Here is a 453,250-nt window from a genome sequence, read left to right as displayed (position 1 = left end):
ATCACCAGGCGCACGGGTGCGTCGGCCTCCGCGCCCCCGTCGGCCCGTGCGGAGGCGCCCGGCAGCAGGGCGAGCGCGGCCAGGAGCGCGAGCAGCAGCACCCGGAGGGCTCGGACGACGGGCAGGGAGGCGGAACGGGCGGGGGAGGCGGGCACGACCCGATGCTACGGGGCGGTCCTCGACACCGGCCGTGACGTGCACGGGGCCTCCACGTCCTCCGCCTATCGTGTCCTCATGCCCTCACCCCAGCCCCCGTACGAGCAGGTCCGCCGCGAGATCGTCGAGCAGGTGCGCGGCGGCGAGCTCAGGCCCGGCGACCGGCTCCCCGCCATCCGGGCGCATGCCGCGGACCTCGGGCTCGCCGCCGGCACCGTCGCCCGCGCCTACAAGATGCTCGAGGAGGCGCAGATCATCGTCACCCGCCGCGGCGCGGGCACGACGATCGCCCCCGGCGCCGTGGAGAGCGCCCGACGGGAGGCCGAGACCGCCGAGCGCGAGGACGGCGGACCCGTCGACGCGGCGCTGCTCTCCCTGTTCGCCGGACCCGTCGCCGAGGCCCGCACCCGCGGCGCCCGCGACGTCGAGATCCTCGCGACCGTGCGGGCGGTGCTCGCGGGGGAGAGCGCGGGCGGGAGCCGATGAACGCGCAGGACGGTCCGGAGCCGGGTCTGGTGTGAGGATCCGCCTCGAGCGCCTGGGCCCGGGGCATGCCGAGGAGATCCTCACCGGCCAGGACGAGGCGCTGGCCAGGGAGATCATCGGCCGCCCCTGGGACCGGGAGCGCCTCGAGGAGTTCCTCGCCCGCTGCGCGCGCTGGCGCGAGGACGGTCCGGTGGTCGAGTTCGCCGCGCTCGAGGAGGGCAGCGGCCGGCTGCTCGGCGGGGGAGGGCTGAACCGCCTCGCGCCAGGACTCGGACCGGGCCAGGTGGCGCTGACCTACTGGCTGTTCGCAGAGGCCCGGGGAAGCGGTCTCGGCGCGCCTCTGGCGGCGGCACTGGCCGACCGGGCGCGGGACCTGCCTGCAAGGCGCGGGACGGCGACGTCCGAGGCCGTGCTCCTGATCGCCCCGGACAACACCGCCTCGCAGACCGTCGCCCGCACTCTCGGCGCCCGGCCGACGGGCGCGCTCGTCCCGCACCCCGCGGACGGCACCCGTCGGGCGCTGCGCTGGGTGCTGGATCTGCGGGAGAGCTGACCTCGGTCAGCGCTTCGACCTCTCCTCCACATCCCGCTTGCTTCCACATCTCCCGTCGGTCCGTGGCGGTCGGGCGCTTCGAATGTCAGGGTGGGTCCGTAGGGTGATGACCAGCTGGAACACCCAGCACGGCGGCATCGATGACGAGTCCACGAGGAGGTGGGGGCGATGACCACGACGGACCACCGCACCGTGCCGTCTCCCGCCTCTGCGCGGTCCTCGCGCAGCTCGTCGGCCGGACCGTCGGCCTCCCGCGCTCCCGCCTCACGTGGCCCTGTGCCGCGCACCGCGACGGCCCCTCCCCGTGCCCGCGTGCGGGCACGGGCACGGCTCACCGAGGACACCCTCCTGCGCCGCGGCGGCGTCGAGACCGGCGCCGACGCTCGCACCATTGCGCGCCTGCTCGAGGAGGAGCGAGAGGACTCCAGGCGCCACGCGCGCCGGCTCGCCGACCTCGCCCCCTTCTGGATCGACCACGAGGACCTCGACCTCGACGACGACCGCGAGGAGCGCAGCCTCGCCGTCGCGATCGCGACCCGCACCACCACCGCGATCGCCTCCTATCGGATCGCGGACGCGCACACCGCCGTGACCGAGATGCTCGCGACCTTCGAACGACTCGCCGCCGGGGACATGCCCGTCGAATGGCACACGCGCATGCTGAAGGCGGTCCGCGACCTCACCGCCGTCCAGCGCGCCCAGGTCGACGAGATCGTCGCCTCCTGGGATCTCGCCTCCGTGCCTGCGGACCGCTTCCGTGACGAGCTGCGCCAGCTGCGCTCCTGGTTCGACCGCGAGATGAGCGCCCCGCGGCCCGAGTCGCTGCGCGACGTGTCCCTCGAGAACTCCCTGCACGACGACGGCACCGCCTGCCTGCGCATCACCGGCCCGATCCCCAAGATCCTCGACCTCGCCCGGCGCCTCGACCGCTCTGCGAAGACCGTCCAGGCCCGGCAGCGCCGCGCCCTCGAACAGGGCGAGCCGATCCCCTTCGACCTCGACGGGGACGTGGCCCGCGACGGAAAGGCCATGAGCCAGGCGGCGCTGCGCTATGCGACCCTCCTGCGCACCGAGCTCGACACCGACGGGGTCGAGATCCCCGCGCCGCGGCACCGCGTAAACGTCGTCGTCCCCGTGCTCACCCTGATGGGTCTCAGCGACACTCCGGCCCTGTACGACGGGATCCACCCGCTGCCCGCGCAGATGGCCCGCGACCTCGCCGCCGCCGAGCCCGTCTGGCACCGCGTCCTCGCCGACCCCGCGGACGGCGGATTCCTCCCGCTGCCCGCCGAGCGCTACCGCCCCTCCGCCGAGCAGGTGGAGCATCTGCGGCTCCTGCACCCGCGCTGCGCCGCCCCCTGCTGCACGCACACCACCACCGACGACGCCGAGAACGACCACATCGAGGAGTTCGACCACGCCGATCCCGCCCGCGGCGGACCGACCAGCCTCCACAACCTCCACCGCCTCGACTGGAGGCACCACGATCTGAAGACCGCCGGGCGCATCGATCCCGTGCGCGAGCCCGACGGCGCCACCACCTGGACGGTCGGCTCCCCGGCCCTGATCACCACCCGCGTCGCACCCCGTGGTGACCTCGCCGCGCCCTACCACGCGAAGGCGCTCATGGAGTCGTGGGAGGAGTTCTGCTGGCACCGGGACCTCGACCAGATGCAGGCGATCGGCGAGATCGACCGGATCCTGCAGGAATGGGGACCGGCGGACCCCCTGCACGACCCACCGCGCGACCCCGAGGACGAGAGCAGGCAGCGCTGGGAACAGGACCCGCCCTTCTGAGCCCGTACGATCATCCGATGCCCATGGACATCGAGCTCGTGCCACCGACCCTCGCCCTGCGCGACGAGGTCTCGGACTGCCTCGCCGACTTCGCCGGGACTGCCGTGGACGGATCCGGCATCACCGACCCCTCCCGCACGCCGCGGACCGACGACGAGCTCAGCGAGTTCATCGCCCGGCGCCTGGCGGAGGAGGACCCCTCCACGGAGCTCGCCGACGGCTGGGTCCACTGCACGAGCCGCTGGATCCGAGAGCCCGGAACCGGGCAGGTGCTCGGCTTCCTCGCCGTCCGCCACCAGCTCACGCCCTTCCTCCTCGAGGTGGGAGGACACATCGGCTACTCCGTCCGCCCCGGTGCTCGCCGCAGGGGCGTCGCCACCGCCGCCCTCGCGCAGGGTCTGGAGATCGCGGCCGCGCTCGGCATCGACCCTGTGCTGGTCACCTGCGACACCGACAACACCGCCTCGCGCCGCACCATCGAGGGCGCGGGCGGCTCCCTCGAGGACATCCGCGACGGGAAGCGCCGCTACTGGATCGGCGACGGTGAACGGCCCGTGCGGCGCTGACACAAGCCGCGGCGCGCTCGGGGCGCCGAGTACCCTTCCCCCATGCGGTACGGATTCCTCGGTCCCGAGACGACCTTCACCCACCAGGCACTCCTCCAGGCGCTCACGGAGATCCCCGAGGAGTTCCGGGCCACGGAGCCCGAGCTGGTGCCCTTCGCCTCGGTCGCCACCGCCACCACCGACCTAATCGCCGGGGACATCGACGCGCTCATGGCCCCGATCGAGAACTCCGTCGAGGGCGGCGTCTCCGGGACCCTCGACGTGCTCGCCGCGACCGACTCCATCACGATCGTCGCCGAGCAGACCGTGCAGATCACCTTCGTGCTCGCCGCGCGCGAGCAGACCGCGCTCGAGCAGCTGACCACCGTCTCCTCCCACCCGCACGCCCAGGCGCAGGTGCAGGGATGGCTGCGCAGCAAGGTGCCCGGCGCGAACATCGCCGCCGCCTCCTCGACCGCCGCCGCGGCCCGCGACCTGGCGAGCATGAGCGAGGACGAGGCCTGGGGCCGCGCCGCGGTCTGCTCGCCGCTGGCCGCGGCACACTTCGGCCTCACCGTCCTCGCCGAGGGGATCGAGGACCACGCCGGCGCGATCACCCGCTTCGTGCTCGTCACCCGCGAGGGCCGGATCCCCGCCCGCACCGGCTCGGACAAGACGACCGTCGTGATCCAGCTGCCGCACAACCGCTCCGGCGCCCTGCTCGAGGCGCTCGAGATCCTCGGCTCCAACGGCGTGAACATGTCCCGCATCGAGTCCCGGCCCGTCGGCGACTTCCTGGGCCGGTACTCCTTCTCCCTCGACCTCGAGGGGCACATCGAGGACCGGCGGGTCTCCGCGGCGCTGCGCTCCCTGCACCGGCTCTGCCCGGTGGTGCACTACCTCGGCTCCTACCCGCGGGTCGACGGCGAGCAGCCCGAGGTGCGCGAGGACTTCGCCGACGGCGCCTACGACGAGGCGCACGACTGGCTCGAGCGCCTCACCGGCATGATCACCCCCGCCGATCCGACCACGGAGATCTGAGATGGCCCCGAAGGCACCCGTCACCGTCACCGGCACCGCCCAGGTGCGCGCGATCGACGAGCGGCTGATCCTGCCGCTGCCCGAGGAGGCGAGCGCGCAGCTGCCCTCCCGCGGGCAGGTCGCCGTGCACGCCTCCCTCGACGGACACGAGCGCGACCTGGTCGTCGAGCCCGACGGGCGCAAGGGGCACTGGATCGACCTCGACGCGGAGATCGTCGGCGCTCTCGGCGCGAGCGAGGGCAGCACCGTCGAGTTCACCCTCACCACCACGAAGGACTGGCCAGAGCCGGAGGTCCCCGCCGACCTCGCCGCCGCGCTCGATGACGCCGACGACCTCGCCGAGACCTGGCCGTCGCTCACCCCGATGGCGCGCTGGGAGTGGGTGCGCTGGATCGGTGCGACCCGCAGCGAGAGCACCCGCGCGAAGAGGGTCGACGTCTCCATCGACAAGCTCCGCAACGGCTCGCGCCGCCCCTGCTGCTTCGACCTCTCCTCCTGCACCGACCCGGAGCTCGCCCGCAGCGGCAAGCTGCGGGAGTGAGCGGAACGGTGGCAGTGCTGCAGCGCCGCAGTTCGCGACGTGATCTCGCGGCCGTCGCCGTCTTCTCGGGGGTCGGCCTGGTCCTCGGCGGCTGTGGGCTCCTGCCCGGGCGCCGTCGGGAGATCGAGGTGGCCGCGAGCAGCGGTCTCACCGATGCCGTCATCGCGGTCGGCGAGGACCATGAGCCGCGTGACGTCGCCTCGGCCACTGAGGAGGAATTCGACTGGGACCGCTTCGCGGTCTACACGATCGGCACGCCCGCGACGACGATCAACGAAGAGTCGGGGGTGACCGTCGAGACCGGCGAGCGCTACTCCACGCAGGAGGTCCTCTTCGTCTTCCATCGGGACGGCACCGCCGTGCGGGGCGCGCCCTCGGGTTTCGAGTTCCTGGCGCACGGAGCAGGGGCCTGGTGGGGTCCGCGCACGCGGCTCGTGTGGGATCCGGAGCAGGGCACGCGGCTAGAGGACCCCGACGCCTGAGAAAGTGACGCTGACGGGGACGGTGCCGTTCCCAGGATCTCGCCGGCCGCTCTCAGCCTCAGCCGCCGCGCTGCCACATCTCGACGGTGTGCTCGCCAGGTGTCAGGGAGCCGTTCTCCTCGATCCGGTGGCGGGAGTCCCCGGGCGGGAGGCTGCCCACGCGGAACCCGATCCGCGAGTCGATCCGGTTGGTGCCCTCGAGCACGAGGCGCCCGCCCAGGGTGAGGTCCACCGCGTGGTCGAGCCCCTGCCCGAAGGAGCAGTCCCGGACCACGACCTGCCCGTCGGACGGGCGGGACCCCGCGACCCACACGCCGACCACCGGCTCGCCGCCGTCGTTGGTGCCCTCCGCGGGGGCGGGGGAGAAGGTGCACCGGTCGAAGACGATCTTGCGTGGGTTGAACAGCGCCGCGGCGTCGAAGGAGTAGGTCTGCTGGATCCGCACGCCGGCGAGGATCTCCGACCTCGGGGTGCCGACGCGGGTGCCGTGCGCGCGGAAGTCGCAGCGGGTGAAGACGACGTCGTCCCCGCGATGGACCACGCGGGGGACGAGCCCCTCGTCGCCGTCGTGAAGCCGGAGCGGAAGGCGCAGTTCTCGAGCACCGCTCGCCCTCCGTCCCCGCACTCGATGTCGGTGGGGCGCGTGTGCGGGCCGTCCTCGACGATCGCGTCGCGGATCTCGAAGTCGCCGTGGAAGCGTCCGTTGGAGAGCGTGTCGAGCTCGATGTCGATGTGCGCACCGGTGAACTCGCCCGAGCCGCGGTAGCCGTCCACGCGCACGCGGTTGTCGCCGCCGGTGATGGTGAGGCCGCCGCGGAAGCAGTCCACGCCGCGCAGGTCCGTGATCGTCGCGTCCGTCGCCGTCCACAGGTGGATGCCGTCGGAGACCGAGTTCTGCACCGTGACCCCGCTGATCCGCACCACCTGGCGGTACGGGCCGTCCCTCTGCCCGTTGAGGAAGATCAGGGAGGACTGCTCCTGCTCGTAGCCGCGGAACGCGCCCTGCTCGTGGATCGCGCCGTCGACGGTGAGGTCGCGCAGCACGATCGCGCTCGCGTGCTCCTCGGCGGTCCGGGCGGGGCGGTGCTGCGTGGTGAGGGTGCGCACGCCCTGGGGATGGTGCGGCGGGCGGAGGATCCGCGCGCCGTTGCCCTCCAGGGTCAGGCCGTGCTGGATGTCGACGCTGGAGACGACATAGACGGCGCCCTCGCGGAGCTCGACGGTGCCGGAGCCCGCGTCGCGCACCGCGTCGATCGCGGCCTGCAGCGCGTCGGTGTCGTCCGTCCGGCCGTCGCCGACGGCGCCGAACTCCTCGGGTGACCAGGGGGTGCCGTGTGCGGCGTCGGCTCCGGCGGCGGGACGGTCGACGGGATCGGTGGGGGCTGCGGGGGTCTCGGCCCTGCTGCTCCCGGCGGCGGCGAGCACCGCGGCGAAGCCGCCGGTGAGAGCGGCGGAGCCGAGCAGCCGGCGACGGGAGGGGCGCACCGGACGAGTCGAACGGGGGAGGCGGGGGGTCTCGTTGCCCATGGGGCGAGCCTCGCCGCGCCACCGAGGTAATCGAAGACCTCCGGGACCCTTACCCGCTGGTCACGGCCGGGAAGGCTCCGTGCTCTCCGGGACTCGCAGCCGCAGCACGCCGGGATCGACGGTCGCGATCAGGTGCGTCGCCTCGATGTCGGTGTCCCCATCTAGCTGGACCGGCTGCGCCTTCGCGGTCGTCACCCGGATGCCGGTGGTCAGGTAGCGCTCCATCGTGGAGAGCTTCGGTCCCACCTTCGGGACCAGCTTCGGGTTGATCACCTGGGTGGCGACCTGGCTGAAGCCCGCCGCGCCGCGCCAGCCGGCGACGACCACCTCGAGGCGGCCGTTGTCGATCGTCGCATCCGGCATCAGCACGAAGCCGCCGGGCAGCTTGCCGACGTTGCCCAGCAGCACGGTGCGGGCCTTGTGGGCGTGGCGGGTGCGGTCGGGCAGCTCGACGACGACGTCGACCGAGCGGCCGAGGATCGTGCGGACCCCGCCGAAGACGTAGGCGACCCAGCCGATGCGCTTCTTCATCCGCGGGTCGGTGTAGCCGATCATCTCGGCGTCGGCGCCGAAGCCCGCGATCACCAGGAAGATCTGCTTCGGCGCGGACTGCGCCGCCGCGGGGGAGTCCCCATAGCGCAGCCAGCCGACGTCGACCTGGTGGTCGGTTCCGGTCAGCGCCGCGACCATCGCCGCGGCCGGGTCCTCCAGGGGGATGTCGACGTTGCGGGCCAGGAGGTTGCCGGTGCCGGAGGGGATGATGCCCATGCGCGTCTCGGTGCCGGCGAGCACGGAGGCGACCATCCGTACGGTCCCGTCTCCGCCCGCGGCCATGACCAGGTCCGCGCCGTCGGCGACCGCCCGCTCCGTCTGCCCGCGCCCCGGGTCGTCGATCGTGGTCTCGTAGAACTCGACCTCCGCGCCCTCGACCCGCTCGACGACCTCGGAGATCCGTCGGCGGAAGTCGTCGGTGCCCTCGAACTTCGAGGGGTTCAGGACCACGGCGATGCGGCGCAGGCGGTCGGCGGCCTCCGCGTCCTCGCCGTCGTCCGGATTCTCGTGCGCCTCCGCCCGGGCTGCGCTCTCGGACTTCAGCGCGGAGAGCTCGCGGCGGTGCCGGCCGAGGCGTCGCAGCATCACGACCAGCAGGACGACGGCGATGATCGTGGTGACCACCGAGGCGATGCTCAGCAGCAGCAGGGTCAGATCCATGTGCCCACAGTAGCGGCGCGGCCACGCCGCGATAGGCCCGCGCACGCAGGTACCCTGGACCAATGATCGATCTGCGGCTCCTGCGAGACAATCCCGACGTCGTCCGAGCGGCCCAGCGGGCCCGGAGGCGCGACGCCTCCACCGTCGATGCGGTGCTCGAGGCCGACTCCCGCTGGCGCGAGGCCACCTCCGCCTTCGAGTCGGCGCGCGCCGAGCAGAAGGCCTTCGGCAAGAAAGTCTCGCAGGCCACCGGCGAGGAGAAGCAGGCGCTGCTGGCCGAGGTCAAGCAGCTCGCCGCCGACGTGAAGCGGCTCGAGGCCGAGTCCGGCGAGGCGCTCGCCGTCCGCGATGCGGCCCTGCGCGAGATCCCGAACCTCGCCGAGGGCGCACCCGAGGGCCTCGAGGAGGACTTCGTGCTCCGAGAGACCGTCGGCGAGACCCCGAGCTTCGACTTCGAGATCAAGGACCACCTCGAGATCGCCGAGGGCCTGAAGGCGATCGACATGGCCCGCGGCGCGAAGGTCTCCGGCGCCCGCTTCTACTTCCTGCGCGGCGTGGGCGCGCAGCTCGAGCTCGCGATCCTGAACTCCGCGATCGACCAGGCCACGAAGGCCGGGTTCACCCCGATGATCACGCCCACCCTGGTGCTGCCCGAGGCGATGGAGGGCACCGGCTTCCTCGGCGAGCACGCCGACGAGGTGTACCACCTCGACAAGGGCGACGACCTCTATCTCGTCGGAACCTCCGAGGTGGCGCTGGCGGGCTACCACAAGGACGAGATCCTCGACCTCTCCGACGGTCCGATCCGCTACGCCGGCTGGAGCGCCTGCTACCGCCGCGAGGCCGGCAGCTACGGCAAGGACACCCGCGGCATCATCCGCGTGCACCAGTTCCACAAGGTCGAGATGTTCTCCTACTGCCGCATCGAGGACTCCTACGAGGAGCACGAGCGGCTGCTGGACTGGGAGCGGGAGATGATGACGCGGATCGACGTGCCCTACCGCATCATCGACACCGCCGCCGGCGACCTCGGCACCTCCGCCGCCCGCAAGTACGACTGCGAGGCGTGGATGCCCAGCCAGGACACCTACCGCGAGCTGACCTCCACCTCGAACACCACCCAGTTCCAGGCGCGACGGCTGAACATCCGCGAGCGCACCGAGGACGGCCTGCGCCCCGTCGCCACCCTCAACGGCACCCTCGGCACCACCCGCTTCATCGCCGCGATCCTCGAGAACCACCAGCAGGCCGACGGCTCCGTCGTCGTGCCCGAGGGGCTGCGGCCCTATCTCGGCGGGCGCGAGGTCTTCGAGATCGCGGGCGGCGCTGCCTGAGATGCCCTTCCCCCGCCCCCTCCAGCGACTGCGCGCGGCTCTTCGTCACCGTCGGTTCACCCGTTCGTCGGCGGCCGATGGCACACTGCCGCGCATGAGCGCCTCCACCACGACCACCGACCGGATCGCCGCGCGGGAGCGCCTGGCCGAGCACCTCGACCGGCTCGACGGGAAGGCGCTGCTGATCGGCCTCGACGTCGACGGCACCCTCGTCGACCACGACGGGCGGATGACCCCCGAGATGCGGGACGCGCTGCGCGGCGCCGCGAGCACGCACACCGTCGTCATCGCCACCGGCCGCTCCCTCGGCGCGACCCTCCCGATCGTCGAGGCCGCCGGGATCACGCGCGGCTACGCGGTCTGCTCCAACGGCGCGGTCACCGTCGAGATGGACCCCGAGGCCGAGGGCGGGCACCACATCGTCGACACCCGCTCCTTCCAGCCCGGCCACGCCCTGCGCACCCTGCGCGAGGTCGCCCCCGACGCGCACTACGCGGTCGAGACGGCCGACGGCGGCTTCCACTCGACCACCGGCTTCCAGGACGCGAGCTTCGGCGTCGAGGCGACCGAGACCGCGCTCGAGGACCTGATGGAGCTCGAGGCGGTGCGCGTGGTCGTCCACGTCCCCGACCTCTCCCCGCAGGAGTTCTCGAAGGTCATCGCCGAGTCCGGGGTGCACGGCGTCGAGTACTCGATCGGGTGGACCGCCTGGCTGGACATGGCCGCGCCCGGCATCTCCAAGGCCAGCGCCCTCGAGGTGATCCGCGACCGGCTCGGCATCGAGCGGCGCGCGACCGTCGCCGTCGGCGACGGCTTCAACGACACCGAGATGCTCGCCTGGGCCGAGGTCGGGGTCGCGATGGGGCAGGCGCCGCAGGGCGTGAAGGACGTCGCGGACGTGGTCACCGACTCGATCTACGAGGATGGGACCGTGCTGGTGCTCGAGGGCGTGCTCGGCTGACCCCTCCTGACGTCACCTCGTCATGAGCCACGCCAGCAGGTAGCTGTGGGTGTTCCCGTCGTCCAGGTGCTCGTCGGCCAGGTCCCGCGCCGCCTCGAGCGCCGCGTCCCGCTCCTCGTCCCCGCCGAGCGCGGAGTACATGAGCAGCCAGTCCCCGTACTGCTGATCGAACCCGCCCGACGCCGTGCCCTCGGCGACGTTCCGCCGCACCCGCTCCGGGTCGTCGGCCAGGTGGTCCGAGCTCGGCGACAGGGGCAGCACCAGGATCGCGAGCGCCGCCGCGGGCTCCGCGGAGAACCACGTGGCATAGTCGCGCTTGCCGCCGAACTGCAGCGGCAGCACCTGATGCGCGAAGCCGTCGTAGACCGGGTCCGCGGCATCGAAGTCGGTCCAGTAGGTGCGCGCCGCGAGGGCCTCATGGGCCAGCAGCCAGGCCGCCAGCTCCTCGAGCTCGGCGTTCCCGCGTGCCCGCGCCCACAGCTGCAGACCCGCCCAGGCGGTGGTCGCCTCCGAGCTGGACTCCTGGTTGTTGCCGTCGGCGAAGGGGGAGGTGCCCGACGCCCACGAATGCGAGGCGTAGGCGTCGAACACCCGCCGCACCGGCAGCATGTCCGTCGCCGCGTCGCTCGCGATGTCGGCGGCGAGGGCGTCGATCACCGGTGCGACCTCCTCCGCGAGCTCCGGATCGTCCGCGGCGAGGGTGCCCGCGGCATACAGGAAGTAGCCGTAGTGGAAGTGGTGGTCGTTGAACTCCTCGGAGCCGAACGACGGGGTCAGACCCACGACTCCCCGGTTCGTGGCGTCGTACGCGAAGCAGAAGGCGTCGCGCTCCGCCGCCGCACCCACCTCCGTCCAGCGGCGCAGCTGGGTGAGGACCCGCTCGCGGAGGACGGCGGCGGGCCCCTCGGCCCCGACCTGCTCCGCGATCGCGAGGAGCTGCGCGTCGCGGTGCAGGGCCTTCCCGCCGAAGTAGGTGTCGGCCGGGTAGTCGAGCAGGGCGGGGACGTCGAGCGCGACCTGTGCGGCGAGCTCCTCGCGCTGCGCATCGTCCAGGCCCGAGAGATCCAGTGCCGCACGGGCCTCGCGCCGCGGCGCGGACCAGGTGAGCTCGGTCGCCTCGCGAAGCACGAGGGTGCCGTAGACGCTCGGGTACGTGCCGAGCACGTCGCCGGCCGACGGGTCCGCGCCGTGGTGCGGCATCGCGGCGATGGCCGTCGGCCCGTTCCCGGCGGTGGTGTAGGTGAGGGTCGTCGTGGCCGCGTCCTCGGTGAGGGAGCGGGCGAGCGCGGTGCTCTCCACCGGCACGGCGAGGAGGGCGAGGTGTGCGGCGTCGGCGCCCTCCGGGAGGGCGAGGAAGGTCGCCGTGCCGCCGGAGGCGACGTGGCATCGAGCGCCGTCGAGCGTCCCGTCCTCGAGGGTGAGGGCGTAGGTGTGGGGGCCGACGGCGAGGGTGGGCGGGTCCTCGCCCACGAAGGGAGCCGAGAGGGTGAGCTCCAGGTTCGCGCTCGCGCGCAGGGCGACGCAGGGCCAGCCCTCGGCGATCGTGACGGTCGCGAGAGCGCCGCCCGACCCGTCGCGCAGGGTCATGGTCACCGAAGCCTCGTCGTAGGCCGTGACCAGCGCGGACTCCGCCCCGTCGACCGCGACCCCGAGCTCCGGGGCATTGCCGCCCATGAGCGTCCGCTCCGAGGTGACCACGGCGGGCAGGCCGAGGGTGAACCCGCCGTCCACGAGCGCGAAGGACAGCGGCAGCGGGTGCACCGGCTGGGGCTCCTCGCCGAAGACGAGGCCGGAGAACCACCGGTTCGTCGGCGGGACCAGACCCTCGCCGAGGCGCACAGCACGCAGGTCCGCGGGCTCGGGGAGCGGGGGCAGCGCGGTCATCGACGCGTCGACCTCCTCAGCGGTGAAGGCGGGGCTGCCCGGCGCGGAGGCCGCGCCGCGGTCCGTGCATCCTGTCATTCCCGCGGCCAGCAGCCCGAGTGGCAGACCGGCCAGCAGCGTGCGGCGCGCGGGCCTCATCGCAGACCCACGCTGCGCAGGAAGTCCATCAGCGCATCGGTCGGGCCGGCGAGAACGCCGTCGTCGGTGAGCTCGACCCGCACCGACACCGGCGCGCCGTCGGTCGCGATGAGGTCCAGGTCCTCGCCCTCGAGCTCCTCACTCGTGATCAGCGCTCGGCTGACCGCCTTGCCGTTCTCGGTGACGACCGAGGCGGAGACGACGTCGCCGATCACGGTGCGGTCGTCCGGCAGGAGGATCTCGGCGCGCGCGCCCTCCTCGAGCCGTCCGTAGTCCCGGGAGGTGAGCAGGAACTGCGCCTCCACCGCGCGGGGGCTGGAGCGCACGATCGTCGCCACCGGCGCCCCGGCGCCCAGGTAGTTGCCGGGGGTCGCGGAGAGCTCGGTGACCCGGCCGTCGGCGGTGGCGCGGTAGACGATCACCCCGGTCACCGGGTCGATGTCCATCGCGTCGTTCGAACTGGCGGCCAGGCCGTGCACCGCGTCCTGCTGCAGCTCGACGCTGGTCATCGTGAACAGCACGTCCCCGGCGGAGACCTCGTCCCCGAGGGCCACGGCCATGTCGATCACGACCCCGGGGGCCACCGCCGCGATCGCGTAGCGGGGCTGGACGATCGCGGCGCTCACGGAGGCGCTCTGGCGCTGGCGCTGGTTGAACACGAGGCTCAGCCCCGCGGCGAGGGCGAGGACGAGCAGGACGGAGGTCAGCAGGCGGAGGCGGGCGATCCAGGTCATGACGTGGTCCTCATCAGTCGGGTGCGGGAGTGACGGGCCGCGACGGCGTCCGCCGGGGTGGACAGCGGGATCGGGGCGGCGAGCGCCGCGGAGGTCGCGAGCGCCTTCGCGCGGTCGGCATGGGCGGCGAGGGAGCCGGTGCGGGCCGCGCGGATCTCGCCGAGCGCGACGACCACGAGGATCAGCAGCACCGCGGAGTTCACCGCGCACCAGAGCGTCGCGATCGAGGGCCGGCCAAGCATCGTGTCGCGCCAGATCCCGACCGCGGTGGTGCACAGGAGGAACACGAGCATGCACACCTGCGGGCCCATCACCGTGAAGGGGGAGACCTGCTTCTGCGCGCCCGTCACCGACCACGCCTGGTCACGGCCGGTCACGGCGTTCACCAGCGCCTTCGTGTAGATCGGGAAGGAGCATGCGGCGAGGGTCAGCACCTCCCAGCGGAAGGAGCCGAGCGTGAAGAAGGCCAGCACGATCTGCAGCACGTAGAAGCCGCCGTAGAACACCACCCAGGTGCCCCAGCCCACGTCCATCGACACCGGGCGCAGGTCGAAGAACACCTCGAGCGCCGGGACCATCAGCAGCACACCCGGCACGATGCCGGTGAGGTAGTGGGTGGCGGTGATGAAGTACATCAGCCGCTGGTCCAGGCTCAGGCGCCGCCGCGGGCTCAGCGGATTGGCCTGCAGCAGGATCTCGAACCCGCCGGTCGCCCAGCGCAGCTGCTGCTTCGAGTACGCGACGATCGTGTCGGGCGCGTCGCCGATCGCGAGGGTCGTGGGCAGGAAGATCGAGCGCCAGCCGCGCTCGTGGAGCGTCAGGGAGGTCCACACGTCCTCGGACTTCGAGTCCGTGACCATCCCGCCGATGTCGTCGATCGCCCGCCGACGGAAGACCACGTTGGTGCCTACGCAGAACGCGGCGTTGAAGTGGTTCCGGCCCGGCTGGATGAACCGGTAGAACATCGCCTGCATGTACCCCGCGCCGCGGGAGATGACGTTGTGGAGGTTGCCGTAGGTCTGCGGGGTCTGCACGAAGGCGACCGTCTCGTTGGTGAAGAAGGGCAGCGTCTCCTCGAGCAGGCCGGGCAGGGGCACGAAGTCTGCATCGAGGACTACGAAGAACTCGCTCTTGGCGAGGGTGAGGGCGTGGTTGACGTTCCCTGCCTTCGCGCCGCCGCTGCTGAGGCGGCGCACGTACCGGCAGCCGATCTGCGCCGCGAGTGCCCGCACCTCGTCGCTGCGCCCGTCGTCGAGGATCCACACCTCGTGACGGCCGCGGATCGCCATCGCGGCGGTCGCGGTGCGGCGGATGACCTCGAGCGGTTCGCCGTACACGGTGATCAGCACGTCCACGTCGACCCGCCGCCCATTCAGTTGCAGGGGCCAGCGGGAGGGGTCCCCGCGCTGGGGGAGGGAGGACAGCCGCGAGAGCGAGTACAGCTCGTCCCGTGCCCGCCAGTACTCGTGGTCGCGCACGTCCCGGGTGCCGGCGAGCACGGTCCACATGGCGCACAGCGCATGGAGCACGAGGATCGCCTCGGACACGATGACCAGCAGCCAGGGGATCAGGTCGCCGCGGTGCGAGGGCTGGAGGAGGAACACCCCGTAGGCGAGGCATCCGGCCGTCGCCAGCAGCGTCAGCAGGATCATCACGGGGGAGAACCTGTCGGTGGCCGCGGCGCGGCGGCTCACCGGGGTGAAGCGGTCGACGGAGGCGAGATCGTGGGCGGAACGGGGCATGGGAGCTCCTCGGCCGGCGGGCGATCGGGCCTTGCGAGGCCGCGATGCCCGATCCGGACCGAGGTCCGTCCCGCATGATGGGTGGGTGCGGCCAGACTCCGCGAACGGGGCGAATCGGACAAGTCCGATTCGCCCCGTTCACCGTTCCGTGACCTTTCCCTGGATCACGCCTTCCGGCGGCGTCCCCGGCGGTTTTCGCCCGACGGGGGAGCGACCTCGAGGATCACCTTGCCCAGGTGGCCTCCGGTGCGGAGGATCTCGTGGGCGCGAGCGGCCTCGGCCAACGGGAGCCGCTCGTGGATCGGGATCTGCAGCTCCCCGGACGCCAGCAGCGGCCAAGCCAGGTAGCGGGTCGCCTCGAGGATCGCAGCCTTGTTCTCCACCGGGCGCGAGCGCAGGGTCGAGCCGATCACGCGGGCGCGCTTGGCCATCAGCTGCCCGATCGGCAGCTCGCCGCTCGCACCGCCGAGCGTCCCGATGATCACCAGGCGACCGCCCTCGTTGAGCATCGCGACGTTGTCGGCCAGCGCCGAGCCGCCGACGACGTCGAGGATCACGTCCGCGCCGCCCGCCTCACGCACCGCGGCGGGCAGGTCGATGATCCGGCGGTTCCACGCCTGCTCGGCGCCGAGCTGGGCGACGATCGGCAGTGCGTCGTCGCTGCCGACGGTGGTGAGCACCCGGGCGTCCATGGCCTTCGCGAGCTGGATGGCGACCGTGCCGATGCCGCCCGTGCCGCCGTGGACCAGGACTGTCTCGCCCTCGCGCATCCCCGCCTCGAGCACCAGGTTCGACACGACCGTCGCGGCGGCCTCGACCACCCCGGCCGCGTCGATCAGGCCCATGCCCTCCGGAGCCGGGAGCAGCTGCGCCTTGGGGACCGCGACGACCTCGGCGTAGCCGCCGCCGGCGAGCAGGGCGACGACCTCCTCGCCGGTGTCCCGTCGGCGGCCGGAGACCTCGAGGCCCGGCAGCTCGGAGGCGCCGGGCGGCGGCGGGTACTTCCCTGCGGCCTGCGCCAGGTCGGCGCGGTTCACGCCCGCGGCGACGACGTCGACCAGCACCTCGCCGGGGCCGGGCGTGGGTTCGGGCAGCTCGGCGAGCTCGAGCTCGCCGGGGCCGACGATGGTGATCGCGCGCATGGTCCTCTTCTCGGTCGTCGGGTTCTCCGTGTCCGGGCTCGCCGTCATCGTCCCACCTCGACGACGGTGCGGCCGCGGACCTGCCCGGCCAGCACCTGCTGCGCGGCGGGGATCGCGTCGGCGAGGCCGATGGTGGCCGTCATCGAGTCCAGCAGGGCCAGGTCGAGCTCGCTCGCCAGCGCCGCCCAGGCCCGCTCGCGCAGCGGCAGCGGGCACTCGACGGAGTTGATGCCGGCGAGGGTGACGCCGCGCAGGATGAACGGCAGCACCGTCGTGGGCAGGTCCGGTCCCTGCGCGAGGCCGAAGGCGGCGACCGTGCCTCCCCATGCGGTCTGCGCGAGGACGTTCGCGAGGGTCGTCGAACCGACCCCGTCGACCGCGGCGGCGAAGCGCTGCGACTGCAGGGGACGACCCGGCTCCTCCGACAGCTCGCGGCGGTCCACGACCTCGGCGGCGCCGAGGGAGCGCAGGTACTCGCCGTGCTCCTCGACGCGCCCCGTCGAGGCGATCACGCGGTGGCCACGACCGGCGAGCAGCGCGATCGCGACCGAGCCGGCGCCGCCGGAGGCGCCGGTGACCAGCACGTCCCCGTCGGCCGGGGTGAGGCCTGCGTCCTCGAGGCGCAGCACGGCGAGCATCGCGGTGAAGCCGGCGGTTCCGATCGCGGCGGCGCGCTGCGCGGTGAGGGCTGCGGGGAGGTGGACGAGCGCGTCCGGGCGCACGCGGGCGCGGGTCGCGAAGCCGCCGTGGAGGGACTCGCCGATCCCGTCGCCGTTCAGGACCACGGCATCGCCGGGGGAGAAGCGCTCGTTGCCGGACTCCGACACCGTGCCGACCAGGTCGATGCCCGGGATGAGCGGGTGGGCGCGGGCGATGCCCTTGCCGGCCAGGGCCATCGCGTCCTTGTAGTTCAGCGAGGAGAACTCCACGTCGAGCGCCACCTCGCCGGTCAGCAGGGACTCGTCGGCGTCCTCCAGGAGGCGCGGGGAGGCGCCCTCGGACTCGATCAGGATCGCGCGCATCAGGGCTCCTCCGTCGGTGGGGGCGGGTGGGGCCAGCCTAGCGCCGGCGGCCCCGGCGGCGACGGTAGACTCGTGCGGGTGCCTTCGGGCACCGGGAGGGTTGTCAGAGCGGCCGAATGAGATGGTCTTGAAAACCATTGTGCAGTGACCCTGTACCGCGGGTTCGAATCCCGCACCCTCCGCTGATCTGCACTGCAATGTTCATCCGGGCACCATCGGAGGGGGAGCGTGGCCGAGGTCGGGTATCGCGCCGTCAGGAGCTGGTGGGTCCGGGCCGCGCTGGGCGTCGTCCTCCTACCGGTCTCCCTCGTCGTGCTGGGCAGCGGCGTCATGCTGCTCACCACGGAGTCCGTCGCCGGGGTGCTCGGGTTTCTGCTGTGCCTGTCCCTCGTGCTCTTCATCGGCCTGGTCTGGTTCGTGGGCACCAGGATCCAGTTCCTCGTCGACGACGAGGGGATCACGATCGTCCACTACGTGCGCACCCATCGGATCCCGTGGGAGCAGGTCGCCGTGATCGAGCAGAGCAGCTCCTACTGGACCACGGGCGCCGCGGTCGTCGTGCTGCGCGAGCCCGCCGGCCGACGGATCACCGCGCTCGCGACCACGGATCGCATGATGCTGTACCGCGGGGAGAACCCGTTCGACACCGTCCGAGCCGGGAATGCACCGCGCTACCCCACCCTCGCCGCCATCGAGGCGCACCGCCGCTGGATCGCCGCGGCGAACGCGCGGATGCAGGGTCGACAGGACCCGCGGGCCCTGCACTGACCTGCACGCTCAGCGGTCCGTCGGCTCCACGCGGCGCTCGCCGGCGCGGACCGGGACCGGCAGGTGGTTGCCCTCCGGCGGGCGGGGGCAGGTCGCCGAGGTGCTGAAGGCCGAGGGGAAGTTCAGCGCCCGGTTCAGGTCCACCTCGATGCGGTCCCCGTCGATCCGCGCCTCCACCTGACGCCAGTCCGCGCTCTCCGTGCCGGAGGTCTCGTCGGTGAACACGAGGGTCGAACGGCCGGTCACGACGAGCTCGATTTCGCGCCCGTCGATCGTGAGGCGCGCGACGCCGGGAGAGGGGATCTCCGAGGTGAGCCAGGGGAGGACCGAACCGACCGTGACCTCCGCCGGACGCGGTACGAAGGTGCCGGTCAGCACCGCGTCCGGGTCGTGGTCGAAGGTCGGCACGCCCTCGAAGGCGGTGCGGCGCGGGGCCGACGGGTCCAGCAGGCGCAGCCCGATCCGGTCGCCGCGGCGGATCACGTCGATCTGCACGTCCTCGCCGAAGCGGGCCAGGCGCACGTCGGCGGCCGCGCCGACGGTGACACGAGTGTGCTCGCCATGGTGCTCGACGAGCGCCTCGGGGGCGTCCGCCAGCAGCTCGAGCGCCTCGCCCTCCCACTCCGCCTCGAGCACGTCGCCCTCGCGCCGCCAGGTGCCGGGCACGCCCTCGATCTCGCGCGCCCCGTCGGCCGGGTCGATCCAGTGCATCCCCACCTGGGAGAGGATCCCGTGCGGCTCGGCGAGGCCGCGGTCGCGACGGTCGCGGAAGGCGAGGAAGTCCTCGGGGGCGGATGCGGTCATGGGAGCCTCCTGCAGGTCTCGGACGGGACGCTCGCAGTCTGCTCCCTCTTGCCCCGCGCGTCGAGGGCTCGCGTCATGCGCGGTCATCCGCCGACGCCGTCGACCTCCGCGGACTCCCCGCAGTCGCCTGGCTCCCCGCGCTGAGCCGGTCCTCTCTCCGCCGCGTAGCATGTGCGCCAACCAGGAGCATCCGGCCGGATCGAGGAGATGACGACGATGGCGCAGTACACAGGTGTGGCAGTGAGCCCCGGACGGGTGATCGGCACCATCCGGACGATGGCCCCGCCGGTCGCAGAGCCCGCGGCGGACGCGACGCTCCCCGAGGGCGCCGATGCGCAGGCCGAGTCCGGGCGGATCCCCGCCGCGGCCGCCGCCGTGCAGGCCACCCTCGTCCGCCTCGCCGAGCGCGCGAACGGCGACGGGAAGAAGATCCTCGAGGCGACCGCGCAGATGGCCGCCGACCCCTCCCTCACGCAGACCGCCCAGGGCCTCGTCCTCTCCGGCGGGAAGACGCCCGAGCGAGCCGTGTGGGAGGCCGGCGACCAGGTCGCCTCCATGCTCGAGAACCTCGGCGGGTACATGGCCGAGCGCGCCACCGACGTGCGCGACGTCCGCGCCCGCATCGTCGCCGAGCTGCGCGGCGAGCAGGCCCCCGGCATCCCCGAGGTCGACGAGCCGTTCGTGCTCACCGCCATCGACCTCGCCCCCGCCGACACCGCCACCCTCGACCCCACGCGGGTGCTCGCCCTGGTCACCTCCGACGGCGGCCCCCAGTCGCACACCGCGATCCTCGCCCGCCAGCTGGGCCTGCCCGCGATCGTCGCCGCGAAGGGGATCCACGAGTTCCCCGACGGCACCGAGGTGTTCATCGACGCCGGCTTCGGCACCATCACCGACGAGGTCACCGAGGAGCACCAGCGCCTCTCCGAGGCGTGGGCCGAGCTGCAGCGCAACCCCCTGACCTACGACGGCGGGGGAGGGGTCCTCGTCGACGGGACCCGCGTGCAGCTGCTGGCCAACATCGGCGGCGCGAAGGACGCCGAGAAGGCGGCCGCCGCGCACGCCGACGGCGTGGGCCTCTTCCGCACCGAGTTCCTCTTCCTGGACCGCGAGGACGAGCCCGGCGTGGAGGAGCAGACCGCCGCGTACTCGGAGACCTTCGCGCACTTCCCGGGCAAGAAGGTCGTGGTGCGCACGATCGACGCGGGCGCCGACAAGCCCCTGCCCTTCCTCACCGACGCCGACGAGCCCAACCCCGCCCTCGGCGTGCGCGCCTATCGCACCTCCTGGGAGAAGCGCTCGGTGCTGACCAACCAGCTCGACGCGATCGCCGCCGCCGCGAAGAGCACCGAGGCGAAGCCCTGGGTGATGGCGCCGATGATCGCGACCGTCGACGAGACCGAGGACTTCGTGGGCCTGTGCCGCGAGCGCGGCCTCGAACCGGCCGGGATCATGGTCGAGACCCCCTCGGCCGCGATCACCGCCGACCGCCACCTCGCCGAGTCCGACTTCGCCTCGATCGGCACCAACGACCTCACCCAGTACACGATGGCCGCCGACCGCCAGCTCGGCTCCCTCGCGCACCTGAACTCGCCCTGGCAGCCCGCCGTGCTCGCCCTGGTGAAGGCCACCTGCGACGGCGCCCGCGCGGCCGGCGGCGACCCCGAGGCGTTCGGGGAGAGCGCGAACAAGCCCGTCGGCGTGTGCGGCGAGGCGGCGGGCGACCCCGGACTCGCGGTGGTGCTCGTCGGCCTCGGCGTGAACTCGCTGTCGATGACCCCGCGCTCCCTGCCCGCGGTCGCGAAGGTGCTCTCGACCGTCACCCTCGAGCAGGCCAAGGACCTCGCCGCGAAGGCGCTCGCGGCCCGCACCTCCGAGGACGCGGTGAGCCTGGTCCGCGCGAACCTGCCGATCCTGGGCGAGCTGGGGCTGTGAGAGGCTGACCGGCCCGGACGCGGGAAGGGCGCCCCACCGTGACGGTGGGGCGCCCTTCTGCATCGGGCGAGGCTCTCGCTCACTCCTCGGCGTCGAGGTCCTTCTCGAGCAGGTCCGCGAGGGCGTTGACCGACTCCTCGGCTCCCTCGCCCTCGGCGCGGAGGGTCACCTCGTCGCCGTGACCGGCGCCGAGGGTCATGAGCATCAGCATGCTCGAGGCCTGCACGGCGCTGCCGCCGGCCTTCTCGATGGTGACGGTGGCCGGCTGCTGCGCAGCGGCCTGGGCGAAGATGCCGGCGGGGCGGGCGTGGAGCCCGGAGGCGCTGGCGATCGTGACGGTGCGCTCTGCCATGGTGGATGCCTTTCGATCGGGTGGTCCCGCGGCCGCGGGCCGCGGGCGAGAAGTCGGGGACGGCTCGGGCGGGGTGCTCAGTCCGTGTGACGCGAATATACCGGGGACGCGATCCGCTCGCGCACCTCGGCGTACAGGGGGTGGGACGGCTCGAGCCCGGTGATCTCCGCGGTGGCGGCGTCCGGATCGGCGGAGGCGAGGATCTCCTGCAGGCGATCGACCTCCTCGTCGCCCTCAGGGGTGAACACGAGCGCGGCGGAGAGGGAGTTCAGCAGCGCCTCGTGGCCGAGCCCGCGCTCGGCGAGCTCCGCGGCCGGGCCGATGATGCGGTCCTGGCGGGAGAGCTTGCGCAGCGGGGAGCGGCCGACGCGCTCGACCGGGTCCGGCAGGGCCTCGTTCGCGAAGCGGCCGAGCACCTTCGAGCGGTAGGCAGCCATCTCCTCCTCGGCGAAGCCGTGCTTGGCGACCAGCAGCGAGGAGGTCTCCTCCAGCACGGCCCCGACCTGCTCGGCGACCTCCGGGTCCGCGATGGACTCGGCGATGGTGGCGTGGCCGGTGCGGGCGCCGTGCCAGGCCGTGGTGGCGTGGCCCGTGTTCACCGTGAACAGCTTCCGCTCGATGTACGGGCCGAGGCTGTCCACCCAGGTGATGCCCGGGACGTGCGGCTCGGTGCCCTCGAAGGGGCCGCGCTCGACGGCCCACTCGTGGAAGTCCTCGACCGTGACGTCGAGGCCCGCGCCCTCGGCCTGGACCGGGACGATCCGATCCACGGCGGTGTTCGCGAACAGCGCCTTCTCGTCGAGGTCCTCGCCCTGGTAGGCGGCGCGCACCTCGGCCTCCAGCAGATCGGTCGCGTTGATCGCGTTCTCGCAGGCGAGGACCGCGATGCGGGGAGCGCCCGCGGGGCGCGCCGCGATGCCGGCGGCGATGTTCGGGGCCACGAACCTCAGGATCCGGGCGCCGACGGCGGTGGTGACCATGTCCGCCGAGGCGATCTCCTCGGCCAGGCCCTCCGGGTCCTCGCTCGAGTTGATCGCCCGGAAGCCGTCGACCACCGTCGAGGTCGGGTCCTGGCCGACGGTCCGGACCGTGTACGAGTCCGCCGCCTGCAGCGACTCGACCAGCGGCGCGGCGACGTCGGAGAACACCACCTCGAAGCCGGCCTCGTGCAGCAGCAGGCCCACGAAGCCGCGGCCGATGTTCCCTGCGCCGAAGTGCACTGCCTTCATGGTGCTCACTCCTTCTCGTCCCCGAGGATCTCGAGGATCTCGTCGGTGGTGGTGGCGTCCTCGAGACGCTTGACCTGGGCGGGGTCGGAGAAGGTCATGGCGACCTTCTGCAGCAGCGTGAGGTGTTCGTTGCCGACCCCGGCGATGCCGATCACGAAAGTGGTCGGGTTGCCGTTCCAGTCGATGCCGTTCGGGTAGCGCACGAAGGACATCGCCGAGCGGGTGATCGAGGACTTCGCCTCGTTCGTGCCGTGCGGGATCGCCAGGCCGTTGCCCATGAAGGTGGATACCGTCGCCTCGCGGTCGTGCATCGCCCGCACATAGCCCTCGTCCACCGCGCCGGCGGCGACCAGCAGGGCACCGGCCTCGTCGATGCCGGAGGCGGAGTCGGTGGCGGTGCCGTCCAGGACGATGCTGGAGGGGGCGAGGATCTGCGGGGCGGAGTCGGTGGAGTCCTCCGCGGCGGCCTCCGTCCCTGCCGTGCCCTCTGCTTCCGCCGGCTGCTCGTCCTCCGGGCGCGGGGCCGCGTGGCGGCCGCGAGGAGCGTCGTCGGCCGACGGGGCGGCTGCCGCCGCGCCTGCACCTGCGCCCGTCGTCGCTGCGGCCTCCGCGCTCGTGTCGTCGGCGTCGTCGGGCGCATTGCGCTGCCCGACCAGCTCGACGACTTCGTCGTAGCGGGGCGAGTTCATGAACTGGTCGACGCTGACGTGGACCGCCGAGCCGGTGCGCTGGCGGGCGCGATCGGTGAGCTCCTTCTGGGTCACCACCACGTCCCACTCGTCGTTCAGGCTCGAGATGGCCTTGTTCGTGACCTCGACGTCGTCGAAGCCGGCCGCGCGCACCTTCTTGCGCAGCACGGTCGCGCCCATGGCGGAGGAGCCCATGCCCGCATCGCAGGCGAAGACTATCTTCCGGATCGGGCCGGTGTGGCCGGAGGCGTCGGCCGCGGCGGCCGCACCCGCGCCCGCGGCGCCCGCCGCGCCGGTGAGGGCGCCCGCGACGGAGGACTTCTTGCCCTTCATCTGCTCCATCTTCGCCGTCGCCGAGGCGATGTCGCCGTCGTCCTGCTTGCCGATCTTCAGGAACAGCGCGGCGAGCAGGAAGCTGACGGTCGCCGCGCCCAGGACGGCAAGGGCGATGCCGAGATAGGAGTCGCGGGCGGCCACGCCGAAGATGGCGATGATCGAGCCCGGCGCCGCGGCGGAGATCAGGCCGGTGCCGAAGGCGACGTTGATCGCGACACCGGTCATGCCGCCGCCGATCGCGGCGAGGATGAGGATCGGCTTCATGAGCACGTAGGGGAAGTAGATCTCGTGGATGCCGCCGAAGAACTGGATGATCGCGGCGCCCGGGGCGGAGGCCCTCGCGGCCCCTCGGCCGAAGACGGTGTAGGCAAGCAGGATGCCGACGCCGGGGCCGGGGTTCGACTCGAGCAGGAAGAGGACGGACTTGCCGTCGGTCGCGGCCTGCGAGATGCCCAGCGGCGTGAGCACGCCGTGGTTGATGGCGTTGTTGAGGAAGAAGACCTTCGCGGGCTCGATGAGGAGCGAGACCAGCGGCAGCAGACCCGCGTTCACGAGTCCGGCCACGCCGCTGGCCAGCAGGGACATCAGGCCGTTCACCAGCGGCGCGAGTCCGAAGAAGCCCGCCACCAGCAGGGCGAAGCCGACGATGCCGGCGGAGAACATGTTCACGAGCATCTCGAAGCCGGCGGGGATGTGGTCCTGCCACAGCCGGTCGAGCTTCTTCATGATCCAGGCCGCGAGCGGCGCCATGATCATCGCGCCGATGAACATGTGCACCTGGGGGAGCGCCTCGAAGGCTGACTCCGCATTGCCGGCGGCGAGCCACTTCCCGAGCTCGGCGGCGTTCTCCTGGTCGATCAGCCAGTCCGAGCCGGCGATGACGCCCATCGTCGCGATCACGCCGACCACCGCGCCGCGCGCCTCGTAGACCATCCGGCCGCCCGTGTTCGCGATGAGCAGCGGCAGCAGGTAGTGGATCATCGGGCCGACGGCCGCGGCGAGCGGCTCGTTCGGGGTCCACCCCTCAGGGATGAAGAACGCGGTGAGGATGCCCCACGCGATCAGGGCCGGGATGTTCGGCATCACCATGTTCGACAGTGATGTGCCGACCTTCTGCAGGGCCACTCGCGGGCCGGCCCCGCTCTTGGTCTCGGTCGTGGTGGTCATGAGCCATCCTCGCGGGGGTGCGGGACCACGGGGCTGGTCCTCGGTGGGCGACGGCGCGGGCCGGGCGGCTCGCTGCGGCCGGTCGGGGCCGTGCCCTCTCGAGGAACCGTGGGCCTGCTCCGTCGGCGTGCCCCGCAGTCTAGACCCGGACCGAGCTCGGACGGCGGTCGCCGGTCCTGCGTCGTGCGAGGTGAGCGGGGATCAGACCGCGTCGGCCGCCTCGTCGTCCTCGGTCGTGACGGCACGGGTCGCCCGCCAGCGCCGGTACGACACTACGGTCAGGACGAGCACCACGACCCAGGAGGCCACCACGACGGCGCCGTGGAACACGTCCGGGGAGGCGAGGAAGGCGCCGATCGCAATGAGGGAGACCTGGCCGGGCAGCGCCGAGAGCGCTGTGGCCAGCAGGAACTCGCGGCTCGGGATGCCGAGCGCGCCGCTGCCGTAGTTCACCGGCCAGTAGGGGATCCCGGGCATCAGCCGCAGTGTGCACACCGCGTAGAAGCCGCCGCCCTCGAGGCGCTCCTCGACGACCTCACGGTGCGAGCCGAGCGCCCGCATCACCGTCTCGCGGCCCAGCGCCCGGGCGAGCCAGTACGCGCCGAGGCAGCCGGCCGTCACCCCGATCATCGACAGGAGCGTGCCGGGACCCAGGCCGAACAGCATCCCGCCGGCGACCGCCATGATCGTCACCGGGATCGGGGTCAGCGCCACCAGGGCGTAGAGGGCGATGAAGGCCAGCGGTGCCCAGGCGCCGAAGTCGTCGATGTCCGCGCGCAGCTCGTCCAGCGAGGGCAGGCGCACGTTCAGCGCGAGCCACACCATCGCCAGCGACGCTGCGACGAGCGCGACGTTGCGCGCGATGGAACCCCAGGGCGTGCTGTCCCGCTTCGCCCCGGGGCTCGTGCGCTCGGAGGTGCTCAGAGGGCGCCCTGCGACTCCGTCCCCGCGGGGATCGGGGTCATGCGGGTGACGGTCGCGGGGCCCTCGATGAGGTCCGCGATGTCCGCGCGGAGGATCTTCACCTGGTCACTGTCGCCGTGGACGTCGAGGTCCTCAGCCGTCGTCCACTTCTCGATCATGGTCACGGTGCCGTCCTCGGCGTCGTGGATCGCGTAGAGCTCGCAGCCCTTCTCGGTGTGGACGGCCTCGATGCCGCGGCGCATGGCCTCCGCGAGCTCCTTCTGCTTGCCGGGCTTGGGCTGGAACACGGCGGTGACGACGACGGTCATGGGAACTCCTCGGGATGCAGGAACACTGATCGGCCCCCATGGTGCCGTGCTCGGCTGAACCGTTCCACCACGTCCCACGCGGTCACTCAGCCGTGCTCCTCGGCGGACGGTGTCCGCGAGGCGCAGCCCTCGAGTGCAGGCGTGGCGCTCCTCCCGGTCACAGCGCGGCCTCACGCGGACTTCTTCGAAGCGCCTGATCTCTTGGCGGTACCGGACTTCTTGGTGCTGCCGGCTTTCTTGCTGCCGGACTTCTTGGTGCTGCCGGCTTTCTTGCTGCCGGACTTCTTGGCGCCGCCGGATTTCTTGCTGCTCGACTTCTTGCTGCCCGACTTCTTGGTGCCGCCCGACTTCTCTCCGTCGTCGCCGGCTCCTGTGTCGCCGCCGCGGCGCCTCCGCACGCTTCGCTCGAGGGCGTCCATGAGGCTGATGACCTTGCCGCCCTCCTCCGAGTCCTCCCCGGAGCTCTGTTTCCCGAAGGTCGCGTCGGTGTCGACCGTGTCGCCTTCCTCCAGCTTCGCCTCGAGCAGTCGACGCAGCTCCGCCTGGTACTCGTCGGTGAACTGCTCGGGATGGAAGTCGTCGCTGAACTGCTCGACCAGCGCGGCGGACATCTCCATCTCCTTCGCGGAGACCTTCGACCTCGAGGGCCCGAAGTCGACGTCCTTGAGATCGGTCGGCCAGCGCAGGGTCTGCAGGGCCAGCAGCTCCTCGTGCACCCGGAGCACGCCCAGGCGCGTCTTCGTCCGCAGCGTGAAGGTGACGATCGCGGTGCGCTCGGTCTCCTCGAGGGTCCTCCGCAGCAGCACGTAGGCCTTCGAGGAGCGGCCGACGGGCTCGAGGAAGTACGAGGTGCCCAGCAGGATCGGGTCCACCTGGTCCGAGGGCACGAACTGGACCACGTCGATCTCGTCGTTCTCCTCCGCCGGGAGGGCATCGAGCTCCTCGTCGGAGAGCACGACCGTCTTGTCGCCGTCCTCGTAGGCCTTGTCGATGTGCTCGTAGTCGATCTCCCGCCCGCACACCTCGCAGCGCCGCTCGTAGCGGATCCGCCCGTGGTCGTCGTCGTGCACCTGGTGGAAGGAGATGTCGTGCGAACGTGTCGCCCCGTAGAGCTTCACCGGCACGTTCACGAGTCCGAAGGTGATCTCACCGCTCCATATCGCGCGCATGCCCCATGACACCACGGGGTGCGGCGCGCCGCCAGGAACGATCGGTCGGCGCCGCGGCCCGGCGCGTGACGGATCCGGTGATCGGGGGCACAGTGGGGACATGGCCACTCGAGAGCAGCAGGTGGAGATCGACGGGCGCCGGCTGAGGCTGTCGAACCTCGACAAGGTCCTCTACCCGGCCACGGGCACCACCAAGGGCGAGGTGATCGACTACTACCACCGCATCGCCCCGGTGATGGTCCCGCAGGCGATGCGTCGCCCGGCGACGCGCAAGCGCTGGGTGGACGGGGTGGGCACCGCCGAGTCGCCGGGCAAGGTGTTCTTCCGCAAGGACCTCGAGGACCACGCCCCCGACTGGATCCCGCGCGCCGACATCGAGCACAGCGACGGCGTCTCCACCTACCCGCTCGTGGACGAGGCCGCCGTCCTCGTGTGGCTCGCGCAGCTCGCCGCGCTCGAGGTCCACACCCCTCAGTGGCGGTTCGACGCCGATCTCGAGCCCGCACGCCCCGATCGGATGGTCCTGGACCTCGACCCCGGCGAGGGGGCCGGGCTGGCGGAGTGCGCCCGTGCGGCGGCCTGGTGCCGCGAGATCCTCACCGACATGGGGCTCGAGAGCTATCCGGTGACCTCCGGCTCCAAGGGGATCCACCTCTACGCGCCGCTGGACGGCAGCGCGAGCTCCGAGGAGGTCGACCAGGTCGTCCACGAGCTCGCCCGCGCGCTCGAGACCGACCATCCCGAGGACGTGATCAGCACCCAGACCCGTTCGAAGCGCGCCGGCAAGGTCCTCGTGGACTGGTCGCAGAACAACGGCAAGAAGACCACCGTCTGCCCCTACTCCCTCCGAGGACGCCTGCGGCCCACCGTCGCCACCCCGCGCACGTGGGAGGAGATCGAGGACCCCGCGCTCGCACACCTCGAGATGGCCGAGGTGCTCGAGCGGGTCGAGGGCGGGATCGACCCCCTCGCGCCCCTCGGGCTGGACGAGGAGGGCGGCGCCGCGTCGGCCGGGCAGGCCCGCGACCGGCTCGAGGTGTACCGCTCGAAGCGGGACCCCGAGCGCACGCCCGAGCCCGTCCCCGCCCCCGACGTCGGCAGCGCCGCCGCGCAGGAGGCGCTCGAGGATGCGGAGCCGATGTTCGTCGTCCAGGAGCATCACGCGAGCCGTCTGCACTGGGACTTCCGCCTCCAGCACGAGGGGGTGCTCGTCTCCTGGGCGGTGCCCAAGGGGCCGCCGCTCGAGACGGGCGTCAACCGCCTGGCCGTGCAGACCGAGGACCACCCGCTCGAGTACGGCACCTTCGAGGGCACCATCCCGAAGGACGAGTACGGCGGCGGCGGCGTCACCCTCTGGGACACCGGCACGATCGAGATCGAGAAGTGGCGCGAGGGGCGCGAGGTGATCGTGGTCTGCCACGGACGACCCGACGGCGGGCTCGGCGGCGTGCCCCGACGCTTCGCCCTCCTCCACACCGGCGGCATGGGCGGATCGCGCCGCTCCGAGGCGGCGCAGACGAAGGCCGAGGCGAACTGGCTGCTGCACCTGATGAAGGACCAGCCCGAGGCCGACGGCGCAGAGGGGCCAGGTCCCGCCCCCACGGGGACCTCGGAGGACGTCGAGATGGGCGAGCCGATCGCGCCGATGCTCGCCACCCTCGGGAGTCGGGAGGACATCCGCGAGGAGGACGAGTGGGCCTTCGAGATGAAGTGGGACGGGGTGCGTGTCATCGCGACCGTCCTGGGAGACCGGGTCCGTCTGACCAGTCGCGGCGGCAAGGACCTCACCATCACGTTCCCCGAGCTGGCCGAGCTCGTCGACGCCGTGGCGCCGCCCCTGCGGGAGGCGGGGGAGACCGTGCTCGACGGGGAGATCGTGGCCCTGGACGGCCGTGACCGGCCCTCCTTCTCCCGCCTCCAGCAGCGGCTCGGCCTCACCCGGGAGCGCGACGTCGAGCGGGCCCGGAAGGACGTCGAGGTCCACGTGATGCTCTTCGACCTGCTCGTGCAGGGAGGCGACTCGCTGCTGCGCACCCCCTACCGGCAGCGGCGCGACCGGCTGTTCGAGGCGGTGCACGCCACCGACCACGTCCAGCTGCCGCACGCCGACCACGGCGACGTGGACCAGGCGATCGCCCTGTCGAAGGAGCTCCAGCTCGAGGGGGTGATGGCGAAGACGGAGAGCGGCGTCTACCGGCCGGGCAAGCGCACCCGCACCTGGATCAAGCTCAAGAACGCCCGTCACCAGGAGGTCGTGGTGATCGGGTGGCGCCACGGCAAGGGGGAGCGTTCCGGGACGATCGGTTCCCTCCTGGTCGCCGTCCCCGACCCGAGCGGGGATCTGCACTACGCCGGCCGCGTGGGCACCGGGTTCTCCACTCGCGATCTCGAGGAGATCGCGGGCCGGCTCCGCTCCCGCTCCCGGAAGACCCCGCCGGTCGACGACGTCCCCTCCGCGGACCGGCGCGATGCGGAATGGGTCCGCGCCGACCTGGTGGGGGAGGTGCAGCATGCCGAACGCACCGACGACGGCCGGCTGCGCCATCCCGTGTGGCGCGGATGGCGCCCGGACAAGCGGGCCGAGCAGGTGCGGTGGGAGACATGAGGGGGGAGCCCGGGCCCATGGCGGGGTCTCCTGGATCACACCCGGGCCCCCGCAGCCCCGCCGATGACGTAGTCTTAGCGTGCACGGCGCAGGATGCCTCCCTCGGGGGCGACCGACGACGGTCGCGCATCACCGACGAGACAGGGACTCCATCACCTCCTCCGCACTGCCCACGAACTCCTCTCCGCACCATCCCCGGTCGCTCGCAGTCCCCGCCGAGCGCTCCGCCCCCTCCCCGCTGCGAGCCGATGCCGACACCCTCGTCGCCGCGCTCGCCGGAGGGGCACCCACGGCCTCCGGGCCCCAGAACGGCCGCATCGGCGACGTCACGTCGTCGGCCGCGGCTCAGGCGGCCCCCGTGGCCGCCCCCGCAACCCGCCGCGACGACCACACCGGTCGCCGTGCTCCCGGGATGCTCCCATCCGCGACGGCGCCGCCGTCACGGATCTACGGGTCACGGACCGTGACTCACGACAACGAAGGAAATACCGCCATGGCTACTGGCATCGTCAACTGGTTCAACTCCGACAAGGGCTACGGCTTCATCGCCCCCGAGGACGGCTCCGCTGATGTGTTCGCGCACTTCTCCGCGATCGTCGGCACCGGCCGTCGTGACCTCGAGGAGAACCAGCGCGTGGAGTTCGACGTCGAGCAGGGCCCCAAGGGCCTGCAGGCGACGAACATCCGCGCTCTCTGAGCTTTCGCACCACCTCGACGCCCGTCGTCCCGGCACCTGCCGGGGCGGCGGGCGTCGTCGTTCCCGGGGGAGACCCGCGGCGCCCGCTCCGTCGCGTGCCTTCTGCTGGGTGGACCTAAGCAACGGTGCGGTCGCGGCGTCGCCATCACCCCCGCGAACCTCGCCGTGCTCAAGAACGGCCGCGCCCCCGCTGTGCGCTTCACGACCCTCGAGTCGCTGTGCGAGGCGCTCGACTGCCAGGTCGGGGACCTGCTGGGGTGGGAGCCGGAGGAAGAGGTCGACGGGGGCTGAGCGCCCGCGTCCGCGGCGCGGTCACCAGCGGAGCAGGTGCTCTCCGGGGCCGAGCTCCTGCGGCGCCGCCGTGCCCGGCTCCTGCGGGAGCACGACCGTCGCGCGAGTGCCGTCCGGAACTGTGAGGGCGAGGGTGCGGGCCTCGCGGTCGAGGTCCAGGGCGATCTCGCCGGCGTCCGTCGCGCGGGTCATCGCGATGCGGCCGACGGGGACGTCCGGGTCCGGGGCGACGACGAACTCCTCCCAGCCCTCCGGGCCCCGGCGCAGCCCGGCCACATGCTCGTGGAGCCAGGTCACGGGCGTGCCCATGAAGTAGTGGGAGTGCGAGCGCGGCTCCTCCCACATCTCCGCGAAGGTCGAGTTCCCGGCCTCGAGCCAGGCCCGCCAGCCGGGCGCTGTCGGATTCGAGAGCACCCGCCACGCGAGCGCGGCGTGGCCGTGCGCGGAGAGGACCGGGAGCAGGAAGCGGACCCCGAGGTGGCCGCAGTCGTGGTGGTCGCCGCGGGCGGTGAGGTCGGCGACGAGGTGATCGACGACGGCGCCGCTGCGCTCGGGCGGCACGATCCCGAAGGCCAGCGGGAGGATGTTCGAGGTCTGGCGGTACGTGGGCGTGCCCGGCGCGGCGGAGGTGCCGGGGTCGCGGTAGAGGCTGCGATCCGTGTCGAGGAAGACGATGTTCACCGCCTGCTCGAGGGCGGCGGCGTCGGCGCGGAGCGTGTCCGGGGCGGGGAGGTCCGGTGCGAGCGGCTCGCCGGCCGATGTCGCGCGCTCGAGCGCATGGGCCAGGCGGCGCAGGGCGTGGGCCACCAGGAGCGTGCCCGACAGACGCCTGTCCTCCGGGGCGGGGCCCGGGCTGCCGGGGGAGAGGTAATCGCCGAGCACCGAGGAGATCAGTCCGTCCTCGTCCTGTCGGTCCAGCTCATGGGCGAGATACCGGGCGGCGGCCCGAGCGTGCCGTGCGACCGGGTCCGTCTCCCCGTACTCGCACACCATCTCGTCCAGCAGCACCGGCAGCAGGCACGTCCACTCCGGGGCGGGGGAGAGCTCCTCGTAGCCCCAGCCGGGGCTCGGGGAGATCACCGCGAGGGAGCCGTCGGCCCGCTGGCCGTCCACCTGGTCCTCCAGCCACTTGCGCAGCATCCGGCGCATGTCGAAGCCTGTCGTCATCGCCGCGAGCGACGTCAGCGCGTCACCCGTCCAGCCGTTCTTCTCCTGGCTCGGGGTGTCGGTGGGGACGTGGTGCATGTTGTTCAGCAGCGAGGCGCGCATCGCGCGATCCATCGCCTCGACGTGCGCGTCCGAGCTGGTCAGCGTGCTCGCGGGGCTCAGGTCGGCATGGGCGGGGATCCCGGTGACCTGCACGCGCGCGAGGTCCCCGGGCGATGCCTCGAGCTCGACGTAGCGGAAGCCCTTGTAGGAATGGCGGGGCGCGAAGGAGCGGGCGCACCCGGGCTCCAGGCGGAGGCGGTCCTCCTGGAAGCGGTCCGTGTGCACGTGCTCGTTGCGCGCGTCGACCCGGCCGTCCTCCCGCAGCTTCTCCGCGTGGCGGGCCACGAGCAGCAGCGGCGGGTCGTCGGCCGGGACGTCCGCGCGCAGCTCGACGCGGCACCAGCCGGCGATCACCCGCCCCATGTCCAGCACGGTGCGGGTGGGCGAGGAGGAGACGACTTCGGGCGTGATCTCCTCCTGCTCCCGGATCGGCTCCTGGACCTGTCGGACCATCAGCGGCTCGGGGACCTCGCGGCCGTGGCCGCCCCGTCGGGCGCCGCGCCGGGAGGACGCCGCCAGCACCGGCGCCCAGTCCGAGTCGTCGTAGCCGGGGAGCAGCCAGGCCTCCGGGTCCTCGGCCGGGGCGAAGGTCTCGCCCTCGTACATCGAGTCGAAGGCCACCGGGCCCGGCCGGGTGCGCCAGTCCGGGCCGGTGGCGACCGCGCGGGAGGAGCCGTCGGCCAGATGCATCCGCAGATGCGCCCAGGCCCGCACCGGGCCCCGCCAGGGCGCCAGGTGCCAGCGCCACACGTTCGGGGTGGTCATCGCATGGAAGCCACGTCCCAGCTCGATGCCCAGCACGTTCTCGCCTCGGTGCAGCAGCGCGCCCACCTCGAGCTCCCGCACCTGGATGCGAGCGCGGGGATCGGTGAGGCCGGGGTCCAGGCGTGCATCGTCCACCTCGGCGCCGTTGAGCGCGGCACGGAAGGTGCCGAGGCCCGTCACCAGCAGGCGGGCCGAGACCGGCGGGGCGGCCAGCTCGAAGGAGAGCCGCAGCAGCGGGTTCTGCGGGTCCTCGCCGGGGGCGGTGATCCAGGAGGCCAGCGCGGGATCGATGCGGTGATCGCGGGGGGACATGCGGTGCCACCTGCTCCTGGAGTCCTCGACGACGGGTCCCGCCAGTCTTCCACGCTCCCAGCCGCCTCCGGGGCACCGGTGCCACCATGGCCCGATGGACATCGGCGAGATCCTCGACGCGATCGGAGGGCGCCTCGCGCCCGGACCCGTCCCCGACGACGGGCCCTGGATCCTGCTCGCCCTGGCCGTCGCGGCGCTCGTCGTGGTGGTGCCGCCGCTGTGGCGGCTGCTCCGCCCCGGCGTGACGATCGTGCACGAGCTCGGCCACGCCGCCGTCGGGATCCTCATGGGCCGGCGCTTCACCGGCTTCGTCGTCTCCGCCGACATGTCCGGCCACGCCGTGACCGTCGGCCCCCGCCGCGGGATCGGTCGGATCCTCTCGACCTGGGCCGGCTATCCCGCACCCGCGGTCGTCGGCGCGCTGCTGGTGCAGATCGCGCTGCACGGCTGGGCGCGCACCGCCCTGTTCGCGGCGCTCGTCGTGCTGGTGGTGTCCCTCGTGTTCACGCGCTCCGGGCACACCGTCCTCGCCGTGCTCGCCAGCGCCGCCGGGATCGGCGCGCTGTGGTGGTGGGGCAGCCCCGCGCTCACCGCGCTGCTCACCCTCGCCGCCGGGGTGTTCCTGCTGCTGGGGGCCTGGCGCCACCTCGGCTCCGTGCTCCGCCGGGGCGGCCGGCAGGACGACCCCGGCCAGCTCGCCCAGCTCACCCCGATCCCCGCCGCGCTGTGGAACCTCAGCTTCGCGCTCGTGATCGCGCTGGGCAGCTGGTGGGCGGGGGCGACCCTGGTGGATCTGCTGCGCTGAGGTCCGCCGAGAGGAACCTCGCCCAGGAGCGCGGCCGACGCGATGGCGCGCGCAGGCGGCGAGGGTGAGAATCGGGGAGCACCCGTGGCGCGGAGGTGAGGAGCATGGACTGGACGAGCTGGATCGGCCTGCTGGACGCCCAGGACTCGTGGATCGCCCGCGAGATCGTGCAGCGGGGCGTCGCGGTGGTGTACGTCCTCGCCTTCCTCTCGACCCTCCACCAGTTCCCCGTGCTGCTGGGGGAGAAAGGGCTCCTTCCCGTCCCTGACTTCCTCGAGCGGGCGGGCAGGCGCGCCGGGCCCACGCTCTTCCGCCACGTCCCCTACAGCGATGCCCTGCTGCGCGGCATGTGCCTGGTCGGGATGCTGCTCGGGCTCGCCGTCGTGCTCGGACTGCCGCAGCAGGGACCCGCCTGGACCATGCTCGCGGTGTTCGGGGCGATGTGGGCGATGTACCTGTCGATCGTCTCGGTGGGGCAGACCTTCTACGGCTACGGCTGGGAGTCGATGCTGCTGGAGTGCGGCGCGCTCGTGGGACTGCTCGGCTCGCACGCCGTCCCGCCGCCGCAGCTGATGATGCTGTTCCTCCTCTGGCTGCTGATCCGCCTGGAGTTCGGGGCCGGGATGATCAAGATGCGCGGGGACCGCTCCTGGCGGGACCTCACCGCGATGGACCACCACCACGAGACCCAGCCGATGCCCGGCCCGCTCAGCCGCACCGCCCACCTCATGCCCCGCTGGTGGCACCGGGCCGAGGTGCTCGGCAGCCACGCAGTGCAGCTCGGGATCATCTGGCTCGTGCTCGCCCCGCAGCCGGTCGCGTCCTTCGCCGCCTGCGCGGTGATCGCCACCCAGCTGTTCCTCGTCGTGACCGGGAACTACGCCTGGCTGAACTGGCTGACGATCCTCGTGGCCTGCGCCGCGATCTCCGACGGGTCCTGGCGCTGGCTGCTCGGGGGCCCGTTCCCGGGGTGGAGCTGGTTCGGGGTGCCGCTGAAGGCCGACGGCGGCGGCGCGGGCGCGGACGTGTCCTCGCCGCTGTGGTGGACGGTGCTGGTCGCCGCCGCGTTCGTCGGACTCGCCGTGCTCTCCAGGAAGCCGCTCGCGAACCTGTTCTCCTCGCACCAGCTGATGAACGCGAGCTTCGACCGCTTCCACCTCGTGAACGCCTACGGCGCCTTCGGCTCCATGACCGAGCGGCGGTACGAGGTGCTCATCGAGGGGACGGAGGACGCCGCGGGGCACCACGCCGACGAGGAGACCTGGCGGGCCTTCGAGTTCCGCGGCAAGCCCGGCGACCTGCGCCGCCTGCCCCGGCAGGTCGCGCCCTATCACCTGCGGCTCGACTGGCAGATGTGGTTCCTCGCGCTGCGGCCCGGCGCAGAGCCGTGGTTCGTGGCGCTGCTCGAGCGGCTCGCCGACGGGGATCCCGGCGTGCGCCGCCTGCTCGCCCGTGACCCCTTCGACGGCCGGGCGCCGACGGCGCTGCGCGTGCGGTACAGCCTCTACCGCTTCGCCCGCCGCGAGGAGCGGAGCGGCGGCGGCGCACGATGGGTCGCGACGGACCTCGGGGTGATCGCGCGGCGGTGAGTGCGTACCCTGAGACCTCGCCGTAGCTTTCCAGCCCCCGAGGAGTCCCATGTCCGCGATCGCCGTCCCGGCTCGCCGTCCCGTCCTGGCCGACGCCCTGGCCCCGCACCGCAGCCTGCTGCGCGATGCCCTGCTCGTCGTCGCCGGTGTCGCGGTCGTCGCGGTCCTCGCTCAGGTCACGATCCCGCTGCCGCTCGTGCCGATCACCGGGCAGACGCTCGGCGTGATCCTCGTCGGCGCGGCGCTGGGCTCCCGCCGCGGGGCGATCTCGCTGGCGACCTACATGGTCGTCGGCCTCGCCGGCGCGCCCGTCTTCGCCGAGTTCTCCGGCGGGCCGGCCACCCTGCTCTCGCCGAGCTTCGGCTTCGTGATCGGCTTCGTGCCTGCCGCCTTCGTCGCCGGCTGGTTCGCCGAGCGGGCCTGGGACCGCCGCCCCGTGCTCGCCATGATCGGCTTCGTCGCCGCGAGCGTCGTGCCCTTCCTCGTCGGCGTGCCGTACCTCGCGATGATCCTCAACGCCGTGCTCGGCGCGGGCGCCGACCTCGGCGCCGTGCTCGCCGCGGGTCTGTGGCCGTTCATCCCTGGCGGCCTGGTCAAGGCCGCGCTCGCCGCGTTGCTGATCCCCGCCGCGTGGAAGGGCGTGCGCGCCCTCGACGAGCGCCGCTGAACCCCGCAGCCCCGACGAGCCCCGCCGCCGACGCCTTCCCGTCGGCCGCGGGGCTCCGTCATACTCCTGCCATGAGCGCACTCGATACCCCCATCGGCGCCGTCCCCGGCGTCGGCACCCCCGCCGCCCGCGCCCTCGCCGAGCAGGGGATCACCACCGTCGACCAGCTCGTCGAGCGTGACTGGGCGGAGCTCGCCCGGCTGCACGGCGTGGGCCCCGCCTCCGGCAGGCGGCTGCAGGCCCTGCTGCTCGAGCACGGCGAGGGGATGGCGAACCCGCCCGCGCCGGACCGCCGCCGCGCCACCGTCACCCAGGGCGCGACCGGGAAGAGCGCGAAGGACATCACGACCCACGCCACCTCGACGGACCCGGCCGACTACGTCGACGGCCTTGAGGGCAGGCGCCGCGAGGAGGGAGCGCGGCTGCTGGAGCTCTTCGGCCGCGCCACCGGCGAGCAGGCCACGATGTGGGGTCCGAGCATGATCGGCTACGGCGAGGTGCACTACCGCTACGCCACCGGCCGGGAGGGCGACACCTTCCAGCTCGGCTTCAGTCCTCGCAAGGCCGACCTCGCCCTCTACGGCATCCAGGGCTTCCCCCGCTCCGACGAGCTGCTCGAGAAGCTCGGCAAGCACCGCCGCGGGGTGGGCTGCGTGTGGGTGAAGAAGCTGCCGGACATCGACGAGTCGGTGCTCGAGGAGCTCGTCGCCCATGCCTGGCAGAGCGGGCCCGGCACCGCGTGCTGAGCCCGCAACCCTCGGATCGGCCGACGAACAGCGAGAGCAGCAGGACCATCCCGGGGCCCACCGGCGGGGATCGCCAGCTTCATGAACGGCATCCTCGCCTGGTGCGCCACCGCGATGATCAACGGGCCAGCACGATGAAGGCGACCTCGTAGAACATCGCCCGGCCGAGCCGGTCGATCAGGGTGAAGACGATCTGGTCGGCCGCGACCCTCCGGGCGCCGGGCGGGGTGGGGGCGAGGTGAGGCTCGGCTCAGGCATCGGGAGAGGGGTCGTCCTCAGCCCGCCTTGGGCCTACGATTCGAGCGGCCGCGACCGCGCGGCCGCGGGATACCGACCGGAGAGCGGGGGCAGCCATGGGCCTGACGGCGCGCGAGCGTCGACGTGCGGAGCGGCATCCGCTCGTCGGCCGACGCTCCAAGGCAGGATTCGTGATCCTCGGCGTCGGGGCGGCGATGGTCATCGCCCATGCCGCGGGCTTCAAGCTGCTCATGCACCTCGAGGGCGACGAGCACTCCTGGCCGAGCGCGATCTACTGGACCATCACCACGATGTCCACGCTCGGCTACGGCGACATCACCTTCGACGACGACGCGGGGCGCCTGTTCTCCCTCTGGGTGCTGCTCAGCGGCGTGGTCTACATGCTCGTGCTGCTGCCCTTCTTCGTGATCCAGTACCTGGTCACGCCGTGGCTGGACCATCGCCGCGCCACCCGCACCCCGCGCAAGGTCGCCCCGGGGGTCAGCGACCACGTGCTGCTGGTCGGCTCCGACGCCGTCACCCAGGCCTTCGCCGCCCGTGCCGAGCGCTCCGGCATCCCCGCCGTGATGCTGCTGGAGGACGCCGTGAAGGCGGGAGAGCTGCACGACCAGGGCCGGCAGGTCGTCGTCGGCCCCCTCGACTCCGCGTTCACCTACCGCAACGCGGGTGCGGCGCGAGCGCGGCTGGTGATCTCCACCCTCTCCGACCACGCCAACACCAACGTCGCCTTCACGGTGCGCCAGGCCGCCGCCGCCGTGCCCGTGGCCGTGACTGCCTCGAAGCCCGCCTCGGTGGACGTGCTGAACCTCGCCGGCGCCGACCACGTGCTCGAGCTCGGGCAGGTCCTCGGCCGCGAGATGGCCTCCCGCGTGCTCGGCTCCACCGGCCGCGTCCACGCGATCGGCACCATCGGCGACACGATCATCGCCGAGGCCGCGGCGCGCGGCACCGAGCTGGTGGGGAAGTTCCTCGGCGAGGCCGTCGAGATGCAGCGCTCCCGGGTGCGGATCCTCGCCGTGCTGCGCAAGGGTCGGCTGCGCGCGATGACCCCGGACCTGCGGATCACCGACGGGACCGTGCTGGTCCTGGCGGGCACCGCCGAGGACCTCGCCCAGTACGACCGCCGGTTCCAGTGCGGCGAGGTCTCCGAGGAGCAGCCGGTCGTGATCCTGGGTGGCGGGCGCGTGGGCCGCGCCGCCTCCCGGGCGCTCAGCGACGGGGGCGTCCCGAACACGATCGTCGAGATCGCACCGGGCCGGGTCGAGAACTCCTATTCGGTGCTCGAGGGGACCGCGAGCTACGCCGTGGTCCACGGGGACGCCGCCGACCAGCGGATCCTGCGCCGCGCCGGCCTCGAGCACGCCTCCGCCGTGCTGGTCACCCCGCGCGACGACGACCTGAACGTCTACCTCACCCTGTTCTGCCGGCGCCTGCGGCCCGAGCTTCAGATCGTCTCCCGCGCCACCTACGAGCGCAACGTCGCCACCCTCTACCGCGCCGGGGCCGACGGGGTGCTCTCCTACGCCACCATCGGCGCCACCGACCTGTGGAACCACGCCGGCTTCAGCCACCGCGTGCTGCTGGCCGAGGGCAACGAGCTGTTCCTCGCCCCCTGCCCGGCCTCCCTCATGCGCCGCCCCCTCCGGGACGACGAGGTGCACCGCCGCACCGGCTGCGACATCGTCGCGGTGCTCGAGGCGGACGGCACCCTCGGCTACGACGTCGAGTCGATCCCTGCCTCCTCCGAGGTGCAGCTGCTCCTGCTCGGGGACCGCCACGCCGAGCGGCGCTTCCGCGAGACCTATCTGGGCCGCCGCCTGCGCCGTCGCTAGGCTGGACGTCCTGCCCCGCCCCTGACCCGTTTCGGAGGATCATGTCGCCCGCCCCCGTGAAGCTCGCCGTCGGCGATGCCGCCCCCGCCCTCGACCTGCCCACCGCAGGCGGCGGCAGGATCACCCTCGAGGACCTCCGCGGCGCGCCGGCGCTGCTGTGGTTCTACCCCGCCGCGAACACCTCGCTGTGCACCAAGCAGGCCTGCGACCTGCGCGACAACCACCGAATGTTCCTCGACGCCGGCTACCGCGTCATCGGGATCTCGCCCGATCCGGTCCCCGAGCTCGACCGCTTCGTCGCCGAACAGGACCTGCCCTACACCCTCGCCTCGGACGAGTCCCACGAGGTGATGACCGCCTACGGCGCCTGGGGCGAGAAGAACATGTACGGGAAGATCGTCCAGGGCACGATCCGCTCGACCTTCGCGATCGACGAGGCGGGCGTCCTCACCTTCGTGAAGTACCGCGTCGGCACCCCGAAGCACATCGCGCTGCTGCAGGAGAAGCTCGGCCTCTGAGCCGCGGGCGGCCGGGGAGAGGTGTGACGCGAACCGCTCCGCCTCGCTTTGGCGCACCCCGCTCGCTCCCGTATGCTGGCTCGGCGTGCCGCGACACCGCGGCGCCAGGAGACGTGGCAGAGCGGCCGAATGCGCTCCCCTGCTAAGGGAGTAGGCGACTACAATCGCCTCGGAGGTTCAAATCCTCTCGTCTCCGCCGAAAAGGCCCCTCACCAGCGATGATCTCGCCGGGAGGGGCCCTTCTCGTGTCCGTCCCTCACAGGGCCGGCGATTCGCCCTCCAGGGTGGTCCACTCCGGCCCGTCGGACTCCAGCAGGTCCGGGTCGCGCACCAGGTCCTGCTCCTCCACGTCCCCGCGCAGCCGTGCCGCGAGCGCCCGCAGCGACTCGCGCAGGAGCTTGCGCGCGGTGGAGGCGTCGCCCGCCTCGAGCGCGGCGACGAGCTGCTCATGGGTGTCGGTGAGGTCCGCGCGCACGCCGTAGCCGCGCGGATCGGAGAAGGTGCCCATGCGGGTGAGGATCACGATCGTGTTCATCGCCGTGACCAGGAACCGGTTGCGGGAGATCTCCGCGAGGCGCTGATGGAGGTCGAGGTCGGCGTTGCCCGCCTCGATCACCTCGCCCGCCGCGAGCGCGCGACGGGTCCGCTCCACGCACTCCCGCAGCGGGAACAGCAGCGCCGGGATCTGCTCCTCGTCGCCGTCGGCGCGCAGCGCGGCCACGTGCTCGGCGACGTTGGTCGCCGCCTGCATCTCGATGCCGAGGCGGTAGTCGATGAAGTCCGACAGGGTGCCTGCGTCCATCGTCGTCACGAACAGGCCGCGGCCCGGGATCTGCGTGAGCAGCCCGTCGCGCACCAGGCGCTGGCACGCCTCGCGCAGCGAGGAGCGGGAGATGCCCATCTGCTTGGAGACCTGGACCTCGGGGATGGTGTCCCCGGGGCGGAGGTCGCCGACGAAGATGGCGTTGCGCAGCTCGAGCTCGGCCTGGTCGATGATCGAAGGACGACGGATCGGCTGCATCATCGGCAGCCGGACGGAGTCCTGACGAGGGGGCATGGGTCCTCCTGTGACGGTGCGCCGCCGGTGGGCGTGCGAGGACACCATCATCCGTTCCCTCCCCGCCCCGGCGCACGCGCAGAGGGAGTCATCGCTGTCACAGTCACGGGCGTCGCGGAAGGATCACGACCCCATCACAAAAGAGCCGCAGGTCGTGGACGACTGTCGACCCACCGGTACGGTGACCAGGAATCCGATATCCAGAGATCCGATTGTCCGACACGACGAGCGTGCACGGCAAGGATCTCCCGGCGAGAGGGAAACCATGCAGATGGGCCGCACGACGCACCGCAGCACGCACGACCGACGAACCTTCTTCCGCGGCACGGGCCTGGTGCTCTCCGCCGCGGCCCTGGGCGGCGGGCTCGCCGCCTGCAGCCGCACCAGCACCGGCGGCGGCGGCGAGTCCGGCAGCGACGGCGGCGGTGGTGGGGACCTGCTCAGCCGTCTGCAGGAGGCCGGCACCATCACCGTCGGCTTCGCCGGCGAGGCGCCCTACAGCTTCGAGGAGGGCGGCGAGGTCATCGGCGCGACCGTCGCCCTGCACCGCGAGATCTTCGGCGAGCTCGGCATCGACACCGTCGAGGGCAAGCTCACCGACTGGGGCTCCCTCATCCCCGGCCTGAACGCCGGCCAGTTCGACGCGGTCAGCGCCGGGATGTCGATCCTGCCCGACCGCTGCGCGCAGGCCGCCTTCAGCGAGCCCGAGTTCCAGTACACGACCGCGCTGATGGTCCCCGTGGGCAACCCCGAGGGTCTCGAGACCATGGACTCCTTCGTGGACTCGGGCCTGACCGTCGCGACGATGGCCGGGGCGGTCGAGTCCGACTACGTCGCCGCCCTCGAGCTCGACGCCATCGAGGTGGGCGGCCCGCAGGACGGCGTGGACGCGCTGAAGTCCGGCAACGCCGACGCCTTCGCCCTGACCGCCATCTCCCTGAACTACCTCGCGGACAACACCGTCGACGACGTCGAGGTCACCGAGAGCTTCGTGCAGGAGATCGACGGCGTGAAGCAGGTCGGCGCCGGCGGCACCGTGTTCCGTCAGGAGGACACCTCGCTGCTGGACGCCTACAACGAGAAGCTCGCCGAGATCATCGCCGATCCCGAGCGGTACCTCTCCATCGTCGGCGAGTTCGGCTTCGGCGAGCAGGAGCTGCCGCCCGAAGAGATGACCGCCGAGATCCTCTGCTCGGGCGATCTCTCCTCCCTGCAGTGAGCCTCGCACCCTTCCACGACGCCCCGGCGCGTGAGGCGAGGTGCCGATGGACGGCGTGATCGGCTTCTTCCAGGACCTCGGGCCGAACCTGCAGATCCTGTTCGACCGCTCGCCGCAGATTCTGCAGGGCCTGCAGATCACGGTGCTCGCGACGATCCTCGGCGGCCTGCTCGCGCTGCTGATCTCGTTCGTGTTCGGCATCGCGCAGGTCGTGAAGTTCTCCGCGGTGCGCGTGCTCGCGCGCATCTTCGTGGAGTTCTTCCGCGGCACCTCGCTCGTGGTCCAGCTGTTCTGGCTCGCGTTCGTGCTGCCGCAGCTGCCCTATCCCTTCGGCTTCCAGCTCGAGCCGCTGCTCATCGGCGTGCTCGCGCTGGGGCTGAACTACGGCGCCTACGGCGCCGAGGTGGTGCGCGGATCGATCGGATCGGTGCCCAAGGGGCAGTACGAGGCGATCAGCGCGCTGAGCCTCAGCCCCGCCCGTGGCATGTTCCGGATCGTGATTCCGCAGGCGTGGGCGCTCATGCTGCCCTCCCTGTCCAACCTCTGGATCCAGCTGCTCAAGGGCAGCGCGATCGTCGGCACCGTCTCGCTGTACGACCTCTTCTTCCAGGTCGAGCAGGTCCGTGACCGGACCGGCACCTGGTTCGCCTATCTCTTCGCGCTGCTGGCCTACTACCTGATCGCCTGGGTCATCGTGATCATCATGAACGGCCTGGAGATCCGAGCGAAGCACAAGATCGGACGCGGCCCCGCCCTCAGCTCCTCCTGGCGCGCGCTCTTCCAGGCGCCCGGAGCGAACACCAAGGAAGGAGCCGTGGCATGAACCCGTCCACGTCCTGGTGGGACTGGAGCCACGCCGCTGCCGTCCTGCCCTCGCTCCTCCTCGAGGGCCTGAAGATCACGCTGATCGCGACAGTGCTCGGCACCCTCATCGCGCTCGTGCTCGGCCTGGCCGTCGCGATCATCCGCCGCACCGCCCCCACCGCGATCGCCACGCCCTTCACCTGGGTGGTGGAGTTCATCAGGATGACGCCGCTGGTGGTCCAGCTCGTGTTCGCGAACCTCGTGCTCTCGCAGTACATCGACTCGACCCTCGCCATCGGCATCTGGGTGCTCGGCATCCACTACACGACCTACATGGCCGAGGTGTACCGCGCCGGCATCGACTCGGTGCCGACGGGCCAGTGGGAGGCGGCCACCGCGCTGTCCCTGCCGCGACTGCGCACCTGGCGGGCGATCGTGGTGCCGCAGGCGATCCGCAACACCCTGCCGGCGCTCGGCAACTATGCGATCTCGATGTTCAAGGAGACCCCGTTCTTCGTGGTCATCTACATCCCCGAGCTGGTGCGGGTCGCGCAGAACTACGGCTCGACCTACTTCCGCTACACCGAGGCGATCACGCTCGCGGGCCTGATCTTCCTGGCCGCCAGCTATCCCACCTCCCTCCTGATCCGGAAACTGGAGAAGAAGCTTGCCTGAGAACACTGCCCCGCCCGATCCCGGGACCGCGCCCCACATCGAGTTCCGCGACGTCGTCAAGCGGTTCGGCGACAACACCGTCCTGCAGGGCCTGGACTTCACCGTCTCCCGCGGGGAGCGGGTCACCCTCATCGGGCCCTCCGGCTCCGGCAAGACCACGATCCTGCGCCTGGTGATGACCCTCGAGGAGCTCACCGACGGATACATCCGCGTCGGCGGCGTGCCGCTGCAGTACGAGGAGCAGGGCGGGAAGCGGGTGCGGATCCCGGACAAGCGCCGGCGCCGCACCACCACGGACATCGGGATGGTGTTCCAGCACTTCAACCTGTTCCCGAACATGACCGTGCTGGAGAACATCGTCGAGGCGCCGATCCACGTCAAGGGACTCTCCCGCGCCGACGCGGTCTCGAAGGCCGAGGGGCTGCTGGCGAAGGTCGGGATGCAGGAGAAGCGGGACATGAAGCCCTCCCAGCTCTCCGGCGGCCAGCAGCAGCGCGTCGCGATCGCCCGCGCCCTCGCGATGGACCCCGAGATCCTGCTGCTGGACGAGGTGACCTCGGCGCTGGACCCCGAGCTGGTGGGGGAGGTGCTCGCAGTGCTGAAGGACATCGCCGCGGAGACCGACATCTCGATGCTCATCGTCACCCACGAGATGCAGTTCGCCCGCGACGTCTCCGACCGCGTGATGATGTTCGACCAGGGCTCGATCGTGGAGGAGGGGCCACCGGAGAAGATCTTCTCCGACCCCGCGCATCAGCGCACCCGCGACTTCCTCCGCGCGGTGCTCTGAGCGGGTGCGGCCGACGGGATCCAGCGTCCGTCGGCCGCCCCCTCTGCGACCGACGCGCCCGCCCGCGTGCTGTCCGCCCAGTGAGGACCGGGACGGCTCCGCTGCGAGCGCCTGTAGTCTGTGCCCGTTCGTTCCGCGCCGACGCGGTCGCCCTGAGCGCGCCTTCGGCGCGTCGGCAGGCGGCCGTCCGTCGGCGTGCCGACCCCAGGAGGCCCTGTGCCACATTCCGACGCCATCGCCGTCCCGACTCTGACGAGCGAGTTCCCCGTCGTCGGCGACGACCCCCATATCGACGCCCCGCTGCGGGCGACGGTCCGCCGCCTCTCGACACTGCTCGGCCGCACCCTGGCCGACCAGCACGGTCAGGAGATGCTCGACCTCGTCGAGCAGGTCCGCAAGCTGACGAAGGAGGCGAAGTCCGCCGACTCCGAGGCCAGCGCCCAGGACGTCCAGGCCCGCCTCGCCTCCCTGCCCATCGAGCAGGCGACCGCGCTGACCCGCGCCTTCACCCAGTACTTCCTGCTGGCGAACGCCGCCGAGCAGGTCTACCGCGTCCGCGCCCTCGACGAGCGGCCCTCGAGCGAGTCGTGGGTGCCGCGCACCGTGCGCGCCGTCCACGAGGAGCTCGGCGCCGAGGGCCTGCAGAAGGCCGTCGACTCCCTCGACGTGCGCCTGGTGTTCACCGCGCACCCCACCGAGGCCTCGCGACGCGCCGTGCTGACCAAGCTGCGCCGCATCTCCGACCTCCTCGCCGAGGAGACCGAGGAGGACACCCCCGAGCGCCGCCGCCAGGACCGCGACCTCGCCGAGCTGATCGAGACGCTCTGGCAGACCGACGAGCTGCGCCGCTCCCGTCCCACCCCGCAGGACGAGGCCCGCAACGCCCTCTACTACCTGCGCCAGATCTTCCGCCAGACCATGCCGGAGATGCTCGACGACCTGCGCGAGGAGCTGCGCGCCCACGGCGCCGACCTGCACGACGGCCAGGTGCCGCTGCGCTTCGGCTCCTGGATCGGCGGCGACCGCGACGGCAACCCCTTCGTGACCGCCGAGGTCACCCGCGACGTGCTGAAGCTCCAGGCCGAGGCCGCGATCGACGTGTCCCTGGAGATCATCTCGGACCTGATCCTCGAGCTCTCGGTCTCCTCCGAGCTGACCGGGGACGACGAGGAGCTGCGCGCCAGCCTCGCCGAGGACCTCTCCCACGACTCCGAGGTCGACAGCACCCAGCAGTCGCTCTACGACCAGGAGCCCTACCGGCTCAAGCTCGGCGCGATGCGCTCCAAGCTCAGCGCCACCCGCGAGCGGATCCGCTCCGGCGAGGCGCACGTCCACGGCGCCGACTACGGCGACACCCAGGAGCTGCAGGACGACTTCCAGGTCCTGCGCGCGGCGCTGCGCCGCCACGGCGGCCGCCGCGCCGCTGACGGGGCGCTCGCCATCGCCCAGCAGGTGCTGGCCGCCTCCGGCCTGAACCTCGCCGCCCTCGACGTGCGCGAGCACTCCGAGAAGCACCACGAGGTCGTCGCGCGGCTCTTCGACCGCGTCGGCGAGCTGGACCGCCCCTACACCGAGCTCGACCGCGCCGAGCGCACCACCGTGCTCTCCCGCGAGCTCGGCAGCCGCCGTCCCCTGGTCGGCTCCGCGATCACCGAGGACGAGTCGATCCTCGACGACGCGACGCGCACCACCTACGGGGTGTTCCGCGAGATCCGCGATGCGCACCGCCTGTACGGCACCTCCGTCATCGAGACCTACATCATCTCGATGACCCACGGCGCCGACGACGTGCTCGCCGCCGCGCTGCTCGCCCGCGAGGCCGGGCTGCTCGACCTCACCGGTCGCGAGGAGAAGCGCGCCGACCTGGGCTTCGTGCCGCTGCTGGAGGAGGTCTCCGAGCTGCGCCACGCCGGCGAGATCCTCGACCAGCTGCTCTCGGACCCCTCCTACCGGGAGATCGTGCGCCTGCGCGGCGACCGCCAGGAGGTCATGCTCGGATACTCCGACGGCAACAAGGACGCCGGAGTCATCACCAGCCAGTGGGAGATCCACCAGGCCCAGCGCGCCCTGCGCGACACCGCGGCCCGGCACGGCGTCACCCTGCGCCTCTTCCACGGCCGCGGCGGCTCCGTCGGCCGCGGCGGCGGCCCGACCTACGACGCGATCCTCGCCCAGCCCTACGGGGTGCTCGAGGGCGAGATCAAGTTCACCGAGCAGGGCGAGGTCATCTCCGACAAGTACATGCTCCCCTCCCTCGCCCGGGAGAACCTGGACCTGTCGCTCGCCGCGGTGCTCGAGGGCTCGGCCCTGCACACCGCCCCGCGCACCCCGGAGAAGACCCTCGAGCACTTCGGCGAGGTGATGCAGCACGTCTCCGACGCGGCCTTCACCCGCTACCGCACCCTGGTCGACGACCAGAACCTGCCCGAGTACTTCGTCTCCTCCACCCCCGTGGAGCAGCTCGGCGATCTGAACATCGGCTCGCGCCCCTCCAAGCGCACCACCTCCGACAAGGGCCTGGACGGCCTGCGGGCGATCCCGTGGGTGTTCGGCTGGACCCAGTCGCGCCAGATCGTGCCCGGCTGGTTCGGCGCCGGCTCCGGCCTGAAGGCCGCCCGGGAGGCCGGCCTCGAGCCGGACCTGCACGAGATGTACCGCTCCTGGCACTTCTTCCGCACCGTCATCAGCAACGTCGAGATGACGCTGGCGAAGACGGACATGCAGATCGCGGCGCACTACGTGCACTCGCTGGTGCCGGAGAACCTCTGGTACCTCTTCGACCGCATCCGCGAGGAGTACGAGCTCGCGGTCTCGGAGATCGAGCGTCTCACCGGCGTGCTGAACCTGCTGGACAACCAGCCGATCCTCAAGCGGACCCTCGCCGTGCGCGACCGCTACCTGGATCCGATCTCCTACATGCAGGTCGCGATGCTGCAGCGGGTCCGCGCGGCGAAGGAGCGGGGCGAGGAGCTCTCGCCCGAGCTGCAGCGCGCGCTGCTGACCACCATCAACGGCGTCGCCGCGGGGCTGAAGAACACCGGCTGAGCCGGCAGCACGTCACCCCCTGGGCCGCGTCATCGCAGCGGCCGACGGGGCCGAGCAGGGCAGACGCCCCGCCCGGCCCCGTCGTCAGGTCGGCCGGGTCCCCGCCTCGGTCGGGTGGGGCGGGGCTTGTCTGCCGTCGGACGGTCGTGGCCTCGAACCGAAAGGCGTATTTCGACCGGTATGGGGGAGCCATACCGGTCGAAATACGCCTTTGGGTGTGCGGTGTGCGGTGCGCAGGCCGCCGTACCGGCCGGGTGCTCGCGATGGGTGCTTCGTCCTCCGGGGGTCGGGCGCCGGGCTCAGGCGGAGGGGCGGACGGCCCGTCCGTCGGCGTGCAGCGGACGCTCCATGACGTCCATCCCCAGGCCGCCGACCTTCAGCCTCGCGGGGTCTCCCGGGAAGGGGACGGCCTGGCCGGTGGGCACGAAGCCGTGGCGCTCGTACCAGCTGTGCAGCTCGGGGCGCGACTGGAGCACCTGGATCATCAGCACGTCCACCCCGTCGGCCGCGAGAGAGGCCGCCTGCGCCTCCAGGAGGCGTCCGCCGAGCCCCGCGCCCTGTGCGGCGGGGTCGACCGCGAACAGCCCGAGCTCGGCCCGGACCGCTCCGTGCTCGTCGGGCGCCTCGCGGCGGGTGTAGCAGCAGCCGAGCACGCGCTCGGCGGCGCCCGCCTCGTCGTCGCTCGCGCCGTCGCCGTCACCCATGCCGCTCCCGCCGGTCGCGACCAGCAGCGTCACCGCGGGGTCGGCGAGCATCGCGCGGACCTCCGCGGCGTCGGTGCGGTGGCCGTCCACGAGGTGCGACTCCGTGGTCCAGCCTCCCTGGCCGCGGTACGCGGCCTGGACGAGCTCCACGATCCGGGGGACGTCCGTGTCGGCTGCGGGTCGCAGAGAGATCATCGGGACATCCTCCCATGTCGCTGGAGGGCGGCGAGCAGGCCGTGGCCGTTCGGGGCAGCGAGGGCGAGCGGGCCCCGGCCACCGGGGCTGGAGCCGACCAGAGGGCGCAGGGTGCCGTGGGCGAGGAGCTGCTCGGGCTCGGTGAGCTGGCGGATCAGGATCGACTCGACGAGCTCCGGGTGCCGTTCGGCGAAGGCTGCATAGAGCGAGGGGTCGTGCTGGCCGTCGTCGCCCACGAGGATCCAGCGGACGTCCGGATACGCGGCGGCGAGGCGCTCGAGCGAGCGCGTCTTGTGCTCGGGGCCGGAGCGGAAGAAGCCGGTGTGGGTGGGTCCCCAGTCCGTCAGCAGCAGCGGCCCGTCCGGATAGCCGTTGCGGTAGAGGAATCGCTTGAGCACGGGGAACACGTTCCACGCGCCCGTGGACAGGTAGAACACCGGCATGTGCGGGTGCTCCCGCGCCAGGCGCTGGTACAGCATCGGCATCCCGGGGACGACCTGGCGGGAGGACTGGTGGACCACGAAGGCGTTCCAGAAGGCCAGCAGGGGGCGGGGTAGCCAGGTGACCATCACGGTGTCGTCGATGTCGCTGACCATGCCCACGCGCGCCTCGGGCGGGACGATCGTGACGTCGGCCGTGACCTCGTTGCCGGGGACCGTCCACAGCACCGCCTGGTGCACGCCGGGGCTCAGGGACACCTCGAGGGTCGCGTCGACGATGCCGGAGCGGTCCGCCCGCACCGTGAACTCCTCGCCGCCGAGGCGGATGTGGACGGTGCGGTGCGGCGCGACCTGGCTGGTGAAGTTCCGCCAGCCGCGCACCGCGACGGTCCGCATGTCGTGGACGGGCTGGTCGTGGAAGTCCGCGGAGGTGCGGGGGGAGGCGTAGAGGACCTTCGCCAGGACCCGTGCCTGCGTCTCCGAGCCGTAGCCGTGGAAGGGCTGCAGGCGCAGGTCCCAGCGCAGACGGCGCAGGGTGCTGCCGACGAGGCGGTTCTTCACGTCCTCCGCGCGCGCCGCCCAGTGGGGACGATCGGCCCCCGCCCCGGCGGCGTCGTGACGCAGCGCGGACCGGGCGGAGGAGAGGGGCGCGGGGATGCGCACGGGCCTCAGAGGCCGCGGGTCATCTTCAGCCAGGCGCCGTCGGGATCGTCCTCGACGATCTGCCAGCGCTCGCCGCTGTCGGAGAAGCCGAGGCTCTCGTAGAGGGCGCGGGCGCCGGTGTTCTCGGGGCCGACGTAGAGGGTGACCGTGTCGGCGCCGTCCTCGCGGGCCCACTCGAACACGGCCTCCGCGAGGCGACCGGCAATGCCGGAGTGGCGCGATCCCGGGGTGACCCACATGGCCTGCAGCTCCCGCTCGTTGGCGGGGGAGTCGTCCTCCTGGCGGACGGCGACGACCGCGACCGGCTGATCACCTTCGACCGCGAGGAACCAGGCGGCGTCCGAGACGCGCTGCTCCCAGACGGAGTCCTCGTAAGTGGACTCCTTCTCCCAGCTCTGCCCGAAGGCGCTGGGGTCCGTGCTGAGCGAACGGAGTCGGATCTCCCGCACGAGCGACCAGTCCTCGTCGTGGGCGCGGATGATTTCGGCCATCGGTGTCCTCCTGAGCCGTGGTGGCGTGGTCACGGGCGTGATGCCCTGGCGATCATGCTCTCGTGCTGACCCGAGAACCGCATGCACTCCGCCTCACAGTGTACGGCGATCGGCGGTTCCACGCTCCCAGCGCCTGGAGGTTGACACAATGGGGGGATGAAGCCGCTCCGACTCCTCACCGTGTGCACCGGCAACGTCTGCCGCTCCCCGGCCGCTGCGGTGGTGCTGCGCCGCGCCCTCGAGCTCGAGGGCCTCGACTCCGAGGTCGAGGTCGGCTCGGCCGGGACCAGCTGGGAGGTCGAGGGGATGCCGATGGACGACCGGATCGAGCTCTCGCTGGAGCGCGCCGGCTATCCGCGTCCCTTCGAGCACACCGCCCGCACCATCCACCTCACCGAGCTGATGGCCTGGGATCTCGTGCTGGCGATGACGCCCGAGCACGCCCAGACGATGCGTCGCATGGCCGATCAGGCCCCCGAGGGGGCGACGCCGCCGCTGATCACGATGTGGCGCGCCTTCGAACCGGGGGCGGAGGGGCGCGCGGAGACCGAGCTCGTGGTCGAGGACCCCTGGTACGAGGGGCAGGCGGCCTTCGACCGCACCGTGAAGGACATGGAGCGCGCCGTGCCGGGGATCCTGGAGCACGTGCGCGAGCTGCTCGCCCAGCGCTGAGCGGTGGACCCGCCCGCCGGCGCGAGCGTCTGCACGGTGGCGGGACGACGGCTCGGCGTCGGGGCCGACGGGTCAGCGGCGGTGATTGCTGCGGCGCGAGTGCCACGTCGCGCCGACGAAGCCGGCCGTGGTGAGGAAGCCGATCGCGAGCGCGGCGATCAGGACCTGGCGCATCTGGCCGAAGGCCGTGTTCGAATCGTCGGAGATCGCGTTGAACAGGCGCACCACCGGGCCGCCGTCCCCGGAGGACGTGGGCTGCGCGGCCTGCGGCGCTGGAGTGCTGGGCTCCGCGGTGCCGACCCCGGCGACCTCGGTCTCCTCGGTGGTGCTCGACTCGGCGGTCGTCTCGGGCTCCTGGACCGGGGTCTCGGAGGGAGTCTCCGGGGTCGGCTCGGGGGCCGGCTCCGTGGTGGGCTCGGGGTCCTCGCTCGGCGGGGGAGCGGGGAGCGGCTGTGCGCGTCGCTCGGGCTCGGGGGCCGGCTGCGCGGGCGTCGACGGCTCGGACATCTCCGGGGTGGCCGAGGGGCTCGCGGTCGGAGTGGCGCCGTCGTCCGGCGCGGGCGTGGTCTTCTCCTCGTCGGTCGTCTCGCCGCTGCCTCCGCCGGTGGTGTCACCGCCGGTCGGCGTCTCGCTCGGGGTGGGGGACTCCTCCTCGGTGGAGCCCTCCGACTCCTCGCCCTCGGACTGGGTGGGGCAGTTGCAGGGGCAGTCCGTGGCGCCGCCCTCGGCATCGGGGCTCGCGGCCGGGCTCTGGGGCTTCTGGGTCGTGGTCGCCGCGCGCTGCTGCGCGATCAGGCGGGGGACGAGAGCGCCCTTCACATCGCGCGCGGGCTCCTCTGTGAAGGCGTCTCCCTCGGCGTTGTCGCCGGCGCCGCCGTCGCAGGTGGCGTCGTCGTCGGGGTCGGTCACCGTCTCGGTGGAGCCATCCGTGGGTTCCCCGTCGGGGTCATCCGTGCGCTTCGTGGTGGAGTCGCCCGTGCCCTCGGTGTTCGTCGGCGTCCCGGGCTCCGTCGCCGTGGGGGCCTCGGACTCCGTCGCCGTCGGCGTCCCGGGGTCCGTCGTCGTGGTCTTGTCGCCCTCCGTGGTGGGGGCGGTGGGGGTCGTGGGGTCCTCGACCGGGGGATCCTCCGAGACCTCGGGATCCTCGGGCGGCTGCTCGGGCTCCTCGGGGACCCCGTCGGTGCCCGAGGGATCGTCCTCCTCGGACTCCGGATCGTCCTCGGCGGGGGTCGAGCTGTCCTCGTCCTGCTCGGAGGGCTCCTCGTCCTCGGCGGCGTCGTCGTCCGTGCGCGCTTCCGAGGGGGTGGTGAGGGTGGTGGTGGCCTCGGGCGTGATCGTCCCGTCCACGGTGGCCGTCGTGGGCTCGTCGTCCGCGGGGGCGACGTCCGTGCTCTCGGCGGCGTCGCCGGTCCCGTCGGCGAGAGCGTTGGTGGTGGCGAAGGGGAGAGCGGTCAGGGCGAGGGCGGCAGAGGCCGCGCAGACGCGTGTCCGCAGTCGCATGTCCTGCCCCCTCTCCGTCGTTCTCTCCGCGCGCGAGCGCTGCGGTCGGTGTGCTTACCGGCGGGTCCGACGGAGCACACTACCCTACTGATCCTTTACCTACCCATCCCATGGTTCACGGGCTCTTTGGGGCGCGCAAGGGGCGTGTGGAAGGCGCCACCGCTGGGTGACATACCTCAAATTGGGGAGCGCTTGACCATTCCTTTGCCGTGTGGGGGCCGCGGTCGTTGCTGAAACGTTACGGACCTGCAGGTCAGCGCCGGGTGTTCGAAAGCCTCAGTGCGCGTCGACGGACGGCGCGAGAGCGTCGCGCCGTCCGCCGACAGCATCGAGCGGTGGAGGGGGCGGAGCCGAGGATCAGGAAGTGGAGGAACGGTCGGCCAGAAGCGGTGCGGTCGCGGCGACCGCACCGGGGACGGGGGCGGACAGCCGCTCCCGCGGCGTCGCGCGGACCGTCCGCTCCACCCCTGCGCTCGGTCCGCCCCTGCGCTCAGTCCGCGAGCGCCCCGTCCACGAGCTCCTTCGCGGCCTGCTGCACCTCGGCGAGGTGCTCCTCGCCCTTGAAGGACTCCGCGTAGATCTTGTAGATGTCCTCGGTGCCCGAGGGGCGCGCCGCGAACCAGGCGGACTCGGTGGACACCTTCAGCCCGCCGATCGCACCGCCGGAGGGGGTCTCCGTGATCGCCGAGACGATCGGCTCGCCCGCGAGCTCCGTCGCGGTCACCTGTGCGGGGCTGAGCGCCTTGAGCTTCGCCTTGGCCTCGCGGTCCGCCGGGGCGTCGGTGCGGGAGTAGGCGCTGCTGCCGAACCTCTCCATGAGCTCCGCGTGCAGGGTGCTGGGGGAGCGCCCGGTCACCGCGAGGATCTCCGAGGCCAGCAGCGCGAGGATGATGCCGTCCTTGTCGGTGGTCCACACCGAGCCGTCGCGGCGCAGGAACGAGGCGCCCGCGCTCTCCTCGCCGCCGAAGCCGACCGAGGAGTCGATCAGGCCCGGCACGAACCACTTGAATCCCACCGGCACCTCGAACAGCTCCCGGCCGAGGTCTGCCACGACACGGTCGATGAGGCTCGAGGAGACCACCGTCTTGCCGACCTTCGCGCCCGCCGGCCAGTCCGGGCGGTGCCCGAACAGGTAGGTGATGGCCGTGGCCAGGTAGTGGTTGGGGTTCATCAGGCCGCCGTCCGGGGTGACGATCCCGTGGCGGTCCGCATCCGCGTCGTTGCCGGTGGCGATGTCGTACTCGTCGCGCTTCTCCAGCAGCGACGCCATCGCCCACGGGCTCGAGCAGTCCATGCGGATCTTGCCGTCGCGGTCCAGGGTCATGAAGGACCACTGCGGGTCGACCGCGGGGTTGACGACGGTGAGGTCGAGGTCGTGCATCTCGCCGATCTCGGCCCAGTAGTCCACCGCCGCGCCGCCCAGCGGATCCGCGCCGATGCGCACGCCCGCCCGGCGGATCGCCTCGATGTCGACGACGCTCGGGAGGTCCTGCACATAGGTGCGCAGGTAGTCGTAGCGAGCCGCGTCCTGCAGGGCCTTCTGCCGTCCGTGCCGGCGCACGCCCTTGAGCCCGTCGCGCAGCAGCTCGTTCGCGCGGTCGGCGATCCACGAGGTCGCCTCGGTGTCCGCGGGGCCGCCGTGGGGCGGGTTGTACTTGAAGCCGCCGTCGCGCGGCGGGTTGTGGCTCGGGGTGACGACGATGCCGTCGGCCCGGCCGGGATCGTTCGCCGCCCGGCCCCGGTTGTGGACCAGGATCGCGTGCGAGACCGCCGGGGTGGGGGTGTAGCCGTCGAGCGCGTCGACCTGGGCCGCCACGTCGTTGCCCGCGAGGACCTCGAGCGCCGTGTCGAAGGCGGGGCGCGAGAGGGCGTGGGTGTCCCGGCCGATGAACAGCGGGCCGCGGATGCCCTGCGCCGCCCGGTACTCGGCGATCGCCTGCGTGGTCGCGGCGATGTGGTCCTCGTTGAACGCGACGTCCAGCGAGGAGCCGCGGTGCCCGGAGGTGCCGAAGGAGACCGCCTGGTCGGGATCCGCGGGATCCGGGTGGAGGTCGTAGTAGGAGTCGAGGAGCGCGTCGACGTCGACGAGGTCCTCCTGCTGTGCCTTCTGGCCTGCACGGGGGTGCATGATCACCACTCCATCCTCGGTAGCTGGGGCTGATCGCCACTCTAGGTCCTTCGAGGGCACCTCAGCACAGGAGCGCCGGGAGTGAGACGGGGGCGGGCCGGCAGGACCTCAGGCGCGGCGGGAGCGGACCAGCAGCACGATCCCCACGATCGTCAGCACCAGGCCTACCAGACCCGCGACCACGCCGATGATCGGACCGATGACCAGCGGGGCCATCATCCCGAACAGGCTGTAGGGGCCCAGATGGGCGGGAGCGTCGGTGCCCGTGCAGGAGATCGTGGCGGTGGTGTCCTGGAGGGAGGCGACCCCGAGCACCTGCACGTACTCCTCGCCGTTGCCGAAGGTGGTCGCGGTCGAGCTCGGCACCGTGGTGACCGCCCCGGGGTCGGAGCCCTCCGCGGTGCACTCGGCCGTGGCGGCGTCCGCCGCGGGCACGTAGACGATGACCATCTCGTTGGCGGACAGCTCGAGCGTCGCCGAGCTCGCCTCCATCGGCGTCGGCCCCTCGGACGCATCGCCGACGAGCGATCCGAGCGACCACACGATCCCGACGATCGTGGCGGCCGGGGCGATGACCAGCAGGAGCACCAGGCCGATCACGAGCGGCAGCACGCCGCGCCGGCGCCCGGACGGGCCGGTCCGCCCGGGACCGGAGGCCGAGGGGCCGGAGGTGTGCGACGCGGCGAGGGCGCTGGGAGGCAGCGGACCCGTCTGGGGACCGTCGGCGAAGGAGGTCCCGTACGAGGCCTGGCCGTACCCCTGCTGCGGGGCCTGGCCGTAGGGGTCGTGGATCGGGGCGCCCGGCTGCGGGTCCGCGCCCGGGGCGGGCGTCGTCGGCCCCGGCAGCCCGAAGCTCGGACGCTTCCTCGGGGCGGGCGTGGTGGACTCACCGTCGGACATCGGCTCCCTCTCGGATCGGCTCCGCCCAGGATAGTGGTCCCGCCTGCACGCGGTCCGGGCGGCTCCTCCGCTCAGAGGTCGGGCAGCTCGAGCACGACCCCGAGCAGGGCGGCCCCGACGACCGCGCAGGCCAGCGGGGTCACCAGCCAGATCAGGAGGATCTCCCGCGCGACCGACCAGCGCACGGTGCGCCGGCCCCGGGCGACGCCGGCGCCGACCACGCTCGAGGCCAGCGCCTGGCTGGTCGAGACCGGGGACTCGAGCCCGAACACGCCCAGCGACATCGTCAGCGCCGCGGAGGACTCCGCCGCCAGGCCCTGCGCCGCGGTGAGGTCCGTGAGCCGGCGGCCCAGGGTGCGGATGATCCGGTGCCCGCCCATCAGGGTGCCGGCGCCGACGGCGACCGCGACCGTGCTCATGAGCACCATGGTCGTGGTCCCGGACAGGTCTGTCCCGGCGCTGCCCAGCGCGATCACGACCACCGCGAGCGGGAGGCGGGCGTCGTTCAGTCCGTGACCCGCCGCGACCGTGCTCGCCGAGAAGGTCTGCGCGAACCGGATGTGGCCGGGTCCGAGCAGCTCGGACCGGGCCAGGCGCAGGATCAGCTGCATCAGCAGGTACGCGACCGTCGCCGAGATGAACGGGCCCACGACGGAGACCGCGAGCATCAGCCCCAGGCGGTCCCAGGCGGCCGAGGTGCCGATCACGAGGGAGACGCCGAAGGAGGTGCCGAAGAAGGCGTGCCAGGTCGAGGCAGGCAGCCCCATCCACCAGGTCAGCAGGTCCCAGAGGAAGGTGCCGAGCATGAGCACCAGCAGCGCGGCGCCCAGTGTGTCCGGGCGGGCGGCGAGCTGCTCGACGATCGGGCCGAGGCCCAGCAGGCGCACAGCCCACGGCACGGTCATCACCAGCAGCGCCATCCCCAGCAGCGCGCCGAGGGTGTTGAGGAGCGCCGCCGCCCACAGCGCCGCGGAGGCCTTCAGCGCACGGGTCGTGATGGTGGTCGAGATCGCGTTGGAGGCGTCGTGGAATCCGTTCATGTAGGCCACGATCAGCGCCAGGGCCACCACCAGCGCGAGCAGCAGCGGCGTCACTCAGGCGTCCTTGATCCGCAGCAGGTCCGCGATCCGCGCCGCCCGCTCGTGCAGCGCGATCGTGTGGCGGATCGACTCGGAGACGTCGTGCAGGGGGAGCAGCTCCTGGGTGGAGCCGCCGCGCTTGTACAGCGCGCCGAGGGCCTGCCGCACCAGGCGATCGCCCTGACGCTTGAGCTTGCGGATCTGGACGTAGTAGTCGCCGAGGTCCTGGGTGTCGTTGAGCTTCCAGGACGCGGCGACGGTGAGCTCCGCGGCGCGCTCGATCCCCTTGGCCGCATCCAGCAGCGGGGTGGGCAGCGTCCCCACCCGGGAGACGACCAGCAGCTCGCCGGTGTGCTCCATCGCGTCGACCACGTCGGCGAGCGTGAGCGAGAAGTCGTAGAGCAGCTCCGCCTCGTAGGGGGTGATCAGCGAGTGCGCGAGACGCTGGGCGATGCGGCGGCACAGCTCCTCGGCGACCGTGGACTGCTCGTGCAGCGTCGGCGCGATGCGGGTGCGCTCGCGATAGCCGTTCCCCAGCAGCTTCGAATGGGTGTCGGCCGCCTGGACGAGCAGCTCCGCGAGCTCGGAGAGGAGATCGCTGAGGGGGCGCTCCGTGCGCGTGGGGAACAGTCGGGAGAAGAACTGCACCACCTCGCGTCGCCTCCTCGCGCCGTGGGCGCCTGAACGCCTCGCGATCCGTGCGGTCGGACGCGGGCTCCTGCTCGTGATGCTGAGGCGCCGGACCGGGATGCGCCTGTCGGCGCGAAGGCCGCTCGAAGCGGCAGATGTTGGAGCCCGGGGCAACCGCGGCCCGGCGCTCGCCCATCGTAGAGCACGGGCCCCGAGACGGTGCAAGCACCGGCCCCGGGGAGTATGGCGAGGACCTCAGTCCGTGCAGATCACAGCGCCCGACGGGCACCGGCCGACGGGGTGGCGGCCGCGTCTCGGGGCGTCAGTCGAGGCGTCCCTCCTCCGCGTGCCGGCCCGCCTCCGTGAGCTCCTCGCCGGTGCGCAGCAGCCGTTCCGCCTGCCGGGTCCGCTCCTCCCCGGGATCCTCGTCCGCCAGGTGCGCCGTGCCGTGGGCGAGCAGCGTCGCGACCGCCCCGGCGCGCCGCAGGGCGAGGCCGAGATCGCCGGTGAACGCGCCGCGCAGGATGTCGTCCATCGTCTCCTGCACCTGGGTCACCTCCGGCGGCTCCGCGAAGCCCGTGAGATAGCGCAGCCCGGGGACGGTGCGGGAGCCGGCCCGGTAGCGTCGGGCGACCTCGTCGCCGCTGCGCTGCACCCAGGTGTGCAGCACGTACAGCCGCCACAGCGCCCCGGGCAGGGTCGAGGCGGGCGCGGCCGACCACAGCGCCGCCAGCTCCGTCAGCCCGTCGTCGGCCGCGAGCGCGACGACCCGCCGCACCACCTCCGGGTCGGAGCTGTGGAACACGCCGTCCAGCAGCGCCCGGGCCGAGTCGTGCGCGAGATCCATCGAGGTCGCGGGATCCGGCTCCCCGGGGATCGACGCGGCGACCGAGGGATACATCGAGGCGGGACGGCGGAATCGAGGGGCGGAGGAGTCGTGCGAGGACATGCCCCGCACCCTACGCTGGGTGCCATGACCATCCCTCGCCGGCTCGGCCCCGAGACCGGGCCGCGCACCGCACTGCCCGACTACTCCCGCAGCAGCGCGACCGTCGAGCGGATGGTCGCCGCGCTCGATCCGTCCCGCACGGGCCGCGACCGGGGACGGGTGCGGGCGCTGCTGCCCGCGCACGCCACGCGGGACACCGCCGCGCGCGCCGTCGTCGCGGCCGCGCTGCTGGGCACGGCACTGGTGAGCGTGCTGGGCACGGTGCTGCTGCTGGGCACGGTGCCGGACGGCCGCTCCCCGGGGCTCGGACTGCTGGTGGTCGTCGGGGCGCTGGGCGCGCTCGCGCTGCTGCTGGGGCTGCTGGGGGTCCGCTTCGGGATCGTGGCGCTGGGCACGGCGCGAGCCCGGGTCGAGATCTCCGCGGACGGGCTGCGGGTGGTCGGCCCGGTGCGGCACCGCGACGTGGCCTGGGAGCGGATCGCGGCGATCGAGTCCCGCGTGGTGCATCCGGTGCACTGGCTCACCGCCGCGCTGCGCCTCGAGGACGGCAGCAGGATCGTGATGCCCGCCTTCGACCGTCCCGTGTGGACCTACACTCGGCCCTCCGGGCAGGACATCCGCGCGCTGCGCACGGAGCTGCACCGGCGCCGACAGGCGGGCCCCGGGCGGCGCTGAGAGGCCAGGGCGCCGGACACGACAGCGACTGACGACGGAGGATGCCGTGGAAGCTCTGATGATGACCCTGGGCTCGGGCTGGGTCAGCGGGATCAGGCCGTACTTCATGATCTTCCTGCTGGGCCTGAGCGGTCGGCTCTTCTCCCTCGAGCAGGTCCCCGAGGTGCTGCAGCGCACCGACCTGCTGGTGATCACCGGGATCCTGCTGCTGGTGGACCTCGCGGCGGACAAGATCGCCTTCCTCGACTCCTTCTGGGACCAGCTGCACACCGTGGTGCGGCCGATCGCGGGCGGCGCCATCGGCTTCCTGCTCGGCGGGGAGACGGACACGACCTCCGCAATCGTGATGGCGGTGCTGGGCGCGGCCGCGGCCTTCGGGTCCCACGCCGCGAAGACCACGACCCGGGCCGCGGTCAACGTCTCCCCGGAGCCGGTCTCGAACGTCCTGGTCTCCACCGGGGAGGATGTCGCCGCGGTCGTGATGGGGCTGCTCGCGATCGTGTTCCCGGCGGTCGCCGCGCTGCTCGCACTGGTGCTGCTGGGCCTCGGGATCTGGGCGATCGTGCGTATCCATCGCGCCTACCGGGACCTGCGCGCCCGGCTGCGGGAGGCCCGGGCCCGACGCGCGGACGGGACCCACGGACCGGCCTGAGACCGGTCCGGGACCGGCCGGCGGACGTCGCCGACGACGTCGTGGCCCGCGTTCAGGCGGCGGGCGCCGCGCTCGTGCCGTCCTCCCACAGCGCCCGCGCGACCTCGGGCAGCTGCGCGGCCGTGACCTCTGAGACCGTCAGCACGCCCTGATCGTCCAGCGGCAGGTGGCCGAGGCGCCAGGAGCCGTCGGCCTCGACGTGCACCATCAGCGGCACCGGATCGGAGGGGGAGGAGATCTCGGTGCGGCGCAGCGAGACGGTGCGCTCGGCGCCGTCCTCGAGGAAGGCCAGGACGATGTCGGAGACCGAGGCGGGCACGTGCGCGGCGTCGGGCAGGGCCGAGACCACGAAGGAGTCCAGCTCGTCCTGGGTGAGCATGAGGATCGCGTCGTTCGCCTTGATGATGAAGGCCATCCTCATCGCCTCGCCCTCGGCCAGCGCGATCCCGAGCCAGCGGTCCGCCGCCGTCAGGGCGCCGGCGATGACCTGGCCCTCCTCGCCCAGCAGCCACTGGCCGTCCGCGGAGCGCTCCACCTTCCCGCGGGCGCGCAGCCCCGAGGTGACCGCGGCGGTGACGAACTCGCGCGCCTGCTCCGGGGCGCTGCGCAGCCCGATCTGCTCGCGCGTGATCCGCGCGTTCTCGGTGTCGCGCAGGCCGAGCATGAAGTCGATCTCGTAGGCGGTGTAGATCGTGACCTCGGGACGGTCGGTGCCGGCGCTCGCGGACTCGCTCATCGGTGTTCCTCTCGGGCGTCGTGGAGCCGGCCGCCTCCTGCGGCGGCCGGGTGCAGCTGTCGACGAAAGCATCGCAGATCGGGCCGGGAGGGTGCGACCTGCCCCCGCAGCTAGACTCGCGGGATGCACGGGGAGCAGCGCGAGTACGCGGAGCACGTCGCGGGGCACGTCACGGCGGTGCCCGACCTCGGCGGCACCAGCGCCCGGGCCGTGTACCGGGACCTGCTGCGCTTCGGCCCCCGCTCCCGCCGCGATCTCACCGAGCGCCTCGGCCTGTCCGCGCCGACGGTCACGCGCGTGACCCGCGATCTGCTCGAGGCCGGCCACCTCCACCCCCTGGACACCGTGGCGCTCGCCAAGGGTCGCCCCCAGCAGCCGCTGGACATCGAGGAGAACCACGGTCCCCGGTTCATCGGGGTCAAGGTCACGGCCGACGAGGTCCACGCCGTGGTCACCACCGCGCGCGGCAACGCTCTCGAGGAGCTCGTGATGCCGCTGCCGGACACCTCCGCCGAGGCGGTCGCGGAGACGGTGGTGGACCCGGTCCGCGCCCTCGCCGGCGCGCATCCGCACGTGGCCGGGGTGGGCGTCAGCATCGGCGGCCGCGTCGCCGACCGGCGCCGCGTGGACTCCTCCTGGATCCTCGGCTGGGAGCACCCCGTCGACCTCGCCGACCGGCTCGAGGCGCGCCTCGCCCTGCCGGTCACCGTCGACAACGACATCGCCGCCATGATCCACGGCCTGAACTGGTTCGGGATCGGCCGCGCCTATCGCACCTTCGCGGTCCTCACGATCGGGGTCGGCGTCGCGATCGGCACCGTCGTCGAGGGGCGGCTGCTGCAGGGCCGCTCCCATCTCGCCGGGCTCACCGGCCGCCTGCCCGTCGCCGCACGGGAGGACGGCGCCCCCGAGCCCTTCTGGCGCTCGGCGCGGACCGCCGCGGTGGTCGAGGCGGCGCGGGAGGCCGGGGTGCTGGGGGAGGGCGAGGGCGTCGAGCGCCTGCGGGCCCTGCTCGCGGCCGGCGACCCCGCCGCCCGCGCCCTCAGCGCGGACCTCGCCCGCACCCTCGCGCGCGCCGCCGCCGCCGTGGTCGCCGTCGTCGACCCCGAGGCGATCGTGCTCGGCGGGGAGACGATCGACCTGGTGCTCGCGGCCGACGGGGAGTTCGAGCGGACCCTGCGCGCCTCGCTCCCCATCGCGCAGCAGGACCTCGTCCTGCGAGAGCTCGGCGGGGACTTCGACCAGTGGGCGCGCGGCGCCGCGGTCATCGCGATCCAGGAGTTCGTCGGCGGCGAGGTCTGAGCGACCCCGCCGCCGACGCCCCGGCTCCCGGGCGTCGGAGCCCGGGCATGGACGTCACGTGGATGCAGCCGTCACTGGAACAGCGCGTTGACCCGCTCGTTGTAGGCCGCGAAGTCTGCGCCGTCGATCCGCCGCATCCAGCACTGGTCGAAGGCCGGCTGCATGATCGACATGATCGCGGCGGAGTTCTCCACCAGCGGGTACCGGCCGGTCTCGCCTTCGGCGACCCGGTCCGTGAACGGGGTGACGTCCAGGCCCCGCTCCGCATAGGCCGAGATCGCGGTCTCCGTGCCCACGTCGGTCGCGGGGAAGAACGGGGCGCGCTCGCCGATGATCCGCTGCGCCTCGTCGGAGGCGAGGAAGGCGATCAGCCGCGCCGCCTCCTCCTTGTTCTCCGACTGCGCGGCGATCGAGTCGCCCAGGCCGTTGAACATCGATATCGGGGTGCCGATCGGCCCCGTCGGCAGCGGGGCGATCCCGAGGTCGACGCCTTCGAGGTTCGCCCAGGTCGTGATCATCCACGACCCGGCCAGGCCCAGCGCCGCCTTCCCGGACTGCACCTGGGTCTGGACGGGGCTGGAGTCGCCGAACATGCCGAAGGGCGGGAAGAAGCCCTTGTCCACGAGCCCGAAGTACCAGTCGATCGTCGCCGCGAAGCGGTCGTCGTCGTAGTGGAAGGTCGTGCCCCAGGTGTCGGCGTCGGTGAAGGTCCAGCCGGTCGAGAAGGCGAAGGCCGACCAGGTGGACTGGCCGACGTAGTCGATGCCGGCGTCGGCGCCCATGCCGTAGCGCGCGATCCGCGTCGGGTCGAAGCCCTCCTCGTCGCCGCGCACGCCGTTCTCGTCGATCGTGAGCCGGGCGAGCAGGCGCTCGAAGGAGCCGCCGTCCTCGGGGTTCCAGTCCAGGTTCGCGAGGTCGTCCTCGGTCAGCCCCTCCTCCTCGAGCATCCCCTTGTCGTACATCACCGCGATGGTGTCGTAGTCCTTCGGGACGCCGTAGCGCTTCCCGTCCTGCCCGGTCCACAGCTCCTGCAGGCCGTCCTGGAAGCGGTCGGCGGTGACGTCGGCCAGCGGTGCGAGATCGTCCAGCGGTGCGATCACGCCGAGGCTGACGAACTCCGGGAAGCGCGCCAGGTGGTCGGCGAAGGCGTCGGGGCCGGCACCCGCGACGAAGCCTGCGGTGAGCTTCGTCCAGTAGTCGTCCCAGCCGAGCTGGGTGATCCGCACGAAGACGTCGGGGTTCTGGGCCATGAACGCATCGATCGCGGCGGAGTAGGCGGGCAGCTGGTTCGCGTCCCACAACCAGTAGTCGATCTCGGTGGCGCCGGGCGGGGCGGCGCTCGTCCCGCAGGAGCTGAGCGCGACGGTGCCCGCGGCGCCTGCGGCGAGCGCCGCCGTGCCCGTGAGGAGCCGGCGACGGCTTAGCCCTCGCGGAGGGGCGCCGGCGGGGGAGTCGGAGGGCGGGAGGGGAAGGCGGTTCTGTGTCATCTCGGGCACCTCACTTGATCCCGCTGAAGCCGATGGAGTTCACGATCTTCTTCGCGAACAGGGCGAAGAGGATCAGCATGGGCGCGGCCGCGACGAGGGTCGCCGCCATCAGCCCGGACCAGTCCGGGCCCGTGCCCGGGGCCTGGGCGCGGAAGACGCCGAGCGCGACGGTGAGCACGCGGGACTGGTCGGTGTAGGAGACCATCAGCGACCAGAAGTACTCGTTCCAGGCCGTCATGTAGGTCAGCAGCGCCAGCGTCGCCAGCGGCGCCGAGGAGATCGGCAGGATGAGCGTGAAGAACACCCTCGCCTTGCTCGCCCCGTCGATCAGCGCGGCCTCCTCGACCTCGCGCGAGATGTTGTTGAAGAACTGGCGCAGGAAGAAGATCGCGAAGCTCGAGATGAACAGGGTGGGGAGCATGATCCCCAGCAGCGTGTCCACCAGGCCCAGGTTCTTGATCAGGATGAAGTTGGGCAGCAGGGTGAAGATCTGCGGGATCATCAGCGAGCCCAGGAAGATCAGGAACACGGTGTCCCGGCCGCGCCAGCGCAGGCGCGAGAAGGCGTAGGCGGCCATCGCGCAGGAGAAGGTCTGGACCACGGTGATCGTGGTCGCGACGATCACCGAGTTCAGCAGGTAGCGCCAGAAGTTGATCGAGGCGCCGGAGCCGCCCTGCGAGATCGCGGTCTCGACGTCCTGCAGGCCGAAGACGCGCTCGAAGCCGCCCGTGTTCAGGCCCACGGGCAGGAGGCTGCCCGGGTCGGTGGCCAGGGCGTTGTTGCTGGACAGCGCCGTGCGCAGCATCCAGTAGAAGGGGAACAGGGTGATCAGCAGGAAGATCACCATCACGGCCCAGGCCGCGATCCTCCCCCAGGGGATGCTGCGGCGGTGCCGGGGCGCGGGGCGGTCGGCGTCGGTGCGCGGCGCGCTGTCGGGCCGCTGCGTGGTCGTGGTCATCGCACTGTCCTCTCAGTCCAGGTCCGACTGGCCGGCACGGCTCATCCAGTACTGCGCGAAGGTGATCACCATGAGGATCACCAGCAGCGCGACGGACAGCGCCGAGGCGTAGCCGAACTCGTACTGGGCGAAGGCGTTCTCGTAGATGTACATCTGCAGCACCTTGGAGGCGTCGGCGGGACCGCCCTGGGTGGTGACCGAGATGGTGTCGAACACCTGGAAGGAGCCGATGATCGTCATGATCAGCACCAGCGCCAGGATCGGGCGCAGCAGCGGCAGGGTGATGCGGCGGAACATCGCGATCTCCCCGGCGCCCTCGGTGCGCGCGGCCTCGTAGAGGTGGGCGGGGATCGACTGCAGGCCCGCGAAGAGCAGCAGCGCCGTGTAGCCCATGTGCCGCCACACGTTCACCAGTGCGACCGTCGGGATCACCCAGGTCTCGCTCGCCCAGAAGGCGATCGGGTCGAAGCCGATCCACTGCAGGAGGATGTTGAAGATGCCCAGCTGGGTGTCCAGGATCCACAGGAACACGATCGCGGCGACCACGTTCGAGACCAGATAGGGCGCCAGCACCAGCGAGCGCAGCACGGTGGACTGGGTCAGGCGCTGCATGAGCACCGCGATGACGAGCGCGACGACCGTCTGCACGCCGATGTTGATGAGGACGTACAGCACCGTCACCTTCAGCGAGTTCCAGAAGACGGGGTCGGCCAGGAGCCGGCGATAGTTCTCGAGCCCGACCCAGGTGGGCGGGGTGAGGGTCGTGTACTCCGTGAAGGAGTAGTACAGGCCGGTCAGCAGCGGCCAGACGAGGAACACCAGCAGGCCGACCGAGGCGGGCGCGATGAACAGCAGCGCGAGCTTCGTGTCGTCCTTCCGGCGGCGCCTCGTCGGGGCCGACCGCGTCGACGTCGTCGCGGTGGACATGGGTGCCTTCTTCCGTGGTGGTGGGGGTCGGGTCAGCGGGATGCGTCGGCGGCGCTCTCGCGGGTCAGGGACAGCAGCAGGCCCTGCTCGGGGTCGAGCAGGGGAGCGGCGAGGCCGGCGACGGCCAGCGCCGCGCCGGGCAGCACCGCCCCGTCCGCCTCGAGCACGCGGGAGAGCCAGGGCGGGGGCGTGAGATGCGAGGGCGGGCCGCTGGGCAGCAGGGCGCGCACCCGGTAGGCGGCGGCGGGATCCAGGCCCGGCAGCACCAGGCGCGGGTGCTGGGCGGTGTCGGCGCGGCCGACGGCGCTCAGCGCGAACAGCGCCTCGTCCCGCTCGGAGGAGACCACGCCCTGCAGCCACAGGGGGCTCTCGCCGCGGTCGGCGCGCACGAGATCGCCCGTGAACAGCAGCTCGCGGCGCTCCTTGTAGAGCGTGATCCAGGCGGTGAGCTCGGCGAGCTCCTCCTCGCTCGCGGCGGCGAGGTCCCACTCGATGCCGAGGTGGCCCATCAGCGCCGAGTGGGCGCGGAAGCCGAGGGTGTGCAGGCGCCCGGTGGTGTGGGAGCGGCCGGAGGCGATGTGGCTGCCCATGAGCTCCAGCGGGATCAGCTGCGAGGTCCAGCGGTGCATCTGCTGGCGCTCGAGCGGGTCGATGCAGTCCGAGACCCACACCCGGTCGGTGTGCTCGAGCACGCCGAGGTCCACACGCGCCCCGCCCGAGGCGCAGGCCTCGATCTCCAGGCCCGGGTGGGCCGCGCGCAGCTCGTCCATGAGGCGGTAGGCGGCGCGGGTCTGGTCGTGCACGGCGGCCCGGCCCGTGGCGCGGGTCGCGGACTCCAGCAGGTCCCGGTTCTGGTCCCACTTGATGTAGCCGATCTCGTGGGCGCCGAGCAGGGCGAGCATCTGGTCGCGCACGTGCGCGTACGCCTCGGGGATCGACAGGTTCAGCACCTGCTGGTTCCGCGAGCGCAGCGGCATCCGCTCGGGGGAGGGGGCCATGATCCACTCGGGATGCGCGCGGGCGACGTCGGAGTCCTCGCTCACCATCTCCGGCTCGAACCAGAGCCCGAACTCCATGCCGTGCGCCCGCACGTGGTCGACCAGGGGGCCGAGCCCGTCCGGCCACACCTCGGGCGAGACGACCCAGTCGCCGAGGCCGGAGGTGTCGTCCCGGCGGGAGCCGAACCACCCGTCGTCCAGGACGAAGCGCTCGACCCCGAGCGCGGCGGCGCGGTCGGCGAGGTCGGCGAGGCGCTCCAGGTCATGGTCGAAGTAGACCGCCTCCCACACGTTCAGGGTGACGGGGCGGCGGGCGTCGACGTGATGGGGGCGTGAGCGGAGGTGGCGGTGGAAGCGGGCGGCGACCTGGTCGAGGCCGTCGCCGTAGGAGGCGTACAGCCACGGGCTCTCGTACGTCCCGCCCTGCTCGAGGGCGACCTCGCCGGGCAGCAGCAGCTCGCCGCCGCCGAGCAGGCGCTGGTCGGAGCTCGTGCGCTCGGCGAGGTGGCGGTGATTGCCGGAGAAGGCGGTGTGCACCGCCCACACCTCGCCCTCGCGGAAGCCGAATCCGGGCCGGCCGGCGTGGAGCAGATGCGCGGAGTCCGCTCCGGTGCGGCCGCGTCGGTTCTCCCGCAGATGGGTGCCGACGGTGAAGGCGCGGCGCTGCGGGGTGCGCTCCTTCGTCCAGCGACCCGCGAAGTCCAGCAGCTCGTCGGCCGTGGCGGGGACGGGGAGGGAGAGGGAGAGCTCGTCGAGGCGGTAGGGGCCGGTGCCGGTGTTCGTCAGGCGGGCGCGCAGGCGCAGCAGGCCCGTGGGCAGCAGATCGGCCTCGAGCAGGACCGCGAGGCCCTCTTCCGGGTCCTCGAGGTCGATCTCGACGTGCGCCGCGCCGGTCTCGGCGTGCGCGTCGGCCGGCGGCGTCCCGTCGATCCGCAGGCCGCGGGTGATCAGGCGCGGGGTCCAGCCGGAGCCGTCCGGGCGGGAGCCGGCCAGGCCCGGGCGGCCGAGCCAGCCGTCGGAGACCTGGGGGAGGAGGCCGACGCGCACCGGGACGTCCACGAGGTTCTGCGGGACCGGCGGGACCGTCGCCTCGCACAGCGCATCCATGCCCTCGGGCCCGAGGGCGCCGAGAGCACGACCCCAGTGCGCGATCGCGGGGACGCGCCCGTCGGTGACGTCCAGCAGCACGGAGACCCCGCTCGCGGCGAGGTGGACGCGGTGAGCGGCCCCGGGGCGGGGCACGGTCACGTCGCGGTCGGGTGCGGCGGGCTGCGGGGACATCGACGACCTCCGGTCTGCGGCTCTGTGTGCTGTCGCGGACGGTCGCCGAGCGGCGGCGCGACAGCGCGACGGATTAACTATAACCATGAAAGTAATGTCCGTCGAGAGGTCGCCCACCGCCCGGGCCGACGGGGCCGGGCGGCCCCGCAGAGGTCGGCGGCGCCCGGCTATGGTGGAGAGCCGTGCGCGCCCACGCGCGCTCCGCCCGCACCGTCGGACGCCGTCCTCGAACTCCGCGGGAGCATGATGCCCTCCACCACCACGGCCGCCGGGCCGCGCCGACTCGACCGCGTGCTCGACCTCGTCGAGCGGGCCGGCAACCGGCTCCCGCACCCGCTGGTGCTCTTCGCGGGGCTCTTCCTGGTCACGGCCCTGCTCACCACGCTCCTCGCGGCCGCCGGCGCCGAGGTGCAGGTGCCCGGCGAGGAGGAGCCGCAGCCGGTGCGCTCCTTCTTCAGCGGCGAGGGGCTGACCTGGTTCACCACCACGCTGGGGGAGAACTACATCGGCTTCCCGCCGCTGGTGAACGTGCTGCCGATCGTGCTCGCCGTCGGCATCGCCGAGGGGTCCGGGCTGCTCAGCGCCGCGATCCGGCGCCTGTTCGGCTCCGCCCCGCGCTGGCTGCTGCCGTACGTGGTCGCGCTCGTCGGCGTCAACGGCAACCTCATGTCCGACACCTCCTTCGTGGTGATCCCGCCGCTGGCCGCCCTCGTCTTCGCCGCCGCGGGCCGGCACCCGCTGGCCGGCATGATCGGGGGCTTCGCCGCCGTCGGCGCCTCCTTCTCCACCGCGATGATCCCCTCGCCGATCGACGCGAACTTCTCCGGCATCACCGCCTCGGTGATGGAGTCGCTGCCCGCCTCGCTCGGCGCGGCCCCGGTCACCGTGGTCTCGAACTACTGGATCAACCTCGCCTCCTCCCTCGTGCTGGTCGTGGCCTGCGGCTTCCTGATCGACCGGGTGCTCGAGCCGCGGCTGGAGCGCGCCGGCGTGCCCCGCACCCTCGCCCTCGAGGACGACGGCGCCGCCGCGGGCTCCGAGGCGAGCGCCGACGGCTCGATCAGCCCGCTGGAGCGGCGGGGGCTGCGCTGGGCGGCGGCCTCGCTGGTCGCGGTCGTCGTGCTGATCGCCGCGCTCGCGACGGTGCCCGGCTCGCCGTGGCAGAAGGAGGGCGGGGGACTGCTGCCCGACTCGCCCTTCATGGGATCGATCGTGTTCTACCTGGTGGTCGCCTTCTCCGTCACCGGCATCGTCTACGGGGCGATCGCCGGCACGGTCCGCTCCGGGGCCGATGTCGCCGCCCTCATGGGCCAGGGCCTGCGCTCGATGACCGGCTTCCTCGTGGTCGCCTTCGCCCTCGCCCAGTTCCTGGCCCTGTTCTCCTGGAGCGGGATCGGCACCTATCTCGCGGTGCACGGCGCCGCGCTGCTGGAGCACGCCGACCTCGGCGGCCTCCCCGTGGTGCTCGGCTTCGTGGTGCTGTGCGCGCTGACGAACCTGCTGATCACCTCCGGCACCTCGATGTGGGGGCTGATGGCGGTGGTGTTCGTGCCGATGCTCGCCCTCAGTGGACTGGAGCCCGCCTTCGTGCAGGCCGCCTTCCGCATCGGCGACTCCTCCACCCAGATCATCACGCCGCTGAGCCCCTATCTCATCGTGCTGCTGGGGATGGTGCGCCGCTACGAGCCCGGCGCCGGCCTCGGCACCCTCGTCGCGCGCCTGCTGCCCTTCACGCTCGTGTTCCTCACGGCCTGGACCGCGGTGCTGCTGGTGTTCTGGGGCCTGGACCTCCCCGTCGGTCCGGGCAACGGCATCCGCCTGGGCTGAGCGGCGGTGCGAGACGGCTCGGCGTCGCCGCGCCTGCGGCGATACCCTGTCGCCCACCCCAGAGAAGGCCAGGAGCCCCGCATGATCTTCACCCAGTCCTCCAAGCTGCGCGACGTCTGCTACGAGATCCGCGGGCCGGTCCCCGCAGAGGCCGCCCGCATGGAGGCAGAGGGCCACAAGATCCTCAAGCTCAACATCGGCAACCCCGCCCCCTTCGGCTTCGAGGCGCCCGACGAGATCCTCGTGGACATGATCCGGACCCTGCCCACCGCGCAGGGGTACTCGGACTCCAAGGGCATCGTCTCCGCCCGTCGCGCGGTCGCGCAGTACTACCAGACCAAGGGCATGCCCGGCATGGGGCTGGACGACATCTACCTCGGCAACGGCGTCTCCGAGCTGATCCAGATGACCTGCCAGGCCCTCGTGGACGACGGCGACGAGGTGCTCGTCCCCGCCCCGGACTACCCGCTGTGGACCGCCTCGATCGCGCTCGCGGGCGGACGCGCCGTCCACTACCGCTGCGACGAGGAGCAGCAGTGGTGGCCCGACGTCTCCGACATCGCCGACAAGGTCACCCCGCGCACCAAGGCGATCGTGGTCATCAACCCCAACAATCCCACCGGTGCGGTCTATCCCGAGCATGTGCTGCGGGAGATCGTCGAGGTCGCCCGCAAGCACGGGCTGATGATCCTGGCCGACGAGATCTACGACAAGATCCTCTACGACGACGCGGTCCACATCCACATCGCGAAGCTCGCCCCGGACCTGCTGACCATCACCTTCAACGGGCTGTCCAAGGCGTACCGGGTGGCGGGCTTCCGCGCCGGCTGGATGGCGCTGTACGGGCCGAAGGAGCATGCGGACAGCTTCATCGAGGGCCTCGACGTGCTCTCGAACATGCGCCTGTGCCCGAACGTCCCCGCCCAGCACGTGGTCGCCACGGCGCTGGGCGGCTACCAGAGCGTGAACGAGCTGCTGCTGCCCGGCGGCCGCCTGCGCGAGCAGCGGGACGTCGCCTACGAGGGCCTCAGCGCGATCGACGGCGTGAGCGTCGTGAAGGCCTCGGGGGCGCTGTACATGTTCCCGCGCATCGACCGCGAGATGTACCGCCTCGAGGACGACGAGCAGTTCGCCTACGACCTGCTGCGCTCCAAGAAGCTGCTGGTCAACCACGGCACTGGCTTCAACTATCCCGAGCCCGACCACCTGCGCCTGGTGACCCTCCCGCAGGCCGACGTGCTCGCCGACGCCGTGGACCGCATCGCCGACCACCTCGCCTCGATCCGCCGCTGAGGGCGCCCGGGCGCCCGGGCGCCCCGCGGACGGGGAGGGTCAGAGCAGCAGGCCGATCGCCGTCGCGAGCACGGCCAGCAGCGGGAGCGCGCCCTGCTTCACGGCGGCGGCGCGGTGCGCCGGGGAGCTCAGCAGCAGCACGGTCGCGGCGGCGAGCATCGACCCGGTCCCGGCCAGCAGCAGGGTCGCCCCCACGATCGTCGTGCCCACGAGGGCGAGCACCGCGCCGAGCGCCGCGAGCACGGCGAGGAACAGGTTGTAGAAGCCCTGGTTGAAAGCCAGCTCGCGGGTTGCGGCGACCTCGTGCGGACTCTGCTCGCCGAACACCTTCTGCGCCTGCGTCCCGCCCCAGGCGAGGGACTCCAGACGGAAGATGACCACGTGGAGAGCGGCTGCGGCGAGGGCCAGGATCGAGCCGAGGGTGAGCATCGCGACCTCCGAGGTCTCTTGGAATGATCGTTCCACTATAGTGGGTCGTGCCCGGTGCCGACAGCCCGGGCGAGGAACGTCGACGAGCAGGCAGCGAGCAGGAGGGGTCATGGGACGACAGTCCGCCTTCGTGCGGGAGGACGCCGTGCGCTCCGCCCGCGACGTGTTCTGGAGCGAAGGGTACGAGGGTGCCTCCATGGCGAGCCTCCAGCGGGCCACCGGACTGAACCCCAGCAGCATCTACCACGCCTTCGGCTCCAAGCGCGGTCTGTTCGACGCCGCGATCGAGGACTATCTCGAGCGCGTCGTCCGCCCCGGGCTCGCCCCGCTGCGCGCGCCCGAGGTCGCTCCCGATGCTCTCGAGCGCTACTTCCTCGCGGCCCGCGCGCTGTTCGCGGACCCGTCCGGCCGCACCCTCCCCGACGGATGCCTGCTGGTGAACACCGCCTGTTCCGGGCTCGCCCGGGACGACGGGATCGCCGAGGCCGTGCGCGCCTATCGCGCCGAGCTGCTCGCCGCCTTCACCCGCGGCGCGCAGGCCCGGCGCCCCGACCAGTCGCCGCAGGAGCGCGCGCAGCTCGTCGAGACCTGCGTCGCGCTGCTGATCAGCGCGCTGGTCATGACCCGTGTGGACCGGGATGCGGCCACCGCCGCGCTCGACTCCGCCCTCACCGCAATCCAGCATCAGGAGCACACACACCCATGAAGCCCCTCTACACCACCGAAGCCCTGGCCACCGGCGGCGGCCGTGACGGCCACGTCGATGTCGCCGAGTCGGATCTCGCCTTCGACCTCGCCGTCCCGACCGCCATGGGCGGCACTGGCGCCGGCGCCAACCCCGAGCAGCTCTTCGCCGCCGGGTACTCCGCCTGCTTCCACTCCGCCCTGCAGGCCGTCGCCCGGCAGCAGAAGGTCGCGATCGACGGCTCGAGCGTCGGCGCCCGCGTCACCATCGGCTCCGAGGAGTCCGGCGGCTTCTCGCTCGCCGTCGAGCTCGAGGTGGTCATCCCGGAGCTCGACCACGACACCGCCCAGGCGCTGGCCGACGCCGCGCACCAGGTGTGCCCGTACTCGAACGCCACCCGGGGCAACATCCCGGTGGTCGTCACCGTCACCGATGACTGATTGATCCGCGTCCTGCTTGAAGGCATCGGGCAGGTGCGAGGAGCCCCGGCGGGATCGCTCCCGCCGGGGCTCCTCGTCCTGCGGCATCCTTCTCAGGGGCGCAGCAGCACCTTGCCCTGTCGGCCGTCGGTCAGCGTGGCCGCCACGGCGTCGACGACCTCGCCCAGCGGGAAGGTGGCCGCGACCGGCAGCGTGACCTCGCCGGAGAGCAGCCCGGAGAAGATCTCCCCGATGAGCCGGCGCCGCACCTCCGGCGCCATCTCCGCCGAGACCCGGGAGCCCCAGAAGCCCTCGACCTTCAGGTCGCGGAAGATGATCGGACCCGAGGGGAGCGCCATGGTTGAGCCGCCCATCGCCCCGAAGACCACCAGTCGACCGCCGTCCCCGAGCAGGGAGAGCACCTGGCCCGCGGCCTCGCCGCCTACGGAGTCCAGCCCCGCCGCGACGCGCGCCTCGCCGATCAGGGCGCGCGCCTGCTCCTGCCAGTCGTCCCGGTCGGTGGGGACGACGTCGCCGATGCCCTGTGCGGCGAGCTCCTCGACCCCGCTGCCGCGCCGCACCAGGCTGATGACGCGGATCCCGCGCAGTCGTGCGAACTGCGCGACGAGGCGGCCGACGGCCCCGGTCGCGGCGTTCTGCACGAGCACCTCGCCGGGCGCGAGGTCGAGGTGCTCGAGCAGGGAGACGGCGCTGAAGGGCATGGCCACGAGCTGGGCGGCGGCCTCGTCCGGCAGCTCGGCGGGCAGCGGGATCAGCGAGGAGGCGGGGGCGGTGAACAGCTCCGCCCAGGCTCCGGTGATCCCGGTCGCCGCGACGCGGTCGCCGACGGCGAGGCCCTCGACGCCCTCGCCGAGCGCCTCCACCACCGCGACGGCCTCGCTGCCGGCGCCCGAGGGCAGCGCGGGTCGGACGCCGTAGGAGCCGCGGATCGTCCACAGGTCGTGGTGGTGGATCGGGCTCAGCGACATCCTCAGCAGCGCCTCGCCGGCGGCCGGGGCGGGGGCGTCGACCTCGGCGGTGCGCAGGACGTCGGCGGGATCGCCGAAGCGGTCGTAGGTGACGGTGAGCATGGGATCGCCTCTCGATTGTGGAACAGTCATTCCACTATAGCGGCGGGACGCCTCCCTGCACCGTGCGCGGGCCGTGCTGTTCCGGGTCTCACAGCCTCGGACGCGACGGCGCCGGGGGATGCAGAAGGGCCGGGGGCCGGGACCGGTGCTCCGGTCCGGCCCCCGGCCCTGCGGCGGGGTGCCTGCTGCTCGTGCGCGGCTCAGGCGTGCGTGGGCTGCGGCGCGCCCTCGCGGGAGACGCGCACCATCTCCTCGCGCTCGACGACCTTGATGCGGGCACGGGGCTCGCCGTCGGCGTCCACCGCGGCGGCGCCGAGGCTCTTCTCGTGCTCGTCCAGCGCCATCCAGCCGTCCCAGGTCGTGTACTGCACGCCCCGGTCCTCGAGCAGGCGCAGGATCGCGTCGTCGTCCCGCTCGGGGGCGGGGGAGAGGCGACCGGCCTCGATGTCCTCGAGCAGGCAGGTGATGGTCTCGATCGCGTCGGACTTCGTCGCGCCGATCAGGCCGACGGGGCCGCGCTTGATCCAGCCGTTGGTGTAGGCGCCGGGGATGACGGAGCCGTCGGCCTCGGTGACGCGGCCGGCCTGGTTGAGGATGACGCCGCGGCGGGCGTCGTAGGGCACGCCCGGCAGCTCGGAGCCGTGGTAGCCGACGGCCCGGTAGACGGCGCCGAGGTCGTAGTCGACCATCTCGCCGGTGCCCACGAGCTCGCCGGCCTCGTCCAGGCGGGTCCGCTCGAAGCGCATGCCGGTGACCTGGCCGTCCTCGCCGAGCACCTCGACGGGGCGGTGCCAGAAGTGCATGTGGAGACGGCGCTGGACCGGCCCGCCCTCGCGGTCCGTCGGCTCCTCGCCGGCGGCCTCGCGGCGCTGCTGCTCCTCGAGCCAGCCGACGAAGGTCTGCACGACCTGGTCGGTGCGCTTGTCGGCCTTGATGGCCTCCCACTGCGCCTCGGTGATCTGCTCGAGATCGCGGGGATCCATCACGACCTGGAGGCCCTTGGGGTGGGCGAGCTCGCGCGCCTCGAGTGGCGAGAACTTCGTCTGCGCGGGGCCGCGGCGGCCGAAGACGTGCACGTCCGTCGTGCGCGCGGCCTGCAGGCCCTCGTGCACGTTCGCCGGGATCTCGGTGCGCAGCAGCTCGTCGGCGCTCTTGGAGAGCACGCGGGCGACGTCGAGGGCGACGTTGCCGTTGCCGATCACGGCCACGGACTCCGCGTCGAGCTCCCAGGTGCGGGGGTAGTCGGGGTTCCCGTCGTACCAGGCCACGAAGTCGGCCGCGCCGTGGGAGCCCTCGAGCTCGATGCCGGGGATCCGGAGGTCCGCGTCCTTGAGCGCGCCGGTCGCGTAGATCACCGCGTCGTAGTGGGTGCGGAGGTCCTCGGCAGTGAGGTCGGTGCCGAACTCGACGTCGCCGAGGAAGCGGATGTCACCGCGGCCGAGAATCCGATGAAGGGCGGTGATGATGCCCTTGATGCGCGGATGATCGGGGGCGACGCCGTAGCGGATCAGGCCGAACGGGGCGGGGAAGCGGTCGAACAGGTCGATGCTGACCTCGAGCTCGCCGCTCTTGACCGGGGCGGAGCGCAGCAGGGTCTCTGCGGCGTACACACCGGCGGGGCCGGAGCCGATGACGGCCAGGCGGAAGGGCTGCTGGGAGGAGGACATCACACCTCGGTCTCGTGGCGCCGTGGCGCCGGGTCGTAATGATTTCCGCACCACTCTATACGCGGAATTCGTCATCACCCCGGTCACTGTGAGCCGCTCGACGCCACGCCCGGCGGCTCCTGAGATCGCGGGGGAGCCGCCGGGCGGGTCTCAGCTCTTCGCGAGGTCCTCGGCGCCGCGGCGGTGGATCGACCAGAAGTACGCACCGACCAGCACCGCGCCGCCGACGATGTTGCCCAGCAGCACGGGGATGAGGTTGTCCCAGATCGCGGCGCCGACCGTGATCGAGGAGTAGTCCCCGAGCGATCTCCCGGCCTCGGTCAGCGCCTCGCCCTCCCAGAAGCCGGCACCGGCGCCGTACTTGACCAGCAGGCCCATGGGGAGCATGAACATGTTCGCGACCGAGTGCTCGAAGCCGGTGGCGACGAACAGCGCGATGGGGCCGGCGACGGCGAGGACCTTGTCGGCGACGGTCTTGCCGGCCGTCGCCGCCCACACGGCCAGGCACACGGCGAAGTTCGCGAGCACGCCCAGGAAGAACGCCTGGTGCCAGTCGTGGGAGACCTTCGCCTGGGTGGTATCCAGCACCACCATCCCCCAGGCGGAGCCGTTGGTGGCGTGCGTGCCGGCGAGGAAGATCAGCAGCGCGACGGTGAGCGAGCCGATCAGGTTGCCGCCCGCGGAGACGCCCCAGTGACGCAGCATCTGCCCGGTCGTGATCCGGCGGGACAGGCGCGGCATGGAGGTCATCGTGGTGCCGGTGAACAGGTCGGAGCCGCTGATCACCACGAGGCCCAGGCCGACGGAGAAGACGACGCCGCCGATCAGCTTCGCGATCCCGACCGGCCACTCGCCCATGCCCTGCTGCGAGGTCACCATGAACACGAAGCCGAGCGCGATGAAGGCGCCGCCGCTGAGGGACGCGAGGAACATCTTCCCCAGCGGCGCCGTCGCCTTCGCGAACATCGCGTCCTCGAGCGCCTTGGTGAGGGGCTTCGGAGCGGTCGCGGCGGTGGACGGTGCGGGCGCCGGCGCGGCGGTGCGGGATCCGGGGGCGGGGCTGGTCATCGGAGGAGGTCCTTCTCTGGGGGCAGGGGACGTCCCGGCGCGGTCGGGGGACGGAGGTCTGAGGGGTCGGCCGCCGTGCCGCGCGGTGCGGCACGAGGGGAGCCGGGCGGGTTCCCCTTCGGTGACCAGCAGTCAGGGTACGCCCGGTCCGGCGCGGCGGAGGGGACCTGCGTCAGTCTGCGGACTCGGTCCCCGCCGTCTCGGGCACGACGCCGACGGCGACCCTCAGGGTGCTGCTGGCACCGGGCGGGCCGACGACGATGCCCTTCAGCGGCGGCACGTCCGCGTAGTCCCGGCCCCAGGCCGTGGTGACGAAGCGCTGGTCCACGAAGGTGCGGTTGGTGGGGTCGATGTCGACCCATCCCGTGCCGGGCACGAGCACGCTCAGCCAGGCGTGCGAGGCGGCCGAGCCGATCATCTCCCCGGCCGGCTCGGTGCCCAGCGCCCCGCCGGCAGACGGGGCGGTGCGCAGGTAGCCGGAGACGTACCGGGCGGCGAGCCCCGCCTCCCGCACCGCGGCGACCCCCACGTGGGAGAAGTCCTGGCAGACGCCGTGCCGGGCCCCCAGCACCTCTTCGAGGGTGGAGGTGACCGTGGTGGCCGCGGAGTCGTAGGTGAACTCGGTGTGGATCAGCGCGGTCAGCTCAGCGAGGCACTCGCCGACGGCGCGTCCCGGCCGGAACACCTCGGCGCTGATCTCCCGGGCGGCGGTCCCTCCCGGGACCCGTGGGGAGGGGTGGACGAAGTCCAGGCTCGCCCCGGGCATCGGCGCGCCCCAGTGCTCGGGGGTGCACTGCTCCCAGGGGCGGGACATCGGCTCGAGCCCGTAGCGGCGCTCGGCGACGGAGACCCGGGCGTGGGAGTGCACGTCGAGCTGCTCGTGCGGGGCGTCGACCAGGAGGTAGGTCGAGGAGTTCCCGTAGAAGTCGGTGTGCGCGGTGAGGCGGGCGGGTGCCGGATCGACGACCACCTCGTGCGAGAGCACACGCTGGTGCGGGGTGGCGCGCGGCTCGACGTGGGCGCGGCCGTAGTTGCGGGTGACCGGCTTCGCGTAGCGGTAGGAGGTGAGGTGGTGGACCCGGTAGTGCACCGGGTCCAGGGCGGGGGCGTCCTCCTGGCGCAGCGGGATCAGCGGCCGCGCGCCGTGAGGGGTCGCGCCGTCCTGTCCGGACCGGGTCTCGTGTGCGTTCTCAGACATCGTCGACCCCCCATCGCGAGGTGGATTCCGAGGCGCGGAAGAAGCGGTCCTCGAGGGCGGTGGCGAGGGAGCGCAGGGACTCCGTCGCCGCGTCGATCTCCGCCGGCAGCGCGGTGGGCGCGTCCTCGCCGGCCGGCGCGCCCGGCAGCGGGCGCAGCAGCTCGTGGGGCGCCCAGGCGGCGAGGCGGGTGCGCAGCGCCGACATCGGTGCGCGCAGCTCGGGGGAGGGCGCGGTCTCGGGCAGCCGGTCCAGGGCCTGGCCGAGCCGGTCCAGCTGGAAGGCGAGCGAGCGCGGCAGCGTGGTGTCGCTGAGCAGCAGCTCGACCAGCAGCTCCGGCTGCACGGCGGCGTGGAAGGAGCGGCGGTAGGAGGCGCCGGACTCGGTGATCAGCGCGACCGCGTTCGCGATCCGCTCCTCCGCGGCGCGGCCGCGGCGATGGCCGAGGGCGGCGCGCAGCAGCGCCAGCAGGCTCATCGTCCGCTCGATCTTGCGGCCGATCTCGGTGAGGTCCCAGCCGAGGTCTCGGGGCATCGCGTCGGCGACCGCGCCGGAGAGGGTCAGGCAGCCGTCGACGATGTCGGTGAGCCACTGCTCCAGCGGGCGCGGGTCCACGCTCCCGCCGCGCACCTGGAGCCGCATCCGCGTGATCACCGGCCACACGTCGTCGGAGAGGAGGTCGCGCAGGGTGCGGGTGGTGTGGGCGAGCGCCGCGGCGGATTGCGCGAGGGAGCCGGGCCGGCCGACGTCCCCCAGCAGGCTCTCGATCTCCAGCCGCACCGCCTCGGCGTCGCGGAGGTCCAGGTCGAGGAAGCCGGGATAGGTGGTGGTCACCTCGGTCACCGCCCGCAGCAGCACCGTGCGGGCGGTGCGGGCGCTGCGGCTGTGCTCGGCGTCGAGGTCGTTGGAGGTGTCCAGCACGGTGCGCAGCAGGCGGGCGGTGGAGTCGACGCGCTCGAGATAGCGGCCGAACCAGAACAGGTCCGAGCCGACCGAGCGGGTCATCGTCGGGTAGGCGGAGACGCTCGCGCGCCGCGACGCCGGCTCGACGGCCGGGCGGCCGGTCGGCTCCTCGTCGGGGACCGCGGACGTGTCGGGGACGGCAACCCACACGTCCTTGAGCGTCTCGGGGCCCTCGTCGGCCGTGCGCGCGATCCCGCCGGGCAGCACCTCGAAGCCGTCCTCGGTCCCCATCACCAGCAGGCTCAGCGTCACGGGGCGTCCCGTGAGCTCCTCGCCGCCCGACGGGCCCAGGGAGGGCCACAGTGCAGGGGCGACCTCGGCGGGTGCGGGCCGCAGCTGCAGGTCCTCGTGCAGCATCTGCCGGCACAGGTCGGGCAGCGCCGCGCGCAGGGCCGGGTTCTCGAGCAGGCCCGCGCCCAGCGGGTTCAGGATCTCCACGTCGCCGCAGCGCGCCGCCTCGACCAGGCCCGTCACCCCGCCCAGCGGCGTCGGTCCGAGGTCCAGGGGGTCCAGCAGCGGCGAGGGGACCAGCCGCAGCACCGCGTCGACCGGCTCGCCCGGGGCGGAGGCCAGGCCCGACAGGCGCAGGGTCACGGCGCCCGCACCGGCGCGCAGGTCCCCGACCGACACCGTCGGCGCGCCCAGCAGGTTCGCCAGCCAGCTGTGGTCGAAGGCGTCCAGCGGCTCCTCCGCGTCGTCGAGGAGCACGACGGGGCGCCCGGCGCGCCCGTCGGCCCGGGTGCGCTGATGGAAGGACGTGCGCAGCGTGTCGAAGAAGGGGTGGAGACGGCGCATCTCCGTGCTGCGGTACAGCGACGGCGCGCTGCGGGAGAGCACCCGCCGCAGCTCGAGGGTGAGACCCGCGCCGCGGGGGACGTCCACCGCGTCCTCGTGCACCACCCAGGCGCCCTCGGCAGTGCGGGAGACGGTGGTGCTGACGGCGAAGAGGTGATGGGCGCCGCGGGCGGGGATCCCCACCGCCGGGCGCAGGTAGGCGAGGTCCGCGAGCAGCTCGGCCGCCGGTGCGACCTCGGTGTCGAGCACGGTGCGCGGTCCGTACAGGTCCGCGTACAGGACGTCCAGCAGCCGCACCCGCTGCACGAGCCCCGCCGACAGCTCCGCCCAGGACTCCGCGTCCAGCACGACGGGCACCGGATCGAGGGCGGGGGACGGGGCGGAAACGTCGGCCGCGAACATCGTCGCGGCGCTCGCCGCCGCCCGCCGTCGACCCGTGGGGCCGAGGGCGGTGAGCTCCTCGGCCAGGGCCTGCGGATGCGTGATGGTCACCGGGACATCGTAGACACGCGGCCCGGACATGCGGTGAGGGCGGGGCCGAGCGGTCGGCCCCGCCGGGTCGCCGCGGGCACGCTCAGGAGGCGGCGACCACCGGCGCGCCCTCGGAGGGCTGGACGACGACGAAGCCCGGGCCGTGGAAACCCAGCTGGAAGGACTCCCCGGAGCCGCGACCGATCAGCGAGCCCATCTTGAAGTCGTTCTTGATCTGCGGCTGGAGGTTCGCGGACCAGCACACCGCGGCCTGCGGATCCACGAAGGTGGGCTGCTGGGAGCAGTCCAGCAGCATCGGCGGCCCGTCGGAGGTGACCGCGACCATCCCCTGCCCCTGCAGGAACAGGTTGAACAGGCCGCCGGCCATGAAGCCCGCCCCGCCCAGCGAGCGGATGTCCCACTGGATCGAGGAGTCGAAGGCGAGCATGTTGCGGGTGTTGAGGGTCAGCGCGTCGCCCTCCAGCTGGAGCAGGAAGATCTCGTTGTTCTGGCGGGCGAAGAAGATCTCGCCCTGGCCGCGGGTGCGCATCATGTTCCCGCCCTCGCCGGTGGCCATCTTCTTCAGCAGCTTCATGCCGCCGCCGGAGCCCTGGTAGGAGAAGTCCATCTGCCCTTGGTAGGCGACCATCGCACCCGCCGCGGAGATGATCTCCGGGGCCTGCGGGTTCAGCGCGCACCGCAGCATCTTGGAGGACTGCAGCGCCCATCGGTCGTTGGTCTGGCGCTCCTGGTTGGAGGCGTCGAACAGGTTCGAGCGCATGGCCCCTCATCTCGTCGGTCGACCGGCATCGGTCGATGGATTCCCTGCGACGCCCACCGCGCCGCGGTGGGATCGTCTCACGTCCGGGGCCGCGTGGGGACCCTGTGGGGGTGCGGTGAAGCCGCCGCTCGCCTGTGCAGGGCCTCGTAGCATGGGACCCATGTCCGACTCGCGCACGCCCCGACGACCTCCGGCCGCCAGCGATCCGCGGCTGGAGGCGCTCGCCGAGGACTCCGGCTACGAGGTGCTGGGGCGGATCGGCGCGGGCGGGATGGGCATCGTCTATCGCGCGCACGACGCCGACGGGAACGACGTCGCGATCAAGATGCTGCGCCACGAGATCGCCGACGACCCCCGTGCGAGGGAGCGGCTGGCCCGCGAGGTCGCCGCCCAGCAGCGGGTGCGCAATGACAACATCGTGCGGATCCTGGACGCGGAGCTCGAGTCCTCCGACGCCTTCGTGGTCACCGAGTTCGTGCCCGGGCCGACGCTCGAGGACGCGGTGCGCGCGCACGGCGGCCTGCACCCAGAGGCGGTGCGCGAGGTGGGCCTGGTGCTGGGGGAGACGCTGCGGGTCATCCACGAGGCGGGCGTGATCCACCGCGATCTCAAGCCCAGCAACGTGCTGCTGCGCGGCGCGACCGAGGGGGACCTCTCGGGCTTCGACCCCGACGGGGACGGCCTGGACCCCGTGATCATCGACTTCGGCATCGCGATCGCCGCGGAGGAGTCGCGGCTGACCTCGACCGGCCTGGTGATGGGCACAGCCGCCTATCTCGACCCGGAGGTGGTGCGCACCGACCGCACCGTCGAGGCGGGGGACTGGTGGTCCTGGGCGGCGATGCTCGCCTTCGCCGCGACCGGGCGGGAGCCCTTCGGCACCGGACGGGCGGACCTCGTGTTCCTGCGCGCGGAGCGCGGGGAGATCGACATCGACGGCGTGCCCACCGAGCTCGGCGGCTGGCTGCGCTCGGCCCTGTGCGCCGAGCCCGCCGAGCGCGCGACGCCCGAGGAGCTGCTGGCGCGCCTCGCCGAGCTCGACCTGGACCGCTATGACGACCCCGGCGACACCGAGGCGTTCGAGGCCGGTCCGCGCACCGCGGTGCTGCCCGTCCTCGGGGCGGACGGAGCCCCCGCGGCCGGCGCCGCGACCCCGACGGACGAGGTGGAGGGGACGGGCGCCGAGGGCGCGACCGAGGCCCTGCCGGCCGGCGACGCCGCGACCGAGGCGCTGCCCCGCGTCGCGGACGCGGGCGAGCAGCCCACGGAGGCCCTGCCCCGCTATGCGACCCCGGGCGATCCGCCCACCGAGGTGATCCCGATGACGGGCACGCCCACCCGGGCGCTGCCCGTGGTGCCGCCGTCGGCCGGGCCCGTCGGAGCGGCGGGCCCGTACGGCGCCGCGCCGCAGGACGCCTCGCCCTACGGCGCGGCCGCGTCGCCGCAGCGGACGGCCCCGCAGCAGCACTCGCAGCCGTACCCGCAGCCGGCGCCGACGCAGCGGCCCGCGCACGGCGGCGGGCAGACCGCGCCCCAGCAGCTCGCCCCGCAGCACGGGGTGCCTCCGCAGCAGCTCGCCCCCCAGCAGATGGCGCCTCACCCGATGGCACCGCAGCAGATGGCGCCCGGGCAGGGCATGTGGGCGGCGCCGCCGGCCCCGCCCCGTCGGCCGCTGCTGGTGTGGACCGGGCACCTGCTGATCGTCGCCCTCGCCGCGCTCGCCCCCTACATCTCGCTCGGCGTCCTGCTCCTGCTCGGCGCGCTCGCCCGCACCTGGGAGCGCAGCCAACGCTCCGTGACCGCGCAGCGGATGCGCGGCGCGACCGGCTCCGGGCCGACCTGGGCGGCAGGGCTCGCCAGCCCCTTCCGCTTCCTGCTGGGACTGCTCGAGATCGCGCTGCAGGCACTGTTCCCGCTGGTCCTCGGCCTGCTCGTGGGCCTGGCCCTCGACGCCGCCTGGACGCTGCTGCAGGGCTCGCCCCTGCCCGACGGGGTCGCCTTCGCGACCGCCATGGCGATCACCCTGCTGATCACCTGGGTGGGGATCGGCAGCCGCACCACCCGCGACGGCGCCCACCGGATGCTCGACGCGGCCGCGCCCGACATGCTGTGGGGCGCGATCGTGCTGGTGCTGCTCCTGCTGCTGCTCGGCGCGGTGGTCTTCGCGCTCGTGGCCCGGGAGGGGATGGTGGACTACCTCCCCTTCCCGCAGGGGCCGCGGCTGGACGACATCGCGCTGTGGAGACGGTGACGACGGCACTCCTGCACCGGGGCGCGGGTGCTCACCGCGCGGGCGCGGGTGAGGTCGCTCATCCCGTCCGGCCCCGTCCAGGCGGCCACGGTTAAACTCTGCACGACCCACCATCGACCGCTGCCCCAGCCCGGGGCGAGGAGATCACATGGCCGCGTCCGGTCCGTCCCAGTCGGCGCAGGAGCGCCGCGAAGCACAGCGCGAGGCCCTGCGCACGCAGCGCCAGGCAGAGCTCAAGCGTCAGCGCACCGTCCGCACCATCGTGATCGCGGCGGTCACCGTCGTCGCGCTCGTGCTGGTCGCCGCCGCCGGTCTGTTCATCTACCGCCAGGCGCAGCCGGCAGGTCCCGTCGCGACCCCCGAGGGCGTCGCCGAGGACCAGCCCTATCTCCCGATCGGCGCCCCCGAGGACTCGGGCAAGCCGGTGCTCGAGATCCACCTCGACTTCATGTGCCCCGTCTGCGGCCAGTTCGAGGAGATCAACGGCGCGGACCTCCAGCAGATCGTCGAGAACGAGGAGGCGACCGTGCACCTCGTGCCGCGCCGCTTCCTGGACACCCAGTCCACCACCGGTGACTACTCCTCCCGCGCCGCGAACGCTCTCGCCTGCGTCTGGGAGGACGACCCCGACAACGCCATCGGCTTCCAGCAGCTGATGTTCGCCAACCAGCCCGCCGAGGGCAGCGCGGGCCTGACCGACGAGCAGATCTGGGGCTACGCCCAGGAGGCCGGCGCCTCCGACGAGGTCCAGTCCTGCATGAGCTCGAAGACCTACCAGCCGTGGGTACGCCAGGTCGTGGACCCCTACGGCGAGGAGACCGGCGGCGGCACCCCGTACGTCGAGATCGACGGCGAGAACTTCGGCTCGGACAAGTGGTCCCAGCCCGGCCAGCTGCGCGAGGCCGTGCTCGCCGCGGGCGGCGAGTCCGCCTCCGACGGCGGCGAAGGCTGAGCCGCAGGCCGCCCCGAGGCCCACGGGCCTCTACACTCTCAGGGGACCGGCCGCGCCGCGGTCGGTCCCCTCTCGCTGGAGTGGCGCAACGGTAGCGCACCTGTCTTGTAAACAGGTGGTTGCGGGTTCGATTCCCGTCTCCAGCTCTCGCCCCGGTCCCCGCAGGACCGTGCGGCAGCCACGCAGGAAAGAGCCCCTCGCCGGATCGCTCCGGCGAGGGGCTCGTGCGTGCGGGGCGGGCCCGGTGGGTCAGAACGTCTCGTAGGACACCTTGTTCACCGTGAAGCCCTTGCCGGTCATGACGTTCCAGCAGGTCATCCCGTCGAAGCGGCTCGTGCACGCCACGTCGCCGCGCTTGGCGCTGCGGTCGTACTCGAGGGTGGGCGCGGAGTCGCTGAGGAAGGACGAGCCGCAGGCCCGCTCGGCGTCCTCGCCCGCGACGGTGATCGAGAACGGTCCGTTCTCGCAGTCCTCGAGGCCTGCCTCGGAGAAGTCCCGCTCCGCGAGGGAGCAGGAGACGGAGTCCTCCTCGAGATGGCAGCTGATGTTCCCGGTGGGGGAGCGCAGCTCGGACATCTCCTCGGCGCCCTCGGGAGCGGGGGAGACGGGATCCTCGGTGGTCTCCTCGGTCGTCTCCTCCGCGGTGGTCTCCTCCGGAGCGGCCTCGGCGCTGGTCGTCGAGCTGTCGCGCTGGTACTGCTCCTCGTCGGGGGCGAACAGGGCGCGGGCGCCCAGTCCGATCACGAGCAGCAGGATCAGGGCGAGCACGAGGCAGCCGCCGCAGGCGATCAGGGCCCGCTTCCGGCTGCCGTCGTCGGAATCGTCCTCGTCCTGGGGCGGTCGGCCGACGGGTGGCGGGGCCGAGGCGGGGCCCTGCGACGCCGGACCCGGGGACGCAGGGGCCTGCTCCCCGTAGGGGTACTGCTGCTGTCCGGAGGGGCCCTGAGCGGCGGTCGGATGCTGCGCGGCGGAGGCGGCGGCGCCCGTGGCGGCGGCGGACGCGGCGACGGCCGGCATCTGCCGGGTCGGCGGACCGGCCTGCGGGGCGGGCGAGGCCTGCGATGCCGGAGAGGTCTGCGAGGTCGGGGACGTCTGCGAGGCGGGGGCGGCGCCGAGCGGGACCACGGAGGCCTTCGGCGACAGCCGCACCGAGGAGGTGCCCTCGGTCGGGCCCTGCGCGGAGGGCGACGGCTGCGCGTCAGGCGCCGGCCCGCCCACGGGGGCCTGCTGCGCGGGCGGGGCAGGGGGCGGCGTCGTGCCGGGGCGCTCGTCGGCGGAGGAGTCGGCTCCCGCGGCTCCCGCACCCGCGGCGCCGGCCGCGGCGGCGCCGGTCGCTCCGGCGGCGGTCCCCCAGACGAGCGCCTCGGGGACCTCGTCCCAGGCGGAAGCCTCGTCGTCGAGCCCGGGCTGTGACGCCGACGCGGGCCGCTCCTCGGGAGACTGCGACTCCTGCGCGGCGGTCTGCTCGGGGTTCGCGGGCTCCGGCTCCTCGTCGGGGACCACCTGATGCAGCTGGGTGGGCTCGCCCTCGTCGAGGTCGTCGTCCTCGTCGGGCTGCAGGGTGCCGGCCTCGTAGGCCTGCTTCGCCCACTGGTTCGTGGCCAGGATCCACTGGCGCGCGACCTCGGGGGCCGAGGGGTTCATGACGATCAGCCGATGCAGCTGGGGGTGCTTCTCGGTGAGCTCGAGGAGGCGTTCCGGACTCGTGCCCGGATCGGCCGCCTCCTCCGCCGTCGAACGGTGCTCTGCCACCGTGCTCTCCCTTCCTTACGGGGTCACGGCAGGGCGCTCGCGGCTCGCGGGGGCGGCCTGCCGATCCATGAGAATGGCACATCGGCGCGCTCCGAGGCAGTGCGAGGCGGCCCCTCGCAGCGGTGACCCGCAGGTCATCGGGGCCTCGCGGCCCGCCCGTCGGGCCACCCGGGATGCGGGATGACCTGCGTCGACCTCCTCGTCCCGAAGCCTCTCACCTCGCCCGCGGACGATGTGACGGGCGTCTCGTGCGCCGTGACGCAGTTGACGCCCCGTCGGCGCGGGCGGGTTCAGTCCGCGGCGATCACCGGCAGCGCGGTGGTGGTCGTCATCGGCTCGCCGTGGGCGTCCAACGGACGCACCTTCAGCCAGTAGACGCCGTGCCCGCCGAGGGTGAGGGTGAGGGAACCGGCCTTGTCCACCGCCGGGAACTCGTGCCCGCCGAAGAGGTCCCGGACGGTGCGCCGGTCCATCCCGGTCATCTCGAGCCTCGCGGTGACCGGCTGGGAGGACAGGTTGAACACGCACAGCAGCGTCTCGGCGTGCCACTCCGCGTCCTCGCCGTGCTCGGCGCCGTCGTAGGTGCGGGTGAAGGCGAGCACCCGCTCGGAGTCCGCCGGGATGTTCCGGTACGCGCCGAGCCCGAAGGCGTCGTGCTCCTTGCGCACCGCGAGCATCCACCGCACGAAGTGCAGCAGGGAGCCGGAGTGGGCCATGTGCGCCTCGACGTTGGTGGTCGAGTAGTGGTAGACGAGCGACTGGATCACCGGCAGGTAGAGCTTGCCCGGGTCGGTGATCTCGCTGAACCCGGCGTTGCGGTCCGGGGTCCACTGCATCGGGGTGCGCACCGCGTCGCGGTCCTCGAGCCAGATGTTGTCGCCCATCGCGATCTCGTCCCCGTAGTAGAGGAACGGGGAGCCGGGCAGGGACAGCAGCAGGGCGTGGATCAGCTCGAGCTCGGAGCGGGAGTTGTCCAGCAGCGGCGCCAGGCGCCGACGGATGCCGACGTTCGCACGCATGCGCGTATCGGGCGCGTACCAGCCGAGCATCGCCGAGCGGTCCTCGCCGGAGACCATCTCGAGGGTCAGCTCGTCGTGGTTGCGCAGGAAGGTGCCCCACTGGGCGCCGGCGGGGATCTCGGGGGTGTCCTCAAGGATGTCGATGATGTGCCGGGCGCTGCCCTCGCGCAGCGCGTAGAACAGCCGCGGCATCACCGGGAAGTGGAAGCACATGTGGCACTCGGGCCGTTCAGGGGTGCCGAAGTACTCCACCACGTCGGCCGGCCACTGGTTCGCCTCGGCGATGATCACGCGGCCCGGCCAGCTCTCGTCCACGAACTCCCGCAGCTCGGCGAGGAACTCGTGGGTGGCCGGCAGGTTCTCCCCGTCGGTGCCCTCCTCCTCGAAGAGGTACGGGATCGCGTCGGCGCGGAACCCGTCGATGCCCTTGTCCAGCCAGAAGCGCACCACCTCGAACATCGCCTCGCGCACCGCGGGGTTCTCGAAATTCAGGTCCGGCTGGTGGGAGAAGAAGCGGTGCCAGAAGAACTGCCGGCGCACCGGGTCGAAGGACCAGTTGCTCTCCTCGGTGTCCACGAAGATGATGCGCGCGTCCTGGTACTTCTCGTCCGTGTCGGACCAGACGTAGAAGTCCCCGTACGGGTCCTCGGGGTCGGAGCGGGACTCGAGGAACCAGGGGTGCTTGTCGGAGGTGTGGTTCATCGGCAGGTCGATGATCACGCGGATCCCGCGCCGGTGCGCTTCGGAGACCAGCCGCTCGAAGTCGGTGATCGAGCCGAACTCCGGCAGCACCTGCTCGTAGTCGGAGATGTCGTAGCCGCCGTCCCGCAGCGGGGAGGCGAAGAAGGGCGGCAGCCACAGGCAGTCGATGCCGAGCCACTGCAGGTAGTCCAGGCGCTCGATGAGCCCGGTGAAGTCCCCGGTCCCGTCGCCGTTGCCGTCGGCGAAGGCGCGCACCAGCACCTCGTAGAACACGGCCTTGCGGTACCAGTGCGGGTCGTAGTCGACCCCTGGGCCCTGCGGGGAGAACTGGGCGGGGTTCAGGGGCATCGGGACCTCCACGGCGGCTGGGACGGCGGACGCGATGCCCCCACAGTAGTGTCCGGCGCGGTCGTGCGAGGCCCTGGGAGGCCGACGGACCGGGCGGTCTCCTCCCGCCCCGTCGGGCGCGAGGCCGCGGGGCCCGCCCCCGCGGCGGGACCGGCGCGCTCTCGGACCGGATCCGGTCCCAGCCCGACCTCAGTCCCGGATCCGCCAGTCCACGGGTCCGGCGCCCTGCGCCTCGAGCAGCGCGTTCACCTGCGAGAAGGGACGGGAGCCGAAGAAGCCGCGAGAGGCCGACAGGGGGCTCGGGTGCGGGCTCGCCACATGCGGAACCTCGCCCAGCAGCGGGATCAGCGACTGCGCGTCGCGGCCCCAGAGGATCGCCGCGAGCGGCCCGCCGCGGGCCACCAGGGCGCGGATGGCGTGCTCGGTGATCTCCTCCCAGCCGCGACGTCGGTGGGAGGCCGGGGCGCCGGGCGCAACGGTGAGGACCCGGTTCAGCAGCAGCACCCCCTGGGCCTGCCAGGAGGAGAGGTCGCCGTGCGCGGCGGGGGCGATGCCGAGATCGCTCTCGAGCTCCTTGTAGATGTTGGTCAGGGAGCGGGGGAGCGGGCACACGTGCCGCTCCACCGCGAAGGACAGACCGATCGGGTGACCCGGCGTGGGATACGGGTCCTGGCCGACGATCAGCACCCGCACCTCGGACATCGGCCGGGCGAAGGCGCGCAGCACCGCCTCGCCGGCGGGCAGGTAGCCGCGGCCCGCGCGGACCTCCTCACGCAGGAAGCCGCCGATCTCGTGGAGGCGGTTCTCGACGGGACGGAGGGCCTCGGCCCAGTCGGGGGCGATGATCTCGGTCAGGGGGGCAGCCATGGAGGCAGTCAACCATCCGCGCGCGGCGCCGTCGGGGCGCGTCGGCCCCTCCCGGCGAGGCATCCCTCACGACCTGCGCAGGGCGGCGGCGTGGCAGCCCGGGGGAGCGGTCGCAGGTGCGTAGCCTCGGTCCATGCCCTCCGCCTCCGACGAGCCCGCCCGCGCCGACGCGCGCCCCTCCGACGCCCCGTCGTCGGAGCGCATGTCGTCGGAGCGCACGGCGTCCGAGCGCGTGCCGTCCGAGGTCGCGCTGCCGGGGCCGCAGGGGGCGCTCACCGAGCGGGACCGGCGGATCCTCGCGCTCGAGGGGCGCACCTTCCGCTACGTCGGCGCGAAGGAGCGGGCGATCCGCGAGGAGATCGGCCTGTCGAAGGTCGCCTACTACGTGCGGCTGAACGCCCTGCTCGACGAGCCGGCGGCGCTGCGCGCGGCCCCCGCCGTCGTCAACCGGCTCCGCGCCCGGCGCACCTCCGAGGACGGCGGCGCCTCCCTCGGCGGCGACCATCGCGTGGCCTGAGCCATCCGTCTCCGGGGCGTGTGCTCCACCCCCGATCCGGGTCGACCATGTTAAATGGGTCCGTGGCTGATTCCCAGTATCCCTACCCGCCGGACCGATTCGACGACGAGGCGGACGCCGTCACCTTCCACGGCGCCCACCGCGCCGAGCTCCCCTTCTGGCGGGAGAACCTGCTGTACATCATCATCATCGGCGCGGCCGTGGTGCTGCTGGTGGTGCTGCTCTTCGTGATCGGCGGCATGGGCGGCGACGACGACGGCGCCGAGGGCCCGGCCTCCGCGTCGGAGAGCGCCTCGAGCGAGGCCGCCCCCGAGGAGAGCCCCTCGGAGGAGCCCGCCCCGGAGCCCGACCTCTCCGTGCCCGTCCAGGTGATCAACGCCGGCAGCATCAACGGCCTCGCCGGCACCTGGCAGGAGGAGCTCCAGGGCGAGGGCTGGGAGGACGTCAGCGTCGCCACCGCCGACAGCCCCCAGCAGGAGCCCGTCGTGTTCTACCGCGACGAGGCAGATGCGGACACCGCCCAGGCGCTCGCCGAGCAGGTCGGCGCCGGCGAGGCCCGCCAGAGCGACGAGTACGACTCGCCCCTGACCTTCATCGCGGTCACCGAGCCCGGTGACGGCGGCGACGAGGGCGACGGCGGCGACGGCGACCAGGGTGGTCAGGGCGGCGAGGGCGGCGAGGGCTGACCCCTCCCCGCACGCCCCTGCGGCCCCGCGACGCGCCGCTCCTCCTGAGGGAGGGGCGGCGCGTCCGCGTGTGCGGGCCGTGGGGCGGGACGGGGCGTGCCCGTCGGCGCCGTCCGGCGAGCCCGTCGGCGCCGTTCGGCGAGACGGCCCCCGGGCGACGTCCGGCCCGGCCGACGGGGCCGTGTCCGCTCCTCGCGGAGAGTTAGCACTCTCAGGGGCAGAGTGCTTATGATGATCTGGCACTCGGTGCACGGGAGTGACAGCCCCGCGCATATAGCCTCCGCGCACCGGGACCTGAACATTCCGGCCCCGTGAGGGCGTCGGCGCCGTGGGACATGAACACGGAGTCGGCTCCCGTCCGTCGCGGGCACTGGGCCGGGTGGACATCACAGACACGGGAGAGATTCCACAATGGCCAAGCTCATCTCTTACGACGAGGAGGCCCGGCGCGGCCTCGAGCGGGGAATGAACCAGCTCGCCGACGCCGTCAAGGTCACCCTCGGCCCCAAGGGTCGCAACGTCGTGCTCGAGAAGTCCTGGGGCGCCCCCACCATCACCAACGACGGCGTGTCGATCGCCAAGGAGATCGAGCTCGACGATCCCTACGAGAAGATCGGCGCCGAGCTGGTGAAGGAGGTCGCCAAGAAGACCGACGACATCGCCGGCGACGGCACCACCACCGCCACCGTCCTCGCCCAGGCCCTGGTCAAGGAGGGCCTGCGCAACGTCGCCGCGGGCGCCAACCCGATCGCGCTCAAGCGCGGCATCGACCAGGCCGTGGCCGCGGTCTCCGAGACCCTGCTCAAGCAGGCCAAGGAGATCGAGACCAAGGAGCAGATCGCCTCCACCGCCGCCATTTCCGCGGCCGACCCGGCCATCGGCGAGCTCATCGCCGAGGCCCTCGACAAGGTCGGCAAGGAGGGCGTGATCACGGTCGAGGAGTCCAACACCATGGGCCTCGAGCTGGAGCTCACCGAGGGCATGCGCTTCGACAAGGGCTTCATCTCGCCGTACTTCGTCACCGACGCCGAGCGCCAGGAGACCGTGCTCGAGGATCCCTACATCCTCCTGCTCTCCTCCAAGGTGTCCTCCGTCAAGGACCTGCTGCCGCTGCTGGAGAAGGTCATCCAGGCCGGCAAGCCGCTGGCGATCATCGCCGAGGACGTCGAGGGCGAGGCCCTCGCGGTGCTCGTGGTGAACAAGCTCAAGGGCTCCTTCAAGTCCGTGGCCGTCAAGGCCCCCGGCTTCGGCGACCGCCGCAAGGCGATGCTGGAGGACATGGCCATCCTCACCGGTGGCCAGGTCATCGCCGAGGAGGTCGGCCTCAAGCTGGAGACCGCCGGTCTCGAGCAGCTCGGCCAGGCGCGCAAGATCGTCGTCACCAAGGACGAGACCACCATCGTCGAGGGCACCGGCGACGCCGACCGCATCGCCGGCCGCGTCTCCCAGATCCGCGCCGAGATCGAGAACTCCGACTCGGACTACGACCGCGAGAAGCTCCAGGAGCGCCTCGCGAAGCTGGCCGGCGGCGTGGCCGTCATCAAGGCCGGCGCCGCGACCGAGGTCGAGCTCAAGGAGCGCAAGCACCGCATCGAGGATGCCGTGCGCAACGCCAAGGCCGCCGTGGACGAGGGCGTCGTCGCCGGTGGCGGCGTCGCGCTGCTGCAGGCCGGTGCCGACACCTTCGGCAAGCTCGCCCTCGAGGGCGACGAGGCCACCGGTGCCAACATCGTCAAGGTCGCCATCGAGGCCCCGCTCAAGCAGATCGCAGTCAACGCCGGTCTCGAGGGCGGCGTCGTGGCCGAGAAGGTCAAGAACCTGCCCGTCGGCCAGGGCCTGAACGCCGCGTCCGGCGAGTACGAGGACCTGGTCTCGGCCGGGATCATCGACCCCGTCAAGGTGACCCGCTCCGCGCTGCAGAACGCGGCGTCCATCGCGGGCCTGTTCCTCACCACCGAGGCCGTCGTGGCCGACAAGCCGGAGCCCGAGGCCCCGGCCGCCGGCGGCGACATGGGCGGCATGGGGGGCATGGGCGGCATGATGTGATCTCCTGATCACCTGCCGCTCCACCCGAGTGCTCGACGAGCCCCGATCCTCTGACGAGGGTCGGGGCTCGTCGCTGTCCGTGGAGGCGGGAATGGGCAGTACTCCCCATGGTCGCGGCGGGCACCGGCGCCTATGGTCGGGTGCGGGGGAGACATCGACGTCACACGGAGGGGAACCATGTTCCACGGAGCAGACACCGGCCAGCTGCAGGACTTCGCGCAGCGGCTGGGAGAGAGCTCGGGACGCACGTCGGAGCTGCTCGACGAGGCGACCACCTGGAGGCTGAGCCGTTCGAAACCCGCAGGGCTGGAACTGGAGCGGTATCTCCTCATCGACGACGGCGACCCCGCCACCGTATGGGTGGCAACGTGTCCTGCTCTCGATGCCGTGGCAGGGAACGGGTGGAGCGCGTGAGCGCCCCGGTGCCGCGACGAGGAGTCCTCGCCGCGGCGGGAACGGGACTGCTGCTGTCGCTCCTCGGATGCGTCGACGATGCCGAGGACCCGGCGCCGTCGACGACGGTGCCGGACGGTATGCCGACCACGGCGGTCGGCGTCCTCGAGAGCGCGGACCTCGCCCCGCCGCCCGAGGGTGCGCAGGTGCAGCTGGTCGAGAGCACCACGATCTCGGAGTTCGAGGCCTGGGCCGTCGAGGCGACGTTCGAGGCGCCCGCCGCCGAGCTCGAGCGCTGGATGCTCGACAGCTACGGCGACCCCGACGGGATCGGTCGGGCCTGGGTGACGCCGCAGAAGGTGAAGGACGCCATGGACATCGAGGACGTGCCGGACACCTGGCGGATCGAGGAGACGTCGATACAGGGGACCGCCTTCGAGCGCATGGTGCTCGTCGACGACGCGGACCCGCGGACCGTCCGGGTACGTCTCAGCGAGGTCCGCTGATCGTCTCCACCGGAGCGCCGGAGGACGATTCCGCTCTGTGCACGAACGAGCGGCCGCGCAGCGCGTCACGTCCGTGCTCGTGGAGCTCTCCGTCCTCGCCTTCGCGCTGCTGGGCCTGGTCTGGGGCGGGATCCGCGGCATGTCGATCTCCTTCGACCAGGCGATCCCGGGCCTGCCGGTGACCGTGGGGCAGATGTATCTGGCCCTGCCGATCGCGGGCGTGCTCATCGCCCTGTCCCCCTCGAGGACCTCGTGCGTGCCGCGCGCGGCGACGACATGCTCGCCGGTGACGACGCCCCCTCGTGGAAGGGTCGGGCGGCGGGGTCCTCGCCGTCCGGGCCCTCCCTCACGGGCCTCGCGGTCGGGGTCTCGCAGTCCGGGTCCGCCGCCGGCCTGGTCGTCCTCGAGGGTCAGCCTGCGCACTGCCGGCCCGGGCGTGGTCGGCCGGTGGCGCAGGGCGTGCCACTACGGCATATATGCCGTAGTGGCACGCCCTGCGCCATGACCTGACCATGCCCGGGCCGCGAGAGGGCGGGGACGGGCTGCGTGGGGGTGGCGCAGCGCCCCGAGGGGGTGGGGAACAGCCCCGAGGGGGTGGGGTAGGGCCGCGAGGGGTAGGAGAGGAGCACGAGGAGGTGCGGCGGAGCCGGCGAGGACGCGCCGGCCGGCCCGGGGCCGGTCAGACGAGGAAGATCGGGATCGCACCCGGATGACGGGCGTGCACGATCGCGAGGAAGACGACCACGTCGAACAGCAGGTGCACGATCAGCACGTACAGCAGCGAGCCGGTGCGGGCGAACAGCCAGCCCTGCAGCAGCGCGAAGGGCACGGTGAGCAGCGGCCCCCAGGCCTGGTAGCCGAGCTCCCACAGGAACGACACGAAGATCGTCGCCTGCAGCAGGTTCGCGGTCCACACCCCGAAGTGACGGCGCAGCAGCGCGAAGCAGGTGCAGATGAAGAACAGCTCGTCCCAGGTGCCCACGAAGTTCACGCCCGCGAAGAAGCGGGCCACCTCCCCGCCGTCGGCCAGGTGCGGCCAGTTGCGGTAGACGCCCGAGGTGATGAAGTAGAACGGAAGGATCAGCCAGCCCAGGAAGGGCACGGCCACGATGTAGCCCTTCTCGAGGCGGGTCCACGGCTCGCCCGTGCGCAGCGGGAACCGGATCGCGCGCCGGCGCAGCAGCAGACGGTCCACCGCCGCCGGCACCAGCACCGCCAGCAGCAGCACGGCGCCGATGGTGAGGAAGCGGTCCCAGTCCACCGAGGCGACGACCGAGGTGGTCGAGACGATGGTGATCCCGATCCCGATCAGCGCGAGGTCCTTCGCGAGCTCCCGGGAGACGAGCACTGCGCCGAGCAGGCTGAGGGCCAGCAGCAGGTGACCCCAGCCGGCCAGCTGCAGGGCGAACAGCAGGAACGCGGAGGCGGAGACCCCGACCGCCGGCAGCAGCGCGAGGCGCGAGGCGGGGGAGAGCTCCGCGGGATCCGCGGGGGCGGCGGCCGACGGCGTCGTCATGTCCTCAGCATGGCAGGAGCGGCCCCGCGACGGTACACGCCCTGCCGCGTCGGGCCGCGCCCGTCGTGCGCGAGGATGGAGCGATGGCACCCACCGACGCGCAGCCGCCCGCCCTCTCGCTCCTCACCCAGAACATCCGGTACCACGACGAGAGCACCCTCCCCGGTCAGGCCGACCACTGGCCCGAGCGGGCCCCGGTGCTCGCCCGGCTCCTCGGCGAGGCCGACGCGGACGTCGTCGGCCTGCAGGAGGTGCTCGCCTCGCAGATCCCCGTGATCGACGAGACGCTCGCCGCCACCCACCTGCGCCTCGGCATCGGCCGTGAAGGAGGCGGACGCGGGGAGCACAACCTCCTGCTGCTGCGCCGGGACCGGTTCGAGGTGCTGGACTGGGACCAGCTGTGGCTCTCCGGGGAGCCCGACCGGATCGGGTCGACGGGTTGGGACGCGATGTGCCCCCGGATCGCCGTGTGGGCACGGGTGCGGGACCGGGAGAGCGGCGGCGAGCTGGTCGCCGCGGTGACGCACCTGGACCACGAGGGACACGAGGCGAGGGCGACAGGCGCGGGACTGCTCGCCCAGCACCTGCGCGAAGCGGCCGACGGCGTTCCCGTGGTGCTGCTGGGCGACTTCAACGCCGCAGGCGGCGACAGCATCCCGTGGCGGGTGCTGCGCGACGCCGGCTTCGAGGACGCCCACGACGTCGCCTCCGCGCAGGTGGGGGAGGACATCGGCACCTTCCCCGACTACGGCACCCCGGAGACGGGCGGGATCCGGATCGACTGGATCCTCGTCCGTGACCTCGTCGTCGAGGAGTACGCGGCCCGGGTTCCGCTGCACGAGGGCCGCGCGGCGAGCGACCACGCGACGGTCACCGCGCGGGTGCGGCCGACGGGGCGCTGACGCGACGCCCGTCCCGCCTCACATGTCGCGGGCCGAGGTGAGCAGCTGCGATCCGCCCGCGCACACGGCGGTGAGCTCGAGCAGGTCGCCCGCGTCGGAGACGTCCGGTCCCTTCTCCTGGGCGAGCGCGGGCGACACGTCGACCCAGCCGCCCGGGCAGTCCTGGACCTCGCCCTCGAGGGTGGGGACGAGCGCGTCGAGCACCTCGTCCTCGGTGACCGGCTCGGGGGCGTCCGCCCCGCCGTGGTCGGAGGCGCCGGCCGCCGCCGTGGCGGAGACGAGCTCGTCGACCTGCGCGGGCTCCAGCTCGATCGCCGCCTGCCACCAGTAGTCGTCCTGCGCCGGGAACGGCACCCTCTCGTACGGGTCGGTGAACCGGCCCTCGGCGATCGTCACCGCTCCCACGGTCTCGAGCACGGGGAAGTGCTCCTCGACGAGCTCGGGGGAGTGCAGGACGAGATCGGGCTGGTAGTACCGCTCGGACGCTTCGTCCCGCATCCAGTCGGGCTCGTCCCGGTCGGTGTCGCCGCCCATCGGGCCGCAGCCGCCGAGCAGCAGCGCGGCGAGGAGCGCGCCGGTCAGCGCCCGGGCGGTCGCGCGCTGGGCGGTGCCTCGCGGCGAGGCCCGGCGTGCCCGTGCGCTGCGGCCCGCCGGATCGTGCGTCGGTCTCTCGTCGTCCATGGCTCCCCCTTCGTCCCCGGCGCCTTGTCTACCAGGTGCCGGGACCCGGGGCGGCAGGGCAGGGGCCGGGGAGCGGCGGTCTCAGAGCCCCCAGGCCTCGGCGAGCAGCTCGAGGCTCTTCAGCCGGTCCGCGGGGTCGTAGTGGTAGGCGGTGAGGATCAGCTCGTCGGCCTTCGTCGCCGCGACGATCTCCTCGAGCTGGGAGACGACGGTGGCGGGGGAGCCGACGGCCTTGATCGACAGGGTCTGGTCCACCTTCTGCAGGAGGTGCTCCGGGGCGACCTCGGTGATGTCCCGCGGGGGCTGGATCTTCTGCCGCTGCCCGGTGACGACGCCGAGGAACATCTGCTGCAGGGTCGTGAACTGGCGCTGCGCCTCCTCGTCGGTCTCGGCGACCACGAGGTTCACGCCCACCATCGTGTGGGGCTGCTCGATCTGCGCGGAGGCGGCGTCGGGGTCGAAGTGGGCGCGGTAGGTCTCCAGCGCATGCAGGTACTGGAAGGGCGCGAAGTGGGAGGCGACCGAGAAGGGCATGCCCAGCTGCGCCGCCAGGCGCGCACCGTTCGCCGTCGAGCCGAGGATCCACATCGGCACCTCGGTGCCGCGGGCGACCTCCGCGGTGATCGGCAGTCCACCGGAGGCGGGCACCTCACGGGACCAGTCCCGCATCTGCTCGACCGCGGCGATGAAGGCGCCGGGCTCGGCGGAGGTGCGGGCCAGCAGCTGCGCGGTGAGCTGGTCGGTGCCGGGCGCGCGGCCGAGGCCGAGATCGATCCGGTCGCCGTGGAACTGCACGAGGGTGCCGAACTGCTCGATCACCGCCAGCGGCGAGTGGTTCGGGAGCATGATCCCGCCGGAGCCGACGCGGATCCGCTGCGTCATCGAGGCGGCGCGGTCGATCAGCAGCGAGGTCGCCGAGGAGGCGAGGGAGTCGGTGTTGTGGTGCTCGGCGAACCAGTACCGCTCGTAGCCGAGCCGGTCTGCGGCCTGCGCGCCCTCCATCGAGGCGGCGATGGCGTCGCGGGTGCTCTGGCCGTCGGAGATGGAGACGAGATCGAGGATCGACAGGGGCACGTGAGGAGCGTTCATACTGCTCAGGCTATCGACGCGGGCGTGGGGCGGGGAGGGCGCAGGGTGAGAGGTTCTCGACCCCGTCGGCGGGAAGCTTCCGCACCCCGGATGCGTTCCCGGCGACATGAGGATCTCCCTGCTCGACCGCTCCCGCACGCGCGCCGGCCGCGACGAACAGGCCGCCCTCGCCGACAGCGTCCAGCGGGCAGTCGCCGCCGAGCAGCTCGGATACCACCGCTTCTGGGTCGCCGAGCACCACACCGTGCCGGGCATCGCCAGCGGCGCCCCGGCCGTGCTGCTCGCCGCGATCGGGCAGCGCACCGCGCGGATCCGGCTCGGCTCCGGCGGGGTGATGCTGCCGAACCACCGCCCCCTCGTCGTCGCCGAGCAGTTCCTGATGCTCGAGGCGCTCACGCCGGGACGCATCGACCTCGGGCTCGGCCGCTCCCTCGGCTTCACCGCCCCGGTCCGCGAGGCGCTGGGACGCACCGAGGCGAGCACGGAGGACTTCGCGGCGGAGGTGGGGCAGGTGCGCGACCTGCTCGAGGGCACCGCGCCGCTCACCGCCCGGCCCGTCGCGACGGAGCCCCCGCCGATGCACCTGCTCGCCACCGGTGCCGGGCTCGGCATCGCCGCCCGGCTCGGCCTCGGCGTGGTGCTCGGCGGGCCCGTCCTGCGTGCCGACGACGTGGGCGAGCGCGTCGCCGCCTACCGGCGCGAGTTCCGCCCGCACCGCGGCAGCGTCCCGCACGTGATGGTCTCGATGGACCTGCTGGTGGCCGACACCGACGCCGAGGCCCGCGAGCTCGCGCTCCCCGAGGTGTGGGCGATGGTCCGCTCCCGGGAGACCGGCGCGTTCCCTCCACTGGAGGACCCGGCCCGCATTCGGGCACAGGGGCTCTCCTCGCGCGAGCGCGACCGGGTGGAGAAGGGGCTCGGTAAGGCCTGGGCGGGCAGCCCCGCGAGCCTGCGGCCTCGGGTGGAGCGGGTGCTCGAGGCGACCGGGGCCGACGAGCTCCTCGCCGCGGGCGCCACCTTCGACCGCGCCGCGCTCGCCGGCTCCGATGCACGGGTCATGCGGCTGCTGGGCTGAGGTGCGTCGGCCCCGACCGCCGACCCTGTCCGTCTCCGCCGCTCAGCCGACGTCGAGCCCGGTGCTCAGCGCGATGTTCCCGGCGATCATCGCCGCGAGCACCACGAGGCCGATGACCGGCACCGCGCGCAGTCGCAGCGGTTCGGCGCCCACCTCGCGCACCCAGCGGGAGAAGAGGTGCGCCATCGGCGCGAAGACGAAGGTGGCGGTGCCAGCCGCGAGGATCGCGATCTGCTCGCCCGCTCCCATCTCCGCCCCACTGAGCACGAGATACAGCAGAGCCAGCAGCACCGAGGCGATCATCCCCCACAGCCAGGGGAACAGCGTCACGGCGTTGCGCCTCACGGGGTCCTCGCCCGCGAAGCGCGCCATGTGCGGGGCGAAGGCCCAGGCATTGGCGAACATGCCGCCGACGCCCACGCCCAGCAGCGCGAACTGCGCGACCACCGGCAGGCCCATCAGCTGCGCCGCCATGCCGGTGTCCCCGGCACCGAACGGAGTCAAGCACAGGTAGGTCACGCCCTCCTGCACGGACACGAAGGCGAACCAGACCCAGACCAGGTGGGCGAGGTCCCCGCGCTGCCGCAACGGGGTCCACCGCTGCAGCAGGATGCCGGTGACGAGGCTGAACGCCGGCCCGGCGAGCAGGGCCACGACCTCCGCGGTGACGGTGAGATCGCCGTGGTGGAGGACGCCGAAGGGGTACAGGGTCCCGCCGTGTCCGAACACGAGGCCGGTGACGAGATGGACGAGCTCGTGCAGAAGGATCATCAGCGCGCTCGCGATCAGCGCGGCGACGAGGCTGTTGACGAGGAGCGAGCGGGCGGAGGGGAGGGGGATGGAATCTCTGTCGGCGAGAGCCATTCCCAGATCGTGGCACCTCGCGCGCGGCGCGGGGGCGATTCGCCCGATTCCATGACAGCTGTCATGACTCTGGCGCCCCGCCTCGACCCCTCGTAAAATACCTACTGAAGGTACATGTCGAAGGGAGAGGGCGCCATGGCGACCACGTTCACGAGCCGGGAGTTCAACCGCGACGTCTCGGCGGCGAAGCGCGCAGCCGAGAACGGACCGGTGACCATCACCGACCACGGTCGGCGCTCGCACGTGCTCCTGACGGCCGAGGAGTTCGATCGGCTGAGCGGCGCCCGCGAGCGCCTCGGGGATCGACTCTGGGCACGGGGAACGGAGGGCATCTACCTCGACCTGCCGCCGAGGCGCGTCGAGGTGCCTCGGGAGGACGACCTGTGAGATACCTGCTGGACACGAACGTCCTCAGCGACGCTCGTGCGCGACGGTCCCCGGCTCTGATGGCCTGGCTGCAGGAGCAGGTGATCGCCGACCTCCATCTGAGCGCCGTCACCCTGCTGGAGCTGGAGCGCGGAGTCCGCCGGAAGGAACGCGTCGATCCCGCAGGAGCCGGGCCGCTGCGACGATGGCTCGATGAGGACGTGCGGGCGTCCTTCGCCGGGCGGGTGCTGCCCGTCGACGACGAGGTCGCGGTCGCGGCGGCGGCTCTGCACGTCCCCGACCCGATGCCCGAGATGGACGCCCTGATCGCGGCGACAGCTCTCGTCCACGGGCTCACCCTCGTCACACGGAACATCAAGGACTTCGCCAGTGTGCCGGTCGCCCTCTTCGACCCGTGGACCGAGTGAGCGCCAGTCGATGCATGGCGGTCACCGCCGCCCGTGCAGCGCCTTCCGGAAGCACACGCTGATCCCGTCGGCCGGGTCGTAGGGCGCGAACACGTCGATCCGCTCCCAGCCCTCGCGCTCGTAGAGCGCGATCGCCTCGGGCTGGCGGTTGCCGGTCTGGAGGAACAGCTCGTCCGAGCCGCGGTCCCGGGCCGCGTCCTCGAGCCGGGCCAGGATCCGGCTCGCGAGGCCCAGCCTCCGATGGTCCGCGTCGACGACCAGGCGCTTGACCTCCCAGCGGTCCGGCAGGCGGCGCAGCGTCCCGGTCGCGGCGGGCTTCCCGTCCACGAGCGCGAGCACCACCACGGCCACGTCCTCGGCGCTCGGCGGGGCCGGGCGAGGGGAGCCCTGGCGCAGGGCCGCGTAGCGGGGCGAGAGCTCGACGTCCATCGACTCCCGCAGCGCTGCGCCGCGCGGGTCGTCCCAGTCGGTGTCGGCCCAGGTCAGGATCCGACCGCCCGGCAGGACGGCGAGGGAGGAGGCGGTGGTGGTCATGCGCTGGCCCCCACGTCCTGGCGGGCGGGGATCGAGGCGATGAGCCGGCGCGTGTACTCCTCGCGCGGGGCGGCGAAGACCTCTTCGACGATCCCGGACTCGACCACCTCGCCGCGGCGGAGCACGGTGAGGGTGTCGGCGAACTGCCGCACCACGCCGAGGTCGTGCGAGATGAACAGGTAGGTCAGGCCCAGGTCCCGCTGCAGCGTGGCGAGCACCTCGAGGATCGAGGCCTGCACCGTCACGTCCAGGGCGCTGGTCGGCTCGTCGAGCACGAGCACCTCGGGACGCAGCGCGAGGGCGCGGGCGATTGCGACCCGCTGCCGCTGCCCGCCCGAGAGCGCCCCCGGACGCCGGCTGCGCAGCGCCTCGGGCAGGCGCACCGCCTCGAGCGCCCATGCCGTCCGCTCCGCCCGGTCGGCGCGGTCGCCGACCTTGTAGTGCTCGAGCGGCTCGCGCACGATCCGCTCGACGGTGAAGCGCGGGTCCAGCGAGGTGAAGGGGTTCTGGTGGACGAGCTGCAGGTCGCGCCGCAGCGCAGGCAGCCCGACGGGATCGGCGGGGTCGACGGGACGGCCGCCGACGGAGAGGGCGCCGGCATCCAGCGTCTCGAGCCCCAGCAGCGCCCGGGCCGCGGTGGACTTCCCCGAGCCGGACTCGCCGACCAGCGCGTGGGTGCGGCCGCGGGGGATCGCGAAGGAGACGTCCGCGAGGGCGCGCACCTCCCGGTCGCGGGTGCGGAAGGTGCGGGAGATGCGGCCTGCCTCGACGTGCGCGACGCCGGCCGGGTGGCGCGCGTCCCGCTCGGCGCGCAGCGGGGCGAAGCGGTCCGGGTTCAGCCCCGGCACGTCGGCCTGCAGCGCGCGGGTGTACTCCGCGCGGGGAGCGGTGAACACGTTCGCGGTGGGGCCGGCCTCCTGCACCTCGCCCTGCTGCAGCACCACCACCTCGTCGGCGCGGGAGGCGGCGAGGGCGAGGTCGTGGGTGATCAGCAGGATCCCGATCCCGAGCTCGGCCCGCAGCGTATCCAGCAGGTCGAGGATCTGCTTCTGGACCGTGACGTCGAGGGCGCTGGTGGGCTCGTCGGCGATCAGGAGCCGCGGGCCGGGCAGGATCGCGAGCGCGATCAGCACCCGCTGCAGCTGCCCGCCGGAGAGCTGATGGGGGAAGGAGTCGAGGATCCGTCCCGGCTCGGGCAGGCCCACCCGCTCGAGCGCCGCGTGCACGAGCGCCTCGCGCTCCTCGCTGCGACGGGCGCCGGGCACGAGCGCCGCCGCCTCGAGGGCCTGGGCCCGGATCGTGCGCACCGGGTTCAGGGAGGAGCCCGGGTCCTGCGGCACGAAGCCCAACACCCTCCCGCGCAGCGGCAGGAACTCCCGCTCGCGCAGGCCCGTCACCTCGCGGCCCTCGATCCGGATCGACCCGTCCACGCGGGCGCGGCGAGTGCCGAGCAGGCGCAGCACGGCCCGCGCGATCGTGGACTTGCCCGAGCCGGACTCGCCGATCAGGGCGAGGGCACGGCCCGCGCCGACGGCGAAGGAGACCCCGTGGACCACCTCGGCGGGGCCGTAGGCGACGCGCAGGTCCTCGACCTGCAGCAGCGGCGGGGCAGGAGCGGCGGTGTCGGCGGCCGCCGCGGTGGCGGCGGAGGCCTCGGCGGCGGAGGCGTCGGCGGTGGATGCGGCAGTGGAGTTCATCGGTTCCTCCCGAGGTCGAGCCAGCTGGACAGGCGGCTCACGGACAGCACGACGACGGCGATGACGAGGCCCGGGGCGATCACGAGCCACGGGGCGTGCAGGAGGTGCTCGCGGCCGTCGGAGACGAGCAGGCCCCAGTCGGAGGCGGGAGGCGGATCGCCGTAGCCGAGGAAGGCGAGCCCGGCGATCACCAGGATCGCGATGCCGAACTGGAGCACCGCGAGCGAGAGCACGGGGCGCACCGCGTTCGGGAGCACATGGCGCAGCAGGACGTATCCGGCCGAGGCGCCGCTGAGGCGGGCCGCCTCGATGAACACGCTGGTGCGCACCCGCAGCACCTCCGAGCGCATCAGCCGCGCGAACACCGCCACCGCCGAGACGCCGGTCGCGATCGCCGCATTGCGGGTGTCGTAGCCGAGCGCGGTCACGATCACCACCGCGAGCAGGAAGCCCGGGATCGCCAGGAGCACCTCGACCACGCGGCCGATCACCGCGTCGACCCAGCCGCCCAGGTACCCGCCCAGCAGGCCCAGCAGCCCGCCGGCGAGCACGCCGATCGCGACCGCGATCAGGGCGCTGGTCATCGAGGAGGCGGAGCCGTGGACGATGCGGGTGAGCAGGTCCCGGCCCAGGTGGTCGGTGCCCAGCCAGTACTCGGCGCCGGGCGCGGTGAACTTGTCGTCCGGCACGCCTACGGCGGGATCGTGCCCCGTGACCAGGCCCGGGGCCAGCGACCACAGGAGCACGACGGCGAGCACGGCGAGGCTCGCCAGCACGCTCTCGGGCGGGAGACGACGGGAGAGGGCACGGGCCGGGGCCGTCGTGGCGGCGACGGGACCGCCGGCGACCGGGCCGGGGGCGGCATCCAGGACGCTCATCGCAGATCCTCCTTCCCGCGCAGGCGCGGGTCCAGCAGCGGATAGAGCAGGTCGATCACGAGGTTCACCACCACGAACACCAGCGCGGAGAGCACCACGGCCGCGAGCAGCACCGGCACGTCCTGCGCGGCGACCGCCTTCTGCACCAGCGTGCCCACGCCGGAGCGGCCGAAGATCGCCTCGGTGATCAGGGAGCCGCCGAGCACCTCGCCGAGCACCAGCCCGATGATCGTCACCGTCGGCAGCAGGGAGGGGCGCAGCAGGTGCCGCACCACCACCTCCGCCGGGCGCAGGCCGCGCGCGAGGGCGACCTCGGCGTAGTCCTGACCGGCCGCCTCGTCCAGCGCCGTGATGAACACCTGCGCGATCTGCGCGGAGACCGGGATCGCGAGGGTCAGGGCGGCGGCGAGGGTGGAGCCGGGGCTGTGCGGCTCGACGAGGCTGAACAGCCCCAGCGTCACCGCGAGCACCTGGATCAGCACCAGGCCGATGAGGAAGTTCGGGGTGGACAGGAACACCGAGGGCAGGGCGCGCACGAGCGCGTTCGCCGGGCCCTCGGGCAACAGGCGCGAGGCCAGGCCCAGCACCGCGGCGATGAGCACGGCGAGCGCGAGCGCGGTCGCGGCCAGCGCCAGGGTCGAGGGGATCGCGGCGCCGAGCATCGCGGTGACCGGCTGCGCGGTCGACAGCGAGGTGCCCAGGTCGCCCGTCAGCGCATGGCCCAGCGAGACGAGGAGCTGGACCAGCACGGGCCGGTCCAGGCCGTGGAAGGCGCGGATCTGCGCCTTCTCCGCCTCGCTGTACCCGGCCTGGGGGTCGTCCAGCTGCGCGGAGATCGGATCGCCCGGGATCGCGGCGAGGACCGCGAACACGAGCACGTAGGCGAGCACCACCACGATCAGCGCCTGCCCTGTGCGACGCAGCGCGAAGGACGCGTAGCGGCGGGCGGTGCGCGCGGCGGCCGACGGGGCCGCGGGGGCGAGGCCCGACGTCGGACCGCCTGGGGCGGTGGGGGTCGCGCCGGGGGACAGAGCGGTCATGGCTTCTCCTTGGTCGCGGCGTGGTAGGAGGGGATCGCGACCGCGTTGAAGGTGATGCCGCGGAGGTCGGGGGACTGGACGTAGATGCGCTGCACGTTCTGCTCGAGCGGGATGAAGTACGCCTGCTCGAGCACGTGGCGGGAGAGCTCCTCGACCAGCGGCGCCCGCTCCTCGCGGGTCGCAGCGCCCGCGACCTCGTCCCGCAGCCGCACCAGCTCCGCATCGGAGGAGCCGGTCTGGAACCAGTCCTCGCCCTCGTCGGTGATCACCCCGGCGACCGTGCCGACATCCACGAAGCTGCGCGTCACCTCGTTCACGCCCTGCTCGGGGTTGTTGGTGACCCGTTCGGTCCAGGTGGGGATGTCGAGCTTCTGGGTGGCCACCCGGATCCCGAGACGTCCCAGGTGCTGGGAGATCAGCTCCGCCTCGGGGACGGAGCCGGTGAGATACGGGGTCGGGTTGATGGTGAAGCCCAGCTCGACCCCGTCCTTCTCCCGGAAGCCGTCCTCGTTCCGGCCGGTCCAACCCGCCTCGTCGAGGAGGCGCGCGGCGAGCCCGGGATCGTAGGAGAACAGCTCGGTGAGATCGGTGGTCTCCGGCACCCCGGCCTGCAGCCAGCTGGTCGCCGGCTCCCAGGCGTCGGTGAACACGGTGCGGAGGATCTCGGCGCGGTCGATGCCGCGGGTGACGGCCTGCCGCACCCGCACGTCGTCGAAGGGCGCGACCTGCGTGCGCAGGCTGTAGCCGTGCACGAAGCCCAGGTAGCGGGGCACCTCGATCACGAAGCCGGCCTCGGTGAAGGCATCCAGCACCTGCGGGTTCACGTTGTAGGAGAGATCGGTCTGGCCGGCCCTGGCGGCGGAGGCGCGCAGGGTGTCGTCGGGCAGGACGGTGAAGGTGATCGCGGCGAGCTGCGCCGGCCCGCTCGCACCGAGAGCCTCCGGAGCCCAGTCGTAGTCCTCGCGCCGCACCAGGCGCACGCGCTGCCGCGGCTCCCAGCTCTCCAGCACGAAGGGTCCAGAGCCGATCTGGCGGGCCAGGTCGGCCTGCTCCTCGAGGGAGAGGGCGAGGGAGGAGGGGGCCATCAGCTGGCAGCCGTGATAGCCGAGGGTGGGCAGGAAGGACAGCGTCGGCGCGGTGAAGGTGACCCGCACGGTCAGCGGATCCAGCGCCTCGGCGCCCTCGTAGGTGCCGCCGGGGAACAGGCCCACCCGTGCCAGGCCCTCGTCGGGGCGGCCGACGGCCCAGGCCTCGAGGTTCGCGAGCACCGCCTCGGCGTCCAGCGGGGTGCCGTCGGAGAAGGTGACGCCGCCCCGCAGGTGCAGCACGTACTCGGTCGCCTCCTCGTTCTGCTCCCAGTGCGTCGCGATCCAGGGGGTGACGGCTCCCTCGGGATCGGTGTGGACGAGCTTGTCGGTCAGCTGCTGCCACACGTTCGCCTCGTAGCTGGAGATCGCGCTCTTGGAGGGGACCCAGCCGCCGTCGAGGTTCGAGATGAGGAAGGAGAGCTCGAGGTCGTCTCCCGCGCCGCCGCTGCCGCCCGCGTCGGCGAGGGCGCCGTCCAGGGCGCAGCCGGCCAGGGGCAGCGCGGCGAGGCCGAGCGCACCGGCGCCGAGGCCCTGGAGCAGACGGCGGCGGCTCGGCCCGTCGGGGCGTGCGGTGATCGCGCGCCCGTCGATCGCGGCCCCGTCCTCCGGCGGTCCGACGGGTCCCGGCGCGGGGCGGCGGGCGCTCATCGTCGGGCCTCGGGGGCGGTCAGAGCGGCGATCAGGCGCTCGGCGCCGTCGGTCAGCGCGGCCTCGTCGAGGTGGCTGATGCCCACGCGCAGGCGGCCGTGGTCCTCGTCGTCCCCGGCGAGGAAGAAGTACCGCCCCAGCGCCATGTCGGTGCCGAAGCGCTCCCGGGCCAGGCGCTGCGCCGCGGCGAGGTCGATCCCGCCGTCCAGCACCCGCGCCCACAGGAAGATCCCGCCGGTGCGCTGCTCGATGCGCACGCCGCCGGGCACACCGGTCTCGAGCAGGTGCGCGAGGAGGTCGGCGCGGAGGGCGTAGCGGGTGCGGGCGCGGTCCGCGATCGCGTCGAGGCCGCCGTCGAGCCCCTCGCGTCCCCCGGCGCCGACGACCCGCTCGACCACCGACTGCACCAGCACGGAGGAGTGCTGGTCCTGGTTGGCGCGCAGGCGGGTCACGGGGCCGACGAGCCAGCTCGGCAGCACCAGATAGCCCAGGCGCAGCCCGGGCCCGAGGATCTTCGAGAAGGTGCGCACGCGCACCACGAGCTCCGAGTCGGTCGGATAGTCCTCGGGCACCTGGACGCCGGGGAAGGCGAGGCCCGCGTAGGCGTTGTCGGAGACGATCACGAAGCCGTAGTGCTCGGCGAGGGCGGTCAGCCGCTCGCGCTGCAGAGCCGGGGTGATCAGGCCGGTCGGGTTGTGGAAGTCGGGCACCGTGTAGAGCAGCTTCGGCCGCGCCCCGGCCTCGAGCCGGTCCTCGAGGGCGTCCAGGTCCAGCCCCTCCCCGGTGAGCGGCAGGGGCAGCACCTCGACCTCGTGGTGCTGGAGGTCCCGGAAGATCAGCGGATAGGTCGGGTCCTCCACCACGATCCGGTCGCCGCGGTCCAGCAGCGCGTCGAACAGGAGGGAGAGGCCGTGGAAGGCGCCGTTGGTGAGCAGCACCCGGGAGGCGTCCACGCCCTCACGGCGCGCGATCCACTCCCGCAGCGGCGCGATGCCCGCCGGGGTGCTGTACTGCAGCGCGCCGACGAGCGCGGCGGGATCGGAGGTGAGGTCCTCGGCCGCGCGGTGCAGCGCCTCCAGCGGGAGGTCCCCGGCACTCGGCGCGCCGCCGAGGAGGGAGACGGCGCCGGGCAGGGGAGAGGCGGCGGGGCCGAAGCCGCGGGCGAGGTCCTCGCGTGCGCCGAGTCGGGAGAGCAGCCCCGCGGAGAGGCTCTCCGGGGTCAGGGCGGCGGGGTCGAGGGCGGTCGTGCTCATCACAGGGCCTTCCCGGGGTTGAGGAGCTGATGGGGGTCGAAGGCGGTCTTCAGGCGGTGCTGGAGGTCGCGGGAGGCGGGGGAGAGCTCGAGGTCGAGCCAGCCGCGCTTCGCGGTGCCGATGCCGTGCTCCCCGCTGACGGTGCCGCCGAGCGCGAGCGCGGTGCGGACCAGCTCGTCGGCCGCTGCCAGCAGCGGGGCGGGCAGCTGGCCGGGCGCGTGGTCCTCGGAGTGGGGGAGGGCGAGGGAGGGGTGGAGGTTCCCGTCGCCGGCATGGGCGATCGCGGAGGTCTCCACGCCGTGGCGCCGGCCGATGCCGGGCAGCGCCTCGAACATCTCGCCGAGGCGGGACTTCGGCACCGCGACGTCCTCGCCGAGGCGGTGCCCGCCTGCGCCGGAGCCGCGGCCGGAGCGGCGCAGCTCCCACAGGTGCTCCGCCTCGGCCTCGTCCTCGATCTCGCGCACGGTGCTGCCGGCCGCGGTGAGCGCGGCGGCGAGGTCCGCGAGCTGCTCGTCGATGCCGTAGCCGTCGAGCTCGATCAGCAGGATCGTGCTCTCGCCGCGGGCGAGCTCAGAGCCGGTGTGCGCGTCGATGTCGGCGAGGGTGGGGCCGTCCATCAGCTCGGTCGCGGCGGGCCGGACGGGGCTGCGGGAGATCGCGTTCACGCCCTCGGCCGCGGCGCCCGCCGAGTCGAAGCGCGCCAGGACGGTGCGTCGTGCGACGGGCAGCGGGCGGATCCGCACGGTCGCGGCCGTGATGACGGCGAGGGTGCCCTCGGAGCCGATCAGCAGCTGGGTGAGGTCGAGGCCGGTGACGCCCTTGATCGAGCGATGCCCGGTGCGCAGCAGCGTGCCGTCGGCGAGGACCGCCTCGAGGCCGAGCACGGACTCGCGAGTGACCCCGTACTTCGCGCAGTGCAGCCCGCCCGCGTTGGTCGCGATGTTCCCGCCGATCGTGGACAGCCGCGCGCTCGCGGGATCGGGGGCATAGAAGACGCCGTGCGGGGCGAGGGCGGCGGAGAGGTCGGCGGTGATCACCCCGGCCTCGACCACCGCGACCTCGTCGAGCAGGTCGATCTCGCGGATCCGGGTGAGCCGCTCCAGGCCCAGCACGATCGCGCCGGTGCTCGGGGCGGCACCGCCGGAGAGGCCGGAGCCGGCGCCGCGCGGAACGACGGGGGTACCCGTCTCGTGGGCCAGGCGAAGCACCTCCTGCACTCCGGCGGTGTCCGCCGGCAGGACCAGGAGGAAGGCGGTGCCGTCCGGGGCCTGCACCGCCGTGTCGCCGGCGTAGCGCGGCGCGGGGTCCTCGATCACGGCCTCCTCCCCGAGCAGGGGGCGCAGGCGCGCGGCGAGCTCGGCGAGGCGCTCGGCGGGGCGGGCGTCGGTGAGGGGGCTGGCGAGGCTGGTCACGGGGCGGGACTCCAGGTGGGCCGGGCGGTGGTCGTGGCCCAGGGTGCGCCCTCGCGCGCCATAAGTGCAAGTGCTGACCGTCATAAGTCGTCACGGTGGGTGATCTGCGGCATCCCGAGGGGTGCTTCCGCCCTCTCCGCGCCGGACAGCTCTGCGTCGGCCCCCTCCGTGCCCGTCCCCACCGCGTCCGCCCTCTCCGCACCCGGACGCGACGAGGCCCCGCCGATCGCAGAGCGGCGAGGCCTCGTCGACAGGATCTCTCGAGGTCCTGGTCAGCGCCCGGGCGGGCGGAACCCGGCCTGTGCGTACTGCGCGCGCACGCGCTCGTTGTGTCCGGAGGCGGCCAGGCACCCCCAGACGATGCTCGTGATCCATGCGGCGATCCCGATCAGCGGCACCAGGGTGAACAGGACCGCCCCGAACCCGAGGGTGAGCACCGAGAGCACGCCGATCAGGATCGAGGCCAGCAGGATCGCGCCGAGCGTGATGCCGAGCAGGATCAGCGCCCCCGGCACGGTCGCGTAGAACATACCGAGCACCCCGAAGAAGAAGGTCAGCACGAAGGCGACCCCCACGCTCTTCTCGGCGGGCATCACGACCACCGGCGGCGGTCCGTAGGCGCCCTGCGCCGGGACCCACGGCTGCACCGCGCCGTGCGGGACGGCCCTGTCCGTCGGCCCGCCGTGCGCGCCCCCTGGCGCGCCGGTCGCGAACGGGTCGTACTCCCGTCCCTGCGGTGCGAGGCCGCGCGGCGGCACCGTCGTCCCCTCGATCACGGGCCCGTGCCCGTCGTGCCCCGGATGCGTCATCGGAGTCCCCCCTCGGTCGACTCCGCTCATCGTACGGGCGGGATCGGACACCTGTCCGGGGCCGACGAGGATGTGGACGGGGTCAGCCCTGCGCGTCCGCGTCGTCCCGGGGCGGGCGCAGCGCGGCCTCGTCCTCGCCGTGGATCGGGACGTGCGCCTCGGGGATGTCCTCGTAGCTCGCAGGATCGGAGATCGGCTCGAGATGGGTGAGCACGTGCAGGGTCGGCATGACGCCCATCAGCTCGTGCTCGAGTCCCTCGATGTAGTCGTGGCCGCGCTTGACCGTCCAGTCGTCGGGCACGAGCACGTGCACGTTCATGTACTTCTCCTGCCCCGCCTCGCGGGTCTGCAGGCCGTGGAAGGTGACGGTCCCGTCGGTGCGGCGGCGCAGGATCTCGGTGATCACCTCGTGCTCCTCGTCCGGCAGCGCCTTGTCCAGCAGGCCGGAGACGGACTCGGTGATCAGGCCGATGCCGGTGACGATGATGTTCACGCCGACCGCGAAGGCGACGAGCGCATCCAGTCGCTCCCAGCCGGTCAGCACCACCAGCGCCACGCCCACCAGTACGCCCGCGCTCGTGACCACGTCGGTCATCAGGTGCTTGCCGTCGGCGCGAAGGGTGATCGAGTCGTGCTTCCTCCCCGCGCGCAGCAGCACGAGCGCCACGCCGCCGTTGACCAGCGAGGCGATCACGGAGATCGCGAGGCCCCAGCCGACGTTCTCGAGGGGCCGCGGGTTCAGGAAGCGCTCGACCGCGGTGACCAGGATGACGCCGGCGGCGGCGAAGATCATCACGCCCTCGACCGCGGCGGAGAAGTACTCCGCCTTCGCGCGGCCGTAGAGGAAGCGCTCGGTGGCCGGGCGGAACGCGACGCGCAGCGCGATCAGCGCGACGACCGCGGCGACGAGGTTGACCACCGACTCCGCCGCGTCGGAGAGCAGGCCGACGGAGCCGGTCATCACCCAGGCGCCGGCCTTGAGGGTGATCGTGACGATCGCCGCGGCGATCGAGAGCCAGGCGAACTTCGTCAGGTCCACCTTCTGGCGGACGGGACGGGAGGAGGTCTCGGTGCTGCTCACGGATGGTCCTTGCGGGGAGGGTCGGGGGCGAGGGAGCCGTCGGGGGCGATGTGCTCGAAGATCTGCTCGACGAGCTGGACCACGTGCGGGTCCTCGACGGTGTAGTAGCTGTGGCGGCCCTCGCGGGTCGCCGAGACGATGCCGGTCAGGCGCAGCTTGCGCAGGTGCTGGCTGGTGGTGGGCAGGCTCAGGCCCACCCGCTCCGCGAGCTCGCCCACGTCGTAGCGGCCCGTGCTCATCAGCTGCACGAGGTGGAGGCGGGCGGGGCTGGCCAGCATCGAGAAGGTGTCCGCGGCCGCGGCGAGCTGCGGCTCGGTGGGCGCGCGGTCCTCCGGGGGCGTCGTCATGCCCGCCATCCTCCCTAACGTTTCGTCATTCGTGCAACTGACGAAATGGACGATGTGGCGCGCCCGACGGGGAGTGTGCCCTGAGCGGCGGCGGCGCGTCATACTGTGAGGCCCCCGTCACAGCGACGTCGACGAAGGAGTCTCCGCATGTACAACCTCTCCGTGGTGCTCGAGGACAGCGCCCGCACCGCCCCCGACCGTCCCGCCCTGGTGCTGGGCGAGACCTCCCTGACCTACGCCGAGGTCGACGCCGCCGCCTGCCGCGTCGCGCATCTCCTGGTCGAACTCGGGGTCGAGCCGGGGGACCGGGTGGCGCTGAGCTGCCCCAACCTGCCGCAGTTCCCGATCGTCTACTTCGGGATCCTCAAGGCCGGCGCGGTGGTCGTCCCGCTGAACGTGCTGAACAAGCCCCGCGAGATCACCTACTACCTCGACGACACCGACGCCGCGGTCGCCTTCTGCTTCGAGGGCACCGAGGAGCTGCCCATCGGCCGCCACGTGGTCGAGGGCGCCGCGGCCGCGGCGCGTCCGCCGCAGATCGTGCTGATCACCGCGGACCCGTCGGCCGAGAGCCCCTACGAGGGGGTGCCCACCCTCGCCGGCGCCGTCGCCGAGCGGCCCGGGACCTTCCCCACCGTGCAGCGCGCCGAGACCGACACCGCCGTGGTCCTCTACACCTCGGGCACCACCGGGCGGCCCAAGGGCGCCGAGCTCAGTCACTCCAACCAGCTCATGAACGCCCTGACCTGCAACCGGCTGTTCGACTCGCGGCCGGGGGAGGACACCCACCTGGTCGTCCTGCCGCTGTTCCACACCTTCGGGGCGACGGTGAACATGAACGCCGGCTTCTCGATGGGGGCGACGCTGGTGATGCTGCCCCGCTTCGAGCCGCAGCAGGCCCTCGAGCTGCTGCTGCGCCACCGTGTGAGCGTCTTCGCGGGCGTGCCCACCATGTGGTGGGCGCTGCTTCGCCTGCTCACCGGCGGCGCCGCGGCCGAGGGGCTCTCCGAGCACCTCCGCCTGGGCATCTCCGGCGGCGCCCCGCTGCCCGTCGAGATCCTGCGCGGCGTGAAGGAGCACCTCGGGATCTCGATCATGGAGGGCTACGGGCTGTCCGAGACCTCCCCGGTCGCCTCCTTCTCCCGCCGCGAGCGCCCGCGCCCCGGATCGATCGGCCTGCCGGTGTGGGGCGTGGAGATGGACCTGATCGACCCCGCCGACCCCGACTGGGCCCGCGTGAGCGAGGTCGACGAGATCGGGGAGATCATCGTGCGCGGCCACAACGTCATGACCGGCTACCTGGGCCGCCCCGAGGAGACCGCCGCGGTGCTGCGGGACGGCTGGTTCCGCACCGGCGATCTCGGACGCCGCGATGCGGAGGGCTTCTACTGGGTCGTCGACCGCTCCAAGGACATGATCGTGCGCGGCGGCTACAACGTGTACCCGCGCGAGGTGGAGGAGGTGCTGCTGACCCACGAGCAGATCTCCCTCGCCGCCGTGGTGGGCGTCCCGCACGAGCGGCTGGGGGAGGAGGTGGTCGCGCACCTCATCCTCGTCGACGGTGCGACCGCCACCGCCGAGGAGCTGAAGGCCTGGGCGAAGGAGCAGATGGCGGACTACAAGTACCCGCGCGAGATCGTCCTCGCCGAGTCCCTGCCGATGACCTCCACCGGGAAGATCCTCAAGCGCGAGCTGCGCTGACGCCGCCGGCGTCGGATCAGGCGGCGCCGGATCGGGCGGCGTCCGATCGAGCGGCGTCGCGCCCGGCCCACATGAGCCCGCCCGCAGGGACCGGTGTCCTGGTCGCCGCGGGCGGGCTCGGGTCGTGCAGCGGAGGGCCTCAGTCCACGTAGCGGGTGGGCTCCTCGTCGACCGGGAGGCCGGCCTGCGCATAGGCGCGGAACCCGCCGACCAGGTCGGTGGCCCGGTGGAAGCCGAGGTCGCGCAGGTCGCGGGCGGCGAGCGAGGAGTAGTACCCCTCGTTGCACAGCACGATCACGGGGTCGTCGTGGCCCGGCCCGCCGTCCATGCGGTGCGCGGAGGAGGGGTCCAGCCGCCACTCGAGCACGAGGCGCTCGACCACGGTCGCCCCGGGGACGTGCCCCTCGGGCTCGCGCGTCACGGCCGAGCGGATGTCGATCACGTGCGCCCCGGCCGCCTGCGCGGCGGCGAGGTCGGCGGGTTCGACACGGTCCACGCCCCGTCGCGCGGCGGCGAGGACCTCGTCGATCCCGTGGCCGGCGGGCGCCTCGGCGCGCCGACGGCCGTGGGCGGCCGACGGCTCCGTCATCGGCGCCGCCCGGAGGAGAAGGCCGCGAGGCCGCCGCCGACGGTGTTCCCGCTGCCGGAGCCCTCGGAGCTGGTCGAGTAGGTGGTGGGGGCCGGACGGCCCTGACGGCGCCCGCCGCCGGAGCCCTGACCCTGACCGCCGCGGCGCCCGCCGCCCTGGGCGCCGGAGCGGCCCTGGCCGCCCGAACGTCCCTGGCCGCCGGAGCGGCCGGAGCCGCCCTCGCCGCCGCGGCCGCCCTGGCCGCGACCGGCCTGCTGGCCCTCGCCGCGCCCGCGGCCGGCGCCCTGGCCATCGCGTCCGGACTGCCCGCGGCTGCCCTGACCGCGGCCGCCGCCCTGACCGCCGCGACCGCGACCGCCCTGGCCGCCGCCGCGACGCTCGCCCGCCATGCGGCGCTCGTCCAGCGGCTCCTCCGGCTGGCGCGGCTCATGGGTCGCCACGCGCTCGCCGGGGGCGAGCTCGGTGAGGACGGGGCTGGTCGAGACGACCTGCTGGTGGTAGGTGGGGGTGATCCCGGCCTTGCGCATCAGATCGTTCACGTCGCGCTTCTGGTCCGGGGTCTGCACGGTGATGACCGTGCCGGACTCGCCGGCGCGCGCGGTGCGGCCCGAGCGGTGCAGGTAGGCCTTGTGCTCGACGGGCGGGTCGGCGTGGACCACGAGCGCGACCTCGTCCACGTGGATGCCGCGCGCGGCGATGTCGGTGCAGACCATCGTCGTCGCGGTGCCGGAGCCGAAGGCCTCGAGGTTCCGGGTGCGGGCGTTCTGCGAGAGGTTTCCGTGCAGGTCCACCGCGTCCACGCCGCGGGCGGAGAGCTTGCGGGCGAGGTTCTTCGCGCCGTACTTGGTGCGGGTGAACATGATGGTGCGGCCGGGGGCGGCCGCGAGGTCGCGCAGCACGTCGAAGCGCGTCTCCTTGTCGACCTCGAGCACGTGGTGCTCCATCGTGCCCACGGGGCTCGTCGCGGGGTCCGCGGAGTGCGTGACCGGGTCGTGGAGGAACTCCTTGACCAGCTTGTTCACGCCGGAGTCGAGGGTCGCGGAGAACAGCATGCGCTGGCCGCGGCGCGGGGTCGCCTCGAGGATTCGGCGCACCATGGGCAGGAAGCCCATGTCGGCCATGTGATCGGCCTCGTCGATCACGGTGATCTCGATGGCGCCGAGATCGGCGTGGCCCTGGCCCATCAGGTCCAGGAGCCGTCCGGGGCAGGCGATGAGCACGTCGACGCCGCCCGCGAGGGCGTTCACCTGCGGGTTCTGGCCGACGCCGCCGAAGACGACGGCGCTGCGCAGACCGGCGGCCTTCTCCAGCGGCTTCAGCGAGTCGGCGATCTGCGAGGCGAGCTCGCGGGTGGGGGCGAGCACGAGCGAGCGCGGCCGACGGGCGGTGCGGCGCTTCGGGGTCTCCAGCAGGCGCGCCACCAGCGGCAGCAGGAAGGCATAGGTCTTGCCCGAGCCGGTGCGGCCCCGGCCCAGCACGTCGCGCCCGGACAGGGAGTCCGGCAGGGTCGCGGCCTGGATGGGAGTGGGAGAGGTGATCCCCAGCGGCGCGAGGGCGGCGGTGAGGGAGGCGGGCACGCCGAGGCGTGCGAAGTCAGGGGTGGTCACGAAGGGTGATCCGTTCTCTGTGCGTTGCACCCCGCACGTCGTCGTCACGTCGGGACCGCTCGAGGCGGTCCTCTCCGGCCGACGCTGTCGCCGTCTGCGGGGCCTGCCGCTCCTCGTGCCCGACGTCGTGCGTCGAGGGGTGCGGAGCTGCCCGGACGGGACCTGTGCCGCGGCGGGAGGACGGCACTCCCGCCGACCTTACGCGGCGGTCACCTCGTAGGCGACGTGCGGCACTCCGCATGTGAGATACCACCGTGTCCTCCCGCAGCGGCCTGCGTCCCCGCCGGCCGACCGCCCCGGATTTCCAACGTTGCACATTCTGAGGTGTTGGGGTTGACTGACCCCTGACAGATCACCGCCGATCACGCGCCAGGAGCCCCTGCGATGACCCCTCCGACCCCCGCACTGCCCGAGGCGCTCGCCGCGCTGTTCACGCGAGCCGACGAGCTCGCGGCCCAGCTGGACGCCCCGCTCTCCGCCGCACCCGACGTGCCCCGCCCCGAGCACCCGCGCCCCCAGCTGCAGCGCCCCACCTGGCTGAACCTCAACGGAACCTGGCAGTTCGAGATCGACCGCGGCGACACGGGCCGGGAGCGCGGCCTGCTGGGCCGCGCGCTCGAGGACGAGATCACGGTGCCCTTCGCGCCCGAGACCCCGGTCTCCGGGATCGGCGACCGCGACTTCCTCGAGGCCGTCTGGTACCGCCGCACCCTCACCATCCCCGCGGACTGGGAGGGCCTGCGCCCGATCCTCCGCTTCGAGGCGGTGGACCAGGACGCGACCGTCTGGGCGAACGGCGTCGAGGTCGCACGCCACCGCGGCGGCTTCACCCCCTTCTCCGCCGACCTCTCCCAGGTTCCCGGCCTCGGCGCCGGCGACGAGGTGAGCATCGTGGTCCGCGCCCGCGACCCGCACGATGCGCCCCAGGCCCGCGGCAAGCAGTCCACCTGGTTCCGCCCCACCCACGCCAACTACCACCGCACCACCGGCATCTGGCAGAGCGTCTGGCTCGAGGGCGTGCCGGCCGACGAGATCCGCTCCCTGCGGATCATCCCCTCGCTCGCCGCCGCCTCCTTCGCGATCGACGTGCCGCTCTCGCGCAGCACCCCCGGCACCTCGCTCGAGGTCATCGCCTCCGTGCCCGGCGGGGAGGAGGTCGCGCGCACGAGCGTCCGCGCCGACCTCGACCTCGCCCCGCACCTGGCGCTGACGATCCCCGAGGAGCACGTGCGCGTGTGGGGCGCCGGCGCGCCCGAGCTCTACGCCCTGCAGGTGCGGCTGCTGGACGCCGACGGCGCCGTGCTCGACGAGGTCCGCTCCTACGCCGGCCTGCGCTCGACCTCCCTGAACGCCCACGAGTACCGCCTGAACGGCGAGAAGGTCTTCCAGCGCCTGGTCCTGGACCAGGGCTACTGGGAGGACTCGTTCATGACCGCCCCGTCGGACGACGCCTTCACCACCGACATCCGCCTCGCGATGGAGGCCGGCTTCAACGGCGCCCGTCTCCACCAGAAGGTCTTCGACCAGCGCATGCTCTTCTGGGCGGACCTGCACGGCTATCTCACCTGGGGCGAGTTCGGGGACTGGGGCGTCTCGGGTCTCGGCCCGCTGGGCGACAACCAGCAGCCCACCGCCTCCTTCATCGGGCAGTGGATCGAGGCGGTCGCCCGCGACATCAACCACCCCTCGATCATCGGCTGGTGCCCGCTGAACGAGACCCACCAGATCCTCCACGACCGCTTCACGCAGCTCGACGTCGTCACCCAGGCGATGTACGACGCGACCAAGCTCGCCGACCCCTCCCGCCCCGTGCTCGACGCCTCCGGCTACTCCCACCGGGTGCGCGGCGCCGACGTCTACGACTCCCACTCCTACGAGCAGGACCCCGAGCGGTTCCGCGCCGAGCAGGCCGGGCTCGCCGAGGGCCGCCCCTTCGCCAACCGCCGCGACCTGGCCCCGGACGAGTACCCCTTCGCCGACGGCGAGTTCTCCCTGCCCTTCGCCGGCCAGCCCTACTTCGTCTCGGAGTACGGCGGCATCTGGTGGAACGAGCAGGAGGCGAAGGAGGCCGCCGAAGCGGCGCGCGCCGGGAACAACGCCGCCGAGTCCTGGGGATACGGACAGCGGATCACCAGCGAGGAGGAGCTCTATGCCCGCTTCGAGGGGCTCACCCGCGTGCTGCTCGAGGACCCGCTGATGTTCGGCTACTGCTACACGCAGATGACCGACGTGTTCCAGGAGAAGAACGGCGTGGTCGACTTCGCCCGCGGCCGCAAGCTCGACCTCGCCCGGCTCCGCGCGGTCCAGGAGCAGCCCGCGGCGTACGAGACCGAGGGCTGAGCCTCCGGGCGCACTCCCGCCCCGTCGGCGTCGGTGCCGGAGAGATCCGTGGCGCCGACGGCGGCGCGCCCGAGGTGCTGGGGCCGACGGTCGAGGTGCTGGCCGAGCTCGCCGTGAGCGGTCCGGCTCTCGAGGTCGCGGTCGGCATCGGCGGCGTCGCGACCCGGCTCTACGAGGCCGTCGGCTTCCATCGCGCCCACGTCTACGCGACCTACGAGAAGCCGGTGGGCTGAGCTGGAGTCCGCGGGGCCGTGCTCCGCGACGCACGGGGAGCGGACAGCGGATCGCGCAGCGGACCGCGAGCGATCGTTGGCCGAAGCGGGGAACGTCGCCGGGCTGTGGAACGATTGCGTCCATGACGATCACCGCTGCGGCCGACGGCTCCGCCCTCGGCAATCCCGGACCCGCAGGCTGGGCCTGGTACATCGACGAGGACACCTGGCGTGCGGGCGGCTGGCCCCACGGCACCAACAACATGGGCGAGCTGAAGGCCGTCCTGGACCTCCTCGAGGCGACAGCCGTGGACGCGGACCAGCACCTGCACATCCTGTGCGACAGCCAGTACGTCATCAACTCCATCACCAAGTGGATGCCGGGATGGAAGCGCAAGGGCTGGCGGAAGAAGGACGGCAAGCCCGTCATGAACGTCGAGCTGCTGAAGGACATCGACCGCGCGCTCGCCGGGCGCAGCGTCGAGTTCGAGTGGGTCAAGGGCCACGCCGGCCACGCGATGAACGAGGCGGCGGACAAGCGCGCCAACGCCGCCGCGACCGCGTTCTCCAAGAAGCAGGACCCGCAGGTCGGGCCCGGGTACCGGGGGAGTGGCCCCGCGCAGGGCGGCTCCTCTCCCGCGCCGTCGGCCGGCTCCTCGTCGACGGGCTCCCCGTCGGCCGCGCCGTCCTTCTCGCAGACCGGCGCGGCCGACGATCCGGATGACCTCTTCAGCCTCTTCGACACCGTCGATCCCGCCCCCGCGGCCTCCTGCTCCACCGCGGTCGAGGACACGGTCCTCGTCGCCGACGCCCCCGGCACCAGCGACTTCGAGCAGGTCATCACCCGTGAGCAGGCGCTGCTCACCGACGCGCTGCGCGCCGACGCCCCGAGCGCGGCCGAGCTGCTGCACCCCGCCTTCACCGAGATCGGCGCGAGCGGGCGCAGCTACGACCGCGACGAGATCCTCTCCGCCCTCGCCCCGCTCGTGGACGTGCAGGCCGAGGAGTTCCTCGCCGACGAGATCGCGCCAGGCGCGATCCTCCTGCGCTATGTCACCACCGGCCAGGACGGCACCGTCCGCCGCAGCTCGGTGTGGGTGAAAGAGCGGGGCCGTTGGCTGCTGCGCCACCACCAGGGCACCCCGGAGGGCGCCGGAGGACGGTGACCGTCTCCGTCCCGCTCGACGCCCGTGCGGGCGGTCCCGACCTCGCGCGCGGGATCGCCCTGCTCGGCATCGCGCTGGCGAACCTGGTGGGCTGGCTGCACGGCTCCGCCTGGACGGCGCTGCTGAAGCAGCAGGACGCGAGCGCCGCGGACCGCGTCGTGGACGTGCTGCTCGCCCTGCTCGTCGACAACCGCGGCTTCCCGCTGTTCGCCCTGCTGTTCGGGTACGGGATCGGGATCCTCCGCCGCCGCTCCCTCGAGCGCGGGGAGCGCACGGGACGGTTCCTCCGGCGCATGCTGCGCCGTTTCGCCGTGCTGCTGGCGATCGGCCTCGCCCACGCGATCCTGCTGTTCAGCGGGGACATCCTGGTCGGTTACGCGGTGATCGGGATGCTCTGCGCGCTGCTGATGACCCGGGGACGGGTGGTGCTCGCCGCCGCGGCGATCGTGACGCTGCCGGCGCTCGGCGTGTGGGGATGGGTGGACGGCACGGTCGGGCTCGGCGGCGGCACCGGCTATGCGGCCGCCTCCGCACCGGACTACCTGGCCGGCGTCGGGATCCGAGCGCCTGACGCCCTGCACGGCCTCCTGCTCGCCCCGATCGAGGAGATCGGCCTGCTCTCCCCGATGGCGCTCGGTGCGCTCATGGCCCGCGGCGCCCTGCTCGAGGACGTCCCCGCGCATCGCCGACGGCTCGGCCGGCTCGCCCGGTGGGGCCTCGCGATCGGCCTGGTCGGCGCGGTGCCGCTCACCGCCGTGCTGGTCCTGGACCCCGCCCATGCCCGGCTCGACGTCGAGGTCGTGCTGGGCATCCTCGGCGTGCTCCACCAGGTCAGCGGCCTCGCCGGGGCCGTCGGCCTCGCCGCCGGGGCCGCGCTGCTGGCCGCGCGGTGGGGCCCGCGCCCCGCGGCGCGCGCACCGGGCGCCGACGGCGGCCTCGCGTCCGCGGCGGCCACGGCCACACCCACGGACACACCAACGGCCACTGCCGCGGCCCCGCCACCGGCCGGGGCCCGCGACCCAGCCGGGGCCCGCGACCCCCTCGGCGCGGCGGTGCGCGCCGTCGAGGCGCTCGGTGCGGTCTCGCTCAGTGCGTATCTCGCCCAGTCGGTCCTGTGCCTGCTCCTGTTCCCGCCGTACACCCTCGACCTCGGCGCGCAGCTCGGCAGCGCGGGCGCCGCGGCGCTCGTGCTCGCCGGCTGGCTCCTCATGCTCCCGCCCGCCGTGCTGCTGCGCCGGAGCGGACGACGCGGCCCGATGGAGCACGTGCTGCGTGCTCTGGCAGGATCGAGCACACCCCGCACACCCCGCACACCCCGCACCGCCGACGCCCACCGAGCCCGCGGAGGAACCCGATGACCGTCTTCGCCGACACCCCGCGCTGGCCCCGTCACGGCACCGTGTGGGGCCATCTCGTCTCGGACCGCTCCCTCGAGGAGCTGCACGAGGCCGCCGCCCGTGCCGGACTGCCCCCGCGCGCCTTCGACCTCGACCACTACGACTGGCCCGCCTCCGCCCGCGAGGACCTCGAGGCCGCCGGGGTGAGCTTCGTCGGCGACCGCGAGCTGACCCGGATCCTGCTGCGCTCGGGGCTGCGGGTGAAGCTCTCCGAGCGCCCCGCCGCCCGGGCCCGACGCAGCGCCGCCCACGCCGCCGAGCTGGGCCTCGACCCCGTGCCGCGCGACCTGATCGTCGGACTCGTCGGCCACGTGGACCCCCTGCCCGCGGAGCCCGGCTCCTTCCGCCTCACCCGCGACCTGCCGCACGGGGACGTACGGGTCGAGGCGCACGATGCGCAGGGCCGACGCCGCGCCGAGGCGCTGCTGGCACGGCTCGACGCGCTCGCCCGTGAGGCCGGGGAGCCCGGCTTCGTCGGCCAGGCGATGGACGGCCCGCCGACGGACTGAGCGACGACGGGTCCGACCACGGGACGAACCGGCCGGGCCCGCCGACAGGATGAACCGGACGGGCCCGCCGACACCGCTCCCCGCCCGCGATGTGCCCCGGACGACGGGACGGGCCCCTCACCGCGGTGAGGAGCCCGTCCGCATCAGGCGGCGTGCAGTACGAGGTCAGCCTTCGGCGCCGTGGCCCTTGCCGTTGTTCCAGTCCCGGCTGCGCCGGCCGTCCTCGGCGAAGCGGCCCTTGCGACGGTTCTCCTCGTCGCGACGGCCCTTGCCGCGGCCGTTGTCGCGACCCTTGCCCTTGCCCTTGCCCTTGCCCTTGCCGTTGTCGCTGCCCTTGCCGCGGTCGGCCTGGCCACGGCCCTTGCCGTTGCCCTTGCCGTTCCCGTTGCCGGCACCGCCGCCCGAGCCCGCCTCCTCGTCGTCCGCGTCGTCGAGGACGTCGAGGTAGACCTGGACCACGGCGGGACGCGGCACGGCGACCAGGTCGCCCTTCAGCCCGCCGCCGGGAGCGAAGTCCGGGAAGTAGGAGGTGTGGGCGCCCCACTCGCCGCCCTCGCCCGGGTGCTGGACCGCGACGAAGACCGAGTCGTCGAGGTCGTGGATGACCGGGCCGCAGGTCTCGGCGTCGGCGGGGACGGCCAGGAACTGCTCGACCCTGCCGCGGTCCTCGCCCTCGAGGGTGACCTTGTGGAGAGCGTCGGAGTAGCCGATCTTGCCCGGCTGGCCGTCGGTGGAGATCCACAGCGTGCCCTTCGAGTCGAAGGCCAGGTTGTCCGGGCAGGAGATCGGGGACACCTGGTCCTTCGGGAAGCCCGAGAAGTAGGCGGTCTCAGAGGTGGAGGGATCGCCGGCCAGCAGCAGGATCGACCAGTTGAAGCGGGTCGAGGTGTGGTCGTCGCGCTTCTCGGTGATCTCGATGACGTGGCCGTCGCGGTTGCCGCCGTCGGGCACGGCGACGGGGTTGGCCTCGTCGACGTAGTCGGGGGAGCGCTTGGAGTTGTTGGTCAGCGCCACGTAGATCTTGCCGCTGGTGGGGCTGGGCTCGACGTCCTCGGGGCGGTCCATCTTGGTCGCGCCGACGGTGTCGGCCGCGAGACGGGTGTTGACCAGGACCTCCTCGATGGTGAAGCCGGGGACCAGGGAGCGGTTGTTGCGCACCAGCGGGACCCAGGTGCCCGCGCCGTCGAAGGCGCCGTCGGAGGGCACGTCGCCGGAGCCGTCGATCTCGCCGGCGGGGGAGTTGCCCTCGAAGCGCGCGACGTAGAGCGTGCCCTCGCTGAGCAGCTTCATGTTGTTCGCCTTGTCGCCCTCGCGGTACACGCGACGGGAGACGAACTTGTAGATGTAGTCGTCGGTCTGGTCGTCGCCGGAGTAGACGACGGCGTGGCCGGTGCGGGCGATGTGCACGGTGCCGGCCTCGTGCTTGAAGCGGCCCAGCGCCGTGTGCTTGACCGGGGTCGAGGTCGGGTCGTCGGGGTCGATCTCGACGATCCAGCCGAAGCGGTTGGCCTCGTTCTCGTAGCCCTCGTTGTTGAGGTTGAAACGGGGGTGGACTAGGTCCCAGCGGCGCGAGGTGGGGCCGGGGGAGATGCCCACGCGCTCCTGCTCCTCGACGCCCGCGGTGCCCACGAAGTACTGGTCGAAGTTCTCCTCGCCCGAGAGGACGGTGCCCCACGGGGTGGTGCCGCCGGCGCAGTTGTTCAGGGTGCCGAGCACGGTCATGCCCTCGGGGTCCTCGACGGTCTTCAGCAGGTCCGAGCCCGCGGCGGGGCCGTCCACGGTGAAGGGGGTGAAGCCGGTGATGCGCCGGTTGCGGCGGCCGCCGACGACGTAGGACCAGGGCTCGCCCGCGCCGGTGCGCTCGAGGTCCACGATCGACAGGCCGTGGGCGGCGATCGCGGTGCCCACGACGTCCTCGGGGTTCGAGGCGATGTACTCCGGGGAGAACATGATGTTCTCGTTGGTGTACTCGTGGTTGTTGACGAGATAGCCGGTGGTGCCCTCCTCGTCGTCGACGATGACGTTGAGGTAGTCGGAGTTGTAGCCGAACTGCTTCTCCTGCGACTCGCGGGTCTGGTTCTCGAGGTCGAACTCGGGGGAGTCCTCGAACAGCGGGTCGCCCCAGCGGATGATCGGGGTCCAGTCGTAGCCGCGGGGCACCGTCATGTCGTCGACGACGCGGGGCACCGGGTCGATGGCCTGGAAGGTGAGGGTCCCGTCGCCCTGGGGGTGGGCGCCGTGGTCGGCCCGCGCCGCCGGGGCGCCGGCCACGTTCGCGCCGACGACCACCGCGGCGGCCAGACCGCCGCCCGCGCCGAGCGCGACGCGGCGCGAGATCGCGGCGTCGGCGATGTCGCGGAAGTGCGAGTTGTCCGAGGTGTTGGGGACCGGGTGCGAGCAGGCGCTGCCGCACTTGAGCTCGCAGGTGATGGCGAGGCGGTTGCCACGGGTGTGGCCGAGCATGGGGAGATGACGCTTGAGCATGGGGGCTCCTCAGGTCGTGAGCGGGTGTCCGCGAGTGGGTGGAGCTCGCGACCCCTACACCATGGACGGCGAGGTGGAGCACGACATGGGGTCCCGGTGAAGCCGCGATGAACAGTCGATGGGCGACGAATGTCCGATTTGCGACATGGTGGTGTTGCGTAAATGTGCACGTCAGAGCGTCGTCGCAGGGAGCGGCGGGGAATGCGCGGATCAGTCCTGCGCGGGCGGGACGGACGGGCTCGCGGGGGAGGAGGAGCTCGTCAGCGCCCGCAGCTGGTCCGGCTCCACCTGCTGCTCGGGGTCGAGGTCCGTGCCCTGCAGCTCGATCCAGAAGGTCGCCCCGCCCCCGGGCGTCGGCTGCACGCCGATCGCGCCGCGATGCTGCTGGACGATGGTCGCCGCGATCGACAGGCCCAGGCCCGCGCCGCCGCCCTGGCTCGCCGAGCGGACCCGGGAGGAGTCGGTGCGGTAGAACCGCTCGAACACCTTCTCCCGCTGGTCGTCGTCGATGCCCTCGCCGTGGTCGCGCACCTCGATCCGGACCCGGCCGTCCTCGAGGCGGCCCACCGCGAACTCGACCGGCGATCCCTTGGGGGTGTGGCGGTTCGCGTTGCCCACCAGGTTCAGGATCACCTGTCGCAGCGAGGCCTCGTCGCCCAGCACCCCGAACGGGACGTGCGGCTGCACCGACAGCGGCGTCCCCTGCAGGGAGACGACCATGACCTGTCGGTCCGGGTCCAGGGCGCGCAGGTCCTGGGCGGCGTCGAAGAGGGCGTCGGTGAGGTCCAGCGGCTCGAGGTCGAGGTCGGGGCGCTCGTCGAGCCGCGCCAGGCGCAGCAGGTTCTCCACGAGGGAGCCCATGCGCCTCGCCTCGTCCTCGATCCGACGCATCGCGGAGGCGGTGTCCTCGTCGGTGCGCAGGGCCCCCATCCGGTACAGCTCCCCGAAGCCTCGGATCGCTGCCAGCGGCGTGCGCAGCTCATGGGAGGCGTCGCCCACGAAGCGGCGCATCCTCGCCTCCGAGGCGGTGGCCTTCTCCTCCGAGGCGGACTGCGCGGCGAAGGCCTGCTCGATCCGCACCAGCATCTCGTTCAGCGACAGCGCGAGGTCGTGCACCTCGAGGCTCGTGTCCGTCACGGGCACGCGCTGGGAGAGGTCGCCCCCGGCGATCTGGGAGGCGGTGGCCTCCACGTCCCGCAGCGGCTCGAGCGCCCGATGGGTGACATAGCCTCCCGCGCCCATCCCGACCAGCACCACGAGGGTGCCCACCAGCACGATGATCAGCGCCATCTCGTGCATGGTGCGGTCCACCGAGGTCAGTGGCAGGGCCACGTACACGCTGCCCTTGTCCGGCCCGGAGTTGACCATCGCGATGACCCGCCAGCGGTTCTCGGCGGAGTCCAGCACCGTGAAGGGGCGCCCGCCGCGCTGCAGGATCTGCTCGTCGGTGAGGTCCGGGAACTGCACCGAGACCTTCCCGGGCCCGTAGTGGAAGACCTCCTGCTCGATCGGCCGTCCCTGCTCGTCGCGGATCTCGACCGCGTACTCCACGGGGATGTACGTGCTCGAGGTGACGGCGTCGTCGTCCCCGGCGAGCTCGTGCTGCGCCAGGGAGAGCATCTCGCTGATCGAGGACTGCAGGTTGTTGTCGACCGACTGGATCAGGGTGCGGTTCAGCAGGAACAGCGACAGGCTCCCGGTCACGACCACGCCGAGCACCAGCAGCAGCGAGATCAGCGCGACGATCCGGGTCCACAGGGACATCGGGCGCTCGGTGCGCAGGCTCGGCAGGGCCACGGGGTGGTGCTCCTCGGGTCGGGCGTCGGGGTCAGGCGCCCTCGGCGGCGCGCAGCACGTAGCCGATGCCGCGCTTGGTGTGGATCATCGGCTCGCCCACCACGTCGATCTTGCGACGCAGGTAGGAGATGTAGGACTCGACGATGCCCACCTCGCCGGACCAGTCGTAGTCCCAGACGTGGTCGAGGATCTGGGTCTTGGAGACCACGCGGCCCGCGTTCAGCATGAGATAGCGCAGGAGCTTGAACTCGGTGGGGGACAGCTCGATGTTCACGTCCCCGCGGTGGACCTCGTGGGAGTCCTCGTCCAGGCGCAGGTCGCCGACGACGAGGGCGCTGTCCACGGCCGTCTCCGAGCCGCCGTGGGTGCGGCGCAGCACGGCCCGGATCCGGGCGACGACCTCCTCGAGGCTGAAGGGCTTGGTGACGTAGTCGTCGCCGCCGACGGTGAGGCCGGCGACCTTGTCCTGCGTCTCGTCCTTCGCGGTGAGGAAGAGGATCGGGTACTGCTCGCCGCGGTCGCGCAGGCGGCGCGTGACGGTGAAGCCGTCCATGTCCGGGAGCATCACGTCCAGGACCACGAGGTCCGGCTGGTGCTCGGTCGCCTCCCGGATCGCCTCGTTGCCGGTGGAGGCGGTGAACACCTCGAAGCCTGCGAAGCGCAGGGAGGTGGCCAGGAGGTCGCGGATGTTGGGCTCGTCGTCGACGACCAGGAGGCGTGCCTCGTAGTCGTTCTCCTCGCTCGCAGCAGTCATGGCTCTACCGTCCTCCCTCTGCTTGGGAGATGGCTGGACGTCTCCTGGGCGACCTCAGCGCAGGGTGCGCTGGACCTTCTCCTGCTGCTTGCGCAGCTTGCGGATCGTCCAGCCCATCTGGATCATGCGCACCGAGCCGACCAGCGCCATGACCAGCGCACCTGCGATCGCTGCGAGCAGCATCGCGACGCCGAGGGGGAGGTCGAACTCCGCCCCGAAGTACTGGAAGCGGGCCGAGACATTGTTCTGGATCACGAAGATCAGCAGCAGCACCAGCACGATCGCGCCGAGGATCAGCGCGATCCAGGTCGTCGCGGTCTTGCCGCCGGAGGAGGTCGGGACGTCGGCGGGCTCCTCGGCGGCGGGGCGCTCGGCGGCACGGCGACCGGTCGGGGCGGTGGCGGCGGTGTCCTCGTGACGCGGTGCGGGGGCGTCGGGGGCGGCGTCCGGTCGCGGGGCGTCGGCGCGCGGGGCGTCGCCGGGGCCGGGGGTGCGGGTGGGATCGTCGGGTGCGGTCATGTCGATCTCCTGGGGACGGCCGACGGGGCGGCGGGGAAGCGCCGACAGGGCCGGCGGGGATGTCGTGCGTGCCCACTGTAACGACGTCGCGTCCCCTCGCCGTGGAGCCGGGCCGACGGATGTGCGGCCCGGGACGGCTCAGCCCGCGTCGAGCGCCCCGTCGAGCTGCTCGGCGTCCACGATCGAGTAGGCGTAGCCCTGCTCGGCGAGGAACCGCTGACGGTGCGCGGCGAAGTCCTGGTCCTGGGTGTCGCGCATGACGACGGTGTAGAAGTGCGCGGAGCGCCCGTCGGCCTTGGGGCGCAGCAGGCGGCCGAGGCGCTGGGCCTCCTCCTGGCGGGACCCGAAGGCACCGCTGACCTGGATCGCGACCGAGGCCTCGGGCAGGTCGACCGAGAAGTTCGCGACCTTCGAGACGACCAGGCGGTCGATCCGGCCCTCGCGGAAGTCGGCGAACAGTTGCTGGCGACGCTTGACGGGGGTCTGCCCGGTCAGCAGCTCTGCGCCGAGGTGCTCGGCGATCTCCTCGAGCTGGTCGAGGTACTGGCCGATCACCAGCAGCGGCTCCCCGAAATGGGCGCGCGCGATCCGCTCGACCACCGGCACCTTCGCGCCGTGCGCGGCGCCGAGGCGGGGCCGGTCGGAGGCCTCCGCCATCGCGTAGGCCATGCGATCCGAGGCGGGCAGGGTCACCCGCACCTCGGTGCAGAGGGCCGGGGCGATGTAGCCCTGCGCCTCGATGTCCTTCCACGGCGCGTCGTAGCGCTTCGGCCCGATCAGCGAGAAGACCTCGCCCTCGCGGCCGTCCTCGCGCACGAGCGTCGCGGTCAGACCCAGACGGCGCCGGGCCTGCAGGTCCGCGGTCATCCGGAACACGGGCGCGGGCAGCAGGTGCACCTCGTCATAGAGGATCAGCCCCCAGTCGCGGGCGCTCATCAGCTCCAGGTGCGGGTGGACGCCCTTCCGCTTCATGGTGAGGACCTGGTACGTGGCGATCGTGACCGGGCGGATCTCCTTCGTCGTGCCGGAGTACTCGCCGATCTCGTCCTCGGTGAGGGTGGTGCGGGCCAGCAGCTCGTCCCGCCACTGGCGGGCGGAGACGGTGTTGGTCACCAGGATCAGCGTGGTGCGCTGCATCGCGGCCATCGCCCCGGCGCCGACGAGGGTCTTGCCCGCGCCGCAGGGGAGGACCACCACGCCCGAACCGCCGTGGCGGAAGCCGTCCACCGCCTCGGTCTGGTACGGGCGCAGCTGCCAGCCGTCCTCCGCCAGCGCGATCGGGTGCGCCTCCCCGTCGACGTAGCCGGCGAGGTCCTCGGCGGGCCAGCCGAGCTTCAGCAGCGCCTGCTTGAGCGCGCCCCGCTCGGAGGGATGGACCCTGACCGTGGTGTCGTCGACGCGCTCGCCGAGCATGCCCTGGACCCGCTTGGCGCGGGTGACCTCCTCGAGCACCGCGCGGTCCAGCCCGTGCAGCACGAGCCCGTGCTGCGGGTCGGAGAGCAGCTGCAGGCGCCCGTAGCGGTCCATGGTGTCCGCCACGTCGATCAGCAGCGAGTGGGGGACCGGGTAGCGGGAGTGGTCCACGAGCGCCGCGACGACGGTCTCCGCGTCGTAGCCGGCGGCGCGCGCGTTCCACAGCCCGAGGTCGGTGATGCGGTAGGTGTGCACGTGCTCGGGCGCCCGCTCGAGCTCGGCGAAGGCCGCGATCGCGATCCGGGCGGCCTGCGCCGAGGGATGGTCGACCTCGAGCAGGAGGGACTTGTCGCTCTGGACGATGAGGGGGCCGTCGGTCATCGGATCAGGCTACGTCCCGTCCGGGCCGGGGAGGGGGCGACGTGAGGGGCGCCTCCCCGGGCCGGCACGTGCACGAGCCCGCGCTCCCAGGACGGGGCGCGGGCTCGGATGCGGGGTGCGGCGGGGCCGGGATCAGGCGGGCAGGGACGGCGTGCGCCCGTTGACCCTCTCGTAGAGCCCGATCTGGAGCAGGACGGTGAAGGGGATGACCGCGATGAAGCCGACGACCAGCGTCCCGCCGATCGAGGAGGCCACCATCGTGATCAGGAAGCCGACGATCGTGACGCCGAGGTTCGACGTGGCCGTCGAGACCGACTCCCGCAGCGCCTGGCCGGGGGACGCTCCGCGCAGCGCCGCGGGGATCGCGTAGAACAGCAGCACGGCGGCGATGATGCCGGGGAGGTAGAGGAGCACCGAGCCGATCATCACGATCACGAGCACGAGCACGGCGGTGGTGACCACCCGGCCGGGGCCGATCAGGCCCTGGCGGAAGCTCGGACGCTCGCCACCGGCGAGGATCCCGCCGGCCTGCGCGGCACCGGCCTGCCACAGCGCTCCGACCACTCCGGTGACCAGCACCAGCACGAAGCACAGCGCGAAGATCACGATCATCTGGCCGAAGGAGGGGTCGCCGCCCGCCGACGAGGACGTCTCGACCATCGCGATCGAGAGGAAGAGCGTGAGGGCGAAGCCGACGCCGAGCACCACGACCATGGCCACGGCGTAGAGCGCGCCGACGCCCAGCAGCGCGGCCGCGCCGCGCAGCAGGCCCGTGCCCGCGAAGCGCAGACCCGCCCCGAGGTCGGCGCCGAGGTCGGTGCCCGGGGTCGGGCCGGGAGCGCCGGCGGTGCCCTGCGGTACAGCGCCCGGAGCGCCGGGGGCGGACTGCGGATCGAACGGGGAATGAGTCATCGGGTGGCTCGCTCTCGAGGTGTGTCCGGGCGTGCGGGAGAGCGTCCTCCCGCTTTCCCCGGAGCGACGGTACCGTGTCGGCGGCCACCCTCGTGCGGCAAGCGCTGGCACACGGGAACGTCTCGGGCCGGAATTCCCTAGGATGGACCGCGATGGGTCGGGCCCGCGATGCCCGCCGACGCCTTCGGCGCCGCGGTTCGGCCCGGCTCGACAGTCACTCGATCTGAGGAGATCCCATGGCCAGCTTTGCTCCGTCCCCTGCCGATGTCGCGGACATCGGCGTCACCGGTATGGCGGTGATGGGCTCGAACCTCGCCCGCAACTTCGCCCGCAACGGCTTCAAGGTCGCCATCCACAACCGCTCCGTCGGCAAGACCGAGACGGTCATGGACAACTACGCCTCCGAGGGCGAGTTCTACCCGTCGGAGTCCATGGCTGACTTCGTCGCCTCCCTGCAGAAGCCGCGCGTGGCGATCATCATGGTCAAGGCCGGCAAGCCCACCGACGCCGTGATCGACGAGCTCGCCTCCCTCATGGAGGAGGGCGACATCATCGTCGACGCGGGCAACGCCCTGTTCGGCGACACCCGCCGTCGTGAGGCCGCGCTGCGCGAGAAGGGCCTGCACTTCGTCGGCTCCGGCGTCTCCGGCGGTGAGGAGGGCGCCCTGAACGGCCCCTCGATCATGCCCGGCGGCACCAAGGAGTCCTACGACCGCCTCGGCCCGATGTTCGAGAAGATCTCCGCGCACGTGGACGGCGTCCCCTGCTGCACCCACGTCGGCGCCGACGGCGCGGGCCACTTCGTGAAGATGGTCCACAACGGCATCGAGTACGCGGACATGCAGGTCATCTCCGAGGCCTACGACATGATGTCCAAGGCGCTCGGCATGGGCGCCTCCGAGATCGGCGACGTCTTCGCCGAGTGGAACAAGGGCGATCTGGAGTCCTTCCTCATCGAGATCACCGCCGAGGTGCTCCACCACACCGACCAGACCTCGGGCAAGCCCTTCGTCGACGTCATCCTCGACCGCGCCGCCCAGAAGGGCACCGGCGCCTGGACCGTGCAGACCGCGCTGGACCTCGGCGTCCCGGTCACCGGCATCGCCGAGGCGACCTTCGCCCGCTCCACCTCCGGCTCGACCCCGCAGCGCGAGGCCGCCCGCGGCGTGCTGAAGGCCGAGGCGCAGACCCTCGAGATCGCCGACAAGGCGCAGTTCATCGACGACCTCCAGAAGGCGCTGTACGCGGCGAAGCTCGTCTCCTACTCGCAGGGCTTCGACGAGATCGCGGCCGGCGCGAAGGAGTACGGCTGGGACATCGACCTCGGCGCGATGGCGCGGATCTGGCGCGGCGGCTGCATCATCCGCGCCCGCTTCCTCAACCGCATCACCGAGGCCTACGAGCGCGACGCGAACCTGCCGCTGCTCCTGGCCGATGCGTACTTCACCGAGGAGATCGCCAAGTGCATCCCGGCCTGGCGCCGTATCGTCGCCTTCGCGGCGGCCTCCGGCTACCCGGTCCCGGTCTTCTCCTCGACCCTGTCCTACTACGACGCGGTGCGCGCCGAGCGCCTCCCGGCCGCCCTGGTCCAGGCCCAGCGCGACTACTTCGGCGCCCACACCTACCAGCGCGTGGACACCGAGGGCACCTTCCACGTCGAGTGGACCCAGGACCGTCGCGAGACCAATCAGGACTGATCGACGTACTGCGAGGTACGAGCGGTAGGAGATCAGTCGGACTGATGCAGGACTGATCGACGTACTGCGAGGTACGAGCGGTAGGAGATCAGTCGGACTGATGCAGGACTGATCGACTGGCGGCGACATCGCCGCTGATCCACGAAGGCCCCGGACCGAACGGTCCGGGGCCTTCTTCGTGAAGCAGATTTGCTCAGTAGTCCATGCCCGAGCTCGCGACCGAGACGATGAAGATGACGTAGATGACGATGAAGATGATCGCCAGAACCCAGCAGATCGCGAAGACGATCCAGGCCCACTTCGTGAACTTGCGGGCGGTCTCCGGCTCCTGATCGGCCTTGAGATAGCCGAGCAGGCCCAGCACGCCGGGCAGGACGCCGCCGCAGACGAAGCCGACGATCATGGCGATCAGCGCGTTCTTCTTGATCTTCTCGCTCGCGGCGTTAGGGACGGGTGCGGTCATGGGAAACCCCTCTTTCCTGATGATCATGCCCCGAGACGGATGCGCCCGGGCCCCAGGGAGGCGCTGAGGTCGCCCCGTGCCTGGCGAGCCGAATAGTACCCCGATGCAGGAGGTGCTCCGCCATGGGGAGTGCTCCCCATGGACCGATCCGTGACCTGCACCGGCGCAGGGCCGCGTTCAGTCGAGCGTCACCCGGTGCACGAGCACCGTGAACTCCTCCTGGCTGCCGGACTCGCGGGCCCGCAGCCGTCCGCCCTCGAGGGAGAGCGGGAGGGCCTGCTTGACGACCACGCCGCCCTGCCCGTCGACGATGCCGAGCGGGATCGCGGCGGACCGGGCGATCGCGTCCAGCAGCCGGTCGGTGACGCTGAGGTCGGTGCCGCCCTCCTCAGCGTCGCGGATCCGTGCGACCGCCTCCGCGACGGGGATCCGCAGCTCCGGTCCCTCGACGGTCACGAGATCGGGATCGACGGGCCCTGGGCGCAGCGAGTGCGACAGCTCTTCGGACACCGGCCTCCCGTCGGGGCCGACGGCCTGCGGCGACAGCCCGGCCTGACGGGCGATCTGCAGGGCGAAGCCCGGATCCGAGAGGGTCACGGCGACGGTCGGCGCGAGACGGTGCAGCCCCAGCGGCACCGCCTCGGAGGCGGCCTGCAGCAGGTCCAGCACCTCGGGCTCGGCGGTGAGGACGGTCGAGGCGCGGGAGACCTGCACCCGGCCGTGCCGTCGCTGCTCGTCGCGCAGGAGGTAGGTCAGGGCCTGCGGGACGGGGGAGCGGGAGACGTCCTCGAGCAGGGCGAGCAGCGCCTCGGCGTCGCGGCCGTCGCCGAGGGCCCGCCGCACCGTGGCGGCGCTGAAGCGGAGCGTGAGCGCGCCGCCGCGGGAGATCACCTCGGTCCAGTCCAGCAGCGGGAGCAGGCGCTCGGCGGGGCGGCCCGGGATCACGGCGGTGAGGTCCGCGTCCAGCAGCACCTCCTCGACGGGGGCGGGGGCGACCTCCTCCAGCGCCGCGGCGAGGCGGGCGTCGGCGGTGGTGATGTCCTCGTCGAGGGCCGGGACCAGGGCCTGGCCGAGCACGGTGAGGCTGCCGCCGTCGAGCACGCCGAGTGCCCGGCCCTCGACGAGCAGCGCCGAGGTCTCCTCCCGCAGCACCTCGGAGGGCACCAGCGGGAACGCCCAGGCGAGCGCCGCGACGAGCGAGTCCTCGGTCGCGTCCACGCCCGGGCTCGTGCGCAGCAGGCGCAGCAGGCTGCCGCGCCGGGTGCGCACGCCGTCGCGTCGGGTGAGGTCCGACAGCAGCGAGCGGCCCGTCCCCGAGGGGTCGGGGGTGCCGACCACGGCGGCGAGGTGGTGCCCGCGCGCCCAGGCGAGCACGAGCTCGGCCCAGCGCTGGGACGGGGGCAGCATCCGGTGCACGTCCCAGTCGCGGGTGGGATGCCACTCCTGGCCGTCGTGCCCGATGAGCCCGGCCTGCCAGGCGCTCTGCAGCACGGTCGCGTGAGCCAGCAGCGGGGCGCCGGCGCGCTCGGCGAGACGGCGCAGGTCCCGCTGGGGGAGCCCGCCGCGCTTGAGCACCCCGGGCGGGTCCTCGTCGAAGCCGCGCACGGTGCCCAGCAGGCGCAGCGCCTCGAAGGCCCGCTCGACGGCCTGCGCGGTGCGGGAGCCGGGGATCCGCTCGGTGACCTCCGGGCCCTCGGGCCCGGGGCGCTGAGCGGTGTGGCTGCGGCGCACCCTCCCGTCGCGCAGGGCGAGGTGCACGGAGCGGGGGATGTGCAGGCTCTCCCCGTCGGGCTCGACGATCCCGGCCTGGCGCAGCGCGGCGGCGAGCTTCCCGCTGCCGGTGACGGCGCTGGGCCCCCAGGCGAGGGCGTCGAGGGCCGGGCCGAGTCGGTCGCGGGCCGCCTCGACGCGGCGCGCGGCCTCCTCGGCGTCGGGATCGGCGGCGGTCGCCGCGGCCAGCCCGGCCGGGGCGCGCAGGCCGTCGCGCAGCGGCCGCAGCAGGTGCAGCTCGTCCTCGCCCCACACGATCGCGAGGGTGATCAGCCGCTCGAGGGACGGGGCGATCGTCGCCGGGTCGGAGGAGACCGCGGCGGCGAGCGCGGCGGGGGAGGAGCCGTCCTCGAGCACGGCGAGCGCCTCGACGAGATGCAGCTCGGGCAGGGTGAGCGAGTCCAGCGCGCGGCGCGCGGAGGTGCTGCCCCCGGCGCGCGCGGCCAGCGGGCCGATCCCCCGGGGCAGAGGCGAGGCGAGATCCGGTCGGGCGACGAGCAGGGCCTCGAGGCGGTCGTCGCCGAACCGTCGCAGGGAGTCCGCGAGGGACCGGATCACAGCGGTCATGATGCATTCCAGCATAGGGTGACGCCGCCGCCGGTCGCACCACCGCGAGCGCCGGCGCGTGCACGCCCCCATAGCCCAATCGGCAGAGGCGGCCGCCTTAAAAGCGGCACAGTGCGGGTTCGAGTCCCGCTGGGGGCACCGGATGCCCGCGTGCCGGGCACGCCCGGGATCGGCCACAATGGAGGCCATGACCGCCTCCTCCGCCGACCCCCAGCTCATCGCCCGCCTCGACGAGGTGCTCGGGCGGATCGACGCCGCCGCGGCCCGTGCCGGGCGCGACGGCGCGGAGATCACGCTGCTGCTGGCCACCAAGACCCGCACCCCCGCCCAGATCGCGGAGATGATCGAGCTGCTGCGCGAGCGCGGCCGACGGATCGCGGTGGGGGAGAACCGGGCCCAGGAGATCGCCAAGCACGAGGACCCGCTCCTCGCGGGCAACGGCGTGCCCCGACACTTCATCGGCCGGCTCCAGACGAACAAGGCCCGCGACGTGATCGCCTTCGCCGAGCTCGTGCACAGCGTGGACCGGGACGACATCGCCGACGCCCTCGAGCGCCGGGCCGAGCTCGCGGACCTCCGCCGCGACGTGCTGGTGCAGGTCAACACATCCGGCGAGGAGTCCAAGGGCGGCTACGGCCCGAGCCTCGAGGCGCTCGCGCCGATCGTGGAGCGCCTGCGCGGCAGCGAGCGCCTGCGCCCCGTCGGCCTGATGACCATCGGGGCGAACACGAGCGACGAGGCAGCGGTGCGCGCCTCACTGCGCTCCCTGCGCGAGCTGCGGGACGCGCTGCGCGAGCAGCTCGGGATCCCCGAGCTCACCGAGCTGTCGATGGGGATGAGCGGCGACCTCGAGATCGCCGTCGAGGAGGGCGCGACGATCGTGCGCGTCGGCTCGGCGCTCTTCGGCCCCCGGGACTGACCCGGCTCCGGCGAGCGGCGTTCCGGCGATCGACCCGACCTCTCGGGCCGACGTCTCCCTCCGGGCCGGCCCGCCGCGTCACTCGGGGCCGACGAGCACCTGCGGCAGACCGTACTCGTGCTCGAGCACCTCGCAGGCCGCGCCCACGGCGATCAGGTCCGTGCCCCGGGTGGAGAGCATCACCTCGACGTGCACCCACGGCTCGTCGCTGAGCCCGGCGGTCAGCGCCTCGCGGATCGCGTCCATCGACGCCTCGTGCTGCTCGTGGACGGTCCGCCCGCCGAGCACCACGCGGTCCACGTCCACCAGGCGCACCAGGTTCACCACCACCTCGGCGAGGATGCGCGCGGCGAGCTCGTCCTCCCCTCGCTCGAGCGCGGCCCGGTGCTCCCTCTGCGCGCAGCCGCGGCGGCCGCAGGGGCAGGGGATCCCGTCCATCCGCACCACGGTGTGCCCGATCTCGCCGGCGTGGGAGTGGGCGCCGCGCACGATCTGGTCGTCCAGGCACAGCGCCGCCCCGAGCCCGTCCTCGACCAGCAGCAGCGCGGCGTTGCGGAGCAGCCCGGGCTGGGACCAGGCCTCGCCCACCAGCGCCGCACGGGAGTCGTGGTCCAGCAGCACCGGCATGCCGAGCTCCGCGGCGAGCAGGCGGCGGATCGGCGCGCCCCGCCAGGGATCGGGGTCGGAGGTGCCGCGATAGACGCCCTCCTCGCCGTCGACCGGGCCGGGCATCCCCACGCCGACGCCGAGCAGGATCCCCGGGCCGACGTCCTGCAGCGCGCGGGTTTCGTCGGCGAGGGTGGCCACCAGCTCGGGCACCGGCTGGAGGCGGCCGATCTCGAGCTCGCGGCGCTCGAGGATCTCCCCGGTGAGGTCGACCACGACGGAGTGGAGCCGCGAGCGGGTCAGGTGCAGCCCGATCGCACGGCGTGAGCCGGGGACGATCTCGTACAGGGTCGTGGGCTTGCCGGGGCCCGAGGTCACGGTGCCGGCCTCCTCGACGAGGCCGCGCTCCATCAGCCGCGCCAGGATCTTCGAGATCGCCTGCGGGGTCACCTGCAGCTCCTGGGCGAGGCCGGAGCGGGAGACCGGGTCGCCGCGGCGCGCGACGGCGAGGACGGCGGCGTCGTGCGCGCCCGCCATGCGGTCCAGCGGGGTGGTCGGTCTCACCCGGCCATCCTCGCACGCCACGACGCTGTGACCGGCGGGTAACGCGCAAGGGAGGGGTGCCGCGACCCGTTGTGATCCAACAGATCCCCGCCGCCCCCTTGACCTAACGCAACAGCGTTTGCTTATTCTGTGCGTCGGGTCGATGGAGCCCGTCCCCGCCCGCCCGCTCCCGACAGCCGAGGTCCCCTCATGACCCTCACCCTCACCCGCGCCCCCCGCCCTGCGTCCACCGAGCTCACCCCTGCTCGCCGCCGCCTCGCCCTCCTCGCGATCGCGCTCGGCGGCTTCGGCATCGGCGGCTCCGAGTTCGTCTCCATGGGCCTGCTGCCCGGCATCGCCCACGGCCTGCTGCCCGAGATGATGGCCGCCGACCCCGAGGGCGGCATCGCCCGCGCCGGCATCGCGATCACCGCCTACGCGCTCGGCGTCGTCGTCGGCGCCCCCGCCCTGGCGCTCCTCTCGGTGCGCTGGAGCCGCACCACGATGATCATGCTGCTCGCGATCGCGCTCGCCGTCGGCACCCTGCTCTCCGGCGTGATGCCGACCTTCGAGCTCACCGTGCTCGCCCGCTTCGTCGCCGGCATCCCGCACGGCGCCTACTTCGGCGTCGCCTCGCTGCTGGCCGCCTCCCTGATGGGCCCCGGCAGCCAGGGCAAGGGCACTGCGCTCGCCCTGTCCGGGCTGACCGTCGCGAACCTGATCGGCGTCCCGATTCTCACCGCCGTCGGCCAGGCGGCCGGCTGGCGCGTGGTCTACCTGCTGCTGGCCGGTGTGTTCGTCGCGACCCTCGCAGCCCTCTACCTGACCGTCCCGCACCAGGAGAAGGCGATCGGCCGCCGCATGGTCGACGAGCTCGTGGCCCTCAAGCGCCTCCAGCTGTGGATCGTCATCGGCATCGCCGCGGTCGGCTTCTCCGGCGCCTTCGCCGTGTTCAGCTACGTCGCCGACATCACCACCCAGGTCACCGGCGCCCCCGAGAGCTCCGTGCCGTGGGTGCTCGCCGCCGCGGGCCTCGGCATGACGATCGGCAACGTCGTGGGCGGCGTGACCACCGACCGCTCCCTCAAGGGCACCCTGCTGATCGGCTTCCCGCTCTACATCACCGCGCTCGTGGTGCTCTTCGCCGTCGCCCACACCTCGCTGACCGCGCTGATCATCGCGTTCTTCGCGGCGAACCTCGTGAACTCCTCGCTGAGCCCCGCGATGCAGACCTGGATGATCCGCATCGCGCACCGCTCCGAGCTGCTGGGCGCCTCGATGAACCAGGCCGCGTTCAACGTCGCCAACGCCCTCGGCGCGACCCTCGGCGGCGCCGTGATCGCCGCGGGCTTCGGCTACGAGGCGCCGATGGTCGTCGCGATCGTGCTGGCGAGCACCGGCTTCGCCATGGTCGTCACCACGCTGATCGCGCTGAAGGTCCGCTCGCGCCGCACCCTGCAGGTGCTCAGCGAGCACGAGGAGACCATCACCGGCTCGATCCCCGTCGTCCCCGCCGGCGTCTGAGCGCGGCGGGCGTCCCGCCGGCGCCCGACCCCGCCGGACTCCCGCCGCGAGGGCCCGCGACCATCACGGTCGCGGGCCCTCGTGCATCCTCGGGGCCGACGGCCGCCGCGTGCGCCGTGTGCGCCGGACCGCCGGGTCGGCCCCGCAGCCTGCCGTGGGTCCGAGGCGCGGCTCGGCGGGAACGGGTCCCACGTACCTGCCCATAAAACGATCTTGGGCGTAACATCGGCTCCACTTGGGCTTCACAGTCGTTCATCCCACCTGGCCGCCGGGGAGGCGGCGACCTAGTGTGACCGCATCCCCGACGTCCCCCGATGAGGAGCTGCCGTGCACATCCAGACCGCCGCCGTGCACACCCTGCGCGATTTCGAGCACGGAGCGGTCGTCCCGCCGGTGCACCTGGCCTCGACCTTCGAGCTCGACCCCGCCACCGAGGACGGCGCCTACGCCTACCAGCGCGGGGCGAACCCCACCCGCGCCCAGCTCGAACAGGTCCTCGCAGCGCTGGACGGCGCCCGCCACGGCTTCGCCTTCGCCTCCGGCATGGCCGCGACCGCCGCCTCGCTGTCCACCCTCGAGGTCGGCGACGAGGTGATCCTCCCCGCGAGCGTCTACGGGGGCACCTATCGCCTGGTCGACCTCGTGCTGCCGGGACGGGGCATCACCGGCCGCTTCGTCGCGGACCTCGCCGAGCTCACCGACGAGGACTTCACCCCCGCCACGCGCGCCGTCTTCGTCGAGACCCCCGCGAACCCGACCCTGCGCATCACCGACCTGCGCCGCATCGTCGAGCTCGCCCACCGCCACGACGCCCTCGTGATCGTGGACAACACCTTCATGACGCCCGTGCTGCAGAAGCCGCTCGCGCTCGGCGTCGACATCGTCGTGCAGTCCGCCACGAAGTACCTCGCCGGCCACTCCGACCTCCTCGCCGGGGCCGTCACCACCGACGACGACGGGCTCGCCGACGCGCTCCGCCTCGCCCAGAAGGCCCAGGGCGGGGTGCTCGGCCCGCAGGACTCCTTCCGCCTGATCCAGTCGATCAAGACCCTCCCGCTGCGCCTGGAGCGCCAGCAGGCGAACGCCGAGGCGATCGTGGAGCATCTTCGCGGTCACGAGCGCATCGCCCGGGTCTGGTACCCCGGCTCGCACAGCGAGGAGGAGGCGCGCCTGCACGACGCCCAGGCCACGGGCCGCGGTGCCGTGCTCTCCTTCGAGCTCGCCGACGGTCTGGACCGCGTCGCCTTCCTGCGCGCCCTGCGCTACCCGGCCTACGCGGTGAGCCTCGGCGGCGTCGAGTCGCTGATCTGCCGCCCCGCCACCATGACCCACGAGGCGATGACCCCCGAGGCCCAGGCCGCGGCGGGCATCAGCACCGAGATGCTGCGCCTGAGCGTCGGCATCGAGGACCTCGCCGATCTCCTCGAGGACCTCGACCAGGCCCTCGCCGCCGCTGGCTGACCGCCCCCGACCGCTCCCCACCGCAGAGGACATCACCATGAGCTCCGCTCCGCGCCCCACCCGTCGTCTGGCCCTCGCCCTCGGCGGCACCTCCGTGCTCGCCGTCCTGGCGGCCTGCAGCTCCGAAGGAGGCTCCGGCGCCTCCGACGGCGGCGGCAACGGCGAGGACGTCCTCGCCCGGATCCAGGAGAGCGGCACCGTGCGCATCGGGCTCGAGGGCACGTACCGCCCCTATGCCTTCCACGACGGCTCCGGCGAGCTGGTCGGCTTCGAGAAGGAGATCGCCGATCGCATCGCCGAGGGGCTCGGGGCGACGCCCGAGTACGTCGAGACCGAATGGGACTCCCTCATCGCGGGGCTCGACGTGGACCGCTACGACCTCGTGGTCAACAACGTCGGCATCACCCCCGAGCGCGAGGAGGTCTACGCCTTCTCCGAGCCCTACGCCCGCTCGATCGGCCGGGTCGCCGTGCCCGCGGACTCCGAGGTGCAGACCCTCGCCGAGCTCGACGGCGCGCGCAGCGCCCAGACCGCGACCAGCAACTGGGCCGCCCAGATGGAGGATCTCGGCGCCGAGATCGTGCCGGTCCAGGGCTTCGCCGAGGCGATCGAGCTGGTGCTCCAGGGGCGGGCCGACGCGACCGCGAACGACCTGATCTCCTTCCAGACGTACCAGGAGGAGCATCCGGAGGCGACCTTCCGCCTCCTGGACGAGGAGCTGCCCGACGAGACGACCGTCGGCGTCATCATGCAGCAGGGGCAGGAGCCGCTGCTGACCGAGGTGAACGCGATCCTCGAGGAGATGAAGCAGGACGGCTCGCTCACCGCCATCTACGAGGAGTGGGTGGGCCAGGACATCACCCCGGAGGGCTGAGGCGCCGTGCCCCGCTTCCTCGAGCTGTGGATCGAGTCCCTCCCGCGGCTGCTCGCCGCGCTGGTCCAGGTCACGATCCCGCTGTCCCTGCTGTCCTTCGCGATCGCGCTGGTGATCGCGGTGCTGGTCGCGCTCGCGCGCCTGTACTCCCCGGCGCCGCTGAAGGCCGTGGCCTGGGCGTACGTGCAGGTGTTCCGCGGCACCCCGCTGGTGGTGCAGCTGTTCATCGTCTACTTCGGGCTCCCGGGCATCGGCATCGAGCTCGCCGCCTTCCCCGCGGCCGTGATCACGCTCGCGCTGAACACCGGCGCCTACGCCTCGGAGGCCGTGCGCGCCTCGATCCTCTCCATCCCGCGCGGCCAGTTCGAGGCGGCCAGGTCCCTGAACCTCTCGCGCGCGGCGACCTTCCGCCGGGTCGTGGCCCCGCAGGCGATGCGGATCGTGCTCCCGCCGCTCGCGAACGACTTCATCGACCTGGTCAAGGGAACCAGCCTGGTCTTCGCGATCACGCTCATCGACCTGTTCCAGGTGGGTCGGCAGATCGCGGCGACCACCTACGAGCCGCTGATCATGTACACCCTGGTGGCCCTGATCTACCTCGTCGTGGTGTCGCTGCTGAGCCTCGGGCAGAACCAGCTCGAGAGGAAGGTGTCCGCCCATGTCCGCGCCTGAGAACGCTCCCGACGCCCGGCCGCCGCTGAGCGTGGCCGGCCTGCGCAAGACCTTCGGGGAGCTCGTCGCCCTCGAGGGGGTCTCGCTGGAGATCGAGCGCGGCACCACGACAGTGCTGCTGGGCCCCTCGGGCTCGGGCAAGTCCACCCTGCTGCGCTGCCTGAACCTGCTCGAGCAGCCCGATGCGGGGACCCTCGACCTGGGCGACGGCCCGATCGACGTGGGCGGCAGGCTCCCGGCCCGGACCGTCCGGCAGATCCGCTCCCGCTCGACGATGGTCTTCCAGCAGTTCAACCTCTTCCCGCACCTGACCGCCCTCGGGAACGTCACCCTCGCCCCGATCGAGAACCTGGGCCTGGACCGGGCGGAGGCCGAGACGCGCGGGCGCGAGCTGCTGGGGAAGGTGGGTCTCGCCGACAAGGCGGAGGCCTATCCCGACCGCCTCTCCGGCGGCCAGCAGCAGCGCGTCGCGATCGCCCGGGCGCTGGCCATGGACCCCGACGTGCTGCTGTTCGACGAGCCGACCTCCGCGCTGGACCCCGAGCTGGCCGCCGAGGTGGTCGCGGTGCTCTCCGACCTCGCCGCCGAGCACCGCACCCTCGTGGTGGTCACCCACTCCCTCGCCTTCGCCCGACGGGTCGCGGACCGGGTGGTGTTCCTCGAGGACGGGCGGATCCTCCAGGACGGCGGCCCGGAGGAGTTCTTCTCCAGCACCGACGAGCGCCTGCGCCGCTTCCGCGAGGTCATCAGCTCCGTCTGAGGCGGCGGGGCCCGGCCTGCACGAGAAGCGCCGGCACTGGCGAGGAGCGGCGCGGCGGCGGCCCCGAGCGCGGGTCACGCTTCGCTCACGGCGCAGAGCGCGCCCAGGTGGATCTCGGGAACGCCCGTTAGGCTGGGCGGGTCGGTCCGGTGGACCCTGTGGAGCTCCGCCGTCGACCCCCGATCATTCCCACGTGAGGAGTCACATGGCACGCCACAACATCGTGTTCGGCCGTGACCAGGCAGTGCAGCAGGGCGGCAGCGCGTACAGCGGCCCCCGCTTCGGCCAGGGCGCACAGACCGGACCCGCTTCCGACACCCAGTGGTCCTCCGGCTTCGGCCAGCAGGGCGGCGACCAGCTCGAGGCGATGTACGCCCGCCCGGCCGCCACCGGTCACGACACCGGTCGCATGACCATGCGCGATGCGCTCAACGCCATCAGCGCGACCCTCGGCGTGATCATCGTGGTCGGCTTCGCCGTCGCGATGATGCCGCTCGCCCTCGGCCTCGTCGCCGGCGACCAGGGGGTCCAGGCGGGTCTCGTGCTCACCGGCGTCGCGACCCTCGTCGGCCTGATCGGTGGACTCGTCCTGTCGCTGGTCAACATCTTCAAGAAGCAGCCCTCGCCGATCCTGGTGCTCGCCTACGCGGCCTTCGAGGGCCTGTTCCTCGGCGGGCTCAGCGGGACGATGGAGTTCATCTACCCCGGCATCGCGATGCAGGCCGTGGTCGGCACCCTCGCGGTGGCCGCCACCGTGCTGGTCCTCTTCCGGGTCGGCATCCTGCGCACCTCCCCCCGCCTGAACAAGATCTTCATGGTCGCGATGGTCGCGTACCTGCTGTTCGGGCTCGTGAACATCGGCTACCTGCTGCTCTCCGGGCAGAGCCTGCGCGACGGCGTGCTCGGCCTCGTCATCGGCGGCCTCGCCGTCGTCATGGCCTCCTACTCGCTGGTGATGGACTTCGAAGACGTCCAGCGCTCCGTCGAGGCGGGCACGCCGCGGAAGTACGCCTGGCGCCTCGGCTTCGGCATCGCCGTGACGATGGTGTGGCTGTACGTCGAGGTGCTGCGGATCCTGATGATCCTGCGCGGCAACGACTGACGTCACCGCGCGGCGCCGCCGGCGTCGCACTCCGTATGCTGAACGGCGGGTCCCCTCGGGGGCCCGCCGTTCCGCCTTCCGGGGACCCGACGATGCAGGAGGAGACCGCCGATGGGACTGTGGCAGTGGGTGCTCGACAACTGGGCCCTGGTGTGGACCTATCTCTACGTCGGCATCGATGTCGTCCTGCGGCTGATCAGCCTCGTCATCGTCCCCCGGAACCGTCGGCCCGGCTCGGCGCTCGCCTGGCTGCTGGCGATCATGGTGCTGCCGATCGTCGGCTTCCCGCTGTTCCTGCTGCTGGGCCGCTCCCAGCTCCCGAAGCGCCGGCTCGCGAAGCAGAAGGCCGTGAACCGGCTGCTGCGGGTGCGGGCCCACGAGATCCCCGACAGCGAGCTCGACGAGGACGCGCCCAGCTGGCTGCAGTCCGCCGTGCAGCTCAACCGCGAGCTCGGCGCCTTCCCGCTGACCGGAAAGAACTCGGCTGAGCTCGAGATCGACTACGACACCTCGATCGCGCGGATGGCGGAGGACATCCGCACCGCGCGCGAGAGCGTCCACGTGCTCTTCTACATCATGGGCCTCGACGAGGTCACCGAGGACTTCTTCGAGGCGCTCGCGGAGCGGGCCGACGCCGGCGTGACCGTGCGGGTGCTGTACGACCACTGGGGCGCGGTCAGCCACCGCGCCGTGTACCGCGCGATGCGGCAGAAGCTCGACGCCCACGGCATCCAGCACGCCCCGATGATGCCGATCCGCCTGTTCCGCGACGGCGCCTTCCAGCGCCCGGACCTGCGCAACCACCGCAAGATGGTCATCGTCGACGGCGAGATCGGCTGGATGGGCAGCCAGAACCTCATCGCCGCCCACTACGACAAGCCCGCGAACATCCGCCGCGGTCTGCACTGGCAGGAGACGATGGCCCGCTTCCGCGGCCCGATCGTCTCGGAGCTGAACCTGCTGTTCGCCTCCGACTGGTACTACGAATCCGACGAGATGCTCGACGAGCAGACGCTGGTGAGGCCCTCCCCGGACACCTCCGGCACCTACGAGTGCCAGCTCGTGCCCAGCGGCCCCGGCTTCGTCGCGGAGAACAACCTGCTGCTGTTCAACCAGCTGTTCTACTCGGCGGCCCGGCGCATCGTCGCGGTCTCGCCCTATTTCGTGCCCGACGAGTCGATGCTCTCGGCCCTCATCACCGCCGCGCGGCGCGGGGTCGAGGTGGAGCTGTTCGTCTCCGAGATCGGCGACCAGTTCCTGGTCTTCCACGCCCAGCGCTCCTACTACTCGACGCTGCTGGACGCGGGGGTGAAGATCTGGCTCTACCGCGCCCCGACGATCCTGCACGCCAAGCACGTCACGATCGACGACTCGGTCAGCGTGATCGGCTCCTCCAACATGGACATGCGCTCGTTCCTGCTGCAGATGGAGTGCTCGCTGATGGTGGGCGGCACCGACTTCATGGAGAAGATGCGCGAGGTCGAGCACACCTACCGCTCCCGCAGCCGGCAGCTGACGCGCGAGGAGTGGGAGTCCCGGCCCCGCACCATGCAGGTCATCGACAACCTCTGCCGCCTCGCCTCCTCCGTGGTGTGAGGGAGGGCCCTGACCGAGCGGCGGGCCCGATGCGAAGGGGCGGCGGGCCCGCGGGCAGGGGAGGAGCTCAGGCGACGCCGGTGAGGGACTCCAGGGCCTCGGCGGCGGCCTCCTCGTGCTCGGCGACGCCGACCGCGGTCTCGAGCATGAACACGCTCGGACCCTGCGGGGTGTCCAGCACGATGACCGTCAGGCTGGTCGCTGAGGTCTTCTCCATCGGGGCCTTCGCGAAGTTCACGGTCGCGGTGGTGCGATAGCCGGGAAGGCCCGCGATCGTCACCGGTTCGGTGACCTGGTCGTCGAGCGTGCGCCCCTCGGTGTCGCCCCAGATCGACGCGGCGAAGTAGCACGCGACGATCTTCTCGGAGACGACCTCGTTGCCCGGGTACTCGATGCCGGGCTGCCACTCGACGGCGCCGACGAACATCCCCGAGTACCAGCCGTCCTCGACCTGCGCGTAGGCGCCCTGGGCGTCGTTCACGTACGCGACGCCGCGGGGCGTCTGCCGCTGGTCGTAGACCGCGGGCGGGATGAACTGCAGGCCCCCGCCGCGCAGCTTCCCGGAGGGGTTGTCGCCGGCGCGCTCCATGGTCTCCGGCTGCCAGCAGCGCTCCTCCTCGACCTCGCCCGTCGGGGTCGCCGACGCGCTCGCCGAGGCGCTCGACGGGTCCGTCGCGGGCGTGGTCCCGCCGGAGGAGGGATCGCTGCCGTCCCCGCGGAGCACGAGATAGCCGATCGTCCCGCCGACGATCAGCAGGAACACCGCGGCGAAGGCGATCCCGCCGATCAGCAGCGGCGTCGCCCGGCCTCCGCCCCCGCCGGGGGTGGAGGGCTGGGTGGAGGTGAACTGCGGTCCGGTGTGCACGGCTGCTCCTGCAGGGGTATCGGGACGCGGTAGGTCACTCGACGACGTCGAGGCTCGCGATGATGTCCTCGAGGTTCTGGACATGCTCGGGCTGGTCGGCGGCGACGTCGCTGGCCAGGGCGCTGGGGCCGTTCGGCGTCTCCACGACGATCGACGTGACGATCGAGGCGCTCGAGGTGTCCAGCACCTCGGGGTCCTCGAAGTGATAGGTGGCCTGGACGATCCAGGCGGCGGTGCCGTCCACCGTCATCACCTCGGAGCGGTAGTCGGTCACCTCCGGGTGCTCGCCGAAGTGCGAGACGACCCCGGAGGTGGTCGCGTAGCACTGGAAGATCGCGACGGCCGCGGCCTCGAGACCGGGGTAGCCGCCCTCGTCCTCGGGGAAGGTGACCCGGCCGAGGTTCACGACGCTGTACCAGCTGCCCTCGACCCGTCGGCCGTCGGCCGCGAGCTCGGTGAGATAGGGCAGGGAGTGGACGGCCCAGCCGTCGCCCCAGCCCTCGGGGCTCGTGTACTCCAGCCCGCCGCCGCGCACCTTGCCGGCGCCGGAGGGCTGCGGCGGGGTGGTGTTCTGCGGGACCGTGCACTCGGTGGTGGGGGCCTGGGTGAAGATCGGCGGGGGAGGGGCGATGTCCGGGTCCTCGGGATCGGGAACGTACTCGGACTGGCCCTCGGCGCTGCGGGGCCCGGTCGAATAGGCCGACGGGTCCGGATCCTCGAGCACGGAGCGGAAGACGGTCTGGGAGAGGATCAGCGCCAGCACGAGCAGGATGACGACCGAGCCGCCGATCACGGCGATCATCGTCAGCCGGGTGCGGTGGCGGGCGCGCTCGCTCGGCTCGCCGAGGGTCGCCGGCCCGTGGTCCTCGCCGAAGTCGGGGAGTCCCGTCGGGGAGGACGAGGAGGCGAAGTCGGGCAGGGGGGCGCTCTCGGGCACACCCTCGCCGTGCGGCTCCTGCGTCATCGGCACCTCCCCTGTCCCGGGCCCTGTCCCCGGTCGCCTCCCGGCGGGGTCCCCGTGACCCCCGTCCGGGGGAGATTGTCCCACGACCGGGCGCGTCCGCCGGGCATCCGGGCCGCCGCGTCCCGGCAGGGGGATGCCAGGGACGGTTGGTACTCTCCGCTCACGGGTCACCCGGGACCCGGTCCACTCGTCGGATGGAGATCGCATGCGCCCGCCCCTCGTCCTGTCCATCGCCGGATCGGAGTCCGACGGCGCCGCCGGCGTCCAGGCGGACCTGAAGACCTTCACGGCGCTGGGCTCCTACGGTGCGAGCGCCGTGACGATGGTGGTCTCCGCGTCCCCGCAGGGCGTGCGCGGGGTGCACCCGCTGCCGCCCGAGGTGGTGCGCTCCCAGATCGACGCGGTCTCCGAGGAGCTGCTGCTGGACGCGACGAAGATCGGCTCGCTGGGCAGCGCCGCCGTGGTCGCCGAGGTCGTGGCCGCGCTGCGCGCCCATCGTGAGCGCTTCGGGACCGTGGTGCTGGACCCGGTGATGATCAGCGCCGACGGCACGGTGCTGATCTCGGCGGAGGGCGCCGCGGCGATCGAGCACGAGCTGCTCCCGCTCGTGGACGTGCTGGTGCTGACCATGAGGGAGTCCGCGCAGCTGCTGCGCCGGGCGGTGGCGACCTCGATCGAGGAGATGCGCGAGCACGCGCTCGCGCTCGTCGCGAAGGGGCCCCGGTCCGTCCTGATCACGGGCGGCTCGCTCCCGGGCGACGAGGTCGTGGACGTGCTGGTCCATCCCGGCGGCACGGATCTGCTGCGGGCGCAGCGGATCGAGGGCCGGGCGCTGCGCGGAGCGGGCACGACCCTGTCGGCCGCGCTGACGGCCCAGCTCGCACGGATCGCCGAGTTCGACCGGGCGGGGGAGCTGCAGGAGATCGGCGAGTCGGGCACGGACGACGACATGCCCACGATCGTCGCCTCGGCGCGCGAGTTCGTGGCGAGCGCGACCGAGAACGCGCAGGACTGGCGCCTCTCCCGCACCGCCGGCGGCCACGGCCCGGTGAACCACCTCATCACCCTCGGCAAGGACTGAGCGACGTACTGGCGAGGGACGAGCAGGTAGGAGTTCGGTCGAGAGGAGAGGGACTGAGCGACGTACTGGTGAGGGACGAGCCGGTAGGAGCTCGGTCGAGGGGGCAAGGACTGAGCGACGTACTGGCGAGGGACGAGCCGGTAGGAGCTCGGTCGAGAGGGCAGGGACTGAGCGACGTACTGGCGAGGGACGAGCCGGTAGGAGCTCGGTCGAGGGGGAGGGACTGAGCCGGGCAGAGAGCCCGGCCCGCCGCCGTCCCCGCCGGTCCCCGCTCGCTGACATCCCTGCACCGTCGGGACATGGTCGACTGCTGGCGTGTGGCGTGCCGCTACGCCTATATAGGCGTACTGGTACGCCATGCGCCATCTCCCGACCGGAGCCACCGGCGCCGGCCGGGCCGCTCGGAAGCGCGGGCCCGCCTCCTGGTGCCGCGCGCGGTCAGAGCAGCCCCAGCGCCTCCTTCAGCGCGAGCATCCGGCCGGCGGACTCCCGCACCCGCTGCTCCTGCTCCTCGCCACGCCCGGCCCACTCCTCGATCGCGTCGACGAGCTCGCCGGTCAGTGACGGGTCGGCGGTGAGCACCGCGTCGCCGCCCGCCTCGAGCAGCCGGGTCGCGCGCTCGGCGACGGGGACGTCGGCGACGGCCTGCGCGGCGCCGATGTCGTCGGTGACCACGAGTCCCTCGAAGTCGAGTCCGCCGCGCAGCAGGTCCTGGATCGCGGCGGCGGAGAACATCGCCGGGACGTCCGGCTCGATCCGCGGGTAGATCGCGGAGGACATCATCACCAGCTGCGCGCCGGCGTCGATCCCGGCGCGGAAGGACTCGAGGAACGGGTCCTCGGGCCCGGTGGTCGCATCCTCGATCCCCTCGGCGGAGAAGTCCGTGTTCTGCTCCACGCGGCCCAGGCCCGGGAAGTGCTTCAGGGTCGCGCCGATGCCCTGGTCGGACAGCGCCTCGACCGCAGCGGTCACGCAGTCGGCGACCTGGGCGGGATCGGTGCCGAAGCCGCGGTCCAGCCCGCCGACGGGCTCATTCGCATCGCCGAGCTCCGGGTCGACGACGTCGGCGACGGGGGAGAGGGCCACGTGCAGCCCTCGCGCGGAGAGGTCCTCGCCGATGCTCGTGTACGCGTCTGCGACCGCCCGCGGGCCCTCGGCGCCGAGGGTCTCGGTCGAGGCCGTCTCCCGTGCCGCGTCGCCGCGCAGCATCCGCACCTGGCCGCCCTCCTGGTCCACGGCCAGCAGCGGCGGCAGCTCGGGGCGGGCGAGCGCGAGGGCGGAGTCGACGACGGCGTCGACCTGTTCGGCGCTCTCCCACACCTGCAGCAGGAAGATCCCTCCGGCGTGGTGCTCCTCGAACGTCGCGGGCGGGATCTCGGAGCCGGCGGCGATGCCGACGAGGACCAGCTGCCCGGCGATCTCGCGCGGCGAGAGCCCCTCGAGCAGCTGCTCGGCGGCGCTCGGCGGGGCGGTCGTCGTCGGCTCCTCGCCGTCGGACGGGTCGCCGTCGGACGGGGCGGTGCCGCCGTCACCGCCGTCGGAGGGGGACGCGCCCCCGCCGTCGCTGCCCGGGGAGGCGGGGTCCTCCTCAGGGGCCGTGCAGGCGGCGAGAGCGGCCGCGGGGGCGAGGGCGAGCAGGTGACGACGTCGCATCCCGCCAGTGTTCCATGCACGCAGCGGGCCCGTCGGACCGGGTCCCCGGGCCCGGCGCTCGCCGTATCGTGTCCTCCATGAGCGACCAGATCCTCCCGCAGGACCATCCGCACGCCGCGCGGCTCGAGAACGGCACCGGCACCTCGCTGGCCGAGTGGACGGACCGGCTCGACGCGGCCGGCGGGCGCGACCTCGACCACACCGCGATCGCACGGATGCTGGTGCAGCGGTGGGAGGTCGAGGAGTGGTGGGCGCAGGGCGTCACCGTCGCCTACGAGCAGATGATCGGGCGCCGCGTGGTGGGGCAGAGCTGCGACGGGGACTTCTCCGCCTCCGCCTCCCGCACCGTGCCCGGCACGCCGACGCAGGTGCGCGACCGCTGGGACGCGTTCATGGCCGAGGCCCGCCGCGACGGCCTCGGTCTCGAGGAGCCCTCGCTCAGCGACACCGCGACGTGGCGCTACTGGCGCGCGGCCGTCGCCGACGGCAGCCGCGTCTCGGTGAACATCACCGCGAAGGACGAGGGCCGCAGCACCCTCGGCATCGAGCACAAGGGCCTGGAGACGGCCGACGCGCGGACCGCCTGGAAGGACGCCTGGAAGGGCGTGCTCGGCGAGTTCACCGCCCTCCCCGCCACCACGAGCACCGGGCAGGGCGACCGGTGACGGACCCCGCCCCCACGACCGACCGGACCACGACCACGGAGATCCCCACGATGACCGACAGCACCGACCAGGCCGAGCACACCGCGCAGCTCCCCGCCCCCGACGGCAGCACCGACCCGCACGCCTGGCTGGAGGACGTCACCGGCGAGGAGGCGCTGGACTGGGTGCGCGAGCGCAACTCACGCGCCGAGTCCGCGCTGGAGAGCGTCCAGGACCCCGCCGATCCCGACGGCGCCCCGCTCGCGGAGACCCTGCAGGGGCAGATCCGGGAGATCCTCGACGCGAAGGACCGCATCCCCGGCGTCGTCAAGCGCGGCGAGCACCTCTACAACGTCTGGACCGATGCCGAGCACGAGCGCGGGCTGTGGCGACGCACCACGATGGAGTCCTACCGCACGGACGAGCCCGAGTGGGAGATCCTGCTGGACGTCGACGCGCTGAACGAGGCCGAGGGCGAGGACTGGGTGTGGCACGGCGCGCGCCTGCTCCGCCCCGCGGGCCTGGCCGACGGGGAGCCCTACCGCCGCGCCCTGGTAGCGCTCTCCCACGGCGGCTCCGACGCGGACGTCACGCGCGAGTTCGACCTCGAGACCCTCTCCTTCGTCCCCGAGTCCGAGGGCGGCTTCGTGCGCCCCGAGGCCAAGGGCTCGCTGTCCTGGATCGACGAGGACACCGTCTGGGCCTGCACCGACTTCGGCGAGGACACCATGACCAGCTCCGGCTATGCCCGTCAGGCCCGGATCTGGCGGCGCGGCACGCCGCTCGCCGACGCGGAGCTCGTCCACGAGATCCCCGCCTCGGACATGGCGGTCTTCGCCGCGCACGACCACACCCCCGGCTGGGAGCGGGACTGGATCGTCGAGGCGCACGCCTTCTACGACCAGACCGTGCACGTCGTGGACCGCTCCGAGGACCCGCCGGAGCTGACGACCGTCGAGGTGCCCCGCGACCTCGAGGCGACCGCCCACCGCGACCTGGGCATCTTCAGCCCGCGCAGCGACTGGCAGGTGGGGGAGGACGTCTACCCGGCCGGCTCCCTCGTCGTCGGCGACTTCGCCCGCTTCCAGGCGGGCGAGCCCGAGCTGCACATGCTCTTCGAGCCCACTGCCTCCACCTCCCTCGCGGACATGACCATCACCCGCACCGCCGTGGTCCTCTCCATCCTCGAGGACGTCGTGCACCGCCTCGAGGTCCACACCCGCGACGAGCACGGGGAGTGGGTGCGCCGAGATCTGTACCCCGAGCTGCGCGGCTCGATCGGCGTCTCCGCGGTCGACGCCGACGAGAGCGACGAGATCTGGGTGACCGTCACCGACTTCATCGAGCCGACCGCGCTGCTGCTCGGGGACCTCGCCGAGGTCGCCGGCGGCGGCGAGCCGACGGACCTCGAGCCGGTGAAGTCCGCCCCGGCCCGCTTCGACGCCGAGGGGCTCGAGGTCACCCAGCACTTCGCCACCAGCGACGACGGCACGCGGATCCCGTACTTCGAGATCTCGCAGAGTCGGGGAGACCGGGCAGCGAACTCTCCGCGTCCCACCCTGCTCTACGGCTACGGCGGCTTCGAGATCTCCCTGACCCCGTCCTACCTCGGCGCGATCGGGAAGACCTGGCTCGAGCGGGGCGGCACCTACGTGCTCGCGAACATCCGCGGCGGCGGCGAGTACGGCCCCGCCTGGCACCAGGCGGCGCTGAAGGAGGAGCGCCACCGCGCCTACGAGGACTTCTCGTCGGTCGCGAAGGACCTCGTCGAGCGGGGCGTCACCGACCGTGACCACCTCGCGGTGCGCGGCGGCTCCAACGGCGGCCTGCTCACCGGGAACATGCTCACCCAGTACCCGGAGCTGTTCGGCGCGGTGATCATCCAGGTGCCGCTGCTGGACATGAAGCGCTACAGCCACCTGCTGGCCGGAGCGTCGTGGATGGCGGAGTACGGCGACCCCGACACCGAGGACTGGGAGTTCGTGCGGACCTTCAGCCCGTACCACCTGCTCTCCGAGGAGCGGGCCGCGGACTACCCGCCCACCTTCGTGCTCACCTCCACCCGCGACGACCGCGTCCATCCCGGCCACGCCCGGAAGTTCACCGCGGCGCTCGAGTCGCTCGGCGCCGACGTGCGCTCCTGGGAGAACATCGAGGGCGGGCACGGCGGCGCGGCGAACAACGAGCAGGCGGCGCGGATGAACGCGCTGCTGTACACCTTCCTGTGGGACACGATCGGCAGTGCGACGGGCAGCGGTGCGACGGGCGGCGACGCATGAGAAGCCCCGTGCCCCGTCGGACGCGATGAGAGGACGGCGATGAGCGAGGAGCCCCGCACCTCCCGGACCCCCACGTCCGGGCTGCCGGCCCTGCCCCTGCCCCGGCGGATCGCGCCCTGGGCGCGGCCGGTCGAGATCATCGAGCGCGCCACCCAGGACGAGCTGCTGCAGATCCGCAACGATCTCATGACCGTCTACCGCGAGGTGGAGGGGGAGGGGCCGGAGCTGTTCCCGCTGCGCTACGCCCGCGCGACCCCGCGCCGTCCCCGCCGGGTGCGGGGAGCGGACGGGAGCCCCCCGCCCGAGTCCCTCAGCCCCGAGGTGCCGGTCCTGATCCTGCCCGACGGTCCGGCACGGGCCTCGGTGCTGCCCTATGACGTGCTGCGCCGCAGCCTCGCCGCGCGCGGGGTGGACGTGCTGATGATGGAGCACCGCGGCGTCGGCTTCTCCCGGCTGGACGCCGTCGGGGAGGACCTGCCCGCCCGGGCGATCACGCTGCGGGAGGTGGTGCGGGACGTGCTCGCCGTGCTCGACCACGCCGGCGTCGAGCGGGCGGCGTTCGTCGGCACCGGCTACGGCGCCCAGCTCGCCCAGATCCTCGCGATCCTGCACCCGGAGCGGGTGCACTCCCTGGTGCTGGACTCCCCGCGCAGCGCCGCGACCGACGAGCTGGTCGCCCAGCGACGTCTGCGCGAGCTGTACTGGGACGGCGGCGAGGCGACCACCTCGTCCACCGCCGCCGTGCTGCGCCGCCTCGCCGCGGAGGGGAAGGTGGAGGCCTCCCGCGCCGGCCCCGTCGTGCTCGCCGTCCACGAGCACGGAGGACCGGCCGCGGTGCGCGATCTCGTGGACCTGCTCGCCGTCGGTCGCGGCTCCCTGACCTGGTCCAGCGTGCGGAAGGTGCTGAACCGGGCCTGGCTCGAGTCGACCCCGTTCGTGGTCGAGCACGACCTCGTGGCCCGTCTCGTGCACACGGAGCTCGGGTACGGGGCGTACGCCGACGGGGGACCGCTGGACCCGCTGCTGCTCACGGGCGAGGAGCGCCGGGCCGTGCCGCCCTTCGCGCGCGAGCCGATCGACCTGCACGCCCTCGCCCCCGCGATCACCGCCCCGACCCTGGTGATCTCGGGGAGCCAGGACCTGGTCAGCCCGACGCGGGTCGCCCGGGAGGTCGCCGGGCGGATCCCCGGCGCGCAGCTGCTGGAGATCCGCGGCGCGGGCCACTCGATGCTCGACACCCGCAGCCGCATCCTCCAGATCGCGGCGCGCTGGAGCGCGTGCGGGGTCGCGCACCGGCTGCCCGAGCACGCCGCGGAGCTCGCGGCGCTGCCGGTCTCCGCGACCGACCGGGCCCTCTCGCGGGGCCTGCAGATCGCGCTGGCGGCGGAGCGGCACTCGCCGTGGCGGCTCCGGCTCGAGTCCGCGCGGGCGGAGCGGGAGCGGCACCTGCTGGAGCGGGCGCAGGCGACCTCCCGAGGCCAGCGGGGCCGACGCACCGGCACCGTCCGTGAGGACCCGATCTGACGAGCACCGCCGGCCCGGCCTGACGAGACCTGACCACCCTGCCTTCCGGTGCGCGGCTCAGGCCCGGCAGGCCACCGTGAAGCCGCCCTCGTCGAACACCGCCCGGTACTCGGCGCCCCACCGCTGCTGTGCCCAGACCGCGAGGTCATCGGGCGGCATCGAGTTCCAGGAGAACGCGTACCAGTCCCCGAGCACGCAGTCGGGGACGCGGTCGTTCGGGCCGTGCAGCCACTGCACGTCGTGGTCGGGCACGGCCTGGGCGAGGAGCGTGATGTCCGCCGCGAGGACCGCGTCGTCGGGCACCGCCTCGAGCGCGGCCTGCGCGGGCTCGGCCCGCCACGTCGGCTCCCACTGCTGCGGGCGCAGCACGTCCAGCACGGGCATCTGGGGGCCGAGCACCAGCGTGACCGCGGCGCACAGCGCGACGGCGGCGGTCCGCACCGGCCTGGGCGGCAGCGGCGCGTCGCGGCGCAGCCAGGCCGTGGCCCACCCGGTGCGGCGGTCGCCGAGGGCGTCCAGTAGGGCCGCGAGCGCGATCGGCATGAGCACCGCGTTGTAGTGCCAGTACCAGTCCCAGTAGAACTCGACCGTCCCGGTGAAGCGCCACGCGAGGGTCGGCGCCATCAGCCAGATCAGCGGCGAGCGGGCGCCGATCCCGCCGGCGAGCGCGAGGAGCATCAGCACGGTCAGCCACTTCACCGGCGGCCAGACCACCTCCAGCGGCGAGCCGAGGTTGTCGGTGTAGTCGTACTGCCCGGCAGTGTTCAGCGCCGGGAGGATCACGAAGGTGGCCAGCACGAACCATGCCGCGCCCCAGGAGGCGAGCAGCGCGCCGAGCGGGCGGTGCTGCCGGCCCCGCAGCGCGATCACGAGTCCGAGCATCGCGACGGTCAGCCCCAGATCCTCTTTGACCAGCACCAGCGGCGCCGCCCACAGCGCCGCGGCGAGCACCTTCTCCCGCAGCAGCGCGGTCAGGGAGAAGGCCAGCAGGGGCACGGCGAGCGCGATCTCGTGGAACTGCACCGCCGCCGCGGACTGCAGCCCGAAGGAGAAGACGTAGGCGGCGCCCGCGACCGTGCCGAGGCCCCCTCCGAGCCGGTCGATCGCGAGACGGGTCAGCGGGATCGCGGAGATCCCGAACAGCAGCGCCTGGGTCCACAGCAGCGCCTCGCCGCTGGGCCAGATCCACCACACCGGGGCCAGCAGCGCGAGCAGCGGATGGAAGTGGTCGCCCAGCAGGTTCACCGCATCGCCCTTGATCGGCACGATCGGGGCGCGCAGCTCCCCGTAGGCGCGGAGGAGCTGGGTGAAGATCCCCAGGTCCCAGGACTGCGCGACGAGGTTGCGGAACTGCTGGCTGCCCAGCAGGCCGTAGGCGAGGGTGCCGGCGAGCGCGAGCAGCGCGGGCACCAGGAGGCGCAGGCGCGTCGGCTCGGCGGGCACGGGAGCGGGGCGCGCCGGGCGGGAGATCTCGGGTGCCTGGCTCACAGAGGAGAGGGTAGTCGCCGCGGACCGCACGTCGATCCCGCCCCGCGGGGCTCTAGACTCCGAGCATGATCTCGCTGACCAGGGCACGGATGCTCCGAGTCGCCGCCGGTGCCGGCGCCGTCGGGGCGCTGTCGCTCGTCGAGCCGCGCCGGCTGGGTCCGCTCGCGCACGGCGCCTACCGGGTGGGCGTCGCCGCGGCGACCGCCGCGCTCGTCGCGGACTCCTCCCGCTACGACCTGCCGGTGCTGGACCCGGTGCGCGACGGCGTCGTCGCCGGCGGCGTGACGATGGGGCTGATGGACGTGGTCGAGAGCTTCGACGCCCGGATGGTCGACGCCCTGCGCCGGCTCGGGATGACCCGGCCCCGCCTCGCGCTCGCGGCGCTGGGCGCGGCAGGCACCGCGGCCGTGATCGCACTGCCCCACCTGGGGGACCCCGATCGCAGCTGGTCCCTGCACGAGGAGACCTTCGGCGAGCCCGCCGGGGTGCCGTTGCCCTCCGAGGCGCGGGCCCTGATCGAGGCGCTCCTGGCCGATGCCCCGGACGCCCCGGCCCCGCCGGGCGCGGAGGCGCTGCGAGAGCAGCTCGAGACCGCACGGGTCCTCGACACCGGCGGGGTGGGCGCGGACCTGCAGCTCGTGGTGGAGGACCCGCGGCGCCTCGCGGTGCCGCGCCAGCAGCAGTGGCCGGTGCGCGGCGAGTTCCTCCGCGGCGGGATCCGCTACGAGCTCGAGCTCCAGATCGACGGGGGCCGGCTCGGGATGCTCTCGGTGATGGTCCCCGACGAGGAGCCCCGGCTCGAGCACGCCCTCTCCCAGCTCGCCTCCCCGGCCTTCGTGCTGCCCGATCCGGACCGGATCGCGCTGCGCCGGGAGACCGAGGCGCCCTGAGCCGGGAGATCGGTCCGCCCCGGCGTCGGCGGACGGGCCGCCCTGAGCCGTACCCCCTGAACGACCTCGCGGCCGCCGCCGGCGCGGATCCGTGACCTGATCGGGACCCTCCCTCCCGCAATCCGGTCGTTCGCCTCCCGGTGAGGGGGATCACATGGTGAAATGGTGAGCGGCGGTGCGCACCGGACATCCCCGGGGCGATCCTTCGCGCGCGCACCGTCCTCCCTCTCTCCTCGAAGGACGGCGCCGATGCCTCTGCCCAGACCAGATCTTCCCAGACCCCGCGGCCTGCTCGCGGCCTCCGCCGGCACGGCGCTCGTCGCCGGCATGCTGGTGAGCGCCCCCGCGCTCGCCGACGGCGAGACCCCCGAGAAGCTCGCCACTGCCGCCGAGCTCGGCGTCGAGGTCCCCACGGCCGACGAGCTCCGCGCCGCGGGGGAGACCACCGTCCCCGGCCGCTGGCTGGTCGAGGTCGAGGGGCAGCCCACGCTCCGCGGCGGCTCGAAGGCGTCGGCGACCGCCGCGCAGGAGACCGTGGCCGAGCGCGCCGAGGACGCCGCGATCCCGCTCGAGGTCCAGGAGAGCTTCACCACCGGCTGGAACGGCATGTCCGTCGAGATGGACGACGCCGATGCGCAGAAGCTCAGCGAGGTCGAGGGCGTGCGGGCCGTGTACCCCGTGCTCGAGGTCGCCGCCCCCGAGCCGGCCGACGCGACGCCCTCGGACGTCTACGGCAACGCGATGACCGGCGTGGACCAGGTCCAGCAGGTCGACGGCCTCAGCGGCGAGGGAGTCACCGTCGCGGTGATCGACTCCGGCATCGACTACAACCATCCCGATCTCGGCGGCTCCGGCGTGGACGACGAGACGAAGGACTTCCCGAACGACCGCGTCGTCGGCGGCTACGACCTCGTCGGCGACGCCTACGACTCCCGCACCGGTGAGGCCCCCGTCCCCGACGAGTTCCCCGACGACTGCGGCGGCCACGGCTCCCACGTCGCCGGCATCATCGGCGCCGACGGCGAGGTCGTCGGCGTGGCCCCGAAGGTCGACCTGCTCTCCTACCGCGTGTTCGGCTGCGAGGGCTCCAGCGACACCGAGGTGATCCTCGAGGCGATGGAGCGGGCGATGGACGACGGCGCGGACGTGGTCAACATGTCCCTCGGCGCCTCCTTCATGACCTGGCAGGACTATCCGACCGCGCAGATGGTCGAGACGCTCGTCGACGACGACGTCACCGTGGTCATCTCCGCGGGCAACGAGGGGGCCGCGGGCCTGTTCTCGAGCGGCGCCCCGGGCGTGGCCGAGAGCGCGATCACCGTCGCCTCCGTCGACAACACCCACCGCTCCGCACCCTTCGCGACCGCGGGCGGGGCCGACCGGCACTACTCGGCCGCGACCGGCTCGCCGCAGCCGCCGACCTCGGGCGAGCTCGCCCTCGTCGCCGCCGGCGCTCCCGGCACCCCCGCCGCCCAGGCCTGCGATCCGGCGTCCGTGCCCGCCGCCGAGCCGGGCCAGGCCCTGCTCGTCGAGCGCGGCACCTGCGCGTTCCGCGAGAAGGCCGTCGCCGGCGAGCAGGCCGGCTACGACGCCGTGATCCTGTACGACAACGCGCCCGGCGCCCTGAACCCGACGGTCGAGGGCGATCCCGCGCTCACCGTCCCGGTCGTGATGCTCTCCCAGGCCGACGGCCTGGCCCTGCAGGAGGCGCTCGCGGCCGGCCCGGTCACCTGGGCCTGGCAGTCCGGTTCCACCACGGTCGAGAACGGAACCGGCGGTCTCGTCTCCGACTTCTCCTCCTACGGCCTGACCGCCGACCTCGACCTCAAGCCCGACGTCGCCGCGCCCGGCGGCTCGATCTGGTCGACGCTGCCGCTCGAGAGCGGCGGCCACGGCTCCATGTCCGGCACGTCGATGGCGGCGCCGCATGTCGCCGGCGCGGCCGCGCTGCTGCTGGAGGCGACGCCCGACCTCGCCCCCGCGGACGTGAAGACCGCGATGATGAACACCGCCGACCAGCTCACCTGGTCGCTGCTGCCGGAGCAGGGCTATCTCGAGCCCGTCCACCGTCAGGGCGCGGGCATGCTGAACATGGTCGCCGCGGTGCACGCGACCTCGTCCGTCACGACCCCGACGATCTCCCTCGGCGAGGGCGAGGCCGGGCCGAAGGACGTCACCCTGACTGTCACCAACGACTCCGACGCCGAGAAGGTGTACGACGTCGGCTTCGAGAGCGGCGTCGCGACCGCGATCCCGACCAGCAACCCCGAGTTCTACACGGCCGAGGCGACCACCGGCACCTCCGCTGAGCAGGTGACCGTGCCCGCGCACGGCAGTGCGGAGGTCACCGTGACCCTCGGCGAGGACTTCGGGATGGACGGCCTCATCTACGGCGGCTGGATCACCCTGACCGGCGCCGATGACGACCTCGTGGTGCCCTTCGCCGGCCTCTCCGGCGACTACCAGGCCCTCACCGTCCTGGACGACCAGGGGATGGGCCTGCCCGGCCTCGGCGTCAGCGACGGCGCCGGCAGCGTGCTGCTGGATCCCGAGGGCGGCCACACCTACACGATGGCCGACGGCGACGTGCCCTACCTCGCCTACGCCTTCGCGCTGCCGGCCGAGAGGCTCGAGATCTCGGCCTACGAGGTGCGGGCAAACGGGAAGCTCAAGGTCGTCAACCCCTCCGTGGGCACGATCGACGCGACCGATCACCTGGGCCGTTCCCCCGAGCCCGAGCTGTTCGCCTGGGACGGCACCTTCTCGATGAAGAACCAGAAGTCCCGCAGCGTGAAGGACGGCGACTACGTCCTGGAGATGAAGGTCCTCAAGCCCCTCGGCGATCCGGAGAACCCGGAGCACTGGGAGACCTGGACCTCGCCGCAGTTCACGATCGACTACGCGAACCCGCGTCAGCCCGGGGCCCGCTGAGCCCGGCGAGACGCCACCTGAGGACGGGGCGGCGGCACCTCGATGGTGCCGCCGCCCCGTCCTCGTCGTCGCCTTTCGCCGCGACCGTCGAGAGCGCGCCGCGGCGACGACCTGGCCGTACCGGAACTCGTGGACGAGACCCAGCATGTCGCCGTGCAGCTCGAGCTCCGCCCCGTCGGCGCGGGTCCCGTGCAGGGCGGCCACGGTTCCACGACCGCACGGTCGTGATCCCGTCCCGCGCTACGGTGGGGCCATGACCGACGCCGACGACGCCCCGCAGCTCGCGGGGCTGGACATCTTCCTGCCGTCCCCGCCGCCCGACGCGGAGCGGCAGGAAGCCTTCCTCGATGAGGCCGCGGCGCTCGCCCTGGACGGCCAGCCGATCACGGTGTACCTGCAGGACGAGGACGCCTGGGCCTTCGAGGAGTGCGAGCCCGTCCGCGCGCTGATGGAGTCCGCGGGGGAGGCGGTGCTGCCGGTGACCCTGCTGGGCCTGGACATCGTGGTCAGCGGCACCTACCCGACCACCTCGCAGATGCAGCGTTTCGCGCGGGCAGGCGCGACGGAGCGGGCGAAGCCCTCGGCCGCCGCCGCGGCCTGCGGCCGGGGCGGTGCGGCCCCGCTCCCGCGCGAGGCCGGCGGCTTCGCGGCGCAGCTGATGGGCGCCGCGCCCTCCGCACCCCGGCCGACGGGCGGTCCCGACATCGGCGGGCGGCGCAACCTCATGGGCGGCGACACCGGGGACGGCCTGCCCGGGCGCTGACGGCGCGGTCGGCCCTCGTCGGGCCGGCAACGCGTCGCCGTCGACCTCCGCGGCCCGTCGGCTCGCCGGGTTCTCGCCTCAGAGCGAGCAGGCGACCCCGTTGAACCCGTGGTTGCAGTAGCCGGTGGGATTCTTCGCGAGGTACTGCTGGTGCTCGGGTTCTGCGGTGTAGTAGACGCCGTTTCCGGCCTCGGCCAGCGGCGCGAGCTCGGTGGTGATCGTGCCGCGACCGGCGGAGTCCAGCGCCTCCTGGTAGCGGGTGGCGGAGTCGCGCACGATCTCGCCCTGCGCGTCCGTGGTCCAGTACACGGCGCTGCGGTACTCGGTGCCCACGTCGTTGCCCTGGCGGTTCGCGGTGGTCGGATCGTGCTGCTGCCAGAACTCGGTCAGCAGCGCTCGCAGGGTGTCCTCGCCGCCGGTGTAGATCACGCGCACGGCCTCGGCGTGGCCGGTCCGGGCGGAGAACACCTCTTCATAGGTGGGGTGCGGCGTGTGCCCGCCCGCGTAGCCGGCCGAGGTGGTGTGCACGCCAGGGATCTGCCAGGCGATCCGCTCGATGCCCCAGAAGCAGCCGCCGGCGAGGATCAGCTCCTCGGCGTCCTCGGGCCAGGGGTGCGGGTCACGGGGAGCGTCGGGCCCGAGCATGTCGGTGCCGAGCACGAGGTGTTCGCGCGCGAGCGGGTAGGGGTAGGCGTCGCGGCCGGGCAGGGCGTCCTCCGGCGCGACCATGTCCTTCTTGTGCGCGTACAGGAGATCCATCATCTGCCACATGCTCAGCACGGTAGCCCCGGTCGGCACCGAGCGGGAAGGGCGAGCGACGCCGGTCACGCCGGTTCCGCCGAGGGCGTGACAGTGGGCAGGCGACGGGGTGTTTCGCCCTCCAGTCTCACGGCTGTCCACATTCAGGCGGCGTCGATGGAGTGTTGAGGGAACTCCCCGGTAGGGTCGCAGTGACCTGCTGCACACCTGGAAGGCTTCCGCATGTCCAGACGACTCCTGGCCACCGTGGCCGCCGCCGCCCTGACTGCCGGACTCGCCGCGTGCGGAGAGGGTGAGAGCGGCACCGTGACCACACCGCCGCCGTCGATCGACACCGGCCAGGACGACGGCGCAAGCGACGCCGGCGGCGAGGAGCCGAGCGACGCAGGCGGCGCCGACGACGCGGGCAGCGGTGACGGATCGGCCGAGGCGGCGCCCGACATCCCCGCCCCCGACCCCGCAGACTTCCCCGGCATGGACGAGCAGACTCCCGAGGGGGCGGAGCAGGCGTTCAAATACTTCTGGGCTGTGGCGATGAGCGGTTACCAGGGGGCCGACGCAGCGGAACTGTCGCGGATGAGCGACCCGAACTGCGGGAACTGCACCGAGCTCCTCTCCGAGATCGACGACCTCCAGGAGAAGGAAGATGTGTGGTCGCGCGTCGACATCTCGGATGTCGCCCTCGGCTCCGAAGAGGGAACAGGCGGGTACGACGTGATCGTGGACTACGTGTTCATCCTCCCCGCGCACGAGGAACCCGGGGCGGGGGATCAGGACGGAGCGAGCGTGGAGGAGAGCGAGTTCGCGACATCCGGCGGTCTCGTCTGGGACGGCGGCTCGTGGAAGGTCGTCGACTTCAGCGCCGGACCCCGGGAGAGCGACTCTCAATGATGGTCACGCAAGGGCGAGCGCTCACGATCTTCGCCGCCTTGCTGCTCAGTCTTGTGGCGATCACGCCTGCCACTGCAGTTCCAAGATTCGACGCGGAGGACGATGCGCTCAACGGACGACACCAGAGCGACACGGAGAGCTCGGACGAACCCGCCTCGACGCCTGCGTCGGACGATTCGCCCGAGAAGCCAGGAGCAGGGAGCGGCTCGGACGCTGAAGAGCCTCCGCCCGTCTACGTCACCTCCCGCGAGCTCGGGGTCGACAGCAAGTACACGTGCTCGGATCTCCACGGCGAGGAGGACTACGGCGGGGGAGTCGCCTGCGGCATCAGCAATCTCGCGTGCAGCGTCGCCGATACCCTCGCCGACGAAGGCGATGGCTACCTGGCCTCCGAGCAGGTGCGGATCGACAACCGATCGGGCCGGAGCAGCGAGGAGCTGCTTGGCTTCGACTGCCAACAACGCGGCAGCGCTGCGGCCGGAGGGGAGGGCGGTGCCGCACCCGAGGTCATCACCGTGACCCGTGAGGACTTCGCGTCCATGCCGGTGATGCCGCTGGTCGCTTCCGCAGGCCCCCCTGAGGGATGGCTGCCGGCTCATATGGTCAACGTCCTGTACGCCGAGTCCGAGCCGCAGACGATGGACATGACGCTGCTCGACACCCCGGTGCAGGTGCGTGCCACGCCGGTGCTGTACGACTGGGACCTCGGCGACGGGAACACGATCTCGACCACGGATCCGGGCGAGCCCTACCCGTCGGAGGCGGTGTCCTCCACCTACCGCTACGAGGGCTGGTACGACGTCACCCTCACCACGACGTTCAGCGGCCAGTTCTCCGTCGCCGGCGGGCCCTGGCAGGACATCGACGGCACGATCGAGGTCGCCTCCGAGCCGATACCGATCTACTCGAAGTCCCTCGAGTCGCGCCTGGTGAACCCCGACGTCCCCGTCGACGAGGACGAGGACCCCTGGGTGCCCGAGCGGACCGCGGAGACGGAGGGCCGACAGGACCCCGACGCCACGCATCGAGAGGTCTGAACGACGCCGTCCCGTTCTGTCGATCCTCGCTTCCTCCACATGCCCTGCCGGTCCACATCTACGCACCGACGCTGGCACGTCGTCGACGGGGCGACGAGGCTGGGCTCATCAGGTCGCATCGTTCTCGGAGCCGCCGCGACCACCGCAGAGCGAGGGGAGGGGAGCCATGCCGGAGTCCGCACTGGACTGGGCCGATCAGCTGTCCCATCTTCTCGACCGTGCCCCGTCGGCCGAGGCCCTCGCCGCGCAGGACGACGCCGCACTGATCGACCTGATCGCCGCGACGGAGCGTGCCAAAGGACGGCTCGCCGCCGCACAGGCCCGGGCCGAGGCCGCCTTCTGGGACTCGCAGATCCGCGAGCAGCAGAGACAGGGGACGCCCAGGGGACAGCTGGGCCGCGGCATCGCCGACCAGGTCGCCCTCGCCCGTCGCATCACCCCGAAGCAGGCGTCCGACGAGGTTGCTCTGCACCGGGTGCTGCTCGGATCCCTGCCGCGCACCAGCGAGCTGCTCGAGGCGGGCGAGATCAGCGAGTACGCCGCCCGCAGGATCGCCGAGAACGTGCTGGTGCTCGAGGAGGAGGACCGGACGCGCGTCGATGTCGACCTCGCCGACCAGCTGCCATCGGTCACCGCGCGCCGGGCCGGGGACCTCGCCCGTGCCCGGGCACAGGAGCTCGACGCCGGCGCGGCGGTGCGCCGGCACCAGCGCGCGGTCGCCGACCGACGGGTCTCGCTCCAGCCGGCCGTCGACGGCATGTCGATCCTCCGCGCCACGCTCCCCGTGAAGGACGGCGTCGCGGTGCTGAAAGTGCTGACCGAGGCGGCGCGATCGGCGAAGACCGCCGGGGATCCGCGCACCAAGGGCCAGATCATGGCCGACACCCTCACAGCCCGTTCCTGCGGGCTCGAGAGCCCCGACGACATCCCCGTCGAGATCCAGCTGCTCATGACCGACATGACCCTCCTCGCCGACGAAGAGGCGACGGCATGGATCGAGGGCCATCCGCTCCCCGGAAGAGTCGCCCGCGACCTCGCGCTCGGCGTGCCGACGCTCCCGCCCCCAGCACACGTGGCCGCAGATGCTCCCGCACCCCCGCCGGAGATCAGCAGCGCGGCGCGATGGATCCGTCGCCTCTACGCCGACGCCAAGGTCGGAGACCTGACCGAGGTCGACGGCAGACGGCGCCTCTTCCGTGGGCAGGTCCGCCGATTCATCCTGCTGCGCGATCAGCGCTGCCGCACGCCGTGGTGCGATGCGCCGATCCACGACATCGACCACGCCCATCGCTTCGCCGACGGCGGCAGCACCGACGCGGACAACGGCATCGGCCACTGCCAGCGCTTCAACCTCGTCAAGGAGATGCCGGGATGGGAGTCGACGGTCGACCCGGCGAGCGACGACCGACCGCACCGCCTCACGATCAGGACCCCCACCGGGCACATCTATCAGTCCACCTCCCCGCTGCTGAGGCATCTCCTGGTCGGGGAGGACGGGGCCCGCGCTGAGATCCTCTCGGACGAACCCGTCGACCTCGACGGCGCCTCGGATCCCTCTCGTCGGTCGAGCCCGACCACCGTGGACGACGACGACAGGCCGTCGGATCCCGAGGGCCTGCCGGAAGCGCGCACCGGCTGATCAGCACGGGTCGACATGCGTCGGCCCGCACCGCGGCCCGGCCCCCTGACCTCAGCGCCCTCGCGGCATCACGGCGATCCACAGCACGACGACGGCGAGCGCGGCGACCACCAGGGCCCACGGCCCGAGCTGCACCTGCGCGAGAAGCACGACGAGCACCCCGCCCACCAGCGTCAGCACGAGCACCCCGGTGAGCGCCCGCAGCGCGAGGCGCAGAGCGTCGCGGTCGAGGGCCCCGTGCGCGGGCATGACGGCCGCGAGCGCGAAGGCGGCATGACCCGCGAGCAGCAGCAGACCTGTCGACCCGGCGAGCACGACGTCCAGATCGGCCCGCACCGCCAGCGCGATCACCACCGCCGTCGGCGCCAGCATCCCGAGGTCCGTGTCGGGATCGAGCCACTGGGCGGCGAGGGCCGTGAGACAGACGAGCCCCACCAGCACGACACCCAGGTGCATCGCCGCGAGTCCCGGGCCGGCCAGGGCGAGCGCCGCCGCGGCGACCGTCGCCGCGGTGCCGGTGCCGCGCAGCGCCCACTGCACGGGACTGATCCCGCGCAGCGCGAGCAGGGCGTCGGCGATCGGGTCGAGCAGGGACGTCAGCCGCATCAGGACCTCCTCCGTCGCGGTGCGCCGCGCGCGGCGGACAGGGACAGGAGCACCGGGGCCAGCGAGGCGGGTCCCTCCCACGCGGTGACCGGGACGCCCGCCTCCCGCAGCTCGCGCACCGTCCGCTCCCGCTCGAGCCTCCGCAGCGCCCACGCCTCGGGCCAGAAGCGCTCGGAGACCCGGCCGTCGAGCCGCAGCGGCCGCCCGCGCAGCACGGAGGTGTCCCCGACGCTCGGCGGGAGCGTGTCCACGACGATCACGTCCGCGCCGTGGGCGACGAGCTCTCCGATCCTGGTGATCACCTCGGGGCGGAGCAGGGGCGAGCACACCACCGTCAGCGTGCCGGTCCGCACTGCGGGCAGGCGGGGGAGGGGGCGGAGCGCGCCCGGGTCCCGGGCCGCGCGGGACAGCGCATCGGTGAGCACCCGCAGCTGACGGGGGCCGGAGCCGGGCGGCACCGCGCCTATCAGCCGTCCGATGTCGAGCAGCGCGACCCGGTCGCCGACGCCGAGATAGTGGCGCGCCACGGCGGTCGTGGCTCGGATCGTCATGTCCAGGCTGGTGGGCGCGTCCTCGCCGGCCCAGGGGGCGGGGGAGACGTCCGCGGTGGTGTCGGTGACGACGAGGACCTCGGTGTCCTGCTCGGTGAAGGTCGCATTGGTGTGCAGCTGCCCGGTGCGGCTGGTGACCCGCCAGTTGATCCGGTGCAGTCGGTCCCCGGGCCGGAAGGCGCGCACCTCCGACAGCGCGGTGCCGTCGCCGCGGCGCCGGGAGAGGTGCGCGCCGCTCACCCCGATCGGGGTGGGGACGTCCACAGGGGCATCGAGCACCACGGAGGAGGGGACCACCTGGAGCGAGACCGGGGGCAGGTCTACCTGCGCCCGGAAGGCGCCGAGCGGATCCGCGACCAGCACGTGCACCGGCCCCACCTCGATCCGGCCCCAGCGCCGGGCGCCGATGCGCAGCGCCGCCCCGCCGTCGCCGGTGAGGGAGCCGTGGCGCGGGGCGAGATCCGCATGCGGCGGCCTCGGGACGTTCGCCGTGGTCAGCAGGCCCGGGCCTGCGGTCACCGTGGCGCGCGCCGCACCGTCCTCGTCGATCCGCCGACGGTTCAGGTGCAGGGACGGGGCGGGGTAGGAGCGCTCCTCGCCGCGTGCCGTGCGGCGGGCGACGGCCAGCAGAGACCAGGCCAGCAGTGGCAGCCCGGCGAGGACCAGCGCAGGCTCTCCGCGCAGCAGCGCCAGGGCCAGGGCGAGCACGCCCACCGCGGAGGCGCGGACGAGCGCGGCGGTGGGACGGGGGCGGAGCGAGGGTGCGGGCGGCTGCGTGCGACCCGGCGTGCCCGTGGTCCCTGCTGTTCTCTGAGCACCCGCCGCACCGGAGGTCGTCCTCGCCGTCCTTGTCCCCGGCTCTCCCGAGTCTCCTGTCGCTCCTTCGGTCCCCGGTGCCCCCGAGGCCCTTTCCGCTGCGCCGTCTCCCGCGGCCGGTCTCATGACGGGGACCGGGCCGGCTGCGGGAAGGCGACCGGCACCGGCACCTGCTCGAGGACCGCGTCGACGACGCCCGCGCCGGTCGCGTTCTGCAGCCACAGCTCGGGCCGGACGGTCACGCGATGGTCAAGCGCCGGATGCGCGAGCTCCTTGACGTCCTCCGGCACCACGTAGCTGCGGCCGCGGATCACCGCCAGGGCACGGGCGCAGGTGATCAGGGCGAGGGTGCCGCGCGGCGAGGCGCCGACCAGGGCGTTCTGGTGGCGCCTCGTCGCGGCGACGAGGTCCACGGCATAGCGGCCCACGGCGTCCTCGACGTGCACCTCCTCGACCGCCGCCTGCAGGGCGAGCAGCTGCTCCGCGTCGAGCACCTGCGCGACCGTCTGCTCCTCGCGCTGGCGGTTGATCCGTCGGGAGACCACCTCCCATTCCTGCTCGGCGCTCGGATAGCCGAAGGACAGCCGCAGCAGGAAGCGGTCCAGCTGCGCCTCGGGCAGCGGATAGGTGCCCTCGTGCTCGATGGGGTTGGCGGTGGCGAGCACATGGAAGGGGACGGGCAGCGGCCGGGTCGTGCCCTCGACGGAGACCTGTCGCTCCTGCATCGCCTCGAGCAGCGCCGACTGGGTCTTCGGCGGGGTGCGGTTGATCTCGTCGGCCAGCAGCAGACCGGTGAACACGGGGCCGGGACGGAACACGAACTCGCCGGTGCGCTGGTCGAACACCTCGGCGCCGGTGAGATCGGCGGGCAGCAGGTCGGGGGTGAACTGGGCGCGGGCGAAGGGCAGGCCGAGCGCCTGGGCGAAGGAGCGGGCGGCGAGGGTCTTGCCCAGCCCGGGCAGGTCCTCGAGGAGGACGTGGCCGCCGGCGAGGAGTCCGGTGAGCACCAGCTCGAGGGACTGCCGCTTGCCGACGACGGCCGTCTCGACGGCGTCGAGCACGCGCCGTGCGGCGTCGGTCGCGGCGGTGGTGCTGAGCGCGGTGGTGCTGAGGGCGGGGGTGGTGGTCATCGGGGCCTCTCCTCGCGCAGGGCGAGCTCGTCGAGATAGCGGTGCAGGGCTCTGCGGTCGATCGGCGGGAAGGGCTGCTGGGAGCCCTCCGCGGCGCGGGCGGCGCGGAGGAGCTCGGAGAGCTCCGGGCCGAGCGGCGGGGCGTCCGGGTCGCGAGCCCGTTCGTCGGCGATGTCGGCCAGGACCAGGGCGAGGGCGCGGCCGGTCATGCGGCGGTGCGGCTGCGCGCCGTGGATCAGGTCCTCCAGCCGTCGCACCCGCACGTCCTGGGCATGGGGGAGGGCGTAGTCGGCGTCGAGGTCGAGGCGCGGGGCTCGCGAGGGCTCGGCCCGGTCGGCGCCGACGTGGAGGAACCACCAGGCGGCCCCTGCGAGGAGGCCCAGCGCGATCGGCAGCGGCAGCGGGAGCACGAGGCCCATCAGCGCGAGGGCGAGGGTGAGCAGGACCGCGGCCGCCGTGGTCACGACGGTCCGCCACATCAGACCCAGGAGGGTGTTCATGCGCCTGCGCTCCCGTCGTCGCGGGGACGGGCGCCGGACATGCGCGCCGCCGCCGTGGCCTCGAGCCCCGCCGTGAGGCGGTCCAGGCTCGTCATCGCGACCACGCGGTCCTCCTCCGTGAGCGGCTCCGGATCGAACAGCGCCCGACGGTAGAGGGCGGCGAGGTCGTCGAGGGGGGCGCGGTCCAGGTCGAGCGCGGCCAGCACCTCCACGACGAACTCGAAGGTGGTGCGGGAGGGGTGCCGGGTGACGCCCGCCGCGGCGAGGGAGCGCTCCAACGCGGTCCACGCCGCGATCACCGCGTCCTGCGCGTCGACCAGACGGGCGAGCGGGTCCCGGGCCTCGGCGAGCGCGGTCCGGGCCTGCGCGGCGGTGAGCTCGTCCTCGGAGGCGGCGGTCGCCGGGGCCGGAGCGGGTCGGGCCAGCGCCCTCATCCGCACCGCGAGCCACACCGCGAGGACCGCGAGCACCAGGCCGAGGAGGGAGAGCAGGACGAGCAGCGGGGCGGCGCCGAGCTCGGTCCGGGGCGGCCGGTCCGGGGCTTCCGGGGTGCTCCAGCCGGGGTCCGAGGGGACCTCGGCGGTCGGGGCGCTGGAGGGCCGCTCACGCTCCGTCGTGCTAGCGACGGTCGTGATCGGTGCACGCTCGGCGGCGGCGCCGAGGGCGACCGCGCCGAGTCCTCCCAGCGCGGCGAGGAGCAGCAGCAGGGCGATGACGCGACGCTGCGTCCCCCGGGCGGTGCTCACGGCCGATCGGGCTCCTCGCCGGGCGGTGCGGCGTGCGGGGAGGCGACCACGACGGACTGCTCCCCGTCGATGCGGGTGAGGATCAGCGTGGCGCGCTCGACGCCGAAGCGGCGGGGCCGCAGCTTGCGACGCAGCTCGTCGGGCTCGACCGCGGTGCCGCGCTTCTTGATCTCGAGCACCCCGAGCCGGTGCTCGCGCAGGTAGGAGGTGAGGCGCTTGAGGCCGAAGGGCATCACATCCCGCACCGCGTAGCCCTTCGCGAAGGGGGTGGTGACGCGGCGCTCGGAGGTCAGGTACGCGATCGTGGGATCCAGGGTGCGGCCGCCGATCCGGGCGGCGAGCTCCCCGATCAGCCCGGCGCGGATCACGGCGCCGTCGGGCTCGTAGAGGTGGTCGGCGAGCGGGCCGACGGCGGGGTCGCCGGCGGAGTCCGCGCCGCGGTCCAGGCGGTGCGCGCCGTCGCGGCCGATCAGCACGGCGGAGGAGGCGATGCCCTCCCGGGCGAGCGGTCCGCACCAGGCGGTCGCCTCGAGCACCTGTCCGTGGAAGGACAGCCACTGCACCTCGACGTCGTCCGGCAGGGCGTCGCGGTCGATGCCGGGGCCGAGCTTTGCGCCGAGCGGGCCGGCGGCGCCGTCGCGGCCGAGGCGCCGGGCGAGGTCGAGCACGGCCGAGAGCGGCGGCTCGTACTCCTCGGGGTCGTGGAGGCGGCGGGAGCCGCCGCGGGCGGGGGCGCGCCGGGCGGGGTCCAGCCAGATCCCCTCGGTGTCGCGGGGGTCGTGGCCCTCCGCCCGGCCCAGGCGCGCGCTCGCGTTCGGGAAGGGGCGCAGGTTCACAGTGGCGACGGCGACGGTGACCGGATCGCGGTCCACCGCCTGGACCTCCAGGCCCAGCGCGGCCATCGCCATCGAGTCCCCGCCGATGCCGCAGCCGAGATCGGCGACGGAGGCGACTCCCGCGCGCTGGAAGCGCTCGGCGTGCAGCGCGGCGACCGGCAGGCGCGTGGCCTGCTCGAGGCCGTGCGGGGTGAACAGCATGGTGCTCGCGAACTCCCCGAACTTCTCCGCGGCGCGGGCGCGCAGACGGGACTGGGTGAGCACCGCGGAGACGAGCTCGGGGGAGTGGCCTGCCTCTCGCAGGCGGGTCGAGACCCGCAGCGCCTCCTTCTCCTCGTAGGGCGGAAGGGCGTTCAGCAGCGCCCACCCGGAGGGCTGCAGCACGGGCTCGATCCCGCGCATCGCGGCAGCGGCGTCATCGGAGGTGGGGGCGACCATCGTGCCAGCGTACCGCCCATGCCGCGGCGCCGACCATCGCGGCACGGGCCGTCGCTCAGGCGCGCACGTCCAGGACCAGCTTGCCGCGGGTGTGGCCCTCCTCGAGCCGGCGGTGCGCCTCGGCGATCTGCGCCAGTGGCAGCACCTCGGAGACCTCCAGCGGATAGCGGCCTGAGCGGATGCCCTGCGCGAGGCGATCCAGCCGGTCCCGTCCCGGCACGATCGACGGCACCCGCGCCTCGATACCGCGCTCGAGGGCAGGGGAGAGGTCGGCGAGGCTGGGCAGGGCGACGATGCGGCCGCCGTCGGCGAGCTGGTCCAGGCTCGGCAGGAAGGTCGAGTGGTAGTGGGTGTCCAGCACGACGTCGACGCCGCGCCCGTCGGTGAGGCGCTGGACCTCCTCGCCCCAGTCGCTCGTGTCGTAGGGGATCGGGGTCGCGCCCAGCTCCCGGATCCGCTCGGCGTTCGCGGCGCGCCCGGTGGCGAGCACCTGGGAGGCCCCGGCCTCGAGCGCCATCGGGATCAGCAGCTGGCCCACGCCGCCGGTGCCGCCGTGGATCAGCACCGTCTCGTGCTCGGCGATCCGGGCGGTGTCCTGCACGACGGCGATCGCGGTGAGGCCGACGAGCGCCAGCCCGGCCCAGCGGGGCAGGTCCTCCTCGGCGGTCTCGCCGGGGATCGGGGCGAGGTCGTCGGCCGAGATCGCGATGACCTCGGCGGCGACGCCGCGGGAGTCGCTCGGGCCGCGCATGCCGAACACGCGCGTGCCGACGGTGAGGCCGCGCGAGCCGAGCTCCGCCTCGTCCAGGCCGGAGCCCGCGCCGATCACGGTGCCGGCCATCTCACGGCCGGTCCCCGCGGGCAGCGCGAGGTCCTTCGCCCGTCCCGAGGAGCCGTCGCGGATCTTGTAGTCCAGCGGGTTCAGCCCCACGAAGCCGACCTGGACGAGGACCTCCTCGGGGCCCGGCTCGGGCACCGGGGCGTCGTGGTGGAGGGTCAGGACCTCGGGGCCCCCGAAGCTGTCGTATCGGATCTCGCGCATGCACTCCATGATGCACCTGCCGCTCTGCTCGTGGCCATGGCTGTGGACGGGGGCGGCGACGAAGCGGGCCGGCAGCGGCGATCAGCCCGCGGGGAGCCGGCGACGGTCCCGTCCGCCGCGGCCGGCCATGGGGGATCATGGAGCCTCGCCCGCGGCGACATCGGCCCGCCGCGACCTGCGCCTCGACCCGCCGCTGAAGGAGGACCATGAGCGTCGAGAGACTCTCGCCCTGGCAGTGGCGCGAGGAGATCCTCACCGCGGTCACGCCGCCGCGCTCCGTCGACACCGTCCCGCTCGAGCAGGCCCGCGGCCGGGTCCTCGCCGCCGCGGTGCGCAGCCCGGAGCAGGTCCCGGCGCTGCCGATCGCGGCGATGGACGGCTTCGCCGTGCGACGCGCGGACCTCACCGTTCCCGGCACCACCGTGCTCCCGGTCGCGGCCGAGCTGCCGGCCCGCCCCGGCGAGGTCCCCGACCTGCCCCCGGGCAGCGCCGCCCGGATCATGACCGGCGCCCCCGTGCCCCGCGGCGCCGACGCCGTCGTCGAGGTGGAAGCGACCGACACCGACCCCTTCGGCCCCGTCCCCGACACCGTCGCCCTCGCCCTCGAGAGCCTTCCCGTCCCCGGCCGGCACGTGCGCGGGCCGGGCGAGGAGATCCCGCTGGACGCGACGCTGGCCCTGGCCGGGGACCGCGTCGGCGCGGGCCTCGTCGGCCTCGCCCGGACGCTCGGGATCGACGCCCTCGCGGTGCTCCGCCCGCTGCGCGTCGCCGTGGTGGTCACGGGCGACGAGCTCACCGCGGACAGCTCCTCCGACCGACTCGGCGCGGACCCCCTGCCGGGTGCGGTGCGCGAGTCCAACGGGACGATGCTCGCCGCCGCCCTCGCCGCCGACGGCGCGCACGCGCTCCCGCCCCGGCACAGCGGCGACGACCCGGCTGACCTGCGGGAGACGCTCGACGTCGCGGCCCGGGAGGCCGACCTCGTGCTCACCACCGGCGGGATCGGCCACGGCGCCTACGACGTGGTGAAGCTGCTGCTCGGCGAGCGAGGAGCGGGGACCTCCCGCTTCGCGCACCTCGCCCTGCGTCCCGGCGGTCCCCAGGGCCACGGCACGCTGCCCGGCGGCGTCCCCGTCGTGCACCTGCCGGGCACTCCCGTCGGCGCGCTGGTGGGCTACCACCTGTTCGTGCGCCCGCTGCTGGACCGTGACGGCGCCGCGCCCCGACGGATGCTGCTGCGCGGGGAGGGGGACGGGCCCCGGCGCGGTCCCGCCGGCACCGTGCACGCCATGCCCGGGCGCCGGGAGGTCGTTGCCGATGGCCGGGAGGTCGTGCGCCTCGTGCCGGGTCGGCGGCTCGCCCCCTACGGACGGGCGGACGCGATGGTGCTCCTGGAATCGGCGAGGCCCGACGGTGGCGCGGCGCCGGGGAGCGGCGAGCTCGCCGGTGCGCCGGAGCGGAGCGTGCTCGTCCTGGCGCTGTGACGCTCCTGCGTCCCTCAGCGACGCGAGGTGCCGGACTTCTCCAGCTGGCTCCGTCGAGCGTCCTGGGACCGCCGCGCCTGCTCGCGTCGGGCGTGGCGGCGTCGGACGATGTCGCGAGTCCAGGAGGCCATCATCGAGATCGCCGCCCCGAGGGCGAGACCGAGGGACAGAGCGGCGAGCCAGGGGCTGTAGAGGAGCCCGGCGCCGAGGGCCAGGGCGAGGGCGCCGAGCCCGATGGGCCACGCGCCGACTCCCCGATGTCCGAGCAGATCGCTCAGCGCGATCGCGGCGACGATGCCGAGCGCGAGCACGAGCAGGTGCAGAAAGGTCACGATTCGAGCATAGCTTCGCCGTACCCCCGTACCCGTGGGTCAGTTTCGTCAAGCCGCGTCCATCGCAGGCGTTATGGTGTGCCGTGCCTGCCGAGAGACCTGGGCCACAACCGGGTCCCGGTTGTGCACGGCCGCCGGGTCGCCTCGACGTGACCGAGCGTGGTGCCGCCTCAGTGGGACGGGGCCCGCCCATGGCGAGCCCGCGACGACGAGACGGATGACGCAGGGAAGGGACCCGACGGATGATCAACAGCGTGTCGAGGGGGAAGCGTGATTAGGTTCGTCTCCCTCAGAGTGCTGACCTACGTGATCCTGGCGTTCGTCGCCACGAGCTTCGCGTACCTCCTGTCCGCCTCGCTCATGCATCCCGAAGAGGTGCTGTACCCGCCGATCGCGACGGAGCCGGTCCCGGCGGCGACCGCCCAGCACTACCTCGACGTGCGCAACGTCAACCCCGACACCCCGCTGTTCGAGCGGTACGCCAACTGGCTCGGCGGCCTCATCCGCGGTGACCTCGGCGTGACAACCGGCACGAACAAGTCGATGGTCCCGGTGCTCGACGAGCTGAAGACCCGGATTCCGATCAGCCTGCGCCTGGTCGTCCTCGGCACCGCGATCGGCACCGTGCTCGGCATCGTCCTGGGGATGCTCGCCGCGGTGCGCCGCGACTCGGTCGGCGACCGCCTCTCGACGCTGCTCGCCTTCTTCATCCTCTCCCTGCCCACGCCGGTGATCATCCTGATCGTCCAGCAGGCCAACCAGGGGATCATGGACCTCTCCGGCTGGGGGCTGCCGGCGATCAACCCGATCAACCCGCTGCTCGAACCGGGCTCCTGGGAGTCCTTCAAGTACCAGGCCAAGGCCCTGGTCATGCCCACGATCGTGCTGGCCGTCACCGCCGCCGCCTCCTACTCGCGGTACATGAAGGTGACGACCCTGGACGTGCTGGGCAGCGACTACCTCCGCACCGCTCGGGCCAAGGGCCTCACCCGCGGACGGGCGATGAACCGCCACGGCCTGCGGATGGCGCTGATCCCCATGGGCCAGTACTTCGCCTTCGCCGTCGGCGGGGCGTTCTCCGGCTCGCTGTTCGTCGAGCTGATGTTCAACTGGCAGGGCATCGGCCGCTTCGCGATCTCCGCCATCCAGATGGCCGACGTCAACGGCACCGCCGGCGTGGTCCTCTACACGGCGATCCTGACCCTGCTCTCCGCCACCTTCGCAGACATCCTGCAGGGTGCGCTCGACCCGAGGATCCGGTGACACGATGACGAACCCCAACGACATCCGCGGCACCGACGACGCCTCCGCGCTGCGCCGGGCCACCGATCCCGAGGCGAACCCCGTCATCGGCTCGGCCGTCGACGACCCCGACCTGCGCGACACCGAGGTCGACGAGAGCGGACCGGCGATCGAGTCGCTCAGCCGCGGCGAGCTGCTGCGGCGACGGTTCCTGCGCAACCCGAGCGCATGGATCGGCATGATCATCTTCGCGGCGCTCGTGCTCATGGCGATCATCGGCCCGATGGTCTACCAGTACGGCCCCTTCGAGCGGGACCTGCGCAACGCCCTGACCGGCCCGAGCCCGTACCACTGGTTCGGCGTGAACGAGAACGGGCTGGACATCTTCGCCCGGACGATGCAGGGCCTGCGCATCTCGCTGGTCATCGGCATCGGCACCGCGATCCTGACGACCTTCCTCGCTCTCCTCGTCGGCATCGTCGCCGGGTACGTCAGCCACAAGGGGAAGTCGGGCGCGTTCGTCGACGGTGCCCTGGTGAACCTCATCAACCTGTTCCTGGTGATCCCCTCGATCCTGCTGCTGATGCTGTTCAGCCCCGCGCTGCAGCAGGCGAGCTGGCTGTGGATGATCCCGCTGCTGGCGGGCTTCGCCTGGATGCTCACCGCCCGTGTGCTGCGCGCGATGACCCAGCAGCTGGTGCGCACCGAGTACGTCGAGGCGGCCCGGTTCATGGGCGTGAACCCGATCGTCACCATGACGCGGCACATCATCCCGAACATCGCCAGCTGGATCATCATCGACACCACGCTCGGCGTGAGCGCAGCGATCCTCGGCGAGACCGGACTGTCGTTCATCGGATTCGGCATCCAGTACCCGCAGGTGTCCCTCGGCACCGTCCTGCAGGACTACAACATCTCCGCGCCCTACACCTGGATCCCGCCGGCGGCGGTGCTGGCCGCCCTGGTCATCTCCATCAACCTGATGGGCGAAGCGCTGCGCGACGCCCTCGACCCGACCAGCGGCTCCAGCCGGATCTGAGGAAGAAAGAATGTCCGAACCGATCCTTTCCGTGCGGGACCTGAGCGTCTCCTTCCCCTCCGAGTACGGGACCGTCCACGCCGTCCAGGACCTCAGCTACGAGGTGCACAAGGGCGAGGCCCTCGCCATCGTCGGCGAGTCCGGCTCCGGCAAGTCCGTCAGCTCCCTGGCCGTGATGGGCCTGCTGCCGCGCACGGCCACCATCAGCGGCGAGATCGAGATGCTCGGCCACAGGATGTTCGAGCTGAACGACAAGCAGCTCTCGCGCCTGCGCGGCAACACGATCTCCATGGTCTTCCAGGACCCGCTCTCGGCGCTCACCCCGGTGTACCGGGTGGGGGACCAGATCTCCGAGGTGGTGCGGATCCACCATCCGGAGGTCTCCAAGGTCCGGGCCCGTCAGCGGGCTGAGGAGCTGCTGGACGCGGTGGGCATCCCCGAGCCCGGCCGTCGGGCGAGCCAGTACCCCCACGAGTTCTCCGGCGGCATGCGCCAGCGCGCGATGATCGCGATGGCGATCGCGAACGAGCCCGAGCTGATCATCGCCGACGAGCCCACCACGGCGCTCGACGTGACGATCCAGGCGCAGGTGATGGACCTGCTGAAGTCCGCGCAGGAGCTCATCGGCGCCGCGACGGTGCTGATCACCCATGACATGGGCGTGGTCGCGGGCTTCGCCGACCGGGTCCTGGTCATGAAGGAGTCGCGGATGGTCGAGCTCGGCACCGTCGACGAGATCTTCTACAGCCCCCGCGAGAAGTACACGCAGGACCTGCTGGCCGCCGTCCCGCGGGTCGACGCCGGCGAGGCGGGCACCTCCCGCAGCGTCGCCGGCTCCGCGATGCAGAAGATCGCCGACCTCGGCGAGGACCGGCCGCCGCGCGAGGAGCTGCCGACGGTGCTCGAGGTCGAGGACCTGGCGAAGGTCTTCCCGATCACCAAGGGCGCGATCGTGCGGCGGAAGATCGGCGAGCAGCGCGCCGTGGACGGCATCTCCTTCGACATCCGCGAGGGGGAGTGCCTGGCGCTGGTCGGCGAGTCCGGCAGCGGGAAGACCACCACGCTGATGGAGATCATGCAGCTGCGCACCCCGCAGGAGGGGACCATCCGCATCGGCGGGAAGGAGACCGGTGCCCTGACCCGCAAGGAGCGGTCGACGCTGCGCTCCGACATCACGGTGGTCTTCCAGGACCCGATGGCCTCCCTCGACCCCAGGATGCCGATCGCGGACATCATCAAGGAGCCGATGCGCGTCCAGGGGTACAGCAAGCAGCGCATGGACGAGCGGGTGGACTGGCTGCTGAAGATGGTGGGCCTGCTGCCCGAGCACGCCGCCCGCTTCCCCACCGAGTTCTCCGGCGGCCAGCGCCAGCGCGTCGGCGTGGCCCGCGCGCTCGCCTGCGACCCGAAGCTGATCATCCTCGACGAGCCCACCTCGGCGCTGGACGTGACCGTCCAGGCCGGCGTGCTCGCGATGCTCGCCGACCTCCGGGCACGGCTCGGGGTGAGCTTCCTGTTCGTCTCGCACGACCTCTCCGTGGTCCGCCACATCTCCGACCGCATCGCCGTGATGCAGAAGGGGAGGATCGTCGAGCTGGGCGACACCGAGGAGGTCTTCACGAACCCGCAGCATCCCTACAGCAAGGAGCTGCTCTCCGCGGTGCCGATCCCGGACCCCGAGGTGGCTCGCTCGCGGCGGCGCGAGGCCATCGACCGCAAGGCCTTCGAAGGAACTTTCGGCGGCTTCCTCGCGGACCGGGAGGACTCCCAGTGACCCTTCCCTGACCAGGGAGGACGCTCGAGACGACGGGCGGCGCGCACAGTGCGCCGCCCGTCGTCGGCGCGCCGGGAGAGGGGCCGTGCCGGGTCGGTCGCGGACAGATGCCCTGCATGTTGCGAACGGGTAACAAGGGCGTTCCTGGTCCGCGTCGGGGACTCGCCGGTGACAGACTGCTCACACCGGCGAGAAGGGCGAGACCACGGTGGTCAACGCCGACCACATCTGCCGGGACAGTGCATCCAGCGGGCTCGATGATCTCGAGGACCGTGAGCGAAGGAGATTCATATGCGTGTGACGCGGCGTTCCATCCTGGGGGCGACGGCTCTGACCGTCTCGATGACCGCGCTGGCGGCGTGCAGCCAGGACCCGGGGACCGGCGGCAGCGGCGGCGCCTCCGACGGCGGCGGCGAGGGCGAGCAGATCGCCTCCGACCAGAACGACATCAACCCCAAGGAGCGCGAGGAGATCGGCGAGGGCGGCGTCCTCCGCCTGGCCAACAATGCGTTCCCCGCGAACTGGAACACGTTCCACTCCGATGGCAACGAAGCCAACACCACGGACATGATGAACACGATGTACCCGGTCCTGTACCAGTACAGCGCCGCGGGCGAGGTGACCGCCAACCCGCACTACGCCAAGCGCATCGAGCTCACCTCCGAGGACCCTCAGGTCATGGAGATCGAGCTCAACGAGGGCATGACCTGGTCCGACGGCACCCCGATCGACTTCAAGTCGATCGAGAACGTCTTCAAGGTCATGGACGGCTCCCAGGAGGAGTACGCGATCGCGTCCTCGGTTGGTTACGACCAGGTCGAGAAGGTCGAGCAGGGTGACAGCGATCTGATCGCGGTCGTCACGTTCAAGGAGAAGTACGCGGACTGGATCGGCCTCGCCGCCGTCATGCCGGACTCGCTCGCCGAGTCCGCCGAGGCGTTCAACACCGGCTGGCAGGCCGAGCCCCTCGTGACCGCCGGGCCGTTCAAGATCGGCAAGATCGACGCGGCCAACAAGACCGTCCTCGTCGAGCCCGACGAGAACTGGTGGGGCGACAAGCCGTTCCTCGAGCAGGTCCTCTTCACCACCATCGAGGACCCGGCTGCGACCGCGACCAGCTTCCAGAACGGCCAGCTGGACGTCATCGAGACCACCGTCCCGGCGACGTACTCGGTGGTCGAGCCGCTGATCGGCAACGGTGCGGTGCTGCGCCAGGCCGCGGGCCCGAACTGGACCCACATCACCCTCAACGGCGCCGAGGGCCGGCCGCTCGCCGATCAGGCCGTGCGCCAGGCGATGTTCCGTGCGATCAACCGCGAGGACGTCTTCCTCTCGGTCAATTCGACGATGCCCTACCCGGAGAACACCGAGCCGCTGAACAACCACCTCCTGATGACCAACCAGGAGGGGTACCAGGACAACTCCGGCGACCTCGGGACCTATGACCCCGAGGCCGCGAAGAAGCTGCTCGAGGACGCGGGCTACACCCTGGAGGGCGAGGGCCAGGAGACGGTCGCCTCCAAGGACGGCACGCCGATCGAGATCACCTACGTCTACAACGACGGCTCGAAGACCAACGAGGCCGTGGTCCCGGTGGTCCAGGAGCAGCTCAAGGCCGTGGGCATCACCATGAAGGTGCAGAAGGTGCCGCCGACGGACCTCTTCTCGAAGTACGTCATCCCCGGCGAGTTCGACCTCACCCTCTTCGGCTGGGTCGGCAACCCGTTCCTCTCCTCCGGCGACTCCATCTGGAAGTCCGAGGGCGAGCAGAACTTCGGCAAGATCGGCGATCCGGACACGGACAAGCTCATCGACCAGGCCGCCGTCGAGACCGATCACGCCGCGCGCCTCGAGCTGATCAACCAGATCGACGCGAACCTGTGGGAGCTCGCCGGGACGATCCCGCTGTGGCAGTCCTACGACTTCTTCGTCCAGAACGAGGACCTCGCGAACTACGGCGCGTGGGGCTTCCAGAGCAAGGACTGGACCAAGATCGGCTACGTGACGGGCTCCGCCAAGCTCGAGGGCTGAGCTGACGCGCCCTGAGGACGGGGCCCCGGGCGGAGACGCCCGGGGCCTCGTCCCCGTTCGCGGGCCGGGCCCGACCGAACCGGTGGGGAACGGACCTCGTGGGCCGAGCCCGGAGCGTGGACCCCCGGTCTCGTGGCGGCGCGCCCGGCACCCGCGGGACCGAGGTCGTGCCTCGTCGCGAAGCGTGGGGGAGACTGGGCCCATGAGCTCCACCGACCTGCCCGTTCCCGTCCCGCCCCGGATCCTGGAACGCGCCGTGCCGGCGGACCGGCCCGCGGCGCAGCGGCACGATCTCGGCCGGTACCTGCGCCAGATGCGACTGCCGCAGCTGGGCGAGACCGGGCAGCGCCGCCTCGCCGGGGCGCGGGTCGCGGTGATCGGTGCGGGCGGGCTCGGCGCCCCGGCCCTGACCTATCTCGCGGCGGCGGGGGTCGGCGAGATCACCCTGTTCGACCCCGACACCGTCGACGCGACGAACCTGCACCGGCAGGTGCTGTTCGCCGAGGCGGATCTCGGCCGGCCGAAGGCCGTCGCCGCCGCCGAGCACCTGCATGCGCAGTCGCCGCAGGTCTCGGTGCGCGCCGTGGTCGAGGCGCTCACGCCGACCAATGCCCTCGAGCTACTCGCGGGCCACGACCTCGTCCTGGACGGGACCGACAACTTCCCCACCCGCTATCTCGCCTCCGACGCCTGCGAGATCCTCGACCTGCCGCTGGTGTGGGGCTCGATCCTCGCCTTCTCCGGACAGGTCAGCGTGTTCTGGGGCGCGGGCGGGCGCGGCGTCACCTATCGCGACGTCCACCCCGTCCCGCCGCGGCCCGGCGAGGTGCCCAGCTGCGCGGAGGCCGGGGTGCTCGGGATGCTCTGCGGCGTGATCGGCTCGACCATGGCGATGGAGGCGGTGAAGGTGCTCGCCGGGATGGGCGACGTGCTCTTCGGTCGACTCGCCCTCTACGACGCGCTGCGCGCCCGCTGGGACGAGCTGCCGCTGGTCCGGGGCCCGCAGCGGCTGCCGGTCACGGAGATCGAGGACGTGATGCTCACCTGCGGGCTGCCGGGGCCGACGGGCCCCGCCCGCGACGAGGTCACCGCCGAGGAGCTGCCCGCCCTGCTCGCGGCCGGGACGCGGGTGATCGACATCCGCGAGGAGCGGGAGCTGGCCGAGGGCGGCATGGTCGCCGGCGCCGAGCACCTCCCGATGGGGGAGCTGCTCCGACGTGCGGGCGGCAGTGCGGCGTCGGACGGGAACGGAGCCGCGGGCTCGGAGCGCGACGGCGCGGTGCCAGCAGCGGCGGTACCTGCAGACGCGGGGCTGTCGGGCGCGGTGCTGTACTGCGCGGCGGGCGCACGCTCGGCGAGCACGCAGAGGGCGCTCGCCGAGGGGGGTATCCGGGTGCGCTCGCTCACGGGCGGCTTCGACGGGCTGGCCGGCAGCGAGGTCGAGATCCAGCGGCTCTGACACGGCCCGGCAGGGCGCGACCCCTGCCGCCGGGCAGGACCCGGGCTCAGCTCTCGGGAAGTACCCGGGCTCGACCGTCGGGCAGCGTGCGGGCTCAGCCGCCGGCGAACGGCGGGAGCACGTCCACGCGGGTGCCGGGGCCGAGGGCACGGCCGTGATCGGTGCAGGCTACGCCGTCGACCAGGAGGCTCGACCGGCCGATCACCCGGGTCGCCTCCGGGGAGGCGCCGGCGGTGAGGGCCTGGACGAGCTCGCCCACGGTGCGGGCGCGCACGGTCGCCTCGTCGGCCCCGAACTCGGCGGCCGCGCCCGCGAACAGGCGCACGGCGATCTCGGGCGCGGCGATCTCGGTGGCACGGGTGTCGGTCATCGGGTCCTCCTCATCCGCCGATCGCGCTCATCGGGCGCTCCGGCTGCACGAAATCGGCCCGGTCCATGCCGTGGCCGGCCTTCTTGCCCCACTGGGCGGCTCGCCAGATGTCGGCGATCGCCTCGTCGTCCGCTCCCGAGCGGAGCGCCGTGCGCAGGTCGGTCTCCTCGCGGGAGAACAGGCAGGTGCGCACGCGGCCCTCGGCGGTCAGGCGGGTGCGGCGGCAGTCGGCGCAGAAGGGGCGGGTCACCGAGGCGATGATCCCCACCCGGCCCCGGTGCAGGCCGGTGGCGCGGTCGGCGACCTCGTACAGCTCGGCGGGCGCGCCGTCGCGCGGCTCGGCGACGGGGGCGAGCGCGTAGCGGGGCGCGAGCATCTCGTGCACGTCCCCGGCGGTGATCATCGTGGAGCGCTCCCAGCGGTGGTCCGCGTCCAGCGGCATCTGCTCGATCACGCGCAGCTGCAGGTCCCGCTCGAGGCACCAGTCCAGCAGGTCGGGCAGTTCGTGGTCGTTGACCCCGGGCATCAGCACGGCGTTGACCTTGATCGGGTCCAGGCCCGCCGCGCGAGCCCCGTCGATCCCCGCGAGCACACGGTGCAGCAGAGGCCTGCGGGTGAGGCGCTCGAAGGTCTCCGAGACCACCGAGTCGAGCGAGACGTTGATCCGGTCGAGCCCCGCTTCCCGCAGCCGCTCCGCGCGATGGTCCAGGCCGATCGCGTTGGTGGTCAGGGAGATGTCGGGGCGGCGCTCGAGGGAGGCGACCCCGGCGATGATCTCCTCGAGATCGGGCCGGGTCAGCGGCTCCCCGCCGGTGAAGCGCACCTGCTCGATGCCGAGCCGCTCCACCCCGATGCGCACCAGGCGCACGATCTCCTCGACCGAGAGCAGCTGGTCCTTCTTGAGGAACACCATCCCCGACTCGGGCATGCAGTAGGTGCAGCGCAGGTTGCAGAAGTCCGTCAGCGACAGGCGCAGGTCCGTGGCCTCGCGTCCGAAGCGGTCCGCGAGCGCCGGGGTGTCCGGTCGGTCGGTGGTGTCCGGGAGCGCGCCAGCCGCCTCGTCGGTGCGGCGCGGCACCGGGATGCCGAGGGAGACCCGTCGAGACGACATGCGCGCACCTCCTGCTCAGCGGCCCGGCAGCTCCGGGGTCCCTCCAGGATAGGACGGCTCGGCGGGACGGGGGCGGGACTTCAGGGTGGGACCGGGCACGGACTCGACACGGACCGGGCGCTGGCGAGAGCTCCGCGCGCACGGGCCGGTCGGGCAGCGTCGGTCGCGAGCGCCATACTGGAGGGGACGAGGACGGGCCGATGAGGCACAGGAGAAGGAGGTCCGAGCGATGACCCGTGCGCAGCGCAGCCCGCTGGCGGACCACGTGGCCGACGCCGTCGCACTGCTCGCCGCCGTGCGGGCGACCGAGCCGGTCGCGTTGGACGGCAGGGCCGTCGGCCGCGTCGCCGCCCGGCCGCTGCGCTCGCACGTGGACGTGCCCGGCGTGGACAACTCGCAGATGGACGGCTTCGCCCTCGCGTCGGCCGATCTCGCGGGCCCCGGTGCCGCGGTGACGCTCCCGCTCGGGCCGACGATCGCTGCCGGCGATGCGCCGGGCCGGCTCGGGCCCGGGCAGGCGCGGCCGATCATGACCGGCGCGCCGCTCCCGGACGGGGCGGACCTCGTGGTCCCGGTCGAGGAGAGCGCCCAGGGGCGCTTCGACTCCGACGGCGAGGGTGCCGAGGGAGGCGGCGCGGGGGGCGAGGGAGCGCACGCCGCGCACGGCACGGACCCGGCGACCGTGACGCTCACACCGGCCGATGCCGCACCGGGCCGCTTCGTGCGCCGCCGCGGCTCCGACACCCATCGCGGGGACACCGTGCTGCGTGAGGGCCAGATGCTCACCCCCGCGCGGATCGCGCACCTCGCCGCCTGCGGCCTGAGCGAGGTCGAGGTGGGTGCGCCGGTGCGGGTCGTGGTGCTCTCGACCGGTTCCGAGGTGCGCGGCCCCTCGGGCGCGGAGCCCGCCCCCGGCACCCTCCATGACGCGAACGGACCCGGACTCGCCGCCGCGCTCACCGAGGCGGGCGCCGAGGTGGTCCACCGCGGCTCCGTGCCCGACGACGCGACGCTGCTGCTGGAGCGACTGCGCGACGAGGTCCTCGCGCACGACGCCGACCTGATCGTCACCAGCGGCGGCGTGAGCATGGGCGCCTTCGAGGTGGTGCGCCACGCCGCCGCGCTGCTCGGGACGACCCTCGCCTTCCCCACCCTCGCGATGCAGCCCGGCGGCCCCCAGGGCATCGGCACCCTCGAGGTGGACGGGCGGCGCGTGCCCTGGCTCGCCTTCCCCGGCAACCCCGTCTCCGCGCTGCTGAGCTGCGAGCTGATCGCCCGCCCCGCCCTCGGCGCCCCGCCGCGCCGACGGCTGCGCCTGCCCGTCCGCCTCGACGCCGAGGAGTCCTCGCCCGAGCACCTGGAGCAGTACCGTCGAGCGCGGGTCCTGCCCTCGGGCGCCGTGCGGCTGGTCGGCGGCGCGTCCTCGCACCTGATCGGCGGGTACGCCGCGGCCGATGCGCTCGCGATCGTCCCCGTCGGCGCCGCCGTCGTGCGCGACGGAGACCTGCTCGAGACCCTGCTGATCCCCGGAGGAGACTCATGACCACCGCCCCCGACCCTGTCGGCCGGTCGACCGACGCGGGCGAGCTCTCGCACGTGCGGGCCGACGGCACCGCCCACATGGTCGACGTGACCGCCAAGCAGGTCACCTCCCGCGAGGCGACCGCCCGCGCCGTCCTCGTCACCCGCGAGGACGTGGTGGCCCGGATCGCGAGCGGCGACCTGCCCAAGGGTGAGGCGCTCGCCACCGCGCGCCTGGCCGGGATCATGGGCGCCAAGCGCACCGCCGAACTGATCCCTCTGTGCCATCCGCTGCCGCTGACCGGCATCGAAGTCGACCTCGCCCCGCGCGGCGACCGCGTCGAGATCACCGCGACCGTGCGCACCAAGGGCGTCACCGGTGTGGAGATGGAGGCGCTGACCGCGGCGAGCACCGCCGCGCTGACCCTCTACGACATGATCAAGGCCGTGGACCACCTCGCCGCGATCGAGGAGATCCGGGTGCTCGCGAAGTCCGGCGGCAAGAGCGGGGACTGGCGCCGCGAGGAACCGCGACGACCGCGCGCGACAGGCGATGACCGCACATGACGAGCGATCGCTGCGCGCCACGAGCGATGACGCAGGAGGAGGAACGATGAGGCAGATGCCCGCCCAGCGCACCGATGAGGACTGCACGGTGCGCGAGGACTCGGACGCGCCGCCGCTCCTGCACGGCAGCGCCCGGATCATCATCGCCTCGACCCGCGCGGCCGACGGCACCTACGAGGACCGCACCGGCCCGCGGCTCGAGCGATGGCTGTGCGGGCGGGGCCTGGCACCCGTCGAGAAGCAGGTCGTGGCCGACGGCCCCGAGGTGGGCCGCGCGCTCGCCGCGGCGATCTCCGACGGCGTCGACGTGGTCATCACCTCCGGCGGCACCGGCATCAGCCCCACCGACGTCACCCCCGAGCAGACCGCGCCGCTGATCGAGCGGGAGATGCCCGGGATCCTCGAGGCCGTGCGCCGCCGGGGCGAGTCGGCGAAGGCCACCGCCCTGCTCAGCCGCGGCATCGCCGGGATGGCGGGACGGAGCTTCGTGGTGAACCTGCCGGGCTCCCGCGGCGGCGTGAAGGACGGCATCGCCGTGATCGACCCGCTGCTGGACCACCTGCTCGAGCAGCGCGACGGAGGGGACCACGGGCCGGAGGGCGGGGCGAGGGCCGATGGGTCCGACGACTCGGCCCGCGCCGCCATGACCACGGCGGCGATGAGCGAGTCCGACCCGATCGCGGAGGCGACGGACCCGGCGACCCCGTCGGACCCGGCCGACCCGACCCGCGGGACGACCACCTTCCCGGCGGACGGCACCGACGAGCGCGGCGACGCCCAGGCCCAGGGGCTGCGGATCGCGGGAGACCCCGCGATGGGGGAGGCTCCGCAGCGGGTGCGGCATGCCGCGGTCGGCACCGAGGAGATCACCGTGGCCGCCATGGCGGCAGCCGTCGCCGACCCGCGCTGCGGCGCCGTGGTCACCTTCGACGGCGTGGTGCGCGACCACGACGGCGGGCGCGGCGTGGACCGGCTCGAGTACACCTCCCATCCCTCGGCCCCTGCCGTGATCGCCGAGGTCGCCTCCGAGATCGCGGAGCGCTACCCGGACGCTCTCGTCGCGGTCGCCCATCGGGTCGGGCCCCTCGCCATCGGGGACTCCGCCCTCGTGTGCGCGATCGCGGCCCCGCACCGCAAGCAGGCCTTCGTCGCCTGCGACGAGCTCGTGGACACCGTCAAGCAGCGCGTCCCGATCTGGAAGCACCAGGTCTTCGACGACGGCGCGAGCGAATGGGTGGGTGCGCTGGGCTGAACCCGGTCGACTCCGACACCTGCGCGACACCTGCGGCCGCTACCGTTCCCGGCATGCGCATCCTGCACCTGACCGACACGCACCTCTACGGCGACCGGGACGCCCGCCACTACGACCGGATCGACACCACCGCCGCCCTGCGCGGGCTCCTGTCCCGCCTGGAGGGCCTTGCGGACATCGACGCCGTGGTCCACACCGGCGACGCCTCCGAGGACGGCACCGCCGAGAGCTACCGCCTGCTCCACGAGATCCTCGACCCCTTCGCCGCCGCTTTCGACGCGCCGCTCGCGATCGTCATGGGCAACCACGACGTCTCCGCCGTCTACGGCGAGGCGGTCGCCCCGGGCGAGCGGATCGCGCCGAGCCAGGACCGGGTCGTGCCGCTCGCCGGAGGGGCCCGTGCGGTCGTGCTCGACTCGAGCGTCCCCGGCGCCGGCTACGGCCACCTCGATCCCGAGCAGCTGGACTGGCTGCGTGGCCTCCTCGCCGAGCCCGCTCCAGGCGGGACCGTGCTCGCCATCCACCACCCGCCGCTCGTCGCGGCGACCCCGCTGCTGCGCGGCCTCGACCTCGACGGGCTCGACGAGCTCGCCGCCGTGCTCGACGGCTCCGACGTGCGGATCGTGCTCTCGGGCCACTATCACCACGAGATGACCGGCGAGATCGCCGGGATCCCGGTGCACGTCGCCCCCGGCATCACCAACGTGGTCGACCCCGTCGGGGCGGGCGCGGCCGAGCAGTCGCTCGCCCTGTCCGGCGTGAGCCTGGTGGAGCTGGGGGAGGGGGCGCCGCACGTGGTCACCTCGGTGTTCCCGAACGCCGGCGACACCCTCGCCGATGTGGAGCGCCCGGTCTACCGCTTCGCCCCCGAGCAGGTCGCACAGATCCTCGAGGCCGCCGGGCGCTGATCCGCGGCCCGGACATGCACGACGCCCCTGCAGGCACTGCCTGCAGGGGCGTCGTCGGCGGCGGCGCAGGGCGCGCGCCTGAGGAGATCAGTAGCCGAAGCCGTAGGGTCGGATGCCCTGGGAGCCGTGACGGGCGACGGAGGCGGTGGCATCGGCGCGATGGTCGCGGTGCGTGCCCGTCTCGACGATGTCCTGCGCGAGCTGGTCGTCGCGGCGACGGAGGGCGGAGCGGAGGGTGCGGATGAAGGCCATGGAGGATCTCCTCGGGTTCGGAGGGGTGTGAGCGTTGCGGACGGGCCCTGGATCGCAGGTGCGCCGTCGGTCTCGACATCCCCAGTCCTATCGCGCGCGGGGGCGTGGCGTCACGCCTTCGGGGACGACAAGTTATCGGGTTCACAAGAAGGGTGTGACCTGGGCATCCCTCGAGCCGCTCGGGGTGAGGGGGGTGACGAGAAAGCCGTGGCCTTCGAGCTCGGACCCTCGAGGCCGACCCCGAGGGGTTCGCGCAGCCCCAGGAGCGGAGCAGCCGAAGGAGCGGAGTTGGAGACGCGGCAGTCGGCTCGTCGTCAGCTCCATCGCCGCGCTCCCCGGGATCGCGGTGCCGGCGGAGCCGGGGAAGGTCGTGTGCGAGCGCGGCTCTCTCCTGGCGCGTGGCCTGCAGCGACGCGCGCAGCGCGACGCATCGAGCCGACACCCGGCCCAGATTTAGCACTCGCCTTGCGTGAGTGCCAGCCCTCGTCCTACAGTGGGCGCCGTTGGCAGTCGACGGCCGAGAGTGCCAGAAGCTGCTACGAGGGACCCGCCCCGGTCGGCACCGCGACGACGATCGGACCCGGGACCCGACCCCGAACTCATACAGAGTCAGTCTCTTCATGAAGGAGTGAGCCGCATGTCGGTCTCCATCAAGCCCCTCGAGGACCGCGTCGTCGTCAAGCCGCTCGAGGCGGAGCAGACCACCGCCTCCGGCCTGGTCATCCCTGACACCGCGAAGGAGAAGCCCCAGGAGGGCGAGGTCGTCGCCGTCGGCGCCGGTCGCTTCGACGACAAGGGCGAGCGTGTCCCCATGGACGTCAAGGTCGGCGACAAGGTCGTCTTCTCCAAGTACGGCGGCACCGAGCTCAAGTACGGCAACGAGGAGTTCCTGGTCCTCGGCGCGCGCGACATCCTCGCGATCATCGAGGCCTGATCCATGGCCAAGGAGATCCTGTACAACGAGGACGCGCGCCGCGCGCTCGAGCGGGGCGTGGACAAGCTCGCCAACACCGTCAAGGTGACGCTCGGGCCCAAGGGCCGCAACGTCGTCCTCGACAAGAAGTGGGGCGCCCCCACCATCACGAACGACGGCGTGACCATCGCCCGTGAGATCGAGCTCGAGGATCCCTACGAGAACCTCGGCGCTCAGCTCACGAAGGAGGTCGCGACCAAGACCAATGACGTGGCCGGCGACGGCACCACCACCGCCACCGTCCTCGCCCAGGCCATCGTGCACGAGGGTCTGCGCAACGTCGCCTCCGGCGCGGCGCCCGCCGCCCTCAAGCGCGGCATCGAGAAGGCCGTCGAGGCGCTCTCCGAGAAGCTCGGGGAGATCTCGACCCCGGTCGACGGCAAGGCCCAGATCGCGTCGGTCGCCTCGGTCTCCAGCCAGGACCGCGAGATCGGCGACCTGCTCGCCGAGGCCTTCGACAAGGTCGGCAAGGACGGCGTCATCACGGTGGAGGAGTCCTCCACCACCGCGATGGAGCTCGACTTCACCGAGGGCATGCAGTTCGACAAGGGCTTCATCTCCCCGCACTTCGTCACCGATGCGGACCGCCAGGAGGTCGTCCTCGAGGACGCGCAGGTGCTGCTGCACCAGGGCAAGATCTCGGCCGTGGCCGACATCCTCCCGCTGCTCGAGAAGGTGGTGGAGAGCGGTAAGCCGCTGTTCATCATCGCCGAGGACGTCGACGGCGAGGCCCTGTCCACGCTGGTCGTCAACAAGATCCGCGGCGCCTTCAAGGGAGCGGCCGTCAAGGCTCCCGCTTTCGGCGACCGCCGCAAGGCCATGCTCCAGGACATCGCCGTGCTCACCGGCGCCCAGGTCGTCACCTCCGACCTCGGCCTGGATCTCAAGACCGTCGACACCGACGTGCTCGGCCACGCCGGCCGCGTCGTCGTCACCAAGGATTCGACCACCATCGTGGGCGGGGCCGGCGACGACCAGGCCGTGGCCGATCGCGTCGCGCAGATCCGTGCGGAGATCGAGAACACCGACTCCGACTGGGATCGCGAGAAGCTCCAGGAGCGCCTCGCGAAGCTGGCCGGCGGCGTGTCCGTGATCAAGGTCGGGGCTCACACCGAGGTGGAGCTCAAGGAGAAGAAGATGCGCATCGAGGACGCGGTCTCCGCGACCCGCGCTGCCATCGAGGAGGGCATCGTCGCCGGCGGCGGCTCCGCCATCGTGCAGGCGTCCTCCGTCCTGGTCGACGACCTCGGCCTGACCGGCGACGAGGCCGTGGGCGTGCGCGCCGTGGCCCGTGCGGTCGTCGAGCCGCTGCGCTGGATCTCCGAGAACGCGGGCCTCGAGGGCTACGTCGTCGTGGAGAAGGTCAAGGAGGCGCAGGTCGGCACCGGCCTGAACGCCGCGACCGGCGAGTACGTCGACCTGGTCTCCGCCGGCATCATCGACCCGGTCAAGGTCACTCGTTCCGCCCTGCGGAACGCGGCCTCGATCGCGGGCCTGGTGCTGACCACCGAGACGCTGGTCATCGAGAAGAAGGACGAGGACGAGGAGGCCTGATCCTCCGAGTCGACGACCGGCATCCGCCGATCGCGTCCGACCCGACGGGGCGGGCGGTACGGGGAGACCCGCGCCGCCCGCCCCGTCGTCGTGCGCGCGGGGCCACACACTTCGGCCGGCCCGCGCCCGAGGAGACCGATCTGCCCGCGACAGGCGCGAGGAGCGCGAGGGGGACCCGGCCGCACGGCCCTCCCATGACGTGCCCGTCGGCCCTGGTCCCACCAGGGCCGACGGACACGTCCGTTCCTCGGGTCAATCCCCTCGCCGGTCCTGTGCGAGTCCTAAGATGAGCGGACCCGGCCGGGATGCGCCGGGACCGTCCTGGGAACGAGAGTCGGAGGAGCAGTGGTGACGAGCACGCCGGACACGCTGCCCCCGGCCGCCGGAGGGGACCTCCCCACGCGGACCTACGGGCCGCCCGCCGCCGTGGTGATCGGGGCGCTGATCATCGGCCTCGTTTTCGCGGTCGTGCTCGAGTTCCTCGTGATCATCAGCTTCGTCGGGCAGCGGCTCTGGCGCCATCCGGAGCTCATGCACGATGCCCTGTTCACCCTCCCGCTGGTGCTGTGGGTGCTGGTCGCCGTCGTCTCGAGCGTGATGACCCTGCGGGTGGTGACGCTGTGGCTGCAGCTGGACGAGGACGGCTTCGAGCTGCGCAGCCTCTTCCGGCCCACGCACAGGGCCCGCTGGGACGAGGTCGGCTCCGTGATCGCGGTGCGGGACATCGCCCGCGACTCCGGTTCCGCGGAGGCGCTCGACCCACCGGAGACCGCCTACGACGGCGTCTACGTGCTGGATCATCACGGCCGACGGCTCCTCGCCGTCTCGAGCCGCTTCTTCGGCGAGAGAGCGCAGCGGATGGCGCTGCAGCGGGCACGCGAGGCGGGGATCCGCATCGAGCACATCGATGCGATCACCCCCGCCGAGCTGAGGCGCGAGGCCCCGCAGGCGCTGACCTTCGTGGACCGCCACCCCACGCTGCTGCTGCTCGCGCTGCTGGCGTTCTACATCGGGCACAACGTGCTGACCTTCGCCGTGTGGGGGCTGTGACGCCGCAGGGCCCGACGTCGACCGGGCGGTCGGCGGCCGGCTTGCCGAAGGAGGGCCCGTCGGGCGGGGCGCCGTCGGGCGCAGGGCCGACGGGCGGGGCGCGGACGGGCGGGCCGGGGGAGGGGCGCGGGCCCGGCCGCGCCGCCCGCCGCCGCGCCCGCCGGCTCCCGCCCCCGCTGCCGCAGCGGGACGGTCTGGACGCGGTGCGCTGGCTCGTGCCGAGGGACGCTCCCGTCGGACCGGCGGCCTCGATGCTCCTCGCACGTTTCCCCGCCCTTGCGGACCCGGCCGCCACGCCGCTGGCCGAGCGCTTCGCCGCCGGGGAGGTGGTCGACGCCCGCGGGCGCGCGTGGGCGGCCGACGATGCCGTCGGCGCCGGCGACGAGCTGTGGTTCCACCGCGAGCTGCGCCCGGAGGAGGTGCCGGCCGAGCCGCTGCCGATCCTCTTCCGCGACGAGCACCTTCTGGTGATCGACAAGCCCCATGACGTGGCGACCATGCCACGCGGGGCCCATGTGCTCGCCAGCGCCCTGGTCCGCCTGCGCCGCGACACGGGGATCGAGCAGCTGGTGCCGCTGCACCGCCTGGACCGTCGCACCGCCGGGGTGCTCGCCTTCGGGGTGCGTCCCGAGGAGCGCAGCGCCTATCAGCAGCTCTTCGCGAGGCGAGAGGTCGACAAGCGCTACGCGGCGCTCGTCCTGCCCGGGCCCGGGTGCACGCTGCCGCGGACCGTCGGGGAGCGCGCCGAGCTCGCGGACCGGATGGAGAAGCGCCGTGGGGAGCTCACCGCGAGGATCGTGCCCGGCGCGCCGAACGCGCACACCGAGCTCGAGGTGCTCACCGCACGCGGCCCGGGAGCGGACGGCACCGGAGAGGCCGGCACGACGGAGGACGGGCCTTCGGGGGCCGGCTCTGCGGAGAGCCGCGCGCTGCTGCTGGGGCTGCGCCCCCGCACCGGACGCACCCATCAGCTGCGCCTCCAGCTCTCCTCCCGCGGCGCCCCGATCGCCGGCGAGGACCTCTACCCCGAGCCCTGCCCGGAGCCGGCCGGGCCGCTCCGGCTGCTGGCCCGCTCGCTCGCCTTCACCGATCCGGTGACCGGGCAGGCGAGGGAGTTCCGCAGCGGGCGTCGGCTCGCCGCCCTCGAGTGAGGAGGAGTGCGGACCGACGAGAGCGCCGTGCTGATCAGCTGTTCGCGCCCTGGGGCTTGAGAGTGACCTCGGTCAGCTCGAGGGTCTTCGAGATGCTCTCCGGCTCCCCGTCGGTGTGTTCGCGCATGTAGTTCGTGATCTCGTCCTGCACCGGCACGGCCTTCACGTCGACGGTCGCCGCGATCGTGATCTCCTCCGCATCGGCAGGGACGTCGAGCGCAAGGCTCGCGACCGTCCCGAGGTTCTCGAAGTCGCCGTCGGCGCGCGGGGCGAGGTCAATGCTCTTGGGGTCCACCGCGACCTCCTCGCCATCGGCCGTCACCGAGAGCGAGGCCAGCGAATACGTCTTGTCGTGGTAGGGGACGGTGTCGCCGTCGTTCGCGAACTGGATGTCGGACTCGAAGGAGAGGTCCATGAACATGCGGTCCTTGCCGTCGGCCGCCCACCCCTCGCTCTCGCTCCAGGAGGTGGTGCCGCCGTCGAGGCGGAACCTGTACGAGGCCGACTCGCCCTTGCTCTCGTCGCCGATCAGCTCGCGCTCAGGTGCGTTGACCGGCTCGAACTGTCGGGCGGAGAACGGCCTGCCGCCGACGAGCTCGCCGGTCGCGAGCTCGTACTCCTGGGTGTTGCCGTCGTAGTCCACGGCGATCACGGCGTCGGAGCCGTCTCCCTCGACCGCGATCGCGCTGGTCTCCTCCGGCACGTCGATCTCCTCGCCGCCGACTGTCAGCACCGCCTTGCTGGTGGGCGAGGTGGGCACGCCCTGGTGACCCTGGCGGGAGACGCCCACCGTGATCAGGGAACCGCCCTCGGGTGCGCCGACGGGGTCGGTGGCCGGCCCGACCTGGGGCACCACCCCGAGGGTCGTGATCGAGTACGTCGCATCGACCGTGACCAGCTCGTACGGCTCCTCAGCGGCTTCGATCTCCTCGATCTCGAGCGGGATCGCCTGCCCCATCTCCGCGGGCGGAGCCGACGGCGGCTCGACCTGCTGCTCCAGATCCGCCTCGGTGCCCTCGGCATCGACCGGGACCGAGTTCGGGTTCGCGGTGCCGAGGTCCCAGGCAGGCTCCTCGTCGAGCACCAGTCGCACGGAGTCGTCCTTGGTCTGCATCGCCGAGAGCGGTGCGACCACCCACTGGGTGGCCTCCGCCCCCATGAAGGCCATCGGGCCGCAGAGGAGCTCCTCGCCCACCAGCTCGTCGTCGGCGACCTGGAGATAGCAGCCCGCATCCTCGGGGATCGCCACCTCGACGCCCTCGGAGGTCATCGCGGAGCGCCAGGTCTCGGTCATCGTCGCGAGCGACTCCTCGACCTCGTGCAGCGGCTTGCCCTGGAACCGCCAGTCGGAGGTCGGTCCGGAGCATCCCGAGACCACGAGCACTGCGGCCAGCGCCCCGATCACAGCGGTCCGACCACGGGCGGTGCGCGCGCGTGCGCTCATACGGCATTCCCCCTCGGCGCGCTCGCCACGGGCCCCTCCCGCCCGGCGCGCTCGCTGTGAAGACAGTAGCCCAGAACACATCGGCCGGTGATGGCTGTCCACAACCGCGGCAAGACGGGTACAGCCAGGGGACGGCGCATGAGGGCCGAGCGGGGGCGGACCGGGTGCGCTCTGCGGGACCGTACGCTGGTCATCGTGAGCACGACCCCGCCCGCGGACCCCGCCGCGACCGTCCCCGCCCCGCGGCGCACCCGCACCGGCGAGGTGCTCGTCGGCCCCTCGGTCCGCGGCCGCTACCTGCCCGGCGCGCTGATCGGGCTGCCGCTGGTCTCCCTGCTGCTGAGCCCCTTCGCCGGCGCGGGATTCCAGCAGTGGCGGATCTCCCGGCTCCGGGACGGGCACGACGGGCTGCTCGAGCAGCTGCTCACCCCGGCCTGGACCCAGCTGCTGCTGGGCGCCCTCGCCCTCTGGGCCCTGTTCGCGCTGTGGGCGCTGGTGCCGCTGCTGCTGACCCGCACCGTCGTGCTCCTGGACGAGCAGGCGCGCACTCTGCGCCTGCGCAAGGGGCTGCGCACCCGTGACCGGGCCGCGCTCGGCGAGGTCGAGTACGCGGTGGGGGAGGCGGTGCGCGGCAGCCTCGGGCTGATCGGCGTGCGCGCGCCGGAGCAGCAGGAGGTGCGGCAGTGGGTCGTGCCGGAGATCGGCTGGGACGCCGCCTCCTTCGACGGGCTGCGCGTCCTGCAGGCCGCGGCGGGATTCCGTCCGGCGCCGCCGCGCGAGGTGCTCGTGCGCGAGGAGCGGCGCGGCCGCGTCGAGGCGGCGCATCGTGAGCTCGCCGCCCGCCTCGGCATGCCCTGGCGGGAGGAGTACGCGCACGACGAGGACGCCTTCCAGGCCGAGTTCGACCGGGTGCGCCGGGTGCTCGGCGGGCGGGAGGGGCCCCGGGACGGCGATCCGCGCCCCTGAGACGGCCGCACCCCGGCGGCCTCCTTGCGGAGGCGGCCGGGGCGCGTATGCGACGGCGGGCTGTGGAGCCGTGCGTCGCGGGAGCCGGGGGCTCAGAACATCGCACGCAGCACCAGCACGACCGCCGCGCCGATGCCCGCGGCGGCGGGCAGGGTGATGATCCAGGCGAGGAAGATCGGCCGCATGAGCCGCCAGTTCGCGGCGTGGTTGACGATGCCGACGCCGAGCACCGCGCCGATCAGGATGTGCGTGGAGGAGACGGGCAGGCCCAGCACCGAGGCGAGGAGCACGATCGTCGCCGCCGCCAGCTCCGCGGCGAAGCCGGAGGAGGGGTGCATCGCGGTCAGGCCGGTGCCGACGGTGTGGATCACCTTGCGGCCCACGAACCACAGCCCCGAGACCAGCGCGATGCCGAAGGCGATCAGGGCGGCGGTGGGCACCGCGGCCTCTGCGCCGATCTGCCCGGTCTTCAGCACGTCGAGGACCGCCACGAAGGGGCCGATCGCGTTGGCGATGTCGTTGGCGCCATGGGAGAAGGCGAAGGCGCAGGCGGTGAACACCTGCATCCAGCTGAACATGATGAAGGTGGCGCGCGAGATCGACTGCTTCTTCAGGGCGCGCGCGAAGATCGTCGTCGCCATCCACACCCCGAGCGCGAGCATGACCAGCATCAGCACGCCGCCGCCGACGGAGATGTTCAGCCCCACGTTGTCCAGGCCCTTGAACACCAGCATCGCGGCCAGCAGCATCGCGGCGCCGGCGGCCAGCGGCGGGACCCGCTTCTCCAGGGCGTGGTAGGCGGCCTTGCGCTCCACCTTGCGGGCCGCCTTGCGCTCCTTCTTGGTGAGGTTCGCGGAGGCCTCGATGAGCTCGGCGCCGGGGCCGCCCGGGGTGAGGTCCAGCGCCGCGGACTCGGCGAAGGCGGACTGCTGCAGCTCGGTCATGCGCTCGGAGGCGGGCACGTGACGCTGCCACGACTCGTCCGCGTCGTCTTCCTCATCGTCGTCATCGTCGTCCTCCGCGTCGTCGTAGCCGCGGGACCCGAGCGCGATCGCGCGAGCGGCGGGGGCGAGGATCCGGCGCTTGATCGCCCCGAACAGGAGGAAGGAGGCGATGCCGCCCAGCAGCGGGGAGAGGATCCAGGACACGGCGATCTTCCCGATCTCGCCCCACTGCACCATGGCGAAGCCGCCGGTGCCCGTGACCAGGCCCGTGGTCACCGCCGCGCCGACGATGCCGCCGATGATCGCGTGCGTGGTGGAGACCGGCCAGCCCATCCTGGTCGCCAGCAGCAGCCACACCGCGGCGCCCAGCAGGGCCGACATCATGATCAGCGCGAAGGCGAGCGGGTCGATCGCCATCCCGCCGAGGTCCACGATGCCGCTGCGCACGGTCTCGGTGACGGAGCCGCCGGCGAGCACGGCGCCGGAGACCTCGAAGACCGCCGCGACGACGAGGGCCTGCTTCATGGTCAGGGTGCCGGCGCCGACGCTCGTGCCGAAGGAGTTCGCGACGTCGTTGCCGCCGATGTTGAACGCCATGAACAGCCCGAACGCGATCGCGAGGATCAGCAGGAAGGCGTTGACGTCGGTGCCGGTGTGGGTGAAGGCCCAGATCGTGAACGCGACCACGGTCGCGAGGGTCATCAGCCCGGCACCGACGTGCCAGTTGCGGTCGGGACCGAGGAAGCCCTGGGTCACTGGGGCGTCGGTCGAGTCCTGGGCGGAGGTGCGTGCCATCGTCGCGTTCCCGGGGTGAGGAGGGGCGGGGGGAGGGGCGCGGGAGCCGGACGGCCCTCGCGCGCCGCGGCCACTCTAGGCCCAGAAGTGTCCTCGTGGTGACATCGGGGTGAACTCCCGGGGTGGGGCCGGGTCGCGGACGTGGCCGTTCCCACGTCGGACGGCCTGCCCGCCCCGGTTCTCCGGGACGTAGCATTTCTGCATGACGAGCGCGGATCCCTTCGGTTTCATCGGCCTGACCTACGACGACGTCCTGCTGCTTCCCGGGGAGACCGACGTGATCCCCTCCGAAGCGGACACCTCCTCCCGGCTCACCAGGGAGATCACCCTCAAGCTCCCCCTTGCCAGCGCCGCGATGGACACCGTGACCGAGTCGCGGATGGCGATCGCGATGGCCCGCCACGGCGGCATCGGCATCCTCCACCGCAACCTCTCCATCGAGGACCAGGCCCACCAGGTCGACCTCGTCAAGCGCACCCAGACCGGCCGCATCACGAACCCCGTCACGATCGGCCCCGAGGCGACCCTTGAGGACTTCGACGCCCTGTGCGGCCAGTTCCGGGTCTCCGGCCTCCCCGTCGTCGACCAGGGCCAGCGCCTGCTGGGCATCTGCACCAACCGCGACCTGCGCTTCATCCCCGTCGCCGAGTGGTCCACCACCCGCGTCGCCGACGTGATGACCACCGAGCTGTTCACCGCCCCGGAGGACGTCACCCCCGAGCAGGCCACCGCCCTGCTGCGCAGAAACAAGCGCGAGCGCCTCCCGCTGATCGACGCCGAGGGCCGCCTGACCGGGCTGATCACCGTGAAGGACTTCGTGAAGTCCGAGCAGTTCCCCGACGCCTCCAAGGACAGCCAGGGCCGCCTCCTCGTGGGCGCGGGCGTCGGCTTCTTCGGCGATTCCCTCGAGCGCGCCGGCCAGCTGCGCGACGCCGGCGCCGACGTGCTCGTCGTCGACACCGCCAACGGCCACGCCCGCCTGGCGCTGGAGATGATCCGCACCCTGAAGAACGACCCCTGCTTCGCCGACGTCCAGATCATCGGCGGCAACGTCGCCACCCGCGAGGGCGCACAGGCGCTCGTCGACGCAGGTGCCGACGCTGTCAAGGTCGGCGTGGGCCCCGGCTCCATCTGCACCACCCGCGTGGTCGCCGGCGTCGGCGTCCCGCAGGTCACCGCGATCCACGAGGCCGCCAAGGCCTGCGGCCCCGCGGGCGTGCCGCTGATCGGCGACGGCGGCCTGCAGTACTCCGGCGACATCGCCAAGGCGCTCGTCGCCGGCGCCGACACCGTCATGGTCGGCTCCCTGCTGGCCGGCACCGAGGAGTCCCCGGGCGAGGTCGTGCTCGTCGGCGGCAAGCAGTACAAGGCCTACCGCGGCATGGGCTCGCTCGGCGCGATGTCCTCGCGCGGCAAGAAGTCCTTCTCCAAGGACCGCTACTTCCAGGCCGACGTCCCCAGCGACGACAAGATCGTCCCCGAGGGCATCGAGGGCCGCGTCTCCTACAAGGGGCAGCTCGGCTCCGTCGTCCACCAGCTCATCGGCGGGCTGCACCAGTCGATGTTCTACGTCGGCGCGAACACCGTTCCGGAGCTGAAGGAGCGCGGGAAGTTCGTGCGCATCACCGCGGCGGGGCTCAAGGAGTCCCACCCCCACGACATGGCCGCGATCATGGAGGCCCCGAACTACTCCTCGCGCTGAGCGAGGCCGCCGGGCTCGTCGCGCCGACGTCATCGGGCACCCGGCGGTGCTGCGCTCCGTCGGCCGACGGCCCGGTCACTCCTGCGTGATGGTGGTGTCCCCCTGCGTGCTGGTGGCGTCGGCCGTCGGGTCCGTGCCGTGCTCGTAGCCGATCAGCCACAGCACCCCGTAGCGGTCGCGGACCTGGCCGTCGGAAGCGCCCCAGTCGCGCCGCTGCAGCGGGTCGACCACGTCGCCTCCCTCGGCGAGCGCCGCGAACCAGGTGCGCAGCGTGGTGGGCTCGGCCGCGCCGAGCAGCGCGACCATGAGCCCGCGGGCGGAGAACGGCTCGTCGTGCTCGCCCGCGTCGGAGACGTACAGGTCCACCGCACCGCTCAGCGTGCCGTGGGCGACCGCGGAGCCGGGGCCGTCGGTCCGACCGAACTCGGCATAGGTCGCGGTCGAGGTCTCCCCGCCGAAGACCCCCTGGTAGAACTCGAGCGCCTCGGCGGCGGTGCCGGGCAGGTGCAGGTACAGGGCGGGAGCGGTCATCGGGTCTCCTCGAGGTCGGGAAGCGGGGCGTGCCCCGTGATCATTCCTCCCCACGGCCCTCACGTCCACAGCGCTCGCCGTGCGGGACGGACCACGGGCGCCGGGCTCTAGTCTTGAGGGCATGAGCACCCCCTCCTGGATCGACGCCCCGCTGCTGGGCTTCGACACCGAGACCACCGGCACGAACGTCGAGCGGGACCGGATCGTCACGGTCGCGCTCGTGCACTCCGTCGGCCCCGGCCGCGAGAACGAGACCGTCGCGACCTGGCTGATCGACCCGGGGGTGGAGATCCCCGAGCCCGCCCAGCGCGTGCACGGGATCAGCACCGAGCACGCCCGCGAGCACGGCATGCAGCCCGCCGAGGCGCTCGACGAGGTCGCGGGCATGATCGTCGAGGCGCTCGGGAAGGACGTGCCGCTGGTCGCCTTCAACATCGGCTTCGACCTGGCGATCCTCGAGAACGAGCTGACCCGCCTGGGCCTGCCCACGCTCGTCCAGCGGCTCGGCCACGACATCGCGCCCGTGATCGACGGGCTCGTCATCGACCGCGGCGTGGACCGCTACCGCAAGGGCAAGCGCACCCTCACCGACGTCCTCGCCCACTACGGCCTCGAGCAGGACGGCCGCCTCCACACCGCCGACGTCGACGTCTCCGCCACCCTGGACGTGGTCCGCGCGATCGCCGCGAAGTACCCGCAGGTCGCCTCCTCCCCCCTCGCGGAGCTCCACCGCGAGCAGGTGGGCTGGCATGGGCGCTGGGCCGAGGGCATGAACGAGTGGCTCACGAAGAAGGGCAGGACCCCGGACGTGAACACCGCCTGGCCGCTGTGACGATCCGGGGGCGGCGTCCCACCCCGACGGCCGGCCCGCCGCGGTCCCCGGGATCGGTAGACTCCCCGGTGTGATGAGCGAGATCGAGATCGGCCGCAACAAGCGGGGACGCCGCAGCTACAGCTTCGACGACGTGGCGGTGGTCCCCTCCCGACGCACCCGGGACCCGGAGGACGTCTCCACCGCCTGGCAGGTGGACGCCTACCACTTCGACATCCCGATCTTCGCCGCCCCGATGGACTCCCTGATGTCCCCCGAGACCGCGATCGCGCTCGGCGAGCACGGCGGACTCGGCGTGCTGGATCTCGAGGGGCTGTGGACCCGCTACGAGGACCCCTCCGCGCAGTTCGATCGGATCGCCGCCGCCTCCGAGGAGGGCGTGGTCGAGGTGATGCGCAGAGTCTACGAGGAGCCGATCAAGCCCGAGCTGATCCGCGACCGCATCCAGCAGCTGCGCGACGCGGGCGTGACCGCGGCCGGCTCCCTCTCCCCGCAGCGCACCCAGGAGCACTGGAAGACGGTCGTCGACGCGGGCGTGGACCTCTTCTTCATCCGCGGCACCACCGTCTCCGCCGAGCACGTCTCCACCGGCCGTGAGCCGCTGAACCTCAAGCGGTTCATCTACGAGCTCGACGTCCCCGTCATCGTCGGCGGCTGCGCGACCTACACCGCGGCCCTGCACCTGATGCGCACCGGCGCCGCGGGCGTGCTCGTCGGCTTCGGCGGCGGCGCCTCGCAGACCACCCGCGAGACCCTCGGCATCCAGGTCCCGCTCGCCAGCGCCGTCGCCGACGTCGCCGCCGCCCGACGCGACTACATGGACGAGTCCGGCGGCCGCTACGTGCACGTCATCGCCGATGGCGGCCTGGGCCGCAGCGGCGACCTGGTCAAGGCGATCGCCTGCGGCGCCGACGGCCTGATGGTCGGTGCGGCCCTGGCCCGCGCCGAGGAGGCGCCCGGTCGCGGCCACCATTGGGGCAGCGAGGCGCACCACCCCACGCTCACCCGCGGCCACCGCGTCCCCGTGGGGACCGTCGCCCCGCTCGAGCAGATCCTCTTCGGCCCGTCGATCTCCGCCGACGGCACCACCAACCTCGTCGGCGCGCTGCGCCACGCGATGGCGACCACCGGCTATCTCGACCTCAAGGAGTTCCAGCGGGTCGAGGTCGTCACCACCGTCTGAGACGACGACGGGGATGACAGCTCCCGCGGCGAGGAGGGGTCGCCGGCCGCTCATCGTGCTCTGCCTCGGGCTCCTCGGCGTCGCCGTCGTGATGCTGCTGCTGTACGGGCCGTTCCACGGTGCGGACTACGAGGCACCGGGCTGGTACCTGCACCGGTTCCTCGCCTCCCTGATGAGCAGCGGCGCGCAGGCCTCCGGCCTCGACATGCTCCATCGGCTCGCCTCCTGGGCGAGGTACGACTTCGTGCCGCTGCTGATCGTGGTGCTCGTGCTGATCATGGCCGTGCTGCCCGCCGCCGTCGCGCTCGGCCGACGGCCCCGGCACGACGATGCCGCCGGTGCCGGGCGTCTGCAGGACGATTCGCGCGCGGACGACACCCGGGCGACGCGCCCCGGCACGACGGACTCCCGGACGGGCCGCGCGCGTGACGGCGGTGCCCGGGGCCGGAGGCCGCGCACCGGGATGCGAGACCGTGACCGGCTCGGCTCCCTCGTCTTCTCCGACGACGGCAGCATCGGCGCGGCCGGTGCTGCGCCGGGGGAGGGCTCGAGCTCGGGATCGCCGAGCTGCGAGGCCTCGCGGACGAGGCCGGACTGCCCTGGCACACCCGCTACGAGACCGAGGGCGGGGCGCGGGGCTTCCTCGAGATCCTGCGCGCACGCCGGGACGGGCCGACGAAGGTCCGCCGGGCGGCGGGGACCGCGGCGGCGGCCGCGACGGCGACGGCAGCGACGGTGACCGAGGTGGGGGAGTCCGCGCCCGTCGAGCGCTCCGACGCGGTGCCTTCCGATCCCGAGGCGTCCGCCCCTGTCGGCGGGGAGGCGACGGTCTCCTCGGATCCGGCAGCATCCGATCACGCGCTGCGGAGCCCCGGCGACATCGGCTCGGTCTACACCCCCACCACCCTGTACAGCTCCGGACAGGGTGGTGAGGACGCGTCGGACGACCTCTCCGATGATGACGGCGACCGGGAGGAGGGGCGATGAGCGACGAGGAGATGACCGAGGAGGACAAGCGCCTCGAGGCGAAGCTGCGGCGCTCCTACTACCTGTTCGCGGCCGCGTTCTTCCTCGCGCTGTGGATCCTCACCTCCCAGGACCACTGGGCGCTGCGGCCGGGCCTGCTGGGGTTCTCGATCCGCTGGGTGGTCGACCTCGGCTCCGGTCTGATCCCGCTCACCCTCGCCCTGGGGCTCGTGGTCCAGGTGCCCCTGCTCCTGCTGCGTCGGCCCCGCCGCGCGGACGCGACGGAGGCGACGCGGAGCAGGAAGGGGCGTGCTCGCTCCCGCGCCCGTGACGGCGAGGGAGCGGGGCGGTCCGAGGGCTCCGAGCGCATCGCCTCCGCGAGGGATCTCCCGGGTGCGGTGCACGACGGGGAGGCCGACAGGGAGCGGGAGCGTCTGCGGATCCCCGGCGGGACATTCCGCGAGCTCGGCGCGCAGCACCGCTGGGAGATGGCGGAGGCGCTCCACATCACCTGGCGCGACGAGTTCGTCCACGACCATCAGGGCTGGGCCGTCGCCTGCCTCGAGGCCGCGCAGCGACGCGCCACGGACCCCCTCGGCTGAGCGGCGAGGAGGCACACCTGCGACGGCCTGCCGCGCCGTTGCGCGACGCGAGCTCCTCGCGTCGGGATCCCTGCGAGATCTCGAGCTGCAGGCTCCTCGGCGCAGGAGCTCAGGCGGAGCGCACCAGCGCGATGATCCCCCAGATCGTCATCACCAGCGCGATGAGGCCGAGCACCACGGGCAGGAGCACGCCGATCCCGAGGCTCACCAGGATGCCTCCCATCCCCGCGTCCCAGAGGGCGATGGCCTCGGCGCCCGTGCAGGTCACGCTCACCTCCTGATCGCCGTAGACCTGCACGTCGTAGAGGTCGTAATAGGGCTCGCCGTCCACGCTCCCCACTGAGACGTCCTGGGCCTCCGACGGCGAGACGGAGATGTCCGCGCCCTCGATCTCGCAGCTCGTCGTGCCGTGGTCGTCCGCAGGCGCGGCGATCGTGTACATCGACCAGGAGGAGGCCTGGAAGGTGTCCCCGGAGGGGTCCAGCGGCGTCATCTCGGTGTTCCCGGCGATGACCATCGCACTGCCGATGAGCGCTGCGACGATCGGCATCACGACGAGCCCGACGGCGTTGGCGACGAGCCCGAGCGCGCCGAAGACAGTGCGCTTCACCCCACGACGGCGACGGCGCGGGGCCGGGTCGTAGCTGTGGGCAGGGCCGTAGGCAGGCGGATAGGTCATCGGTTCCCCCTCAGGACGCATGGATGCGAAGCACAGGATATTCAGCGAAGCGGCTGACCGGCGCCCTCCGACCGGGGCGGCTCGTCGCGCTCGACGAGAGCGCCATCGTGCGAGTGAGCCCTGTCGCGCGGCGGCGGCGCCTGGCACACTGGGCCTGCTCCGCAGCGATGCGGACCGACGGTGGTGGACGGACGAGGGGGAGCGACGATGGAGGGATTCTTCGTCCTGATGCTGGTGGTCGTCGGGGTCTTCGCCGCGGCCATCAAGCACCTGAACGCGAAGGACGAGGAGCCCGGCGACGACTCCTGGATCGGGACCGCTCGCCGGGAGCCCCGCTCGTCCGTCACACGGACCCGGACCGTGCGCCGCGTACAGCGGACTCGCACGGACTCGCCGGACACCGGTGCTGCGGCGAAGGACGGGCCGGCCGGGCGATCCCGACCGCCGCGCCCGGAGGAACCGGCCCGCGCCGTGGGCCTCGCCGCGACGGCCTCGGCGCTCGCCGCGGCCGCCGCGACACGGAGCGCGACCGGGGCGGACGGTCCCGATGCCGCCCGGACCGTGACTCCCGATGCCGTCCCGCCCGACGCCGCACGGACGGACCCGGCGCCGACGAGCGCCGCCGCCTCGGGTGCCGCTGGGACCGATGCTGCGCCGACCGGTGCTGCTCCGACCACTGCTGCGCCGAGGAATTCTGAGGCATCAGGCGCTGCGTCGACGGAGGCCGCGCCGTCGGACGAGCGTGCCGTCGGCTCGCTGTACACCCCGACCTCGTCGTCCTACAGCGTCTACACGCCGACCTCCGTCTACGAGAGCGGGACCAGCGTGCTGGACGAGGACGAGGCCCCGGACGCCGACGCGAGCTCCTGAGCGCGTGCGAGCGCGAGGCGGTGCTCCGCCGGGTCGACCTCGCCGCCCGCTCGACCTGCTCAGCGCTTCGAGCGCGCGACCTCCAGCGCCTGCTGCGCGATCGCGAGCTCCTCGTCGGTCGGGACGATCAGCACCGTCACCGGCGAGTCATCGGCCGAGATGACCCGGACGCCCTTGGCACGCTCGGCGTTGCGGGCGGGGTCCAGGCGGATCCCGAAGCCCTCGAGCCCGGAGAGCACCCGCTCGCGCACCTCCGGCACGTTCTCGCCGATCCCGGCGGTGAACGCGATCGCGTCGAGGCCGCCGAGCACGAAGGCGTAGGAGCCGACGTACTTGCGCAGCCGGTGCACGTACACCTGCATCGCCAGCTCCGCGCCCCGGTCCCCGTCGCGGATCGCGGCGGTGATGTCTCTGAAGTCGCTCATCCCGCACAGCCCCTGCATGCCGGAGCGCTTGTTCAGCAGGGTGTCGATCTCGTCGATGCCCATCCCTGCGCTGCGGGAGAGATGGGCATACACGGCCGGGTCGATGTCCCCGGTGCGGGTGCCCATCACGAGGCCTTCGAGCGGGGTGAGCCCCATGGAGGTGTCCATCGGCTCGCCGCCGCGCACCGCCGAGGCGGAGGCGCCGTTGCCGAGGTGGAGCACGATCTGGCGCAGCGCGGAGGTGTCCTTCCCCTGCGCGGCGAAGTACGCGGTGACCTGCTCGGAGACGTAGCGGTGGCTGGTGCCGTGGGCACCGTAGCGGCGGATCCGGTACTCGTCGGCGACCTGCTTGTTCAGCGCATAGGTGCGCGCCGCCTCCGGCAGGGAGGTGAAGAAGGCGGTGTCGAACACGGCCACATGCGGGATCGCGGGGAACAGCTTGCGGGCCGCGTCGATCCCGTCGACCGCCGCGGGGTTGTGCAGCGGCGCGAGCGCGCCGAGGTCCGCGATCTGGTCCCGCACCCAGGAGTCGATGAGCTTCGGGGCCGAGAAGCGCGCCCCGCCCTGCACCACGCGGTGGCCGACCGCGACCACGTTCGCCTCCTCGAGGGAGAGCCCCGCCTGCTCGAACAGCCGCATGACCACCTCCATGGCCACGACGTGGTTCGGCACCTCTCCCGAGAACGGCTGGGTGACCGAGCCCGTCTCCAGCCGCGCGACGCCGTCGTCCAGGCCGATCCGCTCGACGATCCCGGAGGCGAACACCTCCTCCGCGATCGGGTCCAGCAGCTGGAACTTCAGCGAGGAGGAGCCCGAGTTCAGCACGAGCACCGTCGCGGCGTCCGGGATCGTCCGGGGATGCTCGGCGCTGTCGGAGGAGGCGTGGGCGGAGGTGGTCATGCCTTCTCCTTCGTCGGCTCCGTCGAGGCGTTCTCCGCGTCGGCCGCCTGGGCCTGGATCGCGGTGATCACGACGGTGTTGATGATGTCGTCCACGAGCGCTCCGCGGGAGAGGTCGTTGACCGGCTTGTTCAGGCCCTGCAGGACGGGGCCGATCGCGATCGCGCCGGCCGAGCGCTGCACGGCCTTGTAGGTGTTGTTGCCGGTGTTGAGGTCGGGGAAGACGAACACCGTCGCTCGGCCCGCGACCGAGGAGTCCGGCAGCTTGGTCTTGGCGACCGAGGCGTCCACCGCGGCGTCGTACTGGATCGGACCCTCCACGTCGAGCGACGCGTCGGCGGAGCGCACCAGCTCGGTCGCCTCGCGCACCTTGTCCACGTCGGCGCCGCTGCCCGAGGTGCCGGTGGAGTAGGAGAGCATCGCGATCCGCGGGTCCACGCCGAACTGCGCGGCGGTGGTCGCGGACTGCACCGCGATGTCCGCGAGCTGCTCGGCGGTGGGGTCGGGGTTCACGGCGCAGTCGCCGTAGACCAGCACCCGGTCCTCGAGCGCCATCAGGAACACCGAGGAGACGATCTTCGCGCCGGGCCTGGTCTTGATGATCTCGAAGGACGGGCGGATCGTGTGGGCGGTGGAGTGGACCGCGCCGGAGACCATCCCGTCGGCCTCGCCCATCTGCACCATCATCGTGCCGAAGTAGGAGACGTCCTGGACCGTCGAGCGGGCCTGCTCGAGGGTCACGCCCTTCTTGGCGCGCAGCCGCGCGTACTCCTCTGCGTAGCGCTCGACGTGCTCCGGGTCGTGCGGGGAGACCACGCGCGCCTCGGAGATGTCGTGGCCGAGCTGGGAGGCCTTGGCGCGGATCGTGTTCTCCTCGCCGAGCAGCACCAGGTCCGCGACGCCGCGGGCGAGGATCGACTCCGCCGCGGCGAGGATCCGCTCGTCCTCGCCCTCGGGCAGGACGATCGTCTTCTTCTCCCCGCGGGCGCGGGCCAGCAGCTCGAACTCGAACATCATCGGGGTGACCACCTCGCTGCGGGTCACCTCCAGGGCGGAGAGCAGCTCCTCGGTGGGCAGGTGCTCGGCGACCGCGCGGCGCGCCGCGTCGAGCTTCTGCGCGCTCGCGGCGCTGAGCCGGCCGCGGGAGCGGGCGATCCGCACCGCTGTGTCGAAGGTGGACAGCTCCGAGGTGATGATCGGCAGGTCCTGCTGCACGCCGGAGATGAGGCGGTCGACCTCCTCGGGCACCTCGTAGCCGCCCGTGAGCACGATCGAGGAGAGCGCGGGGAAGGTGCCCGACTGCTGCGCCATGACGAGTCCGGGGAGCAGGTCGTAGCGGTCGCCGGGGGCGATCACGGTGCAGTTCTCGGTGAGACGGGTGAGCACGTTGGGCAGGCTCATCGCCGCGATGACCGTGCCCACGGAGACGCGCTCGAGCCACTCGGGATTGCCCATCAGCAGCGAGCCGTCCACCGCGTGCTTCAGCTCCTGCACCGTCGGCGCCAGGATCACCGGGTTCTCCGGGATCGCGGAGACCAGCGCGCCGGGCACCTTCGCCGAGACGGCCTCGCGCACGGCGTCGAGGGACGCGGCCTCGGCGCGGTTGACGATGACGGCCAGCGGCATCGCATGGTGACCGCCGAACTCGCCGACGGCGACCGCCGCGAGCGCCCCGATCTGGTCCGGGCTGCGGTCCAGCCCCGAGAGCACCACCACCACCGGCGCGCCCATGTTGGCGGCGACCTCGGCGTTGAAGGCGAGCTCGGTGGGGTTGGCGAGGTCGTCGTAGTCCGAGCCGAGCACGACCAGCACGCTGTAGCGCTCGGCGAGCTCGCGATGGCGGGCGAGGATCCGCTCGTGCGCGGCATCCGGATCGGACAGCACCAGCTGGTGGTCCACCCCGATCGCGTCCTCGTAGGCCTGGTCGACGGCGGGATGGCGGATGAGCAGGTCCACCGCGTAGTCGCGCGTGGACGTCGAGCGCACGACGGGGCGGAACACCCCGACGCGATCGGATCGGGAGGCGAGGGCTTCGAGCAGACCGAAAGCCACCATCGACTTGCCGGTCATCCCCTCCGGGCTGGCGATATAGACACTCTGCGACACGACCCCAGCATAGGCGCGCGGCCCTCCCGTGGCACGGGGCCGGGAGTCCCGGCCGGGAGCCGTCGGCTCGGGTACGGGGAGCGGCCGCAGGTGGGGCGGCCCGGCCCCGGGCGAGATGGGTTCCCGACGTGATCGAGGTCCCTCTCCAGGTCCCGTCCGGGCACCGGCTCGTACCATGGTGGCCATGCTCCGCGTCGCCCTCCGCCCCCGATTCCTCGGGCTGCTCGCCCTGATGATCGTGGCGACGATCGTGTGCGGTCTCCTCGCCGGATGGCAGTGGGACCGCGCCCACCGCGCGCTGACCGACAAGGCCGACGGCCCTCAGCAGATCGGCGACATCCGCGAGGTGGTCGGCGTAGGCGACGCCGTCACCAACGAGATCGTCGGCGACATCGTCGCGGTCGACGGACGCTTCGCCGCCGGCGAGCAGGTCCTCGTCCCCGGCCGCCGGATCGAGGGGCAGGACGCCGTGATCGTGGTGACCGCCTTCCTCGTCGAGCTCGAGGACGGCACCGAGGCCCGCCTGCCCGTGGCCCGCGGCTGGCTGCCCGCCGAGGACGTGACCGGCGAGGACGGCGCACTCGATCCCGCCCTCGCCCCCGCCGCGCCCGAGGGGGAGGTCAGCCTCTTCGGACGCCTCGAGGCGAGCGAGTCCGCCTCCGGCGGCGTCGTCGACGGGGTGGCGCGGGAGATCGCGACCCCGCTGCTGGTCAACGAGTGGGGCTCGCCCATGTACGCCGGCTATCTCTCACTCGACGAGGCCGAGGCCCCGCTCACGGCGCTGCCCGCGGCGGAGTCCCAGTTCTCCCGCGGCCTGGACTGGCAGAACATCGGCTACTCCTTCCAGTGGGTGGCGTTCGGCGTGTTCTTCCTGTACCTGTGGTGGCGCTCGGTGCGCACCGCCTATCGCGACGAGCTCGACGACCGTCGCGAGGAGGTCGAGAGGCTGCTCGCCGAGGCCTCCGACGACGGGCCGCGCACCGGGCCGTCGGCCGGTCCCGACCAGAACTCCGGTGCGGCCCCCGCCGACCGGGCCGCCGCCGATCAGGCCGACGGCGCAGTACCCGCCGCCGGACTCGCCCCCTCGGGCTTCGCCCCGAGCTCCCGCCCCGCCCTCCAGCAGAACCCCGACAAGGACGTGTGACCGTGCCCGCAGAACGCCCCCTCGACGAAGTCGCCGCCAGGACCTCCTTCGCCCGCTTCCGCGTGGCCTCCATCGTGGAGGGCATCGCGCTGCTGGTGCTCGTGGGCATCATGACCATGCGCTATGTCGTCTTCGGCGGCGACGCCTGGTTCACCTCGACCTCCCCGTTCTGGGAGCAGGTCTCCTCGGTGTGGTCCCCGATCCACGGCCTGATCTACATGGTCTACGTGGTGCTCGGCTTCGACCTGTGGATGAAGATGCGCTGGGGCCTGCCGCGGATGCTGCTGCTGATGTTCTTCGGCGTCGTCCCGGTGCTGTCCTTCTTCGGCGAGCGCTGGACCCATCAGCGCGTCGAGACCGATCTCGCGCAGCGCCCCACGATCCAGGACCAGGAGCGGGTCTGACCGCCGGGTGACCGGGCCCTTCCCGACCGGCCCTCCCGACCGGGGCGGCGGTGCCGGGCCCGTGCCCGAGGAGCGGGCCCGGCGTGAGCAGGCTCGCCCTCGGGGGAGCCGGACCGCGGCGCCCCGGGGCCCGGGCGCGACGTAGACTCGCGCCTGTGACCGACACCGACCAGCGCCCCGTCCTCGTCGTCGACTTCGGCGCCCAGTACGCACAGCTCATCGCTCGTCGCGTGCGCGAGGCCCGGGTCTACTCCGAGATCGTCCCGCACTCGATGGCCGTCGAGAAGATGCTCGCGAAGGATCCCCGCGCGATCATCCTCTCCGGCGGGCCGAGCTCCGTCTACGCCGAGGGCGCACCCCGCCTGGACCCGGCCCTGCTCGAGGCCGGCGTGCCGGTGCTCGGGCTCTGCTACGGCTTCCAGTCGATGGCCGCGGCGGCCGGCGGCACCGTCTCCCCGACGGGCGTGCGCGAGTACGGCGCGACCCGCCTCGAGGCCCTCGACGCCTCCTCCGAGCTGCTCGCCGGCCAGGACGTCGACCAGAACGTGTGGATGAGCCACGGCGACTCCGTCACCGCGGCGCCCGAGGGCTTCGAGGTCGTCGCGACCTCCTCCGCCAGCCCCGTCGCCGCCTTCGAGAACCGCGAGAAGCGGCTCTACGGCGTGCAGTGGCACCCCGAGGTGGGCCACTCCGACCGCGGCCAGGAGGTGCTGGAGAACTTCCTCCACCGCGGCGCGGGCATCGAGCCGTCCTGGACCACCGGCAACGTCATCGAGGAGCAGGTCGAGCGGATCCGCGCCCAGGTGGGCGAGGGCACCGCGATCTGCGGACTCTCCGGCGGCGTGGACTCCGCCGTCGCCGCGGCGCTCGTGCAGCGCGCCATCGGCGACCGCCTCACCTGCGTGTACGTGAACCACGGCCTGATGCGCCAGGACGAGTCCGAGCAGATCGAGAAGGCCTTCGGCGCCTCCACCGGCGGGGCGAAGCTCGTCATGGTCGACGCCGAGGAGCAGTTCCTCACCGCGCTCGCCGGCGTCACCGACCCCGAGACCAAGCGCAAGATCATCGGGCGCGAGTTCATCCGCACCTTCGAGAAGGCCCAGGCGGAGATCCTGCGCGAGCAGGGCGTCGTCGAGGGCGAGGGCGACTCGGCCCACGCCGAGGCCAAGGCATTCCTGGTCCAGGGCACGCTCTACCCCGACGTCGTCGAGTCCGGCGGCGGCGAGGGCGCGGCGAACATCAAGAGCCACCACAACGTGGGCGGCCTGCCCGAGGACCTCTCCTTCGAGCTGGTCGAGCCGCTGCGCACCCTGTTCAAGGACGAGGTGCGCGCCGTCGGCACCGAGCTGGGCCTGCCCGACGAAATCGTCTGGCGCCAGCCCTTCCCGGGCCCCGGCCTCGGCATCCGCATCATCGGCGAGGTCACCAAGGAGCGCCTGGACATCCTGCGCGCGGCCGACGCGATCGCTCGCGCCGAGCTGACCGCCGCGGGCCTGGACCGCACCATCTGGCAGTGCCCCGTCGTGCTCCTGGCCGACGTGCGCTCGGTGGGCGTCCAGGGCGACGGCCGCACCTACGGCCACCCCGTCGTGCTGCGCCCCGTCACCAGCGACGACGCGATGACCGCGGACTGGGCCAAGGTGCCCTACGACGTGCTCTCGCGCATCTCGACCCGCATCACCAACGAGGTCTCCGAGATCAACCGCGTCACCCTCGACATCACCTCGAAGCCCCCGGGCACGATCGAGTGGGAGTGAGCCCCCGCTGATCCGACGCGGTCGCGGCCGCGCGGAGAGGGGGGAGCGACGACGGCGGGGGACTCCGGACCGGATCCTCCGCCGTCGTCGTCCCGCCGTCGGGCCCTCGACGCACGTTCCCGACCGATCGGCCGTTCCCGACCGACCGGCGGGGAGGAGCCTTGCCGCGACGGGCGGCGAAGGGTTACGTTCCCCGGACGTCGCTGAGCGGTCGTCCTCCGTCGGCCCCGCGACATCCCCGAGCGAGGAGGACGGACCGATGGCCGAGGCCGGGACCGACACGATCACGACGCAGGTGCCCTCGAGGCTGGACCGCCTGCCCTGGTCCCGCTTCCACTGGCGCGTAGTGATCGGGCTCGGCAGCGTGTGGATCCTCGACGGCCTCGAGGTCACGATGGTCGGCAACGTGGCCGCCCGGCTCACCGAGGACGGCAGCGGCCTGGACATCTCCGCCGCCCAGATCGGCGTCGCGGGTGCCATCTACATCGTCGGCGCCTGCCTCGGTGCGCTCTTCTTCGGCCAGCTCACCGACCGGCTGGGCCGCAAGAAGCTCTTCCTGTGGACGCTCGTGCTCTACCTCGTGGCCACCGTGGCGACGGCCTTCTCCTTCTCCCCCTGGTACTTCTTCCTCTGCCGCTTCCTGACCGGCGCCGGGATCGGCGGCGAGTACGCGGCCATCAACTCCGCGATCGACGAGCTGATCCCCGCGAGGGTGCGTGGGCGGGTCGACCTGATCATCAACGGCTCCTACTGGCTGGGCTCGGCCGCGGGCTCCGCGCTGTCGCTGGTGCTGCTCAGCACGGTGCTGCTGCCCATCGACCTGGGATGGCGACTGGCCTTCGGCTTCGGCGCGGTCCTCGGCATCTGCGTGCTGATCGTGCGGCGCCACGTGCCGGAGAGCCCCCGCTGGCTGTTCATCCACGGCCGCGAGGAGGAGGCCGAACGGATCGTGCGCGGGATCGAGGAGGGCATCGAGGAGGAACGGGGCGAGAAGCTGCCCGCGGCGGAGGGCTCGCTCACGATCCGTCAGCGCAGGGCGATCCCGTTCCGGGAGATCGCCGCGGTCGCGTTCCGCAAGTATCCGCGGCGTTCGATCCTGTGCCTGGCGCTGTTCGTCGGACAGGCGTTCCTCTACAACGGCATCACCTTCAACCTCGGCGTTCTGCTCTCGTCCTTCTACGACGTGGGCGCGTCGCTCGCCCCGCTCTTCATCATCTTCTGGGCGCTGTCGAACTTCGCCGGGCCGGTGATCCTGGGACACTTCTTCGACAGCGTCGGCCGCAAACCGATGATCACCCTCGCCTATCTCGGCAGCGCCGTGGTGACCCTGCCCCTGGCGTGGGTGTTCCTCAGCCAGACCGGCGGGCTCACCGCCTTCATGATCCTGCTGGTGATCACGTTCTTCCTGGCCTCCTCCGGCGCCAGCGCCGCCTATCTGACGGTGAGCGAGATCTTCCCGATGGAGACGCGAGCGCTCGCGATCGCCTTCTTCTACGCGCTCGGGACCGCGGCCGGCGGCATCGCCGGCCCGCTGCTGTTCGGAAGCCTCATCGAGACGGGGGAGCGGATTCCGGTGGCCATCGGCTTCCTGATCGCCGCGGCGGTGATGTCCCTCGGCGGCGTCGCCGAGCTGGTGTTCGGCGTCCGCGCCGAGGGGCAGGAGCTCGAGGACCTCGCCACCCCGCTCACCGCGCAGGAGGGCGACGGCCCCGGCGACGGCGACGGCGAGCGCGGCGGAGCAGGGACGGGTGATCGAGCATGACGCCCGTAGGGTGCCTGGTGTTCGGCCACCGGCCTGCCTTCCGCGCCGAAGGTCGCACGATGCGCTGGGAGTGCGAGCGGGGCTGCGGAGAAGGCGGAGGCGCGAAGAGCTACGACACCGCAGCCGAGGCGGAGCGCTTCGCCGCGGCCTTCGACCGGCGCGGTGACGCCCGCCTCGGTGAGCGCGCCCCGCTGCTGGGCATGTTCCCGCTGCGGCTCTGGCGATGGATGCGCGGGCGCGGCGGGCCCAGCGCCTGACCGGCGCCGTGCTGCCCGGTGCGCCGGCGGGTCACGCCGAGGGCGGCGGCTCCAGCAAACGCGAGGGATGCGAGGGCGCGGTCGCATGCCAGGAGTGGGTCCGCTCGAAGGTCTCCCATCCCATCGAGGCATAGATCCGGTCCGCGCCGGTGGGGGAGTCCTCGTCCACCTCGAGGTCGACGAACGTCCGCCCGCGCTCGGCGGCGTCGCGCAGCGCGGCCCGCAGCAGGGACTTCGCGATCCCGTGCCCGCGGGCGCTGCGGTGCACCCCGAGGTATTCCAGATACGTGCCCTCGCCGCGGGTCGCGGTGGCCTTGATCGGGGCGGCGACGAGACCACCCGCCGGCAGCCATCGGCCCTCGCGCTCGATCTCCGCGATCCACCAGTGGTCCCAGTCGGCCTCGTACGGAGCCTCGATCAGGCGCTGGACGAACTCGGCGAAGGACTCGCGGTAGGACCCCCAGTGGTCGGCGAACGACTCCTCGAGCATCCGGTGCACGGTGCGGACGTCCTGGGCGACCGGCAGGCCGAACTCGTGACGGTGCACGCGCCGGACCCGGGTGCCCTCGCGCGGGGTGGGCAGTGAGGTCGCCTCCTCGGGGGAGACGGGGCGGCGCATGTGCAGCCAGGAGCGGACCATCTCGTAGCCTGCCGCCTCGAGCAGCTGGGAGCGGTCGGTGTCCAGCGCGTTCGCGTCGGTGGTGAGCTTGGTGGCCTCCACGCCCCGGGCGCGGGCGAAGGAGCCGCCCACCTCGACCGCCCAGTCCAGCAGCGAGGCGGCGAGCTCTTCCCGCGCGGGGGCGTCGGCGGCGATGACGAACTGGACGTTCGTGCGCCCGCTCGCGCGGTCCTCGAGCGCGATCCACGCCAGAGGCGGCAGCTCGAGGGTGGGGGAGCCGTCGGCGCCGGCGGGCACGACGACGACCTGCCGCCGGGCCCACGACTTCAGCCCCACCATCCGCGAGCGCAGTCCTGCCTCGTCGACCGCGGCCTCGGGGTCGTAGCGGCGCATCGCGGCCGTGAGCAGCGCGGTCACGGGGGCCACGTCCGAGGCGAGCGGCAGTCGCGTGGCGAGTCGGCCCTCGAGGGCGGCCGGCAGTGTGGGTGCGAAGTGATCGACGAGCAGCATCCGCCCATCTTTTCACGCGGGGACGGGAGGGGTCCGGGCATCGGGGCGCTGATGCTGGGGGGACTGCCGCTGCGTCCAGCCGCAGCCCCGGCCTCGCCGCGCCGTGCGGGGAGCAGGCCGCCGGCATGCCGGTCCGGGAACGCCGAGAGCACCGATCCGCCCGGTCCGGGCGGGGAATCGGTGCTCTCGGCGGGTGCCGCGATGCGTCGTCGCGCGGGGCGGCGACGGCGTGGGTCAGCGGGCGGTGGGCTCCGCACCGTCCTGCCCGTCGGCGTCGGGATCGACCGTGCGGGTCTCGCCGGTGACGGTCACGGACTCGGCCGCACCCACCGCGGCGAGCGCCCCGGTGGTGGTGGGGACGAGCTGTTCGTCGGAGGCCGCGGCCAGGTCCTCTGCGCTCTCGACGGTCTCGCGCAGGGGCACGTGCTTGATGAACAGCGAGAGCACCAGCGCGAGGACCGCGAAGGGCACCGCGGTGAGGAACACGTCGTGCATCGCATCGCTCAGCCCGCCGCGCACCGGGTCCACGAGGAACTCGGGCAGCTTCGCGAGGGCGGTGGGGTCCAGCACCGCGTTCTCGAGGGTGCTGGTGTCGACCTCGCCGCCCGTGCTCTGCAGCGCGGCGAGCTGCTCGGGCGGCAGGGCCGCGATCTTCTCGGGGATCGCGGTGGACATCGAGGCGGTCATCACGGTGCCGAGCACGGCGGTGCCCACCGTCGAGCCGATGTTGCGGAAGAACTGGATCGCGGCGGTCGCGGTGCCGAGCTCGCGGCGGGAGACGGCGTTCTGCACGACCAGCGTGTAGACCTGCATCGACAGGCCGAGCCCCAGGCCGATGACGATCATCGCGAGGGTCAGGTGCCACTGCGAGTCCCCGTAGGAGAGGTTCGCCAGCAGCAGGTAGCCCGCGACCATCACCACGCCGCCCAGGATGAGGAAGGGGCGGTAGCGGCCGGTGCGCGAGATCAGCAGGCCCACGAGGATCGAGGTGAGGATCATCGCGAGCGACTGCGGCACGAGGATCATGCCGGAGTTCGTCGCGGAGACGCCCATGACGCCCTGCGCGTAGACCGGGATGTAGATGATCGCGCCGAACATCGCCACCGCGATCGCGAAGGAGGCCGCGACCGACAGCGCAACGATCGGGCGAAGCAGCAGGTGCAGGGGCAGCAGCGGCTCCTCGACCCGGGTCTCGATCACCACGAACGCGATGAGGAACAGCGCGGCGACCGCGTACATCCCCAGGATCACGGGGGAGGTCCACTCGTAGTCGCCGCCGCCCCAGGTGGTGGCCAGCAGCGCGAGCACGAGCCCGGGGGTGAGGGTGAGGATGCCCCAGTAGTCGACCCTGCCGTGCTGCTGGGCCTTCTCCAGGTGGAGGAAGCGCAGGATGAAGGCGAAGGCGACCACACCGATCGGGAGGGTCAGGAAGAAGGCCCAGCGCCATCCCAGGTGGTCGGTGATCGCACCGCCGATCAGCGGGCCGGCGACCGAGGTGACGCCGAAGACGGCACCCATGATTCCCTGGTACTTCCCGCGCTGACGGGGCGGGATGATGTCGCCGATGATCGTCTGGCTCAGCGGCATCAGGGTGCCCATGCCCAGGCCCTGCACGGCACGGGCGAAGACCAGGAACCAGAAGCCCTGGGCGAGGCCGGCGAGCACGGAGCCGATCATGAACACGGCGAGACCGCCGAGGTAGAACCAGCGGCGACCGTAGAGGTCGGAGAGCTTGCCGACGACGGGGACCGCGACGGCGGAGACGAGCATCGCGGCGGTCGCGATCCAGTTGTAGTGCTCCACGCCGCCGAGCTCGGCGACGATGCGCGGCATGGCGGGGCCGACGACGGTCTGGGAGAGGGAGGCGACGAACATGCCGAGCATGAGCCCGACGAAGACGAGCGTGCCCTGGCGGTCGAGGCCGGTGAAGGCGGCGGGCTCCGCAGCGGCCGGCTGCGGTGCCCGGGTGGTGGATGCAGTCATGAGGTCCTCGGGAGTGAGCGGTGGGGGAGGCGGCCGCAGCACCCCGTCGGGCTGTGCCTCGGCAACACTACAGAACTGTTGCATTGACTGCACTATTGCATCGAGTGCAGATTTTGTGATGTGTCGGACCTAGGATGGCGGCGTGACTTCCGCGCAGACGACCGATGACCATGACCCCGCGGGCTCGGAGGAGCTCGGCCTGCGGGAGCTGAAGAAGCGCCAGACCCGCATGGCGATGCACCGCGCCGCCCTCGAGCTGGTGGTCGAGCACGGGCTCTCGGCGGTCACGGCGCAGATGATCGCCGAGCGCGCCGGCGTCTCCACCCGCACCTTCTTCAACCACTGGGTGACCAAGGAGTCCGCGATCCTCGGGATCAACGGCGGGGAGGGTGCACAGGCGATCGCCTCGTTGCGGGAGAAGCTCCTGGTCATGCCGGCGCGTGAGGCGATGCGCTCGATGATGCGCGAAGCGATTGCGAACGTCCCCGTCGACCGCGGTCTGCGCGAGCTGAAGAAGCAGGTCATGGAGCAGGAGCCGAGCCTGCACCTGGTCTCCAGTGGAAACCTCCAGGCGATGCAGACCGAGCTGGTCGAGGAGCTCGCCGAGGCGCTCGAGGGCGAGTTCGCCCGCGATCATGCGGTGATCCTGGTGCAGGTGAGCTTCGCCCTGACCCGCAGCGCGTTCGCGATCTCCATGCGGCGCGGCATCGACCCGGTCCGCGCCTTCGACCAGGTGCTCACTCTCTACGACGGGTCGGGCACCGAGATCTGAGCCGGAGGCCGCGCGAGCCCGGGCTGAGGTGGGCAGGGCTCAGCGGAGAATGCGGCCGAGTCCGCCGGTCCAGCCGCGCCCGTCCTCGAGGCGCTCGGCGACCCCGCGCTCGAGGCGCGAGGTGCGGGGGAGCGAGGCGAGGTCGACCGGGGGCCGACGGCCGAATACGAAGAAGAGCGCCCCGTCGTCCATCCGGGAGCGCTCGAGCATCTCCCAGCGCGCGGCGAAGCGGGCGAGGTTCGAGCCCTCTCCCGTGATCTCGGCGAGCTGGTCGCTCAGCAGCCACGAGTCGCACACGAACTCATGGCCGAACGCGGGCTCCTCCGCGTCGCGCTCCGCGCCGAGCTCGGGGTAGTGCTCCGTGAAGTACGCGGTCGCCGCCGGGAAGGAGGCGTCGACCTCCGCGGGATCCAGCGGGCCGCGCGCCGGGATGTGGGTGCCGAGCACCCAGCGGCGGGGGTCGCCTGCCGACGGCGCAGGGCCTGCGGCCGCAGCGACCGGGCCGTCCGCCGGTCCGCCCGGCCCGTCGGCCGCGGGAGCCGATCCGTCGGCCGACGGCGTCGAGCCGGAGCCCGCGAGCAGAGCGACCCTCTGGCGGTGCAGATCGAACTGGAGACGCCCGAGGTGCACGAGCCGTCCCGCCCAGTTCATGCTCACCCAGTTCAGCTGGTGGAGGCCCAGGCGCCCCGTGCCGGCGCGGTGGACCCGCATCTGCTGGCCGAGGTCGGCGAGCACCTCCCAGGACTGCTCGGGGGTGAGGCCGCGGGCGGCGTGCCAGGCGCGCACCGTCGAGGTCGAGACCAGCAGCGCGAGGATCGCGACCAGGCCCTCCCCGGGGGCGAGGTGCTGCTGAAGGGCGTCGTGGCGGTCCTTCTCGGCGGCGAGGTCGACCTCGGGCACCTCGAGCCCGGCGGCGGCGCGCAGACGGTTCGCTGTCGCAGTCACCTCGGCGAGCACCTCCTCGTCGGCCGCGGCGGCGTCGAGCAGGGCGAGCAGGTCGGAGGCGTCCTGGTCGGTGATCCCGAGATTCTCGAGCAGGGCGGTGCGGGAGGGGGCGGTGAGCATGACGCGCACGTCCGCGGCGGCGAGCTCGTCCTCGGCGCGGATCTCGGCCGGCGGGGGTGGCTTCATGTGATCACGGTAACGGGTGAGCCCCATCCTCCCGCTACGATCGGTGCGTCCCGACCACGAGCGTGCCGGTGCGCCGGCGAGGAGGCCACGATGACCAGCCCGCAGCAGGATCCCGCCGCGCCCGAGACGCAGGACGCCCCGGCCGCGCCGCCCGCGAGCTCGGCGGAGGCCGAGGCGATCCGCACCGCCTACGGCTTCGAGGGTGCGCGCATCCACCTCGGCGCGATGCTCGACGGGGAGGAGCCCGACCCGAGCGTGCCGGTGAATCTCGCGGTCTCGATGCTGAACCGCCACGGCCTGATCGCCGGCGCCACCGGCACCGGCAAGACCCGCACCCTCCAGGTCATCGCCGAGCAGGCCGCCCACGCCGGCGCCGCCGTGTTCGTCGCCGACATGAAGGGCGATCTCTCCGGCATCGCCGTGCCCGGCACCGCCTCCGACAAGCTCACCGCGCGCGCCGCGGCCCGCGGCCAGGAGTGGGTCTCCCGCGCGGCGCCCACGGAGTTCCTCACCCTCGGCGGGCAGGGCGAGGGCGTCCCGATCCGCACCACCGTCAGCGACTTCGGGCCGGTGCTGATGGCGAAGGTGCTCGAGCTGAACCCCACCCAGGAGTCCTCGCTCGGGCTGATCTTCCACTACGCGGACTCCCAGGGCCTGGCGCTGCTGGACCTCAAGGACCTGCGCGCCCTGATCCAGTTCCTCACCTCCGATGAGGGCAAGGACGAGCTCAAGGGCATCGGCGGGATCTCGAGCGCGACCGCGGGCGTGATCCTGCGCAGCCTCACCGCCTTCGAGGCCTCCGGCGCGGACGTCTTCTTCGGCGAGCCCGCCTTCGACACCCAGCAGCTGCTGCGCACGAAGGACGGCGCGGGCATGATCTCCTGCCTCGAGCTGCCCGGGGTCGCCTCCCGCCCGGCGCTGTTCTCCACCTTCATGATGTGGATGCTGGCCGAGCTGTACCAGGAGCTGCCCGAGGTGGGCGATGCCGAGGTGCCCAAGCTGGTGTTCTTCTTCGACGAGGCGCACCTGCTGTTCAAGGACGCCTCCAAGGCGTTCCTGGACCAGGTGGTCCAGACTGTGCGCCTGATCCGCTCCAAGGGCGTGGGCATCTTCTTCGTCACCCAGACCCCGAAGGACATCCCCGGCGACGTCCTCGCCCAGCTCGGCAACCGGGTCCAGCACGCGCTGCGCGCCTTCACCCCGGACGACGCGAAGGCGCTCAAGGCCACCGCGAAGACCTTCCCCACCTCCGAGCACGACCTCGAGGAGGTCATCCCCGCGCTCGGCACCGGTGAGGCGATCGTGACCGTGATGAGTGAGGACGGCGCCCCGACGCCGGTCGCGATCACCGCGGTGCGCGCGCCGGAGAGCTCGATGGAGCCCGCCGGCGAGCAGGTCATCAAGGAGTCCGCCGCGGCCTCTGCGCTGATGGACGAGTACGGCGAGGCGGTGGACAACGAGTCCGCCTACGAGATCCTCCAGAAGCGCGCCGCGGCCGACGCCGAGGCCGAGGACGCCGCGGCCGCGGAGAAGGAGGCCGCAGGGAAGGGCTCCGCGAAGGACGCCGAGCCGGCCGCGAAGAAGCCCGCGAAGAAAGACGAGGGGCTCATGGGCAACCCCGCCGTGAAGTCCTTCCTCCGTTCCGCCGGGACGGTGCTCGGCCGCGAGATCAGCCGCTCCCTGTTCGGGACCCGCAAGCGCCGCTGAGAGAGCGACCTCGCCGGACCCCAGGGAAGACGCGGAAGTAGTTGCACTCCGCGCTGCACCTGTACATGCGCGAGCGAGGAGTCATCCCTTCTCCAGCGCCTGGTATTCCATGGCCATGTCCAAGAACGCAGGATTGCACTCGGCCAGTGCCATGACCTGAGATCTCCAGGTTGATCGGAGGGGCGCTCCGAAATACGCCAGCTCGGGGAGATCGGCGGCGGGGGAGAGATCAGCACTGTCGATCGTCGCTCCCGGCAGATGGAACCAGTGCAGGTGCCTCAAGGGCCGGACCCACTCGAGGTCGGGGATGTGCAGGAGTCTGTCTGTCCCGATGCCTGTGCCGAGCGTGAGATACCTCAGCGCGGTGAGATCGCCGAGTTCTGAGAAATCGGCGAGCCGGAAGGCGTTGGAAAGGTCCACTTCGACGAGATCGGGCAGCAGTCGCAGTGGCGCCAAAGTAGTGACCCGAGTGGCGCCACCCAGGTGGAGCGCCTCGATGAGGTGCAGGTCGGAGAGCGGGCCGAGGTCCTCGTACGGTCCCCACTTCACCGCGAGATAACGCAGATCGGGCAGACCAGAGACCGCGTCCAGGAGTCTCTGGGGGACTCGGGAGCAGAGATAGAGATGAGTGATCGGGGCGTCTCCCGCGGACAGCAGGTCGATCCATCCGTCGAGGATCCGTCGCTTCTGTGCCGCCGTTCGTTCCTCGTCGTCCTCGAGCTGGGTGGCCGAGAGGGCGATCCACGCCTGCCCCGAGTACGACGCCGGATCCCACAGCTCGGTGAAACGATCGAGATGCCGCAGCGGTGGTCGGGAGTCGTCGGTTACGTGGGGAGTGAACATGGATCTCCTCGAGGGCGTGGTGTTCACGCCCATGATGCATGCTCAGTCCTCGAAGAGCGTACTGCGGAAAAGAAGCGGCGCCCCCACCCGGAGGTGAGGGGCGCCGCTCGCGACGGGCGAGGTCAGATCACTTCTTGCCCTGGTTGGCGACGGCCTCGGCGGCGGCCTTCGCGGCGACCGGATCGAGATAGCGGCCGCCCTTCTCGACGGGCTGGAAGTCCTCGTCGAGCTCGTAGACCAGCGGCTGGCCGGTGGGGATGTTGAGACCCGAGATCTCCTCGTCGGAGATACCGTCGAGGTACTTCACCAGCGCGCGCAGCGAGTTGCCGTGGGCGGCGATCAGCACCGTCTTCCCCTCGACGAGGTCGGGCTTGATGCCCTCCTCCCAGTAGGGGAGGAAGCGCTCGACGACGTCCTTGAGGCACTCGGACTTCGGCAGCTGATCGCCGAGGTCGGCGTACTGCGGGTCCTGGTCCTGGGAGAACTCGGTGCCGAACTCGATCTCGGGCGGCGGCGTGTCGTAGGAGCGGCGCCAGGCCATGAACTTCTCCTCGCCGTACTTCTCGCGGATCTCCGACTTGTTCATGCCCTGCAGCGCGCCGTAGTGGCGCTCGTTCAGGCGCCAGTCGCGCTTGACGGGGATCCAGTGGCGGTCGGCCGCGTCCAGGGAGAGGTTCGCGGTCATGATGGCGCGACGCTGCAGCGAGGTGTGCACGACATCGGGGAGGATGCCGGCCTCCTTCATGAGGTCGCCGCCCTCCGTGGCCTCCTGGCGTCCCTTCTCGGTGAGGGGGACGTCCACCCAGCCGGTGAACAGGTTCTTCGCGTTCCAGTCGCTCTCGCCGTGGCGGAGCAGCACGAGTGTGTAGGTCATGGGCCCAGCCTACGCGGGCCGAGGCCGGCCGTGCATTCGGTGGCCATCGGTGGCCACTGGGCGGACATCGGACCGGTGCTCGCGCCTCGGGCCGCCGGCGCCCACGACCGGCCTCCTGGATATGGTCGGGCCATGACCGCAGTGACCTCCCGTGATCTCACCTCCGTGCCCGTCGTGCTGCTGGACCTGGACGGCACCGTCGTCGAGTCGGCGCCCGGCATCCTCGCCGCCCTCGAGCACGCCTTCGCCGCCTGCGGCGAGGAGCATCCCGGTGCGGAGCGCCTGCAGTCCTTCATCGGGCCGCCGCTGGTGGACTCCTTCCGCTCCGAGCTGGGGCTGGACGCCGAGCGGGCCGAGGCGCTGCGCCTGGCCTACACCGACCACTACCTCGCCGAGGGATACACGTTCAGCGTCCCCTACGCCGGGATGGCGGACCTCATCTCCGGGCTGCGGGCCGACGGCCGCACCGTCGCGATCGCGACCAACAAGCCCGAGACCACCGCGCGCAGGGTGCTGGAGCACCAGGGCCTCACCGCGGACCTCGACCTGATCGGCGGCACCGATCTCGCCGTGGGCCGCACCCACAAGGCGCAGGTGATCGCCAGCGTCCTCGAGCGGCTCGGCGTCTCCGCGGCCGACGGGGCCGTGATGGTGGGGGACCGGCTGCATGACGCGGAAGGTGCCGCCGTGCACGGCCTCGACGCGGTGCTGGTGGGCTGGGGCTACGGCGGGGACGCCGAGCGCGCCGCCGACCTGCCCTACGCCGCGACGGTCCCCGAGCTCCACCGGATGCTGCGCGGCTGATCCTCCAGCCGAGGCTCCGGGTGCTCAGGCCTCGAGCAGGATCGTCACCGGCCCGTCGTTCGTCAGCCCCACCCGCATGTGGGCGCCGAAGCGGCCCGTCGCGACCGTGATCCCGCGCTCACGCAGCGCGTCGACCACCTGCTGCACGAGCGACTCGGCGACCGGGGCCGGGGCGGCGCCGTTCCAGGACGGACGGCGCCCCTTGCGCACGTCGGCGTAGAGGGTGAACTGCGAGATCACGAGCACCTGCGCGCCCGTGTCCTGGACCGAGCGCTCGCCGTCCAGGATCCGCAGCTCGGCGATCTTCCGGGCGATCGTGGCGACCTGCTCGGGGCCGTCCTCATGGGTGACGCCGACGAGCGCGACGAGGCCCTCGCCGGTGATCTCTCCGACCACCTCGCCCTCGACCTCGACCCGGGCACCGTCGACTCTCTGGAGCACTGCACGCATGCCCCGATCGTGGCACAGGTGCGGGCTTCGCCGACGCGGGGTCAGCGGGGAGGGATCGAGGAGATCCTCCGCTCCTGCGTGGGGGAGTCGTCCTCGGGATGCTGATCGACCGGCTCGGACGGGCGGTTCGTCGGGGGAGCGGACTGCTGCGACGCAGCCTGCGGGGGAGCGGACTGCTGCGGCGCCGACTGCTGGGCCGGTGCGTCGAACTGCTGCGGCGGCGCGGAGCGGTCAGGGGCGCCGTGCTGCTGCGGCGGGGCGACGTACTGCGGCGCGGCCGACTGCGGCGGGGGTGCCGAATGCTGAGCCGGTGCCGACTGGTGCGGGGCGGACTGCGGCGGCGCCGACTGGTGCGCCGGCGCCGAGTGCTGCGGTGCCGACGGGTGCTGGGCCGACTGGTGGGGCGCCGACTGCGAAGGTGCCGAGCGCTGCGGCGGAGCGGACTGCTGCACCGCCGAGGAGCCCGACGGGGGTGCGATCCCGGGACCGTTCGGCACGTGCACGCCCTGGGCGGGGACCTGCCGCACGCCCGTCGGCCCCTGTGTCGGATGGGACTGCGCGGCGTGCTGCACGCCCGCGGCCGGACCCGGCTGCTGGGCGGCGGGCCGGCCGGGGGCGGGTGTCACGGGGTGCGCCGCCGCGGCCCGGTCGATCCGCTGCCGCTCCGCGTGCCGTGCGGCGGCGACCCACTCCTCGGCCACGCGCACGATCGCCTCGGTCGCGGCCTCCCAGGCCGCCTCCTGCTGACGGTGCGGTCCGGTCGCAAGCGAGAGCACGACCCCGGCGGAGCGCAGTGCGAGCTCCACCGGATCGACCCGCTCCTGGAAGGTCTCGTGCCAGGTGCGGATCGCGTCCTCGACCCGCTGCTGCATGCCGCGGTCGATGCGCCCGGCGTTGCCGTAGTCGGCCAGGACGCTGAGATGGGCGAGCAGGCAGGCGAGGTCGTCGGCGCGGCGACCCGGGCCGACGGTGTCGATGTCGAGCAGGCCCACGACCCTGCCGTCCTGGACGAACACCTGCGCCTCGTAGAAGTCGCCGTGGACGACGTCGTGCGGTCGCATGTCGATCCGCTGCTCGATCGCGGCCAGGCCCTCGCGGATCTCCCGCACCAGAGCGTCCAGGCGCGGCCCGAGAGCGGGCACGGCGGAGGCGACGATCCCCGCGTAGAACTCGACCGAGTCGGTCCACGGCGGCCGCAGCGACAGGCCGTACATGGAGGCGGGCAGGCGGTCCAGCAGCGCGACCAGGTCCTCGGCGCGGCAGGAGTCCACACCCTCGTCGATCACCGCGCGGGCGAGCGGCCGGCCCGGCAGCTCCGCGAGCACGACGAGGCCCTGATGGTGCGCGATGACCTCGGGCACCGGCACCCCGGCGGAGAGCAGGCGCTGATGGCGCTCCACGATCTCGCCGCTGCGGTGCGGCTGCATGACCTTGAGATACACGGCCGCGGCGCCCTGGGAGGCGCGCAGCACGGCGCGCCGGCCGGGACGGTAGGAGACGACGTCGATCGCGATCGGCTCGGACGGGTCCGGACCGAGGGAGACGCCCAGGTCGTGCAGGGTGCGGCCGACGATGTCGGGATAGCAGACCTGCGGGAGCATCGGCAGCCACGGATCGTGGGGGTAGCGCCACACGCGCACGTTGATGTCCCCGTCGGTCATCACCAGGGTCTGCTCGGCGACGTAGAGGTTCTTCTCGCGCTCCCCGATGTGGGCGCTCGCGCCGAACAGCTCCTCCCGGGCCGGGGCCTGGGGGCCGTCCAGCTCGGGCCAGGAGACCTGGGTGCGGTACAGGGCCTTGGTGCTGCGGCCGGGGCGGTGGTCGACGTGGTCGAGCTGCCAGCTGTGCAGCACCCCGCCCGAGTTGCCGACGGCCGAGCGGAGCAGCCCACCGGCTCCGGGCCCGGTGAGCAGCTCGGAGCCGTCCTGCGTGTGTGACATGGGCGATTCACTCTGTTCTGTGGTCATCGGGCGGCTGCGCCTACGATGCTTGCATGGCTGATCGTACCGATAACCTCACCAGCGGGAATCTCCTGGGCATCCCGGAGACCCGACTCCCCGACGACTTCGTCGACGTCCAGGTCGCCGAGGAGCTCGTCGAGGGCGAGCCGCGCGAGGTCGTCGCCCGGCATCTGGACTCCCCTCTGGCCTGGGCCACCCTCGCCGAGGACGCGCTGAGCGACGGCGACGAGATCACCGCCTACGCCTGCGCCCGCACCGGCTACCACCGGGGCCTCGACGCGCTGCGCCGCAACGGCTGGCGCGGCCAGGGCCCGATCCCCGCCTCCCACGCCCCCAACCGCGGCGTGCTGCGGGCGCTGGCGCTGCTGGGAGAGGTCTCCCGCCGTCTCGGCGACCAGCCCGAGGCCGACCGCATCACCGACTTCCTGCGCGAGGCGGACCCGAGCCTGCTCGACTGAGCCGCACGGGCGGCACCGCCCGACTGCCCGGGCGGTCCGCCCCTTCGGCCGCCCGGGCCGCCGCGCATCGAGCCGGCGGGAGCGGTGCGGGTCGTCACCCGACGAGCGGGCACCCGGGCGGTGCTTGGTAGGATCCTCGCGGTCGTCCGACCGCACCCCGCACCCTCGTCCCAGGAGTCGCCATGCCCGCCGTCGTGATCGTCGGAGCCCAGTGGGGCGACGAGGGGAAGGGCAAGGCCACCGACCTGCTCGGAGAGCGCGTCGACTACGTCGTCAAGCCCAACGGAGGCAACAACGCCGGCCACACCGTGGTCGTCGACGGCGAGAAGTTCGAGCTCAAGCTCCTTCCCGCCGGAATTCTCTCCCCGCAGGTCACCCCCGTGATCGGCAACGGCGTCGTGGTGAACCTCGAGGCGCTGTTCGAGGAGATCGGGATGCTCGAGTCGCGCGGCGTGGACACCACCCGTCTGCGCATCAGCGCCAACGCCCACATCGTCGCGCCCTATCACCAGACCCTCGACAAGGTCACCGAGCGCTTCCTCGGCAAGCGCGCGATCGGCACCACCGGGCGCGGCATCGGCCCCGCCTACATCGACAAGGTGGGCCGTCTCGGCATCCGTGTGCAGGATCTCTACGACGCCTCGATCCTGCGCCAGAAGGTCGAGGGCGCGCTGCGTCAGAAGAACGAGCTGCTGGTCAAGCTCTACAACCGCCGCGCCGTCGAGGTCGACGAGATCGTCGAGGGCCTGCTCTCCTACGCGGAGCGCCTGCGCCCCATGGTCGTGGACACCACGCTGCTGCTGGGCGATGCGCTGGACCGCGGTGAGGTCGTGCTGATGGAGGGCGGCCAGGCCACCTTCCTCGACGTCGACCACGGCACCTACCCCTTCGTCACCAGCTCCAACCCCACCGCGGGCGGCGCCGTGACGGGCACCGGCGTGGGCCCCACCCGCATCGACCGGGTGATCGGGATCGTCAAGGCGTATACCACCCGCGTGGGCGCCGGACCGTTCCCCACCGAGCTCGAGGACAAGTGGGGCGAGTACCTCCAGAAGACCGGCGGCGAGGTGGGTGTGAACACCGGCCGCCCCCGCCGCTGCGGCTGGTACGACGCGCTGATGATCCGCCACGCGGTGCGCATCAACGGCTTCACCGACATCGTGCTCACCAAGCTCGACGTCCTCACCGGCATCGACGAGGTCCCGATCTGCACCGGCTACGACGTGGACGGCGTGATCCACCGCGAGATGCCGATGACCCAGACCGAGTTCCACCACGCCGTGCCGGTCTACGAGACGCTGCCCGGCTGGACCGAGGACCTCTCCGAGGCGCGCACCTTCGAGGAGCTGCCCGAGAACGCGCAGGCCTACGTGCGACGTCTCGAGGAGCTCGCCGGCTGCCGCATCAGCGCCATCGGCGTGGGCCCGGACCGCGCCGACACCATCGCCGTCCACGACCTCCTGCCGGAGACGACGGCCTGACGTGGTGACCCGCCGTACCGACCCCGAGGCCGGCCGCGCCGCGCTCGCGGCCTGGGCGACGGACCCCGCGGCCGCGCGCCGCCCCGTGCTCGCCCCCGCCGTGCGGCACACCCTGGAGCTCTTCGCCGAGGAGCATCCCGGCGGTGCCGTGGAGCTGCGGGTCCCGCCCTACGCCGCGGTCCAGGCCATCGCCGGCACCCGCCACACCCGCGGCACCCCGCCCGCCGTGGTCGAGACCGACGCCGCGACCTGGCTCTCGCTCATCACCGGCGAGCTGACCTGGGCCGACGCCGTCGCGGACGGCCGGGTCACCGCCTCGGGCGAGCGCAGCGACCTCTCCGAGCTGCTGCCCCTGCCCGGCCCGCGACGCACGGTCCGCACCGCCCGCGTCACCGGCGCGCGGCCCGCCGACGGCGAGGCGCCGAACGTCGACGGGTCGGCCCCGGACCGTGGCGAGCCGACCGCCGAGGGGACGCGATGAGCCCCGCCGTCGAGATCGCCGTGGAGGACCTCGCCGGCCTCGAGGTCGCAGCGCTCGCCGGCGCCGACCGGATCGAGCTGTGCCAGGACCTCGACCTCGGCGGCACCACCCCCGCGCCCGAGCTCGTCGAGCAGGCCGTGCGCCGCGCCCGCGAGCTCGTCGCCGCCCGGGACGCGAAGCCCCACCTCGACGTCCACGTGCTGATCCGCCCCCGCGCGAGCAGCGCGGACTTCCTCGGCAGGCCGGCCGAGTTCGCGGCCGACGCCGACGCGATCGAGCGGATGGCGGACCAGGCGGCCGCCGTCGTCGACGCCGGCGCCGCAGGCGTCGTGCTCGGGGTGCTCACCGAAGCCGGCGAGCTCGACCTCCCCGCCCTCGAGGCCGTGCGCGACAGCGCCCTCCTCGCCGCCCAGCGCGCCGGCCGCGGACTGACCCTCACCCTGCACCGCGCCGTCGACGCGATGCCCTCGCGCGAGGCCCGCGTCGCCGCCGTCCAGGCCGCGATCGGCCTCGGGATCCACCGAGTTCTCAGCTCGGGAGGGCAGGCTCGGGCCCTCGACGGCGCCGACGACCTCTCCGCGATGGTCGACGCCGCCGAGGACCTCGTCGAGATCTGCGCCGGGGGAGGGGTCCGCCCCGCCGACGTCGTGGACCTCGTCCGTCGCTCCGGCGTCGGCTCCGTGCACCTCTCCGCCCGTCGGCGGCCCGGTGCGCCCGTCGAGCCCGACGCCCCCGAGACCCTGACCGACCCGGCGATCGTCGCCGCGGCGGTCGATGCCGCAGGAGAGCTGTGAACACCGTGAACACCACCGAGAACCCCCAGACCCGTTCCGAGGACGAGGATCGCGAGCACCTGACGGGCCGCACGGACGCCGCGGAGGGTGCCGTCGACGCGACCCCCGACGCTGACCTGACCGACGCCGACGCCTCGGCGACGAGCCGCGCACGGGCCGAGGACGAGACGTCGGTCGCGACGACGGGGGCCGACGGGACGCCGGCCGAGGCGGACGGGACAGCGGACGGGGCCGGGGAGGCCGGGAGTCCGCGTACCGCGCTCTACGTCCGCCGCCGGCGCGCCCCCGCTCTCGGGTTCTGGGTCCTGCTGTCCTTCCTGGTGCCCGGGGTCCTGGCCCTGCTGAGCGTGCCGCTGTTCGGCTTCGGCGACCTCCGCGGTGTCGTGAACTTCGTGCTGCTGGCCATGGTCGTGATCGGGCTCCCGCTCGCCGCGATCGCCTCGTTCGTCGACGCGCGCCGCCACCGTCGCGAGGACCGCCGCCGCGGCTGAGCGCCCGCATCCTCTGGCCGAGTGCACGCGCCCCGCGGTCGAGCGCACGCCTCCCGCACCGGGGATCGCGTCGGCGGGCGGGTGCCGCGCCCTGCCTGCCGCGCCCTGCCTGGCGCGCCCTGCCCGCGAGACGGACCGCACGGCGGGGGCAGGACCTCGCTGTGGCATCATGGACCGGTGGCACGCGGCGACGGAAAACTCTCCCATGACCTGCTCCCCGGGGAGAAGGGCCCGCAGGACGCCTGCGGGGTCTTCGGCGTCTTCGCCCCCGGCGAGGACGTCTCGAAGCTGACCTACTACGGGCTGTACGCGCTGCAGCACCGCGGCCAGGAGTCCGCGGGCATCGCGACCTCCGACGGCTCGCAGATCCTGGTCTACAAGGACATGGGACTGGTCTCCCAGGTCTTCGACGAGGCCTCCCTCGGCACCCTCCAGGGGCACATCGCGATCGGGCACACCCGCTACGCGACCACTGGCGGCTCCGTCTGGTCCAACGCCCAGCCCACCCTCGGCCCCCGGCACGAGGGCACCGTGGCGCTCGCCCACAACGGCAACCTCGTCAACACCGAGGAGCTGCTCGAGCTGATCCACGAGCGGCAGGGCACGCCCCGCACCGGCGAGCTCGCCCGCGGCAACACCACCGACACCGCCCTGGTCACCGCACTGCTGAACTCCGAGGGCACCCTCGCCGACTCGCTGCGCGACGTCATGCCGCGCCTGCGCGGCGCCTACTGCTTCACCCTGATGGACGAGACCGCGCTGTACGCGGCGCGGGACCCGCAGGGCATCCGCCCGCTGGTGCTGGGCCGGCTCGAGCGCGGCTGGGTCATCGCCTCGGAGACCGCGGCGCTGGACATCTGCGGCGCGAGCTTCGTGCGCGAGGTCGCCCCCGGCGAGATGGTCATCGTCGACGAACAGGGCCTGCACAGCGAGCAGGTCGTCCCCGCGGAGCCCAAGGGCTGCGTGTTCGAGTACGTCTACCTCGCCCGTCCCGACACCCGGATCGCCGGGCGCAGTGTGAACGAGTCCCGCGCAGAGATGGGCCGCCAGCTCGCCCGCGAGCACCCCGTCGAGGCCGACCTGGTCATCCCCACCCCCGAGTCCGGTACCCCCGCCGCGATCGGCTACGCCCAGGAGTCCGGGATCCCCTACGGGCAGGGCATGGTCAAGAACGCCTACGTGGGCCGCACCTTCATCCAGCCCTCCCAGACCATCCGCCAGCTCGGCATCCGCCTGAAGCTCAACCCGCTGCGCGAGGTGATCCAGGGCAAGCGGCTCGTGGTCATCGACGACTCCATCGTGCGCGGCAACACCCAGCGCGCCGTGGTGCGGATGCTGCGCGAGGCCGGCGCCGCCGAGGTCCATGTGCGGATCTCCTCGCCGCCGGTGCGCTGGCCCTGCTTCTACGGCATCGACTTCGCCTCCCGGGCCGAGCTCATCGCCAACGGCCTGGGCATCGAGGAGATCGCCCGCTCGCTCGGCGCGGACTCCCTCGGCTTCATCTCCGAGGAGGGGATGATCGCCGCCACCGGCCAGCCCGAGGAGCGGCTGTGCACCGCCTGCTTCTCCGGGAAGTACCCGGTCGCCCTGCCGGAGCCCGTCGCCCGGGCACAGGGCATCCTCCAGGCTCGCCCCGGCGAGCCGGCCGCCGTCGGGAAGGACGCATGAACACCACCCCCCGCCCCGCCTCGGGCGATGCGATCACCTACGCCTCCGCCGGTGTCGACACCGCTGCGGGCGACCGTGCCGTCGAGCTGATGAAGGAGGCCGTCGCGGCGACGCACGGCCCCGACGTCCTCGGCGGGATCGGCGCCTTCGCCGGGCTGGTCGACGTCTCCGCGCTGAAGGACTACCGCCGCCCGCTGCTCGCCTCCTCGACCGACGGCGTCGGCACGAAGATCGCGATCGCGCGCGCCCTCGACGTGCACGACACGATCGGCCAGGACCTGGTCGGCATGGTCGTCGACGACATCGTCGTGGTCGGCGCCGCCCCGCTGGCGATGACCGACTACATCGCCTGCGGCGCCGTGGTGCCCGAGCGGATCGCCGACATCGTGCGCGGCATCGCCGAGGGATGCCGCCTCGCGGGCTGCGCCCTCGTCGGCGGCGAGACCGCCGAGCACCCGGGCCTGATGTCCCCCGAGGACTACGACGTCGCGGGCGCCGCGGTCGGCGTGGTCGAGGCCGACGACCTGCTGGGCCCCGACCGGGTGCGCCAGGGCGACGTCGTGATCGGCATGGACGCCTCCGGCCTGCACTCCAACGGGTACTCCCTGGTCCGCGCCGTGGTCTCCGCCGCCGGGCTCACCCTCGAGCAGCGCGTCGAGGACTTCGGCCGCACCCTGGGGGAGGAGCTCCTGGAGCCCACCCGCATCTACACCGCGGACCTCCTGGCCGTGCTGCGCGATGCCCGCACCGCCGGCGCCGTCCACGCCCTCAGCCATGTCACCGGCGGCGGGCTCGCCGCGAATCTCGCCCGGGTCATGCCGCACGGCCTCGCGGCCCGCGTGGACCGCGCCCTCTGGGAGCCGGCCCCCGTGTTCTCCCGCGTCGCCGGGTGGGGCTCCGTCCCGCAGCTCGACCTCGAGGGCACGCTGAACATGGGCATCGGCATGGTCGCCCTGGTCGCGCAGGAGCAGGCCGACCAGGTCCTGGCCGTGCTCGCCGAACGCGGTCTCGGCGCCCGCGCGATCGGCGAGGTCGTGGCCGAGGAGTCCCTGCCCGAGCCCGGCCATGCGCTCGAGCACGTCGTCGCCGGCGCCAAGGGCGTCGAGGGCGGCGCGGTCATGCTCGCCGGCCAGCACCCCGGCTGGGCCTGAGCGGCCACCCCGCACACAGCAGGAGGGCCGACCCATCGGGTCGGCCCTCCTGCGGTGTCACGGTGCTCCGCGGAGCCTGCCGCGCGCTGCTCAGCGGCGATGTGCGGACGGGGCGTCCTCGTCGGCCCAGTCCTCGGCGTCCTCGCCCCAGTCGTCTCCGTCGGCGGAGGAGGTCTCGCTCCGCTGAGACTGCAGCTCCCGCTGCAGCGCCGAGAGATCCGTCGGCGGGCTGTAGTACTTGAGGTCCCGTGCCACCTTGGTGTGCTTGGCTTTCTGTCGGCCGCGACCCATGGATCTGACCCCCTGTGCGTCGGGTGCCGGGTGTGCTCGACGACCCGGAGGATGGCATTAGTTTCGGATGCCCAGAGTACATGGTCGCTCCGGCCGACGGCGAACCGCGACCCTCCGGACGTGCCCGACGTCCCTTCCGTGGCACCCGGTGCGGCGGGCGGAGCACTGCCCGGCGAAGGAATTGGGCGTTTCGCGGCCCGCCTTTTACCGGCTCACACACCTTACCGGGTAGTCTTGTGTCGGTACTCGAGTGCAGTGGGGACCCCCGTCCCGTCTCGAGCCGTCTCCCCCAGCGAAAGGTCTCCTCCTCGATGAACGCTTCCACGGATCAGCACCCCGGTGGAGTGCCCGACGGGGACGACGCCGCTGAGCTGATGACGCCCGCGGAGGTCGCGAGCATGTTCCATGTCGACCCCAAGACCGTCACGCGCTGGGCCCAGGCGGGCAAGCTCACCTACATGCGCACCCTCGGCGGTCACCGCCGCTACCGCCGCGGCGAGGTCGTCGAGCTGCTGCGGGAGAGCTCCAAGGACGTGTGAGCACCGACCCGGTGCTCGGAGCGGGCTACACGCTCCACCGGATCGACCTCGGCAGCGACGACGAGGGACCGCTGCGGGCGAGCCTCATCCATCGCGAGCCCGTCCCGGGCGACGCTCCCCGCGCCGATCGGACCCCGCCCGTGCTGCTCATGCACGGCTGGTCGGACTACGTCTTCGACCGGGACCTGATGGACCACCTCGGCGCCCGCGGCCACGACGTCTGGGGCCTGGACCTGCGCAAGTACGGCCGCAGCATCCTGCCCGGTCAGACGCCCACCGAGATCGACCACCTCAGCCGATACGACGAGGAGATCGGCGCCTCGCTGCGCCGCATCGGCCGCAGCACGCCCCCGGTGATCCTCGCCCACTCCGCGGGAGGACTCGTCGCGACGCTCTACGCGCTGCGCCATCCGGGCGTGGTCCGGGGCCTCGCCCTGAACTCGCCGTGGCTCGAGATGCACCTCGGACCGGGCACGCGGAGGCTGCTCGAGCGCCCGGTGCACCTGCTGGCCCGCCGGCTGAGGAGCAGGCCCATCCTTCCCGTCGGTGACGACGCCTACGCCCGCGCCACCCACCGTGACCTGGGCGGGGACTACGACTACGACCTCGAGCTGAAGCCTCCCGGGGGCCACCGCTTCCCCGCCAGCACCCTCAAGGCGATGCTCGACGGGCACCGGCGCCTGGCCGCCGCCGGCCCGCTCGCCGCACCGGCGCTGGTCATGCACTCCGACCGCACCGCGATCACCTCGAGGCGGGGCGAGCGCCCCCTCCACGCGGACACCGTCCTGGACGTGCGCTCCCTCGCCGCGGCCGCGCGACGGCTCGGCCCCCGGGTGCGGGTCGTGCCCGTCACCGGGGCGCGTCACGACGTCTTCCTCTCCGATCCGCCGGTGCGGGCGACGGCGATCGAGATCCTCGACGACTGGCTGGCCACGGATCTGCTCGCAGCGCCTACGATGACCAGGACAGGCCGCACCGCGGGACCCGACGCCTCCGAGACCGGGGCCTCGTGACCCCCGAGACCTCGTGACAAGGAGTAGCGCGATGACCGCGGACACCCATGGCCTCAGAGCCCTCGCCGATGCCCAGCGCCGTGGAGCGGATCGGCTCACCCTCCTGCGCCTGCGCCTGGCGAACACGCTGGCCGAGGTCGGTCGCGCCGAGGCGCCCGAGGTCCGGGGGATCGGGGAGCGGGTCCACGAGCGCTGGATCCGCGAGGAGCATCCGGAGCTGGGACGCCTGGCCACGGGCCTGCGCGCGGCCGCGAGGCAACTCGATCAGGAGGCGGTCCGGGCGGAGCGGCTCAGCGGCCGCCGCATGGGTGGCTACACCGGCGCCGGCTTCCTGGGACGCGGCAGGGAAGCGAGCCGTCACGTGCACGAGGTCGCCGCTGTCGTCGCCGCCGAGCCCGCCTTCGTCGGCACCGAGCACGGGGCGAGCATCGGCGGCTTCCCGCTGCAGCCGAGCGTCCAGGAGGGGTTCCTCGCGCATCCCTCCTCCGCCCTCGGCATCGAGACCCCCGACTTCGACGAGGACGACGAGGGCTGAGCCGCGGCGCGGGCCGGTCCTGGACCCGGTCGGTGCTGGCACGACGCCCGCGCGGCCGCCGCGGGACGCGTCAGCGCCGCGCGGGGGTCCGCGTGAGCGCCGCGGGCACCGCGACCGCCCCGGCCAGCAGCGGCACCACCAGCATCGCGACCAGCAGCAGGAGCATCGCCGCGGCGGCATCGGCCGAGCCCACCCCGAGGCCGACCAGCGCCGCCCCGCTGACGGTCTCGGAGATCCCCGCCCCGCCCGGCGTCAGCGGCACCAGCGCGAGCACCCTCCCCAGCGCGAAGACGGCGAGGACGAACAGCGCGGGCACCTCGGCGCCGACCGACTCGATCGCGAGCCACAGGGCGGCGAGCTGGAGCGTCCGCGCCGCGAGCGTGGGCAGCGCGAGGGCGGGGAGCCGACGCCGCAGCATCCCCACCAGCGCCTCCCGCTGATGGAGGATCTCCGCCGACGCCCCGGCGGGGAGCATCCCGTCGGCCTGCGCGAGCAGCGCCGTGAGCACGCCGCGGCGCAGCAGCACCGCGCTGAGGACGAGGGCGATCACGGCGCCGGCCGCGGCGACGGCGGCCGCCCACAGCCAGCCGGCGGCGAGCGTGCCGGCCGGGGTGAGGGCGGAGCCGAGCAGGTAGGAGCCGGCGCCCAGCAGCGGCACCAGCACCGAGGTGATCGCCATCTCGACCAGCGAGGCGGCGAGGATGCCGGTGAGCACCACGGGCAGGGCGATCCCGCTGCGACGCAGGACCCAGGCCAATAGTCCCAGGCCCAGCACGGACCCGCCCGGCAGGGCGAGCGCGGCGCCCTGGGAGGCGATGTGGCCCTGCAGCACGGGGGAGGGGCGCGAGCCGGGCACCGCGGCGCGGACCGTCATCGCCTCCAGCAGCAGCGCCCCCGCGCCGAGCACGAGCATCGCGGGCACCGACCACCAGGGCAGCGCGGCGAGGCTCGCGACGATCTCGCCCCAGCTCGCGCCGGTGGCCCACGGCAGGCCCCAGACCAGCAGGGCGATCACCAGCAGGCCCGAGGCCGCCGCGGCGAGCAGGCGCCCGGCGCCGGGACGCTCCGGCGGGGCGGAGCCGAGGTCCTCGGTGAGCAGCGCGAGCCGCTCCGGGCTGTGGTCCGCCTGCATCGGCCGCTCCGTGCCTCCCGCCCGCTCTGCGCTCTCGGGGGGCTCCGGTGCGGGGTCCTGGGGGCCGGGAGGTGCCTCTGACATGCGGTGATTCTCGCACGCTGTGCCCCTGGAGTTCCCAGGCCCGGGATCTAACATGGTGTCATGTCCTTCCTGATCTCGCTCTTCGTCGTGCTGCACATGATCTGCTGGGCCGTGGCGCTCGGCACCTGGGTCGCCTCCGCCCGCACCCGTGTCCCGAACAAGGGGATGGCCCATGCCACCGCGGGCGCGCTCGTGTTCGGCATCGTCCTGGCCGCCCTCGTCTCCATCGGCGGCGACCCGAACCACATGAAGCTCGGCATCAAGCTGCTCCTGGCGATCGTCGCCACCGTCCTCGCCTACATCGCGAACAGGAAGCAGACCGAGACCCCCTCGGCCGTCTGGTTCGGCATCCCCACCGCGATCATCGTGAACATCGTCGTGGCGGTCTTCGTCTGATCCGCTCCCCGCGGGGATCCTCCCGCGGAGCGACGGAGCCGCGGGCGGAGCGCGCGGCGACGGGAGCCCACCTCCCCTCCACCGCGACCCTCCGTCCCCACGGGGCCCGGCAGCGCACCCGCTGTCGGGCCCCGCGCCTATCCTGGAGGCCTCATGAGCTCACTCTTCGACGACCTCTCGCTGCCCGACGCCTTCCGCCGCCTGGACGGCGTGCAGGTGACGCCCTCGACCCCGCCCTCCCGGGCCGCGGCCGACGACGACGCTCGCGCCGACGGACGCACCGACGGCGAGGAGCCGCACCACGAGGAGGAGGCCCCGGACCTGCTCGACCGCGAGCCGCCGCCCGAGCACGAGGAGCCCCCGTACGAGGAGGAGCCGCCCTACGAGGACGAGCCGCCGCGGGAGGAGCCCGCGCCCGTCGCCGCCCCGCCCGCCCCGGCGCCGTCGCGTCGGCGGGTCCCGGCGGACTCACCCGCCCTCGCCGAGCTCGTCGACGGCCTGAACCCCGCCCAGCGCGAGGCGGTCGAGCACCGGGGCAGCCCGCTGCTGATCGTCGCCGGCGCCGGCTCCGGCAAGACCCGCGTGCTCACCCGACGCATCGCCCACCTGCTGCGCGCCGGCGAGGCGCTGCCCGGCGAGATCCTCGCGATCACCTTCACCAACAAGGCCGCCGCCGAGATGCGCGAGCGCGTCGAGGAGCTGATCGGCCCCGCCGCCCGCTCGATGTGGGTCTCCACCTTCCACAGCGCCTGCGTGCGCATCCTGCGCCGCGACGCCGCCGCGGCCGGGCTGAAGAGCTCCTTCACGATCTACGACAGCGCCGACTCGCTGCGCCTGATCACCACGATCGCCAAGGACCTCCAGCTCGACACCAAGAAGCACGCCCCCCGCGCGCTCGCCTCCCGCATCTCGACGCTGAAGAACGACCTCGTGGACCCGATCGACTTCGCCGATCAGGCCGAGAGCGCGAAGAACCCGTTCGAGAAGACGCTCGCGAAGATCTTCACGAACTACACCGAGCGCCTGCGCCAGGCCAACGCCGTCGACTTCGACGACCTGATCGGCCTGACCGTCGCGCTGCTGCGCGAGAACCCCGCGATCCGCGAGGGCTACCGGCGCCGCTTCCGCCACCTGCTGGTGGACGAGTACCAGGACACCAACACCGCCCAGTACCAGCTGGTGCGGGAGCTGGTGGGGGAGGACCCGCGCGCCGATCTCACCGTGGTGGGCGACTCCGACCAGTCGATCTACGCCTTCCGCGGTGCGACGATCCGTAACATCATCGAGTTCGAGCAGGATTTCCCCTCCGCGCGCACCATCGTGCTGGAGCAGAACTACCGCTCGACCCAGAACATCCTCACCGCCGCGAACGCGGTGATCGAGGAGAACCAGGGCCGCCGCGAGAAGAACCTCTGGACCGACCAGGGCGAGGGCGAGCAGATCACCCTCTACGTCGCCGACGACGAGCAGTCCGAGGCCCGCTACATCGGCCGCCAGATCGACGCGCTCGTGGACGACGGCCGCCGCGCCGGGGACATCGCGATCTTCTACCGCGCCAACGCCCAGTCCCGGGCGCTGGAGGACCAGCTGATCCGCGTGGGCCTGCCGTACCGCGTCGTGGGCGGCACGCGCTTCTACGAGCGGCGCGAGATCAAGGACGCGATCGCCTACCTGCAGGTGCTCGCCAACCCCGCCGACGAGATCAACCTGCGCCGCATCCTCAACGTCCCCAAGCGCGGGATCGGCGACCGGGCCGAGGCCGCGATCGCCATGCTCGCCGAGCGGGACCGGATCAGCTTCGGGGAGGCGCTGCGCCGCGCGGAGGAGGCGCCGGGCATCGCGACCCGCTCGCTGAACGCCGTGCGCACCTTCGTGGCGATGCTCGAGGACCTGCAGGCGATGGCCGAGCGCGGCGACGGCCCCGCCGAGCTGCTCGAGGCGATCCTCACCCGCTCCGGCTACTACGCCGAGCTGCAGGGCAGCGACGACCCGCAGGACGAATCCCGCCTGGAGAACCTCGCCGAGCTGATCAGCGTGGCCGCGGAGTTCGAGGCGCAGATGGAGGAGCTCGACGCGCTCGCCAGCGAGATGGAGGACGAGGAGGGCGACGCCGCCGCGGCCGGGGGCGCGGAAGGCGCCGCCGAGGCCGAGGAGGATGCAGCCGCCGAGGGCACAGCGGACGCAGCCGCGGCGGGCTCCGCGGACGCGGTCGCCGAGGCGACCGGCGCGGTCGTCGCCGGAGCGGCCCCCGCCTCCGACCCCGTCGGCGCCGACATCGCCCCGGACGCGGCGCTGACCGCGCCGGACGATCCCGAGGCGAGCCTCGTGGACCGCTTCCTGGAGAAGGTCTCCCTCGTCGCGGACGCCGACCAGCTGCCAGGGGAGGAGGACCAGTTCGTCACCCTCATGACCCTGCACACCGCCAAGGGTCTCGAGTTCCCGGTCGTGTTCCTCACCGGCATGGAGGACGGCACCTTCCCCCACAACCGCACGCTCCAGGACCCCGACGAGCTCGAGGAGGAGCGGCGACTGGCCTACGTGGGCATCACCCGCGCCCGCGAGAAGCTCTATCTCACCCGCGCCCAGATGCGCTCGATGTGGGGCCAGTCCCAGTACATGCCCGCCAGCCGCTTCCTCGACGAGGTGCCGGAGGAGGTCCTGGACGTGGCGCGCGCCGGCTCGACCCTCGGCGGCGCCGGGTTCGGCGGCGGAGGCTTCTCCGGCGGCTCCGGCTTCGGCGGCGGTCGCGGCGGGGGTCGGGGGCCGTCCTTCAGCGGCGGGGTCGGCGGCGGCCGCTCCGACGTGAAGCGCCCCAGCTTCGGCTCCGGTCGCACAGCGACGCCCACGGACAAGCTCCCGCAGCTCGCCGTCGGCGACCGCGTCACCCACGACTCCTTCGGGATGGGCACGGTCGCGGAGGTCTCCGGGCAGGGCGACAAGACGCAGGTCGAGGTTCAATTCCGCGATCCCCACGGTCGCAAGCGCCTGCTGCTGCGCTACGCCCCGCTGACCAAGCTCTGAGCAGATCGGCGCGCGGACGCGAGCTCCGAGCAGCGCGGCGCGCGGGCCGAGCACCGGGCGCCGCAGGGGCGGGCCGCGGCGGTCAGGGGCCGGCGACCAGCTCGACCTCGATGCCGTGCGGGTCCTCCGCGTACCAGGCGGTGTGGCCCCCGCCGCCCGCATGCGGGTAGTGCTCCGCGAACAGCTCCTGCCAGCCGTGCCCGGGCGCTTCCCGTCGGACCCGGTCCAGCAGCTCGCGGTCCCGCACCCGCAGCGCGAGATGGTTCATGCCCGGGGCGCGCCTCTCGGCGTGCTCGCCGCGCACGTCCTCGGACTGCTCGAGGACGAGGTAGGAGCCGTCGGCGTGGCGCCAGATCCGCCCGAGCTCCCAGCCCTCGACGCGCCCGGCCCGCCAGCCCAGCGTGGTCATCAGCCAGTGCCAGGCCGGCTCCGAGACGGCGAGGTCCGCGGTCCAGAGCTCGAGGTGGTGCAGGCCGGAGGAGGGAGGCGGTGCGTGCATGGGGCCGACGGTATCCCGCGGCCACGCCCGCTCCGAGCACCTCCGTCTCTCCGAGAGGGGCGGGCGTCCGGCAGTGCACGGGCGACGTCCGGCCACGGACGGTGCGCGCCCGCGGGAATGCTCAGGCCGTGACGCGGATCAGGGCGCGAGCGCCGCGCTCCATCTCCACGAAGGAGTGGTTCACGGCGGTGTAGGTGCCGGGCTCGTCGAAGACCAGCTCCACGAACCCGCCCTGGGCCGCGGCGAGGTCGAGCGCCTGCGCCCCGCCGCCCTCCCCGTCCCCGGGACGCAGCAGATAGGCGCCCTCCTTGAAGACGGTGTCGAACACCCCGCCGACGACGTGGAAGGAGATCCCGCGCGACGGGCCCGCGGAGAGCACCCACAGCCGCACCCGCTCGCCCACCCGCGCCTCGAGCGGGGCGTGGACGTACTGGGTGGCATGGCCGTTGAAGACCGTGAGGTCGGGGCGCTCGGCCGCGATCTTCACGGGGCTCACCGGCAGGGCGCCCTCGTGCGTCGCCGACTCGGAGCCGGGAGCGCCGGCGGGCACGAGATAGTGCTCCGACTGCACCAGCACGTACTCCCGCTCGACGGGCGCGAGCTCCGGCGGCGGGACCACGAGCGCGCCGACCATCCCGGCGGACAGGTGCACCGACATCGGCACGGTCGAGCAGTGGTAGAGCCAGATCCCGGCATGGTCGGTGGTGATCGCGTACTCCAGCTGCTCGCCCGGCGGGATCGTGCGCATCGCCTCGTCGGGGGAGACGCGGCCGGCGTGCAGGTCGAGGGAGTGCCCCATCGACCCGTGATTGACCAGGTCGACGGTCAGGCGCGCCCCGAGCTCGGAGCGCAGCACCGGCCCGACGACGGTGCCGCCGTAGGTCATCGCGTTCATGGTCACGCCCGGTGCGATCTCCGCGGCGACCTCGACGACCTCCAGGGTGACCCGCTGCTGCGGACCCGTCGCGGCGGGGAGGCGCGCGTCGCGCACGGCGACGTCCGGTCCGGGGGCGGCCATCATGTCGGCGCCCACGCGGGCGAGCTCGTCGGCCCCGGATCCCGCGGCCACGGCGCCCCCGTCGGCGGCCGTGCCCGCCGCGGCACCGGTCGCGACGATGCTCAGCGTCATGCCCATCGCGCGATGGCCGACGATCGAGCACCATCCCTCCATGTCATGGGCGACCACGCCGCCGTCGAGGACCCGCGACTCTCCCGGCTGCAGGCGCCCCGAGGTCGCGCCGGTGGCGAGCACGAGGTCGTGCACGTCGTGCGGATCGTCGTTGCTCAGCTCGATGACCAGGGTGTTCCCGGCGGGGACCTCGAGCCGGTCGGGCGTGAACCGCATCTCGGCCATGGACACCGAGATCGTGGTGCTCTCCCCGGTGGGCGTCACCGCGGCGGCGCCCGCGGTGCCGCCCGCGGTGCCGGCGGCGTCGGGGATCGAGCCCTGGGAGCGGTCCAGGGAGCCGCCGAGCGCGGTCGCCCCGAGCACGGAGCCGAGGCCCAGCAGCGCGCCGGTCAGCGCGCGTCGGTCCATGGGCGCTGCGGCGGCGGGAGCGGGCCCGGTCCTGGACCCCGTCGGCGGGCCGACGGACGGCGGCGGGCCGACGGAGGGCGACGGGCCGACCGACGGCGACGGCAGCTCGCTGCGCGCGGGGGAGACCGATGCGGCGGCCTCGGGGCGGCTCGGTGTCGGCAGCGGCACGGCGGTGCCGCGCAGCCGCGAGCTCGTCCGCACCGCGAGGACCAGCAGCACCACGAAGCTCACCAGCACCGCGAAGCCGAGCAGGGAGAGGACCACCCGGGAGAGCGAGCCGAAGCCCGCGACCTCCGCGGTGCCGAGCGTGAGGGCGGAGAACAGCGCCCCGGAGCCGGCCGTGCCCCGCTCGGCGAGCACGAACAGCGCTACGACGAGGTTGTACGCCACCACGCGCAGCACCGCGCCGCGGCTCATCACCGCCAGCGCCGCCGTCGTCGCGCGGGGGCCGCCGCCGAGGGTCACCGGCAGCAGATGGCTCATCGCCCCCAGCAGCACCTGCAGCAGGAAGCCGGCGACGAAGGGGACGGTGAGCTGCTGCACGTCGGCGGCGACGAGGGAGGTCGCCATCTGCGCATCGGCCGAGCGCCACCACATCACCAGCAGCCCGGCGGTGGTCAGCGAGAACCAGCCCGTCCCCGCGGTGATCGACAGGATCGGGAACGGGGCGAGCGGCACCCGGCGCTCCTGGCGCACGCCGCGCACCCCGGCCCGCACGAGCGTCGCCGCGACCCAGGCGAAGGAGCCGAGATAGGCGAGCAGCGCCGCGCAGCCCAGCAGGGTCGAGCCGATCAGCGCCCCGGCGACCGCGCCGAGGACGGCCAGGAACATGCCCAGCAGCCCGCCCGCGGCCCGGGTCGCCGCGGCGAGTTCGATGCGCGTGCGCAGCACGGTGGGCCACAGGGTCAGCAGCGTGCCCGTCACCGTCAGACCCACGAAGCCCAGCACGTTCACGATCTGGTGGGCGAGCATCAGCCGTCCCTGCCAGGGCTCGCCCGGGCTGAACGCCATCACCGCGCCGAGCAGCGCACCGACGGGAAGCAGGCAGGCCGCGGCGACGTACGCTCGGACCGTGAACGCGAAGCGCGGCGCGAGCGCGGCCCGGATCTGCGCGCCGAGCGCGGCGGCGTACCAGAGCAGCGCCGCGGAGACCGCCAGCGCGCCGAGCACCACCAGCCACGGCCATCCCGGCAGCATTCCGGCGATCGTCGCCACCACCCCGGCGGTGAGCAGCCGCAGCCTCGCCAGCTGACGCGGGCGGGACTCCTCGCCCAGGCGGGTCTTCAGCAGCGCCTCGGCGAAGTGCTGCCCCCAGACCATGATCGAGGTGGTGATCAGTCCCAGCGTGACCATGTGGACCATCAGCCAGCGGGCCTGCGGCAGCCACTGGTGCACCAGGACCACCACGACCAGCGCGAGCATCCAGCCCATCACGGGGCGGGCGGCACGCCGGTGCCAGGCACCGCGCCCGGTGGCGGGGGAGCGCCTGGAGGGACGAGGGTCAGGAGCGGGGGAGGACGGCTCGGAGGATGACGGCCCGGGAGCCGACGGGACAGGGGAGGACGGCACGGTGCAGGACCACCTCAGGCGTGATCCCGGTCCGGGCGGCAGGCGACCGGTCGGGGACGGGCAGGGACCGTTCCAGACTAGGACGGGCCGAGGACGCTCCGTCCGGCCATGGTCCCGACGTCACGGCACAGCGCTCGGCCGCTCGGGCCACCGCGTCACGGTCTCGGCGTCACGTGTCCCGGGCGGGGCGGACCGATGCTCACTCGGGAGCGGTGCGCGCAGCGCTCGACGCGTGCTCAGCGGTCGCGGGGATCCTCGGCCTGGTCGAGCCGCTCCCTGCTGCGCTTCCACTGCGCGTACAGGCCCGCGCCGAAGCTCACCACCACGATCAGCCCCACGGCGATCAGCACGGTGGTGAAGGGGATCGGGATCCCGGCGGCGGCGAGCACCGCCCAGATCACCACCAGCGAGAGTCCGATCAGCAGGGCGTCGCGCAGGGCGCGCATGATGCGCGGGAAGATGTTCGCGCGCTCGACGTGCCGGCTCGCGACGGCGTAGTACGCGGCGGCCTCGCGACGCAGCTCCGCGCCGGAGGGGCGGGGGCGCTGAGCGGTGCGCGTCCCGCCGTCCGTGTCGCGCTCGCGGGGTCGGTCGCCGCGGGGGTCGTGCCCGCGGTCGTCGGCCGAGGAACGCTCGCGGTCGTCGGCCGAAGAGTTCTCGCGGGTCCGCTCGCTCCTCGGCTCCCGGCGCTCGTCGCTCTCGTCGGCTCCGGCCGACGCGCGCGGCTCGTCCTCGCGCCAGCCCTCGTCGACCGCGCGGCCGGCGGCGCGCACATAGCCGCCGGCACGGTCACCGGCCCTCCGGGCGGCGTCCTTCGCGGCAGGGGCCTGCTTGCGGGCGGTGTTCCGCGCCGCCTTCACGTAGGTCTTCCAGTCGGCCATGGCTCTCCTCGCCTCAGCGGTGCCAGTCGCCGCGGTCCCGCGGGTCCAGGTGCTCGATGCGCCGGTCGTCCCGGGGGCGCCGGTCGTCCTCGCGGAAGCGGATGTCCCCGCCGCCGCGGGGCTCCCGCTGCGGGCGCGGGTTCCGGGCGCGGCGCTCGTAGTAGTACGACAGGCCGACGTTCAGCGCGAGGGTGATGCCCACGGACAGCACGAAGCCGCCCAGGGTCGAGCGCATGCCCAGCAGGCGCAGCACGATGAACAGCACCCCGATGGCGACGATGCTGAATCCGAGGTGGTCTCGCACGCGCTGGACGAGGCTGCGGGAACGGCGGCTCATCGTCCCATCGTAGACGCGGCGCCTGGACGCGAGCCGGACGGGATGAGAGTCCCGCCACAGTCCTCTCCCTGCCATGGCCCGTGACCGCCTGGGCCTGCGGACGCGTTACCCTGGCGGTGTTCCCAGGGGTGGCATCGAGGCCAGTGCGGCCTGCCGCCCACTGCCGACATCGAGAGGAAAAGCACCCCGTGGACCTGTATGAGTACCAGGCCCGCGATCTCTTCGAGAAGCACGGCGTGCCCGTGCTCGGAGGAGTCGTCGCGGAGGACCCCGCAGCCGCCAAGGCCGGCGCAGAGAAGCTCGGCACCCCGGTCGTCGTCGTCAAGGCCCAGGTGAAGACCGGTGGTCGTGGCAAGGCCGGCGGCGTGAAGGTCGCCAAGTCCCCCGAGGAGGCGGAGCAGAAGGCCTCCGAGATCCTCGGCATGGACATCAAGGGCCACACCGTGCACCGCGTGATGATCGCGGCCGGTGCGGACATCGCCGAGGAGTACTACTTCTCGCTCCTGCTGGACCGCGCCAACCGCAACTACCTGGCCATGTGCTCGGTCGAGGGCGGCATGGAGATCGAGCAGCTCGCCGTCGAGCGGCCCGAGGCCCTCGCCCGCGTGGCCGTCGACCCGAACGTCGGGATCGACGAGGCCAAGGCGAAGGAGATCGTCGAGGCCGCGAAGTTCGACGCCGAGACCGGCGCGAAGGTCGCCCCCGTGCTGCAGAAGCTGTGGGACGTCTACCGCGAGGAGGACGCGACCCTCGTCGAGGTCAACCCGCTGGTCAAGACCGGCGCCGGCGACATCGTCGCGCTGGACGGCAAGATCACCCTGGACGACAACGCCGAGTTCCGCCACGAGGCCCACGCCGAGCTCGTCGACGTCACCTCCGAGGACCCGCTGGAGACCAAGGCGAAGGCCCTGGACCTCAACTACGTCAAGCTCGACGGCGAGGTCGGCATCATCGGCAACGGCGCGGGGCTGGTCATGTCCACCCTCGACGTGGTCGCCTACGCCGGCGAGAAGCACGGCGTCAAGCCCGCGAACTTCCTGGACATCGGCGGCGGCGCGAGCGCCGAGGTCATGGCCAACGGCCTCGACGTGATCCTCGGCGACGAGCAGGTCTCGGCCGTGTTCGTCAACGTCTTCGGCGGCATCACCGCGTGCGACGCGGTCGCAAACGGCATCGTCGGCGCCCTGAAGAAGCTCGGCGACGCGGCGACCAAGCCGCTCGTCGTCCGCCTCGACGGCAACAACGTCGAGGAGGGTCGCAAGATCCTCGCGGACTTCGCCCACCCCCTCGTCACCCAGGCCGACACCATGGACGGCGGCGCCGCGAAGGTCGCCGAGGCCGCCGCCGCAGGAAAGTGAGCAGCACCCGACATGTCTATCTTCCTTGATGAGAACAGCAAGGTCATCGTCCAGGGCATGACGGGCTCGGAGGGCATGAAGCACTCCCAGCGCATGCTCGACTCCGGCACGAACATCGTCGGCGGCGTGAACCCGCGCAAGGCCGGCCAGTCCGTGTCCTTCGAGGGCGGCGCCGAGGTGCCCGTCTTCGGCACCGTGGCGGAGGCCATGGAGGCCACCGGCGCGAACGTCTCGGTGGTCTTCGTGCCGCCGAAGTTCGCCAAGTCCGCCGCGATCGAGGCGATCGACGCCGAGATCCCGCTCCTGGTGATCATCACCGAGGGCATCCCGGTCAAGGACTCCGCCGAGTTCTTCAACTACTCGCAGACCAAGGGCACGACCCGCATCATCGGGCCGAACTGCCCGGGCCTGATCAGCCCCGGCAAGTCGAACGCGGGCATCACCCCCTCGAACATCACCGGTGCGGGCAAGCTGGGCCTGGTCTCCAAGTCCGGCACCCTGACCTACCAGATGATGTACGAGCTGGCCGACATCGGCTTCACCACCGCCATCGGCATCGGCGGCGACCCGGTCATCGGCACCACCCACATCGATGCGCTGAAGGCCTTCGAGGCCGACCCCGACACCGCCGGTATCGTCATGATCGGCGAGATCGGCGGCGACGCCGAGGAGCGCGCGGCCGAGTACATCAAGGCCAACGTCACCAAGCCGGTCGTCGGCTACGTCGCGGGCTTCACCGCCCCCGAGGGCAAGACGATGGGCCACGCCGGCGCGATCGTGTCCGGCTCCGCCGGCACCGCGCAGGCGAAGAAGGAGGCCCTCGAGGCCGCCGGCGTCAAGGTGGGCAAGACCCCCACCGAGACCGCCGATCTCATGCGCGAGATCATCAAGGGCCTCTCCTGATCCCTCCCGCCCAGCGCTCCTGAGCGCGAGGCCGACGTGCCCCGGACCGGTGACGGTCCGGGGCACGTCGCTGTCCGGGGAGGGTCCTCGTGGGAGAGCCCCGCCCTGGCAGGCTCGGCCCGGGGCGAACGGGACGCCCGACGTCGTCGCGCCCGATAAGCTGGACGTCGCCAGTCGCGCTGACCGAGGAGGGGCCTGTGTCCGGAGATCTCATCGACACCACCGAGATGTACCTGAAGACGGTGTTCGAGCTCCACGAGGCCGGCATCGCCCCGATGCGCGCCCGCATCGCCGAGCGGCTCGGGCACTCCGGACCCACCGTCTCCCAGACCGTCGCCCGGATGGAGCGCGACGGGCTGCTCCACCTCGACGACCAGCGGCGCATCCGCCTCACCGAAGAGGGCACCGAGGTGGCAACCGACGTCATGCGCAAGCACCGCCTCGCCGAACGGCACCTGCTGGACGTGATCGGGCTGGACTACGCCCACGTCCACGAGGAGGCCTGCCGCTGGGAGCACGTGATGAGCCTCGAGGTCGAGAAGCGCCTCGCCCGCCAGATCACCCCGCCCTACGTCGACCCCTATGGGAACCCGATCCCCGGCCTCGCGGCCCTCGGGATCGAGGAGACCCGGGCCACGGACGAGGGTAAAGACGAGACCTCTGCCGTCCAGGAGCTGCGCGGCGCGGTCGAGGACGGTCAGAGCCGCGAGGTCCGCCTCGAGCGCATCGGCGAGCGACTCCAGAGCGATGTCGACCTGCTCGGCGAACTCGCACGTCACGGCATCCTTCCCGGTGCACGGCTCGCAGTGGAGCGGGTGGGGGCGAGCGTCGTCGTCCGCGGCCCCGAGGGCGGGGAGGTGGCGCTCGGCGACCTCGACGCTGACCAGCTCCACGTGACCCCGATCGCCGCCGGGTAAAGCCTCCGTCAAGCCCTTCCCCAGAAGCGTCCAGTCATCCTGACGAGGGCGCGACCAGCCCTTAGTCTCGAGGGCGTGTCGCGGCGCAGAGGTCCGCGACATCCCTTCCGGAAGCCCCACCGCGCACCGGAGAATTAGGGTGCGAGACGTGACCACGCGCGGGGGCTGAGCCCGGGGCTGGGAGCGATTCGTGTCGAACACCGTGCACCACACCCACCGCCGCGCCATGCGCACCGTCACCCCCGTCTCCCGCGCCGGGCGCGCCGGGGCAGGAGCGGCGATGGCCGCGGCGATGCTGTTCGGCGGCGCCGCCGCCGCGACCGCCGAGCCGCAGGCCGAGGCCCCCCGCGCCGACGCCGGCGCCGCGGTGCTGCCCGCCGTCGCCGCCCCCGCCGTCGGCATCCCCGCCGCGGGCGGTGCCGAGGATGCTGAGGGCGCCGGGGACGAGGCCGCCGTCGCCGCCCTCGCCCCCGCCGCCGGCACCGCCTTCTCCGTCGAGGTCGGCCCGACCGCCGAGGAGATCGCCGCCGCCGAGGCCGCCGAGCGCGAGGCCGCCGAGCAGGCCGCGCAGGAGGAGGCCGAGCAGGAGCAGGCCGAGGCGCAGGAGACCGAGCCCGCCGAGGAGCAGACCGAGACCCGCGAGGACGACTCCGCGGAGACCTCCTCCCGCTCCAACGAGCGCGAGGAGCCGGCCGAGGACGAGCAGCAGGAGAGCAGCGCGGACGAGTCCCGCAGCTCCGAGCGCTCCGAGAGCAGCTCCTCCGAGGAGCAGGAGGAGTCCGCCCCGGCTCCCTCCGCCGCCAAGGGCAGCTCCATCCTCGCCACCGCCCGCTCCGGCATCGGCACCCCCTACGTCTACGGCGGCACCTCCCCGTCGGGATGGGACTGCTCCGGCTTCGTGCAGTGGGTCTACGCCCAGCACGGCATCAGCCTTCCCCGCGGCGCGGGCGACCAGGCCGCCGCCGGCACCGTGATCCCGCGCTCCGAGGCCCGCCCCGGCGACCTCGTCTACAAGCCCGGTCACATCGGCATCTACGCCGGTGGCAACCAGTTCGTCGACGCCGGCAACAGCCGCGTGGACACCTCCGAGCGCAACATCTACTCCGGCAGCTGGACCTTCATCCGCATCGGCGGCTGAACGACCCTGCCCCTCGACGGCCCCGCCGCGCCCCTCCCGGGCGAGGCGGGGCCGTCGTCGTGCGTGGGGGAGGACACGGCGACGGGTGAGAGGTACGGCGGTACCGTGTCCTGGTGTCCTCCCTGCGTGATCTGCTCTCCGTCCTGCTGCTGACCGCGGCGACGCTGCTCGGCGCCCTCTGGCTGCCCGGGGCCTGGATCGAGCGCAACGTCGTGGACCAGGAGGGGTTCCTCGCGATCACCCAGCCGCTCGCCGAGGACGCCACCCTGCAGCGCTCCCTCACCGACAGCGCCGTGGACGAGGCGCTGGACCACGAGCTCGTCCCCGGGTTCGTCTCCGACCGGGCCACGCCGCTCCTCCAGGAGCAGGCCTCGAAGGTCACCGGCACCGAGGCCTACACGGAGGTGTGGGACCGGGCGATGGTCGAGCTGCACGGTGCGCTGTTCACCCCCGGCGCCTCGCCCCTGGACGTGGACCTGCTGCCGCTCATCGACTCCCTGCTCACCGGGGTCGAGGACACCCTGCCGCTGATCGACGACCTTCCCCGCCCGGGGGAGGCGAGCGTGACCCTCGCCAGCATCCCCGACGTGCCGCTGCTGCACCGCGCCACCGTGCTGGACCCCTGGGCGCACCGGGCCGGGCCGATCGCCCTGGGACTGGCCGTGCTCGCGGTCCTCGTCGCCGGGCACCGTCGCCTCATGCTCACCCTCGCCGGGATCGGCGCCGTGCTCGCCGGGCTCGCGACCTGGCTGCTCACCACCCGCATCGAGGGCCTCGTCCCCGATGCCGTCGATCAGGCGGTGTTCCTCGGCCCGATCGTGCAGGTCTTCGAGCAGCGCTTCGCCGCCGAGGTGATGCCCCAGGGCGTCATCATGCTCGGGGCCGGGGCACTGGTCGCCGCCGCGGGGCTCGTGCTGATCGGGCTGCGCCGCAGCAGCTAGAGCATGCCGAGGCGGGCGAACGCCTCCTCCACGCCGTGCCCGGACGGGGGAGCGACCTCCATGTCCGCCGCGGCGAGCACCTCGGGACGGGAACCGCGGATGGCGACTCCCGTGCCCGCGGCCCGCAGCATCCCCAGATCGTTCGCCCCGTCGCCCACCGCGACCGTGTCCTCGATGCCCACCCCCAGGTGCTCGGCCGCCAGGCGCAGCCCGTCGGCCTTGTCGACCTCGGCGAGGTGCAGCTCCCCGGAGCCGCGGCCGTCCTCCGAGATCGAGTTCGGCAGCGCCCCGACCTCGGGGCCGACCTCCGCGGCGAGCTGTTCGATCGGCACCGGCGAGCTCCACACCGAGATCTTCGCGAAGGAGACGGCGGCCGGATCCTCGGGCACCGAGATCGCCTCGAGGATGTCGGCGAAGCCCCGCCCCAGCTCGCCCGCGGAGGGGACGGGCGCCCCGCGGCGACGACGCTCGAGCCGATCGGCCGACGAGGCCGAGCACCACAGAGCCTCGGGCGCCTCGAGCGCGTAGGCGGCGCCGTGCGCCTCGAGCACCTCGACCGTGCGCCGGGCGAGCGCGGCGGGGAAGCGCACATCGCGCAGCAGCTCGTCACCGATCCGAATGTGCCCGCCCGCCGAGGTGATCATGCCGTCGAACAGCGCGGCGACGTCGGAGGCGACGATCGAGGCGGGCCGCCCGGTGCTCAGCAGGACCGCATGGCCGGCCGCGCGGGCGGCGAGCACCGCCTCGGCCTGGGCGCGCGGGACGATCCCGCTCTCGGCGAGGGTGCCGTCGAAGTCGAGGAAGGCGGCACGGCGGCGGAAGGGGGCGGACGAGGACACGATGCTCCTGGGGTGGGACGGACGGGACCCTCAGCCTAGGCGAGGGGTGGCGCCGAGCCTGGGCGGGAGCGGCGAGCGCTCAGCGCGGACGGTGCAGGCTGGCGAGCACCGAGACGGTCACCTCGCGGGGCGCCCCGCCGGGGCCGTCGAGGCCATCGAGAGCGGCGAGGTCCACGTGCCGGGCGCTGGGGGTCATCGCGACCAGGTCCCGGGCCATCGCGTCGTCGAGGGCGACCGTGAACCGCAGCGGACGGGAGTCCTCGACGGTGAAGTGCGGGGCGAGCGCCTCGGCGAGCCGCTCCTCCTTGCGCGGGTCGGGCCGGACCATCCCCGGCACGTGCTCGCGCAGCTCGGCCAGGTGCTCGTCCGCGGGCCGCACCACGAGCAGGCGCCCGCCCGGGCGCAGCACCCGCGTGAACTCCGCCGGGTTCCGGGGCGCGAACACGTCCATCACGAGGTCGACGCCCGCATCCCGCAGGGGGAAGGGCGAGAACACGTCCCAGCCGGCCGCGGCGGCCCGGTCGTGGGCGCGGGCGGCGAAGCGCAGGGCCCGCGGTGCGGTGTCCACGCCGAGCCCCTGCGCCCCGGGGACGCGGTCCAGCACCGAGGAGAGGTAGTGGCCGGTGCCGCAGCCGATGTCGAGCACGCGCGGATCGTCCGTGCCCTCGAGCGCCCGGGCGGCAAGATCCGCGGTGAGCGCCCGCAGGGCGTCGTACGCGCCGGTGGAGAGGAAGGAGTCCCGGGCCCGGGCCATGTCGTCGTCGTCCCCGCTGATGGGGGCGCTGCCGGGCAGCAGCGAGACGTACCCCGCGCGGGCCAGGTCGAAGCTGTGGCCGCTCGGGCAGCGGAGGGTGCGCTCGGGGAGCGCGAACGGCTCCCGGCAGTGCGGGCACAGCAGCGCGTCGAGCCAGGGGAGCAGGGCGGCGGGGACGGGACGGGACACGACGGACAGCGTACGTCCCGTCGCCGTCGGGCCCGTCAGACGGCCGACGTGCCCGGGGCGCCGCCGGCCGCCCGGGCCTCCTCGAACAGGGAGAGGTCGTGGGAGTTCACGATCCGCACCTCCGGGTCGAGGGCGAGGGTCGACGCGGGTCGCGCACGTCCTCCGTGCCGAAGCCGGTGTCGACCAGCACCAGCCGGTCCTCGACCTCCAGCAGCAGGACATGGCAGACCATCCGGCCGACGGGGGTGCGCAGGGTGCCGCAGTCGAGGTGGTGGAGGCGCATCGGGCTCTCCTCGGGGTGATGGGCAGGGGTGGGTCTCGGACGGTGCGGGAGCGCTCAGCCGCCGACGTACTCCCGCAGATGCTTCCCGGTGAGGGTCGAGGCCTCCTCGACCAGCTGCGCGGGCGTGCCCTCGAAGACGACGCGGCCGCCGTCGGCGCCCGCCCCGGGGCCCAGGTCGATGATCCAGTCGGCATGGGCCATCACGGCCTGGTGGTGCTCGATGACGATCAGGGTCTTGCCCGAGTCGACGAGGCGGTCCAGGAGGGCGAGGAGCTGGTCGACGTCGGCCAGGTGCAGGCCGGTCGTCGGCTCGTCGAGCACGACGATCCCGCCCTTGTCTCCCATGTGGGTGGCGAGCCGCAGGCGCTGACGCTCGCCTCCGGAGAGGGTGGTCAGGGGCTGTCCGATGGTGAGATAGCCGAGGCCGACGTCCTCCATGTGCCCCAGCAGCTTCGCGGCCGCGGGCACCTTCGCGCCGGCGGAGGTGAAGAACTCCCGCGCCTGCTCGACCGACATCTCGAGCACGTCGGCGATGCTGCGCGCCTGCTCGCCCTCGCCGAGGGTGTGCTCGAGCACGGAGGCCTGGAAGCGTCGGCCCTCGCACTCCTCGCACGGGGTGGAGACCGTCTCCATGAAGCCGAGCTCGGTGTAGATGACGCCGGCGCCCTTGCACACCGGGCAGGCGCCCTCGGAGTTGTTGGAGAACAGGGCGGGCTTGACCCCGTTCGCCTTCGCGAAGGCCTTCCGGATCGGGTCGAGCAGACCGGTGTAGGTGGCGGGGTTCGAGCGGCGCGAGCCGCGGATCGCGCTCTGGTCCACCACCACGACGTCCTCCCCGGCGGGGAGGGAGCCGTGGATCAGGGAGCTCTTGCCGGACCCGGCCACGCCCGTGACCACGGTCAGCACCCCGAGCGGCACGTCGACGTCCACGCGGCGGAGGTTGTGCGCGTCGGCGCCGCGGATCTCGAGGGCGCCGGTGCGCTCGCGCACCTGCTCCTTGAGCTGGACCCGACGTTCCAGGTGCGTGCCCGTGAGGGTGTCGGAGGAGAGCAGACCGGCGAGATCGCCCTCGTACTGCAGCTGCCCGCCGTGGGCGCCGGCGCGCGGGCCGAGGTCGACCACGTGATCGGCGATCGCGATGGTCTCGGGCTTGTGCTCGACGACCAGGACGGTGTTGCCCTTGTCCCGCAGCGAGAGCAGCAGCGCGTTCATGCTCGCGATGTCGTGGGGGTGCAGGCCGATCGTCGGCTCGTCGAAGACGTAGGTGACGTCGGTCAGGGCGGAGCCGAGGTGGCGGATCATGCGGGTGCGCTGGGACTCGCCGCCGGAGAGGGTGCCGGAGGGGCGGTCCAGGGAGAGATAGCCGAGCCCGATCCGCACGAAGGAGTCCAGCAGCGCGGAGAGGTTCCCCAGCAGCGGGGCGACGGACGCGGAGGTGTGCTGCTCCCGCAGCCGCTCCACCCAGCTCGCGAGGTCGGTGATCTGCCAGGAGGTCGCCTCGGCGATCGAGACCCCGTCGATCAGGGCGGTGCGGGCGTGCTCGGCCAGTCGCGTCCCCTCGCAGTCGGGGCAGGTGATGAACTTTACGGCCCGGTCCACGAAGGTGCGCACGTGCGGCTGCATCGCGTCGCGGTCCTTGTTCAGCATCGACTTCTGGATCTTCGGGATCAGACCCTCATAGGTCATGTTCATCCCGTCGATCGAGATCTTGGTGGGCTCCTTGTACAGGAAGTCGTGCATCTGTCGCTTCGTGAACGTCCGGATCGGCTTGTCGGCGGGGTAGAAGCCGGAGGATGCGAAGATCTTCACGTACCAGCCGCCGGGCACGTAGCCGGGGATGGTGAAGGGGCCCTCCTCGAGGGTCCTGTCCTCGTCGTAGAGCTCGGCGAGGTCGACGTCGGAGATCTTCCCCATGCCCTCGCAGCGCGGGCACATCCCGCCCACGCGGGAGAAGGTGGTCTTCTCGGCGATGGTCCTCGCGCCCTTCTGGACCGTCATCGCGCCCGCGGCGGTGACCGAGGGGACGTTGAAGGAGAAGGCGCCGGGCCCGCCCACGTGCGGCTCGGCGAGCTTGGAGTAGAGGGTGCGCAGGTGCGCGTTCGCGTCGGTGACGGTGCCGACGGTGGAGCGGACGTTCGCGCCCATCCGCTCCTGGTCCACGATGATCGCGGTGGTCAGGCCCTGGAGGTCGTCCACCTCGGGCCGGGCCAGCTGCGGCATGAAGCCCTGCACGAAGGAGGAGTAGGTCTCGTTGATCATCCGCTGGGACTCGGCGGCGATCGTCCCGAACACCAGCGAGCTCTTCCCGGAGCCGGAGACGCCGGTGAAGACGGTCAGCCGCCGCTTGGGCAGGTCCAGGGAGAGGTCGCGGAGGTTGTTCTCCCGGGCGCCGCGCACGCGGATCACGTCGTGCGCATCGGCGGGGTGACGGGTCGACGACATGAGGGCTCCTCGGATCGGGCGGGACACGGGCCGGAGGCAATACTGCCACCCCGCCCCGTCGCCGCCCCGCCGCGTTGTCGCCCGGCCCGCCGCCGGCCGGCCTCCTCTGCCCACTCGTCACATGCCGCAGGCCCGGCCCCGTGGAACGGGACCGGGCCTGCGGCGCGGTGGTGCGGAGCACCTCGGCGAGGGAGCCGGGGCTCAGCGGGTGAGCCGGCGGCTCAGCGGTAGGTGACGTAGTCGGTCGGGTTGCCCCAGATCTCGCGCTCGACGACCTGCTGCTTGGAGCCGGAGGCGTCGATGATCTTGCCGTCGCCGGAGTAGATCGCGATGTGGCCGGGCCACACCACGAGGTCGCCGGGCTGCAGCTCGGACTTCGAGATGCTGGTGCCCGCGGCGGCCTGCTGGCTGCTGGTGCGGGGCACGTCGATGCCGGCGGCCTCGTAGGCGTAGGCCACCAGGCCCGAGCAGTCCATGCCGCTGAGCGAGGACTCGCCCCAGGCGTAGGGGGTGCCGAGAGCGCTGCGGGCCGTGTCGACGATCGCATTGCCGGAGGTGGAGGTCGAGGCGGTGCTGACCGAGGCGCTGCCGGCGGGGGCGGAGGTGGTCGAGATGGTGGCCTCGGCGCCGGAGTCGACCGAGCCGCTCCCGCCCTCGAGGGCGGCGCGGGTGTCGGGGCCGACCACGCCGTCCACGGCGATGCCGGCGGAGGACTGGACGTCCTGGACCGCGTCCTCGGTCATCGAGCCGAAGAAGCCCGTGACGGGCAGGTCGGCGCCGCGGTCGTTGAGCGCGGACTGGAGCTGCTCGACGGAGGCGCCGGAGTCGCCGCGGCGCAGCGTCTCGGCCGAGGTCTCGTCCGAGGAGGAGGCGGCCTCGGCGGCCGGGACCTGCTCGGCGGAGGTGGACTGCGAGGAGGAGTCCTCCATCAGCGCCACGTCGTTCGCGTGGGCGGCGCCGCCGGTGAAGGCGGTGCCGAGCAGCACCGAGCCGAGGACGGCGGCGCCGCCCGCTCCGGCCGCGGCGCGGCGGGCGGGGAGGAGAGGGGTGCGGGCGCGGCCGAGCGCGCGGTGCGAGTTGTTCAGAGCCATGATGCGGTGTGTTCCTAACGGCCTCGGGGCGAGGCGGGTGTCCTGCGGGGTCTGTGCGTCCTTCGGTGACGACCCTCGGGGAGGGGGATCGTGCCCGGCTCCCCGGGCGGGGAGGCCGTTCCCGTGCCGCGCGGCCGCACCGCGGGGCGGGTGCCGGGCCGATGGGCTGTGGACGTGGCATCCACGGTAGGAGCCGGGCCCCGGGGAGGAACACCGAGTTGAAAGGGCCGCCCCCTCGTTTTGAACGAGGTTTTGCCCGCGCCGGGCGAGCATGGTGCGACTTGGTGTGACTTGACGGTCCATGGGGGATCTGGGCCACATCATCGGCATCGGTGCGGGGCTAGCCTGAGGCGGTGACTGAGACGACCCATTACGACATCGCCCTCATCGGCTCCGGCTCGGCGAACTCCTTCCCGGGCCCCGACCTCGCCGACCGCACCATCGTGCAGATCGATCGGGGCGTCGGCCCCGATCGCGTGTTCGGCGGGACCTGCCTGAACCTGGGCTGCATCCCCACGAAGATGTTCGTGCACACCGCGGATCTCGCGGAGACCCCCGCGGACGCGGCCCGCTTCGGCCTGACCGAGCAGCTGCAGCACGTGGACTGGCCGGCGATCCGCGACCGCATCTTCGGGCGCATCGACCCGATCACCGCCGGCGGCGAGGCCTACCGCCGCGACCACGAGGACAACGCGAACCTCACCCTGCTGCGCGGCACCGCCCGCTTCGTGGGGGAGAAGGAGCTGCTCGTCGACGGCAACGACGGCAGCCGGCAGCGGATCACCGCCGACACCATCGTGCTCGGCGCCGGCTCCCGGCCCGTCCTCCCGCCGATCGACGGGCTCGAGGAGCTCGCCCCGCACACCTCCGACACGATCATGCGCGTGGAGGCGCTGCCCGCCTCCCTCGCGATCCTCGGCTCCGGGGTGGTCGCCGTCGAGATGGCGCACGTGCTCTCCGCGCTCGGCGTCGAGGTCACCCTGATCGCCCGCTCGCAGCGGGTGCTGCGCGCCGCCGACGCCGACATCTCCGCGCGCCTCACCGAGATCCTCGGTGAGCGGCTGCACTTGGTGACCGGCTTCGACACCACCTCGGCCCGACGCACGGCCGACGGGGTCGAGCTGCGGGGCACGCGAGAGGGCCGCGAGGAGACGCTGCGGGCCGAGGAGCTGCTCGTCGCCGTCGGTCGTCGTCCCAACTCCGACCTGCTGGACGTGCGGGCCGCGGGGATCGACGTCGCCGAGGACGGCCGCGTCGAGGTCGACGCGTACCAGCGCGTCCTCGCCGGGGGAGAGGTGCGCGAGGGCGTCTTCGCCTTCGGCGACCTCTCCAGCCCCCACCAGCTCAAGCACGTCGCGAACCACGAGCAGCGGATCGTGCGGCACAACGTGCTGCACCCCGAGCAGCTGCGGCGCTCCGACACGATGCCGGTCCCGAGCGGCGTGTTCACCCATCCCCACGTCGCCTGGGTGGGGATGGACGAGGAGACCGCGCGCGCGAGCGGCCGCGAGGTGCGCGTGGCGGTGCAGGAGTACGCCTCGATCGCCTACGGCTGGGCGCTGGAGGACACCACCGGATTCGCGAAGATCATCGCGGACGCGGAGACCACCGAGATCCTCGGCGCCCACCTGATCGGCCCCGAGGCGACGACGCTGATCCAGCTGCTGATCCAGGCGATGAGCACCGGGCAGACCGCCCGAGACATCGCCACCACCCAGTACTGGATCCACCCGGCGATGCCCGAGCTGATCGAGAACGCGCTGCTCCAGCTCGTGGACTGAACGAGCTCGTGGACTGATCCGGCTCGTGGACCGACCGCCGTCGGTCTCCCGGCGCACGGAACGGGGGCGGCCCGGGGCATCTGCCCCGGGCCGCCCCCGTTCTCCGCGTCGAGGGAGGTCCTCAGCCCTCCGCGCCCGGCAGGCAGGACTTCAGCGGGTCCTGCTCGATCTCCGGCGCGTCCGTGGGGGTGGCCTCCTCGGTGGGCGCCGAGGTCGTCGCGCTCGAGGACTCCTCCTCGGTGGTGGATTCCTCGGTGGTGGTCTCCTCCTCCGTGGTGGTCGCCTCGGCGGTCGGCTCCTCGGTGGTGGCGGTGTCCTCCTCCGGCGGGGCGCCGGTCTCCGCGGGCTCGGTCGAGCCGGGCTCGGTCTCGCCCTCCACGGACTCCGGCGGGTCGTTCTTCATCGAGTCCTTGATCGAGGCATCCGTCCACTCCTCGAGGTACTCCCAGTCCGGGTTCCCGGAGAAGGTGACGTCCTGCGTGATCGGGTAGGAGGTGAAGCCGCCGTCCTTGATGCGCAGAGCGAGCTCCACGAAGGCGTCCACGTTGCCGACGGGGATGTCGGTCTGGATGTTCTCCTCGGTCGCGGTCACCAGGCGCGGGATGGACAGCGCGAGGGAGGTGGGGTCCGCCTCCTCGCTCACGGCGCGCACGATGCGCTGCTGGCGGCACATGCGGTTGAAGTCGTCGGAGCCCTCGCGGGAGCGGGCGTACCACAGCGCGTGGTAGCCGTCGAGCTTCTGCTCGCCGGGCTCGATGTAGCCCTCGACCTCGCTCGCGCCGCCGCCGATCGGGATCCGCCGCTCGACGACGAGGTCCACGCCGCCCAGGGCGTTGACGAGGTCCTCGAAGCCCTTGAGGTTAACCATCGCGTAGTAGTCGGTGGAGATCCCGAGGGTCTCCTCGACGGCCCAGCGAGTCGCGGTCAGGCCCGGCTCGGGATCGCCCGGGAAGAGGTCCTTGTTCTCCTCGGCCCACGCCCACACGGCGTTGATGAGGTTCTCGTTCTTCCCGTAGTAGTCGAAGCCGTCGGGGAACTCCTCCGCGGCGACCGTCCCCTCGGGGAACTCGACGTTCTCGAGGTTGCGGGGGATCGAGAACAGAGCGGTCTGACCGGTCTTCGTGTCGATCGAGGCGACCATGAGCGTGTCGGGGCGGGTGCCGGTGCGATCGGCGCCGGCGTCCTGGCCCAGCAGCATGATGTTCAGGCGCGGGGTGTCTGCCCACGGGTCCGGTCCTTCGGCGAGCCCTTCGCCGTCGCCGCCGAAGACGCTCGTGGAGCCGAACAGGCCCTGCAGCGCCCAGAGGGACTGCACGCCGCGGCCGAAGGGCACCGCGACCGCGATGACCATCACGGCCGCCAGGGCGAGCGCGAGATAGCGCTTCGCGCCCTCGAGCCGTTCCTTGGTGGTCTGGGCGAGGTTCGCCAGCACGATCTGCAGGCACCACACGAGGCCGACGACCACCACCACGAGGAGCGCGCCGATCAGCACCCCGCGGTGGGTGCCCAGCGTCGCCGCGATCCGTAGCGGGTCGCCGATCACGAGGACCGCCGCGATCGTCGCGACCGCGAGGAGGAGCACGGCGAGCATGATGACGCCGATCTGTCGCATCCGCGTGGTGACGAGGCCGGAGCCGGGCAGCGCGGAGGTCAGCACGGTCCAGCCGGCGACCTTCGCGAGGGAGCCGTCGTCCGACGAGGGACGGTCCCCGCCGGAGCGCGAGTCGCCGGAGCCGCCCGAGCCGCTGCGGCCTCCGCCGGAGGCCTCTCCGCCCCGACCGGCGCCGTCGCCGGCGCCCTGGAGGCTCGCGCCGCCGGCGTCACCGGTGCTCGCGGCGCCGGAGGCTGCGGCACCCGAGCTCGCGGCGGCGGAGACCCCGGCTCCCGCGCCGAGAGCGGCCGCGGCGACGGCGACCGGACGGTCACGGATACCCTCGCGGTCCTCGTCCCGCGGTGCGTCGTGGTCCCCGGCGGGGGCCGCGGACGCGGGGGAGGAGCCGGGCTCGTCGGTGCCGCGTGCGGCGCGGTCGTGCGCGAGGGCGTTCTCCTCGTCGTGGGGGGAGGCGTGCTCCGCGTCGTCCTCGGGCTCCGCGGGGGAGGAGACGACGGGGGCGACCTCATGATCGGGGGCGAGGGGCGCCTCGGCCGGCGCGGGTGTCTGGTCGGACGTGGTCCAGGCGTCCTGCGGCGAGGCGTCGGCAGCCGCCGCGGTGCCTGCGGCCGCAGCGGCGGGGCCGCTCCCGGAGGGGGCGGCGCTCGCCGGCGTCGCCTCGTCGGCCGGGGTCGGGACGCCCGCTGCGCGTCGTCCGCGCGGGGACGGGGACGGTGCCGACGCGCCCGGGCCGCCGTCGGCGGAGGTCTCGAGCTGCTCGAGGGGGAAGGCGGCGCGCCGTCCACGGGGCCGGCGCGGGACGGCCCGCTCGGGCCCCCGCGGCGCGGACGCACCGGTCTGTTCCGCACCCGAGGAGGACGGCGCGGTGCGCGGCGCCTCGGCCGCGGCGTCCGTCATGGCCCCTCGCTCCGTCGCGGAGCTCGTCGGGTCGCTCCGGGAAGCGCCGGCCGCGGCGGTCGCGGCTCCCGCAGTCCCGCTCGGAGCGGGCGCGGTGCCGTTCGTCGCAGAGGCCGCCGCGGCAGGCTCGTCCGAGCGAGGTGCGGCGCCCGGGAAGGAGCGGCGCTCGGCGGTGTGCGGCAGGGAGCCGGTCGAGGAGGCCGCGGACGCCCGCGATGCGGACCGTGCGCCTCGGACGGTGCGCGAGGAGCTGGTGGGAGTCGTGGCCCGGGGCGCGGGGGCCTCCGCCGGACGCGCTTCGTCGGTCCGGGCGTCGGTCTCCCGCGGGTCCGCAGGGCGCGCGTCGGCACGCCCGGTGCCGACGGGCACAGTGTCCGAGGGGCGCGCGTCAGCAGGTCGGGCGTCGGCGGTCCGCTCGTCGGCCGGGGCCTCGGGTGCCGAGGGCGCGGAGGCGGGCGCCGCCGGGGTGTCGATCCAGGTGCGCTTGGGGTTCGGGGCGCCGAAGGCCGCGTCACGGTTCCGTCGAGCCTGCTCCTTGGGGAGCGGCGTGGATTCCGTGCGTCGGACCGGTTGCTGCCTGTGCCGTCCGGACCGACGGCGGCTGCGGCGCGGGGCCGAGAAGGGGTCCGTCATACGCCACATCCTAGGGATATGCCTGCGACAGGACGCACAGATCGCTGTGTGGACCTCGTGGAGGTCCGCTCCCGGGCACCGCACGGGACCGCTGTCACGCACCGTACGTAGCATGGTGCCCATGCGCCTGATCCATACCCCGACGACCGACCTGACCTACGACGACTGCTTCTTCCTGCCCGGTCGTTCCGCGATCACCTCCCGCTTCGACGTCGACCTCGGCAGCGACGACGGCACCGGCACCACGATCCCGCTGATCGCCGCGAACATGACCGCTGTCACAGGACGTCGCATGGCGGAGGTCATGGCGCGCCGCGGCGGCCTCGCCGTCCTTCCCCAGGACCTCGCCCCCGAGCGCATCGACTCGATCGTCCGCTCCGTGAAGTCCCGGGACCTGCTCGTGGACCACCCGCTCACCCTGACCGTCGACGGCACCCTCGGCCAGGCCGCGGACCTGCTGCCCAAGCGTCCCCACGGCATCGTGGTCGTGATCGACGAGGACCGCCGCCCCCTCGGCACCATCTCCGCCGAGGAGATCGCCGGTCGGGACTCCTTCGCCCAGGTCGGCGACGAGCTCAGCACCGACGTGCCGATCCTGACCCCCGAGGACCTCGAGGTCGAGCCCTCGCGCCTGCACGCTCGCATCGCCGCGACGCACCACGACGCCGCCGTGGTCGTGGACGCGGAGGGCGCGCTGCGCGGAGTGCTCACCGCCACCGGCGTGCTCCGCTCGACCATCTACCGCCCCGCCACCGACGCCGAGGGCCGCCTGCGCATCGCCGTCGCCGTCGGGATCAACGCCGACGTCGCGGGCAGGGTCCGCGACCTCGTCAACGTCGGCGCGGACGTGATCGTGCTGGACACAGCCCACGGCCACCAGGACAAGATGATCGAGGCGATCCGCACCGCCCGGGCCGAGCTCGGCCCCCGCGAGGGGACGGCCGTGCGCCTGGCCGCGGGCAACATCGTCACCGCCGAGGGCACCCGCGAGCTGATCGAGGCCGGCGCCGACATCGTCAAGGTCGGCGTGGGCCCGGGCGCCATGTGCACCACCCGCATGATGACCGGCGTCGGCCGCCCCCAGTTCTCCGCCGTGCTCGAGTGCGCGGCCGAGGCCCGCCGCCTGGGCGGCAGCGTCTGGGCCGACGGCGGTGTGCGCCACCCGCGCGACGTCGCCCTCGCCCTCGCCGCCGGTGCTTCGAACGTGATGATCGGCTCCTGGTTCGCGGGCACCTACGAGTCGCCCGGGCAGATGCGCACCGACGAGTCCGGCCGACGCTACAAGGAGTCCTTCGGCATGGCCTCCAAGCGGGCCGTCTCCCATCGCACCGCCCACGAGGACGCCTTCGCCCGGGCCCGCAAGGGCCTGTTCGAGGAGGGGATCTCCACCTCCCGGATGTACCTCGCCGACGGCCGCGGCGGCGTCGAGGACCTCCTCGACGAGATCACCGCCGGGGTGCGCTCCTCCTTCACCTACGCGGGTGCGGCCAGCACCGAGGAGTTCCGCGAGCGGGCCGTGGTCGGGCTGCAGAGCGCCGCCGGCTATGCCGAGGGCCGTCCGGTCGCCAGCTCCTGGAGCTGAGCCGGGCCGCGCGGCGGGCCGGAGCGGCATGGCGGCATGGCCCCGTTCCGGTCCGCCCCGTCGTGGCCGGTAGGCTTCGGACCATGACGACTCTCGTGATCGGTGGTGCCGGATACATCGGGTCGCACGTGGTGCGACTCCTCCTGGAGCAGGGGCAGCAGGTGGTCGTGGTCGACGACCTCTCGACCGGCCTGCGCAGCCGGACGGAGGGGGCCGAGCTCATCGAGCTCGACGTCACCCTGCCCGATGCGCGCGAGAAGCTCGCCTTCCACCTGCGGGCCTCCGGCGCGGACTCGGTGATCCACTTCGCCGCCCACAAGCAGGTCGGGGAGTCCGTCGAGAACCCGGAGATGTACTGGCACGACAACATCGCGGGCCTGGCCAACGTGCTCGCGGCCTGTGCGAGCGCCGGGGTGCGGGACGTGGTCTTCTCCTCCTCCGCCGCCGTCTACGGTGTACCGGACGTGGACCTGGTCACCGAGGACCTCGCCCCGCAGCCGATCAACCCCTACGGCGCGACCAAGTACGTGGGGGAGTGGATGCTGGCCGACGCCGAGCGCGCCCACGGCATGCGCACCGTCGCCCTGCGCTACTTCAACGTCGCCGGCGCCGGCTGGCCCGAGCTCGCGGACACCGCCGTGATGAACCTGGTCCCGATCGTGCTGGACCGTCTCGAGCAGGGGAAGGCCCCGATCGTCTTCGGCGACGACTACGACACCCCCGACGGCACCTGCATCCGCGACTACGTCCACGTGCTCGACCTCGCCCACGCCCACATCGCGGCGCTGGACTACCTGCGCGGCGAGGAGCGGCCCCACCGCACCTTCAACGTCGGCACCGGCGAGGGCTCGAGCGTGCTCGAGGTGATCGAGGCGATCGCCCGCGCGAAGGGCATCGAGATCACCCCCGAGATCGGGGAGCGCCGTGCCGGAGACCCCGCCCGGCTGATCTGCTCCGCCGACCGCATCGCGAAGACCCTCGGCTGGAAGTCCGAGCACGGCCTGGACGACATCGTGCGCTCCGCGGTCGAGGCCCGCTCGGCGGAGATCACGCCCGACGTCGAGGCGTATCCCGAGGCCTGAGACCCCCTGCCGCCCGATGCCACGGCGCCCCTGCTCCACGAGGAGCAGGGGCGCCGTTCTGCGTGGGTCTCTGCATGGGGCGTCCCGGGCGTGCGCCCGCCGCTGCCGGGAGCGCTCCCGCTCAGGGAAGAGAGCGGTCGCTCAGGTGAGATAGCGGTAGATCGGGTCGTGCGGGTCGATCCGCTCGATCCCCATGTTCGAGGCCGCCATGCGCGCCATCAGCGGCTCGAGGTCCTCGCGGTGCCCGATCTCGAGGCCCACCAGCGCCGGGCCCTCCTCGCGGTTGTTGCGCTTGATGTAGTCGAACAGCACGATGTCGTCGTCCGGACCCAGCACCCGGTCCAGGAAGCGGCGCAGTGCGCCCGGCTCCTGCGGGAAGGTCACCAGGAAGTAGTGCTTGAGCCCCTCGTGGACGAGGGACCGCTCGACCACCTCGGTGTAGCGGGAGACGTCGTTGTTGCCGCCGGAGACGACGACCACCACGTCCCCGCCGTCCTCGCAGGCGCGGGCCAGGCCCTCGATCACGCTTGTCGCCACCGCGGTCGCGGCGAGCGCCCCGGCCGGCTCGGCGATGATCCCCTCGACCTGGTACAGCTCGAGCATCTGGGTGCACACCGCGCCCTCGTCCACCGCCACCAGCTCGGGACCGATCGCCTGCACCATCCGCAGCGGGCCCGCGCCCACGCGGCGCACCGCCGCGCCGTCGACGAAGCGGTCCATCTCGTGGAGCGCGACCGGTCGGCCCGCACGCACCGCCGCGGCCATCGAGACCGCGCCGGCGGGCTCGACGCCGACGATCCGGGTGGAGGGGCAGCGCTCGCGCAGCCAGGCGCCGCAGCCGCCCAGCAGCCCGCCGCCGCCGACGGGCAGCACCATCGTGCCCAGCTCCCGGCCGTGCTCCTCGCGCAGCTGCTCGGCGGCCTCGAGCGCGACGGTGCCCTGGCCGGCCATGATCGTGGGGTGGTCGAAGGGAGGGACCTGCACCGCGCCGGTGCGCTCGGCGTCGTCGGCCGCGGCCTCCGCGGCGTCGTCGAAGGTGTCCCCGATCAGCACCAGCTCGACCAGGTCCCCGCCGATCGAGGTGATCCGCTCGCGCTTCTGCCGCGGCGTGGTGCTGGGGACGTAGATCCGGCCGGACACCCCGAGGGTGCGGCAGGCCTGGGCCACGCCCTGGGCGTGGTTGCCCGCGCTCGCCGCGACCACGCCCGCCTCGCGCTGGTCGGCGTCGAGGGAGTCGAGGAAGAGGTGTGCGCCGCGCAGCTTGTAGGAGCGCACGGGCTGGAGGTCCTCGCGCTTGAGCCAGACGTCCGCCCCGGCCAGGGCGCTCAGGCGCTCGCTGTGCTCGAGCGGGGTGCGGCGCACCGTCGTGCCCAGGCGCTCCGCGGCCTGCTCGACGTCCGGGGCGCGGACGGGCAGCGGGGACTGTTCGGAGCGGGAGGTGGTGGTCACGCGCGGTCCTCCTCGGGGCGGGTCTGCTCGGGGGCGCGGCCGGTCCCGGAGCCGCCGTCCGCGGGCACGAGCAGCGCGGTCGCCATCGCGGCCAGGCCCTCGCCCCGGCCGGTCAGCCCGAGCGCGTCGGTGGTGGTGCCGGAGACGGCGACGGGGGCGCCGGCGGCGGCGGTCATCGCCGCGCAAGCCTCCTCGCGGCGGCGGGACAGCCGCGGCCAGTTCCCGATCACCTGCACCGAGATGTTCCCGATCTCGTAGCCTGCCTCGCGGACCAGGCGCGCCGCCTCCCCGAGGAGACGGGAGCCCGAGGCGCCCTCCCACTCGGGGCGGCCGACGCCGAAGTGGGTGCCGAGGTCGCCGATCCCGGCGGCGGAGAACAGGGCGTCGCAGGCGGCGTGGCAGGCGACGTCGGCGTCGGAGTGCCCCTCCAGCGCCCGCTGGCCCTCCCAGCGCAGGCCCGCGATCCACAGGTCGCGCGGGGAGTCCTCGGGGGCGGCGGCGTGCACGTCCACGCCGATGCCGATCCTGGGTGCTGCGGGCGTCATCGGGTCCCGTCCGGGTCGATGCGCTCCAGCAGGCGGTCGATGTCGTCGAAGGTGACCTTCGGGTTCGTGCCCAGCAGGAGGGGCATCCCGGAGACGCGCGGGATGCCGAGGGCATCGGGCAGGTCCACGGTGGAGACCACGAGGTCCGCGTGGAAGTCCGAGGAGAGCAGGTCCATCACCGTGGCCTGGACCACGGTGACGCGGCGGCCTCGGGCGGCGATGTGCTCGCGCACCTGCTCGGCGACCAGTGCGGAGGTCGCGATCCCGGCGCCGCACACGATGGCGATGGTGAGCATTCGAACTCCTGGTGCAGGGGAAGTGGAAAGGGCGTCCCGGGCGCGACGAAGGCGCCGACGGTCCGCCAGCGGGTCGATTCTGTCACGTCCCGCCCGGCCGGACCACGCAGCGGTCCCCCGTGGGACGGCCGGTGCGGCGCCACCGTCTACGATGCCTGCGTGACCCAGCCCCGCCGCTCGCGCCCGGCCCGTCCCGTCGGACGGGCCGCCGGCGTCGTGCTCGCAGGGGGCTCCGGCACCCGGGTCGGGGCGGGCATCAACAAGGCCTTCCTGCAGCTGTCGGGGCGGAGCATCGCCGCCTGGGGCCTGAACACCCTCGCCAGCGTCGAGGGGGTGGGGATCCTCGTGTTCGTGGTCCGCCCCGAGGACCTCGAGCATGCCCGCTTCGTCGAGGCGCGCGAGACCGATGTGCCGCTGGAGATCATCCCCGGCGGGGACACCCGCCAGGAGTCCGAGCTCGCGGCCCTGCGCCATCTCGCCGACCGGATCGACAGCGGCGCGGTGGACACCGTGCTGATCCACGACGCGGCCCGCCCGCTGGTCTCCCACGGCCTGGCCTCCGCGGTGCTGCACGCCGCGCGAGAGCACGGCGGCGCCGTCCCCGGGATCCCCGCCGTGGACATCGCCCCGGTCGCGCCGGGGGAGCGGCTCGCCGGCCCGGGGGAGCAGGGCACCGGAGCGGGGGATCCGGGTGCCGGACCGCTCGTGCGCGTGCAGACCCCGCAGGGCTTCCACGCCGCGACCATCCTCGACGCCTACGAGGCGGCCGCGCGCGACGGCTTCGTCGGCACCGACACCGCCTCCTGCGCCGAGGAGTACACCGACATCCCGGTCACCTGGGTGCGCGGCGAGGAGACCAACTTCAAGATCACCTACGCCCAGGACCTCCTCCTGGCCCAGGACGTGGTCAGCGCGCTAGGTTTGAGGTCTGCGTGAGGAGGAGACGATGAGCGTCGAGGAGAGCTTCCTGCGGTGCACCGCGTGCGAGCAGGACGCGGAGCACGAGGTGGTCTACGCCGGGCGCTTCGTGTCCCAGATCCGCTGCACCGGCTGCGGCGCGGTGACCCGGCTGGACGTCTCGGAGGACTACCTCCCGGACCTGCGTCAGCGCATCTCCAGCAAGCCCCGCCGGCTCATGCGGCGGCTGCGCCGCGACCCGGGCGAGCTCGCGACCAGCCTCCCCGAGCGCACGCTGTCCAAGCCGCTGCGGATGGCGCAGGAGTTCCGCACCGTCTGGCGCAGCCGCCAGGACGGCTGAGCGCGGGGTCGGCACGGCGGGTCGCCACGGCTGATCGGACGGTCGAGCGGGGCCGACGCGTCGGCCGAGCGCGACCCCGGCCGGACGCCCGACGGCGGCATCGGGGCTCAGCCGCGGCGGGCCAGTCCCCGTCGGTGCGAGGTGTCCCGGGCCAGGCCCAGCGAGATCTGCGCCTGCCACAGGGTGAGCCGGTCCAGCACCGCGAAGCCCGAGTGCGATCCCTGGACCGTCCCCACCCGGGCGCCGGCGGCCAGGGCGGCGTGGATCTCGTCGAAGCGCCCGCCCGGAGGCGCCTGCTCAGCAGGGGGCTGCGCCGGGTCGAGGGCTGCCTCGAGCACCTCGCGCCGCAGCAGGCGGGGGCTCTGGAGCCCGGCGAGGGTGGAGCGGTCCACGTTGCGCAGCCCGCCCGGCAGCACCTCCTTGACCGAGTCGGTCATCGCGACCACCGGCACCACCGCGTCCAGGCCTCCGTGCAGGGAGGCGAGGACCTCGGCGATCACGGTCTGCGGGGTCAGGGCGCGCTCGGCGTCGTGGACGAGCAGGAGCGGGTCGTCGCAGGCGTCGAGCGCGGCGCGCAGCGCCCGTCGGCGATCCCCGTCGACCGCGAGGACGGTCAGGCGCGGATCGAGCAGCGCCCGCAGGTGACCCGCCGCCTCGGAGCGGACGACGACGACCGGGGCGGGCAGGCCCAGCGCGTGGAGCGTGCTCAGGAGCCGCTCGATCAGGCGCGAGCCGCCGAGCGTCTCGAGGGACGGCGTCTCGGCGTCGTGCGAGATCCCGGGCGCGGGCGGCGCCAGGGCGAGCACGAGCGGTCGGACCCGCCCCGGGGCGGACGAGGACGTCACCGGGGCGCTCAGGAGGCGAGGACCTCGTCGAGGATGGTCTCGGCCTCGGCCTCGTCGGTCTTCTCGGCGAGGGCGAGCTCGGAGACGAGGATCTGGCGCGCCTTGGCCAGCATCCGCTTCTCCCCGGCGGACAGGCCGCGGTCCTGGTCGCGACGCCACAGGTCGCGCACGACCTCGGCGACCTTCTTGACGTTGCCCGAGGCGAGCTTCTCGACGTTGGCCTTGTAGCGGCGGGACCAGTTCGTCGGCTCCTCCGTGTACGGCTGGCGGAGCACCTCGAAGACCTCGTCGAGACCCTCCTTGTCCACGACGTCGCGGACGCCGACGAGGTCGACGTTGTCGGCTGGGACCTCGATCGTGAGATCGCCCTGGGCGACCTTGAGCTTGAGGTAGGTGCGGTCCTCGCCCTTGATGGTGCGGGTCTTGACCTCCTCGATGAGCGCGGCACCGTGGTGCGGGTAGACGACGGTCTCGCCGACAGCGAAGTTCATGTGGTGGGTCCCCTTTCCGGCGTTCATCCTACCACCCGGGTCGGATGGTAAAATTCGCGCCGACCAGCGCTGACCCACCCTCGTCGCCGGTGCGGAAAACGGTGCTGAGCGGGGGAGTCGCCGGCCGGCCCGCGGCGCCCGGCGCGGCGCGGCGAGTGCCGAGGAGCCCGTCGCCGGACCTGCCGTGCGGTCCGTCCGGGGTGCCGCGGTGGGGTACCCTGTGAGGGCTGTCCCCGATCGTCCCCGCCGCTCCGCGGCATCGAACAGGAGTCCTCCGTGCGCCGTCCCCGCCGTCTCGCACTCTCCGTCGCCGCCCTGGGCCTCGCCCTCGCGGCGTCCGGCTGCACCTTCATGAGCCCGGTGCAGACCCACGAGTTCTACCAGGCGGGCGACGGCACCAACGCGAACCTCGAGGTCGACGGCGCCTTCCACGTCGGCGTGCGCAACGCCGTGCTGGTGATGGACGAGACCGGGGCCCCGACCTTCTCCGCGACCGTCGTGAACTACTCCGACGAGGATCTCGTCGTCGAGCTCGAGGGCCAGGACGAGGGGACCGCCGTGTTCTCCACGCGCGTGCAGGTCCCGGCGCAGGGCACCGTCGAGCTCGGACCCGAGGAGGGCCAGCAGGCTGTGCAGATCGGCGCGCTCGACGTGCTCCCGGGGACGATCCTCGATCTCGCGGTCACCTCCGGGGACCTCTCCACCACGGTCTCGCTGCCCACGCTCGAGACCACCCTCAGCCACTACGGGGAGAGCGAGCCCGCCGCCGGCTGAGCCCGCCCCGCGCGAGCCCCCGGGACGACGAGCGCCCCGCAGCCAGGCTGCGGGGCGTTCGCGCGTTCTGGGGACGAGGCCGGTGGAGCAGGACCGGTGGGCGGGCCCGGAGGACGGACCCGCCCGTCGGGCCGGCCGACGAGGCCGACCCACGGGGCCGACGGGCGAGACTGGCCCGCAGGGCCGGCAGGTGGGCCCGCCGGCCGTCGCTCAGGCCCCGGATTCGAACTTGTAGCCCAGCCCGCGCACGGTCACGAGGTGGACGGGGTTCTTCGGGTCGTCCTCGATCTTCGCGCGCAGGCGCTTGACGTGGACGTCGAGGGTCTTGGTGTCGCCGACGTAGTTCGCTCCCCAGACACGGTCGATGAGCTGGCCGCGGGTGAGCACCCGGTCGACGTTGCGCAGCAGCATCTCCAGCAGCTCGAACTCCTTCAGCGGGAGGGCGACCTCGGTGCCGTGGACCTGCACCACGTGACGCTCGACGTCCATCATGATGCCGCCCGCGGTGAGGGTCGTGTCCTCCTCCGCCTCGGCCGTGTCCTGGCCGCGCCGCAGCACGGCCTTGATCCGGGCGAGCAGCTCGCGGGAGGAGTAGGGCTTGGTGACGTAGTCGTCGGCGCCCAGCTCGAGGCCCAGCACCTTGTCGAACTCGTCGTCCTTCGCGGTGAGCATGATGACCGGGACCGAGGAGGTGCGGCGGATCTCCCGGCACACCTCGGTGCCGCTCATCCCCGGGAGCATGAGGTCCAGGAGCACCAGGTCGGCGCCGTGGGCGGAGAAGATGCGCAGACCGTCGGTGCCGGTGTCCGCGACGGCGACCTCGTAGCCCTCCTTCCGCAGCGAGTAGGAGAGCGGGTCCGAGAACGATTCCTCGTCCTCCACGATCAGGATGCGTGTCATCTCAACTTCCCTTTCCAGAGGGTCGGTCGGAGGGTCGGGGGCGCTCGTCGCCGGGAGCGTCGGTCGAGGCGGTCGTGCGCGGGTTCGCGGAGACCTCGAGCGTGCGGGAGCCGACGGTGATCGTCTCGGTGCGGCCCATCTCCGGCAGTCTGAGGGTGAAGGTCGATCCCTGGCCCTTCATCGACCAGGCGGTCACCTCGCCGCCGTGGTCGGTCGCGATGTGCTTCACGATCGCGAGGCCCAGGCCGGAGCCGCCGGTGCTGCGCGAGCGGGCCCGGTCCACGCGGAAGAACCGCTCGAAGACCCGCTCGAGGTGGTCCTTCGCGATGCCGATGCCCTGGTCCTTCACGGACACCTCGACCATGCCGCCGTCGCGCCGCACCGAGATCCCGACCCGGGTGCGCGGGTCGGAGTAGGTGATCGCGTTGGAGATCAGGTTGGACAGCGCCGTGGTCAGCATCGAGGAGGAGCCGAAGACGCGCAGCCCGCTGCTGCCGCCGACGGCGACCTCGATGTTCGAGCCGAGCGCGAAGTTGCGGTTCAGCGCCACCGCCTCCTCGACCACCTCGTCGATCTCGACCGGCTCGGCGTCGGTGAGGGCGGAGCTGCCCTGCACGCGCGAGAGCTCGATGATCTCCTGCACCAGGTGGGAGAGGCGGCGGGTCTCCGTCTGCATCCGCTCGGCGAAGCGGCGCACCGCGTCGGGATCCTCCGCGGCGTCCTCCATCGTCTCGGCGAGCAGCGTGATCGCGCCGACGGGGGTCTTCAGCTCGTGGGACACGTTCGCGACGAAGTCGCGCCGCGTCTCCTCGACCCGCACCGCGCGCGTGAGGTCGTCGGCCAGCAGCAGCACCCCGTGCTCGCCGAGCGCACCGATCCGCACGTCGATCACCGCGTCGGTGTCGCCCTGCGCGGAACGGCGCACCGTCAGGCGCTCGTCGCGGAACCCGCCGTTGCGGCCGACGTCCGACGCGAGCTCCATCAGCTGCGTGCTCGCCAGGCGCGGGTAATCGCCCTCGGCGGCACGCACGATTCCGTAGGAGTACGCCATGGGGGAGGCGCGCAGGACGTCGCCGACGGAGTCCAGCACCACATAGGCGGAGGAGAGGATCGCCAGCACCTCCGCGGCGGCCTCGGGGACCCCCTCGTCCCGCACCGCCGGCTTCTCGGCGCGGCGGCTCTCGGAACGACGCAGCGCCGACGTGGCGACGACTCCGATCACGAGTCCGATCGCCGCGGCGAGCAGGAGCAGGGCAGACTGGGGCACCAGGACAGCCTAGGCCTCGTGCGCTCCGCGCTCCCGCCACCTGTCGCAGGGCGGGACGAACGAGGGGAGGAGTTCACGGGGACTACGCTTCGAGTTCACCCAACGGCGATGCACGTTCATCCGGCATTGCGAGGATCGGGGAGAAGTCCCCATCAGACAGAGGAGCGAGAACATGCGCGAGGCCTACCAGAGCGATCTGCGGCACATCGTCGACGACCTGCTGGACATGGCCGAGCTGGTGAGCACGGCCCTCGCAGACGCGACCATGGCCCTTCTCGAGGGCGATCTGGCCCTCGCCGAGCGGGTCATCACCGCCGACCCCCATATCGACGACCGTCACCTCGAGCTCGACGCGAAGGCCGTCGAGCTCCTCGCCCGACAGGCCCCGGTCGCCACGGACCTGCGCCTCCTGGTCGCCTCCCTGCGCATGAGCTCCTCCCTCGAGCGCATGGGCGACCTCGCTGCGCACATCGCGCTGATCGCGCGCCGCACCCACCCCGAGGCCGCGGTTCCCGAGCAGTTCCGCGAGAAGATCGCGCGGATGTCCGAGGTGGGCCTGGAGTCCCTCAAGGGGGCCTCCGAGGTGATCGCCAACCGCGACCTGGCCCAGGCCGCCGAGGTCGAGAAGGGCGACGACGAGCTGGACGAGCTCATGCTCCAGGTCTCCCGCGAGATCTCCTCGGCCGCGCCCGGCACCTTCACCGCCGGCCAGGTCATCGACATGACGCTGCTGATCCGCTTCTACGAGCGGATGGGCGATCACGCGGTCTCCCTCGTGCGCCGCGTCGGTTTCCTCGTCACCGGCGACGCGATGGACACCCTCTCCGAGGGCGTCGACGTCCCGGAGTTCTGAGCCGGGCCCAGGAGCTCCGGGCCGGCCGCTCCCGGGCCCGACGGATCCGCGGACGGCCGAGCGCCACGGAGTGCGAGCACGACGGAGTCGGAGCACGACGAAGGGGCGCCCCGCAGAGTCTGCGGGGCGCCCCTTCGTCGTCAGGCCGTCAGGCCGTCGGCCGATCAGGTCAGCCGCGGTTCGGGCGGGGCCGCCTGGTGGTCAGCCGCTCCGCACCCGTCTTCGCCCCGCGCCGGGCCGCCGTCCGCAGTCCCTGCAGCAGCACGCCGGACACCAGCGCCCACAGCATCAGCTTCCAGACCGGCTGGTCGTCGTCGGGATCCTTGATCGCCTGGATCTCCGCCTTCGAGGCGCCGTCCTTCTTCGCCTGCTTGCGCCGCGCGGCGACGTCCTTCTTGGCGGCCTTCTGGGACTTGGTGGTCGGGGCGTCCTCGCCGAACACGACTCCCCAGCCGGTCTCGGCCGCCTTCTTGCCGACGGAGGCGGCGATGATCCCCGCGACGGGGACGATGATGCTCACGAGCGGATTGGCCACGGTTTCCTCCAGGCGTCGGGTTCGCGGGTTCTCTCCTGCGAAGGGGCTCAGTAGGCCCCGGCGTACTGAGCGTAATAGGTTCCCATGTCGTCCGTGCGCAATGCCTCGCGCAGCACGTCCATCGCCTCCTCGTCGGTCGCCACCACGCTCGCGCCGCCGCTGGTCGTGGTGGGGCCCCCGTGGGGGACGGAGAGGAAGTGGAGGTCGTCCCCGCGGATCGAGCGGAGCGACAGCCCGAGCTTCGTCATCTCGCCGGCGGTGAGTCCCTCGTCGGTGGTCAGGTACGGGGAGACCGTCTCGATCGTGTCGGCGAGCCTGCGCGGATCGGTGAGGGTGTCGGCGCTGATGAGCTTGTCGGCGATGCCCTTGAGGACCGCCTGCTGGTTCCGGTTGCGCTGGAAGTCGCCGTCGGCGAACTGCTTGCGCTGGCGCACGAAGACCAGCGCCTCGTGGCCGTCCATCGACTGCGTGCCGGCGGTGTACTCGATGCCGTCCGCCTCGAAGTCCATCGGGACCTGCACGTCGACGCCGCCGAGCGTATCCACGAGCCCCTCGATGCCCTCGAAGTCGATCAGGGCCACATGGTCGATCGGCACCCCGGTGTAGTCCTCCACCGTCGTCACCGCCAGGGAGGGGCCGCCGAAGGCGAGGGCCGCGTTGATGCGGTCCTTGCCGTGGCCGGGGATGTCGACGTAGAGGTCGCGGGGGAAGGAGGTGATGTACACGCTCTCGCCGTCGTCGGCGATGTGCACGAGCATCATCACGTCCGAGCGCTGGCCGCTGACGCCCTCCGCGGCCGCGGCCTCTTCGGAGCGCTTGTCCGAGCCGAGCAGGAGGATGTTCTGGCCGGTGCCCTCCTCCGCCTCGGGGCGCTCGCCCTCGGCGCGGGTGATGTCCACGACGGAGCGCTTCTCGTAGGAGTTCCGCAGCCCGTTGAGATAGCTGCCGACCACGATGCCGACGCCGATCACCAGCACGACCACGAGGCCGAACGCGATGAGGGCCGCGCGGCGGCCTCGTCGGCGCTCCGTGCCGACGTCCGAGTCGTCGTCCCAGTCGGCAGGCAGCTCGACGTCGTCGTTGCGGTTCATGGATCGGTCCCCTCGTCCGGTGCCGCCGGGGCGGTCACAGCCTGCGGTAGGCGAGATCCCATATTAGGCGTCCGGCCTGCATCCCCTTGGCCTCGAAGCTGGTCTTCACACGACCTCCGTACCGCGGCGCCCAGCCGGTTCTCGCCATGCCCTCGGGGACGCCGTCGGAGCTGACCCCCTCGGGGCGCGGGCCGTCCGGATGCACGAGCTCCAGCTCGGGCCTGTCATCGAGCCGGCGGCGCATGTGGTGGGCGTACTGCGCCCAGTCGGTGGCCAGGCGCAGGTGCCCGCCGGGGGCGAGCAGCGGCAGCACCGCATCGAGGAAGGGCGGGTTGATCAGGCGCCGCTTGTGGTGCCTGGCCTTCGGCCACGGATCGGCGAAGTACACCCACAGCTCGGAGATCGAGGCCTCGGGCAGCATCGCGGGCAGCGCCCTCTGGGCGTCCAGGGGCAGCAGGCGCAGGTTCCGGGGGTGCTCCGCCTTCTCGACGCGGCTGAGCGTCTGGGCGAGTCCGGGGAGGTACACCTCGACGCCCAGGTGGTCGCGCTCGGGATGCGCGGTCGCGGCCGCGACGATGTTCTCGCCCAGGCCGCTGCCGACCTCGACCACCAGCTCCGCGCGGCGGCCGAAGACCTCCTCGAGGTCCAGCCGGGCCCCGTCGGCCGGGAGCGTGTCGCGCTCGCCGCGCGGCGGGTCCAGCACGTACTCGGGGGAGAGCCGGTCCCAGGAGTCGCGGCGCGAGGGCGTCAGCCGTTCGCCGCGGCGCACGAAGGAGACGACGTCGCGGCGGGTGGTGCCGGCATCGCGTCGGGCGGGATGCAAGGGCGGGGGAGTGGTGGGCGGGGTCACGGCTGCCTCAGGACGCGCGACGGATCTGATCGCCCTCGACGACGATCTCCACGCTCGGCAGGTGACGGGTCGCGGGGCCGACGAGCACCTCGCCGCTGGTCGCGTCGAAGCGCGAGCCGTGGCAGGGGCAGTCCAGCTCGGTCTCCGCCTGGCGGAGGGCGCAGCCGTTGTGGGTGCAGTAGCCGGAGTAGGCGGAGACGTCCTCCCCGGTCCCGCGGACCAGGAGCACGAAGGGCTGCTGGCCGCCGAAGTTCACCAGCGTCGAGGCGTTCTCGGGCACGTCCGCCAGCGGGATCGAGCCCTCCTCCGCGCGGAGCGGCTCGGCCGTGCCGAAGCCCTGGTCCTCCGGAGCGCAGGCCGCGAGGCCTCCGAGACCGGCCGCGGAGGCGGGCAGCAGGAGGGCGTGGCGGCGGGAGAGGCAGGGGCGTTCCATGCCGCCAGGATAGTCAGGGTCCCTGTGCGTCGGGGCGCGGCGGGGAGCGGGTGTGACCGCCGCGACCGCCTCGTGATCGTCCCGCGATCCTCCCGGGGCGCGCCGGGGCACGCACAGCGTCGCCGCCGCGCCCGCGGCTCACACCTCCGCGGCCTCCATCTCGCTCGGGTCCCAGGTGAGGATGCCGCCCGCGCGCCAGCCCCGGTCGCGCACCGCGTCCAGCGCCTCCCGCTTCCTCGCCGGGGTGAGCCGGTCGAGATAGAGGGACCCCTCGAGATGGTCGACCTCGTGCTGGAGCGCGCGGGCGAGCACCCCGCCCTCGTCCTCCAGCACGACCTCGGCCCCGTCGAGATCCGTACCCGTCACCCGGGCGCCGCGGTGCCGTGCGGTGGGGAACCCCTCGCCCGGGACGGAGAGGCAGCCCTCGAGGGTCTCCTCGTCCAGGGTGATCCCGCCGAAGCGCTCGAGGACCGGGTTGAGCACCACGCCGCGTCGCAGCGTGTCGCTCACGTCGGGGCAGGAGTACACGAACAGCCGCCAGCGGGAGCCCACCTGCGGTGCGGCGAGGCCGACGCCGCCTGCCGCGTCCATCGTCTCGAACATGTCCGCGACGAGCGTGCGCAGCTCGTCGGTGACCTCTCGGACGCGGCGGGTGCGCTGCGAGAGCGCGCGGTGGCCGGCGATGGTGATCGGGCGGACGGTCATGCGGGGGAGCCTCCTTGGCTCGACGGGTCGGCGGAGGGCCCCGTATCGGTGCTCTCCTCGGGGAGGGGGTCGCTGGTGACCCGGTGTCGGCGCGGCGGGTTCACCGCGAGAGGGTTGGTCGACTCGACGATCCAGGCGCCCCGCTCCCGCCGCAGGGGCTCCCCGCTGCGGACGGACTCGGCGACCGCGCGGCCCAGCTCCTCCGCCTCGTCGGCGTCACGGGCGAGGAAGTCCAGGGTGTGGGTCGCATGCGGCGCGAGCTCGAGCTTGTGCCAGGCCTCCAGGCCGGTGGCGAGCTGGCGGGCGCGCAGGAACTCGGCGTCCAGCGCCGCGCCGGTGATCACCACGATGTTCGCGATCCACATCAGCAGCAGGATCGCGATCAGGCCGTTGAGGGCGGTGAGGACCTCCGCGAAGCGGGTCGCGTAGACGAGCAGCTGCCCGGCCACCAGCGCGGTCCCGAACAGGGTGAGCACGCTGAGGGTCGAGCCCAGCGTCATCAGCCGGTAGCGCGGCAGTCGCACGTTGGGGAACAGGTAGTAGGCCAGCGACACCCCGATGATCAGGATGACCAGCAGGACCGGCCACTTCACGATGTTCCAGGCATGGAAGGCGATCATGGGGATGCCGATGAACTCGCCGATGCGCTGGCTCGCCTCGCCGCCCAGGATGATCATGCCGATCGCGAGCAGCACCACCGCGGTGATGAGCACCGTCTCGCCGAACACGATCGTGCGGAACCACAGGAAGGGCCGCCCCTCGCGGGTGTCGTAGACCCTGTGCAGCGCGCGGTGGAAGGCGGCGACGCCGTTGGACGCGGAGACCAGCGAGCCGAGCGTGCCCAGCAGCAGGCCCAGCAGGCCGCCGCCGGTGCTGGAGACGGTCTGGATCGCCCCGAGGTACGGGCGCGGATCCAAGGTCGGGAAGATCTCCGTGATCAGCCCGGAGAGCGCGGAGAGCGTCTCCGCTTCGATCCCGATCAGCGACATCATCGACACGACGGCTACCGCGCCCGGGAACAGCGACAGCAGCAGGTAGAAGGTCATCGTCCCGGCCACGTCCCACACCTGGATGTCCAGCAGCCGCATCCGCACCCGGTTCAGGACGTGCAGGATGCTCAGCCGGGGTCGGACGAGCTCGACCTGCGGCCGTGGCCGACGCGGACGGGAGGTGGTCACCGTGGAGCTGCTCCGGAGGGGTGTCGGGTCCCGGACCGGAGGTCGGGACGGAGGGACGGGGGCCGTGCGGGCGCTGTGGAGCCTAGTCCACCGCACCGCAGGGCCCCGCCCTCGTGGACGCGCCGGTCAGCCTCCGTCGCTGAACTCTCAGCCCTCGTCGACGATGTCGTCGGGGTCGGAGGCGACCGGGTACTCCCATGGGTCCTCGGGATCGCCCGGCACGAAGGAGGTCATGATCGAGCCGTCCGCGCGGGCATCGCCCAGGCCGACGGGCCTGGACAGCACCGCATCGTCCAGCAGCGGGCCCTGGTCCGCGAGCGGCACGGAGACGCCCTCGGCGGTCACCCGCACGCTCTCGCCGCGCACGGAGACCTCGATCTCCTCGCCGGTCTCGAGCGTGAAGGAGATCTCCTCGCGCACCAGGCGCACCCGGAAGCGGGAGCCGCGCACCGTCAGGGGGAAGGAGAGTTCGGGCCACTGCGCCGGCAGCCGCGGGTCGAAGCTGATCCGGCCCTCGTCGTGGCGCATCCCGCCGAAGCCGTGCACGAGCGCGTTCCACACCCCGCCCGCCGAGGCGATGTGCACTCCGTCGGAGGTGTTGCCGTGGAGGTTCCCGAGGTCCACGAAGAGCCCGGCCCGGAAGTAGTCCAGCGCCGCCTCCTGATGGCCCACCTCGGCGGCCATGATCGACTGGACCACGGCGGAGAGCGAGGAGTCCCCGGTGGTGATCGGGTCGTAGTACTCGAAGTCGGCGCGCTTCTCCTCCGCGGTGAACTCGCTGCCGCGCAGGAACTGGGCCAGCACCACATCGGCCTGCTTGAGCACCTGGAAGCGGTAGATCACCAGCGGGTGGAAGTTCAGCAGCAGCGGGAACGCCTCCTCCGGAGTGTTCGCCACGTCCCAGATCTCCCGCTCCAGGAAGCGGTCCTCCTGGAGGTGGATGCCGAGGGAGTCGTCCTTCGCCACGAACATGCCGTCCGCGCAGGCCACCCACTGGTCCAGCTCCATCTCGTCCAGCTCGAGCTCGACGCGCAGCGCCTCGTAGGCGGCCTCGTCGGCCGCGCGCAGGTCCCGCACGGCGCGGGCCGCGCGGCGCAGGTTGTAGCGCGCCATCACGTTCGTGAACAGGTTGTTGTTCACGACCGTCGTGTACTCGTCCGGACCGGTCACGCCGTTGATGTGGAAGCTCGAGACGCCCGCGGCGGTGACCCGCCAGAACCCGAGGTCCGCCCACATCCGGGCGGTCTCCACCAGCACCTGCACCCCGTCGCGGCGCTCGAAGTCGACGTCGCCGGTCACATCCGCGTACTGGCAGAAGGCGTAGGAGACGTCGGCGTCGATGTGGTACTGCGCGGTGCCGGCCGCGTAGTAGGCGGAGGCCTCGTCGCCGTTGATCGTGCGCCAGGGGAACAGGGCCCCGCGCTGGTTCAGCTCCCGTGCCCGCTCGCGCGCCTTGGGCAGCATGGTCGTGCGGAAGCGCAGCGCGTTGCGGGCCCAGCGCGGCTGGGTGAAGGTGAGGAAGGGGACGACGTAGATCTCGCTGTCCCAGAAGTAGTGGCCCTCGTAGCCCGAGCCGGTCACGCCCTTGGCGGGGATTCCCCACTGGTCGGAGCGGGCCGTGGCCTGGGCGAGCTGGAACAGGCACCAGCGCGTCGCCTGCTGCGCCTCGGGCTGGCCCGGCAGCTGCACGTCCGAGCTCTGCCAGAAGTCCGCGAGGTACTCCCGCTGCGCCGCGAGATGCGCCTCGAAGCCGTCACGACGCACCCGGTCCAGGGTGCGGCGGCAGCGGTCGAAGAGCTCGCGATGGGGCACCGAGCGCGAGGAGTGGTAGGCCACCGACTTGCGCACCGTCAGCACCGAGCCCTCCTCGAGATGGGCGCGGGTGACCTGTCGGCCGAAGTCGGCCGAGGTGTCCATGAGGTGCTCGGTCTCGGCGTCGGACTCGATCACGTGGTCCGCGCCGACGGCGAGGGTCATGCCCGAGCGCGCCACCCGGTAGCCCAGCAGCATCCGCCGCTCGCTGTGCCAGTCCTGCATCGGCTCGAGCACCCGGTGGGTGAAGGCGGTGGTCTGGCGCGGATCGGCCTTGTCGGTGACGGGGCCGCCGTCCACGCCCTTGCCGAAGTCGTCGCGGAAGTCCTGCCGGTTCACGATCTGGGAGGAGATCGCGATCGGGGCGGAGCCCTCCAGCATCTCCACCCGCATCGTCATCAGCGCGAGGTGGCGCTGGGAGAAGGAGATCATCCGCGCGGTGGAGACCTTCACCCGCTTCCCGGCGGGGGTGCGCCAGATCAGCTCGCGCCGCAGCACGCCCTCGCGGAAGTCGATCCAGCGCTCGTACTCCTCGAGGTCCGCGATCGACAGCAGCAGCGGCTCGTCGTCCACGTACAGCTTGAGCGTGGAGGAGTCCGGCACCGAGATCATCGTCTGCCCTGTGCGGGCGAAGCCGAAGGCGGACTCGGCGTGGTTGATGTCCCAGGTCTCGTGGAAGCCGTTGAGGAAGGCGCCGTGGCTGTGCGCGTCCCGGCCCTCCTCGGGCGTGCCGCGCATGCCGAGATAGCCGTTCGCGGTCGCGAACAGAGTCTCCATCAGGCCCAGGTCCCCGTCCGGCCGTGACTCGACCAGGCGCCATTCGTCGACCGGCAGGCGGGTGCGGTCCACGGGGTCCTCGGGCAGCGAGCGCAGACGGGTCATGCCAGCTCCTCCAGATCGGCGACGACGAGGGTGGCTCCGGCGGCGGTCAGCTCCTCGCGGCCCGCTCCGCGGTCCACGCCGACGACGGCGCCGAAGCGCCCCGCCGCGCCGGCGGCGACGCCGGAGACCGCGTCCTCGTAGACCACCGCGTCGGCGGGCTCGACGCCCAGCAGAGCGGCGGCGCGGAGGAAGGTGTCCGGGGCGGGCTTGCCCGGCAGGCCCTCGCGGGTGGCCACGTTCCCGTCGACCACGTGCTCGAAGCGCTCCCGGAGCCCGGCCGAGCGCAGCACCTCCTCCGCGTTGCGGGAGGAGGAGACGATCGCCAGGCGCGCCCCGTCGCCGAGCGAGTCCAGATAGGCGACGGTGCCCGGATAGGGCGCCACGCCGTCGCGGCGCAGCAGCTCGAGCACGAGCTCGTTCTTGCGGTTGCCGAGGCCGCGCACGGTCTCCGCCCCGGCGCTCTGCTCGCCGGGGTCGGAGTCCTCGCCCTCGGGCAGCTCGAGGCCACGGGAGGCGAGGACCGCACGGACGCCGTCGTAGCGGGGGCGGCCGTCGACGTGCTCGAAGTAGTCCGCCTCCGTGTACGGCGCCTCGACGCCGCGGGAGGAGAGGAACTCCTCGAACATCGTCGCCCAGGCGCGCATGTGCACCTCGGCCGTCGGGGTCACGACCCCGTCGAGATCGAAGAGATGAGCCGTGAGATCTGCTGGTCGGAAGGTTCGCGCTGAAGTCACATCGGCAATGCTACGGGCCTTGGCTGTGGGCTACGCTTCGGGGGTCCGTGCCCGCGCCCGTGCGCCGGCCCGGAACGGCTCGAGACCTTCCGAGGAGACGATGACTGCCACCGAGTCGCTGCCCGCCCTGGAGGCGGTGCGGCGCGAGCTCGAGATCGACGAGCAGGCCCCCGGCGGCCACCCGCAGGTGCGGGCGGTGCTCACCCTCACCACCAACCTGGACCTGGCCCCGGCGCAGCTGTGGCCCCTGCTGACCCGCCCCGAGGAGCTCAAGGCCTGGTACGGCCCCGTCCGGGGCGAGCTGCACGAGGGCGGGCGCTTCACCGCGCCGCACGGCGCGAGCGGGACCGTGCTCGAGGTCGAGGAGCCCCACCGCCTCTCCCTGCTGTGGGAGCAGATCGGCGAGGAGGACCCGCTCCAGATCCGGCTGGACCCGGAGGACGACGGCACGACGCTGCTGCGGCTGCGCCACACCGTCCTCGTGCCCCGCGAGCGCTTCGACCGGGGCGGCCCGGGCGAGGTGGCGCTCGGCTGGGAGCTCGCGCTGCTCGCGCTCGTCGCGCACACCGACGGCTGGCGCCACGGCTGCCTCGCCGAGGCGCCCGTCCCCACCCGCGAGTGGATGCGGGGCGAGGAGGCGCGTCGCTACCTGCGCGCCTGGTCCGTGCGCTGGGCCGCCGAGGCGGTCGCGGCCGGGGTGGACGAGGGCGTCGCACGACGCGTCGAGGCGGAGGCGCTCCGCTCCCGCCTGGCCTCCCCGCAGGAGGCCTGAGCGGGCGGGACGGCGTCCGCTCCCCGGGAGGTCTTTGCCCCGGCTCATGAACCGGTGCCACACTCGGGCGGTGACCACCCCTGTCCCCGGCCCCGCCTCGAGGGACGGGCGCTCACCCGCGTCGGTGCTGCGCGGGCTGGTCCCCTCGGTCTACGCGCCTAGCCTGCTGGAGTTCGTGGGCCTGGCCGCGCTGATGCCGGTGATCCCCCTGCTGGCGCGCGACCTCGGCTTCAGCGTCCCGCAGGCCGCGGCGCTGTCGACCATCTTCGGCCTCACCTCCTTCCTCGGCCCGATCCCCGCCGGACGCCTCATCTCCCGGATCGGGGCGCGCGCGGCGCTGGTGATCACGGGCTGTCTGCTCGTGGTCTCCAACGTCCTGGCCTTCGTGCTGATCGCGCCAGCGCTCGGCGGCGGGGGCGATCTCGAGCACCGGATCATGCTGGTGGTCCTGCTGCTGGTGATGGCCGCGAGCACCCAGGTGTGGCAGCTGGGACGGCAGGCGTATCTCGGCACCGCCCTGCCCGCGACGATGCGGGCGCGCGGCATGACCCTCTTCGGCGGGGTGATCCGGGTGGGGGAGGTGATCGGGCCGCTGCTCGGCGCGGTCGTGATGGCGGCCGGATCGATGGCCTGGGTGTTCCTGCTCTTCGCGCTCACCGCCGCGGCCGGCACCGTGATGGTGGCCGTGTTCCTCCCGCCGGGGGAGGCGCGGGCCGACGGCGCGACGGGCCGACGGGGCCGCGCCCCGCGCACCACGGCTCGCGTCGCGCTGGACCGGGCGGTGCTGCGGCGGATGGTGGCCGTCGGCGTCGGGATCGCGCCGGTGATGATGGCGCGGGTGAACCGGCCCGTGATCGTCCCGCTGCTGGGCGATGCGCTGGGCCTGGACCCGGTGTGGATCTCGGTGGTCTTCGGTATCTCCGCGGCGCTGGAGATCCTGCTGGTGATCCCGGCGGGGACGCTCATGGACAGGTACGGCCGCTCCGCGGTCGCGGTGCCCTGCGCGCTCGTGATGGGGGCGGGGTTCCTCCTGCTGGCGCTGCTCGGCACCGTCTGGGCGGGCGGGAGCGGCACTGCCGCGGTGCTGGCGCTGCTCCTGCCCAGCCTGCTGATCGGACTCGGCAACGGGCTCGGCTCCGGGATCGTGATGACCCTCGGGATCGACGTCTCCCCGGTCCACGGGCGCACCCGCTACCTCTCCTGGTGGAACACGATGCTCGGCGCCGGGCGGCTCTCCGCCCCGCTGCTGGTCACCGCGATCACCCTGCTCGCCCCCGTCGCCGTCGCGGGCGCCGCCACCGGGGCGCTCTGCGTCGCGGGCGGGATGTGGCTCTCACGCACGCTGCCCCGCGTCACACCCTCCGGGGGGACCCGGGGGCGCTGACACGGGGCAGCGGGGCGGTGCGGCGGCTCGGGGAGAGCGCCGGGAGCGGCGGTCAGGCCGCGGCGTCGACCAGCGCGTTCTCGGCGGTGCTCTGCAACAGCTCCGCGGCCTGCTCGCGGGGCACGGAGCGGGCGATCGCGATCTCCGACGCCAGCGGGTCGATGGCCTGCTTGAGCAGGTTCCGCTCCGCGAGGGAGGACGGGGTGCCGCCGGAGTCGCGCACGATCGAGCGGATGACCTCGATGCGGTCGGTGAGACGGCCGGACTGGAGCTGCATCTGCAGGGACTTGATGCGGTGGGCCCAGGACGCCTTCTTCGCCGGGGGCTCGATGGGCTCGCCGAGCTGGGCGATCAGCTCGTCGATCTCCTTCGTCCCGAGCACCGGGCGCAGACCGACGACGTCCTTGCCGTCGGCGGGCACGGAGATCTGCATCTCGTCGCCGATGACCTCCAGGTCCACGTACTCGCGCTGCTCGCCCCGGACGGTGCGGGTCAGGGTCGAGACGATGCGCACCGGACCGTGGACGGGGTGCGTGAGCACCTTGCCGACCTTCGACGCGGTGGAGTCGGACGCAGTGGCAACGGACAAGGGGGTTCCTCCTCGGTGGACCTGTGCGCCGCCGGTACCGCGGCCCTGGTGGGGTCGAGGCGGCCGTCCTCGACCTCTGCCCGGCCCTGCGGGACCGGTCCATGAGGGGGACGAGGGCGGCTCGAGCCCCGCTCGACCTGCAGGAACAGGGTGGCGAGGCCTACGACAGCGCCTCACTATGGTCTCACGGATCTGACAATTAATCCAGGCCCTGACGTTTCCGTGTGGGTCACATCCGGGCCGGGTCGCTCCGGTCGGACGGCCGCGATCGCACGGCCGCGATCGGACGGCGGCGGGCTTGCGGCTCCGGACGGGACGCTCCTCCCCGGAGTCGCGACGGAGTGCCGACGATCGTCGGGGTCGGGTGGCGGGACGATGCGGTGGAATGGGGCCATGCCGGTCCCTCCCTCGACGACCCCGCCGCCCTCGACCTCGCCGGAGGTCGTGGCCTTCGAGGGGATCGGCGTGCTGCGGGAGGAGAGCGTGCTGCTGCTTGAGGCGAGCGGCCGCGTCGCCGCAGGCGAGGTCCTGGCCGTCACCGGCCCCAACGGCAGCGGCAAGACGACCCTGCTGCGGGTCCTCGCCGGCCTCCTCGCACCGACGGCCGGACGGGTGCGCGTGGCGGGCAGGCGCCCCGACGACCGCGACCGCGTCTTCCGCGAGGCGCTCGCGGCGCTCATCGGACCGGCGCAGACCGCCCGGGACCTCACCGTCCTCGAGCATCTCCAGTTCGTGGGGGCGACCTGGGGGAGCGATGCCTCGGCCGCCCGTGCGCTGGGCCGAGATCTCCTCGAGGAGCTGCGGATCCTCCCGCTCGCGGACCGATTCCCCCACGAGCTCTCCAGCGGCCAGTCCCAGCTGGTCTCCCTCGCACTCGCCCTCGCCCGCCCCAGCGCCGTGCTGGTCCTGGACGAGCCCGAACAGCGCCTGGACCCCGACCGGCTCGATCTGGTGATCGACGCGCTGCGCGCCAGGGCCCGGGCCGGCACCGCGATCGTGCTCGCGAGCCACAGCCCGCGCCTGGTCGAGCAGCTCGCCGACGGCCGGCTCGCGCTCGAGGAGCCGTGGTGAGCGCCTCCCTCGGCCCCGTCCGCGAGGTGTGGGCGCAGCGGTCCCGCGCCCGCACCCGCGGCGACCTGCTCTATCTGCTCTACGTCGTCGCGATGGGAGCCGTCGTGCTCGGGCTGCCGGCGCTGCTGTCGGCGGGCCGGGCGCTGGCACGAGGGGACGTTCTCGCCCTCCTGCTGAGCGCAGGGGCGCCGCCCACGGCGATCGCGCTGTCCCTCGCCGTCGCCGCGGGCCTCGTCGGCCTCGGCGCGGTGCGGGGCCCCGCCCTGCTCCCGCCCTTCTTCACCGCGACCCTGGCCGGTGGCCCGCTCCCACGCGGCCGGGTGCTGCGACGCCCCTTCGCACGAGCGCTGCTGCTGCCGCTGCTTGCCGGCGCGCTGCCCGCCGTGCTGGTGGCGGCGACGCTGATGGCGGCAGGCCGGACGGGGCCCGGCACGGCGGCGCTCCTGGCGCTCGCCGGGGTCGGGCTGGGGCTGCTGTGGGGAGGTGCCTGGTCCGCGGGACAGCTGCTGCGGCCGACGCCCCGGCGCCTCCTGATCCTCCTGGTCGGGCTCGGAGCGGCGATCGCGGCGGCGCCCCCGCTGATGGCCGTCCGGGAGCTCGCCCGCGGCATGTGGTCCCAGAGCGTCGCGCCGTCGGACGGACAGGTCGCGGCCTGGGCGGTGGGCCTCGTCGCGGCGGGAGCGGCCGGCGTCGCGCTGTGCACGGCCCTGCTCGGTCGGCTGCGGGGGACCGAGCTGGCCGCGCAGGCGACGCGCTGGGAGGCCGCGACCACCAGTGCGACGGCGACGGACCTCGCCGGGGCGGCCGGCGCCTTCCGCGCCCTGCCCGCGGCGGGCCGCCGGCTGCGGGCGATCGGCGGGGGCCCGACGGTGCTGCTGTACGCGCGACGGGACGCGGTCGCCTGGCTGCGCACGCCCGACCGGTGCGCGGGCGGCGCGCTCGCGGTGCTGCTCGGCGCCGTCGCCCTGGGCGGGGCGCCGCTGCTGCCGGGGCCTGCGGCCTGGACGGCGCTGCTGCTGGGCGCCCTCGCGCTGCGGACCGGGGCGGGAGCCTTCGTCGACGGGATCCGTCACGGGGTGCACACCCTCGGCGCCCCGCCCCTGCTCGGTCAGCGCGCGGGGACGCAGCTGCTGCTCCACGCCGCCGCGCCCGGGCTGCTCCTGGTGACGCTCGGCGCGCTCGGCGGGACGCTCGTCGCGGTCGTCGGCGGCGGGGCGGGGAGCGGTCCCGTGATGCTGCCCGTCGCCGTGGCCGCCACGGTCCTCGCCGCACGGGCCTGGGAGGCGGCGAAGGGCACCATGCCGCTCGCGCTCGCCACCCCGATCCCGACCCCTCAGGGGGACCTGTCGGTGCTGGTCGTGCTGGCCTGGCAGGCCGACGCCGTCGTCGTGCCGCTGCTGGGCGCCGCGGCGCTGCTGCTCGTGCTCCCCTCCGGCCCCGGGGCCGTGCTCCTCACCGCGGCCGCGCTCGTCGGCCTGCTCGTGCTGCTGACCCGACGACGCCTGCGGGAGCTGCAGGCATGAGAGGAGGCGAGAGGTGGACATCCGCACGACGCCGAACCCCGTGATCCGCTGGGCGGAACGGGTTCTGCACCGCCTGAACGCGCGCCATCCCTGGGACCACAACGCCCATTTCCACCGCTGGGTGCTGCGCTCGCTGCCGCCGGGGGCGGCGCGGGTCCTCGACGTCGGCTGCGGACGCGGCGACCTCGTGCGCGCCCTCGCCGGGCGCGTCGCGCAGGTCGACGGCATCGACCCCGACCCCCGGATGGCGCTCGTCGCCGCCGAGCGGTGCCGTGACCTCGACGGCGTCACGATCCGCCGGCGCGGACTCGCGGCGCATGCCGAGACACTGCGGGCCGAGGGGACAGGAGGGCACTACGACGCGCTGACCATGATCGCCTCCCTCCACCACATGGAGCTCGAGCCGGCCCTCGCCCAGGCCCGCGACCTGCTGCGTCCCGGCGGGCGTCTGCTCGTGGTCACCCTCACCGTGCCCCGCACGCGCCTCGGCCTGCTGTGGGACATCGGCGATGCGCTGTCTAACCCGCTGATCGGGCTCGTGAAGCATCCGCGCCCCGTGCGGGATCCCGTTTCGGGGCCGAGCATCCCGGTCCGGGACCTGGCATGGTCGCACGAGGAGCTGTGCGAGCGGTCCCGGGAGATCCTGCCCGGGGCCGTGCTGCACCGGCGCGAGGGCTTCCGCTCGACGCTGCGGTGGCAGAAGCCGATCTGATGCCTCTGCCCTGTCGCCGCGCCCGCCGAGCCGGGGCGCGGTGCGCCGCGACACCGCGCGTCGGAGGACGGGCCGTCGGGTGTCGGCCCAGGTGCCGGCCCGGGCGCCGGCTCAGGCGCGGTGCGCGGCGATGACCTCGCCGAGGCGGGCGACGGCGTCCTCGATCACGGCGGGGGAGTGGGTGACGAAGCTGAGCCGCATCGTGGAGCGGTCCGCATGGTCGGCGTAGAAGGACCAGCCGGGCAGATAGGCGACCCCGGCCTCGACGGCGTCGGCGAGCATCTCCTGCGCGTCGTAGCCCTCGCCGAGCGCGGCCCACAGGAACATCCCGCCCTCGGGACGGGTCACGTGCGCTTCGTCCGGCAGAACCGGGGCGATCGCCGCGGACATCGCGTCGCGCCGCTCGCGGTAGACGGCGCTGACCCGGGCGACGTGGGCGTCGAGGTCCACGGTCTCGAGATAGCGGGCGACCATCAGCTGGTCCACCACGGAGGACTGCATCGAGATCGCGGCCTTCGCCACGGCGAGGGTGTCCAGCACCGGGCCCTCCGCGCGCATCCAGCCGATGCGCACGCCGGGGCTCATCAGCTTGCTCATCGAGTTCAGCAGGATCGTCCGCTCGCCCATGCCGGGCAGCGCCGCGATCGGCGCCCAGGTGCTGCCGGTGAAGCTCAGGGCGCCGTAGGGATCGTCCTCGATCAGCGGCACGTCCGTGCGCTGCAGCACCTCGGCGACAGCCTGGCGCCGCTCGAGCGGCATCGTGCGCCCGGTCGGGTTCTGGAACGTGGGGATCAGGTAGACCATTCGCGGGTGGTGGGTGCGGATCGCCTCCTCGAGCGGCTCGGGGATCACGCCGTCGTCGTCGGTGTCCACCCCGATCATCCGCGCGCCGTGCACCGAGAAGGCCTGGACCGCGGCGAGATAGGTCGGGGACTCCACCAGCACCACGTCGCCCGGCTCGAGCAGGGCCTGGGCGACGACGAACAGCCCCTCCTGGGAGCCGGACGTGATGCGGATCTGCGAGGCGTCGGTGGGGAGGTCGCGCGAGACGCGGCGCGCGGCCTGCTCGCGCAGCTCGAGCTCGCCCTCGCTGACCCCGTACTGCAGCGCGCGATGACCCTGCTGGGAGAGCACCCAGTCGTAGCAGGCGGTGACCTCCTCGAGCGCGAACAGCTCCGGGTCCGGGATGCCGCCGGCGAAGGAGACCACGTCCTCGCGGGCGGCGAGGGCGAAGATGTCCTTGAGCGGGGAGGACTCCATCCCCGCGTAGCGCGCGGCGACGGGGAAGCGGAACGGCGCGGAGCTCGGGGGCGTGGTCATCTCCCCATCGTGTCACGCAGGCCGCACGGGAGCGGGCAGCGTCGCCGTGAGATCCGCCCGGTCCCGCGGCCGGCGTCCGTGGTGGGGTCCGTGGTGGGGACTGCGCCGGGCCGCGCCGGACGGTGACGGGGTCGTCGGTCTGCGACGACGGCGACCGTCCCGCGCCCGTCGGCCCGAGCCCGCCCGCCCGCGCCCCTGGCCACGCCGCGCCGCGGCGAGGACACTGGGGGGATGGATCCGGGCGGTCAGGGCACGACGACGACGCGGCTGCGCAGCGCGGGCAGCGTCTTCGCCGAGGAGGAGGCCGAGGTGCTGTGTGCGGCCGCCCGCGACGGCGCCGAGCTCGAGGCGATGACCCGTCGGCGCGAGGCGGGGGAGTTCCTCGAGCACGTGGTGGGGCGGGTCGAGGTGATGGGGGAGCAGCTCGCGGTCGCGCCCGGGGTGTTCGTGCCGCGACGGCGCACGGCCCTGCTGATCGCCGAGGCGGTGCGGGAGGCACGCGCCCGGCGCGCGCCTCGGGTGCTCGAGATGTGCGCGGGCGCCGCGCCCGTCGCCGCGCTCGTGGCTCGGCGCGTGCCCGGAGCGCGCGTCCACGCCGCCGACGTCGACGCCGCGGCGCTCGCCGTGGCCCGGGAGAATCTGCCGCCGGGCGCCGGCCTCCACCACGGCGACGGCTGGGCGGCGCTCCCACCGGGCGAGCGCTTCGACGTGATCGCCGCGGTCCCGCCCTACGTGCCGCGGGAGAGCCTCGCCCTGATGCCCCGGGAAGTGCGCGAGCACGAGCCGCTCCTGGCGCTGCTCGGCGGGGAGGACGGGCTCGACCACGTGTGCACGCTGCTCGACGGGGCGGCCGACCACCTCGCCCCCGGCGGCGTGCTGCTCCTCGAGCTGCATCGCGGCCAGTGCCGCGCCGCGGCCGCGGCCGCCCGCGCCACCGGGCGGCTCGGGGCGGTGGACCAGGTGCTCGGCGAGGACGGCAGCACCGCCGTGCTGCGCGTGCGGGCGCTGCCCGACGGCCCCGCCCCCTCCTCCGCCGCGACGCGGGAGACGCCCTCCGACCTCGTGCTGCTGCGACGGGTCCGCGACCGGATGGACCGCGAGCACGACCGCCCGCTGGACGTCGAGGCGCTCGCCGCCGGGGTGCATCTCTCCGCCGGCCACCTCAGCCGCCGATTCCGGGAGGAGTTCGGGGAGTCGCCCTACTCCTATCTCATGACCCGCCGCATCGAACGGGCGATGACGCTGCTGCGCAGCACCGACCGCAGCGTCACCGACATCTGCCTGGACGTCGGCTTCAGCTCGCTCGGCACGTTCAGCACCCGCTTCAAGGAGCTCGTGGGCGTGCCGCCGAGCACCTACCGCGGCGAGGGCGCCGAGGTGCTCGAGGGGATGCCGCCCTGCATCGCCCGACGGGTCTCCAGACCGGTCAGGAATCGAGAAGCGCCCGGCACCTCCGCGTCATAGCGTTCTGCCCATGACCACAACGCCCAGGCCCGCCCTCGCCATCCACTCCAGCTTCCTGCCCCACACCGACCCCGAGGCATCACTCGCCTTCTACCGCGACATGCTCGGCTTCGAGGTGCGCCTCGACGTCGGCGGCGGCCCGATGCGCTGGATCACCGTGGGCCCGGTCGGCCAGCCCGACACCGCCTTCGTGCTCCACCCCCTGCTGGAGGGGAACGGGATCACCGCGGAGGAGCACGCCGCGCTGCGCTCCGTGATCGCCAAGGGCGCCTACTTCGGCGCGAACCTCGCCGCGACCGACCTCGACGCGACCTACGCCGCGCTCGAGGCCGCCGGGGCCGAGATCGTCCAGGAGCCCGTCGACCAGGACTACGGGATCCGCGACTGCGCCGTGCGCGACCCCGCCGGGAACCTCATCCGCATCCAGCAGACCGCCGACTGAACGACCCGAGCCCGACCCCAGGAGGACCACCATGGGCAGAGACGCCGACGACACCCCCGGCACCTTCAGCGCCGCCGAGAAGGAGGCGATGCGCGCCCGCGCCGAGGAGATCCGCGCCGAGAAGGCCCAGGGCCGCGGCGCGAAGAAGCGCGAGAGCGACCGCACGAAGCTCGAGGAGCTGATCGCCGGCCTGCCCGAAGGGGACCGCCGCGACGCGCAGCGCGTCCACGAGATCGTCTCCCTCGTCGCCCCGCAGCTCGATCCCCGCACCTGGTACGGCATGCCCGCCTGGGCCCTCGACGGCGAGGTGCTGTGCTTCTTCACCCCGTCCTCGAAGTTCGACGAGCGCTACTCCAGCTTCGGCTTCAACGCCGCCGCCCGCCTCGACGAGGGCAGCATGTGGCCGACGGCCTTCGCGGTCGCGGAGGTGGACGACGCCGCCGCCGAGCGGATCGCACAGCTCGTCACGCGCGCCCTCGGCGACTGACCGACGGGGCCCGGCACGACGGCGGCGACGCCCCGTGCCGGGCCCCGCGGTGCCGCCTCACTCCCAGCGGAACAGCGCCCCGGCCACGACCGTCCCGACCACCACGGCGCCGACGAGCGCGGCCAGGGCCTGGCCGGGAAGGGGCTGGCCCGCCCATGCCGCCGCGAGCGCGTCCACCCCCGCGCCGAAGGGGAGCAGCGCGCCGATCTCGGCGAGCGGCCCCGGCAGCGAGTCGCGCCCTCCGAACATGCCGCCGAGCGCGCCGAGACCCAGGAAGCCGAGCAGCCCGATGGCGGTCCCGGCGCTCGGGGACGGGGCGACGGCGGCGACGATCATCCCGGTCGCGTACATCGCGGCGGCGGTGAGGGCCAGGGCGAGCAGCGCCGACCCCAGGTGCAGCGGGGGATTCGCGCCGAAGGCGAGGGCCGCCACGGCGGCGGCGACGAGGATCCCGAGCGCCGCCTGCACCGCCGAGACGATCGTCTGGGCGAGCAGCACCAGCACGGGGGAGGCCGGGGTCACCGCGAGGCGGCGCAGGATCCCGGACTTGCGGTAGTAGGCCAGGAAGCTCGGCATGTTCAGCACGCCCACGAACGCCAGCACCATCACCAGCACGAGCGGCAGCACGTACAGGTCCAGCACGGTGCGGCCGGCGACGATCTCCTGGCGGCTCGCGCCCGCGGCGCTCGTGAGCAGGATCAGCAGCGGGAGGGCGAAGGGCGTGACCAGTCCCGCCACGTCGCGGGCGACCATCCTCCCCTCGGCGCGGACCATCATCATGAGCGCCCGCGCGCCGGGTCGTCGGGGGCGCGGCGCGGGTGCGGCGGGGGAGGCGGTGTCCTGGGCGGCGGTCATCGGAGGGTCTCCTGTGCGTGGGGCGTGCTCCCGGTCAGGTCGACGAAGGCGTCCTCGAGGGACGCGGCGCCTGCGGCGGCGGTGACCTCTGCGGGCGTGCCCGCGGCGATCTCCCGTCCTGCCCGGAGCAGCACGATCCGGTCGCACAGGCGCTCCACCTCGTCCATCGCATGGCTGACCAGGAGGATGGTCGTGCCCTCGGCGCGGAGCGTCTCGAGGGTGCGCCACATGCGCCTGCGCGCCGCCGGGTCGAGGCCCGTGGTGAGCTCGTCGAGGATCAGCACGCGGGGCCGGCCGATCATCGCCAGCGCCACCGAGACCCGCTGCTGCTGGCCTCCGGAGAGGCGCTCGAAGCGGGTCGCCGCCTGCTCGCGCAGCTCCACCAGGTCCAGCAGCTCCTCGCGGGGGCGCGGGCAGGGGTAGAAGCTGCCGTACAGGTCCACGAGCTCGCCGACGGTGAGGGCGCCGTGGAGGAAGCTCTCCTGGAGCTGGACCCCGAGCACCTGCCGCAGGGCGGCGCGGTCGCGCACCGGGTCCAGGCCGAGCACGGAGATCCGTCCGGAGTCCGCACGGCGCAGTCCGGCGACCAGCTCGACCGTCGTGGTCTTCCCCGCGCCGTTCGCGCCGAGGACGCCGAGGGTCTCTCCTCGCGCGACCTCCAGGTCGAGCCCGTCCACGGCGGGGCGCCCGCGATAGCTCTTGCGCAGCCCGACGATCCGCACCGCCGGGTCCTGCCTGCTGTGTCCGTCCATGCCTCGACGCTAGGGAGGGGGCCGTGCGCGGCGCCGGTGCCGCCGGTCACCGGCTCGAGGTCCGCGGACCATGACGATCGGCACGGGCGGTCCCCGAGCCGCCGCCCTACGCTGGGGCCATGCCGTGGTTGAGGACGGAGGGCTGGGCCGGGGCGGTGATGCTGGTGGTCGCCGTCGGCGTCTCCCTGCCCGCGCTGCTGGGGGCGATCGAGTCCGCGCTTCCCCGCCCGGTGTGGTTCCTGCTCCTGGTGGCGTACCTGCTGGGCTTCGGAGCCATGGGGGTCGTCGGCCGGCCGTGGTGGGAGCGCGCCTCGCTCGCGGTCGCGGTGCTGTGCTCCTGGGCGCTGATCCTCTCGACGGCCGGAGGCGGACTGATCCAGGTGCTCGTGGTGCTCACGGCCGCCGCGAGCGTGTACGTCGTCCCGGCGCCGGCCACCGCCGTGATCATCCTGCTGAACACGGGGGTGGTCGCGGCCTCGGTCCAGCTCGCCCACGGCGACACGATCGAGACGCTGATCCTCTCGTCGTTCTATCTGCTGATCCAGGTCGCGAGCGCCTTCAGCACCGCGACCCTGCTGCGCGAGGTGCGGATGCGCACGGAGCTCGCCCGCGCCCACGTCGAGCTGCGCGCGGCGGCCGTCCTGCTGGAGCAGTCGGCACGGACCGCGGAGCGGCTGCGGATCTCCCGTGAGCTGCACGACCTCATCGGGCACCAGCTCACGGTCCTCACTCTCAGCCTCGAGGCCGCCCGCCACCTCGAGGGCGAGGAGTCCGCCCGCCAGGTCGAGCGCGCCGACCGGGTGGCCCGGGAGCTGCTGGGTGATGTGCGCGCGACGGTGGGGGAGATGCGGGAGCGGTCCACGGAGCTCGGCGCCGCCCTGCGCGGGATGGTCGAGGGGCTGCCCGGGCTGGACGTCGTGATCGAGACCGATCCCGGGCTGAGACTCGGGGAGAGCGAGCAGATCGCACTCATCCGCCTCGCCCAGGAGACGGTGACCAACACGCTGCGCCATGCCGAGGCCACGCGGCTGCGGATCGAGGTGAGCGCCCAGGACGGCGACATCGTGCTGCTCGCCCGCGACGACGGCGCCGGGGCCGGGGAGCTGGCGCTCGGGAACGGGCTCCGGGGACTGCGCGAGCGCTTCGAGCAGCTCGGCGGGGAGATCACCATCGACCCGGGGCCCGGCTTCATGGTGCGCGGACGGCTGGCGGGCTCATGACGCGGGTGATCGTCGCCGACGACCAGGCCCTCGTGCGCGAGGGGATCCGGACCCTGCTCGAGGTCGCCGGCATCGAGGTGGTCGCGGAGGCCGAGGACGGTGCGCAGGCGGTCGCGGTGATCGAGGAGCACGCGCCCGAGGTCGCGCTCATGGACCTGCGCATGCCGCGCCACGACGGCATCTGGGCGCTCGAGCAGCTGCGCGAGCAGGGCAGCGCGGTGCCGGTGCCGGTGCTGACCACCTTCGACGACGACCAGCTGGTGCTGCGCGCCCTGCGGGCGGGGGCACGCGGCTACCTGCTCAAGGACGTCACCATCGCGCGGCTCGCCCATGCGGTCGGCGTCCTCGCCGACGGCGGCACGCTCATGTCCCCCTCGGTCACCGACTCGCTGCTGCGCGCCCTCCGCGACGGGACGGCCGAGCGCGAGGTGCAGGAGGCGCCGCTCCAGGCGCTCACCGTGCGGGAGATCGAGGTGCTGCGGCTCGTGGCGGAGGGCTGCAGCAACCGGGAGATCGCCGAGGTGCTGCATCTCGCCGAGGGCACCGTGAAGAACCACCTCTCGGTGATCCTGCAGAAGACCGGCTCCCGGGACCGCACCAGCGCGGTGCTCCGGGCGCTGCGCGAGGGGCTGCTGGGATGAGCAGGGCGGCACGACGGGAGCGGGCAGGGGCGCGGTGAGCGGGCGGGCACGAGCCCGGACGAGACCGGGCCGCATCCCCCTGAGCAGGGAGGATGCGGCCCGGATGCTGGAGCGGGCGACGGGAATCGAACCCGCGTAATCAGTTTGGAAGACTGAGGCTCTACCATTGAGCTACGCCCGCATGCGGCCCCCATTGAACCAGATCAGAGCCGTCCGAGCACATCCGGCGTGGCCGGGACGACATGCATCTGCTCACAGGGCCCCGGGCGCTCCCCGCCGCCGCACGGGCGGAACGGGTAATATCCCCTGGGTTGCCCTCCGGGGTGTAGCTCAGCTTGGTAGAGCACCCGCTTTGGGAGCGGGAAGTCGCAGGTTCAAATCCTGTCACCCCGACTCCGCCGCCGGGTCGCCGCCGCGCGAGCTCCGGGGCGCCACCAGAAACGTCCATCCGATGTCCATCTACAGGGAGACCTGACCAGTGAAGACCGAGTCCGAGAAGCTCAGCCCCACCCGGGTGAAGCTCACCGTCGAGGTGCCCTTCGACGAGCTCAAGCCCGCCGTCGAGGCGGCCACCACGAAGATCGCCGATCAGGTGCAGATCCCCGGCTTCCGCAAGGGCAAGGTCCCCTCCAAGCTCGTCGAGCAGCGCTTCGGCCGCCCCGCGATCATGCAGGAGGCCGTCAACGACGCCCTGCCCGACTTCTACCAGCAGGCCGCGGCCGAGGCGGAGCTCAAGCCCGTCGGCCGCCCCGAGGTCGAGGTCACCGAGGTGCCGGGCCTGGACGGCTCCGAGGAGGGCAACCTGCTCTTCACCGTCGAGCAGGACGTCCGCCCCGAGATCGAGCTGCCCGACTTCGCCTCCTACGAGGTCGAGATCGAGGAGCCCGAGGTCGACGCCGACGCCGTCCAGGTGCGCCTGGACGAGCTGCGCGAGCGCTTCGGCACCCTCGTGGGCGTGGACCGCCCGGCCGAGGACGGCGACTTCGTCTCCGTCGACATGATCGCCACCATCGACGACGAGGAGATCGAGTCCGTCGAGGGCGTCTCCTACCGCATCGGCGAGGGCAACATGCTCGAGGGCCTCGACGAGGCGCTCATCGGCCTGTCCGCCGAGGAGTCCACCACCTTCGTCTCGAAGCTCGCCGGCGGCGACCGCGCGGGCGAGGAGGCGCAGGTCAAGGTCACCGCTCAGTCCGTGAAGGTGCGTGAGCTGCCCGAGGCCGACGACGAGTTCGCCGAGATGGCCTCCGAGTTCGACACCATCGACGAGCTCAAGGAGGACCTGAAGGTCCAGGCCGAGAAGGACGCCGAGGGCAACCGCGTGGCGCTCGCCCGCAACGCCCTGCTCGAGAAGCTCCTCGAGGAGCTCGAGATCCCCGTGCCCGAGCAGCTGGTCGAGGACGAGATCCTCTCCCACCTGCAGAACGAGGGCAAGGAGGCCGGCGACCCGCACGGCGAGGAGATCCGCGAGGACACCGAGAAGGCGATCCGCGCCCAGTTCGTGCTCGACGAGATCAACGGCACCCGCCAGGTCGACGTCGACCAGAACGACCTCATGAGCTACATGACGCAGCTCTCCGCGCAGTACGGCATCGAGTCGAACCAGCTGCTGCAGATGCTCGCCCAGTCCGGCCAGCTCGAGCAGATCTTCGCCGAGGTGCAGCGCTCCAAGGCGCTCGACGTGGTCCTCGCCGACGTCACCGTCAAGAACGCGAAGGGCGACGTGCTCGACCTCGGCCTGAAGGCCGAGGAGGCCGACGACGCCGAGCAGGCCGAGGACGCCGAGGAGAAGCCCGCCGCGAAGAAGGCCCCGGCGAAGAAGGCCGCGGCCAAGAAGGCTCCGGCCAAGAAGGCCGCTGCCGCCGACGAGTCCGCCGAGGACGCGGAGGCCGAGAAGCCCGCCGCGAAGAAGGCTCCGGCCAAGAAGGCCCCCGCCAAGAAGCCGGCCGCCAAGAAGGCGTCGGCGAAGGACGAGGCCGCCGCGGACGAGTCCGCCGAATGACCCTCCGCCGCTGACGGGGTCACGCCCCGCGCGGCAGATCGAACGGGCCGTCACCCCTTCCGGGGGTGGCGGCCCGTCGGCGTCGGTGGGAGACTGCCCGTCCCGGCGAGCACCGGGGACCGCCGACGCCCGGGAGCGACCCATGGCACCGCACCGACCCGACCGTCCCGACGACCCCGCCGCGGCCACGGCCGGCACGCAGGCCCCGCAGGGCAGGGTCACCTGGGGGTTCACCGCCTCGCTCGACGGCTTCATCACGGGGCCCGAGCACGACATGGCCTGGCTCGAGGCCTGCCCGCCCATGGACGGCGAGGTCGTGGCGCGGCTCGCCGAACCCGTCGGCGTGATCATCTCCGGCCGGCGCGGCTACGACGCCGCGGTCGCGCAGGCGGCCGAGCGCGGCGAGCTGACCTCCGAGTCCTACGGCGGGGCCTGGGACGGGGTCGAGATCGTGCTGACCCATCGGCCCGAGGAGCTCGCCGGCGATCCCTCGGTGACCGCCCTGGACGTCGACGTGGCCGAGGCGATCCGTCGCGCCCACGAGCTCGCGGACGGCAAGGACGTGCAGATCATCAGCGCCGACATCGCCCGCCAGGCCCTCGAGCTCGACCTCGTCGACGAGCTGCAGATCTTCTCCGCGCCGGTGATGCTCGGCGACGGGACGCGCGCCTTCTCGGTGCCCGGCGGGCGGCGGATCGACTGGGAGCTGGTCGGGCCGATCCCCGGCGCGGAGGCCGGATTCGGCCACCGCTACCGTCCCCGCAGGACGGCGGGGACCGGCGCAGGGGCCGGATGAACGGGCACGGCCCGGCTCCCGCGAGGGGAGCCGGGCCGTGGGCCGAGGAGCCGGTGGCTCAGCGGTAGGTGACGAAGCCGATCGGGTTGCCCCAGATGGAGCGCTCGACGACGCGCTGCTTCGAGCCGGAGGCGTCGATGATCTGGCCGTTGCCGGCGTAGATCGCGACGTGGCCGGACCAGGCGACGATGTCGCCGGGCTGGGCCTGCGACTGGGAGATCCAGCGGCCGCCGTTGGCGATCTGGCCGGAGGTGCGCGGCAGCGAGATGCCGGCGGCCTTGTAGGCGTAGTTCACGAGGCCCGAGCAGTCCATGCCGCCGAGGGAGGAGCCGCCCCAGGAGTAGGGGGTGCCCACGGCGGAGCGGGCCGCGTTCACGATGGTGCTGGAGGAGCCGGAGGAGGAGCTCGAAGCGCTCGAGGAGGGGGCGGAGGCGCCGCCTGTGGAGACGCCGCCGTTGAGGGCGGCGCGGGTCTTCGGGCCGACGACCCCGTCGACCTGGAGGCCCTTGGAGGACTGGTAGTCCTTGACCGCCGCGTGGGTGCGCTTGCCGAACACGCCGTCGACCGCGAGGCCCGCGCCGTTCGAGTTCAGCGCCGACTGCAGCTCCTGCACGGCGCCGCCGCGGGAGCCCCAGCGGAGCTTCTGGGTGGAGTTCAGAGCGGCCGACGGGGCGACCGAGGGGGCCGCGTCGGCCGTGGCCGGAGCGGCGGCGGCCGGAGCGGCCGGGGCGCTCGGGGCGGCGGGCGCGGCCTGGGCCGAGGCGCCGGTGAAGGCGGTGCCGAGGACCACGGTGCCGAGGACGGCGGCGCCGCCGAGCCCGCGGGCCGCGGTGCCGGCCTGGCGGGTGGGGAGCTGGGCGCGGCCGGGGAGACGGTGGGAGTTGTGCTGAGCCATGATGAGCGGGAGTTCCTTCCGATCCCGACCGGGGGTCGGGGGCATTCCTGCGGGATGTCGCGACCTCTGGGGTCGGGGTGGTGACTTCAAGGTAAGAGCGATCCGGGGCCCATCTGAAGGCGCTTGGCAGACCCGGATAACGCTCTTTGTCTGTTTTTTACAGATCGGCAGGAAGTCGTGACCGACTCTCGCCCCACCTTGACGAACCCGGGGGCGGGGCGCCACAGGGGCTGCGGCGCCGCGCCAGTGCGCCTGCGGCGAACAGGGCCCGTCACCCTCCCGCCCAGCGCCTAGAGTCGACGCATCGACGATTCCCGCGATCAAGGAGCCCCCGTGACCTCTCAGACCCCGCAGAGCAGCCAGCCCTCCGCGCCCCGTGACGCGGCCGGCGATTCCCCGATGGGCCTCGACGACAACGTCTACCAGCGCCTTCTGCGCGAGCGCATCGTGTGGCTCGGCTCGGAGGTCCGCGACGAGAACGCCAACGCGATCTGCGCCAAGATCCTGCTGCTGGCCGCCGAGGACCCGGACAAGGACATCTACCTCTACATCAACAGCCCCGGCGGCTCGATCACCGCGGGCATGGCCATCTACGACACGATGAAGTTCGTCAAGCCGGACATCGTGACCGTCGGCATGGGCATGGCGGCGTCGATGGGGCAGTTCCTGCTGTCCTCCGGCACCAAGGGCAAGCGCTACGCGACCCCGCACACCCGCGTGCTCATGCACCAGCCGCTCGGCGGCCTCGGCGGCACCGCCACCGACATCCGCATCCAGGCCGACCTCATCCTCTCGATGAAGAACCAGCTCGCCGAGCTGATCGCCGAGCAGACCGGCAAGAGCGTCGAGCAGATCCACGCCGACTCCGACCGCGACCACTGGTTCACGGCGGCGGAGGCGCTGGAGTACGGCTTCATCGACAAGATCGTCGCCGGCTCCGGCGACGTCACGGGCGGCGGCGGCACCGACAGCTGATCGCCCCCTCCAGAACCTTCCGACACCTTCGAGACCAGGAGACCCCGTGACCTTCGATCCCCGCACCATCGGCGCGCTGCCCATGGCCCAGGCCGGCGCGCAGCCCGCCGCCGCCGCTCAGATGCCGACCTCCCGCTACGTGCTGCCCCAGTACGAGGAGCGCACGCCCTACGGCTTCAAGCGCCAGGACCCCTACACCAAGCTCTTCGACGACCGCATCATCTTCCTCGGCGTGCAGGTGGACGACGCCTCGGCCGACGACGTCATGGCGCAGCTGCTCGTGCTCGAGTCCCAGGACCCGGACCGCGACATCACGCTGTACATCAACAGCCCCGGCGGCTCGTTCACCGCGCTGACCGCGATCTACGACACGATGCAGTACATCAAGCCCGAGATCACCACCGTGTGCCTCGGCCAGGCGGCCTCCGCCGCCGCCGTGCTGCTCGCGGCCGGCGCGCCGGGCAAGCGCCTCGCGCTCCCGAACGCCCGCATCCTCATCCACCAGCCCGCGATGGGCGGCGAGGGCGGCGGCGGCCAGGCCTCCGACCTCGAGATCCAGGCCAACGAGATCATGCGCATGCGCGAGTGGCTGGAGGAGACCCTCGCCCACCACTCGGGCCGCACCAAGGAGCAGGTGAGCGCCGACATCGAGCGCGACAAGATCCTCACCGCGCAGGGCGCCCTCGAGTACGGTCTGGTCGACCAGGTGCTCACCTCCCGCAAGGAGCCGCGTCCGGCGCTCGGGCGCTGACGATCCGGCGGGCCGCCGCGACGGCTCCGCCGCACGACGATCGACCACGACGGCCCCGCTGCGGCGGGGCCGTCGTTCTGCCCACAGCGAGCCTGCGCGGCGACGCGAGTAGCGGCGGGTAGGCTGGACGGACCTGAGCGCCGAGGAGGAGGACAGCTGTGGCACGTACGAGCGAGAACGGGGACGTTTTCAAGTGCTCCTTCTGCGGCAAGTCGCAGAAGCAGGTCGAGCGCCTGATCTCGGGGCCGGGGGTGTACATCTGCGAGGAGTGCATCGAGCTGTGCAACGAGATCATCGCCGAGGAGATCCAGGCCGCTCAGCCCGCCGCCGAGGAGCAGGCCCCGCTGCCCGCCCCGCGCGAGATCTTCGACTTCCTCGAGGAGTACGTGGTCGGTCAGGAGCCCGCCAAGCGCGCCCTCGCCGTGGCGGTCTACAACCACTACAAGCGCGTGCGTGCGCAGGATGCCGAGCAGACGGCCCCGAACGCGAAGAGCGCCGCCGCGACCCTCGCCGAGGAGGCGAGCGACGACCACGAGGACATCGAGGTCTCCAAGTCCAACGTCATGCTGGTGGGCCCCACCGGCTGCGGCAAGACCTATCTCGCCCAGACCCTCGCCAAGATGCTCGACGTCCCCTTCGCGATGGCGGACGCCACCGCGCTGACGGAGGCCGGCTACGTCGGCGAGGACGTCGAGAACATCCTGCTGAAGCTCCTGCAGGCCGCGGACTACGACGTGAAGAAGGCCGAGCGCGGCATCATCTACATCGACGAGGTGGACAAGATCGGCCGCAAGGCCGAGAACCCCTCGATCACCCGCGACGTCTCCGGCGAAGGCGTGCAGCAGGCGCTGCTGAAGATCCTCGAGGGCACGGTCGCGGCGGTGCCCCCGCAGGGCGGGCGCAAGCACCCCCATCAGGAGTTCATCCAGATCGACACGACGAACGTGCTGTTCATCGTGGCGGGCGCCTTCGCCGGCATCGAGGACATCATCGGCTCCCGCATCGGCAAGCGCGGGATCGGCTTCGGCTCCGAGCTGCACTCCCCGCTCGCGCAGGAGGCGCTGTACTCGAAGCTGCTGCCCGAGGACCTGCTGAAGTTCGGCCTGATCCCCGAGTTCATCGGCCGTCTGCCGGTGATCACGAGCGTCTCGAACCTCGACCGGGAGGCGCTGATCACGATCCTCACCGAGCCGCGCAACGCGCTGGTGAAGCAGTACCGCAAGATGTTCGCCCTGGATGGCGTCGAGCTCGACTTCGAGCGCAGCGCCCTGGAGGCCATCGCGGACAAGGCGGTCGAGCGGGAGACCGGTGCGCGCGGCCTGCGCGCCATCCTCGAGGAGTCCCTCCAGCCGGTCATGTTCGAGGTCCCCTCGAGGGACGACGTGGTCAAGGTGGTCATCACCGAGGGCGTCGTGACCGAGGGCCGGGCACCCCTGATGCTCACCGGCAAGGACGCGGACCGCGAGCACGACAGCGGCCGGCAGGAGCGCACCGCATGAGTGCATCCGGTCACGCGGGCGCGCCGCGCGAGGCGGACGTCGCCCGGGCTCGGGAGCTGCTGGGGGAGGAGCGGCGCAGCATCGACAACATCGACGCCGCCCTCGTGCACCTGCTCGCCGAGCGCTTCTCCCACACCCAGCGCGTGGGCCAGCTGAAGGCCGAGCACGGCCTGCCGCCGGCGGATCCGGACCGTGAGCAGCAGCAGATCGAGCGCCTGCGCTCCCTCGCCGACGACGCGGGGCTGGACCGGACCTTCGCCGAGGCGTTCATGCGCTTCATCGTCACCGAGGTGATCCGCCACCACGAGCGGATCCGCGGCGAGGGCGCCACCGGGGCCTGACGCCCCCAGCGGGTCGGCTCGTCCCTGCCGTCGGGCCCGTCCGATCCTCCCGACGGACCCGCTCCGCCCCGCCGACGGATCCGACCCGCCCTCCCGGAGCCCGCTCGGCCCTGCCGACGGGCCCGGCCCGCCTTCCCGACGGGTCCGCTGCGCCCTGCCGGCCGGTCGGCCCGGGGGTCTGCCCGCCCGAGCCGCGCCGGGACCTCGCGGACCGCGCCCTTCGGGCCGAAACCGCTGATAGCATCCGGGGCATGGCTCGAAAGACGTTCCTCGACTGGCCGGTGATCCGGCAGCTTCGCGGGGCGGATCCGACGGGACGCGGCACCGCCGTCACGTCCCCGCGGACCCGCAGCACGATGCCGCGCACCGCGGAGGCGGACGGCGTCGCCGACAGCGTCTGTCCGTACTGCGCCGTCGGCTGCAGCCAGCGCGTCTTCCACAAGGACGGGCGCGTCATCAACATCGAGGGCAACCCGGACTCCCCGGTCTCCCGGGGCCGGCTGTGCCCGAAGGGCGCCGCGAGCGAGCAGCTCGCGAACTCCTACCTGCGCCAGACGAAGGTCCGCTACCGCCGCCCCTACGGGACCGAGTGGGAGGACCTCGACCTCGACACCGCGATGGACATGATCGCGGACCGCTTCCTCGAGGCGCGCCGGAAGCACTGGGAGGACGAGGACGAGCAGGGCAACCCCCTCCGGCGGACGATGGGCATCGCGAGCCTCGGCGGCGCGACCATCGACAACGAGGAGAACTATCTGATCAAGAAGTTCTTCACCGCCGCGGGCGCCATCCAGATGGAGAACCAGGCCCGCATATGACACTCCGCCACGGTTCCCAGTCTGGGAGCCTCGTTCGGTCGTGGCGGTGCCACGAACACGGTGCAGGACTTCGCCAACGCTGACCTCATCGTCATCGAGGGCTCGAACATGGCCGAAGCCCATCCGGTCGCCTTCCAATGGGTGATCGAGGCGCGCAAGCGCGGCTCCCGGGTCATCCACGTCGACCCGCGGTTCACACGCACCTCCGCCAACGCCGATCGGCACATCCCGATCCGCACCGGCACGGACATCGTGCTGCTCGGCGGCGTGATCCGGCACGTGCTCGAGAACGAGCTGTACTTCAAGGAGTACGTGCAGGCGTACACCAACGCCTCGACGCTCATCTCCGAGGCGTACGGCGACCCCGAGGACCTCGACGGCCTGTTCTCCGGCTACGACCCGGAGACCGGCACCTACGACAACACCACCTGGGCGTATGCGGGTGATCCCGACGCGATCGCGCGCGGCCTGCCCGAGCGGGACGAGACCTTGCAGCACCCCCGCACCGTCTTCCAGATCCTGAAGCGTCACTACGCGCGCTACACCCCGGAGATGGTGCAGGAGACCTGCGGCATCGCTCCGGAGGACTTCGAGTACCTCGCGAGTTCGATCGCGGAGAACTCGGGCCGTGAGAAGACGACGATGTTCGCCTATGCGCTGGGCTGGACCCAGCACCAGGGCGGTGCGCAGATGATCCGCACCTCCGGCATCCTCCAGCTGCTCATGGGCAATATGGGACGCCCCGGCGGCGGCATCATGGCGCTGCGCGGACACGCCACCATCCAGGGCTCCACCGACATCCCGACGCTCTACCACATCCTGCCCGGCTACCTTCCGATGCCGAAGGCCGGACAGGACGACTTCGACGAGTACACGCGACTGGTGGGGAAGAAGGAGCAGAAGGGCTTCTGGGCCAATGCGGACATCTACACGATCAATCTGCTGAAGGCCTGGTGGGGGAAGCACGCCACCGCCGAGAACGACTGGAAGTATCACTACCTGCCCCGGCTCACCGGCGCGCACGGCACGTACCAGACCGTCATGCGGATGCTCGAGGGCGGGGTCGACGGGTACTTCCTGTTCGGCCAGAACCCCGCTGTCGGCTCGGCCAACGGGCGTATGCAGCGTCTGGGCCTGACGCATCTGAAGTGGATGGTGGTGCGCGATTTCTACATGATCGAGTCGGCGACCTTCTGGAAGGACGGACCCGAGATCGAGTCGGGGGAGCTCTCCCCGGAGCAGATCGGCACCGAGATGTTCTTCCTCCCGGCCGCGAACCACACCGAGAAGGCCGGGTCGTTCACGCAGACCCAGCGCATGGTGCAGTGGCGCGACCAGGCCGTCGAGCCGCCGGGCGACGCGAAGAGCGATCTCGAGTTCATGTACGAGCTGGGACGCCGCGTGCGGGAGAAGCTCAAGGACTCCTCCGACCCTCGCGACCGGCCGATCCTCGACCTGACCTGGGATTATCCTGTCAACGAGCACGGCGAGCCGGACGCCGAGGCGGTCCTCGCCGAGATCAACGGCCGACACCTCTCCGGTGAGAAGGCCGGGCAGCCGCTGGCCTCCTTCGGGGAGATGAAGGACGACGGCTCCACGAGCGGAGGCTGCTGGATCTACTCCGGCGTCTACGCGGACGGGATCAACCGTGCCCGGAAGCGGACACCCGGTCAGGAGCAGGACGAGACCGCAGCCGACTGGGGCTGGGCCTGGCCCGGGAACCGACGGATCCTCTACAACCGGGCCTCGGCCGATCCCGAGGGCCGCCCGTGGAGCGAGCGGAAGAAGTGGGTCTGGTGGGACGAGGAGACCGGGACATGGACCGGGAAGGACGTGCCCGACTTCCCGCCCACGAAGCGTCCCGACGACCCCGGGGACCCGGGCAAGGGCGGCGTGGCGGCGCTGGCGGGGACCGATGCGTTCACGATGCAGTCCGACGGGCGCGGATGGCTCTTCGCGCCGACCGGCATGGTGGACGGGCCGTTGCCGACCCATTACGAGTCGCCGGAGTCGAACATCCCCAATCCTCTGTACCCCCAGCAGTCCAATCCCACCCGCGTCACCTTCCAGGACGAAGACAACCTCAGCTCGCCGGGCGCGTCGGCGCAGGGCGGTGAGGTGTATCCGTACGTGTTCACCACCTACCGGATCACCGAGCACCACACCGCCGGCGGCATGAGTCGGTTCCTGCCCTATCTCTCCGAGCTCCAGCCGGAGATGTACTGCGAGGTCTCCCCGGAGCTCGCCGCGGAGATCGGGCTCGAACCCTACGGGTGGGCGACGATCATCTCGGCCCGCAACGCGATCGAGGCGAAGGTTCTGGTCACAGAGCGGATGACCCCGCTCCACGTGGGCGGGCGCACTGTCCACCAGATCGGCCTCCCGTTCCACTGGGGCCGCGGCAGCGCCGCGGTGGTGCAGGGCGACGGGGCGAACGACCTGATCGGGATGAACCTCGACGCCAACACCCAGATCCAGAACAGCAAGAACAACTCGTGCACGATCCTGCCCGGGCGCCGCCCCCGCGGGCCGGGCCGTGCCGAGCTGGTGGAGGAGTACCGCCGCAGGGCCGGGCTGATCCCCGCGCTGCACCCGCAGGTCGACGGGGCCGAGGGTGCTCCCGGTGCCGGCCCGGCCACGGGCGGGACCCCGCACGAGGTGCGCGGTCCGGAGGAGGCCACCGCCGTGCCCACAGGGGAGCCGTCGATGAAGGAGATGAGGAACCGATGAGCCTGCTCGCCGGACCGGAAGGACCCTCCGCGGACGCGGGATGGGACCACGACCACGAGCGCAAGGGGTTCTTCACCGACACCTCCATCTGCATCGGCTGCAAGGCCTGCGAGGTGGCGTGCAAGGAGTGGAACCGCAACCCGATCGACGGCAACCTCGAGATCCTCGGCTCGAGCTACGACAACACCGGCGAGCTCGGCGCGAACACCTGGCGCCATGTCGCCTTCGTCGAGCAGGGCCAGGAGCGGATCGAGGAGGCGCGGGAGTCCGGGCGCAAGCTCGTCAGCCTCGGCATGCCGGGGATCGGCCCGAAGTCCTCCGGCAAGCGGGGCGCGACCCCCGCCGGTGACCTCTCGGACGTGGACCGCACCCCGCCGGACACCCCCGAGTTCCGCTGGCTGATGTCCTCGGACGTGTGCAAGCACTGCACCAACGCCGGCTGCCTGGACGTCTGCCCGACCGGTGCGATCTTCCGCTCCGAGTACGGCTCCGTCGTGGTGCAGCAGGACGTGTGCAACGGCTGCGGCACCTGCGTGAGCGCCTGCCCCTTCGGCGTCATCGAGCGCCGCGACGACGGGACCGTCTCCCCGTTCGCCGTGCGCGAGGAGGAGGACCCCCGCCGCAACACCGCGAGCAAGTGCACGCTGTGCTACGACCGGCTGGTCGACGGCGAGCAGCCCGCCTGCTCCGCCACCTGCCCCACGCAGTCGATCACCTTCGGCGACCACCCCGATCTCACGGCCGACGCGAAGCAGCGGGTCGCGGACCTGCACGAGCGCGGCATGACCGAGGCGCGGCTGTACGGCGCGAACCCCAAGGACGGCGTGGGCGGCACCGGCTCGGTGTTCCTGCTGCTGGACGAGCCCGAGGTGTACGGCCTCCCGCCGGACCCACAGGTGCCCACCAAGGCGCTGCCGAAGCTCTACGCCCGCACCGGCCTCGCGGCCGCGGGGATGGTCGCGGCCGTCGCGCTGTCCTTCCTGGGGGCGCGTCGATGAGCATCACCGAGTACGACGCGGACCGTCCGCCGGAGAAGCCCCGCCGACGCGGCGGAGGGAAGCGCCGACGCCGCCGCGGCCTCGGCGAGGTCGGGATGGGCGACGGATCCCGCGAGGGCGCCGTCGTCGAGGACGTCGAGATCGAGCGGTCCGAGCAGTACGACTCCTACTACGGCCGGCCCGTGGTCAAGGCGCCGCCGTGGAAGGCACCGATCGCCGTCTACCTGTTCCTCGGCGGCGTCGCCGGCGGCTCGGGCCTGCTGGCCTTCGGGGCGCAGTGCACCGGTCGCCCGGTGCTCCGTCGCAACGCGCGCCTCGCGGCGCTCGGCACCGTCGGTGTCGGCACGCTGGCGCTCATCGAGGACCTCGGCCGCCCCGAGCGGTTCCTGAACATGATGCGCACCGTCAAGGTCACCAGCCCCATGAGCCTCGGCACCTGGGTGGTGGGAGGCTTCGCCTCGCTGTCCGGCGTGCTCGGCGCCCTCGAGGTCGACCGCCTGGCAGGCGAGAAGCTCCCGCTCGGGGCGCTGCGCCCCTTGCTCCGGGCCGCCGAGGGACCGGCCTCTCTCGGCCAGGTCGCCCTCGCCCCCCTGCTCGCCTCGTACACCGGCGCGCTGCTGGGCAACACCGTGGTCCCCACCTGGGAGGCCGGCCGCGGCCACCTCTCCTACCTCTTCGCCTCCTCCGCGAGCCTCGCCGCGGGCGGCGCCGCGATGGTCACCACCCCCGTCGCCGAGTCCGCTCCCGCCCGGCTCCTCGCGGCCGCCGGGGTCGCCGGCGACGTGGCGAGCATGCACCTGATGAAGGAGTCGATGCACCCCCTGGAGCGGGAGCCGCTCGAGACCGGGACCCCCGGCAAGCTCCTGACCTGGGCGGAGCGCCTCGCGATCGCGGGCGGCATCGGCACGCTCCTCGGCGGGCGCAGCCGTGTCGTCGCCGCGGCGAGTGGTGCCGCGCTGCTGACCGCCTCGGCCCTGACCCGCTTCGGAGTGCTGAACGCCGGGCTCGAGTCCGTGAAGGACCCGCGCCGCGTGATCGAGCCGCAAAAGGCGCGCCTGGCGGCCCGCCGCGCCGCCGGCATCACCGACGACTCGATCACCACCGCCGGCTGAGCGGGCGGGCCGACGGGCACCAGCGCCTCGTCGGCCCTGCCCGCAGGTTCTGCCCCTCCCGCCGGCTCCGCCCCTCCCGCAGGTTCTGCAGGCCTGAGGACCGATGCGGCGCCTCGCACGAGTCCCCAGGCACGCAAACGTGTGGCGCTCGACGGAGACAGGCCCGGAGCGGCGGGCCGGGGCCGGTCAGCGGACCTGGATGCCCTCTCCCGCGACGGTCTCGCCGATCACCGGATAGCCGGGCACCTCGCCGATCACCAGCAGGCCGCCCGAGGTCTGCGCGTCGGCGAGCAGCAGCAGATCGTCCTCGTCGATGCCGGGTCCGGTCTGGACCGCATGGCGCACCCACTCGAGGTTCCGCCGCGTCCCGCCGGAGACGAACCCGTCCCGCAGCGCCTCCGCCGCACCGTCGACCAGCGGCACCGCGGCCCGGTCCAGGATCATCCCGACCCCGGACGCGCGGCCCATCTTGTACAGGTGGCCCAGCAGGCCGAAGCCCGTCACGTCGGTCGCGGCCCTCGCCCCGGCCTCGAGTGCGGCCTTCGAGGCGTCCCGGTTCAGGGTCGTCATCACCTCGATCGCGGCGGGGGAGGCCTCGCCGGTGGACTTCATGCGGTTGTTCAGCAGGCCCACGCCGAGCGGCTTGGTCAGCGTGATCGGCAGCCCTGCCTCCGCGGCGTCGTTGCGCAGCAGACGGTCCGGGCGGGCGGTGCCGGTGACGGCCATGCCGTACTTGGGCTCGGGATCGTCGACCGAGTGCCCGCCGATGACCGGCACCCCGGCCTCCGTCGCGATCGCGAGACCGCCGGCGAGCACCTCCTGCAGCAGCTCGTAGGGCAGGACCTCGCGGGGCCAGCCGACGAGGTTGATCGCGACCACGGGGTCGCCGCCCATCGCGTAGATGTCGCTGAGCGCGTTCGCGGCCGCGATCCGTCCCCAGTCGTGGGCGTCGTCGACCACGGGGGTGAAGAAGTCCGCGGTGGAGAGCACGGCCGTGTCGCCGTCGGGCCCGCCGATCCGCACGGCGGCGGCGTCGTCCCCGTCGTCCAGGCCCACGATCACCTGGTCGTACTGCTGCCCGGCGAGGGAGGAGACGACCTCCTCGAGCTCGCCCGGCGGGATCTTCGAGGCGCAGCCGCCTCCGTGCGCCATCGTGGTCAGGCGGATCTCGGGGCGGGCCAGGGGCTGGATGGGGGAGTCGCTCATGGCCCGACCCTAGCCCGGGCCGCCCGGGGAGGGCGAGCGTCGTCCCAGGTCCGGCGGTGATATCGTCGCCCGCGGAGGCGTACGTGTCCTGGTGGGCGCCCCAGTCTTCAAAACTGGTGAGACCGAGCATCTCGGTCTGGCGGGTTCGATTCCCGTCCGCCTCCGCCAATACTGCCGTCCGCCGCCGGGCGGACGCTCCGATCCCGTGCGCAGGAGGTCCCGTGCCCCAGTCCCCGAGCGACGCGGAGGACCCGCGTCGGCGGATCCCGCGCACGGATCGCCTGCTCGCCCTGCCCGAGGTCGTCGCGGCGAGCGGCGCGATGGGGGAGCGCGTGGTGCACGACCTGGTCCGCGCCGCCCAGGACCGGGCCCGTCGCGGCGAGATCGCCCCGGAGGACGTGGCCGCCGCGGTGCTCGCCTCCCTCGGGGAGCACAGCGCCTCCTCGCTGCGCCCGGTGCTGAACGCGACCGGCGTCATCGTCCACACGAACCTCGGCCGGGCCCCGCTCTCGGCCGCGGCCCGGCAGGCGGTCCAGGACGCCGCCGGGTACACCGACGTCGAGTTCGACCTCGCCACCGGCGCCCGCTCCCGCCGCGGCGCCGGCGCGCGGGCCGCGCTGCTGGCCGCCTGCCCCGCGGCGGAGGACGCGCTCGTGGTGAACAACGGCGCGGCCGCCCTCCTGCTGGCCACGACCGCGCTCGCCGCGGGCCGCGAGGTGCTGTGGAGCCGCGGGGAGCTCGTCGAGATCGGGGCCGGGTTCCGGCTCGCGGAGCTCGTCGCCTCCGCCGGGGCGCGGGTGCGAGAGGTCGGCACCACCAACCGCACCCATGCGAGCGACTACCGCGAGGCGCTCACGGCCGGCGCCGGCGGGGAGCAGGGCGCCGCCGCCCCGGGGCCGGGCGCGCAGCCGGCTCCCGCGGACGAGCCGTCCGTCGGCGCGATCCTCAAGGTCCACACCAGCAACTACCGCATCGAGGGCTTCACCAGCGAGGTCGGGATCGCCGAGCTCGCAGCGCTCGCGCACGAGCACGGGCTGCCGCTGATCGCCGATCTCGGCTCGGGACTGCTGCGCCCCGAGACCGCGCTGCCCGACGAGCCCGATGCCGCCTCGGCCCTCGCCGCGGGCGCCGACGTGGTCATCACCAGCGGCGACAAGCTCCTCGGCGGTCCGCAGGCCGGGATCCTGCTGGGCCGACGCGAGGTGATCGCGCGCCTCGCCCGCCATCCGCTGGCCCGTGCGGTCCGCGCCGACAAGCTCGCGCTCGCCGCGATCGAGGCGACCCTCGCCGGACCCGTCCCGCCCGTCCTCGCGGCGCTGCGCACCGACCCGGACACGCTGCGGGAGCGGACCGACGCGCTCGCGGCCCGGTTCGGCGGCCGCACCGTCGCCCATGACGGCCGCGTCGGCGGCGGGGGAGGGGCCGAGGTGCCGCTGCCCGGCTGGGCGATCGCGCTCGAGGAGGAGCTGGCCGCGGAGCTCCGCGCCGGGGACCCGGCCGTCGTCGGCACCGTCCAGGGCGGCGCGTGTCTGCTGGACCTGCGCTGCGTGCCCGCCGAGCACGAGGACACGCTGGTCGGCGCCGTCGCCGCGGCGCGGGAGCGGCTGCGCGACCGCGACAACCGCCGTCGCCCCGAGGACGCCTCCGCTCGCACCTCCGCTCAGGATCCTGCGCGATGATGCAGGTCATCGCCACCGCCGGGCACGTCGACCACGGCAAGTCCACCCTGATCCGCGCGCTGACCGGCATCGAGCCGGACCGCCTCGCCGAGGAGAAGCGGCGCGGCCTCACGATCGACCTCGGTTTCGCCTGGACCGTCCTGCCCTCCGGCCAGGAGGTCTCCTTCGTCGACGTGCCCGGCCACGAGCGGTTCCTCGGCAACATGCTCGCCGGCATCGGCCCCGCCCCCATCGTCTGCTTCGTCGTCGCGGCCGACGAGGGCTGGCAGGCGCAGTCCAGCGACCACCGCGACGCCGTCGCCGCCCTCGGCATCGACCAGGGCCTGCTCGTGATCACCCGCGCCGACCTCGCTCCCGACAGGGTCCCGGAGGTCATCGCCCAGGCCCGCACGGAGCTCGCCGGCACCGGACTCGCCGCCGCGCCCGCTCTCGCGGTCTCCGCCGTGACCGGGGAGGGGATGGACGCGCTGCGCACGCAGCTCGACGAGCTCGTCGCCGCTGCACGCCGGCCCGACCCCGGGCAGCGGGTGCGGCTGTGGGTGGACCGCGCCTTCACCGTCTCCGGCGCCGGCACCGTGATCACCGGGACCCTCGCCGCCGGCACCCTGTGCCGCGAGGACCGGCTGGAGCTGATCGGCACGCACGGCGGCGCAGCGCCCGGAGACCAGGGGATCGAGGTGCAGGTCCGCGGTCTGCAGTCCCGCGGCGGAGGGCTCGCCGAGCTCGGCCCCGTCAGCCGCGCCGCGGTGAACCTCCGCGGTGTCGACGCGGAGCAGGTCGGTCGCGGCGACGCGCTGATCACCCCCGGGGCGTGGCACCTCAGCACCCAGGTCGACGTGCGCCGCACCACCGGCGAGGACCTCGCGGGCGCCCCGGGCGAGCTGATCGCCCACCTCGGCACCGCCCAGGTCACCGCGCGGGTGCGCCCCTTCGGCGAGGAGCATGCCCGGCTAACCCTCGAGCGGCCGCTGCCGTTGGCCGTCGGCGATGCGCTCGTGCTGCGCGGCAGCGGCAGCCACGCTGTGCGCAGCGGGGTTCGCGTCCTCGACATCGACCCGCCCGCCCTGGCGCGGCGCGGCGACGGCCGCCGGCGCCAGGCCGTGCTCGAGGCGATGCCCGCGGGCGGGGACCTCGCCGGGGAGGTCGCACGCCGCGGCGCCGTGAGCGAGCAGGTGCTGCGCCGCTACGGCCTCGCCGTCCCCGAGGAGCTGCCCGACGGGGTGGAGCGCCGCGGCGAGCAGCTCGTCGACGCTCGGGCGCTCGCCGACTGGCGGGAGATGCTGACCGCCCTCGTCGCCGAGGCCGTGCAGGCCGATCCGCTCTCCGCCGGCCTGCCCCGCAAGGCCGCCGCCGACGCGCTGGCGCTGCCCGCCCCGGAGCTGCTCGACGCGGTCGTGGCCGCCGCCGGCCTCACGCTCGAGGCCGGCCGGGTGAAGGACCCTGCCGCCGTCGCAGGTCTCGGCGCCGCCGAGACCGGGGTCACACAGCTCGAACGACGGCTCGCCGAGACGCCCTTCCGCGCCCCGGAGGCCGAGGACCTCGCCGCTCTCCGCCTCGGCGCCCGCGAGCTCGCCGCCGCCGCGGCGCAGGGCCGGCTGCTGCGGCTGCCCGACGAGGTCGTGCTGCTGCCCGCCGCGCCCGCGCTCGCGATGCGGGAGCTGGCCCGGCTCGAGCAGCCCTTCACCACCAGCGAGGCCCGCCAGGCTCTGGGGACGACGCGCCGCGTCGCGATCCCGCTGCTCGAGCATCTCGACGGCCGCGGCTGGACCCGTCGCGTGGACGCCGGGCACCGGGAGATCGTGCGCTGAGCGCGGGCCGCGACGCGCCCGGGTGCACCGCCCGCCTCGGCCGCAGCCTGGTGGAGCATTGACCTCCAGGGGCGGGCTCTGCCGCGCCGCGGGCGTCAGCGGTGGCCGGCGAGCCAGGCGCGGTGCGCGCCGAGCAGGGCGTTCTGGGCGCGGCTGTGGTCCGAGGACCCGAGCAGCACGGCCGGGGAGGTCGGCGACTCCCACAGCGCCCGCACCTCGACCTGGCGTCCGTCGCGCAGCTGCGCGATCGCGACCACCCGTCGGCTCGCGGGCGGGGGCAGCAGCAGCTGGTGGATCTCCTGCCAGCGCAGCGACTGCTCCGCGCCGACGAACCCGCACCACGTGACGCCCTCCGGGTCGATCTGCAGGCGGGACCTGCGGGCGCCGCGGAGGAGGAGCAGCCCGGCGCCGATCCCCATCGCCGCCGGGATCAGGAACATCAGGAACCAGGCCGTCTCCAGCACGATCGACAGGACGACCCCGGCGAGCAGCGCGGCCACGCCGATCAGGGCGACCATGGGGCCGACGACGAGGTTGATCTGCGCGCCAGCGCTGCGGATCACGGCGTGCACATGGAGCTCCCTGCTGGTCGAGGACGACGGCCCGCCCACCCTAGCGCGGGGCGACGAGCTCAACGCGGTCACCTCTCGTGCTCGCCGTCGTAGCAGCACGGCGGGTCCCGACGCCCGCCGATGGGGAGTACTCCCCATGGTCGGTGCCGTGCGGTCTGCCTAGGCTGATCAGCGTCGCCGTGCCCGGCTCGGTCGACAGGAGCAGTGGGGCAGGCGCGGGACCGGACACGGTCCCGTCGCACGACGAGGACTTCAGGGGAGAGATGATGGCGGGCTTCCAGGGCGGCGACACCGAGCAGATGCGGCAGCAGGGGACCGCCTTCGAGCAGGGATCGCGGACGGTCGACGAGATCACCGACGCGACCACCCGGCTCATCGACTCCGTGCCGTGGATGGGACCGGACGCGGTGGCGTTCCGCGCCCTCTGGCACGGCGTGATCGCGCCCGGCCTGCGCGCGAAGGCGGAGGGCCTCCAGGGCCGCGGCGAGGAGATCCGCCGCCACGCCGAGGAGCAGGACGAGGCCTCCGCCGGGGACGGAGGCGGCCTGCTGGACGTCCTGCGCGACCTGTTCCCGATGCCCTTCCCGGGCCCGCTGATGCCCCTGCCCGCGCCGATCCCCGGGCTGCCCCTCACCCCGGGCGTCATCGACCACCTCCGCAAGGACCTCGAGGACTGGTTCACCGGCGGCGACGGCGATGGGCCGCAGGAGTTCTTCGGCGATCCCGGCTTCACCTCGCGCGGCGCGAAGTACGGGGACGACCGACCGATCGGCGAGCAGATCACCGGCGGCGACTCGCTGTGGGACGGGCGCGAGATCGACGAGAGCTACGGATTCCTCGACGGGTACGCGGGGTACGACTACAGCGCCGGCACCAACGTCACCACCGATCCGTACGGCAACGTGACCGGGACCGTCGGTGCGCGGGGCAGCGCCGAGATCGGCATCGACGACCGCCTCGACGGGCCTCTCGGGACCGGGATCCAGGCCGGCGCCCGGGTAGGGGCGGAGGGCTACGCGGAGGCCGGAGGCACCGTCGGACCGGACGGCGTCGCCGCCGGAGCCCGCGCCGGGCTCGGCGCCTATTCCTCGCAGTACGCCACCGTCGACGGCCCGCTCGGCAATTCGGGGACCATCCGGCAGGACCTCTACGCCGGCGCGAACGCCAGCGCGAACGCGTACTCGCACGTCACGCGCAACGAAGACGGTCAGGTCAACGGCTTCAGCCAGGGCTTCGACGCCCGCGCCTTCGCCGGGGCGCAGGCGACCCAGACCTTCGAATCCACCTCGCCCGGCGGATGGTTCTCCGGCTCGACCTCCATCAGCGAGAAGGCCGGCTACGGGGTCGGGGCGGGCGCGGGGCAGACGATCTCCACCGACGAGATCTCCGTCAGCGTCGCCGGTTCGCTCGCGGCCGAGCTCGGGCTCGGCGGCTCCACCACCGTGGCGGTCCATCCGAACCAGATCGTGAACACCTTCACCCCGGGCGACTACGACATCGACGACGCGATCGGCGACGCCTCCGGAGCGTTCCAGGGGGCCACGGACTACGTCTCCGACAAGTGGCCGTTCTGAGCGATACCGGCCTCTCCGCCGGCCACCTCGCGGTCGCTCGCGGCTCCGAGGCCCTGCAGTCAGCGGCGGCGGGTCAGCGTCGTCCCGGCGTCCGGCCCTGCTGAGGGCCCCGGGCCAGCGCCCACCACCGGGCATGCGAGGCGACGAGGTCGCTCGCCGCCTCCCGGTAGGCGCCGTCCGCGCTGTTGCCGCCCTCTCCCGAGGACATGGCCAGCGCGCCGATCACCTGCACCCTGCCGTCGCGGCGATGCAGCGCGACGGCGCGGGGACCCCGGCGCCCCGAGGGCACCTCGACGTGGGCGACCTCCGAGAACAGGACGACGCTCGGGGCCCCGAGCACCCCGTACCAGGTCACCCGGTCCGGTCCGACGAGCACGCGGCGCCGAGCCCCGACCAGCGCCATCACCGCCCCGGCGAGGCCGAACACCGGCAGGCCGAGCAGCATCCCGAGCAGGGCGGGGCTGCGCGTGAGGGACCAGCCGAGCACCGGCACCGCGCCGAAGAGCAGGACCGCGACCACGACGAGGGCCACGCCCATCCACAGGAACATCCGGTTGACCCCGGAGCGGTACGTGCGGATCTGCATGGCCCTCGCCCCTCCCGCGTCCGGTCGTTCAGGCCTTGCTGCGCGGCTGCTTGACCGGCGGCTCGCCGAGCTCGACGTCGCGGGTGGTGATCTCCTCGCCCGCGCCGGCGACCAGCTCGAGCCTCTCGATCCGGCCGAGCGCCGTGAGGTCCGCAGCGGCGGCCTCGAGATGCGTGAGCGCCGCTGCGGGGGCCTCGACGGTCACGGCGAGGATCGGGGTCTTCTGGGAGACCTTCGCGTCGGACTTGATGCGGCGCACCACGATCGCGGCCTGGGCGACGGAGTCCACGAGCGCGGAGTCCTGGCCCTGGGCGGCCTCGCGCAGCGGCGCGGACTCCGGCCAGGGCTGGGTGTGCACGGAGCCGCCGCGCCACCACGACCAGACCTCCTCGGTCGCGAACACGATCACCGGCGCGAACAGGCGCAGCAGCACCTCGAGCGCGATCGCGAGCGCCGCTCGCGCCGAGGCGGCACCGGCCTCGCCGGCCGGGGAGTTGCCGTGGGCGCGCTCCTTGACCAGCTCGATGTAGTCGTCGCAGAACGCCCAGAAGAACGGCTCGACGGCTTCGAGGGCACGGGCGTAGTCCATGTCCTCGTTCGCGGTGGTGGCCTGGTCGACCACGTCCGCGAGCTGCGCGAGCAGCGCCCGGTCCAGCGGATCGGTGACCGCCGACGGATCCGCGGCGAGTCGGCCGGCCGGGTCCGCGGGAGCCTCGCCGAAGCCGAGCGCGAACTTCGAGGCGTTGAGGATCTTGATCGCGAGGCGTCGGCCGATCTTCATCTGCCCCTCGTCGAAGGCGGTGTCCACGCCCTGACGCGCACGGCCCGCCCAGTAGCGCACGCCGTCGGAGCCGTGCTGCTGCAGCAGGCCGATCGGGGTGACCACGTTGCCCTTGGACTTCGACATCTTCTTGCGGTCGGGGTCCAGGATCCAGCCGTTGATCGAGGCGTGCTTCCACGGCAGCGCGTCCTGCTGCAGGTGGGAGCGCACGACCGTGGAGAACAGCCAGGTGCGGATGATGTCGTGGCCCTGCGGGCGCAGGTCCATCGGGTACACCTTCGAGAAGAGGTCCCTGTCCGAGTTCCAGCCGCCCGCGAGCTGCGGGGACAGGGACGAGGTCGCCCAGGTGTCGAGGATGTCGGGGTCGGCGACGAAGCCGCCGGCCTGGCCGCGCTGCTCCTCGGTGAAGCCGGCCGGCACGTCGATCGTCGGATCGATCGGGAGCTCGTCGACGGACGGGGTGAGCACCGTGTCGTAGTCGGTCTCGCCGTCGGTGCCCACGCCGTACCAGACCGGGAAGGGCACGCCGTAGAAGCGCTGGCGGGAGATCAGCCAGTCGCCGGCCAGGCCCTCGACCCAGTTGCGATAGCGGGACTCCATGTAGGCGGGGTGCCAGGTGAGCTCCTTGCCGCGGGCGATCAGCTCGTCGCGCAGCCCGCCCTCGGAGGAGTCACGGCCGCCGTTGGTGAGGTACCACTGGCGGGAGGTGACGAACTCGAGCGGCTTGTCGCCGTTCTCGTAGAACTTCACCGGGTGGGAGATCTTCTTCGGCTCGCCGACGAGGTCGCCGGACTCGGTGACCATCTCGACCACGCGCTTCTGCGCGCTGAACACGGTCAGGCCCGCGAGCTCGGCGTAGGCGGCCTGGCCCTCGGCGGTGGAGATCCATGGCGCCTCGGGCAGGAAGCGGCCGTCGCGGCCGACGACGGAGCGGGTGGGCAGCTCCAGCTCGCGCCACCAGATCACGTCGGTGGAGTCGCCGAAGGTGCAGATCATCGCGATGCCGGCGCCCTTGTCCGCCTGGGCCAGCGGGTGCGCCTTCACGGGCACCTCCACGCCGAACAGGGGAGAGGTGACGGTGGTGCCGAACAGGTCCTGGTAGCGCTCGTCGTCGGGGTGGGCGACCAGGGCCACGCAGGCGGGGAGCAGCTCGGGGCGGGTGGTCTCGATGAAGACCTTCTCGCCGTCGGTGCGGGTGAAGCCGATGCGGTGGTAGGCGCCCTCGCGGTCGCGGTCCTCCTGCTCCGCCTGCGCGACGGCGGTGCGATAGGTGACGTCCCACATGGTGGGGGCCTCGGACTGGTACGCCTGCCCGGCCTCGAGGTTCTCGAGGAAGGCGCGCTGAGAGGTGGCGCGGGAGTGGGCGTTGATCGTCTGGTAGCTGTGGTTCCAGTCCACCGACAGGCCCAGGGTGCGGAAGACCTCCTCGAAGGACTTCTCGTCCATCGTGGTCAGCTTCTCGCACAGCTCGATGAAGTTTCGGCGGGAGATCGGGACCTGGTTCGCGGCCTTGGAGGACTTGTTCGAGCCGCCCTCCATCGGGGGCGTGAAGTCCGGGTCGTAGGGCAGCGAGGGATCGCAGCGCACCCCGTAGTAGTTCTGGGCGCGGCGCTCGGTGGGCAGGCCGTTGTCGTCCCAGCCCAGCGGGTAGAAGCAGTTCTTGCCGCGCATGCGCTGGTAGCGCACGATCATGTCGGCCTGCGAGTAGCCGAACACGTGACCGATGTGCAGCGAGCCCGACGCCGTGGGCGGCGGGGTGTCGACGCTGAACACCTGGTCACGGGTGGTGTCCTCGTCGAAGGCGTAGAGCTGCTGCTCGCTCCATACGCCGTCCCACTTCTCCTCGAGGCCCTCGAGGGAGGGGCGATCGGGGATCGAGGTCTGGGCGTCAGGGCGCGATGCGGTGTCGGTCATGGGGGTCATTGTTCCAGGTCTGCGCCCCCGTGCAACGCAGGCGTCAGCAGTGTGAGCGCTCTCGCGCATGCCCGGGACGGCGGCCGGTCAGAACCTGCTCGTCCGTCAGCACTCCCTCGACGGACGCCGTCACTCCGCTGCGCGGGCCTGGAGGAAAGACCCGGCGGCGATCACCGCGTTGACGACGGTGGCGACGACGGCGACGCACAGGAAGATCCAGTCCCCGGCGGTGGCCGTCGGCTGATCCACGATGGCGCCGTCAGTCGCGACGACCAACGTCTTCGTAGCGGCCCACAGGGCGCTCAGCAGCGAGAGCGAGGCGCAGAGTGCCCCATAGGCGCGCAGGACCCAGCGGGGCGCGAGCGGCGGCAGGCCGCGACCGGTCACGAGGCCGCGGAGGAAGCGTCCGAGCCCGGCCGGCTCGAGCAGCTCGAGCGGCACCGGCGGGTCGTCCCAAGGCGCCGCCGCTGTACCGTCCACCCCCGGATCCAGCACGGCGATCGCGTCGGACGGCAGATCGAGGAGGTCGACGAGTTCTGCGAGCGGGTCGCGATCCCGGGTGTCAGCACGCATCAGCGAGCGCAGGCGCGGACGATGCTCTGGCGCATCAGGGGCGAGCACGAGCAGCTCCTCGGCGAAGGCGTCGCGCACCGACAGCTCGGCGCTGACGATGTCGGTCCATCCGGTGCCCCAGGAGTGCGCGGCGTACAGGTTCTCTCCGCGGTGCAGCTCGAACCCGGCTGCGCCGTTCTCGCCGCGCCACAGCAGCAGCGACCGCTTCTTCCGCGAGCGCAGCCCCTGTGCAGCGATGAAGCGCCCGACGGCATCCGCCAGCTGGGGGCCGAGATCAGGATTCTCGAGCATCAGCAGGCCGGACCAGCCATCCCCGAGGTCGGCCAGCGCGATGTCTCCCAGCCCGGTCGCGGCGATCTGACCGGTCAGGCGCGTCGCGGCGGGCGTGGTCCGGGAGAGCACGAGTGCGCGTACAGGATGCGGGGGCGAGGGCGCGGGGAGGCCGGTGAGCGTGGCGAGCCGGTCGACGAAGCTGTCCGGCTCCCTGCGCTGGGCGAGCAGCTCTCGCAGTGCCGACCGGATCTCGTCCGGTGCCCCGAGCGCGGCGGCGAGCTCACGCGCTGCCCCGTCCTCGTCGGCCAGACTCTCGCCGTCACCGACCTCGACGACGCCGTCGGCATCGTCGACGCACTTCTCGTCCTCGTCCACGGCCCACGACCAGGAGCGGGTCACCCCGTCACGCCGGACGCCGAGAGCGATTTCCACCTCGCCCGCTTCGTCCACCAGGATTGCGGTCCTGATCTCCTCGATGAGATCTGGATCCTCGAACCAGGCGACGGTCCAGCCCGTCGCGGATTCGGGGCCGACGGAGGCGTCGTCGTCGCCTTCGAGCAGGTCGAGCACCGTCGAGCGCGGGGCGAGGAGGTAGCTGAGCACGGCTCATCGTAGGGTCTCGCGGGATCGCTCGCGCCTACTTCGCCTCACGGCACCCGCGCGGTCCACTCCTCGGTGCCGAACTTGGTCTCCACCAGCTCGCGGGCCTTGGCCAGCTCGTCCTCGGTGTAGGAGGAGTCGACGGTGTCGTAGCGGGCGCGGAAGTACTCGAGGAACCCCTCGATGATCTGCTCGCGGGCCAGGCCCGTCTGCGAGCGCATCGGGTCCACGCGCTTGTTCGCGCTGCGGGTGCCCTTGTCGGAGAGCTTCTCGCGGCCGATCCTCAGCACCTCGCCCATCCTGTCCGCGTCGATGTCGTAGCTCATCGTCACGTGGTGCAGCAGCACGCCGCCGGCGAAGCGGCGCTGGGCGGCGCCGCCGATCTTGCCCTGCTCGGAGGCGATGTCGTTCAGCGGCACGTAGTGGGCCTTCACCCCGATCTCCGCGAGCGCGCCCATCACCCAGTCGTCGAGATAGCCGTAAGCCTGCTCGAAGCTCAGCCCCTCCACCAGCGAGGTCGGCACCACCAGGGAGTAGGTGATGCAGTTGCCCTGCTCCATGAACATCGCGCCGCCGCCGGTGATGCGACGCACCACCCCGATGTCGTGCTTCGCGGCGCCCTCGGTGTCGATCTCGTTGCGCAGCGACTGGTAGGAGCCGATCACCACCAGCGAGGAGTCCCAGTCCCAGATCCGGAAGTGGGGGCGGCGCCGGCCGGCGATGACCTCCTTCGGCAGCACCTCGTCGAGCGCCACGTGCATCACGGGAGGCAGGACCACGGGCGGGATCACGTCGAAGGTGAGGTCGTCCCAGCTCGAGGCGTGCCCGAGCGCGCGTCGCACGGCGATCGCGACCGCCTCGGCGTCGAAGCCGATCATCTCCACCGGCTCGGGGAGGGCGGCGAGACGGTCGGTGATCGCGGCGCCGAGCTCGGCGGCCGTCGCATCGGTGGGCATGCCCTCGAGCGCTGCGTTCAGCTCCTCGAGCGCATCGTCGGGCTCGAGGAAGAAGTCGCCGAACACGTGCGCGGAGGCGATCCGGTCGTCGTGGGCGGTGACGTCGACGGCGACGAGCTTGCCGCCGCGGACCTTGTACTCGCCGTGCATCACCGGTGTCTCGCTCGAAGCAGCCATGGCTCCATCCTCGCGCATCCGAGCACCCCGCGGCGCGGCCGACGGGTCACAGCGCGGCCGACGGGGCGGCGCATGCGCGACCGGTCACGGCGCGGCCGACGGGCGGCCATGCCCCGCGCGCCTCACACGATCGTCAGCGAGCGCAGCGCCCGGTGGACCTCCCAGACGAAGTCCGCGGTGGACTGGCTCTTGCGGGGCGCCACCGCGTAGGTCTCCTCCGGCCGGTCCGCCGTCGCCTCGCGCGTCACCTTCGGGATCAAGTGGGTCCAGTCCCGCTCGCCGCCCACCCAGAGCCGGTAGGTGGTCCCGGTCTCGTCGCCGCGATGGAGCAGGCGCAGCCCCATCGTGGTCGCGGTCAGCGCCGGCTGGCGCCGGGCGGGCGCGAGATCGAAGCCGCGGTCCCGCAGCAGCATCGGGTTCAGCACCGCCCACAGCAGCAGGCGCGCCCCCTCCACCTCCGGGGAGGCGGGGGCGCCGATCAGCTCCGGCGTCGCGGGCAGCGCGCCCTCGTCGGTGCGCCAGGCCGTGCGCCGGGCGAGGGTCTCCAGGCGCTCCGCGGCCTCGGCACTCTCCTCGTCGGTGCGGGGCAGGCCGATGCCCAGCGGCACCGGCTCGTGGCCGGCGCGCTGGAGGTGCACGGGAGTGCCCTGCTCGACCTCGCCGAACTCGAGACCGGTGCGGTGCAGGCGCACCCCGGCCTGGAGGTGCGCGTCGGTCTGGCCGCGCCGGGTCGAGAAGTGCGGGCTGGTGCCCAGCAGGTCGCGGGAGGCGCGGTGCATGACGTCGAGGTGGCCGCGGAACTCCTGGGCCACCGACGCCTTGGTCAGCAGCCGCTTCGCCTCCACCGGGTACTGCACGATGGGCCGGCCCGAGTTCTCGCCGATCTCCCCGATCGTCTCCCACAGCGCCTGATGGCCGGGGTCGGCCTTCGACATCCGCCGGGCGAGGGAGCGCCAGCTCGTGGCCTGCACCCGCTCGGGCAGCTGCTCCTCGCCGCCGACGAGGTCGCTGCGGCGCGAGACCGCCAGCAGCAGGTGGTGCGCCGAGGTGCCGAGCGCGGCCAGGTGCTTCTCGAGCTGGGTGGTGCGCAGCAGCCCGTCCGTGCTCACCACGATGCCGAGGCGGGCGCCGTCGTCGGACTCGGGGGAGGTCGGGAGGATCTCGGCGACCAGGTCGGGGGAATGGCGGTGCAGGCGCGGCGCGGCGACGATGCTGCCGGTGGCGCGCTCGGTCCGGAGCACCGTGCGCAGGAACGCACGGCGGCTGCGCGGGGCCATCAGCACGAACTCGAGCATGTGGCGGAGGATCGCGTCGGCGCGCACGGGCCGTTCGGTGCGCTCGGCGCTCTCCGGGGCGTTGACCGTGCGCTCGACGGCGTAGGTGAGCATCTGTCCGACGGTGGCGTAGGAGCGGGCCATGGTCCTCCTTCTCTCGCGCCGTGCCCTGCCGCGGCGGGGACTGCCGGGCGGGAGACGGGATCTCTCAGTATCCCCCGGGGACCAGTGTGCATCAGCGCAGGTCGCGGAGCGCGGTGTGTCCCCGCATGAACGAAGGGGCGCGCCCGGTGCGGCGTCGGCCGGGCCGGTCCGGGGAGGATGGCGCCGGCGAGCCCGCCGTCGTCAGTCCGGACGGTCCCCGGCGTTGATGCGCCGCACGAGGTCCTCGACGGCCGGTTCGGTGAGGGAGAGGTCCTGCACCTCGGCCTGGGCGCCGATCCGGGTCAGCAGCGCCGGCACGGTCAGCTCCGCCCCGGAGAACGCGATCCGGTGACGGATCCCCTCCGCCTCGATCGCGAGGGTCCGCGCCCCCTCGGGCAGCGCGAGCGCCTCGAGACGCGGCGCGGCGAGGTCGAGCACGAGCTCGCGCGGCGAGCCGAGCCGCTCCCGGAAGCCGGCGAGCGCGCCGTCGTAGGCGACCTGCCCGGAGGCGACCACCACGATCCGGTCGCACAGCCGCTCGACGTCGCCCATGTCGTGCGTGGTGAGGAACAGGGTGGTGCCGCGCTCGGCCCGGTCCTCGCGCAGGAAGCGACGCAGCCCCTCCTTGGAGACCATGTCCAGCCCGATCGTCGGCTCGTCGAGCACCACCAGCTGCGGGGAGTGCAGCAGCGCCGCGGCGACCTCCCCGCGCATCCGCTGCCCGAGCGACAGCTGACGCACCGGACGGTCCAGGAACGCGGCGAGGTCCAGCCCCTCCACGAGCCGGTCCAGGCGCGCGGCGAGAGCCCGATCGGTCAGGCGGTGCATCGCGCCAAGAATCCGGTAGCTGTCCCGCAGCGGCAGGTCCCACCACAGCTGCGAGCGCTGCCCGAACACCACCCCGATCTCGCGGGCGAGACGCCGACGCTCCGGCACCGGGTCGCGCCCCAGCACCCGCACGGAGCCCGCCGTGGGCTGCAGGATGCCGGTGATCATCTTGATGGTGGTGGACTTCCCGGCGCCGTTCGCGCCGACGAAGCCGACGGCCTCTCCGCGCTCGATGCGCAGCGAGATCTCGTCGACCGCCCGCACCCGCTGCCGCCGGCGCCGGCGGGAGCCCGGGGCGGCGGCGCGCACGACGTAGTCACGACGCAGCTGCGCGAGCTCGAGCGCGGGGGAGGACTCGACGTCGGGGCTGCGGGCGGCCGACGGGTCCGACGGGGTCGGGAGGGACGGGACGGGGTGAGAGGTCATCCACCTGCTCCTGTGTAGCGACGGACCCCCGCGCGCCAGAGGATCAGGGCGATGGTCCAGGCGAGGAGCGCCACGGGCAGGCCGACCCAGCCCGCCCAGGACGGGACCAGGGCGGGGCCGGGCAGACCCAGCAGCGCGAGGGCGGGGGCGTAGGCGATCAGGGTCGCCGGGATCACGAAGGTGAAGAAGGCCCGCATCGGCAGGGCGAAGACGGCGCCGGGGGTGGTGGCGACGTAGTTGCCGCCGTAGGTGAAGGCATTGGCGAACTCGCGCCCGTCCACCAGCCAGAACTGCAGCGCCCCGGCCATCGTGAACAGCGCTCCGAAGATGAGCGCCCCGGCGAACGGGGCCAGCACCGCGAGCAGCAGCAGCGCCGGGGTCGGGGAGAAGCCCGCGATGGCCAGCGCGGTCACATACATCCCGAGCCCCACCGCGATCCTCCCGATGCGTCGCAGCGAGAGGTCCAGGCTCGAGATCTGCAGCAGCAGCGGCACCGGGCGGATCAGCAGCGTCTCCAGGCGCCCGGAGCGGATCTGCGCCGAGAGCCCGTCGATCTCCCCGAAGAACATGTCTCCGATCCCGAAGGCGAGCGCGCCGAGCCCGTAGACCACCGCGACCTGCGAGAGCGTCATCCCTCCGAGGACGCCGACCTGGGAGAGGATCACCCACAGCTCGAGGAACTCGGTGCCCACGATCAGCACCTGGCCGAGCACGTCGGCGAGGAAGCTGGTGCGGAACGTCGCCTGCGAGCGCAGGCGCGAGCCGTAGAGGGTCGCGACCATGCGCGCGGTCGAGACGGGGCGGTCCTGCGCCCCCGTTCGGCTCCCTTCACTCGCGGCGCCCGGCCTCTCCTGCTCAGCCACCCTGCACCTCCAGGCTCCGCGTGCCGGCGCGCAGCATCGCCCAGGCCGCGAGCGCCAGCACCGCCGCCCAGCCGATCTGCACGCCGATCAGTCCGAGCGCCTCCGCCGGCGGGACGCGGCCCGAGAGGGTGTCGATCGGGGTCTGGATCATCGAGGGGAACGGGGTCGCCCGAGCGATCGCCAGCAGCCAGTCCGGGAACCACACGATCGGGATGAGGAAGCCCGAGAGCAGGTTCATCGTCGCGTTGTAGACGACGGTCAGTCCGCGGGTCTCCACCAGCCAGAAGGCGGCGAGGTTCACCATCATGTCGGCGAGGAAGGCGACCGTGATCGCGAGCAGCAGCGAGAGGGCGCCGAGCAGGTAGGACAGCGGATGCTCGGGCAGGGCGAGCCCGGTCACCAGGGCGCCCACCACCAGCGGAGGGATGCCGCGGGCCAGCAGCAGGAACGCCGCGCGGCCGAGCTTCTGCGCGTAGTGGAGGCTGAGCAGATCCACGGGGCGCAGAAGGTCCACCGCGATGTCGCCCTGGTGGACCCGCTGGGACACCTCCCGGGTGCCGAAGGCCTCGATCGGGGCGAGCAGCGCCTGGCCCAGCCATACATAGGTTGCCGCCTGCAGCATCGTGTACCCGCCGAGCTCGCCGCCCGCCGTGCCGATCGCGGCGAACATGATCGAGGCGCGGATGAACCCGAAGATCGTGTTGGTGAAGATGCCCGCGGCGGTCGCCATCCGGTAGGTGGAGTACTGGCGGAAGGCGGCAGCGGCGATCCGTCCGTGAGCAGGCACTCGATCAACCTTAGTGCGCTGTGGAACGTGCCACAAGACAGAGGTGGGTGCTGCGCGGGCCTGCACCTCGGCCCCGTCGGCGCCCCCGGCGCTCGGACGGTCCTCCCTGCAGTGGAGCGCCCGCGGGCATCGGCCGTCTACGCTGTCCCGGTCCCCGTCCCTCCTCAGCGAACCGGACCCTCATGAACTCGAATCTCGACAGCGCTGTCGACTCCGCCGCGGAGGATCCCGCGGCGGCGCGCGGCGCCGCTGACTCCGCCGCGGGCACCCCCTCCGCGGCTCCTCGTCGCCCCCGCTTCGGCCTCCTGCCCCGGATCCTCGTCGCGATCGTGCTCGCGATCGGTCTGGGCCTGGTGATGCCCGAGTCGATCGCCCGCGTCTTCACGACCTTCAACGGGATCTTCTCCGGCTTCCTCGGCTTCCTCATCCCGCTGATCATCGTGGGCCTGGTGACCCCGGCGATCGCGGAGCTCGGCCGCGGCGCCGGGAAGATGCTCGCCGCCACCACCGGCATCGCCTATCTCTCCACCGTGCTGTGCGGGCTGTTCGCTCTCGGGATCTCCCTGGTGCTGCTGCCGCGGATGCTGGACGGCGCGAGCATCGGCACCCTCGAGAACCCCGAGGACTCGGCGATCGCGACCTACTTCGACATCGAGATCCCGCCGGTGTTCGACGTGATGACGGCGCTGGTGCTCTCCTTCTGCCTCGGCATCGGGCTGACCCTCGTGAAGAAGGGCGCCCTGCAGGAGTCCTTCGAGCAGCTGCGCACGATCATCGTGCGGATCATCGAGGCGATGATCGTGCCGCTGCTGCCGCTGTACATCTTCGGCATGTTCCTGGGCCTGACCATGAACGGCCAGATCTGGACCGTCATCGGCACCTTCCTCGCCGTGGTCCTGCTGGTCTTCGCGATGACCGTGGTGGTGCTGCTGGCCCAGTACGGCGTCGCAGGCCTCGCGATGGGGAAGAACCCGCTGCGGATGCTGGGCCGGATGCTCCCGGCCTACATGACGGCGCTGGGCACCAGCTCCTCGGCCGCGACCATCCCCGTCACCGTCGAGTGCACCAAGCGCAACGGCATCCCCGATGCGATCGCCGACTTCGTGATCCCGCTGGGCGCCACGATCCACCTCGCCGGCTCCACCCTGAAGATCACCACCTTCGCCGTCGCGATCATGATCGTCACCGGCATGGAGCTGAACGTCCCGGCGCTGCTGGGCTTCGTGTTCATGCTCGGCATCGTGATGATCGCCGCGCCCGGCGTGCCCGGCGGCGCGATCATGGCCGCCGCCGGCGTGCTCTCCTCGATCCTCGGATTCGACGAGGCGGCCGTGGGCCTGATGATCGCCGCCTACATTGCGATCGACTCCTTCGGCACCGCCACCAACGTCACCGGCGACGGCGCGATCGCCGCGGTCATGGGGCGCCTGTCCCGGGGCCGCGTCTCGGGGGACCTCTCGGTCGACGAGGCCCCGCACGTCCAGGGCGTCTGAGCGCAGCGGCGGCGGCCCGGGCGGCGAGATCGCAGGGCCTCCGTGACCGGATCGTGACCCGGCGTCCCGGGCGGTGACCCGGGGCCGACGTCACCCCGCCCTGCCGCGCACGCTTTGCCCATGCCGAGCACTCCGAGCGCCCCTGCGGGCTCCGTCCCCGCGGGCACCACTCCTGCGGGCAGTGCCTCGTCGGGGACGGCGACGCACTGTCCCTACTGCGCGCTCCAGTGCGCGCAGACGCTCACCCCCGTCGCGGGAGGCGGGGCCGACGGCGCCCCCGTGCTCACCGTCGAGGGCCGGGACTTCCCCACGAACCAGGGCGGGCTGTGCCGCAAGGGATGGACCTCCGCGGAGGTCCTCACCGCCCCCGACCGGCTCACCGCCCCGCAGCTGCGCGGCGCGGACGGGGTGCTGCGCGAGGTGAGCTGGGACGCGGCCCTCGACCACGCCGCGACCCACCTGCGCGAGCAGCGGGAGCGCCGCGGGGCGGATGCCGTCGCCGTGTTCGGCGGCGGAGGGCTCACCAACGAGAAGGCCTACGCGCTCGGCAAGTTCACGCGGGTCGTGCTCGGCTCGCGGCTCATCGACTACAACGGCCGCTTCTGCATGTCCGCCGCGGCGACCGCCTCCAACCGCTCCCTGGGCCTGGACCGCGGCCTGCCCTTCCCGCTGCCGGACCTCGCCGGCGCGGACTGCGTGCTGCTGCTCGGCTCGAACCTCGCCGCGACCATGCCTCCCTTCGTCCAGCACCTCGAGGGCGTGCGCTCCCGCGGCGGCCTCGTCGTCACGGACCCGCGCGGATCGGCGACGGCTGCCCTGACCGCGGAGGGCGCCGGCGTGCATCTCGCCCCGGTGCCCGGCACGGACCTCGTGGTGCTGCTGGCCCTCCTCCACGTGGTGCTCGCGGAGGACCTCGTGGACCACGAGTACGTCGCCGCGCGCACCACGGGCCTCGCGTCGCTCCGGGCGAGCGCCGCCGCCTGGTGGCCCGAGCGCGCGGAGGCCGTGTGCGGGGTCCCCGCCCGGCGACTGCGGCAGGTCGCGCGGATGCTCGCCGACGCCTCCCCGTCCCGCGGCGGCCGCGGCGCCTACGTGCTCACCGGTCGCGGGGTCGAGCAGTCCACCCAGGGCACCGCGACCGTCACCGCCGCGATCGACCTCGCCCTGCTGCTGGGCCTCGTGGGCCGTCGCGGCTCCGGCTACGGGCCGCTCACCGGCCAGGGCAACGGGCAGGGCGGCCGCGAGCACGGGCTCAAGGCGGATCAGCTGCCCGGCTACCGGAAGATCACCGATCCGGAGGACCGCGCGCACGTCGCGGCCGTCTGGGGCGTGGACCCGGAGTCCCTGCCCGGCCCGGGCGTCCCCGCGGTCGAGCTGCTCGGCATGCTCGGCACGGCGGGCGGTCCCTCCGCGCTGATCGTGTGCGGGGCGAACCCCGTCGTCTCGGCGCCGGACGTCTCCCGGGTGCGGGAGCGGCTCGCCGCGCTCGATCTGCTCGTCGTCCTGGACACCGTCCCCTCGGAGACGGCGCTGCTGGCCGACGTCCTCCTCCCCGTCACCCAGTGGGCGGAGGAGGAGGGCACGATGACGAACCTCGAGGGCCGCGTGATCCGCCGCCGCCGGGCGCGGGAGGCCCCGGGCGGGGCGCGCAGCGAGCTGTGGATCCTCCGCGAGCTCGCCGCGCGGCTCGGCGTGCCCCGCGGCTTCCCGGCCGAGGCCTCCGCCGTGTTCGACGAGCTCGCCCGGGCCTCCGCGGGCGGCCGCGCCGACTACTCCGGCCTCAGCCACGAGCGGCTGGACCGCGAGGGATCGATGCACTGGCCCGTCCCCGCTCCGGGCCACCCGGGGACGCCGCACGCGCTGCTCGACGGCTTCCCGACGGCCGACGGCCGTGCCCGCCTGATCCCGGTGACGCACGAGGACCCGGCCGATCCGCTCCGGGCGGACGCCCCGCTGCACCTGGTCACGGGGCGCCTGCTCGAGCAGTACCAGTCCGGGGCGCAGACCCGCCGGGTGCCCTCCCTGCTCGCCGCGCGGCCCGCGGCCTTCGCCCAGATGCACCCCCTGCTCGCGGACCTCCTCGGCATCGAGGACGGCGAGGAGGTGCTGCTGCGCACCCGCAGCGGCGAGCTGCGGGTGTCGGCGGAGGTCACCGAGGAGATCCGGCCGGACACCGTCTTCATGCCCTTCCACTACCCCGGGGAGGGGAGCGCGAACCTGCTCACGGGCAGCGCGACCGATCCGCTCTCCGGCATGCCCGGCTTCAAGGTGACGGCGCTCGGGGTGCTCCCCGCGCCCCGGCCCGTCCCCGCCCCCGATGTGGTCACCGTCCAGCAGAGGAGCGCCGTATGAGGATCGTCGTGATCGGCCACGGCATGGTCGGCTCCCGGGTCGCCGCGGATCTCGCGGCGGCGGATCCGCAGGCCCGCCTGACGGTGCTCGGCCAGGAGGACCACGACCCCTACAACCGGGTCCAGCTCTCCTCGGTGGTCGCCGGGAAGGCGGATCCCGCCGCGCTCGCCCTCGAGCAGGTGGGGCCGGAGCAGGCGCGTGTGCTGCGCGGCGTGCGGGCCGTGCGCATCGACCGGGCCTCGCACCTGGTCCATGACGAGCTCGGCGAGGCGCACCCCTACGACCGCCTGGTGCTCGCGACGGGCTCCGCGGCCCGGATCCCCGACGTCCCCGGGCTGCACGCACCCGGGGACGTGGCGGAGGAGTCGACGCTGGTGGACGGCGTGAGCCCGCTGAAGGACCTCGACGACGCGGAGCGGATCCTCCGCCGCTGCGAGGGCGGCGGCGAGGTCGTCGTCCTCGGTGCGGGCGTGCTCGGCATCGAGGTCGCCACGGGACTCGCCGGCCGCGGGGCGCGGGTGACGCTCGTCCATCACCGCGAGCGGCTCATGGAGCGGCAGCTGGACCGCGACGCCTCGGAGATCGTGCACGGCGCGCTCGAGACGCTCGGCATCACCGTGGTCACCTCGGCGAGCGCGACGCGCGTCGACGCGCCGGAGGGTCGTCTCGAGACGGTGCACCTCTCCGACGGCTCGGCGCGGCCCGCGGACCTCCTCGTGCTGTGCACGGGCACCGTGCCGCAGACGGCGCTCGCCGCGGCGGCGGGCCTCGAGTGCGGGGCGGGGATCCTGGTGGGGGAGGACCTCTCGTGCCCGGGGGACCCGGACGTCTTCGCGATCGGCGACTGCGCCCAGCCGCCCGAGGGGGCGAGCGGGCTCGTCGCCCAGGGCTGGGAGCAGGCGCGCCGGCTCGTCGAGTCCTGGCGCCCGCGGGCGCAGGAGGCATCGGTGCCCGTGCCGGCGCGCGGGACGGGCGGAGACCTGGTGCGGGTCAAGGCGGTGGGCCTCGCGCTCGTGACCATGGGCCGCATCGAGCGGCCGGGGCCCGGCCTGCACGCCCCGGGGTCCGTGCGGCTCGCCGATCCCTCCGGCGGTCGCTTCACCGAGGTGGTCGTGCACGAGGGGCGTCTGGTCGCGGCGACGATCGTGGGGGACGAGGACGCCGCGGCGGAGCTCAGCGCCGCGTTCACCCTGCGCACCCCGGTCCCGCGGGACCCGGTGCACCTGCTCGCCCGTCCGCTCGCCGCGCGGGCCGTGGCCCCGGCCGACTCCGTGGCGGACATGGCGGAGGAGGACGTGCTGTGCCAGTGCAACGGGGTCACCAAGGGGAGCGTGTGCGGGGCGGTCGCGGGCGGCTGCGGGAGCACGGCGGAGGTCTCGCGGGCCACGCGCGCGGGCACCGGCTGCGGCACCTGCCGCTCCCAGATCCAGGAGCTGCTGGACGCCTCCCGCGACCGGGAGCCCGCTCCCGTGTGAGCGGAGCCCCCTTGCCCTCGCGGGAGGGCTGCTCCTGCCCTTGACGTATGAACGTCTCGTCAGATGATCAGGTGGCGGGGGTCGACCCCGGCTCCGCCGTCGGCCCCGACGCAGCGGTCACCGACGCAGCGGTCGCAGATTCCGTGGACCCCGCCGCCGTCGAGCACGCCCGCGCGCACCTGCCGGCGCCCGCCGCGGTCGCGGACGTCGCGGACGTCCTCTCCCTCCTCGGCGAGCCGCACCGTCCCACCCTCCTGCTCGCCCTGCGCGGCGGGGAGCTGTGCGTCCACGACCTCGCCCTCACGGCCGGCCAGTCCGAGTCCGCGACTTCGCACGCGCTGAAGCTGCTGCGCGCCCACCGCGTCGTGACCCCGCGCCGCGAGGGGCGCCGCATGTACTACCGGCTCGAGGACCCGCACGTCCTCGAGCTGCTGGACCTCGCCCTCACCCACACGGCGCACTCGCCGCTGCGCCATCCCGAGCGCGGGGAGGGAGCCTGATGGGCCACGGCCACAGCCACACCCACGGCGGAGGTGCGGAGGCGCTCAGCGCCGGCGGCCGCCATCGCTCCCGCCTCGCGATCGCCCTGGTGCTGATCGGCGGCTTCTTCGTCGTCGAGCTCGTCACCGCCCTGCTCACCGGATCGCTCTCGCTGCTCTCCGACGCCGGGCACATGGCCGCGGACGTCCTCACCCTCGCCGCCGCGCTCGCCGCCGCGCTCGGCGCCGCGACCGTCGCCGGCCGCGGGGACCGCAGCGGGCGCCGCAGCTTCGGCCTCTACCGGATCGAGGTCTTCGCCTCCCTCTTCGCCGTGCTCGTCATGCTCGCCGTCGCCGCCTGGGTGCTCATCGAGGCGATCGGGCGGCTCGGGACCGCACCGGAGATCGGCACCACCGGCATGCTCGTCGTCGGTGGGCTGGGGCTCGCCGTGAACCTCGTGGTCATGCGGATCCTCTCGGGCGGCGCGCGGGAGAGCCTCGCCGTGAAGGGCGCCTATCTCGAGGTCCTCGCGGACACCGTCGGCTCGATCGGCGTCGTCGTCGCCGGGGTGCTCGTCGCACTCACCGGCAGCGTCCTCGCGGACACGGTCGTCGCCCTCGCGATCGGCGCCTTCGTCGCCGTGCGTGCCGTGATGCTGGGCCGTGAGGTGCTCGGCGTGCTCGCCCAGGAGACGCCCCGCCACCTCGACCCCGCGACGGTGCAGGCGGATCTCGCCGCCCTGGACGGCGTCACCGAGGTGCACGACCTGCACCTGTGGACCCTCACCTCGGGCATGGACGTCGCGACCGCCCACCTCCGGGTCGAGGAGCGGGCCGACGCCCACGGCGTGCTCGACGCCGCCCAGGAGCTGCTCCGGGCCCGCCACGGTCTCGAGCACTGCACGCTCCAGATCGAGCCCGAGGCGCACCGCACCGACGAGGAGTCCGCGTGGTGACCCGCGCGCCCGCCGTCCCGCCCGCGCGGCCCCGCGCCGCCGGGACACCGGCGCCGCGCACCGCCCCTGCGACGTAGGCTCGGCGCCATGACCTCCGCCGCTGACGCAGACCGCCCCGCCCCGTCCTCCGCGCCCCTGACCGCCGTCGTCACCGGCGCCTCCTCCGGCATCGGCCGCGCGACCGCCGCCCGCCTCGTCGCCGACGGCTGGCGCGTGCTCGCGATCGCCCGCCGCGAGGAGCGCCTCGCCGCCCTCGCCGAGGAGACCGGCTGCGAGGTGCTCGCCGTCGACGTCACCTCCGACGAGTCCGTCGCCGCCCTCACCGACCGCGTCGAGGAGCTCTTCGGCGGCACGCTCAACTCCGTCGTCCACGTCGCCGGCGGCGCCCTCGGCGTCGAGCCCGCGGCGGAGGCGGACCTCGACAAGTGGCAGGGCATGTACGAGACCAACGTGCTCGGCGCCGTGCGCGTGACCCGCGCCCTGCTGCCCGCCGTGCGCCGCAGCGGCCGCGGCGACCTCCTCTTCCTCACCTCCGTCGCCGGCCACGAGGCCTACCCCGGCGGGTCCGGCTACAACGCCGCGAAGGCCGGGGAGCACATGCTCGCCGCGGCCCTGCGGCTCGAGCTGAACGGCGAGAAGGTGCGCGTCATCGAGGTCGCCCCCGGCATGGTCCGCACCGAGGAGTTCTCCCTCGTCCGTCTCGGCGACCAGGACGCGGCCGACGCCGTCTACGACGGGGTCGAGCAGCCCCTGACCGCGGAGGACTGCGCCGACGTCGTCTCCTACGCCCTGAACGCCCCGCACCATGTGAACCTCGACCTGGTCACCGTGCGCCCCCTCGCCCAGGCCGCGGCCCACCGGGTGGCCCGCCACCAGGGACTCTGATGGCCTACGGCGGGATGCCCGGCGGCGGCATGGGCGGTGGCATGGGAGGCGGCGGCGACCTGAAGCTCGCCCCCGGGCAGAAGCCCGATGTGCGCCGGGTGCTGGGCCTGTTCCGCCCCTACCGCGGCACCCTCGCCGCCGTGCTCTCGCTGATCGTCCTCGCCGCGGCCGCCGGGGTGGTCTCCCCGTTCCTGATCCGCGAGATCGTCGACGTGGCCCTGCCCGAGCAGCGCGCCGACGTGCTCGCCTGGTCCGTGGGCGGGCTCATCGCCGTCACCGTCGTCGCGAGCGCCCTCGGCGTCACCCAGTCGATGCTCTCGGCCCGCGTGGGCCAGTCGGTGATGCACGACCTGCGCGTGGCGGTCTACTCCCACCTGCAGCGGATGGGGCTGGGATTCTTCACCCGCACCCGCACCGGTGAGATCCAGTCGCGGATCTTCTCCGACATCGGCTCGATGCAGTCCGTGGTCACCTCGGTGATGACCCAGATCGTCTCCTCCGGCGCCGGGGTCGCGATGGCGCTGGTCGCCATGATCGCGATGGACTGGCGGCTCACGCTGTTCTCGCTGATCGCCCTGCCCTTCGCGGTGTGGATGAACCGGCGCGTGGGCCGGCGCCGCCGCACCATCGTCCGCACCCGGCAGGAGAAGGCCGCGGACCTCTCCGCCGGGATCCAGGAGTCCCTGTCCGTCTCCGGGATCCTGCTCGGGGTGACGATGGGACGCGTCGAGACGCTCAGCAGCGCCTTCGCCGACGACTCCCGCGAGCTCGCCGACCTCGAGGTCCGCTCCCAGATGGCCGGCCGCTGGCAGATGGCCGTGTTCACCACGATCATGTCGCTCTTCCCGGCGCTGACCTACTTCCTGGGCGGGCACCTGCTGTTCGCCGACCCCGACGGCAGCGGCATCACCATCGGCACCCTCGTCGCCTTCATCGCCCTGCAGTCCTCCCTGTTCCCGCAGATCAACGGCCTGCTGCGGGTCGCGACCCAGGTCAACAGCTCCCTCGCCCTGTTCACGCGGGTCTTCGAGTACCTCGACGCCCCGATCCTCATCGCCGACGCCGACGGCGCGATCTCCCTGGACCCCGCCCGAGTGCGTGGCGAGATCCGCTTCGAGGACGTCACCTTCGCCTATCCCGGCGCCGAGGAGCCGGCGCTCGCGCACCTGGACCTCGTGGTCCCGGCCGGGAAGCACACGGCCCTCGTCGGCGCCACCGGATCGGGCAAGACCACCACCGGCTATCTCATGGCGAGGCTCTACGAGCCGACCGACGGCCGGATCATCCTGGACGGCCACGACCTGCGGGAGATCACGCTGTCCTCGCTCGCCGCGAGCATCGGCGTGGTCACCCAGGAGACCTATCTCCTGCACGCCACCATCGCCGAGAACCTGCGCTTCGCCCGCCCGGAGGCCTCCGACGAGGAGCTCGTCGCCGCCTGCCGCATCGCCCAGATCCATGACCACATCGTCGCCCTCCCGGACGGCTACGCGACGGTCGTGGGGGAGCGGGGCTACCGCTTCTCCGGCGGGGAGAAGCAGCGCCTCGCGCTCGCCCGCACGATCCTCCGCGACCCGCCGGTGCTGCTGCTGGACGAGGCGACCTCGGCCCTCGACGTCGCCACGGAGCGGGCGATGTCCGGGGCGCTCGACGCGGTCGCGCGCGGCCGCACCACCGTCTCGATCGCCCACCGCCTCTCCACCGTCCGCCACGCCGACCAGATCGTGGTGATGGAGCGGGGGAGGATCGTCGAGCGCGGCACCTACGAGGAGCTGCTCGCGCGCGGCGGCGTGTTCGCGGAACTCGCCCGGCAGGACGCCCGGGAGGATCAGCAGGACGCCCGAGGCGACGACGAGCCGAGCCCGGGACCGGCCGGTCCCGACCCCGACGCCCGCTGATCGCGGACGCCCGGGAGTAGGCACCATGACCGTCGCGGGCGCGCCTACGACCAAAGGTGGAGGCGGGAGTCCTCCCTGCGCGGGATGTGCGCGCCGTGCGGACCGGGGGAGGATCGTCCCGTCAGGCGGCGCAACGGGCGCTGCGCCCGCACCAGGGCACGGCACGGACCAGGGAAGAGGACCATCGCATGACCACGATGCTCCCGGAGGACGCGATGGCGCGGCACGGCGCTGCGACGGGCCGGAATGCTGCGACGGGCCGGGGCTCTGCGACGGGCACGGGAGGCAAGCCCGCCTCGGGACGCCCGGTGGTGTTCGTGACCATGCTGGCGCTCGCCGCCCTCGGCGTGCTCGTGCTGCTCGTGGTCGGGCCCGTGCTGCCGATGCCGCTGGCGGTGCTCGGCGCCGCGGCGCTCATGGGCGTCGTCGGCCTCGCCTGGTGGGTGGCCGGCCCGCGCCTGTGAGGCAGCGGGCGGTCGCGTCGTCTCAGACGTCGATCTCGATCTCACCCTCGCCGCGCGAGACGCAGGTGATCATCTGGCTGTCCTGCTCGTCGTCCATGAGGAACTCGTCCATGTGCTCGACCTGTCCGGAGACCAGCGGCACCACGCAGGTGCCGCACACCCCGCCCTCGCAGGAGTAGTCCATCGGGACGCCGGCGTCGAGCAGAGCCTGGAGGAGGGACTGGCCCTCCTCGACCTCGACCGTGATCCCCGACTTCAGGCACTTGGCGGTGAAGGGCTCTCCGAACAGCGACATCCTCGCTCCTTCTGCGTCGGCCGCGCCGAGCGGCGCGCGGTTCCGTGGAAGGACCAGTGTTCCACGACTGTCACCGTCCGAGGAGGTGACTCACGCCTCCTCGGCGGTAGTGGATGCGGCGGCGGCATCGGTGCCGTCGGCGTCCTCCTCGTCCTGCGAGCGCGTCGTCTGGAGCGCGGCCGCGGCCGCGACCGGGGCGGAGACCACCACGCGCGGCGGCACGGCGGCCGCGGAGGCGGCGGTCGAGGGGCTCAGCGCGAGCGCGGACGGGCCGAAGGTCAGCACCAGCAGCGCCGCCGCCGAGAGGGTCGATGCGCCCAAGCGCGATCGTCGGTGAGGGATGTCGTCGTCCATGTCGTCTCCTTCGTCCACGGCGTCCCCGGTGGGGCCGCCGTGATCATGAGACCCCGCCCACCTGGCAGGCGGCTGAGGATCCCGACCGCATGTGCTGGGACCCGGGAGCTGCGGAGCCCCGCGAGCCGCAGAGGCCCGCGAACCCGGTGCGGCTGTTCCTCGCGTCTCTTCCCCCGGGGCGGTCGTGACCGCGCGGGCGAGCCCGCGTACACTGCACGGCATCGGCATCGACCCGGCCATCACCGGAGAGCCGCGGGAAGAACAGCACGAGCACGGTCCGCGAGGACAGGCGCCGCGCCCAGTAGAACCCGCCGGGACCAGCCCGTCACAGCTGAGGAACGAGGGGAGGCCCCCGCGTCGGCAGCGCCGGCGCGCGCGGCGTCAACCGAGGTGGTACCGCGCCGCCGGCCCGCGCCGGGAGCGTCCTCGGGCAGCAGTCCGCCCGCCCGCCGCCCCTGTTCCGCCTCGGAGGTTGTCCCATGGTCTACCCGGTCTCCGGAGACCCGCTCGTCCCCTCGCCGCACCTGCCCGCGCTCGAGAACGCGATCCAGGAGTTCTGGCGCACCGACGACACCTTCCGCGCGTCCATCGCCCAGCGCGAGGGCGCCGACGAGTTCGTCTTCTACGACGGCCCGCCCTTCGCCAACGGCCTGCCCCACTACGGCCACCTGCTCACGGGCTTCGTCAAGGACGTCGTGCCGCGCTTCCGCACCATGGACGGGCTGAAGGTCGACCGCCGCTTCGGCTGGGACACCCACGGCCTGCCCGCCGAGCTGGAGGCGATGCGGGAGCTCGGGATGACCGAGAAGTCCGAGATCGAGGACATGGGCCTGCAGGCCTTCAACAACGCCGCCCGCGCCTCCGTGCTGAAGTACACGAAGGAGTGGGAGGAGTACGTCACCCGCCAGGCCCGCTGGGTCGACTTCGAGAACGACTACAAGACCCTCGACGTCACCTTCATGGAGTCGGTGCTGTGGGCGTTCAAGACCCTGCACGACAAGGGCCGCGCCTACGAGGGCTACTACGTCCTCCCGTACTGCTGGAAGGACCAGACGCCGCTGTCCGCCCACGAGCTGCGGATGGACGACGACGTCTACCAGGAGCGCCAGGACCAGACCGTCACCGTCACCTTCCCCTTCACCGGCGAGAAGGCCGAGCAGCTGGGCCTGGCGGGCGTGAAGGCGCTCGCCTGGACGACCACGCCCTGGACCCTGCCCACCAACTTCTCCCTCGCCGTCGGCCCCGAGCTCGAGTACGCGGTGCTGCCGGCCGGCCCGCTCGGTGCCGCCGACGGCGCCGCCGCGGGCGAGGGCCGCTACCTGCTGGCCGCCGCGCTCGTCGGCGCGCACGCCAAGGAGCTCGGCTACGAGAGCGCCGAGGACGCCGTCGCCGCGATCGAGGAGCGCCGCTACGCGGGCAACGAGCTCGAGCACATGACCTACCAGCCGCTGTGGACGGTCTACTCCGAGGACCGCGCCAAGTGGGGCACCGAGAACGCCTGGATCGTCACCGTCGCCGACTACGTCTCCACCGACGACGGCACCGGCGTGGTCCATCAGGCCACCGCCTACGGCGAGGTCGACCAGCAGGTCAACGCCGCCTACGGCATCCCCGTCATCGTCTCCGTCGACGAGGGCGCGCAGTTCCACGACTACTTCCGCGGCACCGAGCTCGACGAGATCGCCGGTCTGCAGGTGTTCGAGGCGAACCGCCCGATCATCCGCAACCTCCAGCGCGAGGGCCGCCTGCTGCGCGAGACCAGCTACGTGCACTCCTACCCGCACTGCTGGCGCTGCCGGAACCCGTTGATCTACAAGGCCGTCTCCTCCTGGTACGTGAAGGTCGCCGACCAGCGCGAGCGGATGCTCGAGCTCAACGAGCAGATCGACTGGGTGCCCGGCAACGTCAAGCACGGCCAGTTCGGCAAGTGGCTCGAGGGCGCCCGCGACTGGGCCGTCTCCCGCAACCGCTACTGGGGCACCCCGATCCCGGTGTGGAAGAGCGACGACCCCGACCACCCGCGCGTCGAGGTCTACGGCTCCCTCGCCGAGATCGAGGAGGCCTTCGGCACACTCCCGCGCGACGAGCACGGCGAGGTCAACCTCCACCGCCCCTACATCGACGAGCTCACCCGCCCGAACCCCGACGATCCCACCGGGACGTCCACGATGCGCCGCGTCACCGACGTTTTCGACGTCTGGTTCGACTCCGGCTCCATGCCCTTCGCGCAGGTGCACTACCCCTTCGAGAACCACGACTGGTTCGAGGGCCACAACCCCGCGGACTTCATCGTGGAGTACATCGGGCAGACCCGCGGCTGGTTCTACGTCATGCACGTGCTGTCCACCGCGCTGTTCGACCGGCCCGCCTTCACCTCCGTCATCTGCCACGGCATCGTCCTCGGCGAGGACGGGCAGAAGATGTCCAAGTCGCTGCGCAACTACCCCGACGTGCGCGAGATGTTCGACAAGTACGGCGCCGACGCGATGCGCTGGTTCCTCATGTCCTCGCCGATCCTGCGCGGCGGCAACCTGGTCGTGGACGAGCCGAAGATCCGCGACGCCACGCGCCAGGTCGTGCTGCCGCTGTGGAACGTCTGGTACTTCCTGGCGCTGTACGCCAACGCGGCGGGGGAGAAGGACGCCTCCGGCCGGCCGACGGGGCACCGCGGCGCCGCCCGGCACGAGTCCACCGACGTGATGGACCGCTACCTCCTCTCCCGCACCGGCGAGCTGGTGCGCGGGGTGCGGGCCTCCTTCCGCGAGCTCGCGATCGCCGACGCCGCCGAGCAGATCCAGGACCACCTGGACATGCTCACCAACTGGTACGTGCGCCGCTCCCGGGACCGCTTCTGGGAGGGCGATGCGCAGGCCATCGACGTGCTGGCCACCTGCCTGGAGACCCTGCTGCAGGTCGCCGCGCCGCTGCTGCCGATGGTCACCGAGGAGATCTGGAAGGAGCTCACCGGCGGCCGCTCCGTGCACCTGACCGACTGGCCCGACGACTCCCTCTTCCCCCGCGACGAGCAGCTCGTCGCCCAGATGGACGACGTGCGCGCGATCGCCAGCGCCGGCAACGCGCTGCGCAAGAAGGAGGGCCTGCGCGCCCGCCTTCCGCTCGCCGAGCTGACCGTCGTCCACCACGACCCCGCCTCGCTCGAGCCGTTCACGGCGATCATCGCCGACGAGCTGAACGTGAAGCACGTGCGCCTGCTGGACGTCACCAGCGAGGAGGCGCAGGGCATGGGCGTGGAGCAGAAGCTCACCGTCAATGCCCGCGCCGCCGGGCCGCGGCTGGGCAAGCAGATGCAGGGCGCGATCAAGGGCTCCAAGACCGGGGACTGGTCCGTGGCCGAGGACGGCACCGTCACCTCCGGCGGGATCGCGCTCGAGGAGGGCGAGTACTCCCTCGACCTCGTCGCCGGTGAGAGCGCTGCGCTCGAGGGCCGTACCGTCGGCGTGCTGCGCGGCGGCGACTTCCTCGCCCTCGACATCCGTCTCACCGACGAGCTCGAGGCGGAGGGCACCGCCCGTGACGTGGTCCGCGCGATCCAGTCCGCGCGCCGTGAGGCGGGGCTGGACATCTCCGACCGGATCCGCCTGACGGTGGACGGCGACGAGCCCGTCGTCGCCGCGGTCGCCGCCCACCGCGAGCTGGTCGCCGGGGAGGTCCTCGCGCTCGAGCTCGAGGTCCCCGCGCGGCCCGCCGAGGGCGCGCACGAGGCGCGCGAGAAGGTCACCGGCGGCACCGTCACCGTCTCGGTGCAGCGGGCCTGAGGCGGGACGGGGCGGCGCGAGGAGCGCCGCCCCGTCGGCCCTCCCGCGCGGTCCTGGCAGCCCGCCCGCGCCGTCCCGACTGCTCGCCCGGGCTGTCCCGTCGGCCCTCCCGCGCGTCCCGATCACAGCGGTGGACGTCGGTTCGCCCGCTTCGTGACGATTTACGGCCCGGTTCGGGTCACGACTGCGTATCGGCTGGTCAGGGCAGGTTTCTGGGCGACTGTCGGACGTATCATGGTGAGGGATCCAGCTGGGGATCCCCCATCCCCAGGAGAGCGCATGTCCACGCCCGTCCCCGCCCGGTCCTCCTCGACGACCGCTCCGACGCGGGCTCGTCGGCGTCTCGCGCTCCTCGTGCTCGCCGTGCTGATCGCGTCCGCCGGCGTCCTCGGCGCGGCCCCCGGCTCCGAGGCCCGCACCCCGCCCGCCGGCCTCGGCGGCTTCGTCCCCGGCACCCTCATCAGCGATGCGCAGATGTTCGCGGGCACCTCCATGACCGCCGCGCAGGTCGACGCGTTCCTCGACCAGAAGGGCGCGAGCTGCACCCGCGGCACCGACGGCGCCGACTGCCTCAAGGACCTCCGGATGGACACCCCGCAGCGGTCGAAGGACGCCTACTGCGCCGCGATCCCCGCGAAGAAGGCGGCGAGCGCCGGGACGATCATCGCGGACGTCGCCCGCGCCTGCAGCATCAGCCCCAAGGTGCTGCTGACCATGCTCCAGAAGGAGCAGGGCCTGGTCACCACGCGCAATGCGACCCCGAAGATGCTGCGGGAGGCGCTCGGCTTCGGCTGCCCCGACTTCCAGACCTGCGACCCGAAGTACGCTGGCTTCGCCCAGCAGATCTACAACGCCGGAGTGCGCCTGCAGGCGTACGGCGACCCGGCTCGCGGCTACCGCTACCAGGCGGGCCGCGCCTACGACATCCAGTACAGCCCCTTCGCCTTCTGCGGCTACGGGAAGGTGACCATCTCGAACCGGGCCACCGCCGCGCTGTACAACTACACCCCCTTCACCCCCACCCAGGCGACCCTCGACGCGGGCTCCGCGGCCGTGGCCGACGACGTCTGCGCCACCTACGGCAGCCGCAACTTCTACCGCCTGTACTCGCAGTGGTTCGGCTCCCCGACGGGCGCGAGCACCTCGCGGTACCCGGTCGCCGCGCCGCTCGGGAAGAAGCCCGCGGACCCCTTCGCGGACGTCCCCTACGACACCACGATCTTCTTCACCGAGATCGCCTGGATGAAGCACATGGGCTACTCCACGGGGTGGGGGAGCGGCGCGAGCGCCGTCTACCGCCCCTACGACCAGATCAAGCGCGACGCCGTGATCGCCTTCCTGTACCGGGCGGCGGGCTCGCCCGCGTTCACCCCGCCGAAGGTCTCGCCCTTCAAGGACGTGAACTCGAAGGACACGATCTTCTACAAGGAGATCACCTGGGCTCACTCGGTGGGGCTCGCGCAGGGCTGGCCCGACGGCACCTTCCGCCCCTACGAGCCGATCAAGCGCGACGCCATGGCCGCGTTCCTCCACCGTGCCGCCGGTGCGCCCGCGTTCACGGGCCCGACCCGGTCCCCCTTCACGGACGTGCACCGGGGCTCGGAGGTCTTCTACGACGAGATCACCTGGATGGCTGTGAACGGCTACTCCACCGGATGGTCCGACGGCACCTTCCGCCCTTACGAGCCGATCAAGCGCGACGCCGTCGCCGCCTTCGTCTACCGCTGGAAGGTCGCCTGAGCGGAGGGCCGCTCGTCGCCCCATGCGCCTCAGCGCCCCTGTCTCCGGCCGCCTCTCCGTCGTCGGCCTCACTGCCCGCAGGGTCCTGACACCGGCCTCGCCGGATGGCACCCTGTGGGGATCGAGGACAGGGGAAGGGGAGGTCATGGCCGGCATCACGAGGCGACGCACCATGCTCCTGGCGGCGGGGACACTCGCTGTCGGCCCGCTCGCCGGCTGCGGCGGCAGCGGGCGGGTCCGTCGAGTCACCACGGCGGTGCTCGAGGTCGAGGGCGTGGCCGGGTGCGAGATCGAGAGCGGCATGAACGGCACCTTCCGTCGACTCCTGCACGGCCGGATCGATCTCGGGGCCGAGGAGCGCAGGGACGCGTTCACGATCTACGACGACGCGATGCGCGCGGTCGTCACGACCCTGCACGAGGGGGACGAGACCGAGGGGAACATCTCCGTCGGCGGGATCATGGGCTTGCTCGCCGGTGTCGAGGAGTTCACGGCCAGGGACCTCGAGCCGGACATGGCCGTCGAGGACTACCGACTGGAGCAGGTGGGCGCGAGCGCGCTCTACGCGAGATACGGGCTGACCTGAGCCGGGGCCCGAGGCGCCCGCCCGGGTCCTCCGCCCGCGGGACCCGGCCCTGCCTCGCGCTCACCGCAGGTCCTTCCGACCCACCACGACCACGACGTCCTCCACGACCGTGACCCCGTCGCCGACATAGGTCCCCTCCAGGTCCTCCTGCAGCGCGGCGAGCACAGGGTCGGTCCCGGACCCTGCCTGCAGGCTGCCGTGATAGCCGCCGGTCGGGTCCACGCCCTGCTCCGTGCGCAGCACCGACTCATGGGCGTTCTCGAGCGGGGAGGCCCCGCCGAGAGCGGGAGCCGGCGCCTCGAGCACCACCTCGCGGACAGCGGGGGAGGAGACGCGGCTGCCGTCGATCCGGTACCCGGCCAGGTCCAGCAGCGGCACCGGATCGGCGATCCGCAGCGGCGCCGGCCAGGTCGCGGGATGCCGCAGCAGCAGGGACGGCTCGAGCGCCGAGCTGTGCGAGACGTTGACCGTGCTGGTCGAGGCCTGCGCCGGCACCACCGTCCCCACCGGGGACCCGACCGAGAAGCTGTGGGTGATGTCGTAGCTGCCCGGTGCTCCGTCGGCCCGGTTGACGCCGGGGTCCGCCGCCAGATGCGCGGCTGTCAGCCCGCCCTGCGAATGGCCCACGACCATCACCCGCGCCCCGTCGGGGACCCCTGCCGCGGCCATCGCCGTGCGGATGTCGGCCATCGCCGCGGACTCCTGCCCGGCCATGGTCCGCAGGTTCGAGTCCCAGCCGGCGGAGTTCCCCTGCGGCCCCCAGGAGTCGGGATCCCAGATCGGCGCGCCCCCGGTCGGCGGGGCATGGACGATGTACGCCTCACCCCCGTCCCGGCTGCGCACGGTCTGGATCCGCACCCGCCCCGCCGCGGCACCGTCCCTGTCGGCGTCGCCGGGGACGCCTGCGAGCGGACGGCGGGCCTCGTCGTTCGCCGCGACGAGGTCGGCGAGGCCGCGCGGAGCCGTGCTCGAGGGGACCTCCACCACGGCGTGCACGGTGACGTCGGTGCGTGGGTCGAGGAGACCGGTATCGGTCACGGTCTCCACCGGTGCGAGCGCGATCGCGCCGCTGAGGAGGAGGGTGCTCGCGCCGAGCCGGGCGAGGGCGGGGGCGTCCCCGCCCGCCGCCCAGTCCTCGAACATCCCGCCGAGGTGTCCGAGCTCGTCCTGGACCCGGTCGATCCCGTCCGGGTCGCCGCCGAGCCCGACCACGACGCCCGTGAGCTCCGCGGTGCCGAGCGCGACCCCGGCGCCGAGGGCGTCGGAGACGAGGGCGGCGGATGCGGGAGCGCCGAGGAGGGGGAGGGACGCCGCGGCGGAGGGACCCGCGAGGAGACGTCCTCCTGCTCCGGCGGGGGCGAGCGCACGGCCCGAGGAGGCCACGCCGTGCCCGTCGGCCGCCGACGCGCGCTCCTGCGCCACGGCCTCGACGCGGAGCCGGCGGGCGAGGAGATCCAGGAGCTCGCCGGCCTCGCGCAGACGGCCCTGGGACAGCAGGGACCAGCGGAGCCGGAAGGCGTCGGCGTCCGGGCCGTGCCAGGTCGCGGCGCCGACGGCGTCGTCGACCCTCTCGCGCAGCCCCGCGAGCCGGTCGGCGGCCGCCTCCAGACTGTCGGCCTGCAGGCGGCATCGGTCCGTGTCCATGCCGAGCATCGCGTCGGCTCCGTCCCCCATGCCGTCCCTCCCGTCTCCTCGCCCAGCCGAGCCCGTGGATCGGCGTCCTCCGCCCCGACGGCGCCGGCGCTCGCGGTCAGGCTAGGGAGGCCGCGGTCGAGCACGAGCGGGGGAGAGCCGGGCTGTGGACGACCGCGACGTGGGGAGGAGCGGTCGCCCGGGCCCCGCTCGCCCGATCCCCGGCTGCCCGCGCCCGGGGTCGTCCGGTCTCCGGGTCCCAGGCGCCCCTCGTACACTGATCCGGCCCGTCCCGCCCCGCACCCAGGAGCCGCAGTGCCCAGTTCTCCCCGCCCGGGTTCCTCCCGTCCGGCGATGTCCCCCGAGCTGCGGGAGGTCTATGCCGCGCTCCTCGAGCGCGCCCCGGAGAACCGCATCGAGCCGGACCTCAGCCGGATCCGCCGGGTGATGGAGCTGATGGGCGACCCCCAGAACTCCTACCGCTCGATCCGCATCGCCGGCACCAACGGCAAGACCACCACCGCGCGGATCCTCGAGCGGATCCTGCGCGAGGCCGGGCTGCGTACGGGCCGCACCACGAGCCCCCACCTCCACTCGCCCACCGAGCGGATCGCGATCGACGGCGCACCCATCGACGAGGAGGGCTTCCTCCAGGCCTATCGCGACGTCGAGCCCTTCGCACAGATCGTCGACGCCGAGTCGCAGGCCGCCGGCGGCCCGCCGCTGACCTACTTCGAGTACCTCACCGCGATGGCCTTCCAGGCCTTCGCCTCCGCCCCCGTGGACGTCGCCGTGGTCGAGACCGGCCTCGGCGGCACCTGGGACGCGACCGGCGCGGTCGACCCCGACGTCGCCGTGATCACCCCGGTCTCCCTGGACCACCAGGAGTACCTCGGCGACACGATCGCCGAGATCGCGGGGGAGAAGGCCGGGATCCTCACCTCCGAGGCGATCGCGGTCCTCGCCGAGCAGCCCTACCAGGACGCCGCCGACGTGCTGCGCGAGCGCGTGGCGGAGCTCGGCGCGGAGGCCTCCGTCGAGGGGCAGCAGATCGGCGTGCTCGCCCGCACCCCGGGCGTCGGCGGGCAGATGCTCTCGCTGCAGGGGATCGCCGGCCGCTACGAGGGGGTTTTCCTCTCCCTCCTCGGCGAGCACCAGGCCCGCAACGCCCTGCTCGCCGTCGCCGCCGCAGAGGCGCTGCTGGGCGGCGGCACCTCCCCGCTGGACGGCGAGCTGCTGCAGGCGGCGCTGTCGAGCGTCACCTCCCCGGGGCGCGCCGAGGTGGTGCGCCAGGCGCCGACGGTGCTGCTGGACGCCGCGCACAACCCCGCCGGCGCCCTGACCCTCGTCCAGACCGTGCGCGAGAACTTCCGCTTCACCCGCACCATCGGCGTGGTCGGCATCCTCCAGGAGAAGGAGGCCGACGACATCCTCGAGGTGCTCGAGCCGCTGCTGGACGCCGTGGTCATCACCCGCTCCAGCTCCCCCCGCGCGATCCCCGCGGACCGCCTGGCCGACATCGCCCGCGAGATCTTCGAGGACGAGGACCGGGTGCTCGAGCAGGAGAGCCTGCCCGATGCGATCCAGATCGCGGTCGACCTCGCCGAGGCCGACGGCGACCAGTTCGGCGGCGTGGTCGTCGCCGGGTCCGTCACCCTCGCCGCCGAGGTCCGCGACCTGCTCGGCGTCCCCGAGGAGGTGTGAGAGAGATGGACCTCGACCTCACCCCCTCCACCCGCTCCCACGGCGCACAGCGGATGATCACCGCGACGGTGCTCGTGTGCGAGGCGCTCGTCGTCTTCTTCGCGGTGCTCGTCGCCCATCAGCTCGCCCCCGACGACCGGGCCCTGACCTGGACCTGGGGACTCGTCACCGCGATCGCCCTGCTGCTGAACGGGGGACTGCTCAGCCGCGGGGCCTGGGCGTACTGGCTGGCCCTCGCCCTCCAGATCCCGGCGATCCTGCTCGGCCTCCAGGTCTCTGCGATGTGGGTGATCGGCCTCGGCTTCGCCGCCATGCTCGCCTACGGCATCGTCAAGGGCCGCCAGCTGGACCGCGAGAAGGACGCCGTGGACGCGCGGCTGCTGGACTCCGACGGGACGGACGAGCGCTGACATGACCACGGCTGACCTGTGGGTACCCTGATCCCATGACCGCACAGCGCACTCTCGTCCTGCTCAAGCCCGACGCCGTCCAGCGCAGCCTGCGCGGCGAGATCCTCCGCCGCATCGAGGCGAAGGGCTACGACATCGTCGCCCTCGCCCAGCGCACCGCCACCGACGAGGAGCTCGCCGCCCACTACGCCGAGCACGAGGGCAAGCCCTTCTACCCCGGCCTCGTGGAGTACATGGGCGCCGCCCCGCTCGTCGCGCTCGTCGTCGAGGGCGTGAACGTCATCAAGGGCTTCCGCTCCCTCGCCGGCGCCACCAACCCCACCGAGGCCGCGCCCGGCACCATCCGCGGCGACCTCGCCTGCGAGCAGGACCTCCCCGTCATCCAGAACCTCGTCCACGGCTCCGACTCCGAGGAGTCCGCCGAGCGCGAGATCGGGATCTGGTTCCCGGGCCTCGGCTGAGCCCTGCGATCGGCGGGCCGTGCAGGCCCGTCGATCCCCGCGGTCCCCGGTGACGCGCCGTCCAGGACGCTCCCGGGGACCGCGCCGTCGTCGGTGCACAATATGGGCATGCAGCTGCCCTTCGTCGTCGTGCTCTTCCTGATCCTCGCCGTTGTCCTGGCCGTGGTGATCCTGGCAGTCGTCGCGATGCCCCATCTGCGCCTCCCGCGCGAGGACGAGGACGGCACGGCCGCGGAGCATCCGCGCCACACCTCCCGCACCGGTCGCGGCTGACCCCGCCCCGTCCGTCGGGCTCCGGCGATGCAGGTCGCGCCCGGATCCGGGACTCACGCAGGGACGGCCCGGCGACGGCCCTAGACTGGCAGCTGTCCTCGCCGCATCGCCGGCTTCCCCGACCTCGGAGGTGACCCGTGGATCCCGATGCCCTACTCGCCCTGATCGCCGGAGGCGGCGGTGGTGTCGTCGTGCTCGGCGTCGGTGCCTGGGCCTACATCCGCAGCCGCGGCCGCTCGTCCTCCTCGAAGGACCGCGACGAGCAGCGTGGCGGTGAGGACTCCTCGAGGAGCGAGCCCGGCTCCACCACCGGCACCGCGACCGCGGTCAAGGAGCGACCCGCCGCCCCGACCTGGGCCGACACCCTCTCCGCCCCGGCCCCGAAGACCGCCGAGCGGCCCGCCGCGGGCGAGCAGGCGCCGGACGGCGCCGCTCCCGCCGAGAAGACCGCCCCCGCCGCCGAGGACGTCCCCTTCGATCAGGAGGCGCCCGAGGCCCCCGCCGCGTCCGCACCCGCCGACGCCCCCGCCGGGACGGCACCGGCCGACACAGCCGGTCCCGGCACTGCGGAGCCCGGCACAGCGGAATCCGACACCTCCGGGACCGACGCCGCCGCTCCGACGGAGACCGCTCCAACGGAGACCGCACCGGCCGGGACCGCGCAGCCCGAGGCTCCCGCCGAGGACGCCACCACGACCGCCCCCGCCGGCCCCGTCATCGAGACCCCCGAGGCACCCGAGAGCCGCATGCTGCGCCTGCGCGAGCGGCTCTCCCGCTCCGGCGCCCTCGGCCGCGGCATCCTCACCCTCCTCACCCGCTCCACGGTCGACGAGGAGACCTGGGACGAGATCGAGGAGACGCTGCTGATGGCCGACCTCGGCCCGGCCGCGACCGACGAGATGCTCGAGAACCTCAAGCGACGCATCCAGGTGCTCGGCACCGACGACGTGGCCGCCGTGCGCGAGGTGCTGCGCGAGGAGCTCGTCGCGCTCGTGGACCCGGACCTGGACCGCCGCCTCGCCGCGACCCGCCGCACCGCCGAGGACGGCACCGAGGTCCCCTCCGTGCTGCTCATGGTCGGCGTCAACGGCACCGGCAAGACCACCACCGTCGGCAAGCTCGCCCGCGTGCTCGTCGCCGCGGACCGCACCGTCGTGCTCGGCGCGGCCGACACCTTCCGCGCCGCCGCCGCCGACCAGCTCGAGACCTGGGGCTCCCGGGTCGGCGTGGACACCGTCCGCGCCGACCGCGACGGCGCCGACCCCGCCGCCGTCGCCTTCGACGCCGTGAAGAAGGGCATCGAGCAGGAGGTCGACGTGGTCATCATCGACACCGCCGGCCGCCTGCAGAACAAGAAGGGCCTGATGGACGAGCTCGGCAAGGTGCGCCGGGTCGCCGAGAAGGGCCTGCACGGCGACGAGGTCGCCGAGGTGCTGCTCGTCATCGACGCCACCACCGGCCAGAACGGCATGCAGCAGGCGAGGGTGTTCTCCGAGGCCGTGAACATCACCGGCATCGTGCTCACCAAGCTCGACGGCACCGCCAAGGGCGGCATCGTCGTCAACGTCCAGCGCGAGCTCGGCGTGCCCGTGAAGATGGTCGGACTCGGCGAGGGCATGGACGACCTCACGCCCTTCGACCCGCACGGCTTCGTCGACGCGCTGCTGGAGGGCTGAGCGACCCGGCCCCGCAGCACCCCGACGGCCCGGGCGATCCCCAGCGATAGCCCGGGCCGTCCCGCGTCTCAGGCGAAGTGGCTCTTGGCGATGATCCCGTGCACCCCGACGGTGCGGTCCACGACCTGGGAGATCGTGAAGTCCGCGGCGGCGGAGAGATAGGCGTAGGCGATCGCGCGGTCCATGCCGAGCTCCTGCTCCAGGAACTCCAGCGCGTTGACGACGGCCGTGCGCAGCGCGACGTCGAGGTCGCTGCCCTGGCCGTCGACCGACCCGTCGGGATCGGACAGCCCGATCGGGATCCACGCGTCGGCGGTCTCCGCGAAGGGATAGCGGTGCGCGATCCGCGGCGCGTCCCCCTCGCCCTCCTTGCACACCGTCAGACGGAAGGTGCCGCGCAGCGAGCCCTCCATAGCGGTCAGCGCCACCTCCCCGTCGCCCATCGCATGGTGCGGGTCGCCGACGTAGAACAGGGCGCCGGGGGCGTGCACCGGCAGGTAGAACGTGGAGCCGGGGCCCAGCAGCCGGATGTCGATGTTGCCGCCCCCGAGGGTCGGCGGGATCGAGTTGGCGGAGGGGTCCGTGGGGGAGGAGGCCTCGGCGCGGGCGACGCCCATCATGCCCATGAAGGGCCTCAGCGGGAACCTGGCCGCCCCACCGTCGAAGGCCATCACGCCGTGGCCGTCCTCGATCGGGGTGAACACCGAGACGTTGCCCCAGGCCATGGGGTCGGCCGTACCCCGGCCGTCCGTCGACGCCGCCGGCATCACCTGCTCGAGGGACGCACCCTCCGGCGCGGCGCCGTCGGCGGTGAGCGCGAGCGCTCCCTTGCCGTGCCGGCTGGAGACCACGCCGTAGGGGACGCGGGGGACCGCCTCGAGGGTCTCGATCTTCAAGACGTCGCCGACCTCGGCGCCCTCGACGGCGATGGGCCCGGTGACCACGTGAGGGCCGTCGGCGGCGAAGTCGCGGGCGGTGCGGTCGTAGTCGGCGGCGATCGCGATCGCGTCCTCGAGCACCGAGCCGGCCTCCACGCCGTGCGCGCCGAAGAACTCCAGCGGGTCCCGGCCCTGGTCCTCGAGGATCCCCTCATGGGAGACCGCATCGATCGTCACGGTCTCGCCGGAGCCGACGGTCAGCACCGGATCGGAGTGGACGCTGGGCACATAGCCCCACATCACCTGGTCCGTCTCCGAACCGAGGTAGTGGTCGCCTGGGATTTCCCCTCTCCCCGGCTGCAGGATCTGCCCGGACCCGGAGGGCGGCGTCGGATCCCCGGTCGCGGGCTCCCCGGACGACGGGGCGCAGGCCGACATCAGCGCGCCGCCCGCCCCCAGGGCCGCGGCGACCTGCAGCATCTGCCGCCGGCCAACCCCGCGTCGGAGCGTGGCGGCGGCATGCCGCGCGAAGCGCTCCGAGGAGAGGTCGTCGGTCGGCAGCGGGGTCGTCGATGGGGTCACGGGCGGGATCGTCTCCTCGAGGTCGTCCGCCGAGGGGCGGAGCGGAGTGCTCCCGCGACACTGCGGAGGGCTCGGCGGATGCCGTCGGGCCGACGCTAGGCGGCGGGCCCGCCCTGCCGCCCGGTCCGTCCCGCGTCCCGGAATCCTCGGTCACGGAACGATCACGGCGGCCCTTCCGCCTAGGTGATCCCCGGCTGAGCCCGCACTCTGAGAGCACGGCCCGCCCGGCCGTACGGCAGGTCGGCACCTCGATCCCGGCCGCCGGCCCTCCTCTGACTGGAGCCGCCATGGACTTCACCCTCGACACGGGGGCGACCGCCTGGATCCTCACCAGCGCGGCGCTCGTGCTGCTGATGACCCCCGGCCTGTCCCTCTTCTACGGAGGCATGGTGCGTGCCCGCACCGTGCTGAACATGATGCTGATGTCCTTCAGCGCCATCGCCGTGGTCGCGATCGCCTGGACCGTCGCCGGATACTCGATCGCCTTCGGCACCGACGTCGGCGGCCTGTTCGGGAGTCCGCTGGAGTTCCTGGGCCTGGCCGGCACCGACGACCAGTCCCTCCTCGCCGAGAGCGGCGTGCCCTTCCTCGTCGCCGCAGGCTTCCAGATGACCTTCGCGATCATCTCCACCGCCCTGATCTCCGGCGCGATCGCCGACCGCGTCAAGCTCGGCACCTGGCTGGTCTTCGCCGCGCTGTGGGTGCTGATCGTGTACGCACCCCTGGCCCACATGGTCTGGGGCGGCGGCCTGCTCAGCGGCGACGGCCCCTTCGCCGCGATCGCCGAGCCGGTCGACTTCGCCGGCGGCACCGTGGTCCACATCAACGCCGGCGTCGCCGGTCTCGTTCTCGCCCTGGTTGTCGGAGCGCGCAAGGGCTTCGGCAAGGAGCCGATGAAGCCCCACAACCTGCCGCTGGTCATGCTCGGCGCGGCCCTGCTGTGGTTCGGCTGGTTCGGCTTCAACGGCGGCTCCGCCGGCACGGCCGACGGGACCGCGGGCCTGGCCTGGATCAACACCACGGTGGCCACGGCGGGTGCCATGCTCGGATGGGCCCTCGTGGAGCGGATCCGCGACAAGCACGTCACCTCGCTCGGCATGGCTTCGGGCGTCGTCGCCGGCCTGGTCGCGATCACCCCGGCCGCCGCCGCGCTCACGCCGCTCACCTCGATCGTGCTCGGTCTCGCGGCAGGTCTCGCCTGCGCCCTCGCCGTCGGCCTGAAGTACCGCTTCGGCATCGACGACTCGCTCGACGTGGTCGGCGTGCACCTGGTCGGCGGCCTCGTCGGCACCATCGGGATCGGCTTCCTCGCCGTGGACGGCGGTCTCCTCCTCGGCGGCGGCGCGAGCCTGCTGCTGGTCCAGACCCTCGTCGCGATCGTGGCCATGCTGATCTCCGCGGTGCTGACCCTCGCCATCGCCCTGGTCCTGAAGTACACGATGGGATGGAGGATCCCCGAGGCCGACGAGCGCGCCGGGATCGACATCACCCATCACGCCGAGGCCGGATATGATCTGGTCGGCGCCCTGGCCTCCCGCCGGGACCGCTCCTCGGTCGTCGGCACCGTCGGCTCCGCCGCCTTCCCGCCCGCGGACCCCGGCCCCGAACCCCGCAACCAGGCCCCCGGCGACCCCGTCGCGGACCCGGTCCCCGCCGCAGGCGGCCCCGCCGCCGAGCAGCCCGCCCGTCCCGCCGTCGCAGGAGAGCCCCGATGAAGCTGATCACCGCGATCATCCAGCCGCACGCCCTGCAGGACGTCACCGACTCCCTGCGCGAGTACGGGGTCACCGGCCTGACCGTCACCGAGGTCGCCGGGTACGGCCGCCAGGGCGGCCACACCGAGGTCTACCGCGGCGCGGAGTACACGATCGACACCATCCCCAAGATCAAGGTCGAGGTGCTGGCCCTGGAGAGCGACGAGTCCGCGATCATCGACCTGATCCTCGCCGCCTCCCGCAGCGGGAGGATCGGCGACGGGAAGATCTGGACCACCGACGTCGGCACCGCGGTGCGCGTGCGCACCGGGGAACGGGGGGCGGATGCCCTCTGAGGAGCTCTCCTCCCGCCGGATCACCCAGGTGCTCCACGAGGGCTTCGCGGACCCCTCCGCCGGTCCCTCCCGCAGGCTCGCCCAGTCCGATCTCGTCGACGACTGGCTGCGCACCCTGTGGGAGCGGGCCGGCGAGGCCGTGCCCCGGGACGGCGGCGCGGCGCTCGCCGCGATCGGCTCGCTGGGCCGGCGCTCCCTCGGCCCCGCGAGCGACCTCGACCTGGTGCTGCTCGTGGACCCCTCCCGGGTGGGCGCCGAGCAGGCCGCCGCGCTCGCGGGAGCGCTGTGGTACCCGATCTGGGACTCCGGCACCTCCCTGGACCACTCGGTGCGCAGCCCCGAGGAGTGCGAGCAGGTCGCCGCCGCCGACCTGCGCACGGCGATCGCGCTGCTGGACCTGCGGCACATCGCCGGGGACGCGCAGCTCGTCGAGGACACCGCCGCCCGGGTCCGCGCCCGATGGCGGCGCGAGGCGCGCCGACGGGTCGGGGAGGTGGTCGACCTCGCCGCCGACCGCGACCGGCGCTACGGCTCCCTCGCCCACGCCACCGAGCCGAACCTCAAGTCCGACCGCGGCGGACTGCGCGACATCACCGTCATCCGCGCGCTCGCCGAGAGCTGGCTCGCCGACCACGACCACGAGGTCGTCGACGCCGCCTCCCGCACCCTCCGCGACGCCCGCGACGCGCTCCAGGCCGTCACCGGCACCTCCGGCACCCGCCTGGGCCGCGCCGACCAGGACGCCGTCGCGGCGCTGACCGGGCATGCCACGCCCGATGATCACCATGCCGTCCTCGCCGAGGCCGCGCGCGCCGTGACCTGGGAGCTGCATCGCGCGGTACGTGCCGCCGAGGCCGCGATCGCGCCAGGCGGCAGCGCCACTCGCGGCGCGGGCACCGCCCGCAGGCCCGCCCTCGAGCGTCTCCCGCACGGCGTGATCGTCCAGGCCGGGGAGGTGTCCGTCGACCCGTCCTCGCGGGATCTGCTGCGGGACGTGGCCGCGGTGCGCCACGCCGCGACGACGGGGCTGCCGCTCGCCGAGGCGACCCTCGCCCGGATGGCGCAGGAGCCCGTGGCGCCCCTGCTGCCCGCCCAGCGCGACGTGCTCGTCGACGCGCTCGCCGGGGAGCACATCGCCGACGCCTACGAGGCCCTCGACGTCAAGGGCGTGTTCTCCCGCTGGGTGCCGGGCTGGTCGGAGATCCGCAACCGGCCCCAGCGCTCGGCCGTGCACCGCTTCACCGTGGACCGCCACCAGATCGAGACCGTGCTCGAGGCGCAGCGCTTCCTGTCCCGCGTCAGCCGACCCGACCTGCTCCTGGTCACCGCCCTGCTGCACGACCTCGGCAAGCGCCCCGGGGCGCGGGACCACGCCGCCGAGGGCGCGCCGCTCGCCGAGGCCGCGGCCCGGCACCTCGGCTTCGACAGGGCCGATTCCCGCACGATCGCGACCCTCGTGCGCGAGCACCTGACCTTGGTGGGCCTCGCCACCGGCCGCGACCTCGCCGACCCCACGACCCTGCGGGAGCTGCTGCGGGCGGTGGACGAGGACCTCGACACCCTCGAGCTGCTGCGGGCGCTGACCGAGGCCGACGCGATCGCCGCCGGTCCCTCGGCCTGGTCCACCTGGCGCGCCGACCTCGTCGACCACCTCACCGACCTCGGGCGCGACGCGCTGCGCGGCACCGAGACCGCGCCCCGCACCCGGCTGGCCCCGCAGCGCTCCGCCCAGGAGGCGGTGCTGGCCGCGGTGCGCCGCAGCGACAGCGCGCAGGTCATCTATCCCGCCCCGCTGGACGACGAGCCGATCTCGCAGCTCTGCCTCGGCGCCCCCGACGGCGCCGGGGTCTTCGCGGCGATGGCGCGGGTGCTGGTGCGGCTGCGCCTGGATGTGCACAGCGCCGTGGTCAGCACCCAGGACGGGATCGCCGTGAACACCTGGTGGGTCACCGGCACCCAGGCCGACCTCCCGCACCCCTCCGTGGTGCGTTCGGCCCTGGACCGGGAGCTGGCGCACCGGGACCGGGCCGACGCCCGGGTGCTCGAGCTCCCACCGGCCCCGCCGCTGCGGACCACCGAGGACGCCCCGGTGGTGACGCTCCTGCCCGGCGCCTCGCGCGAGGCGACCGTCGTGCAGGTCAACGCCCGCAACCGTCCCAGCCTCCTGGCCGACGTCGCCGAGACGATCACCGTCCACGGGCTGCAGGTGCGCAGCGCCCACGTGATGACCCTCGGCCGGCGCGCGGTGGACGTGCTGTACCTGACTGATCAGCACGGCCGCGCCCTGGACCCGCCGACCGTCGGCCGGATCGTCGCGGCCCTGATGGACGCCGCCTCGACCTGAGCCGGCCGGGTCGGCGTCGCCGCGCAGGCTGGGCCGCGGCGCAGGCTCCGCTGCGGCGCAGGCTCCGTCGCGACGCGGGGTCGGCGCCCTTCGCCGGGCCCGGCTCCCTCCGCCCGCCCCGCGGCGGCGCGGACTCAGCCCCCCGCGAGCTCGGCGCGCAGAAGCGCCGTCCCCGCGGCGAGCGCCCGCATCTTGCCCTGCGCGACGGTGCGGGACAGTGGCGCCATGCCGCAGTTCGTGCTCGGGCAGAGATTCTCCGGTTCCACGAAGGCGAGGGCCCGGCGGAGGGTGTCGGCGACCTCCTCGGGGGTCTCGACATGCGGATCGGCGACGTCGATCGCGCCGAGCATCACCTTCTTGCCGCGCAGCAGCTCGACGAGCTCCATCGGGACGTGCGAGCCGCGGCTCTCGAGGGAGACCGTGTCGATCACCGAGTCCCGCAGCAGCGGGAAGGTCTCCTCGTACTGGCGCCACTGCGTGCCCAGGCTCGCCTTCCAGTCGGTGTTGGCCTTGATGCCGTAGCCGTAGCAGATGTGCACGACGGTCTCGGCGCGCAGCCCCTCGGCCGCCCGTTCGAGGACCTCCACGCCCCAGTCCCGTACGTCGTCGAAGAAGACGTTGAAGGCGGGCTCGTCGAACTGGATGATGTCCACGCCCGCCGCCTCCAGCTCCCGCGCCTCCTGGTTGAGGAGGGACGCGAACTCGCGGGCGAGCTCCTCGCGGCTGCCGTAGTGCGCGTCGTACAGCGTGTCGATCATGGTCATCGGGCCGGGCAGCGCCCACTTGAGGGGCTTGTCCGTCCGCGTGCGGAGGGAGGCCGCGTCGTCGACGAAGACGGGCCGCTCACGACGCACCGGACCGACGACCGTCGGGACGCTCGCGTCGTAGCGATCGCGGATGCGCACCGTCTCGCGACGTGCGAAGTCGACGTCGCTGAGATGCTCGATGAAGGTGGTGACGAAGTGCTGGCGGGTCTGCTCCCCGTCGCTGATCACGTCGAGGCCGGCGACGGCCTGCTCGGCCGCGGCGAGGTGCAGCGCATCGCGCCTGCCCTCGTCCAGCTCTGCGCCCTCGAGGCGCCAGGGGGACCAGAGCGTCTCGGGCTCGGAGAGCCACGAGGGCTTGGGGAGGCTGCCGACGATCGAGGTGGGAAGGAGGGTGCTCATCGGACGACCTCCTCGGCCAGCCACTGCTCGAGGTGCTCCTGGTGCGGCGCGATCAGCCGCTCCTGGATGAACCTGCCCTGGGTCACGCCGAGACGGCTGCGCTCCTCGCGGTCGTACACGATCCCGGTGTCCGCGTGGTCGGTGCTGCCCAGGCTCGGCCGGTACACCTCCCCGGCGCTCTCGCGGGCGTTGTAGATCTCGGGGCGATAGATCCGCTGGAACGTCTCCATCGTGGCGATCGTGCCGATGAGCGCCAGGTCGGAGTGATCGGCGAGCAGATCGCCCTCGAAGTAGAACGCCAGCGGGGCGACGGCGCCGCGGGGTTTGAAGCACCGCACCTGCAGCCCCATCCGCGCGAAGTAGAGATCGGTGAGGGAGGAGCCGTCGGCCTCGTACTCGTCGCCGAGCACCGGATGCGGCGCGCCGATGCGGCGATAGGTCCGGCTGGTGGAGACGCTGATGCAGACCACGGGCGGTCCGGCGAAGCGCTCGCGATAGGGGTCCGAGGAGATGAAGCGGCGGAAGAGCCTGCCGTGCAGCACGCCGAAGTCCTCCGGCACGCCGCCGCCGGATCCCGCGTCGCCCGCGGCCTGCTGATGGGCGGGCAGGCGCACGCTGAAGTCGTGGTCCCGTACGTAGGAGGAGAAGTTGTTCCCGGTGATCCCCGGCAGGCGCTCGCCGGTCGCGCGGTCCAGGATCCGCACGTCGAGCATCTCGATCAGCGGGAGCCCCTCACCGCCGTCGGCGGGTTCCGCCCCTGCGCGCAGGTGCAGGTCCGCCGAGACGATGTCGAGCTCCACGGCGTAGCGGTCCCCGCCGCCCGCGAGCTCGTTCGCGCGCTCGTCGATCATGCGCAGGGCGCGGCGGAGGTTCTCGCGGCGATGCTCCCCGCGGGCGAGGTTGGCGAAGTTCGTGGTGATCCGCGAGCCGCTCGAGGGGACGTAGTCCTCGTCGAAGCGGGTCGTGCGGATGCTGAAGGAGAAGTCGGTCGTCATCGTGCCCCCGGGTCGTCGTGGTGGGGGCGAGCGTACGCAGGACCACCCGCCATAGTGTCATCACGACACTTTGGGGATTTCCATAGGTGTTCCCTATGGCACGGGATCGGTCCGGGAAGCGGGACGGCCCGGAGGGCGGGGGCGCTCCGATCGCAGGGGCTCCGGCGGCGGTGGAGCGGCCGCTAGGACAGGGGCTCGACCCCGAAGCCCGAGACCACCTCGCGCATCTCGGCGACGAACCGCTCCGCCTGGCCGGTCAGCGGCGCGGAGGCATGCCCGATCCAGCCGATCTCGATGCGCTCGTCCACCTCGAGCGGCACGGCCACGATCGAGGGGTCCAGGTCGTCGGAGACGATGCCGGTGGAGATCGTGTAGCCGTCCAGCCCGATCATCAGGTTGAAGATCGTCGCCCGATCGCTGACCCGGATGTCCTGCGCGGCCGAGCGCGTGGAGAGGATCTCCTCGGCGAAGTAGAAGGAGTTGTCGGTCCCCTGGTCGAAGGTGAGCCGGGGCAGGCCCTCGAGATCCTCGAGGGTGACCCGTCGGCGGGAGGCCAGCGGGTTCGTGCGGGCGACGAAGATGTGAGGGCTCGCCAGGAACAGCGGCGTGAAGACGAGCTCGGAGTCGCGCAGCAGCTTGTCGATGACCTTGCGGTTGAAGTCGCTGCGGTAGAGGACGCCGAGCTCGCTGCGCAGCGTCCGCACGTCCTCGATGATGTCCGCGGTGCGGGTCTCGCGCAGCGTGAACGCGTACTCCGCCGCCTTCGAGGCCTTCACCATCCGCACGAACGCCTCGACCACGAAGGAGTAGTGCTGCGCGGAGACCGCCAGCAGGCGGCGGGACGGCGGGCGTCCCAGGTAGCGGTGCTCGAGCAGCTCGGCCTGCTCGACCACCTGGCGGGCGTAGCCGAGGAACTCGATGCCGTCCTCGGTGAGGGCCGCGCCGCGCACGGAGCGGCGCAGGAGGACACGGCCCACCCGGCGCTCGAGGTCCTTCATCGCCGCGGACATCGTCGGCTGGGAGACCTGGAGGAGGTCCGCCGCCGCGGTGATCGACCCCTCCGCGGCGACCTCGACGAAGCAGCGCAGCTGCTGCAGTGTGATCCCGTGCGCCGTCCCGACGCCCCCGCGTGCCATCGGTGCAGGTTAGCTCACCGTGGGCCGGGGCAGGGCTCGGGAGTGCGCGGCCCATGCCTCTACACTGGTGCGGTCCGACCGACCTAGGGGAAGCGCTTCGTGTTCAACAACCTCTCCGACCGCATCACAGAGTCGCTCAAGGGCCTGCGTGGCCACGGCCGCCTCAGCGAGGCGGACGTCGACAAGACGATCCGCGAGATCCGTCGAGCCCTGCTCGACGCCGACGTCGCGGTGTCCGTGGTGCGCACCTTCACCGCCGCGGTGCGCGAGCGCGCCCTCGGCGAGGAGGTCTCCAAGGCGCTCAACCCCGCCCAGCAGGTCGTCAAGATCGTCAACGACGAGCTGGTGCAGGTCCTCGGCGGCGAGGCCCGTGACCTGAACTGGTCGAAGAACCCGCCCACGGTCATCATGCTCGCCGGCCTCCAGGGCGCCGGCAAGACGACCCTCGCCGGCAAGCTCGCGCAGTGGATGAAGTCCGAGGGGCACACGCCGCTGCTGATCGCCGCGGACCTCCAGCGCCCCAACGCCGTGAACCAGCTGCAGATCGTCGGCGAGCGCGCGGGCGTGCCCGTCTTCGCCCCCGAGCCGGGCAACGGCGTGGGCGATCCGGTCCTGGTAGCGATGAACGGCGTCTCCACCGCGCAGTTCCAGCAGCACGACGTGGTCATCGTCGACACCGCCGGCCGTCTCGGCATCGACGAGGAGATGATGCAGCAGGCGCGGGACATCCGCGATGCCGTGGGTCCTCACGAGACCCTCTTCGTCGTCGACGCGATGATCGGCCAGGACGCGGCCCGGGTCGCCGAGGCGTTCCGCGACGGCGTCGGCTTCACCGGCGTGGTCCTCTCCAAGCTCGACGGCGACGCGCGCGGCGGTGCGGCGCTGTCCATCACCGGCGTCACCGAGCGTCCGATCCTCTTCGCCTCCACCGGCGAGAGCCTCGACGACTTCGAGCGCTTCCACCCGGACCGGATGGCCGGGCGCATCCTCGACATGGGCGACGTCATGACCCTGATCGAGCAGGCGGAGAAGGCCTTCGACCAGAAGGAGGCCGAGAAGACCGCGGCGAAGCTCGCCTCGGGCGAGGACTTCACCCTCGACGACTTCCTGAACCAGATGCAGCAGCTCAAGAACATGGGCAGCATCAAGAAGATGCTCGGCATGCTGCCGAACATGGGGCAGTACCGCGAGGCGCTGGACAACTTCGACGAGTCCGAGATCGGGAGGATCGAGGCGATCATCCGCTCGATGACCCCCGAGGAGCGCAACGACCCCAAGATCATCAACGGCTCGCGCCGCAACCGCATCGCCCGGGGCTCCGGCACCACCGTCCAGCAGATCAACCAGCTGCTCGAGCGGTTCAAGCAGGCTCAGCAGATGATGCGCACCATGGGCCGCGGCATGTCCGGCGGCGGCGGAGGCATGCCGGGGATGCCCGGCGGTCCCGGCATGGGCATGGGCAAGAAGTCCCGAGGCCGGCAGGCCCCGCAGCGCCCCCAGGGCAAGAAGTCGAAGTCGAAGAACCCCGCCAAGGCCGCGCGCGAGCAGGCCGAGGCCGCCAAGCGCGCCGCGGAGGGCGGCGGGCAGGGCGGCTCCGCGTTCGGCGGCGGCGCCAAGCAGGGCGGTCAACCGGACCTGTCCGACTTCGACCCCAGCCAGCTCCCGCCGGAGATGCAGAAGCTCCTCGGCGGCAAGTGATCCTGCGGCGCCGACCGCCCTCCGGGCGCGGCGCCGGCTGGCAGTTCGACCTCCGGTACCAGTTCCGCCCGGCACTTCGACGTCCGGTACCAGTTACGTGGAGTTGTTCGACCTCCGGTACCGGTTTTCCGGTACCTCCCGTCGAACAACTGCACAGAGTCGGCCAGGGGCGCGCCGGCACTGGCGCGATCCGCGAGCTCCGTGCGGGACGACCGTTCCTCCCCACAGCTGGGTCGTCCCCAGCATCGACCGGAGCCGGTGCCGGGGGCCGAACCCGGTGGGACGCCTCGGTCCCGGTCCCGGATCGATAGGCTCGGCGGCATGAGCCCCACCGATGTCGCCGAGACCACCGCACCGATCCTCCACCTGCGCGGACCGATCCTGCTCGGTGCCGAGGAGGAGCAGGGCGGCGCCTGGGTCGTCGGCGGCCGGATCCACCACGAGAAGCCCGAGCTGCCCGCCGGCGCGGAGGTCCGCGAGATCGACGGCTTCGTGCTCCCCGGACTCGCCGATCTGCACTGCCACCTCGGCATCGCCGACGGGGGAGGGGGCACTACCCTGACCGAGGCGCGCGAGCAGGCCCTCGTCGACCGCGACTCCGGGGTGCTGCTGATCCGCGACGCCGGCTCGATCATCGACAACTCCCCGCTGCAGCAGCAGGACGACCTGCCGCGGCTGATCCGCTGCGGCCGCCATCTCGCCCGCACCCGCCGCTACCTGATCGGCTACGCCGACGAGCTCGAGCCCCAGGATCTGCCCGCCGCCGTCACCCGCGAGGCCGGCCGCGGCGACGGCTGGGTCAAGCTCGTCGGCGACTGGATCGACCGCGGCGTCGGCGATCTGACCCCGTGCTGGGAGGCGCAGGACTTCGTCGCCGCGGCCGACGCGGCCCACGCCGCGGGCGCCCGGATCACCACCCACACCTTCGACGAGGAGACCCTCCCGCTCGTCCTCGACGCGGGCTTCGACTGCCTCGAGCACGCCACGGGCCTGACCGACGAGACGATCCGCCGTGTCGCCGAGGCGGGTATCCCGATGGTGACCACGCTGGTGAACATCGACGAGTTCGAGACCTACGCCTCCCAGGGGGAGAAGAAGTTCCCCGCTTATGCCGCGCACATGCGCCGCCTGCGCGCCGGCCGCTACGACCGCACCCGCGACGCCCACGACGCCGGGGTGCAGCTGCTGGTCGGCACCGATTCCGGTGGAGTGCTCGGCCACGGCATCATCCACGACGAGCTCGACGAGCTCGACGCCGCCGGGCTCTCCGCGACCGAGATCCTCGAGGCCGCGGCCTGGGCGCCGCGCCGCTTCCTCGGCGCCCCCGGGCTCGAGGACGGCGCCCCGGCGGACCTGCTCGTCGTCCCCGCCGACCCGCGCGAGGACCATCGGATCCTGCGCGAACGCAGCCACGTGGTGCTCGGCGGTCGCCAGGTCGCATGAGCTGATCGTCCCAGCGGCACCGGCCGCGGAAACCGAACCGGGCAGAGCGGACGACCTCGCGCCGCCCCACCGCGTCGCGCGGTGATCCAGGGCACACGACCGTTATCGTGCGGGGATGCACTCCGACGACGCAGAGCAGCCCACCGGATCGCAGCCCGCCGGCCGACGACGCGCCGCGCGCGGCTACGCCTCCGCTCCCGTCCCCGACCCCGCCGCGGACGGCCCGTCCGACGTCCCGCAGGATCCCGCCGGCGCCGGCACCGCCGTCGAGGACGCCGAGGGCGCCCCGCCGCGCTGGAAGCTCGTCGGCCCGGGCCTCGTCGTCGCCGCGACCGGCATCGGCGCTGGCGACCTCGTCGCGACCCTGGTCGCCGGCTCCCGCTACGGCTACGCGCTCCTGTGGGCCGCGGTCGCCGGCGTGATCATCAAGATCGTGCTGGTCGAGGGCGCGGGGCGCTGGACCCTCGCCACCGGTCACTCGATCTTCGAGGGCTGGCGCCGTGTGGGCCGATGGACCTCCTGGTACTTCGGTCCGTACATCATGGTCTGGGGCTTCGTGTACGGCGCGACGGCGATGAGCGCCTCCGCCCTCCCGCTCGCGGCGCTCGTCCCGCAGCTGCCCGTGCTCGGGGACGTCGGCTGGATCGCGGACATGCCGTTCATCGTCTACGCGATCCTCTCGGGTCTGATCGGAGCGGGGCTCGTCTGGGTGGGGCGCTACCACGCGCTCGAGAAGATCGTCGCGGTGCTCGTCGGCCTGATGTTCCTGACCGTCGTGGGCGCCGCCGTGGTCACCCTGCCGAACCTCGGCGAGGTGCTCGGCGGGCTCGTGCCCCGCATCCCCGAGGGAGGGATCGTCTACACGCTGTCCATCGCCGGCGGCGTGGGCGGCACGATCACGCTCGCCGCCTACGGCTACTGGCTGAAGGAGAAGGGCTGGTCCAGCCCGCGCTGGATGCGGGTGATGCGGATCGACAACGCGATGGCGTACGTCATCTCGGGCATCTTCGTCATCGCCATGCTGGTCGTCGGCGCGGAGCTGCTGTACTCCTCCTCGATCGCGATCGACGAGGGGGACCGGGGCCTGCTCGACCTCGCCGAGGTGCTCGCCTCCCGCTACGGCACCGCCTTCAGCTGGATGTTCCTGATCGGCTTCTGGGCCTCGTCCTTCTCCTCCGTGCTCGGGGTGTGGAACGGCGTCTCGGTGATGTTCGCGGACTTCTGGGGACACGTGCGGGGCAAGGCCGAGGAGCATCCCGACCGCAGGATCGGCGGTAAGTACTACCGCTTCTACGTGCTGTGGCTGACCTTCCCGCCGATGCTGCTGCTCCTGCTCGGCCGGCCGGTGCAGGTGATCATCGCCTACGGCGTCCTCGGCGCGTTCTTCATGCCATTCCTCGCGATCACGCTGCTGGTGCTGATGAACTCCCGGCACATGCCGCAGCGGTGGCGCAACGGTCCGATCCTGAACATCGCCCTCGGCGTGGTGACGCTGCTGTTCGTGGTGCTCGGCGCGAACCAGCTGATCGAGGCGTTCTCCGGCTGAGGCCGACGGGCTCGTCGGCCCGCCTCGCCTCGCCGCCTCGTCGCCTCGCCGGCTCGACGAGCGGGACGATCCGTCGCCGAATCGTGGGCCGGTCCGTCGGCCCTGCGCGCCGAGGTCGGCCCTGCCCCTCGGGCCGTTGTGCCCCGCCGCACAGGATGCGGGGTGGAACGGGGGAGGGGATCCCTGGCATAATCGTGCGCTGTATGCGTCCGGGCCGGCCCTCTACCCGCCCGGGAGCGACACCCCGAGAACCGCCAGCGCCCGCATCACCCCACAGGCTGCGGCGGGACTCACCCGAACATCCCTGAAGGAGAGTCCACCCACGTGGCTGTCAAGATCCGTCTGAAGCGCATGGGCAAGATCCGTGCACCGTTCTACCGCGTCGTGGTCGCCGATTCGCGCAAGAAGCGCGACGGCGCCGTGATCGAGGAGATCGGCAAGTACCACCCCACCGAGAACCCTTCGGTCATCGAGATCGACTCCGAGCGCGCGCAGTACTGGCTGGGCGTCGGCGCGCAGCCGTCCGAGCAGGTCGCCGCGCTGCTGAAGGTCACCGGCGACTGGGCGAAGTTCAAGGGTGAGGGCGACGCCGCCGGCTCCCTGAAGACCGCCGAGGCGAAGAAGTCCGCCGAGGAGCGGATCGCGGAGGCCGACAAGGCCGCCACCGAGTCCCGCGACGGGGCGAAGAAGGCCAAGGCTGACGAGCAGGCCGAGGCCGCGGACGTCGCCCCCGGTTCCGAGGAGGCTCCGGCCGAGGGTGAGACCACCGAGGACGCCGAGGCCGCGGCGACCGACGAGGCCTGAGATGAGCGCCCGCGCCGAAGCGCTCGACCATCTGGTCCGCGGCATCGTCGACGACCCCGACGCCGTGCGCGTCACGGAGAAGTCCACGCGTCGCGGCCCGCTGCTCGAGGTCCGGGTCGGCGCCGCCGACCTGGGACGCGTCATCGGCCGGTCCGGCCGCACCGCCCGTGCCCTGCGCACGGTCACCGCGGCCCTCTCCGAGGACGACGTGCGGGTCGACATCGTCGACGTCGACCGTCGCTGAGGTGCCCCGCAGGCTCCTGAGGAGCGGCGCTGCCGAGCGGACCGAGAGGTCCCGGCAGCGCCGCTCCTCGTCGTCCGGGGGTCGTCGCCGCGCTCACCGCGCCGCCCTCCCCGGCGCCGCGCTCGCCGCCCTCGCCGTCACGCTCGGCGGCTGCACGGCCGAGGGGCCCGGCGCGGAGCCGGAGGCGCCGTCGGCCACGCCCGAGGAGGCGAGCGCCGATCCCGCCCTCGCCGCGGCCTGCACCGAGTACTGGGGAGACCCCGACTACGCGGGCCCGCTCTCCCGCGAGGTCCTGGACCGTGCCGGGAGCGCACCGGAGGTCGGCCCCTCCGATCCCGGCTTCTACGCCATGACCGGTGACGACGTCGAGGACCTCTTCGCCGAGGCGCCCGAGGGCGCACGGGCGGCCGCGACGGAGCTGGCCGACTGGTTCCGCACCCAGCCCGAGCGCGGCGCCGAGTCCGACCGCGAGGCCTTCGCCGACGCTTTCGAAGGCGTGGCCGCCGGCTGCCAGGACGTCTCCGTCGCGGCGCTCTGGGCCGCCGGGGGAGGGGAGGCCGGCGCCAAGCCCGCCGCCCTCGTCTGCGCCGACGTCTTCGACACCCCCGGCACCCTCACCCACTTCGCGAACTCGAACGTCCTGACCTCCAACATGTTCAAGCTCGTCGGCCTTTCCCCGCGCGAGGTTCCCTCCGGGCGCACGGACGACCTCCGCGCGACCGCCGAGCTGCTGGACGTGCAGATCACCGCCGTGGACGACGATGCCGTGCGCACCGCCCTCGAGCAGGTCCGCGCCCCCTTCGTCGACGCGCTGGACGGCGACACCTGGTCCGACGGGCTCCAGGACCCGCTCGACCAGCTCTCGACCGCCTGCGCCGAGCAGGGCTACCACGCCCCGGCGCCCGCCGAGGAGGGAGGCGATGCCGTCGTCGGCGCCCCCGCCCCGGAGGACGTGCCCGCCCGGGCAGATGCCTCCGACCCGTCCGACGGCTCTCCCGCCCACCTCGCAGCCCTTCCCGCCCCCTCGAACGGAGCCACCGCATGAGCACCCTCGACGTGATCGTCGCGACGATCGGCCGCGCCCACGGCCTGCGCGGCGAGGTCGCCCTCGTCCTGCGCACCGACCAGCCCGAGGAGCGCCTGAGCCCCGGCACCGTGTTCCAGGTCGAGGTCGCCGGCCGCTCCCGCACCCTCACCGTGGCCCGCACCCGCCTCCAGCAGGAGCGCTGGTACGCGAGCTTCGAGGAGGTCACGGACCGCACCGACGCCGAGTCCCTGCGCGGGGTGGACCTCGAGCTCGCGGTCGACGCCGAGGAGGAGGCCGCCGAGGATCCCGACGCCTGGTATCCCGCGCAGCTCAAGGGCCTCGCCGTCCGCCACGTCGACGGGCGCGAGCTCGGCGTCGTCGCGGGCGTGGACCACTACCCGGCGCAGGACCTCCTCGTCGTGCGCACCCCCGACCGGCGACGCGTTCAGCTGCCGCTGGTCGAGCAGCTCGTGCCCGAGGTCGACCTCGAGGCCGGCGTCGTCATCGCCGATCCGCCCGGCGGGCTGTTCGACGCGCTGCCCGAGGACGAGCAGGGCCCCGAGCCGGAGACCTCCGGCCCCGCCCGGACGGAGCGCTGAGCCCGCCGTGCGCATCGACGTCCTCACCATCTTCCCCGAGTACCTCGCGCCGCTCGAGCTCTCCCTGATCGGCAAGGCGCGCCGCGACGGGCTCGTGGACCTGCACGTCCACGACCTGCGCAACTGGACCCACGACCGCCACCGCACCGTGGACGACACCCCGCTCGGCGGCGGTGCCGGCATGGTGATGAAGCCCGAGCCGTGGGCGGAGGCCTTCTCCGCCGTGCGCGCCGAGGGGCAGGCGGCGCTCGGCGCCGACACCGAGCCGGTGATCATCTTCCCCAACCCCGCCGGCACCCCCTTCGCCCAGGCCACCGCCCAGGAATGGTCCGAGTGCGAATGGCTGGTCCTCGCCTGCGGTCGCTACGAGGGGATCGACGAGCGGGTCTACGAGCACCTCGCCGACATCGGCTGCGAGATCCACCTCGCCTCCCTCGGCGACTACGTGCTCAACGGCGGCGAGGTCGCGGTCCTCGCGATCACCGAGGCCGTGGTGCGGCTCGTCCCGGGCGTGGTCGGCAACGCCGAGTCCCTCGTCGAGGAGTCCCACTCCGACGGGCTGCTGGAGTACCCGCTCTACACCCGCCCCGCCCGTTGGGAGGACCCGGCCGGGGTGGTGCGGGAGGCGCCCGCGATCCTGCTCTCCGGCGACCACGGGAAGATCGCCGCCTGGCGGCGCGAGCAGTCGCTCGAGCGCACCCGGCAGCGCCGCCCCGATCTGCTCGACGAGGCCTGAGGGCGTCGTCCGGCGCACCGAGGACGCCCCGCCCGCGACCTGGACGTGAGCGATCCGACAGCCCTCCACGGTGATCACCGGCACGAACGCCCCGGTGCGGGCTTGCCGCCCCTTCCCGTGCGCTGGCAGAATGTCCCCTCGTGCGCACCGCGCGCCTCTCTGCCTCAGGGGAGGGCGCATCACGCGGTCGGGCAGGTCCGTGGCGATGGGAGTCGCCGCCAGAGGCCCAGCACACCGGCACGGGGGGCCAGCTCCCCGCCGGATCGACGGTTCATGACGGGTCGCCCGAGAGGCGGCCCGACGAACGAGGCCGACGACCTGAGGCGGAGGCCAGGAGAGAGACATGCAGAAGCTCGACGAGCTCGACAAGGCGTCCCTGCGCGAGGACGTCCCCGCCTTCCGCGCCGGCGACAACGTCAAGGTGCACGTGAAGGTCATCGAGGGCAACCGCTCCCGAATCCAGGTCTTCCAGGGCTACGTCATCGGCCGCCAGGGCCACGGCGTGGGCGAGACCTTCCGCGTCCGCAAGATCTCCTTCGGCGTCGGCGTGGAGCGCGTGTTCCCCGTGCACGCCCCCACGGTCGACAAGATCGAGGTCGTCACCCGCGGTGACGTCCGCCGCGCGAAGCTGTACTACCTGCGCAACCTCACGGGCAAGAAGGCCCGCATCAAGGAGAAGCGCGACCACTCCTGATCCGCTCCCGGATCCCAGGATCACCCGCGTGAGCGCGGCGAGACGGCGACGGCCCCACCCGGCGGTGGCCGTCGCCGTCTGCGTCGTGCTGGCGCTGCTCGCGGTGCTCGCCGTGCGGCACTTCGTGGTCCAGCCCTTCCGCGTCCCGTCGGCCTCCATGGCCCCGACCCTCGAGGCCGGGGACGTGCTCCTGGCCGACCGCACGAGCGCCGGCGAGGCCGAGCGCGGGGACGTGGTCGTCTTCGACGGCAGGGGATACTTCGCCCCCTCGGCGGAGGACGGCGACCGCTACTGGGTCAAGCGGGTGATCGCCGTCGGCGGCGACTCCATCGCCTGCTGCGGCGACGAGGGCGCCCTGCTGCTGAACGGCGAGGAGCTGGAGGAGCCCTACCTGCCGGGCGGCATGGCGCCCAGCACCACCGAGTTCGACCTCGTCGTCCCCGAGGGGCGCATGTTCGTGCTCGGCGACAACCGTCCCGACTCCACCGACTCCCGGCACCTGCTCGGCGCCCCCGGCGGCGGGATGATCCCCGTGGATCGGGTGGTCGGCAGGGTCGAGCGGATCGTGTGGCCACCGCCTCGCGGCGGCTCCCTCTGACTCCCAGCCCCCAGCGGCTATCCTTGCCGCGATGAATGCGTCCGACGAGAACCGCCGAGCTGGCTCCCCGCCCGGGGACCCCGCTCCCGCCGAGGACGCCGCGACCGCGACGACCGCGTCCGAGGGCAGCGCCCCGCAGGGGGACGAGCGCCCCGCGGCGCAGGACCGCCCCGAGGGCGAGGACCGCACCCACCGCCGCAGGCAGCGGATGCCGCTGTGGCTGGACACGCTCGTGACCATGGTGGTCGCGCTGGTCATCGCGGTGCTCGTGAAGACCTTCCTGATCCAGCCGTTCTACATCCCCTCCGCCTCGATGAACCCCACGCTGCTGGAGGACGACAAGATCATCGTGTCCAAGCTCAGCCCCGGGGTGTTCGACCTCGAGCGCGGCGACGTCATCGTCTTCGAGGACCCGGCGGACTGGATCCCCGGCGACGCGACCGAGAACCCCACCCCCCGGGTGCGGGTCATGATGGCCCTCTCGCTCATCGGGCTCGCCCCCGACCCCTCCCAGGACCACCTGGTCAAGCGGCTGATCGGCCTGCCCGGCGATCACGTGGTGTGCGAGGAGGAGGGTGCCGCCCTGCAGGTCAACGGCACCACCCTCGACGAGCCGTACATCAACCCGGAGACCCCCGCCTGCCAGGCAGCCTTCGATGTCACCGTCCCCGACGACAAGGTCTGGGTGATGGGCGACAACCGCTACGCCTCCGCGGACTCCGCCTGGCACGAGGTGCAGGGCGACGGCGGCTTCGTCGACGAGTCGGACATCACCGGCCGCGCCGAGGTCGTGTTCTGGCCCGCGAGCCGCTGGACCGGCCTCGGGGACGGGTCGGATGCGTTCGCCGACGTGCCCGACCAGCCGTGACCGCCCCCGCACCGACCCTCGACCTCGAACGCGAGCTCGCCCGCCGCGCGGGCCCCGGGCGCCGGGTCGTGGTGGGGTTGGACGAGGTGGGCCGCGGTGCCCTCGCCGGCCCCGTCGCCGTCGGCGCGGTCGCCCTCGAGATCACCGACGGCGAGGTCGCACCCCTGCCCGACGGGGTGAGGGACTCCAAGAAGCTCACCGCCCGCCGCCGCGAGGCGCTCGTCGACCCGATCCGCGAGTCGGCGCTGGCCGGCGCCGTCGGCTGGGCGGAGGCGTCCGAGATCGACGAGATCGGGATCATGGCCGCCCTGACCCGCGCCGCGCTGCGCGCGCTCGAGGGGCTCGGCATCGAGGCCGACGCGCTCCTGCTCGACGGGGACGCGGACGTGCTCACCCCGGCGCTGACGGCCGCGGAGCGCCCCGCGCCGCTGGTGCAGCTGCGGGTCGCCGCCGACCGGGACTGCGCGAGCGTGTCCGCGGCGAGCATCCTCGCGAAGGTCGCACGGGACGCGCGGATGGTCGAGCTGGACGCGGAGGCCTCCGAGTACGGCTGGGCCTCGAACAAGGGATACGGCGCCGCGGTGCACCGCGCCGCGATCGACCGGATCGGCGTGCACGAGCACCATCGCCGCAGCTGGCGACTCGGCTCCGCGCCCGCCGCCGGCCGTGCCGCCCGCCCCGCCGCGGTACCTGCCGCGGGCACCGGCCCGATGCCCGGCTCCGCTGGCGTACTGTGGGAGGGCCCGTGGAGCCTGCAGGACCAGGAGGAGCGCCGATGAGCAGCCAGGATCTCGAGAACTACGAGTCCGACCTCGAGCTCCAGCTCTTCCGCGAGTACCGCGACGTGGTCAGCCTGTTCACGTACGTCGTGGAGACGGAGCGTCGCTTCTACCTCGCCAATCAGGTGGACCTGCAGGTCCGCTCGGGCGGCGGCGAGGTGTTCTACGAGCTGCGCCTGGCGGACGTGTGGGTGTGGGACATCTACCGCTCCAACCGCTTCGTGCGCTCGGTGCGGGTGGTGACCTTCAAGGACGTCAACATCGAGGAGCTCAACAAGCAGGACATCTCCCTGCCCTGAGCCCGCCGCGCGGCCCTCCGGCGCCGCGCGACCTCTCCTCCACAGCACCCCGTCGTCCCCAGGATCCCGGGGACGCTTCCCCGCCCGGAACGCTCCGGCGAGGCTGACGGGCATGAACAGCCTCGCTCCCGTCCCCGGCACCCCGCCCGCCTCCCTCCCCGCCGACAGGCCCCGCCCGGCCCCGGCACCGCCCCGCGTGCGGGAGATGACCACCCTCGAGCTCGGACGCGCCGGGGAGGATCTCGCCGCCGACCACCTCGTGGCCTGCGGCTGGCAGATCGTGGAGCGCAACCTGCGGCTCGAGCACGGCGAGCTGGACATCGTCGCCCTCGCGCACACGACCCTCGTCTTCGTCGAGGTCAAGACCCGCCGATCGTTCGTCACCGGGGTGCCGCAGGCCGCCGTCACCCCCGCGAAGCTGCGCAGGCTGCGCCGGCTGGCGGGGGAGTACCTCATGGAGCGCTCGACCCCGCACCGCGACGTGCGGATCGACGTGATCGCCGTGCACGCCCACCTGGACGGGGTCTTCTCCCTCGAGCACCTCGAAGGGGTGCACTGAGATGGGCCAGGCGCGCACCCTCTCGATCAGCCTCACCGGCCTCGAGGGCACCCTGGTCGAGGTCGAGGCCGACGTCTCTCAGGGCCTGCCCGCGTTCTCGCTCGTGGGCCTGCCGGACTCCTCCACCCTCCAGGCCAAGGACAGGGTCCGCGCCGCCGCGGCCCGCAGCGGCCTCCGCCTCGCCCAGCGCCGGATCACCGTGAACATGACCCCGGCCTGGCGGCCGAAGCACGGCTCCGGCTTCGACCTCGCGATCGCGCTCGCGGTCCTCGACGCGCAGGGCGACCTGCCCACCCACGTCCCCTCCGACACCGTGCTGCTCGGCGAGCTCGGGCTCGACGGGAGGCTGCGTCCCGTCCCCGGGGTGCTGCCCGCCCTGCTCGCCGCCCGCGGTCTGGGGCTCTCCCGCGCCGTGGTCCCCGAGGCGAACCTCGCCGAGGCCCGACTCGTCGGCGGCATCGAGGTGGACGCGGCGCCCGACCTCACCACCCTCCTGCACCGCTTCGGCGCGGACGTCCCGCCGTCCCCCGCCCGCGAGCCGCTGCCCGCGGGCGCCGCGGTGGAGCGAGGAGCGGGCAGCGCGGTCGACTTCGCCGACGTGATCGGCCAGGAGCAGGCCCGCCGTGCCGCGGAGGTCGCCGCCGCAGGCGCCCACCATCTGCTGCTGCAGGGACCGCCCGGCGCCGGCAAGACGATGATCGCCGCGCGCCTGCCCGGCATCCTGCCCGAGCTGAGCACCGAGGACGCCCTGGACGTCTCCGCCGTCCACTCGCTCGACGGCCGCTTCGACGCCCGCGACGGCCTCCTGCGCACCCCGCCGCTGGAGAGCCCCCACCACACCGCCACCGCCGCCGCGATCGTCGGCGGGGGAGGAGGCCTCGCCCGGCCCGGCGCGATCTCCCGCGCCCACTGCGGGGTGCTCTTCTTCGACGAGGCGCCGGAGTTCTCCGCCCGCGTGCTCGAGGCGCTGCGCGAACCCCTGGAGACCGGGGACATCACCCTGCACCGGGCACGCGGGGTCACCCGCTACCCGGCCCGCTTCCAGCTGGTCCTGGCCGCGAATCCGTGTCCCTGCGGGAACGCTTGGGGCAAGGGCGAGAAGTGCACCTGCACTCCGTTGCAGCGCCGCCGCTACCTCTCCCGGCTCTCCGGGCCCGTGATGGACCGGATCGACATGCGCGTCGACGTCGGACCGGTGGACCTCCACCGCAGCGGCGCCGAGCCCGCCGAGCCCAGCGCCGCGATCGCCGCCCGCGTCGGCCGGGCCCGCACCCGCCAGGCCCACCGCTACGAGGGACGCGGCTGGAGCACCAACGCCCACCTTCCCGGGCCGCTGCTGCGGACCGAGTTCGCCCCCGCCCCGGCGGACCTCGCGCTGCTGCGCCACTCCCTCAGCCAGGGCCGGCTGACCCTGCGCGGCCACGACCGCGTGCTGCGCCTGGCCTGGACCCTCGCCGACCTCGACGGCGAGGATCGTCCCGACGCCCTGCACATCGGCGAGGCCCTCACCCTGCGGCAGGCGGACGCCCGATGACCGAGAACCCCGAGAACCCCGACATCACGCACGAGACCGAGCGCCGGGCCCGGCTCACCTGGTCCCTGCTCGCCGAGCCGTCCGACGCCGTCGCGCTCATGGCGCGGGAACGGCTCGGATCCCGCGCCGCGCTCGAGCTCGCGCGGGAGGCGACGCCGACCGAGCTGCTCGCCGCGCTGGACGGACAGGTGCCGGCCGAGGCCGCCGACCCCGGCGCCGGCACGCCCGGCGCCCGCGCCTCCCGCGCCCTCCAGCGCTGGCGCGGCCGGCTCGCCGCCGTCGACGTCGAGGCGGTGCTGGAGGACGCCGACCGACGGAGGATCCGGGTCCTGATCCCCGGGGACGAGGAGTGGCCGAGCGCCCTCGACGACCTCCAGGAGACCGCCCCGCACTGCCTGTGGGTGCAGGGCCCCGCCCGGCTCGACCGCCTGGCCGGGGAGCGCGCCGCGGCGCTCGTCGGCTCCCGCGCCTCGACCCCCTACGGGGAGGACGTCGCCTCCTCCCTCGGCGCCGCCTTCGCGGGCGCCGGCGGGACCGTCGTCTCCGGCGGCGCGTACGGCATCGACGCCGCGGCGCACCGCGGGGCGCTCGCCGCCCAGGACGGCGCGACCCTCGCCGTCCTCGCCGGCGGGCTCGACCGCCTCTACCCCCGCGGGAACACGCAGCTGCTCGAGCGGATCCGCGAGCAGCACCTCCTGCTCAGCGAGGCCCCGATGGGCACCGCCCCCACACGGTGGAGGTTCCTGGCCCGCAACCGGCTGATCGCCGCCCTGTCCCGAGCGGTGGTGGTCGTCGAGGCGGCCTGGCGCTCCGGGGCGCTGTCCACGGCGCGGCTCGCCGATCAGCTCTCCCGACCGGTCGGAGCGGTGCCCGGCCCGGTCACCTCCGCGGCCAGCGCCGGCTGCCACCGTCTGATCCGCGAACGCGGCGCGGTGCTCGTCACCGAGCCCGCCGAGCTGCTGGACCTGCTGCCCGGAGGGCCCGCCGCAGGGGAGGGGAGCTTCGCCCGCCAGGACGAGCTCGATCTGCTCTCACCAGCGGATCGGCGTGTGCTCGATGCCGTCCCGCCCCGCTCGGGCATCTCACCGGGCCGCCTCGCGGACGAGATCGGCTTCGCGCCGCGGGAGGTCGGCGCAGCGCTGGCCCGGCTCGAGCTGCTGGGCCTGATCGAGCAGGAAGGGCAGCGGGTCCGGCGCACTCGCCGCACGGGCTGACGGCCGGCTCGGCGGGAGCACTGCCCCCGGCCGCGAGGATGGGCGAGAATGACGGGATGAGCACGGAGCGCGCGACGGAGACCGACGAGCAGATCGTCGACGCCTTCGCCGCCCATCTCGACCTCGAACGAGGCAGGTCCGAGCACACCGTCCGGGCCTACCGCCGCGAGGCCGCGGCGCTGCTGGCGCATCTGCGGGAGGTCGAGCGGATCGCCCCGGCCGAGCTCGACGTGACAGCGCTGCGCTCCTGGCTCGGCGCTCGCGCGGAGACCGGGGCCGGCGCGAGCACCCTCGCCCGCTCCGCCGCGGCTGCGCGGACATTCACCACCTGGCTCGCCTCCACCGGCAGGATCCCGCACGACGTCGGCGGCCGGCTCCGCGCGCCCCGCCGCGGCCGGCACCTGCCCACCGTCCTCACCGACGAGCAGGCCGGCGCGCTCCTCGACGGGATCGTCACCGAGCCCGCGCCGAGGAGGAGCGACGTCCCGGCACCGGGCGCCGACACGGACTCCGAGGACGCCGCCCCGGCACGAGGCGGCACCCCGACGCCGGGCAGCACCTCGACGCAGGGCGGCGCTCCGATGCCGGCCGGCGCCGCGACGGCGGGCGACACGGCAGGGGAGGGCACCGCCGCAGGCGGAGCGCCCGCCGAGGAGCCGTCCGCGGTCGATCCCGTCCAGCGCGCGGTGCAGCTGCGCGACGCCGCCGTGCTCGAGCTGCTCTACTCCTCCGGCCTGCGCGTCTCCGAGCTCGTGGCCCTCGACCTGGGCGGGATCGACATGGCCCAGGGCACCGTCCGCGTGCGTGGCAAGGGCGACAAGGAGCGGATCGTCCCCGTCGGCGTCCCCGCCCTGGAGGCGCTGCGTCGCTGGGAGACGGAGGGCAGGCCGGTGCTCGCCGGAGCGACCGCCGCCGGCCGAGGCACGGCACAGGCCCCGGGGAAGGGCCGGGCCGGGACCTCCGCGGCGCGCCGAGCGAAGGCGCCGGGGCGGGCGCTCTTCCTCGGGGTGCGGGGCGGGAGGCTCGGGGACCGCGCCGTGCGCACCCTCGTGGACCGCTACGCGGCCCGCGCCGGGATCGCCCGCCACGTCACCCCGCACACCCTGCGGCACAGCGCGGCCACCCACCTCGTGGAGGGCGGCGCGGACCTCCGCAGCGTCCAGGACTTCCTCGGGCACTCCTCGCTCGCCACCACGCAGATCTACACCCATGTCAGCGCAGAGCGACTGCGCAGCACCGTCGAGCAGGCGCATCCGCGCGCCTGATCCTCGGCAGACGCGCCGCGCCCGCGCCCGTCGCGCCGGGCTCGCCACCATCGCCGACGGTCCGCGGCCCTGGAGCCGCGGCGCCCCCGCGGTCCCGACGGTCCCGGGCCGTGCAGCCCCGGGCACGGTCAGGCCAGGGCGACCGCCCGCGCGCCGTGACGTGCGACCTGAACGCCGACCGAAGCGCTGACCGGAGCGACCGCCCGGGACGGCATTCCCGCCCCTGCTGCAGGCCCCGCACTCGCTCCTGCTCCCGACGCCGTCCCCGCAGGCCCTGCCCCGGCATCGGCGGAGGCCCTCGGCCCGGCCGCTCCCGCATCGCCTCCGGACACGCCGCCTGCCCAGGGCAGCAGGACGCTCGGTCCGCGCCCGCCGAGGAGCAGGAGCGGATCGACGTACAGCTCGCCCCGTCGAGCGCCCAGATGCAGACAGTCCCGACCAGCGCAGTGGGAGGCGGGCGAGGTGCCCTCGAGGGTGCCGAGCACCTGACCGGCCCCGATCGGGTCCCCGGCGCTCACCGCCCCGTCGACCGGCTCGTAGGTCGAGATCAGCCCGTCGGCATGCACCACCGAGACGACGCCGCGCCCGGCGACCGACCCGCTAAACCGCACGGTCCCGCCCTCGACCGCCCGGACCTCCGCACCGCCCGGGACCGCGATGTCGATCCCGCGATGACCGGGGCCGTAGGGCGTCGCCGGCGCGTCGAAGGGCGCGATCACCTCGTGCGGCGGCGGCACCGGCCACTGCCAGCGCGGACCGTCAGCCCGCGCCGCGGCGGACGGCATCACGGCCAGCGGCAGGAGCAGCACCAGCAGCGCGAGCACCCGCGCCGCCGGGGAGGCGGGCGGGGAAGAGGGCGGAGGCGCCGGCGAGGGGATCATGTCGGCATCGTCCGCGCCCCGCCGCGGCTCGGCGAGCCCCGCCCGGCGGCGGTGGACCCGCGGGGTCTGTGGAGGAGAGGTCGCGCGAGGACCCGGCGAGGATTCGCCGAGACGGAGGCGACCCACGGGGCCCGGCGAGGATTCGCCGGGACGGGGGTGACGCAGGACGCGCGCGAGGAGGCGGCGGCGTCCGATAGACTCCACTCAGCATCCGGTCCGTCCGGATGACTTCGCGTGCCCACCAGGGCTCGTCGGCCATCGGTCCTTCCCGTCCCCGCCCCGTGCGGAGGCAGGTGCAGGGCGGCCGGCACCCGGGCACCAGGCCCCGCACCGACCGGTGGCGGGGGAACAACCGAGAAAGCAGGTCCTGCGCGATGACCGCGGACGCCTTCGGGCGCGCCGTGCGAGCCCAGGACCGGAGAACAGAGGACACCATCATGGCAGTCGTCACCATGCGCCAGCTCCTGGAGAGCGGCGTCCACTTCGGTCACCAGACCCGTCGTTGGAACCCGAAGGTCCGTCGCTTCATCTTCACCGAGCGCAACGGCATCTACATCGTCGACCTCATGCAGACCCTGTCGTACATCGACAAGGCCTACGACTTCGTCAAGCAGACCGTCGCCCACGGCGGCACCATCCTGTTCGTCGGCACCAAGAAGCAGGCGCAGGAGTCCGTGCAGGAGCAGGCCACCCGCGTGGGCATGCCCTACGTGAACCAGCGCTGGCTGGGCGGCATGCTCACCAACCTGCAGACCGTCTCCGCGCGCGTGAACCGCCTCAAGGAGCTCGAGCAGATCGACTTCGATGATGTGGCCTCCTCCGGCCGCACCAAGAAGGAGCTGCTCATGATGCGTCGCGAGAAGGACAAGCTCGAGAAGACCCTCGGCGGCATCCGCGACATGGGCAAGGCCCCCTCCGCCCTCTGGGTCGTGGACACCAACAAGGAGCACCTCGCCGTCGACGAGGCGCAGAAGCTCAACATCCCCGTCGTCGCGATCCTGGACACCAACTGCGATCCCGACGAGATCACCTACCCGATCCCGGGCAACGACGACGCGATCCGCTCCGTCACGCTGCTGACCCGCGTGGTCGCCGACGCGGTCGCCGCCGGCCTCCAGGAGCGTCACGCCAAGTCCACCGGCGGCGAGAAGAACGTCTCCGCCGTGGACGCCGAGCCGCTGGCCGAGTGGGAGCAGGAGCTGCTCAAGCAGTCCGAGGTCCAGTCGCAGGACGCTCCCGCCGAGGAGTCCGTCGCCGCCGCCGAGGAGAAGCCCGCCGAGGAGGCCCCCGCCGCGGAGACCTCCGAGGAGACCTCCACCGAGGCCCCCGCCGCCGAGTGATCCGCGGGCCCGGGACCGACACGTCGGTCCCGGGCCCCTCCACGGGGAGGCCGATCGCCTCCCGCCACCTCCCGAAGCAGCTCCCACAAGGAAGAGGAACATGGCCAACTACACGGCAGCAGACATCAAGGAGATCCGCGAGGCCACCGGCGCGGGCATGCTCGACGTCAAGAAGGCGCTCGACGAGGCGGACGGCGACAAGGCCAAGGCCGTCGAGGTCATCCGCGTCAAGGGCCTCAAGGGCATCGCCAAGCGCGAGGGCCGCACCGCCTCCGAGGGCCTCATCGCCTTCGACATCCGCGACAGCGCCGAGGGCCGCACCGGCACCCTCGTCGAGCTCAACTCCGAGACCGACTTCGTCGCCAAGAACGACAAGTTCGTGGCGCTCGGCGACGAGGCCGTGGCCGCCGCCGTCGAGTCCGGCGCCACCGAGCCCGAGCAGCTCGCCGAGACCCCCTTCGGCGAGGCGCTGACCAACGCCGGCGCGTCCATGGGCGAGAAGATCCTGGTGCGCCGCATCGGCCGCGTCTCCGGCGAGGCCGTCACCGAGTACATGCACCGCACCAACAAGGACCTGCCCCCGCAGGTCGGCGTGCTGGTCGCGACCGACGCGGCCGGCGCCGAGGTCGCGCGCGACGTCGCGATGCACATCGCCGCGTTCACCCCCGCGTACCTCAACCGCGACGAGGTCCCCGCCGAGCTCGTCGAGAACGAGCGCCGCATCGCGCAGGAGACCGCCGAGAACGAGGGCAAGCCCGAGAAGGCGATCCCCAAGATCGTCGAGGGCCGCCTGAACGGGTTCTACAAGGAGAACGTCCTGCTCGACCAGGCCTTCGCGAAGGACCCGAAGAAGTCCGTCGGCCAGGTCGTCGAGGAGGCCGGCGGCACCGTCACCGGCTTCGTCCGCTTCCGCGTCGGCAACTGACGCCACCGGGCCGGGCCGGGCGCGCTGCGCGCCCTCCCCGCCCGACGGCCACGTGAGCGTGGCCACCGCCCTGCGGCCCCGCACCATCGGTGCGGGGCCGCGCCGGTATCATCGCCGAGGACCCCGCGCGGAAGGACCCCTCCCATGACCCAGACGTTCACGTCCCCCATCCCTGTTCTGCCCAAGCGACAGGACGGGCGACGCGTCCTCCTGAAGCTCTCGGGCGAGGCCTTCGGCGGAGGCGCCGTGGGCGTCGACCCCGATGTGGTCTCCCGCATCGCGGCGGAGATCGCCGAGGGCGTGGCCCAGGGCGTCCAGTGCGCGATCGTCGTCGGCGGCGGCAACTTCTTCCGCGGCGCCGAGCTGTCCCAGCGCGGCATGGACCGCCGTCGCGCGGACTACATGGGCATGCTCGGCACGGTCATGAACTGCTTGGCCCTGCAGGACTTCCTCGAGCAGCGCGGGGTCTCCACCCGGGTCCAGACCGCGATCGAGATGGGCCAGGTCGCCGAGCCGTACATCCCGCTGCGCGCGGTGCGCCACCTGGAGAAGGGGCGCGTGGTCATCTTCGGCGCGGGCGCCGGCATGCCCTACTTCTCCACCGACACCGTCGCCGTCCAGCGCGCGCTCGAGATCGGCTGCGAGGAGGTCCTGATGGCGAAGAACGGCGTGGACGGCGTCTACGACGCCGACCCCCGCACCAACCCCGACGCCACGAAGCTCGAGCACGTCACCTACGGCGACGCGCTCCAGCGCGGCCTCAAGGTCGTGGACTCCACCGCCTTCAGCCTCTGCATGGACAACGCCCAGCAGATGATGGTCTTCGGCCTCGACGCCCCGGGGAACATCACCCGGGCGATGCGCGGCGACCGGATCGGCACCGTCGTCACCAAGTGACACCGGCCCGCAGGTCGCGGCGCCCGGACGCCGCGACGTGCGGGACAATGGACCCGAACACCCTTCGACAACCGAGGAGCACCCCGTGAGCGACGACACCGCGAGCATCCTGAAGGACGCCCAGTCCAAGATGACCAAGACCGTCGAGGTGACCAAGGACGAGTTCACCGCGATCCGCACCGGCCGGGCGAGCGCCGCGATGTTCCAGGGGATCACGGTCGAGTACTACGGCGCGCCGACCCCGCTGAACCAGCTGGCCTCGCTGCAGTTCCCCGAGGCCCGCACCGTCATCGTCACCCCCTACGACAAGACGGCGATGTCCGCGACCGAGACCGCCCTGCGCGAGTCCGATCTCGGCGTGAACCCCACCAACAACGGCGACACCCTGCGCGTGGTGCTGCCGGCGCTGACCGAGGAGCGCCGCCGCGACTACGTCAAGCTCGCCCGCACCAAGGCCGAGGACGGCCGCATCGCGATCCGCGGCTCCCGCGGCAATGCGAAGAAGGCCATCGAGAAGCTGGTGAAGGACGGGGAGATCGGCGAGGACGAGGGCGCACGCGCCGAGAAGGACCTCGAGGCCCTGACCAAGAAGTTCATCGAGCAGGTCGACGAGGCGCTCGCCCTCAAGGAGACCGAGCTCGAGACCGTCTGAGCCGCGGAGCCACCGCCCCGCCGTGCAGACCGTGAGCGCTCCGCGATGAGCACCTCCGCGCCGGACCCCGCCGCAGCGACCGCCTCGACCTCCGTCGAGGCGGTCGCTGTCGCGCCGGAAGGCGAGCATGCCAAGCGGCGCGGCCCCGGCAGGAACCTCCCCGCCGCGATCGGCGTCGGCCTCGCGCTCGTGGCGGTGCTGGCGCTGTCCGTGCTGGTGGTGCCGCAGGCGTTCCCGGTCGTCGCCGCCATCGCGATGGTCGCCGCGGTGCTCGAGCTCACCCGGGCGCTCGCCCACGGAGGGCTCGAGGTCCCGGCCGTGCCGCTGCTGGTCGGCGTGATCGGGATGGTCGTCTCGACGGTCGTGTTCGGGGCGGAGGGGCTGATGCTCTCCACCGCCGCCGCGGTCTGCGTGCTGATCCTGTGGCGGGTCAGCGAGTCGATGGGCCTGACCGCCCTGCGCGACGTCGCCGGGGGAGTGTTCGCCCTGGCCTGGGTGCCCTTCCTCGGCTGCTTCCTGCTCCTGCTGATGCAGCGGGACCAGGGAGCCATGCTGGTGCTGCTCGCCGTGCTCGGCCCCGTCGGCAACGACGTCGGCGGCTACATCGCCGGGGTGCTCTTCGGCCGCCACCCGATGGCGCCCGGCATCAGCCCGAAGAAGAGCTGGGAGGGCTTCGCGGGCTCGCTCGTGCTCGGCACCGCGATGGTCACCCTGATCGCGGTGCTCGCGCTCGAGCTGCCCTGGTGGGTGGGAGTCGCGATCGGTGCGGTGCTGGTCGTGGTCTCCACCTGCGGGGACCTCGCCGAGTCCCTCCTGAAGCGGGACCTCGGGATCAAGGACATGGGGCACCTGCTGCCCGGCCACGGGGGCGTGCTGGACCGGGTGGACTCGATCCTCCTGGCCGCCCCCACCACCTACGTCATGCTGGAGGTACTGCTGCCATGAACGAGACCCCGCCTCGCACCCCTGCCGCAGGGACGAGCAACCCCGACCTCTCCCGCGAGGCCGTCCCCGGGCAGAAGGTCGCCCTCGCCCCCGGCCAGCTGCAGCTGCGTCCCACCCGTCGTGGGAAGCCGCCGGCGCACCTGGCCGATCTCACGCTCGAGGAGCGGATCGAGGCGGTGAAAGAGATGGGCCTGCCCGGCTTCCGCGCCAAGCAGCTCTCGGTGCACTACTTCGAGCACTTCACCACGGATCCCGAGGACCTCACCGACATCCCCAAGGACCTCCGCCAGCAGCTCGTGGACCGCTTCTTCCCGCCGCTGCTGAGCGTCGTCTCGCGCCAGAGCGCGGACCACGGCGCCACGCAGAAGTTCCTGTGGAAGCTGTTCGACGGCCCGATGGTCGAGTCCGTGCTGATGCGCTACAGCGACCGGGTCACCCTGTGCATCTCCTCGGAGGCGGGCTGCGGCATGAACTGCCCCTTCTGCGCGACCGGGCAGATGGGCCTGACCCGCAACCTCTCCACCGCCGAGATCCTCGAGCAGGTGCGCATCGCGAACCGGATGCTCGCGAGCGGCGAGCTGCCCGGCGGCCCCGGCCGCGTCTCGAACATCGTGTTCATGGGCATGGGGGAGCCGCTGGCGAACTACCGCCCCGTCGCGACCACCTGCAAGCGGCTGAACGCCCCGGCCCCGGAGGGGTTCGGGATGGGCGCCCGCCACATCACCGTCTCCACCGTCGGCCTCGCACCGGCGGTCCGCAAGCTCACCGCGGAGAAGATCCCGGTCACCCTCGCGGTCTCGCTGCACGCCCCGGACGATGCGCTGCGCGACGAGCTGGTGCCGATCAACACCCGCTTCGACGTCGACGAGATCCTCGATGCGGCCTGGGAGTACTTCGAGACCACTGGCCGACGGGTCTCCATCGAGTACGCGCTGATCCGGGACATCAACGACCAGGCCCACCGCGCCCAGCTGCTCGCCGACAGGCTGATCGCCAAGGGCGGGGCGCACTGGATCCACGTCAACCCCATCCCGCTGAACCCCGTCAAGGGCTCGAAGTGGACCGCCTCGGACCCCCTGGTCGAGAAGCGCTTCGTGGAGATCCTGCGGGACAACGGCATCTCCGCCACGATCCGCGACACCCGCGGCTCCGACATCGACGGCGCCTGCGGCCAGCTCGCCGCCGAGGTGATCGAGTCCGACGCCCACCGCGAGGACCGCGAGGCGCGCGTCGCCCGGGTCGAGGCGGTCGCCTCGGCCGTCGCCGACTGACGCTGCGGCCCGGCCCCGTCCGGGACCGCAGAGCCCAGCACGCCTCCCCGAATCGCCCCTCCCGCGCCGCTACAGTGGGACACCGACAGCACCGAGGAAGGACCACCAGGTGAGCACATCGTTCGAGCGTGTCTCGCGCTTCAGCGTCGGATACGACATGCGCGAGGTCGACGAGTTCCTCTCCCGCGCCCGCAAGGCCTACGAGGGTCGCGACCCGTCCTTCGACGGCTCCGACATCACGGCGGCGAGCTTCGGCACCGAGCGCGGCGGCTACGACATGCGCGTGGTCGACGAGGCACTGGACCGCCTCTCCGACGCGTTCGCGCTGCAGGCCCGCGACGACGCCATCGCCGCCCAGGGCGAGGAGGCATGGGTCGCCCAGCTCACCGAGCGCGCCGAGACGCTCAAGGAGCGGCTCGAGCGCCCCGCGGGCGACCGCTTCGCCCCGGCCGCGCAGGGCGAGCCCGCCTACGACAAGGGCGACGTCGACGCCCTGTGCGACCAGCTCGTCGCCTACTTCACCGACGGCCACCCGATGAGCGTGGACGACGTGCGCCGCGCCGCCTTCGGCCGCCGCCGCGGCCCCGAGGGCTACCGCGAGGCCGTGGTCGACGTGTACCTCGACCATGTCGCGGACGTGATGGCCTCCGTGCCGTGACCGGCGCCGCCCCCCGGCGCCTGGTCCTGCTGGGATCCACCGGCTCCATCGGCACGCAGGCGCTCGACGTCCTCGCCCGCTACGGGGACGTCGCGACCCTCCACGGCCTCGCCGTCGGCGGCACCCGGCCCGGCCTCGTCGCCGAGCAGGTGCTCGCGCACCGCCCCGCCGAGCTCGTCGTCTCCGACCCCGCCCGGGTCGTCGCGGTGCGCGAGGCCGTCGAGGCGGCCTGCACCGCCGCCGGCCTCCCCGCGCCGCGGATCAGCGCGGGCGCCGAGGCGGTGGTCGAGCTCGCCGGCTCCCTCGGCGCGCAGGACGTGGTCCTCAACGCGATCACCGGCTCCGTCGGCCTGCTGCCCACCCTCGCCGCGCTCCGCTCCGGGGCCCGTCTCGCGCTGGCGAACAAGGAGTCCCTCGTCGTCGGCGGAGACCTGGTCACCGGCGCCGCCGCGCCCGGGCAGATCCTCCCCGTCGACTCCGAGCACACCGCGATCGCGCAGGCCCTGGCCGGGGTGCGCCACGACCAGATCGACCACCTCGTGGTCACCGCCTCCGGGGGGCCCTTCCGCGGCCGCACCCGCGCCGAGCTCGACGGCGTCACCCCCGAGCAGGCGCTCGTCCACCCCACCTGGTCGATGGGCCGGGTCATCACCACGAACTCCGCGACCCTGGTGAACAAGGCGCTCGAGGTGATCGAGGCCTGCTTCCAGTTCGACCTGCCGGAGGAGCGCGTGCAGGTGGTCGTCCACCCCCAGTCGATCGTCCACTCGATGGTCACGCTCGTGGACGGCTCCACCATCGCCCAGGCGAGCCCGCCGGACATGCGCCACGCGATCGGCTGGGCCCTGGCCCATCCCGAGAAGCTCCCCGGCCTCGCCGCCCCGCTGGACTTCTCCGCCGCCCAGTCCTGGACCTTCGAGCCCGTGGACGAGGACACCTTCGACGCGATCGCGCTGGCCCGCGCCGCGCACCGCCAGGGCGGGGGAGCGATGGCCGTGTACAACGCCGTGAACGAGGAGGCGGTCGACGCCTTCTTCGACGGGCGCCTCGACTTCCTCGGCATCACCGGGCTGATCCGGGCGGTGCTCGAGCTCCCGACGCGGCCGCGCGCGGAGCGCGCCGACGGCGTCGAGGCCCTGCTCGAGCTCGAGTCCTGGGCGCGCACCGCCGCGGCCGAGCTCCTCGCGGCCCGGACGCGCTGAGCATGCTGCTGTTCGCGCTCGGCGTCCTCGTCATCGCGGCGGGGCTCGCCCTCTCGATCGCGCTGCACGAGATCGGGCACCTGGTCCCCGCGAAGCTGTTCGGGGTCCGCGTCACCCAGTACATGATCGGCTTCGGGCCGACGGTCCTCTCCCGCACCCGCGGCGAAACCGAGTACGGGCTGAAGGCCATCCCGCTGGGCGGCTACATCCGCATGATCGGCATGTACCCGCCGCACAAGGGCGAGCCCGAGGGCACGATCCGCGAGGACTCCACCGGCCTGCTCCAGCAGATGACGGAGATGTCCGAGGACGCGAAGGCGTACGAGTCCGCCCAGTACGGGCCCGAGGACGCCCACCGCACCTTCGTGGCGCTGTCGGTGCCGAAGAAGCTCGTGGTCATGCTCGGCGGGCCCGCCATGAACCTGCTCATCTCCGTGCTGCTGATGGTGGTGCTGGTCAGCGGGATCGGCCTGCCCTCGGTGACGCCGACGGTGCAGAGCGTCTCCGAGTGCGTGGTCCCGGCCGACGCGCCGGCGGACGTCTCCTGCGAGGGACAGCCCCCGGCCCCCGCGCTCGAGGCCGGGATCCGTCCCGGCGACGTGCTGCGCGAGATCGACGGCGCCCCGATCACGCGCTGGGAGGACGTCACCGAGGCCGTCCGCGCCGCGGACGACCGCACGATCGAGGTCGTCGTCGAGCGCGACGGGCGGGAGATCCCGCTCGAGGCGACCCTCGTGATCGACGCCCGGCCCGTCCTGGACCAGGACGGCGCCGCGGTGCGCGACGCCGACGGGAGGTTGGTCACCGAGGAGGTCGGGTTCCTCGGCGTGGCCGGCACCCCCGACCTCGCCCCGCAGTCCCCGACCGAGGTGCCCGCGATGGCGTGGGACGCCTTCGTGCGCACCGGACAGATCGTGGTGACCCTCCCGGTGCGGCTGTACGAGGTGGCGCAGGCCGCCTTCGGCAGCGCCGAGCGGGACCCGGACGGACCGCTCGGCGTCGTCGGCGTCTCCCGCCTGGCCGGCGAGGTCGCCTCCGCCGACGAGCCCGGCTTCGAGCTGCGCGAGAAGGTCGGGACGATGATCTCGATGCTCGCCTCGCTGAACATGGCGCTGTTCGTGTTCAACCTCGTCCCGCTGCTGCCGCTGGACGGCGGGCACGTCGCCGGGGCGCTGCTCGAGGGGATCCGACGCCGGATCGCTCGGCTGCGGGGACGCCCGGATCCCGGCCCCGTGGACATGTCGCGGATGCTCCCGCTGACCAATGCGGTCGCGCTCGTGTTCATCGTGATGACGCTGCTGCTGCTCTACGCCGACATCGTCAAGCCGATCACGCTGTTCCCCTGACCGCCGCGCGCCCGGTCCTCCGGGGCCGGCCCGACAGGCGCCGGTCCGACGCGCGCCGGCTCGATCGACGGCGGCTCGTCCGCGGCGCGCACCGGACATTGCGGGGCTGTGCCCCGGGCCACGTCGTGCGTGCAGGAGCGGTGGAGGTGTCGCACCTCGCCTCGCCGGAGCCCGTCGGCGGTCCATAATGGAGGGGTGACTTCCGTGAGCCTCGGCATCCCCTCCGTCAAGACGCCCCCGCCGGTCCTCGCCCCCCGGCGGACGACCCGCAAGGTGAAGCTGGGCGACCTGTACGTCGGCGGCGACGCGCCGATCACCGTGCAGTCGATGACCACCACTCCGACGCACGACATCAACGCGACCCTCCAGCAGATCGCGGAGCTGACCGCGGCCGGCTGCGACATCGTGCGCGTGGCCTGCCCGCGCCAGGAGGACGCCGACGCGCTCGTCGCGATCGCCGCGAAGTCCCCGATCCCGGTGATCGCCGACATCCACTTCCAGCCCAAGTACGTCTTCGCCGCGATCGAGGCGGGCTGCGCGGGCGTCCGTGTCAACCCCGGCAACATCCGCCGCTTCGACGACCAGGTGAAGGACATCGCCAAGGCCGCGAAGGACCACGGCACCGCGCTGCGCATCGGCGTGAACGCCGGCTCGATCGACAAGCGCATGATGACCGGCGACCGCGTCACCCCGGAGGCGCTCGTCGCCTCCGCGAAGTGGGAGGCGTCCCTCTTCGAGGAGCACGACTTCCACGACTTCGGCATCTCGGTCAAGCACAACGACCCCGTGATCATGGTCGAGGCCTACCGCCAGCTCGCCGCCGAGGGCGACTGGCCGCTGCACCTCGGCGTCACCGAGGCGGGCCCCGCCTTCCAGGGCACCATCAAGTCCTCGGTCGCCTTCGGCATCCTGCTCGGCGAGGGCATCGGCGACACCATCCGCGTCTCCCTCTCCGCCCCGCCGGTGGAGGAGGTCAAGGTCGGCAACCAGATCCTGCAGTCGCTGAACCTCAAGCCGCGGAAGCTCGACATCGTCTCCTGCCCTTCCTGCGGCCGCGCCCAGGTCGACGTCTACACCCTCGCCGACAAGGTCACCGAGGGGCTCAAGCACCTCGAGGTCCCGCTGCGCGTCGCCGTCATGGGCTGCGTCGTCAACGGCCCCGGCGAGGCGCGCGAGGCCGATCTCGGCGTCGCCTCCGGCAACGGCAAGGGCCAGATCTTCGTCAAGGGCGAGGTCATCAAGACCGTCCAGGAGGAGGACATCGTGGAGACCCTGCTCGCCGAGGCGAACCGCATCGCCGCCGAGATGGGCGAGGACGTCCCCGCCGGCGGCGCCCCCTCCGTCTCCGTGGGCTGAGACCGTGTTCCGGCGGGGCGGGCGCCTGCGCGCAGTGCGCCCCGGCACGGTGGACGCGGCGCTGGATCTCGCCCTGCGGGACCCGGTCACCAACGCGCTCGGCGGGGCCCGGCTGCGGGAGACCGCCCGCTCCGCCTCCCTCGCTCAGGAGTTCTCCCTGGTGGGCGATGACCGCCTGCCCGAGGGCGTCCTCTGGCACGGGGTGAACCTCTCGCCGCTGTCCTCGACCCCGCGCGCGCTCGACGAGTTCGGGGCGCACCTGGCGGGCAGGCCTCGCCGGGCCAGCTCGGTGGTGGGGGAGCGGGCCGCGATCGAACGACTGTGGGAGACCCTCGGCCGCTCCTGGGACCGGGAGGTGCGCGACCACCGCTGGAGCCAGCCGCTGCTGCTCGCGGACCCGCCGGCGCTGATGCCTTCGCTGCCCGGCGCCGGACTGCGGGCCGCCGAGCCGCAGGACGCGGCGGCCGTGTTCCCGGCCGCGGTGGCGATGTTCCGCGAGGAGGTCGGGATCGATCCGCTGCTCGGCGACGGCGGCCGCTCCTACCGCCACCGGGTCGGGGAGCTGATCCGGCAGCGCCGCACCTATGCGGTGGTCGAGGAGGGCGAGGTGCTGTTCAAGGCCGATGTCGGCGCGCTCTTCGGCCCCGTCGCCCAGATCCACGGCGTGTGGGTGCGCCCGGACCGTCGCGGCCACGGGCTGGGCCGCACCGCGATGGCCGAGCTCGTCGCCCAGGTGCGCCGCGACCACGCCCCGCAGGTCTCCCTCTACGTCAACGACTTCAACGAGCCGGCCCGTCGCGCCTACGCCGCCTCCGGCTTCCGCCAGGTCGGGGAGCTGGCGACGCTGCTGTTCTGAGCCCGCCGCGCCGTGCTCAAGAGCGGGCGGCGACCGACCGCACCGGGGCGGGGACGAGGGCGCAGAACACGATTCCGTAGAGCGCCGTGCACGCGGCGAGCGAGAGCCCCGCCACGGCCCGGCCGGCTGAGGGGTCGAGCGCGCCGACGGCCATGAGCACCAGGGCGCTCCCCGCCCCGAGGACCCCCAGCACCGAGGTGACAAGGTGCAGCCACGAACGCTGCACGCGCAGGAACAGGGCGAAGTGCGCGGCGACGACCACGGCGACGGCCGGCATCACCAGCTCCCCGAGACCGGACCGTGCCAGGAGCAGGACGGTCACGAGGATCCCGATCACCTCGACCAGGGCCAGAAGACCGGCGGTGCGGCCGGTGACGATCGGCACCGAGGGCGCCGAGCGCGGAGCGTTCCGGGCAACGGGTGAGCGGTCGCCGGCACGGCGCATCGTCGCTGCGCCGACGATCACTGCGAGGCCCAGCAGGGCGAGCAGCGCCGCCGGCACCGGAGCTGCCGCTGCGGCATTGGAGGCCCAGGCGAGCGTCATCACGCCCATGAAGAGGGCGAGGGGACGGAACGGCGAGCGCGTGGTCGAGATCATGGCTCCAGCCTCCTCGCGGCATGCGCCCTGCTGCGAGGGGGCCGGGTCAGGGGATCGCCGTGACAGCTGTCATGCGTGCACCGACTGTCCGGAACCGCTCAGCCGTGCGACGGAGAATCGGGCCGGTGAGCGGTGAGCACGTACTGCAGCGCGAGCCGGTCCGGGTCCTCCCGCAGCCGGTAGCGGTCGCCGTCGCGCACCATGAGCTCGGGCCACGGGCACCAGGCCGCGAACGGGACCTCCTCGAAGGAGTCCAGCACCAGCCCGGCCTGCAGCAGCGCGGTGAGGATCTCTCCGATCGAGTGGTTCCACTCATGGCTGACGGTGTGGGTCATGCGGGGCGTGCCCTCGGGGGCCGGGACATAGCTGCCCTCCTGGTCCCAGATCATCGGCTGCTCCCGCTGGAAGTAGGGCTGCTCGATCCTCAGCCCGTCGGAGACGTCGTCGCCCACCGCCATGAACATCGGGTGGTCGTCGCGGATCAGGAAGCGGCCGCCCGGGCGCAGCAGCGAGGCGACGACCCGTGCCCACGCCGCGACGTCGGGCAGCCAGCACAGCACCCCGATCGAGGTGTACACGAGGTCGAAGTCGCCCGCCACCGCCTCCCGGGCGTCGTACACGTTCGCCTCGACGAACTCGATCCCGGCCCCGGCGCGGTCCGCGATCTCCCGGGCACGGGAGAGGGAGCCGGGGGAGAGGTCCACGCCGACGGTCCTGCGAGCCCCGAGCCGGGAGAGGCTCACCGTGTCCGTGCCGAGGTGGCACTGGAGATGGACGACGTCGAGGCCGGTGAGGTCCCCGAGCCGTCCGCGGTCCTGGGCGACCTCGGGGCTGATCAGCGAGGGGTCGGCCACGAGCTCCTCGATGCCGTAGCCGGAGGCGACGTGGAGCGCGGCGCGGTCGTCCCAGTTGGTGCGGTTGTCCTCGAAGAGGCGCTGTCGTGCCGGTGCGTCGTCGGCGCCGGTGCGGTGGGGCGTGCCGGTGGTGTCCATGCCGGGCACGCTAGGGCACGCCCTGGCCGTGGTGCCAGCGAGTTATCGCGCCGCCCCGGTGCGCGGTGCGGGGAGCGAGCGCGTCGGTGCGCTGCTCAGGCGGCGAGCGCGTCGAGGGCCAGCAGCGTGTTCGCGGCGGTCCAGGCCAGCGGCGCGACCTGGGCCGGGCGGCCGTCGTGCAGCACCTTCTCGGGCAGGGAGCCCTGCTCGGTGCGGTGCGCGGCGAGCCAGGAGAGGACCTCGCGGGCGGCCCGGTGCTCCCCGGCCCGGGCGAGGCCCAGGCCCAGCAGGCTGGTCGACGGGGTCCAGCTGATCCCGTCCTGCTTCCAGGCCGCGCCGGGCGCGATGCCGCCGGCGGGCCGGGACAGCTCGCCCCGCAGCGCCCTCAGGCGTGCCGGATCGATCATGCCGTGCAGGCCCGTCGCGTCGAACAGGGCGAGTGCGGAGTCGGCGCCGCCGCCGTCGCGATAGCGCTGCCAGCCGCCGCGCCCGAAGGTCTCCTCGAGCAGGTGCGCGAAGACCTGCGATGACTCCTCCGCGCCGGTGGAGCCGGTGAGCTCCGCCCCGGCGCGCAGCCCGGCGAGGGTCGCTCCCGCGCCCCACAGGGTCGCGGCGCCCTCGCGCACCTCCCAGTAGTCGGGGGAGGCGGGCGGCAGCGCGGTCCCGCCCGAGGTGGCGTGGTGCAGCGCCGCGAGCGAAGTCGTCACCAGCGGTGCGAGCCGGTCGGCGACGGCCCCGCCTCCGGCGCCCGCGGCGGCGACCGCCTCGGCGCTCGCCCACAGCAGCAGCCCCGTCCCGTCGGACTGCGGGGCGCGGCGATCGGGGGCGCGGTCGGTGCCGGGCACGTAGCGTGCCTCGAACCAGCCGTCGGCCTGCTGGAGGTCCTGGAGATGGGCGAGCACGTCGGCGGCGCGATCGGCCGCGCCGATCCGGGCCAGGGCGACGGCGCAGAACGCCGCATCGCGCGGCCACACGTACCGCCAGTTCGCGGTCCAGCCGGCGACGGGGGCGGGCAGGTCGTCGTCGAGCACCCAGAGGTCCGCGAGCGCGGTGTCCGCGAGGTCGACGAGCAGGTCGGCGTGCCCGGCGGCGCTGTTCTCCCCCGCGGCGGAGACCTCGGCCCCGGCGGGGGAGCCGCCGCCCCCCGAGTGGGCGTCGCCGCCCTCCGCCAGCCGTGTGCGCAGCGACTCGCGCCAGGCGGCGGTCCGTGCGGAGAACTCCGCGGCGCGGTCCCGGGCGGGCGAGTGCTCCGGCAGCGCGGCGGCGAGGCGGGTGCCGGGGCTCAGGGCGAGGTCGGGGGCGCGGCCGCCGACGAGCACCCGCTCGCCGTCGGCGCCGACGGCGACGGTCCCGGCGTGCAGCGGGATCTCGGTGCGCGGGTCGACGGCGCTCCAGGTCGAGCGCCCTGCCGCGACCGCGCCGGTGCCGAGCGCCCCGAGCACGCCGAGACCGGCGACGGCGCCCGCGCCGCGCAGCAGCCGCCGTCGGCTCGGGGGACCGGCGCCCGCCGGTCCTCCTCGTGCCTCGCGCGCCGCTCCCGCCGCGGCGGTGGCCTGCCGCTGTCGTCGCTGCATGCCGTCAGCGTACCGACGGGCCGCCGCAGCGCCGCATGCACGTCCGCAGCGTCACGCCCCGCCGCGCCGGGACCGCGCCGACCAGTAGCATGGCCCCGCGCGGCCCATCGCCGGCTCGCGCCCCCTCGCATCCCGAAAGGCCGCCCCATGCTCCGTCTGTCCACGCTGTTCGTCCGCACCCTGCGGGAGGACCCGTCCGACGCCGAGGTCGCCAGCCACAGGCTGCTGGTGCGCGCGGGCTACATCCGCCGCTCCGCCGCCGGGGTGTACACGTGGCTGCCGCTGGGCCTGAAGGTGCTGCGGAAGGTCGAGCAGATCGTGCGCGAGGAGCAGGACGCGATCGGCGGCCAGGAGGTGCTCTTCTCCGCGCTCCAGCCGCGCGAGCCCTACGAGGCGACCGGCCGCTGGGAGGAGTACGGGCCCACGCTGTTCCGGCTCCAGGACCGTCGCGAGGACGACTACCTCCTCGCCCCCACCCACGAGGAGATGTTCACCCTGACGGTGAAGGACCTGTACTCCTCGTACAAGGACCTCCCGGCGATGCTGTACCAGATCCAGACCAAGTTCCGCGATGAGGCGCGTCCCCGCGCGGGCCTGCTGCGCACCCGTGAGTTCATCATGAAGGACGCCTACTCCTTCGACGTGGACGATGCCGGGCTCGACGCCTCCTACGAGAAGCAGCGCCTGGCCTACCAGCGCACCTTCGAGCGCCTCGGCCTGCCCACCGTGATCTGCCAGGCCGACGCCGGCGCGATGGGCGGCTCCCGCTCCGAGGAGTTCCTCCACCCCACGGAGGTCGGCGAGGACACCTTCGTCGTCTCCGACGGCGGCTACGCCGCGAACGTCGAGGCCGTCACCACCCTGCCCCCGGAGGCACTGGACGAGGCCGCCATCGCGGCCCTGCCCGCGATGCACCTGGAGGACACCCCCGGCGCGAGCACCATCGCGAAGCTCGCCGACCTCTCCAACGAGGCCTTTCCCGGGAAGGGCCGCGTCGCCGAGGACGGGCAGTGGACCCGCTACGAGATGCTCAAGCACCTCGTCTACCTCCTCACCCACCCCGACGGCACCACCGAGCCGCTGGTCATCGCGCTGCCCGGTGACCGCGAGGTCGACCCCAAGCGCCTCGAGGCCGCCGTCGCCCCCGCGATCGCGACCGCCTTCACCGACGAGGACTTCGCCGCGCATCCCGTGCTGAAGAAGGGCTACATCGGCCCCGAGGGCCTGGGCCTGGAGGCGCCGTCCGGGATCCGCTATCTCGTGGACCCCCGCGTCGTGCCCGGCACCTCCTGGGTCGCCGGCGCCGGCGAGAAGGACAAGCACGCCTACGACCTCGTCTACGGCCGCGACTTCACCGCCGACGGCACCATCGAGGCTGCCGAGGTGCGCGACGGCGACCCGGCACCCGACGGCTCGGGCCCGCTGCGCCTGACCCGCGGCATGGAGATGGGGCACATCTTCCAGCTCGGCCGGAAGTACGCCGAGGCGCTGGGGCTGAAGGTCCTCGACGAGAACGGCAAGTCCGTGGTCGTGACCATGGGCTCCTACGGCATCGGCGTCACCCGCGCGGTCGCCGCGATCGCCGAGCTGAACCACGACGAGAAGGGCCTGGTCTGGCCGCGGCAGCTCGCTCCGGCCGACGTGCACATCGTCGCCACCGGCAAGGACCCGGCCGTCTTCGAGGAGGCCGAGCGGGTCGCCGCGGAGCTCGAGGCGCGCGGCCTCGAGGTCCTCTACGACGACCGGCCGAAGGTCTCCCCGGGCGTGAAGTTCAAGGACGCCGAGCTGCTGGGCGTGCCCACCTCCGTGGTGATCGGGCGGGGCCTGGCCGAGGGCACCGTCGAGGTGCGCGACCGGGCGAGCGGCACGATCCGCGAGGTCTCCCCGGCGGAGGTCGTCGAAGCCGTCCTCGCCGAGGTGCGCGGGGCCTGACCGCGTCCGTCCGCGGCGGCGCTCAGCCGTCCGCGGGCGGCGGGTCCTCGGCGACCAGGCCCGGCAGCGGGTCCATCCGGTCGACCCGTCCGGCCAGCAGCTCCGCCTCGGCCAGGGCCGCCGCGATGGACAGCGGCCGCCGCTCGAAGGGCGCAGCGCCCGTGAGCGCGAGATGGTCCAGCAGGAGCCCCTGGGAGAGCGTCGTCGGGAGCGTGCCGGCGGCAGCCTCGTCGAGCTGACCGCCGGGCAGCGCGTAGACCGCCTGGCGCACCACCATGGGCGCGCCGTCCTCCTCGGCGACGGCGGCGAGCTGCTCGGCGCGGGCGCGGTGCAGCTCGGTCCGCGCCAGGTGCGCCTCCCGCTCCTCGCCCTCCGAACGCGCGGCGAGCACCTCGTGGACGTAGCCCGCGTACCACTCCTCCTGCTGGGCCCGCTCGATCGCGCTGCGGTAGTCCTCCTCCGCCCCGATCGAGGGCGGATCCGTCGCGGGCACGTCGCGGCGCGGCACGAGGTCCTCGGCCGACGGGGAGGCGGGCACCTCTCCCGTCCCCGACGAGGTGCGCAGGCGCAGCGCAATCCAGGCCGAGTGCGCGGCGAGCGCGGAGGTCGCACGGGCGAGGGAGCCGGAGACCTGGCGGGAGGCGTCGGACGCGAGGTCCCGCAGCTCGACCAGGACGGCGAGCAGCGCAGGGAGGTCGTCGGGGACGTCCGTCGGGTCGGGCGCCGTGGTCGCCTCCGGATCGGGGTCCTCGGACGCCTCGACCTCCCGCTCCTGCTCCGCCCCCGTGAGCAGGGCGCGACGCTGCACGGGCAGCGCCGCGACGAGCACGGTGAGGTCCGCGGCCAGTGCCGGGTCCCCGCCGCTCGAGGTGCTCGTGAGCGCCTCGGCCCCCGCGATCGCCCGCTCGAGCAGGGCCAGCAGGTCCCGGCGGTAGAGGTCGTCGATGCCAGGCGGGGGAGGGGTGTACTCCTCGGGGCCGCCCAGGGCGATCCCTCCGCAGCCGCCGAGCGTCCCCGCGCCGAGCGCTCCCGCCGCGAGGGCGAGGACGGAGGTGCGCAGCAGGCGCCGCCGGCCGAGCAGGAGCGGGGGATAGGAGGGGCGGAGGGAGTCGGGCACGGGAGGATTCTCGCATCCGCGCGCTCCGGGACAGCGCGGCCGCCGCGCGGACACTATCCTGGTGCTGACGCTCCGGGGCACGTCCCGGGCGGCGAAGTCACCCATATGAGCAGGAGGCGATCAGTCCATGAGCGCACTCGAGGACCACACCGACCTGCGGGAGGCCGCCGCCGCCGTGCTGGACGCCCACGGGCTCGTGCTCGAGGAGGTCGAGGTGGGGCGCGAGGGCGGGATGCCGCGCCTGCGCCTGGTCGTGGACCTGCCCGAGGACGAGCTCGGCAGCGCCGACCTCGACACCGTCGCCGCGGCCTCCCGCGAGCTGTCCGCCCGGATCGACGCCGACGACTCCCTGCTGGGCCCCGAGCCGGTGCTGCTGGAGCTCACCACCCCCGGCGTCGAGCGCGCCCTCACCGCGCCCCGCCACTTCCGCCGCAGCCGCGGCCGCCTCCTCGCCCTGCGCACCGCCGCCGGCACCGAGCACCGTGCCCGGCTGCTCGCCGTCGACGGCGAGACTCTGCACCTGCGCCAGGAGCCCGGCCGGGACGACCGCGGCCGGCCCCGGAAGCTCCCCGCCGGCACCGCCGAGCGCCTCGCGCTGCGGATCGACGAGCTCGACGCGGCACGGGTCGAGGTCGAGTTCGACCCGCCGGACGACCTCGAGCAGCTGCTGGCCGACGCCGCCGCGGACCTCCCCGGGGCCGGCCCCGCCGCCCCGGACACCACGACCGCCGAGACCACCGCGGGGACCACCGCGACGAAGGAGAGCTGAGATGGACATCGACATGGGTGCCCTGCGGGCCCTCGAGCGCGAGCGCGAGATCAGCCTGCCCGTGCTGCTGGACGCGATCCGCTCGGCGCTGCACGCCGCCTACCTGCACACGGACCATCCGGTCCGCGACTCCGAGGTGCTGATCGACGAGCGCACCGGCGAGGTCGCCGTCATCGCCCGTGAGCGCGACGCCGACGGCGTGGTCCTCGAGGAGTGGGACGACACCCCGGAGAACTTCGGCCGCGTCGCCGCGAGCACCGCGCGTCAGGTCATCTTCCAGCGCATCCGCGACCTCGAGGACGACGCGGTGCTGGGCACCTACGCCGACCGCGAGGACGACATCGTCTCGGGCATCATCCAGCAGGGCCGGGACCCGCGCATGGTGCTGGTCGACCTCGGCGAGGTCGAGGCCGTCCTGCCCCCGCACGAGCGGGTGCCGGGGGAGGACTACTCCCACGGCCGACGGCTGCGCGCCTACGTCACCGAGGCCCGCCGCGGCCCGAAGGGCCCGCAGATCATGCTCTCCCGCTCGCACCCGAACTTCGTGCGCCGGCTGTTCGCGCTCGAGGTGCCCGAGGTCGCCGACGGCACCGTCGAGATCGCCGGGCTCGCCCGCGAGGCCGGCCACCGCACCAAGATGGCGGTGCGCGCCACGGTCCCGGGCGTGAACGCGAAGGGCGCCTGCATCGGCCCGATGGGCGCGCGCGTCCGCTCGGTGATGAACGAGCTCGGCGGCGAGAAGATCGACATCGTCGACTTCGACGAGGATCCCGCGGCGTACGTCGCCGGCGCCCTCTCCCCGTCGAAGGTCTCCTCCGTCACCGTGATCGACGAGGTGGGCCGGGCCGTGCGCGCCGTGGTCCCCGAGAACCAGCTCTCCCTGGCGATCGGCAAGGACGGGCAGAACGCCCGCCTGGCTGCGAAGCTCACGGGCTGGAAGATCGACATCCGCCCCGAGGGCGGCGGCGAGGTGCCGGCCGAGGGCTGAGCTCGGCTCGGCCCGGCGTCCGACGCCGAGCCCCAGGCCCGAGCCACGGGCTCCAGGCACCGGGCCCGCGGTCCAGGCCCTGGGGCCCGCACCGCGGGGCCCTCGGGACGCCGAGGTGTGTCGCACGCCTCCCCGCTGCGGCCCGGGACGCACCCGTCCGCTACACTGGGGAGGCTGTTCGCCCAGTGGAGACCGCGATCGACCCCCGTCGACCGCCCTCCCGTCCGGGCGGAGGCGCTCGGAACGGAGGAGGTCGCGTCATCGCACGCTCCACCGCACACCGCCCCGAGCGCACATGCGTCGGCTGCCGTCAGGCGGCTCCGCGCGAGCAGCTGGTGCGACTGGTCCGGGAGCCCGCTCCCGACGGCGTCGTCCCACGCGTCCGCGTCGATCCCACGGGATCGGCGCCCGGCCGCGGGGCATGGCTCCACCCCGACGCATCATGTCTCGACCTCGCCCTGCGGCGAGGCGGCCCGGCCCGGTCCTTCCGCGGCAGGGTCGACACCGGGCTCCTCGCCCGGGACCTCGAGGCCTTCGAACCCACCCGTACGTGGAACAGGTAGAAGCACCCATGGACATCCGATGAGTACTCACTCATGAGCACCCCCAGGAACTAATGGTCCGAGCCCTCTTGTCGGCCGGACCGAGACAGGAGAAAAGTGGCTAAGGTCCGCGTCCACGAGCTCGCCAAGGAGCTCGGACAGCCCAGCAAGGTCGTTCTGCAGAAGCTGCAGGACATGGGCGAGTTCGTCCGATCCGCCTCCTCGACCATCGAGGCACCCGTCGCCCGTCGTCTGCGCCAGGAGTTCCCGGCGGCCGACGGCGCCCCCAAGAAGACCTCCGGCGCTCCCACGCCGGGCTCCGCGCCGAAGCCCGGTGCGAAGCCCGCCGCGCAGAAGCCCGCCGCCGAGGCCCCCGCCGCGCAGAAGCCCGGCCCCCAGAACGCGCCGCAGAAGCCCGGCCCCGCCGCCCCGACGCCGAAGGCCGCGGCTCCGGCCGAGCCCGCGGCGGAGAAGCCTGCCGCGGAGAAGCCCGCGTCGGAGGCTCCGCGTCCGTCCGCCAAGCCCGGCGCCCCGGCCCCCAAGCCCGGTGCCCCGGCGCCGAAGCCCGGCGACGAGAAGTCGTCCGCGCCCAAGCCCGGGAACGAGCGCCCCGCGCCGCGCCCCGGTGCCGCGCGCCCCGGCAACAACCCCTTCGCCAGCTCGCAGGGCATGCCCCGTCCCGGCCGCAAGCCCGGCCAGGGCGGCGGTCAGGGCGGCCCGCGTCCGGGCGGTCCCCGTCCCGGCAACAACCCCTTCGCCACCTCGCAGGGCATGCCCCGTCCGGGCCAGCGTCCGCCGCGCCCCGGCCAGGGCGCCGGTGCCGGTGCCGAGCAGGGCGGTCGCACTCCCCGCGAGGGCGCTCCCCGTCCCGGCGGCGCACCGCGTCCGGGCGGTCCCCGTCCCGGCATGCCCACCCCGGGCATCATGCGCCAGCACTCCCACGGCGGCCTCGCCGACGCCAACCAGGGCGGCGGTCGCGGTCGCGGCGGCGGCCCCGGCGGCCGTCCCGGCGGTGGCGGCGGCACGGGCGGTCGTCCCGGCGGCGGTCCCGGCCCCCGCGGTCGCGGCGGTCGCGGCGCGACGCAGGGTGCCTTCGGTCGCGGCGGCAAGCCGGCCCGCTCCCGCAAGTCGAAGCGCGCGAAGCGCCAGGAATGGGAGCAGCAGCAGGCTCCCGCACCGGGCGGCGTCTCGCTGCCCCGCGGCAACGGCGCGACCATCCGCATGCGCCGCGGCGCCTCGCTGTCCGATTTCGCCGATCGCATCGACGTCAACCCCGCGTCGCTGATCACGGTGCTCTTCGCGATGGGCGAGATGGCCACGGCCACCCAGTCGCTGGACGAGGACACCTTCGAGCTGCTCGGCAACGAGCTCGGCTACAAGATCGAGATCGTCTCCCCGGAGGACGAGGAGCGCGAGCTGCTCGAGCAGTTCGACATCGACCTCGACGCGGAGCTCGCCGAGGAGGACGAGGCGGACCGCATGCCGCGGCCCCCGGTCGTCACCGTCATGGGTCACGTCGACCACGGCAAGACCCGCCTGCTGGACACCATTCGCAAGGCGAAGGTCGGTGCGGGCGAGGCCGGCGGCATCACCCAGCACATCGGTGCGTACCAGGTGGACGTCGAGCACGAGGGCGCCGAGCGTCAGCTCACCTTCATCGACACCCCGGGCCACGAGGCGTTCACCGCCATGCGTGCACGTGGTGCGGACGTCACCGACATCGCGATCCTCGTGGTCGCGGCGGACGACGGCGTGATGCCCCAGACGATCGAGGCGCTGAACCACGCCCAGGCGGCGAACGTGCCGATCGTGGTCGCGGTCAACAAGATCGACAAGCCTGAGGCGAACCCGGAGAAGATCCGGCAGCAGCTGACCGAGTACAACCTGATCGCCGAGGAGTACGGCGGCGAGACGATGTTCGTCGACGTCTCCGCTCGCGAGAACCTGCACATCGACGACCTGCTGGAGGCGGTGCTGCTCACCGCGGACGCCTCCCTCGAGCTCTCGGCGAACCCCGACAAGGACGCGCGCGGCGTGGCCATCGAGGCGAACCTGGACAAGGGACGCGGCCCGGTCGCCACCGTGCTCGTCCAGCAGGGCACCCTGCGGGTCGGCGACGCGATCGTGTGCGGCATCGGCCACGGCCGAGTGCGCGCCATGCTCGACGAGAACGGCGAGAACGTCACCGAGGCGGGTCCGTCCCGCCCGGTGCAGGTCCTCGGCCTCACCTCGGTGCCCGGCGCCGGTGACTCCTTCCTGGTCGCCCAGGACGAGCGCACCGCCCGTCAGATCGCCGAGAAGCGGGAGGCCGCCAAGCGCGCCGCCTCGCTCTCCAAGGCCCGCAAGCGCATCTCGCTCGAGGACCTCAACAAGCACGTCGCCGACGGCAAGATCGAGACCCTCAACCTCATCCTCAAGGGCGACGCGGCCGGTGCCGTCGAGGCTCTGGAGGAGTCGCTGCTGGGCATCGATGTCGGCGAGGGCGTGGACCTGCGGATCATCGACCGCGGCGTCGGCGCGATCACGATGAACAACATCAACCTCGCCGTCGCCTCGGACGCGGTCATCATCGGCTACAACGTCCGGGCCGAGGGCCTGAACGCGGAGTACGCCGACCGCGAGGGCGTGGAGATCAAGTACTACTCGGTCATCTACAACGCCATCGATGAGGTCGAGCAGGCCCTCAAGGGCATGCTCAAGCCGGAGTACGAGGAGGTCGAGCTCGGCTCGGCGGAGATCCGCGAGATCTTCCGCTCCTCCAAGTTCGGCAACATCGCCGGCTCGATCGTGCGCGGCGGCCTCATCAAGCGCGGCGCCAAGGCCCGCATCACCCGTGGCGGCAAGGTCATCGCGGAGAACATCGAGATCGCCGGTCTGCGACGCTACAAGGACGATGTCACCGAGGTCCGCGAGGGCTACGAGTGCGGCATCAACCTGGGGTCCTTCAACGACCTCCAGCTCGAGGACCTCATCACCACCTACGAGATGCAGGAGAAGCCCCGCAGCTGATCCTGCGACGGTCGGGCACCCCTTCGCCGGGGTGCCCGGCCGCGCCGGCGGGGGAGGAGACCACGATGAGCGAGGTGTCCCTCCTGCTCCGCGCCCCCTCGGCCAATCGCGTCTACGCGCAGGCCGCGGGGGCGCTCTCGCGCGCCGAGGCGCACTGGGTGCTCGGCGCCCATCTCGGCGCGGTGCCCGCCCTGCGGGACCGGGAGGTCGGCGGGATGGCGGGGCTCGAGGTGCGAGGCATGACGGGCGAGTCGCGCTCCGAGGCGCTGCTGGCGATGCTCTCGGGCACCCTCGGCGTGTTCGACGTCCAGCAGGAGGACCCCCCGGACCCGGACCGGCCGCTGCTGCGCCCTCGGCCCCTGCCCGCCGTGCTGCGCCACCCCTCCGACCTCGAGACCACCCTGCGCTACACCGGGAAGACCAACGAGCAGTTCACCGCCCTGCTGGTGAACCTCGCCGCGGCCCTGTCCGCCCGCCGCGCAGGGATCCTCGACGGGACCCTCGACCTGCTCGATCCGCTGTGCGGACGCGGCACCACGCTGAACCGGGCGCTGCGCCTCGGGCTCAGCCCCGTCGGCGCGGAGATCGACCGCAAGGACGTGGAGGCCTACCGGGCGTTCCTCGGCACCTGGCTACGCACCCACCGCTACAAGCACACCCTGGAGACCACCCGCCTCACCGTGCACGGCGAGCAGCTGGGCAGCCGGACCGAGGCGGAGCTCGCCCCCGACAAGCAGGCCCTGCGCGCCGGCGGAGGGCAGCGCCTGACCCTGCTCGGCTGCGACACCACCCGCTTGGGTGAGGTGCTGCCCGGCGGCTCCATCGATGCGCTGGTCGGGGACCTGCCCTACGGCGTCCAGCACGGCTCCCGCGCGGGCGGCGCCTGGCAGCGCTCCCCGCTCGAGGTGCTGCGCGAGGCGGCGCCCGGCTGGCGCTCGCTGCTGCGCGACGGCGCCGGGGTCGCGCTCGCGGTCAATCGCCGCACCCTCGACCACGCCGAGGCGAGCGCGGTGCTCGCGGACGCCGGGCTGCGCGTGCTCAGCGCCGACGGCGCCTTCCGCCACCGCGTCGACCAGTCCATCGACCGTGACATCCTGCTCGCGGTCCCCTTCGACCATCCCCGCGCCGAGGAGCTCGCCGCTCTCGGCGCCGACCAGGAGGATCCCATCCCATGAACGACAATCCCCGCGCTCTCAAGCTCGCCGACCGCATCAAGGTCATCGTCGCCACCATGCTCGACACCCGGGTCAAGGACCCGCGGCTCGGCTTCGTGACGATCACCGACGTGCGCGTCAGCGGCGACCTCCAGCACGCCACCGTCTTCTACACCGTCTTCGGCACCGACGAGGAGCGCGAGGGCACCGCCGCCGCGCTGCACAGCGCCACCGGCATGCTCCGCCGCGAGGTCGGCCGACAGACCGGCGTGCGCCTTACCCCCACCCTCGAGTTCATCGCCGATGCGGTGCCCGAGAACGCGCGCGTCATCGAGGACCTCCTCAGCGAGGCCCGCGGCCGCGACGCGGAGCTCGCCCGCGCCAAGGAGGGCGCCGCCTACGCCGGCGAGGCCGATCCCTACCGCAAGCCCCGCGACGAGGAGGACGAGGACCTCGAGGACGAGGACCTCGAGGGCGAGGATCTCGACGTCGACGAGGGCACCGCCCCGGGGCACGAGCGGGCGTGACCTCCGCACCCCACGGCATCCTGCTCGTCGACAAGGCCGAGGACCGCACCAGCCACGACGTGGTCGCCCGCGTGCGCTGGCTGCTGGGGACCAAGAAGGTCGGCCACGCCGGCACCCTCGATCCGATGGCCACCGGCCTGCTCGTGCTGGGTGTCGGGCAGGGCACCCGGCTGCTCACCCATCTCGTCGGCCTGGACAAGACCTACCTCGCCACGATCCGGCTGGGCAGCGCCACCACGACCGACGACCGCGAGGGCGAGCCGCTGGGCGAGCGGGTCGATGCCACCGGGATCGAGGACGTCCGTCTCGAGGAGGCCCTCGACGGGCTCCGCGGCGACATCCAGCAGGTCCCCTCGACGGTCAGTGCGATCAAGGTCGACGGGAAGCGCGCCTACGCCCGCGCCCGCGCGGGGGAGGACGTCCAGCTCGCCGCCCGGCCCGTGCGCGTGCCGCGCTTCGAGATCCTCTCCCGCACCGAGCGGGACGGGCACCTCGACCTCGAGGCCGTGGTCGACTGCTCCTCGGGCACCTACGTCCGCGCCCTCGCCCGCGACCTCGGCGCCGCCCTCGGCGTCGGCGGGCACCTCACCGCGCTGCGCCGCACCGCCGTCGGCCCCTTCGCGGTCGAGGACGGGATGCAGGTCCCCGCCCGCGGCGAGGGCGACGACGTGGACCTGCCCCTGCACGGGCTCGGCGAGATCGCCGCGCGCGTGCTGCCGGTCCTGGACGTCTCGGAGGACGAGGCCGCGGCGCTCGGGACGGGGAAGCGGATCCGCTCCGCGCAGGAGCTGCGAGCGCCCTCCCGGCCCCATCCCGCGCACGCCGGCCCGGAGGGCGCCCCGGTCGCGGCCCTCGATACGGCCGGCCGCCTGGTGGCCGTCCTGCAGCGCGAGGGACGGGACTGGCACCCCCGGCTCGTCGTGCCCGAGGACGCCCGCCGCTGAGCCGCCCGTGCTCCCCGCGGGCAGGATCGCCGCACCGGGGCTCGCACGGAGAGAGGGCCCCTCCCGTTCCCGGGAGGGGCCCTCTCTCACTGCCGTGCGGGGGAGCGGGGACCGCTCAGCGGTGCACCACCGTCTTGGTGCCCATGCTGGCCCAGTCGTACAGCCACTTCGCATCGGAGACCGGCAGGTTGATGCAGCCGTGCGAGCCGGAGTACCCGAAGGAGGAGCGCCACGGCGCGCCGTGGAACCCGTACCCGTGGTGGAAGTACTGCACCCAGGGGACGTCCGGGGTGTAGTAGTACTTCGGATGGCCTTCGTCGTAGTACGCCGCGTTGGTCATGTCCTGGCGGTCGTAGCGCAGGTAGATCTCGTAGGTGCCGGTGGGGGTCTCGTTGCCCTCCTTGCCGTCGACCATCGAGCGCGGGCCCCAGACGGGGGTGTCGCCGACGTAGGCGGTGACCGTCTTGTTGGTGAGGTCGACGTCGATCCACTTCTCGCCGGTCGGCTCGGCGGCGGGCTCCTCGTCCGTCGACTCCTCGTCCTTCTTCTCGTCGTCCGAGGACTTCTCCTCGTCCTTCTCCTCCTCGTCCTTCGGCGCGTCGACCTTGTCGACCTCCGCCTCGAGCTTCTTGGTCTCGAAGGCGGCCTCCAGGGGAGTGGTGCCCTTCAGCGCGGTGATCAGCTCGTCGGCGACGGCGTCGGTGTTGGTGATCTCCAGGCCGTCCTTCTTCTCGGAGACGACCTTGACGACCTTACCGGCCTCGTCGACCTGCTCGATGCCGTTCTCCGGCTCGACGGCGTCCTTGGCGGCGCGGGTGGCGACCCACTCGCGCACCGCGTCCTCGTCCACCGCGATGGCGAGGTTCTCACCGGACTCGTCCGGGGTCACGGAGATCCAGTCGCTGCGGCGCTCGGCGGAGACCTCGTGGGTCTCGCCGTCGGCGCCGGAGATCGACATGGGCTGCTCGAGCAGCGAGGAGATCGTGCCGACGACCTCCTCGGCCTCCTCGGTGGTGATCGCGGGGGCAATCTCCTCGATGGGCTGCTCCACGGAGAAGCTCTCGAGGGCGGGGGCCTTGGTCTTCACGGCCTCGACCAGGGTCTGCGGGTCCACGCCCTGGCCGTTGCGGCCGGGCTCGACGTTCCAGGCCTGCGCCTCCTCGTCGAAGACGACCTGCGCATCGACCGGGGTGGTCATGTCCTCGGGGACCAGGCCCTTCGCGAACTCGGCCACGGCGGCCTCGTCGACCTCGACGACCGGCTCGACGCTGTGCTCGCCGGACCAGGTCGAGGAGATGACCGCGGGCAGGGAGTCGTCGCGCTCGAGCGCCGCGGCGGCCGTCGCGGCGGAGTCGACGCTCACGCCGAGGTCCGACAGCGGCACCTCGAGCTGCTGGTCGCCGGCGGTCACCGAGACCTTCACGGACTCGCCGTGCTCGGTCACCAGGGCGGCGATCTCCTCGGGGCTCTTCCCGGAGACGTCCTGGCCGAGCACCATGGTGCCCGGCAGCGCGCGGCCCTCGAACTGCTTGGCGTAGGCCAGCGCCCCGCCGGTGAGGATCACGGCGAGGACGGCGACGATCGCCACGAGGATCAGCGCGACCCGGCGACGGCTGCGGCCACCCGGGGCCGTATCGGTCACGTTCGTCATGGATCCAGATCCGTTCTCGGCGGCCGTCGTGCCCGCCCTCGGCTCGCGCCGCAGGGCACAGGGGTCCCTCCCCGGCGCCGCCTTCCGTCCGAGAGTAACGGAGCGTCCCGCGTACTACCACGATGTCCGGTCCGAGGTTCGTCACAGCTCTGCAACAGCCGCGGTCCAGGTCGCGCTCGGGCAGGTGGCCCGGAGCACGCCCCGGGGCGTCGGTGCGGTGGCGACGTCGGATGGCCCCGGCCTGCGAGCGCTACAGTGTCCTCCGGCGGACCCGCCGTCGCAGCCCGCCCGCCGGGGCGGCGGAGCTCGGGTGCGCGGAACGCACCCGGCATCGGAAGGACCTGAGCGCGTCGTGACCCGCCTCCCCATCTGGCACTCCGCCCTGGAGGTGCCCGCCGAGCTCGGCGAGACCGCGGTCTCGATCGGGAACTACGACGGCGTCCACCGGGGGCACCGCTTCGTGCTGGACCAGCTGCGCCGCCACGCCGAGGCGCGCTCCCTGAGCCCCGTCGCCCTCACCTTCTGGCCGCATCCGCGCCATGTCATGGGCTCGCCCGAGGCGACGCCGCTGCTGACCGGGCACGAGGACCGCGACCGCCTGCTCCTGCTCGCCGGCCTGCACGGCGTGCTCGACCTCGAGTTCACGCTCGACTTCGCCCAGCACTCCCCGGAGGAGTTCGTGCGGATCTTCCTGGTCGAGGGGCTGCGTGCGAAGTGCGTGGTGCTGGGGGAGGACGCCCTGTTCGGCCGCGCGAACGCGGGGAACATCGACACCATGCGCGAGCTGGGGGAGAAGTACGGCTTCGAGGTCGTCACCGCCCCGGACCTCGGGCCCGAGGGAGCGGGCACCGGCCGGATCTCCTCCTCCGGGATCCGGCGCGACCTCCTCGCCGGCGACGTGCGCGCCGCGAACGAGGCGCTGGGCAGGCTGCACACCGTCACCGACGTGATCCACCACGGCTTCCGCCGCGGGCGCGAGCTCGGCTTCCCCACCGCGAACCTGGGCCCGCAGCCGCAGGGCCTGATCCCCGCCGACGGCGTCTACGCCGGCTATGCGACGGTCACCGCCCAGGACCCCTCGCACGCTGGCGACGAGCCGCTGGCCGGCGCCCCGGCGACGATCTCCATCGGCACCAACCCCACCTTCGAGGCCGACGGCGCGCCCCGCCGCACCGTCGAGGCGTACGTGCTCGGCGACCACGACCTCCACCTCTACGGCGACACCGTGCGCCTGGAGTTCGTCGAGTTCCAGCGGCCCACGCTGAAGTTCGACTCGATCGACGCACTCGTGGAGCAGATGGCCGAGGACGTCGAGGTGACCCGCCGCACTCTCGAGGCGGAGCGCTCCCGGAGCGACCTGGGCTCCTGATATCCTTCTCGAGCCGTCATATCGGCCGCGGAGAGCGATCCCGCCCCCAGCAACTGCCCACCCGCAAGGGTGAGGTGCGCTCGGGGGCCGCTCGTCGGAAGAGCCCGGGGCAGAAGGCCCCGGCGCGCCGCGCAACGACCTGAGGAGAACCAGTATGGCCTTCGATTCCGCCACCAAGCAGGCGATCATCTCGGAGTACGCGACCGGCGAGGGCGACACCGGTTCGCCCGAGGTCCAGACCGCGCTGCTCACCCACCGCATCACCTACCTGACCGAGCACCTCAAGACCCACAAGCACGATCACCACACGCGCCGTGGTCTGATGCTGCTGGTCGGTCAGCGCAAGCGCCTCCTGAAGTACCTCCAGGAGAACGACATCGAGCGATACCGTGCGCTGATCAAGCGCCTCGGCATCCGCCGTTGATCCCCTCCGCCGCTCGCCCACAGGGCGGGCGGCGGTGTCGTATGTCCGCCCCCGACCAGGTTCGGTCCTCGGCAGTGGCCTGCGGATCGGGCGACCGGAGACCCCGGTCCCGCCCGGGAGCCGCGGGTGACTGACGAAGGCCGCACCGGCAGGGGCACCCCTCAACCAAGGAGATCCCCCATGGCCATGGAAGGCCCTGAAATCACCGCCACCACCGCCGTCATCGACAACGGCGCCTACGGTCGTCGCGAGGTCCGCTTCGAGACCGGCCGCCTCGCCCAGCAGGCCGCCGGCGCCGTGTCCGTCTACCTCGACGACGACACGATGGTGTTCTCGGCGACCGCCGTGTCGAACAAGCCGAAGGAGCACTTCGACTTCTTCCCCCTCACCATCGACGTCGAGGAGCGGATGTACGCCGCGGGCCGCATCCCCGGCTCGTTCTTCCGTCGCGAGGGCCGCCCCGGCACCGACGCGATCCTCGCCGCCCGCCTCACCGACCGCCCGCTGCGCCCCGCCTTCGTCAAGGGCCTGCGCAACGAGGTCCAGGTCGTGCTCACCGTCATGGCCTGCAACCCCGAGGACGCCTACGACGTCGTCGGCATCAACGGCGCCTCCGCCTCCACCCAGATCTCCGGTCTGCCCTTCTCGGGCCCGATCGGCGGCGTGCGCATCGCGCTCATGCCCGACGCGCAGGGCGGCGGCCAGTGGGTCGCCTTCCCGACCTTCGCCCAGCTGGACGAGGCCGTCTTCTCGATGGTCGTCGCCGGTCGCATCGTCGAGGACGATGTGGCGATCATGATGGTCGAGGCCGAGGCCACCGACAACTCCTGGACGCTCATCAAGGAGCAGGGCGCGATCGCCCCGACGGAGTCCGTCGTCGCCGAGGGCCTCGAGGCCGCCAAGGTCTTCATCCGCAGCCTGTGCGTGGCGCAGCAGGAGCTCGCCGCGAAGGCCGCGAAGCCCGTGCGTGAGTTCCCGCTCTTCCTGGACTACCAGGAGGACGCCTACGGCATCGTCGAGGCCGCCGCGACCGAGCGCCTGGCCGAGGTCATGTCCATCGCCGCGAAGACCGAGCGCGAGGAGCGCACCGAGCAGCTGCTCGGCGAGGTCATCGCCGAGCTGTCCGCCGAGGGTGCGCAGCTCGAGGGCCGCGAGTCCGAGGTCTCCGGCGCCTTCCGCGCGCTGACCAAGCAGGTCGTGCGCAAGAAGGTCCTCACCGAGGGCGTCCGCATCGACGGCCGCGGCCTGCGCGACATCCGCGCTCTCTCCGCCGAGGTCGAGGTGCTCCCGCGCGTGCACGGCTCGGCACTGTTCCAGCGCGGCGAGACCCAGATCCTGGGCGTCTCCACGCTGAACATGCTCAAGATGGAGCAGCAGATCGACTCCCTCGGGCCCGTCGACCGCAAGCGCTACATCCACCACTACAACTTCCCGCCGTACTCCACCGGCGAGACCGGCCGCGTCGGCTCCCCGAAGCGCCGCGAGGTGGGCCATGGCATGCTCGCCGAGCGCGCCATCGTGCCGGTGCTGCCCAGCCGCGAGGAGTTCCCCTACGCGATCCGTCAGGTGTCCGAGGCCCTCGGCTCCAACGGCTCGACCTCGATGGGCTCCGTCTGCGCCTCGACCCTCTCGCTGCTGAACGCCGGCGTGCCGCTGCGCGCCCCGGTCGCCGGCATCGCGATGGGCCTGATCTCCGACACGGTGGACGGAGAGACCCGCTACGCGGCGCTCACCGACATCCTCGGGGCCGAGGACGCCTTCGGCGACATGGACTTCAAGGTCGCCGGCACCTCGGAGTTCGTCACCGCCATCCAGCTGGACACCAAGCTCGACGGCCTGCCCGCCTCGGTGCTCACCGGCGCCCTCTCGCAGGCCCACGAGGCGCGCCTGGCGATCCTCTCGGTGCTGGGCGAGGCGATCGACGCGCCCGACGAGATGAGCCCGCACGCCCCGCGCGTGCTGGCGGTGACCATCCCCGTCGACAAGATCGGTGCGGTCATCGGCCCGAAGGGCCAGATGATCAACCAGATCCAGGACGACACCGGCGCCGACATCACCATCGAGGATGACGGCACCGTCTACATCGGCGCGACCGACGGCCCCTCGGCCGAGGCGGCCCGCTCCGCGGTCAACGCCATCGCCAACCCGATGGTCCCCGAGGTCGGCGAGCGCTACCTCGGCACCGTCGTGCGCGTGGTCGACTTCGGCGCCTTCGTCTCGCTCACCCCGGGCAAGGACGGCCTGCTCCACGTCACCCAGCTGCGCAAGCTCAACGGCGGCAAGCGGGTCGAGAACGTCGAGGACGTCGCCAAGGTCGGCCAGAAGATCGAGGTGGAGATCCGCGAGATCGACGCCCGCGGCAAGATCTCCCTCGCCACGATCGAGGACGAGGCCGAGTCCGCCGAGGCTGTCGAGTCGCAGGCATCGGTCGCCGCCGAGGAGACCACCGCCGAGTGATCCTCGTGCAGTGATCCGTCCGCCCGCCCGCAGGGGCCGGCGACAGCAGGAGGGGAGGCGCCCGAGCTCGGGCGCCTCCCCTCCGTGCACTCCGGTCGCCGTGACGAACGGCTCGGCGACCTCCCACCCGCCCCGTGGAACAATCGAGCGATGCCTTCCGACCTCCTGTACGACGATCCTGCCTCCGACGTCATCCTCGACGCCGCGACCGGCGTGCGCCGCAGCATCCTGCCCGGCGGGGTGCGGCTGCTCACCCAGACCGACCGCAGCGTGCGCAGCGCGAGCATCGGGCTGTGGCTGCCCGTCGGCTCCCGCGACGAGGCGCCCGCCCATGCGGGATCGACCCATGTGCTCGAGCACCTGCTGTTCAAGGGCACCCGGCGCCGCAGCGCGATGGACATCGCCACCGCCTTCGACGAGGTGGGCGGCGACTCCAACGCCGTCACCGCCAAGGAGCACACCCTCTACTACGGACGGGTGCGCTCGGCCGACGTGCCGATGGCCGTGGACGTCCTCACCGACATGATCACCGCCTCCGTCCTCGAGCAGGACGCCCTGGCCACCGAGCGCGAGGTCATCCTCGAGGAGCTCGCCATGGCGGAGGACGACCCCAACGACGTCGGCTACGAGACCTTCCTCGCCCAGGTGCTCGGCCCCGACACGGCGCTCGGACGCCCCGTCGGCGGCACCGCCGCGAGCGTCGAGGCGCTCACCATCGAGGACGTCCGCGCCCACTACCGCGAGCACTACCGGCCCGACAACCTCGTGGTCACCGCCGTCGGCGACATCGACCACGACGAGCTGGCCGGCCTCCTGGCCGCGGGCCTGCGCCGCGGCGGCTGGAGCCTGGAGGAGCGGGCGCTGCCCTCCCGCGGGCGGCGCGCCGCGACCGCCGTGCCGAGCGAGGGGATCGCCACCGACATCGCCGCGCTCGCCCCGCACCGTCTCGCCCGCCCCACCGAGCAGAACCACATCTACCTCGGCGGGCAGGGCCTCACCGCGCTCAGCGAGGACCGCCACACCCTCTCGGTGCTCATGTCCGTGCTCGGCGGCGGCATGTCCTCGCGCCTGTTCCAGTCCGTCCGCGAGGAGCGGGGGCTGGCCTACACCGTCTACTCCTTCAGCGCCGGCTACCGCGATGCGGGACTGTTCGGCATGTACGCCGCCTGCCGTCCCGGCCGCACGGGCCAGGTCGTCGAGCTGCTGGCCGAGGAGCTCGGCCGCATGGGCGAAGCGGGCATCGACGAGCTCGAGCTGACCCGGGCGAAGGGCCAGATCACCGGCTCCTTCGCGCTCGGCCTCGAGGACACCAGCTCCCGGATGGGCCGACTCGGCACCATCGAGCTGGTCCACGGCCGCTACACCAGCGTCGACGAGACCCTCGCCCGCATCGGGGAGGTCGACGTCGCCGACGTGCGGGACCTCGCCGCGCGCCTGTCCCGCTCGTACAGCACCCGGGTCGAGGTCGGCCCCGAGCGCTGACCCCGCCTCGCGGACCCTCCCCGTCCCCGTCCCTCCCTGCACCGCTACGACCCCAGGAGCCGCCATGACCCCCGCTTCCGCCCAGACCCCGTCGTCCGCACACCCCACCCGCGTCGCCGTGCTCGGCGCCGCCGGCCGCATGGGCGCCGCCGCCTGCCGCGCCGTCGAGGACGCCGACGACCTCGAGCTCGTCGCCCGGATCGGCCGCGGCGACGACCTGAACGCCGTGGCCGAGGCCGGGGCCGAGGTCGCGATCGACCTCACCGTCCCCTCCGCCACCGCCGACAACGTCGCCTGGCTGATCGACCACGGCATCCACGCCGTGGTCGGCACCACCGGCTGGAGCGAGGAGTCGCTCGAGGCGCTGCGGGAGCGGCTCGCGGGCGCCGAGGGCGTGGGCGTGCTGATCGCCCCGAACTTCGCGATCGGCGCCGTGCTCGCCATGCGCTTCGCCGAGGTCGCCGCGCGCTACTACGACAGCGCCGAGATCATCGAGATGCACCACGAGAACAAGCTCGACGCTCCCTCCGGCACCGCCCGCCACACCGCCGCCGCGATCGCCCGCGGCAGGGCCGCGGCAGGTCTCGGACCGGTCCCGGACGCCACCGAGAAGGACCCCGACGGCGCCCGCGGCGCGGTCGTCGACGGCATCCACGTCCACGCGGTGCGCCAGCGGGGCCTCGTCGCCCACGAGGTCGTGCAGTTCGGCGGGGTGGGGGAGCAGTTCGTGCTGCGTCACGACTCCTTCGACCGCATCAGCTTCATGCCCGGCGTGCTGCTGGGCGTGCGCGAGGTCGCCTCGCACCCGGGCCTCACCGTGGGCCTGGACGGCTTTATGGACCTCGGCTGAGGCCCGGGACGGGGACCGGGATGCGACAGAAGCTGATGGTCGCAGGGCTCCTTCTGGTCACCGCGGCCTACGCGTGGGGCCTGGGCTGGATCGCCTGGGGCTTCGTGCGCGCCGGGGGAGGGCTCGGGTACGGGCTGGCCATCGGCATCGTGGTGCTGCTGGTGCTGACCGTGTGGGTGACCTGGCGCGAGATGCTCTTCGGCATGGCCGCCGGCGACCTCTCCGCCCGGTACGAGCCCCCGGCCGACGCCGAGGCGGAGGACCCTCGGGCCGAGTTCGAGGCCGCGCGCGCCGCGGTCCAGGACGGCCGCGAGGGGGAATGGAGCGCCTGGTTCCGCCTCGCCCTGGCCTACGACGCGCTGCGCGACCGCAAGGGGGCCCGCATGGCGACCCGTCGCGCGATCGAGGCCGCGCGCCGCTGACCCGTCGGGCGTCCTCGCGCCGGGAGCCCGGGCGAGCGTGATGGCGAGCGGTGCGCCGAGCGGCGCGACGAGCAGGACCCCGGGCTCAGGCCCAGCCGAGCGCCCGCAGCGCGGCCGCGGCCGCGGCGGCGCCGACCACGACCACCAGGAACGGCGCCCGCACCAGCAGCAGCACCACCGCGACGCCCAGCCCGGCCAGCCGCGCGTCCAGCACGACCTCCGTCCCGTCGGCCGCGGTCTGGGTCGCCACCAGCGCCCCCAGCAGCGCGATCGGCAGCAGGCGCGTGATCCGCGCGATCCGGGGGCGCTCGAGCACGTCCTGCGGCGCCTGGTAGCCGATCCACTTCTGCACGAAGGACAGCACCGACGCGGCGATCACCGCGATCCACAGCAGGCTCATCGCCGCTCCTCCTCGTCCGTCGCGGGCTCGTCGTCCGACGCATCGACCTCGGGCGCTGCGTGCCCCGTCGCCCCGCGACGGGACGGCAGCAGACCGGCCACCACCGCGACCAGCGCCGCGGCGAGCACCGGCAGCCCAGCGGGCAGCACCGGCGTGGTCAGCAGCGCCACGAACGCCGCGGCCACCGCGATCGCGACCGCGTCCCCGCTGCGCAGCCGCGGCCACAGCAGCGCGATGAACGCCCCGGCCGCGGCGGCGTCGAGCCCCCAGGCCGCGGGATCGGCGATGTGCTGACCGGCCAGCGCGCCCGCGAGGGTGAACAGGTTCCAGAAGACGTACACCCACACCCCGGCGGACCAGAACCCCGCCCGACGCTCCGCCTCGGTCGTGCCCGTCGCCGCCAGCGCCGCGGACTCGTCGATCGTCAGCTGCGCGCGGGCCGCGCCCCTCGCCCCGCCGCGCGGCAGGGAGGGCGCGAGGATCAGCCCGTACAGCGTGTTGCGGATCCCCAGCAGCAGCGAGGCGAGCGCCGCGCCCAGGGCGGAGCCGCCCCCGCCGACCACGCCCACGAAGGCGAACTGGCTGCCGCCGGTGAACATCACCGCGGAGAGCACCATCGCCTGCCACAGGTCGAGCCCGGAGGCGGTCGCGAGCGCGCCGAAGCTGATCCCGTACAGCCCCGTCGCCAGCCCGATCGAGAAGCCGGTGCGACGGATCGTGCGCAGGGACGCACCAGGGGCGTCGGGGCGCGGCGACGGGGCGGGGACGGCGGCGGTCATGATGCTCGACACTCTACGATCACCTGCCCGGACATCCTCCGCTCGTCCGCCAGGGGATATGAGATTCTGACGGCATGACGGACTCCCAGGATCCCGCCCCCGACACCGCCCTGCCGCTGTGCACCGGCGCCCTGCTGCTGGACATGGACGGGACCCTGATCGACTCGGGCCCTGCCGTCGAGCGGTCCTGGAACACGCTCCTGCGCGAGCTGGGCACTGACCTCCGGTTCGGCCACGCCCATCACGGCATGCCCGCCCGCCGCATCCTCGCCCAGATCCTGCCCGAGGCGAGCGAGGCCGAGCTCGACGCGGCCCACCGCCGCATCGAGGAGCTCGAGATGCAGGACGTGGAGGGGATCGTCGTCCTGCCCGGCACCGAACGGCTGCTCGCCGAACTCGACGCCGCCGCCGAGACCCTGGGCCGCGCGAGCTGGACCATCGTCACCTCCTGCACCCGGCCCCTGTTCGAGGCCCGCTGGTCCCGCACCGGGCTGCCCGTGCCCGAGGGACTGGTCACCGCGGACCAGGTCACCCACGGCAAGCCCGATCCGGAGCCGTACCTCCTGGGCGCCGAGCGGGTCGGGGTCGAGCCCTCCCGCACCGTCGTCCTCGAGGACTCCGTCGGCGGGCTCCGCGCCGGGATCGCCGCCGGCGCCCGCACCGTCGCCGTGACGACGACCACCCCCGCCGGGGAGCTGTCCCCGCTCGCGGACGCCCTGGTCACCTCGCTGGACGACCTCGAGGTCCGCGTCGAGGGCGAGGACCTCGTCCTCGCCCGCCGCGGAAGCTGACCGTCGCGCCGCGCCTGCTCCGTCGGCCGCGGCCCCGTTGATACCCTTGGGCGGCCCGACCGGTCCGTCCCGCGCCCTGCGGACGACGTCCCCGACGTCGTCGCCCCACGGCGGCGAGCGTCCGGACCGAGGGCGCAGCCGTCCCCCTCGAAAGGACTCGCCCCATGTGCGGAATCGCCGGCACCTACGGATACGGCGCTGACACCGAGCGGATCGCCCGCCGGATGAGCGGCGCCCTGGCCCACCGCGGTCCCGACGGCGAGGGCCTCTTCGTCGACGGCGAGGCCGGGCTCGCCCACCGGCGCCTGGCCATCATCGACCGCGAGCACGGCGCCCAGCCGATGACCACCGCCGACGGCCGCTACACCATCGTCTACAACGGCGAGACCTACAACTACCTCGAGCTGCGCGCCGAGCTCGAGCAGCTCGGGCACACCTTCCGCACCGACTCGGACACCGAGGTGCTGCTGGAGGCGCACGCCGAGTGGGGCACCGCCGCCTACGACCGCTTCAACGGCATGTTCGCCTTCGCGATCCACGACGCGACCACCGGCACCGTCACCCTCGCCCGCGACCACTTCGGCATCAAGCCGCTCTACTACCGCGTGGACCCCGCCTCCGAGGCCGGTGGGGCGCCGAAGGTCGTCTTCGGCTCGGAGATCCGCTCGCTGCTCGCCTCCGGCACCTTCAAGGCCGCGCCGGACGACCGCGCCGTCTACCGCTACCTGAAGTTCCGCGTGCAGGACGACGACTCCCGCACCTTCTTCGCCGGCGTGAACCGCCTGATGTCCGGCGAGGTGCTCGAGATCCGCCCCGACGGCACCGAGGTGCGCTCCTTCACCCGGCTGAAGGAGGAGCTGCGCGAGATCGCCGCCCGCCCCAGCCGTCCCTACGACCAGTCGGTCGTGGACGAGTACCGCGAGCGCTTCCAGGACTCCGTGCGGATGCGCCTGCAGTCCGAGGTCCCCGTCGGCACCTCCCTCTCCGGCGGGCTGGACTCCTCCGCCGTCGCCGCCGTGATCGCGCGCCAGCTGCGCGAGCGGCCCGAGGACGAGGGCTACGAGGCGGTCGGCTCCCGCCAGAACACCTTCTCCGCCGTCTTCCCGAACTCCTCCAACGACGAGGAGCGCTACGTCGACGCGCTGCTGGACGAGAACCGCGGCCAGATCACGGCCCACAAGATCCACCCGCAGCCCGAGGCGTTCCTCGAGGACCTCCACGACTTCGTGCGCACCCAGGAGGAGCCGATCATCTCGACCGGCCCCTACGCGCAGTACGCCGTGATGCGCGAGGCCAGCCAGCACATCACCGTGCTCCTGGACGGGCAGGGCGCCGACGAGATGATGGCCGGGTACAACCCGTACTTCTACGTCTACCTGCGCCAGCTGCGGCGCCAGAAGCGGTTCAAGGAGCTCGCCTCCGAGGTCGTCGGCTCCCGCGACATCCTCCGCAAGCTCGCCCGCACCAAGTTCTCCGGCCGCACCTCCGTGCCGATGGAGGCGCTGCTGAACTCCGGCTTCGTCGCCGAGCACAGCGGCGAGAAGGTCACTTCCGTCCAGGACGACCTCAAGGAGCGCCTGCTCGAGGACACCTTCCGCTCCTCCCTGCCCTCGCTGCTGCGCTACGAGGACAAGAACACGATGCGCTTCAGCATCGAGGGGCGCGTCCCCTTCGTCGACAAGGAGCTGCTGAAGTTCCTGTTCTCCCTCGACGAGTCCGCGATCATCCACGACGGCTGGAACAAGCGGATCCTGCGCGAGGCGATGGACGGGATCCTCCCCGACATGATCTCCAAGCGCCGCAACAAGATAGGCTTCACCACCCCCGAGGGGGAGTGGTTCCGCTCGATCGCGCCGCAGCTGCGGGACGTCTTCGCCTCCGCATCCTTCGCCTCCCGGCCCTACTTCGGCGCGCCGAGCGTGCTCGCGCTGTTCGACGACTACATCGCCCATCCGGAGAACCACGGCACGCTGATGTTCTGGCGCCTGCTGAACGTCGAGCTGTGGATGCGCACCTTCTTCGACGACGCCGAGGGCGCCACCCGCGCGCTCGGCGGCTCGGCCGACGAGGCCGCGCTCGCCGCGGCCCCGGCCCCCGCCGCCGTCGCCGCGGAGCCCGCGGCCGAGGAGGAGGTCGTGCCCAAGAGCGACTACGTCGCCAACGAGGGCAAGCAGCTCGACCTCGTCTCCGAGGTCGACGGCCGCACCTGGCGCCGCCTGCCGCTGCAGACCGCTCTGGTCGCCCGCGGCGACGACGTCGAGCGGATCGCCCGCGAGCGGGTCGAGGCCTTCGCCGCGTCCCTGCCGGGCGGCGTCGTCCCCGACGGCGCGCCCTGGTACTTCGTGATCAGCGAGAAGATCATCGCGATCACGCAGGGCCGCTCCTGGTTCACCTGGGAGATCAGGCCCCGCCGCTCCGCCAAGGTGCTCAGCCGCTTCGTCTCCCGCACCCCGGCCGGCATCGGCCTGGGGGACCCGACCACGATGGAGCTCGCGATCCGCGAGGTGGGGCTCCCGCGCGTCGTCGCCGCCTCCGCCGTCGGCGCCGCGGGCAAGGTCGTCGGCAGGCGCGGCCTGTTCTACGAGGTCGTCGGCGCGAACGTGCGCGCGATCGACGGGCCCACCCCGTACTCCGCCTTCCCCTCGAACGTCTCCGCGAAGCTCCCGCCCAAGGACCCGGACGCGGTCGCCGCGCGGATCTCCGCCGCGATCCGCGGCGCGGACATCCCCGCCGCGCTTCGCGACGGCTTCGTCGGCACGGTCGTGATGGACGCCAACGACATCGGCCGCAACGTGCTGGGTTCGGACGTGCCCACCACGAACGAGGTGCTCGAGGCGACCTTCGCCGACAACCCCCTCGGCCAGGGCCGCCAGCGCACGCCGCTGGCGATCCTCGTCGACCTCGGCGGCGCGGACCGGCGCTGAGGAGGCCGCGGCGGCGGGCCCTCGCCCCGCCGCCGCCCGCCGCGCCGCCGGAGCCCGCCGCGGCACGGGGCCGACGGACCCGCCGTGTGCCGGGACGGCACGGGACACGGCCCGCCCCTGCACTAGGATCCGGGCAGCAGCACTTCCCCTGGAGGAGACCATGAGCAGCACCGACCAGCGCCCTGCGCGACCGTTCGGCGCGGTGGGGACCGCGATGGTCACCCCGCTGAGCGAGGACGGCCACCGCGTCGACCTCGACGCGGCCCAGTCGCTCGCCGCCCACGTCGTCGAGCACGGCCACGACCTCGTCGTCGTCTCCGGCACGACGGGGGAGGCGCCCACCCTCACCGACGTCGAGAAGATCGATCTGGCCCGCGCCGTGGTCGAGGCCGTCGGCGAGCGGGCGACCGTGGTCGCCGGCGTCGGCACCTACGACACCGCCCACTCGATCGACCTCGCCCGCGCGCACGCCGAGGTCGGCGTCGACGGGCTGCTCGTGGTCACGCCCTACTACTCCAAGCCCTCCCAGGCCGGGGTCGTCTCGCACACCACCGCGATCGCGGACTCCACCGACCTGCCGGTGATGCTCTACGACATCCCCGGCCGCGCCGGGATCCCGCTGGCGCTGGAGACCCTGCTGCGCCTGGCGGAGAACCCGCGCATCGTCGCGGTGAAGGACGCCAAGGCCGACCTCCAGCAGGCGTCCCTCGTCATGGCGCAGACCGACCTCGTCTACTACTCCGGCGAGGACGCGCTGAACCTGCCCTGGCTGACGCTCGGCGCGGCCGGCATGGTCTCCGTGGTCAGCCAGATCGCCGGCGACATCGAGCGGGAGATGGTCGAGGCGGTGGACCGCTCCGACCTGCCCGCCGCCCTCGAGGCCCATCGCCGGCTCGTGCCCGTGGTCGAGGCGATCATGAACCGGATGCCCGGCGCTGTCGCGGCGAAGGCCGCGCTGCACCTGCAGGGCGTGCTGCCGCACGCCGCGATGCGCGGGCCGCACCTGCCCGCCGACGCCACCCAGCTGCGCGAGCTCTCCGCCGCACTGGACGCCGCCGGCCTGCTCTGACCCGATCCGCCCGAGTGCCGAGGAGACCCAGATGACCGCCGCCTTCACCGACCGTCTCCCCGCACCGCCCGAGCTCGCCCCGGGCACGCTGCGGATCACGCCGCTGGGCGGCCTCGGCGACGTGGGCCGCAACATGACCGTCCTCGAGTACGAGGGCCGCCTGCTGATCGTCGACTGCGGGGTGCTCTTCCCCGAGGAGTCCCAGCCCGGCGTGGACCTGATCCTGCCGGACTTCGACATGCTCGAGGACCGGCTCGACGACGTCGCCGCGATCGTGCTCACCCACGGGCACGAGGACCACATCGGCGCCGTGCCCTACCTGCTGCGGCGCAAGCCCGACATCCCGCTGGTGGGCAGCCAGCTGACCCTCGCCTTCATCGAGGCGAAGCTGCGCGAGCACCGCATCCGTCCCTTCACCCTCGCCGTCGCGGAGGGGCAGACCGAGAGCTTCGGCCCCTTCGAGTGCGAGTTCGTGGCCGTGAACCACTCGATCCCCGACGCGCTCGCGGTGCACGTGAGCACCCCCGCCGGGACCGTCCTGCACACCGGCGACTTCAAGATGGACCAGCTCCCGCTCGACGGCCGGATCACCGACCTGCGCGCCTTCGCCCGCCTCGGCGAGGCCGGGGTGGACCTGTTCATGACCGACTCCACCAACGCCGAGGTCCCCGGCTTCACCGTCGGCGAGCAGGAGATCGGTCCGGTGCTGAAGGGGATCTTCGCCCGCGCACGCCAGAAGATCGTCGTGGCCTCCTTCTCCAGCCACGTCCACCGCGTCCAGCAGGTGCTCGACGCCGCCGCGGCGCACGGGCGGAAGGTCGCCTTCGTGGGCCGTTCGATGGTGCGGAACATGGGCATCGCCGCGGAGATGGGCTACCTCCGCGTCCCCGAGGACACCCTCGTCGACGTCAAGCGCATCGACTCCCTGCCCGACGAGCAGGTGGTGCTGATGTGCACCGGCAGCCAGGGCGAGCCGATGGCGGCGCTGGGCCGGATCGCGAACCGCGACCACCGCGTCTCCGTCGGCCCCGGCGACGTGGTCATCCTCGCCTCCTCCCTCATCCCCGGCAACGAGAACGCGGTCTTCCGCGTGGTCAACGGGCTGATGGCGCTCGGCGCCGAGGTGGTCCACAAGGGCAGCGCCAAGGTCCACACCTCCGGGCACGCCAGCGAGGGCGAGCTGCTGTACTGCTACAACATCGTGAGGCCGAGGAACGTCATGCCGATTCACGGCGAGGTCCGCCACCTCATCGCCAACGGCCGCATCGCCGAGGCCACCGGCGTGCCGCGCGAGCGCGTGGTCCTCGCCCGCGACGGCCAGGTCGTGGACCTCAAGGACGGGATCGCCGAGGTGGTCGGGGAGATCCCCAACGGCTACGTGTACGTGGACGGCTCGAGCGTCGGCGAGATCTCCGAGGCCGACCTCAAGGACCGCCGAATCCTCGGCGACGAGGGGTTCATCTCCCTGTTCGCGGTCGTGAACTCCGAGACCGGGGCGCTGATCGCGGGACCCGAGATCCACGCCCGCGGCGTCGCCGAGGACGACGCGGTCTTCGACCGGCTCCGGCCCGACATCGTCAAGGCCCTCGAGCAGGCGGTCGCCGACCAGGCCGACCGCCGCGACACCTACCAGCTGCAGCAGGTCATGCGGCGGGTCGTCGGCCGCTACGTCGGCCAGCGGCTGCGCCGGCGCCCCATGATCATCCCGGTGGTCGTCGAGGCCTGAGCCACCCGCGTCCCGGCGAGCCGGACGCGTGCCCGCGGCGCGCGCCGGGGGCGGAACCCCTGTCGGCGGCGTGATCCGCGCCCCGCGAGACCGGATCGCGCGGGTCGCCTCCCGGGCCGAGCGGGGGCCGGAATGTACCATCGGGACCATGGCGACACGTACGTCTTCCCCCGCACGTGCGTCGAAAGGCTCGTCCCGCTCCTCGGCCTCCGGCAACTCCCGGACCCGCGGAGCCGCGGCGAACGACCCCTCGACGCTCCCTCTGCCGGTGCGCGCAGTGCGCTCCGGCTATCTGGCGATCGCTCGCATGGTCGGCGGCATGGTCCGCGGCATCGGGGTGCAGCGCTGGGAGGTCGAGCCCGAGCAGCGTCGCGACGGCTACGCGCTGTTCCTGATGCTCATTGCGGTGCTCGTCGCCGTGGTCGAGTGGTGGCAGTCCAGCGGCCCCGTGCTCGGCGCCGTGCACACCGTGGTCGCCGGCACCTTCGGGATCTCCTCCATGGTGATCCCGCTGCTGGCCGCCGGCTGGTCGCTGCGCATGTTCCGCCGCCCCGACCAGGTGCGCGCCAACACCCGCATCTCGATCGGGATCGCCGTGCTGCTCACCGCGATCTCCGCCATCGCCTCGGTCTCGGCGCGCCTGCCCGCCCCGGCCGACGGCATCGACGCCCTCGCCCGCGGCGGCGGCGTGCTCGGCTATCTCGCGGCCGCGCCGCTCGAGGCGCTGCTGCCGCCGCTGGCCGTCGTGATCATCCACTCCGCCCTGATCGCCTTCGGCATCCTCGTGCTCACCGCGACGCCGGTCGAGTCGATTCCCTCCCGCCTGCGCGGCGTGTACGACGTGATGGTCGGCCGCAGCGAGGAGGAGGACGAGGAGCGCATCGCCTTCGGCCTGCGCCCGCGCCGCGTCGACCCGGCCGTGCACGAGCAGGAGACCGCGGCCCAGCCCGCAGCCCGCACCCGTCGCCGCACCCGCAAGGAGAAGGCGGAGGCCGCGGAGGCCGAGCGGGATCACGAGGCGTTCGGCTACGCCGGCGACGAGGCCTTCGAGCAGGGCGTGGCCGAGGAGGGCCGACCCGGCGCGAAGAAGCCGGGTCGCGCCGGCAAGGGCGCGAAGTCCGCGAAGACCGGTCCCGCGGGCCCCCGCCGCGGCGCCCCGGAGGTCGCGACCGAGGTCTTCGACGTGGTCGAGGACGAGAACCAGCGCGCCAAGACCTTCCCCACCGGCGACGAGGCGCCCACCGCGGCGCTGCCCGCCAAGGGGGCCCGCGGCGGGGACCGCACCACCCCCGTGCCCGCGAAGAAGGTGCCGGCCGCCGCGGCGGCGGCCCCGGAGAAGACCGAGGACGCCGCGGAGCTGGTGCATCCGCCGATGGGCGACCTGCCCCGCGCGGGCGAGCAGCTCGAGCTCGCCGGCGACGTGGTCTACACCCTGCCGGAGTCCTCCTTCCTGCTCGAGGGCCCCCCGCACAAGTCCCGCTCCGAGGCCAACGACCAGGTGGTCAGGGCGCTCGAGGAGGTCTTCGAGCAGTTCAAGGTCGCCGCCGAGGTGGTGGGCTTCTCCCGCGGCCCGACGGTCACCCGCTACGAGGTCGAGCTCGAGCCCGGCACCAAGGTCGAGAAGGTCACGGCGCTGGACAAGAACATCGCCTACGCGGTCGCGAGCTCGGACGTGCGCATCCTCTCGCCGATCCCCGGCAAGAAGGCGATCGGCATCGAGATCCCCAACACCGACCGCGAGACCGTCGCGCTCGGCGACGTGCTGCGCAGCCAGGTCGCCCGCCGCAACGAGCACCCGCTGGTGATGGGCGTGGGCAAGGACGTCGAGGGCGGCTACGTCGTCGCGAACCTCGCCAAGATGCCCCACCTGCTGGTCGCGGGCGCCACCGGCGCCGGCAAGTCCAGCTTCGTCAACTCGATGATCACCTCGATCCTCATGCGCGCCACCCCGGAGGAGGTGCGGATGGTGCTGGTGGATCCCAAGCGCGTGGAGCTCACCATCTACGAGGGCATCCCGCACCTGATCACCCCGATCATCACCAACCCGAAGAAGGCCGCCGAGGCGCTCGAGTGGGTCGTCAAGGAGATGGACGCCCGCTACGACGACCTCGCCGCCTTCGGGTTCAAGCACATCGACGACTTCAACAAGGCCGTCCGCGCCGGGGAGGTGCAGGTCCCCGCCGGCAGCGAGCGGCGCCTGGCCCCCTACCCGTACCTGCTGGTGGTCGTCGACGAGCTCGCGGACCTCATGATGGTCGCCCCCCGCGACGTCGAGGCCTCGATCCAGCGCATCACCCAGCTCGCCCGTGCCGCGGGGATCCACCTGATCCTCGCCACGCAGCGCCCGTCGGTCGACGTCGTCACCGGCATCATCAAGGCGAACGTGCCCAGCCGCCTCGCCTTCTCGACCTCCTCCCTGCAGGACTCCCGCGTCATCCTCGACACGCCCGGCGCGGAGAAGCTCATCGGCCAGGGCGACGCCCTGTTCCACCCGATGGGCAAGGCGAAGCCGATGCGCGTCCAGGGCGCCTGGGTCAACGAGTCGGAGATCCACAAGGTCGTCGACCACGTCAAGACGCAGATGACGCCGAACTACCGCGAGGACGTCACCGTCGTCGCGGAGAAGAAGCAGATCGACGACGACATCGGCGACGATCTCGAGGTGCTGCTGCAGGCCGCGGAGCTCGTGGTCACCACGCAGTTCGGCTCGACCTCCATGCTGCAGCGCAAGCTGCGCGTCGGCTTCGCGAAGGCGGGCCGGCTGATGGACCTGCTCGAGTCCCGCGAGATCGTCGGCCCCTCCGAGGGATCCAAGGCCCGCGACGTGCTCGTCCACCCCGACGAGCTCGGCACCGCGATCGCCCGCATCCGCGGGGAGGAGGCCCCGAGCGGGGAGGGCGACGAGCCCTACGGCGCCGACCAGGCCGTGGACCTCGAGCCCGAGCCGACCGAGCCCGTGGGCGAGGGGAGTGCCGACCGGTACGGCAGCGACCCGCTCGCCGACGACGGCACCGAGCCCGCCGTCGACTTCTACGACGAGGACGACGAGGAGAGCGAGGACGCCTGGAGCCTCACCGGCCGCTGAGCGTCCCGCCCCCGTCCTTCCCTCGTATCCCGTCCCGCCGCACCCCAGGAGCACCGATGACCACGAAGCCCGAGGCCGAGGTCCCGCTGTGGAACATCGCCAACATCCTCACCATGCTGCGCTGCGTCATGGTGCCGCTGCTGGTGGTGCTCGCGATCCTCTACCCGGACACCGTGCCGGGCCGACTGCTCGTCGCCGCGGTGTTCGTCCTGGCGATGATCACCGACTTCGTCGACGGGCACCTCGCCCGCAGCCGCAACCTGATCACCGACTTCGGCAAGATCATGGACCCGATCGCGGACAAGGCGATCACCGGCGCGGCGCTGATCATGCTCTCCGTGTGGGAGTACGTCCCCTGGTGGATGACCGTGCTGATCCTGGTGCGCGAGATCGGCATCACCGTCATGCGCTTCACCATCCTGAAGTACGGGGCGCTGCCGGCGAACATGGCCGGCAAGGCGAAGACGATGGTGCAGTCCATCGCGATCACCTTCTGCCTCATCCCCTTCGAGCTGTGGTGGTCCCCGGCGCGCTGGATCGGCCTGGCCCTGGTGCTGCTGGCCGTGGTGCTGACCGTGTGGTCCGGCCTGGTGAACCTCAAGGACGGCCTGCGCCTGCGCCGTGAGGCGCTCTCGGCGGGGACCGGGCAGGCGTGAGCGGGACCCCCGCCGCGGTGACGGACACCGCCGCGGTGATCGACGCGGCACGCGAGCGCGGCTGGTCCCTCGCGACCGCCGAGTCGCTCACGGCCGGCGCGGTCGTGGCCCGACTGGTCGACGTGCCCGGGGCGAGCGATGTCGTCGCCGGGGGAGCGGCCTGCTACTCCTACTCGGCGAAGACCCGAGTGCTCGGCGTGGACGCCGGGCTGCTCGAGCGCACCGGCGCGGTGACCGCGGAGGTCGCCGCCGCGATGGCCGAGGGCGCGCAGCGGCTGTACGACGCCGACCTCGCCGTCTCCACGACCGGAGTGGCCGGCCCCGGCCCCGACGCGCGGGGTGTGCCGGAGGGCACGGTGCACCTCGGGATCGCCCGACGCGGCGGTCCCGCCCGCACCCGTGAGGTCCGTCTCAGCGGCGGGAGAGCCGAGATCCGGGCCCTCGCCGTCCAGGAGGCCCTCGCCGAGCTCGCCGCCGAGCTCGCCGATCCGTCCGAGTCCTGATCAGCCGGGGACGACGCGGTCCTCTCCTCCCCGACGTCCACCGTGCACATCTCCAGCGAACCCTCGGACGTGGCCCACTACACTCTGTGGAACACACTCGCGGGAGGACGCGTTGGGCTCCATGTGATGACGACGGCGTACCGCATCCCAGAGGTGCATGAGAAGTTCATCCAGAGTCAGAGGAAGGGAGGAAGGTCCATGATCCTGTTCCGTCAGGAGCTGGGGGACGTGCTGCGCGATGCGCGCCGTGCCCAGGGCCGCACGCTGCGGCAGGTGTCCTCCGACGCGCGCGTCTCGCTGGGCTATCTCAGCGAGATCGAGCGCGGGCAGAAGGAGGCCTCCAGCGAGCTGCTCGTCTCCGTGACCGACGCCCTCGGTCTCCCGCTGTCCTTCGTGCTGCGCGAGGTCTCCGACCGCATCGCGGTCGCCGAGCGCGTGACGATCCCGGACACCGTCCCCGAGGGCCTCGCCGACGGCACCGCGCCGCTGGTCGGCGCCAGCTGAGGTGCGGCGCAGCGAGTTCGCGGAGCTGGCCGATCACGTGTTCGGCCCCGCGCTGGCCCGCACCTACACCCACGACCTCGTGCTCGAGGAGGTCGGCGGCCTGACCGCCGCCGAGGCCCTCGAGCACGGGGTCGCCGTGCGTGCGGTGTGGACCGCGCTGTGCGAGGCGATGGAGGTCCCCGAGTCCGCCCGCTGGGAGATCCCCGTCGAGCAGCGACGACGCTGACATCCAGCTGGGGCCGGCGCCGCCGCCGGTCCGGCCTCGCTCCCGCTCGGAGCGCCGCACCCACCGTGTCCCGCCCCCGGCCGTCGGGACCGTTCGCCGGGCGGTCCCCGGATCACTGCGGAACGCGCGGCGCGACACGCCCGCGACCGACTTGAGTTCGAACGTCTGTTCGGTAGTCTGTGTTCGTCGGTCCCCGGGCATCGTGCCCGCCTCAGCACTTCTCCTCCCCACTGCCCCGTCATCCACAGGGGCTGCGGGGCAGCGGCGAATGTCGGGGTCGGCGCCTACTGTGGCCGCAAGGTCACCACGTCGGCTCACCCGGCCCTCAGGAAGGAACACCCCATGGCTGCATCGAAGTCCGCCCCCAAGTCCACCGCGAAGGATCGCGGCTCCTCCCTCGACAACGCCCTCGCCCAGATCGACCGCCAGTTCGGCAAGGGATCGATCATGCGGCTCGGCGACGACACCCGCCCGCCCGTCGAGGTCATCCCCACCGGCTCGGTCGCGCTGGACGCCGCCCTCGGCGTCGGCGGCCTGCCCCGCGGCCGCATCGTCGAGATCTACGGTCCGGAGTCCTCGGGCAAGACCACCGTCGCCCTCCACGCGGTCGCCAACGCGCAGCGCAACGGCGGCATCGCCGCGTTCATCGACGCCGAGCACGCGCTGGACCCCGAGTACGCCAAGAAGCTCGGCGTGGACACCGACGCCCTGCTGGTCTCCCAGCCGGACACCGGCGAGCAGGCTCTCGAGATCACCGACATGCTGATCCGCTCCGGCGCGCTGGACATCGTCGTGGTCGACTCCGTCGCCGCGCTCGTGCCCAAGGCCGAGATCGAGGGCGAGATGGGCGACTCCCACGTCGGCCTCCAGGCCCGTCTCATGTCGCAGGCGCTGCGCAAGCTCACCGGCGCGCTGTCCTCCTCGGGCACTACCGCGATCTTCATCAACCAGCTGCGCGAGAAGATCGGCGTCTTCTTCGGCAGCCCCGAGACCACCACCGGCGGTAAGGCGCTGAAGTTCTACGCCTCGGTCCGCATGGACATCCGCCGCATCGAGACCCTGAAGTCCGGGTCCGACGCCGTCGGCAACCGCACCCGCGTCAAGGTCGTCAAAAACAAGATGGCCCCGCCCTTCAAGCAGGCCGAGTTCGACATCCTCTACGGCGAGGGCATCTCCCGCGAGGGCGGCCTGATCGATCTCGGCGTGGAGCACGGCGTGGTCCGCAAGTCCGGCGCCTGGTTCACCTACGAGGGCGACCAGCTGGGGCAGGGCAAGGAGAACTCTCGCCAGTTCCTCAAGGACAACCCCGATCTCGCCGCGGAGATCGAGGAGAAGATCCTGCGCACCCTCGGCGTCGGCAAGTACGCCGCGGAGCAGTCCGCCCCCGAGGCCGAGGTCGGAGCCGAGGACGTGCTGGGCGAGGACGAGTTCCTCGACGAGGACGTCCCCGCCACCATCTGAGCGATGACTCCTCGGCATCACCCCGGCGGCGCCGGCGACCAGCAGGTCGTCGGCGCCGCCGGCGTCCCCGCACGGTCCGCGGGCGCGGCCCCGCACGCTGCCCGGTCCCTGCCTCGCTCCCGGGGCTCGAGCTCCCCGGAGGGGGAGGCCCCCGCCCGGCGCCCGCACCCTGCGCAGCAGGTGACCGAGCAGCTCGCCGCGCGCACCCGCGAGATCCTCGAGCGGCCCCGTCCCGAGGAGAGCGAGGAGCAGCGCGCCCGCGAGAAGGCGGTCGTGCACGAGTGCCGCTACCTGATGCGTCTGCTGTCCACGCGGCGCCGCTCCGAGGGCGAGATGCGCGGCCGCCTCGCCGAGCGAGAGGTGCCCGCGGACGTCGCCCACGAGGCGATGGCCCGGATCGCCCGCGCCGGCCTGATCGACGACGCCGCCTTCGCCCGCGACTGGGTCCAGCAGCGTCGCTCCCTGCGCGCGCTCGGCGACGAGGCGCTGCGCCGCGAGCTCGAGGCCCGGCGCGTCGACGCCGAGCTGATCGAGGCCGCCCTCTCGGAAGGGCAGAGCGACGAGGAGCAGCGCTGCCGCGAGCTGGTCCGATCCCGCATCGACCACCGCGACCGGGAACGGCTGCGCGAGGAGCGCGACGGCAGCCACCGCCGCCGGCTCTCCCGCCGGCTCGATGCGCTCCTGACCCGCAAGGGCTATCCCGGTGATCTGGCCGTCCACGTGATCGCGGGGGAGCTGCGCGCCGCCGTCGAGGACCCCGCCGCCTGAGCACGGCCGGCGGTAGGAGGCCGGCGTGCCGGGGACAGTCCATCGCGCTGCCCCGGTCAGGGGATCGGGGGAGTGCCCACCACCCGGGCCGGGGCGCGACGGGCGAAGCTGCTTCGGCGCTGCACCCACACCGCCAGGCGCGACAGGCTGATGTTCAGCGCGATGTACACCGCCGCGCCCACGGTCAGCAGCGGCAGCAGGTACTGCGCATTGGTCAGCGCGTCCGCCACCCGGCTCACGCTGCGCAGCAGCTCCGCGTAGCCGACGATGTAGCCGAGCGAGGAGTCCTTCACCAGCACCACGCCCTGGGCGATCAGCGAGGGCATCATCATCCGCACCGCCTGCGGCAGCTGGATGTCCCGGTAGGTGAGGAAGGGCCCCATCCCCAGGGACTCCGCCGCCTCCGTCTGCCCCTTGGGCAGCGCCGCGATCCCGGCACGCAGGATCTCCGCGAACACCGCCGCGTTGTACAGCGTCAGCCCGAACACCACCGCGACCAGCTGCGTCGCCCCCGGCAGCACGAGGATCCCGAAGAACATCACCAGCACCACGGGAAGGCCGCGGAGGAACTCCGTCACGGCGACGACGGCCCAGCGCACCGGCGCGAAGGGCGAGGAGCGCAGGGAGACGAGCACCAGCGCGAGCAGCGCCGCCAGCGGCAGCGCGATCGCCGCGGCGAGCAGGGTGTTGAGCAGGCCGCGGAACACCGCCTGCCAGACGTGCTGGGTCTCGTATCCCGCGAAGTTCGGCGGGACGTCCACCAGCACGAGCCACCGGTCGTCGAACGCCCCGTTGCGGGCGAGCAGGACGATCAGCCCGCCACCGAGGACCACCAGCACGAGGGCGAGCACGATCGAGATGCGACGCTCCCGCGCCCGCTCCTCGGGGCCGGCGACGTCGTAGAGCACGGGGCCGCTGCTGCTGCTCATCGGGCGAACGCCACCTTCCGTTCGAGGCGCCCGGCCAGCTGGCCGAGCGGGATGCAGATCACCAGGTAGAACAGGGCCACGCCGAGCAGGATCGCGATGACGTCGGCGGAGTACACGTTGGTCAGGCGCCGGGACATGGCGAACAGCTCGAACACGCCGAAGGCGCCGGCCACCGAGGTGTTCTTCACCAGCGCGATGATCACGCTGATCAGCGGCGGGATCGCGGTGCGGAACGCCTGGGGGAGCACCACGATCAGGAGGTTCTGCCGGAACGACATCCCCAGCGAGCGCGCCGCCTCCGCCTGGCCCACCGCCACGGAGTTGATGCCCGAGCGCACCGCCTCGGCCACGAAGGCGGAGGTGTAGCAGGTCAGGGCGATCGTCGCGGCGGTGCGGTAGTCGAAGGCGAAGCCGATCGACGGGGTGACGAAGACGTAGAAGAAGAACACGATCGTCAGCGGGGTGTTGCGCAGGAACTCCGTGTAGGCGGTCGCGACCAGGCGCAGCGGCCGGTACGGGGACACCCGCAGCGCGGCGACGAGCGTGCCGACCACGAGGGCGAGCAGCCCGGAGACCGCCGCGAGCGACAGCGTCGTGCTGAACGCGGTCCAGAGCATCTCGCGCTCGATGACGAAGGTTCCCATGAAGGCTCCTGGCGGGGACGTCGGCGCGCTCGGCGGGGAACCGGCGCGGTGCTCGGGGCGGTGATCCAGCGGGTGCGATGCCCTCGGGCGAGGCCGGAGGAGACCGGGCCACGCCGGACGGGGTGCGGCAGAGCGAGGCGGACGGGGCGGGCCGGGGGCGCGACAGCGCGTGCCCCCGACCCGGGGGATCAGTACCGGTCCACGGCGGGCGGCTCCGGGGTGGGCAGCACCACCCCGGCGGTGCTCTCCCAGGCCTCCGCCCAGGAGCCGTCCTCGTAGGCGGCCTCGAGGGTGTCGTTGAGGAAGGTGCGGAAGTCGTCGTCGCCCTTGGCCAGTCCCACTCCGTAGGGCTCCTCCGTGAAGGTCTCGCCGTCGTTCACGAGCTTGAGGTTGTCCGGATCGGACTCGACGAAGCCTGCGAGGATGACGTTGTCGGTGGTGACCACGTCGACCTGGCCGTTGATCAGGGCGGTGACGCAGTTGGAGTACGTGTCGAAGTTGACCAGATCCGCGTCGGGGTGGTTGTCGAGGATGTACTGGGCCGGGGTGGAGCCCTCGACCGAGGCGACCTTCTTCCCGGCCAGGGAGTCCTCCCCGGTGATGTCCTCGTTGTCCACCAGCACCATCAGGGCCTGACCGGCGACGTAGTACGGGCCCGCGAAGTCCACGACCTCCTTGCGGGTGTCGTTGATGGTGTAGGTCGCGACGACCAGGTCCACCTGGCCGTTCTCGATGAACGGCTCGCGGTTCGCGGAGACGGTCTCGACCCACTCGATGTTCCCCGCCTCGATGCCGAGCGCGCCGGCGAGGATCTTCCCGATCTCGACGTCGAAGCCGACGGGCGTGCCGTCGGGGCCGGCCTGGCCGAACAGAGGCTGGTCGAACTTGGTGCCGATCGTGATCTTCCCGGCCTCTGCAAGGGCGGCCATGGTCGAGCCCTCGGCGAAGGAGGAGGGGTCGACCTCGGCGGCTTCGGGCTCGCCCCCTCCGGTGCCGCCGCAGGCGGCGAGGCCGAGGGCCGCGGCGGCCCCGACGGATCCGGTGAGGAAGAGGCGACGGTTCAGGGGGCTGGCCATGATGTTCTCCTAGCGTCGGGTGCTGCGGGATCGGGGGCGGACGGCGGCGGTGCCGTCCATGTCGGAGCGGTCGGGAGGTGCGGTGGGGCGGAACTCGGCAGCGGCGGGGGGACCGCGCTCAGTGGTGGAGGATCTTGCCGAGGAAGTCCTTCGCGCGGTCGGTCTCGGGGGAGGAGAAGAACGCCTCGGGCTCGCGCACCTCGACGATCCGCCCGGAGTCCATGAACACCACGCGGTCCGCGGTGCGGTGGGCGAATCCCATCTCATGGGTCACCACGATCATCGTCATCCCCTCCTTGGCGAGGTCGGTCATCACCTCGATGACCTCGCTGATCATCTCCGGGTCCAGGGCGGAGGTCGGCTCGTCGAAGAGCATCACCTTGGGCTTCATGGCCAGTGAGCGAGCGATCGCGACGCGCTGCTGCTGGCCGCCGGAGAGCTGGGCGGGGAGCTTGTCGGCCTGATCGGCGACCCCCACCCGCTCCAGCAGCGCCATGGCCTCCTTCTCGGCCTGCGCCCGCGGGACGCCCTTGACCTTGATCGGGGCGACGCTCACGTTCTGCAGCACGGTCTTGTGGGCGAAGAGGTTGAAGGACTGGAACACCATCCCGACCTCGGAGCGCAGCGCGGCGAGGCCCTTGCCGGAGGTGGGCAGCACGGTCCCGTCGATCCGGATCTCTCCCTCGTCGATCGTCTCGAGCCGGTTGATGGTGCGACACAGGGTCGACTTGCCCGAGCCGGAGGGGCCCAGCACCACCACGACCTCGCCCGCGGCGACCTCGAGATCGATGTCCTTGAGCACGTGCAGGTCCCCGAAGTGCTTCTGCACCCCGGAGAGCTGGACGAGGGGCCGTGCCGCGGCGTCGTCGCCGCTCACGGGACCGGGCGTGGCATGTGTCATACCGGAACGCTAGGGCACCTTCCTGCCTCTCCCGAGCGGCGAGGGCCCACCGTCATGATCTTGTGACCTTGGCCGGAGGGGCGGGACGCGTCGATGGGGGAGGGATCACCCCGTCCGCCGCAGGGGCCGAGCACGCGTCGCGCCGTACCCTGGATCCACTATGTCTCTCACCGCCCCCGCCCCGCAGCGCGGCACCTACCAGGTGCGCACCTTCGGCTGCCAGATGAACGTGCACGACTCCGAGCGCCTCACCGGCATGCTCGAGGACTCCGGCTACAGCGCCGCACCCTCGGGAGCGGACCCGCGGCGCGGCGAGGTCGACGTGATCGTGTTCAACACCTGCGCGGTGCGGGAGAACGCGGACAACAAGCTCTACGGCACCCTCGGCGGGCTGCGTCCCGGCAAGGACGCGAACCCGGGGATGCAGATCGCGGTCGGCGGCTGCCTCGCGCAGAAGGATCGCGCCGCGATCGTCGAGCGCGCCCCGTGGGTCGACGTCGTCTTCGGCACCCACAACATCGGCTCGCTGCCGGTGCTGCTGGACCGCGCCCGCCACAACGCCGAGGCACAGGTCGAGATCCTCGAGTCCTTGGACGTCTTCCCCTCCACGCTGCCCACCCGGCGCGAGTCCGCCTACGCGGCGTGGGTGTCGATCTCCGTGGGCTGCAACAACACGTGCACCTTCTGCATCGTCCCCTCCCTGCGCGGCAAGGAGAAGGACCGCCGCCCCGGCGACGTGCTCGCCGAGGTGCGCGACGCGGTCGACTCCGGCGCGATCGAGGTGACGCTGCTGGGCCAGAACGTGAACTCCTACGGCGTGGAGTTCGGGGACCGCGGCGCCTTCGCGAAGCTGCTGCGTGCCTGCGGTGACGTCGACGGTCTGGAGCGCGTGCGCTTCACCTCCCCGCACCCTGCGATGTTCACCGACGACGTCATCGACGCGATGGCCGAGACGGACAACGTCATGCCCCAGCTGCACATGCCGCTGCAGTCCGGCTCCGACGACGTGCTGCGCCGCATGAAGCGCTCCTACCGCTCCAAGAAGTTCCTCGGCATCCTGGACCGGGTCCGTGAGCGGATCCCCGAGGCCGCGATCACCACCGACATCATCGTCGGCTTCCCCGGTGAGACCGAGGACGACTTCCGGCGCACCCTCGAGGTGGTCGAGGCCTCCCGCTTCTCCAGCGCCTTCACCTTCCAGTACTCCATCCGCCCCGGCACCCCCGCGGCGACCATGGAGGACCAGATCCCCAAGGAGGTCGTGCAGGAGCGTTTCGAGCGGCTCGTCGCCCTCCAGGACCGCATCGCCCACGAGGAGAACCTGGCCCAGGAGGGCCGCGGCGTCGAGATCCTCGTCGCCGAGGGCGAGGGGGACCGCGACGCCGAGACCCGCCGCCTCTCCGGCCGCGCCCGCGACCACCGCCTGGTGCACTTCTCCCTGCCCACGGACCTGCCCGAGGCGCAGCGACCCCGACCCGGCGACCTGGTCACCGCCACGGTCACCCATGCCGCGCCGCACTACCTCATCGCGGACAGCGCCCTCGAGGCGGGGGCGCCGCTGCGCGCCGGGGACCCGCGCTTCTCGGTGCGGCGCACCCGCGCCGGCGACGCCTGGGAGGCGGGCGTGCAGGGCCTGGACGCGGGCGGCTCCTGCGGCACCGGCCACGGGGGAGCGGCGCCGGCCGGCCCGGTCACCCTCGGGATGCCGAGCCTGCGCCGCGGCTGAGCCGTCGGCGGGAGGCCCCGCCGTCGGCCGCGGCCGACGCCCGACCTGCCCGTCGGCCGCGGCCGGCGCACACGGACGAGCCGGGGCCCTCGCGATCGCTCGCGAGGACCCCGGCCCGTGCTGCGCAGGAGGCGGACCTCAGGTGTCGAGGTCGTCGAGCTCGGCGCCGAGGCGCTCCTCCAGGCTGTGGAAGAAGGCGATCACGGTGCTGAGCCCGCACTTGATCGCGCTGTCGATCTGGGAGTCGAGGGCGCCGGCGCGGAAGTCCGCGGCCAGCTCGCCGTAGACGCCGAGGAGCCCCTCGGACTCGCGGCGCACGTAGACCTTCGGCCAGATGCGGTTCATGTTCCACTCGTTGCAGAGCTTGACCATCTCGACCTTGCGCGAGACGTCCACCGAATGGCTCCAGCGGCCGCGGGTCTGCAGCACGCCGAGATCCTCTCCGGTGAGCATGAACTGGAAGCGGTAGTCGTCGAAGCGTGCGCGGACGATCTCCGCGTGCTCATCGTCCTCGACGAAGGCATAGCCATGGCGGGTGAGGCTCTCCTCGAGCCTCGCCATGGTCACAGGGGCCAGACCAGTGGCCGAGTCCGACCTGACAGGGGACTCGTTCGGTGCAGTCACTTCCCACCTCGGGCGTTGGACGTAGGGCCTGGCAGGCGTGTCCGTGCCAGGATCGCCGATCACCCTACTCCCTCCACCGGGGAACAGGGCAGGGCCCGTGCCCCGGGGAGCCCGGTGACACCACCCACACGACTACAGTGCGGGCTGTGGAGCACAGCGCGCAGGACCCCGTCCCCGCCTCGGCGGACACTCCGCTGATCGCCGTGGTGGGCGCGACCGCGACGGGGAAGTCGGACCTCGCGATCGCCCTGGCCCGGCAGCTCGACGGCGAGGTGATCAACGCCGACGCCCTCCAGCTGTACCGCGGCATGGACATCGGCACCGCGAAGGTCACCCCCGAGGAGCGCGCCGGGGTGCCCCATCACCTGCTGGACGTCCTCGAGGTCACCGAGGAGGCCAGCGTCTCCGCCTATCAGCGCGACGCGCGTGAGGCGATCGCCGCGATCCGGTCGCGGCGCAGGACCCCGATCCTGGTCGGCGGCTCCGGGCTGTACGTGCGCGCCGTGCTCGACGACATCGAGTTCCCGCCCACCGACGCCGCCCTGCGCGAGCGCCTCGAGCAGCGCATCGCGCAGGAGGGGACGGAGGTGCTGCACCGCGAGCTCGCCGCGAGCGACCCCGAGGCCGCCGGGATCATCGGCCCCCGCGACGCGCGCCGGATCGTGCGCGCCCTCGAGGTCGGCGCCCTCACCGGGCGACCCTTCACCGCCTTCCTGCCCCGCCCCCTGTACGCCGACGCCTCCACCGTGCAGATCGGGCTGCGCCGCGACCGCGCCCTGCTCCACGAGCGGATCGCCGCGCGCGTGGACCTCATGGTCGAGGCCGGCCTGCTCGAGGAGATCCGCGCGCTGCGGGAGAAGGGACTGGACCGCGGACTCACCGCACGCCGGGCGATCGGCTACGAGCAGGGACTGGCCGTGCTCGACGGCACCCTCGACTGCGCCCAGGCGATCCAGGACACCGTCACCGGCACCCGCCGACTGGTCCGCAAGCAGGACACCTGGTTCCGCCGCGATGCGCGGGTGCACTGGCTCGACGCGGACGAGCACGCGGACGGCGCCCCCCTCCTCACGCGGGCGCTCGCCGTCCTCGAGGCGCAGGACACAGCGGCCGGCGACGCCCGGCCGTAGGCTTCCGCCATGAGCGCACCCCTCGACTTCACCAAGGGCCACGGCACCGAGAACGACTTCGTGATCCTCGACGACCCCGACGGCCGGCTCGAGCTGGACGCCGCCCGCGTCGCCGCGCTCGCCGACCGTCGTGCCGGGATCGGCGGCGACGGCGTGATCCGCGCCGTCCGCTCCCGCGCCGCCGGGATCGACGCCCCTGCCGACGCCCCCGAATGGTTCATGGACTACCGCAACGCCGACGGCTCGATCGCGGAGATGTGCGGCAACGGGGTCCGTGTCCTGGCCGCGCACCTCCAGCGCGCCGGGCACGTGCGCGAGGACCGCTTCGCGATCCTCACCCGCGCCGGCGTGCGCGCCGTCGAGATCCTCGAGCGGCCGACGGGCCCCGGGGCGCCCTGGCAGGTGCGCGTCGGCATGGGCGCTTCCCGCACGCTCCCGGAGGCGCGCGCGGTCGAGATCGCCGGGCTGCGCCTGGACGCGACCGACGTCGACATGGGCAACCCCCACGCGGTCGCCTTCCTGCCCGCGGACGTGGACCTCGACGGCCTCGACCTCTCACGCCGACCCGCCCTGGACCCGGAGCCCGCGGACGGGGCGAACATCGAGCTGGTCAGCGAGCGCGGTCCGCACCACGTCGCGATGCGCGTCCACGAGCGCGGGGTGGGGGAGACCCGCTCCTGCGGCACCGGTGTCGCCGCCGTCGCGGTCGCCGCGGCGCTGCGCGCCGGGGACGAATCCCGCACGCCGTGGACGGTGGACGTGCCCGGAGGGCGGCTCGAGGTGGGCTGGACCGAGGAGGGGGAGGTCACGCTCAGCGGCCCCGCCCAGCTGGTCGCCGACGGGACGACCCTGCTGAGCGCCTGAGCGGCTGAGCGCCGGCGGACCGGCCGTCTGAGCGGCTGAGCTCTGGTCGCCGGAGCGCGACGGCGGAGCGGGTGCGCTGCCGCCGCCCCGTCAGCTCTCGGGACCGATCTCCAGCACCCGGAAGCCCTTCGCGCTCGCCGCCTTGCCGACCTCCCGCGCGGGCAGCAGCTCGCCGAGCCAGCGCGCGAGCGGGTCGGCGCCGAGGTTCTTCCCCACCACCAGCGCGGCGGTGCCCGTCGGCCGCAGACGCGCCGTCCACTCGCGCAGGAGCTCGTGCAGCGCCGGCTTCCCGATGCGGATCGGCGGGTTCGACCACAGGGTGTCCACGGCGAGATCCCCGGGGATCTCCTCCGGCGCGAGAACCCGCAGGTTCTCCACGCCCGCGCGGCGCGCGTTCTCGGCGGTGAGCTCGCGGGCGCGCTCGCTGACGTCCACCGCCCACACCTCGACCCCGGGATGCAGCAGCGCCGCCGTCAGGGCGATCGGCCCCCAGCCGCAGCCGAGGTCCACGAGCGTCCCGCCCTCCGGGGGCTCCGCGACCTCGTCGAGCCGGTCCAGCAGCACCGCCGTCGCCTTGTCGAGCCCGTGCCCGCTGAACACGGCGGAGGAGGAGACGAGGTCCAGGTCCCGCCCGGCCAGACGCACGGGCAGGGGGAATCGACGGTCCCGGGCGGAGGGGTTCGCGGTGAAGTAGTGCTCGTCCACCCCCGCAGGATACGGAGCCCCGGCCCCTCACGGCGACGCACGGCGCGGCCCGTGCTCTGTTCCTGGGTGTCCCCCGCGCTCGAGGGGCGTGATCCGACCGTGATCCGGCTCCGCCCAGCGCAAAATCCCTCGACCCGGCCGACGGGACGTGGGATTCTGGGACGACGCCTTCACCCGACCCAGAGGAGTGCCCCGATCGTGCCCATCGCCTTCCATCCCGAACCCGATTCCGACCTCGACGTCGACGGGACCAGCACGGGAAGGACCGGGGCCGTCGAGCACTCTCCCGCAGCGGAGGACCCCGCACCCGTCGGCCCCCGTCGCGACCCGCTCACCGAGCGGATCCTCTCCCGCGGCGACGCCTCCGTCCAGGCCACCACCTTCTCCTCGGAGGCCGACGGCGAGCAGTACGACCTCGCCGACCGCCAGGCGCTGCGCCGCGTCGCCGGGCTCTCCACCGAGCTCGAGGACGTCTCCGAGGTCGAGTACCGCCAGCTGCGCCTGGAGCGCGTGGTCCTCGCGGGCCTGTACACCAGCGGCAACGCCGACGAGGCCGAGACGAGCCTGCGCGAGCTCGCCGCGCTCGCCGAGACCGCCGGCTCCGAGGTGCTCGACGGGATCCTCCAGCGCCGTGCCCACCCCGACCCCGCGACCTTCCTGGGCAAGGGCAAGGCCGCCGAGCTCGCTGACATCGTCGCCGAGTCCGGGGCGGACACCGTGATCGCCGACGGCGAGCTCGCTCCAGGCCAGCGCCGCGCCCTCGAGGACATCGTCAAGGTCAAGGTCATCGACCGCACCGCCCTGATCCTGGACATCTTCGCCCAGCACGCGAAGTCCAGGGAGGGCAAGGCCCAGGTCGAGCTCGCCCAGCTCGAGTACCTCCTGCCGCGTCTGCGCGGCTGGGGCGAGTCCATGTCCCGTCAGGCCGGCGGCCAGGTGGGCGGCGCCGGGGCCGGCATGGGCTCTCGCGGCCCGGGCGAGACGAAGATCGAGCTGGACCGCCGTCGCATCCGAGACCGGATGGCGAAGCTGCGCCGCGAGATCCGGCTCATGGCCCCCGGACGCGAGGCGCAGCGCGCCGACCGCCGCCGCCACCAGGTGCCGGCCGTCGCGATCGCCGGCTACACCAACGCCGGGAAGTCCTCCCTGCTGAACCGGCTCACCGGCGCCGGGGTGCTGGTCGAGAACGCGCTGTTCGCGACCCTGGACCCGACCGTCCGCCGCGCCACCACCCCGGACGGGCGCGAGTTCACCTTCGCCGACACCGTCGGCTTCGTGCGCCACCTGCCCACGCAGCTGGTCGAGGCGTTCCGCTCGACGCTCGAGGAGGTGGGCGACTCGGACCTGCTCCTGCACGTCGTGGACGCCTCCCATCCCGACCCCGAGGGGCAGGTCACCGCGGTCCGTACCGTGCTCGGCGAGATCGAGGGCTTCGACGTCCCCGAGATCGTCGTGCTGAACAAGGCTGATCTCGCCGCGCCCGAGACCATCGCGCGCCTGCGCAGCCAGGTCGAGGTCAGCGCCGTGGTCTCCGCCCGCACGGGGGAGGGGATCGAGGAGCTGCGCGAGCTGATCGCCGAGCGCCTGCCCCGCCCCGCGGTCGAGGTCGACGTGGTCGTGCCGTACTCCCGCGGCGACCTCGTCTCGCGAGCCCACACCACCGGGGAGGTCCTCGCCGAGGAGCACCTCATGGAGGGCACCCGCGTGCACGCGCTCGTGGACGAGACCCTGGCCGCGGAGATGCGCACCTCGTCCTGAGGCCGCGGTGCCGCGGAGGTCCTGGAGCGGCGGGAGATCGGGCACACCGGGGTGCGCCTCGGCGGGTCCCGGTGCCCGCGCGGATACGCTGATCCGATGACCTCCGCACCCGAGCATCCCGTCGCCCCGGCGGCGGCCGACGTCCCGCTGTCGGACCTGATGGATGCCGCGGTCTCCGCCGTCGGGGGCTCGCCCCGCCCCGGCCAGCAGACGATGGCGGAGGCGGTCGACCTGGCGATGTCCGGCGGCCGGCACCTCCTGGTCCAGGCGGGCACCGGCACCGGCAAGTCGCTGGGCTATCTGGTGCCCGCGATGCGGCACGCTCTCGTCACCGGGCGCCCCGTGGTCATCTCCACGGCGACGATCGCGCTGCAGACCCAGATCGTGCGCAAGGACCTGCCGCGGCTCGCCGAGGCTCTCGCCCCGCACCTGCCGCGCACCCCCACCTTCGCGCTGCTCAAGGGGCGCGCGAACTATCTGTGCAAGCACAAGATCGCCGGCGGCTATCCGGTCGACATCGAGCCCGGCGCCCTGTTCTCCGAGGCGTCCTCGGACCCCTCCCGCACCGGCGGCGAGAAGCTCGGCACCCAGGTCAAGCGCCTGCGGGAATGGGCGGAGGAGACCGACACCGGGGATCGGGACTCGCTCGAGGACGCCGTCTCGGACCGTGCCTGGCGTCAGGTGTCCGTCACCGGGAACCAGTGCATCGGCACCTCCTGCCCGATGATCCAGGACTGCTTCGCCGAGCGCAGCCGCGAGGTCGCGCGCGAGGTGGACGTGGTCGTGACGAACCATGCGCTGCTCGCGATCGACTCCTTCGACCGCCACGGCATCATCCCCGAGCACGACGTCGTCGTCTTCGACGAGGCCCATGACCTCACCGCCCGGGTCACCAGCGCCGTCACCGAGGTCCTCAACCCCGGCATGCTGCGCGGCGCGGTGCGGGACCTGCGCGGCCTCGGCGTCGCGGCGACCGCTCTGGACGATGCGGGGGAGGAGCTGCGTGCCGCGCTCGAGCTCGCCCCCGACGGCCGCGTGCTCGGAGACCTGCCCGATCAGCTCGCCGATGCCGTCGGCCACGTCCGCGTCGAGGCGCGCACCGCCCACTCGGACGCGAAGGACGCCGGCGACGACTCCTCCGCCGGGGCGCGCAAGACGGTGCGGGCGAACCTGCAGGAGATCATCGACGTGTGCGAGCGCCTGAGCGACCCGGGCGAGGACGACGTCGTCTCCGTCTCCCGCGGGCAGGCGACCGGTCGGGCCTCGCTGCAGGTCGCGCCGCTGAGCGTGGCCGCGGCGATGCGCGGTGCGATCCTCGAGGACCGCACCGCGGTGCTGACCTCCGCGACGCTCGCCCTCGGCGGCCGCTTCGAGGCGGCCGCCGGGGAGGTGGGCCTCGCCCGCCGCGGACGGGTCGCCGAGGACGAGATCCCCGCCGCCGAGGACTCCGGGGCCTGGGCGGGCATCGACGTGGGCAGCCCCTTCGACTACCGCCGCCAGGGCATCCTCTACACCGCCCGCCACCTCCCGCAGCCGGGCCGCGACGGCCCCTCCCCGGCGATGCTGGACCACCTCACCGAGCTGGTGGAGGCCTCGCGCGGGGGAGCGCTGTGCCTGTTCTCCTCGCGCCGCGGCGCGGAGATCGCCGCCGAGCACGTCCGTGCACGGCTGGACCTGACCGTCGCGGTGCAGGGCGAGGACTCCATGGCGAACCTCGTGCGCACCTTCCGGGAGGACGAGGACGCGAGCCTGTTCGGCACGCTCACGCTGTGGCAGGGCGTGGACGTCTCCGGCCGCTCGCTGCGCCTGGTCACCATCGACCGGATCCCGTTCCCCCGCCCGGACGACCCGCTGATGTCGGCCCGGCAGGAGCGGATCGCCCAGCACGGCGGCAACGGCTTCATGGCCGTCGCCGGCCAGCACGCCGCGCTGCTGCTGGCCCAGGGGGCGGGGCGGCTGATCCGGCGCGAGACGGATCGCGGGATGGTCGCCGTGCTCGATCCGCGGCTGTCGACCGCGCGGTACGGCTCGTTCCTGCGCGAGTCGATGCCGCCGCTGTGGCCGACGGCCGACCCCGAGGTCGCCCTCGGCGCGCTCCGGAGGCTCGCCGCGGATTCCTGAGGCACGCCGCGGGCTCCTGAGGCTCGCGAGCCCGGGGGCTCAGACCGAGCGCAGCACCGCGACGACCTTGCCGAGGATCTCGGCGTGGTCGCCGAGGATCGGGGCGAAGGCCGGGTTGTGAGGCATCAGCCACACGTGGTCGTCGCGCTGCACGAAGGTCTTCACCGTCGCCTCGCCGTCGATCATCGCCGCGACGATCTCGCCCTTCTCCGCGGTGCTCTGCGAGCGGACCACCACCCAGTCCCCGTCGCAGATCGCGGCGTCGATCATCGAGTCGCCGACCACCTGCAGCAGGAAGAGGTCCCCGCCGCCGACCAGGCGCTCGGGAAGGGTGAAGACGTCCTCCACCTGCTCCTCGGCGGTGATCGGGATGCCGGCGGCGATCCGTCCCACCAGCGGGACGTTCACCGAGCTGCCGCCGGGCTCGATCTCGACGGGCGGGGCGGGGGCGTCGTCGACCTCCGGCATCACGACCTCCATCGCGCGCGGACGTTTGGGGTCGCGGCGCAGGAAGCCCTTGCGCTCGAGGGTCTGCAGCTGGTGGGCGACGGAGGACGAGGAGGTCAGGCCCACGGCATCGCCGATCTCGCGCATCGACGGCGGGTAGCCGCGCGCGGCGACGGCCTCGTTGATCGTCTCCAGCACGAGGCGCTGGCGACGCGTCAGGCCGGCCGTGCGCTCGTCGGCCGGCGCCTCGCCGCGGGCCCGGGTCGGCTTGGGGGTGCTCGGCGTCATCGTGCGGCCTCCTGGCGTCGTCTGTCGGACCCATCGGGTTCCGTTGTCCTCGTTGCCCAGCGTAGGGCGGCGCGCGGCGGATGCCAAACATGTGTTCGATGTTCCTCTTGCGTGTCGCGAGCACCGCGGGCTACAGTCGCACAGAGATTCGATCGAACAGGAGTTCGGAGATGCGTACCCATACCGCCACGGTCCTTCCCTTCCCGCGGCAGGACGAGCAGGCCTGCGAGGCCGTCGCTCGACCGCGTGTTCGACTCGAGCCGACCCGCCGCGGCCGGCGCCTCCTCACGGGCGTCGCCTTCCTGCTCGGCCTCGCGGTCGCCGCGATCGCCCTCCTCGCGCTCGACCTCCCCGCCGCCCTCGCCGGCACCGAGTCCGCCCAGCCCGCCGTGATCACGGTCGAGGCGGGCGACACCCTCTGGGACTACGCCGCCGAGCACGCCCCCGAGGGGATGGACGAGGCCGAGTTCGTCGACGAGGTCCGCAGCCTCAACCATCTGCCCACGGGCCGGATCACCGCCGGTCAGCAGCTCGAGCTGCCCGTGCTGGAGGATGCCTCGCGCTGAGCGGGGGGCGTGCCGGTACCCTGAGCGGATGCACTGTCCGTTCTGCCGCCACCCCGATTCGCGCGTCGTCGATTCGCGCACGTCCGACGACGGCGCGACGATCCGGCGCCGCCGCCAGTGCCCAAGCTGCTCGCGACGCTTCTCCACCTCGGAGACCGCCTCGCTGTCGGTCCTCAAGCGGTCCGGGGTGAGCGAGCCCTTCAGCCGGGCGAAGGTCATCTCCGGCGTCCGCAAGGCCTGCCAGGGCCGTCCGGTCAGTGACGACCAGCTCGCCCTGCTCGCCCAGCGGGTGGAGGAGACCATCCGGCTCAGCGGGCAGGCGGAGATCGACGCCCATCAGGTGGGCCTGTCGATCCTGCAGCCGCTCCAGGAGCTGGACCTCGTGGCCTACCTGCGCTTCGCGAGCGTCTACCAGGACTTCGACTCCCTCGACGACTTCGAGGCCGCGATCGCGCGGCTGCGCGCCGAGGGCTTCCAGGTGCAGGGGGCGACCTCCGGGGGCGGCGCGACGGGCTGAGCGCCGCCCGCCGTCTGCACGGATCCGGAGAGATTCCTGGACATGGTGCAGGAGGGGGTCGGACTGTGTTTAAGATATTCCTCGTGCACCGACGAGGTGCACACCAGATCGGCGGTCGTGGAGGGGAAGCCACGGCCGCCGATCGCCGTCCCTGGGGCCCTGAGGTCCCGGGGCGTCGGCGGAGGGTTCAGCCCGCCATGCCGGCCGGGAGCTCCCGGGAGTGGACCACCCCGAGATGCTGCGTGCAGCGCGACATCGCGACGTAGAGGTCGCCCGCGCCGTGCGCGTCGATCAGCTCCGCCGGCTCCACGATCACCACGATGTCGAACTCAAGGCCCTTCGCGTCCTGCGCCGTCATCACAGCGACCTCGTCGTCGACACCGGCCGAGCCGATGCCGACCGTCGGCACGGACTCGAGGGAGTCGATCGCGGCGGCGAGATCGCGGAGGCGGTCGGCCGCGGCGATGACGGCGATCCGTCCCGCGAGGCGATCGTGCACGCGGCGCACCGCCTCGGCGCTGCGCGCGGTGAGCTCGGCGGGGGAGACCTGCTCGAGCAGCGGGTCCTCCTCGCCGTCCCGGACCGAGCTGACCTCGGTGACCGGCAGCGAGTGGGCCTGGGCCATCGCGACCGCGCGGTCCATGATCCGGCGCGGGGTGCGGTAGTTGACGGTCAGGTGCTCCACCTGGAGCCGGTCCTGGATGTAGGGGGACAGCGCCGCGGTCCAGGAATCGGTGCCGCCGGCGGAGGAGGTCTGCGCGACGTCGCCCACCACGGTGAAGGACTTGGTGGGGGCGCGGCGCATGAGCGCCCGCCAGCTCATCGGGGAGTGCTCCTGCGCCTCGTCGACCACGACATGGCCGTAGGTCCAGGAGCGCTCGGAGGAGGCGCGCTCGGCGAGGGTGCGGCCGTCGCGGATCTGCCCGACCTGATCGGCGAGGTCCTCCGCCCGGACGATGCCGGAGGTGTCGATGTTCTCGATGACCTTGCGGGCGTACTCCACGTCCGCTCGGCGTCGCTCGGCGTCGTCCCTGGCCTTCGCCTCGGCCGGGGCGGCGTCCTCGCCGAGGAGCTCTGCCACCTCGTCCAGCAGCGGCACGTCCTCGACCGTCCAGGGGGAGTCCTTGGGGCGCACCAGCAGGTCGACCCGACCGGCGAGGGAGCGGGGCGCCGCTGCCCGCAGGCGGTCGGGACGTGCGAACAGGATCCGCAGGAAGCCCTGCGGGGTGTAGGGGAGCCAGGCCAGGTTCAGCTGCCGCTTCACCTCGGGGTCGTGGCGGAGGTCGGAGAGCAGGTCCGGTCGGTCCTCCGGCACGATCGTGGAGCCCTGCGCGACGAGCGCGCGCTCGTACGCCTCGACCAGGCGGTCCATCGCCGCGCGGACGAACACGGCGCGGGCCGCGTTGTGGGGCTTGTGCGTGGCGCGGGCCTCGCGCCGGGCGGCGCGGAGCATGTCCCGGGTGAGCACGAGCGGCGTGCCGTCGATCCGCAGCCTCACGTCCTTCTCGGGGACCGCCTGTCGCTGCTTGACCGCGCGGGAGAGCAGCTCCGCCATCGCGGCATCGCCCTTGACGCGCGCCACGTCGTCGGCGTCGTGGGAGAACGTCTCGACCCCGGGGAACATCTCCCCCGGCGTCATCATCACCACGCCGGACTCGCCGAGGCTGGGCAGGACGCGTTCGATGTAGCGCAGGAACCCGGGAGTGGGCGCCATGATCAGCACGCCCGTGTGCTCGAGCCGTCGGCGGTGGGTGTACAGGAGGTAGGCGGCGCGGTGCAGGGCCACGGCGGTCTTGCCGGTGCCCGGTCCGCCCTGGACCACGAGCACGCCGCGGTTCTCGGAGCGGATGATCCGGTCCTGCTCGGCCTGGATGGTCGCGACGATGTCGCCCATCCGGCCGGTGCGCGTGCCGGAGACGGCGGCGAGCAGCGCCCCCTCGCCCTGGAGCACCACGTCGTGGTCCCCGTCCTCGAGCACGCTCTGGTCCAGCACGTCGTCCTCGAGACCGACGACGGTGCGGCCGCGGCTGATCAGGTGCCGGCGCAGGCGTACGTCGAGGCGCTCGGTGCTGGTCGCGCGGTAGAAGGCGGCGGCGGCCGGGGCGCGCCAGTCCACCAGCAGCTGTTCGCGCTCGGGGGTGAACAGGCCGATCCGGCCGATGTAGTGGCGTGCGGCGTCGTCCATGTCCAGGCGTCCGAAGACGACGCTGCGGGACACGGAGCGCAGCAGGGCGAGGCGGTCCTCGTAGAGGGCCATGAAGGAGTCGCGCTCGGAGCGGTTCTGGTGGGTCGAGGCCTGCTGCGACCCCTGGATCCGGTCGAGGTTCCGCTCGACGTGGGTGATCAGCTCGTCGACCCGGGCGTAGAGGAGATCGGCGTACTCCTGCTCCCGGGCGATCTCCCGAGCGACCTGCTCCTCGGCCTCCCGAGCGACCTGCTCCTCGGTCCCGTCCACTGGTCTGCCCCCTCCGGTCGCTGCTCCACCTGCCGCGCCCTCCCGGGCGGACCCGGGGTCGGCGAGGCACGGTGGTCCATTATGGTGGACCCGCCTGGATGCGTGTGCCATCAGGTCACCGACATCTCCACGGCAGCGAGGGAGGAGAGCCCGATGCGCGATCCCCGAGATCTGTACCGCTTCGAGTCGACCGAGGTCCTCGAGGCCGTGCCCCGTTCCGGACTCACCCTCGTCCACGCCCTGCCCGGCATGGTCGACGCCGGCAACGCCTGCCGCATCGCCGCCGACTACCTCCGCGACGAGCTGCGCCACCTGCGCCTGGTCTCCTTCGAGACCGACGAGCTGCTGGACTACCGCGGCTCCCGCCCCCAGGCCACCTTCGACGGCACCTCCTTCTCCGAGGTCGCGATCCCGGAGATCACCCTCTGGCTGATGTACGACGAGAGCGACCGACCCTTCCTCTTCCTCGACGGTCCGGAGCCGGACCTGCAGTGGAAGCGACTCGCCGAGGCGCTCATCGACCTCGTGGAGTACTTCGAGGTCGAGCGGGTGGTGGGCATGCAGGCCGTGCCGATGGCGGTCCCGCACACCCGGCCGATCGGCCTGTTCGCGCACGCCAACGATCCCTCGCTGCTGGGCCGGCCCGGCACGCGCCCCACGCCGGCGCCGGGCACCGACACCTCCGAGGGGGAGGAGGGCTCCTCCGAGCTCGTGATCCCCGCCGCCTTCAGCTCCCTGCTCGAGAACCGGCTGGGGAGGGCCGGGCATCCGGCGATGGGCTACGCCGCCCAGATCCCGCACTACCTCACCCGCACCGACTTCCCCGCCGGCGCTCTCGCGCTGCTGCGTCGGGTGAGCGAGGCCGCCGAGCTCGACCTCCCGCTCGTGCACCTCGGCGACCTCACCGATGCCGCGACCGTCGCGCTGCAGGGCACCCTCGCCCAGAACGGCGAGGTCCACCAGATCGTCAGCGCCCTCGAGGAGCAGTACGACGCGATGAGCGAGGGGGAGGACCGCTCCCCGCTGGCGACCACGCTGGACCTGCCCACGGCCGAGGAGATCGGGGAGCACTTCGAGCGCTTCCTCGCGGACCACGAGGAGGACCCGGGCGACGGGACGCGGGACGGCTGAGCCCCCTGGGCCGACGCGAGGGAGCCATCGATCACAGTTCGTTATGTCTTCGTGACCAGGTGTTCGCCATCGACGTGTGAAGCGGGCCACGGTCGTGTCAGAATGGTCGCGTTGCGGTGATGCAGTTCCAGCAGGACAGTCCGTCGACGGTGCCTCCGGCACAGCAGTACGGCACGCACCATTGCGCCACCCGCTCCGGCGGGGGACGGCTTCACGCGGCACCGCGATCGCGTCGTGCGATCGATGATGGACGACACAGAAGGTGACAGGTATGGCACAGGGCTCGGTCAAGTGGTTCAACGCCGAAAAGGGCTACGGATTCATCGAGATCGACGGAGGCGGCGCAGACGTCTTCGTGCATCACAGCAAGATCGACATGGACGGCTACCGCGCCCTCGACGAGGGTCAGCGTGTGGAGTTCGAGGTCAGCCAGGGGGACAAGGGCCCGCAGGCCGAGCAGGTCCGCCCGCTCTGACCACGGAACTCCCGTGAACCCACGGACCGGGCAGGAGCATCGCGCTCCTGCCCGGTCCGTCGTCCTCGGGGGATGATCCGCACGTCCGACGGCGCGGTCGACGGCGCAGCGCCGCGCAGGCCCCCGCGGCGTGCAGCCCTCGCGGTGCGGCCTCGCGCCGGGGCCTGCGCCGACGGGTCAGTCGCCGCCCAGCACCGTCCCGGCCCGGGCCAGGGCGAGCACCCGGTCCTGCCGGGCGAGCCGCACCGAGACCGCATCCGAGCGCAGGGCCCGGTCGATGCCGTCGGGCAGCGGTCGCTGGGAGGCCAGGAGCACGCAGTTCCCGCGGCGCTTGCCGGTCAGATGCGCCGGCTCGGCGATGACGCCGACGTGCGAGAAGACGGCCGAGAGCGTCGCGACCTCGTCGGCCAGCAGCCGCGTCCCGGGAGGTGCGGCGCAGTTGACGAGATAGAGGCCCCCGGGGCGCAGCACCCGCGCCGCATCGCGGACCGCCGCGAGCCCGGTCAGCTCGGGCGGAGTGACGGAGCCGGCGAAGACGTCCCTGACCAGCACGTCGAAGCGGTCCTCCCGCCAGTCCGCGAGTGCAGTGCGCGCATCGTCGACCCGCAGCCGCAGCCGGGGCGAGCGCGGCAGGTCGAACCACTCCCGCACCCGCTCGGCCAGCAGCGCGTCGAGCTCCACCACGATCTGCCGTGCACGGGGGTGGCGGGACGCGACGGCGCGGGGGAGGGAGCAGCCGCCGCCTCCGAGATGGGCGAGCTGTGCGGCGCGCTCCTCGTCGGACTCCTCGAGATGGAGGTCGATCACCTGCAGCATCCAGCGCATGTACTCGAACACCAGGTGCTCCGGATCGGGATGCAGGTGCGAGGAGGGGACGCCGTTGACGTCCAGCAGCACCGAGCCGTCGGTCTCGACCGTGAGCCGCGCGGTGCCGGTGGAGATGGGGATCGCCGTGTCCAGCGGGCCGAGGCTGTCAAAGGGGGCGCGCGGGGCGCGATCACGGCGGGGCATCGCACCACTCTAGGAGACTCCGCCGCGGAGGATCGTGCGGCCCACCTCTCCTCCACAGCCCCCGCCCGTCCCCATCCAGGCCGTCGCGGGCGTCGTCCGTCACACCCTCCGCCTAGCGTGCTGGGCACGAGGTCGGGACGAGACCGGCCTGCACCGGACACCCCGCCCGACGGGCGGCACCGAGCAGGAGGAGGAGCGCGATGGGCACCACCACGGCACGCAGCGGAGGGCGGCACCCCGAGACGGTCCTGCGCTCGGACGCCCGCTCCCTGAGGCTGCTCCTCGCCCGGCTCGATCAGGACCAGGCCGATCTCGAGCGCGCGCGGCAGCTGCTCCAGCAGGGACGGGAGCTCGCCCCCGTCGACCCTCGCGAGGCCTTCGAGCTCGTGCACCGCGCCGCGCTCCGCGGCGCCGGGGTGCTCGTCGCCCGCGCGAACCGCGAGCGCCGGCGGGCGCTGCCGCTGAACGTGTGGACCGCGCTGGAGCGGCTGGGAGGGGAGGAGGCCCGGCGTGCGGAGACGCTCGGCCCCCTGGTCGCCGAGCGCACCCGGCTGGACCGGGACGCCTCGGCGCTGCCGGAGCCCGAGCTGCTCGCCCAGCACCTGGAGGGGACCGCGGCCCATCTCGACCGCGTCGCCGAGAAGCTCCTCGAGGGCCTGCCCGTCCCGCTCGCGGAGCTGTCCGAGGGCTGAGCGTCCCCGCGCCCGCCCCGGTACAGTCCTCGGCGAGGAGGTGGCGATGGGAACGGGTGCGCGCACAGTCCGCACGGCGGACGGACCGGAGGAGATCCCAGGGATCCTCCACCTGGACATGGACGCCTTCTTCGCCTCCATCGAGGTGCGCGACGATCCGTCGCTGCGCGGCCTGCCCGTCGTGGTCGGAGGCGCCGGCGCCCGGGGAGTCGTCGCCGCGGCGAGCTATCCCGCCCGCGCCCGCGGCATCCGTTCTGCGATGCCCATGGCGAGCGCCCGCCGCCTTGCCCCCGACCTCGTGATCGTCCCGCCCCGGATCGCGCACTACCGCGAGGTCTCCTCCCAGGTCATGGGGATCCTCGGTGACGTCGTGGCGGATATCGAGCAGATCAGCGTCGACGAGGCCTTCCTCGACGTGCGCGGTGCGCGCCGGCTCTTCGGCGAGCCCGTCGAGATCGCCGACCTGCTGCGGCGACGCATCCGTGAGGAGCTCGCGCTGCCCAGCTCGGTGGGCGGCTCGGTCTCCCGGGCCGTCGCGAAGATCGCCTCCGCCCGGGCGAAGCCCGACGGGATGCTGATCGTCCCCGCCGACCGGACGGCCGAGTTCCTCGCCCCCCTGCCCGTCGGCGCGATCTCCGGCGTCGGCCCCAAGGCCCAGGCGGCCCTCGAACGGCTCGGCGTGCGCACCATCGGACAGCTGCGGGAGGTCCCCACCAGCACCCTCGCCCGTGCGCTCGGCCCGCGCACCCCCGAGATCCTCGCGCTCGCCGACGGCAGCGACCGCACCGGGCTCGGCCACCGCACGAAGGACCGGTCGCTCGGCACGGAGCGGACCTGGGACGAGGACCTCACCGACCCCGCTGAGGTGCGGCGGCGCATCACGATGATGGCCGACGAGGTCTCCCGGCAGCTGCGCCGCTCGGGCTTCGTCTCCCGCACCGTCGTGCTCAAGCTCCGCGCCCCCGACGGCACGACGCTCTCCCGCTCCTCCACCTTCGACCAACCCACCGCGAGCGGCGAACGACTGAGGGAGCATGTGGTGGCGCTCTGGGAGAGGGAGCGCCCGACGATGCGCAGGGTGCGGCTCGCCGGGGTCCGCGCGACCCAGCTCGAGCCCGCCGCCGGGGTGTCCCTGCAGTCGGAGCTCAGCGCGAGGCCGGCCGGCTGGACCGATCTGGAGGCAGCGATGGACCGTGCCCGCGACCGCTTCGGCAGCGCGAGCCTGAGCAGGGGGTCCACCCTCGAGCCGGGGCGTGCCGAGGCGCCGTCGACGGAGTCGCCCGCGCCGGGGGAGTCGTCACCGGGACGGTGAGCGGAGGCGCCTCGCACAGATGGTTCCCATAACTCAGGAAGACGCTCTAAACTGGATGAACCGCCGACGGGGCTGTTGGCCTCCGGCGGGTGCACCGGGCGCCGCAGGGCGCGAGAGGACGGGGACAAGGAGCGGGACCATGCCGCTGTCTGAACACGAGCAGAAGATGCTCGACGAGATGGAGCGTCAGCTCTTCGCCGACGATCCGCGCCTCGCACGTGCCTTCGCGCCCAAGGCGCCGCCGCGACGCAACGGTCGCCGCATCCTGATCGGCCTCGGAGCCGTCGTGCTGGGCCTCGCCCTGCTCGTCCTGGCCGTGGCCCTTCCCGCGATCTGGCTCGGCGTGATCGCCTTCATCGGCATGGTGGCCGGTGCGGTCTACGCCATCACCGGCCCCAGCGGCACCTCCTCCGGCACCGGCAGCTCGGGAGGCGGTCCCGGCGGCGGTCAGGGGCCGACGGCTCCCGGCACCGGCGACGGCGGCAGCTTCATGCGCAAGATGGAGGAGCGCTGGGAGAAGCGCGCGGGGGACGACCCGCGCCTCTGAACGCCCGGCTCCCGGCCGCGGTCGCCCCGCTACTCCGCACCGTCCTGCGGCGCCCCACGGCCCGCCTCTGATTCCCCGAAGCCCCGGCTCCTCGAGCCGGGGCTTCGTCGTTCCCGGGATCGGCGCCTCTGCCGCCGCCGCTCCGTCGACCGCGCGGACGGTCCCCACCTCGCTCCACAGCCCTGTCGCGAGGTGCCCCGGCTGACCGCCCGGTCGGCCCCCACCTCGCTCCACCGCGCTGTCGCGGTGAGACCCGGCCCGGCCGCCCGGTCGATCCCCACCCTGCTCCCCGGCGCTCTCGCGGCCCCGTCCCCACCCCGCTCCCGGCGACTCCCCACATCGCTCCACCGGCGTCCTCCATCTCCCTCCACCCGGGGTCCCGGGGCGCCCGCCCCGAAGGCTTCGACTCGCTGGCCTGGGCAGATGTCGTGGAGCGGCGGGGGAGGGGCGCGCTGTCGGCCAGGATCCGGCGCCCCGCAGCGCCCTCGCACCACGCCCGGACGCGAGATTCCCCCCACCTCGCTCCACCCTCCTGACCTGCAGTGACCCAACGCTCGTGCTCCGAATTCCCCGTTCCTGTGGCCATGGGTGGGGAGTAGTGGGGTAAAGTGGAGCGTGTTGGGAGGAGATGGAGATCTGATCGCGAGTCACGGCGACTGAAGGAGGCTGCGGATGTTCCTCGGCACCTTCACGCCCAAGCTCGACGAGAAGAGCCGACTGATCTTCCCGGCCAAGTTCCGCGACGAGCTCGCCTCGGGACTGGTCATGACTCGTGGACAGGAGCACTGCATCGCCGTGTACCCGCTCATGGAGTTCCGCCAGAAGCTCGAGGAGGCCCGTCGGGCGCCCACGACCGACCGACGCACCCGCGACTACCTGCGAGTGCTGATGTCCGGTGCGGAGGACGTCATCCCGGACAAGCAGGGCCGCATCACCATCCCGAGCCATCTGCGCACCTACGCGGGGCTGGATCGGGAGTGCGCCGTCATCGGCGCGCTCGACCGCCTCGAGATCTGGTCGCTCCCGGCCTGGGAGGCCTACCTCGAGCAGAAGGAGGAGGGCTTCGCCGAGACCTCCGAGGAGGTGATCCCCGGCCTGTTCTGAGCCCGGCCACGAGGACATCCGTCCTGTGAGACCTCTCGTCGTTCCCGCCCCGACGCAACTTCCCCGGTGGCGGGTCGGGAACGACGGGGAATCTGACAGGACGGCAGCGCCCAGGGGGCGCCGGCCGGCATCCGGACCGAGACCGCAGCACATCGCACGAGAGCACGACCCGAGGGGAGGGGCGAGATGGACGACACCACGCACGGCGACCTGCCGGCCGAGCAGAGGCACCTTCCGGTCCTGCTCGAGACCTCGGTCCAGCTGCTCGCCCCGGCGCTGCAGGAGCCGGGGTCGGTCCACATCGACGCGACCCTCGGCATGGGCGGCCACGCCGCCGCCGTGCTGCACGCCGCCCCGAAGGCCCGGCTGGTCGGCATCGACCGCGACCCGCAGGCGCTCGCGCTGGCCCGGGAGCGCCTGGACCGCGAGGGCGTCGGCGACCGCGCCACCCTCGTCCACGCCACCTACGACGAGATCCCCGAGGTCCTCGCCGAGCTCGAGCTGCCCGGCGCCCACGGCGTGATGATGGACCTGGGGCTCTCCAGCTTCCAGATCGACACCGCGGAGCGAGGCTTCTCCTACTCCGTCGATGCGCCGCTGGACATGCGCATGGACGCCACCTCCGACGGCCCCACCGCCGCGGACCTGCTGCGCGAGCTGCCCGAGGCCGAGATCGCCCGCATCCTCCACGACCTCGGCGACGAGCGCTTCGCCCGCCGGATCGCCCGCCGCATCGTCGAGCAGCGCGAGACCACGCCGCTGGTCCGCTCCGGCGAGCTCGTCGAGCTGCTGGAGAAGGCGATCCCCGCTGCCTCGAAGGCCAGCGGGGGCCACCCCGCCAAGCGCACCTTCCAGGCCCTGCGCATCGCCGTCAACGAGGAGCTCGAGATCCTCGCCTCCGCGATCGAGGCGGCGCTGGACTGCCTCCACGTCGGCGGCCGCATCGTCGTGGAGTCCTACCACTCCGGCGAGGACCGTCTCGTCAAGACGGCCTTCACCCGCCGCACCCGTTCCTCGGCCCCGCCCGGACTCCCGGTCGAGCTCGAGGAGCACAGACCCACCTTCACCCCGCTCGTCCGCGGCGCGCTCCAGGCCGACGAGGACGAACGGAGTGGCAATACCCGTGCCGCGTCCGTCCGACTGCGAGCATTGACCCGTACCCGTTCCGCCGAGAGAGCACACTGAGATGGCCAGCACGTCCGCCGTTCATGCGCCCGCGATCCGCCCTGCTCGCGGAGCGCGCACCGCCCAGACCTCCCGGCCCCGCCTCACCGTCGTCTCCACGCCGAAGACGGGCGGCAGCACGATGCCGTTCGCGCTGCTGTGCACGCTCATCGTCACCGCGACGCTCGCCGCGCTGCTGTTCATGAACATCCAGATGTCCGACGCGAGCTACGAGATCACCCGGCTCCAGGGCCAGTCGCAGCGGCTGACCGAGGAGAGCCAGGGCCTCCAGGAGACCAACGAGCGCCTCGGCACCCCGCAGGAGCTCGAGCGCCAGGCGCGCGAGATCGGGATGGTCCCGGTGTCGGATCCGGCATATATCGACCTCGACACGGGCCAGATCATCGGTGAGACGGCCCCGGCGGAGCAGACTGACGGGACGCCGGAGCTGGCGGACGTGCCCGCCGAGGTGGCGGTCCCGCCGGCGCAGATCTACGACGAGCCCACCGAGTACCACGGCATGGGCAACGAAGGGGCCTGACACATGTCGCCATCGCGCAGGAACGGCCGGTCCAGCACCTCCCGCTCCGCGGGAGGTGCTGGTCGTCCACGCCCCGGAGGCGGCGCGATCCGGCTCCCGCGGGCTCGCGTGGGGGACCCCTCCACCCGTCATCGCCTCCTGATCAGTCTGGTCCTGGTCGCCGTGCTCGCCCTCTCCGGCCGCCTGGTCTGGGTGCAGGGCCTGGACGCGAGCGCCCGGGCCGAGGAGGCGATCGCCCAGCGCACCGTCACCCGGTCGATCCCCGCGCTGCGCGGCGACATCACCGACCGCGACGGCACCGTGCTGGCCAGCTCCGTGCAGCGCTACGACCTCTGGGTCAACCAGACCCAGGTCGACGACTACCTCGCGAACTCGAAGACCGCCGAGGTCACCGGGGTGGAGGCCGCGGCGCAGGAGCTCGCGCCGGTGCTCGGCTGGAGCGTGAGCGAGACCGAGGAGGCGCTGACCGGCGAGGCCGGGTTCGCCTACCTCCGCAAGAACGTGGAGCCCGCCGTGCGGGACGCCGCGATCGCCCTGGGCATCCCCGGCATCGGAGCCGACCCGGTCGCGGACCGGATCTACCCCGCCGGCTCCGTGGCGGGCAACGTGCTCGGGTTCGTCGGCGCCGACGGCACGGCCCTGGCCGGCACCGAGCTCTCCTTCGACGACGAGCTCGCCGGCACCGACGGCAAGACCACCTACGAGCGCGGCGCCCAGGGGCAGATCATCCCCACCGGCAAGCAGGAGACGACCCCCGCCGTCGACGGCAGCGACGTGGTGCTCACCCTGGACCGCGACCTGCAGTGGAAGGCGCAGCAGGTGATCGCCAGCTCCGTCGAGCAGTGGGGCGCCACCGGCGGCAGCGCCGTGGCCTACAACGCCCGCACCGGCGAGGTGCTGGCCCTGGCGGAGTCCCCGACCTACGACCCGAACTCGCCGGGCGACGCCGATGCCGAGGACCTCGGCAACCGCGCGATCTCGAGCGTCTTCGAACCGGGCTCCACCGGCAAGCTCTTCACCATCGCCGCCGCGATCGAGGAGGGCACCGTCACGCCCGAGTCCCAGTACGACGTCCCCTACGAGAAGTACTTCGAGGGCGAGCGCATCAAGGACTCCCACAGCCACCCCGACCAGCGGCTCACCCTCGCCGGCGTGCTGAAGAACAGCTCCAACGTCGGCACCGTGCAGATCTCCGAGACGCTCACCCCCGAGGTGCGCCACGACTACCTCCTCGCCTTCGGGCTGGGGGAGAAGACCGGCGTGGAGCTGCCCGGCGAGTCCGCCGGCATCGTCCACCCCGCCTCGGACTGGACCGGCCGCACCCGCTACACCACCTCCTTCGGCCAGGGCTACAGCGTCAACGCCCTCCAGATGGTCTCCGCCGTCGGCACCTTCGCCAACGACGGCGTGCGCGTCCAGCCCTCGCTGATCTCTGGCGTCAAGGAGGCCGACGGCTCGGTGCGCCCCCTCGGCGAGCCCGAGAGCACCCGTGTCGTCTCGAGCGAGACCGCGGCCACCATGCAGGCGCTGATGGACAACGCCGTGGACGACGAGACCTCGAGCGCCGCGGTGAGCGGCTACGCGGTCGCCGGCAAGACCGGCACCGCCCAGGTCCCCGACGGCACCTACACCGCCTCCTTCATCGGCTTCGCCCCCGCGGACGACCCCGAGATCGTCATCGGCGTCTTCCTCTTCGGCCTGGACACCTTCATCTCGGGCTCCAAGGCCGCCGCCCCCGCCTTCTCCGAGCTGACCACCTTCACGCTCCAGAACCAGGGCATCGCCCCGACGGGCGTGCCCGCCCGTCAGCTCGAGAACGAGTGGTGAGGACACCCATGAGCGAGACCCCTGTGCCCCAGCACGAGCCTGCCCGCCCGCGCCGCCCCCGCGGCGCGAGCGTAGCCGAGCTCGCATCCGCCCTGGGCGTCGCGCCGCACGACCCCGGTGATGACGCCCTGCGCCTGACCGGAGTCACCCTCGACTCCCGCTCCGTGGAGCCCGGAGATCTGTGGAGCGCGCTGCCCGGCCAGGTCACCCACGGCGCCCGGTTCGCCGCCCAGGCCGTCGAGCGGGGCGCCGCCCTCGCCCTGACCGACGAGGACGGCAGCGCGCTCTGCGCCGATGCGGGCCTGCCCGCCCTCGTCGTCCCCGACCCCCGTGCGGCGACCGCGACCGCCGCCGCCCTGGTCCAGGGCCGGCCCGCGGAGCGCCTCGCGACCGTCGGCGTGACCGGCACCAACGGCAAGACCTCGATCACCACCGCGATCACCCGCACCCTGCTCGCCCTCGGCGTCCCCGCCGGGGTGATCGGTACGAGCGGCACCAGCTACCGCGACGCCCGCGGCGCGGACCACACGGTGGCGACCGTGCGCACCACCCCCGAGGCGCCTGAGCTGCACGGCATCCTCGCCCGCATGGCCGAGGACGAGGTCGCCGTCGCCTCGATGGAGGTCTCCAGCCACGCGCTCGTCCTCCACCGCGCCGACGAGGTGGTCTTCGACGTCGCCTGCTTCACCAACCTCACCCAGGACCACCTCGACTTCCACGGCACGATGGAGGAGTACTACAGGGCCAAGCGCCTGCTGTTCACCCCCGAGCACGCCCGGCGCGGGATCGTCTGCGTGGACGACGAGTGGGGCCGCCGCCTCGCCCGCGAGGCGACGATCCCCGTCACCACCTACGCGACCCTGCCCGGCGTCGAGGCGGACCATCGCGCCGTCGCCGCGCACTCAGAGGGCTACGGCAGCACCGTCACCGCGCACGGCCCCGACGGGGAGCGCACCCTGCACGCCGCGCTGCCCGGCCGTCACTACGTCGCCAACACCCTCGCCGCCGAGCTGCTGCTCGCCGCGATCGGGCGCTCCGGCCCGGAGGTCGTGGAGGCCCTCGCGACCGAGGGCACCGTCCCCGGCCGGATGGAGCTCGTCGCCGACGACGGGGTGCGCGGGATCGTGGACTACTCCCACACCGCCGACGCCCTCGAACAGGCCCTGACCACCCTGCGCGCCGTGCCCGGCACGCGCCGCCTCGTGGTCGTCATGGGCGCCGGCGGCGACCGCGACCGCACCAAGCGGCCCCGGATGGGCGAGGTCGCCGCCCGTCTGGCCGACGTGGTCATCGTCACGGACGACAACCCCCGCACCGAGGACCCCGCGAGCATCCGCGCCGAGGTCCTCGCCGGCATCCCCGAGGACACGAACGCGCAGGTCCACGAGGTGGACGGGCGCGGCGCCGCGATCGAGCTGGCCGCCTCCCTGGCCGACGTGTCCGACACCATCCTGGTGGCGGGCAAGGGAGCCGAGACGGGCCAGCAGATCGGGGGTATCGTCCATCCGTTCGACGACCGCCTCCGGCTGCGCGACGCGCTGCACACGGCACGGTCGACGCCCCGACGGGTCGATGCCGACGACATGGACGAAGGACGCTGAGCATGCTCCAGATCACGACACGGGAGATCGCCGAGATCACCGGCGGGACCCTCGTGGGCGGCGCGACCGGTGACGAGACCGTCACCGGCACCGCACGCATCGACTCCCGCGAGGCGGCACCCGGCGACCTGTTCGCAGCCTTCCCCGGCGAGCACGTCGACGGCCACGACTACCTCGAGGCCGCCCGCACCGCCGGCGCCGCCGCCGCGCTCGTCACCGAGGACCGCGGCGTGCCCGCCGTCCAGGTCGCCGACGTGCGCACCGCCCTGTCCGATCTCGCCCGCGCCCAGCTCGAGCGCGCCCGCACCGAGAACCCCGAGCTCGTCGTCCTCGCCGTCACCGGCAGCGCCGGCAAGACCGGCACCAAGGACCTGCTCGGCACGATCCTCACCCCCGCCGGGGAGACCATCGCCCCCGCCGGCACGTTCAACAACGAGCTCGGCCTGCCGCTGACCGTGCTGCGCCTGACCACGTCCACCCGCTTCCTCGTGCTGGAGATGGGTGCGCGCGGCATCGGCCACATCGCCCAGCTCACCGCCATCGCACGCCCCGACATCTCGCTCGTCCTGAACGTCGGCTCCGCCCATCTCGGCGAGTTCGGCAGCGTCGAGGCGATCGCGACGGCCAAGGGCGAGCTGGTCGAGGCGCTCGCCCCCGGAGGCCGCGCGATCCTGAACGTCGAGGACCGGCTCGTCGCCGGGATGGCCGAGCGCTCCGCCGCCCCGGTCCTCACCTGGGGCTTCCACGAGGGGACGGTGCGCGGCACCGACCTCACCCTGGACGACCGCGCCCGCATCGGCTTCGACCTCGTCGTCCCCGACGGGCTGACCGCCCTCGACGGCACCTCGATCCCCTCCGGCACCTTCCCCGTCCGCCCCGACCTGCTCGGCGAGCACCAGGCCGCGAACGTGCTGGCGGCCCTCACCGGGGCGCTGGCCGCGGGCGTCGACCCCGCGGCGGCGGCCGCCTCGCTCGAGGGGGCGACGCTCGCCTCCGGCCATCGCATGGAGGTCCTCGAGGCGGGCGGCGCGCTCGTCATCAACGACGCCTACAACGCCAACCCCGACTCGATGAGGCACGCGCTGAAGACCCTCGCGCACCTCGGCCGCACCCGCCGCACCATCGCGGTGCTCGGCGAGATGCTCGAGCTCGGCCCGGACGCGGCACTGCTGCACGACGAGATCGGCCGCCTGGCGGTGCGGCTGAACATCTCCCAGCTCTACGTCGTCGGCGACGGCGCGGCACCGATCCATCACGGGGCGAGCCTCGAGGGCAGCTTCGGCGGTGAGTCCGAGTACGTCGACACCGTGGACGAGGCGCTCGCTGTGCTAGAACGGACCGTGCGTCCCGGTGACGCGGTGCTGCTGAAGTCCTCCCGCGACGCGGGCCTGCGCTGGCTCGCCCAGCCGCTCGTGGAGGCGCTCGACCGGCACGCCGGGACCGACCAGACGGGAGACGATGCATGATCGCGATCATCATCGCGGGGGCGCTCGCCCTGGCCATGTCCATCTTCGGGACGCCGCTGTTCATCAAGGTGCTCGAGCGCCGCGGCTACGGACAGTTCGTCCGCGACGACGGCCCCACCTCCCACGCGACCAAGCGCGGCACGCCCACCATGGGCGGCGTCGCGATCATCCTCGCGGTGGTCCTGGCCTACTTCCTCACCCACCTCGTGCTGTGGTCCTCGCCGAGCGTCTCCGTGGTGCTGGTGCTCTTCCTGATGGTGGGCCTCGGCGTCGTCGGCTTCCTCGACGACTACCTCAAGATCTCCCAGCAGGACTCCACGGGCCTGCGCCCCCGCTACAAGCTGGTGGGCCAGTTCCTGGTCGCGACCGGCTTCGCCGTGATGGCGCTGCTGTTCCCCGACGAGAACGGCAACGCTCCCGCCTCCACGCACATCTCCTTCGTCCGCGACATCCCCTGGCTCGACCTCGCCTTCCTCGGCTCGGTCGTCGGCTTCCTGCTGTTCGCGGTCTGGGCGAACTTCCTGGTCGCCGCCTGGTCCAACGGCGTGAACCTCACCGACGGCCTCGACGGCCTCGCCAGCGGCGCGACCATCCTGTTCACCGCCGCCTACCTGATCATCAGCTTCTGGCAGTGGCGGCAGGTGTGCAGCGTCGACCTCGACGCCGGGGGACTGGTGCACTGCTACGACACCCGCGACCCGCTGGACGTCGCGGTGCTGTGCGCGGCGATCATCGGCGCCTGCGTCGGCTTCCTGTGGTGGAACACCTCGCCCGCGAAGATCTTCATGGGCGACACCGGCTCCCTCGCCCTCGGCGGCGCGATCGCCGGCCTGACCATCGTCACCCGCACCGAGATCCTCGGCGCGATCATCGGCGGCCTCTTCGTGGTCATCTCCCTGTCCGTGATCATCCAGGTGACGAGCTTCAAGCTGACCGGCAAGCGCGTGTTCCGGATGGCGCCCCTGCAGCACCACTTCGAGCTCAAGGGCTGGAACGAGGTCACCATCGTGGTCCGCTTCTGGATCGTCGCCGGGATCCTCGCCGGCGTGGGCCTGGGCCTGTTCTACCTCGACGCCCTGCCGAGGCTCGCCTCATGACCGCCCCGGCGGGCGGCGCCCCCTCCCTCCCCGCCGAGGAGCGCCCCTGGCCGGGGATGGACGTGGCCGGGCTGCGGATCCTCGTCACCGGCTTCGGCGTCTCCGGCTACGCGATCGCCGACCAGACCATGCAGCGCGGCGCCCGCGTGCTCGTCGTCGACGGGGCGGACACCCCCGAGATCCGCGAGCGCGCCCGGATCCTCGAGGTGCTCGGGGCGGAGTTCCGCCTCGGCGCCGAGCACACCCGCGCCCTGCCCGAGGACCGCGAGATCGACCTCGTCGTCACCTCGCCCGGCTGGCGCCCCGACCAGCCTATGCTCGCCGCCGCGGCCGCCCGCGGCATCCCCGTGTGGAGCGAGGTCGAGCTCGCCCGCCGCATGCAGGCCGCCGACGGCCCCGCCTGGCTCGGCATCACCGGCACCAACGGCAAGACCACGACCGTCACCATGCTCGAGTCGATCCTGCGCGCCGCGGGCCTGCGCGCCGTCGCCTGCGGGAACGTGGGACTGCCCGTGATCGAGGCGGCCCTGGACCCCGAGGGCTTCGACGTGCTCGCACTGGAGCTGTCCAGCTTCCAGCTGCACTGGACCGAGCACCTGGACTGCGAGGCCGCGGTGGTGCTGAACGTGAGCGCCGACCACCTCGACTGGCACGGCGGCGCCGAGGAGTACGCCCGCGCCAAGGGACGCATCTTCGAGGGCGTCCGCACCGCCTGCGTCTACAACACCGCCGATGAGACCACCCTGCACCTGGTCGAGGAGGCGGACGTCGTCGAGGGCGCCCGCGCCGTCGGCATCTCGCTGGGCGCCCCGGGCCTGTCCGAGCTCGGGATCATCGACGGCATCCTCGTCGACCGCGCCTTCCACCCCGAGCGCCGCAGCTCCGCCGCCGAGCTCGCCACCCTCGCCGACCTCGCGCACCTGGGTCCCCAGGGCGCCGGCCCGCACGTGCTCCTGGACGCCCTCGCCGCGGCCGCGCTCGCCCGCGCGCACGGCGTCCCGGCCCATGCCGTCCGCGACGGGCTGCGCGCCTACCGCATGGGCGCCCATCGCGCCCAGCACCTCGCCACCGTCGACGGCATCGGCTTCGTCGACGACACCAAGGCCACCAACCCCGCCGCCGCCGCGGCCTCCCTCCAGGCGGCCGAGCGCGTGGTCTGGATCGCCGGCGGCGACGTCAAGGGCGCCGATCTCGGCCCGCTCGTCGCCGCCGCCGCGGACCGTCTGGTCGGCGTCGTGCTGCTGGGCCTGGACCCCGTGCCCTTCACCGAGGCGCTCAGCCGACACGCCCCCGAGGTCCCCGTCCGGCGCATCGATCCGGGCGAGACTGACGACGTCGCCGCGCGCACCCGGCTGATGGAGGACGCGGTGCAGGCCGCCCGCTCCCTCGCCGCCGCAGGGGACGTGGTGCTGCTGGCCCCGGCCGCCGCCTCCATCGACCAGTTCCGTGACTACGCGGAACGGGGGGATCTGTTCGCCGCGGCCGTGACCCGACTGCCAGGAGAGCACGCATGACGATGGAGGACACCCGGCGCGACGCACGTCGCCGCACCGACTCCCGCGCGTCCGCCTACGGCACCCGTCCCGCGGACCGCTCCACCTCCGTCGTCCGCCCCGACGAGGACCAGCCCCTGGGGAACATCTCCGGCCGCGTCCGCGAGGGCGTCGGCAGCTGGCTGCGCTCGCCGGCGCTGGACTTCTACGCCCTGATCGTCGTCGGCGCGATGCTGGTCGGCATCGGCCTGGTGATGGTGCTGTCGTCCTCCGCGGTCCTGAACATCTCCCGCGGCAACTCCGGCTTCGCCGGCCTGTTCCGCCAGGGCACCTTCGCCGCGATGGGCCTCGTGCTGCTGATCATCGCCGCCTCCCTCCCGCCGGGGTTCTACCGGCGCGCCGCCTGGCCGCTGCTGGGCATCGGCATCGCCCTGCAGTGCCTCGTGTTCGTGCCGGGGCTGGGCTGGGCGGTCGACGGCAACCAGAACTGGATCCGGATCGCCGGGCAGACCCTGCAGCCCTCGGAGTTCCTCAAGCTCGCGCTCGCGGTGTGGCTCGGCGCCCTGCTGTCGATCAAACGACCGCTGCTCCACCGACCCGCGCATCTGCTGTTCCCGCTGGCGCCCGGCGCCCTCCTGGCACTCGGTCTCGTGATGCTCGGGCATGACCTCGGGACCATGATGATCATGGCCATGCTGGTCGCCGGAGCGATGTGGGTGGCCGGCATCCCGCGCCGGTGGTTCGCCCTCGCCGGCGCCGCAGGGGTCATCGGCATCATCTTCCTCACGGTCACCAGCGCCAACCGCATGGCTCGCATCACGAACTGGATCCACGGGATCTGCGAGGGCGACTCCTGCTATCAGTCGGACCAGGGCCTGATGGGCCTGGCCGAGGGCGGCTGGTGGGGCGTCGGGCTCGGGGAGTCGCGGCAGAAGTGGGGACGTCTGCCCGCCGCCCAGGACGACTACATCTTCGCGATCATCGGCGAGGAGCTCGGCCTGATCGGCACCCTCGGCGTGCTCGCGCTGTTCACCGTGCTCGCCCTGATCATGTTCCGCATGATCACTCGGCTCGAGGATCACTTCATGCAGATCACCGTCGCCGGCATCAGCGCCTGGCTGCTCGGCCAGGCCGTCGTGAACATGATGGTGGTCACCGGTCTGCTGCCCGTGATCGGCGTGCCCCTGCCGTTCATCTCCTCGGGCGGCTCGGCCCTGCTCGCCTCGATGACCGCGCTCGGCCTGCTGCTCTCCTTCGCCCGGCGCGAGCCCGGCGCGCAGGAGGCGATCAGCGCCCGCTTCGGTTCGGTGCGCCGCTCCGTCAGCGTCCAGCCCGCCCCGCGCGACAGCGCCCCCGCCGCCCGCCCCGCGAAGGCCGGACGCCGTGGGAAGGCCGGTCTCGCCGCGAAGGCCGGGCGCTCCTCGCGCTCTGGACGCTCCGCCTCGCGCCGCCGCCGCGGCGCCTCCAGCCCCTCCCGGAGGACCCGATGACCCCTACCCCGCCCCGCATCCTCCTGGCCGGCGGCGGCAGCGCCGGACACGTCTCCCCGCTGCTGGCCACCGCCGCGCAGATCCGCCGCCGCAGCCCCGAGTCCGAGATCATCGTGCTCGGCACCGCCCAGGGGCTCGAGACGGACCTCGTCCCGGCCGCCGGGCTCGAGCTCGTCACCATCGAGAAGGTCCCCTTCCCGCGCCGTCCGAACGGGGCGGCGCTGCGCTTCCCCGGGCGCTTCGCCGGCACGCTGAAGGCCGTGCGCACCCTTCTGCGCGAGCGACGGATCGACGTGGTCGCCGGCTACGGCGGCTACGTCTGCCCGCCCGCCTATCTCGCCGCGGCCGCCCAGCGCCTGCCCGTCGTGATCCACGAGGCGAACCGTCGCCCGGGGCTCGCCAACCGCCTCGGCGCCCGCCGCGCCGCCGCCGTGCTCACCGCCTTCGGCGGCTCCACCCTCCCCGGTGCCCGCCGCATCGGCATGCCCATGCGCGAGGGGATCGCCCATCTCGACCGCGCCGCCCGCCGCGCGGAGGCCGTCGCCGGCTACGGGCTGGACCCGTCCCGTCCCGTGCTGCTGGCCACCGGCGGGTCCCTCGGCGCCCAGCGTCTGAACGCCGCCGTCGGCGAGGCCGCCGAGGCCTTCACCGCCGCCGGCGCGCAGATCCTCCACGTCACCGGCCGCGGCAAGGCCGACGGGCTCGTCGAGAGGGACGGCTACCGGGTGCTGGAGTACGTCTCCGCCATGGAGGACGCCTATGCGGCCTCCGACCTCGCGCTCACCCGCTCCGGAGCCGGCACCGTCAGCGAGCTCACCGCCGTCGGGCTGCCCGCCGTGCTGGTCCCGCTCCCGATCGGCAACGGCGAGCAGGCGCTGAACGGGGAGGAGGTCGTCGCCGCCGGCGGCGCGCTGATGGTCCCCGACGCCGAGCTCGACGCGCAGCACCTGCGCAGCGAGGTGCTGCCGCTGCTGCTGGACGACCAGCGGCGCGGCGCGATGGCCGAGGCCGCCCGCGCCTTCGGCATCACGGACGCGGCCGAGGTGATGGCCGACGTCGTGATCGGCGTCGCACGCCGAGCCTGACCCGGCAGCGCCGAGCGCCCGGATACCGTGACCCCATGACTCCCGCCTCCCCGAACGGCCCCGCACCCCGCACGATCCTGCGCCCCGGCGACGTGATCACCCGGCCGGACTGGCCGGCGGGGGAGAGCATCCGCTCGGTGCACGTGGTGCGGATCGGCGGAGCCGGCATGAGCGCCGTGGCGCGGCTCGCCCTCGAGGCCGGGCTCGCCGTGAGCGGGTCGGACTCGCAGGACGGCCAGTTCATCGCCCCGCTGCGCGAGGCCGGCGCCCGGATCGGGATCGGTTTCGACGCCGCGCTGCTCGCCGAGGACTGCGACCTCGTCATCGTCTCGACCGCCGTGCGCGCCGACAACCCCGAGGTCGCCGCCGCCCAGGAGCGCGGCATCCCCGTGATCCACCGCGCCGCGGCGCTCGCGGGCCTGCTCGGGGAGCGGGACCTGATCGCCGTCGCCGGCACCCACGGCAAGACCACCACCACCGGCATGGCCGTCGCCGCGCTGCGCGGCGCCGGGCAGGACCCGGCCTGGGCGCTCGGCGCGGCCGTGCCCGATCTGGGCCGCAACGCCGGCTTCGGGGAGCAGCCCGGCGGCAGCGGCCCGGACAGCCCCGCCGTCGTGGAGGCCGACGAGTCCGACGGCTCCTTCCTCGCCTTCGCCCCGCGCTCGATCGTCGTCACCAACCTCGAGCCCGACCACCTCGACTTCCACGGCGACGCCGAGACCCTGACCGCCGCCTTCGACGCGCTCGTTCACCGGCTGCGACCCGGCGGCACCCTCGTCGTCTGCGAGGACGACCCCGGCGCCGCCGCCCTCGGCGAGAGGGCCCGGGCCCGGGGCGTCGCCGTCCAGGGCTACGGCACCGCAGAGGGCACTGCGTGGACGCTGCGCGCCGAGCGCAGCGGGGCCCGCGGCGCCGAGGTCGAGCTCGAGGGGCCGGACGGCCCGCTGACCCTGTCCCTCGCCGTCACCGGCCACCACAACGTCCTCAACGCCGTCGGCGCCCTCGCCGCGACCGCCGCCGCGGACCCGTCCCTGGACCCCGCCCGCCTCGCCGCGGGCCTGGGCACCTTCACCGGCGCCTCCCGTCGCTTCGACGTGGCGGGCACCGCCGGGGGAGTGACCGTCGTGGACGACTACGCCCACCACCCCCGCGAGGTCGCCGCGACCCTGGACGCCGCCCGCGGGATCGTCGAGGCGCAGGAGACGCCGGGCCGCGTCCTCGCCGTCTTCCAGCCCCACCTCTTCTCCCGCACCCGCGACTTCGCCGCGGACTTCGCCGCCGCGCTCGAGGCCGCGGACCTCGCCTGGGTGATGCCCGTCTACGCCGCCCGCGAGGACCCCGACCCCGCCACCACCGCCCGTACCATCACCGGCCACGCCGGCGAGGCCGTGGTCCCCCTCGACGCCGACGCGCAGGTCCTCGACCTGGTCCCGGCCGCGGCCCGTCCCGGCGACCTGCTGCTGATGCTGGGCGCCGGAGACATCGTCGAGACGACCCCGGCGCTGCTCGCCGCGCTCGAGGCGGACCCCGGGGAACGCGCCTGATGGCACGCCGCCCCACCACGCCCCGACCGCGTCCCGGCACGGTCCGCCCGACGGCGCCCGCGGAGCGCCCCGAGCAGTCCGCCGAACGGCGCCCCTCCCGCGAGGCCCGTCCCCGCCCCTCGGAAGGGGCCGGCTCCGGCGGGGGTCCGTCGCGGACCGCACGGTCGGGCCGCACCCCGCAGTCCGGTCGCACCCCGCAGCCGGGCCGCGCCGCGCCGACCGGCCGGAGCGCCGCTCCGGCGCCGTCGGCCCGCAGCGCACACTCGGCCCCCTCGGCCCACTCGGCGGCCTCGCCGTCCCCGGCCCCGGGCGCACCCCGGGGCCGGGGCCGCAGCCTCGGACGACCCGCCGTCGCGCCCGAGGCGCCGCTCGCGCCGCCCCGCACGCAGAAGGAGGAGCCGGGCGGCGGCCGCGTGGTCCAGGCCGCGGACCGCTTCCGCGCGCTCGTCGCGGGACGCCCGTGGCGCCGGCGTCGGCGCGCGATCATCGCCGGCACCCTCGTGACGCTGCTCGTGCTCGTCGCCGCCCTCGCCGCCGCCGTGATGCTCCCGGCCCTGCAGGTCCGCGACATCACCGTCGAGGGGACCGGGTACGTCGCCGAGGAGGACGTGCGCGAGGCCGTCGCCTCCCACAGCGGCGACAGCGTGCTGCTGCTCCCCACCCACGAGATCGCCGACCGGGCCGCCGAGGTGCCGGGCGTCGCCTCCGCCGAGGTCGACCGGGCCTGGCCCGACGGCATGACCGTCACCGTCACCGAGGCCGCCCCGGTCGCCCAGCTCACCCGCGCCGACGGCAGCACCGCCGTGGTCGACACCGCGGGGGAGGAGCTGCCCGCCGCGGCCGCCGAGGGCGCGACCCTGGTGCCGATGACCGTCCAGGGCGGCGCCGCCGACCCCGAGGGCGCGGCCGCGACCATGAGCGAGGTGCTCGCCTCCCTGCCCGATCCGCTGCGCGGCGCGGTCCGGGAGGTCTCCGCCTCCAGCACCAGCGACGTCACCCTCGTCCTCACCCTCGAGGACGGCGGCACCAAGACGGTCGTCTGGGGCGATGCGCACGATGCGGAGCTCAAGGCCGAGGTGGTGCAGGCGCTGCTGGGCCGGCCCGGCACGACCATCGACGTCTCCTCCCCGGTCGCCCCCGTCACGCGCTGACCTCACCCGCTGCCGCCACGCGCCGATCCGTCGGGCCCCGCGCGCCCGGGCGCTCGACGGCGCGGGGCGCACGGGCGCCACGCATTCCGGCGGATCGGGCGCACCGGACGGTGACATTGGCCCGGCTCGCGCCCGACACGCGCCCTCGGTGTTTGCGTGCGCGTGCACTCCTCCTTAGCGTCGAGAGAAAGGAGAGGCGCCCCGAAGTCCGAACCTCAAGTAGAGGTCCAGGGTTGAGGAGCGGTCGCGACCAGGCGCGATCCAGGCGCTTCTCCAGGCAGACCAACAAGAGCCAAGAGCAAGGACCAAACGTGGCCGGAACCCAGATCTCCCTCGCAGTCATCAAGGTCGTCGGCGTCGGCGGCGGAGGTGTCAACGCCGTCAACCGCATGATCGAGTCCGGGCTCAAGGGCGTCGAGTTCATCGCGATCAACACCGACGCCCAGGCGCTCCTCATGTCCGACGCCGACGTCAAGCTCGACGTCGGCAAGGAGATCACCCGTGGTCTCGGCGCCGGCGCCGACCCCGAGGTGGGCAAGAAGGCCGCCGAGGACCACGCCGAGGAGATCGAGGAGGTCCTGCGCGGGGCCGACATGGTCTTCGTGACCGCCGGCGAGGGCGGCGGCACCGGCACGGGCGGCGCGCCCGTCGTCGCGAAGATCGCCCGCAGCCTCGGCGCCCTGACCATCGGCGTGGTCACCCGCCCCTTCACCTTCGAGGGCCGCCGCCGCTCGACCCAGGCCGAGTCCGGCATCGCCGCGCTCCAGGCCGAGGTCGACACCCTCATCGTGATCCCCAACGACCGCCTGCTCTCCATCGCGGACAAGCAGGTCTCGATGCTCGACGCCTTCAAGAGCGCGGACCAGGTCCTGCTCTCCGGCGTCCAGGGCATCACGGACCTGATCACCACCCCGGGCCTGATCAACCTCGACTTCGCGGACGTGAAGTCCGTGATGCAGGGCGCGGGCAGCGCCCTGATGGGCATCGGCTCCGCCCGCGGCGACGACCGCGCGCTGCAGGCCGCGGAGCTCGCGGTCTCCAGCCCGCTGCTCGAGGCCTCGATCGACGGCGCCTACGGCGTGCTGCTCTCCATCCAGGGCGGCAGCGACCTGGGCCTGTACGAGGTCTCCGAGGCCGCGCGCCTCGTCCAGGAGGCCGCGCACCCGGATGCGAACATCATCTTCGGCTCCGTCATCGACGACGCCCTCGGCGACGAGGTCCGCGTGACCGTGATCGCCGCGGGCTTCGAGGGCGGCGGTCCCCAGCCGCGCCAGGACCTCACCCCGCAGCAGCGCCCCGCCGCCCGTACCGAGCAGCCCGCCCAGCGCCCTGCGGTGCAGCAGCGGCCCGCCGTGCAGCAGCGTCCCGCCTCCTCCGAGCAGCGCCCCGGCCAGGGCACCGGCGCGACCGCCGCCTCCCCGGGCGCCTGGGGCCTGCCGCAGCAGGCCTTCTCCCCGTCGCGGCCCAGCGCCCCCGAGCCCGAGACCGAGGCGCTGGACGCCGCGGACGTCGAGGACGCGGGCCAGCAGCAGAACGTCGCCCCGCAGCCGGCGCCCCGGGCCCCCGAGCCCACCCGCCCGCCGCACATCGAGGAGCCCCCGGCGGACGACGACGACCTCGACCTGCCGTCCTTCCTGAAGTGACGAGCCCCCTCAGGGCACGGGCCCCGCGGATCCGCGGGGCCCGTGCCCTGTTCACGGGCCGTGCCGGAGGGGTCAGCAAGGGCGAGCACGCCGCCCTCAACCTCGCCCGCCACGTCGGCGACGACGCACAGGCTGTCGAGGAGAACC

The 453,250-nt window shown here is 73.0% G+C and carries 403 protein-coding genes, 7 tRNA genes and 2 pseudogenes (1 of these 412 cut by a window edge); 250 read left to right on the top strand and 162 right to left on the bottom strand.

Annotated features, from left to right (window positions below):
* Window positions 1-155 carry the beginning of a hypothetical protein gene (locus DEU31_RS07515; RefSeq protein ID WP_166649425.1) on the bottom strand. It extends 1,840 nt beyond the left edge of the window, so 155 of the gene's 1,995 nt are visible here — the first part of the coding sequence; it begins with the start codon at window positions 153-155; the stop codon falls past the left edge of the window.
* 79 nt (window positions 156-234) lie between these two features.
* On the opposite strand from DEU31_RS07515, the gene DEU31_RS07510 reads away from it, so the two are divergent.
* The 7 genes from DEU31_RS07510 (at window position 235) to DEU31_RS07480 (ending at window position 5,601) form a co-directional block, all read left to right on the top strand.
* Window positions 235-642, top strand: coding sequence for a GntR family transcriptional regulator (locus DEU31_RS07510; RefSeq protein WP_010550016.1), 408 nt, complete (start codon window positions 235-237; stop codon window positions 640-642).
* A gap of 31 nt (window positions 643-673) precedes the next feature.
* On the top strand, window positions 674-1,195 hold the full coding sequence (locus DEU31_RS07505; protein ID WP_133676662.1) for a GNAT family N-acetyltransferase: 522 nt from the start codon (window positions 674-676) through the stop codon (window positions 1,193-1,195).
* 312 nt (window positions 1,196-1,507) lie between these two features.
* Window positions 1,508-2,992, top strand: a complete 1,485-nt coding sequence (locus DEU31_RS07500) for a 13E12 repeat family protein (protein ID WP_243733772.1) — start codon at window positions 1,508-1,510, stop codon at window positions 2,990-2,992.
* A 17-nt stretch (window positions 2,993-3,009) separates the two neighbouring features.
* Window positions 3,010-3,558, top strand: coding sequence for a GNAT family N-acetyltransferase (locus DEU31_RS07495; RefSeq protein WP_224765367.1), 549 nt, complete (start codon window positions 3,010-3,012; stop codon window positions 3,556-3,558).
* A 42-nt stretch (window positions 3,559-3,600) separates the two neighbouring features.
* A complete protein-coding gene (pheA, locus tag DEU31_RS07490; RefSeq protein WP_133676661.1) occupies window positions 3,601-4,578 on the top strand; it encodes a prephenate dehydratase in 978 nt (325 codons plus the stop codon).
* Between the two features lies 1 nt (window position 4,579).
* On the top strand, window positions 4,580-5,119 hold the full coding sequence (locus DEU31_RS07485; protein WP_010550020.1) for a YdeI/OmpD-associated family protein: 540 nt from the start codon (window positions 4,580-4,582) through the stop codon (window positions 5,117-5,119).
* Window positions 5,116-5,601, top strand: coding sequence for a hypothetical protein (locus tag DEU31_RS07480; RefSeq protein ID WP_133676660.1), 486 nt, complete (start codon window positions 5,116-5,118; stop codon window positions 5,599-5,601). The genes DEU31_RS07485 and DEU31_RS07480 overlap by 4 nt, the downstream gene beginning before the upstream one ends.
* Before the next feature lie 58 nt (window positions 5,602-5,659).
* Here DEU31_RS07480 and DEU31_RS17135 read toward each other — a convergent pair whose 3' ends face one another.
* On the bottom strand, window positions 5,660-6,142 hold the full coding sequence (locus DEU31_RS17135) for a hypothetical protein (RefSeq protein ID WP_166649416.1): 483 nt from the start codon (window positions 6,140-6,142) through the stop codon (window positions 5,660-5,662).
* 104 nt (window positions 6,143-6,246) lie between these two features.
* On the opposite strand from DEU31_RS17135, the gene DEU31_RS17130 reads away from it, so the two are divergent.
* Window positions 6,247-6,921: a hypothetical protein gene (locus DEU31_RS17130; RefSeq protein WP_243733771.1), complete on the top strand. Its 675-nt coding sequence runs from the start codon at window positions 6,247-6,249 to the stop codon at window positions 6,919-6,921.
* Between the two features lie 267 nt (window positions 6,922-7,188).
* Here DEU31_RS17130 and DEU31_RS07470 read toward each other — a convergent pair whose 3' ends face one another.
* The gene (locus DEU31_RS07470) at window positions 7,189-8,340 is read right to left on the bottom strand and encodes a diacylglycerol kinase family protein (RefSeq protein WP_010550023.1); all 1,152 of its coding nucleotides are present in this window, start codon (window positions 8,338-8,340) and stop codon (window positions 7,189-7,191) included.
* A gap of 62 nt (window positions 8,341-8,402) precedes the next feature.
* On the opposite strand from DEU31_RS07470, the gene serS reads away from it, so the two are divergent.
* Both serS and DEU31_RS07460 read left to right on the top strand, forming a co-directional pair.
* Window positions 8,403-9,674 (top strand): serine--tRNA ligase, encoded by a 1,272-nt coding sequence (gene serS / locus DEU31_RS07465; RefSeq protein ID WP_133676659.1) that lies wholly within the window; start codon window positions 8,403-8,405, stop codon window positions 9,672-9,674.
* Between the two features lie 94 nt (window positions 9,675-9,768).
* Window positions 9,769-10,635: an HAD family hydrolase gene (locus tag DEU31_RS07460; RefSeq protein WP_133676658.1), complete on the top strand. Its 867-nt coding sequence runs from the start codon at window positions 9,769-9,771 to the stop codon at window positions 10,633-10,635.
* A gap of 12 nt (window positions 10,636-10,647) precedes the next feature.
* Here the strand turns inward: DEU31_RS07460 and DEU31_RS07455 are convergent, their stop codons facing one another.
* The 5 genes from DEU31_RS07455 to DEU31_RS07435 form a co-directional block, all read right to left on the bottom strand.
* Window positions 10,648-12,657 carry a glycosyl hydrolase gene (locus DEU31_RS07455; RefSeq protein ID WP_133676657.1) on the bottom strand — a complete coding sequence of 670 codons (2,010 nt, stop codon included), beginning with the start codon at window positions 12,655-12,657 and terminating at the stop codon, window positions 10,648-10,650.
* Complete coding sequence (locus DEU31_RS07450) at window positions 12,654-13,391, bottom strand: HlyD family secretion protein (protein WP_133676656.1); 738 nt, start codon at window positions 13,389-13,391, stop codon at window positions 12,654-12,656. Before DEU31_RS07450 ends, DEU31_RS07455 begins: the two co-directional genes overlap by 4 nt.
* Window positions 13,388-15,133 carry a cellulose synthase catalytic subunit gene (locus tag DEU31_RS07445; RefSeq protein WP_010550028.1) on the bottom strand — a complete coding sequence of 582 codons (1,746 nt, stop codon included), beginning with the start codon at window positions 15,131-15,133 and terminating at the stop codon, window positions 13,388-13,390. The genes DEU31_RS07450 and DEU31_RS07445 overlap by 4 nt, the downstream gene beginning before the upstream one ends.
* Window positions 15,134-15,297: 164 nt before the next feature.
* Window positions 15,298-16,275, bottom strand: a complete 978-nt coding sequence (locus DEU31_RS07440) for an NAD(P)H-quinone oxidoreductase (RefSeq protein WP_166649440.1) — start codon at window positions 16,273-16,275, stop codon at window positions 15,298-15,300.
* A gap of 44 nt (window positions 16,276-16,319) precedes the next feature.
* A complete protein-coding gene (locus tag DEU31_RS07435; RefSeq protein ID WP_133676654.1) occupies window positions 16,320-17,297 on the bottom strand; it encodes an MDR family oxidoreductase in 978 nt (325 codons plus the stop codon).
* A gap of 94 nt (window positions 17,298-17,391) precedes the next feature.
* Here DEU31_RS07435 and DEU31_RS07430 point away from each other — a divergent pair.
* Both DEU31_RS07430 and DEU31_RS07425 read left to right on the top strand, forming a co-directional pair.
* Window positions 17,392-17,479, top strand: a tRNA-Ser gene (locus DEU31_RS07430).
* Between the two features lie 46 nt (window positions 17,480-17,525).
* Complete coding sequence (locus DEU31_RS07425) at window positions 17,526-18,065, top strand: PH domain-containing protein (protein WP_133676653.1); 540 nt, start codon at window positions 17,526-17,528, stop codon at window positions 18,063-18,065.
* A gap of 9 nt (window positions 18,066-18,074) precedes the next feature.
* Here the strand turns inward: DEU31_RS07425 and DEU31_RS07420 are convergent, their stop codons facing one another.
* A complete protein-coding gene (locus DEU31_RS07420; protein WP_133676652.1) occupies window positions 18,075-18,869 on the bottom strand; it encodes a DUF1684 domain-containing protein in 795 nt (264 codons plus the stop codon).
* A gap of 216 nt (window positions 18,870-19,085) precedes the next feature.
* On the opposite strand from DEU31_RS07420, the gene ptsP reads away from it, so the two are divergent.
* On the top strand, window positions 19,086-20,804 hold the full coding sequence (gene ptsP / locus DEU31_RS07415; protein ID WP_133676651.1) for a phosphoenolpyruvate--protein phosphotransferase: 1,719 nt from the start codon (window positions 19,086-19,088) through the stop codon (window positions 20,802-20,804).
* Between the two features lie 79 nt (window positions 20,805-20,883).
* Here ptsP and DEU31_RS07410 read toward each other — a convergent pair whose 3' ends face one another.
* The 6 genes from DEU31_RS07410 to DEU31_RS07385 form a co-directional block, all read right to left on the bottom strand.
* Window positions 20,884-21,156, bottom strand: coding sequence for an HPr family phosphocarrier protein (locus DEU31_RS07410; protein WP_010550035.1), 273 nt, complete (start codon window positions 21,154-21,156; stop codon window positions 20,884-20,886).
* Window positions 21,157-21,233: 77 nt separating this feature from the next.
* Complete coding sequence (locus DEU31_RS07405; RefSeq protein ID WP_133676650.1) at window positions 21,234-22,385, bottom strand: mannitol-1-phosphate 5-dehydrogenase; 1,152 nt, start codon at window positions 22,383-22,385, stop codon at window positions 21,234-21,236.
* Between the two features lie 5 nt (window positions 22,386-22,390).
* Window positions 22,391-24,577, bottom strand: a complete 2,187-nt coding sequence (locus DEU31_RS07400; protein WP_133676649.1) for a PTS sugar transporter subunit IIA — start codon at window positions 24,575-24,577, stop codon at window positions 22,391-22,393.
* Window positions 24,578-24,778: 201 nt separating this feature from the next.
* Window positions 24,779-25,402 carry a TVP38/TMEM64 family protein gene (locus DEU31_RS07395; RefSeq protein ID WP_133676648.1) on the bottom strand — a complete coding sequence of 208 codons (624 nt, stop codon included), beginning with the start codon at window positions 25,400-25,402 and terminating at the stop codon, window positions 24,779-24,781.
* 95 nt (window positions 25,403-25,497) lie between these two features.
* Window positions 25,498-25,809, bottom strand: coding sequence for a putative quinol monooxygenase (locus tag DEU31_RS07390; RefSeq protein ID WP_126984806.1), 312 nt, complete (start codon window positions 25,807-25,809; stop codon window positions 25,498-25,500).
* A gap of 170 nt (window positions 25,810-25,979) precedes the next feature.
* Window positions 25,980-26,978, bottom strand: a complete 999-nt coding sequence (locus tag DEU31_RS07385; protein WP_010550040.1) for a Ku protein — start codon at window positions 26,976-26,978, stop codon at window positions 25,980-25,982.
* 100 nt (window positions 26,979-27,078) lie between these two features.
* On the opposite strand from DEU31_RS07385, the gene DEU31_RS07380 reads away from it, so the two are divergent.
* From DEU31_RS07380 to DEU31_RS07370, 3 genes and pseudogenes are all read left to right on the top strand, one after another.
* Entirely contained in the window at window positions 27,079-29,583 is a 2,505-nt protein-coding gene (locus DEU31_RS07380) for an ATP-dependent DNA ligase (protein ID WP_133676647.1), read from the top strand.
* A 493-nt stretch (window positions 29,584-30,076) separates the two neighbouring features.
* The gene (locus tag DEU31_RS07375; protein ID WP_010550042.1) at window positions 30,077-30,280 is read left to right on the top strand and encodes a cold-shock protein; all 204 of its coding nucleotides are present in this window, start codon (window positions 30,077-30,079) and stop codon (window positions 30,278-30,280) included.
* A gap of 138 nt (window positions 30,281-30,418) precedes the next feature.
* Window positions 30,419-30,571 (top strand): annotated as a pseudogene (locus tag DEU31_RS07370) (helix-turn-helix domain-containing protein); the annotation flags it as partial.
* A gap of 21 nt (window positions 30,572-30,592) precedes the next feature.
* Here the strand turns inward: DEU31_RS07370 and DEU31_RS07365 are convergent.
* Window positions 30,593-32,917, bottom strand: a complete 2,325-nt coding sequence (locus tag DEU31_RS07365) for a family 78 glycoside hydrolase catalytic domain (RefSeq protein WP_166649424.1) — start codon at window positions 32,915-32,917, stop codon at window positions 30,593-30,595.
* Window positions 32,918-33,011: 94 nt separating this feature from the next.
* On the opposite strand from DEU31_RS07365, the gene DEU31_RS07360 reads away from it, so the two are divergent.
* From DEU31_RS07360 to DEU31_RS07330, 7 genes are all read left to right on the top strand, one after another.
* A complete protein-coding gene (locus DEU31_RS07360; RefSeq protein WP_010550045.1) occupies window positions 33,012-33,722 on the top strand; it encodes a M50 family metallopeptidase in 711 nt (236 codons plus the stop codon).
* A 104-nt stretch (window positions 33,723-33,826) separates the two neighbouring features.
* Window positions 33,827-35,311 (top strand): lipase maturation factor family protein, encoded by a 1,485-nt coding sequence (locus DEU31_RS07355; RefSeq protein WP_133676644.1) that lies wholly within the window; start codon window positions 33,827-33,829, stop codon window positions 35,309-35,311.
* A 49-nt stretch (window positions 35,312-35,360) separates the two neighbouring features.
* A complete protein-coding gene (locus DEU31_RS07350) occupies window positions 35,361-35,978 on the top strand; it encodes a biotin transporter BioY (RefSeq protein ID WP_133676643.1) in 618 nt (205 codons plus the stop codon).
* Between the two features lie 71 nt (window positions 35,979-36,049).
* On the top strand, window positions 36,050-36,724 hold the full coding sequence (locus DEU31_RS07345; RefSeq protein ID WP_010550048.1) for a DUF1801 domain-containing protein: 675 nt from the start codon (window positions 36,050-36,052) through the stop codon (window positions 36,722-36,724).
* Window positions 36,725-37,077: 353 nt separating this feature from the next.
* Entirely contained in the window at window positions 37,078-38,814 is a 1,737-nt protein-coding gene (locus DEU31_RS07340) for an NAD-binding protein (RefSeq protein ID WP_133676642.1), read from the top strand.
* A 41-nt stretch (window positions 38,815-38,855) separates the two neighbouring features.
* On the top strand, window positions 38,856-39,332 hold the full coding sequence (locus DEU31_RS07335; protein WP_133676641.1) for a peroxiredoxin: 477 nt from the start codon (window positions 38,856-38,858) through the stop codon (window positions 39,330-39,332).
* 107 nt (window positions 39,333-39,439) lie between these two features.
* Window positions 39,440-39,528: transfer RNA gene (locus DEU31_RS07330), tRNA-Ser, on the top strand.
* 60 nt (window positions 39,529-39,588) lie between these two features.
* On the opposite strand, the gene DEU31_RS07325 is transcribed toward DEU31_RS07330, so the two are convergent.
* Window positions 39,589-40,389, bottom strand: a complete 801-nt coding sequence (locus DEU31_RS07325; RefSeq protein ID WP_010550051.1) for a GntR family transcriptional regulator — start codon at window positions 40,387-40,389, stop codon at window positions 39,589-39,591.
* Between the two features lie 271 nt (window positions 40,390-40,660).
* Here DEU31_RS07325 and DEU31_RS07320 point away from each other — a divergent pair, with 271 nt between their 5' ends.
* The 5 genes from DEU31_RS07320 to ppc all read left to right on the top strand — a co-directional run bounded on the left by DEU31_RS07320 (window position 40,661) and on the right by ppc (window position 46,922).
* Entirely contained in the window at window positions 40,661-41,608 is a 948-nt protein-coding gene (locus tag DEU31_RS07320) for a transporter substrate-binding domain-containing protein (RefSeq protein WP_040366965.1), read from the top strand.
* 46 nt (window positions 41,609-41,654) lie between these two features.
* Window positions 41,655-42,431, top strand: a complete 777-nt coding sequence (ehuC, locus tag DEU31_RS07315; protein ID WP_010550053.1) for an ectoine/hydroxyectoine ABC transporter permease subunit EhuC — start codon at window positions 41,655-41,657, stop codon at window positions 42,429-42,431.
* On the top strand, window positions 42,428-43,087 hold the full coding sequence (gene ehuD / locus DEU31_RS07310; RefSeq protein ID WP_133676640.1) for an ectoine/hydroxyectoine ABC transporter permease subunit EhuD: 660 nt from the start codon (window positions 42,428-42,430) through the stop codon (window positions 43,085-43,087). Before ehuC ends, ehuD begins: the two co-directional genes overlap by 4 nt.
* A complete protein-coding gene (gene ehuA / locus DEU31_RS07305; protein WP_208109970.1) occupies window positions 43,080-43,877 on the top strand; it encodes an ectoine/hydroxyectoine ABC transporter ATP-binding protein EhuA in 798 nt (265 codons plus the stop codon). Before ehuD ends, ehuA begins: the two co-directional genes overlap by 8 nt.
* A gap of 216 nt (window positions 43,878-44,093) precedes the next feature.
* Entirely contained in the window at window positions 44,094-46,922 is a 2,829-nt protein-coding gene (ppc, locus tag DEU31_RS07300) for a phosphoenolpyruvate carboxylase (protein ID WP_133676639.1), read from the top strand.
* Between the two features lie 299 nt (window positions 46,923-47,221).
* On the opposite strand, the gene DEU31_RS07295 is transcribed toward ppc, so the two are convergent.
* The 3 genes from DEU31_RS07295 to DEU31_RS07285 are packed head-to-tail and all read right to left on the bottom strand — an operon-like array spanning window position 47,222 to window position 49,415.
* Entirely contained in the window at window positions 47,222-47,821 is a 600-nt protein-coding gene (locus DEU31_RS07295) for a GNAT family N-acetyltransferase (RefSeq protein WP_133676638.1), read from the bottom strand.
* Window positions 47,818-48,924 (bottom strand): phosphatase domain-containing protein, encoded by a 1,107-nt coding sequence (locus tag DEU31_RS07290; RefSeq protein ID WP_133676637.1) that lies wholly within the window; start codon window positions 48,922-48,924, stop codon window positions 47,818-47,820. Before DEU31_RS07290 ends, DEU31_RS07295 begins: the two co-directional genes overlap by 4 nt.
* Window positions 48,925-48,929: 5 nt before the next feature.
* Window positions 48,930-49,415 carry a GNAT family N-acetyltransferase gene (locus tag DEU31_RS07285; protein WP_010550060.1) on the bottom strand — a complete coding sequence of 162 codons (486 nt, stop codon included), beginning with the start codon at window positions 49,413-49,415 and terminating at the stop codon, window positions 48,930-48,932.
* A 156-nt stretch (window positions 49,416-49,571) separates the two neighbouring features.
* Between DEU31_RS07285 and DEU31_RS07280 the strand changes: the two genes are divergently transcribed.
* A complete protein-coding gene (locus DEU31_RS07280) occupies window positions 49,572-50,087 on the top strand; it encodes a protein-tyrosine-phosphatase (RefSeq protein ID WP_010550061.1) in 516 nt (171 codons plus the stop codon).
* Window positions 50,088-50,159: 72 nt separating this feature from the next.
* Here DEU31_RS07280 and DEU31_RS07275 read toward each other — a convergent pair whose 3' ends face one another.
* The 6 genes from DEU31_RS07275 to DEU31_RS07250 all read right to left on the bottom strand — a co-directional run bounded on the left by DEU31_RS07275 (window position 50,160) and on the right by DEU31_RS07250 (window position 57,273).
* Window positions 50,160-51,587, bottom strand: a complete 1,428-nt coding sequence (locus DEU31_RS07275; protein ID WP_133676636.1) for a hypothetical protein — start codon at window positions 51,585-51,587, stop codon at window positions 50,160-50,162.
* A 490-nt stretch (window positions 51,588-52,077) separates the two neighbouring features.
* Window positions 52,078-53,715 carry a phosphoglucomutase (alpha-D-glucose-1,6-bisphosphate-dependent) gene (gene pgm / locus DEU31_RS07270; RefSeq protein WP_208109978.1) on the bottom strand — a complete coding sequence of 546 codons (1,638 nt, stop codon included), beginning with the start codon at window positions 53,713-53,715 and terminating at the stop codon, window positions 52,078-52,080.
* Window positions 53,716-53,823: 108 nt separating this feature from the next.
* Window positions 53,824-54,615, bottom strand: coding sequence for a hypothetical protein (locus DEU31_RS07265; RefSeq protein ID WP_010550064.1), 792 nt, complete (start codon window positions 54,613-54,615; stop codon window positions 53,824-53,826).
* Window positions 54,616-54,686: 71 nt separating this feature from the next.
* Window positions 54,687-55,709: an inorganic phosphate transporter gene (locus DEU31_RS07260; RefSeq protein ID WP_133676635.1), complete on the bottom strand. Its 1,023-nt coding sequence runs from the start codon at window positions 55,707-55,709 to the stop codon at window positions 54,687-54,689.
* Window positions 55,710-56,345, bottom strand: a complete 636-nt coding sequence (locus DEU31_RS07255; protein ID WP_133676634.1) for a DUF47 family protein — start codon at window positions 56,343-56,345, stop codon at window positions 55,710-55,712.
* Window positions 56,346-56,646: 301 nt separating this feature from the next.
* Window positions 56,647-57,273 carry a hypothetical protein gene (locus tag DEU31_RS07250; protein ID WP_053918066.1) on the bottom strand — a complete coding sequence of 209 codons (627 nt, stop codon included), beginning with the start codon at window positions 57,271-57,273 and terminating at the stop codon, window positions 56,647-56,649.
* 24 nt (window positions 57,274-57,297) lie between these two features.
* Between DEU31_RS07250 and DEU31_RS07245 the strand changes: the two genes are divergently transcribed.
* Together DEU31_RS07245 and DEU31_RS07240 are read left to right on the top strand one after the other, a co-directional pair.
* On the top strand, window positions 57,298-57,948 hold the full coding sequence (locus tag DEU31_RS07245; RefSeq protein ID WP_133676633.1) for a PH domain-containing protein: 651 nt from the start codon (window positions 57,298-57,300) through the stop codon (window positions 57,946-57,948).
* Between the two features lie 46 nt (window positions 57,949-57,994).
* The gene (locus DEU31_RS07240) at window positions 57,995-58,600 is read left to right on the top strand and encodes a DUF4126 domain-containing protein (RefSeq protein ID WP_243733770.1); all 606 of its coding nucleotides are present in this window, start codon (window positions 57,995-57,997) and stop codon (window positions 58,598-58,600) included.
* Between the two features lie 52 nt (window positions 58,601-58,652).
* Here the strand turns inward: DEU31_RS07240 and DEU31_RS07235 are convergent, their stop codons facing one another.
* The gene (locus DEU31_RS07235; RefSeq protein ID WP_133676632.1) at window positions 58,653-59,336 is read right to left on the bottom strand and encodes a hypothetical protein; all 684 of its coding nucleotides are present in this window, start codon (window positions 59,334-59,336) and stop codon (window positions 58,653-58,655) included.
* Between the two features lie 123 nt (window positions 59,337-59,459).
* Between DEU31_RS07235 and DEU31_RS07230 the strand changes: the two genes are divergently transcribed.
* A complete protein-coding gene (locus tag DEU31_RS07230; RefSeq protein WP_133676631.1) occupies window positions 59,460-60,638 on the top strand; it encodes an ROK family transcriptional regulator in 1,179 nt (392 codons plus the stop codon).
* A 71-nt stretch (window positions 60,639-60,709) separates the two neighbouring features.
* Here the strand turns inward: DEU31_RS07230 and DEU31_RS07225 are convergent, their stop codons facing one another.
* The 4 genes from DEU31_RS07225 to DEU31_RS07210 are packed head-to-tail and all read right to left on the bottom strand — an operon-like array spanning window position 60,710 to window position 66,289.
* The gene (locus tag DEU31_RS07225; RefSeq protein WP_133676630.1) at window positions 60,710-62,125 is read right to left on the bottom strand and encodes a sugar ABC transporter substrate-binding protein; all 1,416 of its coding nucleotides are present in this window, start codon (window positions 62,123-62,125) and stop codon (window positions 60,710-60,712) included.
* Between the two features lie 10 nt (window positions 62,126-62,135).
* Window positions 62,136-63,083 (bottom strand): carbohydrate ABC transporter permease, encoded by a 948-nt coding sequence (locus DEU31_RS07220; RefSeq protein ID WP_133676629.1) that lies wholly within the window; start codon window positions 63,081-63,083, stop codon window positions 62,136-62,138.
* A gap of 12 nt (window positions 63,084-63,095) precedes the next feature.
* The gene (locus tag DEU31_RS07215) at window positions 63,096-64,010 is read right to left on the bottom strand and encodes a sugar ABC transporter permease (RefSeq protein WP_010550074.1); all 915 of its coding nucleotides are present in this window, start codon (window positions 64,008-64,010) and stop codon (window positions 63,096-63,098) included.
* Window positions 64,011-64,042: 32 nt separating this feature from the next.
* Entirely contained in the window at window positions 64,043-66,289 is a 2,247-nt protein-coding gene (locus DEU31_RS07210; protein WP_133676628.1) for an alpha-galactosidase, read from the bottom strand.
* A 246-nt stretch (window positions 66,290-66,535) separates the two neighbouring features.
* Between DEU31_RS07210 and DEU31_RS07205 the strand changes: the two genes are divergently transcribed.
* Both DEU31_RS07205 and DEU31_RS07200 read left to right on the top strand, forming a co-directional pair.
* A complete protein-coding gene (locus tag DEU31_RS07205; RefSeq protein WP_347876455.1) occupies window positions 66,536-68,116 on the top strand; it encodes an AbgT family transporter in 1,581 nt (526 codons plus the stop codon).
* A gap of 81 nt (window positions 68,117-68,197) precedes the next feature.
* The gene (locus tag DEU31_RS07200; RefSeq protein WP_133676626.1) at window positions 68,198-69,409 is read left to right on the top strand and encodes a pyridoxal phosphate-dependent aminotransferase; all 1,212 of its coding nucleotides are present in this window, start codon (window positions 68,198-68,200) and stop codon (window positions 69,407-69,409) included.
* A gap of 39 nt (window positions 69,410-69,448) precedes the next feature.
* Here DEU31_RS07200 and DEU31_RS07195 read toward each other — a convergent pair whose 3' ends face one another.
* Window positions 69,449-69,838, bottom strand: a complete 390-nt coding sequence (locus tag DEU31_RS07195; RefSeq protein ID WP_133676625.1) for a DUF1304 domain-containing protein — start codon at window positions 69,836-69,838, stop codon at window positions 69,449-69,451.
* Window positions 69,839-69,947: 109 nt separating this feature from the next.
* Here DEU31_RS07195 and DEU31_RS07190 point away from each other — a divergent pair, with 109 nt between their 5' ends.
* Together DEU31_RS07190 and DEU31_RS07185 are read left to right on the top strand one after the other, a co-directional pair.
* Window positions 69,948-70,544: a TetR/AcrR family transcriptional regulator gene (locus DEU31_RS07190; protein WP_010550079.1), complete on the top strand. Its 597-nt coding sequence runs from the start codon at window positions 69,948-69,950 to the stop codon at window positions 70,542-70,544.
* Window positions 70,541-70,963: an organic hydroperoxide resistance protein gene (locus tag DEU31_RS07185; RefSeq protein ID WP_010550080.1), complete on the top strand. Its 423-nt coding sequence runs from the start codon at window positions 70,541-70,543 to the stop codon at window positions 70,961-70,963. Before DEU31_RS07190 ends, DEU31_RS07185 begins: the two co-directional genes overlap by 4 nt.
* 92 nt (window positions 70,964-71,055) lie before the next feature.
* Here DEU31_RS07185 and DEU31_RS07180 read toward each other — a convergent pair whose 3' ends face one another.
* From DEU31_RS07180 to DEU31_RS07155, 6 genes are all read right to left on the bottom strand, one after another.
* Window positions 71,056-72,033 carry a zinc-binding dehydrogenase gene (locus tag DEU31_RS07180; RefSeq protein WP_133676624.1) on the bottom strand — a complete coding sequence of 326 codons (978 nt, stop codon included), beginning with the start codon at window positions 72,031-72,033 and terminating at the stop codon, window positions 71,056-71,058.
* 200 nt (window positions 72,034-72,233) lie between these two features.
* Window positions 72,234-73,700, bottom strand: a complete 1,467-nt coding sequence (locus DEU31_RS07175) for an FAD-dependent oxidoreductase (protein ID WP_133676623.1) — start codon at window positions 73,698-73,700, stop codon at window positions 72,234-72,236.
* 150 nt (window positions 73,701-73,850) lie between these two features.
* A complete protein-coding gene (locus DEU31_RS07170) occupies window positions 73,851-74,768 on the bottom strand; it encodes a formate transporter FocA (protein ID WP_010550083.1) in 918 nt (305 codons plus the stop codon).
* Window positions 74,769-74,940: 172 nt separating this feature from the next.
* Entirely contained in the window at window positions 74,941-75,966 is a 1,026-nt protein-coding gene (locus DEU31_RS07165; RefSeq protein WP_010550084.1) for a transglutaminase family protein, read from the bottom strand.
* A complete protein-coding gene (locus DEU31_RS07160; RefSeq protein ID WP_010550085.1) occupies window positions 75,959-78,214 on the bottom strand; it encodes a circularly permuted type 2 ATP-grasp protein in 2,256 nt (751 codons plus the stop codon). The genes DEU31_RS07165 and DEU31_RS07160 overlap by 8 nt, the downstream gene beginning before the upstream one ends.
* An 82-nt stretch (window positions 78,215-78,296) precedes the next feature.
* Window positions 78,297-78,974 (bottom strand): AIM24 family protein, encoded by a 678-nt coding sequence (locus DEU31_RS07155; RefSeq protein WP_010550086.1) that lies wholly within the window; start codon window positions 78,972-78,974, stop codon window positions 78,297-78,299.
* Window positions 78,975-79,134: 160 nt separating this feature from the next.
* On the opposite strand from DEU31_RS07155, the gene DEU31_RS07150 reads away from it, so the two are divergent.
* The 3 genes from DEU31_RS07150 (at window position 79,135) to DEU31_RS07140 (ending at window position 82,323) form a co-directional block, all read left to right on the top strand.
* Entirely contained in the window at window positions 79,135-81,225 is a 2,091-nt protein-coding gene (locus tag DEU31_RS07150) for a serine/threonine-protein kinase (protein ID WP_133676622.1), read from the top strand.
* A 148-nt stretch (window positions 81,226-81,373) separates the two neighbouring features.
* Window positions 81,374-82,177, top strand: coding sequence for a thioredoxin domain-containing protein (locus DEU31_RS07145; RefSeq protein WP_133676621.1), 804 nt, complete (start codon window positions 81,374-81,376; stop codon window positions 82,175-82,177).
* Between the two features lie 74 nt (window positions 82,178-82,251).
* Window positions 82,252-82,323, top strand: a tRNA-Thr gene (locus tag DEU31_RS07140).
* 103 nt (window positions 82,324-82,426) lie between these two features.
* Here the strand turns inward: DEU31_RS07140 and DEU31_RS07135 are convergent.
* The 3 genes from DEU31_RS07135 to DEU31_RS07125 all read right to left on the bottom strand — a co-directional run bounded on the left by DEU31_RS07135 (window position 82,427) and on the right by DEU31_RS07125 (window position 86,865).
* A complete protein-coding gene (locus tag DEU31_RS07135; RefSeq protein WP_133676620.1) occupies window positions 82,427-83,929 on the bottom strand; it encodes a hypothetical protein in 1,503 nt (500 codons plus the stop codon).
* A gap of 290 nt (window positions 83,930-84,219) precedes the next feature.
* Window positions 84,220-85,998 carry a maltose alpha-D-glucosyltransferase gene (treS, locus tag DEU31_RS07130; protein ID WP_133676619.1) on the bottom strand — a complete coding sequence of 593 codons (1,779 nt, stop codon included), beginning with the start codon at window positions 85,996-85,998 and terminating at the stop codon, window positions 84,220-84,222.
* A gap of 189 nt (window positions 85,999-86,187) precedes the next feature.
* Window positions 86,188-86,865 (bottom strand): uracil-DNA glycosylase, encoded by a 678-nt coding sequence (locus DEU31_RS07125; RefSeq protein ID WP_010550091.1) that lies wholly within the window; start codon window positions 86,863-86,865, stop codon window positions 86,188-86,190.
* Window positions 86,866-86,998: 133 nt separating this feature from the next.
* On the opposite strand from DEU31_RS07125, the gene DEU31_RS07120 reads away from it, so the two are divergent.
* The 5 genes from DEU31_RS07120 to DEU31_RS07100 all read left to right on the top strand — a co-directional run bounded on the left by DEU31_RS07120 (window position 86,999) and on the right by DEU31_RS07100 (window position 91,013).
* Window positions 86,999-87,382 carry a DUF3263 domain-containing protein gene (locus DEU31_RS07120; protein ID WP_010550092.1) on the top strand — a complete coding sequence of 128 codons (384 nt, stop codon included), beginning with the start codon at window positions 86,999-87,001 and terminating at the stop codon, window positions 87,380-87,382.
* Between the two features lie 62 nt (window positions 87,383-87,444).
* Window positions 87,445-88,068: a LytR C-terminal domain-containing protein gene (locus tag DEU31_RS07115; protein ID WP_133676618.1), complete on the top strand. Its 624-nt coding sequence runs from the start codon at window positions 87,445-87,447 to the stop codon at window positions 88,066-88,068.
* Between the two features lie 411 nt (window positions 88,069-88,479).
* Window positions 88,480-90,114 carry a chaperonin GroEL gene (gene groL / locus DEU31_RS07110; RefSeq protein ID WP_133676617.1) on the top strand — a complete coding sequence of 545 codons (1,635 nt, stop codon included), beginning with the start codon at window positions 88,480-88,482 and terminating at the stop codon, window positions 90,112-90,114.
* A gap of 177 nt (window positions 90,115-90,291) precedes the next feature.
* Window positions 90,292-90,528 carry a hypothetical protein gene (locus tag DEU31_RS07105; RefSeq protein WP_010550095.1) on the top strand — a complete coding sequence of 79 codons (237 nt, stop codon included), beginning with the start codon at window positions 90,292-90,294 and terminating at the stop codon, window positions 90,526-90,528.
* Window positions 90,525-91,013, top strand: a complete 489-nt coding sequence (locus DEU31_RS07100; protein ID WP_133676616.1) for a hypothetical protein — start codon at window positions 90,525-90,527, stop codon at window positions 91,011-91,013. The genes DEU31_RS07105 and DEU31_RS07100 overlap by 4 nt, the downstream gene beginning before the upstream one ends.
* 679 nt (window positions 91,014-91,692) lie before the next feature.
* Here the strand turns inward: DEU31_RS07100 and DEU31_RS07085 are convergent.
* A complete protein-coding gene (locus DEU31_RS07085) occupies window positions 91,693-92,529 on the bottom strand; it encodes a CPBP family intramembrane glutamic endopeptidase (RefSeq protein ID WP_133676615.1) in 837 nt (278 codons plus the stop codon).
* Window positions 92,530-92,612: 83 nt separating this feature from the next.
* On the opposite strand from DEU31_RS07085, the gene DEU31_RS07080 reads away from it, so the two are divergent.
* Window positions 92,613-93,431 carry an endonuclease/exonuclease/phosphatase family protein gene (locus DEU31_RS07080; protein WP_133676614.1) on the top strand — a complete coding sequence of 273 codons (819 nt, stop codon included), beginning with the start codon at window positions 92,613-92,615 and terminating at the stop codon, window positions 93,429-93,431.
* An 18-nt stretch (window positions 93,432-93,449) separates the two neighbouring features.
* Here DEU31_RS07080 and DEU31_RS07075 read toward each other — a convergent pair whose 3' ends face one another.
* Window positions 93,450-94,112, bottom strand: coding sequence for a hypothetical protein (locus DEU31_RS07075; RefSeq protein ID WP_133676613.1), 663 nt, complete (start codon window positions 94,110-94,112; stop codon window positions 93,450-93,452).
* An 81-nt stretch (window positions 94,113-94,193) separates the two neighbouring features.
* Complete coding sequence (locus tag DEU31_RS07070) at window positions 94,194-95,201, bottom strand: LLM class flavin-dependent oxidoreductase (protein WP_010550101.1); 1,008 nt, start codon at window positions 95,199-95,201, stop codon at window positions 94,194-94,196.
* Between the two features lie 106 nt (window positions 95,202-95,307).
* On the opposite strand from DEU31_RS07070, the gene DEU31_RS07065 reads away from it, so the two are divergent.
* Window positions 95,308-96,276, top strand: a complete 969-nt coding sequence (locus tag DEU31_RS07065) for an MsnO8 family LLM class oxidoreductase (protein ID WP_010550102.1) — start codon at window positions 95,308-95,310, stop codon at window positions 96,274-96,276.
* Window positions 96,277-96,318: 42 nt separating this feature from the next.
* Here the strand turns inward: DEU31_RS07065 and DEU31_RS07060 are convergent, their stop codons facing one another.
* Complete coding sequence (locus DEU31_RS07060; protein WP_133676612.1) at window positions 96,319-97,140, bottom strand: hypothetical protein; 822 nt, start codon at window positions 97,138-97,140, stop codon at window positions 96,319-96,321.
* A 135-nt stretch (window positions 97,141-97,275) separates the two neighbouring features.
* Between DEU31_RS07060 and DEU31_RS07055 the strand changes: the two genes are divergently transcribed.
* Window positions 97,276-97,527 carry a type II toxin-antitoxin system prevent-host-death family antitoxin gene (locus tag DEU31_RS07055; RefSeq protein ID WP_053918040.1) on the top strand — a complete coding sequence of 84 codons (252 nt, stop codon included), beginning with the start codon at window positions 97,276-97,278 and terminating at the stop codon, window positions 97,525-97,527.
* On the top strand, window positions 97,524-97,934 hold the full coding sequence (locus tag DEU31_RS07050; RefSeq protein WP_133676611.1) for a type II toxin-antitoxin system VapC family toxin: 411 nt from the start codon (window positions 97,524-97,526) through the stop codon (window positions 97,932-97,934). Before DEU31_RS07055 ends, DEU31_RS07050 begins: the two co-directional genes overlap by 4 nt.
* 21 nt (window positions 97,935-97,955) lie before the next feature.
* On the opposite strand, the gene DEU31_RS07045 is transcribed toward DEU31_RS07050, so the two are convergent.
* The 10 genes from DEU31_RS07045 to DEU31_RS07000 all read right to left on the bottom strand — a co-directional run bounded on the left by DEU31_RS07045 (window position 97,956) and on the right by DEU31_RS07000 (window position 108,721).
* Window positions 97,956-98,468 carry a GNAT family N-acetyltransferase gene (locus tag DEU31_RS07045; RefSeq protein WP_010550106.1) on the bottom strand — a complete coding sequence of 171 codons (513 nt, stop codon included), beginning with the start codon at window positions 98,466-98,468 and terminating at the stop codon, window positions 97,956-97,958.
* On the bottom strand, window positions 98,465-100,165 hold the full coding sequence (locus DEU31_RS07040) for an ABC transporter ATP-binding protein (RefSeq protein WP_133676610.1): 1,701 nt from the start codon (window positions 100,163-100,165) through the stop codon (window positions 98,465-98,467). Before DEU31_RS07040 ends, DEU31_RS07045 begins: the two co-directional genes overlap by 4 nt.
* The gene (locus tag DEU31_RS07035; protein ID WP_133676609.1) at window positions 100,162-101,043 is read right to left on the bottom strand and encodes an ABC transporter permease; all 882 of its coding nucleotides are present in this window, start codon (window positions 101,041-101,043) and stop codon (window positions 100,162-100,164) included. Before DEU31_RS07035 ends, DEU31_RS07040 begins: the two co-directional genes overlap by 4 nt.
* Window positions 101,040-102,083, bottom strand: a complete 1,044-nt coding sequence (locus tag DEU31_RS07030) for an ABC transporter permease (protein WP_010550109.1) — start codon at window positions 102,081-102,083, stop codon at window positions 101,040-101,042. Before DEU31_RS07030 ends, DEU31_RS07035 begins: the two co-directional genes overlap by 4 nt.
* Window positions 102,080-103,819, bottom strand: coding sequence for an ABC transporter substrate-binding protein (locus tag DEU31_RS07025; protein ID WP_133676608.1), 1,740 nt, complete (start codon window positions 103,817-103,819; stop codon window positions 102,080-102,082). Before DEU31_RS07025 ends, DEU31_RS07030 begins: the two co-directional genes overlap by 4 nt.
* On the bottom strand, window positions 103,816-105,072 hold the full coding sequence (locus DEU31_RS07020; RefSeq protein WP_133676607.1) for a PLP-dependent aminotransferase family protein: 1,257 nt from the start codon (window positions 105,070-105,072) through the stop codon (window positions 103,816-103,818). The genes DEU31_RS07025 and DEU31_RS07020 overlap by 4 nt, the downstream gene beginning before the upstream one ends.
* The gene (locus DEU31_RS07015) at window positions 105,072-106,484 is read right to left on the bottom strand and encodes an FAD-linked oxidase C-terminal domain-containing protein (RefSeq protein ID WP_133676606.1); all 1,413 of its coding nucleotides are present in this window, start codon (window positions 106,482-106,484) and stop codon (window positions 105,072-105,074) included. The genes DEU31_RS07020 and DEU31_RS07015 overlap by 1 nt, the downstream gene beginning before the upstream one ends.
* Window positions 106,485-106,756: 272 nt before the next feature.
* Window positions 106,757-107,293 carry a hypothetical protein gene (locus tag DEU31_RS07010; RefSeq protein ID WP_010550113.1) on the bottom strand — a complete coding sequence of 179 codons (537 nt, stop codon included), beginning with the start codon at window positions 107,291-107,293 and terminating at the stop codon, window positions 106,757-106,759.
* 82 nt (window positions 107,294-107,375) lie between these two features.
* Entirely contained in the window at window positions 107,376-108,374 is a 999-nt protein-coding gene (locus DEU31_RS07005) for a cation diffusion facilitator family transporter (RefSeq protein ID WP_010550114.1), read from the bottom strand.
* Window positions 108,371-108,721, bottom strand: coding sequence for a metalloregulator ArsR/SmtB family transcription factor (locus tag DEU31_RS07000; RefSeq protein ID WP_010550115.1), 351 nt, complete (start codon window positions 108,719-108,721; stop codon window positions 108,371-108,373). The genes DEU31_RS07005 and DEU31_RS07000 overlap by 4 nt, the downstream gene beginning before the upstream one ends.
* A 147-nt stretch (window positions 108,722-108,868) precedes the next feature.
* On the opposite strand from DEU31_RS07000, the gene DEU31_RS06995 reads away from it, so the two are divergent.
* A complete protein-coding gene (locus DEU31_RS06995; protein ID WP_010550116.1) occupies window positions 108,869-110,422 on the top strand; it encodes a long-chain fatty acid--CoA ligase in 1,554 nt (517 codons plus the stop codon).
* A 139-nt stretch (window positions 110,423-110,561) separates the two neighbouring features.
* On the opposite strand, the gene DEU31_RS06990 is transcribed toward DEU31_RS06995, so the two are convergent.
* Both DEU31_RS06990 and DEU31_RS06985 read right to left on the bottom strand, forming a co-directional pair.
* Window positions 110,562-111,011, bottom strand: coding sequence for a rhodanese-like domain-containing protein (locus DEU31_RS06990; RefSeq protein ID WP_010550117.1), 450 nt, complete (start codon window positions 111,009-111,011; stop codon window positions 110,562-110,564).
* Window positions 111,008-112,618 carry a DEAD/DEAH box helicase gene (locus DEU31_RS06985; protein WP_010550118.1) on the bottom strand — a complete coding sequence of 537 codons (1,611 nt, stop codon included), beginning with the start codon at window positions 112,616-112,618 and terminating at the stop codon, window positions 111,008-111,010. Before DEU31_RS06985 ends, DEU31_RS06990 begins: the two co-directional genes overlap by 4 nt.
* A gap of 384 nt (window positions 112,619-113,002) precedes the next feature.
* On the opposite strand from DEU31_RS06985, the gene DEU31_RS06980 reads away from it, so the two are divergent.
* The 5 genes from DEU31_RS06980 (at window position 113,003) to DEU31_RS06965 (ending at window position 118,242) form a co-directional block, all read left to right on the top strand.
* Window positions 113,003-114,958, top strand: coding sequence for a sugar-binding domain-containing protein (locus DEU31_RS06980; protein WP_133676605.1), 1,956 nt, complete (start codon window positions 113,003-113,005; stop codon window positions 114,956-114,958).
* A 74-nt stretch (window positions 114,959-115,032) separates the two neighbouring features.
* Entirely contained in the window at window positions 115,033-115,191 is a 159-nt protein-coding gene (locus DEU31_RS16765) for a hypothetical protein (protein ID WP_157998638.1), read from the top strand.
* Between the two features lie 122 nt (window positions 115,192-115,313).
* Window positions 115,314-116,336, top strand: coding sequence for a ribonuclease HI family protein (locus tag DEU31_RS06975; protein WP_133676604.1), 1,023 nt, complete (start codon window positions 115,314-115,316; stop codon window positions 116,334-116,336).
* The gene (locus tag DEU31_RS06970; RefSeq protein WP_133676603.1) at window positions 116,333-117,694 is read left to right on the top strand and encodes a DUF418 domain-containing protein; all 1,362 of its coding nucleotides are present in this window, start codon (window positions 116,333-116,335) and stop codon (window positions 117,692-117,694) included. The genes DEU31_RS06975 and DEU31_RS06970 overlap by 4 nt, the downstream gene beginning before the upstream one ends.
* Window positions 117,691-118,242, top strand: coding sequence for a DUF4031 domain-containing protein (locus tag DEU31_RS06965; protein ID WP_010551137.1), 552 nt, complete (start codon window positions 117,691-117,693; stop codon window positions 118,240-118,242). The genes DEU31_RS06970 and DEU31_RS06965 overlap by 4 nt, the downstream gene beginning before the upstream one ends.
* Window positions 118,243-118,407: 165 nt before the next feature.
* Here DEU31_RS06965 and DEU31_RS06960 read toward each other — a convergent pair whose 3' ends face one another.
* The 6 genes from DEU31_RS06960 to DEU31_RS06935 form a co-directional block, all read right to left on the bottom strand.
* Window positions 118,408-120,726, bottom strand: a complete 2,319-nt coding sequence (locus DEU31_RS06960) for a PhoX family phosphatase (RefSeq protein ID WP_133676602.1) — start codon at window positions 120,724-120,726, stop codon at window positions 118,408-118,410.
* Window positions 120,727-120,936: 210 nt separating this feature from the next.
* On the bottom strand, window positions 120,937-122,523 hold the full coding sequence (locus tag DEU31_RS06955; RefSeq protein ID WP_133676601.1) for a HAMP domain-containing sensor histidine kinase: 1,587 nt from the start codon (window positions 122,521-122,523) through the stop codon (window positions 120,937-120,939).
* Window positions 122,524-122,554: 31 nt separating this feature from the next.
* The gene (locus DEU31_RS06950) at window positions 122,555-123,277 is read right to left on the bottom strand and encodes a response regulator transcription factor (RefSeq protein ID WP_062948766.1); all 723 of its coding nucleotides are present in this window, start codon (window positions 123,275-123,277) and stop codon (window positions 122,555-122,557) included.
* A 54-nt stretch (window positions 123,278-123,331) separates the two neighbouring features.
* Window positions 123,332-123,796 carry a lipopolysaccharide assembly protein LapA domain-containing protein gene (locus DEU31_RS06945; RefSeq protein ID WP_133676600.1) on the bottom strand — a complete coding sequence of 155 codons (465 nt, stop codon included), beginning with the start codon at window positions 123,794-123,796 and terminating at the stop codon, window positions 123,332-123,334.
* Between the two features lie 138 nt (window positions 123,797-123,934).
* Complete coding sequence (locus DEU31_RS06940) at window positions 123,935-125,590, bottom strand: DNA repair helicase XPB (RefSeq protein WP_133676599.1); 1,656 nt, start codon at window positions 125,588-125,590, stop codon at window positions 123,935-123,937.
* A gap of 132 nt (window positions 125,591-125,722) precedes the next feature.
* The gene (locus tag DEU31_RS06935) at window positions 125,723-126,502 is read right to left on the bottom strand and encodes a hypothetical protein (protein WP_133676598.1); all 780 of its coding nucleotides are present in this window, start codon (window positions 126,500-126,502) and stop codon (window positions 125,723-125,725) included.
* A 236-nt stretch (window positions 126,503-126,738) separates the two neighbouring features.
* On the opposite strand from DEU31_RS06935, the gene gndA reads away from it, so the two are divergent.
* A complete protein-coding gene (gene gndA, locus DEU31_RS06930) occupies window positions 126,739-128,199 on the top strand; it encodes an NADP-dependent phosphogluconate dehydrogenase (RefSeq protein WP_133676597.1) in 1,461 nt (486 codons plus the stop codon).
* Window positions 128,200-128,392: 193 nt separating this feature from the next.
* On the opposite strand, the gene DEU31_RS06925 is transcribed toward gndA, so the two are convergent.
* Both DEU31_RS06925 and DEU31_RS06920 read right to left on the bottom strand, forming a co-directional pair.
* Window positions 128,393-128,662, bottom strand: coding sequence for a DUF2700 domain-containing protein (locus tag DEU31_RS06925; RefSeq protein ID WP_010551145.1), 270 nt, complete (start codon window positions 128,660-128,662; stop codon window positions 128,393-128,395).
* A gap of 177 nt (window positions 128,663-128,839) precedes the next feature.
* The gene (locus DEU31_RS06920) at window positions 128,840-130,999 is read right to left on the bottom strand and encodes a helicase-associated domain-containing protein (RefSeq protein ID WP_133676596.1); all 2,160 of its coding nucleotides are present in this window, start codon (window positions 130,997-130,999) and stop codon (window positions 128,840-128,842) included.
* A 64-nt stretch (window positions 131,000-131,063) separates the two neighbouring features.
* On the opposite strand from DEU31_RS06920, the gene DEU31_RS06915 reads away from it, so the two are divergent.
* Window positions 131,064-131,137, top strand: a tRNA-Leu gene (locus DEU31_RS06915).
* Window positions 131,138-131,186: 49 nt separating this feature from the next.
* Entirely contained in the window at window positions 131,187-131,918 is a 732-nt protein-coding gene (locus tag DEU31_RS06910) for a YggS family pyridoxal phosphate-dependent enzyme (RefSeq protein WP_166649422.1), read from the top strand.
* Window positions 131,919-131,996: 78 nt separating this feature from the next.
* On the opposite strand, the gene DEU31_RS06905 is transcribed toward DEU31_RS06910, so the two are convergent.
* Window positions 131,997-133,088, bottom strand: a complete 1,092-nt coding sequence (locus tag DEU31_RS06905; protein ID WP_133676594.1) for an ROK family transcriptional regulator — start codon at window positions 133,086-133,088, stop codon at window positions 131,997-131,999.
* Between the two features lie 189 nt (window positions 133,089-133,277).
* On the opposite strand from DEU31_RS06905, the gene DEU31_RS06900 reads away from it, so the two are divergent.
* From DEU31_RS06900 to cls, 7 genes are all read left to right on the top strand, one after another.
* Window positions 133,278-134,591 carry an MFS transporter gene (locus tag DEU31_RS06900; protein ID WP_133676593.1) on the top strand — a complete coding sequence of 438 codons (1,314 nt, stop codon included), beginning with the start codon at window positions 133,278-133,280 and terminating at the stop codon, window positions 134,589-134,591.
* Between the two features lie 327 nt (window positions 134,592-134,918).
* Window positions 134,919-136,052: a PLP-dependent aspartate aminotransferase family protein gene (locus tag DEU31_RS06895; protein WP_010551150.1), complete on the top strand. Its 1,134-nt coding sequence runs from the start codon at window positions 134,919-134,921 to the stop codon at window positions 136,050-136,052.
* Between the two features lie 37 nt (window positions 136,053-136,089).
* Window positions 136,090-136,926: a transporter substrate-binding domain-containing protein gene (locus DEU31_RS06890; protein WP_133676592.1), complete on the top strand. Its 837-nt coding sequence runs from the start codon at window positions 136,090-136,092 to the stop codon at window positions 136,924-136,926.
* A gap of 6 nt (window positions 136,927-136,932) precedes the next feature.
* Window positions 136,933-137,598 carry an amino acid ABC transporter permease gene (locus tag DEU31_RS06885; protein WP_133676591.1) on the top strand — a complete coding sequence of 222 codons (666 nt, stop codon included), beginning with the start codon at window positions 136,933-136,935 and terminating at the stop codon, window positions 137,596-137,598.
* The gene (locus tag DEU31_RS06880) at window positions 137,585-138,358 is read left to right on the top strand and encodes an amino acid ABC transporter ATP-binding protein (protein ID WP_010551153.1); all 774 of its coding nucleotides are present in this window, start codon (window positions 137,585-137,587) and stop codon (window positions 138,356-138,358) included. Before DEU31_RS06885 ends, DEU31_RS06880 begins: the two co-directional genes overlap by 14 nt.
* A gap of 205 nt (window positions 138,359-138,563) precedes the next feature.
* The gene (locus DEU31_RS06875; protein ID WP_133676590.1) at window positions 138,564-139,460 is read left to right on the top strand and encodes a Bax inhibitor-1/YccA family protein; all 897 of its coding nucleotides are present in this window, start codon (window positions 138,564-138,566) and stop codon (window positions 139,458-139,460) included.
* A gap of 111 nt (window positions 139,461-139,571) precedes the next feature.
* Window positions 139,572-141,056 carry a cardiolipin synthase gene (gene cls, locus DEU31_RS06870; protein WP_010551155.1) on the top strand — a complete coding sequence of 495 codons (1,485 nt, stop codon included), beginning with the start codon at window positions 139,572-139,574 and terminating at the stop codon, window positions 141,054-141,056.
* Window positions 141,057-141,123: 67 nt separating this feature from the next.
* On the opposite strand, the gene DEU31_RS06865 is transcribed toward cls, so the two are convergent.
* Complete coding sequence (locus tag DEU31_RS06865; RefSeq protein WP_133676589.1) at window positions 141,124-141,921, bottom strand: hypothetical protein; 798 nt, start codon at window positions 141,919-141,921, stop codon at window positions 141,124-141,126.
* A 34-nt stretch (window positions 141,922-141,955) separates the two neighbouring features.
* Window positions 141,956-142,885 (bottom strand): hypothetical protein, encoded by a 930-nt coding sequence (locus DEU31_RS06860; protein WP_010551157.1) that lies wholly within the window; start codon window positions 142,883-142,885, stop codon window positions 141,956-141,958.
* A gap of 205 nt (window positions 142,886-143,090) precedes the next feature.
* On the opposite strand from DEU31_RS06860, the gene DEU31_RS06855 reads away from it, so the two are divergent.
* Window positions 143,091-143,966 carry a bifunctional hydroxymethylpyrimidine kinase/phosphomethylpyrimidine kinase gene (locus DEU31_RS06855; RefSeq protein WP_133676588.1) on the top strand — a complete coding sequence of 292 codons (876 nt, stop codon included), beginning with the start codon at window positions 143,091-143,093 and terminating at the stop codon, window positions 143,964-143,966.
* Window positions 143,967-144,404: 438 nt separating this feature from the next.
* Here DEU31_RS06855 and DEU31_RS06850 read toward each other — a convergent pair whose 3' ends face one another.
* Window positions 144,405-145,619, bottom strand: coding sequence for a glycoside hydrolase family 3 N-terminal domain-containing protein (locus DEU31_RS06850; RefSeq protein WP_133676587.1), 1,215 nt, complete (start codon window positions 145,617-145,619; stop codon window positions 144,405-144,407).
* A 77-nt stretch (window positions 145,620-145,696) separates the two neighbouring features.
* Here DEU31_RS06850 and DEU31_RS06845 point away from each other — a divergent pair, with 77 nt between their 5' ends.
* The 3 genes from DEU31_RS06845 to DEU31_RS06835 are packed head-to-tail and all read left to right on the top strand — an operon-like array spanning window position 145,697 to window position 150,066.
* Window positions 145,697-146,284, top strand: coding sequence for a hypothetical protein (locus DEU31_RS06845; protein ID WP_133676586.1), 588 nt, complete (start codon window positions 145,697-145,699; stop codon window positions 146,282-146,284).
* Between the two features lie 50 nt (window positions 146,285-146,334).
* Window positions 146,335-148,542: a prolyl oligopeptidase family serine peptidase gene (locus DEU31_RS06840; protein WP_133676585.1), complete on the top strand. Its 2,208-nt coding sequence runs from the start codon at window positions 146,335-146,337 to the stop codon at window positions 148,540-148,542.
* Between the two features lie 39 nt (window positions 148,543-148,581).
* Window positions 148,582-150,066, top strand: a complete 1,485-nt coding sequence (locus DEU31_RS06835; protein ID WP_133676584.1) for an alpha/beta fold hydrolase — start codon at window positions 148,582-148,584, stop codon at window positions 150,064-150,066.
* Window positions 150,067-150,123: 57 nt separating this feature from the next.
* Here DEU31_RS06835 and DEU31_RS06830 read toward each other — a convergent pair whose 3' ends face one another.
* A complete protein-coding gene (locus DEU31_RS06830; protein WP_243733769.1) occupies window positions 150,124-151,554 on the bottom strand; it encodes a DUF2079 domain-containing protein in 1,431 nt (476 codons plus the stop codon).
* Window positions 151,555-151,619: 65 nt separating this feature from the next.
* Here DEU31_RS06830 and DEU31_RS06825 point away from each other — a divergent pair, with 65 nt between their 5' ends.
* From DEU31_RS06825 to DEU31_RS06815, 3 genes are all read left to right on the top strand, one after another.
* Window positions 151,620-152,444, top strand: coding sequence for a hypothetical protein (locus tag DEU31_RS06825; RefSeq protein WP_133676583.1), 825 nt, complete (start codon window positions 151,620-151,622; stop codon window positions 152,442-152,444).
* A gap of 249 nt (window positions 152,445-152,693) precedes the next feature.
* Window positions 152,694-155,375: a S8 family serine peptidase gene (locus DEU31_RS17305; RefSeq protein WP_133676582.1), complete on the top strand. Its 2,682-nt coding sequence runs from the start codon at window positions 152,694-152,696 to the stop codon at window positions 155,373-155,375.
* Between the two features lie 253 nt (window positions 155,376-155,628).
* A complete protein-coding gene (locus tag DEU31_RS06815; protein WP_133676581.1) occupies window positions 155,629-156,138 on the top strand; it encodes an arsenic metallochaperone ArsD family protein in 510 nt (169 codons plus the stop codon).
* A gap of 78 nt (window positions 156,139-156,216) precedes the next feature.
* Here the strand turns inward: DEU31_RS06815 and msrA are convergent, their stop codons facing one another.
* Window positions 156,217-156,909 carry a peptide-methionine (S)-S-oxide reductase MsrA gene (gene msrA / locus DEU31_RS06810; protein ID WP_133676580.1) on the bottom strand — a complete coding sequence of 231 codons (693 nt, stop codon included), beginning with the start codon at window positions 156,907-156,909 and terminating at the stop codon, window positions 156,217-156,219.
* 234 nt (window positions 156,910-157,143) lie between these two features.
* Here msrA and DEU31_RS06805 point away from each other — a divergent pair, with 234 nt between their 5' ends.
* From DEU31_RS06805 to DEU31_RS06795, 3 genes are all read left to right on the top strand, one after another.
* Complete coding sequence (locus tag DEU31_RS06805; RefSeq protein ID WP_133676579.1) at window positions 157,144-157,788, top strand: DUF6318 family protein; 645 nt, start codon at window positions 157,144-157,146, stop codon at window positions 157,786-157,788.
* Window positions 157,788-158,825, top strand: coding sequence for a PKD domain-containing protein (locus tag DEU31_RS17115; protein ID WP_243733768.1), 1,038 nt, complete (start codon window positions 157,788-157,790; stop codon window positions 158,823-158,825). Before DEU31_RS06805 ends, DEU31_RS17115 begins: the two co-directional genes overlap by 1 nt.
* 166 nt (window positions 158,826-158,991) lie before the next feature.
* On the top strand, window positions 158,992-160,464 hold the full coding sequence (locus DEU31_RS06795) for an HNH endonuclease signature motif containing protein (RefSeq protein WP_133676578.1): 1,473 nt from the start codon (window positions 158,992-158,994) through the stop codon (window positions 160,462-160,464).
* 51 nt (window positions 160,465-160,515) lie between these two features.
* Here the strand turns inward: DEU31_RS06795 and DEU31_RS06790 are convergent, their stop codons facing one another.
* The 7 genes from DEU31_RS06790 to DEU31_RS06760 all read right to left on the bottom strand — a co-directional run bounded on the left by DEU31_RS06790 (window position 160,516) and on the right by DEU31_RS06760 (window position 167,129).
* Complete coding sequence (locus DEU31_RS06790; RefSeq protein ID WP_133676577.1) at window positions 160,516-161,070, bottom strand: hypothetical protein; 555 nt, start codon at window positions 161,068-161,070, stop codon at window positions 160,516-160,518.
* On the bottom strand, window positions 161,070-162,329 hold the full coding sequence (locus DEU31_RS06785; protein ID WP_133676576.1) for a DUF58 domain-containing protein: 1,260 nt from the start codon (window positions 162,327-162,329) through the stop codon (window positions 161,070-161,072). Before DEU31_RS06785 ends, DEU31_RS06790 begins: the two co-directional genes overlap by 1 nt.
* 230 nt (window positions 162,330-162,559) lie before the next feature.
* Window positions 162,560-163,567: a MoxR family ATPase gene (locus DEU31_RS06780; RefSeq protein WP_133676575.1), complete on the bottom strand. Its 1,008-nt coding sequence runs from the start codon at window positions 163,565-163,567 to the stop codon at window positions 162,560-162,562.
* On the bottom strand, window positions 163,564-164,067 hold the full coding sequence (locus DEU31_RS06775) for a hypothetical protein (RefSeq protein WP_133676574.1): 504 nt from the start codon (window positions 164,065-164,067) through the stop codon (window positions 163,564-163,566). Before DEU31_RS06775 ends, DEU31_RS06780 begins: the two co-directional genes overlap by 4 nt.
* The gene (locus DEU31_RS06770; protein WP_133676573.1) at window positions 164,064-164,813 is read right to left on the bottom strand and encodes a DUF4129 domain-containing protein; all 750 of its coding nucleotides are present in this window, start codon (window positions 164,811-164,813) and stop codon (window positions 164,064-164,066) included. Before DEU31_RS06770 ends, DEU31_RS06775 begins: the two co-directional genes overlap by 4 nt.
* Window positions 164,810-166,087, bottom strand: coding sequence for a 50S ribosomal protein L11 methyltransferase (locus DEU31_RS06765; protein WP_133676572.1), 1,278 nt, complete (start codon window positions 166,085-166,087; stop codon window positions 164,810-164,812). Before DEU31_RS06765 ends, DEU31_RS06770 begins: the two co-directional genes overlap by 4 nt.
* A 55-nt stretch (window positions 166,088-166,142) precedes the next feature.
* Entirely contained in the window at window positions 166,143-167,129 is a 987-nt protein-coding gene (locus tag DEU31_RS06760; RefSeq protein ID WP_133676571.1) for an NADP-dependent oxidoreductase, read from the bottom strand.
* 206 nt (window positions 167,130-167,335) lie between these two features.
* On the opposite strand from DEU31_RS06760, the gene DEU31_RS06755 reads away from it, so the two are divergent.
* Window positions 167,336-168,613, top strand: coding sequence for a molybdopterin molybdotransferase MoeA (locus tag DEU31_RS06755; protein WP_133676570.1), 1,278 nt, complete (start codon window positions 167,336-167,338; stop codon window positions 168,611-168,613).
* A 14-nt stretch (window positions 168,614-168,627) separates the two neighbouring features.
* Here the strand turns inward: DEU31_RS06755 and DEU31_RS06750 are convergent, their stop codons facing one another.
* Window positions 168,628-168,945, bottom strand: coding sequence for a hypothetical protein (locus DEU31_RS06750; protein ID WP_010551179.1), 318 nt, complete (start codon window positions 168,943-168,945; stop codon window positions 168,628-168,630).
* 270 nt (window positions 168,946-169,215) lie between these two features.
* Here DEU31_RS06750 and DEU31_RS06745 point away from each other — a divergent pair, with 270 nt between their 5' ends.
* The 5 genes from DEU31_RS06745 (at window position 169,216) to DEU31_RS06725 (ending at window position 176,490) form a co-directional block, all read left to right on the top strand.
* A complete protein-coding gene (locus tag DEU31_RS06745; RefSeq protein WP_208109969.1) occupies window positions 169,216-170,208 on the top strand; it encodes an ABC transporter permease in 993 nt (330 codons plus the stop codon).
* A 4-nt stretch (window positions 170,209-170,212) separates the two neighbouring features.
* Complete coding sequence (locus tag DEU31_RS06740) at window positions 170,213-171,226, top strand: ABC transporter permease (RefSeq protein ID WP_133676569.1); 1,014 nt, start codon at window positions 170,213-170,215, stop codon at window positions 171,224-171,226.
* A gap of 10 nt (window positions 171,227-171,236) precedes the next feature.
* Window positions 171,237-173,000: an ABC transporter ATP-binding protein gene (locus DEU31_RS06735; RefSeq protein WP_133676568.1), complete on the top strand. Its 1,764-nt coding sequence runs from the start codon at window positions 171,237-171,239 to the stop codon at window positions 172,998-173,000.
* Between the two features lie 291 nt (window positions 173,001-173,291).
* A complete protein-coding gene (locus DEU31_RS06730) occupies window positions 173,292-175,031 on the top strand; it encodes an ABC transporter family substrate-binding protein (protein WP_133676567.1) in 1,740 nt (579 codons plus the stop codon).
* 202 nt (window positions 175,032-175,233) lie between these two features.
* Window positions 175,234-176,490 (top strand): HesA/MoeB/ThiF family protein, encoded by a 1,257-nt coding sequence (locus tag DEU31_RS06725; RefSeq protein ID WP_133676566.1) that lies wholly within the window; start codon window positions 175,234-175,236, stop codon window positions 176,488-176,490.
* Between the two features lie 94 nt (window positions 176,491-176,584).
* Here DEU31_RS06725 and DEU31_RS06720 read toward each other — a convergent pair whose 3' ends face one another.
* Both DEU31_RS06720 and moaA read right to left on the bottom strand, forming a co-directional pair.
* Entirely contained in the window at window positions 176,585-176,860 is a 276-nt protein-coding gene (locus DEU31_RS06720) for a MoaD/ThiS family protein (protein WP_133676565.1), read from the bottom strand.
* A 10-nt stretch (window positions 176,861-176,870) separates the two neighbouring features.
* A complete protein-coding gene (gene moaA, locus DEU31_RS06715; RefSeq protein WP_133676564.1) occupies window positions 176,871-177,971 on the bottom strand; it encodes a GTP 3',8-cyclase MoaA in 1,101 nt (366 codons plus the stop codon).
* A 229-nt stretch (window positions 177,972-178,200) separates the two neighbouring features.
* Here moaA and glp point away from each other — a divergent pair, with 229 nt between their 5' ends.
* The 4 genes from glp to DEU31_RS06695 are packed head-to-tail and all read left to right on the top strand — an operon-like array spanning window position 178,201 to window position 182,219.
* The gene (glp, locus tag DEU31_RS06710; RefSeq protein WP_133676563.1) at window positions 178,201-179,514 is read left to right on the top strand and encodes a gephyrin-like molybdotransferase Glp; all 1,314 of its coding nucleotides are present in this window, start codon (window positions 178,201-178,203) and stop codon (window positions 179,512-179,514) included.
* Window positions 179,511-180,059, top strand: a complete 549-nt coding sequence (moaC, locus tag DEU31_RS06705; RefSeq protein WP_133676562.1) for a cyclic pyranopterin monophosphate synthase MoaC — start codon at window positions 179,511-179,513, stop codon at window positions 180,057-180,059. Before glp ends, moaC begins: the two co-directional genes overlap by 4 nt.
* 46 nt (window positions 180,060-180,105) lie before the next feature.
* On the top strand, window positions 180,106-181,311 hold the full coding sequence (locus DEU31_RS17110; protein ID WP_133676561.1) for a molybdenum cofactor biosynthesis protein MoaE: 1,206 nt from the start codon (window positions 180,106-180,108) through the stop codon (window positions 181,309-181,311).
* 53 nt (window positions 181,312-181,364) lie between these two features.
* Entirely contained in the window at window positions 181,365-182,219 is an 855-nt protein-coding gene (locus DEU31_RS06695) for a metallophosphoesterase (protein ID WP_133676560.1), read from the top strand.
* Between the two features lie 87 nt (window positions 182,220-182,306).
* Here the strand turns inward: DEU31_RS06695 and DEU31_RS16760 are convergent, their stop codons facing one another.
* Window positions 182,307-182,471 carry a hypothetical protein gene (locus DEU31_RS16760; protein ID WP_157998665.1) on the bottom strand — a complete coding sequence of 55 codons (165 nt, stop codon included), beginning with the start codon at window positions 182,469-182,471 and terminating at the stop codon, window positions 182,307-182,309.
* A gap of 637 nt (window positions 182,472-183,108) precedes the next feature.
* On the opposite strand from DEU31_RS16760, the gene groES reads away from it, so the two are divergent.
* The 4 genes from groES to DEU31_RS06675 all read left to right on the top strand — a co-directional run bounded on the left by groES (window position 183,109) and on the right by DEU31_RS06675 (window position 187,199).
* Window positions 183,109-183,405 (top strand): co-chaperone GroES, encoded by a 297-nt coding sequence (groES, locus tag DEU31_RS06690; protein WP_010551191.1) that lies wholly within the window; start codon window positions 183,109-183,111, stop codon window positions 183,403-183,405.
* Window positions 183,406-183,408: 3 nt separating this feature from the next.
* A complete protein-coding gene (groL, locus tag DEU31_RS06685) occupies window positions 183,409-184,998 on the top strand; it encodes a chaperonin GroEL (protein ID WP_053917831.1) in 1,590 nt (529 codons plus the stop codon).
* Between the two features lie 348 nt (window positions 184,999-185,346).
* Window positions 185,347-186,048: a hypothetical protein gene (locus DEU31_RS06680; protein ID WP_133676559.1), complete on the top strand. Its 702-nt coding sequence runs from the start codon at window positions 185,347-185,349 to the stop codon at window positions 186,046-186,048.
* A gap of 251 nt (window positions 186,049-186,299) precedes the next feature.
* Window positions 186,300-187,199 carry a pseudouridine synthase gene (locus DEU31_RS06675; RefSeq protein WP_243733766.1) on the top strand — a complete coding sequence of 300 codons (900 nt, stop codon included), beginning with the start codon at window positions 186,300-186,302 and terminating at the stop codon, window positions 187,197-187,199.
* Window positions 187,200-187,233: 34 nt separating this feature from the next.
* On the opposite strand, the gene DEU31_RS06670 is transcribed toward DEU31_RS06675, so the two are convergent.
* Window positions 187,234-188,643, bottom strand: coding sequence for a hypothetical protein (locus DEU31_RS06670; RefSeq protein ID WP_133676558.1), 1,410 nt, complete (start codon window positions 188,641-188,643; stop codon window positions 187,234-187,236).
* A 195-nt stretch (window positions 188,644-188,838) separates the two neighbouring features.
* Between DEU31_RS06670 and DEU31_RS06665 the strand changes: the two genes are divergently transcribed.
* Window positions 188,839-189,609: a hypothetical protein gene (locus DEU31_RS06665; RefSeq protein ID WP_010551195.1), complete on the top strand. Its 771-nt coding sequence runs from the start codon at window positions 188,839-188,841 to the stop codon at window positions 189,607-189,609.
* A gap of 92 nt (window positions 189,610-189,701) precedes the next feature.
* Here DEU31_RS06665 and DEU31_RS06660 read toward each other — a convergent pair whose 3' ends face one another.
* The gene (locus tag DEU31_RS06660; RefSeq protein WP_133676557.1) at window positions 189,702-191,348 is read right to left on the bottom strand and encodes an inorganic phosphate transporter; all 1,647 of its coding nucleotides are present in this window, start codon (window positions 191,346-191,348) and stop codon (window positions 189,702-189,704) included.
* Between the two features lie 202 nt (window positions 191,349-191,550).
* Here DEU31_RS06660 and guaB point away from each other — a divergent pair, with 202 nt between their 5' ends.
* The gene (gene guaB / locus DEU31_RS06655; protein ID WP_133676556.1) at window positions 191,551-193,050 is read left to right on the top strand and encodes an IMP dehydrogenase; all 1,500 of its coding nucleotides are present in this window, start codon (window positions 191,551-191,553) and stop codon (window positions 193,048-193,050) included.
* A 75-nt stretch (window positions 193,051-193,125) separates the two neighbouring features.
* Here guaB and DEU31_RS06650 read toward each other — a convergent pair whose 3' ends face one another.
* Complete coding sequence (locus DEU31_RS06650) at window positions 193,126-193,581, bottom strand: VOC family protein (protein ID WP_053917913.1); 456 nt, start codon at window positions 193,579-193,581, stop codon at window positions 193,126-193,128.
* 121 nt (window positions 193,582-193,702) lie between these two features.
* Between DEU31_RS06650 and DEU31_RS06645 the strand changes: the two genes are divergently transcribed.
* The 4 genes from DEU31_RS06645 to DEU31_RS06630 all read left to right on the top strand — a co-directional run bounded on the left by DEU31_RS06645 (window position 193,703) and on the right by DEU31_RS06630 (window position 197,164).
* The gene (locus DEU31_RS06645; protein WP_133676555.1) at window positions 193,703-194,413 is read left to right on the top strand and encodes an exonuclease domain-containing protein; all 711 of its coding nucleotides are present in this window, start codon (window positions 193,703-193,705) and stop codon (window positions 194,411-194,413) included.
* Window positions 194,414-194,486: 73 nt separating this feature from the next.
* On the top strand, window positions 194,487-195,596 hold the full coding sequence (locus tag DEU31_RS06640) for a GuaB3 family IMP dehydrogenase-related protein (RefSeq protein WP_010551200.1): 1,110 nt from the start codon (window positions 194,487-194,489) through the stop codon (window positions 195,594-195,596).
* 735 nt (window positions 195,597-196,331) lie between these two features.
* Complete coding sequence (locus DEU31_RS06635) at window positions 196,332-196,583, top strand: hypothetical protein (RefSeq protein WP_133676554.1); 252 nt, start codon at window positions 196,332-196,334, stop codon at window positions 196,581-196,583.
* On the top strand, window positions 196,580-197,164 hold the full coding sequence (locus DEU31_RS06630) for a hypothetical protein (protein ID WP_010551202.1): 585 nt from the start codon (window positions 196,580-196,582) through the stop codon (window positions 197,162-197,164). Before DEU31_RS06635 ends, DEU31_RS06630 begins: the two co-directional genes overlap by 4 nt.
* Before the next feature lie 109 nt (window positions 197,165-197,273).
* Here DEU31_RS06630 and DEU31_RS06625 read toward each other — a convergent pair whose 3' ends face one another.
* Complete coding sequence (locus tag DEU31_RS06625) at window positions 197,274-197,843, bottom strand: hypothetical protein (RefSeq protein WP_133676553.1); 570 nt, start codon at window positions 197,841-197,843, stop codon at window positions 197,274-197,276.
* A gap of 207 nt (window positions 197,844-198,050) precedes the next feature.
* Between DEU31_RS06625 and DEU31_RS06620 the strand changes: the two genes are divergently transcribed.
* On the top strand, window positions 198,051-198,713 hold the full coding sequence (locus DEU31_RS06620) for a hypothetical protein (protein WP_133676552.1): 663 nt from the start codon (window positions 198,051-198,053) through the stop codon (window positions 198,711-198,713).
* Between the two features lie 59 nt (window positions 198,714-198,772).
* Here the strand turns inward: DEU31_RS06620 and DEU31_RS06615 are convergent, their stop codons facing one another.
* Together DEU31_RS06615 and pta are read right to left on the bottom strand one after the other, a co-directional pair.
* Window positions 198,773-200,038, bottom strand: a complete 1,266-nt coding sequence (locus DEU31_RS06615; RefSeq protein WP_010551205.1) for an acetate kinase — start codon at window positions 200,036-200,038, stop codon at window positions 198,773-198,775.
* Window positions 200,035-202,143 (bottom strand): phosphate acetyltransferase, encoded by a 2,109-nt coding sequence (gene pta / locus DEU31_RS06610; protein ID WP_133676551.1) that lies wholly within the window; start codon window positions 202,141-202,143, stop codon window positions 200,035-200,037. Before pta ends, DEU31_RS06615 begins: the two co-directional genes overlap by 4 nt.
* A 184-nt stretch (window positions 202,144-202,327) precedes the next feature.
* On the opposite strand from pta, the gene DEU31_RS06605 reads away from it, so the two are divergent.
* The 5 genes from DEU31_RS06605 to DEU31_RS06585 all read left to right on the top strand — a co-directional run bounded on the left by DEU31_RS06605 (window position 202,328) and on the right by DEU31_RS06585 (window position 207,467).
* Window positions 202,328-203,287, top strand: coding sequence for an SURF1 family protein (locus DEU31_RS06605; RefSeq protein WP_133676550.1), 960 nt, complete (start codon window positions 202,328-202,330; stop codon window positions 203,285-203,287).
* Window positions 203,288-203,289: 2 nt separating this feature from the next.
* A complete protein-coding gene (locus DEU31_RS06600; protein ID WP_133676549.1) occupies window positions 203,290-203,691 on the top strand; it encodes a DUF3817 domain-containing protein in 402 nt (133 codons plus the stop codon).
* Between the two features lie 155 nt (window positions 203,692-203,846).
* Window positions 203,847-205,448, top strand: coding sequence for a glutamine-hydrolyzing GMP synthase (gene guaA, locus DEU31_RS06595; protein WP_133676548.1), 1,602 nt, complete (start codon window positions 203,847-203,849; stop codon window positions 205,446-205,448).
* Between the two features lie 259 nt (window positions 205,449-205,707).
* The gene (locus DEU31_RS06590) at window positions 205,708-207,210 is read left to right on the top strand and encodes an MFS transporter (protein ID WP_133676547.1); all 1,503 of its coding nucleotides are present in this window, start codon (window positions 205,708-205,710) and stop codon (window positions 207,208-207,210) included.
* Window positions 207,207-207,467, top strand: coding sequence for a hypothetical protein (locus DEU31_RS06585; protein WP_029360636.1), 261 nt, complete (start codon window positions 207,207-207,209; stop codon window positions 207,465-207,467). The genes DEU31_RS06590 and DEU31_RS06585 overlap by 4 nt, the downstream gene beginning before the upstream one ends.
* A gap of 31 nt (window positions 207,468-207,498) precedes the next feature.
* On the opposite strand, the gene DEU31_RS06580 is transcribed toward DEU31_RS06585, so the two are convergent.
* Both DEU31_RS06580 and DEU31_RS06575 read right to left on the bottom strand, forming a co-directional pair.
* Window positions 207,499-208,596, bottom strand: a complete 1,098-nt coding sequence (locus DEU31_RS06580) for a GNAT family N-acetyltransferase (protein ID WP_133676546.1) — start codon at window positions 208,594-208,596, stop codon at window positions 207,499-207,501.
* 234 nt (window positions 208,597-208,830) lie between these two features.
* Window positions 208,831-210,579, bottom strand: coding sequence for an MDR family MFS transporter (locus tag DEU31_RS06575; protein ID WP_133676545.1), 1,749 nt, complete (start codon window positions 210,577-210,579; stop codon window positions 208,831-208,833).
* A gap of 142 nt (window positions 210,580-210,721) precedes the next feature.
* On the opposite strand from DEU31_RS06575, the gene DEU31_RS06570 reads away from it, so the two are divergent.
* Complete coding sequence (locus DEU31_RS06570; protein WP_010551214.1) at window positions 210,722-211,351, top strand: TetR/AcrR family transcriptional regulator; 630 nt, start codon at window positions 210,722-210,724, stop codon at window positions 211,349-211,351.
* Window positions 211,352-211,390: 39 nt separating this feature from the next.
* Here the strand turns inward: DEU31_RS06570 and DEU31_RS06565 are convergent, their stop codons facing one another.
* Window positions 211,391-212,482, bottom strand: a complete 1,092-nt coding sequence (locus DEU31_RS06565) for an acyltransferase domain-containing protein (RefSeq protein ID WP_133676544.1) — start codon at window positions 212,480-212,482, stop codon at window positions 211,391-211,393.
* A 90-nt stretch (window positions 212,483-212,572) separates the two neighbouring features.
* Here DEU31_RS06565 and DEU31_RS06560 point away from each other — a divergent pair, with 90 nt between their 5' ends.
* Window positions 212,573-214,189: a helicase HerA-like domain-containing protein gene (locus tag DEU31_RS06560; protein WP_133676543.1), complete on the top strand. Its 1,617-nt coding sequence runs from the start codon at window positions 212,573-212,575 to the stop codon at window positions 214,187-214,189.
* A gap of 81 nt (window positions 214,190-214,270) precedes the next feature.
* Here the strand turns inward: DEU31_RS06560 and DEU31_RS06555 are convergent, their stop codons facing one another.
* Window positions 214,271-215,032: a hypothetical protein gene (locus DEU31_RS06555; RefSeq protein ID WP_133676542.1), complete on the bottom strand. Its 762-nt coding sequence runs from the start codon at window positions 215,030-215,032 to the stop codon at window positions 214,271-214,273.
* A 127-nt stretch (window positions 215,033-215,159) separates the two neighbouring features.
* Window positions 215,160-215,906 carry a phosphoglyceromutase gene (locus DEU31_RS06550; protein WP_053917896.1) on the bottom strand — a complete coding sequence of 249 codons (747 nt, stop codon included), beginning with the start codon at window positions 215,904-215,906 and terminating at the stop codon, window positions 215,160-215,162.
* A 132-nt stretch (window positions 215,907-216,038) separates the two neighbouring features.
* Here DEU31_RS06550 and DEU31_RS06545 point away from each other — a divergent pair, with 132 nt between their 5' ends.
* A complete protein-coding gene (locus DEU31_RS06545; RefSeq protein WP_053917895.1) occupies window positions 216,039-216,710 on the top strand; it encodes an HAD hydrolase-like protein in 672 nt (223 codons plus the stop codon).
* A 24-nt stretch (window positions 216,711-216,734) separates the two neighbouring features.
* Here DEU31_RS06545 and dtd read toward each other — a convergent pair whose 3' ends face one another.
* Window positions 216,735-217,160 (bottom strand): D-aminoacyl-tRNA deacylase, encoded by a 426-nt coding sequence (gene dtd, locus DEU31_RS06540; RefSeq protein WP_133676541.1) that lies wholly within the window; start codon window positions 217,158-217,160, stop codon window positions 216,735-216,737.
* 41 nt (window positions 217,161-217,201) lie between these two features.
* A complete protein-coding gene (locus DEU31_RS06535) occupies window positions 217,202-219,100 on the bottom strand; it encodes a phosphotransferase (RefSeq protein WP_133676540.1) in 1,899 nt (632 codons plus the stop codon).
* Between the two features lie 53 nt (window positions 219,101-219,153).
* On the opposite strand from DEU31_RS06535, the gene DEU31_RS06530 reads away from it, so the two are divergent.
* From DEU31_RS06530 to purM, 7 genes are all read left to right on the top strand, one after another.
* Window positions 219,154-219,579 carry a DUF3151 domain-containing protein gene (locus tag DEU31_RS06530; RefSeq protein WP_010551222.1) on the top strand — a complete coding sequence of 142 codons (426 nt, stop codon included), beginning with the start codon at window positions 219,154-219,156 and terminating at the stop codon, window positions 219,577-219,579.
* Between the two features lie 182 nt (window positions 219,580-219,761).
* The gene (locus DEU31_RS06525; RefSeq protein WP_070501027.1) at window positions 219,762-221,060 is read left to right on the top strand and encodes an adenylosuccinate synthase; all 1,299 of its coding nucleotides are present in this window, start codon (window positions 219,762-219,764) and stop codon (window positions 221,058-221,060) included.
* A gap of 4 nt (window positions 221,061-221,064) precedes the next feature.
* Window positions 221,065-221,541, top strand: coding sequence for a sterol carrier family protein (locus DEU31_RS06520; protein WP_347876453.1), 477 nt, complete (start codon window positions 221,065-221,067; stop codon window positions 221,539-221,541).
* Window positions 221,538-222,335 (top strand): copper homeostasis protein CutC, encoded by a 798-nt coding sequence (locus tag DEU31_RS06515; protein ID WP_133676538.1) that lies wholly within the window; start codon window positions 221,538-221,540, stop codon window positions 222,333-222,335. Before DEU31_RS06520 ends, DEU31_RS06515 begins: the two co-directional genes overlap by 4 nt.
* The gene (locus DEU31_RS06510) at window positions 222,332-222,826 is read left to right on the top strand and encodes a hypothetical protein (protein WP_133676537.1); all 495 of its coding nucleotides are present in this window, start codon (window positions 222,332-222,334) and stop codon (window positions 222,824-222,826) included. Before DEU31_RS06515 ends, DEU31_RS06510 begins: the two co-directional genes overlap by 4 nt.
* A 177-nt stretch (window positions 222,827-223,003) precedes the next feature.
* Window positions 223,004-224,494: an amidophosphoribosyltransferase gene (gene purF / locus DEU31_RS06505; RefSeq protein WP_010551227.1), complete on the top strand. Its 1,491-nt coding sequence runs from the start codon at window positions 223,004-223,006 to the stop codon at window positions 224,492-224,494.
* The gene (gene purM, locus DEU31_RS06500; RefSeq protein ID WP_053917886.1) at window positions 224,491-225,645 is read left to right on the top strand and encodes a phosphoribosylformylglycinamidine cyclo-ligase; all 1,155 of its coding nucleotides are present in this window, start codon (window positions 224,491-224,493) and stop codon (window positions 225,643-225,645) included. Before purF ends, purM begins: the two co-directional genes overlap by 4 nt.
* 90 nt (window positions 225,646-225,735) lie before the next feature.
* Here the strand turns inward: purM and DEU31_RS06495 are convergent, their stop codons facing one another.
* Complete coding sequence (locus DEU31_RS06495) at window positions 225,736-225,936, bottom strand: DUF3073 domain-containing protein (protein WP_029360640.1); 201 nt, start codon at window positions 225,934-225,936, stop codon at window positions 225,736-225,738.
* A gap of 311 nt (window positions 225,937-226,247) precedes the next feature.
* Between DEU31_RS06495 and DEU31_RS06490 the strand changes: the two genes are divergently transcribed.
* Genes DEU31_RS06490 through DEU31_RS06480 form a run of 3 tightly spaced genes read left to right on the top strand, consistent with a single transcriptional unit; the run spans window position 226,248 to window position 228,023 of the window.
* Window positions 226,248-226,475, top strand: a complete 228-nt coding sequence (locus DEU31_RS06490) for a BldC family transcriptional regulator (protein ID WP_050815757.1) — start codon at window positions 226,248-226,250, stop codon at window positions 226,473-226,475.
* A complete protein-coding gene (locus DEU31_RS06485; RefSeq protein WP_133676536.1) occupies window positions 226,472-227,488 on the top strand; it encodes an alpha/beta hydrolase in 1,017 nt (338 codons plus the stop codon). Before DEU31_RS06490 ends, DEU31_RS06485 begins: the two co-directional genes overlap by 4 nt.
* A gap of 31 nt (window positions 227,489-227,519) precedes the next feature.
* Window positions 227,520-228,023 (top strand): hypothetical protein, encoded by a 504-nt coding sequence (locus DEU31_RS06480; protein ID WP_010551232.1) that lies wholly within the window; start codon window positions 227,520-227,522, stop codon window positions 228,021-228,023.
* A 70-nt stretch (window positions 228,024-228,093) separates the two neighbouring features.
* On the opposite strand, the gene DEU31_RS06475 is transcribed toward DEU31_RS06480, so the two are convergent.
* Complete coding sequence (locus DEU31_RS06475; protein ID WP_243733764.1) at window positions 228,094-229,239, bottom strand: lysylphosphatidylglycerol synthase domain-containing protein; 1,146 nt, start codon at window positions 229,237-229,239, stop codon at window positions 228,094-228,096.
* Between the two features lie 60 nt (window positions 229,240-229,299).
* Here DEU31_RS06475 and DEU31_RS06470 point away from each other — a divergent pair, with 60 nt between their 5' ends.
* Window positions 229,300-229,635, top strand: coding sequence for a hypothetical protein (locus DEU31_RS06470; RefSeq protein WP_126984662.1), 336 nt, complete (start codon window positions 229,300-229,302; stop codon window positions 229,633-229,635).
* A gap of 153 nt (window positions 229,636-229,788) precedes the next feature.
* A complete protein-coding gene (locus DEU31_RS06465; protein ID WP_133676535.1) occupies window positions 229,789-232,656 on the top strand; it encodes a UvrD-helicase domain-containing protein in 2,868 nt (955 codons plus the stop codon).
* An 82-nt stretch (window positions 232,657-232,738) separates the two neighbouring features.
* On the opposite strand, the gene DEU31_RS06460 is transcribed toward DEU31_RS06465, so the two are convergent.
* The 4 genes from DEU31_RS06460 to DEU31_RS06445 form a co-directional block, all read right to left on the bottom strand.
* Window positions 232,739-233,155: a VOC family protein gene (locus DEU31_RS06460; protein WP_133676534.1), complete on the bottom strand. Its 417-nt coding sequence runs from the start codon at window positions 233,153-233,155 to the stop codon at window positions 232,739-232,741.
* A gap of 121 nt (window positions 233,156-233,276) precedes the next feature.
* A complete protein-coding gene (locus DEU31_RS06455) occupies window positions 233,277-236,114 on the bottom strand; it encodes a multicopper oxidase domain-containing protein (protein WP_347876452.1) in 2,838 nt (945 codons plus the stop codon).
* Window positions 236,115-236,497: 383 nt separating this feature from the next.
* Window positions 236,498-237,142: a hypothetical protein gene (locus DEU31_RS06450; protein ID WP_133676532.1), complete on the bottom strand. Its 645-nt coding sequence runs from the start codon at window positions 237,140-237,142 to the stop codon at window positions 236,498-236,500.
* Between the two features lie 13 nt (window positions 237,143-237,155).
* Entirely contained in the window at window positions 237,156-237,479 is a 324-nt protein-coding gene (locus tag DEU31_RS06445; RefSeq protein ID WP_010551239.1) for a hypothetical protein, read from the bottom strand.
* A gap of 188 nt (window positions 237,480-237,667) precedes the next feature.
* Between DEU31_RS06445 and sucC the strand changes: the two genes are divergently transcribed.
* The 5 genes from sucC (at window position 237,668) to DEU31_RS06420 (ending at window position 242,736) form a co-directional block, all read left to right on the top strand.
* The gene (gene sucC, locus DEU31_RS06440) at window positions 237,668-238,837 is read left to right on the top strand and encodes an ADP-forming succinate--CoA ligase subunit beta (RefSeq protein WP_010551240.1); all 1,170 of its coding nucleotides are present in this window, start codon (window positions 237,668-237,670) and stop codon (window positions 238,835-238,837) included.
* A gap of 12 nt (window positions 238,838-238,849) precedes the next feature.
* On the top strand, window positions 238,850-239,740 hold the full coding sequence (gene sucD / locus DEU31_RS06435; protein WP_053917878.1) for a succinate--CoA ligase subunit alpha: 891 nt from the start codon (window positions 238,850-238,852) through the stop codon (window positions 239,738-239,740).
* 197 nt (window positions 239,741-239,937) lie between these two features.
* Window positions 239,938-240,657: a metal-dependent transcriptional regulator gene (locus tag DEU31_RS06430; RefSeq protein WP_133676531.1), complete on the top strand. Its 720-nt coding sequence runs from the start codon at window positions 239,938-239,940 to the stop codon at window positions 240,655-240,657.
* Window positions 240,658-240,847: 190 nt separating this feature from the next.
* Window positions 240,848-241,795, top strand: a complete 948-nt coding sequence (locus DEU31_RS17300) for a C40 family peptidase (RefSeq protein WP_133676530.1) — start codon at window positions 240,848-240,850, stop codon at window positions 241,793-241,795.
* Between the two features lie 113 nt (window positions 241,796-241,908).
* Window positions 241,909-242,736, top strand: a complete 828-nt coding sequence (locus tag DEU31_RS06420) for a hypothetical protein (RefSeq protein ID WP_133676529.1) — start codon at window positions 241,909-241,911, stop codon at window positions 242,734-242,736.
* Here DEU31_RS06420 and DEU31_RS06415 read toward each other — a convergent pair.
* From DEU31_RS06415 to DEU31_RS06395, 5 genes are all read right to left on the bottom strand, one after another.
* Window positions 242,733-243,575, bottom strand: coding sequence for an HAD family hydrolase (locus tag DEU31_RS06415; RefSeq protein ID WP_133676528.1), 843 nt, complete (start codon window positions 243,573-243,575; stop codon window positions 242,733-242,735). The genes DEU31_RS06420 and DEU31_RS06415 overlap by 4 nt on opposite strands.
* A 79-nt stretch (window positions 243,576-243,654) precedes the next feature.
* The gene (locus DEU31_RS06410; protein ID WP_133676527.1) at window positions 243,655-244,518 is read right to left on the bottom strand and encodes a putative RNA methyltransferase; all 864 of its coding nucleotides are present in this window, start codon (window positions 244,516-244,518) and stop codon (window positions 243,655-243,657) included.
* A 106-nt stretch (window positions 244,519-244,624) separates the two neighbouring features.
* A complete protein-coding gene (locus tag DEU31_RS06405) occupies window positions 244,625-244,801 on the bottom strand; it encodes a hypothetical protein (protein WP_208109968.1) in 177 nt (58 codons plus the stop codon).
* Between the two features lie 54 nt (window positions 244,802-244,855).
* Window positions 244,856-247,243, bottom strand: a complete 2,388-nt coding sequence (locus tag DEU31_RS06400; protein ID WP_133676526.1) for an excinuclease ABC subunit UvrA — start codon at window positions 247,241-247,243, stop codon at window positions 244,856-244,858.
* Between the two features lie 221 nt (window positions 247,244-247,464).
* On the bottom strand, window positions 247,465-248,334 hold the full coding sequence (locus DEU31_RS06395; protein WP_133676525.1) for an NlpC/P60 family protein: 870 nt from the start codon (window positions 248,332-248,334) through the stop codon (window positions 247,465-247,467).
* A 353-nt stretch (window positions 248,335-248,687) separates the two neighbouring features.
* Between DEU31_RS06395 and DEU31_RS06390 the strand changes: the two genes are divergently transcribed.
* Window positions 248,688-250,115, top strand: a complete 1,428-nt coding sequence (locus DEU31_RS06390; protein WP_133676524.1) for a mycothione reductase — start codon at window positions 248,688-248,690, stop codon at window positions 250,113-250,115.
* 121 nt (window positions 250,116-250,236) lie between these two features.
* Here DEU31_RS06390 and DEU31_RS06385 read toward each other — a convergent pair whose 3' ends face one another.
* Entirely contained in the window at window positions 250,237-252,624 is a 2,388-nt protein-coding gene (locus DEU31_RS06385; protein WP_133676523.1) for an LCP family protein, read from the bottom strand.
* A gap of 754 nt (window positions 252,625-253,378) precedes the next feature.
* Here DEU31_RS06385 and DEU31_RS06380 point away from each other — a divergent pair.
* Together DEU31_RS06380 and galE are read left to right on the top strand one after the other, a co-directional pair.
* On the top strand, window positions 253,379-254,839 hold the full coding sequence (locus DEU31_RS06380) for a GuaB1 family IMP dehydrogenase-related protein (RefSeq protein WP_133676522.1): 1,461 nt from the start codon (window positions 253,379-253,381) through the stop codon (window positions 254,837-254,839).
* A gap of 83 nt (window positions 254,840-254,922) precedes the next feature.
* Window positions 254,923-255,921, top strand: a complete 999-nt coding sequence (gene galE, locus DEU31_RS06375) for a UDP-glucose 4-epimerase GalE (RefSeq protein ID WP_010551253.1) — start codon at window positions 254,923-254,925, stop codon at window positions 255,919-255,921.
* Between the two features lie 141 nt (window positions 255,922-256,062).
* Here the strand turns inward: galE and ilvA are convergent, their stop codons facing one another.
* The 3 genes from ilvA to DEU31_RS06360 are packed head-to-tail and all read right to left on the bottom strand — an operon-like array spanning window position 256,063 to window position 258,211.
* Complete coding sequence (ilvA, locus tag DEU31_RS06370) at window positions 256,063-257,370, bottom strand: threonine ammonia-lyase IlvA (RefSeq protein ID WP_208109967.1); 1,308 nt, start codon at window positions 257,368-257,370, stop codon at window positions 256,063-256,065.
* The gene (gene ispF / locus DEU31_RS06365; RefSeq protein WP_133676521.1) at window positions 257,367-257,915 is read right to left on the bottom strand and encodes a 2-C-methyl-D-erythritol 2,4-cyclodiphosphate synthase; all 549 of its coding nucleotides are present in this window, start codon (window positions 257,913-257,915) and stop codon (window positions 257,367-257,369) included. Before ispF ends, ilvA begins: the two co-directional genes overlap by 4 nt.
* The gene (locus tag DEU31_RS06360) at window positions 257,912-258,211 is read right to left on the bottom strand and encodes a PTS lactose transporter subunit IIB (protein ID WP_053918009.1); all 300 of its coding nucleotides are present in this window, start codon (window positions 258,209-258,211) and stop codon (window positions 257,912-257,914) included. Before DEU31_RS06360 ends, ispF begins: the two co-directional genes overlap by 4 nt.
* Window positions 258,212-258,370: 159 nt before the next feature.
* Between DEU31_RS06360 and DEU31_RS06355 the strand changes: the two genes are divergently transcribed.
* Together DEU31_RS06355 and DEU31_RS06350 are read left to right on the top strand one after the other, a co-directional pair.
* A complete protein-coding gene (locus tag DEU31_RS06355; RefSeq protein WP_053918010.1) occupies window positions 258,371-259,147 on the top strand; it encodes an IspD/TarI family cytidylyltransferase in 777 nt (258 codons plus the stop codon).
* A 10-nt stretch (window positions 259,148-259,157) separates the two neighbouring features.
* Entirely contained in the window at window positions 259,158-259,469 is a 312-nt protein-coding gene (locus DEU31_RS06350) for a hypothetical protein (RefSeq protein ID WP_053918011.1), read from the top strand.
* 107 nt (window positions 259,470-259,576) lie between these two features.
* Here DEU31_RS06350 and DEU31_RS06345 read toward each other — a convergent pair whose 3' ends face one another.
* Both DEU31_RS06345 and DEU31_RS06340 read right to left on the bottom strand, forming a co-directional pair.
* Window positions 259,577-260,314 carry a 2-C-methyl-D-erythritol 4-phosphate cytidylyltransferase gene (locus DEU31_RS06345; RefSeq protein ID WP_133676520.1) on the bottom strand — a complete coding sequence of 246 codons (738 nt, stop codon included), beginning with the start codon at window positions 260,312-260,314 and terminating at the stop codon, window positions 259,577-259,579.
* 8 nt (window positions 260,315-260,322) lie between these two features.
* On the bottom strand, window positions 260,323-260,805 hold the full coding sequence (locus tag DEU31_RS06340; protein ID WP_010551260.1) for a CarD family transcriptional regulator: 483 nt from the start codon (window positions 260,803-260,805) through the stop codon (window positions 260,323-260,325).
* Window positions 260,806-261,081: 276 nt separating this feature from the next.
* Between DEU31_RS06340 and DEU31_RS06335 the strand changes: the two genes are divergently transcribed.
* On the top strand, window positions 261,082-261,579 hold the full coding sequence (locus tag DEU31_RS06335; RefSeq protein WP_133676519.1) for a hypothetical protein: 498 nt from the start codon (window positions 261,082-261,084) through the stop codon (window positions 261,577-261,579).
* A gap of 210 nt (window positions 261,580-261,789) precedes the next feature.
* Here the strand turns inward: DEU31_RS06335 and DEU31_RS06330 are convergent, their stop codons facing one another.
* Complete coding sequence (locus tag DEU31_RS06330; protein WP_010551262.1) at window positions 261,790-262,479, bottom strand: response regulator transcription factor; 690 nt, start codon at window positions 262,477-262,479, stop codon at window positions 261,790-261,792.
* Between the two features lies 1 nt (window position 262,480).
* Entirely contained in the window at window positions 262,481-263,746 is a 1,266-nt protein-coding gene (locus DEU31_RS06325) for an ATP-binding protein (protein WP_133676518.1), read from the bottom strand.
* Window positions 263,747-263,918: 172 nt separating this feature from the next.
* On the opposite strand from DEU31_RS06325, the gene phoU reads away from it, so the two are divergent.
* Window positions 263,919-264,599 (top strand): phosphate signaling complex protein PhoU, encoded by a 681-nt coding sequence (gene phoU, locus DEU31_RS06320; protein WP_133676517.1) that lies wholly within the window; start codon window positions 263,919-263,921, stop codon window positions 264,597-264,599.
* A 169-nt stretch (window positions 264,600-264,768) separates the two neighbouring features.
* On the opposite strand, the gene DEU31_RS06315 is transcribed toward phoU, so the two are convergent.
* The 8 genes from DEU31_RS06315 to DEU31_RS06280 all read right to left on the bottom strand — a co-directional run bounded on the left by DEU31_RS06315 (window position 264,769) and on the right by DEU31_RS06280 (window position 272,828).
* The gene (locus DEU31_RS06315) at window positions 264,769-265,134 is read right to left on the bottom strand and encodes a DUF4235 domain-containing protein (protein ID WP_010551265.1); all 366 of its coding nucleotides are present in this window, start codon (window positions 265,132-265,134) and stop codon (window positions 264,769-264,771) included.
* Window positions 265,135-265,181: 47 nt separating this feature from the next.
* Window positions 265,182-266,225, bottom strand: a complete 1,044-nt coding sequence (locus DEU31_RS06310; RefSeq protein ID WP_133676516.1) for an LCP family protein — start codon at window positions 266,223-266,225, stop codon at window positions 265,182-265,184.
* 34 nt (window positions 266,226-266,259) lie between these two features.
* Window positions 266,260-267,075 (bottom strand): tRNA (guanosine(46)-N7)-methyltransferase TrmB, encoded by an 816-nt coding sequence (gene trmB / locus DEU31_RS06305; RefSeq protein WP_133676515.1) that lies wholly within the window; start codon window positions 267,073-267,075, stop codon window positions 266,260-266,262.
* A 7-nt stretch (window positions 267,076-267,082) separates the two neighbouring features.
* On the bottom strand, window positions 267,083-267,508 hold the full coding sequence (locus DEU31_RS06300) for a Rieske (2Fe-2S) protein (RefSeq protein ID WP_010551268.1): 426 nt from the start codon (window positions 267,506-267,508) through the stop codon (window positions 267,083-267,085).
* A gap of 138 nt (window positions 267,509-267,646) precedes the next feature.
* Window positions 267,647-268,213: a peptide deformylase gene (gene def, locus DEU31_RS06295; protein WP_010551269.1), complete on the bottom strand. Its 567-nt coding sequence runs from the start codon at window positions 268,211-268,213 to the stop codon at window positions 267,647-267,649.
* Window positions 268,210-269,391 carry a YihY/virulence factor BrkB family protein gene (locus DEU31_RS06290; protein WP_133676514.1) on the bottom strand — a complete coding sequence of 394 codons (1,182 nt, stop codon included), beginning with the start codon at window positions 269,389-269,391 and terminating at the stop codon, window positions 268,210-268,212. The genes def and DEU31_RS06290 overlap by 4 nt, the downstream gene beginning before the upstream one ends.
* Before the next feature lie 147 nt (window positions 269,392-269,538).
* Entirely contained in the window at window positions 269,539-272,085 is a 2,547-nt protein-coding gene (locus DEU31_RS06285) for a glycosyl hydrolase family 65 protein (protein ID WP_133676513.1), read from the bottom strand.
* Window positions 272,082-272,828 carry a beta-phosphoglucomutase family hydrolase gene (locus DEU31_RS06280; RefSeq protein WP_133676512.1) on the bottom strand — a complete coding sequence of 249 codons (747 nt, stop codon included), beginning with the start codon at window positions 272,826-272,828 and terminating at the stop codon, window positions 272,082-272,084. The genes DEU31_RS06285 and DEU31_RS06280 overlap by 4 nt, the downstream gene beginning before the upstream one ends.
* Window positions 272,829-272,919: 91 nt before the next feature.
* Here DEU31_RS06280 and DEU31_RS06275 point away from each other — a divergent pair, with 91 nt between their 5' ends.
* Both DEU31_RS06275 and DEU31_RS06270 read left to right on the top strand, forming a co-directional pair.
* Window positions 272,920-273,591 (top strand): SRPBCC domain-containing protein, encoded by a 672-nt coding sequence (locus tag DEU31_RS06275; protein WP_133676511.1) that lies wholly within the window; start codon window positions 272,920-272,922, stop codon window positions 273,589-273,591.
* Window positions 273,592-273,661: 70 nt separating this feature from the next.
* Entirely contained in the window at window positions 273,662-274,975 is a 1,314-nt protein-coding gene (locus DEU31_RS06270; RefSeq protein ID WP_133676510.1) for an MFS transporter, read from the top strand.
* A gap of 52 nt (window positions 274,976-275,027) precedes the next feature.
* On the opposite strand, the gene DEU31_RS06265 is transcribed toward DEU31_RS06270, so the two are convergent.
* Window positions 275,028-275,564 carry a CarD family transcriptional regulator gene (locus DEU31_RS06265; RefSeq protein ID WP_010551275.1) on the bottom strand — a complete coding sequence of 179 codons (537 nt, stop codon included), beginning with the start codon at window positions 275,562-275,564 and terminating at the stop codon, window positions 275,028-275,030.
* A gap of 393 nt (window positions 275,565-275,957) precedes the next feature.
* Here DEU31_RS06265 and DEU31_RS06260 point away from each other — a divergent pair, with 393 nt between their 5' ends.
* The 3 genes from DEU31_RS06260 to DEU31_RS06250 are packed head-to-tail and all read left to right on the top strand — an operon-like array spanning window position 275,958 to window position 278,870.
* Window positions 275,958-276,635 (top strand): ABC transporter ATP-binding protein, encoded by a 678-nt coding sequence (locus tag DEU31_RS06260; protein ID WP_133676509.1) that lies wholly within the window; start codon window positions 275,958-275,960, stop codon window positions 276,633-276,635.
* Window positions 276,632-278,158, top strand: a complete 1,527-nt coding sequence (locus tag DEU31_RS06255; protein ID WP_133676508.1) for a hypothetical protein — start codon at window positions 276,632-276,634, stop codon at window positions 278,156-278,158. The genes DEU31_RS06260 and DEU31_RS06255 overlap by 4 nt, the downstream gene beginning before the upstream one ends.
* A gap of 13 nt (window positions 278,159-278,171) precedes the next feature.
* Complete coding sequence (locus tag DEU31_RS06250; RefSeq protein WP_133676507.1) at window positions 278,172-278,870, top strand: class I SAM-dependent methyltransferase; 699 nt, start codon at window positions 278,172-278,174, stop codon at window positions 278,868-278,870.
* Between the two features lie 111 nt (window positions 278,871-278,981).
* Here the strand turns inward: DEU31_RS06250 and DEU31_RS06245 are convergent, their stop codons facing one another.
* Window positions 278,982-280,190, bottom strand: a complete 1,209-nt coding sequence (locus DEU31_RS06245; protein WP_133676506.1) for a PLP-dependent aminotransferase family protein — start codon at window positions 280,188-280,190, stop codon at window positions 278,982-278,984.
* A gap of 231 nt (window positions 280,191-280,421) precedes the next feature.
* Between DEU31_RS06245 and DEU31_RS17355 the strand changes: the two are divergent.
* The 4 genes and pseudogenes from DEU31_RS17355 to DEU31_RS06225 all read left to right on the top strand — a co-directional run.
* A pseudogene (locus tag DEU31_RS17355) lies at window positions 280,422-280,940 on the top strand (methyltransferase domain-containing protein); the annotation flags it as partial.
* A gap of 255 nt (window positions 280,941-281,195) precedes the next feature.
* Window positions 281,196-281,654: a helix-turn-helix transcriptional regulator gene (locus tag DEU31_RS06235; RefSeq protein ID WP_040367546.1), complete on the top strand. Its 459-nt coding sequence runs from the start codon at window positions 281,196-281,198 to the stop codon at window positions 281,652-281,654.
* 10 nt (window positions 281,655-281,664) lie between these two features.
* Window positions 281,665-282,096 carry a VOC family protein gene (locus tag DEU31_RS06230; protein ID WP_133676505.1) on the top strand — a complete coding sequence of 144 codons (432 nt, stop codon included), beginning with the start codon at window positions 281,665-281,667 and terminating at the stop codon, window positions 282,094-282,096.
* 31 nt (window positions 282,097-282,127) lie between these two features.
* Window positions 282,128-282,583, top strand: coding sequence for a DUF1801 domain-containing protein (locus DEU31_RS06225; RefSeq protein ID WP_126984630.1), 456 nt, complete (start codon window positions 282,128-282,130; stop codon window positions 282,581-282,583).
* A 57-nt stretch (window positions 282,584-282,640) separates the two neighbouring features.
* Here DEU31_RS06225 and DEU31_RS06220 read toward each other — a convergent pair whose 3' ends face one another.
* Window positions 282,641-283,438, bottom strand: coding sequence for an ABC transporter permease (locus tag DEU31_RS06220; RefSeq protein ID WP_133676504.1), 798 nt, complete (start codon window positions 283,436-283,438; stop codon window positions 282,641-282,643).
* Window positions 283,435-284,190, bottom strand: coding sequence for an ABC transporter ATP-binding protein (locus DEU31_RS06215; protein WP_133676503.1), 756 nt, complete (start codon window positions 284,188-284,190; stop codon window positions 283,435-283,437). Before DEU31_RS06215 ends, DEU31_RS06220 begins: the two co-directional genes overlap by 4 nt.
* Before the next feature lie 119 nt (window positions 284,191-284,309).
* On the opposite strand from DEU31_RS06215, the gene DEU31_RS06210 reads away from it, so the two are divergent.
* Both DEU31_RS06210 and DEU31_RS06205 read left to right on the top strand, forming a co-directional pair.
* Window positions 284,310-285,410: a histidine kinase gene (locus DEU31_RS06210; protein ID WP_100199741.1), complete on the top strand. Its 1,101-nt coding sequence runs from the start codon at window positions 284,310-284,312 to the stop codon at window positions 285,408-285,410.
* Window positions 285,407-286,051, top strand: coding sequence for a response regulator transcription factor (locus tag DEU31_RS06205; RefSeq protein ID WP_133676502.1), 645 nt, complete (start codon window positions 285,407-285,409; stop codon window positions 286,049-286,051). Before DEU31_RS06210 ends, DEU31_RS06205 begins: the two co-directional genes overlap by 4 nt.
* Before the next feature lie 107 nt (window positions 286,052-286,158).
* Here the strand turns inward: DEU31_RS06205 and DEU31_RS06200 are convergent.
* Window positions 286,159-286,232 (bottom strand) — tRNA-Gly (locus tag DEU31_RS06200).
* A gap of 138 nt (window positions 286,233-286,370) precedes the next feature.
* On the opposite strand from DEU31_RS06200, the gene DEU31_RS06195 reads away from it, so the two are divergent.
* From DEU31_RS06195 to DEU31_RS06185, 3 genes are all read left to right on the top strand, one after another.
* Window positions 286,371-286,444, top strand: a tRNA-Pro gene (locus DEU31_RS06195).
* Window positions 286,445-286,529: 85 nt separating this feature from the next.
* Window positions 286,530-288,053, top strand: coding sequence for a trigger factor (gene tig / locus DEU31_RS06190; protein WP_133676501.1), 1,524 nt, complete (start codon window positions 286,530-286,532; stop codon window positions 288,051-288,053).
* Window positions 288,054-288,195: 142 nt separating this feature from the next.
* Complete coding sequence (locus DEU31_RS06185) at window positions 288,196-288,849, top strand: dihydrofolate reductase family protein (RefSeq protein WP_010551288.1); 654 nt, start codon at window positions 288,196-288,198, stop codon at window positions 288,847-288,849.
* Window positions 288,850-288,907: 58 nt separating this feature from the next.
* Here the strand turns inward: DEU31_RS06185 and DEU31_RS06180 are convergent, their stop codons facing one another.
* Window positions 288,908-289,744 carry an NlpC/P60 family protein gene (locus tag DEU31_RS06180; protein WP_010551289.1) on the bottom strand — a complete coding sequence of 279 codons (837 nt, stop codon included), beginning with the start codon at window positions 289,742-289,744 and terminating at the stop codon, window positions 288,908-288,910.
* 399 nt (window positions 289,745-290,143) lie between these two features.
* Between DEU31_RS06180 and DEU31_RS06175 the strand changes: the two genes are divergently transcribed.
* The 7 genes from DEU31_RS06175 (at window position 290,144) to nrfD (ending at window position 298,968) form a co-directional block, all read left to right on the top strand.
* Window positions 290,144-290,719 carry an ATP-dependent Clp protease proteolytic subunit gene (locus tag DEU31_RS06175; protein WP_050815762.1) on the top strand — a complete coding sequence of 192 codons (576 nt, stop codon included), beginning with the start codon at window positions 290,144-290,146 and terminating at the stop codon, window positions 290,717-290,719.
* An 82-nt stretch (window positions 290,720-290,801) separates the two neighbouring features.
* Window positions 290,802-291,470 carry an ATP-dependent Clp protease proteolytic subunit gene (locus DEU31_RS06170; protein WP_040367550.1) on the top strand — a complete coding sequence of 223 codons (669 nt, stop codon included), beginning with the start codon at window positions 290,802-290,804 and terminating at the stop codon, window positions 291,468-291,470.
* Window positions 291,471-291,628: 158 nt separating this feature from the next.
* On the top strand, window positions 291,629-292,969 hold the full coding sequence (gene clpX / locus DEU31_RS06165; RefSeq protein ID WP_133676500.1) for an ATP-dependent Clp protease ATP-binding subunit ClpX: 1,341 nt from the start codon (window positions 291,629-291,631) through the stop codon (window positions 292,967-292,969).
* Window positions 292,966-293,310, top strand: a complete 345-nt coding sequence (locus DEU31_RS06160; RefSeq protein ID WP_133676499.1) for a chorismate mutase — start codon at window positions 292,966-292,968, stop codon at window positions 293,308-293,310. Before clpX ends, DEU31_RS06160 begins: the two co-directional genes overlap by 4 nt.
* Before the next feature lie 251 nt (window positions 293,311-293,561).
* Window positions 293,562-296,858 (top strand): formate dehydrogenase-N subunit alpha, encoded by a 3,297-nt coding sequence (fdnG, locus tag DEU31_RS06150; RefSeq protein WP_243733761.1) that lies wholly within the window; start codon window positions 293,562-293,564, stop codon window positions 296,856-296,858.
* On the top strand, window positions 296,855-297,856 hold the full coding sequence (locus DEU31_RS06145; RefSeq protein WP_010551296.1) for a 4Fe-4S dicluster domain-containing protein: 1,002 nt from the start codon (window positions 296,855-296,857) through the stop codon (window positions 297,854-297,856). Before fdnG ends, DEU31_RS06145 begins: the two co-directional genes overlap by 4 nt.
* The gene (gene nrfD, locus DEU31_RS06140) at window positions 297,853-298,968 is read left to right on the top strand and encodes an NrfD/PsrC family molybdoenzyme membrane anchor subunit (protein ID WP_133676496.1); all 1,116 of its coding nucleotides are present in this window, start codon (window positions 297,853-297,855) and stop codon (window positions 298,966-298,968) included. The genes DEU31_RS06145 and nrfD overlap by 4 nt, the downstream gene beginning before the upstream one ends.
* 186 nt (window positions 298,969-299,154) lie before the next feature.
* Here the strand turns inward: nrfD and selD are convergent, their stop codons facing one another.
* Entirely contained in the window at window positions 299,155-300,174 is a 1,020-nt protein-coding gene (gene selD, locus DEU31_RS06135; RefSeq protein WP_133676495.1) for a selenide, water dikinase SelD, read from the bottom strand.
* 73 nt (window positions 300,175-300,247) lie between these two features.
* Between selD and DEU31_RS06130 the strand changes: the two genes are divergently transcribed.
* The 3 genes from DEU31_RS06130 to DEU31_RS06120 all read left to right on the top strand — a co-directional run bounded on the left by DEU31_RS06130 (window position 300,248) and on the right by DEU31_RS06120 (window position 303,661).
* Window positions 300,248-300,342 (top strand) — tRNA-Sec (locus tag DEU31_RS06130).
* Window positions 300,343-300,395: 53 nt separating this feature from the next.
* Window positions 300,396-301,853 (top strand): L-seryl-tRNA(Sec) selenium transferase, encoded by a 1,458-nt coding sequence (locus DEU31_RS06125; protein WP_133676494.1) that lies wholly within the window; start codon window positions 300,396-300,398, stop codon window positions 301,851-301,853.
* The gene (locus tag DEU31_RS06120; RefSeq protein WP_208109976.1) at window positions 301,853-303,661 is read left to right on the top strand and encodes a selenocysteine-specific translation elongation factor; all 1,809 of its coding nucleotides are present in this window, start codon (window positions 301,853-301,855) and stop codon (window positions 303,659-303,661) included. Before DEU31_RS06125 ends, DEU31_RS06120 begins: the two co-directional genes overlap by 1 nt.
* 95 nt (window positions 303,662-303,756) lie before the next feature.
* Here the strand turns inward: DEU31_RS06120 and DEU31_RS06115 are convergent, their stop codons facing one another.
* The gene (locus tag DEU31_RS06115; RefSeq protein WP_243733760.1) at window positions 303,757-304,224 is read right to left on the bottom strand and encodes a hypothetical protein; all 468 of its coding nucleotides are present in this window, start codon (window positions 304,222-304,224) and stop codon (window positions 303,757-303,759) included.
* A 275-nt stretch (window positions 304,225-304,499) separates the two neighbouring features.
* Here DEU31_RS06115 and DEU31_RS06110 point away from each other — a divergent pair, with 275 nt between their 5' ends.
* Window positions 304,500-305,807 (top strand): hypothetical protein, encoded by a 1,308-nt coding sequence (locus DEU31_RS06110; RefSeq protein WP_133676491.1) that lies wholly within the window; start codon window positions 304,500-304,502, stop codon window positions 305,805-305,807.
* A gap of 73 nt (window positions 305,808-305,880) precedes the next feature.
* Here the strand turns inward: DEU31_RS06110 and DEU31_RS06105 are convergent, their stop codons facing one another.
* The 8 genes from DEU31_RS06105 to DEU31_RS06070 all read right to left on the bottom strand — a co-directional run bounded on the left by DEU31_RS06105 (window position 305,881) and on the right by DEU31_RS06070 (window position 315,989).
* A complete protein-coding gene (locus DEU31_RS06105) occupies window positions 305,881-306,393 on the bottom strand; it encodes a hypothetical protein (RefSeq protein WP_010551303.1) in 513 nt (170 codons plus the stop codon).
* A 28-nt stretch (window positions 306,394-306,421) separates the two neighbouring features.
* Entirely contained in the window at window positions 306,422-309,088 is a 2,667-nt protein-coding gene (gene valS, locus DEU31_RS06100) for a valine--tRNA ligase (RefSeq protein WP_133676490.1), read from the bottom strand.
* 129 nt (window positions 309,089-309,217) lie between these two features.
* Window positions 309,218-310,537, bottom strand: coding sequence for a hypothetical protein (locus tag DEU31_RS16755; RefSeq protein ID WP_010551305.1), 1,320 nt, complete (start codon window positions 310,535-310,537; stop codon window positions 309,218-309,220).
* 44 nt (window positions 310,538-310,581) lie between these two features.
* Entirely contained in the window at window positions 310,582-311,640 is a 1,059-nt protein-coding gene (locus DEU31_RS06090) for a lipoate--protein ligase family protein (protein ID WP_010551306.1), read from the bottom strand.
* Window positions 311,641-311,789: 149 nt separating this feature from the next.
* On the bottom strand, window positions 311,790-313,085 hold the full coding sequence (locus DEU31_RS06085; RefSeq protein WP_010551307.1) for a hypothetical protein: 1,296 nt from the start codon (window positions 313,083-313,085) through the stop codon (window positions 311,790-311,792).
* 201 nt (window positions 313,086-313,286) lie between these two features.
* Window positions 313,287-314,339 (bottom strand): ATP-binding cassette domain-containing protein, encoded by a 1,053-nt coding sequence (locus DEU31_RS06080; RefSeq protein WP_133676489.1) that lies wholly within the window; start codon window positions 314,337-314,339, stop codon window positions 313,287-313,289.
* Window positions 314,336-315,121 (bottom strand): ABC-2 family transporter protein, encoded by a 786-nt coding sequence (locus DEU31_RS06075; protein WP_010551309.1) that lies wholly within the window; start codon window positions 315,119-315,121, stop codon window positions 314,336-314,338. The genes DEU31_RS06080 and DEU31_RS06075 overlap by 4 nt, the downstream gene beginning before the upstream one ends.
* Window positions 315,122-315,194: 73 nt before the next feature.
* Window positions 315,195-315,989: an ABC-2 family transporter protein gene (locus DEU31_RS06070; protein WP_010551310.1), complete on the bottom strand. Its 795-nt coding sequence runs from the start codon at window positions 315,987-315,989 to the stop codon at window positions 315,195-315,197.
* Between the two features lie 182 nt (window positions 315,990-316,171).
* Here DEU31_RS06070 and DEU31_RS06065 point away from each other — a divergent pair, with 182 nt between their 5' ends.
* The 8 genes from DEU31_RS06065 to DEU31_RS06030 all read left to right on the top strand — a co-directional run bounded on the left by DEU31_RS06065 (window position 316,172) and on the right by DEU31_RS06030 (window position 325,991).
* Window positions 316,172-317,482, top strand: coding sequence for a dicarboxylate/amino acid:cation symporter (locus tag DEU31_RS06065; protein WP_010551311.1), 1,311 nt, complete (start codon window positions 316,172-316,174; stop codon window positions 317,480-317,482).
* Between the two features lie 120 nt (window positions 317,483-317,602).
* Window positions 317,603-319,834, top strand: a complete 2,232-nt coding sequence (locus DEU31_RS06060; protein WP_133676488.1) for a molybdopterin oxidoreductase family protein — start codon at window positions 317,603-317,605, stop codon at window positions 319,832-319,834.
* On the top strand, window positions 319,831-321,309 hold the full coding sequence (locus DEU31_RS06055) for an FAD-dependent oxidoreductase (protein WP_133676487.1): 1,479 nt from the start codon (window positions 319,831-319,833) through the stop codon (window positions 321,307-321,309). Before DEU31_RS06060 ends, DEU31_RS06055 begins: the two co-directional genes overlap by 4 nt.
* A gap of 47 nt (window positions 321,310-321,356) precedes the next feature.
* Window positions 321,357-321,809, top strand: coding sequence for a metalloregulator ArsR/SmtB family transcription factor (locus DEU31_RS06050; RefSeq protein WP_243733759.1), 453 nt, complete (start codon window positions 321,357-321,359; stop codon window positions 321,807-321,809).
* The gene (locus DEU31_RS06045) at window positions 321,809-322,744 is read left to right on the top strand and encodes a cation diffusion facilitator family transporter (RefSeq protein ID WP_133676486.1); all 936 of its coding nucleotides are present in this window, start codon (window positions 321,809-321,811) and stop codon (window positions 322,742-322,744) included. The genes DEU31_RS06050 and DEU31_RS06045 overlap by 1 nt, the downstream gene beginning before the upstream one ends.
* An 87-nt stretch (window positions 322,745-322,831) precedes the next feature.
* Window positions 322,832-323,629 (top strand): SDR family NAD(P)-dependent oxidoreductase, encoded by a 798-nt coding sequence (locus DEU31_RS06040; protein WP_133676485.1) that lies wholly within the window; start codon window positions 322,832-322,834, stop codon window positions 323,627-323,629.
* Window positions 323,629-325,527, top strand: a complete 1,899-nt coding sequence (locus DEU31_RS06035) for an ABC transporter ATP-binding protein (protein ID WP_133676483.1) — start codon at window positions 323,629-323,631, stop codon at window positions 325,525-325,527. The genes DEU31_RS06040 and DEU31_RS06035 overlap by 1 nt, the downstream gene beginning before the upstream one ends.
* A gap of 188 nt (window positions 325,528-325,715) precedes the next feature.
* The gene (locus DEU31_RS06030) at window positions 325,716-325,991 is read left to right on the top strand and encodes a hypothetical protein (protein WP_133676481.1); all 276 of its coding nucleotides are present in this window, start codon (window positions 325,716-325,718) and stop codon (window positions 325,989-325,991) included.
* A 22-nt stretch (window positions 325,992-326,013) separates the two neighbouring features.
* On the opposite strand, the gene DEU31_RS06025 is transcribed toward DEU31_RS06030, so the two are convergent.
* Entirely contained in the window at window positions 326,014-326,286 is a 273-nt protein-coding gene (locus DEU31_RS06025) for a 2Fe-2S iron-sulfur cluster binding domain-containing protein (RefSeq protein ID WP_010551319.1), read from the bottom strand.
* Window positions 326,287-326,376: 90 nt separating this feature from the next.
* Entirely contained in the window at window positions 326,377-326,607 is a 231-nt protein-coding gene (locus DEU31_RS06020) for a hypothetical protein (RefSeq protein WP_010551320.1), read from the bottom strand.
* Window positions 326,608-327,119: 512 nt separating this feature from the next.
* Here DEU31_RS06020 and ileS point away from each other — a divergent pair.
* From ileS to DEU31_RS06005, 3 genes are all read left to right on the top strand, one after another.
* Window positions 327,120-330,416, top strand: a complete 3,297-nt coding sequence (gene ileS, locus DEU31_RS06015) for an isoleucine--tRNA ligase (RefSeq protein WP_133676477.1) — start codon at window positions 327,120-327,122, stop codon at window positions 330,414-330,416.
* Window positions 330,417-330,695: 279 nt separating this feature from the next.
* Window positions 330,696-332,156: an S-layer homology domain-containing protein gene (locus tag DEU31_RS06010; RefSeq protein WP_133676475.1), complete on the top strand. Its 1,461-nt coding sequence runs from the start codon at window positions 330,696-330,698 to the stop codon at window positions 332,154-332,156.
* A 145-nt stretch (window positions 332,157-332,301) separates the two neighbouring features.
* On the top strand, window positions 332,302-332,742 hold the full coding sequence (locus DEU31_RS06005) for a hypothetical protein (RefSeq protein ID WP_010551323.1): 441 nt from the start codon (window positions 332,302-332,304) through the stop codon (window positions 332,740-332,742).
* A gap of 60 nt (window positions 332,743-332,802) precedes the next feature.
* Here the strand turns inward: DEU31_RS06005 and DEU31_RS06000 are convergent, their stop codons facing one another.
* Window positions 332,803-334,416, bottom strand: coding sequence for a hypothetical protein (locus DEU31_RS06000; protein ID WP_133676474.1), 1,614 nt, complete (start codon window positions 334,414-334,416; stop codon window positions 332,803-332,805).
* Between the two features lie 312 nt (window positions 334,417-334,728).
* Here DEU31_RS06000 and DEU31_RS05995 point away from each other — a divergent pair, with 312 nt between their 5' ends.
* The 5 genes from DEU31_RS05995 (at window position 334,729) to ftsY (ending at window position 338,898) form a co-directional block, all read left to right on the top strand.
* Complete coding sequence (locus DEU31_RS05995) at window positions 334,729-336,078, top strand: folylpolyglutamate synthase/dihydrofolate synthase family protein (RefSeq protein WP_166649420.1); 1,350 nt, start codon at window positions 334,729-334,731, stop codon at window positions 336,076-336,078.
* Window positions 336,079-336,083: 5 nt separating this feature from the next.
* The gene (locus DEU31_RS05990; RefSeq protein ID WP_133676470.1) at window positions 336,084-336,488 is read left to right on the top strand and encodes a DUF4233 domain-containing protein; all 405 of its coding nucleotides are present in this window, start codon (window positions 336,084-336,086) and stop codon (window positions 336,486-336,488) included.
* A 35-nt stretch (window positions 336,489-336,523) separates the two neighbouring features.
* Window positions 336,524-336,949 (top strand): nucleoside-diphosphate kinase, encoded by a 426-nt coding sequence (gene ndk / locus DEU31_RS05985; RefSeq protein ID WP_133676468.1) that lies wholly within the window; start codon window positions 336,524-336,526, stop codon window positions 336,947-336,949.
* A gap of 108 nt (window positions 336,950-337,057) precedes the next feature.
* Complete coding sequence (locus DEU31_RS16750; RefSeq protein WP_159419648.1) at window positions 337,058-337,222, top strand: hypothetical protein; 165 nt, start codon at window positions 337,058-337,060, stop codon at window positions 337,220-337,222.
* 137 nt (window positions 337,223-337,359) lie between these two features.
* Entirely contained in the window at window positions 337,360-338,898 is a 1,539-nt protein-coding gene (gene ftsY, locus DEU31_RS05980) for a signal recognition particle-docking protein FtsY (protein ID WP_133676466.1), read from the top strand.
* Between the two features lie 68 nt (window positions 338,899-338,966).
* On the opposite strand, the gene DEU31_RS05975 is transcribed toward ftsY, so the two are convergent.
* On the bottom strand, window positions 338,967-340,358 hold the full coding sequence (locus DEU31_RS05975; RefSeq protein WP_133676464.1) for an acetamidase/formamidase family protein: 1,392 nt from the start codon (window positions 340,356-340,358) through the stop codon (window positions 338,967-338,969).
* Between the two features lie 287 nt (window positions 340,359-340,645).
* Between DEU31_RS05975 and amt the strand changes: the two genes are divergently transcribed.
* Genes amt through DEU31_RS05960 form a run of 3 tightly spaced genes read left to right on the top strand, consistent with a single transcriptional unit; the run spans window position 340,646 to window position 344,752 of the window.
* Complete coding sequence (gene amt, locus DEU31_RS05970) at window positions 340,646-342,073, top strand: ammonium transporter (RefSeq protein WP_133676462.1); 1,428 nt, start codon at window positions 340,646-340,648, stop codon at window positions 342,071-342,073.
* Window positions 342,070-342,408 carry a P-II family nitrogen regulator gene (locus DEU31_RS05965; protein ID WP_010551331.1) on the top strand — a complete coding sequence of 113 codons (339 nt, stop codon included), beginning with the start codon at window positions 342,070-342,072 and terminating at the stop codon, window positions 342,406-342,408. Before amt ends, DEU31_RS05965 begins: the two co-directional genes overlap by 4 nt.
* A complete protein-coding gene (locus tag DEU31_RS05960; protein ID WP_133676460.1) occupies window positions 342,398-344,752 on the top strand; it encodes an HD domain-containing protein in 2,355 nt (784 codons plus the stop codon). Before DEU31_RS05965 ends, DEU31_RS05960 begins: the two co-directional genes overlap by 11 nt.
* Window positions 344,753-344,886: 134 nt before the next feature.
* Here the strand turns inward: DEU31_RS05960 and DEU31_RS05955 are convergent, their stop codons facing one another.
* The 3 genes from DEU31_RS05955 to DEU31_RS05945 form a co-directional block, all read right to left on the bottom strand.
* Entirely contained in the window at window positions 344,887-345,918 is a 1,032-nt protein-coding gene (locus DEU31_RS05955) for a methionine synthase (RefSeq protein WP_133676458.1), read from the bottom strand.
* Window positions 345,915-346,913, bottom strand: a complete 999-nt coding sequence (locus DEU31_RS05950; RefSeq protein ID WP_133676456.1) for a putative oxygenase MesX — start codon at window positions 346,911-346,913, stop codon at window positions 345,915-345,917. The genes DEU31_RS05955 and DEU31_RS05950 overlap by 4 nt, the downstream gene beginning before the upstream one ends.
* Window positions 346,914-347,095: 182 nt before the next feature.
* Window positions 347,096-348,049 (bottom strand): LysR family transcriptional regulator, encoded by a 954-nt coding sequence (locus DEU31_RS05945; protein WP_133676454.1) that lies wholly within the window; start codon window positions 348,047-348,049, stop codon window positions 347,096-347,098.
* A 99-nt stretch (window positions 348,050-348,148) separates the two neighbouring features.
* Between DEU31_RS05945 and ffh the strand changes: the two genes are divergently transcribed.
* The 17 genes from ffh to DEU31_RS17290 all read left to right on the top strand — a co-directional run bounded on the left by ffh (window position 348,149) and on the right by DEU31_RS17290 (window position 363,956).
* Window positions 348,149-349,747 (top strand): signal recognition particle protein, encoded by a 1,599-nt coding sequence (gene ffh, locus DEU31_RS05940; RefSeq protein WP_133676452.1) that lies wholly within the window; start codon window positions 348,149-348,151, stop codon window positions 349,745-349,747.
* A 321-nt stretch (window positions 349,748-350,068) separates the two neighbouring features.
* Window positions 350,069-351,190 (top strand): amidohydrolase family protein, encoded by a 1,122-nt coding sequence (locus tag DEU31_RS05935; protein WP_133676450.1) that lies wholly within the window; start codon window positions 350,069-350,071, stop codon window positions 351,188-351,190.
* A 115-nt stretch (window positions 351,191-351,305) separates the two neighbouring features.
* Window positions 351,306-352,736, top strand: a complete 1,431-nt coding sequence (locus tag DEU31_RS05930; RefSeq protein WP_133676448.1) for an Nramp family divalent metal transporter — start codon at window positions 351,306-351,308, stop codon at window positions 352,734-352,736.
* 324 nt (window positions 352,737-353,060) lie between these two features.
* Entirely contained in the window at window positions 353,061-353,540 is a 480-nt protein-coding gene (rpsP, locus tag DEU31_RS05925) for a 30S ribosomal protein S16 (protein ID WP_133676446.1), read from the top strand.
* Window position 353,541: 1 nt separating this feature from the next.
* Window positions 353,542-353,784 (top strand): RNA-binding protein, encoded by a 243-nt coding sequence (locus DEU31_RS05920; protein WP_010551342.1) that lies wholly within the window; start codon window positions 353,542-353,544, stop codon window positions 353,782-353,784.
* Between the two features lies 1 nt (window position 353,785).
* Window positions 353,786-354,829 (top strand): hypothetical protein, encoded by a 1,044-nt coding sequence (locus DEU31_RS05915; RefSeq protein ID WP_133676444.1) that lies wholly within the window; start codon window positions 353,786-353,788, stop codon window positions 354,827-354,829.
* Window positions 354,826-355,410: a ribosome maturation factor RimM gene (gene rimM, locus DEU31_RS05910; protein WP_133676442.1), complete on the top strand. Its 585-nt coding sequence runs from the start codon at window positions 354,826-354,828 to the stop codon at window positions 355,408-355,410. The genes DEU31_RS05915 and rimM overlap by 4 nt, the downstream gene beginning before the upstream one ends.
* A 7-nt stretch (window positions 355,411-355,417) precedes the next feature.
* A complete protein-coding gene (gene trmD / locus DEU31_RS05905; protein ID WP_133676440.1) occupies window positions 355,418-356,146 on the top strand; it encodes a tRNA (guanosine(37)-N1)-methyltransferase TrmD in 729 nt (242 codons plus the stop codon).
* A gap of 343 nt (window positions 356,147-356,489) precedes the next feature.
* Window positions 356,490-356,840, top strand: a complete 351-nt coding sequence (gene rplS, locus DEU31_RS05900; protein ID WP_010551346.1) for a 50S ribosomal protein L19 — start codon at window positions 356,490-356,492, stop codon at window positions 356,838-356,840.
* Between the two features lie 28 nt (window positions 356,841-356,868).
* Window positions 356,869-357,438, top strand: coding sequence for a signal peptidase I (gene lepB, locus DEU31_RS05895; protein ID WP_166649419.1), 570 nt, complete (start codon window positions 356,869-356,871; stop codon window positions 357,436-357,438).
* Window positions 357,439-357,469: 31 nt separating this feature from the next.
* On the top strand, window positions 357,470-358,306 hold the full coding sequence (gene lepB / locus DEU31_RS05890; RefSeq protein ID WP_133676438.1) for a signal peptidase I: 837 nt from the start codon (window positions 357,470-357,472) through the stop codon (window positions 358,304-358,306).
* A complete protein-coding gene (locus tag DEU31_RS05885; RefSeq protein WP_133676436.1) occupies window positions 358,303-359,085 on the top strand; it encodes a ribonuclease HII in 783 nt (260 codons plus the stop codon). Before lepB (DEU31_RS05890) ends, DEU31_RS05885 begins: the two co-directional genes overlap by 4 nt.
* Window positions 359,082-359,384, top strand: a complete 303-nt coding sequence (locus DEU31_RS05880; RefSeq protein ID WP_010551350.1) for a DUF2469 domain-containing protein — start codon at window positions 359,082-359,084, stop codon at window positions 359,382-359,384. Before DEU31_RS05885 ends, DEU31_RS05880 begins: the two co-directional genes overlap by 4 nt.
* A gap of 112 nt (window positions 359,385-359,496) precedes the next feature.
* Entirely contained in the window at window positions 359,497-359,943 is a 447-nt protein-coding gene (locus DEU31_RS05875; protein ID WP_010551351.1) for a YraN family protein, read from the top strand.
* Window position 359,944: 1 nt separating this feature from the next.
* Window positions 359,945-361,477 carry a YifB family Mg chelatase-like AAA ATPase gene (locus DEU31_RS05870; protein WP_133676434.1) on the top strand — a complete coding sequence of 511 codons (1,533 nt, stop codon included), beginning with the start codon at window positions 359,945-359,947 and terminating at the stop codon, window positions 361,475-361,477.
* Window positions 361,474-362,691 carry a DNA-processing protein DprA gene (dprA, locus tag DEU31_RS05865; RefSeq protein ID WP_133676432.1) on the top strand — a complete coding sequence of 406 codons (1,218 nt, stop codon included), beginning with the start codon at window positions 361,474-361,476 and terminating at the stop codon, window positions 362,689-362,691. The genes DEU31_RS05870 and dprA overlap by 4 nt, the downstream gene beginning before the upstream one ends.
* A gap of 56 nt (window positions 362,692-362,747) precedes the next feature.
* A complete protein-coding gene (locus tag DEU31_RS17290) occupies window positions 362,748-363,956 on the top strand; it encodes a tyrosine recombinase XerC (protein WP_133676430.1) in 1,209 nt (402 codons plus the stop codon).
* 128 nt (window positions 363,957-364,084) lie between these two features.
* Here DEU31_RS17290 and DEU31_RS05855 read toward each other — a convergent pair whose 3' ends face one another.
* Window positions 364,085-364,837, bottom strand: coding sequence for a M23 family metallopeptidase (locus DEU31_RS05855; protein WP_133676428.1), 753 nt, complete (start codon window positions 364,835-364,837; stop codon window positions 364,085-364,087).
* A 437-nt stretch (window positions 364,838-365,274) separates the two neighbouring features.
* Here DEU31_RS05855 and rpsB point away from each other — a divergent pair, with 437 nt between their 5' ends.
* From rpsB to DEU31_RS05800, 11 genes are all read left to right on the top strand, one after another.
* Window positions 365,275-366,177 carry a 30S ribosomal protein S2 gene (gene rpsB, locus DEU31_RS05850; protein ID WP_126984582.1) on the top strand — a complete coding sequence of 301 codons (903 nt, stop codon included), beginning with the start codon at window positions 365,275-365,277 and terminating at the stop codon, window positions 366,175-366,177.
* A 100-nt stretch (window positions 366,178-366,277) separates the two neighbouring features.
* Window positions 366,278-367,102 carry a translation elongation factor Ts gene (tsf, locus tag DEU31_RS05845; RefSeq protein WP_062949158.1) on the top strand — a complete coding sequence of 275 codons (825 nt, stop codon included), beginning with the start codon at window positions 366,278-366,280 and terminating at the stop codon, window positions 367,100-367,102.
* 144 nt (window positions 367,103-367,246) lie between these two features.
* Window positions 367,247-367,999, top strand: a complete 753-nt coding sequence (gene pyrH, locus DEU31_RS05840) for a UMP kinase (protein WP_010551358.1) — start codon at window positions 367,247-367,249, stop codon at window positions 367,997-367,999.
* Window positions 368,000-368,084: 85 nt separating this feature from the next.
* The gene (gene frr, locus DEU31_RS05835; RefSeq protein ID WP_010551359.1) at window positions 368,085-368,651 is read left to right on the top strand and encodes a ribosome recycling factor; all 567 of its coding nucleotides are present in this window, start codon (window positions 368,085-368,087) and stop codon (window positions 368,649-368,651) included.
* Between the two features lie 45 nt (window positions 368,652-368,696).
* Window positions 368,697-369,596 carry a phosphatidate cytidylyltransferase gene (locus tag DEU31_RS05830; RefSeq protein ID WP_126984580.1) on the top strand — a complete coding sequence of 300 codons (900 nt, stop codon included), beginning with the start codon at window positions 368,697-368,699 and terminating at the stop codon, window positions 369,594-369,596.
* Window positions 369,593-370,867 carry a 23S rRNA (adenine(2503)-C(2))-methyltransferase RlmN gene (rlmN, locus tag DEU31_RS05825; protein WP_010551361.1) on the top strand — a complete coding sequence of 425 codons (1,275 nt, stop codon included), beginning with the start codon at window positions 369,593-369,595 and terminating at the stop codon, window positions 370,865-370,867. Before DEU31_RS05830 ends, rlmN begins: the two co-directional genes overlap by 4 nt.
* Before the next feature lie 109 nt (window positions 370,868-370,976).
* Window positions 370,977-371,525, top strand: coding sequence for a DivIVA domain-containing protein (locus DEU31_RS05820; RefSeq protein WP_010551362.1), 549 nt, complete (start codon window positions 370,977-370,979; stop codon window positions 371,523-371,525).
* On the top strand, window positions 371,522-372,727 hold the full coding sequence (dxr, locus tag DEU31_RS05815) for a 1-deoxy-D-xylulose-5-phosphate reductoisomerase (RefSeq protein WP_010551363.1): 1,206 nt from the start codon (window positions 371,522-371,524) through the stop codon (window positions 372,725-372,727). The genes DEU31_RS05820 and dxr overlap by 4 nt, the downstream gene beginning before the upstream one ends.
* A gap of 2 nt (window positions 372,728-372,729) precedes the next feature.
* Entirely contained in the window at window positions 372,730-374,073 is a 1,344-nt protein-coding gene (locus tag DEU31_RS05810) for a site-2 protease family protein (RefSeq protein ID WP_133676426.1), read from the top strand.
* 195 nt (window positions 374,074-374,268) lie between these two features.
* A complete protein-coding gene (gene ispG / locus DEU31_RS05805; protein ID WP_010551365.1) occupies window positions 374,269-375,429 on the top strand; it encodes a flavodoxin-dependent (E)-4-hydroxy-3-methylbut-2-enyl-diphosphate synthase in 1,161 nt (386 codons plus the stop codon).
* A 4-nt stretch (window positions 375,430-375,433) separates the two neighbouring features.
* On the top strand, window positions 375,434-376,285 hold the full coding sequence (locus tag DEU31_RS05800) for a DUF4081 domain-containing GNAT family N-acetyltransferase (protein ID WP_133676424.1): 852 nt from the start codon (window positions 375,434-375,436) through the stop codon (window positions 376,283-376,285).
* Between the two features lie 16 nt (window positions 376,286-376,301).
* On the opposite strand, the gene DEU31_RS05795 is transcribed toward DEU31_RS05800, so the two are convergent.
* From DEU31_RS05795 to DEU31_RS05785, 3 genes are all read right to left on the bottom strand, one after another.
* Window positions 376,302-376,883 (bottom strand): hypothetical protein, encoded by a 582-nt coding sequence (locus DEU31_RS05795; RefSeq protein WP_010551367.1) that lies wholly within the window; start codon window positions 376,881-376,883, stop codon window positions 376,302-376,304.
* Between the two features lie 98 nt (window positions 376,884-376,981).
* Complete coding sequence (locus DEU31_RS05790; RefSeq protein WP_133676422.1) at window positions 376,982-377,875, bottom strand: class I SAM-dependent methyltransferase; 894 nt, start codon at window positions 377,873-377,875, stop codon at window positions 376,982-376,984.
* Between the two features lie 95 nt (window positions 377,876-377,970).
* Entirely contained in the window at window positions 377,971-379,449 is a 1,479-nt protein-coding gene (locus DEU31_RS05785; protein WP_133676420.1) for a hypothetical protein, read from the bottom strand.
* A gap of 147 nt (window positions 379,450-379,596) precedes the next feature.
* Here DEU31_RS05785 and DEU31_RS05780 point away from each other — a divergent pair, with 147 nt between their 5' ends.
* A complete protein-coding gene (locus DEU31_RS05780; RefSeq protein WP_133676418.1) occupies window positions 379,597-381,381 on the top strand; it encodes a proline--tRNA ligase in 1,785 nt (594 codons plus the stop codon).
* Between the two features lie 22 nt (window positions 381,382-381,403).
* Here the strand turns inward: DEU31_RS05780 and DEU31_RS05775 are convergent, their stop codons facing one another.
* Window positions 381,404-382,498: a DUF4439 domain-containing protein gene (locus DEU31_RS05775; protein ID WP_133676416.1), complete on the bottom strand. Its 1,095-nt coding sequence runs from the start codon at window positions 382,496-382,498 to the stop codon at window positions 381,404-381,406.
* Window positions 382,499-382,625: 127 nt separating this feature from the next.
* Here DEU31_RS05775 and DEU31_RS05770 point away from each other — a divergent pair, with 127 nt between their 5' ends.
* The 7 genes from DEU31_RS05770 to truB all read left to right on the top strand — a co-directional run bounded on the left by DEU31_RS05770 (window position 382,626) and on the right by truB (window position 390,431).
* Complete coding sequence (locus DEU31_RS05770; RefSeq protein ID WP_133676414.1) at window positions 382,626-383,267, top strand: ribosome assembly cofactor RimP; 642 nt, start codon at window positions 382,626-382,628, stop codon at window positions 383,265-383,267.
* Window position 383,268: 1 nt separating this feature from the next.
* Entirely contained in the window at window positions 383,269-384,255 is a 987-nt protein-coding gene (gene nusA / locus DEU31_RS05765) for a transcription termination factor NusA (protein ID WP_010551373.1), read from the top strand.
* Between the two features lie 185 nt (window positions 384,256-384,440).
* On the top strand, window positions 384,441-384,818 hold the full coding sequence (locus DEU31_RS17285) for a YlxR family protein (RefSeq protein WP_255351700.1): 378 nt from the start codon (window positions 384,441-384,443) through the stop codon (window positions 384,816-384,818).
* A 96-nt stretch (window positions 384,819-384,914) separates the two neighbouring features.
* A complete protein-coding gene (gene infB, locus DEU31_RS05755; protein ID WP_010551374.1) occupies window positions 384,915-387,806 on the top strand; it encodes a translation initiation factor IF-2 in 2,892 nt (963 codons plus the stop codon).
* Window positions 387,807-387,871: 65 nt separating this feature from the next.
* Window positions 387,872-388,981: a hypothetical protein gene (locus DEU31_RS05750; protein ID WP_133676412.1), complete on the top strand. Its 1,110-nt coding sequence runs from the start codon at window positions 387,872-387,874 to the stop codon at window positions 388,979-388,981.
* Entirely contained in the window at window positions 388,978-389,487 is a 510-nt protein-coding gene (gene rbfA, locus DEU31_RS05745) for a 30S ribosome-binding factor RbfA (RefSeq protein ID WP_133676410.1), read from the top strand. Before DEU31_RS05750 ends, rbfA begins: the two co-directional genes overlap by 4 nt.
* Window positions 389,484-390,431, top strand: coding sequence for a tRNA pseudouridine(55) synthase TruB (gene truB / locus DEU31_RS05740; RefSeq protein ID WP_133676408.1), 948 nt, complete (start codon window positions 389,484-389,486; stop codon window positions 390,429-390,431). The genes rbfA and truB overlap by 4 nt, the downstream gene beginning before the upstream one ends.
* A 115-nt stretch (window positions 390,432-390,546) precedes the next feature.
* On the opposite strand, the gene DEU31_RS05735 is transcribed toward truB, so the two are convergent.
* Window positions 390,547-392,082 carry a L,D-transpeptidase family protein gene (locus tag DEU31_RS05735; protein WP_133676406.1) on the bottom strand — a complete coding sequence of 512 codons (1,536 nt, stop codon included), beginning with the start codon at window positions 392,080-392,082 and terminating at the stop codon, window positions 390,547-390,549.
* Window positions 392,083-392,434: 352 nt separating this feature from the next.
* On the opposite strand from DEU31_RS05735, the gene DEU31_RS05730 reads away from it, so the two are divergent.
* The 6 genes from DEU31_RS05730 to DEU31_RS05705 all read left to right on the top strand — a co-directional run bounded on the left by DEU31_RS05730 (window position 392,435) and on the right by DEU31_RS05705 (window position 399,086).
* Window positions 392,435-393,451, top strand: a complete 1,017-nt coding sequence (locus tag DEU31_RS05730; RefSeq protein ID WP_133676404.1) for a bifunctional riboflavin kinase/FAD synthetase — start codon at window positions 392,435-392,437, stop codon at window positions 393,449-393,451.
* Between the two features lie 154 nt (window positions 393,452-393,605).
* On the top strand, window positions 393,606-393,875 hold the full coding sequence (gene rpsO, locus DEU31_RS05725) for a 30S ribosomal protein S15 (protein WP_010551380.1): 270 nt from the start codon (window positions 393,606-393,608) through the stop codon (window positions 393,873-393,875).
* 186 nt (window positions 393,876-394,061) lie between these two features.
* Window positions 394,062-396,332 (top strand): polyribonucleotide nucleotidyltransferase, encoded by a 2,271-nt coding sequence (locus tag DEU31_RS05720; protein WP_164736093.1) that lies wholly within the window; start codon window positions 394,062-394,064, stop codon window positions 396,330-396,332.
* 150 nt (window positions 396,333-396,482) lie between these two features.
* On the top strand, window positions 396,483-397,814 hold the full coding sequence (locus tag DEU31_RS05715; protein ID WP_133676402.1) for a pitrilysin family protein: 1,332 nt from the start codon (window positions 396,483-396,485) through the stop codon (window positions 397,812-397,814).
* Window positions 397,815-397,878: 64 nt separating this feature from the next.
* On the top strand, window positions 397,879-398,664 hold the full coding sequence (gene dapB, locus DEU31_RS05710) for a 4-hydroxy-tetrahydrodipicolinate reductase (RefSeq protein WP_126984560.1): 786 nt from the start codon (window positions 397,879-397,881) through the stop codon (window positions 398,662-398,664).
* 20 nt (window positions 398,665-398,684) lie between these two features.
* A complete protein-coding gene (locus tag DEU31_RS05705; RefSeq protein WP_010551384.1) occupies window positions 398,685-399,086 on the top strand; it encodes a hypothetical protein in 402 nt (133 codons plus the stop codon).
* Between the two features lie 85 nt (window positions 399,087-399,171).
* Here DEU31_RS05705 and DEU31_RS16915 read toward each other — a convergent pair whose 3' ends face one another.
* Window positions 399,172-399,486, bottom strand: coding sequence for an AzlD domain-containing protein (locus tag DEU31_RS16915; RefSeq protein WP_010551385.1), 315 nt, complete (start codon window positions 399,484-399,486; stop codon window positions 399,172-399,174).
* Window positions 399,483-400,265 carry an AzlC family ABC transporter permease gene (locus DEU31_RS16910; RefSeq protein WP_083840089.1) on the bottom strand — a complete coding sequence of 261 codons (783 nt, stop codon included), beginning with the start codon at window positions 400,263-400,265 and terminating at the stop codon, window positions 399,483-399,485. Before DEU31_RS16910 ends, DEU31_RS16915 begins: the two co-directional genes overlap by 4 nt.
* Before the next feature lie 74 nt (window positions 400,266-400,339).
* On the opposite strand from DEU31_RS16910, the gene DEU31_RS05690 reads away from it, so the two are divergent.
* The 11 genes from DEU31_RS05690 to DEU31_RS05640 all read left to right on the top strand — a co-directional run bounded on the left by DEU31_RS05690 (window position 400,340) and on the right by DEU31_RS05640 (window position 413,978).
* Window positions 400,340-401,056, top strand: coding sequence for an HAD-IA family hydrolase (locus tag DEU31_RS05690; RefSeq protein WP_010551387.1), 717 nt, complete (start codon window positions 400,340-400,342; stop codon window positions 401,054-401,056).
* Window positions 401,057-401,220: 164 nt separating this feature from the next.
* Entirely contained in the window at window positions 401,221-403,980 is a 2,760-nt protein-coding gene (gene asnB / locus DEU31_RS05685; RefSeq protein ID WP_133676400.1) for an asparagine synthase (glutamine-hydrolyzing), read from the top strand.
* Between the two features lie 160 nt (window positions 403,981-404,140).
* Window positions 404,141-405,049 (top strand): 4-hydroxy-tetrahydrodipicolinate synthase, encoded by a 909-nt coding sequence (gene dapA / locus DEU31_RS05680; protein WP_010551389.1) that lies wholly within the window; start codon window positions 404,141-404,143, stop codon window positions 405,047-405,049.
* A 31-nt stretch (window positions 405,050-405,080) separates the two neighbouring features.
* Complete coding sequence (locus tag DEU31_RS05675) at window positions 405,081-406,775, top strand: ribonuclease J (protein WP_133676398.1); 1,695 nt, start codon at window positions 405,081-405,083, stop codon at window positions 406,773-406,775.
* A 148-nt stretch (window positions 406,776-406,923) separates the two neighbouring features.
* Window positions 406,924-409,860, top strand: a complete 2,937-nt coding sequence (locus DEU31_RS05670; protein ID WP_243733757.1) for a DNA translocase FtsK — start codon at window positions 406,924-406,926, stop codon at window positions 409,858-409,860.
* A gap of 56 nt (window positions 409,861-409,916) precedes the next feature.
* Window positions 409,917-410,516, top strand: coding sequence for a CDP-diacylglycerol--glycerol-3-phosphate 3-phosphatidyltransferase (gene pgsA, locus DEU31_RS05665; RefSeq protein ID WP_010551392.1), 600 nt, complete (start codon window positions 409,917-409,919; stop codon window positions 410,514-410,516).
* On the top strand, window positions 410,513-411,019 hold the full coding sequence (locus DEU31_RS05660; RefSeq protein WP_243733755.1) for a nicotinamide-nucleotide amidohydrolase family protein: 507 nt from the start codon (window positions 410,513-410,515) through the stop codon (window positions 411,017-411,019). Before pgsA ends, DEU31_RS05660 begins: the two co-directional genes overlap by 4 nt.
* 198 nt (window positions 411,020-411,217) lie before the next feature.
* Window positions 411,218-411,523, top strand: a complete 306-nt coding sequence (locus DEU31_RS05655; protein WP_010551394.1) for a helix-turn-helix transcriptional regulator — start codon at window positions 411,218-411,220, stop codon at window positions 411,521-411,523.
* Between the two features lies 1 nt (window position 411,524).
* A complete protein-coding gene (locus tag DEU31_RS05650) occupies window positions 411,525-411,749 on the top strand; it encodes a DUF3046 domain-containing protein (RefSeq protein ID WP_010551395.1) in 225 nt (74 codons plus the stop codon).
* A gap of 342 nt (window positions 411,750-412,091) precedes the next feature.
* Window positions 412,092-413,210, top strand: coding sequence for a recombinase RecA (recA, locus tag DEU31_RS05645; protein ID WP_010551396.1), 1,119 nt, complete (start codon window positions 412,092-412,094; stop codon window positions 413,208-413,210).
* Window positions 413,211-413,213: 3 nt separating this feature from the next.
* Window positions 413,214-413,978 (top strand): regulatory protein RecX, encoded by a 765-nt coding sequence (locus tag DEU31_RS05640; RefSeq protein WP_166649417.1) that lies wholly within the window; start codon window positions 413,214-413,216, stop codon window positions 413,976-413,978.
* Between the two features lie 56 nt (window positions 413,979-414,034).
* Here DEU31_RS05640 and DEU31_RS05635 read toward each other — a convergent pair whose 3' ends face one another.
* The 4 genes from DEU31_RS05635 to DEU31_RS05620 form a co-directional block, all read right to left on the bottom strand.
* The gene (locus DEU31_RS05635) at window positions 414,035-414,907 is read right to left on the bottom strand and encodes an amino acid ABC transporter permease (protein WP_010551398.1); all 873 of its coding nucleotides are present in this window, start codon (window positions 414,905-414,907) and stop codon (window positions 414,035-414,037) included.
* On the bottom strand, window positions 414,904-415,551 hold the full coding sequence (locus DEU31_RS05630; RefSeq protein ID WP_010551399.1) for an amino acid ABC transporter permease: 648 nt from the start codon (window positions 415,549-415,551) through the stop codon (window positions 414,904-414,906). The genes DEU31_RS05635 and DEU31_RS05630 overlap by 4 nt, the downstream gene beginning before the upstream one ends.
* 188 nt (window positions 415,552-415,739) lie before the next feature.
* Window positions 415,740-416,627, bottom strand: coding sequence for a glutamate ABC transporter substrate-binding protein (locus tag DEU31_RS05625; protein ID WP_133676396.1), 888 nt, complete (start codon window positions 416,625-416,627; stop codon window positions 415,740-415,742).
* Window positions 416,628-416,745: 118 nt separating this feature from the next.
* The gene (locus DEU31_RS05620; protein ID WP_010551401.1) at window positions 416,746-417,528 is read right to left on the bottom strand and encodes an amino acid ABC transporter ATP-binding protein; all 783 of its coding nucleotides are present in this window, start codon (window positions 417,526-417,528) and stop codon (window positions 416,746-416,748) included.
* A 160-nt stretch (window positions 417,529-417,688) separates the two neighbouring features.
* Between DEU31_RS05620 and miaB the strand changes: the two genes are divergently transcribed.
* Complete coding sequence (gene miaB, locus DEU31_RS05615; RefSeq protein ID WP_133676394.1) at window positions 417,689-419,254, top strand: tRNA (N6-isopentenyl adenosine(37)-C2)-methylthiotransferase MiaB; 1,566 nt, start codon at window positions 417,689-417,691, stop codon at window positions 419,252-419,254.
* Between the two features lie 138 nt (window positions 419,255-419,392).
* Here the strand turns inward: miaB and DEU31_RS05610 are convergent, their stop codons facing one another.
* The gene (locus tag DEU31_RS05610) at window positions 419,393-419,815 is read right to left on the bottom strand and encodes a YbjN domain-containing protein (RefSeq protein WP_082358605.1); all 423 of its coding nucleotides are present in this window, start codon (window positions 419,813-419,815) and stop codon (window positions 419,393-419,395) included.
* Window positions 419,816-420,024: 209 nt separating this feature from the next.
* Here DEU31_RS05610 and miaA point away from each other — a divergent pair, with 209 nt between their 5' ends.
* Both miaA and dapF read left to right on the top strand, forming a co-directional pair.
* The gene (miaA, locus tag DEU31_RS05605; protein ID WP_133676392.1) at window positions 420,025-421,008 is read left to right on the top strand and encodes a tRNA (adenosine(37)-N6)-dimethylallyltransferase MiaA; all 984 of its coding nucleotides are present in this window, start codon (window positions 420,025-420,027) and stop codon (window positions 421,006-421,008) included.
* Between the two features lie 9 nt (window positions 421,009-421,017).
* Window positions 421,018-421,872, top strand: coding sequence for a diaminopimelate epimerase (gene dapF / locus DEU31_RS05600; RefSeq protein WP_010551405.1), 855 nt, complete (start codon window positions 421,018-421,020; stop codon window positions 421,870-421,872).
* Between the two features lie 90 nt (window positions 421,873-421,962).
* Here the strand turns inward: dapF and DEU31_RS05595 are convergent, their stop codons facing one another.
* The gene (locus tag DEU31_RS05595; protein ID WP_010551406.1) at window positions 421,963-422,577 is read right to left on the bottom strand and encodes a methyltransferase; all 615 of its coding nucleotides are present in this window, start codon (window positions 422,575-422,577) and stop codon (window positions 421,963-421,965) included.
* A 198-nt stretch (window positions 422,578-422,775) separates the two neighbouring features.
* Here DEU31_RS05595 and hflX point away from each other — a divergent pair, with 198 nt between their 5' ends.
* Together hflX and DEU31_RS05585 are read left to right on the top strand one after the other, a co-directional pair.
* Window positions 422,776-424,335, top strand: a complete 1,560-nt coding sequence (gene hflX / locus DEU31_RS05590) for a GTPase HflX (RefSeq protein ID WP_010551407.1) — start codon at window positions 422,776-422,778, stop codon at window positions 424,333-424,335.
* 96 nt (window positions 424,336-424,431) lie between these two features.
* Window positions 424,432-426,456 (top strand): ATP-dependent DNA helicase, encoded by a 2,025-nt coding sequence (locus DEU31_RS05585; RefSeq protein ID WP_010551408.1) that lies wholly within the window; start codon window positions 424,432-424,434, stop codon window positions 426,454-426,456.
* A gap of 39 nt (window positions 426,457-426,495) precedes the next feature.
* Here the strand turns inward: DEU31_RS05585 and lexA are convergent, their stop codons facing one another.
* Window positions 426,496-427,191: a transcriptional repressor LexA gene (lexA, locus tag DEU31_RS05580; protein ID WP_010551409.1), complete on the bottom strand. Its 696-nt coding sequence runs from the start codon at window positions 427,189-427,191 to the stop codon at window positions 426,496-426,498.
* 170 nt (window positions 427,192-427,361) lie between these two features.
* Here lexA and DEU31_RS05575 point away from each other — a divergent pair, with 170 nt between their 5' ends.
* Window positions 427,362-427,757, top strand: coding sequence for a LysM peptidoglycan-binding domain-containing protein (locus DEU31_RS05575; protein WP_010551410.1), 396 nt, complete (start codon window positions 427,362-427,364; stop codon window positions 427,755-427,757).
* Window positions 427,758-427,785: 28 nt separating this feature from the next.
* Window positions 427,786-428,274, top strand: coding sequence for a transcriptional regulator NrdR (gene nrdR, locus DEU31_RS05570; RefSeq protein WP_010551411.1), 489 nt, complete (start codon window positions 427,786-427,788; stop codon window positions 428,272-428,274).
* A gap of 187 nt (window positions 428,275-428,461) precedes the next feature.
* Here nrdR and DEU31_RS05565 read toward each other — a convergent pair whose 3' ends face one another.
* Window positions 428,462-430,729, bottom strand: a complete 2,268-nt coding sequence (locus DEU31_RS05565; RefSeq protein WP_133676390.1) for an AAA family ATPase — start codon at window positions 430,727-430,729, stop codon at window positions 428,462-428,464.
* Between the two features lie 153 nt (window positions 430,730-430,882).
* Here DEU31_RS05565 and DEU31_RS05560 point away from each other — a divergent pair, with 153 nt between their 5' ends.
* Window positions 430,883-431,860 (top strand): PAC2 family protein, encoded by a 978-nt coding sequence (locus DEU31_RS05560; protein WP_010551413.1) that lies wholly within the window; start codon window positions 430,883-430,885, stop codon window positions 431,858-431,860.
* A 271-nt stretch (window positions 431,861-432,131) separates the two neighbouring features.
* Window positions 432,132-432,335 (top strand): cold-shock protein, encoded by a 204-nt coding sequence (locus DEU31_RS05555; RefSeq protein ID WP_010551414.1) that lies wholly within the window; start codon window positions 432,132-432,134, stop codon window positions 432,333-432,335.
* Window positions 432,336-432,512: 177 nt separating this feature from the next.
* On the opposite strand, the gene DEU31_RS05550 is transcribed toward DEU31_RS05555, so the two are convergent.
* Window positions 432,513-433,346 carry a fused MFS/spermidine synthase gene (locus DEU31_RS05550; protein WP_010551415.1) on the bottom strand — a complete coding sequence of 278 codons (834 nt, stop codon included), beginning with the start codon at window positions 433,344-433,346 and terminating at the stop codon, window positions 432,513-432,515.
* Window positions 433,347-433,546: 200 nt separating this feature from the next.
* Between DEU31_RS05550 and DEU31_RS05545 the strand changes: the two genes are divergently transcribed.
* The 17 genes from DEU31_RS05545 to DEU31_RS17280 form a co-directional block, all read left to right on the top strand.
* The gene (locus DEU31_RS05545; RefSeq protein WP_010551416.1) at window positions 433,547-434,038 is read left to right on the top strand and encodes an SAV_6107 family HEPN domain-containing protein; all 492 of its coding nucleotides are present in this window, start codon (window positions 433,547-433,549) and stop codon (window positions 434,036-434,038) included.
* 46 nt (window positions 434,039-434,084) lie between these two features.
* Entirely contained in the window at window positions 434,085-435,350 is a 1,266-nt protein-coding gene (gene dinB / locus DEU31_RS05540; protein WP_010551417.1) for a DNA polymerase IV, read from the top strand.
* A 139-nt stretch (window positions 435,351-435,489) separates the two neighbouring features.
* Window positions 435,490-435,897: a DUF3040 domain-containing protein gene (locus tag DEU31_RS05535; RefSeq protein WP_010551418.1), complete on the top strand. Its 408-nt coding sequence runs from the start codon at window positions 435,490-435,492 to the stop codon at window positions 435,895-435,897.
* A 672-nt stretch (window positions 435,898-436,569) separates the two neighbouring features.
* The gene (gene mraZ, locus DEU31_RS05530) at window positions 436,570-437,001 is read left to right on the top strand and encodes a division/cell wall cluster transcriptional repressor MraZ (RefSeq protein ID WP_133676388.1); all 432 of its coding nucleotides are present in this window, start codon (window positions 436,570-436,572) and stop codon (window positions 436,999-437,001) included.
* A 186-nt stretch (window positions 437,002-437,187) separates the two neighbouring features.
* Window positions 437,188-438,186: a 16S rRNA (cytosine(1402)-N(4))-methyltransferase RsmH gene (rsmH, locus tag DEU31_RS05525; protein WP_133676386.1), complete on the top strand. Its 999-nt coding sequence runs from the start codon at window positions 437,188-437,190 to the stop codon at window positions 438,184-438,186.
* A gap of 1 nt (window position 438,187) precedes the next feature.
* The gene (locus tag DEU31_RS05520) at window positions 438,188-438,706 is read left to right on the top strand and encodes a hypothetical protein (RefSeq protein ID WP_133676384.1); all 519 of its coding nucleotides are present in this window, start codon (window positions 438,188-438,190) and stop codon (window positions 438,704-438,706) included.
* 108 nt (window positions 438,707-438,814) lie between these two features.
* Entirely contained in the window at window positions 438,815-440,533 is a 1,719-nt protein-coding gene (locus DEU31_RS05515; RefSeq protein ID WP_010551422.1) for a penicillin-binding protein 2, read from the top strand.
* Between the two features lie 8 nt (window positions 440,534-440,541).
* Entirely contained in the window at window positions 440,542-442,134 is a 1,593-nt protein-coding gene (locus DEU31_RS05510) for a UDP-N-acetylmuramoyl-L-alanyl-D-glutamate--2,6-diaminopimelate ligase (RefSeq protein ID WP_133676382.1), read from the top strand.
* A gap of 2 nt (window positions 442,135-442,136) precedes the next feature.
* Window positions 442,137-443,600 carry a UDP-N-acetylmuramoyl-tripeptide--D-alanyl-D-alanine ligase gene (murF, locus tag DEU31_RS05505; protein WP_053916220.1) on the top strand — a complete coding sequence of 488 codons (1,464 nt, stop codon included), beginning with the start codon at window positions 442,137-442,139 and terminating at the stop codon, window positions 443,598-443,600.
* On the top strand, window positions 443,597-444,697 hold the full coding sequence (gene mraY, locus DEU31_RS05500) for a phospho-N-acetylmuramoyl-pentapeptide-transferase (RefSeq protein ID WP_010551425.1): 1,101 nt from the start codon (window positions 443,597-443,599) through the stop codon (window positions 444,695-444,697). Before murF ends, mraY begins: the two co-directional genes overlap by 4 nt.
* The gene (gene murD, locus DEU31_RS05495; RefSeq protein WP_010551426.1) at window positions 444,694-446,211 is read left to right on the top strand and encodes a UDP-N-acetylmuramoyl-L-alanine--D-glutamate ligase; all 1,518 of its coding nucleotides are present in this window, start codon (window positions 444,694-444,696) and stop codon (window positions 446,209-446,211) included. The genes mraY and murD overlap by 4 nt, the downstream gene beginning before the upstream one ends.
* The gene (ftsW, locus tag DEU31_RS05490) at window positions 446,208-447,680 is read left to right on the top strand and encodes a putative lipid II flippase FtsW (protein WP_133676380.1); all 1,473 of its coding nucleotides are present in this window, start codon (window positions 446,208-446,210) and stop codon (window positions 447,678-447,680) included. The genes murD and ftsW overlap by 4 nt, the downstream gene beginning before the upstream one ends.
* Entirely contained in the window at window positions 447,677-448,765 is a 1,089-nt protein-coding gene (locus DEU31_RS05485) for a UDP-N-acetylglucosamine--N-acetylmuramyl-(pentapeptide) pyrophosphoryl-undecaprenol N-acetylglucosamine transferase (protein ID WP_133676378.1), read from the top strand. The genes ftsW and DEU31_RS05485 overlap by 4 nt, the downstream gene beginning before the upstream one ends.
* Window positions 448,766-448,800: 35 nt before the next feature.
* A complete protein-coding gene (gene murC / locus DEU31_RS05480) occupies window positions 448,801-450,309 on the top strand; it encodes a UDP-N-acetylmuramate--L-alanine ligase (RefSeq protein ID WP_133676376.1) in 1,509 nt (502 codons plus the stop codon).
* A complete protein-coding gene (locus DEU31_RS05475) occupies window positions 450,309-451,460 on the top strand; it encodes an FtsQ-type POTRA domain-containing protein (RefSeq protein WP_133676374.1) in 1,152 nt (383 codons plus the stop codon). The genes murC and DEU31_RS05475 overlap by 1 nt, the downstream gene beginning before the upstream one ends.
* A 311-nt stretch (window positions 451,461-451,771) precedes the next feature.
* Window positions 451,772-453,103 (top strand): cell division protein FtsZ, encoded by a 1,332-nt coding sequence (gene ftsZ, locus DEU31_RS05470; RefSeq protein ID WP_053916213.1) that lies wholly within the window; start codon window positions 451,772-451,774, stop codon window positions 453,101-453,103.
* Window positions 453,100-453,250 (top strand): laccase domain-containing protein (locus tag DEU31_RS17280; RefSeq protein ID WP_208109975.1); only part of this gene is annotated, 151 nt, incomplete at its 3' end. The genes ftsZ and DEU31_RS17280, both read left to right, overlap by 4 nt.

Origin of the sequence: Brachybacterium sp. AG952, assembly GCF_004362645.1 — a bacterium.
GTDB lineage: Bacteria > Actinomycetota > Actinomycetes > Actinomycetales > Dermabacteraceae > Brachybacterium > Brachybacterium conglomeratum.
The sequence above is the reverse complement of the archived record's forward strand: the minus strand, read 5'-3'. Positions and strand labels throughout refer to the sequence as shown.

Excerpts from the sequence above, each read along its gene's own strand:
- DEU31_RS06480 (WP_010551232.1), top strand. The coding sequence starts at position 227,520 with ATGACCGCGGACACCCATGGCCTCAGAGCCCTCGCCGATGCCCAGCGC.
- DEU31_RS06670 (WP_133676558.1), bottom strand. The coding sequence starts at position 188,643 with ATGAGCGCACGCGCGCGCACCGCCCGTGGTCGGACCGCTGTGATCGGG.
- DEU31_RS05560 (WP_010551413.1), top strand. The coding sequence starts at position 430,883 with ATGCGCGATCCCCGAGATCTGTACCGCTTCGAGTCGACCGAGGTCCTC.
- DEU31_RS07345 (WP_010550048.1), top strand. The coding sequence starts at position 36,050 with ATGAGCGCACTCGATACCCCCATCGGCGCCGTCCCCGGCGTCGGCACC.
- DEU31_RS06220 (WP_133676504.1), bottom strand. The coding sequence starts at position 283,438 with ATGACCGCCGCCCAGGACACCGCCTCCCCCGCCGCACCCGCGCCGCGC.
- dapB (WP_126984560.1), top strand. The coding sequence starts at position 397,879 with ATGACCCCCGCTTCCGCCCAGACCCCGTCGTCCGCACACCCCACCCGC.
- DEU31_RS07085 (WP_133676615.1), bottom strand. The coding sequence starts at position 92,529 with ATGACGACGCCGTCGGCCGCCGCCCCCGCGGATCCCGCGGAGCTCTCC.
- DEU31_RS06050 (WP_243733759.1), top strand. The coding sequence starts at position 321,357 with ATGAACGTCTCGTCAGATGATCAGGTGGCGGGGGTCGACCCCGGCTCC.
- groES (WP_010551191.1), top strand. The coding sequence starts at position 183,109 with ATGTCGGTCTCCATCAAGCCCCTCGAGGACCGCGTCGTCGTCAAGCCG.
- DEU31_RS07215 (WP_010550074.1), bottom strand. The coding sequence starts at position 64,010 with ATGTCCACCGCGACGACGTCGACGCGGTCGGCCCCGACGAGGCGCCGC.
- DEU31_RS07190 (WP_010550079.1), top strand. The coding sequence starts at position 69,948 with ATGGGACGACAGTCCGCCTTCGTGCGGGAGGACGCCGTGCGCTCCGCC.
- DEU31_RS07055 (WP_053918040.1), top strand. The coding sequence starts at position 97,276 with ATGGCGACCACGTTCACGAGCCGGGAGTTCAACCGCGACGTCTCGGCG.
- DEU31_RS06380 (WP_133676522.1), top strand. The coding sequence starts at position 253,379 with ATGCGCCTGATCCATACCCCGACGACCGACCTGACCTACGACGACTGC.
- DEU31_RS06065 (WP_010551311.1), top strand. The coding sequence starts at position 316,172 with ATGAACTCGAATCTCGACAGCGCTGTCGACTCCGCCGCGGAGGATCCC.
- DEU31_RS07225 (WP_133676630.1), bottom strand. The coding sequence starts at position 62,125 with ATGACACAGAACCGCCTTCCCCTCCCGCCCTCCGACTCCCCCGCCGGC.
- DEU31_RS05635 (WP_010551398.1), bottom strand. The coding sequence starts at position 414,907 with ATGAGCAGCAGCAGCGGCCCCGTGCTCTACGACGTCGCCGGCCCCGAG.
- DEU31_RS06825 (WP_133676583.1), top strand. The coding sequence starts at position 151,620 with ATGATCTCGCTGACCAGGGCACGGATGCTCCGAGTCGCCGCCGGTGCC.
- DEU31_RS06675 (WP_243733766.1), top strand. The coding sequence starts at position 186,300 with ATGCTCCTCGCACGTTTCCCCGCCCTTGCGGACCCGGCCGCCACGCCG.
- msrA (WP_133676580.1), bottom strand. The coding sequence starts at position 156,909 with ATGTGGCAGATGATGGATCTCCTGTACGCGCACAAGAAGGACATGGTC.
- DEU31_RS06400 (WP_133676526.1), bottom strand. The coding sequence starts at position 247,243 with ATGTCGTCGACCCGTCACCCCGCCGATGCGCACGACGTGATCCGCGTG.
- DEU31_RS06525 (WP_070501027.1), top strand. The coding sequence starts at position 219,762 with ATGCCCGCCGTCGTGATCGTCGGAGCCCAGTGGGGCGACGAGGGGAAG.
- mraZ (WP_133676388.1), top strand. The coding sequence starts at position 436,570 with ATGTTCCTCGGCACCTTCACGCCCAAGCTCGACGAGAAGAGCCGACTG.
- DEU31_RS06730 (WP_133676567.1), top strand. The coding sequence starts at position 173,292 with ATGCGTGTGACGCGGCGTTCCATCCTGGGGGCGACGGCTCTGACCGTC.
- DEU31_RS06940 (WP_133676599.1), bottom strand. The coding sequence starts at position 125,590 with ATGACCGACGGCCCCCTCATCGTCCAGAGCGACAAGTCCCTCCTGCTC.
- DEU31_RS06245 (WP_133676506.1), bottom strand. The coding sequence starts at position 280,190 with ATGACCACGCCCCCGAGCTCCGCGCCGTTCCGCTTCCCCGTCGCCGCG.
- DEU31_RS06585 (WP_029360636.1), top strand. The coding sequence starts at position 207,207 with ATGACGCCCGTAGGGTGCCTGGTGTTCGGCCACCGGCCTGCCTTCCGC.
- DEU31_RS07360 (WP_010550045.1), top strand. The coding sequence starts at position 33,012 with ATGGACATCGGCGAGATCCTCGACGCGATCGGAGGGCGCCTCGCGCCC.
- DEU31_RS07150 (WP_133676622.1), top strand. The coding sequence starts at position 79,135 with ATGTCCGACTCGCGCACGCCCCGACGACCTCCGGCCGCCAGCGATCCG.
- moaA (WP_133676564.1), bottom strand. The coding sequence starts at position 177,971 with ATGTCGTCTCGACGGGTCTCCCTCGGCATCCCGGTGCCGCGCCGCACC.
- DEU31_RS06575 (WP_133676545.1), bottom strand. The coding sequence starts at position 210,579 with ATGACTGCATCCACCACCCGGGCACCGCAGCCGGCCGCTGCGGAGCCC.
- DEU31_RS06855 (WP_133676588.1), top strand. The coding sequence starts at position 143,091 with ATGCGCCCGCCCCTCGTCCTGTCCATCGCCGGATCGGAGTCCGACGGC.
- DEU31_RS06040 (WP_133676485.1), top strand. The coding sequence starts at position 322,832 with ATGACCTCCGCCGCTGACGCAGACCGCCCCGCCCCGTCCTCCGCGCCC.
- DEU31_RS05990 (WP_133676470.1), top strand. The coding sequence starts at position 336,084 with ATGGACCTCGACCTCACCCCCTCCACCCGCTCCCACGGCGCACAGCGG.
- DEU31_RS07400 (WP_133676649.1), bottom strand. The coding sequence starts at position 24,577 with ATGACCACCACGACCGAGACCAAGAGCGGGGCCGGCCCGCGAGTGGCC.
- ispF (WP_133676521.1), bottom strand. The coding sequence starts at position 257,915 with ATGACGCCCGCAGCACCCAGGATCGGCATCGGCGTGGACGTGCACGCC.
- DEU31_RS06030 (WP_133676481.1), top strand. The coding sequence starts at position 325,716 with ATGACCACGATGCTCCCGGAGGACGCGATGGCGCGGCACGGCGCTGCG.
- DEU31_RS07235 (WP_133676632.1), bottom strand. The coding sequence starts at position 59,336 with ATGAGCGAGTCCGCGAGCGCCGGCACCGACCGTCCCGAGGTCACGATC.
- DEU31_RS06045 (WP_133676486.1), top strand. The coding sequence starts at position 321,809 with ATGGGCCACGGCCACAGCCACACCCACGGCGGAGGTGCGGAGGCGCTC.
- DEU31_RS06850 (WP_133676587.1), bottom strand. The coding sequence starts at position 145,619 with ATGCGACGTCGTCACCTGCTCGCCCTCGCCCCCGCGGCCGCTCTCGCC.
- DEU31_RS06300 (WP_010551268.1), bottom strand. The coding sequence starts at position 267,508 with ATGGAACGCCCCTGCCTCTCCCGCCGCCACGCCCTCCTGCTGCCCGCC.
- DEU31_RS07025 (WP_133676608.1), bottom strand. The coding sequence starts at position 103,819 with ATGAGCGCCCGCCGCCCCGCGCCGGGACCCGTCGGACCGCCGGAGGAC.
- DEU31_RS06175 (WP_050815762.1), top strand. The coding sequence starts at position 290,144 with ATGGGCCTCGACGACAACGTCTACCAGCGCCTTCTGCGCGAGCGCATC.
- serS (WP_133676659.1), top strand. The coding sequence starts at position 8,403 with ATGATCGATCTGCGGCTCCTGCGAGACAATCCCGACGTCGTCCGAGCG.
- DEU31_RS05640 (WP_166649417.1), top strand. The coding sequence starts at position 413,214 with ATGACTCCTCGGCATCACCCCGGCGGCGCCGGCGACCAGCAGGTCGTC.
- DEU31_RS06950 (WP_062948766.1), bottom strand. The coding sequence starts at position 123,277 with ATGACTGCTGCGAGCGAGGAGAACGACTACGAGGCACGCCTCCTGGTC.
- DEU31_RS06760 (WP_133676571.1), bottom strand. The coding sequence starts at position 167,129 with ATGCGCGAGATCCGATACGACAGCTTCGGGGGCCCCGAGGTCCTGACC.
- DEU31_RS07165 (WP_010550084.1), bottom strand. The coding sequence starts at position 75,966 with ATGTCTGAGAACGCACACGAGACCCGGTCCGGACAGGACGGCGCGACC.
- DEU31_RS06795 (WP_133676578.1), top strand. The coding sequence starts at position 158,992 with ATGCCGGAGTCCGCACTGGACTGGGCCGATCAGCTGTCCCATCTTCTC.
- DEU31_RS06285 (WP_133676513.1), bottom strand. The coding sequence starts at position 272,085 with ATGACCCGTCTGCGCTCGCTGCCCGAGGACCCCGTGGACCGCACCCGC.
- sucD (WP_053917878.1), top strand. The coding sequence starts at position 238,850 with ATGTCTATCTTCCTTGATGAGAACAGCAAGGTCATCGTCCAGGGCATG.
- DEU31_RS07470 (WP_010550023.1), bottom strand. The coding sequence starts at position 8,340 with ATGGATCTGACCCTGCTGCTGCTGAGCATCGCCTCGGTGGTCACCACG.
- nrfD (WP_133676496.1), top strand. The coding sequence starts at position 297,853 with ATGAGCATCACCGAGTACGACGCGGACCGTCCGCCGGAGAAGCCCCGC.
- DEU31_RS06880 (WP_010551153.1), top strand. The coding sequence starts at position 137,585 with ATGTCCGCGCCTGAGAACGCTCCCGACGCCCGGCCGCCGCTGAGCGTG.
- DEU31_RS07080 (WP_133676614.1), top strand. The coding sequence starts at position 92,613 with ATGGCACCCACCGACGCGCAGCCGCCCGCCCTCTCGCTCCTCACCCAG.
- DEU31_RS06105 (WP_010551303.1), bottom strand. The coding sequence starts at position 306,393 with ATGCAGATCCGCACGTACCGCTCCGGGGTCAACCGGATGTTCCTGTGG.
- DEU31_RS06605 (WP_133676550.1), top strand. The coding sequence starts at position 202,328 with ATGCTCCGCGTCGCCCTCCGCCCCCGATTCCTCGGGCTGCTCGCCCTG.
- DEU31_RS06765 (WP_133676572.1), bottom strand. The coding sequence starts at position 166,087 with ATGGTCGCCCCCACCTCCGATGACGCCGCTGCCGCGATGCGCGGGATC.
- DEU31_RS07250 (WP_053918066.1), bottom strand. The coding sequence starts at position 57,273 with ATGTCCTCGCACGACTCCTCCGCCCCTCGATTCCGCCGTCCCGCCTCG.
- DEU31_RS07445 (WP_010550028.1), bottom strand. The coding sequence starts at position 15,133 with ATGCCCCGTTCCGCCCACGATCTCGCCTCCGTCGACCGCTTCACCCCG.
- DEU31_RS07200 (WP_133676626.1), top strand. The coding sequence starts at position 68,198 with ATGATCTTCACCCAGTCCTCCAAGCTGCGCGACGTCTGCTACGAGATC.
- DEU31_RS06385 (WP_133676523.1), bottom strand. The coding sequence starts at position 252,624 with ATGACGGACGCCGCGGCCGAGGCGCCGCGCACCGCGCCGTCCTCCTCG.
- DEU31_RS06110 (WP_133676491.1), top strand. The coding sequence starts at position 304,500 with ATGGCGGGCTTCCAGGGCGGCGACACCGAGCAGATGCGGCAGCAGGGG.
- DEU31_RS07155 (WP_010550086.1), bottom strand. The coding sequence starts at position 78,974 with ATGCGCTCGAACCTGTTCGACGCCTCCAACCAGGAGCGCCAGACCAAC.
- DEU31_RS05875 (WP_010551351.1), top strand. The coding sequence starts at position 359,497 with ATGAACAGCCTCGCTCCCGTCCCCGGCACCCCGCCCGCCTCCCTCCCC.
- murF (WP_053916220.1), top strand. The coding sequence starts at position 442,137 with ATGCTCCAGATCACGACACGGGAGATCGCCGAGATCACCGGCGGGACC.
- DEU31_RS06555 (WP_133676542.1), bottom strand. The coding sequence starts at position 215,032 with ATGTTCACTCCCCACGTAACCGACGACTCCCGACCACCGCTGCGGCAT.
- DEU31_RS07000 (WP_010550115.1), bottom strand. The coding sequence starts at position 108,721 with ATGACGACGCCCCCGGAGGACCGCGCGCCCACCGAGCCGCAGCTCGCC.
- DEU31_RS05675 (WP_133676398.1), top strand. The coding sequence starts at position 405,081 with ATGACCGCCGCCTTCACCGACCGTCTCCCCGCACCGCCCGAGCTCGCC.
- DEU31_RS06360 (WP_053918009.1), bottom strand. The coding sequence starts at position 258,211 with ATGCTCACCATCGCCATCGTGTGCGGCGCCGGGATCGCGACCTCCGCA.
- DEU31_RS05785 (WP_133676420.1), bottom strand. The coding sequence starts at position 379,449 with ATGCAGCGACGACAGCGGCAGGCCACCGCCGCGGCGGGAGCGGCGCGC.
- DEU31_RS05705 (WP_010551384.1), top strand. The coding sequence starts at position 398,685 with ATGCGACAGAAGCTGATGGTCGCAGGGCTCCTTCTGGTCACCGCGGCC.
- dtd (WP_133676541.1), bottom strand. The coding sequence starts at position 217,160 with ATGCGTGCAGTGCTCCAGAGAGTCGACGGTGCCCGGGTCGAGGTCGAG.
- cls (WP_010551155.1), top strand. The coding sequence starts at position 139,572 with ATGGGACTGTGGCAGTGGGTGCTCGACAACTGGGCCCTGGTGTGGACC.
- DEU31_RS06900 (WP_133676593.1), top strand. The coding sequence starts at position 133,278 with ATGACCCTCACCCTCACCCGCGCCCCCCGCCCTGCGTCCACCGAGCTC.
- DEU31_RS06590 (WP_133676547.1), top strand. The coding sequence starts at position 205,708 with ATGGCCGAGGCCGGGACCGACACGATCACGACGCAGGTGCCCTCGAGG.
- guaB (WP_133676556.1), top strand. The coding sequence starts at position 191,551 with ATGACGAGCGCGGATCCCTTCGGTTTCATCGGCCTGACCTACGACGAC.
- DEU31_RS05655 (WP_010551394.1), top strand. The coding sequence starts at position 411,218 with ATGATCCTGTTCCGTCAGGAGCTGGGGGACGTGCTGCGCGATGCGCGC.
- DEU31_RS05715 (WP_133676402.1), top strand. The coding sequence starts at position 396,483 with ATGCCTTCCGACCTCCTGTACGACGATCCTGCCTCCGACGTCATCCTC.
- DEU31_RS06215 (WP_133676503.1), bottom strand. The coding sequence starts at position 284,190 with ATGGACGGACACAGCAGGCAGGACCCGGCGGTGCGGATCGTCGGGCTG.
- DEU31_RS05870 (WP_133676434.1), top strand. The coding sequence starts at position 359,945 with ATGGGCCAGGCGCGCACCCTCTCGATCAGCCTCACCGGCCTCGAGGGC.
- DEU31_RS06735 (WP_133676568.1), top strand. The coding sequence starts at position 171,237 with ATGTCCGAACCGATCCTTTCCGTGCGGGACCTGAGCGTCTCCTTCCCC.
- DEU31_RS06565 (WP_133676544.1), bottom strand. The coding sequence starts at position 212,482 with ATGAAGCCACCCCCGCCGGCCGAGATCCGCGCCGAGGACGAGCTCGCC.
- DEU31_RS06035 (WP_133676483.1), top strand. The coding sequence starts at position 323,629 with ATGGCCTACGGCGGGATGCCCGGCGGCGGCATGGGCGGTGGCATGGGA.
- moaC (WP_133676562.1), top strand. The coding sequence starts at position 179,511 with ATGACCACCGCCCCCGACCCTGTCGGCCGGTCGACCGACGCGGGCGAG.
- rsmH (WP_133676386.1), top strand. The coding sequence starts at position 437,188 with ATGGACGACACCACGCACGGCGACCTGCCGGCCGAGCAGAGGCACCTT.
- DEU31_RS07440 (WP_166649440.1), bottom strand. The coding sequence starts at position 16,275 with ATGCGCGCGATCACCATCGTCGGCCCCGGCGAGCTCGAGCTCGCCGAG.
- DEU31_RS16760 (WP_157998665.1), bottom strand. The coding sequence starts at position 182,471 with ATGGCCTTCATCCGCACCCTCCGCTCCGCCCTCCGTCGCCGCGACGAC.
- rbfA (WP_133676410.1), top strand. The coding sequence starts at position 388,978 with ATGAACGACAATCCCCGCGCTCTCAAGCTCGCCGACCGCATCAAGGTC.
- DEU31_RS07120 (WP_010550092.1), top strand. The coding sequence starts at position 86,999 with ATGCCCTCCGCCTCCGACGAGCCCGCCCGCGCCGACGCGCGCCCCTCC.
- DEU31_RS06960 (WP_133676602.1), bottom strand. The coding sequence starts at position 120,726 with ATGCTCAAGCGTCATCTCCCCATGCTCGGCCACACCCGTGGCAACCGC.
- DEU31_RS06740 (WP_133676569.1), top strand. The coding sequence starts at position 170,213 with ATGACGAACCCCAACGACATCCGCGGCACCGACGACGCCTCCGCGCTG.
- DEU31_RS06615 (WP_010551205.1), bottom strand. The coding sequence starts at position 200,038 with ATGACCACCTCCGCCCACGCCTCCTCCGACAGCGCCGAGCATCCCCGG.
- DEU31_RS05485 (WP_133676378.1), top strand. The coding sequence starts at position 447,677 with ATGACCCCTACCCCGCCCCGCATCCTCCTGGCCGGCGGCGGCAGCGCC.
- DEU31_RS05960 (WP_133676460.1), top strand. The coding sequence starts at position 342,398 with ATGCCCTCTGAGGAGCTCTCCTCCCGCCGGATCACCCAGGTGCTCCAC.
- DEU31_RS07460 (WP_133676658.1), top strand. The coding sequence starts at position 9,769 with ATGAGCGCCTCCACCACGACCACCGACCGGATCGCCGCGCGGGAGCGC.
- DEU31_RS05510 (WP_133676382.1), top strand. The coding sequence starts at position 440,542 with ATGAGCGAGACCCCTGTGCCCCAGCACGAGCCTGCCCGCCCGCGCCGC.
- DEU31_RS06260 (WP_133676509.1), top strand. The coding sequence starts at position 275,958 with ATGCCGGTCCCTCCCTCGACGACCCCGCCGCCCTCGACCTCGCCGGAG.
- DEU31_RS07405 (WP_133676650.1), bottom strand. The coding sequence starts at position 22,385 with ATGAAGGCAGTGCACTTCGGCGCAGGGAACATCGGCCGCGGCTTCGTG.
- DEU31_RS06310 (WP_133676516.1), bottom strand. The coding sequence starts at position 266,225 with ATGAACCGCAACGACGACGTCGAGCTGCCTGCCGACTGGGACGACGAC.
- DEU31_RS05880 (WP_010551350.1), top strand. The coding sequence starts at position 359,082 with ATGAGCAGCCAGGATCTCGAGAACTACGAGTCCGACCTCGAGCTCCAG.
- DEU31_RS06835 (WP_133676584.1), top strand. The coding sequence starts at position 148,582 with ATGAGCGAGGAGCCCCGCACCTCCCGGACCCCCACGTCCGGGCTGCCG.
- def (WP_010551269.1), bottom strand. The coding sequence starts at position 268,213 with ATGACCGTCCGCCCGATCACCATCGCCGGCCACCGCGCGCTCTCGCAG.
- DEU31_RS06010 (WP_133676475.1), top strand. The coding sequence starts at position 330,696 with ATGTCCACGCCCGTCCCCGCCCGGTCCTCCTCGACGACCGCTCCGACG.
- DEU31_RS06935 (WP_133676598.1), bottom strand. The coding sequence starts at position 126,502 with ATGACTCATTCCCCGTTCGATCCGCAGTCCGCCCCCGGCGCTCCGGGC.
- DEU31_RS06090 (WP_010551306.1), bottom strand. The coding sequence starts at position 311,640 with ATGCACGGCGAGTACAAGGTCCGCGGCGGCAAGCTCGTCGCCGTCGAC.
- DEU31_RS06275 (WP_133676511.1), top strand. The coding sequence starts at position 272,920 with ATGACTGCCACCGAGTCGCTGCCCGCCCTGGAGGCGGTGCGGCGCGAG.
- DEU31_RS05620 (WP_010551401.1), bottom strand. The coding sequence starts at position 417,528 with ATGACACATGCCACGCCCGGTCCCGTGAGCGGCGACGACGCCGCGGCA.
- DEU31_RS06625 (WP_133676553.1), bottom strand. The coding sequence starts at position 197,843 with ATGACCTATCCGCCTGCCTACGGCCCTGCCCACAGCTACGACCCGGCC.
- DEU31_RS06545 (WP_053917895.1), top strand. The coding sequence starts at position 216,039 with ATGACCGCAGTGACCTCCCGTGATCTCACCTCCGTGCCCGTCGTGCTG.
- DEU31_RS07125 (WP_010550091.1), bottom strand. The coding sequence starts at position 86,865 with ATGGCTGCCCCCCTGACCGAGATCATCGCCCCCGACTGGGCCGAGGCC.
- rlmN (WP_010551361.1), top strand. The coding sequence starts at position 369,593 with ATGAACGAGACCCCGCCTCGCACCCCTGCCGCAGGGACGAGCAACCCC.
- DEU31_RS07105 (WP_010550095.1), top strand. The coding sequence starts at position 90,292 with ATGTTCCACGGAGCAGACACCGGCCAGCTGCAGGACTTCGCGCAGCGG.
- DEU31_RS07275 (WP_133676636.1), bottom strand. The coding sequence starts at position 51,587 with ATGCGACTGCGGACACGCGTCTGCGCGGCCTCTGCCGCCCTCGCCCTG.
- DEU31_RS05955 (WP_133676458.1), bottom strand. The coding sequence starts at position 345,918 with ATGAGCACCCTCCTTCCCACCTCGATCGTCGGCAGCCTCCCCAAGCCC.
- DEU31_RS07355 (WP_133676644.1), top strand. The coding sequence starts at position 33,827 with ATGGACTGGACGAGCTGGATCGGCCTGCTGGACGCCCAGGACTCGTGG.
- amt (WP_133676462.1), top strand. The coding sequence starts at position 340,646 with ATGGACTTCACCCTCGACACGGGGGCGACCGCCTGGATCCTCACCAGC.
- DEU31_RS07020 (WP_133676607.1), bottom strand. The coding sequence starts at position 105,072 with ATGAGCACGACCGCCCTCGACCCCGCCGCCCTGACCCCGGAGAGCCTC.
- rplS (WP_010551346.1), top strand. The coding sequence starts at position 356,490 with ATGCAGAAGCTCGACGAGCTCGACAAGGCGTCCCTGCGCGAGGACGTC.
- treS (WP_133676619.1), bottom strand. The coding sequence starts at position 85,998 with ATGCCCCTGAACCCCGCCCAGTTCTCCCCGCAGGGCCCAGGGGTCGAC.
- ftsW (WP_133676380.1), top strand. The coding sequence starts at position 446,208 with ATGACGATGGAGGACACCCGGCGCGACGCACGTCGCCGCACCGACTCC.
- DEU31_RS05670 (WP_243733757.1), top strand. The coding sequence starts at position 406,924 with ATGGCGACACGTACGTCTTCCCCCGCACGTGCGTCGAAAGGCTCGTCC.
- DEU31_RS07495 (WP_224765367.1), top strand. The coding sequence starts at position 3,010 with ATGCCCATGGACATCGAGCTCGTGCCACCGACCCTCGCCCTGCGCGAC.
- DEU31_RS07390 (WP_126984806.1), bottom strand. The coding sequence starts at position 25,809 with ATGACCGTCGTCGTCACCGCCGTGTTCCAGCCCAAGCCCGGCAAGCAG.
- dapA (WP_010551389.1), top strand. The coding sequence starts at position 404,141 with ATGAGCAGCACCGACCAGCGCCCTGCGCGACCGTTCGGCGCGGTGGGG.
- DEU31_RS05630 (WP_010551399.1), bottom strand. The coding sequence starts at position 415,551 with ATGGGAACCTTCGTCATCGAGCGCGAGATGCTCTGGACCGCGTTCAGC.
- DEU31_RS05475 (WP_133676374.1), top strand. The coding sequence starts at position 450,309 with ATGGCACGCCGCCCCACCACGCCCCGACCGCGTCCCGGCACGGTCCGC.
- DEU31_RS06445 (WP_010551239.1), bottom strand. The coding sequence starts at position 237,479 with ATGAGCCGCCGTTCCCGCAGCCTCGTCCAGCGCGTGCGAGACCACCTC.
- DEU31_RS07450 (WP_133676656.1), bottom strand. The coding sequence starts at position 13,391 with ATGACCTGGATCGCCCGCCTCCGCCTGCTGACCTCCGTCCTGCTCGTC.
- murC (WP_133676376.1), top strand. The coding sequence starts at position 448,801 with ATGACTCCCGCCTCCCCGAACGGCCCCGCACCCCGCACGATCCTGCGC.
- DEU31_RS06620 (WP_133676552.1), top strand. The coding sequence starts at position 198,051 with ATGGAGGGATTCTTCGTCCTGATGCTGGTGGTCGTCGGGGTCTTCGCC.
- DEU31_RS06650 (WP_053917913.1), bottom strand. The coding sequence starts at position 193,581 with ATGACCGCTCCCGCCCTGTACCTGCACCTGCCCGGCACCGCCGCCGAG.
- tsf (WP_062949158.1), top strand. The coding sequence starts at position 366,278 with ATGGCCAACTACACGGCAGCAGACATCAAGGAGATCCGCGAGGCCACC.
- DEU31_RS06490 (WP_050815757.1), top strand. The coding sequence starts at position 226,248 with ATGAACGCTTCCACGGATCAGCACCCCGGTGGAGTGCCCGACGGGGAC.
- DEU31_RS06725 (WP_133676566.1), top strand. The coding sequence starts at position 175,234 with ATGAGCTCCACCGACCTGCCCGTTCCCGTCCCGCCCCGGATCCTGGAA.
- DEU31_RS06120 (WP_208109976.1), top strand. The coding sequence starts at position 301,853 with ATGCAGGTCATCGCCACCGCCGGGCACGTCGACCACGGCAAGTCCACC.
- DEU31_RS06790 (WP_133676577.1), bottom strand. The coding sequence starts at position 161,070 with ATGCGGCTGACGTCCCTGCTCGACCCGATCGCCGACGCCCTGCTCGCG.
- recA (WP_010551396.1), top strand. The coding sequence starts at position 412,092 with ATGGCTGCATCGAAGTCCGCCCCCAAGTCCACCGCGAAGGATCGCGGC.
- DEU31_RS06225 (WP_126984630.1), top strand. The coding sequence starts at position 282,128 with ATGGGCAGAGACGCCGACGACACCCCCGGCACCTTCAGCGCCGCCGAG.
- DEU31_RS06640 (WP_010551200.1), top strand. The coding sequence starts at position 194,487 with ATGAGCGAGATCGAGATCGGCCGCAACAAGCGGGGACGCCGCAGCTAC.
- DEU31_RS07220 (WP_133676629.1), bottom strand. The coding sequence starts at position 63,083 with ATGACCACGACCACGCAGCGGCCCGACAGCGCGCCGCGCACCGACGCC.
- DEU31_RS06450 (WP_133676532.1), bottom strand. The coding sequence starts at position 237,142 with ATGGCCGACTGGAAGACCTACGTGAAGGCGGCGCGGAACACCGCCCGC.
- DEU31_RS07170 (WP_010550083.1), bottom strand. The coding sequence starts at position 74,768 with ATGACCAGCCCCGCCCCCGGATCCCGCACCGCCGCGCCGGCGCCCGCA.
- DEU31_RS06395 (WP_133676525.1), bottom strand. The coding sequence starts at position 248,334 with ATGGCTCTGAACAACTCGCACCGCGCGCTCGGCCGCGCCCGCACCCCT.
- DEU31_RS07435 (WP_133676654.1), bottom strand. The coding sequence starts at position 17,297 with ATGCGCGCGATCCTGATCGAGTCCGAGGGCGCCTCCCCGCGCCTCCTG.
- selD (WP_133676495.1), bottom strand. The coding sequence starts at position 300,174 with ATGAGCGACTCCCCCATCCAGCCCCTGGCCCGCCCCGAGATCCGCCTG.
- DEU31_RS07325 (WP_010550051.1), bottom strand. The coding sequence starts at position 40,389 with ATGCCCCCTCGTCAGGACTCCGTCCGGCTGCCGATGATGCAGCCGATC.
- DEU31_RS07365 (WP_166649424.1), bottom strand. The coding sequence starts at position 32,917 with ATGTCCCCCCGCGATCACCGCATCGATCCCGCGCTGGCCTCCTGGATC.
- DEU31_RS05535 (WP_010551418.1), top strand. The coding sequence starts at position 435,490 with ATGCCGCTGTCTGAACACGAGCAGAAGATGCTCGACGAGATGGAGCGT.
- DEU31_RS05575 (WP_010551410.1), top strand. The coding sequence starts at position 427,362 with ATGCGTACCCATACCGCCACGGTCCTTCCCTTCCCGCGGCAGGACGAG.
- DEU31_RS06645 (WP_133676555.1), top strand. The coding sequence starts at position 193,703 with ATGAGCACCCCCTCCTGGATCGACGCCCCGCTGCTGGGCTTCGACACC.
- DEU31_RS06495 (WP_029360640.1), bottom strand. The coding sequence starts at position 225,936 with ATGGGTCGCGGCCGACAGAAAGCCAAGCACACCAAGGTGGCACGGGAC.
- DEU31_RS07320 (WP_040366965.1), top strand. The coding sequence starts at position 40,661 with ATGGGCCGCACGACGCACCGCAGCACGCACGACCGACGAACCTTCTTC.
- DEU31_RS07245 (WP_133676633.1), top strand. The coding sequence starts at position 57,298 with ATGACCATCCCTCGCCGGCTCGGCCCCGAGACCGGGCCGCGCACCGCA.
- DEU31_RS05965 (WP_010551331.1), top strand. The coding sequence starts at position 342,070 with ATGAAGCTGATCACCGCGATCATCCAGCCGCACGCCCTGCAGGACGTC.
- DEU31_RS05625 (WP_133676396.1), bottom strand. The coding sequence starts at position 416,627 with ATGGCCAGCCCCCTGAACCGTCGCCTCTTCCTCACCGGATCCGTCGGG.
- DEU31_RS06975 (WP_133676604.1), top strand. The coding sequence starts at position 115,314 with ATGACGATCACCGCTGCGGCCGACGGCTCCGCCCTCGGCAATCCCGGA.
- DEU31_RS17305 (WP_133676582.1), top strand. The coding sequence starts at position 152,694 with ATGCCTCTGCCCAGACCAGATCTTCCCAGACCCCGCGGCCTGCTCGCG.
- DEU31_RS06005 (WP_010551323.1), top strand. The coding sequence starts at position 332,302 with ATGGCCGGCATCACGAGGCGACGCACCATGCTCCTGGCGGCGGGGACA.
- DEU31_RS06330 (WP_010551262.1), bottom strand. The coding sequence starts at position 262,479 with ATGACACGCATCCTGATCGTGGAGGACGAGGAATCGTTCTCGGACCCG.
- DEU31_RS07060 (WP_133676612.1), bottom strand. The coding sequence starts at position 97,140 with ATGGCTCTCGCCGACAGAGATTCCATCCCCCTCCCCTCCGCCCGCTCG.
- ndk (WP_133676468.1), top strand. The coding sequence starts at position 336,524 with ATGACCGCACAGCGCACTCTCGTCCTGCTCAAGCCCGACGCCGTCCAG.
- DEU31_RS05750 (WP_133676412.1), top strand. The coding sequence starts at position 387,872 with ATGAGCGAGGTGTCCCTCCTGCTCCGCGCCCCCTCGGCCAATCGCGTC.
- DEU31_RS06875 (WP_133676590.1), top strand. The coding sequence starts at position 138,564 with ATGGCACGCCACAACATCGTGTTCGGCCGTGACCAGGCAGTGCAGCAG.
- DEU31_RS05690 (WP_010551387.1), top strand. The coding sequence starts at position 400,340 with ATGACGGACTCCCAGGATCCCGCCCCCGACACCGCCCTGCCGCTGTGC.
- DEU31_RS07035 (WP_133676609.1), bottom strand. The coding sequence starts at position 101,043 with ATGAGCGTCCTGGATGCCGCCCCCGGCCCGGTCGCCGGCGGTCCCGTC.
- DEU31_RS05770 (WP_133676414.1), top strand. The coding sequence starts at position 382,626 with ATGAGCGCACTCGAGGACCACACCGACCTGCGGGAGGCCGCCGCCGCC.
- DEU31_RS06945 (WP_133676600.1), bottom strand. The coding sequence starts at position 123,796 with ATGACCGCACCCGACGATCCCACCCGCACCCCCGGCCCCGGCGACGCC.
- DEU31_RS06995 (WP_010550116.1), top strand. The coding sequence starts at position 108,869 with ATGTACAACCTCTCCGTGGTGCTCGAGGACAGCGCCCGCACCGCCCCC.
- DEU31_RS05935 (WP_133676450.1), top strand. The coding sequence starts at position 350,069 with ATGAGCCCCACCGATGTCGCCGAGACCACCGCACCGATCCTCCACCTG.
- pgm (WP_208109978.1), bottom strand. The coding sequence starts at position 53,715 with ATGCACCCCCGTGCAGGCCAGAAGGCACAGCAGGAGGACCTCGTCGAC.
- DEU31_RS07350 (WP_133676643.1), top strand. The coding sequence starts at position 35,361 with ATGTCCGCGATCGCCGTCCCGGCTCGCCGTCCCGTCCTGGCCGACGCC.
- DEU31_RS06990 (WP_010550117.1), bottom strand. The coding sequence starts at position 111,011 with ATGACGGAGCCGTCGGCCGCCCACGGCCGTCGGCGCGCCGAGGCGCCC.
- DEU31_RS06550 (WP_053917896.1), bottom strand. The coding sequence starts at position 215,906 with ATGACCTACACACTCGTGCTGCTCCGCCACGGCGAGAGCGACTGGAAC.
- DEU31_RS07205 (WP_347876455.1), top strand. The coding sequence starts at position 66,536 with ATGCCCTCCACCACCACGGCCGCCGGGCCGCGCCGACTCGACCGCGTG.
- DEU31_RS06470 (WP_126984662.1), top strand. The coding sequence starts at position 229,300 with ATGTCCTTCCTGATCTCGCTCTTCGTCGTGCTGCACATGATCTGCTGG.
- DEU31_RS17110 (WP_133676561.1), top strand. The coding sequence starts at position 180,106 with ATGAGGCAGATGCCCGCCCAGCGCACCGATGAGGACTGCACGGTGCGC.
- mraY (WP_010551425.1), top strand. The coding sequence starts at position 443,597 with ATGATCGCGATCATCATCGCGGGGGCGCTCGCCCTGGCCATGTCCATC.
- DEU31_RS06720 (WP_133676565.1), bottom strand. The coding sequence starts at position 176,860 with ATGACCGACACCCGTGCCACCGAGATCGCCGCGCCCGAGATCGCCGTG.
- DEU31_RS07065 (WP_010550102.1), top strand. The coding sequence starts at position 95,308 with ATGAGGATCTCCCTGCTCGACCGCTCCCGCACGCGCGCCGGCCGCGAC.
- rpsO (WP_010551380.1), top strand. The coding sequence starts at position 393,606 with ATGGCCTTCGATTCCGCCACCAAGCAGGCGATCATCTCGGAGTACGCG.
- DEU31_RS05720 (WP_164736093.1), top strand. The coding sequence starts at position 394,062 with ATGGAAGGCCCTGAAATCACCGCCACCACCGCCGTCATCGACAACGGC.
- DEU31_RS06840 (WP_133676585.1), top strand. The coding sequence starts at position 146,335 with ATGACCGACAGCACCGACCAGGCCGAGCACACCGCGCAGCTCCCCGCC.
- DEU31_RS06455 (WP_347876452.1), bottom strand. The coding sequence starts at position 236,114 with ATGCTCGCGCTGGTCGTGGTGGTCCTGGTGCACCAGTGGCTGCCGCAG.
- glp (WP_133676563.1), top strand. The coding sequence starts at position 178,201 with ATGACCCGTGCGCAGCGCAGCCCGCTGGCGGACCACGTGGCCGACGCC.
- DEU31_RS05930 (WP_133676448.1), top strand. The coding sequence starts at position 351,306 with ATGCACTCCGACGACGCAGAGCAGCCCACCGGATCGCAGCCCGCCGGC.
- DEU31_RS07265 (WP_010550064.1), bottom strand. The coding sequence starts at position 54,615 with ATGTCCGACGGTGAGTCCACCACGCCCGCCCCGAGGAAGCGTCCGAGC.
- DEU31_RS07175 (WP_133676623.1), bottom strand. The coding sequence starts at position 73,700 with ATGTCCTCCTCCCAGCAGCCCTTCCGCCTGGCCGTCATCGGCTCCGGC.
- DEU31_RS06755 (WP_133676570.1), top strand. The coding sequence starts at position 167,336 with ATGAGCGTCGAGAGACTCTCGCCCTGGCAGTGGCGCGAGGAGATCCTC.
- DEU31_RS07070 (WP_010550101.1), bottom strand. The coding sequence starts at position 95,201 with ATGAACGCTCCTCACGTGCCCCTGTCGATCCTCGATCTCGTCTCCATC.
- pheA (WP_133676661.1), top strand. The coding sequence starts at position 3,601 with ATGCGGTACGGATTCCTCGGTCCCGAGACGACCTTCACCCACCAGGCA.
- DEU31_RS06210 (WP_100199741.1), top strand. The coding sequence starts at position 284,310 with ATGCCGTGGTTGAGGACGGAGGGCTGGGCCGGGGCGGTGATGCTGGTG.
- DEU31_RS07395 (WP_133676648.1), bottom strand. The coding sequence starts at position 25,402 with ATGGTGTGGCTCGCGCTGAACGTGCGCCTGCCCTCGCTGGACGAGCTG.
- DEU31_RS06580 (WP_133676546.1), bottom strand. The coding sequence starts at position 208,596 with ATGCTGCTCGTCGATCACTTCGCACCCACACTGCCGGCCGCCCTCGAG.
- DEU31_RS07410 (WP_010550035.1), bottom strand. The coding sequence starts at position 21,156 with ATGGCAGAGCGCACCGTCACGATCGCCAGCGCCTCCGGGCTCCACGCC.
- DEU31_RS06890 (WP_133676592.1), top strand. The coding sequence starts at position 136,090 with ATGAGCTCCGCTCCGCGCCCCACCCGTCGTCTGGCCCTCGCCCTCGGC.
- lepB (WP_133676438.1), top strand. The coding sequence starts at position 357,470 with ATGAATGCGTCCGACGAGAACCGCCGAGCTGGCTCCCCGCCCGGGGAC.
- DEU31_RS06920 (WP_133676596.1), bottom strand. The coding sequence starts at position 130,999 with ATGACCGCTGTGATCCGGTCCCTCGCGGACTCCCTGCGACGGTTCGGC.
- DEU31_RS05790 (WP_133676422.1), bottom strand. The coding sequence starts at position 377,875 with ATGGACACCACCGGCACGCCCCACCGCACCGGCGCCGACGACGCACCG.
- DEU31_RS06025 (WP_010551319.1), bottom strand. The coding sequence starts at position 326,286 with ATGTCGCTGTTCGGAGAGCCCTTCACCGCCAAGTGCCTGAAGTCGGGG.
- DEU31_RS06060 (WP_133676488.1), top strand. The coding sequence starts at position 317,603 with ATGCCGAGCACTCCGAGCGCCCCTGCGGGCTCCGTCCCCGCGGGCACC.
- DEU31_RS05735 (WP_133676406.1), bottom strand. The coding sequence starts at position 392,082 with ATGACGAACGTGACCGATACGGCCCCGGGTGGCCGCAGCCGTCGCCGG.
- DEU31_RS07335 (WP_133676641.1), top strand. The coding sequence starts at position 38,856 with ATGTCGCCCGCCCCCGTGAAGCTCGCCGTCGGCGATGCCGCCCCCGCC.
- DEU31_RS05920 (WP_010551342.1), top strand. The coding sequence starts at position 353,542 with ATGAGCGCCCGCGCCGAAGCGCTCGACCATCTGGTCCGCGGCATCGTC.
- DEU31_RS05950 (WP_133676456.1), bottom strand. The coding sequence starts at position 346,913 with ATGACGACCGACTTCTCCTTCAGCATCCGCACGACCCGCTTCGACGAG.
- DEU31_RS07010 (WP_010550113.1), bottom strand. The coding sequence starts at position 107,293 with ATGACGCATCCGGGGCACGACGGGCACGGGCCCGTGATCGAGGGGACG.
- DEU31_RS06515 (WP_133676538.1), top strand. The coding sequence starts at position 221,538 with ATGAGCCCCGCCGTCGAGATCGCCGTGGAGGACCTCGCCGGCCTCGAG.
- valS (WP_133676490.1), bottom strand. The coding sequence starts at position 309,088 with ATGACCGACACCGCATCGCGCCCTGACGCCCAGACCTCGATCCCCGAT.
- DEU31_RS07385 (WP_010550040.1), bottom strand. The coding sequence starts at position 26,978 with ATGCGCGCGATATGGAGCGGTGAGATCACCTTCGGACTCGTGAACGTG.
- DEU31_RS06560 (WP_133676543.1), top strand. The coding sequence starts at position 212,573 with ATGACCAGCCCGCAGCAGGATCCCGCCGCGCCCGAGACGCAGGACGCC.
- asnB (WP_133676400.1), top strand. The coding sequence starts at position 401,221 with ATGTGCGGAATCGCCGGCACCTACGGATACGGCGCTGACACCGAGCGG.
- DEU31_RS07485 (WP_010550020.1), top strand. The coding sequence starts at position 4,580 with ATGGCCCCGAAGGCACCCGTCACCGTCACCGGCACCGCCCAGGTGCGC.
- DEU31_RS07145 (WP_133676621.1), top strand. The coding sequence starts at position 81,374 with ATGGCCGCGTCCGGTCCGTCCCAGTCGGCGCAGGAGCGCCGCGAAGCA.
- ileS (WP_133676477.1), top strand. The coding sequence starts at position 327,120 with ATGGTCTACCCGGTCTCCGGAGACCCGCTCGTCCCCTCGCCGCACCTG.
- DEU31_RS05945 (WP_133676454.1), bottom strand. The coding sequence starts at position 348,049 with ATGGCACGCGGGGGCGTCGGGACGGCGCACGGGATCACACTGCAGCAG.
- DEU31_RS06910 (WP_166649422.1), top strand. The coding sequence starts at position 131,187 with ATGACCGCCTCCTCCGCCGACCCCCAGCTCATCGCCCGCCTCGACGAG.
- DEU31_RS07510 (WP_010550016.1), top strand. The coding sequence starts at position 235 with ATGCCCTCACCCCAGCCCCCGTACGAGCAGGTCCGCCGCGAGATCGTC.
- DEU31_RS07285 (WP_010550060.1), bottom strand. The coding sequence starts at position 49,415 with ATGGCCGAAATCATCCGCGCCCACGACGAGGACTGGTCGCTCGTGCGG.
- DEU31_RS06000 (WP_133676474.1), bottom strand. The coding sequence starts at position 334,416 with ATGGGGGACGGAGCCGACGCGATGCTCGGCATGGACACGGACCGATGC.
- DEU31_RS17290 (WP_133676430.1), top strand. The coding sequence starts at position 362,748 with ATGAGCACGGAGCGCGCGACGGAGACCGACGAGCAGATCGTCGACGCC.
- pgsA (WP_010551392.1), top strand. The coding sequence starts at position 409,917 with ATGACCACGAAGCCCGAGGCCGAGGTCCCGCTGTGGAACATCGCCAAC.
- galE (WP_010551253.1), top strand. The coding sequence starts at position 254,923 with ATGACGACTCTCGTGATCGGTGGTGCCGGATACATCGGGTCGCACGTG.
- DEU31_RS07230 (WP_133676631.1), top strand. The coding sequence starts at position 59,460 with ATGCACGGGGAGCAGCGCGAGTACGCGGAGCACGTCGCGGGGCACGTC.
- DEU31_RS06925 (WP_010551145.1), bottom strand. The coding sequence starts at position 128,662 with ATGACCGCACCCGTCCCTAACGCCGCGAGCGAGAAGATCAAGAAGAAC.
- pyrH (WP_010551358.1), top strand. The coding sequence starts at position 367,247 with ATGACCCAGACGTTCACGTCCCCCATCCCTGTTCTGCCCAAGCGACAG.
- DEU31_RS06405 (WP_208109968.1), bottom strand. The coding sequence starts at position 244,801 with ATGCGCCTCCACCACCTCGACTGCGGCACCCTGCGCACCCCCGTCGGC.
- DEU31_RS07045 (WP_010550106.1), bottom strand. The coding sequence starts at position 98,468 with ATGACCACCACCGCCTCCTCCCTCGCCGTCCTGCCGGGCGGTCGGATC.
- DEU31_RS07185 (WP_010550080.1), top strand. The coding sequence starts at position 70,541 with ATGAAGCCCCTCTACACCACCGAAGCCCTGGCCACCGGCGGCGGCCGT.
- DEU31_RS06860 (WP_010551157.1), bottom strand. The coding sequence starts at position 142,885 with ATGACGCAGGAGCCGCACGGCGAGGGTGTGCCCGAGAGCGCCCCCCTG.
- purM (WP_053917886.1), top strand. The coding sequence starts at position 224,491 with ATGAACACCACCCCCCGCCCCGCCTCGGGCGATGCGATCACCTACGCC.
- DEU31_RS05780 (WP_133676418.1), top strand. The coding sequence starts at position 379,597 with ATGCTCCGTCTGTCCACGCTGTTCGTCCGCACCCTGCGGGAGGACCCG.
- DEU31_RS06780 (WP_133676575.1), bottom strand. The coding sequence starts at position 163,567 with ATGACCACCACCCCCGCCCTCAGCACCACCGCGCTCAGCACCACCGCC.
- DEU31_RS07280 (WP_010550061.1), top strand. The coding sequence starts at position 49,572 with ATGAAGCCGCTCCGACTCCTCACCGTGTGCACCGGCAACGTCTGCCGC.
- DEU31_RS06465 (WP_133676535.1), top strand. The coding sequence starts at position 229,789 with ATGAGCTCACTCTTCGACGACCTCTCGCTGCCCGACGCCTTCCGCCGC.
- DEU31_RS06180 (WP_010551289.1), bottom strand. The coding sequence starts at position 289,744 with ATGGCTCAGCACAACTCCCACCGTCTCCCCGGCCGCGCCCAGCTCCCC.
- DEU31_RS07340 (WP_133676642.1), top strand. The coding sequence starts at position 37,078 with ATGGGCCTGACGGCGCGCGAGCGTCGACGTGCGGAGCGGCATCCGCTC.
- DEU31_RS07040 (WP_133676610.1), bottom strand. The coding sequence starts at position 100,165 with ATGAACTCCACTGCCGCATCCACCGCCGACGCCTCCGCCGCCGAGGCC.
- groL (WP_133676617.1), top strand. The coding sequence starts at position 88,480 with ATGGCCAAGCTCATCTCTTACGACGAGGAGGCCCGGCGCGGCCTCGAG.
- DEU31_RS06775 (WP_133676574.1), bottom strand. The coding sequence starts at position 164,067 with ATGAACACCCTCCTGGGTCTGATGTGGCGGACCGTCGTGACCACGGCG.
- DEU31_RS05520 (WP_133676384.1), top strand. The coding sequence starts at position 438,188 with ATGGCCAGCACGTCCGCCGTTCATGCGCCCGCGATCCGCCCTGCTCGC.
- DEU31_RS05795 (WP_010551367.1), bottom strand. The coding sequence starts at position 376,883 with ATGATCTCGACCACGCGCTCGCCGTTCCGTCCCCTCGCCCTCTTCATG.
- DEU31_RS07195 (WP_133676625.1), bottom strand. The coding sequence starts at position 69,838 with ATGCTCACCCTCGGCTCGATCCTGGCCCTCGCCGCAGCCGCTCTCCAC.
- DEU31_RS06980 (WP_133676605.1), top strand. The coding sequence starts at position 113,003 with ATGACCCCTCCGACCCCCGCACTGCCCGAGGCGCTCGCCGCGCTGTTC.
- DEU31_RS05995 (WP_166649420.1), top strand. The coding sequence starts at position 334,729 with ATGTCCCCCGAGCTGCGGGAGGTCTATGCCGCGCTCCTCGAGCGCGCC.
- DEU31_RS16910 (WP_083840089.1), bottom strand. The coding sequence starts at position 400,265 with ATGACCGCCGCCGTCCCCGCCCCGTCGCCGCGCCCCGACGCCCCTGGT.
- DEU31_RS06815 (WP_133676581.1), top strand. The coding sequence starts at position 155,629 with ATGACCGACGCCGACGACGCCCCGCAGCTCGCGGGGCTGGACATCTTC.
- murD (WP_010551426.1), top strand. The coding sequence starts at position 444,694 with ATGACCGCCCCGGCGGGCGGCGCCCCCTCCCTCCCCGCCGAGGAGCGC.
- ehuC (WP_010550053.1), top strand. The coding sequence starts at position 41,655 with ATGGACGGCGTGATCGGCTTCTTCCAGGACCTCGGGCCGAACCTGCAG.
- DEU31_RS05555 (WP_010551414.1), top strand. The coding sequence starts at position 432,132 with ATGGCACAGGGCTCGGTCAAGTGGTTCAACGCCGAAAAGGGCTACGGA.
- DEU31_RS17115 (WP_243733768.1), top strand. The coding sequence starts at position 157,788 with ATGGTCACGCAAGGGCGAGCGCTCACGATCTTCGCCGCCTTGCTGCTC.
- DEU31_RS06085 (WP_010551307.1), bottom strand. The coding sequence starts at position 313,085 with ATGGCCCGCTCCTACGCCACCGTCGGACAGATGCTCACCTACGCCGTC.
- DEU31_RS06055 (WP_133676487.1), top strand. The coding sequence starts at position 319,831 with ATGAGGATCGTCGTGATCGGCCACGGCATGGTCGGCTCCCGGGTCGCC.
- dinB (WP_010551417.1), top strand. The coding sequence starts at position 434,085 with ATGGGAACGGGTGCGCGCACAGTCCGCACGGCGGACGGACCGGAGGAG.
- DEU31_RS07380 (WP_133676647.1), top strand. The coding sequence starts at position 27,079 with ATGGCCACTCGAGAGCAGCAGGTGGAGATCGACGGGCGCCGGCTGAGG.
- DEU31_RS07455 (WP_133676657.1), bottom strand. The coding sequence starts at position 12,657 with ATGAGGCCCGCGCGCCGCACGCTGCTGGCCGGTCTGCCACTCGGGCTG.
- DEU31_RS16915 (WP_010551385.1), bottom strand. The coding sequence starts at position 399,486 with ATGAGCCTGCTGTGGATCGCGGTGATCGCCGCGTCGGTGCTGTCCTTC.
- DEU31_RS06075 (WP_010551309.1), bottom strand. The coding sequence starts at position 315,121 with ATGGTCGCGACCCTCTACGGCTCGCGCCTGCGCTCGCAGGCGACGTTC.
- lexA (WP_010551409.1), bottom strand. The coding sequence starts at position 427,191 with ATGACGCCGAGCACCCCCAAGCCGACCCGGGCCCGCGGCGAGGCGCCG.
- nusA (WP_010551373.1), top strand. The coding sequence starts at position 383,269 with ATGGACATCGACATGGGTGCCCTGCGGGCCCTCGAGCGCGAGCGCGAG.
- DEU31_RS05545 (WP_010551416.1), top strand. The coding sequence starts at position 433,547 with ATGGGCACCACCACGGCACGCAGCGGAGGGCGGCACCCCGAGACGGTC.
- phoU (WP_133676517.1), top strand. The coding sequence starts at position 263,919 with ATGCGCGAGGCCTACCAGAGCGATCTGCGGCACATCGTCGACGACCTG.
- DEU31_RS05610 (WP_082358605.1), bottom strand. The coding sequence starts at position 419,815 with ATGGCGAGGCTCGAGGAGAGCCTCACCCGCCATGGCTATGCCTTCGTC.
- DEU31_RS06340 (WP_010551260.1), bottom strand. The coding sequence starts at position 260,805 with ATGAACTTCGCTGTCGGCGAGACCGTCGTCTACCCGCACCACGGTGCC.
- DEU31_RS05855 (WP_133676428.1), bottom strand. The coding sequence starts at position 364,837 with ATGATCCCCTCGCCGGCGCCTCCGCCCTCTTCCCCGCCCGCCTCCCCG.
- rimM (WP_133676442.1), top strand. The coding sequence starts at position 354,826 with ATGAGCACCCTCGACGTGATCGTCGCGACGATCGGCCGCGCCCACGGC.
- DEU31_RS06205 (WP_133676502.1), top strand. The coding sequence starts at position 285,407 with ATGACGCGGGTGATCGTCGCCGACGACCAGGCCCTCGTGCGCGAGGGG.
- DEU31_RS06080 (WP_133676489.1), bottom strand. The coding sequence starts at position 314,339 with ATGACCTCTCACCCCGTCCCGTCCCTCCCGACCCCGTCGGACCCGTCG.
- DEU31_RS07295 (WP_133676638.1), bottom strand. The coding sequence starts at position 47,821 with ATGATCTCTCTGCGACCCGCAGCCGACACGGACGTCCCCCGGATCGTG.
- dprA (WP_133676432.1), top strand. The coding sequence starts at position 361,474 with ATGACCGAGAACCCCGAGAACCCCGACATCACGCACGAGACCGAGCGC.
- nrdR (WP_010551411.1), top strand. The coding sequence starts at position 427,786 with ATGCACTGTCCGTTCTGCCGCCACCCCGATTCGCGCGTCGTCGATTCG.
- DEU31_RS06630 (WP_010551202.1), top strand. The coding sequence starts at position 196,580 with ATGAGCGACGAGGAGATGACCGAGGAGGACAAGCGCCTCGAGGCGAAG.
- ehuD (WP_133676640.1), top strand. The coding sequence starts at position 42,428 with ATGAACCCGTCCACGTCCTGGTGGGACTGGAGCCACGCCGCTGCCGTC.
- DEU31_RS06350 (WP_053918011.1), top strand. The coding sequence starts at position 259,158 with ATGAGCGTCGAGGAGAGCTTCCTGCGGTGCACCGCGTGCGAGCAGGAC.
- DEU31_RS07075 (WP_133676613.1), bottom strand. The coding sequence starts at position 94,112 with ATGGACGACGAGAGACCGACGCACGATCCGGCGGGCCGCAGCGCACGG.
- DEU31_RS16750 (WP_159419648.1), top strand. The coding sequence starts at position 337,058 with ATGCAGCTGCCCTTCGTCGTCGTGCTCTTCCTGATCCTCGCCGTTGTC.
- miaB (WP_133676394.1), top strand. The coding sequence starts at position 417,689 with ATGTCTCTCACCGCCCCCGCCCCGCAGCGCGGCACCTACCAGGTGCGC.
- DEU31_RS06170 (WP_040367550.1), top strand. The coding sequence starts at position 290,802 with ATGGCCCAGGCCGGCGCGCAGCCCGCCGCCGCCGCTCAGATGCCGACC.
- DEU31_RS06845 (WP_133676586.1), top strand. The coding sequence starts at position 145,697 with ATGAGCGACCAGATCCTCCCGCAGGACCATCCGCACGCCGCGCGGCTC.
- DEU31_RS06535 (WP_133676540.1), bottom strand. The coding sequence starts at position 219,100 with ATGTCACACACGCAGGACGGCTCCGAGCTGCTCACCGGGCCCGGAGCC.
- DEU31_RS06460 (WP_133676534.1), bottom strand. The coding sequence starts at position 233,155 with ATGCACGCACCGCCTCCCTCCTCCGGCCTGCACCACCTCGAGCTCTGG.
- DEU31_RS06660 (WP_133676557.1), bottom strand. The coding sequence starts at position 191,348 with ATGGCACGCACCTCCGCCCAGGACTCGACCGACGCCCCAGTGACCCAG.
- ptsP (WP_133676651.1), top strand. The coding sequence starts at position 19,086 with ATGGCGCAGTACACAGGTGTGGCAGTGAGCCCCGGACGGGTGATCGGC.
- DEU31_RS05830 (WP_126984580.1), top strand. The coding sequence starts at position 368,697 with ATGAGCACCTCCGCGCCGGACCCCGCCGCAGCGACCGCCTCGACCTCC.
- DEU31_RS07030 (WP_010550109.1), bottom strand. The coding sequence starts at position 102,083 with ATGACCGCTCTGTCCCCCGGCGCGACCCCCACCGCCCCAGGCGGTCCG.
- rpsB (WP_126984582.1), top strand. The coding sequence starts at position 365,275 with ATGGCAGTCGTCACCATGCGCCAGCTCCTGGAGAGCGGCGTCCACTTC.
- DEU31_RS05585 (WP_010551408.1), top strand. The coding sequence starts at position 424,432 with ATGACCTCCGCACCCGAGCATCCCGTCGCCCCGGCGGCGGCCGACGTC.
- DEU31_RS06185 (WP_010551288.1), top strand. The coding sequence starts at position 288,196 with ATGGCACCGCACCGACCCGACCGTCCCGACGACCCCGCCGCGGCCACG.
- dapF (WP_010551405.1), top strand. The coding sequence starts at position 421,018 with ATGAGCGCACCCCTCGACTTCACCAAGGGCCACGGCACCGAGAACGAC.
- DEU31_RS06695 (WP_133676560.1), top strand. The coding sequence starts at position 181,365 with ATGCGCATCCTGCACCTGACCGACACGCACCTCTACGGCGACCGGGAC.
- DEU31_RS06965 (WP_010551137.1), top strand. The coding sequence starts at position 117,691 with ATGACCGTCTTCGCCGACACCCCGCGCTGGCCCCGTCACGGCACCGTG.
- DEU31_RS05550 (WP_010551415.1), bottom strand. The coding sequence starts at position 433,346 with ATGCCCCGCCGTGATCGCGCCCCGCGCGCCCCCTTTGACAGCCTCGGC.
- DEU31_RS06160 (WP_133676499.1), top strand. The coding sequence starts at position 292,966 with ATGAGTGCATCCGGTCACGCGGGCGCGCCGCGCGAGGCGGACGTCGCC.
- gndA (WP_133676597.1), top strand. The coding sequence starts at position 126,739 with ATGGCCAGCTTTGCTCCGTCCCCTGCCGATGTCGCGGACATCGGCGTC.
- DEU31_RS06475 (WP_243733764.1), bottom strand. The coding sequence starts at position 229,239 with ATGTCAGAGGCACCTCCCGGCCCCCAGGACCCCGCACCGGAGCCCCCC.
- DEU31_RS07375 (WP_010550042.1), top strand. The coding sequence starts at position 30,077 with ATGGCTACTGGCATCGTCAACTGGTTCAACTCCGACAAGGGCTACGGC.
- DEU31_RS06530 (WP_010551222.1), top strand. The coding sequence starts at position 219,154 with ATGGCTGATCGTACCGATAACCTCACCAGCGGGAATCTCCTGGGCATC.
- DEU31_RS05810 (WP_133676426.1), top strand. The coding sequence starts at position 372,730 with ATGCTGCTGTTCGCGCTCGGCGTCCTCGTCATCGCGGCGGGGCTCGCC.
- DEU31_RS07180 (WP_133676624.1), bottom strand. The coding sequence starts at position 72,033 with ATGCTCACCGTCACCTACGACCGCTTCGGCGATCCCGCCGACGTCCTG.
- DEU31_RS06145 (WP_010551296.1), top strand. The coding sequence starts at position 296,855 with ATGAGCCTGCTCGCCGGACCGGAAGGACCCTCCGCGGACGCGGGATGG.
- DEU31_RS07420 (WP_133676652.1), bottom strand. The coding sequence starts at position 18,869 with ATGACCGCATCCGCCCCCGAGGACTTCCTCGCCTTCCGCGACCGTCGC.
- DEU31_RS06230 (WP_133676505.1), top strand. The coding sequence starts at position 281,665 with ATGACCACAACGCCCAGGCCCGCCCTCGCCATCCACTCCAGCTTCCTG.
- groL (WP_053917831.1), top strand. The coding sequence starts at position 183,409 with ATGGCCAAGGAGATCCTGTACAACGAGGACGCGCGCCGCGCGCTCGAG.
- DEU31_RS07210 (WP_133676628.1), bottom strand. The coding sequence starts at position 66,289 with ATGTCCCCGCAGCCCGCCGCACCCGACCGCGACGTGACCGTGCCCCGC.